The organism is Paenibacillus sp. FSL H7-0737, from assembly GCF_000758545.1.
Taxonomy (GTDB): Bacteria; Bacillota; Bacilli; order Paenibacillales; family Paenibacillaceae; genus Paenibacillus_AQ.
In genome coordinates, this window is sequence record NZ_CP009279.1 from 5,940,163 (window position 1) to 6,401,535 (window position 461,373).

Sequence of the window (461,373 nt, forward strand, 5' to 3'; positions counted from 1 at the left end):
CATAAAGGTAAGAGCTTTACCCAGCGTGCGCCCGGGAAGAGATGTAGATGGATTGTCGCGCATAACTTCTGTTACGGGGATATACTCAGGGTTTTGGTAAATACGGTTTTTGCCGATAAATGATTCTACGAAATCATTAGCAGGCCGGCTGAGCAGCTCATAAGGTGTATCTAGTTGAACGATTTCACCATCTTTTAGAATAGCGATTTTATCTCCAAGCTTCAGTGCTTCATCCATATCATGTGTTACAAATACTATTGTCTTCTTCACTTCTTGTTGCATGCGCAGCAGTTCATCCTGCAGCTGCTCACGGGTAATAGGGTCCAAAGCACCAAACGGTTCATCCATCAATATAATCTCGGGATCAGCAGCCAATGCACGGGCTACACCTACACGCTGCTGCTGCCCACCTGATAATTGTTTCGGATAACGCTTGGCAAATATGGCCGGATCAAGTCCGACTAGGCGGAGCATTTCGAGCACCCGTTCTTTTTTCTTCTTCACATCCCAGCCCTTTAGGTCGGGAATCAAGCCTACATTATCTTCTATGGTGTAGTGCGGGAACAAACCAGCTTGTTGAATAACATAACCGATGTTCTTGCGGAGGGTTACGGGGTTCTCCTTGGTGATATCTTTGCCGTGGATATAAATATGGCCTGAAGTATGCGGAACAAGACGATTTATCATTTTCATCGTTGTTGTCTTTCCGCAACCGCTCGGACCGATCAATACTAGTATTTCTCCAGCTTCAATTTCAAAGCTAATATTCTTAACTGCTTCATAACCATTCGGGTATTTCTTACCTACTTTTTCAAATTTCAGCATAGGGTCTCTCCTTCTTATTTCTATCGTCAGATCATCTCACCGGGCGACTCTGTAAGTTAAACTATAACAAACAACTCCCCAACTGACAACCTACATTATTATAATAAGTTGTTTGTAAATAAATGTAATATTGTAATTATAAAAAAAGCTATCCAGTGATAAACCCCGCTGGATAGCCTTTTTTTGATCTATTATTATAAATGATTCTCTGCATTTTTATTAATAAATTGCTCTGTTCTTTGGTACATTTTCTCATCACCAACTGCTACAAGTACATCATTTTCTCTGAGTATGACATGTGGACCTGGGGAGATTGTTACGTTCGCACCCCGGCGAAGCGCTATAATCGTAGCACCTGTATTCTGCCAAAATTGTAATGCTCCAATGGTTTTGCCAACCACATGTGATTCCTCATGGATTGTAATTTCTTCCGGGTGGTACGGCTTTAAATTCTTCATCCGGTCTGATGCCTCGATAATTCCAGTTAGTACCCTCTCGAACTTGCCGTCGAGCTTCTTCTTTTCAAGCAACAATTGCTCTAGATCCTGTTTCAACGAATAAGCTGATTTCAGATAGTTATTCCTAGTAATATACTCATACGCCTTTTGATCAGAGATGACAATAATCTCTTTTCCTTGCGAAACAAACACTATATTCTCATCCTTCAATAATCCCATAGCCTTACGAATCGTTTCTGGAGAAACATGATATTGCCCTGCCAATAGAGAACGCCCGGATAGCTTACTCTGTACGGGAAATTCCCCGCTTACAATTCTTTGTGCAATATCAAGGGCTATAGACTTATAACCGGATATTTCTTGCATGGACATTGTCGATCTCCTTACTCTGGCGTGAATTATAAACATGCTCAAGTATACCTTTTTTCACTCACCAAATAAAGATGTCCTGCCTTATCCAAATATTTGATATACCAAAAATAAATTTAACGATACAACAAGACCAGAGATAAGCCAGCCGAGAGCCGCTGTCATCTTACGATTCACTAACCCGCCCATAATCTGACGATTGCTTGTAAACATAACCAGTGGTACCAGAGCAAAGGCAATCCCAAAGGACAAGATCACCTGGCTGATAACGAGTGCTTTCGTTGGATTTACACCAAAACCAATGATAGCCAAAGGTGGAATAATCGTAATCGCACGGCGTAAGTACAGGTTAATTCTTTTGTTGATGAAGCCTTGCATTACCACATCGCCAGCCATAGTTCCTACAGAAGAGCTCGATAGTCCTGCGATGAGTAGTCCTAAGCCAAAGGAGATGGCCGTTACGGGTCCAGCTAAGTGACTAAATTGCTGAAACGCAACATCCAAATCCTCAACCACGATACCATTTTTAAAAAATAATGCGGCTGAGACAATAACCATCGCCAGATTCACTGCCCCTGCAATAATCATCGCAATAATAATATCTATGAATTCCAGTTTAAAGATTTGTTTCTTCTCCGCTTCATTTACTCCGACAATACGGTTCTGTGTAAGTGATGAATGTAGATAAATGGCATGTGGCATCACGGTTGCGCCTAGAATTCCTGCGGCCAAAAGAATGCTATCCACCCCTTCAAACTTAGGTGTGAACATGCCTACAGCAACAGCACCCATATCCGGTTTAGCTACAATTACTTGAAAAGCAAAAGCTAATACAACTATAAGAATCATTGCAGCAATTCCGGCCTCAAGGGAACGGTAACCCCGGCGCTGAAGCTCTAGGATAGCAAATGAACCGACCGCAGTAATGAGTGCTGCCGGCAGCATGGGAATATCAAATAATAGATAAAGCCCCAATGCCGCCCCGATAAACTCCGCCAGATCCGTAGCTATAATCACCAGTTCACTTTGAATCCATAAGAAGATCGATACACTCTTCGGAAAACGATCATGAGCGATCTCCGGCAGATTCTTTCCTGTAGCAATACCAAGCTTGGCGGATAACGCCTGAATAAGAACGGCCATTAAATTCGAGGCTACAATCACCCATAATAAAAGATAGCCGTATTTTGAACCTGCCGTAATGTTGGTGGCAAAATTACCCGGATCCAGATAAGCAACCGCAGCGATAAACGCTGGACCTAAGAAAGGAAGTAATCTTTTAATTCCTTTGGTCTCCCCATTAAGTACGGCTTGCGCCGAAATGGAGTTTTTATGTTGTCTCATATGCGGTTGTTCTATATGTGGTTTTTCTATTAAAGTTTGTTCCAACATGTCCATTCCTCCTCTTGCCCAAAAAAAGTTGTCTATATACACGAAAGTTTCCCCTGTGCAACTTATATTTAAAGTATATGCTCATTTCTGAAAAATGTAAATATGTTTCATTAGAAATTTCCATATGCTTGTCCACCTACGACCAAGAACAAAAAAAGCTGGACGATGATCAGAAATTACCCGATCTTCGCCCAGCTTAAGCCAATTAATCCGAAATGCTTATGGTGTGAGACTTTGAATATCTCTTCTCATTTGTTCATTCTGCATTTTCAGCTCATTCAATTCTTTCTGAAGCTCCTGATAATCAGGCGACGCTTGCTTTCTCGACCCATGCCCGTGCCCGTGTCCATGTTTCCCACCCAGTCCGAACATCATAAATAACATCATCAAAGGACAGATCAATGTGATTAACCAAGACCAATTCATAGCATTACCTCCTACAATTTCATTATGACCTCTATATCATAAAGAAAAATTGTGGAGAAAGGATGTGCTGAGAATTACGAATTTTTCTTCCATGTATCCTTAAGCGGCACAATTCGGTTCAGTACCAGCTTATCTGCTGTGGTATATTTCTTATCTACACAGAAGAATCCATGCCGGATGAATTGAAATTTATCTTCTGGAAGTGCACTCGCCATGGAAGGCTCCAACAAACAATCCTTCAGAATGGTTAGGGAATCTGGATTAAGATACGCGTCCCAGCGCTCATCCTCTTCTTTAGGACCGTCGTTATCTTTTAGCAACCGCTCATATAGATGAACTTCCGCCTTGATCGCGTGCTCTGCCGATACCCAGTGGATGGTCGCTTTAACCTTCCGTTCATTAAATCCACTTCCACTCTTCGTTCTCGGATCATAGGTGCAGCGAAGCTCTATAACCTCTCCAGTTGCTTCGTCCTTGAGCACCTCATTGCACTTAATGAAGTAGGCGCCCTTTAACCTAACCTCATTCCCTATAGTCAGCCTGTGATAACCTTTGGGTGGCTCCTCCATGAAATCCTCTTGTTCAATATAAAGCGTCCGTGAAAAAGGAACTTCCCTTTCCCCAAGCGTCTTATCCTCACTGTTATTCTCAATCTTCAGCCATTCGCTTTGATTCTCAGGGTAGTTAGTAATAACCACCTTTAGAGGCTTTAGAACAGCCATCACGCTAGTTGCCTTCGCCTTCAAATCTTGTCTAAGCGAATGCTCTAACATGGCAATATCTACAATGGTGCTATTCCTAACAAATCCAATTTCCTTCACAAAATTCCGAATACTCTCCGGCGTAAAACCTCTTCTCCGCAGTCCGCGAAGCGTTGGAAGTCTTGGATCATCCCAGCCATCCACATAATGTCCTGTAACCAGTTGTCTAATATACCGTTTGCTAGTAACGACGCCGGTGATATTTACGCGTCCGAATTCCCTTTGCTTTGGAGCCTCAGGGGTATCCAGTTCATTCAGCACCCACTCATACAGTGGTCGATGATCCTTAAACTCAATGGAACATAGGGAATGCGTAATCCCTTCGATTGCATCTTGTATAGGATGGGCAAAATCATACATCGGATAGATGCACCAATCGTTGCCGGTTCTATAATGCTCCGCATGAATGATTCTGTAAATCACTGGATCACGCAAGTTGATATTAGGTGAGCTCATATCTATTTTGGCCCGTAATACTCTGGCTCCCGTCGGATAGGCTCCATTCCTCATCTCCGTGAATAACTTCAAATTCTCTTCCACAGAACGCTCCCGATAAGGGCTGTTCTTTCCCGGCTCCGTAAGCGTTCCTCTATAAGCTGACACCTCTTCAGGTGATAAATCGCAGACGTAGGCTTTTCCTTTTTGGATTAACTTTACCGCGCTATTATATATTTTTTCCGAATAGTCTGATCCGTAGAAAGTATGGTCTGGCGGGTAGCCCATCCATAACATATCTTCGCAAATAGCATTTACATACTCCAGATCCTCTTTTAAAGGATTGGTGTCATCGAACCGCAAATGGAACTTCCCGCCATACTTTTTCGCAGTCGTATAGTTCGTGTGAATAGCATACGCACTGCCAATATGCAAATACCCATTAGGCTCCGGTGGGAATCTCGTGCAAATATCTCTACTGTAAGTTCCAGCTTCCAGCTCTTCTTGAATCAATCTGTCGATGTAACTCTCTGCTAATACTTCCGGTTCCTTGTTCATTGGTATTACCTCCTGTTTATAAGTGATATCCGCCTGATTATTCTGCACAAGCATAAACGCCTTCGGCGTCCTATAAGGACGGTAAGTGTTTAAGCGAGAAATATAAGGATAAAGTATAGTGTGAAACTTATACTTTCTTATATTTAAATAAAAAAGAACCTCACCTCCAAGACTTATGGTCTTGGGGACGAAATTCTCGCGGTACCACCCCAGGTTCATTAATATGTCGCCATATTAATCTCATCAAGTACGGCAATGCATCTTACGCATTGGTTATACTCTAGCTCTATAACAGGAGCTCCCGTCATACCATCCCCGTCGATCGGTTCCGATATGCCGCTCAGAGGCTTGTTTCGATAAAATCTCCCTTACCCTGTTCTCATCATTCAGGGCTCTCTGTGAAGGAATGATTTTATTTACTCTTCTCGTCATCGCGTTTAATTATTTTGTATAGGATACCAAATTGAGGGTCCTGTGTAAATGGTGCTGTACTTCTGTCTTCTTACAATTTAATCCTCGCTCAGAGCCGTTATCAGTTCCAACACTACTTCATTATCAGGCTCTACAGCCAAAGCTCTACGCGCGTAATCCAGTGCAGCCCCTTCAGCTCCAAGCTCATAATTACAAATCGCCATACTATAAAGCACCGAGGCTAATGGTTCTTCCGAATTGGCATGCACAGACCGTTCTAAGTAGGCTAACGCCTCCTCGAACTTATCCATTTCATACAGCAGTAACCCAGCATCCAGTGATAGGTCATAGCTCTGTTCCATCTGATAGTAACCTGTCCACATTAATCGTATTCCCTGCTGAAGATCCAGTATTTCTTCATCACTGGCATCCGGCAGCAGCTCTGAAATCTGTTCTGCACTATGGATAAACCATTCTGCATCATACCCACCTAAGCGCCAAAAAGCCAAAATCTGCTGGAGACCCATTGTATCTAATTGCTGATCCATCCATTCCTTCATACTGAAGAAATCATCCGGGCCAAAACGCTCTATAAACCGCTTGTAACCTAACCGAGTGTTCGTATAGCTCATAGGCGCGTCCAGCATAAGAATGCATCCGATATTCAAGTTTTTGTAATGATGAGTGGTAAATAAGGAGTGTGCTCCTTTTTGCTCCAACATATACTGAATTGCATGATAATTCGCTGTTAAGGAGAAGCTACCGTGATGAATCAGCAAAGGGGGTTCCGCAAATTCCCAATTCTCTATTCGGTGATCTCCCTTATCCGCTGTAAGGAGTACGAACCCTTCTATAGACAACTTAGCTAGCCGCTCCAAACAAGTAAGCCCCACAACAGGAAACAGAATATGGGAATCCTCCAGCTTCTGCTGGTAGAGCTTTATAACATCGTGATAGGGGTAGGTTTCCACTTCGTAATTAGCCGCTCGAACATAATGATATTGTGGGATGATTGTACCGAGTACATCAGAGGGGTTGTCCGATCCTGCAGCCTCTGAATACTGAATCGACACCTCACATTCAAATATTTTACCTTCATCCACATAAATTAATTCCTGCGGGATACTGTCAAAAAAATAATTTGCCACAAGCAGCAGCGGCTGCTGTAAATCACCAGGTTTGATGCTGAGCTTAGCCTGTACTAAATACAGTTCAGTATCCTGTACAGCATCAAATCGTGCGAAATCCAGTATACCCTGCTCTACGAATGGAAGTAAGCTTGGGTGCTGCTGCCAGCTGGTTATATTTTTAACGGGTAAATCACTCATCACATAACGAAAAGGAGGAAGTGGAGTCCCCGCATAATCTATGATTTCGCATAGCTTCTTAAGGATATGGAACGCTAACCGACCCGCCCCAGCTCCCAATTCCAGTATAGTGACTGTTTCAGAGAGATGTCCTTGTCCAGCCCGATCTTGCAGGAATCCGAAGATCATTTCCGCATATGCTGTCGCAATCATAGGATTACTCGTAATATACTGCGGAACCTGATCATTATTCCAAGCCTTTAATCCCTGTTCTTCATAATAAGCCCGCTGCAACTCCCAAATGGGTGCTTCACTGAAGCGATAGTGCTGCCCTTCGTTACCTGTCATCTATTTCTTAACCTGCTCTCTGTATATCTTGTTAGAACACCTATGATACTTATTCCGCTCTCAATGTACGTGATCTGAAAATGACGTATTCAGCCTCTGTAGGAATGGAAACGGAAAATGATAATAATGCCGCCTTGGAGGTTAAAGAGTCAGGTCCTTTTAACGTTTGGTAGTAAGAGTTCCCTTTACTGTCCACACTCACCAGCTCCAGTTCCGCATTCCCTTTAGGGATGACAAAACCAGAGGTATTTTGCACGCCTAAGGTTAGTCTGTATTCTTTCCCAGATTGAGTCTGTGTTAGCTTAAACGGATATAACGGATATGGATGTGCTGTTGTTTCCACTGGGTAAGGGGTAAGCGCTCGATCAGCCTCAGGCTTTGCCCATTCCTCCCCTTTTCTGGCGCCAATGCCAAGGGTTAATTTATTCACGTTATTGAACTGAGTTTCCCAGCGAAATGTCTTTAACCCCTCTAGAATAGGGGATGCTGGAACAAACAGGATTCCATCCTTGATCTCTGGGGCGATCCCTAATGAATCTTCTGTCTCCCCATTAAATTCTGCCTCTAGCTGCCCTGCTTTAATCTTCCCTACAGAGCGATCCAGTAGTGAAACTGTAACGCTGTTCGTTAATGCGTCATAGAGCAAATCCGCACCAATCGCACTCGAGAAAGCCCGAATCGGCACCATTAATTTACCTGATTTAAAATAAGGAGCGAGTTTACCTGGAAAAAGGACGTAATACCCCCCATATGACAGTGGCATTACCTGAGTCCCTAACTGAACAGCCGCCGACACCGATGTAGGTGTAACCGCGGAACCCGCGGCGAACATAATTACCAACAGACCTATGACATAAGCTCTTATTCTCCCTAATCGTTGTAAGGACTCCTTAATGTGATTCATCTCAAACCCCTCTCCCTCTCTACTCCGTCTAGAACAAAGCCTCTATTAGTAATAATCAATGATCCCCTTGCGCATGTCAACTTGTTCCACTTTTGTTATTCATCATAAAAGACAGGATTCCGCATATATTTTCATTGAGTTATTTAGAATCATGAAAGGAGTGCGATGGATGACTGCAGATGGACAGGATTCGCCAAGAAAGACAAATATCCCACAGCCCATTCGAAGCGATGGCGCAGGGGGATTAGATAAAGGACCACGTGATATAATGCGGGATTTGGAGAATCCCGACATGTTTGTCCCTCCCGTGACCGATGCCGGTCTCGTCCCCAATTTAAAATTTTCTTTCTCCGATGCTCATATGCAGCTTAATCATGGTGGCTGGTCGAGAGAGGTGACAGTCAGAGACCTCCCCATCGCCACTACACTAGCTGGCGTCAACATGAGCCTAACCCCCGGTGGAGTACGTGAACTCCATTGGCATCAGCAAGCGGAATGGTCTTATATGCTGCTAGGCCGAGCTCGAATTACTGCCGTAGATCAAAATGGTCGAAACTTCATAGCAGATGTGGGGCCAGGTGATCTATGGTATTTTCCGCCAGGTATTCCCCACTCTATACAAGGTCTTGAAGAAGGCTGTGAGTTTCTGCTTGTATTCGACGATGGAAGTTTCTCTGATCTAAACACCTTGTCCATTTCCGATTGGTTTGCTCATACTCCGAAAGAAGTGCTTTCGGCTAACTTTGGGGTGCCTGCCGCTGCATTTGACTCCATTCCCACCGAACAGGTCTATATTTATCAGGATCAGGTTCCGGGTTCATTGCAAAGTCAAAGGGTAGAATCTCCATACGGAGAGATCCCACAAACCTTTAAACATTCCTTATTGGCTCAACCTCCGCTGAGGACTCCCGGCGGGAGTGTCAGAATTGTCGATTCCAGTAACTTTCCCATCTCCAAAACCGTAGCTGCCGCATTGGTAGAAATTGAACCCGGAGGGATGAGAGAGCTGCACTGGCATCCAAATAACGATGAATGGCAGTATTATCTTACCGGAAAAGGACGCATGACTGTATTTGCTGGAAACGGTGTAGCAAGAACATTTAATTACAGAGCAGGCGATGTCGGGTATGTCCCTTTTGCATTTGGACATTATATTCAGAATACAGGCGACGACTCCTTATGGTTCCTTGAAATGTTCAAAAGCGATCGTTTTGCCGACGTTTCTCTGAATCAATGGATGGCTCTCACTCCTCATGAGTTGGTTCAAAGTAATCTGAACGTTGGACCAGAGGTAATGAACGCCTTAAGGAAAGTGAAATGGCCCGTTGTGAAATATCCTAAGCCAAGCAAAAACGCCTCCGGCGTCCCTAAAGGCTAAAGGACGGTAAGCGTTTTGCGAGAAATATAAGGATACGGTGTAGTGTGAAACTTATACTTTCTTATATTTTTAAAAGAATAGGATGCTTCACCTGGTAACTATTCGCCGGTCTCCGCAAATCGTTTGATTCTTACCTCAATCTGGTCACGCACACGCTGGAACACTGCCCACTTCTCTTCATCGGTCCCTTGCGCCTTTGCCGGATCATCGAAGCCCCAGTGTTCCCGTTTGACCTTCGGAGGCGTCATTGGACATTTATCCGCAGCGTCCCCACATAACGTAACGACTAGATCCGCATTATTCAGCAGATTAGAATCAATCATATCCGAGGTCTGTCCAGTGATATCTATGCCTACTTCGTTCATAGCTTGTACAGCTTTTGGATTTAGACCATGGGCTTCAATTCCAGCGCTGTACACGTTCCATTCTCCCCCTAAATATTGCTTCGCCCAGCCCTCAGCCATCTGACTCCGGCAAGAGTTTCCTGTACATAAAAAATAAATCGTTTTCTTGTTCATCCTGATCTTCCCCTTTTCAAATTAAGTAATCAACAACCACAGATAGAGACCTAAAAGTGTAATAAACAACGTTGGGATAGTTAATATAATCCCCGTCTTAAAATACGTTCCCCAGGATATCTTCACACCTTTGGCCGAAAGCACATGGAGCCACAGCAGCGTTGCTAGTGAGCCAATTGGGGTAATTTTAGGGCCTAAGTCTGAACCTATAACATTCGCATATATTAATGCCTCTTTAATAACTCCGGTTGTATGCGTTGCATCAATTGCGAGTGCGTCAATCATTACAGTGGGCAGATTATTCATCAATGATGAGATCAATGCAGCAATGAACCCCATACCCATAGTTGCAGCGAATAGACCCTGATCAGCAATCATTCCTATCGCCTTAGCGAGTAGATCAGTTAGACCCGCATTCCGAAGTCCATATACCACGACATACATTCCAATGGAGAAGAACACAATCGCCCAAGGTGCTCCTGTAAGCACTTCTTTCACCTTGACGGAAGGGCTTCTTCTCGCGAGGAGCATGAACAAAATTGCAATGATTCCCACAACCACTGATACCGGAATCTTCAAGAATCCACTAACGAAATACCCTATTAAAAGAATAGCCAGTACAATCCATGATAGACGGAACATCTTCTTATCTTTAATAGCCTCTTGCGGATCTTTTAGTTCGGAATCATTAAATCGCTTCGGAATACTTTTGCGAAAAAAGAAATAAAGCACCACGATACTCGCTATCAATGAGAATAGCGTAGGTACAATCATTTTTCCCGCATACTCCATAAAGGTAATTCCAAAAAAGTCACCTGATACGATATTCACAAGATTGCTAACCACAAGCGGTAATGAGGTGGTGTCCGCAATAAAGCCGCTAGCAATAATGAATGGAAATACTTTTTTCTCATCAAAATTCAGCGCTCTAACCATAGCAAGTACAATAGGGGTAAGTATTAGCGCCGCTCCATCATTTGCAAAAAAGGCAGAAACCAACGCACCAAGAACAATGACATAGACAAACATTCGTGTTCCGTTCCCCCGTGCTGCTCGCGCCATATGTAAAGCAGCCCATTCAAAAAATCCAATACTGTCTAAAATTAAGGAAATTAAGATGATTGCAACAAACGCCAACGTCGCATTCCACACCATTTGTGTTACATCCAGAACATCATTAAAGCTAACTACCCCAGCTAGTAAAGCAATGATCGCTCCGCCGCAGGCTGACCATCCAATCGATAAATTTCGAGGCTGCCAGATTACAAAAATTAAAGTTACCATAAAAATAAGTATGGCTAGAATGACCACTTTCTCAACACTCCTATAATCTACGAATAAATCCTAATAAATCCTATATCACCATATAACTATATAGTTATATACACTTTAAAAAACTACAACTATATTTTAGTCGCAGCACGGTGCTTTAACTTCTTTATTCAAACTAGCCAATATCGCGGCTGAGCTGGGCATTTGTTGAAGAACAGCCTTAAGATGTGGTTTATCCTCGACATTTAATGAATAATGCACCCACTGCCCTCGTTTGCTTTCTTTCACGATCCCTCTATTCTTCAATTTCCGTAAATGCTGACTAATCGCCGGCTGGGATATATCAAAAATATCAAGAAATTCACACACGCACCATTCCCGTTCTTTCAAAAGTGAAAGCATGGCCAGTCGCGTCTTATCTCCTAAGAGCTTCAAATCATCTGCAATATCCGTCAGTGACTGCATCCCTACTTCTCCTCCTTCCAACACTTATATAAGCGAATACTTATATTGTAATGAACTAGACATTTAGAAGCAAGACTTTTATGTACTCGCTTCTCTTAATTGTTCTCAGAGTTTATATTTTGATTCAGTCCGTTAACTATTCATATGACTTAATATTACGTTTAAATCTGTCAGATCATATTTATAAAAAAAGACCGACAGCTCTCTCGCGAGAACTATCAGCCTTATCTATTTCTATGGACTTGTTTAGTATGTGGTTTAGGTTCTAGGAATCGTTACAACAAACTGGGTTCCTTCTCCAACTTTACTCTCCACATCAATATTACAATCATGTATTTTTAGAATCTTCATCACAATGGAAAGTCCAAGTCCATTCCCTTTAAGAGCGCTGCTACGCGCTTTCTCCACCATATAAAATCGATCAAAGATAAGCGGAAGTGCTTCCTCAGGAATGCCTTTACCAGAATCTTTGATATATACCTTCACAAATTGCGCGTTCATCTCAATTTCAACATGAATGGTACCGTCTTGCCCCGTATATTTTATAGCATTATTTATTAAGTTCTGCCAGACCTGATCAAATAAATCTTTATCCACCGTGATCTCGCAAGGCAATAAATCCAATTCAATCATAATATCTTTCCGTGCCCACTGTGGTTCCGCTAATACGATCGTTCTTCTTAATTGTTCGTCTAATTGGAATGTGGTGGGATTAACCGGATGGTGCTCCGAATCGAGTGAGGCTAATCGGAGCAGATTATCACTAAGCCTAGATAGGCGTAAGGTTTCCTCATAGATAATATCCAGATGCTCTTTTTGCTCTTCTAATGGAATGACACCGTCTTGCAGCGCTCTTGTAAATCCTCTAATCGATGTAAGTGGTGACTGCATTTCATGAGAAACATTGCTGACAAAATCATCACGAACTGAGTCCATTTTCTGCAGCTCACTTGCCATACGATTAAAGCTCTCCATCAGTTCACCAAATTCATCTTTATTACGATAAGTCAATCGGACAGATAAATTGCCTGACGCCATTTCCTTCGCTGCAACAGTTAGCTTCTTAATAGGCTTCACAATATACCTAGACATGAACAAGATAAGCAAGCTTCCGATGATTAGTACAGCTAATAGTGTAAACAGAAGCGTAATTCTCAAGCCTCTTACAGTCGATGAAAAATCAATCTTAATAATGAAAGCACCTTTTCCATCATCTATCTTAGGAACCCCTACGATAGCAAGTCCACCCCTACCCGATAGAAAGACCGCATCGGTTGTGTTGGAATTGAATAAGATAGCAACTTTCTCCTTGTCTACAGAAAAAACAGATTCACTTGGCTCATTAACAACCGCTATATCTATACCAAATCGATTAAGCAGATCTGCAAATGCGTTTACTTTTTCCGGATCATCTATTAGATTTGTCACCTTTGCTATATCTTTAGCAATATTAATAAACATATGGTTTGGGGTATTATTTTTTTCTGAAAACTGCATAAAAAGAAAAAAGGAAATAATTAAACTGACTAAAACAATACCAATGAACGTAACGACGATTCGAAGACGCAGGCTTTTTCTCACCATCTAGGCTAGCTCCAGACGATAACCAAGTCCTCTTACTGTAGAAATGATGAACTGAGGGATGGGTTCAAGACGTTCTCTCAAGCGTTTGATATGCACATCAACCGTCCGCTCATCGCCTTCATAATCCATTCCCCATATATTCTCTATTAGCTGAGTGCGGGTGAATATTTGCCTTGGCGAACCCGCCAAAGCAAATAGCAATTCACATTCCTTCTTTTTCAATTCAACCATTTGATCGGCATTAGCGACTGTTAAATTCCCTAGATCAATCGTTACTCCCCCTAATTGAATAACATTCGAAGGGGTTACATGATATCTCTTTAATAAAGATTTCACACGCAGTACCAATTCAATGGGATCAAACGGCTTTACTAAATAATCGTCTGACCCCGCATTAAATCCTCTGACTTTATCCTTAGACTCTCCTTTGGCTGTAACCATTAGGATCGGCATATCAATATAAGATCGAATATCTTCTGTCAGTTCAATACCATCGATATGAGGCATCATCACATCCACAATCGCTAAATCTATTTTTGTATGAGCTAGAATGTCTAATGCTATTTGACCATCTTCCGCTTCCACTACGGAAAACTGATCTTTTTCAAGATATAATCGTATTAATTTGCGGATATGGGAATCATCATCAACCACTAGAATTGTGCTCATACATCAATTTCCTTTCCAACATTGTATTTATTCGTATCGCAGAGATTCCATTGGATCGAGCTTGGCAGCCTTCGATGAAGGCATCAAACCAGCGACAATACTAATCCCTGTACTTACAACTAATCCGAATACGATATAAGATCCAGATAAGTTAATAAGCTTTACGCCAAAAGCATTTTCCAAAAGTATATTTAAACCAAAGCTAATGATAGCTGCAAAGATTATTGCGAAGACACCACTAAATATACCCAATAATGCGGATTCGGAAAAGAATATTCGCTTGATATCTTTCTTTCTTGCTCCAATCGCACGAAGGATCCCAATTTCTTTCGTCCGTTCCACTACACTAATGTAAAGTACAACCAATATCATAATCCCTGATACGATGAGCGAAATCCCTGCAATACCAGATAGAACGATCGTAGCCATATCCACATAAGTCGTGATACGCTCCATGATTTTTGCCGTTTGGGAGCCCGAGAAGCCCGCATCAACAGCTGCTTTATTAATATCATTCACATATTTCATATCCGTTGCAAAAGCATTAACCTGAATCGGGCCAATGGTAATCCCTTTATCAGTATACATTTGCTCCAGTGTCTGTGTTGGAATATATCCTGTTGGTGACATTTGCGCTCTTGGATCAGTGGCTTCATAAACACCAGAGACCGTGATTTCTTTTTCCAATGTTATCGGTTTATGTTGAGCATCCATTTCATTAATATACAGATGAATAGACTTCCCTACCATAGCATTCGGTTGGTCATTTCCACTTAATTGACTCGCTATTTTCGTTGGTAATAATACTTCATTTTCTTTCGGTAAAGCCCCTGCTTTAATCGTCGCTTTATCAAATGTATCGTTTAAGGTGGTTAATTGTGTAAGACTACTCGTTTGTTCCCCAAAAACCGTGGTAGATTTGCCTGTAATGGTTGTTATGGTCTCTACATGATCTACATTTGGAAGGTTACGAATCGTCTCAACATCGGCCTTTGTAAACGTAACGCCGGGTAACATCATCGCTTCTGGGTCCTTCATGTCTTTGGCTTCTGGATTTGGCTTAGTGATATCTACCAGCAAAGGGTCCATACTTGAATTAATTTCATTATTAATATAGCTAGTGATCCCATTTCCTAAGGAAAGCATCAAGAGTACACTTAAAATACCTATCGATCCACCCAATGCTACCAATACATTACGTTTGGCGTTAAGCTTCATATTTTGAAGGGCCATTTTGAAAGAAGCCATTAAGCTGAGATTTCGGGCCGAACCATCTCCCCCATCATAGGTAGCCATGGAACGTTCCTTCAAATGAATATCGTCTTTCACCAATCCCTCTTCAAGCTTAACGATACGGCTACCGTAATCAGCTACTTTCTGCGAGTGGGTCACGGTAATGACCAAGATTCCTCTTTTCGCTATGCTGTCCAACAAAACTAAGATTTGATCACCTGTATCCTTATCCAGCGCACCCGTAGGTTCATCTGCCAGTATAATATCTGGATTGTTCGACAATGCGCGTGCGATGGATACCCGTTGCTTCTGTCCACCGGACAGTTGATTCGGACGTTTTTTCAGATGATCCTTTAATCCTACCTCCGTCAAAATCTCTATAGCACGCTTATTACGTTCCTTCTCGCTTGTATTCGTCATCTGCATCGCAACCGTAACATTTTCCAAGACTGATAAGTGTGGAATCAGATTGAAGTTTTGAAATACGAAGCCGATGTTGTTCTTGCGATAATCATCCATTTCCTTTTCGGTCATCTTGCTTAGATTCTTCCCGCGAACAAGGACATCGCCCTCATAATCAGAGTCCATTCCACCAATGATATTCATTAGTGTGGACTTACCGCAACCAGACTCACCGAGTATGGAGACAAATTCACCTGTCTCAAAGCTTAAATTCACATCATGGAGTACTGGAACCTTTTCCTTACCATACAAAGTATACGATTTTTTAACATTCTTAACCTCTAATATGTTCATTCCGATCTCTTCCTCTCCTGGGTCACGATCTTTATCTCTTCCTTTGATGTTTCCTATCCTAACAAATTTATGTGAACTGATAATGAACTGAAAACTTTCATGATTTGCATATAAAAAAACAACCTTCAATAACTGAGGTTGTCTTGTCCCGCGTAATATGATTCTGCATGAACAGCAATCATGCTCCTTCTTTCTTTAAGCTAGCGCTCTTTTTCGTATCAATCTAATTTGGCCTCTGTGATTAATTTCATCTTCGAATACATGAAACCACATGAAGTAGTAATTCGCCTGTTTGTTATGCCAGAATTCCTCTTCTGTATATAACCAGTCATCATCGACGGTTGCGAACCATTCATATGTTTTTTCCCTTACTTCATTTAAACGGTCTAAATAATAGCTAAGATCATGTCCTTTAATCATCGCCCTGCCTTCATCCCCTAAGTTCAGTGCCGGCCCCCATATCGCTAACTCTTCTTCGGATAAGTCTCTTCCCTCAAATGTCGCAACTTGATACGCATACTCTACAGCAGCGTAATGTAATAATAATGCTCCTATAGAGTTGCTCTCCGAATCCAATAAATAGTCAAGCTGCTCTACACTTAAGTCTTTAACTGCCGCTAATGTGGTATGTCTTGCATAATTCATCATGGATAAAAGGCGACTAATTTGCGGCGGATAACCGGGGATATCTGTGATCAAATATATTTTGTCCATGTCTATCATAATGAGTGCTCTCCTTCATGTTTTGGAAATGTAAATAGGCTTATCTGAATGGCTCTGAAGCTTTGATTACAGGTAATGACACACAAAAATCAAAATTGCTCCGATCTAACAAGTCCGAGCCGCTTTCCCTCTACAATTGCTTCGGATCTGGAATGTACACTCAGCTTCTCAAAGATTCTCGTCAGGTTATACTCCACAGTTCTTTGTGACATTAAGAGCTTGCTGGCTATGTCCTTATTGCTTTTTCCACTGGCTACTTCCTGGAGTATTTCCTGTTCCCTTTGATTAATGGACACTTCTTCAATTAACTGATTATCACGATTGCCCGATATTTTAATATCATTTCTTCGAAGCTGTTTGAGTAAAGAAACCGGTATGACAGCCTCATTCCTCAGAGCGCAGCGTATCGTATTTAATAATTGTTCTCTGGATGCAGTCTTAGAGATAAATCCTGTAACCCCTGACTCCATCAACAGGTTATAATGTGCACTGATTTCATATCCGGTATAAATCACCACTTTTGATTCAGGATCAAGCTGAACAGCTCTTTTGGTGAATTCCAGTCCGCTGATCGTAGGCATGTTAAGATCGCATAAGATCACGTCAAATTCTTGCTTCTCCAGCATATCGAAAGCTTCTATTGCTGACAAAACAAAGGTAACCTCCATATCAGCATCCTGCTCAATCATATTTTTAGTCCCTTCTCCTACTGAAGGATGATCATCAACCAACAAGATACGTATCATCGTCATCGCCTCCTCTGTTCTTTCCTTCCGCAAAAGCTGTTGTCGGTAAATAAATAATGACCTCCAGCCCTTTACCCTTCTCCGAGTTAAACAGGCACTCTCCTTCTAAGCTTGCTACACGCTCTTTAATTCCGGACAGACCCATATGCTGAAAAGATTCTTTAATATCTAAGATATTCATGCCTACTCCATCATCCTTGTAACGGAAATAGAGTTGCTCTTGCTGGTCAAGCTCAATCTCAATCTGATTCGCTTTGGCGTGCTTTCCGGCATTTCTCAGAAGTTCCTGTACAATTCGATAAAGGGCAATCACTAGATCTTCGCTTAGCGCCCCTATTGGGCTTGATTTAAAGGTAATAATATAATTGGACTGTAACTGAGCATATTCAAACAAAATTTCTAGTGCCTTGACGATTCCAGTCTCTCTTAGTAGTGGCGGGCGTAGCTCATTGCAGGTCTCACGAATTTGATGGATAACATCTAATAAACCTTCTTTAATTTGAAGCAACTCAGGTAGGATTTCATTGGGAATAACATGATCCGAGATTAGCGTTTCAAGTCTACGAAGCCAAATGAGTTGATCCTGAAGCGCAGAATCATGTAAATCCGCCGCCAGCTTTCTTCGTTCATTCTCAGATAGGTTAAAGATCAGACGAAGAACCCATGGTGCCGCATGTTGATCTTTTTTCATTTCAGCTTCAAGGTCTTCAATCAGACCTTCTATCAGATATAAATTCTCATAGACAATGCTTGCATAGTTTGCAATGGTATTTAACCAATTTAGTTCATCTGTATTAAACTTGGTGTGATTCTTCTTATGATCAATCCATAAAAGGTGGAATTTCTTTTTGTGACGACCGATTACGAGTGCTATCCCCTGCTGAAGCTGGACTACTTCGCCTACTTTAAGAACTGGAGATATCGAAACAAATTGTATATTGATCTCTTGTTCCGAATTGTCCACGATTTGTGCGAGATTACTCAAATCCTCATCTATCTCAAAAAAAGCCGACCGATTAACCGGTAGAATCTCATTGATTTCCTTGTAAAGTGCAGCCTCCAAATCAGATCGCTTCATCACTTTGGAAATTTGCTTGGAGAATCTCTCCAGACTGCCTTGATAATGATAAAGTTCACGAAAAAGCCTAGGTCGGAAATAATAATCTATTTTCTCCTTGAAAAATAAGAAGGCCGTAATCGATAAATAAACCACCAAGAACATCTGAACCCATTTGATCCAATCATATTCTTGCCTACTCTGTATGATCGCAAGTACAGCTACAATCATTAGTGCTGGAAGAAAGGCAATTAACAGATAATATTTAAAGCGATTAAAAGCAAAATCAATATCAAATAGTTGTTTAGCAGTTAGCAGATAAAAATAGGTAACCGGCATCAAAAATAAGAAGATCGTGGTGACCTCGAAAGGAATCAAGCTAACCCCAAAAACAATGGGTACAGCAGAGAAGAGAACAAACGGTGTAAACGCAAGAACGTGTCCGGTAAGCATAATTTTGAACATAGATTTAAATGCTGATTTCCGATTATTGATATATAGAGATAACAGCTTAAATATGCTGTATAGGATGCCAACCACAAAGAACCCGATAACAAACAGACGCATAAAGGAATATAAAGATCTATCCCACGAATATATGACTAAACTAAAGGTTGTAAGTATACTTAGAAGAATGACTAATCCATAGTATACCTTGAGTAGAAAAGTAGATATAAATTGGATATTAAACCGCTTCAGATAAACTTGGAGAAAGTGGATAAACACCACCGGAATTAAAGGCAGCATACAACTTAAAGTGATCCTACCGATGAGATCTGATCTGCTTGAGGCATAACCCGCAAAGTAAGTTACGCTCACCATCAAAAAAAATAAAATTAACAATTCAGCCGAACGTTCTCCTGCCCTTTTGCGATACAAAAAGAGACTTAATATCATTAGAAAAAGTAACGTTACTCCAGGGACTACAAGCTGTGTAAACTTGTGATAAAGTGAATACTCATTCTTTATATTGACATGCATATGAATGGAGTTTCCTTCGTTTGAGGTGCGGATAATATCCACTGATTGGACCTGCGCCAGGACATTATACCGCACCACTTTATCCGCTAGTTCGACGTCTACACCATTGACCTGAACTATGATATCTCCTAATCGTAAATTCTGTTTATAGCCTTCCTCAGACGCGCTGATTTCAGAGATAACATATTGTCCCTCTGTATTCTTCTCTATTCCCACTCCGAGCAGTACATTAGAGTATATTACTTGTACAGAGTGAATCAAAAGAAAAGAAAACAAACAAATCAATCCCGCTATGATGTAATTACGAATTTTAGCTGACATTTGAGGTCCCCCGAATTGATCTTAATGTTTTAGAACCAGGCATCCGTTATGAATTCATCACTCTTACTATTCTTACGAAGAAATGTATCCTTTAAAGCTAGCTGCTCAGCAGCTGGCATACCAGCAAGTTGCAGTTTTCCCGACAGAAGCTCATTAACCTTCATTGGCTCTTCTAACAAAACTTGGATCCATTCTTTCAACATTGTTAATTCCTCCCTTTTTTCTTCTTGCTCTCAATATATCAATAGAAATAGGGATGTAAAACGACAATGTGATTGATATTTACCGCAGTTTTTAATTGCGGTTACACTTGCGTGGACTTGCGGTCTCGGTGAGGAAGCTTGTGTAATTATTTTAACTGAAGAAGTAAAAGCTCTTTCCAATGGGCTTCCAGTTCCATCTGATCCACGAGTTCTAGAAATTTGTAATAATGTGTACGCATCCGAGCGGACGAATACAACAACGTACCAGAATCATTACATATCTGCTCGATCTCCTGCCTACGACTTAATATCCCTTCTGTTGTGCCTTTACCGTTAAAATAATCAATCAACCAATCCTGTTCCTCATTAGCAGCCATTTTCAGTAAATATAAGGTAGGCACTGTTCTCTTGCGATGCAAAAAGTCATTTTTCTCTTCCCAGTTTAGCAAATCACGGAGATCATTCTTCATTTGAGCAGCAATGCCCACTTCATTGATATAAACCGCTACCTTTTCGTTCCAATCCCCGCAAGCGAGAATAACGCCTATCATACAGGCAGAAATAAGCAGTGCCGAAGACTTTTGTTCAATTATGCTTATGTATTCTTCTTCGTTCTTGGATTCATTCATAAGGTCTAGGGTCTGACCATTGATGGCCGTAAGCATCTGCCGATTCATAATTTCGGATGCCTTCATTAGCCTGTCCTGCGGAAAGTCACAATCGAGTAAACCTTGATGTGCCAGCGTAAGGAAGCCTATCGCTATGTTTAAGGAGATCTCAGGTGGCGTCTGGCACCATATGGTGGAGGGTTGATCCTGATCCTGCAAATCATCAATAATGTCCAGTCCGAGTATCATTAACTCAATGGATGCGGCTGCACGATAAATATCTGTCTGTTCACCAGCAAACATCCGGTAGTGAATGACACATAACTTGCTGAACAATAAGGTTTCTTTCAACTTCACTTCCAGAAAAGCTACAGCTGTCTCATGTAGGTATCCTACTAAAAAGTATTTTTTGAGTAATTCCCGTAGTTCAGCCTCAACATTCTCCCTCAGTTGTTCCATTCGATCCCTCACCCTTGAGAAAATAACCACTTTACCATTTTAAAACAATTATTTTGAAAATAATATACCCTAACCCATATTATTCCTTATAGTTCAAAATACAAGAAACGACATGAAGATAATAGTGCACAGTATAAGAATGCTTATATTAAAAAAAGCGCCACCTTTCCTATAATGAAGACTAGGAAAAATATGACGCTTACTGTGGCTTAGGGTTCTCTGACGTTCAACTCATCCTTCTTAGATGGATGAGCCTCCAAGTAGTCCTGTGGGAGACTATTATTCTGACGATTCATAAATAGTGATTTCCCCAGCATTTGTAATACTAGCGAGTAAACCATCTTCATGCGGGTGCCTACTAATAATTCCCGGGTAGATAGATCCTCCAGATCTCCTTGGTACTCACCCAGCTCCTCCTCATCCGATAAACTAGGCATACACTCACTTCCTTTTCAATGAGCAGTGTTATACCGTTATCATATGATAGAAGTAGCTGCTTCACACCGAAAACCTTATTGCAATCTCCCGCCATTCTTTTACGTTTATCCAAAGCTCGTTAAATCATCAGATCGGATGTAGCTGCTTGCCGCTTCTTTCTTCGGTTGTGATTAAGTATCCAGATGGCCGTAGCGCCGTATATGATAACGGGGACTATCCCACTCTCCCCCGCAATATATTCCAGCATTGGTGACGAAGTAGATGAAATATTACGAAACACGCTGTCTACAGCATTATTAGTTCCATGTAAAAGTACAGCCGGCCAGATACTGCCTGAGGTCAGGCGTAATTCATTTATAACGATTCCTGCAAAAACAACAGATAGGGTGAACAAGCCTACTACAATATAACGGTTCCCTGAAGAATGATAAGCACGAGGGCCAAGAATTGCCGGGTAATGCCATAATGCCCAAATGAAGCCCATTGTTATACTTGAGCTCACTCTGCCCATCCACTGAAAACGCGGGAGGAGCCAGCCTCGCCAGCCTATTTCTTCTCCCAAGGCGGACAGCGAACCAAGCACAATATACACAGCCAAGTAAACACCCGTCTCGATCCATGAATCGGGAGAAATCAAGCCTGATTTCCATCCACTCCAATAAACTGTATAGCCCGCTCCCAGTGAAAATAAGGGAATGAGCAAAGCCAATATGTACTCTTGTCCTCCTCTAAATTTAAAGCCCAGCCTTCTCCAGCCTGCCGAACTGTATCCATCCCTTACAACGAGAAACATCATGATACACACCGCAAAAAACGGAGTATACCCGTATATGCCTTGTAATGAATCCGGGAGCAGCCGCATGCCAAGCGCCATGGCCCATACAATGGCAATAAATATCAGGGATTGTTTCTTATCCGAGATCAATCTCCTCACCTACCCTTGTCTATTATATTTTGAATAAGCAACACATGCATTATATACAAAATATGATAGAATTATACATTAAGATAGATTCATAGAGAAAAAATAGATTAAGGCCGTGCTCTAAAGTGAACATCATTCACATTAGAGCACGGCCCTTTTCCAGCATATTCGATTAGCTTATTTATACGATTCTCGGCTTACGAATACTGCTTAACAAGAAGAGCAATAGGAAGAACAATAGCAATACCCCCGTCTCCAGATAAAGGGAAGAGAAACCTTTGCCGTTCAGAATTTTCTCCGCTGCGATAAGGATCCAGGTCGTCGGAACAAACTCACTGATTCCTTTCAGTACAGAAGGCATCATTTCTCTTGGCCAGAAGCATCCACCCAGCATACAAATAGGAACATTAATCAAACCGATTAACGCATTGGCCTGCCTGGTTGTTGACGAGAAGCTGCTGACTAGTACACCCATGGAGATGCATACTAGCGAGAATAACATAAAGAAAAGGATTAGTGTTACGAGATGCGTTCCCATATCAAGCTTGAAGCCCTTAATCATGACATAAAACACAATAAGAATCTGGAAGACCGATAAGCCCAAGAAACTCAGAATATTCTGAAGCATGTAGCTCTTCTGTTTCATGGGTGAATACAAGAGACGCTTGTATACACCCGAGGTCTTATCTTCGATAATCATCGTTGTAGAAGTTGTAATCAAGAATACCATGCTCATGACCAGAAATCCCAAGGCTCGCAACGATTGACTGAGGTCCCGCCCCTTGTCTTCGATGACCTTTAGTTCGGAAGTGAAGCTTCCGTTCTGATAGAGCTTTAATCCCTCATAAAAGCTCTCGCTGCTCCCTCCAGAGGATTTCCCTATATTTGCAGCAGCATTAGTAAAACTTTGAATATCCATTTTGATGGGGAGCGTCGCATCGGATTCCTCCACACTAAAGGTCTTAATCTTGGCGTCCTGCCCTTGAATCAATTTTTCCGTGAGCCCTTGATCGATTTGAATCGCGTAATCAATCTTGTTATTAATTAATTGATCCTGTATATCCTCTTTCTTCAGTACAATCAACCGACTGTCCTTCGATAATTTGTCTTGAATCATTTGAGTGTAAGGCGTCTTATCCTCGTCGGCAATACCAACCTTATATTTACTCTGCTGTACGGAACCTCCGATAATAATCATTGTGAACACAATAGGTATAACCAACATGGTGATAAGCTTACCCTTCTTCTTGAACAACCGCTTGAGATTATTTTGGAATATAATCATGCTAACTTCCTCCTAGCTCCCCATCCGGAAATGATAAAGATTACCGCAATAATGGTCCATAAGGCAATAAAGCATGAGGCCGAACCTATTGTACCTCCATAAATATTATTGAAAATAATCGTCTGCCCTAAATAATTAGGCGATAAATACATGAGCTGCTCAAGGTCTAGCTTGACATATCCTCCACCAATAAAAGTCATGATCGGCACCAGCATATTTAGAATAGATGTAGAGCGTGCCTGATCCTTAGACAACATGCTGATCATAACTCCCAAGGCAGTTGAAAGCACGGCCAGTGTCAGCACCACCAGCATAATCATTCCTGGATTTGCTCCCCAGTTCGCATCAAATGCTACTTTAGTAAAGAAGTAGACGATCATAGCCTGCACGAACAATAGGGTGACACAACCGATGATCTTACCCACAAAATGCTGCATAGGTCTCATCGGCGAACTGCGAAGCCTACGTCCAAGCGCGCCTGTGAAGTCCTGTGACATCTCATCACTACCGTATAATGCCCCTGCCATCAGGGTAAGCATGAGCATGGTTACTGCATAATAGTCCATAGATCCCGGTGTCTTACCACCAACAGAAACGGGAACCTCTTCTATCCCTCCAGACTTGGCATCATAATTCATTTTGGAATCCAGCTTAGCAAGTGCCTCTGTAGTATTAGCACCGATGATAAAGCTGTCTACAATGTTCTGTACAATCGTTACCCGGCTGTTCTTCACGTTATTGCTATAGATAGAGATAGCGCTCTTTTTCTTATCCATAATCGCCTTCGAGTAATCCTGATTCAGATAGATGAATGCGGAAGCATCGCCATCTTTTACGCTCGTCATCCCTTCCTCTTCACTCTTCACCTCTTTGACGTTAAGCAATGTGGTGATCGCTTCGAGCTTAAGAAACTCATCGAAATTACGGGAGACATCCCCTGCATCCGCGTTGTAGTATACGACGGAGGTCTTTTCCAGCTTAGTTGGCTCAAAAACCCCTTGCAGCGCGGTTCCTAGAATTAGTGTGATCAGCAGCGGCATAAACAATCTTTTGACAAACGTCCGGTAATCCCTAACGTTCGTGATGATCGTGTAATACGCGATATATAAAATGTTCATAAGGTACCTCCTAATCCCGAAGGGTCCTTCCGGTTAGAGTAAGAAAGACGCTTTCCAGGCTAGGTCGCTCAACACCTATGGTAATAATCTCGGCGTGTGCGCTGGTTAACCGTTCAATCATACGGGTCAAGTTATTGCTGCCTTTTGTCGAAACGACTGTAATCCTGTTCTCATCTACCAAGCACTCAGTTACGCCTTCTACATTCTTCAGACTGTCTGCAAACATTTGACTCGTCGCAGCCACTTCGATAAAAGTCTTTTCCTCATTCGCAATTTGTTCCTTTAGTTCTTCACTAGTGCCGCAAGCGATTAAACGACCTTCATCCATAATGGCAATGGAGCTGCAAATCTCCTCAATCTCCTCCATGTAATGGGAGGTATAAATGATAGTGGAGCCTCTCCGGTTTAATTCGCAGATAGATTCGAGAATATGATTTCTGGACTGGGGATCTACGCCAACCGTGGGTTCATCCATAATAATCAGCTTCGGCTGGTGTACGATCGCACAAGCAATATTTAATCGGCGCTGCATGCCTCCTGAATATTTGCCCGGCTTATCCTTTCTGCGGTCCCATAATCCTGTGAAATTTAATGCTTCTTCTACCCTTTCCTTAAGAAGCTTTCCTTTCAATCCATAAAGCTTGCCGAAAAACGTTACATTCTCGTAGGCAGTCAGCCCTTGGATTACGGCAATATCCTGCGGAACAACACCGATTTGCTTTTTGATTTCCGTTCCTGCGGATTTCATCGTTTTGCCAAACAGAAGAATCTCACCTTCTTCAGGATCACTCAATCCACAAATAGTACTAATCAAAGTTGTCTTCCCTGCACCATTCGGGCCTAGCAGACCGAAGATTTCGCCTTCTTTTACCGTCAGACTTACTTGATTTACAGCCGTTTTATTCTGGTAGCGTTTTACGATGCCATTCAGTTCCAATATCATTAACTCTCACTCCTCTTAGATAATTGATTATTGAGCCCAGTGGCGAGTACGGTTAAAGGGATACACCGGCACGCTCAGCTTGTTCCAGCTTGAATCCTTATACCATAGCTTCCAGTCCAGTACGGCTCCGTTAACGAATAATTGGCAGATCTCCCGCGCAATTTCCGTCTGTTCTACGGGTGCCTTTCTATCCTGCAATGCTGCTTGGAGAAGCAGGTTTGCTGCCTCCGACTGTTTTCTCCTCTGGCTTTCGGTGATCGCAGTGTCAGATGATCCTGCTGCGTATATTCCCTTATCCCGTAAATACCTTATGCCACTGCTGATGATCTCCTGAAGACGGATAAGCAGTTCCTCTAGGCTCGTAACTGGAATAGCCAAACGGTACTCATGCTGACCTCTCCCTGTATTGGCTGTATGGCATAAGTCTCCTATAGCGCTTGAAGGGTGATCCTCAATCCAGGAGATATACGCGTTCACCAATCGGATCAGCGAAGTCTCGTTAGTGGCTGAAAGTGTGAAGATATGCGTTTTCAGACGCTGTTCCTTCTCTGGCGAAGTTGTTTTGGAGACCGCAACCTCTTTGCTGCTATTGTCACTGAAAGCTTCCTCCACAATTAGATGACAGTTGGTTCCGCTATAGCCATAAGAATTGATTCCCGCTCTTCTCGGAGTGCCTTCAACCTCCCAAGCTACCTTTCGATCGTTCACATAAACGGCAGACTGAACAAATGGGATAAAGGGATTTGGCTCTTGAAAGCCGCCACTTGGAGGTAGCGTCTTGTGCTTAAGTGCACCGATCACCTTGAGCAAGGAGGCAACACCTGAACCGGCAACCAGATGACCAATGTTTCCTTTCGTAGAGCCTATCGCACAGAACTGTTTCTTATCTGTCCGTGTTCTGAAAGCAGAAGTGATTCCGCTAAGCTCTATCGAATCGCCAAGCTTTGTCGCGAGTCCGTGTGCCTCTAAATAGGTAATCGTTTCAGGATCTATCTTGGCATCTTCCCAAGCATCAGTAATTGCATTTCGGATTCCCTCTGCGCTCATTTCCGCCAGTTTACTTGTGCTTCCATTATTACTGAGAGCACTGCCCTTTATGATGGCATGAATGTGATCCCTATCCTGTACGGCCTTCTGCAGGGGCTTCAATAAGAGAACTACTACTCCTTCTCCCCAGGTTACCCCTCCAGGACTGCGGTCAAAGACTCGCGTAGTATCTTTGCTGGTCTCAAGCATGCTGTTCTGAACGATAGGATACAGAAAGAGATTAATACCACCCGTAATGGCCATAGTGCATTCTTTATTCCGAATGGCTTGGCAGGCCGTATGTACGGCTGCCATGCCGGAAGAACAACCGGTATCCACAACTAGACTAGGACCGTTAAGATTCAAATAATTTGAGATCCGACTGGCCAGAATTCCTGTCCATGAGCCTAAGAGCGTATCTGCATCCCTCGTTCTTTGAACATCCAAGTAAGAAAACAACATTCGATGGGTATGATCATTGCCAACATATACACCAGTCTTACTGCCATGGAGCTTTGTTCCCCCATATCCCCCCTCTTCGAGCGCTTCATAGGCTGTTTCTAGAAAGAGTCTTTGATAGGGATCTATGCTCTCTGCTTTTTTCGAAGGAATCCGGAAGAATTCAGCATCAAATTGATCCAGATTCTCTAAATATCCACCACTGAAATAAGGATCACTGCCACGTAGATGCTCCGGAAGGAAGACATCCATGTCCTGCTTTCTGCTTTTCGGGAAAGGAACAACCGAGGAGATACCATTCTCCATGTTGCTCCAGAATTGCTGTGGATGGTCAGCACCCGGCAGTTTACAAGCCAGACCGATAATCGCAATGTCACGGTTAACTGGAGCCATCTTTTTCAGCATAGTTAAGGCTGTACCTCTATCGAGTTCACCTTTTTGAAGAAGCTCCAGGATTTTGCGATTGATAACCTCCGTCTCACTCATGCTCCCCCTCCTTACTCCAAATCTGCGGCGATAAACTCAAGGACACTAGCCATATCCGCATCTCCGGTCTCAAACTGCCCAAGTAATTGATCCAGATATTCTTCCTCTGTAGCATCCTTATTCTCAGGCGCGGTAGATGGTTGGATTACCCCTCGTTTGGTATCGATATATTCCGCCATCTCTGCTACATTCGAATAGGTAAACATATCAGAAATATCAACGAGATCTGGGTATTCACGATCGATGTACTTTAACAGCTCGGTGGCCATAATTGAGTCACCACCCATCGCGTTGAAGCTCTCATAGATGTCGATCACAGGCATGTTTAGACCGCGAGCATAGATATAGGCAATGGTGCGTTCAGTCTCGGTGTATTCATCTTCACCCTTCCCACTAAAGGTGATTTCTCCAAGAGGTTGTGGTGTTGCGGAACCCCCTGCCGCCCCCGCATGCTGCTGATGTTTGCTGAGCATTTTTCGTAAAGAGCGAGACAGACTCATCGGTAATTGCGGCTCGATCGCTGAGAGTAGCGTAAGATTGATTTCACCAGGGATCACATTGGATAGATCCGTTTCTAGGAGCTGGCTGATCACTTCAAAAGCCCGCTCATTATTCACGGATCGGAAGAGCACTACATCCTCAGAAATGTTGTAGTCTACTGCCATTCCGACCTCACTCCAAGCTGGCCAGTTTACTGTGGCTGTTTTGCCTGCCACTCTGCGGCGCTGGGAGGAGAATGTATCCAGATAGCTGTTGGCTGCTGTGTAATCGCCTTGACCTCTTGAACCGAACAAGGTAGCGATGGAAGAGAAGCTGATGAAGAAATCTAATTGATCTTCCCTTGTCAAATGATCCAGCAGCCACGTTCCATACAGCTTCGGATGAATAACTTCATCAAAGTTTCCCTTCTCTTTGCGAATTAGGAATCCGTCACCAGCTACACCTGCCCCATGGAATACTCCGTTGATTCTTCCGAACTTATGACGCAAGGTACTTAAAGCTTCCGTTACCTCATCTTCGTTACTAAGATCAGCACTGAAGCACAACACTTCGGATCCCAGCTTCTCAATTTCTTGGATCTTCAATAATTTGTTGACAAGGGTCTGTTGTTCGCCTTGTTCGATAATAGTTGCCCAGTCTGCTTTATCTGGCAGCTGTGACCGGTTAATTAAGCCTAAACGAACCGGCTGTTTGGAGGCCAAATGGCGTGCCAGTGCCAACCCGATTCCACCAGTACCTCCAGTGATCACATAGACACCATTAGCCGTAATCTCCACCGGCTCCGACTTGACTTGATCCCAATCCACATGGCCCAATTGCTCGGTATATCGCTCGTTCTCACGATAAGCTACCCGAAAGCTTGGAGCTGTGGTTCCAATCTCAGCAATAACACGTTCAACCGAAGTGTTCGGGTCTATTTCGATACTGCGGCAGGAAAGTTCCGGGAACTCCTGAGCCACTACCTTCGATAAGCCTAGCAATGCAGCATTATGCGGATGAATAACACGTTCTTCCCCATTCACTTCATGAGCATTATCTGTAAGAATGATAAGTTCAAATTCCTGTTTTACTTTGCTCTGAACATACGCTCGGCTCAAATGGTAAAGGCTGTCTACCCCTTGCTTCACGGCTTGCTTCAGTTCAAAGAGTTCATTGATTTGTTGTTCTCCAGCTAATGACAAGGTATGAATGATTTTAAGAGTTCCACTACCAGCCAGATCTTCGAACATCCGGCGATATCCAGACTCCGTACCATCAATGATGATATGGTTATCATCGATCTGCTCATAAGCCTCTCCCCACTGCGATTCAACGATGCTCATGCCCTTATTATGCAATTCTGCCATTAGTGACCGCGTAAATTCTGAATCTTGTTTAAGAATGAGAATCTTTTCTCCGGAAGCGAAAGCTGGAGCTTCTTCCATGATCGGAGCAGCTACCCATGATGTTTTGTAGTAATGATGAAGCTGGTTCGATTCTTTAAATTGTTTCACTTGAATTCGCTTAATCGTGTACTCTTCGATTTCTGCGAATACTTTGCCGTTCATATCTGTCAAAGAAATATTAAATTTGATAGTTTCTTTGTTCTTAGACTCTTTCTCAATTTTGCGGATATGGGTATAGAAGCGTTCAGGCATTGCTCTATAAAACTTGAAGTTCTTATAGGAGAGAGGAAGATACATACCCTCACCGAAGCTTTGTGTAGCGGCATTAACGGCATTGTCGAGCATGCCGGGATGTAATCCATACTGCTCCAAATCCGAAACGAAGGCTTCGGGAATGTTCAGCTCGGCAACAACATCCTTTTCTCCTAAGTAGACTTGCACTACATTCAGCCATCTTGGACCGAAGGTAACTCTGCCACTCTTGTTCGTTAATGCATCATTATCGACAATCAACTCACGGCGTCCGCTCTGATTTTGTAATTGCTCCAGAGGATAAAATACATCTTGGACATCAGACATCGGATAAATATCTACCTCCATATGGGCGGTCCACGTTCCAGCAGCTTCTTCCTCCTGCTTCGCTTCACTCGCTACGATCAGGTGGAGATGATCCCGTTCCCTCTGCACGATAAACTGTACTTCTTTGTTCTCTTCTTCTCTTACCGAAACTGGGGAAAGGAAGATGATATCCTTCAGTTCCAGACCGCCGTTCGGATAATATCTTTTCCCAATTTCTCTGGCAATTTCCACATAAGCGGTGCCTGGTACGATGCAGGTACCAAATAGCATGTGGTCCTTCAGCACCCAGTGCTTTTCTGTGTTTAGAGAGACCGAATAAATCTCCTGTTTGTAGGACTTGAGAATACAGCGGTCAATCAAAGGATAATTCCCCTCTTTCACAGGTTCCGCTGCTACCTTCAACTTACTGACCTTAATCTCTCCCCAGTAAGGAGTTCGTTCAAATGGATATACCGGTAGACTCACCTTCTGTATCGCCTGACCTTGATACAAGATAGACCAGTCGATCATAGCTCCTTCTACGTAGAGCTTTCCTAGCTGGTGGTAGGGATTAACCATCTCAGGCTCCGTATGGATTTTCGTTAGAAATAGGGTAACTTGCTTCCCTTTCTCCGTAAGAATCCGTCTCTCGCTTTCAGAAATTTCACCTTCATCCTTCAGCTTCTTCTTATCAGAGACCACCTTATGTTTGCCAAAATAGATATCCGGCTGATCTTGGATTGATTCTAAGCCTTCGCGGTGTACCCAGGCTATTTTGCTGCGAAGCTCCTCTACGCTTCGGGCAACAACAGACAATCTGTAATCGAAATGCCCGCGGCCAGTATTAGAGGTGTAGCAGATTTGGGCTAGACTGGCCGATGGTGAACCTGCTAAGTATTTATTGTAGCGATCGACAATACGCACCAACGCTTCTTTGCTTTTACCGGATAACGTCAGCATTTGCTGCTCATCTGCTGCTTCCTTGCTCGATTCAATTCTTTCCGGTGCCTCCTCCAGCACGATATGGCAGTTCGTACCGCTAAATCCGAACCCGCTCACACCACCTCTGCGAGGATGTTCCCCCTTTTCCCAAGTTGTGAGTCGATCAACAACATACAGTGGGGAATCCGTGAATGGAATGTGTGGATTCGGCTCCTCGAAATGGAGGCTGGCTGGTATCTTTTTGTTCTTAAGACTTAAGATCACCTTCAGAATCCCGGCAACACCAGATGCACCAACCAGATGTCCCATGTTCGTCTTGGCTGAACCGATCCCGCAGAATTGACTTTTAGTCGTCTTCTTACGGAACGCATTGCTCAGGCCTTTGATCTCAATGGGATCTCCAAGCAAGGTTCCCGTGCCATGTGCTTCAATGTAGCCAATGGTTTCAGGGTTGATTCCAGCCTGTTCCCAAGCTTTGGTGATTACTTCCTCCTGTGCGATTGGATTAGGAGAAGTAATTCCGTTGGAAGCACCATCATTATTCGCTGCACTGCCTTTAATTACGGCATATATATGATCTCCATCCGCAAGTGCCTTTTGTAGCGGCTTCAGCAGCAGTGCTGCAACACCTTCACCAAATACTGTACCTGTAGATTTCTTATCGAAGGTTCTGACGATGTTATCCGTGGAGGCCACCGAACTAAGTACGTCATCACTTCCGTCTTCAGTATTGCCTTGAGCAGAGGTTCCCACGGAAATTCCGCCGGCAATTGCCATATCGCACTCCTGATTCCGCAAGGCTTGACTGGCGGTGTGAATAGCCACCAGACCAGAAGAGCAGGCGGTGTCGACCACCATGCTCGGTCCACGCAGATTGAACAAATAGTTAATCCGGCTAGCCAGTATGCCTTCCCATGTCCCCGTCAAATGCATAGGGTCCGGTTCCGTCAAGAAGCGGTAGAACGTTCCAGAGGTGCAGTCTCTTCCTACATAGACACCAGTATTGGTACCGACAATACGATCTCCGCCATACCCTCCGTCTTCAACAGCACTCCATGCAGTTTGCAAGAACAGTCGCTGTGCAGGGTCCATAAAACGTGCTTCGCGTGGAGGAATATTGAAGAATCCCGCATCGAACATTTCAATATCCTTGATATAGCCAGCTTTAACACTCTGTGATTCTTTTTTCTCTTCCTCTGACATCAGCTTCTGGCCAAGGAACTCCGCATAATGGGCGTTATCACTTAGAGGAGAAAAATATTTTCTGCGTTCTTCCGGGTATTCCACCATGCAGGACTCCCCGTTCTCTAAGTGATTCCAGTAAGCCTCTGGAGAGTCTGTATCTGCAAAATTACAAGCAATCCCAATGACTGCAACATCACTATTTTGCTTGTTATCCGAATTGTGTATTTCTAATAGGAGGTTTTTAGCATCTTTTTGTGACAGATTTTGTCCAGCTACTTGTTCCAAAATATACTTTTTAACTTGCTGCATCTTCCCATCTCCTCACAATATTAGTCCTGTATATAGGCCTCCGCTTGATCCGCAGCAAGCTTACCAGACGCGAGCCGCTCCAATATGAAATCAATGTTATCCTCAAAGCTACTGCTTACATTCACGCCTTCGATAACTGCAGGAACGGTCTTGCTTTCAATAAAGCCTGCCATTTCTAGAATGGTTGAATAAATGAATACATCCGTAATGTCGATAACACCGGGATATACCTTCTCTACTTCCTTCAGCAGATGTGAAGCCAGAAGAGAATCCCCACCAATCTCAAAGAACTTGTCATAGATGTCGATTTCACTCATGCCAAGAACCTTCGCCCAAATGCCTGCGATGCGAAGCTCAGTTGGAGTTAATGCCTCTCGATCCTTCCCTTTGATCGTAATCGCAGCATCCAGGTTATCAACTTGCTCTAAATTATTACTGCTCGTATGACTTCGTTTATATTTAGCATTCAGCGCAGGCGATAAGCTGACCGGAAGAAATGGAATCGATTCAGCAAAAATCGAATCATTCACTTCACCTACAAGCACCTGTCGATGCTCTAAGCTGCCGATAGTTGTTAAGGCCAGAATCCCTTCTGCAGAAGTTAAGGGTTTGAACATGCCCGCCTTCTCGCTGACACCGTAGTCCAGAGCCATTCCGGTTTCATTCCAGCCTGCCCAATTAATGGTGAGGGTCTTTCTACCTTGCTTATTTCTGAAAAATGAGTACGCATCCTGATAAGCATTCGCGGCGGTATAATCACTCTGTCCAGGTGCGCCAAAGACCGAGGTCAAGGATGAGCAGAGAATAAAGAAATCCAATGGATCTTTCTCCGTAAGCTTGTCGAGCAGCCACGTCCCTTGTACCTTGGGCTTAAGCACTCTCACCATTTCTTCCACTTCTTTGCGGATGATGTAACCCTCCCCAGCTACACCTGCACAATGGATCATGCCGCTCAGCGTTCCATACTTCGCGCGGATATGTTCAAGCGTAGGCTCAAGCTGGTGCTCTTCCGTAATATCTACTGACATCCATTCCACTGTAGCTCCGCAGCTCTCCATCTCTCTCACTGCGTCTAGCAGCCGATGATATCCAGCCTGCAATTTCTGTTTCGCCAGTTCCGGTTGATGCCCTTTCGCTGGATAAGCGGTTCGGCTTAAGAGAATAATGGTTATATCTCCGAAGGAAGCAAGATATTTACCTATCTCAAGCCCAATACCTCCTGTTCCACCCGTGATTACATATACTCCACCCGGTCGGATCTTCAATCCATTCTCAAGTTCCCGGTGAAGTTGAAGTTCAGTGAACTGCTCTACATAACGAACGCCATTTCGATAAGACGAAGTGAATTCCTGCTTAGGCATAAGTATCTCTGCACTGGCTGCGGATACAGACTCATCTCCATCGAGCTCTACGCAGCGAACTGGAATTTTGCTATTTTCATGGCTGATTACTTTAGCTAGCCCAAAGAGTGAGGCATGATGAGGATGGATTTTTTGTTCCTCACCGTTCACTTCAAAAGCTTCAGTAGCCATAACAATAAGCTCCATCTCTCTTCCCCTCTTTGTACCCGCTAAAGCTTTAGATAAGTGAAAGAGGCTAATTACGCCCAGTTGTATTTGTTCATTCACTTGCTCCACATTTGCCGGGCTCTCGTCTTCCGATAAACCCCAAGCGTGAATGATTTTGTCCGCTGATAGATGTTTGGTAGCCTGAAGCAATTGTGCAAATCCTTCCTGCGTGTTAGGCAGTATAAATGTTCTCCCATCAATCTGCTGAAACACTGTTCCGAGAAGGACTTGCGTAACCTCTATCCCGGAGGATTCTAAATACCTAGACATCTTCTGACAAATAGAGCTGTCATTCGCCAACATGATCATTCGCTTTGGTTGAGTCTGAGTTTCGGTCAGCTGAGCATCTCTCGGTTTGGGTATCCAGCAAATCTCATGATATTTACTCTGCTTTCCTGAGATCTCTTGCAGCTTCGTCTCGAACTCATGCAACTTCTTAATCGTATAGTTTTCAATCTCGCCGAAGACTTCGCCATCTAGATCCACCAGAGAAATATCAAAGGCTGCTACTTCGTCGCTGGCCTTGGACATGCTTTTTCTCCTAAGATAACTATAGAATCGACCAGGGATTGCTTTTGCGAATCTGGCTTTTTCGTAGTGAAGTGGTAAGTACAGCCCCTCTCCCGCAGTACCATTAGCAGCGTTAACCGCACCATCCAGCAAGGATGGGTATAAATAATATTTCTTCATCTCATCCACATAAGCCTCAGATATTTCTAGCTTCGCAAGTACCTCATCATCACCAATATAAAGCTTGCGAATATTTCTCCATCTAGGACCAGTGTGCACAAGTGCTCCTGCCAGGGCCTCATCATCGATGATCAATTGGTGGAGACTACGCTGCTGAATCTCGCTGATATCCAGCTTCTTAGGTTTCCCGCTAGCTAATGGATAAATAAATCCCTCGGCATGCTTCACCCACTCCGATTCCGGTCGCGCTTTGCTCACAATCGTGAATTCCAGATGGTCAGCGAACATCCGAATACTGGTCTGAACCTCTTTCTCTTCGTCCTGATCCACGACTAAAGGTAGTGTAAAGAGGACATTTCTCAGCTCGATATTCTGGCTTCCATAATACTGACTACCTACCTCACGGGCCATTTCAATATAAGATGTTCCAGGAAGGATAGAATGCCCTCCAAGCACATGCTCGCGAAGCTCCCAATGTCTTTCGATACTAAATATCGTGGAGTAAATTTGAGTATCTATCGACTTAGCTAAGCATCTGTCCAATAGAGGATGACCAATGGTTTTCTCAGAAGCAGGTCTGCGCTCATGGTGACCTTTACTTTCTATCCAGCATCTTTTTCTAGTGAATGGGTATAAAGGAGCTCTCGTCTTGTGAATTTCTTGCCCCTCATACAGATGCTCCCATTCCACTTCAGCACCTCTCGTGTATACCTTAGCCAATGCGGCAAGAGAAGCCGTATCTGCATGTTGTTTTAAGCGGATGATCCATTCCTCAGCCTCACAAGTCAGGCGGTGTTTATCTTCCTTAGTGATTTCGCCCTGCTCTCTGCTCTCTTTCAGTTGGGAGATCAGTTTGCTCTCTCCGTAATAAATTCTGGGAGAATTAACGTTCTCTGGATCTTGATTCAGCAGAATTTGTATAAGATCCCGAAGTTCCTCCTTATCCGACAAAAGCAGCGCTAAACGGTAATTGTAATGTCCTCTTCCTGTATTTGCTGTATAGCATAGACTTTCCAGTGCAACTTCCGGTTCGGCCAGCAAGTGCTCACCGTAATGTCCAACTAAAGCTTTGAGAGCTTCCTTACTCTTCGCCGACAGTGTCAACAATCGCTCCCCAGATGCGCAAGATTTATGAATTACAGGAGGTGCCTCCTCCAGAATGACATGACTGTTCGTGCCACTTAAGCCGAAAGAGCTGACTCCACATCTCCGTGGCCCCTTTTCATACTCCCATTCCATTAGGCGGTCATTAATGTAAAGGGGGGAATCGATAAAGGGTATGCTCCGGTTCGGGCGTTTGAAATGCAGGCTAGGAGGAAGCTTTTTATAATGAAGTGAAAGAATAGCCTTAATCATGCCCGCCATGCCTGCCGCACCGTCTAAATGTCCAATATTCGTCTTCACGGAGCCTATTGCACAAAATTGCTTCTTATCCGTATGTTTGCGAAAGGCACGCTCCAATCCATTCATTTCTACCGGATCGCCCAGCTTCGTGCCTGTTCCATGTGCTTCGATATAAGTAATGGTGTTAGGATTAACTCTGGCATCCTCCCACGCCTTAAGAATCACAGCTTCCTGTGCGGCAGAATTAGGGGCCGTAATCCCCACCGAGCTGCCATCCTGATTAATAGCGCTGCCTTTAATGACCGCATAGATATCGTCGCCATCGAGCATGGCTTGATGCAGAGGTTTCAGAAGTATGGCTCCCACACCCTCGCCGCCTCCCGTACCATCCGAGCTGTCGTCAAAAGTTCGGGTTCTGCCATCTGAAGCGCTGATACCAATATCTTCGTTCTCACTCTTCACTCCCGGAATCAGGTTCAGCTTCACCCCACCTGCTACAGCCAAATCGCAGTCTCCGTTACGTATAGCTTGGCATGCAATGTGAACCGCTGTTAAGGACGAAGAACAAGCGGTGTCAATCAACATGCTCGGACCCTTAAGATCGAATAAGTAATTGATTCTGCTCGCGATAATGGACTTAATATTTCCCGGGATGGAAATGTTGAATAGAGAAGGATCCGCCATTTCTATAAAGCGTAAGTATTCTTCCAATGAAATATTGCAGTATCCAACATAAATCCCGGTTTTACTGCCTACCAGTTTCTTACCTCCGTATCCGGCATCTTCAATGGCCCCCCACACTGCCTCTAGAAACAGTCGCTGATTCGGGTCCATCAAACTTGCCTCTGTAGGAGAAATAGCGAATAGCTGATAGTCAAACTTATCAATTTCCTCCAAATATGCTTTTTCAGAAAAGTTTAATTTCTTTGCGTCATCAGCATTCATAAAATGTCTAAGATAGTTTTCAGCATCGGCTCTTCGTTCCTGTGGATAAGGTCCAATCTGGTCTTTTCCGGTGCTTAAAGCATCCCAGTATTCATAGCGATTCTTAGAGCTCCCGAATTGGCAGGAGAGCCCGATCACTGCAATATCCCGTCTGGATCCCTGATCCGTTCTATTTGTTCCGGGTCTGGAAGCTTCCGTATCTCTCTTCCGCCTTCCGCTTTCAAACTTAAAATCATTGTTGGCCATGCCCTTCACCTCCATCTAGTCCCGTGATCAGCCTACGCTCATACCATTACTTTATAATCCTGAAATAAATGGCCGGTACCCGTCTCTGCGAACAGCTGCTCGAATCTTTCCACTGCCTCTTCTGGCGGTGTGCCCTTGGTCTTAAACACGCTTTCCAGCATAAGCACAGCTTCTTTCATTTCACTTAAACTAGGTTCTCTTCCTTCCTGCTCAAGTTTCTCTTGCAGTTGTTGAATTTGTTTGTAGGGTTCAGATACTCCCTTTTTGTAGGCTACTTGATCCCAATTGCGGTTTCTAGTACTGACAGCAATCCCTAGGCTTCGAGCTAGCAGTGATAAAGCTGGCCGAGAACCTGATGTTGGAACGGTTTGAACCTGCTCAATGGTCTCCTTGATTACTTCAAGGGATGGCGACTTATCAAAAGAGAGGGTTTGTATTTCAGGCGCTGTTCTGCTCATAAGATTAGTGAGTACGGCGCCTGGCCCAAACTCAATCGCTGTGGTGACCCCTTGTTCAGCCAAATATTTCATACTGGCAACCCACTGAACCGGAGCGACTATCTGTTTCACTAAATTGGCAACAATTTGTTCTCCACCTTCATAAGGACGACCAGAGATATTCGAGAGGACTGGAGTTCCAAACGGCCCTTTCTTAAAGCTGTATTTCAACAGCTCCTCGGAGAATCTTTCTGCTGCTGGTGCCATCAATGAACTGTGAAAGGGTCCCCCCACTTTTAAAAGAACTGCGCGTCCTCCAATACTCTTTAAAGCTTCAATCGCCGATTGGACTGCTTCTTTATTACCTGAAATCACAATTTGTGAAGGAGCGTTAATATTGGATATAGCAACTGAGCATCCATCCCGCGATGCCAACGAACATTGTTTTTCAATCTCTGCTTGATCCACTCCGCTGATCGCAGCCATGGCTCCTGCTCCATCGGCTGCTGCGGCTTGCATTAGCAGCCCTCTTTTACGGGCAATTCGGATGGCATCCGTCAGGGATATCGCACCGGCGCAAGCTAATGCGGAAATTTCTCCAAGACTATGTCCAGCCATCAGATCCGCCTGGGCGCCGATTCTATTCATATACACGCGATAAGCGGCAACACTCATGGCCACTAAAACAGGCTGCGTATTCTCCGTACGGGTTAGTTCCTCTATACTGCCTTCGAAAGTCAGCTTAGCTAGATCGAATCCAGCAGCTTCGTTTGCCTCTTCATATACTTCTTGAGCTTCGGGATATAACGGCACCCAATTTTTACCCATTCCAGCATATTGAGAGCCTTGACCTGCAAATAAAAATGCGATTTTGCCCATGTACAATCACTCCTCTTCTATATTTGGACCTCAAGCATTTTGACAACGCTGTCCGCGTACTTCTCCAAAAATTCAAAAACCTTAGCTTCTTTCCACAGATCTGTACGATAATCACAGATACATTCATAGCCCTCTAAATCCTCAACAATTTGCACATATAAATCAGCCTGGTGAAGACTCATATTCTCCTCATATTCGTTATAAGAGAAGTATGGCACGATCGATTTGCTGTTCTTCAAGCGATCCGTTTCCAGCCAATCAATAGCTTGATAGACCGGATAGCCATCTGAGCCTTTCAGTCCTGAAATAGTTGTAGATACCTGTTCAAGAAGCTCATTAAATTGATAAATGTCATCGAAATCTGTTGTAACCGGCACAATCCATTGCAGATCCTCTGAAAGGACCTGGACCACAATTTCTTCTTGCACACTCATTTCAAATATCTGATAGAAGAATGCAGCTAAGAACAAGCTAGGTAGATCAAAGGTAGACCCTTCCTCCCAATCACGCAGTTGCTCCGCTCTCCATCCCTCTAGACGGAATCGAATGTTTCCATCCCCTTCCTCTTCCTCGAGGCTTCGCAAGCAATCCGCTCTAAGCATTACTTCTGTATGAACGGGTTCGATCACCGCTGGCTGTGAACTCTCATCTATAAAGCACGCAAGCTTGGATATGGACGGATAATCAAACAAATCAACGACTTTTACTTTTCCCGGAGCCTCCTCCTCTAATCTGGCATGAACTGATACTAAAAGCAGAGAATTCCCGCCTAGATCAAAGAAGTTATCATCGAGACCAATCTGCTCGACCTCTAGCAGCTCCCCCCAAATCCGAGAAAGCATCTGTTCAGTCTCCGTCTTGGATGAGGAATATAGAACCTCCAGCATAGGTCGTGCTACACTAGGCTCCGGTAAAGCGCGTCTGTCGATTTTCCCATTCGGGGTGATCGGTAGCTGCTTCAAATACATATAAGTCGAAGGCATCCATGCCTCGGGTAAGGTCTCTGAGAGGAACAATCGAAGCTGCGAAACCGGAATCTCCTGTCTGGCCTCATAATAAGCAACAAGGTATTTACCAGATTCCTCATTCTCACGGGTTGTGATTACACAGCCCTCTACTTCTGGATATTGAGACAATCGATTTTCGATTTCCTCGAGTTCAATACGAACCCCTCGAATTTTGACCTGGTCATCCATTCTTCCGATGAATTCTATGTTTCCGTCGGAAAGCCATCTGGCGTAATCACCTGAACGGTACATTCTCTCTCCCGGCTCGAAGGGATTGCTAACAAACTTAGCTGCAGTTAATGCTTCATTATGCAGGTAGCCTCGTGCGAGACTATCCCCTGCGATACACATTTCCCCAATCACTCCCTCTGGTTGTAATGCTCCATACTCATCAACAATATAAATCCGCGTGTTATGAATTGGGCGTCCTATATGATTGGCTAAGCGGGAATCGTAAATGGTATAGCTGGTAGCGACAACGGTATTCTCTGTGGGGCCGTAGTTATTCACCAGCTTATAAGGTGTATTTCGCGTCTGCTTCAGCCGATCACCACCTGTAAGCAGGATCCGAAGTGATGGACTATGATTTGGCAGCCTAATGAATCTTTCACAGATGGAAGTGGGCAGAAAGCTAATGGATATCCCCTTCTCTTCAAAAAAGTGATTAAGCATCACCATATCAAGCTTAGCTTCCGCAGGAACAATGTGGATGGAAGCACCAGCCAGCAAGTAAGGAAATATCTCCCATACTGATGCATCAAATCCGAACCCAGCATATTTTGTTGCACGATCAGTAGCCGTTACCTCGAATTGATCCAGATGCCAGAAGCATAGGTTGAGTAAAGCTCGATGCTCAATCATGACACCTTTGGGTGCTCCTGTTGATCCTGATGTATAAACAACATAAGCCAGATCTTCAGGAGTATATGGCACGTTTGGATTACCTAAGCTCTCTTCCTCGTCCCCTTCCCCCAAAACCTTCAGATCAAGTAATCTTCCTCCGTAATGTTTGGGCAGTTCCAGTTCTGTCTGGTATAGCATCGCCTCTGCTTTACTGTCATTCAGCATGTACTGAATACGGTCCAGCGGATATTCGGGATCAATCGGCAGATAAGCAGCTCCTGACTTTAAAATGCCAAGTATGCCACTGAACATCTCCAGTGAGGGCTGAGCCATAATGCCTACAATGGAGCCCGAACCTATGCCTTGTGCTTGCAACTGGTGAGCAATTCGATTGGCAGCTGCATTAAGTTTCTGGTAAGTAAATTGCTGATTGCCGGATGTGACCGCCGCTTCATCCGGCATCTCCAGTACTTTCGATTCAAACAGCTTAACCACGGTTTGGGTCTGCGGATAAAGAGTAGCGATAGGGTTGAATTCATAAAGCAATCTGTTCTTCTCCTCAGGAGGAACAATATCAAGCTGCATTAACGGTTGATTGGGATGGCTCAGGGCTTCCATTAACCAATGAAGCAATTGGCCCGAGAGGGTAGAAACCTTCTCCGCTGAGAACAACAGGCCGTTGTATACTACCTCCAGAATCATTGCTTCATTTCGCTCTACCAGAGCAAAAGCCATTTCCGCACCAATAATTTCCGCTTCTTCTGCACTTTCGAGTGCTTCTGTAAGCACTAGCGTTTTCCAAGGTGACTCTCCCCGTTCTACCTTAAGGGGCTCCAAGCTTTTTTTAGGCTTCAAAGATGATCTCTTGATGGAATCCTCGGTGAAAGATTCCATGATGCCCGATTCTACAAGCTGTTCCATCAAAGAAGAACCAGGATCGATAGAAGTCAGCACAGGATATACCCTTCTCTCCACCTTCGAACCAGTTGCACTTTTCGTTAGCACCCCGGTTGTAATCAGTTGATTACCGCAATATTTGAAGAGCATATATTGCACGGCTCTTAACAGTAGAGAAACTTTTCCGCTGGAGGAGTTAGATACCACCTCCATTACTCTTTCAGCTAGAGCAGAGGGTAAGGGTATTCTGCACTGCTGAAATTGATAGACTTCTTCAGAAAATAGATTTCTCTGTTCATGTTCCTCAGGAAATCCACTCCAGATTAGCTCCCCCTTAGACTGCTGCTTCTCTGAATCATCGCTAAGATCCCATAACTTCCGATCATGCTCTTGCTCCGGAAAGCCGCTCATGACCCGTTTATTTACTGCCATCTCTTCTCCTCCTTTTGAATATCATTCATTCCTTACTGACCTCCTTCTACAATAAATTAGGAGTATATCTCTTCAGCCGGAGAGTGGATATCCACTTCCTGAATATAACAATCAGGAGCCTCTGCCATGGTTCGAAGAACCCGCATATATTGGTTGGCCATATTGACTACGGTCTCTTCGCGGAAAAGCGAAGTTCTATAATTGAAGCTAAAGTACAATTGATCACTTCTTTCCCCGGCGAACAGTGCCAGGTCAAACTTGGTTAACCCTGAACGTATATCCAGCCTTTGAACAGCAAGCCCATTCATCACCGGATCTGCTCCTGGATCCGCCAAGCTCTGGAGCTCGAATAAGGTATCAAACAATGGATTTCGGGATGCTTCTCGTGCAAGCTTCAGATCACTGATCATATGCTCGAAAGGGAAATCCAGATGGTTAAATGCAGACAACGTCTCCTCCTTCAACTCTCTAAGGAAGGTTCTGAAGGTCTTCTTCCCTTGCGGACGGCTGCGAATAGCAGCTGTATTCACCAACATGCCCACCATGGAGCTTAAATCGCCATGACTTCTACCAGATACGCCACAACCGACAATAACATCCTCGCTATCCACATACTTGGACAACCAAATATGATAACAAGCAGCCAGCACATTGTTCAGGGTAGTTCCTTCCGTTATGGAAAGCTTCTTCAGGGCTTCCCTCAATTCAGGCTCTGCTTCAAAGCAGACGTCCCTGCCTTCATACGTTCTAGTTACAGAGCGAGGGTAGTCGGTCGGGAGATCTTTAGAGGGAAGAACACCTGAAAACATCTTCATCCAATAGCTCTTTTGTTCACTGTACATCTCGGACTGTAGAAAGTTCTCCTGCCATACAGAGAAATCCTTATACTGCACTTCCAGCTTCGAAAGGCCTGTTCCGTTGTATAGCGCAGTTAAGTCGCGAAGCAGAACAGATATTGAGGTTCCGTCTGAAACAATATGGTGCATGTCAAGGAACAATACATTTCTCTGCTCATGAATGTTAAGCAGAACGGCTCGGAATAAAGGAGCACGAGTCACATCAAAGAATCTACTATACGATTTCAGTGCTTTTTCCAGACTAACCTCAGGGATTTTTCGATACCCCATGCGAAATGGAACTTCGGAATGAACCTGCTGTACAATCTTGCCTTGATTCAGATGAAAGGAGGTTCTTAACGGCTCATGCCTTGCAATCAACTGCTCCAAGGCCTGTTCTAACCGGGTACGATCCAGAACGCCGTCAAGCATAAGCGCTACAGGCATGTTATAGACCGTGCTGCTCTCCTGCATCTGGTTCAGTACAAACATCCGTTTTTGCGCTGAGGAAGCAGGGTACAATCCGCTAGCTTCCAGTGATACTACAACTCTTGCCAAGGTCTCCCGCTGCTCTTTTTCAAGTAAGCTTGCAAGCTCCCGGATGGTTGGATAATGGAACAATTCAGCAATAGCCACCTTAATGCCCATTTGCTTATGAATTTCGGACACCAGCGAGATCGCCCGGATCGAATCGCCCCCGAGTTCGAAGAAATTATCCGAGGCATTCACCCCCGTCTTCCCTAGAACCTTATTCCATACCTCTGCCAGACTGCGTTCACACTCATTCTGGAAAGTTGTATCCTCATTTCCTCGCTTGGAGGTGAACTTAGGGGCAGGCAATGCTGCAATATCCGTTTTCCCATTAGACGTCAGTGGGAACTGCTCCAGATGAATAAAAGCGGCTGGAAGCATGTAATCTGGAAGACGACAGGATAGATGCTTCCGCAATTCTCGTTCTTCTACCTTTCCCTCGCCGATAATATAAGCACACAAGTATAACTTGCCTTCATCATCCTTTCTGCCGATAACAAGCGCTAAGGTTACCTCTTCATGACGGAGCAGCTCGTTCTCGATTTCATCGGTCTCAATCCGGTAGCCGCGAATTTTGATTTGACGATCTATTCTTCCGATGTAGCAAAGGTTTCCGTCTGGCAGCCACTTCACCAAATCCCCTGTCTTATACATGCGTTTTTCAGGAAAATAAGGATTGGAAATGAACTTCTCTGCGTTCAGCTCCGGTCGATTCAAGTAACCGACAGCCAAGCCTGTACCTGAAATACATAGCTCCCCTTCCATACCTGCTGGCATCAGAAGATGATCCTTGCCAAGTACGTAGATCTCCGTGTTTGCAATCGGCTTACCAATATATACAGGTCTATCCGGCTGCAAATTTCTAAAGAAGGTTGTTGCCACGCTATTCTCCGTAGGTCCGTATTCATTCATCAACTCTGTGTGTGGGAGCAGCCGTTTGCTCTCTTCAATCACGTGTTTCGTAATCTGTTCACCCGCCAATGTCACTTGATTTAGCGAATGCAGACGCTCCGCTTCACAGCATTCGAGAAGAGCCAGATACAGGCTAGGCACTGCTATAAAATGAGTTACATGGTAATCAGAAATACTGTCCGCGATAACAAACGGATCCTTAGCATCACTATCAGACAGTAGAACCACTCGACTTCCCGAGATAAGTGGAGTGAATAGACTCGTCAAGAAGCCATCGAATGAGAAAGAAAATAACTGAAGCACAGTGTCCGAGATCCCGAGTGCATAAGCCTCACGGCGCCATTGCAGCGTATTGGCTATACTCCGCTGAGTAACGGCCACTCCTTTTGGTCTTCCCGTCGTACCCGAAGTGTAGATGACATAAGCTAGGTCATCTGGTGATTTCTTCAAAGGCAATGTTCCCTCGTCCTGATGCTCCACCGGATTTTCAAAATTAATCACCGTACCTGAGAAACTAATCTTCTTGCTTCCTTGTTCATTAGTTAGCAGCCACTTGGCTCCGCAATCCTCCAGCATGAAAGAGATTCTTTCCTGCGGGTAATCAGGATCAAGAGGTACATAAGCCCCTCCAGCTTTCCATATCGCTAGAATTCCGATAACCATCTCGATCGAACGATCCAGCATCACAGCAACCGTAGCTGAAGGTTGAATACCCAAGCTGACAAACCCTCTTGCCATTTGCTCTGCACGCTCGTTTAGCGCTCCGTAGGTGATCTGTGAGTCGCCATGGACTAATGCGATCTGCTCGGGGTTCGATACTGCCTGCTCTTCAAACAACAGGAGCAAAGTATTATTTTCCTCGTATTCAACCGCAGTGTTGTTGTAGCCGAACAAGAGCGCCTCTTTTTCAGCTCCATTCACCATCTCAAGCATGGAGATACTGGCATGAGGACAGCTACACAACTGGCTCAACACCTCAGTAAAGTAACGACTAAGTCTTTTTACCGTCTCTAGCTTGAATAGTTGGCGACTATAATCCCATTTCAGTGAGATCCCGCCAGCTACCTCTTCCACAGCCACTAGTGTAAGATCCGTCTTGGCACTACCAGCACTGTTCTGAATAGGTGTGCATACGGTATCTCCAAACTGAAGTCGGCCTGTCTCGGTATTCTCATAGATGAACATGGCGTCAAATAGTGGATTACGGCTAGCATCAGGCTTTACATCGAGTGCATGAACTAAATGATCGAAAGGATAGTCCTGATTTTCAAAAGCATTCAGTGTAGTCATTTTGATCTCTTGTAGAAATTGCTTTCCTGTTTTATCGAAAGCTGGATTTCCTCGAATGACCAAGGTTTGAGCGAACATCCCTACCGTATCGTGGATATCACCCTCTGTTCTTCCCGCTGCCACGGTCCCTACAAGTAGATCTTGTTCTCCAGTAATCTTGGCTAACATGATTTGAAAAGCGGCCATTAAGACCATATAGGATGTCGTACCTGTCTCTCGACTGAGTGCTCCGATCCTTCCGAACAATTCCTCATTCAATGTGGCCGTCAAGCTGGCACCTTCAAAGGAACGAACAGCTGGTCTCGGAAAATCCACTGGCAAGTTCAACACCGGAATATCACCCTGAAGTTGCTCTATCCAGTAGTTCTCTTGAGCCTTCATACTTTCAGAGCGGATGAACTGCTGCTGCCAGACTGCATAATCCTTATACTGGCGCCACACTGGTGGTAGTAATTCCCCACGATAGAGCTGCATCCACTCTTTAAAAAGAATCGCTATTGAGCTGCCATCACTTATGCTGTGATGCATATCGAGCATGAGCAGATATCTTCCGGTAGACAGTGTTCCGATTCCGCAACGTACCAAAGGTCCTTTGGTAAGCTCAAAGGGACGAATAAAGCTTCCAATCATCTCCTCTGATTGCTCTTCTGTCCCTTGGTAATGTTCAAGTGGAATCTTCTGCTCTGGCAGAATCCGTTGAGCCACCGTCCCCTCTACCTCTTCAAATACAGTACGTAAAGCTTCATGACGATTCGTTAACTCCTGAAGACTTTCTCCCAGTCTTGCAAGGTCTAGCTCCCCATCCAGGTATACCGCAAAGGGGATATTGTAGCCGATACTATCCGGTTCTCTCATGGATGAAGCGTAGATCCGCTGCTGTGCAGAAGATGCCGGGTACAACACCTGAAACTCTGCCACTGGAACAACCCGTTCTAAGTTAGGCTGCGCCAGGTTCATATTCTCTGATAATTGTCTAACCGTCGGACCTGAAAATAATTTTGAAAGTGGCAGATGAAGCTGAAATCGCTGCTGTATTTTGGCTAAAAGGACCATCGCCTTCAGCGAATGTCCGCCAAGCCTGAAGAAATCATCATGCACACCGATACTCTGAACACCCAGTACTTCCTTCCAGAGTTGCAGTAGCAGCTCTTCTTGTGTATTCGCTGGTCCTTCAAAGAGTTGATCGCCCGCTTCTAATAATCCGTACATTGGCTCAGGCAGAGCCCGAGTATTCACCTTGCCATTTGAGGTTAAAGGCAGTGCATCCATAAAGATGAAATGGGCTGGAATCATATATTCCGGCAATCTTTGACTTAAGTAATGGCGGATATCCGTCGGCTTAAGCAATTCGTCAGTAACCAGATACGCGCATAATTGCTTGTTTCCTATACCGTTGTCCTTGGCGAGCACTACCCCCTCTTGCACTCCAGCCAACTGTAGCAGCACTGCCTCTATTTCCCCTGGCTCTATACGAAATCCACGAATCTTTACCTGTTGATCTATTCTGCCGTGGAACTCTATCGATCCGTCCGGAAGCCAGCGGCCCAAATCCCCCGTCTTATACATCGTGCAGCCTTCCAGATATGCATGCTCTACAAATTTATCTGCGGTCATCTCCGGTTGATTCAGATAGCCGAGCGATAAGCCATCACCGGAAATCATAATTTCCCCGAGCGCACCTATAGGCTGCAATTGATGGTAACGATCCACAATGAACACTTGGGTATTGGAGACCGGTCTGCCGATCGGAAGGGTCCCCGAATTTGAAAGAGCCTTTACTTCCTGGTAAGTAGCGAACACCGTGCTTTCCGTTGGACCATAAACATGAATCAGCTTATCATCACCAAAGGTATCGAGTGCTTTACGAACATGATTCACAGAAACGCGTTCCCCTCCGAAGAGAACTTTCCTTACCTGAGACAAAGCTTCAACGTTCACATCCACGACGGTGTTGAATAATGCGGTGGTAATAAACAGTAGCGAAATGCGTTCGTTCTCGATCATCTTCGTCCATTCCGTGATATCCGAAATCGACTCCTTGTCAATTAGCACCAGCTTAGCACCATTTAAAAGAGCGCCGAAGATATCAAAGGTAGATCCGTCGAAAGCATAATTGGACAATTGCAGCAGTGCGTCATCTTCAGTAATTTTGATATAGTTAGTATTCCTTACTATGCGAATAATGCCGGAATGACTGCTTATCGTTCCTTTCGGCTTGCCGGTAGATCCTGAAGTGTACATCACATAGGCTGGAGAGGAGGAATCTATCTGACAAGGAAAAGGTATGAATGATTCGTTAACCTGAAGCGCATGCAGACCATCGACCCATATCACTTCACGCAGAACTTCTCTCGTTGTTTCATGAATTTTTGTTACTAATAAGCTTTGGGTTAAAAGTACCTGAATCCGTGCATCCTCAATAATGGTGCCGATACGTTCTTGTGAATACTCTGGATCTATAGGTACGTAGGCTCCGCCTGCTTTCAATATTCCTAAGATCCCAATGATCATTTCAAATGAACGTTCCACCATCAGCCCCACTCTATGACCTGGGCCAACACCTTGAGTTCGAAGCAGATAAGCCAACCTTCCAGACTGCTGATCTAGCTCCTCATATGTCATTTGCTCTTCACCAGAGACTAGGGCAACATGTGTAGGAAACTTTGCCACCTGCTCCTCAAATAACTGTGGAACCGTTAGATCTCTTGGATAGTCCGTCCAGGTATCGTTAAATTCCTGAACAATGACTGCTCTCTCTTCCTCGCTCATCAGCTGCAGTTCTTTTATTGGGGCATCTGTCTTCCGAGTCATCTCCCGTATAATATTCAAATAGTGCTCTGTAAAACGCCGTATCGTCTCCTGGTGGAACAAATCAGTTCCATACTCCCATCGGAAAACAATTTCATCCATACGCTCCTCGGCAAACACCGTCATATCAAACTTGGCTATCTTATAATCAAAAGGATAGTAAGACAGCTTGGCATGGCCCAGTTCAATCTGCGGAACATCCATATTCTCCAGAATAAACATGGTATCAAAGATCGGATTCCTGCTTTTTTCTCTTCGTACTTGAAGCACATCCAGCAGCTCGTCGAAAGGGTAATGCTGATTCTCGAATACATCCAACGAACGTTCCTTGATTTCTTTCAGGAAATCAAAAACGGTCTTGTCACCTTCCGGATAATTTCTGTGCGCTACCGTATTCACGAACATGCCCATCGTCCGTTCCAAATCCGCATGTGGCCTTCCCATGGAGACTGAACCGACAATAATATCCTCTTGCCCCGTGTATTTTGATAAAAGAATGTTATAGGCTGCCAGCAAGACCATAAATAAAGTGGCACCCGTTTCTCTAGACAACCGCCGAATATCATCGACAACCGCTCCATTCAAGGTGAACTCAATAAAGTCACCTTTGAAGCTTTGTATAGCTGGCCTTGGAAAATCACTTGGCAGATTCAAGACGGGAAGATCGTCCTGAAGTTGTTCCTTCCAGAATTTCTCCTGTTTACCGCGCTCCTCCACTCCTTCTGAACTCAATCTCCACTCAGTGTAATCCTTGTACTGGATAGTAGCTTCTTCTATAGAATAACCAGCATAAAGATCCATCAGTTCCTGAAATAAAATCGCTGTGGAGATGCCATCAGAAGCAATATGATGAATGTCCATCAGTAGCAGCTGTCTTCCATCCTCAACCCGAACCGTCTGTGCTCTGAGCATCGGAGCCCTGTCTAAGGCAAACGGAGTAATAAACTCATCAATTAATGAAGCAACAGAATCTCTATCTCCTGTAATATCCGGGACTTCAAAAGAGAACTCCTGATGCACTTGCTGCATCAGCCCTTCCTCCGTCATAAGATAAGACGTCCGCAGAATTTCATGCCGTCCGATAATATCTTTCATGGCCTGCTGCAACCGTACGCGATCCAGCTCCCCATCCACGATCCATATATTCGGCATATTATAGGTGGTCGATTGATCATCCAGCTGACTTAAGGCGTAAATTCTTTGCTGCATTGGTGACGCCGAATACATCACCCGTGACTCAGCTGCCGGGATTGGTAGCTGTACTCGCTGGATCGCCCCTCCCATCCAATCCGCAAGACCTGCTATAGTGGAAGTGACGAATAGTTGTTTAAGTGGCACCTCGATACTAAGCTCCTTTTGAATTCGAGATACAAGCACCATGGCCTTAAGCGAATGACCTCCCAGTAAGAAGAAATCATCTTGAATACCTACACGTTCTATATTCAAGACCTCTTGCCAGATATAAGTCAGCTTGCTCTCCAGCTTATTGCGTGGAGCTTTATAGATGTTGTATAAGAAAGCACCTGCTTCCGGTTCGGGAAGCTCCTTCTTGTTGACTTTACCGTTAGGAGTTACAGGTAAGGTAGCCAGCTCCATGAAATAGGTCGGGATCATAAAATCAGGTAATAATTGAGTCAGGAAAGCTCTCAACTCTGCTGGTTTCAGACCTGAATCTGTTACATAATAAGCGCAGAGTAAATTTTGTCCACTGGAATCCTGACGGCCAATCACGACCGCATCTGTGATGTCCGTATGCTGCTGTATCTGATATGCCACCTCTGCGGGTTCTACTCGGTAGCCTCTTATTTTTATCTGATCATCTATCCGTCCTAGGTAAGCAATAGAGCCATCTGGCAGCACTCTACCTCTGTCACCTGTACGGTATAATCGTTCTTCACATCCTGATAAAGACAGGATTAGAAACTTACTGCTATTCAAATCCTCACGGTTTATATACCCTTTGCCTACTCCATTTCCAGCAATGCAGATTTCTCCGGCTAAACCCGTCGGCATCAGATGATTGTTCTTATCCACAATGTAGATTCTAGTATTATCAATAGGTTTGCCAATCGTAGGCATCTGACTAAATCGCTCTAATCCATCTCGTTCCATCCAATGAGCAATACTGCCGATTGTAGCTTCTGTAGGGCCATAATGATTCATTACTCGAATGTTACTGCTAAGCTGGAAAGTCCGTTCCACGTCCCTCACATGAATCGGTTCACCGCCAAGTACTAGCACTCTCAAGGATGGGAAGAACAGATCCTCAGCCTCTGTTTCGTTTTGCAACGTGCTGTAAAGTGTTGGTGTCATTTTTAAGAAGGTAAGATTATGAACTCTACCATATTCAAGAAGCCGCTGTGGAGATGCATATAACTCTTTATCCAGTAAATGAAGTTCGCACCCACTTACCATTGCTGAGAAAAGAGCGGTATATCCGAGGTCAAAGGCAAAGGAAGAGGTTAAGGCCGTCTTATCACTGGAACGAAGCTCTGCTGTACGCTGGAACCAGATCAAGTAATTCACAAGATTATGGTGAGCAATCGCGACTCCTTTAGGAACTCCCGTTGTTCCACTGGTATAGATCACATACACCGTATCCGTTGGATCATTATCCGGCCATTGGATCTCCGCACCATTCTCCATTTGATTGCTATCAAGATACAACGTTTCTACCGGAAGTTCCTCTGCCCGAAGATTGCCCTCTTGTGTAATTAACAGCCTTGCTTCACTATCTTTTAGCATATAAGCTTGCCGTTCTGCCGAGAATTCAGGATCTATCGGTACATATCCAGCTCCCGCTTTTAACACACCCCAGATTGCTACGATCATCTCTAGCGAAGGCTCTGCCATAATCCCTATAATATCTCCGGGGCCTATCGCCCATTCTCTGAGCTCACGAGCGAGCGTATTCGATTTTCCATCCAGCTCAGCGTAGGTCAACTTGCTTTCGCCATATACGAGTGCAACGTTATCCGGATTCTGAATAGCCTGTTGCTTGAGCCACTGTGTAAGGGTCCCTGGCTGTTCCAAAGCAGAATACTCTGTTCCCTTTGCCGATCCTGAAGTAGCAGCATCTGTACCTGATAGCAGCATCAATTCGCTGATTCTCATATCCGTCCGATCCAGAAGACTTTCGGCAATTAATTCGATATGTCTTTGAATGCCCTCTATAAAATCCTGATCATATACCTTGGTGTTGTAACCCAAACGTATGGAGATTTCTCCACTAGGAACGATTACAACATTGAAGTGATAGTTGGTCTGTTCGAAGACCTGCACTTGGCTTAATACAAAGCCAAGATCACGTTCATTTTTTAATTGAATCCCTTCTTCTAACGGGTAATTCTCAAAGACAAGCACATGGTCCAGAAGCTCCCGCTTGAGTAACGAAGCGTTCTGAATTTCAGGTAAAGCTACAAATTCATTCCCTGAAGAAAGTGCTACATGATCTCTTACCATTTCTAGCAATTCTGCAAAAGTAGTCTGATCATTTCTGCGAATACGAACCGGAATGGAATTGATGAACATGCCGACCATCTGCTCAATCCCGCTCACCTCTGGTGGACGCCCAGAGACCACCGAGCCAAACACTACATCATCTACATTATTATATTTCTGTAGTACAATGCCCCAGATCATATGCAGCATCGTACTGAGCGTAACACCACTCTTTCGGGCTAAGGCCTCTAATCTCTCGGTCAACGCCCGGTTTACGGTAAAGTTCACTTCTGAGAGCGAGTAGGCTTCACCTTCGACATTATCCAGCTTCCATGCAGGAACTCCCGCACGCTGCTCATATCCCGACAAATAATGGTTCCAATAATCCATCGCTGAATCTTTATCCTGCTTCTCTAACCACTGAATATAGTTAGAGAACGGCAACACCTGCCGAGTTCTTATCGGTCTGTTTCTTTTAAGCTGCCGATACATACGTCTGAAATCCCGTAGTAGCAAGCCCACACTCCAGCCATCAAGTATGATATGGTGAAACGTCCATATGACATCGACTCGGCGGTCGCTCCGCTCAATAACCGTCAACCTGACAGGAGAATCCAGCGTTAAATCGAACGGCTGACTTCTGTCCGATGCTTTATATTGTTCTATAAATTCAGATTGTGCTGTCTCATCCAACCCGATAACCTGTTCTGTACGAATACTCTGCACCCGCTGCTTCAGCACGACCTGCACCGCTTTTTTCACATTCTTGTGAATGAACACGGTACGTAGAGCCTCGTATTTCTCAACGATTAGTGCGATCGTCTTTTCAAAGATACGTGGATTAAATTCGCCTTGCAGACTAAAATGAAATTGCTCTAGGTAGACGCTGGAAGCTGGATGCATTAAATGATGGAAGAGCATTCCCTCCTGCATAGGTGTCAGAAAATAAATATCCTTAATATCCGCCTTTGTATACATTTGCCTCTACCCCTAAACATTCGTTTTTAATTGCCGATGGATTCAAAGATCTCGCCAAGCAGTTCAAAATCAATTTGACCAGATGAGCAATCACTCGGCGTCAATTCCCCTTCTCTCCGGTTCTGACAATGCTCAATGATTGCCAGTAAGCTACGTCTGTAGGCCTCAGCGAATGCATGTATTGCAGCTGGTTCTAAGGTTTCCCTATTATAGTGACAGACCATTTCAAGGCAGCCGCCGCTGATTACACCTTCCAAGGCTATCGCATGATTATGGTTAAATTCCGGGTGCACTTCCTGTCCTCTATAGAGATTCGATACACTGAATAACTCATTTTCGTTATCCATTTGCCCCATAAAGTTAAAGCTAATCACTGGCGGCGATATCTCACCAAGTCCTTGTCTATGCTCTGTGCTCAAGTATTTCAATACACCGTATCCGATACCATTATGTGGCACGGCCCTCAGCGTTTCTTTAGTTCGTCTGATGGAGTCTCCAATGTCATCGGGATCGATAAGCTCCAGCAGCAATGGATACACAGAGGTAAAACATCCTACTGTTCTAGTCACATCCGTATCAACAAACAATTCTTCGCGTCCATGACTTTCTATTGTAATTTTGATGGCCCGGCGTCCAATCCAATCTTTAACCGCTAAGCTCACTGCACACAGCAATAAATCGTTAATTTCCGTGTTATAACTGAGATGGGTATCCTTCAGCAACGCCTCCGTCTGTTCACGGGTAAATAGCAAGGTAACACTGCTGGATTGGTTAACCAAATGGGTGGAGGTTAGACCAGGATACAGCGGTTCTTCTTCCCAGGAGGTGATTCTATTCCAGAAATCAAGCTCCTTACGCAGCTCTTTGCTTTGAGTGTACTGATTCATTTGTTCCGCCCAATAGAAGAATGAATCAGTCGATTCTGGAAGCTGAATTTTCGTATCATGCTCTGCCGTTATTAACTGAGTATAGATATTTCTGAAATCCTCAAGAAGGATTCTCCATGACACCCCATCTACTATAAGGTGATGAATAGCAATTAGAAGGTAATCACCCTCAGTTCTTCTGAATAACCCTAGCTTTACAAGTGGCCCATGTTCTATATTTAATCCCGTTTGAAGCGTATCCGCTTCTTCGCTCATCCTCTGTTCGGGATGTTCTTCTTCTCGTATGTCATACACATTTACTGAAAATCCACCTTCGATGATAGAATCTTGGATTATAGCCTCAAACTCAAACTGCCCTTCTGTGGTTCTTCTGAATTTGGTTCGCAGACCCTCATGTACACTGGACAGAAGATCAAAACTCCGTTCAACGCATTCAGGGCTAAAGCCTTCTTGATGGAAGAGAAGCACGGATTGATTGAAATGATGACGTACCCTTTCTGGATTCTGAAACAGCCAGTTCTGGATTGGTGTTAGCACAGCCGACTCCAGTTTCACCTTATCTCCTCCCCGCACAGATTTGGTTCTCACGAACGGTGCGATTCGGCGAATCGTATTTTGCTGAAGAATGTGCTTCACATCCAGTTGCAAGCCATATTTGTGTAAACGAGAGGCCACCTGAATGGCTTTGATCGAATCTCCACCCAAGCTATAGAAGTGATCTTCTATCCCCGCAGTCTCACCGAGTACATCTTTCCATACTTCGACCAGAATCCGTTCCATGGTATTCGTAGGTGGTAACTTAATCATATTCGTAGCTTTTTCCGTCACCTTTTGTGCAAGCTGCTTTTTGTCTATTTTCCCGTTAGGAGTAAGCGGTAAGCTCTCCAATAAGACAAGCTGTGCAGGAACCATATATTCAGGCAATTGTTCTCTTAACTGCTCCCTGATCGATTCTTCAACGACACCAGGGTGAACTGGGATACAATATCCATATAATTCGTTGCCCCCGTTATTTCCCTTCTTACTGATCACCACAGCTTCTCTAATCTCAGGGTTAAGCAGCAGCTTCGCCTCAATCTCACCAAGCTCAATCCGATAGCCACGAACTTTGATTTGATCGTCTAACCGCCCTTTATATTCAACATTGCCATCTGTCAGCCAACGGCCCCGATCTCCGGTTAGATACATTTTTCTACCGGGATGAAAAGGATCGTCCACAAACTTCTGGTTAGTTAACATTTCATTATGCAAATAACCTCTAGCGATTCCTGTACCCGCGATAGCAATTTCACCTTCCACGCCTACCGGCTGTAATCTGAAATAAGGATCTATGATGTAAATGGAGGTATTATCAATGGGCTTACCGATAGGGATCTTCCCGCTGCTCTCCTCTACCTGAAAGCTAGTGGCTACAACCGTATGCTCTGTTGGACCGTAATTGTTAACTAGTTTATAACGTTGCGGAATAAACGACTTCAGAGTATCTCCTCCAGTTAGTAGTAAGCGTAGGGATTGATTCTGAAGCGACATAAAAGGCTCGCAGATCGGCGAAGGCAGGAAACTAACCGTAATTCCATTTAAATTCATATATTCATTTAATCGATGGACATCTTTGCGAAGATTCTCCTGAACGAGGTGAAGCTCGGCTCCGCATAACAGGGAGGGGAAGATCTCCCATACCGCTGCATCGAATCCAAATCCGGCAAACTGAGTCGTCCGGTCCTGCTCATTTAGTGCAAAAGCCCGGTGATGCCAATGACATAATTGGACCAGTGAGCGATGCTCTATCATAACCCCTTTAGGCATCCCTGTAGACCCGGAGGTATAGATGATATAAGCCAGATCATCCGGTCCGCTCAAGGATTCCAAATCCTCGGCTCCGTAATCCAGACACCATTCCATATGATCTATATCCAGCATTTCTATAGCATAATCATCTGGAGCTGGGAATTGGCTTTGTGTCAACAGGATCTCTGCACCACTATTGTGAAGCATATAAGAAATGCGCTCCGCTGGATAATCAGGATCAATAGGAAGATAAGCTGCTCCACTCTTCAGAATGGCTAGGATTGCTGTAATCATATGCACTGATGGACGGGACATCACAGCGGCAATGCTGTCTTTTCCCAGACCTTTGCTTATTAGTGCCCTTGCCAAGCGATTGGATTGTTCATTTAGCTCACGGTATGTCAAACGTTCCGTTCCGCAGATCACAGCGGTCTGCTCCGGGGTTTTCCCCGATTGGCACATAAACCATTCATACGCTGTTATTTCTTCAGGAAACGCTACGGATTCAGTATTGAAGATGCTCAGCAGCTGCTCCCTCTCCGGTATAGTAATCATCTCGAACTCTGAAATAGAGTCATCCAGTCTGGTCACCAGCTGTTCCAATAGCTGTAAGTAATGCTCGTTCATTCGCTCCACCGTCTCTTGTTTGAACGCGGAGGTGAGGTACTCCCATTTCAAAGAGAGCTCTTTGCCTTGCTCCGTTACGATCAGAGCTAACTTAAACCGGGATACAGGGTCTTGGAATGGATAAGAAATGCCTTGGGACCTTCCAAGACGCAAGTCTGGCAGTTCCAGATTCTCCATCGAAAACAAAATATCAAATAATGGATTCCGTTCATGGCTGCGAGAGAACTCTAGCTGCCCAACCAGCTTCTCAAAGGGATACAAGCTATGTTCAGAAGCCGCCAGTACCTGTTGCTTGACTGCTTCCAGAAGTTCTCTTCCCGTTTGTGTACCGTACTGGCGTAGCCGTAAAGGTAAGGTATTCACAAACATCCCTACAACGGATGACATCTCCGAATGACTTCTTCCGTTGTTTACCGTACCGACGATCATGTCCTCTTGACCGCTGTATCTGGATAATAAGAGCTGAAAGGCTCCTAACATTACCATATAGGGTGTTGTTCCGCTGCGGCCTGCCGCTTCCTTCACCTTGTCAGCTAATTTTCGGGTTAAGGGTAGTGTCAAATGGTCTCCTGCGGTTTGGGAATAAGGTCTTTCTGAGTAATCGATGGGCAATTGCAGAATCGGCAGCTCCCCTTCGAATAATTTCAGCCAATACTGTTCTGCTCTTCTGCCGTCCTCCATACACCGCTGTTTCTCTAACCAGTTTGAGCAATCCTTATACTGTATTCTTGCAGGAGTCGCGACCAACTCTCCATTGTATATAGCATTAAGCTGTCTCAGTAGAAGTCCGGTGGATATCCCGTCGCAGACTGAATGATGAATATCCATTAATAGAAGCCCGCGTGAGGGTCCAAGCTCCTTCCATAAAGCCCGAAATAATGGAGCATGGTGCAGATCAAAAGGAGCGATAAAAGCTTGTATCGTCTCCTCGGCAGATTGTTGAGTGTCAGCGATCTTAAGACTCAATACTGCTTGTTCATGCACATTCTGCCGAAGACCGTCTTCCTCCAGGCTAAAAGAGGTGCGGAGCGACTCATGGCAGCGGATCAGCTCATTTAAAGCCATCTCGAGTCTGCTTAAATCCAGCTCTCCATGGATCTCAATAGCCATTGGCAAGTTGTAAGGAGTACTCTCTGGGTGAGCCTGTGAGAGTGTATAAATCCTCTGCTGCGCTGAAGAAGCAGGATAAGAGGCTTGCTCAGCTACCTTATCCATCGATGTGGATATCGTCTTGTCGCTCTGCTCGATAAAAGACGCCAAAGAACGAATATTCTTTAAGCGGAGCAGGTCAGCCAAGGTGATGCGAATCTCATAATGCTCTAGAATAGCGCTTATGATCTCCGCAGCCTTCAACGAATGGCCACCTAATAGGAGAAAATCATCCTGTACGCCTATCCGATCTGTTCTAAGCACCTGCTGCCATAATAGTGTTAACTCAAATTCTAGTGGTTTTGATGGAGCTATATATAGGTTATTATCATTTATTTCAGTTGTTATAAGAATAAGCCTCTTCCGATCAATCTTCCCACTAGCATTTAAGGGGAATGACGTATCCACTTGGATGAACTGCTGGGGGAGCATATAATCTGGAAGCTTACTCAGTACATATTGTTGTAATTCAGAGGTAGAAATTTTACTTTCGAGTACTAAGTATGCAGCAAGATATTTCTGACCCACTTCGTTATTCTTATCGAGGACGGCTGCATTCTTAACAGCTGGATGTTGCAGCAGCACAGTTTCAATCTCCTCGGTCTCAATCCGGATACCTCTAATCTTCACCTGATGATCAATGCGTCCGATATATTCTACATTTCCGTCAGGAAGCCATTTGGCAAGGTCACCTGTCTTATAAATCCACTCGCCAGATTGAAAAGGATGTGGAACCAATTTTTCTCTGGTGACTTCCGGCAAATTCAAGTAACCGCGAGTTAATCCAATGCCTCCTATACACAGCTCCCCTGCAATGCCAATAGGCTGTGGATTCTGATCAGGATCGATAATATAGAGTTGGAAATTAGCGATCGGTTTTCCGATAGGAACCGCTTTGAGCTTGCTTGCCGCAAGCTCTTTCGGCTTCTTCCAATAGGTTGCACAGATAGATGATTCGGTGGGTCCATAGCCATTTATATATTGAACTTGCTCCCCCCACTGTTCCAATAAAGCAGGTGTAGAAGCCGAGCCAACTACAAAAAGATGTCTTAACGTATGTATGCGTTCAGGATGCAGGGATGCTGCATAAGCAGGTGGAAGTGTTGCAGTATTTACTTCATAATCATTTAAATATCGTTCAAATTGAATGAAATTATAGATGATGTCCCGGGGTGGGATATAAAGTGTTCCTCCCGACGTCAGTGCCTGCAACCATTCCCAAATAGATGCGTCAAACGATACATTAGCGAACTGTACTACACGTTTGGGCACATCCAGAGGGAACTCAGAGGCATACATCGTTGCCAGATTAACCAACCCTCGGTGTTCAATCATTACACCTTTGGGTTTACCGGTTGTTCCCGAAGTGAAAATAATATAAGCCAAATCCTCAAGCTTTCCCACATGCTCCGGCTTCTTGCTGCTGATGTTCTCCCATGATATCGTTACAAGCTCCAATCCTTTGTCGGTACGAATCATTTGTTTACCAGTATCGAAGTATACACAGCTCTTCAGGTCAGTCACTGCTGCCTGCTGCTCACACATTAATGCATGTTTTTGACAGGACAGTAGAGTTTCAATCCCTGAACTCTCGATGATATCAGTGATTCGATCTTGAGGTAAGCCAACGTGAATCGGTACAAAAGCACCTCCGCTCTTAAGGACCGCTAGGGAAGCAATTATGTGCTCAGAACTACTCTCCATCAATAAGCCAATCCGGGTCACCCGTCCCGTCTGCTTCTCACTTGCCAGAAAATTCGCCCATCGGTTCGCTTGTTCATCTAGATCACGATAAGAAATTTGACCGCCTTCGTGAACAATTGCCGGATGTTCTGCTGCAAGTTTGACCTGCTCTTCAAACAGCTCATGAATCGATTGTTGTACTGGAAGAAGGGTGTCCGTTGCATTGAAGTCGATCAGAATGCGGCGTTTTTCTAAGGTGGAGAGCATTTCAATAGAAGCAATAGGGGTAAATGGCTGCCGGATGGCATTAGTCGCCATTCTGCTTAGATGACGGGACAGGCTGCGGATAGAAGCGCTGCGGAGGGCTGTCTTGCTATAAATCAAGCGCAGCGATAGATCATTATCACCTACAACGATATTCAGCGCCAGATCATAAGGAGTGAATGTACATAATGTCCTGCTCTCATAGATTGCAGAATGACCTATAGCATAGCTGTTCGACCGTGTTTCTCTTATCCATTCTGCAGTCCGCTCCATAAAAGCTTCAGCAGCATACCGCGGATTCTCCCTCGCATGATTCTCAGTTTGTTCCCAGGCTTCTATAAAAGATTGTCCCGAATCTACCGTGCATGGGATCGGCTGTATCTCATGATGACCGGTGGAGCATTCGTAATTAATAAGGAAATTCTTCTCGCCAGTATACCGATATAACACCATCGCATACAGGGTCATTATCCCTGAATATATCGAAAAACCGTGTGTATGTGCCAACTTACGGAAAGCGGTAAATGTTCGACTTGAAAATGTGAAATCCACATAGCCCAGAGAATCCTCATTCTTAACTGCTTGGCTGTTTAGTGGACTTCCCCATGAGAGATCTAGCTTCATATTCTCATCCTCATACCGTTCAAGCCATACCGGATCAGAGGATTTGGACAATTGATTATTGGGTGTTGTCGACATTGAAATTGAAACCTCCTTTATTTCCCAGGTATAGCAACCCGGAAGATCCTCTCCAAATATAAGGCGATATAAATTTTCATAATGACGTCATCCAACGATTCGTTAATAAAGAAATGATTACCCGGAAAAATACTGGTGCGGCACTGTCCCGTAGTTGTCTCCCCCCAGGATTGAAGGTCTTCAAGTGTAACCTGGACATCCCTTTTTCCTCCGAATGCACTGATGTTGGCTGAAAATTTGGGTCGGTCTAATCTAGGTTGATACGTCTCGACTAATTTAAAATCGGCTCGTAGAATCGGGAGAAATAACTCGCGAAGCTCTGTATGCTCCAACGCCTGTCTAGTGGTCCCCCCGTAGTTGAGCACTTCCTGTACAAACTCCTCATCAGATAGCATATGAAAGTTATGATTAGGCGAGGGGATAAAAGGAGATCTTCTACCTGAGAAAAAAATATGCTCCGGCCCCGGCAGCCCCTTCTCTTGCAGCTTGTGACATAATTCAAACGCGATCAGACTGCCCATACTATGCCCAAATATCGCATAGGGCTCATACAACTCAGAGCTGATACTCTGATACAAATCTTCAACGGCTTCTTCCATATTTTCATAAAAAGGAAGATTCGACTTGCGACCTCTTCCGGCTAGTTCTAGCGGAATAAAATCCATATCATTCTTATCCGGTATCCGCTTCTTCCAGCGTTCATAAGTGACTGCAGAACCGCCCGCATATGGAATACAGAACACTTTTATATGATTCATCATTACGCCAACTCCAACTTAGGATAGTAAAAATCATTTAAACTCCACAACTTCAACTGCCCTGGTATGCTCTTGGGATGGCAGCAAACAGCACATTGATAACCAGTTATGTCATTAAAGGTCTCAAAAGCCCAATCTTCCAGTAAATGATTCTGTATGTAACATTTGAACCTGCTTTCTTCCTGACTTTTTTGAATAGAAAAGGATTGTAAAGGGATCGACATCCCCTTCCCCAAAGCCTTGATATAGCTCTCCTTCAAGGTCCATAGCTCGTAGAAGCGATTAGGATATTCATGCGAATCTGCTGCCAGATAAACTTTCTCTTCTTCCGTGAAGCATAGATCTCCAATAGCGGGAGGTAAGGAATGACATTGTTCAATATCCGTTCCGATCGGCTGCTCGTCGAGAGCACATGTGACCCAATCACCGGAGTGACTAATGTTAAAATGAATGTTCAGTCCGCTAACCTCTGGCTTACCATAAGGGTTTTCCTGGAACTGGATGCGTCTAACCGGCTGTCCAATTCTGTCGGCAATCACTGTTTTGGCAAGGAAAATACCTGCAAGCGAACGCTCCGCATCTTCCCTTCTATAGAAGCTAGAAATCCGTTTGCGCATACCAGCATCAGTTGAAAGCAAAAGATGTAGATATTGCTGTTCCGGAATGCCACCTTCTATGTGTAAAGCGTGCAATTCCATATCACTCACATCCTTTTCTGAAAATCATCCTATAGCCGAGTTTGTTTCTTTCTTAAGTCAATCTTACAACAGCCTATCAGACCTTTCACCGAAAACCACCCCTGGTTTAACCACAAACCTTTTGCGCTTTTACGAGCCAAGTACCGCAATTATGTTGGTTCATAAATTGTCCAGTTGCGTGGTCCAGTTACCCATAAGAAAAGACCCGCATTCTACCCGCGGATCCTTTGTTAAAACAAGTATCGTTATTCCATCGAAACGTCTGATTTAATCATCTTTTTAAACTTCAGATAACTGGCTAGTCTCCATGGAATGATGTAGGACGACGCGACGATAAACAGCAGCACAGCCATATTTTGCGGTTCAATCTGGAGAAGATAACTTCTGAGAATAACACGCAAGATCAAGATCCCTACGAAAAAGTAGAGAAAACCTATGTTCCTCTTGGTGTAAATTCGGCCATCCCTTTTCTCATAAGCCGTTGTAATAATCAGCGGAACCGAGAAAGCTAATCCTACAAGTATAGCCAGCAGTGTTTCATTCTGTTGAAGATGTACCTGACCGTTTAGCAGCAGCAGTAGGCCAGGGCTTAAGAATAGAATCGGCAGCATAATCCTAAACGCTCTTTTTCCCATAGGCCTATGTTCCGACATTAGTCTTCTCAGCACAATAATTGCAGCGACACCCAGCATAATGCTTAACATAAAGTTACTATTCATTTTGCAAAGCTCCTTCCACGTAATATGCATCACTGGAATAAAGTGTATCTTATTATTTATAGCTTTACACCGAAAATCATTGTGGTAAAAACCGCAAATTTTAAGCTTGTGACCAGCAAAAAAAGGGATGCCCCAGCATCCCTAGAGGAAGGGGTCTAAGCGGTAGAAGCACCGAAAGCGGCCATTGGCATCTGCCAACGTTCTAATGCAATCGAAGCCCCCCCCTGTCAAGGTCTGGCATAAAATTCAAACTACCTTCTCATACTATGGGGAGAATATGGAGGTGAATGTCATGCCAAAAAATAACGCCAGTCCCAAAGGTGAACCAGGCAAACATCAACCAAGTAAGAAAAACAATGCACAGAATAACAATAACTTTAATGAAGCGGCTCAGATGGTAAACATCGATAAAGCTGCCGATTATGTTCCCAGCTTAAACGGTGTTTCCAAAACCGACGTCTAAACCGCACTGTTAAACAAAAAAACACTCCTCAGAATATTCTGAAGGAGTGTTTCATTTCAAAGATTATATGCGATACGTTAAGCCTACCACACCGTTACTGTAAGCTTTTGAGTCCACAAGATGAAGTGGGACATGATTCGTGATCTCGTCAAAAAGACGCATTCCAGAGCCAACGACAACGGGACAGATATTAAGCCTAAGCTCATCTAACAATCCATTTTGTAATAGGGATCTGACTAATTTCGGACTACCAGGGATCTGAATGTTCTTTCCAGGCTGTTGCTTTAGCTTCATTATTTCCTCGAAGAGCTTGCCCTTGATCAGGCTCGCAGGTTGCCATTCGAGCATGTCCTCCGTAATCGTACTGGAGACCAGATATTTGTCAGAATGGTTCAGGAATCTTGCCATGGGTAGATCGTCACTCTGATGCTGCCAGAACTGGGCTAACATCTTGTAAGTACGTGTTCCAAGCAATACAGTATCCGCCTGTGCAACACCCGCAGCAATCGTCTCATTCATTTCATTACTCCCCCACTTCTTAGGTGAGGCTTCAAGCGAGTTTACCACTCCATCCAGCGACATGAATAAACCTGCCACAATCTTTCTAGATGAATTTTCTGCATCTTGTTCATGATGATCTACAGGCACACTCATCGCTCCTTGTACCAGAAATGAATACATAACATTCGATCCGCAATATGAGGACATGCTTGATTATTTCAAGTTTTCTAACTCGACGGTCACTTTTTCAATCAGATTCACGAAGGAGGCCAGTTCTTGAGAGCCCTTCACTTGATCTCTAGAATACATGGAATTGTGTTCCGATTCTTTTTTCACCTTGGACAGTGTGGAGTTGATATTATTCAGCTTCTCATCAATCGTTCCGATTGAATCTTTAGAGCGACGAGCTAACTTGCGTACTTCATTCGCGACGACTTCAAAGCCTCTACCGTACTCCCCTGCTCTTGCCGCTTCAATGGCTGCGTTTAAGCCCAAAAGATGTGTATGATCAGCAACCTCCCTAATCATTGTACCCACTTGATGAATAGACTCTACCTCTTTGTCAAGATATAACACAGTTTGATGTGTTTTCTCTTGATAATCAGCATTCTTACTAGCTAATTCCTCGATGGATTCACTGCTATCTTTCAGTTGAACCATTAAGGATACTAATTCTTGAACCGCAGAACTAACACCTGTAAGCAAGTGGTTTTGCTTTTCTAATAAATTTTCTATTTTTGCTTTTTCATCGACTTCGTAGGCTTCCAGAACCAACTGTGAATCCAGATTAAACATCTTGGTTAATGCATGAATGACGGGTTTCCAATCAGTCGGTAATATCCGTTCAAAATAAGCTGTAGCGAGATCCAAATATAATATGTAAGTGCCCAAATACCAATTTGTTGTCAGACCAATACGCGAGTGAATTTTACCTATAAGCAGTCGTCTTTCAATAAATGCTTCATCAATCACACCCGATGCCATGGATAAAAAATACCACTGCTGCGTTTCCTTCAATCGATCAAGCGTACTGTGCTGTTCAATGATGTGGAGTAGCTCAGGTTCCTCTATCATCTGCTTATACAATTCATCTACAAGGGAGCTTACGATTTGCTTGAATTCTTTCTCCTTACTTTTCAATACATTTAAATCAGCCTCAGTAATCCCAATATAGCTAACTTGCTGTTGTCGCTCTGAACTAAGATTGATCATAATTTGGTCAACTTCCCTCTCATTCTGTTTATATAATGATCATCGCATCTTCCATGCCATCCCCTATGGCATCTATTTATCTTGATAATGAAGGTATTATTTTTATAAATTTTAACACTTTATTTACTTAAATAGTTTATTAATTTTACAAACTTTGAATTTCGTAGCATTATTCTTAGATCACACTAAAAAGAGGAGCTCCTATAAAGGAAGCCCCTCTTAAAATTAAAACCTTATCCTACACAGCAACAACTTGTTGCAGCAATTCTATCGTCACCCGGTCAATGAACTTTCTGAATTTCTCTTTCCCTTTGGCGTTGGCCTTATAGTAGTTAATCAATGACAGAATCACTGGAATAAGTTGATCTTCACTTAGCCCTGATCTAAGGGATTGAGCGATTGAAGTCTTAAGCCCTTTTGGTTCTCCACCCACAAAAATCTCATAGGTATTACGCATTTTCACAACGCTAATGTCTTTCAACAGAGGCTCGCTGGTTCCGAGTGCACAGCCCGCATAACCAATCTTCAGTGGCATAGGTGTTTCAATCCCTGCGATGGACTGATTTAATTTCTGTGCAACTGCCAGACCTGCTTCCTCAGCCCCTTTACAAAAATTACAAGCAATCAGGCTTTTCGTGACAAAACCCGCTGAATATACTTCTAATCCTATACGCTCAAGTTGCTCCACAATCACTTCACGTTGTTCAAGAGGCACCTCCAAATAAAGCTGTTTAAAAGATGTCATTTCAATTTTTGCATTCGTTCCTAGAATTGCTCCTATTGTAGCAAGCTGCTCTGGTGTAAACAGGCTTCCCCCCACTTGAATTGGAGGTGCAACTGCGATTTTTGTGATCTCTCCCATATCCTTATCTCCGTCCTCATTCCTCTAGTGATTTAGTTACGGATCTTCACACGTTGCAGACGAAGTGCATTAAGAACAACGGAAACCGAACTGAGAGCCATTGCCGCACCCGCTACCCACGGAGCCAAGAAACCAAGTGCTGCAATCGGAATGCCAAGTGAGTTGTAGCCAAGTGCCCAGAATAGATTTTGTTTAATATTAGTCATTGTTTTACGACTCATGTAGATAGCGTCGGGAATACTGGATAGATCGCCTCGCATTAAAGTAACATCCGCAGCTTCCATAGCCACGTCCGTACCGGTACCAATGGCCATCCCAATATCTGCAGTTGCGAGAGCTGGAGCATCATTAATACCATCGCCAACCATGGCTACTATCTTGCCTTGCGCTTGTAATTTTTTCACTTCCTCCGCTTTTCCTTCTGGAAGCACTTCAGCGCGTACATGGTCAATGCCAACTTGAGCTGCGATCGCCTTTGCCGTACGTTCGTTATCTCCGGTAATCATGATGACCTGGATTCCCATTCCTTTCAAGCGACTGACAGCAGCCTGAGAGGTTTCTTTAATGGTGTCCGCAACAGCTACCATACCCACGTACCCTTTATTTATAGCCACAAGCATTGCTGTTTTACCGGATTCTTCTAAAGTAGACATGATGTTATAAGCATGACTTGCCTCTACACCGTATTTGTCCATGAGACGCCGAGTACCAATTAACAGCTCTTTGCCTTCCACGACAGCCTTGATTCCAAAACCCGGTATGGCTTCAAATGATTCTGTCCCTGGCAATTCAATATTTCTTTCCAAGATACCTGTGACAATAGCTTCTGCAAGTGGATGCTCTGAATTCTTCTCAGCTGCACCCACCAGTCTAAGAAATTCTGTCTCGTTGCCTTCAACCAAAATATCGGTAAGCTCAGGTTTGCCCTTTGTTACTGTACCTGTTTTATCCAAGATAATCGTATCAATTTTATGTGTTTGCTCTAAATGCTCCCCGCCTTTGAACAGGATTCCCAGTTCAGCTGCACGTCCGGAACCAGCCATAATGGAGGTTGGCGTAGCCAGACCCAAAGCACAAGGGCAAGCGATAACCAGAATGGCGATTGCTTTTTCCAAAGCTCCTGCAAAATCACCCGGTGTTACGATAAAGTACCACACTAAGAATGCAATAACGGCAATCCCAACAACGATTGGAACGAAGATACCGGAGATGACATCAGCGACCCGTTGAATCGGAGCTTTCGAGCCTTGCGCTTCTTCTACCACTTTGATGATCTGCGCAAGAGCAGTTTCCTTACCTACTTTTGTTGCCTTAATTCGAAGCATGCCGTTTTTATTAATCGTCGCTCCAATGACGGAATCTCCGGCTTTCTTTTCAACAGGGAGGCTTTCTCCGGTCAGCATGGATTCATCTACCGAAGAGATCCCTTCCAGAACTTCACCATCCACAGGTACTTTATTCCCTGGACGAACAAGTACTATATCACCAGTAATAACTTCCTCTACAGGAATGCTTAATTCTTCACCGTCGCGGACAACTAAAGCTGTCTTGGCCTGCAAGCCCATCAAGGATTTAATAGCTTCTGATGTCCGTCCTTTTGCCAAGGATTCGAACAATTTACCCATTAGAACCAGCGTAATCAATACTGCACTTGTTTCATAATACATTTCTGGTCCATGATGCGCGCTCCCACCATTGACAGCCCAAACGATTGTTAAGTACAGGCTGTAAAAAAACGCCGCCGAGGTCCCGAGTGAAACTAGAACATCCATGTTCGCACTGCCGTTACGTAGCGCTTTATAAGCACCGATGTAAAATTGTTTTCCGATATAAAATTGAACCGGCGTTGCCAAAATCAATTGGAACCATGGATTCATAAAAAGATCAGGCAGCCATATCCACGAAGTGAAGGAAAAGTGGCTCACCATCGCCCACAGCAGTGGAAACGATAGAATCGCGGAGATCAGCAGCTTACGCTTTTGCTTGGATAAATCTTGTTGTCGCTGTTCCGCTGGGTCACCTTGCTCTTGTTTGGGAACAGCCTTGTATCCAAGCTTCTCCACCCGCTTCTGCATGTCAGATACAGAAACTTCAACGGGATTATATTCGACATGTGCTGTTTCCATCGCAAAGTTCACACTGGCAGTGCTTACGCCAGGTAGCTTATTCAGAGTCTTCTCAATTTTCAATGCACAAGCAGCGCATGTCATACCTACAAGCTGTAAATCTACAGCTTCTTTAGCTGTGCTGTACCCAAGCTTCTGAATACTTGCTTCCATCTTACTAACGTCCACTATGTTCGGATCATAAGTCACTGTAGCCCTTTCCATTGCAAAGTTTACGTTGGCTTCACTTACACCTTCTAGTTTATTCAAGCCTTTTTCAATGCGGTTCGCACAAGCAGCACAAGTCATCCCTGTGATTTGTAATGAAGTTTGCGATTGTCCCGCCGCAGCAGTAGTCATTATATAAACACCTCTTCCACTTTTGTGATGATTTCCATTGTTTGCATCATCCTCTTCTTGATGTTAGTATACCCCCCTACCCTATATTATGTCAAGCGACAAGCTATACTCTAAATACTTAAAAAGGAGTTTTCTCAGTAACAGAAATCCTGTTTCTGAGAAAACTCCCTCATGAATCCGTCCTCTCTGAAGAGAGTCCTACTGAGTTAAGCAGCCATTTCACGGCAGATTTTCGCACAGGCAAAACATGCTTCTGCACATTGCTGGCAATGATCATGGTCATGCTTTTTACATTCGTTGCCGCAGGCTTCACAAGCCTCTGCACAAGCTAAACATAAGGCCTTGGCATATTTACTGTTCATCGACAGGGCATGTGCAGTGAATCCGCATATTTCTGCACATTCACGATCCAGGCGAATGCACTCCTTCATCATTCCAACATGATCTTCCTCCAAGCAAGATGAGTAACAGTGATTACAAGCCACCATACATTTTAAACATTCTTCAATACACGCTTTGTAGTTTTGATGTGACATCATAAAAACTCCTCTCAAGATGTAATTTAGTATAGTCCCCTACTCTATATTTACCCAATCGTGAGCTAACTTATCATGCTCAGAGAAATTGTCCGAACTGAACATTAGACATGCAGCTGTTTCTCAATTTCTTGACGATTGAACACAAATCCGAAGAATACCTGATTGTTAATGAAAATGGTGGGAACCAATCTTTTTCCAGTTCGATTAAATAACGTATCTGCATGGTCAGGATGATCTGCAATATTAAATTCAGTAAATGGAATATGATGCTCATTCAAGAACTTTTTAAAATTTCTGCAATCCTCACAAGTCGGTGTTGTAAATACCTCTACGTTCATATGGGTCGTCCTCCTTCATTATATTTTCCAACAATATTAGTATACCCCCCTACACTATACATGAATCTAAATAAAAAAAGGATTCCAACGAATCCTTTCTATTATCAATTATTTAATTAATTTATTGATGGTAATTAATAACTCATCTAACACTTCATTTTCACCATCTTGAATTCGTTCCACGACACAGCTCTTCATATGATGTTCTAGCAAAAGCTTTCCTACGCCGTTCAAAGCAGATTGGACCGAAGAGATTTGATGCAGCACATCATCACAATAGGTGTCCTTTTCAATTAATCCCTTTAGCCCTCTTACTTGTCCTTCAATTCTATTGAGTCGGCTAACCAGGTTCTTTTTAGTCTTCTCAGAGTGATGACTTTTTCGTTCACCCGTGCTACATGATTCGTGCTCGTGCGTATGATCTTCCATGCACCAATCACTCCTTTCCATATAGTTTTATTATACTATAGCCCCCCTAATCTATTCAAAATATAAAATATAATTAGACTTTCATCACTTCATGGGATATCACAGATGTTTCAATTTGAATAGTAGTATGCTGGATTTTGAAGCGTTCCGCTATTAACTGAATGGCTTGCTGCAAAATACGTTGATCATCTTCCTGATCTTTGATTAAGAGATGGCAGCTTAGTGAATCAAGACCCGAGGTAATTGTCCAAATATGAAGATCATGAACATTTATAACGCCCTCGATATTCTCAAGAACTGCCTTCACCTCAGATGGATTCACTGTAATCGGTGTACCTTCCATAAGAACATGAACGGTATGTTTGATGATTCCCCAAGCGCCTCTAAGAATTAATAGAGCAACTAGTACGCTTATAATCGGGTCAGCAATATACCATCCAAAAATCATCATAACTAAACCTGCAATAATAGCCCCCACCGAGCCTAAAGCATCGCCAAGCACATGAAGATAAGCGCTGCGAAGGTTAATGTTATTCTTTACATCTCCTTTTCTCATAAGAGACCAAGCACTAGCAACATTGGCTAAAAGACCTATACATGCGATCAGCATCATAGAACCACTTGCAACCGTAGGCGGCTCGAAGAATCGGCCATAAGCCTCCACGATGATAAACCCAGCAACTACAAATAAGGTGACCCCATTCAATAGTGCCGCTAGAATTTCAAACCGATGAAATCCATATGTTTTATTGGGAGATGCAGGTTTAGTTGCAAACCAGACCGCCACTAGACTTAATGCTAAGGAGCTTGCATCGTTTAGCATATGCCCACTGTCCGATAGCAGCGCTAAGCTGTTAGTGACCAGTCCGCCAAAAAACTCCAAAAACATAATTCCTACTGTAATTATTAATGCAATCATTAGTCCTTTTTTGTTTCCGCTAGGATCGAAATGATGATGACCGTGAGGCCCATGGGAATGATCATGTCCTGCATGGGAGTGATTGTGATCGCTGTGATCGTGATCGGAGTGTTGCCCGTCTACATGCTCAATCTGATGATTGTGATTATTCTTCTTGTCCTTCATGATTTACCTCCTATTTACCTTCAGCAAGATAGTATTAGTATGCGCGCGCAGTGGTATTCAAAAGATCCAGATCATAATAACATATGAACAAGTGCTCATATGTTATTATGATCTGGATTTTTCTTCTTGTCAATAACAAACCTAAGGGTATATCCTCTTTAGTCTTGAAAACACAAAAAAAACACCTCTATACAATTTCTGTATAAAGATGTTTTAGTTTATCTTCCACTTCTTAATCTTAAAGAGAAATCGCTGCTTCTAATGCAACTTCCATCATGCTGTTGAAAGAATTTTGTCTTTCTTCTGCCGTGGTTACTGCATGAGTAACTAATGAATCTGAAATAGTAAGAATACATGCTGCTTGTTTACCTAATACTTTCGCATTATGGAACAATGCATAGCTCTCCATTTCTACACATACACAGCCATGTTCATTGTAAAATTCATTGTGGCCTGGCACGTTATCTTCATGATAGAATACATCGCTTGAATGAATTCTTGCCGTCAAAAGAGGCTTGTTAATACGTTTAGCCGCATCTTCAATGACTTCGTTCAATTCTTTACTTGGCAGCTGCACATCTCCTTCTACACCACTTTGCACATAGGCGTATGTAGATTCACTCCACGCACTATCCGCCAGTACCACATCAAATAAATTCAATTTATCTGTGTAGGCACCTGCACTACCGATGCGAATGATGTTTTCCACACCATAATTTTTGTATAGTTCATAAGAATAAATACCGATACTTGGCATTCCCATTCCCGAACCCATTACTGACACTTCTTTACCTTTGTAAGTGCCTGTATATCCAAACATATTCCGTACCGTATTAAATTGGGTTGGGTTCTCCAAATAGGTTTCTGCGATATACTTCGCTCTTAACGGATCTCCTGGCATTAATACTGTTTTGGCGATTTCACCATTTTGTGCTGCATTGTGCGGCGTTGACATAATTTATTCCTCCTAAGTTTGTTACTCAACTACTATCTTACTATACCATTCATGAATTTAAATATACGTTTAAAATATTCTTTTGTTTCAACAAAAAAATAACTGATTCTCTTGCTACAATTTATTCGCAAACCCGTTAAGCTTTTGGGACATTATTTTTATTTCCTCAATAAATGCAGAAGTATGCTGAACAGATCCAGCCTGTTCTTGTCCGATAGCCGCTATCTTCTCTATCGAATTAGCCATTTGGTTCGTAATCCCCTAAATCTGTAACATGGTTTCATTTATGTTTTGAGTTGAAGAAACGGTTTCCCGTGAAAATTTCTGAATTTCCTTAGCTACTACTTCAAAACCTCTTCCCTTCTCACCTGCATGAGCCGCTTCTATGGCTGCATTCAGCCCGAGTAAATTCGTTTGGTCAGCAAGCTTTTTAATAATCGATAGGACCTCTTAGTATTCTCCACATCTCTACCAGCTTATTGGGATTGAATAAGTAGCCTTTAATTCACTTTGTCTACGAATCTGAACTGCAATCCCGCCAATGACCTGACCGTTTTGATCGTGAAGAGGTGTCGCTGTACCCGTAAACTCGAATCCATAGAAGTTGGCCGGAACATCGGACTTTAATGCTTGATTCTCTCGTATAGCTATGTAAAGCGGTTCTTCTTTGTTTAAAAGCTGTCCTTCGGTAATGTTTAAATTAATGGTATCGCCAGGAAAATAAGCAACAAACCGATCCAAATCACATATGGCTATGGATAAATCAGCCGGAATAGATAATTTTATTATAGGTATAATCGCGATAAATTTGTCTAAAGATTCAATATTATTAATCACAGAAATATAGTCTCCATTCCAGCAAAAGGTTTCTCCAACCGTGCTAAATTCTTAATTTTGTTTAATTCATATTTGAAATATGTATTCGAGATATTCTCATAAAATCCTCCAAAAAAGTTTACAAATCCCCTTTTTTCTCCCACATCATACGGATAACATCCAAAAAAGCCCCCACTTTGTGAAAAGTGAGGGCTTTGGGTTACTTGCTTTTATTAACAGTATCGATTAGTTGCGGATCAGATAATCAAATGCACCTAAAGCTGCAGTTGCACCGGATCCCATCGAAATGATGATTTGTTTATAAGCACTATTAGTGCAATCGCCAGCAGCGAATACTCCTGGTACATTTGTAGCACCATGGCTATCTACAACGATCTCGCCAACGCGAGTACGTTCAACCATGTCACCTAACCAATCTGTGTTCGGAACCAAACCGATCTGTACAAACACACCCTGTAATTCAATATGGTGAGTTTCTTCTGTCGCACGATCGATATAAGAAATACCATCTACCTTATCAGTTCCGGTAATTTCTTTCGTTTGCACGTTTTTAAGCACAGTAACGTTAGGTAGGCTGTAAAGACGATCTTGCAGTACAGCATCTGCTTTGAGCTCTGGAGCAAATTCCAGAACCGTTACATGTTTCACTATACCCGCAAGGTCAATAGCTGCCTCAATCCCTGAATTACCGCCGCCGACAACGGCAACATCTTTGCCTGCAAACAAAGGACCATCACAGTGTGGGCAGTAGGCTACGCCTTTATTCTTGAATTCAGCTTCACCAGGCACACCCATATTGCGCCAACGAGCACCTGTCGACAGAATGACCGTCTTACTCTTTAGAACAGCACCGTTCTCGAGTTCAACTTCAATTAAATCATTCTTATCTAAACGTGTGGCACGTTGTAACTTCATCACATCAATGCCATACTCTTTCACTTGCTCTTCGAGTTTAGCCACTAGCTGAGGACCTTCAATGTAATTTACACTGATAAAGTTCTCAATGCCAAGTGTGTCGTTAACCTGTCCGCCTAAGCGTTCAGCGACAATCCCTGTGCGAATTCCTTTACGCGCTGCGTAAATTGCTGCACTTGCACCTGCTGGGCCACCGCCAACAACAAGAACATCATAAGGAGCTTTATTGTCAAACTCTGATGCGTCTACAGTACTACCCATTTTAGCTAGAATTTCTTCAACCGTCATACGACCACTTTCGAAAAATTCACCGTTAAGGTAAACGCTTGGAACAGACATAATTTCTTTGCGTTCTACCTCTTCTTTGAACACTCCGCCATCAATCATCGTATGGGTAATGCCAGGATTGAAGATACTCATTAGGTTCAGTGCTTGTACAACATCAGGGCAATTATGACAGCTTAGGCTGACATAAGTTTCAAACTTATATTCGCCATTAATGCTTTTGATCTGATCAATAACACTTTGCTCAACCTTAGGCGCTCTTCCGCTAACTTGCAGTAGAGCCAACACTAATGAAGTAAACTCATGTCCTAGCGGAGTTCCAGCAAAGGTTACGCCCGTATCTTCACCCACACGATTTACGCTAAAGCTTGGGGTTCTAGGCAGTTCGGTTTTTTCTACCGTTATCCTAGCTGACATTTTGGCAATTTCATCAACCAGCGCTTCCATCTCTTGAGATGCTTCGTCAGAGCCTGCACTGATTTTCAGTACTACGTCGCCTTCCAAGAGTTCTAGGTATTGAGCTAGTTGAGCTTTTATTTCTTGATCTAATTTCATTTAGCTTTCGCTCCTTAAATCTTACCTACAAGATCGAGACTTGGTTTAAGAGTTTCTGCACCTTCGGACCATTTCGCTGGGCAAACTTCACCTGGATGATTGCGTACATATTGTGCTGCTTTGATTTTGTTAACAAGTGCACTAGCATCGCGACCAATACCACCAGCATTAATTTCAACGGTTTGGATAATACCGTCTGGATCAATGATGAATGTACCACGATCAGCAAGACCGTCAGCTTCGATCAGAACATCAAAGTTACGGGAAATCACATGAGAAGGATCGCCGATCATAATGTATTTTACCTTGCCAATAGCTGCAGAGCTTTCATGCCATGCTTTATGTGTAAAGTGAGTATCTGTGGAAACGGAATATACTTCAACACCCAGTTGTTTCAGGGTTTCATATTGGTTTTGCAGATCTTCAAGTTCAGTTGGGCATACGAATGTAAAGTCAGCTGGGTAGAAGCAAACTACACTCCATTTACCTTTAAAGTTTTCTTCTGATACATCGATGAATTTCCCATCTTGAAATGCGCTTGCTTTGAATGGTAGGACTTCTGTTCCGATAAGTGACATATTATTTAAATCTCCTTTAAGTTTTATTTTTTGTGGATACAATATTCAAATCTGCAAACATCACATATCTGAATACTATTTGTAATTATTATAATTAACCAAATTAAGGCCTGTCAAGTTATTTATAATAATTCTAATATGATAATCGTTGTCAGTCGCTAAATGTTCATAAATTATCATACTTATGAACTAGTATGGGTTAGTTTACATGTTTTATGTAGGGCAATTTCTACAATTCAAAGTCATCTGCTATTAGATTTATAATATTCAAAGATTCTCTCGCTACCTTTGGGTTAGAATATCGATTTCCATTATATGTGATTAACGCTTTCCATAAAGCCCATCCTCTTGCTCTATTCCAAGTCTCCTCATCCATCTGTAATATATCCTTGAATACCTTTCTACTATCCTCATCAAAAAAGGTCCATGCCATTGCCGCATCACAAGCAGGATCGCCTACACCCAAGATTCCGAAATCAATGACTGCACACAGTTTTCCATCTTTGACTAGTAAATTCCCTGGCGCAATATCTCCATGAACCCAAACTGGCTTGGAATTCCATTTAGAATCTAATGCCAGTTCCCAGATTTCTCTCAATAGATCTTCATTAAAAATATCTTTATTATGCTCAATCGCATGTCTAGACTCTTCATCATATACAGCTAAAGATCCACCTCTATAGAAATTATGTTCTCCTGCTAAAGGTCCCCCACTAGCATCAATAGATTGTAATTCTATTAAAAATGCTCCCAAATCTCTTGCAAACTGGTTAAGATCATTAATATTTTGGTACGTTAATGTCTCACCCTCTACCCACTTATTGATAGACCACGGCAATGGATATTCTTCGTTAGGCTTCCCTTTGACTAATGGTATTTGAATAGGTAACGTGAGTTCTTTACTTAATATGGGCAACCATCGTTGCTCTTTCTCTACTTGTGGAGCATAAGCTGCTGCACTTGGTAACCTCACGCTCATATGCTCACCTAAATGAAACGTTCGATTATCATTCCCGCTGAATTTTACTGGTCTAATCTCTAAATCGGACCACGCGGGAAATTGTTCATTAATTAATCTTGCAACTAAATCGACGGTAATTGTATTCAATGTTTATCTCTCCAAACAAAAGTTATTTGTTGTCACCTATCATAAAAAAATATCGCTGAACAGCCCATATTCAACTTCGCTGTCATTATTGTAAAATACTTCCGTATATTTGTTTGTGACATAAGCTATCGTTAGTATTTACATATTGGATATACAGTAAAGATAATTTATATAGCCCAAGTTCTACTCAAAGGAGAATTCAGCTTATGAAAGTTGATAGTCTTATCGGTGAAATCAAGCGAGCCTATCAAATAAATATAGAGAATATCGAACTTCATCGAGAAATGATCGGTAAAGTATATTACTTACAGAATCAAGAACAAAAGTATATGTTTAAAATATACCGTAACTTTAAATCGGATGACGCCTTGCAGACGGTTCAGATCTTAGATTATTTAAAAGCAAATTCATATCCAGCAGTATCTGTGGTTAGAACTGTCGAAAATGATAGCCATATTATGCTTAGTAATCAGGTTGGTAGCTGCGTAGGTATTTTATACGATTATGTCGAGGGCACAATACCCGAGGTTAAGCTTGAGGCCGAGAGTATCGGAAATCAGATTGCAGAACTCCATAACCTAATGAAACTATATCCCAATAAACTTATTAACAGGACGAAAGTCGATTACATCGATGGCTATATCTCCAATATGAAAGAACTCCATTTTGATCCAGAAAAAATTCTAGAACTTAATCAATACGGTAATGAATTATGGGAACGCATCACTAGGCTCCCAAAAAACTTTTGTCACGGTGACCTTCATACGGGGAATATGATCAGAAACGAGCATGGCGAATATGTTCTCTTTGACTTTGACGACGCTTCAGGTGATTATTCGAGTATGGATGTTGCATATATGTGTGATGATACCCATTTTAATGAATTTCATGAATCAATGTATGATCAAACCTTACGTTTATACGAACACTTTTATAATGGATATAGTAAAATACGCACACTGAGCGAGAGGGAACTTCTTGCGATTTTCGATTTTATTGCGATCAGACATTTTCAAATTATCTCAAGAATAGTACAATGCCAAGGATTACAATGTATATCCAAAGAATTTTGCGATCAACAATATCACTGGCTTATGAAGTGGCAGGAAGTTTGCATTAAACATTGATACTTCTATTCGGTTCATAAATACCTCGCTAACATAAGTTTTACTAGCCATTTCCATAAGAGACATCTAATATTATGTTAGCTTTACTAGTGTCTGTATGCAAACTATGCAATTAGATCAGCCACAAAAGGGACAAGCTAAGCAAGTTGAAATCTTAATATGATTACGAGGAAGAAGGGTGTTCCTTAATGACTAATAGTAAAACGAATCCTAAGGTGGACGGATTTCTAAGGAAAGTAAAACAGTGGCAGGAAGAATACGAGACGTTGAGAAATATTGTTCTTGACTGTGAGTTGACCGAAGACTTTAAATGGATGCATCCTTGTTACACGTTTGAGAACAAAAACATAGTCTTAATCCATGGATTTAAAGAATATATTGCACTGCTGTTTCATAAAGGTGTCTTATTAAAGGATACCCATGGGATTCTGATTCAACAAACGGAGAATGTACAAGCTGCACGCCAGATCCGGTTCACCAATGTTCAAGAAATCCTTGAAAAAGAAAGCATCATAAAAGAATATATTTATGAAGCCATCGAGGTTGAAAAAGCTGGTTTGGAAGTGGAATTTAAAAAGAATACAGATTTCATCATTCCTGATGAATTTCAAACTAAACTTGATGAAATACCTGCCTTGAAAAATGCTTTTGAAGCCTTGACGCCCGGGCGGCAAAGAGCATACCTTCATCATTTTTCTGAACCCAAGCAATCCAAAACTCGAGTATCTAGGGTTGAAAAATGGATGCCGCAAATTCTGGATGGAAAAGGATTAAATGATTAAGTTGTATATGAAGAAGCAACCTTAGATCGGTGAACAATCCGAACTGAGGTGGCTTCTTCTCTTTTTACTAAAAGATTTTATACTACTTCAGGTAGGTTCCGGTTACTCCAATTCCACCGCTACCGTTCAATACATACACTCTAGCGTTTCCTTTTCCAGAGCATACCAGAGTGATTGTACCGTTAGTAACGTTTTTGGTATCGCCAGTCACTGCATCCACGTAAGTTCCATTCGGAATTCCGGTAAATGTTGCATTTCCTGAGATCGTAACTAACGCAAAGCTATCGATGCCTTTCGCGCTATCGGTATATCTTCTTTTAAATGCCAAATCACCGGATACATTTTCTGTGGAATACTGGCCTTTTTGCAAGGCTGGAACTGCTCTTCTGATTAAATTGAGTTGTCTAATATGTTTTGCCAAAGGATAGTTTAATGAATCGGCAAGTGTGCCAGTAGCATTTGTATACTTACCGTAGTCCTGAACAGTAACGCTACCTTCAATTTGATCTCCAAAGTAAGCACGCCCTGTTGAGCTAAGTGGTGCATTTGGGCCTACATCGATGACTGATCCTTTTTTAAACTCAATTTCAGAACCATAATAGATTGCAGGTATTCCCCTGAAGGTGAACATCAGCGAGAGATTCTCAGCCCAAGTGTCTTGTGTCCCTGCAAATCGTTGATTCTCTGGGGCTTGGTCAGGTGCATAGTCATGAGAGTCAACATAAGTTACATTCCAAGTAGCATCGTTATAATATTGATCACCGCTCTTCATACTGAATGCTTCCTGTGCAGTCTTGAATGCCCAATGCATCGGGAAATCAATAACATCCATACCCGATTTCATCGAATAGTCAGGCGCGTGATAATTATTGCCTATTAAAAAAGCATTGTTCGAGGTTGGCTGCCCTGCTGTAGTAGAGTTATCTGCCCACTCTTGTTCCACTGACAGCTTGTTGGAAGCGTAGTCATTTTGTCCATCACCCGGATAGGCTTTCGAGCTTTTCCATGTATAGAATGGAGTCGATATTGCCGGAATTCCACTATTCCATACATCTCTGTACCGAGTAGCCACTTCACCAAAGACAAAGAAGTTTGAGCCCCCTCTTGTTTTCCAAGCAGGAACAAAGTATTTGTTAAAAATATACCGACTTACATGCTTCACAGTATCGACCCGGAAAGCATCAACACCCATATCAATATACTGATTATAGCTGTCAATTAGATACTGATTCACTACAGGATTTTCCGTATTCAAGTCCACAGCGTCTCCTGCAATCTGTCCTGTCTGTACGGTGTAAGATTCCCAGGAAAGACTTTTTTCGGTATGGTACATGTTATTGTTGGTTTCCGCATTTTTCATGATTGCGAGTCTGGCCTGATATTGCTGATCAGGGGTCATCGTATCATAGTTAGCTGGCAGTTTGTCCGTAATTTTAAGCATGTTATTTACGGTGTCCGCTGCAGTCGGATCTTTTTTGAACATAGGCAACAGATTCTCTTCCCCAAAATTACCAGTATGATTCACAACAACATCCTGAATAACCTTTATCCCTTTGGCATGAGCTGCATTAATCAATTCCTGATAAGAGGCTCCCGCTGACTCATATCTTGGATCTACTTTGGAAAAGTTAATCGCATGGTAGCCATGATAATCATACCCGCTGGCATTCTGCACCACTGGCGTAATCCAAATAGCACTGAATCCGAGCGCTTTGATGTAATCGAGCTTTTGAATCAGTCCCTTAAAGTCACCTCTCCAAGCTGGGTCTGAATCCGGATTTCCTGCTTTAGCATCCTCCCATGAATGTACATTGTTACTCGGATCACCATCATAGAATCGTGAAGTAATTACGAAATAAATGGTGTCTTCGCGGAAATCGCCTTTATTTCCAATCGTATAGACAAAGCTCTGTTTCGTTTCATTTCCGGCACCATCAACCACCAGGAATTTCAGTGTCGTCGTCTTATTAATAAGAATGGACGGTCCAGCCAGAGCAGTTAAAGCATTGCCCGAGATATAGAGATTTGAACTGGTAGTTGGTTCCGTCCCATTATCTGTGTAATATGCGGTGGTCGTTGCTGCTTTGTTATCTTTTATATTAAAAGAGACGGTGACCGCAGAGCTTGAATTCCCAACAGGTAAATTCGCGGTTATCGTTGGGGCTTGCAGGTCGAGATTTAGGTCAATGACATAAGCAAAAGTGCCTACACTGCCTGCTTGACCTAAGGAGTTAACACCAAAAGCCTTGATAGTCGTAGTAGAGACTACTTGGATTGGATTCGTGTACAAGGTAGAAGATGTCGTAGGTGTCGACCCGTCTGTCGTATAGTAGATTTTATCGCTGCTATTGAGACTGGAAAGCTTCACGGTTTGAGCAGAATCATATGTCTTAGGCGTAGGTGAGACTGAAATCACAGGGATCTTCGGAATTTCTGGATTAGCGTCATACCACACATTATCTGCGGAATACCAGCCCTCTTTTACACTGCGGGACAAATCGGCCGTCTGTTTGCCGTTTCCATCATTAAAGATAAGGCTTGTGCCGGTGGCGTTGGCAATAGTATAGCTGTACCAGTCGTTTCCGTCCGATTTCATCAGAATTCCTGGCCAAGCTCCGCTTGTCGGAACCGTTGTCGGACTCAGATTCCAGTAATGGATTCGGATCGTTGAGCTCCAGTTTGCTGGTTTCTTAAAATGAACCGTTAAGCCAGCCGAAGTTGGAGTTGGTGTAGGTGTTACGGTTGGTGTTGGCGTAGGAGTCACTATTGGTGTTGGCGTTACGGTTGGTGTTTGTGTAGGCGTCACTGTTGGCGTTGGTGTTACGGTTGGTGTTGGCGTAGGAGTCACTGTTGGCGTTGGTGTTGGTGTTGCGGTAGGCGTTGGCGTTGCTGTGGCTGAAATAGTTAGATAGTCGATATTGATATTCCCAGTATCATCCGAGTCATATTTGTAAGCGATCGTATTATTTCCTGCCTGTAAGAAGAGCGTTTCTGTTTGGTCACCCCATGCATCCCAGTTTGCCAAGTTCGCTAAAGTGGTCTGCTTTACCTTTGCTCCATTCACATAAATGGAAACTTGTTTGGCACTGCCAGTCGCATTGGCGTAGCGAAGCGTGGCATTATAGGCGCCTGCAGCGGAAGATTGAACATTGAAGGTGGTAGTTGCTCCTGTGGTAGTGTATCCATCAACAAAACCAGTACCGGTATAACCGCTGTGATTCGTATTTATTTTTGCGCCACCTGACAAGGCTGCGCTCTCAGCTTCATACTTCCCAGCAACCGGAATAACTACCGTCCAGTTCTTCCCTCCGTTGCTGTCCCAGCTATCCGTCGGGGCTGTGATGTGATAACAATAAATGAGTGTTGCACCCTCCTGAACATTGAGGTTGGCCGTAAACGTGGTCCCACTTTTAGACATGACTGTGTCCGTAGTATTCGTCCAATTATTCGTGGTCCAATGCAACGTCACAGCAGATGCTGTGGTATTCGTATAGGAGACTGTATAATCAGTGTTGCTGGCTGAAGCCCCGCCCGATAAACCGAATAAACTAAAGATTAGCGAAAAAATGATCAACCAAGAAACAAACCGCCTAGATTGTTTTCGTACCAATTAAATAACCTCCTCATTAATTTTAAGTGCAAATTACGTTGTGCAAACGTTTGCAAAAATGAGAAAAAAAGAAACAATCTAACTTATCCAATCTCCTCCTTCTTAGAAAATATGGAAAAACCTCATTGTATGCGTTTACAAATAGAACTATTGAGAAATCCTCAGGTTACAGATAGCTCCATATCTAATGAATTTTCCCTGTTTATGATTATAGGCTCCAACCTTTTCCGGGTCAATGCATCTTTTAGGCTAAAAACATAAAAATTTAAGAGTTTAAATACAAAGTTCAATCGTTTTCATTCATCAGTTGTTCAAGGCATATTAAAATCTTAAATTACCGCTATTTATAGAACTAGGCTCTATACTTTCGTAACTATTCTAGTATGATTTTATGAAATATTAATTCCTTAAATATATTATTTTGTATGTCCCTAAATTAAATCGTCGCTGATGAGGAAGCAGTTGCTTGGTCAGCTTTTACACAATCAATTGCAACAACGAACGCAATTATGATTGCCTCCATCTCCTCATTTAGTATTTGAACCTTGTAGCTATCACCCCAAGTGAACCACTCCTTATTCACTTTACCTATGACTACACCATGCTGCAAGACCTGAAAATCCATGTCCCACCAGTTACCATGTACCTCAATGTCAGCCGCATCAATCGTATAGCGTGCTTTAAAGAAAGAAAACTCCTTCTTAATCGTTAACACCTCTCGGCCATTGACCTCAACAAAAAACTTCGGTAAAAAACTAAATACCTTCTTCGTAATAAGTGCGACTTCATCTCTTGTTGTATTCATAATGGAGAACGTCTTTGGTATTTGCATAAAACTGCCCTCTACATAATAGACATCCTGCTCCTGCTGATTCTTTACCGTAAATTTACCACTTAGACTGAATACCTTCTGCTTTATATAAAGCTGCTTCATTCCAATACCTCCTTCGATATAAGCATATTATTAAAGCGCAGATTTCATCATAGATATTAATAGTGATAGCCACCTAACCATGAACTACCTTTCGTTAACCCTCTCATTATTGAACTATAGTTTCCCAATAGTTGAACCGAATGATTGTAAAAACTTAGGTGACAACTTCTTCGTACTTACCCATTACTTTCGAAATCAGTTCTCGAGATCATGTACTTTAGTCACCCATCCGTGTTCTCAATGGTTCTAAAACTTCCGTTTATGATACGGAAGACCCTCGCCTTCTTCGCAATACTGTTTAAGACTGTACAAAAAAATAGCCCAGTTATAATTACATACGCGATAAAATGAGGTCACTTCCTCCCAATTCATCTGACGAAAAATGATTGAAGTCTTCCCGTTTTTTTCCCTCATATCAAAAGAAATTGTCGTACCTATCCATTCTGGATCTGAATCAACACACTGCCACAAAATCTTTTTATCGGGAACAAGCTCATCAACTCGCATCTTTGTTAAGCCTTTTCCGCCGAATCGAAACTCATTTATACAACCGATCTGATCATTGACTATTAGTTCATTTGTCCATATTTCTGAAAGTCCTTTTGCAGTGGTTAATGCTTCATATACCTTTGAAGCTGGAACATTCACGGTCTGCAAGTGCTCGATATTTGCCATATTGCTCATCCCCTTTTTTATAAGGAATTAATTTATGTAATTATTTGTATACGAAAATTATACCATCAATCATATCAACTCTGAGATAAACATTGGTGTAGCTCCATCCTCTGTATTAAAGCCAAATTTATTATAGAAATCCACTGCATGAGGATAAGAAATTAATACTTTTGTTTTACACCCTTTATATCTATCAAGCATTATATTCATCATTTCCTTACCTATACCGATACTCTGATAACTAGGATTAATAAGCATATAATGAAAATATACCGTTAAAACACCATCTGACAAAGCATTTATTAAACCGACAAGCTTTCCTCCTTCCCAAGCGGTAACAATTGAATGAGACCCTCCGATTGCTTGTAAAAGCTCGTTTGGATACTTGCCAGACTCCCATTCTACTGAAAGAAATAACTCTTGGAGTGCATCCTTAGTGATATCCTCTTTGCTTGAAGCGTAATAAATACTCACCACTGTACCTTCCTTTCATAAAACTAACTACGGCACAACCTCTGTTTTAAACTCCCATATTTCGATGATTTTGCAATCCTTACGAAGCCGTAAAATAATACCGACAAAGCAATTTCGGATTTATCAAAGTGAATAATCACTTTATTTACCTCAATATACTCTTAAAAATATGTATAGAAAATGGATTAACTGAAGTGGAATTTGTATTTATTTACATTAGAGAATTCAGGAGAATACTTTTTTTACCTAAGCATACTAATCCTAAGAGGTTTATAGCGTTAACCTGCCCGTTAGTTGAACAAATAAAAAATGGCTGCCGAAGCAACCGCTAATCCACTAATGTGCCCCGCTTGCTTAATCGACATTACGCACCAGTCCGATAGACTTAGCCTTGCAGGGTTATCTGCTGATTACGCCTCACCGAAAAACCCTTAGCAGACCAAGGAGAGCAGCGACGCGGCGTAGATACGATTTTATAAGATGTCGGCAGCTTTTTCGACTATACTTTCAAATCCTTCTCTTACAGACTATGATTTATTAAATGAGCAATTTCTTTAACTCTCTCCATTGTAATTCCTTCTCTTTGTTCAACTGCAAGTGGATGATTCGTTTGTTCTAATTCTATTAACGGAACAGCACCAACTTCTTGTGTATGTACCATTGTCTTTAACGATAATGTAGTTATTGGATATATTGAAAGTTCAGTCGATAACCAACCAAAATAAGGTTTTTCAGTTTCCCTTCCTTCTACGTGCAATAATTCATTAGATTTCAAAAAGTTTTCTTCACTAAGAGAAACCCAAACACTCCATATAAATTTCTCATCAGTATCAATTATTGGTATTTCAATATGTCCTCTAATAAAGAAATGCTGTTCATCAATTACACAAAAATCTCTAATTAATTCTGTTCTTTTCTCTTCTGGTACAGTGTAAAAATAATATGGCGCTTCACTTCCGTAACATAAAGGAAGTTCACTTAATTCGTTGTTACAGTGAGGGCATTTCATGTTTTTTGCTCCTTATAGTTTCTTGGTGATTTCTTATAAGGTCTTATTCGCGAAATTACTGAGTTATCCTGCCCGTTAGTTCAATAAAATGAACAGCTAGCATCTGCCGGACATAGAAAGACCGCCATTGAAGGCGGTCTAAAATTTATCATTTCTGCCCAACAATAAGTCCTGGAGATATTAATAACCTAAGATGATTCGCTGTAAGCCTAATTAGAGCGTCTCAACCAATTTCTGAATCTTTGAGTGGGAAATTAAATATACAGGACCCATTATTTCTATTTTGCCGTCCTTTACACGCATTGCACTCTCCTGTTCTGCCGCATAAACATCAATCTCTTCAGACAAGGGGAACAGGTAACCTTGAACAAACGTAGCGTAGTCGCGTTTAGAATGAGATTCATAGGCAAAATGATCAAAGCCAATACCATCATAAATAGTACTTGTTTCAACTTCATTGCCAGTGTTTTTCAAGCATAACCATTTTGCAGCCATGTTTATCGCACCGGCGCTGGCACCCATTATAACGGCATTGCTGTTCTTAATAACATTTGATAATTCATAATCCGCCAAAAAATCGTTTTGCAAAACAGGATCTCCACCGCATAAAAAAATGACAGAAGCGTTGTGAATTAATCGCTGGGCCTCTTCCTTCTGCATGCGATAATCAATGAAATGATATTCATCAAAAATAATGTCAGCCTGATTTAACCATGTACATTCAGAAACATCATCAATGTTAATTTGCTCCCCTGTATAACCAGACGGTTCAGCGCTAATCATAACAAGCGATTTTCTGTCTTGTATATCCTCATGCAAACAATGGACCAGCTTCTCTGGAAAAAAATTATTAAACCAACTGAGATAGTAGTGAGTACTCAAACTTAATTACCTCCATATGTATTTTCCACGATAATAAAATGAAGTTACATATTAGTTATCTAATACGTAACTCCAATTATAAACAATAGCTTCTATTAGTAGAATCTTAAGCAATGGTCTCCATTAAAAATTCGATCACCGGGTAAGAGATCATATGCCGATCACGGTAAATCGAGGTAATAGCATCTGGCCGTGTGCTAAGGATTGCCTTCTGTAAAAGGGCTGCTTGAAAGCCTCTTTCTTGTGCACCGTTAATAGTAAAGGTTACACAATGTTCTGCGGCGAAGCCCGCAACGATGATGAATTCAACACCATGTTCACGTAGAAGTTGTTCCAAATCCGTCTTCCAGAAAGCATTAGAGAATTCTTTCGCCATCTGGATATCCGTGGGTGCTACTGTAATTTCCGGTATACTATTTCTTGCTTCTGGATCCGTATCCGCATTCGCCCCTTCCATGTCTTGTATATGGATGACGATTTGGTCCTTCGCACGAAGTAACCCAGACACATGATTAATGTATTCACAAGCCTCACTTACATTTAATTTCTCCATATGATCGTGTAAGAAAAGGTTTTGCATATCAATAATTAGGAATCCAATTTTTATTTTGAACTACCCCTCTCAGAACATATATAGTTTCTATATTAATCTGGATGTAGATTCAGCTCAAGGGAATAAATGAATTAGACTATTTTGTACAATAGCATTATATGTTACGCCATTCCTCTTCATTTAGTTCGTTGTTAATGCCGACCCCAGCTAAGGAGCCCATAGAAGCGGCAATAATGGCTTGATGAAGATGTGTTGCTGCATCACCGGCACTATAAACGCCTGGAACGTTCGTTTTACCGAGATTATCAACGATGACTGTTCCTGTTTCTGTGAGCTCACAACCAATGTCTTGTGGCAAATCCGACCCGATCCTAAGCTTCGGTCTAAAAAATATCCCCGTACATACGATGCTAGTACCATCCTTCAACACAACTTGCTGCACCATGCCATTGTCAGATTCGATCGACTGAATCGGTGAGTCATAGACAGGAATGTTATGTTGATTTAGCTCTTCGCGTTGTGCATCCGTTAAGTCATCAGATCCATTAGTACATATGGTAATCTTTTTCGTCCAACCAGATAACACTTGGGCCATATGCGTTGCATCGGCTCCCTTAACAATTACGACAAGAGGCTGATCTCTTAGTTCCCATCCATCACAATAGGGGCAGATAAAGGCGCTTTTACCATATACGTCTGAGAGTCCCTTAATATCCATCGGGAGGTCCTTCATCCCTATGGCGAAGAGCACCTTTTTACTTTGAAAAGTCTGACCCTGAACCGTCGTAATTTGAAAATCGCCATCGGTTCCCCTAATCGATAGGGCGGTATCTTCCGCAAAAGTAACGGATGGATAGGCACTAATCTGCTCCTTCGCAATCCTCCTAAATTCGCCTGGACTTATAGAATCTCTAGTAAGAAAGCCATGCGTTTCTCGAGTAACCCTATTACGTGCGCGTCCTTCATCAATCACAACCACACTTTTTCTTGCCCTACCTAGCACGAGAGCAGCATTTAGACCTGCCGGTCCTCCACCGATAATTACACAATCATGAGTCATACTAATTCTCCCTTTCGCTTTTCAATTTACATTAAAGATATTAGAGACTTGTGTTATCTCTAATTTTTCCTAAAAAAAGAACGGATCTTACTCCGTCATTATAATTGTTGCCAGATCCACTATTTTCTTGTTTCTAGATACTAAGAATAATTCCTTTAAGTATTCCAATTAAAGACTTTGTGAATCTATAATAACTTTAATAAATCTAAAAGGCAAGGATTTTTCTATTTAATCATTGCCCTCTTGGAATTCCAACTAAATTACCGCAAAAGTGTAGTAGCCCATAAAAACAGCTTGTTGTCAGGATTAACAAATCCCTTTTTGTTTTTATCTAATGTCGATATTTGTTTCATTTCCTCATCAGATAAACTAAAATCAAAGATTTCCAGATTCGCCTTTAATCTTGCAGGATTAACCGACTTGGGAATAACTCCAACATTGCGCTCAATGTTCCATCTTAACATAACTTGAGCCGTTGTTTTACCGTGTCTTTCAGCAATGCTTGTTAATATAGGGTTATCGAATAAATTTTTGTTTCCATGTCCAAAAGGACTCCACGCTACATGTTGGATATTCTTATTCACCATATAATTATGCAAGTCGGGCTGCTGTAAAAACGGATTTGTGTGAATTTGATTTACTGCAGGTACTATTGAGCCATGCTTCAATACATCACTCAGGTGCGTTTGTTCAAAGTTAGACACACCAATGGCTCTGATTTTACCCTCTTTGTACAATTCCTCTAATATCAACCAGCTCTCAACATATTTTGGGGATGGCCAATGGATCAAATAAAGATCTATATAATCTGTCCCCAGTTTTTTCAAACTCATTTCAAAAGCCTGTTTCGTTCTTTTACCATGATCTGAATTCCACAGTTTTGTTGTAATAAATATATCCTTTCGATTTACACCTGATTTTTTAATAGTACTTGCAACAAGTTCCTCATTATGATAAAAAGCGGCGGTATCAATATGCTTATATCCATTTCTCAATGCCCAAATGATTGCATCTTCGTGTTCATTTTTCATTTGGTATACACCCAATCCGACTTTTGGTAACAAAACCCCATTATTTAATAGGTAATTTTCCATAGAATAATCCTCCCATACACTATTATTTTATATCAGCTGAGTCAGTCGATTCTGATAGCATTCCAGCAACTTCTTTCTATTCCTTGAATAAGCTCTGGAGTCTCAATTATTTTTCCATGTTGAATTTCTTTGAAGAAGCTAACAAATGCGCCATAAACAATGCAGATCAATGCATTTGAAGGAAGGGAGCTGAACACCCCTCTCTCTTTACCGCTTTCTATGATTGCGACTAAAAAATTCATAAATCCATCAAACATGCTCCGGCTCTTCTCATTCAAATAATATGACTCCGCATGTGAATCTATAAATAGCAGCGCGTATATATTGCTTTTTGCAAATCCGACCATTTGATAAAACACATGGCGAAATTGCTCACGAATTTCATTTGAGTTTGGAAAATCAGTTTTAATGGTCTCTGAAAACTCCATCACTACTTTTTGAAACAATGAATTAACTAGTGACTCTTTACTTTCAAAATATCGATAAATGGTACCCGCTCCTACTTTTGCCGCTTCCGCAATCATAGGGACCGTCGTTCCATCATAACCTCTTTCTGCAAATAATTTTAAAGCCGCTTTATAAATTTCCTCTTGCTTGTTTGTAGACAATAAAAACACCTCTCTTCCTACGGAATGAATATTCATTCCTCTTTACAATAAAACTCATTTATAAAAAAAGCAATCAGAATATTAGAAACTATTTCCTATAATATGAAGGTAAAAAGACAAATAAGGATGTCTCTGAAGTATTAGCTTCAAGACACCCTTAAGTATAATTTCATAATAAATCCTATAAAAAAGGGAGGCTGTTCTTTCAATTAGAGCTCTACCGTGCGGATTCTGCCGTCTTCTTCATAATGAAGCTCTGTAAATTTCATACTACGTTTATGGTCCACGCCGCCAGACAGCGATGCGTCATGATAGAATAAATACCATTTCTCGTTAAATTCCACGATAGAATGATGAGTCGTCCAGCCAATAACTGGATTCAGGATCGTTCCTTGAAAAACAAAAGGTCCGCAAGGCTTATCACTCACCGCGTAGACGATCTTATGGGTTGTGCCAGTAGAGTACGAGAGATAGTATTTCCCTTTATACTTGTGCATCCATGGACCCTCGAAGTACCTCCTGTCTTCATCACCCGCAAGGATTGAGTTCCCTTCTTCATCAATAATGGTAATCTCCTGAGGGTCAGATTTGAATGTCAGCATGTCTTCACTCAGCTCACCCACCCAAGGACCGTAAGCCGGTTCCTCTGGACCCTTTTCTAGCGCATCTTGTTGAAAAATACCGTCTTGCCACTTTTCTAATTGTCCACCCCATAAGCCGCCAAAATACATGTAGGCTCTTTCGTCCTCTTCCACGAATACGGCTGGATCGATGCTGAAGCTCCCTTCGATATAGCTTTCTTGAGCCTGGAAAGGACCAGACGGAGAAGTAGACGTAGCCACTCCGATACGGAAAATACCTTCCTTGTCCCGGGCCGGGAAAAACAAATAATACGTCCCCTGCCGGTACGCGGCATCGGGCGCCCACATTTGCTTCGAAGCCCAAGGCACATCCCGAAGATGAAGCGCCTCTCCATGATCTACACAGGGGGATGTAGGATCTTCCAAGGAAAACACATGATAATCTTCCATCGCATATTGGTCACCATTATCATTTGTAGGTCCATCATGGTCAATATCATGGGATGGGTAAATATACAGCTTGCCCTCAAATACATGAGCGGAGGGATCGGCTGTATAGAGATGGGTAACTAACGGTTCATTTTTTGTTGCCATAATAGAACTCTCCTCCTGATTGAGATTACGCCTGTTGATTAGCCAAGCAGAAATGGATTTTACCGTCCTTATAGGGACGGTTCCGTTTCTGCGAGAAACATCAGAACATGAGTAGACATGTGAAACTTATACTTTCTGATATTTCAAAAAAAGGTACACTAAGGCGCTCCTAAAGTATTTTCAGCTAATGTTCTCACATTTCCATAACTATAATTTAGCTAATCAACAGGCCTAGATTGGAATTGATTGGTTCCACGGTGCTGCCTTATTCGAAGCCAGCTTGCCTGGGTTATTCTTTGACGCCACCAAGTGCCACGCCCGCGATAATATATCTGGATAACAAGAAGTAAACTATAAACAACGGTAAAGCCGTCAAAGCCAGACCCATATAGATCGAGCCGAACTCCGTTTTGTAGATATCACCTCGGAGCAAGCTTACCATGATTGGCATAGTATATTTCTCCTTCTGTGTCAGCAATATCAGCGGCATGAACAGGTTGTTCCAGTTAGCCACAAAGGCAAAGATGGCTTGTGTTGCTACTGCCGGCATCATCAGCGGTAAGATAATCCGGTTGAAAGTGAAGAATTCACCAGACCCATCTACACGTGCAGCTTCCACGATCTCTATCGACAGAGTTGCGAGCAAGTATTGACGCATGAAAAATACCACCGCAGGTGCAGCAATTGCTGGTAGAATCAGCGGAAGAAAATTGTTGGTCCAATGTAATTTATACATGAACTGATAGAATCCGATTGCGCTCGCTTGGGAGGGAATCATCATCACGCACATGATGAAGGTAAAAAATGGCCCCCGTAGCTTCCAGCTGTAAGTGACGAGCCCATAGGCCGCCAAGGACGAGAAATAGACTGTGCAGAGGGTTGCAGAACTGGCAATAATAAATGAATTCAGGAACCCTTGAAGCGGATCGAAGCTCTTATCGAGCAACACTCGTAGGTTGCTCATCATGTGGCTCGAAGGAAGCAGAGAAAGTCCGCTTTGAATTTCCGGTGTAGAGCGTGTGGCATTTACAAACATGATCCAAAACGGCAGGATACTGAGCACCGCCAAAGAGATGCAAACAACATAGATAATTGTCTTGTTGATCTTTCGGTTAACGGTTCCGCTTTTCTGATTATTTGCCATGTGTTACACCTCCCTCACGGGCTGCTATAGCAGCTTTTCTATTCTTTTGTTTTTGTATTTTTTTAAGTCTTGACGCATCACGGTCACGCATCACGTAGAACAGTATTCCGGCCAATATTGCCGAAATCAAGAACATAATCATGCTCGCTGCTGCAGCACGATTGTACATATAGCTGCCCTTGAATGCTTGCCCGTAGATAAACATGGACGTGGTAAGCGTAGAATCGTCCGGCCCGCCTGCAAGGAATAATTGCGGAATATCGAACATGGTCAAACCACCCACCATCGATGTAATCAGTGTGAACAGCAATATCGTACGCAGACTCGGCAGTGTGATGCGGAAAAAGGTTTGAAACCCGTTGGCCCCGTCAATCGATGCAGACTCGAAGAGAGCAGGATTTATACCCATAACGCCAGCAATCAGGACGATCATGGTGTTGCCGTACCACATCCAGAACTGGATGAACGCGACAATGCCCCGTGCTGTCGTCTTATCCTGCAGGAAGAACACCGGAGCGTCGGTCCACCCCAACATTTGAAACAAACTGTTTACAGGACCCATCGGATAGGCGAATAAAGTGCTAAACAACACGGCAATCGTACTCGCTGTGATGATATTAGGCATATAGAGCAGAACCTTGAACAAGCCTTGTCCCTTTATATTGAGACGCTTATTCGTGAACCATGCCGTTAGCAAGAGCGCGAGAAGCATCTGGGGAACGAAGTTAGTAATCCAGAGCAATCCAGTGTTGATCAAAGACTTCCGGAACGAAGGATTATCAAAGAGAAGATCTTTGAAGTTTTGAAAAGGATTATCAAGGATATGGATCGGTTTTGGTATTATTCCTTTCATATCGGTGAATCCAATGACTGCGGTATATAAAATGGGATACAGTGAGAAAATCAGAAATGCCAGGACAAACGGAAAGGTAAAAATATAACCGTATTTCGAATAGTTCACATTTTTGCGGCGCATGCTCTCACCTCTTTAGTTGATATGAAGGGGCGGGATTACTCCCCCGCCCCTCCGAATCCTTCTTATTCGCTTTCAATGCCAAGTTGGTCTTTGACTTGTTGCTTAAAGGTTTCGATCGCTTTGGCACGGTCCTTGTTGCCCGCGGTGTATTCACGCACTTGATCACGCCAGAGCTTGTTGATTGTTTCGTCGTACTGGGTCAAGTTTTTACCTGAAGCGTTTGCATTGGCCGGTACAAACACGTCGAACATGTTCTGACCACCGAGCAGTGGAACTTCACCGTTTGATTTCGACATGACAACGGAGGAAGCAACGCTGTCCTTCGTACCTTGCTCGCCTTCCTTCATGGTACCGTTAGCCCAGTAATATTGGAGTCCCGTTTCGGAGGTGTCGAGTGTAACCCACTTCACAAAGTCTGCAACAGCCTGTTTCTTGGCATCGTCCTTGGTGACGTCTTTGTTGGCAAGCAGCCAAGTGCCACCCCAGAAGAACCCTGTTGGTGGTTCGGAAACCGCCCAGTCGCCATTCGTGTCTTTTACTTGACCGTTCATCACGTAGTTGATGAGCCAAGCAGGACCGAAGAAACCGAAGATTGGTTGGGCTCCAGAGCCTGACATATCGGCGTACCAAGCTTCCGTCCAATCCGTTGTATCGTTGTGGTAGCCATTGTCTTTTAACTTTTTAGAGAGGTCAAGGAACTCTTCCCGCTTCGGATCGATATGAAGCTTGCCATCAACAATCCAACCCTTATCCGAGCTGTTCTCAATTGGATGCCAGATATCTCCGTCGCCGGAAACGATGCCGTATCCTTTAGCTTTCAGCTTCGCGGCTGCTTCGTAGAATTTATCCCAGCCTGGTCCAATTTCATTTTTAATAGTGGCTGGATCGTCGGTTCCAAAAACATCCTTCGCAATGGAGCGGCGATAGATGAAGGCACCACCAGTCGCTTGATAGCCGAGGGCTTTCAATTTGCCGTCTAGGCTACCGATGTCAACCGAGTATTGAGCGATGCCAGCGTCCTTAACCATTTGGTCGTCAAGGCCCAGGTCAGAATAGTTGGCCGAATAGCTGGATGCATCGCCTTGTGTATACTTGAGCACAAATGCTGATTCAGCTGCAAAAATATCCGGGGCATCTTTTCCACCAGCTGCCAGAGCCTGATCAAGAGCAGGCTGATAAGCACCATCAGTGGTTGCAATAACCGTAGTTTTGAACTCAACATTCGCGTCCGGATGAGTTTCCATGTACTTCTTGGTCATATTAGGAATCTCATCTGTAAAGCTCCAGAGATTGATAGTGACTTTCTCACCTGTTCCTTTTGATGGAGCTTCGGTAGCGTTGGCTGCTGGTGCAGTCGTTGGACTTGAGCTAGATGAGTTAGAATTCGAGTTCCCACCACATGCTGCGAGAGCAGATGACATCACGAGCAATGTAGAGAGCCCCACTAAACTACGTTTCATACTTTTCATATCTTTGCCTCCCCTTTTGTATTATCACTTCGGTTTTTTGTAACCGCATACATAATTATAAATCCAGCAATCCTTAAGCATAAGGACACCCTCTTTAGGAAAACTTCCACTATTTTTAGATTCAGTTCTATAGAGCGCAAAAAAAGAGACATCAAGGGATCAATCCCTCGGTGTCTCCATGACTCTGTTTATATTTCTGATCATTATTTATCCGCTTTTAGCGCATCATCCTGTTTCTTGATGAATTCTTCTGGTGTGACGGCTTCACCAAACAATGCCTGAATCTGATTCATGTGTATAGTAGAGGCGACTGGCTTCATTTGTGTATCCAGATAAAGAGTTACTTTATTAGCCTTATTTAACTCGTTTAATAGATCAATGAACATTTGCGGTAGCTTGATGGCCGCAGTATCTACTTTGGTAGCCGGGATTACGCCTGCATTGACAACAGAATGCTCCCCCCACTTTTGAACGAAAAAGCTGACGAATTCTTTGGCCTCCAGAGCATGCTTAGAATTTTTGGAAACGAATAGTCCAGTGCCCGGACCACCGACCCAATCATCCACGTTGCCTTTGCCGCCTTCAACTGTCGGGAACTTGAAATAACCGATGTTGACTTTAAATTCTTGGGCTATATTTGTTGTGGTCGTGAAATCTGGCAGCTCCCAAGTCCCTGTAACGAACATGGCTGACTTTCCGTTCATGAACTGTACCTTGGCTTCATCATTGGATAATCCGTTGTAGCCTTTGATGAATGTATTCAGGTTTACCAACTCTTGCACTTGTCTTGCAGCCTCTAGCAAGGAAGGATCTGTGAAGTCCTGATCCGCAACAGCTTTATCCATCAGGTTAGGTCCCCCAATACGATCAGCTAGATACATGTACCAGAAGGAAGCCGGCCAACCGTCCTTGCCTCCAAGAGTAACCGGTGTTATGCCATTGTTATTCAGTGTTCGAATGATAGCTTTGAGATCATCCAAGGTTTGGGGAGGCTGCAGATTAAATTCTGAAAATATTTCTTTATTATAGTAGACCGGAACTATGTTTAGTTCGACAGGAAGGGCATACGTCTTCCCATCAAAGGAGTACCCCTCCGTCGTACCAGCTACGAATTTCCCTTTCAACTCATCCTGTAAAAGATCGTCCACGGCTGCAAACTTATCTCCCCTAACATAAGGATCCATAAAGCCTGCTGCCCAGGTGAATCCGATGTCCGGTAGATCGTTGGAAGCGGCAAGTACCTTCAGTTTGCTTTTATACTGCTCATTTTCAAGCACTTCCGTCTTGATGGTGATATTCGGATTAGCTTCTTCAAATTCTCTGATGATTTCTTTTACCATTTTGTTTTGCGCGGAGTTATTGCTATCCGGCCATAGATGCATCATTTTTAAAGTGATTTTCTCGCCGTCGCTCTTGCTGCTATTCCCCTTATCCCCATTGCAAGCTGTTGTTATCAACAACAATGTTAAGAAAAGGGTGATGGATAATCCGATCCTCTTCGTAGATATTCCCCCCTTGCCGAGCCGTCATTGGATATTCGCTTCTATACCATTCCTCATGGAAGAACGATACTGCCCTGGACTCATTCTTTCGTATTCCTTGAACAGCTTGTTGAAATATTTAACCGTCTGGTAACCCGTAAGGCTGGCAATTTCCGCTATAGGCAGATTCGTTTTCAACAGTAATTCCTTCGCTTTCTGCAATTTTCTACGGGCGACATATTCGCTGAAATTCATCTGGCATTGCTCCTTGAAAAGAGAACTGAAATAGCTCCCGTTCAGATGAACAAGTCCGGCTACTTCCTGCAGGCTGATCGCCTCTTCTATATGCATTTCCACGTAGTCTATCGCCTGACGGACCGGATCGCTTAATGCGGCATCTTCATCTCTTATGGCCATTAATTGTGGATCAGCCATCTTTCGCATGAAGCCGATATGTTCCTGCTCCTCCCCTGCCTTCAGGGCATTCTCCACAGATGCGATTAGCTTTTCCCGGCTGGCTGGCTTGAGCAAATATTCAACTACGGACAACTGAATCGCTTGCTGAGCATACTCGAACTCGGCATGACCGGAGATGAGAATAACGGATGGCTGACGCTGTATTTTTTTATCCCTAATTTGGCTAACTAAAGAAAGACCACTGATTCCCGGCATGCGGATGTCCGATATCATGAGCTCCACTGGTATTTCCTCCAAAATTTCAATAGCCGAGATCCCATTGCTTGCCGTAAGGATTTCATAATGACCGGCTGCCCACACCTCTAGTATTTTCTTCATTCCTTCTCTAGATCTCGGTTCATCGTCGACAATAAGAATTGTTCGGCTTCTCATGACATTTTGTCTCCTCGAACAGGAATTTTGATGTTTATACGGGTGCCTTGACCTTTTTGGCTATCGATGGTCATTGCCGCACCCTGCTCATTCTCTCTCGAAAAAAATAGTTGAAGCCTTCTATGCACATTAGCGATTCCGACACCGGAATCTTTTGAAGAAGATACCTTTCCGCTATCCAGCCCTTCCACAAGAGAGCTCAGCATCTCCTCGTCCATTCCCATCCCGTCATCTTCCACCGTAATGGTGACCCATTCTTCATCTCCAGCAACCGTTAGCTTTATCCATCCCGGTTCAATCTTGCTCTCGACCCCATGCAATACGGCATTCTCTACAAGGGGCTGCAGCAACAGTCGGGGTAACTCCACATTCGAAAATTCGGGAGGAGCCTCAATTTCCCACTCCAAGCGATCTTCAAATCGCATCTTCATAATAAGCAAATATCGCTTTACATGCTCCAGCTCATCCTGTAACTTCACCCATCCCCCTTTACTCGAGCCGGTGATCGTATAACGGAATAAATCAGACATAGCGACAACATACTCCGCCAATTGATCTTCATCCCTATCCAACAGTGACCAGTACAGAACATCTAGGGTATTGAACAAAAAATGCGGATTAATCTGCGCTTGAAGTGCCTTCAACTCCGTATGACTCCGGGATAACTCCTTCTCATAAACTAACTGGATCAGCTCGTTGATATTATCAACCATTTTGTTATAGGAATAATTCAGTTCCTGAATTTCCATAGTGGACGATACGTTTTCGATAGGCTTCAGAATGCCTAGACGGGTACTTCTCATAGCTTTGATCAACCTGAACACAGGTCTGGTAATAAGTATAGATAGGAAAAACGAAAGCAAGGTGAACAGTAAGGTACCCATCAAGGCCGATACGACAATGGTCGTCCGCAAGACCGATATCCCCTTGGTGATGACGTTCACCGGGGTTAAGATGAGTAGCGTCCATCCTGTCACGGAAGACCGCTGTTTGACAACGATAAAGGACCGTTTGCCGATAGAAACATTCTGATCGTCAGATTCCTCCACCAGCTTTGCTGCTGTCTTTTGTGAAATACTGTCATCGTTAGACGTGATGAACTGCCCATCAGGAGCGAGAAGTAATACTGTTTCTCCGTCCCCTTCCCCGGATAAAGACTCTTTAAGTGCAAACTTGTCTCGGTCTGAGCGAATGAGTAAATACCCTCCAGTTGTGAAATGACGATCAATAAGGCTGATCTGTCGAATCGCCACAAGCGATGTAGGATCGAGCGGATCAATACCGAACCAAACGAGACTGCCTTCCTTTCTCGTCGCCATTTCGATCCAATCTTCGGGTACCTTATCTCTAAGGGTGCTGCCGTCGAGAGGATACAGCCTCACTCCGTCTTTATTATAAAGCTCAACAGATTTGATGCCGTCCGTGTAGATTTGGACCAGATTGATAATAGATGGCAGCGCTTGCCGTTCCGTAAAGGTAGCGGGATGACCCTCTATATCGCGTAAAAGGAGTTGCTGAATATAATCGTTAGTCGAGACCAGCGTCGTCAGAGAATTAATCTGTTCGAGAACGCTTTCCAAACGGCCGTTAGCCTGAATCGCGGTTTGCTGAATATGCTTCTCCGCATTGTTCTTGAGTAGCGTCGAGACTGAATGGAACGTAATCCCTCCAACGAACGTCAGAATGATGAGCATGACGGCGAGGAAACCGAGCAACATTTGATTTCGCAGCGTATTTAACTTTAACATCGACAGTATCCGCCGCATGCATTCTCTTCCCCTCTTTATCATGTGAACATGAGATGATCGCCCCTATGCGTAAAAAAGTAAGGGCTTTCAACCTTTTCAGTCATTATATTAGCATGTTTGCTAATGATCCGCTAAGAAAGAATTATGGATTCGACAAAAAGAACTAATATTCTCGCCCCCAATACCGACAGACGGGGTAATTAGCTCCATTTCTAGCAACCTTTTATGTAGGAGTGTCTTACTCCTAATTAAAAAAATCCCGATGATGTATTCATCATCGAGGCTAACTACTGCTTCATTTTTTATTTTCGCCAAAAAGTTGAACAATCTGCCTTATCCATAATGTTAAACTCGATCATTTTCTCAAGTAATGAGAAATCAACCGGACTATCCCATCGGATCCGTAACAACTGCTTGGTGTGATCATAGCCAGCCTGTACAATTGCATCAGAGAAATGATTAATCCCTGCGATTTCAGGCGCAACAGCCATATGTTGTTTGGATACGCTAAAGCCAATAATATAGGTGTCGTGATCAGTGAACATAGGCTGATTCCACGCAATTTTTGACTTTAAATCAGTGAATTTCTCAGTTACCCAAGCCAACACCTCTTCCATTCGCTCCCGATGCTGTGGGTTATCAATTTGCGCTAAATAGTCTGCGAAAACCTCCATGTCGATCACTCCTAACCTCAAAATCGCCTTTTGTTCAGGCGTAGTTACAAAAAAACACCCCGTTAGATAATCATATCTAACGGGGTGTTAGGGTGCAACTTTTTATAAACGGTACTATTGTTTGGGAAAGGTTATAACCTACTCCACAGTAACGCTCTTCGCCAAGTTACGTGGTTTATCCACGTCATGACCTAGCGCAAGAGAAGCATAATAAGACAATAATTGCAGAGGTACTACAGACAACGCTGCTGTCAGCATTGGCAATGTCTTAGGAATAACAAACACTTGATCCACTGATCTAAGCAGGTCAGTCAAATGCTCTTGGTGAGTGATTGCAAGCACGTCTGCGCCTCGAGCTTTCACTTCTTTGATGTTGCTGACGGTCTTCTCAAGCACAGCTTCCTGAGTTGCCAGGGCAATAACCGGAACGCCTTCCTCAATCAGAGCTAACGTACCATGTTTCAATTCACCTGCAGCATAAGCTTCGGAGTGAATATAAGAGATTTCTTTCAGCTTCAAGGAACCTTCTTGAGCAACAGCATAATCTACGCCGCGGCCGATGAAGAACAGGTTCTTGTGCTCAGAAATTTGTTCTGCATAACCTTTGATCGCTTCTTTTTGAGCTAGGATCTCTTCCACTTGCTCTGGTAGAGCTTGCATAGCAGCTAGTATCTTAGCCACTTGAGCTTCGGTTTGTGTACCGCGTACTTCAGCCAAGTAAAGAGCAAACAATCCGAAAGCGACCAATTGTGAAGTGTAGGCTTTGGTCGAGGCAACAGCAATTTCTGGACCTGCCAAGGTTACCAACACATCATTCGCTTCGCGAGCAATAGAGCTGCCCACTACGTTTGTGATTGCCAGAACATGTGCACCATTAGCTTGCGCTTCACGAAGAGCTGCCAAAGTATCTGCAGTCTCACCGGATTGGCTGACAACGATAACCAAAGTTTCCGGGGTCACGATTGGTGAACGGTAACGATATTCCGAAGCAATGTCATTCTCTACTGGAATACGAACCAAAGATTCGATCATAGTACGTCCTACCACACCAGCGTTGTATGCCGTTCCGCAAGCAACAACTTGGATGTTACGGATGTTCTTGATTTGTTCTTCTGTGATGTTCAACTCTGGCAAAACAACCTTGTTGCCTTCAGCATTAATACGACCACGCATAGTGTCGCGGTAAGCCTTAGGCTGCTCGTGAATTTCTTTCAACATGAAATGCTCGTAGCCGCCTTTTTCTGCGGTAACTGCATCCCAATCGACAGTAATCATTTCCCGAGAAATAAAGTTTCCTTCAATCGTCATCAGTTCGACAGCATCTCTTGTCAAGACTGCCATTTCGCCGTCGTTCAAAATATATACGTTACGGGTATATTCAAGCAATGCAGGAATATCTGACCCGATAAAGTTTTCTCCTTCGCCAAGACCAATAATGAGCGGGCTTGCTTGACGCACAGCCACCAATTTATCTGGTTCATATTCAGTCAGGACGCCTAATGCAAAAGCACCGCGCATGAAGGTAATCGCTTTTTGCACAGCTTTCACAATATCTCCATCATATTCGCGAGCAATCAGGTGTGAAATAACTTCTGTATCTGTTTCGGAGACAAAGTGGCATCCGCCAGCGATCAGCTCTTCTTTCAGATCCAGATAGTTTTCGACAATACCGTTATGAACGACCGAGAACTTCATGCTGTTATCCGTATGTGGATGGGAATTCTCATCGGATGGTTTACCGTGAGTTGCCCAGCGTGTGTGTCCGATACCTGCGCTACCTGCCAGTGGGCTGCCTTCCAGCTTCGACTGCAGATTCGCCAAACGGCCTTGTGCTTTCACTACTTGCAGTCCTTCCCCAGTGAATACAGCAATACCAGCAGAATCATATCCCCGATACTCCAGCTTCTTCAATCCTTCAACCAAGATCCCCTGCGAATTCTGATTACCAATATATCCTACAATACCACACATTATTATTTCCCCCGTCCGAGTTATCGTAATGTGGCGGCATAAGGAAAGAAACGTGCCGTGCGGCATGTTTTTGAGAAAAAGCAAATATTCTGTTGTATTTTTGGATCAACAAAATAAACTGTCACTTACATCTTATGTTCATGAAATGCACAGCCTTCTTCTCTGCCGTGGCAGAATCAACGTGTTTCTTTACGATGCGCGCACACATGAATTTTATATTTCTTATGCACCCATGAAAACGTTGTGTGAAAGGTCGCCCTTCCATTTTCCGTCTCCATTTACGGCTCTGGTGCATCACCGGGAGGTCCCCGCCGAACATTTCGAACACCTCCACCTCGTCAGCTTACGTCTGCCGTGATCCGTTCAAGCCCTTGTCTACATAACCATGTAGCAGCTTTCCCTTCTCCCCCGCGCTCGACCAAGCTCTGGCGCTTGCTATTGCAAACCTCACAATCCCCGCTTTCCTTCTAGAATGACACTTAATCTATTATATGCACCTTACATTACTTTGGCAATGCTGCACCAACCTAAATTTCACAAATCCCTGTTCAGACGATCCATCCAAAAATAATAAACACCGGTGTAACGAGTCCGAATCGCTCTCGCTCTCTACACCGGCTATATAGGTATGGTAATGAATTATACCAATTCGCGTTGAACCACTTCTACAATTTGATTCACATAAAGATCTAGATCTGCCTTATCAGGGCCTTCTGCCATGACACGGATTAAAGACTCCGTACCCGACGGACGTACAAGCACACGGCCATTGTCGCCTAGCTTGCCTTCTACTTCAGCGATAGCTGCTTCGATAGCCTGGTTGTTAGGATAATTGGTCTTATCTTGTACACGAACATTGACCAGCACCTGCGGGTATTTCGTCATCATGCTCTTAACCTCGCTAAGTTGCTTACCGGAAGCTTTAAGTGTATCTACCAGTTGGATAGCCGTCAGAATACCATCACCTGTTGTATTATAATCAAGGAAGATAACATGTCCGGACTGTTCTCCACCTAGATTAAAACCACCACGGCGCATTTCTTCCATCACATACCGGTCGCCTACAGCTGTTTTAGCAGTGTTCAGGGATAATTTCTCGGTAGCTTTGTAGAATCCGATATTACTCATAACCGTTGATACAATTGTGCTATCCTTCAACTTACCAGCACGATTCATTGCATCCCCACAAATACAGAGAATAAAGTCTCCGTCCACTTCATCGCCTTTATTGTCGATCGCAATCAATCGGTCAGCATCTCCGTCAAAAGCAAGTCCCAAATCCGCTCCATGACGTAATACTTCCTCACGCAAAGTCTCTGGATGTGTCGAACCAAATCCAGCATTAATATTCAATCCATCAGGCTCAGCACCAATAGAAATAACCTCAGCGCCCAGCTCTCTGAACAATCTTGGTGCAAGTTCATACGCTGCGCCGTGAGCACAGTCGAGTACAACCTTAATTCCCTTGAAATCTTGAGAAATGGTTGTCTTCAAATACTCCAGATAGAGGTACTTGGCGTCATTATCAACCGTAACCATACCTAAACCAGAGCCGATAGGACGAGGCAATTCATCTACTTCAGCATCCATTAGTTCTTCAATACGCAGCTCAGTTTCATCCGTAAGCTTGAAACCATCTCCGCCAAAGAACTTAATGCCATTATCTTCAACCGGATTATGTGATGCCGAAATCATGACCCCTGCATCTGCCTTTAATAATCTCGTAATATAGGCAACAGCAGGTGTACTCACTACACCTATACGGATTACATCTGCCCCAATAGACAGCAAACCAGCAATAAGAGCCGATTCGAGCAAAGGTCCGGAAATTCGTGTATCCATCCCAATGACAACCTTTGGTTTATGCACGTTACCCGCTAGTACATATCCTCCACAGCGACCAATGCTATAAGCCATTTCTGCAGTTAATTCACGGTTTGCTACTCCCCGCACACCGTCAGTTCCAAAATACTTCCCCATTATTTTTCTCCTTTGAATACGCTACATTAGCTTAATGTTCTATCCTATGATTTGAATACTATTTTGGTGTACCTTTGGGACATATCCTAAAAGACGTATTTCAATAAAAGGTTACGTTCCCCCTGTACCTACAGGATTTTCGGAATTCGTACTTGTGTTAGCTGTGCCATTATTCTCTGGACTGCTATCCGTGGGGACAGGCGTCGCTGTAGCTCCAACTTCTCCGCTATGTGTAGGCTTCTCAGTGGCCTCCTCATCGCCTATAACAGGTTCAGAGCTTGGCTCAGGAGTAGTTACACTACCCGCGTCTGGATGAGGCGTAGGCACCGGCGTTGCAGGTGACAGCAACTGTACAGTTACCGTAAGAGGCACACTTGAATTAGCCAGTGCGATGAATTTAGGCAGTGATACCCGTAAAGAAACCTCGTGAGTCCCGGCAGTCAGGCCAGTCACATCAGCCACAACACCTATATCGTCTTTATTTAGTTGATTTAGCAAAGTAGGTGCACCTGTTAAGGTAAGGGCTATATCCTTGCTTGTTGGATTAACAATACTTCCTTCAAACTCATCACCGACACCCTGTAACTTAATGGGTACCGCTTCAACCGTCCGTTCAGCAATTTCTGAGATCGTTAATGAAACGTTCACGGTTTCAGGCATTACTTTCTCAGTTCCTGCCGGAGGTTTCAGTTCTACCTTCAGTTGCTTCGTTCCTGCAGAATCTATAGCGCTAAGATCGACACTTGCTTCATAGGTAGATAATGCAGCTAATGCATTGGCTTGACCATATACCACGACTGATTCCAGCTCAGGTGTCACATTTGATAAGACAAGAGAACCCGGAAGTTGTCCGGTAAAGCCGATATCCAGCGGTAAGCTCTTAAAAGGCAAGGTAATTGGCAACTCCACCGAAACGGTAGCCGGCTCAATGACGGCATCCTTTACTTCTTTTCCTTCATTATCATAAGCATGCAGCTTCAATTTCTTCTCTTTAAAGGTTTCGTTCTCGCCATTTAGCTCAATGGTGCCTTGTACCTTCACCACTTTGCTTAACTCATTATCTGGCAGCGTAACCTCAACAGTATCCGTAGGCTGCAAGACTGGGGTACCTAATTGATACCCCGCTGCTGGTTCTCCCTTGGTAACCAATGTTATGGGAAAAGACTTTGTATTTCGCAGCTCTACATGTACATTGACCTCTTTAGGAGTCATTCTGACAAGAGTTACACCTCTAGGTAATGAATATGAGAGTGGCAACGTATTATCTCCAGGCTCAACCTTACTTAGATCAAGGGTCACTTTATAGTCGTCCGAGAACTGAAAAGAGATATCCGAGTTCTTCCCCTTAACCTCCATACTCACACTATCTACATCCTTGTATTCCAGTACAAATTTATCTTTATCTAAACCGATCTCTTCGATCTTTACATTCTCAATAATCTTCGATTTAGTATCGACCGTGGTCTGTCCAACAGGCGCAGTGTCGATACGAACCATAGTAAACAGTATGATCCCAAATGCAAGGGCTAGAATCTTATTGAAATTGTTATTGCTCATCCACTTATCCATGATTTTTGTCCCCCTTCCGTTTCCAGAAAGTTGAACCTTTCTCCTTCAGTGATGAACTTACACTCAGCTCTTGATGGAGCTTCGAAATCATTGATTCTTCCTTAATGTCCCTTACAATTTGACCATTGATGGCCAGAGAAATCTGTCCTGTCTCCTCCGAGACAATGACAGACACCGAGTCCGCAACCTCACTAATCCCGATAGCCGCGCGATGTCTTGTCCCCAGTTCCTTGCTAATAAAAGGGTTCTCGGACAAAGGTAAATAACATGCAGCCGCGGCGATCTGATTCCCCTGCATAATAAGGGCTCCGTCATGCAGAGGGGTGTTAGGTATAAAGATGTTAATCAGCAACTCAGAGCTGACTAAAGAACGCATGGCGATACCCGATTCCGTATATTCATTAAGGCCTGTCTCTCGCTCGAATACGATTAATGCCCCTATTTTTCTATGGGATAAATAATTTACGGCTTTAATCACTTCGCCAATTAATTTACTGAGTTCTTCATCACTTTCCCCAGCCCGTCCGAAAAATTTACCTCGTCCAAGCTGCTCCAGTCCCCTTCGTAATTCCGGCTGAAAGATAATAAAGACCGCCAGCACCCCGAATGTAAACATTTGATTCATTAGCCATTTAAGTGTATAGAGGTCTAGCATGGTACTCACAGCCCAAATCAAAACCAGGACCAGAATCCCCTTCAGCAGCTGAATCGCTCGAGTTCCGCGGACCATATTAAGCACTTTATAAATAATGTAGCTGACGATCAGTATATCAATAATATCTTTAATGGAATCTTTCCATGTTAAGTCTGTAAAATAACTCATTGCCTAAAACCCCCGTCATTTCATATTAGCTGGGTTTATGTAAAATGTCTGTTAGATCTGTATCAATATCTAGGTTATAACGTTCGGGCTCCAGTTGCAAGTTTAGCCCCTCACCCATTTTCTAATTTTTCTAAATTTAGGCAACAAAAAAGCGCCATCTTTCCGGAAAAAGAGGCGCAAAATAATATTCCAGCTCAAGGTAACCACTGTCGCTTTCTTTAACGGTAGGCAACTTCAGAGAACATGTTCGTCACTTTATACCAGAGCCAACTTACTGCTTGGTCTATGCTTTTGACTTGCCCAGAAATATGAGCTGTTGAAGCCTGATACAAAGAACCGTCAATGACTGTTACATTGCCGTTCACTTCCCCATATACCTGTGCTTTACCATTCTCTATGGTAAGGTCACCGGTAATAATCTTGCCGGAAGGTACGATTACAGTATCCCCTTTGATAACCACTTGATCCAGATCTGCCCCTCTAACTACAAGTTGTCTATCTGGACTCCAAAAAGTTACGGAACTCATCAGCATTACGACAAGAAACAGAGATGCCGCTGTAAGTGCAGGGTGTCTCTTGATCCAGGTAACAAAAGCATTTTCTTTCTTGGTCTTTGGCAATGAACTCATTATCCGGCTCACAAGATCATCTGAGGCAACAGGATTCTGATGCATTAGGGAGAACATCAACATATCTGTCTGTTCTAATTCTTTAAACTTTGCACGGCAATCTGGACAGGATAGAAGATGCTCCTTCAACTCCCTCTGCTGCTGATCGGGCAAGTCGTCATCCAAGTAGTCGTGCATCATAGAGACGGCCAGTTTGCATTCCATAGGAGCCAATCCTTTCATGAGTGCTATTTAATTATCCTAAGACAAAGGGTCAGGACACATAAGACTTGCTTAACTTACATACGTCGCTCTCCCAAAGATGTTTCATAAAAAAAAATCTATTTTTACATTTTCGGGCCTAATTTTTTACGTAAAAATTCACGACCTCGGTGTACACGCGTCTTAATCGTGGTTACAGGCATGTCGAGCACATCACTTATTTCCTGAAGCGACAAATCCTGCAGGTATCTAAGAATCATCACAGACCTGTATTTCACAGGCAGACTGTCAATGGCCTCATAGATTAGCCCCTGTGTCTCAGAGAGCAGTAATTCGGTCTCAGGTGTTACATTATCACTTGGAATCAACGAATAGCCGTCAAGGCCCTCCTGATCGTTCATATCTGCATCGAGCGAATAGGTTGGTTTCCGTTTGCGTAATCTATCAATACAGAGGTTCGTTCCAATCCGATAAATCCAGGTAGAGAACTTCTGTTTATCATCATACCGATCCAAGTTTCTATACACACGCAAAAAGGTCTCCTGAACTATATCCTCCGCCTCATGGCGATTGTTCAGCATCCGGTACGCCAGATGATATATTTTGTCTTTATATAGTTCCACAAGCTCGGCAAATGCCCTTTGGTCGCCTTTTAAGGCGAGCTTTGTCAATCTGCCTTCCAAATTCTCCACCTGTTAACTCCCCCAGACTTGCCGCCCTTGGTATTTATTTTCAAATATCCACGGTACAAGCAATTAAATCGTAATTCAAGTTTGTGTAAAAATCAAGGATTGTATTGTAACCTTCTCTGTAAACTGAGTTAAAAACTGGACAACTTGGTATAGGTGATTAAGTGCAGCTTCGAGAAATATTTGGACTTCCGGTCGCTGTTATTGTCAGATTTCCTGATTTAAACCGCTACTCGCGGTAGAAATCTGACAATAAAGGCGATCGCTAACGCTCCTACAGTTCCAAACATTCTCTACGCTGCTCCATCACCTGAATAATAAGTGCCACACTATTTACCTTCGCTTACATCTCGGTTACTTGGGTAGGGCCTGAAAGATCAATATTGGGCAAAGCACATCAATATTTTTCAGGACAAAAGAATCACTTGGCAGCACAATATTTAGTTTATGAGCAAAGTAGCTCGTATTAAGCAACAAAATCATCCCGTCGGTTGAATAGGCTTCTGTTAGTTTAAATTTGTCGCATATGGAGCAGACATTGTTATACTTTCCGCAGGGTTTTCAGTGATTTGGCGAGTAAGAACTCCAGTGTAGGTTTAGGGTTTCATTTTGATGGAACAAATTATAGGGAAAACCTCCCTATAAATTAGGTCACAGCTGTTTTATGACCAAGTTATAAGGAATTTCTCCCTGTATATTGGCCAAATTCAATTAATTACACCAAGTTCAGCTGATATAAAGGGAACAATTCCCTATATTTTATCGAAATGAGCTTGAAATACCGATTTACAGGTAATAATCCCCTTTAATTTAGCATTTTGACCCTGAAGCAGAGAAATATGAAACTTAAAAATGTTTATGTGTGCGAACAGACAGTAATTCTTATAAAGATGCAAATAAACACGGGTTCCAGCGCTCCTTTTGTGCATCCTTTTCACACATTCCTGGCAATGTCCATAACGCGTGTGCCACAGCGCATCGCTTTATTTTCGATCTATGATTCTGCTATCGTAATTTCCTATACAAGCACAAAAAGTCCGCCCCAATAAAGGGCGGACTCTTTGTGTTAAGACTATATCAGCCGGTATTCCGAAGACCAGCGGCAATGCCATTGATGGTAAGCAATACTTCGCGGAGCAATTCGCTATCGTCTCCATCGATTTCACGGAGCGCTCTAAGCTCAGATAGCAATTGAACCTGCAGGTAGCTAAGTGGATCAACGTAAGGATTGCGGAGTCTAATCGACTCCTGAATCACAGGAACGTTATCCAAGATATCCTGCTGGCCAGTAATCTTCAGGATCAACTCAGAGGTCAGTTTGAATTCATCTTCAATCTGGCCAAAGATCCGTTGACGTGCTTCCTCGTTCTTGCCCATGCTGGCGTATTCCTTAGCAATGATCAGGTCCGCTTTTGAAATAGCCATTTGCAGCGTATCTATCAGTGTAGTAAAGAATGAGAAGTTCTCATACATATGCTGCATTATCTTCAGATTCTCTTCCTTACCCTCATAGAAACTCTGCAGTCCGGTTCCAGCAGCATACCACGCTGGAAGCAAATAACGGCTTTGTGTCCACGCAAATACCCACGGAATTGCACGCAAGTCTTCAAAGCGGTCACTGTTCTTCCGTTTGGAAGGGCGTGAACCAATATTAAGCTCTCCAACCTCAGGCAGAGGTGTAGATTCTTTGAAATAAGTCAGGAAGTCCGGATCACGGAATATCAAATCCTGATATTTGTGAAGCGAAACTTCAGAGATACGGGCAACAATCTCTTCCCACTTCTCTTCATATAAATCCGCTTGTGGAATTCTCGCATTGATCGCTGCAGTCACAAGCGCAGATGTCGCTTGCTCTAGACTGCGGTAAGCAATCCCTTGCATCGAATAACGGGAGGAGATAACTTCTCCCTGCTCGGTGATCTTAATGCCGCCGCCAATCGTCGAGGCTGGCTGAGCCAGAATGCTGCGGTTAAGCGGCATGCCGCCACGGCCGAGCGCTCCACCACGACCGTGGAAGAACTTCAGCTTGATTCCGAACTTATCGGCTGTAGCTGTAATCTCTTTCAGAGCAACACGTAGTTCATAGTTAGCAGTAACCACGCCGCCATCTTTGTTACTATCTGAATATCCAAGCATGATTTCCTGCAAATCATTCATTGCTCTTACTGCATCGCGGTAGATAGGCATGCTGAGCAATCTATTCATAATTTGTGGCGCTTCATGCAAATCATCAATTGTTTCAAAAAGTGGCACAGCTTGCAACGTACATACAACTGTACCGTCATTATCTTTGCGGAATAGTCCTACCTCTTTAGAGAAGACCATAACCTCCAGAATATCGCTTGCCGCTTCTGCCATACTGATCAGATAACTAGTGATACATTGTTTGCCGTACTCTTCTTGCGAAGCGAAGATCGTCCGGTACACTGCAAGACATTCCTCTGTACCCTCACTATACGTCTGATAAGAAGAAGTGATTGGACGTGGATCATTCAACAGCTTCTCCAGTAGCTCAATCTTCTCATCTTCAGACAGTTTGGAGTAATCCGGCGTAATGTTCATTTTCGCCAGAATTTCAGTCATAGCATTCTCATGTTCTTGACTGTGCTGACGCACATCAAGTGTCGCCGTATGGAAACCGAACAGCTCCACTTGACGGATCAATTTCTTAATATAAGTGTCGGCCACATAATCGGCATAGTGATGCCGTAAGCTGCGGTCAATCACGTTCAAATCATCGATAAACTCTTCAGGTGTAGAATAACGCTCAAGAGTATCTTTTTTCTCATCATCCAGAACATTTTGTGTCTTGGAGATCATATAGCTAAGCTTAATACGGTAAGGTTCATTATCATTGCGCCATTCTTCCATCTTGCCAAGATTAATGATCTCACGATCAGCTTCAATGGATTCTACTAGCTCAGGTGTCACCTTAACAATACTTGTACTAAAGCTTAGATATTTCATGAGTTCACGCATAATCCGTTGATATTCCCGAATCGCCAGCTTACGCTGCATGCGCAAGGTCTGTGAAGTAACTGTAGAAGTTACCGAAGGGTTACCGTCACGGTCTCCACCAATCCATGAGCCAAAACGCAAGTAGGTTGGTACATGCCAATTCTGCCCTGGGTAGTATTTACTGAGACAACGTTCAAGTTCTTGATAAACATCGGGCAATACATGGAAGATCGTCTCATGGAAATAGTACATCCCATTACGTACTTCATCGAGTACGGTAGGCTTACGGTCACGCAGTTCATCCGTTTGCCATAGCGTAATCACTTCATTTAATAGCTTCTCACGGAGCTGTTCACGCTCCCGGAAGGTTAAGGTAGGGTTATCCAGACCCATAACATCATCAGATATCCGCTTATGAATATCGAGAATAGCACGGCGCATAGCTTCCGTTGGATGTGCCGTCATTACAAGTTCCAGAGATAATCCTGCAATAATCTCGTTAACTTCCTCATGAGAGAAATCACGTTCACGAAGCTCTTTAATCGCGCTTTCTATAGAACCGGGTTGGACTGTCTCCCCAGCTGAACGTTCATAGTCACGTTTGCGGCGAATCCGATGGTTCTGTTCGGCAATATTCACGAGCTGAAAATAAATAGCGAATGCTCTTATTACCTGATGACGGTTCTCTGGATCCAAAGAATTGATTAACTCCTTAAATTCACTGTGCAGTTCAGGTAAAAATAGTGAGCGCAGCGATTTACTGGTTTCGCGAATTTTCTCCACGATCTCTAGTAGTTCGTTACCGCCTTGGTGAACCAAGACCTCTCCTAAAATGTTCCCCAAGAACCGTACGTCCCGTCGCAGCAGATTGTTAGAGTTGCTTTTGCTGACGGTAGTCGTAAGTTCGGTCATGCTGCTCCCCCCATTCTCTTCCGGATCAATGTGTTAATTATTGTCTGTCTAAAAATCGCCTATTAAAGCTTTCCTCATATCATACAATAAAACTGTGTGAAAATCTCCAACTATTTTGCGCTGTAAAGCGACACAGTATCTAAGATTATACACCAATTTCTCAATTTATACAGTCCTTATATTTTATGTATTCTTTCTTATATATAATGGCTCTAGCATACCTTCATTATGTGTATTTAAATACGGAGCGTTCGAATCTGATCGATGAACAGGCCAATAAGAGGAGAATAATGACGATCGCGGTTATACGAATAATAAATATGTCTTTGAAAATTATAATCTGGAATGGTGCGCATTAGCAATCTTCCTCTGGCTACCTCATCCTCCACAGCAAGACGCGATATAAACGAAACGTACTTTCCACTCATAAGCGATTGCTTTATGGCCTCCAGTGAATCCAGTAGAATATAGGTCCTCGGTTCATTCCCCTCACGCTCAAACCATTTATCCGTCAGTTGGCGTGTACTCGACTCCTTGTCATGTAATATAAAACTTGCTGAAGCAATCATAGCCGGATTTAGATTAGAAAATGAGGCAAATTCATGAGATGGCGAAAAAACAAGCACGAGCTCGTCCTCACACAAGGCTTGAGTATGCAGATCTGGTAGATAAAAAGATTCTGTAGACAAAATACCAAGGTCAATCTCATGGCTAGCCAGCATTTCTTTGATTACAGGGGAAGGCTTAACCGATAAAGAGATCGTAATCCCCGGATGTTGTTCTCCAAACAGCCCCAATATTTTTGGAAGAATATAAGTAGCTGGAACGTAACTGGCACCAATCTTAAGCGTTCCCCGCCCCGCCTGACTGAACTCTTTTACAACCCGCTCCGCTTCTGCAGCTAGTGCATTGATTTTAGTCGCATAATGAAGAAACGCTTTTCCACTCTCCGTAAGAATCATTTTATCCATTCTGGATTCAAATAACTTCTCCCCCAATTGCTGCTCTAAATTCTTTAAATGGTACGTAACGGTGGGCTGCTTCAGTCCGAGTTTATCGGCTACTGTAGTTATTTTCTTATGTTTATTTAACAGTTCTACGATTTCCAGCTTGATTAAATTAAGGTTCATTATCATCCACTCCTCGCCTATTCACTAAACGGTAACATAGAAGAATTCTATGAATGTTAAAATAAATCGGCAAAAAAGTTAATATCACAGTTACATTCAGCAAATATAGCGGGAATTCTTTACCTTTACACTAAGAACAAGCTTAAGAACAGGCAGGTAGATAGAGATGAAGGAAATTACAATCCACAGATTGGAAAAGAAATTCGGAGATGTGCATGCCTTGAAGGCTGCAGATCTGAAGATTCCCGCTGGAAGCTTTACGACATTACTCGGTCCTTCAGGTTGTGGAAAGACGACACTACTCCGTCTGATTGCTGGGCTAGAAACACCGGATGCTGGAGAAATCCTAATGGATGACGAGTTTATTTTCTCAGGCAGCAAAAAAATTAGTCGACCCATCCATAGCCGCAACTTTGGCATGGTCTTTCAAGATTTCGCGCTCTGGCCGCATTTAACTGTCTTCGAGAATGTCGCCTTCGGACTTCGTGCCTCTAAGCAGAAAAAGGATTTACGGATTAGGGTTCAGCAAGCCCTTCGATCCGTAAAGCTGGAAGGACTCGAGCTACGCTTTCCCCATCAGCTGTCCGGTGGACAACAGCAAAGGGTTGCTTTTGCCAGAGCTGTAGTTACTAGACCCCAACTCGTATTGTTCGACGAGCCGTTAAGTGCACTGGATGCAGTCTTGCGAGATGAAATGAGGCTGGAGTTAACCTCCTTGGTGAGGAACATGGGTATTACCGCTCTATATGTCACCCATGATCAAACCGAGGCGATGTCTATGTCAGATGAAGTGGTCGTGATGCAAGGTGGAACTATTTTACAAGCAGGTTCTCCTGAGGAGATTTATCAGAAACCCAATCATCCTTTTGTAGCTCATTTTATTGGAAAATCCAACTGGATCGTTCCCGATAAGCAAATGCTTCGTCCGGAACATTTACGTTGGTCTCAGGAGAATGCTTCCTCTCTCCCTTTTACGGGGACGATTCGACATGTGAGCTATATGGGTGATCGCTATGAGGTCATTCTAGAAATGGAGAACCAAACCGCTTGGACCGCTTATCATGATCAACGTCTACCTGTTGGAGAGACGATCCAGGTCTACGCTTCAGAGCACCAGATCCATCATCTGAATTAAGCGTCCACTGCATGGAATAGCTCGTATGATGCTGTTCCATGCAGCAAGATGCAAAAAATATTAGGGAGGCATTCACATTGAAATCAATGAATAACACTAAAGGACTTAGTACACTTCTTCTAACAACTATAATCGGAGCGAGTCTAGCCGGCTGTAGCTCTACTAACACTCCTGCTGCTAACGCAAGCAATCCGACTTCAACCGCTAACACTACAGCTCAAACTGAAGCACCACAACCCACAGAGAAAGCTCTGAGTGGCAGTCTTGTCGTCTACAGCGCAGGTCCTGAAGGTCTAGCCAATAAAATTAAAGACGGCTTTGAAGCCAAAACCGGTGTGAAGGTCGAAATGTTCCAAGGCACTACTGGAAAAATACTAGCCCGTATGGAAGCAGAGAAGTCCAATCCAGTAGTCGATGTTGTTGTTCTTGCCTCCCTTCCGTCCATGCAAGGGATGAAGAATAATGGTTTATTGCTTCCATATAAAGAGGCGGTTAATGCAGATAAGCTCGTTAGCGATTGGTCAGACACAGCAGATGGCAATTATTTTAGCTATAGCGCATCCGCACTGGGGATTGTCTACAATACTAAAAAAGTTAACACACCTCCGACTTCATGGGATGATCTCACTAAAGCGGAATGGAAAGGAACCGTCAATATTCCAGATCCTTCGCTATCTGGCTCGGCTCTAGATTTCGTAACTGGATATTTAAGCGCTAAAGGGGACAGCGGTTGGGATCTTTTTAAACAATACAAAAGCAATGGTGTAGCGATGGCGGGCGCCAATCAGGAGGCACTTGATCCGGTTATTACCGGTGCTAAATCTGTCGTTGCCTCAGGTGTAGATTACATGGCTTACAAGGCAAAAGCTGATGGAGAGCCTGTAGATATCGTCTACCCTGCTGAAGGAACAGTAATTAGCCCTCGCCCGGCTGCGATTATTAAGACAAGTCCGAATGTAGATAATGCCAAGGCTTTTATCGACTATCTTCTATCTGATGAAGCACAAGCGCTAGTTGCTAAAGCCTACTTATTGCCAGGTAGAACCGATGTGAAAGCAGAGAATCGTGCGAATCTCAATGAAATTAAGACATTTGATGTGAAATGGGAATGGATGAACGAACATAGTGATGAAGTTTCCTCGACCTTCACACAAATTTTTAAATAAGCGTAATGAATATTAACTCTTTACGCTCATTTAAATGGGTGAGCGGCGGACTTGCTTTATTTATACTGACAGTGCTCGTACTGCTGCCACTCCTGCTCATTTTTTGGACCAGTATCTATCCCAATGAGCAGTTTGATATAGCCGCGCCACTACGAACCATTATGAGTAGTCATGATCTGGTTGAGGTACTGCTGAATTCTATCGGGCTCGGGGTAAGCGTTATTCTACTAACTACGCTATTTGCACTACCTCTGGCCTGGATTATGGCTAAAACGGACTTAGGGCATCATAATTGGCTGGATGTTGTGCTACTAATTCCTTTTATGACTCCGCCATACATTGGTTCAATGGGTTGGATGTTATTTATGCAGACGGGTGGGTATATGGAACAGTTTCTGCCCGCTTCCTCCGTGCTGACTCCGTATTTCTTTAGTTATGGAGGGATGGTGCTGATCATGAGCCTGCATTTATTCCCCTTCCTGTATTTACTGCTGCGTAATGCGCTCTTGCAGATCGGGGGCAATCTGGAGGAAGCAGCCTCTGTTCATGGTGCTCCGTTCTTTTACAGATTTAAAAAAGTGATCATTCCCTTGCTGTTATCCAGCTATGGGCTTGGGGCTCTTCTGATCTTCGTCAAAACGATTGCTGAATTTGGTACCCCTGCGACCTTTGGTCGTAGGATCGGCTTTTACGTTCTGACCTCTGAGATCCATAAGTATATCTCTAGTTGGCCAATAGATTTTGGAAAGGCTACTTCACTAGCTTCCTTGCTGCTCGGAGTTTGTCTCGTCATGTGGTACATCCAGACTCTAATTAGCAGCCGCTTTTCTTATCGCTTAATAGGCGGAAAAGGGACTCGTACCAAACGTTATAAAAGTACTGGAATTGTAGGGGTTCTTAGTTGGGGATATGTTGTTCTATTACTTCTAGCATCTATCGGCATTCCCTATTTCTCGATCATTACAGCCTCATTGTTGAAGCTGCGAGGAGAAGGCGTATCATGGAGCAATTTAACCTTGAAACATTATGCAGAGCTGCTATCACCGGGTTCTCAGGGTCTTGAGGCTTTATTAAATAGCTTCACATTAGCCATCGTTGCTTCCAGTATCGCGGTTATTCTTGGGACTTGGTTTGCCTTAACTGTAGGAAAAGGAGCTACATTCAAGCAGAAAATTACAGATCTATTCAGCCTACTTCCCAACACAGTTCCTGGAATTGTAATTGTAGTAGGGCTAATCCTGCTATGGAATGCTCGCTGGATGCCTATTCCGCTCTATAATACCTACTGGATGGTTGTGCTTACCTACGTTGTACTATTCATCCCCTATACTGTTCAGTATGTAAAAGCGAGCTATGGGCAGATCGATTCTTCCCTTATGCAAGCGGGACAAGTATTCGGAGGAAGCAAGCTTTATGTGTTCCGCCGTATCCTGCTTCCACTCATTCTACCGGGGATGGTGGCTGGATGGATGATGACCTTCACCATTTCCAATCGGGAACTGGTAGCCTCCTTACTCATTCTTCCACCTTCAATGCAGACATCGGCGACCTATATTTTTGCCCAGTTTGAACAAGGTGCAGTAGCGATGGGGATGGCCATGGCAGTAATCTCTGTCGGCGTTACTACTATATTACTACTAGTATTAGAATATTTAAGCCCAGATAGAAAGCGGAGACAACGATGAGCACACTAACGATTTGGGGAGGGGCCGGAGAGCATGGCCGTTCCTCCTATCTTTTGCAGAACAAAGATGGGCAATCTGGTATTCTACTCGATTGTGGTGTCAAAAAAGAAGGTCCAGGTGAATACCCCCTGCTTGATACAGACATCATCCCGCATTTGCAGGCAGTGTTTCTGTCCCATGCGCATGAGGATCATTCCATAGCACTTCCCCTACTATATAAGTATGGATATTCAGGTAAGGTATGGACAACGAAAGCTACCGTTAAACAGCTTCCCGATTATTTCGAAGCTTGGGATAAATATGTGGCTGCTCAGTCCGCATCACTGCCTTATGGAGAAATAGATAAGCAATCTATTCAGTTCATGTATTTGGAGGAGCATATCCCCCCTCAGACTTGGCTGAGGATTGCACCTAATCTTCGAGTACAATGGGGGCGAAGCGGACATTTAGCAGGTTCGGTTTGGCTGATCCTCGAATGGGACGGAACAGTCGTATTTTTCTCAGGGGATTATACGAAGGAGTCGCTGCTGCTCATGGCAGATTCACCTACGATTATGGAAGCCGGAGCTAAAGATGTCGTCGATCTATCCATTATCGATGCCGCATACGGCGCTGATCCTGATGAGCAGCTTATAAAGTTACAGCAATTAGAGTCAGCGATCTGTAACACTCTGCAAAATGGGGGTTCAATCCTCCTTCCGGTGCCTATCCATGGCAGAAGCCAGGAATTGATCGTATGGGCAAGCGAGTGTTTCCCGGATGATCAGCTGATCGTCGAAGAAGAGCTCATAGCACCTTTAAGAGGTTTGAGCGATAAGACCGAATGGCTAAAAGAGGGCGCTATTCAGCGCGTTGATATGCTTTTTAATAGAAAGAACTTGTGTATTATATCTAATTCAGAGGAACGAGCAAAGGCATTGTTGAATCTCAAGAGCTCAATCGTGTTTACCAATGATGGAATGATGCAGTCGGCAAAAGCACAAGAGTATTTTCATCAGCTCTCTGCTTCTCCTAAGAACCATGTGATTTTCACGGGACATTTGGCGGCAGGCAGTTTCGGGCACCGTCTCGTTAAACATTCTATGGTAGAAGAATCTAGCGACATGAGATGTACAGTCTCACTCATTCGCTATAAGGTCCACCAAGGCTTACCGGATATTCGAGAAATGCTCCAAACGATTCCTAGCCGCCGGTCGGTGCTCGTTCATGCTCCCAAATCGCATATTGATCATGTCACTTCTATATTAGAAGGAGAAGGTTTTGCAGGGCTGTACTCTTTGCTGCCTGGAAGTACGCTTTCGTTCTGAAGCTTAACTATGTAATCTCGTAAAAAAAACAATGGGGCTCTTCCTTAGGTCTATGTAGACGTTTTGGAACAGCCCTTTTTAATGATTCGTACCGATTATCCATTTACTCTTTCGTCGTCCCCGGTCGATCCTTAAAAGCTAGCTCAAACAACCCCGTCGCAGATAAACCAGCCAACCCCCCAGCCCAAAGGCGAAGGACGATATCCAGTTCGGTAAAAGGATACGCTGCCGCTCCGATGAGCAAACCTATTAATAGTCCGATAATTGGGACTGCATTACGCGGGATGTTGATACTATTTTTGGCCAATTGAACCAGAGCAAGTACGAATACAGCTAATATTGAGGCAAATGCCATAACATCATCTAAAATCTCTCTAGTTTCCATGATAGACACCTCCTTAGTGAGTACTTTTAATCTCAACCGTTCTAGTGGCGGAATCATAACCCACCTGTGCACCTAGCGCTTCTGCAATAATACGAACGGGAACGTAGGTGATGCCTTTTTCAAGCACTCCATCTGCAATCTTAACCCCGTTAACCTTTACGACGGCAATAACATCACTCTTCAAGTCTTCCTCCTCCTTCCGATGGATGATTTTGTACGCTGCCTCCACTGCGGATGTTGAGGGCTTGCCCCCTGCACGTAACTGTGTGAGCGTTAACCCAAAAGCCATTTGAAAATGTGGGTAATCCTTAAAGCTAGTCCAATCGCCTCCCCATTCGAATCCAAGTGCCTTGGCCTCTTTTACAACCTCCTGCCAATCTGCGATCTGGTTGTTATTGTCGTCCCGGCGCATATCCCAAGACACACTCGATCCATTCGGCAGCAAAAGAGCAAAATCTACGGCTAGTCCAAAATTGTGGTAGCTATACCCGCCACGCGCATTGGTAACAATCGCTCCAGGCTTAGTGCGTCCTTGTGCGTAAAGAGCATCCTGCTCAGCAATTGTGCGAAGACCCTGCGTAATGAGAATGGGGATGTTGAGCTTGTAGCAACGCTCGATTAGAGCAGTAGCAGCGGAACGGACTACGGGGTGTAGACCTGTTAGGCGTGAGGCTGATTTATTTTTTACCTGCATTAGTGTCAACATGATGATCCTCTTTTCTGTCTATCTTTTTCAGATAAATAAATTGGTCATATTTCCCGGAACGGGTCAATATTGCGAGTATGATGATCCCACCAGTTGTACCGAAATGGGCGATAGCCCAGCTATATTGCAGCCAAATTAGCCATGCTGCCGAGTCCGCTCCTAGTAGAGCTACCAAACGGAATAGTAGAATGATTAACATATTGAATGTATGGGCCATTAAGAAAAAAAGCATAGCCAGCATAAACACGCTGACCACACCTTTTCGGAATCGTTCATAAAAATATTGCCTGTGGCGATAAATGATATATAATCCGCAGGCTGCAGTAGTGCTATATAGCAACAATAATAAAAAATCAATCATGTGCATCATGATCCCCTCGATCATAGACTAAATATTTGGCGAATCGGTTACGATCAATCTCCTCCTGAATTTCCTGCGAGACATTTTTATAATGACTTATGGTCAGCGTAACGCTGGTAGAGGCTCTGCGGAGCTCCATCTCTTTATCAACATGCCGGGGGAGAAGCAGCCGCCGAATCCATTGTGACAGCATTCCTAACTCCCCCTGTCTTCCGTATGGTCAATCTTCAGTTTCTTTAAGACGTCCAGTGTCGGCTGCATAAACTCCGAGCGCTCCTTGTCCAGAATCGCTTGCAGACGATCCCGATCCTCCTCTGCACGATCCAGCAGTTCTCGCGGTACAAGGTGTTCCCTTTGACAATCGCACGCAATAATACCATGAGCACGATCATCAAAATAAACGCAACAATATAAGCCAGCCCATACTTATCCGCCAGCGGCAGCAGCTTCTCCAATTGCGCAATATCCCCCTCTTTCATTCGTCCGCTCCTTTCTGTAATGATGTTGATGCAAGATAGCCCCCGGCACACCGAGGGCACAAAAAAACACGCTCCTGTGTGGGCGTGCTAGTTACTTAGCTGATGCTGCTTGCTCGGTCGTATTATTTTCAGCAAAATGAATATCTGATCGCTTCTCCATAATCTGTGCCCTAACCAAAATCTGATTGTCAGCCTGCATGTTATATGATGAGATGATATCCTCTATAGGACCTTCCTCACGATCGTAACGAGTCATGCAGGCATTAGCCATCAAGCGGATTTTGGCGGCTGTTAATGAATCCATAGTCATAGTGTATGAACCTCCTAGTAGTATTAGATGCTTAGTAGTTCAGCAATAATGACTTCAACGTCTTGAAGACGATCCTGCAAAGCAGTATTTTCTACGCGCAGTTGTTCGACTTCGCTTAATTCTGGCGGTTTGTTAGCTTCTGCTTCTAGGTACGCTTGCCACGCTGCTTCGAGTTCTTCTTCTGTAGGTTGTGGGGCGTCTAGGTTCCAGGCGGCGATGTATGGACCGCGTTCAATAATGTCGTAGTCTTTGCCTTCGACTAGTCGATTAAAATCCACTGCATAACGATAGTGTACCCCTTCTATTAACTTGGATTCATCTTCTTCTAATGGGCGGATCTCGTAGCGTATGTGACCATCTACGCCTTCGCGTAATACAGGTTCAGGACCGTCATCCCGCACCATAAAGTCATGCACTGGGTCAGATTTTGGGTGCATGTGCATAATTGCTGCTGATATGTTCATTATAATTCCTCCATTACGCAATTTGAGATACCTTGAATCTTGAATATATAGAATCAGTCGTTATGCTTTTATCTATAGAATTATGATGCTGCACATAGGCTTCAAGTTTGTCTCCGGCATTTATAAGGAGCATAGCAGTTAAAGATAGCTGTATGTCGCCACCAGAGTTCACTGGTATACCATAAGTACCTATTTCTCTGTTTGTTCCGTTTCTATAAATTTGGAGGTAATGAGAAGTTAGTGCTTCCGGCGAACTAACTACAATAGAACATTCAATTAGATAAAGCCCTGATTTCGCTGCTGTAAACATACTCGTCGAAGGGTTATATTCACCGAGATTGTCGTAATACTCAGTTTGGAAATTAATCTTTGTTAAAATAGCTTTCGGAACCACTTGATTAGTAGATGGTATGGCAGAAAAGGCACTTCGTTTTGAAAATGTATTATCTCCCCAAGGGTTAAGAACTCCACTAGTGATGATACCATTTAATGAGCCTTCGGAAGTTATTCCTGATGGCTGTGAGCCATATTTATAGATTGAACCGCCATGACTAGCGTAAAGACCCACGCCATTCGCTTGCCCCGTGTTATCGAGTGATGTAACAATCGAAGCACTTCCGACTATTATTCCAAAGTTTCGTCCAGATACCGAAGAATTTCTAATGTCTGCGTTTTGACCTGCAATATTAATGCCCGGATAATTAGCGGTAGTTTCACAGGAGCAATTTTTAATGTCGATGTTTCCGCCGTCATACGCATTAAAACCCATTGAGGTTGTGGTATTAGCAGAAAAACCGTCTATAACAATACGATTGCACCGTTCAGCCACGAAGGAGCGGATAGTTACAGAAGTACCCATAAATTGAACATGACCACCGCCTACTTTGCCGCTTATTCTCACATCTTCGGCATAGGTTCCAGATGCAACATTTATAGATGCAGTATGATTAACAACTTGAGGAATCATGCCGATAGCCCTATTGATTGTTTTAAATGCCCCTGCTGCCGTATTGGCTGAACCGTTGTTTGTGTCGTTCCCATCCGTCCGCACATAGTAAGTAATATCAGCCGTCGTCTGCTGCGGTGTAGTAACCAAAGGCGCCTTACCATTCAACTGCCCCTGAATCCCACTAGTCACCCCATCCAAATACCCAAACTCTGCGTTCGAGACCACGCCAGTCCCAATCTTCGAAGCATCAATCCCAGCCGCAGAATTAACGTCTGCATTTACAATCACTCCAGTCGCAATAGCCGTAACTCCATCACCATTACTAGTAACATCCCCCGTGTGATTAGGATGCACATAATTATTCGCTCCCGTAGCAATACCCGCCAGCTTAGTTTTCTCAGCTGCGGTGTAATCGTTGGTCGACAGCTGTTTGCCAGTAACTTTATCGACCTTGCTAGTAACGGCATTATCCAAGATGTCCATATTCCCATTTAAATCGGCAATATCAACGATATCTGTTCCCTCGGGCTTCTTTAATCCCAAATTTCCTGTGGTTTGCATGTGTCACTCTCCTATCTATAAGTTCTTAATTCATTCCATGTTTTACTGTGGGCATTCTCCCAGTTTAAAACCTTAACAGAGTCCCACCAGGTATAGCTGAACACAAATTCATAAGCTAAATGCGCGGGTTTAATCTCTTCAATAATTTGAATTAGCCCTGCCATATTCGGAGGGATCCCCAGCGTACTCACAAAATGAATCTCAAAACGGTACTCATCAGGCACTTCCTTAACTTCAACCACTCCACCTGAAAAAGCGGACGCTGTCCGCTGGATCATCTCCGGCGTTGTCGTCCCGTTTCCACGCAGCTTCGCCTTAATCATCTCTCGGCGTGTGGCATATGACTTGGATGAATCAATATTTAGTCCAAGCTCAGCCTCCCAACGTCCAAGGCTCACCGTTGCTGTTTCAACAAACGCCTGATCCAGTACATCTATAGTACCTACCTTCAGTCCACCAATTTCTAGCCCGATGGTCTCCTGAAGCTTCTCCATTTCACGAACATTCTTATAATAATCCGGCAAATACTGCATTAGATCAGGCGCTTCGACTTCACCCGGATGGCTCGAATCTTTATCTGCCGAATATTGCAATTCGCTGTATAAAGAGCTGCCGTAACTCATCCTCTACACCCCCTTCAGTTGATTCCAGGTTAGGGGGCCTTTGGGCAAATAATCATGTGTATGCGCCGCCGGAGGGAATACCGCTGGTTTACCCGCTACACCCGCCCAAGCTACACTATCCGCTTGTTGCGCGAAATCCACCTTGCCATTGTTATTCGTATCGTAAATGCTTTTCAGCATATCTCCGGTACTCTGCGCGGCTACCAGTAAGACATTACCAGCTGCAGAACCAATGTACAGCTTGCCACTGTCTGTACAATAGCCAAGCTCACCAATAGCCAGTGCTCCAATCGCACTTTCCAATCCGCGGCGTATTTGAATCAATGTCTTTAAAGCCATTGTCCCGCCCCCTAGAAAGTTCCGCCATCAATACTGGCTACGGTAAGTTTATTGCCATTCGCAGCATCATAAATGATGCTACTTCCATCCACACTTACAGCTACACCGGATCCATCTACGGTGATCCCTTTTCCAGCCGTCACCGCAATCGCGTCTGCAGTAACCGTGATCCCATTACCTGCACCAATATTCAGCGTCACAGCATCGGCTTGACCGCCGCCGATCAGCCCGTTACCAGCGGTAATAGTCTGTAACGCACCACCTGTGCGCACCCATGCGCTACCGTTCCAGCTATAAATCTTCTGCTCATCATCGACGTAAGCGGTCCAGCCTACAGCCGGAACATAAAATACCCAAGCGGCAGATTGATATTCAACGATTTGATTCGTTTTCCCCGCCCATGCCCCGGTTGCTCCAGCTGGAATAATGTATCGATCACCCTCAACCGGACTGGCTGGTGGAGCCAGCAGGTTCTGATCTTTTACCGACGCTTGCGGTTCAATGTTATGCTTGGCCAGCTCAATTTCATTTTTAATCTTTTGCGCTGACCACAAATCTGTAATCGTAGTCCCGGCATCATTGATCGTCCGGTGCTTGGTCACATCATCAATATGAGTCTTAATCTCAGCCGCGGTCTTTACGTTCGTGCCATCTGATACTTTATTGATATGCCCCGCACTAATATCCGCTTTAAGCACCTTCGCATAGGTTGCTCCATCAGCGATATCATCAATTGTACCTGTCAGATCGCTAAGCTTCTGCGCATTCATCCGCCGCCAGGCTGCCCCATCATCAAAATACAAATATCCGCTATTCGTACCCGTAGTCACGTAATACAAACGGCCAACGGCTCCTGCAACTGGACGAGAGGCTTCTGGACCCGATAGTGCCCTTCCGACCATGGAATTGGAAGTCCCATCACCAACATAAACTTCCTTAGTGTCACTGCAAAAACCAAGCTCTCCTACCTTCAACACGCCATAACTCGTTAGTTCAGCCTTTGTTCCCCGCTTTATTTGTATGGTCTGTGCCATTTTACACCTCTCTTCTAAAAGATCCCCCGTCAATCTGGCCCTTGCTCTTATAACGTTCTATTTCAGTTTGAACAGCAGTAAGACTTTCCTGCAAACCGTTAATATCCTCTGCTTCAACGGTATCGCCGGGGGTTTCGTAAGTCACATAAACCTCGGGCACATCGGCAAAAATCTTAATCAACCGCCGCCATGGCGCTTCATCCGGAAAAGACACCGTAAAATTACGCAGCTCGATCCCGGAATACTGTGACCCTGTGTACACTGCGATGGTCTGATTATTGATGTTGTCATGCGCAAGCGCACCACTATACATGCCATTTACAAGCGGTAATCTCTCTTCAATAACATAGCTGCCGCCGTTTGCTTTTTTATTAAGCTTTTCTTGAAAAATATCAACTTTCTCCGGATAACCCATGCTACACCTCCAGTAAAACATTGCCGAACAATGGAATTTCTTCTTCGTTCAACATTACGTTGCCCGCTCCACCGTTCAGCTTCAGCTCACTGTAATCTGCGACTCCCTCAGTAGCTAGCAATAGGGCACCGATTACAGACTGGCTAATATAGGTTGCTGAAAAAGCCTTCTCTTTGCGATAGCTCTCAAGAATCGCCTTAAATTCTTCATTTACAGCTTGCAGCGCATAACCTGAAGCAAGGGTTACTTTTGCGCTTACACTAATACTTTTGCCCTTCGCTGACGCCACAGTTACAACAGCACCTACGGGGGCTTTCCCCTCACCCGCTCCAGAGACCGGATCAATGTAATGCTGAACCTTTGTCACCAGCAGCTCAGAAGCAGGAAGTTTCTCGGCATCCACAACAATCACTTTCACCGTCTTAGGACCGTTCCATAACGGAAAAACACGTGCACCTCCCACCCCTACAACCTGCATAGCCCACTCCATATAGTGATATTTATTGCCGCTAGTAGCTGGGCGTCTGGCTGAATCCAAATAACGCTGCCGTAGCGATTCATCCGATTCGGAGTTCTCCCCAGGGATCAGAAGGGAAGCTATTTCCCCACGCGCGAGGTCTGAAATATAATCCACCGGCAGCAAAGAGCCAAAATATCGGTTTCCTTCTTCTCCAGCGGTTTCACTCTCCAACCGGTACACTCCAGGAGATAGCTTCTCCACAGCCATATAATTCAGCATATCGAGTGAAAAGCGGCTTCCGAGAGGGACATCTACAAATCCTCCATCCGCTTTATAAAAAATCCCCTTCAGTTGCGCTTTGCTCGCTTCTCGCCTAACAATTCCTGACCAGGATATACTTCGCTCCAAGTACTCTCCGGTCGCCGTATCTGCAAAATACAGATTATTATTCACATCCAGCTCAATGTACATCTGCGCGAGCTCTGCTGCTGCCGGAGCGAGCGCGTCATAAATAATGCTGCCCTCGCGTTTATCCAGACCTGACGGAACCCGGTCCAGCATCCGCTCTAAAAGAGCCTCATACGTCTGATTCTCATACATCCTCATTCCACTCCTTTCTCAGCTGAAAATTTCCGTAACGTGTAACCACCTTGCAGTCAAAAGTTAAGTTTTCTCCGGTAAAAGAAACCTCAATATTTTCTAAGCTAAGGATTCGTTCATCCTGAAGTAAGGCCTCATTAATGACACGTCTGATTTCAGCTCTGACTAACAGCCGATCCTTACCCAGAACCAGCTGCCACTCTGTTCCGTAATCCGAACTGTAAATCAGATGTTCAAATCTATCGGTTCGCAGAATTTTGGCCGCTGCCTGCTGCACTGCCTCAAGTCCATCCACTTGGCCAGTGATCCTTTTTCTGTCCCAATCCATTCGGTAAGTTAGACTGGGGCTTTCCCCACGTTCAAGGTTGACCTCGCCTTCAAGAAGGGCAGTTATCGGTCCAGATTTTCCAATCGCAGGAATCATATCGGACTCACCAGCCGATCCAGAACAATATAGCTTTGTCCACCCTGCATCCGAACCATCAGAACCCGATCACCAGAGGCAAGCCCTCGACGCACTACCACTTCTCTACCCTCTAGTTCGACTTTACATTCCATTACCGATTCAGGCAGCACTAGCGCATTCCCCGATAAAATAAAACGTTGATCCACCTGGATCTGCAAAGGAGCTACCTCCGTTACCGTCCCATAAGAAAAAGCCACGGGATTTGTATTTCCCACGGCTCCTAAGCTTGCTTTTTTTATAATATCCAACATCATTTCTACACCACCTTTATATCGAGGGACATCGTATGCTCCCCACCGGAAATCTTATGACTGCATTGATCCACCAGAAACACCTGAGTCTTGAATTCATCAAGCAGGACATAAATGAAATTACCAGCCCTTACGCGCATATCACCAATCGCCTGTACGGAGAGACTAAGCTTTTCACGGTTGTGCATTTTTAGCAGATTATTTGCCTTCTCCTGAATTTGTGCAGCATTCGCTTTGTCATCGGCCTTCTGATACAAGTGCAGGATACCCCAGCGTTTCACATTATCCTTATCGCTAACCGGAAAGAAATCACGCTTACCAGACTTCTCGTTATCCTTGTATAGAAAAATGGTGTTGTACGTATCATCATCAATACTTTTTTTGAGCGAATAGTCGTACAGATACTGCCCCGCTCCCAGCACCAGATTAAGCAGCATAGACTCCGGTTTACGAAGCGTCAGCTTACCAAAGTCATCGTAAAAAGCCATCAGCCTCCCCTTATACTGAAGCTCACTGCCGATCGCTCCCATAATGATGTCCAGCAGCTTTTTGTCATCTTGAATTAATGAGGGAATTCGGTACTCTGTATTCTCCAGCACACCTGTCTTCAGGCCGTAGTCCTTGGTTATTTTAGTAATAACATCGCTAGCCGTGACATCCTGCAAAACATAACTACCATTGCCTAGTAAATAACGAATCTGATCATAAGCAGTCAGCTTAATCTCCTGATCCGAGCCTGTATCAATGCTGAACACAAACCCGTAGAATACATCCACATTATCTTTGCTGAACTGAATAATATCACCGTTGTTGATGCTAAACTTGGGATGCTGATAGATTCCACTGTCCACAAGTGTTAACTCTAGCGTTGCTGGCTTTCCTGAGCGGGCTGTTTTCCAAGAAATATCGGAGACGATGCCAGAAATATCCCATAGATTCCCTTCCTTATTCTTCACAAGCAGTTCCATAACATCCTCCTACGGCAGCTTAATGACCTTACCGATTGGAAGCTTCCTCAGCTCACTATCTTTAATGCCATTAAGTTTCTGGATTTCTCCACACCTTTTGCCATCTCCAAGAATTTCTTTAGCGATTTTCCATAGATTGTCTTTAGATTTCATGATATACGTTTTAGGTTTGGGCTTTTCATTAGCCCGCTTCTGTTCTACCTTCACTTCATCTTTGACAACCTTAACTGCTACCGCTTGATAGAATACATACTTTTTGAGAGATAAAGAATATTCAATATCCCCTGATGTACCTGCACTGAGCTTCCAAGTGAAGCCTTCGATACTCATAGCCATATTCACACCAAAATCAATCTCTATGGATTTATCCTCACTAGTCGATGATTGCTTTAACCATTTCTTCGCATCGTTTAGCTTCCCCTCAGCTTTTTTCGTGTCATCCGCATAGCTCACCCCGGAGAATACAAAACGAATAGGCCTGCGACTCGTCATCCACTTCTTAATAAGCTCCACATATTCAAAGGGTCTCTTCAGCCCGTCCTCTTGTACCAATACGAACGGATATCTTTGTGCCGGAAATATACTTTCAATTGTGATCTCCGTCAGCTTCGGATAAGCAATCGTATTGATCTCACCCAAATCGATAATGGTATAGCTTTTTCCATCCCCGCTCTCTTTGATCTCTAAGGTCTCCGGGTTGACTGGCAGCCGGAATGCTTCCGCCTGATTATTAAAACCAAGAAAAATCCCGTACTCTTCCATGTTACGTATACACCCCCTGCGCTGTAGAGACAAACTCCTCGTTCAGCTTTTGCCCGATCTTGTTGATAATCGTATCAATGTCTCCGGCATTATTAATATTCCCGGTCGTCACCTGCACCGTCGGCGTAAGCTCCACAAAATTCTGGATCGCCTGAATCTCCGCTAGCTCACGCAGCATTTTCAGATCATCGCTAGAGATGTCTACAGTGTCGTTGATGGAGTCGAGTTGCTTCACGCGGTTTACGGTGTTTAGATTACCTGGAGTTCCTGCATTTTGAAAAGAACCCGTAGCTGAAGGTGTATTCATCGTAGGAACTACTGGAATTTCAGGTACGGTAGGCGTTTGCAAAGGTTTTGACAAATCCCCTGAATGGGTAGTATTCCACTGATTTAATGTGGTGTTATTACTCTTATTTCCACCTACATTTAATTTTTCTTTAAACTTATTGATATCAAAATTCTGGATTTTTTCTGCCCCTGAATTAAAAGAAGCTCCAATGTCCATTTGCAAATCCTTTTTGAATTGACTGCTATCAACCTCTTCAATATGAAGATTGATCTCCGACTCTATACCAATAAATTTGCCAACAGCTCCAACTACTTTATTTATACTATCTAGCAAAAAGTTCACAGCGCCAATAATACCATTAACAAATCCGGTCCAAAGATCGATAACAAAGCCCACAAATTCTGCAACGAGCTGTCCCAGTCCCCTGAACATATTCGCCAAAAAGTCCCTCACAGGCTGAAGGGCTGCCACAATCCCTAAAAATGCTACTATAAGTGCAACTATAAGCCCTATTACAAGTGCAATTGGATTAGCACTCATCACAGCGTTGAAAATGCCTTGGGCTGCGGTAGCAATTCCGGTAGCAATAGATGAAATTCTAGTTGCAATTGTTGAGGCATTCATCGCGATTGCTAAGGCAATAACTCCAGCAACAACACCCAAAACAATCGGCAAAACAACAGGGTTGCTAAGAACACTCCAGAGATACAATGCACCTTGTACGACCTGCGAGAATACTTGTGCAAGTATCGCCAGTCCAATCGCTATCCCATCGATAATTGGCTGAAAGCTTCCATCTGAAAATGCCTGGTTAAGAATGCCTAATAGTGGTGACAATGCCGCAAGAGCACCTTCTCCCATACCAGCCAGAGAGTTGTTATAGTTTCCAAGAAGAGCTTGCCATTGATTAACGGGTGAATCCATCATGGTTTGTAGCGAATCACTCGTCATCCCTGACGTTGTCATAATATCTCCCAAAGTACTCAAAAAGGCTTCCATATTGCCCGTTCCGGCCACTAGATCAAGTCCACCCAGATCCTCTTTATCCACCTGAAGCATGGATGCTAAATCACTAGAATCCCCCTCAAAAGCAGAAGTAATCGCCGATGAAGTATCACCAATATCTTTACCCTCCGGAGACATCATGCTTAGCCTTGTGGAATAATCCATAAGCTTATCTAACTGATCCGTATTTTGAGTTTTAGGATAAAACGACAAGACACTTTCCATGGACTTGTTTACATCCTGCCCGGTATCTAGTGCCCTCTTCTTGAACTTATCAAACATTGCCACACCAACATCAGCATTTCCGGTTTTCGCTTTAAAAAGATCCTCCCATTTTTGCTGTTCAGCTGCAGGCGCAAGCACCTTTTCCATAACTCCTTTAACTTTTTCCAGCACACCTTTGGCTTTCCCAAAAGCACCGGTGATCTTTTCCCATGTACCCGCCTGCTGCTCAGCACCTGTTGCTCCTTGTTCTGCCGCATCGTTCAGTCTCTCCTGAGCCTGTACTGCGCCTCCAATAGAAGCTTGAATCCTGGTATAAGCTGCACTGTAATTGTTAGTGATGTTGTACACGGGCTTATTGACTATTTTCATACTGATTCGGTTTAAAGTTGCGGAAAAGGAATTTGAAATATTTGCAGAAACCTGAGTTGTAATTTGATTGGTTATATCATTAATCCATTGATTGGAGACTTGCTGGATTCCAGCTATATTGTTTTGCATACCTGCCATTCATTCACCCCCTATCTCTTCCTCGCCTTACTCCGTGCCTGATCCCGCTTCTCCTTCTCCACCCGAACAGCAATCATCGCATAGATTGCGGCACGTTCGCGCGAAGACAGCTTCATCAGCTCATGCGGTAAAATGTGCAGCTCGTGGAGGGCGTAGTAAGCCAAGTTGGCTTCGCTGTCGCCCTCGTTGATTAGTTTTTTACTTCATCCACCAGCTCGTTCATATCTGTGCCGAAGCCATTCAAGGCTTGCACTCGTTCACCCAATGCCGCGAATTCACCCGGAAGCAGCATTTTTCGCAGCAGTGTTTCAGCACCAAGGACACCATAAGAACGCTGTAGCTCGGCATTTTTCAGATCCGGATGCACCACACTTGAAGTCATAAGCTTAGCCATATAATCATTCGGTTCAATCTCGGAGGTATACACTCCGTTCTTACCTTTGACCTTACGAGTAGCTGCTTTACGGCATTCCTGATTCTCATCCTCGTTCATACTGCGTAGCTTCCAGGCAACTGCGTTCCCTTCCTTATCCTTAAACCGCTGCGATACCACAAACTCCTCGGTCGTGTCACATGCTACATTTTGCGCAAAAAACAAACTTAATTCACTCATTGTCTTCCTCCTAAAATGATTTAGTTTCTTCTAGTACTACTAACTAGACAGAGAAGAGACCCGCCGCTCACCTGCACGCCCGGGCCTTACTTGCTCCTATCTAGTTGTCTTTATTAGTTTCCAGAGCCTGCTGGAGCGCCAAAAGCTTGCACAATCTGCACGTCTTCAAAGGTAAAGCTCACTTCTTCTTCCAGCGCATCTGATTCTGTATCAAGAGAAGCCATGATGACACTATCAAGGTTCACGCCTTTTAAAATAATGCGTTGTGCTCCCACACTGGACGATGGGTCTTCGTTCGTAACCTCAATATCGAAATACTGATCGACACCTGTGTTCATATAATCAAGCATCATCTGGCGGAAACGGCTAGTCATATAAAAAATCGTCATCGAACCGCTGCCCGACCATCCAGTCGCTTTATGCTGAACACCACGTCGGCCGAGTGTCTTCACTTCCGCCTTTGTTTTTTCTACCGTTGCTTCAAGCGTCTTCACATAGAACATCTCTTCAGCTTGCGTGCCAATCACGGCATACGCACGGCCCTCCTGGCCGGAAATCGTATCACTAGCCTTTAAAAATGCCATCTTAAACCACCTTCACTTTCATATATACTTTTTCTACGGAATCTACCGGTTTCACAGCCACATCCAGCACGATACTATCACTATCCGCACCAGCCACAACGACAACATCTGTCTGCGCGTTAAAGCCCTCAATCGCACCCATATCCTGCAGATCATTCATATAAGTCGCACATTGTGACCAGAACAGAGCCCGTCCATCTTCATTATTCGCTACCTTACCAATGTAGTAGTTCTCAAAAATACGCTTCAGATCATTCGCAATCCCATCCAGCACGCGTAGCACACGATTTTTGGAAAACGCTTTGCCTTTATCCGGAGAAAATGCCGTAAACGTGTTAATATCTTGCTCCACCACAGCTCGCCCTCCACTGTAAGTAAAGAGCAATTCACCTCGCAGCAAAGCTGCAGTCGTCTCAGAATGGCTAAGCCGCACATCAGCGTCAACGGAGTCGTCATATCCCTGATAAGTCAGCGATTGATTCACCGCAGCAGCAGCCGTAGCACCGGCCACCCAAGCAACAGCATTGTTATTATCAATCATAGTTCCGTCACTCAGTACTACCCCATTCTTCACGCTGATCACACCCTCATGACCCGCAGTAGCATAATCCGATAGTACAGCCTGTACTTTCTTCCCTTCAGTATCCCGCAGTCGTCTTACCCAAGAGCTATACAGCGCCTTAAGCGTACTATCCTGCGATACTAGTCCAACCGTTTGGAACTCAAGCACCTCAAGAGCAGACAAGAAATCGCTGTGCGCACCATTTGTCACCGTACCATTAGCTCCGCCAATAAGCGGCATCCCTGCGGTTAGCTTCAAGCCTTCTGCGCCATTTTTCTGGAATTGTACATAATCGTTAGCGACCAACTCTTCAGCCGTTCCAACCGTTTGCTTATTCAGTTCAGTTCCATTCAACAGTGTCTTTACATCAAAAAGAGCATTATTCTCAATATTCTTCTCAATAACAACAGAAAGATCATTTCCGCGTAGACCGCCATATTTAGCCGTAACCTGTAGACCATTGTTCGTGACCGCCGCTTTAACCCCTTCATTCAATCGATAGAGCAGTAACGTTCCCGCACGTTTCAGCGCTTCGCGTACTGGCAGTAATGTTGGGTGTTCCAAATCATAACCTAGCAGCTTATTCACGTCGTCCTGCGGGGTAATCTTCATGATCACTCCAGCTTCTCCCCAAGATAAGGCAAGTGCCAAAGCAGTAATCCCGCGTTCTCCCATTTTGCCGATGGCACCTTGATTCGATGCTACATTTACATACACCCCTGGGCGCACTTTGTTTTGAGTTGTCCATGTTCCGCCTGCCATTAGTTCAAAACCTCCTTATTCATAAACAATCCCATAGATTGCTTCGCTTCTTCGATCGTATAACTTTTGTCATCCTGCAAAATAACGTTCAGCACATCCTTTTCCTTAGCCGTAAAAAGCGATGAATTCACAATCTGCTCTTTACCAAAACGATCTCCATTACTCACCTTTGTGCTCATTTCAGTCTTTCTCCTCCTATCATATGTCCCATCTTAATGGGGTCAGGCTTCTCACTTTGCAAATACACCATATAGTCTGTTGTAAAAAGCGGTCCATGCCCCTCTACCCCAGCTTCCCAGGCTTGCCTAGCTACACGAAAGGAGCCACCCTCTTGCTCCATCCCTGCCATTGCCTCACTCAGCTTATCTGCCATTCTCTCAGCTTCCAGCAGACTGCCTTTTTCATAACGGATACCGAAGCGATAGACCGCTAAATATCGGCCTTCCCGCTGCCGATCCAGTGTCGCTGAGATCAGTCCGGGATAAAAATAAGCCGTCTGAGGTTTCTCCCCCTCCACATACACAGGCACATCTGGAAAATACCGCTCCAGCGCACTCGTAATGTGTTCTCGTAATTGTTGTACCGACATCACTCCATTCCTTTCTGAACTGCGGCGGTTCGCCGATCCTTGATGGTGTTAACCTTCAATTGCATTAACATTTAAGAAGACACCCCCTCTACTAAAATTAAGAACAAAAAGGATACTATCCAATGTTGGATAATACCCTTCTATACTAGGCCAATGCCAAAAGAATCTTTCACCGCTAGATTTGTTCTCATCACCACTAGGGTTGAACTATTAGCAGAGCATTCATGCTCTTGCGGTGTTCTTTTTGCTTCATTTGCCATGTTATAAATATACACCCCTATTTGCCTTGCAGAGACGGTATACCGACGAGGTTTAAGCTAGCTTTGGGATGGTATAGAGCGGTTTTTCGGAGGATCATAAAATCAATAAAAAAAGACCGCATCATCCGCTCGGACGACACAGTCTTTAGTAACCGTCTATATCTCTTAAGTAATACTAATCTTCTCTTTCTTCACTCTAGGTGCTGTTATTAAAGTGTTAAGGGACAGTAGACCGAGATCCGTTAAAGCCAAAGCCATCTTATAAAAAGCCTTCGAGCGTATCTTCACGTAAGTATCCTTACTTACCGGTGGATCAAACACATGATTGTAAATCGTATAATCGTACGTTTCGTCTCTTTTCATATAACGCTCTCTTACTAATTGCTGTTCCCTCGTATCGAGTCTTTCTACCACAGAGTCTATCGCCGAGCAAAAAGCCCTCCTAGCAGCCGGTATATCCACATTATAAGAAGCTATCGCAGCAGTCTGATCAGTAACAGTATTCGTAGGACCATGAAATCTTTCTGTATACGAATAAGTAGTACTGGCTTCCTTAGCCTCAAATGTAACGGTCTTAAAAATACGGTATTTCTCCAACATGCTCTCTATAGCGACCTGGGTTCGGCGACGGTCTAGCTCCGGTAAAGCAGATAAGTTCATCATTTTATGCACTCCTTTAGGTTTTAACAGAATGAGATTAAATTGCGGAAGTTTCCTAAGCAATGTGCTAAAATATAAAAGTGTTCGTATTCTGTTCGTATTTTTCTATAATATACCACTTCTCTACCAATCTCGTAAAACCCCGTTTGAGTCTGTTTTGGGCGAAAAAGAATAGCTTTCCCTCCATTATCTTGCCTTTTGGCAATAATATACGCTTTGTTGTTTACCAATTGGCAAAAATGGCTTATATTAATAACATAAGCTTCAGTCTATAAGGAGTGGTTGAGATGAAACAGGATTTTGGGGATTATATGAAGCAACTTCGCGAAACTAAGGGACTTACTATTAATCAATTGGCAGCAGCAGCAGGTATTAGCGGATCACAGATTTCACGGATTGAAAATGGTCTAAGAGGTGTTCCTAAGCCAACTACATTACGCAAAATAGCAGAGGCTACAGGAGTCCCGTACGAGGAGCTAATGGATCAAGCGGGGTATTTGCAGGAACAGGCTCTTCCAAGCGAAGAGATTGTCCCAGAGTGGGCTACAAGCAAGGATAAACGTGACTTCCGTAAAATGCTGGAGGATGATGGAGAGCTGATGTTTGATGGGATTCCACTAGACAAGGATGACAAACAGAGGATAAAAGATGTACTGACCGGCTTATTCTGGGAAGCCAAACAGATGAACAAGAGAAAGAAATCCAACAACACTTAATAACTACACTAACATGCTGCAGGTGAAGAATATGGATGAACTGATCAATAATCTGATTAAAAAATATAAAACCAACTGTCCGTTCGAGCTGGCCTCAGCGCTAGGTATTCACATTCGTTTCATGAACCTTGGGACAGGCACAAAGGGATTATATTACCGAAAACTAAGAAGAAGATTTATCGTCATTCATAATGAGTTGCCAGTTGAGTGGCAGCGCTTCGTTTGTGCGCATGAATTAGGACATGATCGTCTTCATAAGGGGATTAACCGCTTTTTTCTAGAGGAAAGCTCCTACTTCTCTCCTGGGAAGCTTGAACGTCAAGCTAATGTCTTTGCTGTAAAGCTACTATCCACAGGCAGTAATCCTGAGCAAGAAGAATCCTGTAAAAGCTATTATCTACGGATTGGCATTCCGCCAGAAGTACAGTTTCTTTTGGAAGAATGATAGAACATATGTTATATGAATTTATGCGTGTTTTAATTCTATACATAACAAAAAAAGCTCTTACCGAAGTAAGAGCTTTCTAAGAGCAATTAAGCTGAGTATCGGGATGACACGATTTGAACATGCGACCCCCTGGTCCCAAACCAGGTGCTCTACCAAGCTGAGCTACATCCCGTTACTATAAAATTATGGAGCGGGTGATGGGAATCGAACCCACGCTATCAGCTTGGAAGGCTGAAGTTCTACCATTGAACTACACCCGCAAAGGTGAAAATCGGGATGACACGATTTGAACATGCGACCCCCTGGTCCCAAACCAGGTGCTCTACCAAGCTGAGCTACATCCCGTTAAAATATTATAATTGCTTAATAAAAAAAATGGCGCGCCCTGAGAGATTCGAACTCCCGGCCTTTTGATTCGTAGTCAAACGCTCTATCCAGCTGAGCTAAGGGCGCAAAAATTATGGAGCGGACGACGGGAATCGAACCCGCGACCCTCGCCTTGGCAAGGCGATGCTCTACCGCTGAGCCACGTCCGCAATAAGTGGTGCGCGTGAAGGGACTTGAACCCCCACGTCGTGAAACGCCAGATCCTAAGTCTGGTGCGTCTGCCATTCCGCCACACGCGCATGTAATAATAAAAGTGAGCCATGAAGGACTCGAACCTTCGACACCCTGATTAAAAGTCAGGTGCTCTACCAACTGAGCTAATGGCTCGCACTTGGCTGGGGATATAGGATTCGAACCTATGAGTGACGGAGTCAAAGTCCGTTGCCTTACCACTTGGCTAATCCCCATTGATGGTACCTCTATGTTGCCCATAATCTCTCAGGAAGATTATGGTGGAGGCTGAGGGGATCGAACCCCCGACCCTCTGCTTGTAAGGCAGATGCTCTCCCAGCTGAGCTAAGCCTCCATATCTATGGGACCCTCTAAGGGTAAGTACAAGTAAAAGTTGGTGACCCGTATGGGATTCGAACCCATGTTACCTCCGTGAAAGGGAGGTGTCTTAACCCCTTGACCAACGGGCCTTGCAAATCTGTGGAGCTCTCAACCGGATTCGAACCGGTGACCTCTTCCTTACCATGGAAGCACTCTACCTGCTGAGCTATGAGAGCATGGCTCCCCGAACAGGACTCGAACCTGTGACAACTCGATTAACAGTCGAGTGCTCTACCAACTGAGCTATCAGGGAATATCCGCTTGGCAACGTCCTACTCTCCCAGGACCCTTCGGTCCAAGTACCATCGGCGCTGGAGGGCTTAACGGTCGTGTTCGGGATGGGTACGCGTGGAACCCCTCCGCTATCGCCACCAAACGGGCATTTACAGCGTAAATGCTCAGGCTTGATGCCTGAAAACTGAATCCGAATCGAATTTGCGTTTTAAGTATAGGATAAGCCCTCGACCGATTAGTATTGGTCAGCTCCATGCATTACTGCACTTCCACCTCCAACCTATCTACCTCGTCGTCTTCAAGGGGTCTTACTAATTGGGAAATCTCATCTTGAGGGGGGCTTCACGCTTAGATGCTTTCAGCGCTTATCCCGTCCGTACGTAGCTACCCAGCCATGCTTCTGGCGAAACAACTGGTGCACCAGCGGTACGTCCATCCCGGTCCTCTCGTACTAAGGACAGCTCCTCTCAAATTTCCTGCGCCCACGACAGATAGGGACCGAACTGTCTCACGACGTTCTGAACCCAGCTCGCGTACCGCTTTAATGGGCGAACAGCCCAACCCTTGGGACCTACTTCAGCCCCAGGATGCGATGAGCCGACATCGAGGTGCCAAACCTCCCCGTCGATGTGGACTCTTGGGGGAGATAAGCCTGTTATCCCCAGGGTAGCTTTTATCCGTTGAGCGATGGCCCTTCCATGCGGTACCACCGGATCACTAAGTCCGACTTTCGTCCCTGCTCGACTTGTAGGTCTCGCAGTCAAGCTCCCTTATGCCTTTGCACTCTTCGAATGATTTCCAACCATTCTGAGGGAACCTTGGAACGCCTCCGTTACTCTTTAGGAGGCGACCGCCCCAGTCAAACTGCCCGCCTGACACGGTCCCCGTACCCGGTTAGGGTACTAGGTTAGAACCTAGATACGATCAGGGTGGTATCCCAACGGCGCCTCCACCGAAGCTTGCGCTCCGATTTCTACGGCTCCCACCTATCCTGTACAGATCGTACCCAAATTCAATATCAAGCTGCAGTAAAGCTCCATGGGGTCTTTCCGTCTTGTCGCGGGTAACCTGCATCTTCACAGGTATTAAAATTTCACCGGATCTCTCGTTGAGACAGCGCCCAAGTCGTTACGCCATTCGTGCGGGTCAGAATTTACCTGACAAGGAATTTCGCTACCTTAGGACCGTTATAGTTACGGCCGCCGTTTACTGGGGCTTCGGTTCATAGCTTCGGGTTACCCCTAACCACTCCCCTTAACCTTCCAGCACCGGGCAGGCGTCAGCCCGTATACTTCGCCTTGCGGCTTCGCACAGACCTGTGTTTTTGCTAAACAGTCGCTTGGGCCTTTTCACTGCGGCCCCCTCGTGCTATTCACACTACCGGGGCACCCCTTCTCCCGAAGTTACGGGGTCATTTTGCCGAGTTCCTTAACGAGAGTTCTTCCGCGCGCCTTAGAATTCTCTTCTCGCCTACCTGTGTCGGTTTGCGGTACGGGCACCTTCTCCTGGCTAGAGGCTTTTCTTGGCAGTGTGAGATCATGACCTTCGCTACTATAATTTTCGCTCCCCATCACAGCCCAGCCTTAACGATGTGCGGATTTGCCTACACATCAGCCTCACTGCTTAGACGGACATATCCATCAGTCCGCGTCACTACCCTCCTGCGTCACCCCATCGCTCATAGCGGATTACGGTGGTACAGTAATTTCAAACTGTTGTCCTTCGACTACGCCTTTCGGCCTCGCCTTAGGTCCCGACTTACCCTGAGCGGACGAGCCTTCCTCAGGAAACCTTGGGCTTTCGGCGGATCAGATTCTCACTGATCTTTTCGTTACTCATACCGGCATTCTCACTTGTATGCTGTCCAGCGCTCCTTACGGTACACCTTCAACCCACATACAACGCTCCCCTACCCCAGATACATAGTATCTAGCCATAGCTTCGGTGGTGTGTTTAGCCCCGTTACATTTTCGGCGCAGAGTCACTCGACCAGTGAGCTATTACGCACTCTTTCAATGGTGGCTGCTTCTAAGCCAACATCCTGGTTGTCTGTGCAACTCCACATCCTTTCCCACTTAACACACACTTGGGGACCTTAGCTGATGGTCTGGGCTGTTTCCCTTTTGACAATGGATCTTAGCACTCACTGTCTGACTCCCGGCAATAAGTATATGGCATTCGGAGTTTGACTGAGCTTGGTAATCCTTGCGGACCCCGCACCCAATCAGTGCTCTACCTCCACTACTCTTATACCGAGGCTAGCCCTAAAGCTATTTCGGGGAGAACCAGCTATCTCCGAGTTCGATTGGAATTTCTCCGCTACCCCCACCTCATCCCCGCATTTTTCAACATGCGTGGGTTCGGGCCTCCAGTGCGTGTTACCGCACCTTCACCCTGGACAGGGGTAGATCACACGGTTTCGGGTCTACGTCCACATACTCAATCGCCCTATTCAGACTCGCTTTCGCTGCGGCTCCGTCTTCTCGACTTAACCTTGCATGTTAAACGTAACTCGCCGGTTCATTCTACAAAAGGCACGCCATCACCCATTAATAGGGCTCTGACTTTTTGTAAGCACACGGTTTCAGGTTCTATTTCACTCCCCTTCCGGGGTGCTTTTCACCTTTCCCTCACGGTACTGTTTCACTATCGGTCGCCAGGTAGTATTTAGCCTTAGCAGATGGTCCTGCTGGATTCATACGGGGTTTCACGTGCCCCGCACTACTCGGGATCCGTCTCGGAGAGAACACAGTTTAGGTTACAGGGCTTTTACCTCTATCGCGGGCCTTTCCAGACCTCTTCACCTACCATATTCCTTTGTAACTCCATGTGAGACGTCCCACAACCCCTAAGAGCAAGCTCTTAGGTTTAGGCTGTTCCGCGTTCGCTCGCCGCTACTGACGGAATCACTATTGTTTTCTCTTCCTCAGGGTACTTAGATGTTTCAGTTCCCCTGGTCTGCCTCTACATCTCCTATGTGTTCAGAGATGAGTAACTGCGAATTACCACAGCTGGGTTTCCCCATTCGGACACCCCCGGATCAAAGCTTGCTTACAGCTCCCCGAGGCAGTTTCGTTGTTCGCCACGTCCTTCGTCGGCTCCTGGCGCCTAGGCATCCTCCGTGTGCTCTTATTAGCTTAACCTTGATTTTTCCGCAGGAAAATATCATACAATGACATTTCTTTTGGAATCATCTCACTAATAACATTTACTTGTTTACACAAGTTGCTAAAAGATGTTCTAAAACGCAAATTCGTTTCGGTATCCAGTTTTCAAGGATCAATGTTTAAAGAAGTTATTGAATTAAAAATTATGGTGGAGCCAAGCGGGATCGAACCGCTGACCTCCTGCTTGCAAGGCAGGCGCTCTCCCAGCTGAGCTATGGCCCCATAAAAGATATAAAGTTATATGGTGGGCCTTGGTGGACTCGAACCACCGACCTCACCCTTATCAGAGGTGCGCTCTAACCAACTGAGCTAAAAGCCCATATAACATATATAACATTGTGAATCAACCAAAGAATGGTTGTCCGCTTGGCGGCGTCCTACTCTCCCAGGACCCTTCGGTCCAAGTACCATCGGCGCTGGAGGGCTTAACGGTCGTGTTCGGGATGGGTACGTGTGGAACCCCTCCGCTATCGCCACCAAACGTATATGAAAGAGACTTACTCTTTCAAAACTGAACACGAGTGAGTGTTCGAACCCGAAGGTTCTATTGTGGAAGTTTAACTTCCGATTTGAATGTCTTCATTGCAGAAGACGATTCTCCATAGAAAGGAGGTGATCCAGCCGCACCTTCCGATACGGCTACCTTGTTACGACTTCACCCCAATCATCTACCCCACCTTCGGCGGCTGGCTCCCTTGCGGGTTACCCCACCGACTTCGGGTGTTGTAAACTCTCGTGGTGTGACGGGCGGTGTGTACAAGACCCGGGAACGTATTCACCGCGGCATGCTGATCCGCGATTACTAGCAATTCCGACTTCATGCAGGCGAGTTGCAGCCTGCAATCCGAACTGAGACCGGCTTTGATGGGATTGGCTTCACCTCGCGGCTTCGCTTCCCGTTGTACCGGCCATTGTAGTACGTGTGTAGCCCAGGTCATAAGGGGCATGATGATTTGACGTCATCCCCACCTTCCTCCGGTTTGTCACCGGCAGTCACTCTAGAGTGCCCAACATTACTTGCTGGCAACTAAAGTTAAGGGTTGCGCTCGTTGCGGGACTTAACCCAACATCTCACGACACGAGCTGACGACAACCATGCACCACCTGTCTCCTCTGTCCCGAAGGCCGCCACTATCTCTAGTGGATTCAGAGGGATGTCAAGACCTGGTAAGGTTCTTCGCGTTGCTTCGAATTAAACCACATACTCCACTGCTTGTGCGGGTCCCCGTCAATTCCTTTGAGTTTCAGTCTTGCGACCGTACTCCCCAGGCGGAGTGCTTACTGTGTTAACTTCGGCACCAAGGGTATCGAAACCCCTAACACCTAGCACTCATCGTTTACGGCGTGGACTACCAGGGTATCTAATCCTGTTTGCTCCCCACGCTTTCGCGCCTCAGCGTCAGTTACAGCCCAGAAAGTCGCCTTCGCCACTGGTGTTCCTCCACATATCTACGCATTTCACCGCTACACGTGGAATTCCACTTTCCTCTTCTGTACTCAAGTCACCCAGTTTCCAGTGCGACCTCAGGTTGAGCCCAAGGTTTAAACACCAGACTTAAATGACCGCCTGCGCGCGCTTTACGCCCAATAATTCCGGACAACGCTTGCCCCCTACGTATTACCGCGGCTGCTGGCACGTAGTTAGCCGGGGCTTTCTTCTCAGGTACCGTCACTCCGATAGCAGTTACTCTACCGGACGTTCTTCCCTGGCAACAGAGCTTTACGATCCGAAAACCTTCATCACTCACGCGGCGTTGCTCCGTCAGACTTTCGTCCATTGCGGAAGATTCCCTACTGCTGCCTCCCGTAGGAGTCTGGGCCGTGTCTCAGTCCCAGTGTGGCCGTTCACCCTCTCAGGTCGGCTACGCATCGTCGCCTTGGTGGGCCGTTACCCCACCAACTAGCTAATGCGCCGCAGGCCCATCCCTCAGTGACAGATTGCTCCGTCTTTCATTCTTTCTTCAGGAGAAAAAAGAAATTATCCGGTATTAGCTACCGTTTCCGGTAGTTATCCCAGTCTAAGGGGCAGGTTGCCTACGTGTTACTCACCCGTCCGCCGCTAAGTTACTTTGAAAGCAAGCTTTCAAAGTAACTCCGCTCGACTTGCATGTATTAGGCACGCCGCCAGCGTTCGTCCTGAGCCAGGATCAAACTCTCCAATTAGTATTGAAAAGAGCGATATGCTCATTTTGAAACATCTGACGAGAAAATTAATTCTCTAATTTTGGATATCACTTTCGTGATTTCCCACTCACTCGTTGTTCAGTTTTCAAAGATCAATGTCTCTCATTTCGTCGTCGTTGTTTGTCAGCGGCGACCTTTATAATATATCACAGTGTTTCGTTGTTTGGCAAGTCTTTTTTTTGAAAAAGTTTTTTTCAACTTTTCTTGCCTTCCGCTTCCCTTTTACACAAGCAAAAGGAGCGCGAGATATAATTTATCACGAGCACTCCTTTTTAGTCAAGCTATTTTATTAAAAAATCTTAAATTCATATAAGACTCTTGCATTTACCGCTTATCCTTAGTGTTTATACTGAGAAGAACGTCCACCCCACGCATACTTGGAAAGCTCTTTCTGAGGAGCAAAACGAGCATACATACGAAATACAGTCTTATATCTATTGGCGATGGCATGCCTGATATTTTGGTCCAAGCGCTGATCGCTCAAATCTAACAGCATCTCATCAAGTTCTTTCCGCAAAACATAATCCAGTTCCTTGCATTCTTTTTCGTTGAACAACATTCCCAACATATGCTTGGCCTCCTTCATGAAGTTGCAAGTAACACATTCACTAAAACCAAAAACCCCTTGTACATAATTAGTTAGTCCATCTCATGGAGAAAGCTGCCTTAAGATCCTCTTACACTAGATTAACCGGAGTACTCTTTTTATAACCATAATTATTAAAAATTCCCTTTATGGTTTCGTCACGATTATATACTTCTGACCTTTAGGCAATCCTTGGATGAATAGCTTTAATGTTATGCTCCATTCTCGGAAGTTTTATGATAAAAGAGAAAAAGTTATTGTGCTTTCAATGATGGCTGCAACAAATAACAGGATTATTGTCCAAATAGATGCCGTAAGTGTTTGACGCATGAACGAAGACCACTCAACACCTCTGTTCACTTTTTTAGTGGATGAGCTAAACAGACTTGCAACTACTTTCCCGCCGAACTGAAGTCCAAATGCACAAGCAATAATGATTGCTGGAATCTCTATAATCCCATGTGGCAGCAGTCCTTTTACTATTAGTTCGAATAAATCCTGTCCTTGCAGTGCTGATAAATGAATCAGATAGCCGATAACCGCTCCGTTAATAAATAAGAATATGGCTGGCAGTATACCGAACAACGCTCCTAAAAATATGATAAGAACACCCTTGATGCTGTTATTCAAAAATATAAATACAAAGAAGCTCCATTGCGGATTAGAAGAATCTCTAAGGTTGCCACTGATTTCACTGAGCCCCTCTAATTGCTGAACCAATAGCTTTTCCAGACTGCTAGTAGCTACCCACCCTATAACCGCTCCTACTGCGAAGAGCAGACAGGATAGCAATAAAGCCTTCCGGATCGTTTTTAGATCTTTAATAAACGTGAAGAACGACAACATAAATACCCTCCTGAAATTGTGATCTCTGTTTCTTAGGTCATAACCTTGCGGTACGAGCATACATTTAGAACAAACAAGCATTTCGCATGGGAGAGGAGCGCTGTCATTATGAATTCTTTTTATGTATTCAGCGGCAAAAAGATTAAACGATTCATCTATATCTTCGCCGCTGTGCTTCTTGCTGCTGGAGTTGTCTATGTCGAGAGGGGAAACATAACCGTTTTTTCTGAATCCGGACCTTCCGCGATCTACAGTGTACCAACAGAGAAGAAGCTGATTGCCCTGACCTTCGATATTAGCTGGGGGGAGAAAAGACCCGAACCAATTTTGAAGGTACTTGAAGACAAGAAAGTGGACAAAGCCACCTTCTTCCTATCGTCTCCATGGAGTAAGACTCACCCAGACATTGTAACTAACATTAAGAATGCAGGTTTTGAAATTGGAAGTCATGGTCATAAACATGTCAATTACAGCACACTAAGCAACGAAGAAATTCGTACACAGATCTCAACGGCTCACACCGTACTTACCGAATTAACCGGCACTGAACCCAATTTGATTCGTATGCCTAATGGTGATTTTGACAAAAGAGTCCTTCAGGTTGCCAGCGATCTCGGCTACAAGGTCATTCAATGGGATACAGACTCCCTGGACTGGAAGAACATCGGCGTAGACAATATCGTGAAGCGTGTAACGACAAAAGCGCATCCAGGTGATATCGTCCTTCTACATGCCAGTGATTCCTGTAAACAAACACATGAAGCACTTCCACTCATTATCGACGAGCTCCGCAGACAAGGTTATGAATTCGTTACCGTCTCTGAGCTGATTAGTCAAAGCAACACCGAAGGTAAAGAAGTCCGCGACTCAGCTTCACTGAGTAATGCCATTGAGGACGCAGCTGGGCTGTAAAAACACATTCAATCTCTGGTGCCGTAATGGATGTTGATCTGTCCAAAGGATTAATGACGTGGAGAAATGAGTTCCGATATGTCAGGTGTGGGGGTATTCAGCTTCGGATAGCTCAGATCCAGACTCTCCAGTGTCTTTACAACGATGGATAAGGTCAAATAGTTGCGGTACCATTGATGATTGGCGGGTATCCAGTACCAGGGTGCTTTATCTATGCTAGATTCCTTGAAAACATCTTCATATGCTTCTTGGTAATCATCCCAATACTCCCGCTCCTGGAGATCACTTGCATCGAATTTCCAATGTTTTTTGGGATCTTCAAGCCGTTCCTTAATCTTCTTCAGCTGCTTCTCTTTAGAAATATGCAGAAAAAGCTTGATAATTGTCGTCCCCTCTTCCACCAGCATTTCCTCGAACTGCCGTATGTAACGAAAGCGACGCTTCAAGTCATCCTTTTTTAACCCTCCGTGTACCCGTGGTACCAATACATCTTCATAATGCGAGCGGTTAAATGCAGAGATATATCCCTTAGGGGGTGTCTTCTGATGAACCCTCCATAGAAAATCATGAGCCTCTTCCTCTAGAGATGGTTTCTTGAAGCTGGTCACTATAAACCCTTGTGGATTAATGCCTGAAAAAATATGCTTAACCGTGCCATCCTTACCGCTGGAATCCATTCCTTGCAGAATAACAAGCAGCGAATGCTTTTTCTGAGCAAACAAAATATCTTGGAGCTCTGCCAAACGTGCTTTAAGCTCTTCTGTTTTGGCTTCTACTTCTTTTTTGGATTTAAAAACACCTGTGTCGTCCGGATCCAGCTTGTTAAGCCGGATTTCTTTTGTGTCTTTTATCATATAGCGCTTGATGTCCATATATTCCCCTCCTAAAAGTTTTGTGAGCGTTACTACACTTGTGTTACTTCGTACAAAACTCACTTCGGAAGCATCTACTAAGTTTTGTAAAGCATATGCATCATAGGAACGCTTCGTACAAAACTCACTTCGAAAGCATACGCTTAGTTTTGTGAGCGTATCGTTCTTTAAGATTAACCTCTACAATCAGATTTTAATCGTTAAGATACAGTTAGAGCAAAAAACCCCGTCTTCTGAGATCAGAGCACGGGGTTCTTTGTTTAGTGCCTTCCCCATTCATTATCCGGCTGCCGGCTTCAGAATACGGTGTAGCATCAAAATTTGGAATGCATTACAAGCGATAAGCGGAACAACAATAAATACCGTTGCACTATCAACACCTATACGGAGCACGCCAATAACTTCCACAATTGAAATAGCTGTCATAAAAAAGAGGGTTGGAATCAAAGCTGAGATGTTTGTACTTTTTACTTTGAAATAAGACACAATAATAGCTGCTAGCAAAATAACGATTCCTAATATTAGATCAGACATAACATTTCTTTCCCCACCAACGACGGTACGCAAAAAAATCAGTTCAAGCAATGCGAGCACAGAAAGCACTAGTTGTATGTATTTCCAAACCTTTTGTGGAAAAACGCCGTTGCCCATATAATTCAAAATCAAATAGGCAAAAAAACCAAGTTGCGAATAAACGCTTACAAGCATACCGTAGCCAAGCAGAATCAGCGGGTATAAAAAGAAATCCCCGACACTTTTGAAATCAATCTTACCATTTACGAATTGCAGTGCCAGACCAGCGATTACAGCCCCACCCGCTCCTATAAGGAGGGTAGTCCAAAATAAATGAAACCATTTTTTTATACTCAGCCAATTCACCTCCTCTTGTCAGATTTATTTTACCAAGGATACCGACAAAACACCATTACACCCACAACATAAATGTGATCTAATTCGGCATAATACATCTAGAGAATCCTATAAAGGAGGGCAGCGCCAATGAAATGGAGATTTATCGGATCTGTGGGTTTGGCATTGAGCTTTGTTATGGCCTTAACGGCTTGCGGAAGTGAGCAGAGCAGTTCTTCTTCCGGACAAGGCAGTTATAAAGAAACGAAGACCATGGTTTTAGATATATTGAAAAGCGATGAGGGTAAAAAAGCGGTTGAGGAATCATTATCAAGCTCCAGCTCTAGCGGTACCAGTGGAATGAGCATGAAGATGATGCCACTTCAAACAACAGAGGAGATCAAGCTCGCTGTTAAAAATACTCTCACTGCACCGGAATATCAGAAGGAAATCGAGAAGATAATGACTGATCCCAAATTCGCAGGCGATTTCGCTAAAGCCATTCAATCACAAAGCAAGGAACTACACCTACAGCTAATTAAGGATCCCACTTATCAGAAATCAGTCGAAGAAATTATGAAGTCTCCAGAAATGATGACAATGTTTTTAAATCTCACTAAAACACCTGATTACCGTAAACAATCCATGAAGACCATGCAGGAATCCATGCAAACTCCATTATTTCGCATGGAAGTATTGAATTTACTTAAAAAAGTCGTACAAGAAGAACTTGAACCAAAAGAGAAAAAAGAAAAGGGTAGCGAAGGTGGCGACAAACAGGAAAGCAGTGGCGGCGGCAGCGGCGATGATTCAAGTTCTTAAAAAAAAAGGCCTTATCCCACTAATACGTGTGGGAAGGCCTCTTTTTTATGCACAAGAGTTAGTGCTCATATTTGGCAATAAGTTTATCAGCAATTTCTGCAAATAATTGTCCTGATGGTGTCTCTTCTTTGTATACAGAAGGTGAGAAATCCAGTTCGGAAATATGGTTGTCCGGTGCACCTAGCGGTATTTGTGCAAGCAGCTCCGTATGAAGCGTCTCGGCAAGCCTCGCTCCTCCGCCTCTGCCAAAGATATAATCTTTCTTACCACAGTCAGTGCACTCATAATAAGCCATATTCTCAATGACTCCAATAATCTCATGATCTGTCTGTAGAGCCATAGAGCCCGCTCTAGCCGCCACAAACGCTGCGGTAGCGTGAGGTGTCGTAACTATAATCTCTTTGCTGTGAGGCAGCATCTGATGCACGTCAAGTGCCACATCACCAGTACCTGGGGGAAGATCAAGCAGCATATAATCAAGTTCACCCCAACCAACATCATTGAAGAACTGGCGAAGCATTTTACCCAGCATAGGTCCCCGCCAAATAACTGGACTATTCTCACGAATAAAGAAGCCCATAGACATGACCTTCACTCCAAAACGTTCCACAGGAATAATCGTTCCCTCTTCTACAACTGGTCCCTCTTCGATCCCCATCATATCGGGAATACTGAAACCATAAATATCAGCATCGATAAGACCAACTTTTTTCCCTTTTCTTGCAAGGGCTACGGCCAAATTCACCGTTACGGTTGACTTACCAACTCCACCTTTGCCGCTGGCCACAGCGATAAAGTTCACGCCAGAGCTCTCGCTAATTAATTCATGGTCATCAAGGCCTGCAGCATGTCCTTTAAGTTTCCCAGGTTCATCGAAATCCTCTACGCTCTCTCCGCGAAGTATAGCACGTTCATAATCGGTTGCATCACGAAGCCGGATATGTACATTAGAAACCCCACCCGCTTCAAGCAATTCACGAACCTGTTGTTCTAGATCCATGCGACTTTGCTCTTCAGGATTCAGACATATGATAGATAAAGAAATACGGTCTTCTTTAATCATAATGTCACGGATCAGCTGTAGTTCCACAAGGCTTTTTCCAGTTTCAGAGTCTGTTAATGGCTGCAGTATTTCCTGAATTTGTTCCTTAGTCAGCATGGGAAGCACCTCTGTTTCCTTTCCGGTTGAGAATTCTCCGGAGTTTTTGTCTATTATAGCATTACCTGTCTCCCCATGAGTAGTCCTGACTACTCTGAGGCGTACCGAAGAATCCCCCGATAAATGCTAGTCGCAACCTTACGCTGATAGACATCATTTCCAAGTAGAGCAGATTCCTGAGGATGTGATAAGAAGCCAACTTCTACAAGTACCGCTGGTATTTTCAATGCTTTTAACAGATAAACAGTATTCACTGTCTTAGCCACACGATCTGTATTCTCCAGCGTAGTCTTCAGCTCACTCTGCACAAACTCCGCTATAGCTTTATTATCCTTGTGATTGGGGTAGTAAAAGGTCTGTGCTCCACTCCAACGATTGGAAGGGACACTGTTCATGTGAACGCTTATAAAAAGGTCTGCGCCTTTTTCTTCGATACTTCTTACTCTTTGTTTAAGATCTTCTGTCTTACGCTTAGAATAGCCTTTAGTACCTTCCTGAGCCAAATCATAATCACCTTCACGAGTCATTACTACAATAGCCCCTGCCTGCTGCAGATAATCACGCAAATAAAGCGATACCGCGAGATTAATATCTTTCTCAATTAGCCCTTCCCGGCTAACCGCTCCTCCATCAGCTCCACCATGTCCCGCATCGAGAGCAATAACTTTTCCTGACAAGGGCAGACTCCAATAATTTAGTGTTTTAGCGGTAGGCATGTCATACGCAATAATTCCGATCATTATAGCTAGCAGCATCACGCCAAGCATACTTTTTTTGATACTGCTCCATGAAATCCAGACCGAGACTTTACTCTGCTTTCGGCCAGACATAACAAAGACCCCCTCGTCCCGATAGATAATACTCATCTATATGGGACAAGAAGGTCAAATAGTACTAGCTGTTAATGATTAAGCTGTAACTTCTTGTGTCATACCTTCAATCAGAATCTGCGCAACCTCAGGCCGTGTAAATTCTGGCGGAGGACATTGGCCATCACGGAGCAAAGCACGTACCTTCGTACCCGACAATGTCATGTGATCGTCGCTAGGATGAGGGCAAGTTTTACTGGATGCCATATTCCCGCATTTTTTACAGAAGAAGCTATGTTCAAAAAATAATGGAGTAATATCAAGTTCTTCAGCACTAAAATTCGAGAAAATTTCCTGTGCTTCATAAGTGCCATAATAATCACCTACCCCAGCATGGTCACGACCGACGATGAAATGGGTACAGCCGTAATTTTTACGAACCATTGCATGGAAAATTGCTTCTCTAGGGCCTGCATAACGCATTGCCGCCGGAAAAACACCAAGGAAGGTACGATCCTCAGGATAATAGTTCTCCAAAAGCGCCAGATAGCTCTTCATCCGTACATTTGCCGGTACATCATCTGACTTCGTCTCACCAACAAGTGGATTTAGGAATAGAGCGTCTACAACCTCCATAGCGCACTTTTGAATGTACTCGTGAGCTCGGTGGACCGGATTGCGTGTTTGGAAGCCTACAACCGTTCTCCAGCCCTTTTCAGCAAATATCTTCCGCGTATCCGCAGGATCAAAATAAAATTCACCGAACTTCTCTGGCTGTGGGCGGTTCAAGACTGTAATCGGCCCTCCAACATAAGTTGCAGGACGAGCCAACAGCTTACTCACACCAGGATGTTCAGGATCTGTTGTCTTGAAGACATTTTGTGCTTCAATCGTTTGATCTACAGTATAAATACTCTCAATATCCAATAAACCGTAAATCTCGCCATCGTCTTCACCGATTAAAGAAACTTTATCCCCAATTGATAAACTGGCAGCCACATCATCTTCTACAGCCAGTGTTATTGGAATGCTCCACACTGTTCCATCTGCTAAACGCATGCTTTTTACTACTGAATGATAGTCTTGCTCATTTAAAAAGCCAGTTAATGGTGAAAATGCACCTACAGCTATAAGATCCAAATCAGATAAAGTCCAGGTATTCAAGACAATCGCCTTGCTGTCACGTGCGAGATTTAGCAATTCTTCTCTTTCAGTACCCTCTACTACACGGTTTACCAAAGCTCCGCCATGCGGACGTATTGAAGTCATCTTAGTCTCTCCTTCTATGTTCCCACAGGAATATGTCTTACTTGTGCAATCCGCACTCTGTCTTCTCTGATCCAGACCAACGGCCAGCACGCGGATCTTCACCTGGCATAACCTGACGTGTACATTGCTCACAGCCGATACTTGGATAGTTACGGTCATGTAGAGGGTTATAGATTACGTCATTTTCACGAATATAGTTCCATACATCTTCTGACGTCCAATCCGCAATAGGATTAAACTTCACTAAACCAAATTTATAATCATACTCGACCTTTTTAGCATTTGCACGGGTAGGCGCTTGATCGCGACGAATTCCAGTAATCCATGCCTCATATTGAGATAATATACGAGTCAATGGTTCAACTTTACGAATACCACAGCATTGATTTGGGTCAACCGTCCATAACGCATCACCGTATTGAAGTGCTTGCTCCTGCGTGGTGAGTTGCGGAGACACTCGTACAAACTCTAATCCGTATTTGTCTGCCATCAAATCTCTGGTTTCGTAGGTTTCCTTAAAATGATAATCTGTATCGAGATAAAAGACATCAGTAGATGGACTAACTTTGTGAAGCATATCAACAAGCACTACATCTTCGGCACCAAAGCTGCAGGCAAAAGTAATGTTAGGAAATGTTTCTACAGCCCAGCGGATAATATCCTCGGGTGAAGCACTCTCTAATTCTTCGGCCTTTATTCTGATCAAATCTTCTTTCTCGAGCAGGTTCATTAAGGTATTCCTCCATCCAAAATATTAATCGTATGAATAAATGAGGTAAAAGAAGTAATAAAACCAACTATTTCTATATGAAATAGTATATAACTTTTACTGAGGAAGTCAATGAGTTTCAACCCTCAGAATTAGTAAATGAATGCAAAAAAAGCCCATTTCTTGTTCGAAAGGGGCTGCTAAAAAAAATAAAACCCTCGACCGTAAAGGCCAAGGGTTGAATTCTTGATAAATATTAACGTTTCGAGAACTGAGGCGCACGACGTGCAGCCTTCAAGCCGTATTTCTTACGTTCCTTCATACGTGGGTCACGAGTCAGGAAGCCGGCTTTCTTAAGCGCACCGCGATATTCAGGGTCAACTTTAAGCAATGCACGGGAGATACCGTGACGAATTGCTCCAGCTTGACCGGAAATGCCGCCACCATGTGCAAGAACGATTACATCGTAGTTGCCTAGTGTTTCAGTCAGGTTCAAAGGTTGTTTTACGATCATTTTCAGTGTTTCCACACCGAAATATTCGTCCATCTCACGTTTGTTAATGACAATGCGTCCTTCACCCGGTACAAGGCGAACACGTGCTACCGAATGTTTACGACGACCTGTCCCATAGTATTGTACTTGTGCCATGAAACTGTCCTCCTCTATTCTTATCCGCGAAGTTCGTAAACTTCAGGTTTTTGTGCTGCATGTGGATGCTCGGCGCCTGCATATACTTTCAATCTCAGCTTCATGTGGTCCCCTTGACGAGTCTTAGGAATCATACCATGAACAGCGAATTCAATTACGCGTTCTGGTTTAGTATTCAGCAAAGTTTCAGCATTAGTAACTTTCAAGCCACCTGGGTGCATCGAGTGACGGTAGTATTTCTTGTTTTGCAATTTCTTACCGGTCAAGTGAATCTTCTCAGCGTTGATTACGATAACGAAATCTCCTGTATCAACGTGTGGAGTGAATTGCGGTTTGTGTTTGCCACGGATCAAAGCAGCGGCTTCGCTGGCCAAACGACCGAGTGTCTTGCCTTCGGCATCAATAATGTGCCAATTGCGTTCAACTTCGTTCGGCTTCGCCATATAGGTGGTACGCATGAATGTTTCCTCCTTGTTCTCGTACGAAAATCTTCTGTTTCGTATATCTTGTTTCTCATTGAATTACAATTATGTGAGTTAAGCAAAGCATTTTTTTGGCATTTCCTTGATCGGGGCTGTGGGATAGCCATCAAGAAAACACAACTTTTATATTACAGTATAAACATAACAAGTGCAAGTGATTTTTAAACATTCAGCCTATTATTCAGGAAGAAATTTATAGAAAAAAAGATTCACTTTCAGTCTCGTCATATTCTACACTCCACAAAGCCAACCCCTTGGCCATAGCTGTTGGACCAGCAGCAGAACGATCACATGCCGCCAATATCTCAGCAACATGATCAGCATCTATTTTACCTTCACCCACATGGATCAAAGTCCCCATAATAATGCGAACCATATGCTGAAGAAATCCACTACCCGTTATATAAGTTTGGATCACTCCCTGATCTAATGAAGAGGGTCGGCACATACTGCGGTCTACTTCCATATGAGCTTCAAAGATCGTTCGTACATGAGAGGCCTTAGTAGACCTCCGTGAAGCAAACGAAGTGAAGTCATGTGTCCCTAAAATATGCGTTAAGCCTTGCTGCATCGCAGGAATGTCCAACCTCACCGGATGATGAAGCTGCCAGCGCCGTTGAAACGGGTCTGGAAACCTGTTGCCGTTAATCGTGTATCGGTAAGTTTTACGTTTAGCTCCTCTACGAGAGTGAAACGTCAGCGGTACTTCCCTAGCCTCAGTAACCACGATATCTTGTGGCAGCCGGGCATTAAGCGCCAGACACCAACGTTCAAGTGGGATTCGAGAGGAGGTCGTAAAGTTAAAAGGCTGACCGTAGGCGTGTACTCCGGCATCTGTTCGACCAGAAGCAGTAATCTTAAGCTCCTCACCTGTCAGATGGAGTATCGCTTGCTCCAGCCGATCTTGAATCGTATTGCCCTGAGGCTGGGTCTGAAAGCCATCATAATTTGTTCCGTCATAATTGACCTTCATCAATAGATTACGCATTCCGTTCTCCTTTTTAAACCGTTCAGCAGAAACGTCGATCGAAGCACTGTCTGATCTTATTCAAGAGGAAGAAATGGCTTTGCCGTCCCTAGAAGGACGGCATCCATTAACACTTCACTCCATTACTTCAAAAAAAAGAGCCCCTGCGGGAGCTCCTTCAATTGAACCAAGGTGATTCCCACGGTTATTAGTACAGCAGAGTCTTGCGCCTCTGCAGCACAATAACGCTGATATTTCCCCCATCTTTACTCCAAAGAGGGCCGGATGAAAGGGAAGCATCGGAAATCAATACTTGTGATACTACGCGCGGTCTACCAATTCAAGATAAACCATAGGCGCAGCGTCCCCACGACGAGGTCCGAGTTTCAGGATACGAGTGTATCCACCTGGACGCTCTGTGTAACGAGGAGCAATGTCAGAGAACAATTTTTGAATTGCATCTTGTTCACCATCAACAGTCTCGCGGCGAACAAATGCAGCTACTTGACGACGAGCATGAAGATCGCCTTTTTTAGCTTTAGTGATCAACTTTTCAGCGATAGAACGAACTTCTTTCGCTTTAGCTTCCGTTGTTTGGATGCGCTCGTATAAAAATAGATCCGTTACCATGTCGCGAAATAACGCTTTACGCGCACTGGAATCACGGCCCAATTTTTGGTATGCCATGTGTTTTCCCTCCTTTACTGTAACAATCTGTAGTTATTCTTCTGTACGTAGTCCCAAACCAAGTTCCTCAAGCTTCTCCTGAACTTCTTCCAAAGATTTACGACCAAGGTTACGCACCTTCATCATATCTTCTTCAGTCTTCGTGGTAAGCTCTTGTACGGTATTAATACCAGCACGTTTGAGGCAGTTGTAGGAACGGACAGAAAGATCAAGCTCTTCGATTGTCATCTCTAGCACTTTTTCTTTTTTGTCTTCTTCTTTTTCAACCATAATTTCGGCGTCTTTCGCTTCGTCCGTAAGACCTACGAACAATACGAGGTGCTCGTTCAAAATTTTGGCTCCGAGGCTTACAGCCTCTTCCGGTCTAATACTGCCATCTGTCCAAATTTCAAGCGTCAATTTGTCGTAGTTAGTCACTTGACCAACACGTGTATTGTCTATGCCGTAGTTAACGCGTGAAATAGGAGTGTAGATGGAGTCAACCGGGATAACGCCAATTGGCTGATCGTCGCGTTTGTTCCGGTCCGCTTGGACGTAGCCGCGACCACGGCCTGCAAAAATACGCATGTGAAGTCTCGCACCAGGTCCCAGCGTTGCAATGTGAAGATCCGGGTTGAGGATCTCAACATCGCTGTCCGCACGGATATCACCTGCGGTAACGATGCCTTCCCCTTCGGCATCAATCTCAAACACTTTTTCCTCGTCTGAATGAATCTTCAGGGACAAGGCTTTAAGGTTCAGAATGATCTCCGTCACATCTTCCATTACGCCTGGAACGGTCGAGAACTCATGCAGAACGCCGTCAATTTGGACCGAAGTCACTGCGGCTCCTGGAAGCGAAGAAAGCAATATCCGGCGAAGTGAATTCCCCAGAGTCGTGCCATACCCACGTTCCAACGGTTCAACTACGAATTTCCCATAGGTACCTTCATCATTAGCTTCTACGGTCTCAATCTTCGGCTTTTCGATTTCTATCACGAGTTTACCCCTCCTTCAACGTCGCTCCTATATGAAACTGTCACCCCATCAGGTGCATCATGTAGTATGCCTAAACACCTATTATTAGCAGATGCGTCAGAATTATACCACATTTACAATACTGATTTCACTATACGCGACGACGTTTCGGCGGACGGCATCCATTGTGAGGAACCGGAGTTACGTCTTTAATAAGGTTAACTTCAAGCCCTGCAGCTTGAAGGGAACGGATGGCTGCTTCGCGGCCCGCGCCCGGTCCTTTAACCATAACCTCAACCGACTTCATGCCGTGCTCCATAGCTGCTTTAGCTGCTGACTCAGCTGCCATTTGCGCTGCGAATGGAGTCGACTTACGGGAACCTTTAAATCCTTGGCCGCCGGAGCTTGCCCAGGAAATTGCATTTCCGTGAGGATCTGTGATGGTAACGATGGTGTTATTGAACGTGGAACGAATATGTGCCACGCCGGATTCGATATTTTTACGGTCGCGACGTTTGGTACGTACGACTTTTTTCGGTTTAGCCATTGTCTCTTATCCCCCCTTATTATTTCTTCTTGTTTGCTACCGTACGACGCGGGCCTTTCCGGGTACGGGCATTGGTTTTAGTACGTTGACCGCGAACAGGCAATCCACGACGGTGACGAACACCGCGGTAACAGCCGATCTCAGTAAGACGTTTAATATTCAAGGAAATTTCACGACGCAGGTCACCTTCAACCTTAACCGTTTTGTCGATCGTTTCACGCAGTTTGCTGACTTCATCTTCCGTCAAATCACGGACACGTGTATTAGCGCTAATGCCTGTTTCATTAAGAATTTTCTGAGAAGTCGTTTTACCGATTCCGAAAATATAAGTCAAGGCGATCTCAACGCGTTTGTCACGTGGCAAATCCACTCCAGCTATACGAGCCATTTTACGCTACACCCCCTTCTTAACCTTGTTTTTGTTTGTGTTTCGGATTTTCGCAAATCACCATAACAGTCCCTTTGCGGCGGATTACTTTACATTTCTCGCAAATGGGCTTTACAGAAGGTCTTACCTTCATGTTAATTACCTCCTCAAAGTTTTGCGAAGCAAAACTTTTTTCGTAGTTCCCATCTATTTACGGTAAGTTATACGACCTTTTGATAAATCATAAGGCGATAACTGCACGACCACTTTGTCTCCGGTCAAAATACGGATAAAGTGCATCCGCAATTTACCGGATACATGGGCAAGTATTTGATGACCGTTCTCAAGCTCAACCTTAAACGTTGCATTTGGCAACGGTTCAAGGACAGTACCTTCTACTTCAATGACATCTTCCTTAGCCACAGTTAGTCTCCTTTCTCATAAGCACTTATTCCGGTTGGGCCAGCATACTTCATGACTGCGTAACGCAGCTTTCCGTTTGTTACCCGCCCAGTTTCTTCCAAACTGTTCACAACCTCACTGCTGATGAAGGGTATGAGCTCAAGATGAAGAATATTCTTCTTCTTTGGCCCATCAAACTTACGTTTGTCTCCATCTGCAATGTATACAAATCTGCTATCAACAACTGCGATAACAACGGCTGCCTCTCCGGCATCTTTGCCTTTGAGAATTCTCACTAATTGACCAACCTGCGGGCTGCTCACAGTATTCAAGTGGAGATCACCTACGCATTCAGTTTTGTGAAAATTTCCATGCCGTCCGGAGTAACTGCTACTGTATGCTCAAAGTGAGCACATAGGGAGCCATCCACCGTAACGACAGTCCAGTTATCTTCCAGCGTTCTGACATGTCTCTTTCCTACGTTTACCATCGGCTCAATCGCGAGTACCATACCCGGTTTCAGACGTGGTCCGCGGTCCGCTATGCCATAATTCGGAATTTGCGGTTCTTCATGCAGTTTTGCCCCAATACCATGACCAACATACTCACGTACGACTGAGAAACCAGCCTCTTCGATGTATTGCTGGATAGCATGGGAGATTGTAAACAAGCGCACATCCGGCTTAACTAACGCCAGTCCCGCGTACAAGGAGCCTTCCGTAACGTCCAGCAAACGCTGAGCCTCTTCGGAAATGCTGCCCACACCGTAGGTCCAGGCGGAATCACCGTGATAACCGCGGTATTCTGCACCGATATCCAGCGTTACAATATCACCTTCGATCAGTTTGCGTTTACCTGGAAATCCATGCACTAATTGTTCGTTGACTGAAGCGCAAATGCTGGCAGGAAAACCGTTGTAGCCTTTGAAAGACGGCACAGCACCTTGACTGCGAATGTATTGATCGGCGATTCTGTCGAGATCGCCCGTTGTAATGCCAGGCTCAATGGCCTCAGCAATAAGACGGTGACTCTCGGCAACAATTCGACCAGCTTCCCTCATAAAGGCAAGTTCCTGTTCGGATTTACAAATGATCATTACATTAACCCCGCAATAAAGATACGATTTCAGAAGAAACGACATTGATTTCGTTTTCCCCATTTACCTGACGCAAAAGACCTTTATTATCATAAAACGCAAGCAGCGGCGCTGTCTTATTATCATACTCATCCAGACGCTTGCCTACACTTTCTTCGTTGTCATCCGGACGTTGATACAATTCACCGCCATCAATGTCGCAAATGCCATCTTGCTTCGGCGGGTTGAAGATTAAATGGTAGGATGCTCCGCAAACTGTGCAGATACGACGTCCAGTAAGACGCGCCATCAACAGTCCACGGTCAACATTCAAGTTGATGACATGATTCAAAGAAGTATTCAAACGGCTTAGAATTTCATCCAGCGCTTCCGCCTGCGAAAGAGTTCTTGGAAAACCATCCAATAGAAATCCTTTTTCGCAATCGGACTGCTGCAGCCGCTCTTCAACTATACCAATGGTCACATCATCTGGTACAAGCAAACCTTGATCAATAAATGATTTAGCCTTCAATCCTACTGGAGTCTCTTGTTTGATTGCCAAACGGAAAGCATCTCCTGTCGAAATATGCGGAATGCCAAACTCTTTTATGATCTCAGCCGCTTGTGTTCCCTTGCCTGCCCCAGGAGGGCCCATGAATAAAATGTTCACGATTTCTCTCTCCCCCCAAAAGTTCGCCACCAAGCAAGAAACAGCACAATAGGTGCCGGGAAGAATAAAAAATTACGCTTCACCGGAACCTATCGCCTATTTATTGATGAAACCTTTGTAATGGCGTTTGATCAAATGGCTCTCGATCTGCTTCATAGTATCCAATGCCACACCGATTACGATTAGCAGCGCAGTACCGCCAATTCGAACTTCTTTGGGCAATCCCGATATAGCACCGAAGAACATCGGTAGTACAGAGATCAAAGCTAGGAATAACGCGCCTGACATAGTCAAACGAGACATTACTCTAGTCAGATATTTCTCAGTAGCTTTACCAGGACGGATACCTGGGATGTAACCACCATTCTTCTTCATGTTGTCGGCCATCTGTTGAGGATTCATCTGCACGAACGTATAGAAGAACGTGAACCCGATGATCATCACTATATACAGAAGCATACCAAGCGGAGCATCGGTTGCCAAATATTTGGTAATCCATTGTGCCCAGGCATGTGTTGACCAGAAACTGGAGAGAACAACTGGAAACTGAAGCAACGATACGGCGAAGATAACCGGAATTACACCTGCCGCATTAATTTTCAGCGGAATATGTGTGTTCTGTCCACCGTACATTTTGTTGCCGACTACGCGTTTAGCATATTGAACAGGAATCTTCCGAATGCCTTGCTGTACGAAGATAACTGCTGTAATAATCGCTACAATCACAATCAGCACAATAACGACTTTAAGAATATTCAGGAACACTTGATCCGGCTGAATAAAGCTTGAGTTAGCCGTACTTGTGATATATCCCGGTATGGCGGCGACGATTCCCGCAAAAATCAGGATCGAAATCCCGTTCCCGATTCCCTTTTCGGTAATCTGTTCACCAAGCCACATCAAGAAAGAAGTACCTGCCGTCAAGATAATGGCAACCAGCAAGTAATCAGCAAATGTCGCATTCGGCATCATTTGAGTTCCATAAATCCGGTTAAACCCTATCGACGTAGCAAAACCTTGGATCAGGGCTAATATCACTGTACCGTAACGAGTGATTTGCGCTAGTTGTTTTTTACCGTGCTCCCCTTGTTTAGCCCATTCAGCAAACTTAGGAACAACATCCATCGACAGCAATTGCACGATGATGGATGCTGTAATGTACGGATAAATACTGATCGCAAATATCGAGAAGTTTTTGAGCGCTCCGCCCGAGAAGGTGTTCAAGAGTCCCATCAAAGCGTCACCGCTTTGATTTGCTGTTGCCAGTACATCTTTGTTTACACCAGGAACCGGAACAAACGAACCGATACGGTAGATAAACAGAATGAACAAGGTAAACAGGATCTTTTTGCGCAAATCTTCCACATGCCAGATATTCTTAAGCGTCTTGATCATTAGATCACCTCGGTTTTACCGCCGGCAGCCTCGATTTTCTCTACCGCAGATTGAGAGAACTTATTTGCTTGTACAGTCAATTTAACGGTTAACTCACCATTGCCGAGAATCTTAATGCCGCTTTTGGAATTCTTGACAACACCAGTTTCAAGCAACAACTGCGGAGTCACTTCTGTTCCTTCTGCAAAGCTATTCAGATCTTCAAGGTTCACAATCGCATACTCTTTACGGGTAGGATTGACGAAACCACGTTTAGGCAGACGACGATAGAGCGGATTTTGTCCACCCTCGAAGCCCGGACGAACACCACCGCCAGAACGTGAGTTTTGACCTTTGTGACCGCGACCGGAAGTTTTACCATTTCCGCTACTTGGTCCACGACCAACGCGATTGCGTTCTTTGCGGGAACCAGGAGCTGGAGCAAGTTCATGTAACTTCATCGTTTGCACCTCCTTATGTTTGTTAATTTATACGAGGCGATTAGCCTTCAATTTCAGTTACAGATAGCAAGTGACTCACTTTGTTGATCATTCCGCGAATTGCAGGACTGTCATTGTGAACCACTGTCGTGTTGAGTTTACGTAGGCCGAGCGTCTTAACAGTAACACGTTGTGTTTCTGGACGTCCGATTACACTACGTACGAGGGTAATTTGCAATTTTGCCATTGACGTTCCCCTCCTTAACCGCGCAATTCTTCGACAGATTTGCCGCGAAGTTTCGCGACCTCTTCAATGCGTTTCAGACGGGAAAGTCCCTCCAAAGTTGCATTGACCATGTTCATGGAATTCGAAGAACCCAGTGATTTTGTCAAAATGTCGCCAACGCCTGCCAATTCCAATACCGCACGAACTGGACCGCCAGCGATAACGCCAGTACCCTCTGATGCTGGTTTCAGCAACACGCGTCCTGCGCCGAAGTGGCCAGTAACGAGATGGGGAATCGAAGTTCCTACGATTGGAATGTGAATCAGGTTTTTCTTGGCGTCTTCAATGCCTTTACGGATGGCATCCGGAACTTCGCCGGCTTTACCGATACCAGCACCGACGTAGCCATTGCCATCGCCCACAACAACGAGTGCACTAAAGCTGAAACGGCGTCCGCCTTTTACAACTTTTGCTACACGGTTAATGTGTACAACTCTTTCTGTCAGTTCTAAACTGTTCGGATCTACACGCAAGTCGTTAACCTCCTTTTAAGAATTATTCTAGAATTCAAGACCAGCTTCACGAGCTGCGTCAGCCAATGCTTGAATTCGTCCATGGTACAAGTAACCTCCGCGGTCGAATACGACCACTGCATAGCCTTTTTCTTTAGCACGCTCAGCGACCAATTGGCCAACTTTCGCTGCAGCTTCAACGCTGCCGCCATTACCAATGTTAGCGCTCAGTTCTTTATCAAGTGTAGAAGCGGATACGATAGTAACCCCTTTAACATCATCGATCAGTTGAGCGTAGATGTGTTTTGAAGAACGGAATACGTTCAAACGTGGACGCTCAGTAGTTCCCTGGATCTTCTTACGAACACGCAGGTGTCTTTTGAGACGAGCCTTGTTTTTATCTTCTTTTGTAATCATGACTTCCCTTTCACTCCCTTCAGTTTGCCGTAAACAGCTTCACTTTAAGATGCACGGGGTATCTTACAATTAAGTTTAAACTGGTTATTTCTTCTTACCAGCTTTACCTTCTTTGCGGATGATACGCTCGCCTTCATATTTGATACCTTTACCTTTATACGGTTCTGGCTCACGAACGGAACGAATTTTAGCAGCATATGCGCCAACGCGTTCTTTATCGATACCTTTAACGATGATCTTCGTGTTCGCAGGAACTTCAAACTCAATACCTGCTTCCGGTGTAATTTCAACCGGGTGGGAGTAACCAACGTTCAGAACGACTTTATCTCCGGATTTGCTTGCACGATATCCGACCCCAACCAATTCCAGAGATTTCGAGAAACCTTCAGTCACGCCTGCTACCATGTTGTTGACAACGGAGCGGGTTGTGCCGTGAAGTGAACGATGCAATTTGTTATCCGACGGACGAACAACGGTAATTTCGTTATTTTCAACTGTAACCTTCATGTCTTTATGAAGCTCACGAGTCAAAGAACCTTTTGGACCTTTTACTGTAATAACGGCGTTGTCCAAAGTGACATCTACACCGCTAGGTACTGCGATTGGTTTACGACCAATACGAGACATGTGTTGCACCTCCTTATCTTGTGACGTTTATTACCAAATGTAGCAGACAACTTCTCCGCCAGATTTTGATTGACGAGCTTCTTTGTCGGTCATAACTCCCTTAGATGTGGAGATAATCGCGATTCCTAGACCACCGAGTACACGAGGCACTTCATTGCTCTTCGTGTATACGCGAAGGCCTGGTTTACTGATTCTTTTCAAACCAGAAATAACACGCTCTTGGTTAGGGCCGTATTTCAAGAAGATACGGATAATCCCTTGTTTGCTATCTTCAACGAATTCCGCATCGCGGATGAAACCTTCACGCTTCAAAATGTCAGCGATTTGTTTCTTCATAGTAGAAGCAGGCATTTCTACCGTTTCGTGACGCACAATGTTAGCGTTACGAATACGAGTAAGCATATCTGCAATAGGATCAGACATAGTCATGTGTGTAAACCTCCTTCCCGTTTATAAACTTCTTACCAACTTGCTTTTTTCACGCCAGGGATCTGGCCTTTATAAGCTAATTCACGGAAACAAATTCTGCAAATTTTGAACTTTTGCAGTACCGAATGTGGACGACCACAACGTTCGCAACGTGTATATGCACGTACTTTAAACTTAGGCGTACGTTGTTGTTTAACTTTCATCGAAGTTTTTGCCACTTAGCCTGACACCTCCTAAACATTTTCGGAGAAAATGGATTAACCGACTTTATTTTGCGAAAGGCATTCCCAGCTGACCCAGCAGCTCGCGGGATTCCTCGTCCGTCTTAGCAGTCGTTACAATAACGATGTCCATACCGCGGACTTTATCCACTTTGTCATATTCGATCTCGGGGAAGATCAATTGTTCTTTAAGACCAAGTGTGTAGTTACCACGGCCGTCAAAGGCTTTAGTGGAAACACCACGGAAGTCACGTACGCGTGGAAGCGTTACGTTGAACAATTTGTCCAAGAAGTAATACATACGCTCGCCGCGCAGTGTTACTTTAACCCCAATCGGCATATTTTCGCGTAGTTTGAAACCAGCGATGGATTTTTTAGCTTTAGTGATTACTGGTTTTTGACCAGCGATCAACTGCATGTCATTAACTGCAGCATCAAGTACTTTGGAGTTTTGAACAGCGTCACCTACACCCATGTTGATGACAACCTTCTCGATCTTAGGCACTTGCATAACAGTTGTATAGTTAAACTTCTGCATCAAAGCAGGTGTTATTTCGTTGAGATAACGTTCTTTCATTCTTGCTGCCATGAAGATTTAACCTCCTTTCTTAAGGGCTAGATTAGTCGATAATCTCTCCGGATCTTTTAGCAATCCGAACTTTTTTACCGTTGTCCAATACTTTGTAACCGATACGTGTTACTTTGCCGGACTTCGGATCGATGTGCATTACGTTGGACACATGAATCGAAGCTTCCTGCTCAATAATTCCACCCTGTGGATTCAGCTGGTTCGGCTTTTGGTGTTTTTTCACCATATTGACGCCTTCTACCAGAACGCGGTTTTCACGAGGATAAGCAGCGATGACACGGCCTTTTTTGCCTTTGTCTTTACCACTAATCACAAGCACCACATCATCTTTCTTCACGTGCAGTTTATTGTTATGGGATTCCAGAACTTTTTTCACTCTAGGCATTTATTACACCTCCTATAACTAACCTTCAACTTATTGGTGCTCGTGTTTATTAGATTACTTCCGGTGCCAAGGAAACGATCTTCATGTAGTCTTTATCGCGAAGTTCGCGAGCAACTGGTCCAAAGATACGTGTTCCACGAGGGCTTCTGTCGTCTTTAACAACAACAGCTGCATTTTCGTCGAATGCGATGTAAGATCCATCTTTACGACGAACGGAACGTTTCGTACGAACAACTACCGCTCTAACAACATCACCTTTTTTGACAACGCCGCCTGGTGTTGCTTGTTTAACGGAACAAACGATCAAATCACCGATTGCTGCTGTACGGCGTCCAGTACCACCCAGTACGCGGATACACATCAGTTCCTTCGCACCAGAGTTGTCAGCCACATGCAAGCGTGTAAATGGTTGAATCATTATAATTTCCTCCTTCCGGAAAAACTCTTTTGATTATCTTAGATGATAACCGCTTTTTCAACCACTTCAACTAGTCTCCAACGTTTGTCCTTGGACAACGGACGAGTTTCCATGACTTTTACGGTATCGCCAATTTTCGCAACGTTTTCCTCATCATGTGCTTTGAATTTCTTCGTAGACTTGATGCGTTTGTGGTACAAGTTATGCTTCTTATAGGTTTCAACAGCGACTACGATGGTTTTATCCATTTTATCACTGACCACTTTACCGATTAGCACTTTACGTGCATTACGTTCTTCGCTCATTAGTTAGCCTCCTTCCTGAATACGGATCTGAGATCCGTCTCACTTAACTAATCCCAAGCACTCTTTGATGGATTACGGTTTTAGCACGAGCTATTTCCTTACGCACGTCACGAATCCGAGTCGGGTTGTCCAGTTGGCCAGTTGCCAATTGGAAACGGAGATTAAAAAGTTCCTCTTTGAATCCAGCGATCTTTTGTTCAATCTCAGCAGTGGTTAAGTTGCGAAGTTCATTAGCTTTCATTTGCTTCACCACCCAATTCTTCACGTTTCACAAACTTAGTCTTTACAGGCAGCTTGTGAGCGGCAAGACGCATCGCTTCACGAGCGATTTCTTCCGACACGCCTCCGAGTTCGAACATAATCTTGCCCGGTTTAACTACTGCTACCCATTTCTCAACGTTACCTTTACCACTACCCATACGAACCTCGAGAGGCTTTTGAGTAATAGGCTTATCTGGGAAAATCTTGATCCAAACTTGACCGCCACGTTTGATATAACGTGTCATTGCGATACGAGCAGCTTCGATCTGACGGTTAGTGATCCAAGATGGTTCCATTGCAACCAGGCCGAATTCGCCGAAGTTCAATTCAGTACCACCCTTTGCCATACCCTTCATGTGTCCGCGTTGTTGCTTGCGGTGTTTTACGCGTTTTGGTACCAACATGATTAGTTGCCTCCTTCCTGAGCAGCTTGTTTCTTAGCTGGGGGAAGAACTTCTCCACGGTAGATCCATACTTTTACGCCGATAAGACCGTAAGTTGTATGTGCTTCAGCCGTTCCGTAATCGATATCGGCACGAAGCGTATGAAGTGGAACTGTTCCTTCGCTATAACCTTCTGAACGAGCAATCTCAGCTCCGCCAAGACGTCCGCCTACTTGAGTTTTAATCCCTTTTGCGCCAGAACGCATTGTTCTTTGAATCGCTTGTTTGAGTGCACGACGGAACGATACACGACGTTCCAATTGTTGAGCAATGCTCTCAGCTACAAGAATTGCATCCAATTCAGGGTGCTTGATTTCATTGATGTTGATGTGTACTTTTTTGCCACCAGCGATTGCTGTAACTGCGCTGCGAAGTACTTCTACTTCTGCTCCGCCCTTACCAATAACCATACCTGGTTTAGCAGTGTGAATTGTAACGTTCACGCGGTTAGCCGCTCTTTCGATCTCGATATGGGAAACAGCGGAATCCTTCAACTTACCTTTAAGGTATTCCCGGATTTTGACGTCTTCCATTAGAAGAGTACCGAAATCTTTTCCTGCATACCATTTAGATTCCCAATCGCGAATGATCCCGATCCGGAGTCCGATTGGATTTACCTTTTGACCCACGTGTTATCCCTCCTTATTTCTCAGATACCACCAGTGTAATGTGGCTCGTGCGTTTATTGATCCGACTTGCGCGGCCCATGGCGCGCGGACGGAAACGTTTCATAGTAGGTCCTTGGTTAACGAAAACCTCGCTAACGAACAAACTGTTCACGTCCAAAGAATAGTTATGCTCAGCATTCGCAATTGCCGAATTAAGCAACTTCTCAACGACCGGAGAAGCGGATTTCGGAGTGTGGCGAAGAATAGCAATTGCTTCCCCCACTTGCTTACCACGAATCAAGTCAACAACCAGTTTCGCTTTACGAGCGGAAATCCGCACCGATCTTGCATGTGCTTTTGCTTCCATTGTTTAACCTCCTTTCAAACAGAGACCTTATTATTATCTTCTTGTTTTCTTATCGTCACCCGCGTGGCCTTTGTAAGTACGTGTTGGCGCGAACTCGCCCAACTTGTGACCTACCATATCTTCTGTTACGTATACAGGCACGTGTTTACGGCCGTCATATACACCAAACGTATGTCCGATAAACTGAGGGAAAATGGTTGAGCGACGGGACCAAGTTTTAACTACAACCTTTTTTTCAGCCTCGTTCAGTTCCTCAACTTTTTTAAGCAGGTAGCCATCGATAAACGGCCCCTTCTTTAAACTGCGACCCATGTGTGAATCCTCCCTTCATCCGGTTCTTCAAACCGCGAATCGACGCTTCGCGCTTTATTAACTTGCCAGAAGCGTCTTATTTTGTGCGGCGGCGAACGATATATTTATCAGATGCCTTGTTTTTCTTACGCGTTTTGTAACCAAGGGTTGGTTTACCCCATGGAGACATAGGCGATTTACGTCCGATTGGAGCGCGGCCTTCACCACCACCGTGTGGGTGATCGTTCGGGTTCATTACTACACCGCGTACTTCAGGGCGACGGCCCAGCCAGCGACTACGTCCAGCTTTACCGATTTTGATCAATTCATGATCTTCGTTACCTACGGAACCGATAGTTGCACGGCATACGCTAAGGATCTTACGAACCTCACCGGATGACAAACGAACGGAACAGTATTTTTCTTCTTTACCAAGCAATTGAGCTTCTGTACCAGCAGCACGAACCAATTGTCCGCCTTTACCTGGTTTCAACTCAATGTTGTGGATAACTGTACCCACTGGGATGTTCTCCAGCGCAAGACTGTTACCAATTTTGATGTCGGCTGTCGGGCCGGACTCTACTTTATCCCCAACTTTTAGGCCTTTAGGAGCGATGATATAACGTTTCTCTCCATCAGCATAGTGGATCAAAGCAATATTAGATGTACGGTTCGGGTCATACTCGATTGTAGCAACGCTACCTGGTATGCCGTCTTTAGTCCGTTTGAAGTCGATAATACGGTATTTACGTTTGTGTCCGCCGCCATGGTGACGAACCGTAATTTTACCTTGGTTGTTGCGTCCCGCATGTTTGAACAGCGGAGAAAGCAACGATTTCTCTGGCTGGTTTGTTGTGATTTCTTCAAACGTAGACACAGACATATGGCGTCTTGCCGGAGAGGTCGGTTTGTACTTTTTGATTGGCACTATAGTTTCCTCCTTACTTTAAGAGTATTATTCTACCGCTTCAAAAAATTCAAGCGGTTTGCTGTCCGGGCTAAGCTTAACGATGGCTTTTTTCCACTCTGGAGTGTAACCAGAATATTTACCATAACGTTTCAGTTTGCCAGGCACGCGCATTGTGTTCACATTAGTTACTTTTACTTTGAAAATAGCCTCGACAGCTTTTTTGATTTCGGTTTTGTTAGCACGGATATCCACTTCAAAAGCGTATTTCATTTCGCTCATGTAGTCGGAAGTACGTTCCGTAATCACCGGACGTTTGATAATATCACGAGGATCTTTCATTACGCGAACACCTCCTCTACCTTCAGAACTGCTTCTTTAGTGATGATCAGTTTGTCGTACGTCAGTACGTCAAGAACATTAATGCCGTCAGCCGCTACGAATTTCACCCCAGGGATGTTACGAGCGGAAAGTGCTACGTTATCATCATAGCTAGTAGCTACGATCAAAGCTTTGCGTTCCACTTTCAGGTTGTTCAAGATTGCTGCGAATTCTTTCGTCTTCGGAGCATTCATTGTCAAGCTATCCAATACGATAATGTCATTCTCGAGTACTTTCGAGGACAAAGCGGATTTGATCGCCAAACGACGAACCTTCTTAGGCAATTTCCAGGAATAGCTACGTGGTGTTGGTCCGAAGACAACGCCGCCGCCTTTCCATTGTGGAGAACGAATGGATCCTTGACGAGCGCGACCTGTACCTTTTTGTTTCCAAGGCTTACGTCCACCGCCACGAACTTCAGAACGTCCTTTTACTTTGTGTGTACCACGACGAAGGGAAGCTCTTTGCATAAGCGCAGCTTCGTGTAGAACGTGCTCATTCGGTTCAATACCGAATACTGTATCGCTCAGTTCTACTTCACCAACTTCGTTGCCACTAATATTAAAAAGTGTTACTTTTGGCATTTCATGTTCCTCCTTTCTTAGGTAATTATTTCTTAACGGTTTGTTTAACTTTCACGAAGCTGTTTTTAGGACCTGGGATAGCGCCTTTAACCAGCAATACGTTACGTTCAACGTCAACCTTGATGATTTCAAGCTTTTGAACCGTGATAGTCGTGTGACCCATATGTCCTGGGAGGCGTTTGCCCTTCGGAACACGGTTAGCTTGGATAGAACCCATGGAACCCGGTCTTCTGTGGTAACGCGATCCGTGTGCCATTGGTCCGCGGCTTTGTCCCCAACGTTTGATGTTACCTTGGAAACCTTTACCTTTAGATGTGCCAGTTACGTCAACAAATTCGCCCTCAGCAAAAATATCAGCCTTCAGTTCTTGTCCAACCTCGAGAGACCCGAGGTCAACACCGCGAATTTCACGAACGTAGCGCTTAGGTGTTGCATTTGCCTTTTTGGCGTGACCTTGTTCAGGCTTATTGGAGCGACTTTCTTTTTTATCAGAAAATCCCAATTGCACTGCTTCATATCCGTCGATATTCAGGTCTTTCTTTTGCAGTACTACACAAGGGCCTGCTTCGATAACAGTAACAGGAATTACGTTACCTTCTGGAGTAAACACTTGAGTCATACCGAGTTTTTTTCCTAAGATACCTTTCAATGTTGACACCTCTTTTCTTTTCCTAAGTTGCTAAAAATAGAATTACAATTTGATTTCGATATCTACACCGGACGGTAGATCCAAGCGCATCAAGGCATCCACAGTTTGTGGTGTTGGGTTCACAATATCGATCAAACGTTTGTGAGTCCGTTGTTCAAACTGTTCACGGGAATCCTTGTACTTGTGTACCGCACGGAGAATAGTAATGATTTGCTTCTCAGTTGGCAACGGAATCGGTCCAGATACACCAGCACCCGAACGTTTTGCAGTTTCAACGATTTTCTCTGCGGATTGATCAAGAATTCTGTGGTCGTATGCTTTCAAGCGAATACGAATTTTTTGCTTTGCCATTTTAGTCCCTCCTTCTATCGCCCAATTTATTATCGGACATACTCCGTGAAAATTTTCTGACGTCGACCTCATGGCAAAGGGGCCGGGTGTGTCAGTAACCTCTCACATCATCGCAACGTCTCAGAACAACATTTATTATTATATATAATAGGCAGCAGTATTGCAAGCTAAAATAACAAAACAACGCATATTTTTTTCATGCGTTGCTTTATTACTATTATATAGGTTAAAGATTCGCAGTGGCAGACTTAAAAATCTCAGCTGACTCCGCAGTCTGTGCTGTTGCTGACCCAATTCCCTCTATTGTCTGAATCAATGTTCTTATTTCTTCTTCTACTATAACAATCTCTTGTGTGCTACTCCTCATCGCCTCTACAATTTCGGAAAACAAAAGACTAGTCTCAACGGATTGATGTTTCCCACTTTTGGTTAGCTCTTGTACCTTACGTATCTCCTCAACGACTTGTTGTGTGAGACTTCCCGATTTATAAGTCAGCTCTACGATCTGAATTACAGTATTCTTCGTATCCTCTGCCAACCGACTAACTTCTTGAGCAACTACACTAAACCCTCTACCATGCACTCCGGCTCTAGCGGCTTCTATCGTTGCATTAAGTGAAAGAATTTTAGTTTGATCTGCAATATCTTTAACTGAGTTTACGATTTTTTGAATTTGTTTAGAGGAATTGCTTAATTCGTGGACTGAATGTTCCATTTCACTAGTACTTTGATAAATAAGATTAATCTGTCCTGTTAAGCTATCCAAATGCTCATGTCCATCTGTAGCCAACCCCTGCGACTCTACAGCGGATGTAGCTGTACGTTGGAATGTTCTACTCACTTCATTGCTACTTGCTACTAGCTGCTTCACAGCGGCATTTGTGTCGATACTAAAATCTATTAACTCGCTGCTGAATTCAGCAATTTTCTGCTTTAATTCATTTTTAACCAAAAGGTATTGCTGTTCCTTCTCTTTGACGTTCTCCTTCTCGTATTCCTCCAGGACAAGTTGTTGTTCAAGGTTAAGCAGCTTAGTTACGGTCTTAACTACATGTAAACGTGTATTGTCATCATGTGTCTCATTATAGATAACTTGTATAAAAACGTTCTGAAGATTTTGAAAAGCGGATAAGTACCATTTAGGCTCAAGTCCTACTCTTTTATGAATATTAGCAATCTTCATTCGCTTTGCTATGTATTCTTCATCAACTTTGCCATCAAAAATTTCAACGATATGCTCGCGGAGTGTTGTTTTCAACCTCTCGATACTACTATGCTCCAATATAATGGCTTCGAGTTTATCCACACCTAATACCGAATTATAAAATTGATCAATTATATAGTCTATATTCTTTTCAACGCTAGGCTTTACCCTACGTAATAAGTTCAAATCTGATTCAGATAGATCAATCATTCTCATTTGCTCATTGAGTTCGTCATAACCCTCAAGAGTATGAAAAAAATCTTCAGTACGCTTAGTCTGGTGTTTATGTTCTATCAAATTAGGGGTGTGAGAATCCTCGTTATTATTACGTGATGTTATAGCATGCATGAATGAAAAAGGACATTTTCCCATGTTATCACTCTCCCCTCAATTACTATTTTTTTACAATATTACCTTCCTTTCATTTTACTCTATGATTATTAAAATTGTAAACAATTTATCGTTGAATTTTGTTGAATTTTGTAGAATTATTCGAAATTTCATACTTATTTTATCGTATATTGTCGAATTTAAGATGGTTTATCCTATAAAATAACAAAAAGCCCCGGATTCTCCGCAAGAAGAATCCGGGGCACTATGATTCAGAGTCTACCCGCAGATAGAAACGAATTTATTTTTGGATGGAAGCTACGCTACCTGCTCCAACTGTACGTCCACCTTCGCGAATGGAGAATTTAGTACCTTCTTCAATAGCGATAGGGGAGATCAAAGCAACAGTTACAGTGATGTTGTCACCAGGCATAACCATTTCAGTACCTTCTGGCAAGTTGATGATGCCAGTTACGTCAGTTGTACGGAAGTAGAACTGTGGACGGTAACCAGTGAAGAATGGTTTGTGACGTCCGCCTTCTTCTTTAGTCAAAACGTAGATTTGAGCAGTGAACTCAGTGTGTGGTTTAACAGAGTTCGGTTTAGCCAATACTTGGCCACGCTCGATCATTGTACGGTCTACACCACGAAGCAAAGCTCCGATGTTGTCGCCCGCTTGAGCGGAATCCAGCAATTTACGGAACATTTCTACGCCCGTAACTACGGATTTCTTAGTTTCTTCGTGAATACCAACGATTTCGATTTCTTCTCCGACTTTAACTGTTCCGCGTTCTACGCGACCAGTTGCCACAGTACCGCGGCCAGTGATGGAGAATACATCTTCGACAGGCATCAAGAATGGTTTGTCAGTTTGACGCTCTGGAAGTGGAATGTACTCGTCGATTGTTTCGAACATTTCAACAATCTTCTTAGCATATTCGCCTTCTGGGTTTTGAAGAGCTTCACGAGCAGAACCACGAATGATTGGAGTGTCATCGCCTGGGAAGTCATACTCGCTCAGCAAGTCACGAACTTCCATTTCAACCAATTCCAACAACTCTTCGTCTTCAACCATGTCGCATTTGTTCAAGAAAACAACGATGTATGGAACACCTACTTGACGGGACAACAGGATGTGCTCGCGAGTTTGTGGCATAGGGCCATCAGCTGCGGATACAACCAGGATAGCTCCGTCCATTTGCGCTGCGCCAGTGATCATGTTTTTAACATAGTCGGCGTGACCAGGGCAGTCTACGTGAGCGTAGTGACGGTTAGGAGTTTCATATTCAACGTGGGAAGTGGAGATTGTGATACCACGTTCGCGCTCTTCAGGAGCTTTGTCGATTTGATCGAATGCGATAGCTGCGCCACCGTAAGTTTTGGACAATACAGTAGTGATTGCAGCAGTCAGAGTCGTTTTACCATGGTCGACGTGACCAATAGTACCGATGTTAACGTGCGGTTTGTTACGTTCAAACTTTGCCTTTGCCATTTGAACAGTTCCTCCTTAATGTGGGGTTCCTTATATTTGAGCCGCCCGCATATATGTTTATCTTAGATGACTGAGTAATTATACTCGGACGGCAAGTTAAAACTAGTAATTATTCTCCGCCTTTGTTCTTAGCAGCGATCTCTTCCGCAATGGATTTAGGAACTTCTTCATAGTGAGAAAGCTCCATTGAGAATACGCCACGTCCTTGAGTACCAGAACGAAGAGTTGTAGAGTATCCGAACATTTCGGAAAGAGGCACCTTAGCACGGATAATTTGCGCTCCACCACGGGAATCCATACCTTCGATACGGCCACGGCGGGAGTTCAGCATACCCATAACATCACCCATATATTCCTCAGGAACAGTTACTTCTACTTTCATGATTGGCTCAAGCAGGACAGGTTTACACTTGTCTTTAGCTGCTTTAAGCGCCATCGAACCGGCAATTTTAAATGCCATTTCGTTGGAATCGACATCATGGTAAGAACCATCAACGATGGTAGCTTTAACGTCTACAAGCGGGAAGCCTGCAAGTACGCCGTTTTTCATTTGTTCTTCGATACCCGCAAGTGCAGGAGCGATGTACTCTCTAGGAACCGAGCCACCGACAACTTTACTTTCGAATTTGCTACCAGTACCTGGCTCGAGGGGTTCAAATTCAACCCATACGTGACCGTATTGACCACGACCACCAGATTGGCGTACAAATTTACCTTCGACGCGAGCAGGTGCCTTGAACGTTTCGCGGTAAGCAACCTGTGGTTTACCCACATTGGTTTCTACTTTGAACTCACGACGCATACGGTCGATGATGATGTCCAAGTGAAGTTCACCCATACCAGCCAGGATAGTTTGGCCTGTTTCTTCATCAGTATGAGCACGAAGAGTTGGATCCTCTTCAGTCAACTTACCGAGAGCAACGCCCAATTTATCTTGGTCAGCTTTTGTTTTTGGTTCAACAGCGATTTCGATAACTGGATCAGGGAAGTTCATTGATTCCAGAATTACTGGATGCTTCTCATCACACAGTGTATCACCTGTACTGGTGTCTTTCAAACCAACTGCTGCAGCGATGTCGCCAGAATACACGATGGAAATCTCTTGACGGCTGTTAGCATGCATTTGAAGGATACGACCAATACGTTCACGCTTGTTCTTAGTAGCATTAACTACGTAAGATCCGGACTCTAGAATACCAGAGTATACACGGAAGAACGTAAGTTTACCTACATAAGGGTCAGTCATGATTTTAAATGCCAAAGCTGCAAACGGTTCTTCATCCGAAGAATGACGAACTGCTTCAGTTCCATCATCAAGATGTCCAGTGATAGCTGGAACGTCAAGAGGAGATGGCAAGTAATCAACAACAGCATCCAGCATAAGCTGAATCCCTTTGTTACGGTAGGAGGATCCAACAATTACAGGGAACAATTTAACTTCAACTACGCCTTTGCGCAGTGCAGCTTTAATTTCCGGAACTGTAATTTCTTCGCCTTCCAGGTACTTCATAGTCAGATCTTCATCAAGTTCAGCAACTTTCTCGATCAACTCGAGACGCAGCTCCTCAACTTTGGCCAAATATTCTTCCGGAATATCCGTTACTTCGATGTTTTGGCCTAGATCATCTCTGAACATGTGTGCTTTTTGCTCAACAAGGTCGATAATACCAGTGAAATCACTTTCTGCACCAATTGGCAATTGAATAGCAACTGCATTGGCTTGAAGGCGATCACGCATAGTTTCGATTACGTTAAGGAAATCCGCACCGATAATGTCCATTTTGTTCACATATGCAATACGTGGAACGTTATAACGGTCAGCCTGTCTCCATACGGTTTCAGACTGAGGCTCAACGCCCTCTTTTGCACTAAATACACCTACTGCCCCATCCAATACACGCAGGGAACGTTCAACTTCAACAGTGAAGTCAACGTGTCCTGGGGTATCAATGATATTGATGCGGTGACCTTTCCACGCAGCAGTCGTAGCAGCGGACGTAATCGTGATTCCGCGCTCTTGTTCTTGCTCCATCCAGTCCATTGTAGCAGCACCCTCGTGAACTTCACCGATTTTGTGCGTACGGCCTGTATAGAAAAGAATCCGCTCTGTGGTAGTTGTTTTACCAGCATCAATATGCGCCATGATCCCGATATTACGTGTATTTTTTAAGGAGAACTCTCTAGCCATGAAATGGATCTCCCTTCAAAATATAAGTTATTTGAATGACCTTAATCCTACCAACGGTAGTGAGCGAACGCTTTGTTTGCTTCAGCCATTTTGTGTGTATCTTCGCGTTTCTTAACAGAAGCGCCTGTGTTGTTGGAAGCGTCGATGATCTCAGCCGCCAAACGCTCTTCCATCGTCTTCTCACCGCGGTTGCGAGAGTAGTTTACGAGCCAACGTAATCCCAGAGCAGTACGTCTCTCTGGTTTAACCTCGATAGGTACTTGATAGTTAGCACCACCGACACGACGAGCTTTGACTTCCAAAACCGGCATGATATTCTTGATGGCAGCTTCGAAAACTTCCATCGGATCTTTACCCGTACGTTCTTCAATCAATTTGAATGAATTGTACAGAATGCTTTGAGCGACACCTCTTTTACCACCCAGCATAATGCGGTTAATCAAACGAGTAACCAACTTGCTATTATACAACGGATCTGGCAATACGTCTCTCTTAGTAACTGGACCTTTGCGTGGCATGGATATCCCCCTTTCTTAAATGTTTATTATTCTAGAATTTTTTCTTATTTCTTAGCTTTAGGACGTTTAGCACCGTATTTAGAACGAGCTTGCATCCGGTTAGCTACACCTGCTGTATCCAATGCACCACGAACGATATGGTAACGAACCCCTGCAAGGTCCTTTACTTTACCTCCGCGAAGTAATACAACACTGTGCTCTTGTAAGTTATGTCCGATACCCGGGATATAAGCTGTTACCTCGAGACGGTTCGTCAAACGAACACGGGCATATTTACGAAGCGCTGAGTTTGGTTTACGTGGAGTCATAGTACCAACACGAGTGCACACACCGCGTTTTTGCGGAGCGCTCAAATTTGTAGCCTCACGCTTGAGGGCGTTATACCCTTTTTGAAGAGCGGGAGATTTAGATTTTTCGATTTTGGCTTGACGGCCTTTACGAACCAATTGGTTAATTGTTGGCATGTTGTTGCCACCCCCTTCCTGAAATGATAGCCGATTTAAGAACTCTAAGCCCACAGACCCAGGCGGTTCATAAAAAGACAAATGAAAAGTTCTTGCCGCTGGAGTTCACCCCAGTACAAAAACATTTCCGTAGCTATTGTTTTAAGACGGCTGCCATCGCAGCGCCAACTTCTATTCCGCAGGCCTTGCCCAAATTCAGCATCGTATCCACGTATGTGATCTTAACACCTTGTTTGTTACAAAGCATAACTATCCTGGAAGTAAGCCTTTGATCTCCGTCCTCTGCCACATAGACTTCTGCAGCTTGGCCCAACTCTACCGCCTTGACGGTTTGTTTGGTACCGATCTTGACCTGAGCATCCTGTAGTCCTCTATCATCAGTCATAATCATTACCTCCAATGAACAAGGATAACATGGCTACTCACGCACCTTAGACATTTTAGCATTATCAATAGATGGTGTCAAGAAATTCAGCAATAATTTTTATGAATATTATACACAGCAGATATTCGTGTCACACCTATGATTAGGTATGACACGAGTTCACTACCATGTTTGCTAATTTATTCAGCAGGAACCGGCTCTAAAGATTCAAGCGCGCTTTCTGCATTTGGATCACTTAGCTTAACATTACGGTAACGATTCATACCAGTACCTGCAGGAATCAACTTACCGATAATAACATTTTCTTTGAGTCCAAGCAACTTATCTACTTTACCTTTGATAGCAGCGTCTGTTAAGACACGAGTAGTTTCTTGGAAAGATGCAGCGGATAAGAAGGAATCTGTCTCAAGAGATGCCTTGGTAATACCGAGTAAGACCGGTTTAGCAACTGCAGGCTCTTTACCTGACAAGATGGCTTCCTTATTAGCAGCTTCATATTCATGAATATCCGCAAACGCGCCTGGTAACAGACTTGTGTCACCTGCATCAATGATACGGATCTTCCGAAGCATTTGTTTGATCATAACTTCAATGTGCTTATCATTGATCTCAACGCCCTGGTTACGATATACACGCTGAACTTCTTGCAGAATGTAGTTTTGTACCCCACGGATCCCTTTGATTCGCAGCATTTCTTTAGGGTCAATCGAACCGTCTGTCAACTCATCGCCGGCTTCAATTTCTTGGCCTTCGCTGACACGTAGACGTGATCCATAAGTAATGGAATAAGTCTTGGATTCTGCTTCACCTTGAACTTCGATTTCACGACGATCCTTAGTTTCACGGATTTCCTTGATTACACCATCGATCTCACTGATTGTAGCCTGACCTTTAGGGTTACGGGCTTCAAACAACTCTTGAATACGCGGCAAACCTTGCGTGATGTCATCACCGGCAACACCGCCGGTATGGAACGTACGCATTGTAAGCTGGGTTCCTGGTTCACCGATAGATTGTGCAGCGATAATACCAACCGCTTCACCGATCTCAACGTGTTTACCAGTTGCCAAGTTACGACCGTAACATTTCTTACAAACACCATGACGAGCACGGCAGCTTAGTACAGATCGGATTTGTAGCTTAGTTACACCAGCGTCTACGATTGCTTCCGCTTTATCGGAGTCAATCAAATCGTTGCGGTGAACAATGATTTCGCCTGTTTCCGGATGACGAACAGTCTCGAAGCAGTAACGACCTTCAATACGGTCATACAGATCCTCAATAACCTCTTTGCCATCCTGAATACGACTAACTGTAAATCCTTTATCCGTTCCACAATCTTCCTCACGGACGATAACGTCCTGAGCTACGTCAACGAGACGACGAGTCAAGTAACCGGAGTCAGCAGTACGAAGTGCGGTATCGGCAAGACCTTTACGCGCTCCGTGAGTGGAGATAAAGTACTCCAAGACCGTAAGACCTTCACGGAAGTTCGCTTTAATTGGCAATTCGAAAATCCGACCCGAAGGTGTTGCCATCAGACCACGCATACCACCCAGCTGAGTGATCTGCGATTTGTTACCCCGCGCTTTGGAGTCAACCATGAGCATGATTGAGTTGAAACGGTCCATGGATTTAAGCAGGATGTTCGTAAGATCATCCTTCGTCTTCGACCAGATCTCAATAACGCGGTCGTACCGTTCGTCATTAGTGATCAGACCACGGCGATATTGGTTAGCAACCACATCTACCTTAGCTTCGGACTCTTTCAGGATCGTAACTTTCTCCTCAGGCACGATAACATCCGACACAGCAACGGTAACACCGGAACGTGTGGAGTAAGTAAAGCCGAGTTGTTTAATTTTATCCAAAATCATAGAGGTTTTGGTCGTATGATAAGTTTCAAAACAACGTGCGATAATCAGACCCAGATATTCTTTACCTACAGCGCTGGCTTCAGGAGCGGATTCAATCAGCTCGCGAATATCTGCGCCTTTTTCATAGATAAAGTATTTCTCTGGCGTGCCATGCAGCAAGTTAGTCTTAGTCGCTTCATTGATATAAGGGAAACTACTTGGGTAAATTTCATTAAAGATAATCTTACCGATCGTAGTAATCAACATTGCGCCTTGTTGTTTTTCCGTAAAGCAAGTCTTACCTAGTGCTTTAACTGGAATAGCTACACGAGCATGAAGACCTGCAGTTCCGCGTTGGTAAGCTGATACAGCTTCATTTACGGTACGCAGAATCATACCTGATCCTTTTTCTTCCTTGTTGTCCATGGTCAGGTAGAAAGTACCAAGGACCATATCCTGGGAAGGTGTTACAACCGGTTTTCCGTCTTTAGGGTTCAAGATATTACCGGATGCAAGCATGAGAATACGTGCTTCCGCTTGAGCTTCTGCTGACAGAGGAACGTGCACCGCCATTTGGTCACCGTCAAAGTCGGCGTTATAAGCCGTACATACGAGTGGGTGAAGACGAATAGCATGACCTTCCACCAAAATCGGTTCAAAAGCTTGGATACCGAGACGGTGAAGTGTTGGTGCGCGGTTTAGAAGTACTGGGTGCTCTCTGATTACTTCTTCAAGTACATCCCATACTTCAGGACTTACACGCTCAACTTTACGTTTTGCGCTCTTTATGTTGTGGGCTAGGCCCTTATTAACCAATTCCTTCATGACAAAAGGCTTGAACAATTCTAGCGCCATTTTCTTAGGAAGTCCGCACTGATACATCTTGAGGTACGGTCCTACAACGATAACGGAACGACCAGAGTAGTCAACCCGTTTACCGAGCAAGTTCTGACGGAAACGTCCTTGTTTACCTTTCAGCATGTGGCTGAGAGATTTCAATGGACGGTTACCAGGACCCGTTACCGGACGTCCTCTACGGCCGTTATCGATGAGAGCATCGACAGCTTCCTGTAGCATCCGTTTCTCGTTCTGCACGATAATGTCAGGCGCACCAAGATCCAGCAGTCTTTTCAGACGGTTGTTCCGGTTAATAACACGACGATAAAGATCGTTCAAATCAGACGTAGCAAAACGGCCACCATCCAATTGAACCATCGGACGAAGCTCCGGAGGTATAACCGGAAGAACATCCATGATCATCCAATCAGGTTTGTTGCCTGAGTTACGGAATGCTTCAATGACTTCCAGACGTTTGATCGCCCGGTTACGACGTTGGCCTTGGGCCGTACGCAGTTCTTCTTTGAGGAATTCCAGCTCTTTTTCGATGTCGATGTCTTGAAGAAGCTTCTTAACAGCTTCAGCACCCATGCCCGCTTGGAATCCGTAACCGTATTTTTCACGGTAGCTACGATATTCTTTCTCGGATAGAAGTTGTTTCTTTTCCAGTGGTGTTTCACCTGGGTCAGTTACAACATACGAAGCGAAGTAGATAATCTCTTCAAGTGATCTTGGAGACATATCTAGTGCCAAACCCATACGGCTTGGGATACCTTTGAAGTACCAGATATGAGATACCGGAGCAGCCAATTCAATGTGACCCATACGTTCACGACGAACTTTAGCACGAGTAACTTCAACGCCACAACGGTCGCAGACTACGCCCTTATAACGGACACGTTTGTATTTACCGCAATGACATTCCCAGTCTTTTTGCGGTCCAAAGATACGCTCACAGAAAAGACCCTCTTTTTCCGGTTTCAATGTACGATAGTTAATGGTTTCCGGTTTCTTAACTTCTCCGCGGGACCATGAACGAATCTTCTCCGGAGAAGCGAGTCCGATTTTCATAAATTCAAAATTGTTAACGTCCAACAAGGAGCAACCCTCCTTAACCTAATCCTGATTTAGTACCGCTTTGCCCTCCTCTGACTGTTACATCAAAAGAGGGCGCGGTCCTTTATAAAATGGAACTCAAAAGCTCCAACGTGATTATTCTACTCCGACTTCTGCGCCTTCTAAATTGAGGCTCAGCTTGTCGCCTGACGTCTCGTCCTCATCGTCCAATTCTCTCATTTCAATTTCCTGCTCGTCACCGCTAAGAATCTTAACATCCATACCCAGGGACTGCAGTTCTTTGATCAATACCTTGAACGACTCAGGAACACCTGGTTCCGGTACATTTTCACCTTTGACAATGGATTCGTACGTCTTCACGCGACCAACCACGTCATCGGATTTTACAGTCAAAATTTCTTGCAATGTATATGCAGCACCGTAAGCTTCAAGCGCCCACACTTCCATCTCCCCGAAACGCTGTCCACCAAACTGAGCTTTACCACCCAGTGGCTGTTGCGTAACTAGTGAGTAAGGTCCTGTTGAACGGGCGTGAATCTTATCATCAACCATGTGCGCCAGTTTGATCATATGCATGACACCGACAGTAACTTCACGTTCGAAGCGTTCACCTGTACGACCATCGTACAATACAGTCTTACCATTACGCTGCATGCCAGCTTCTTCCATCGTATCAAATACGTCGTACTCACGTGCTCCGTCGAATACCGGCGTTGCAATGTGAATTCCCAGACGCAATGCGGCCATACCAATATGGACCTCAAGCACCTGTCCGATGTTCATACGAGAAGGAACGCCTAGAGGGTTAAGAACAACCTGTACCGGCGTACCGTCCGGAAGGAACGGCATATCTTCTTCTGGCAGGATACGAGCAACGACACCCTTGTTACCGTGACGTCCGGCCATTTTGTCACCTTCAGAAATCTTACGTTTCTGAGCGATGTACACACGAACCAATTGATTTACGCCAGGAGGCAGCTCATCGCCGTTCTCACGTGTAAATACTTTAACGTCAACGATAATACCATCACTACCGTGAGGAACGCGTAAAGAGGTATCCCGTACTTCACGAGCCTTCTCACCAAAGATAGCGTGTAGGAGACGCTCTTCTGCAGTCAATTCAGTTACACCCTTAGGAGTAACCTTACCAACTAGAATGTCACCAGCACTGATTTCCGCACCGATGCGGATAATTCCACGCTCATCAAGATTGCGCAGAGCTTCTTCACCCACGTTTGGAATATCACGTGTGATTTCTTCAGGTCCCAGTTTAGTGTCACGAGCTTCGGATTCGTATTCCTCGATATGAATCGAAGTGTATACATCTTCCTTAACTAGCTTTTCACTTAACAGGATCGCATCCTCGTAGTTGTAACCTTCCCAAGTCATGAACGCAACGACTACGTTACGACCAAGAGCAAGTTCGCCCATTTCTGTAGAAGGACCGTCCGCCAGGATGTCACCCTTCTTAACAATATCCCCTCTTTTAGCCAGAGGACGTTGGTTAATACAGGTACCTTGGTTAGAACGCATAAATTTGTGTAATTTATATTTAACGATATCGCCTTTAACTTCTTTGCCTTCGACAGTTTCAACCCGGCGCAGCCAAATTTCATTAGCTGAAGAGCGTTCGATAATACCGTCATATTTAGAAACAACACATACGCCAGAATCCTTAGCGGATTTATGTTCCATCCCTGTTCCGACCAACGGAGCTTTAGGAATTAGAAGTGGAACGGCTTGACGCTGCATGTTAGATCCCATCAGAGCGCGGTTGGAGTCATCGTTCTCAAGGAACGGAATGAGCGCCGTAGCGACGGATACGACCTGTTTAGGCGAAACGTCCATGTAATCTACACGATTACTTGGCATTGTTGTAATGTTGTCAGAGTCTTTATTGTAACGAACGATTACCATGTCTTCCTTAAAGGAGCCATCTTCATCGATCAATACGTTAGCCTGAGCAACTACATAATTATCTTCCTCATCAGCAGTCAGATAATCGATTTGTTCAGTTACCTTACCTGTCTTTGGATCTACCCAACGATACGGAGCTTCGATAAAGCCGTACTCGTTGATACGAGCAAAGGTGGACAAGGAGTTGATCAATCCAATGTTCGGACCTTCCGGCGTTTCAATTGGACACATCCGGCCGTAGTGACTGTGATGGACGTCACGAACTTCAAAGCCCGCGCGTTCACGTGTCAAACCACCGGGTCCGAGTGCAGACAGACGACGTTTATGCGTAAGTTCCGCAAGTGGGTTCGTCTGGTCCATAAACTGAGACAGCTGGGAGCTACCGAAGAACTCTTTAATGGACGCGATAACCGGACGAATATTGATCAGAGCTTGAGGCGTAATTGCATTAGCATCCTGAATCGACATTCTTTCACGCACAACGCGCTCCATACGGGACAAACCGATACGGAACTGATTCTGCAGAAGTTCACCCACAGAACGCAGACGACGGTTACCCAGATGGTCAATATCATCGGTATTACCAATTCCGTGAAGCAAATTAATAAAGTAGCTGATCGAGGATATAATATCAGCTTGAGTAATGTGCTTAACAGACTTGTCGATGTTGCCGTTAGCGATCAGCTTAATAACCCGACCTTCTTCAATTGGCGAGAATACGTCAATCGTTTGAAGAGGAATATCTTCGCTGTCCATAACCCCACCAGTAACACGGTAGTTCTTAAAGGCAACATTCTTTTCGAAGTAAGGAATCAATTCATCAAGCAGTCTGCGATCGACCATTTGACCGGACTCAGCCAGGATTTCTCCTGTAGCTTCGTCAACCAAAGGCTGAGCAAGACGTTGATTGAAAAGACGGTTCTTAATGTGTAGCTTTTTATTGATTTTGTAACGGCCTACATTAGCTAGGTCGTAGCGTTTTGGATCAAAGAAACGCGCGACCAGCAAACTTTTGGCATTGTCTAGTGTCGGCGGTTCGCCCGGACGCAAACGCTCATAAATTTCAATAAGCGCCTTCTCCGTGGAGTCCGTGTTGTCTTTATCCAGCGTATTGCGAATATATTCATCATTGCCAAGCAATTCCAGAATTTCGGCATCACTACCGAAACCGAGAGCACGCAAAAGTACGGTAACAGGAATTTTACGAGTCCGATCGATACGAACATACATAATATCCTTAGCGTCGGTCTCAAGTTCCAACCAGGCTCCGCGGTTCGGGATTACTGTGGCGGTGTAGGTTTTTTTGCCGTTCTTATCCACTTTTGTGCTGAAATAGACGCTTGGAGAGCGAACCAACTGGCTGACAATAACCCGTTCCGCACCGTTAATAATAAAAGTGCCGGTCTCCGTCATCAGCGGGAAATCTCCCATGAACACTTCCTGCTCTTTGACCTCACCGGTCTCCTTATTAATGAGCCGCACCTTTACACGCAGAGGAGCCGCATACGTCACGTCCCGCTCTTTAGCGTCGTCAACCGTATATTTTGGTTCACCCAGGCTGTAATCAATGAACTCTAGTACCAAATTACCTGTGAAATCCTGGATCGGCGAGATGTCCTGAAACATTTCCCGCAATCCTTCCTCCAAAAACCAATCATAAGATTTTTGTTGGATCTCGATCAGGTTCGGGACCTCGAGTACCTCGTTAATTCTCGCATAGCTCCGCCGAGTGCGTCGACCATACTGAACAAGATGTCCTGCCAACTTTACTCACCCCTCATGTCTACTCACTTAAAAATTGATTGCGAACCCTTGTTTGGAACCGTATAATGGAACCATACTACAAGGATTCAGTCATAAATAAAAGAAAAGCCCTTATCGAAATCTTCGAAAAAAGAGCGCACTTATCCATGACCAAAATACTCCTTATCCAGTAGATTTGCCCAAAACGTACATATTATACGTCACCAAGCAACAGTTTATGCGCTATTATCTATTACCGCGTAACACTCGCTACGCCAGAGCATAGAGAACCAATTCGCAAAAAACTTGCCGTACGGCTTGCGCTAGCCGGCGACAATATATCGCTTGACATTTTCAGCAAACTAAAGACATGGAGCCTATCTTAATACTGACATTTTATAATAATACCATTATCACTATCACATGTCAATAACCTATTGATTTTTATTTTTGAGCTTTAATAATACGATAACCTTTATCTTTGCCCACTTCTTCTACATTTGAGAACAAGCTTTCAAGTTTAGCTACCGCTGATGGAGCGCCCTGCTTCTTCTGAATGACAATCCACAGAAATCCACCCTCATTTAAATGCTCATAAGCTTCTTCAAAAATCTGATGCACTACAGCTTTTCCTGCACGTATCGGAGGATTGGTAAGAATCACATCGAACTTTTGTTGTTCATTCAATGCGCCGAGCACATCGCTTTCCATTACCGTAACATTCCGGATTCCATTGTGCTGGGCATTTTCACGCGCAAGTTCTACCGCACGACTATTAATATCAATCATCGTAACTTGCCCTTTGGGGGCTAGGTATGCTGCACTTATGCCTATCGGTCCATATCCGCAACCCACATCAAGCACTGCTGAACCGTCCGGAATATCCATAGCTTCAATGAGAACTCGACTACCGTAATCGATGTCTCCTTTAGAGAACACACCTGCATCACTTGTGAAACGAAAGCTTTTGCCTCTTAGAACGGTGTCGATGGTACGTCTGTCATGACGCACTTCCGGTTGCTGCGAATAATAATGTTGCGACATCTCTATCCTCCCTTTCCTTTATGTTAATAGTTTGTATTCACACAACCCTACTAACTCTATCAAGCATAAACGCCTCTGATGTCCTTATAAGGACGGTAAGCGTTCAAGCGAGAAATATAAAGATAAAGTATAATGTGAAACTTATACTTTCTTATAATTTTATAAAATAAACCCCTTGAACAAGTTCAAGGGGTTTTCAGTATAGAAGGAATTACTTCACTTCTACAGCTGCGCCTGCTTCTTCCAATTTTGCTTTAGTAGCTTCGGCTTCGTCTTTGCTTACTTTTTCTTTGATTGCTTTTGGTGCGTTGTCTACAAGGTCTTTAGCTTCTTTCAAGCCAAGGCCTGTGATTTCGCGAACGATTTTGATAACGTTGATTTTGGAAGCGCCAGCGCCAGTCAAAATTACGTCAAATTCGGATTGCTCTTCAGCTACTGCTGCTACCGCACCGCCAGCTGCTACTGGAGCTGCTGCTGTTACGCCGAATTCTTCTTCAATTGCTTTAACCAGGTCGTTCAGTTCCAATACGCTCATGCCTTTAATTGCTTCCAAGATTGCTTCTTTACTCATGATTGAACCTCCATTTATAATTTAAATTTGTTTGTGGTATTGATTTATGCTGTAAGAGCCAAAGGCTTACGCGCTTTGTTCTTCTTTTTCAGCAACAGCTTTAACTGCAAGCGCGAAGTTGCGCATTGGAGCTTGAAGTACGCTAAGCAGCATGGACAGCAAACCATCGCGGGATGGAAGCTCAGCCAGTGCTTTCAATTGGTCCGCGTCGATGACACGTCCTTCTACTACGCCGCCTTTCAATTTCAAAGCGTCGTTTTTCTTGGCGAAATCGTTCAAAATTTTAGCTGGAGCTACTGCATCAGTTGTGCTGAATGCGATAGCTGTTGGACCAGTCAAAACTTCATCCAACTCAGTCAACTCAGCCGCAGCAGTTGCGCGACGTAGCAATGTGTTCTTCAGGACTTGAAACTCAACGCCAGCTTCACGAAGTTGCTTACGCAGTTCAGTCACTTGGGAAACGTTCAATCCACGATAGTCCGCTACAACAGTCGAAAGACTGTTTTGCAGTTTCGCAGTAACAACGTCAACCGCATCCTGTTTTGCTTGAATTACTTTTGCATTTGCCAATGTATACACCTCCTGAAAATTTATGTGTCGGCGTCCTTTCCAAGGAAAGCATCACCGCTCCTACGCAGGCATTAGAAAAGCCTCCGCAGAATCACGAAGGCTTGATAAAACGAAAGTTATACGAGCGAGCTCGTTACTTCTTGTTTCTATCACAACACCTCGGTAGGGAATTAAGCACTAAGGCACCTACTGTCTACGGTAAGCATATTCAAGGTTAAGATTGATACCTTAAGTTTCACAACTGTTATAGATTATCAAAATTGACCCAAAGAGTCAACCCTTATTTATCTGAAGACGGTTGTGTTCACACGAGCGCTAGGACCCATTGTGGAAGAAATCGAGATGCCTTTAAGGTATACACCTTTAGCAGCAGCTGGTTTCGCACGGTTCAAAGCGTCGATAAGAGCTTTAAGGTTATCGTTCAATTGTGCAGCATCAAAGGACACTTTGCCGATTGGCGCGTGAATTTGACCTGCTTTGTCAAGACGATATTCGATTTTACCGGCTTTGATTTCTTGCACAGCCTTGGAAACATCGAATGTAACTGTGCCAGCTTTAGGGTTAGGCATAAGACCTTTACCACCAAGCAGACGACCCAGTTTACCGACTTCACTCATCATATCAGGTGTAGCTACGCAGACATCAAATTCAAACCAGCCTTGTTGAATTTTGTTGATCATGTCTTGATCACCAACAAAATCCGCGCCAGCAGCTTCTGCCTCTTTCGCTTTTTCACCTTTTGCAAATACAAGCACGCGTTGTGTTTTACCAGTGCCGTGAGGCAGGACAACAACACCACGAACTGCTTGGTCTTGTTTACGCGGGTCTACACCCAGACGAACTGCTGCTTCAACGGTTTCGTCGAATTTTGCAGTCGCTGCCTTTTTCACAAGCTCTACAGCTTCTGAAGGCTCGTAAGTTGCTTCGCTGTTGATCAGCTTAGCAGCTTCTTGGTATTTCTTACCATGTTTAGCCATGAAAATGTTCCTCCTTTGTGGTGTTAGCGGAAATTCCTCCCACATACTTGCGGGTCACGAATGACCGATTCTTCGAAAACTACTAGTCTTCGATTGTGATACCCATACTGCGAGCAGTACCTTCAACCATACGCATTGCAGCTTCTACAGATGCAGCGTTAAGGTCTGGCATTTTTGTTTCAGCAATTTCACGAACCGCAGCGCGGCCGATTTTTGCTACTTTTTTCTTGTTTGGTTCGCCGGATCCTTTTTCTACTTTAGCAGCGATGCGAAGCAGAACAGCAGCCGGAGGAGTTTTAGTGATGAACGTAAAGGAACGGTCTTCAAATACTGTAATTTCAACCGGAATGATCAAGCCAGCCTGGTCGGCAGTACGAGCATTAAATTCCTTACAGAATGCCATGATGTTGACACCTGCTTGACCTAACGCCGGACCTACTGGAGGCGCTGGATTCGCTTTCCCTGCAGGAATCTGCAGTTTCACCATTTTAATAACTTTTTTAGCCATGAGTGACACCTCCTTGCAAAAATAGTGGTCTTCGAACGCCATTGGCGCTCTCCCACAAGAAACCCTTAGCTTATGTTATATTTTCTCCACTTGAGTGAAATCCAACTCTAGCGGGGTTTCCCGTCCAAACATGTTCACATGCACTTTGATCTTGCTCTTGTCAGCCAAAATTTCTTCCACGGATCCCACAAAATTCGCAAACGGACCAACCATAATACGTACGGATTCCTTGATTTCGAAATCAATCTTCGCTTTAGGTTCAACCATGCCCATATGCTTCAGAATTTGTTCTACCTCTTCCGGAAGCAAAGCTGTTGGTTTAGACCCTGAGCCTGTCGAACCAACAAATCCAGTAACGCCCGGAGTATTGCGGACAACATACCAGGAATCATCAGTCTGAACCATTTCCACCAAAACATAACCCGGGTAAACTTTACGCATAACGGTTTTTTTCTTACCGTCTTTGTTTACGATTTCTTCTTCCATAGGAACAAGAACGCGGAATATTTTGTCTTCCATGCCCATGGACTCAACGCGCTTTTCCAAATTGGCTTTGACCTTATTCTCATACCCAGAATAGGTATGAACGACATACCATCTTTTTTCCATATCAAGCCACCTGGGACCTCTCTAAATAATCGCTTCAATCACAGCGGAAATACCGATGTCCAGAACCCAGAAGTAAATAGCGACAACTACAATTGTACCGAGAACGATCAATGTATAGTTGGTCAATTCTTTACGACTTGGCCAGCGAACTTTTTTGAGTTCACTCCAGCTCTCAGTGAAAAAGGAAAACATAGACTTGAAACTACGTTTCATGCCGACTACACCTCCACAGACTATCTGGTTTCGCGATGAGGAGTTTGCGAGTTACAATACTTGCAAAATTTCTTCATCTCCATGCGGTCGGGGTGATTTCGCTTGTTTTTGGTAGTCGCATAGTTTCTTTGTTTGCAACTTGTACAAGCCAAAGTGATAATTACCCGCATGATGTGCACCTCCCGAGACGTCCTTCTAACAATACAATTAGAAGACGTAAATATTGATCCTAAAAAAAGCCGCGAATTTAGGCCTACCTAAAACACTTTAGCATAATGTCAAGGTCTGTGTCAACGAAAGAATTCCGTTCTGCACTGGGTAATTTCGGGTGTTATAGTCATATGGCCGTACCCTGTCCTTGGGTCTATCTCTTCCTCACACTTCGCTGTCTTCCTTATCATTATGGGGCATTCCGACTGTGTATAAACCTACCCTCAACGGCAACAACTAAAATCGACTCAAATAGAAATTTATGGTGTTAGCTCCTAATTCTATCTAAGCAATTTCATGAGACTAAAAAAAAGAACTCGATGTACGAGCCCTCTTGTGTTCATTATATCATTAATTGTCACGCACTTCTAGATATCTTTCTAATTTCCGCTTTACTCGTTGTAAAGCGTTGTCAATAGATTTCACATGCCGCTTCAGATCTTCAGCAATTTCCTGATAAGATCGTCCGTCTAAATACAACATCAGAACCTTACGCTCTAGGTCACTTAAAATCTCCGCCATCTTATCTTCAAGTCCAATGAATTCTTCTTGATTGATAATTAGCTCTTCTGGATCTAGTACCTGAGTTCCACAAATGACATCCATAAGCGTCCGGTCGGAATCTTCATCATAAATGGGCTTATCCAAAGAAACATAAGAATTGAGCGGAATATGCTTCTGACGCGTGGCCGTCTTAATAGCAGTTATAATCTGACGTGTTATGCAGAGCTCAGCAAAAGCCTTGAATGAAGAGAGCTTGTCACCTTTAAAGTCACGAATAGCCTTATATAGACCAATCATTCCTTCTTGAACAATATCTTCACGATCTGCCCCGATCAAGAAATAAGAGCGGGCTTTAGCACGTACAAAATTACGGTATTTATTAATTAAGTGTTCCAATGCGCCACTGTCGCCACCACGGAAAGCCTCGACAATATCTTCATCACTTATGAAATCATACTCGGATAGCATTATTTCCTTGAGGTCGACACTCACCAAGAATCCCCCCGGCTGCAACGCAAGACACATCGTTACTTCGCGAAATATAGGATCAGTATATATTATGTTACCTTACACCGTCAACCGGATTTGTCCAAAAACAATCTGGAATAGCATAAAATGGAATAAAAATATTACCTAAATCTTTCCTCTTGTCACTGCCTACGCCAATTTTCCAGTTTATTCCGCACATCAGGAGGCAGTTTGTCTTCCAAAGAATGACGTGTAGAGCTGATACTTCCCGGTTCGATAGCTTTTTTCACTTGTTTCTGGTTCTCTTCAATTTCTAGGTGCAATTCTCTTGCAGAAATCCGCAGTGCACCTTGGGCGAAAATGATATGTTGCTCCACAAAGTCACTCGTTGCAACATAGATCTGCCGACGTCGGTTGCTAAATTCCCCAACCAATCGCTCGATGCATTCATCTGCGGTTTCTTTTTCCTTGGTGAAAAACACCTGGACTTTGCCCTGGACAAATGACCGACCCAATCCTGGAACGCGGTATGCATCAAACACAGCAATAACTCGTCGTCCTGAGTAAGCCTGGTAATCAGCCAGCAAATCCATCAAGCGGTCGCGTGCTTCCTGCATACCAATCTGGGACAGTGCCGCTAGTTCCGGCCAGCCACCGATCATATTGTACCCGTCCACAAGCAGCACATCGCGCCAGTCGGCCATAGTTATCCCTGCTGTTGCCGAAGGCGTACCACTTCATACATAATGACTCCTGCGGCGACAGAGGCATTTAATGAATTGATCTTTCCGGCCATCGGCAGCTTAAGTAATACATCACATTTTTCACGAATCAGGCGTCCCATCCCTTTATTCTCATTACCGATTACAACAGCTACCGGTCCTGTGAAAATATTGGATCCAAACAGATTCTGATCTGTATCCACATCCGTACCTACTACCCAGACTCCCTGCTCTTTCAGACGATCAATGGTCTGACCTAGGTTAGTGACCCGCGCAACCGGAACATATTCCACGGCACCCGCCGATGTTTTGGAGACGGTAGCAGTAATCTGAGCCGAACGACGTTTAGGTACGATTACTCCATGCACTCCAGTACAATCTGCTGTCCGCAGAATGGACCCAAGGTTATGAGGATCTTCAATCTCATCCAGCAAAATCAAGAATGCAGGCTCTCCTTTGGCTTTAGCTGCAGCCAGCAGATCATCTACCTCGACATAGGCAAAAGGTGCGGCTTGAGCAACTACCCCCTGATGTTGAACTCCAGGAGCAAGTTGATCCAGCTTACGCTTGTCCACATGCTGAATGACAATCCCCGCTTTACGTGCTTCAGCGACGATTGGTGCGGTCAGATGCTTCTGAGCCGTTTCTGCAATCCATATTTTATTTAATGTACGACCCGCACGAAGCGCCTCAAGCACTGAATGCTTCCCAGCCAATATTTCCTCTTCTGTCTTCAAATCTTCTTCCATGTTCACTTCTCCTATTCTCTATTTCGCAAAAGCCTTATCACGGCTGTTTCAACATAAACTGTATGCCACTGTTCACAATTTCTTGTATTCTTTCCTGTTGACCTGTGTAGTATAAGTAACCTATCAGACACTCAAAAGCAGTAGCATGACGGTATTCAAGCACATCTGCATTCTTAGGAATACTTCCCGATTTAGCATTTCTCCCCTGACGGGCGACATCTTTTTCCTCTTCTGTGAGACTTGGCTCCAGAAATCCAAGAATTGCACTCTGCGCCTTAGCGGATACAAGTCCTGTAGCAGAGCGATGCAAATGGTTTGGGCGCAAATTCGGAAGAGATACTAAATACTGGCGAACTGACACTTCGTAAATGGCATCTCCTACATAGGCAAGCACAATTGGCGAGAGGAGTCGCGCAGGTTTGGAAGGCTCGTAAGGAAACCACCCGTTCTGAAACTTACGTTCCTCACTCATTTCCGCCGCCACCGCATTCCCTGCGGAGTATCCTCAAGCAATATGCCCAAGCGACCTAATTCATCACGAATCTCATCGGACCGGCTCCAATTTTTATTCTTACGCGCTTCAACCCGCTCCGCGATCAATCGTTCAACTTCTTCACTCGCGATCTCTTCTTCCTCATGCTCAGGTGTTAAACGCAGCACAGCATTCATTTCCCCAAAAGCTTGCAGCAACGCAGCAAAATCAGCAGGGGCTGCTTCACTATTCGCAAGGGTATGGTTTGCAAGACTCACCCAATCAAACATAGCGGTAATCGCATCAGGGGTATTAAAGTCATCCTGCATTCTAGCATGAAAATTGGCCACAATAGCAGATAACTTATCATTAATCTCTAAGCTGACCTCACCCTGGGCACCTTCAGCAGCAAGTTCAAGACGATGCTTAACGTTACTTTCTGCTAGTGAGATACGTTCTACGCTCTTTTCAGCTGAAGTCATTGAATCCACCGAGAAGTTCAACGGATTACGATAATGGGTCGATAGCATGAAATAACGAATAGTTCCAGCTTTAAATTGCCCACGGATATCTTTCACAAGCCATCCGTTACCCAATGATTTCGACATTTTTTCATCACCGATGTTGATAAATCCATTATGCATCCAATAATTAGAGAGTGGCTTACCCGTCAGAGCTTCTGTCTGAGCGCATTCGCATTCATGATGCGGGAACTGCAAATCTTGTCCACCCCCGTGGATGTCCATCGTATCCCCCAAGAACTCTCTTGCCATGGCCGAGCATTCAATATGCCAGCCCGGGCGTCCATTTCCCCACGGGCTCTGCCAGTACACTTCACCTGGTTTTGCTGCTTTCCACAGCACAAAGTCCTCAGGTTTCTCTTTCCGTGAGTCTACCTCCACGCGAATACCAAACTGTAATTCATCTAGATTCTGACGGGACAGCTTACCATAGTCTTCAAATTTGGAAGTACGGTAGTATACATCGCCACCACTCTCGTAGGCATACCCTTTTTCCTCGAGCTCTTTAATGAATCCAATGATCAGCTCCATGCTTTCTGTTACCCGCGGATTCAATGTTGCCGGTTTTACTCCAAGCCCTTCAAGATCCTCACGATAAGCATTAATAAAAATCTCAGCAACCTCTGCTACTGAAGTGTTCATTTCTTCTGCTTTGCGTATCAGTTTATCATCTACATCTGTGAAGTTCGTAACATACCGTACCTCATTGCCGAGTTGCTCCAAATAATTCCGGACCATATCAAAGACAATAATAGGTCTAGCATTTCCGATATGCATATATCCATAAACGGTTGGACCACATACATACATTTTCACTTTGCCCGACTCTTGGGGCACAAACTGCTCCTTGCTGCGTGTCATTGTGTTGTAAATTTGTAAAGCCATCCTATTCCAACCCTTTCTGTTGTCCCGATTCCTTAAGTACCGGATATGCTTAAATTTCGTAATCACCAATGTACTGCTGAGTTTCGACTAGCCGCTGCGCGGTCTTTTGCTTATCTTCTTCGCCAAGCTTCTCTCTGATCTCTTCGATCTCTTTTTGCAGAAAGCGAAGTGAATCTACAAGCGGGTCTGGCATCTTGGTATGATCCAAGCGATCGGATACACGTTCACCGTTACGTTTTACTACACGGCCCGGGTTTCCTACTACTGTACTGTTATTTGGAACTTCACGCAGCACAACCGCATTCGAACCTATATTTGAATTGTCGCCGATACGAAACGATCCTAATACCTTCGCACCAGAACCAATAACTACATTGTTGCCAACTGTGGGATGGCGCTTACCTTTTTCTTTCCCTGTCCCCCCAAGTGTAACACCTTGATAGATAATAACATCATCACCGATTTCACAGGTTTCCCCAATAACAATCCCCATACCATGGTCGATAAACAGCCTATTTCCGATGACAGCTCCGGGATGGATCTCAACACCGGTCATAAATCTACTAAACTGTGAGACCATACGGGCCATTGTATACCAGCGGCGTTTGAAAAAAGAATGGGCAATCCGGTGACCCCAAATGGCGTGCAACCCTGCATATGTGAAGACAACCTCGAACCAGCTGCGGGCAGCGGGATCGTTATCAAATACCGCCCGAATGTCCGACTTAATATGCTTAAACATCACGGTTCCTCTCTTCTTGACTCCCCCATCTCCTGTTTACAGGTACACAAGGAAGGTATTGTCTCCAATCCATCATTCTTATCATACATATGCTGTGGGTGTTTGCTTGGTTTGTTATATTAGAAAAGATACCCTGAAACAAAAAAAGCCCCTGCAGCATAAAGCTGCAGAGACGTTTAACCGCGGTTCCACTCTGCTTGAACGAATCAAACAGACTGCTGTTGTTACCATCGGCAGAGTTCCTTCGTTCCACTTGGCATCATTAACGGCGATGTACCCGGCGCGATCTAACGAGCCTTTAGGATCGTTCAACCGTGCAGCTCACAGGCGCATGTTCTGCCCCGGACAAATGAATAACTCCCAGCCCGAAAGGGTATCCCTTTCTCGGTTATTCTCTCTGGTAATTGCCTTTATGGACGTACTTCTCCTGATCACAGCTATTATCATATGGTTCTATCTTAGCGTAAAAGCTAAGGGACTGACAAGAGGCTTAATGATAAGTAATACTACCTTAAGCTCCTTTAATTTGTGATTTCAAACGTTCGATGACACGGTTTTGGCCGAGCAAAGCAATCGTTATATTAAGATCACGTCCGTGCGTTTGTCCGGTCAAAGCCACACGTATCGGCATAAAGAGCGCTTTGCCTTTGTGCCCTGTTTCTTTCTGCACTTCCTTGATCAGTACAGCCATATTACTAGCACTGAAATCCTGACAAGCTTCAACCTTAGCTAGGAAAGCAGACAAGACTTCAGGCACTTGGCTTTCCGCCAGAACCTGCGCCGCTTCTGTTTCTAACTCGAGATGGCTGCGGAAGAATAGTTCAGATAGCTCTACGATATCGGAGGCAGAGTTCATCTGCTCTTGATACAGTGCTACAAGGCTTTCTGCCCATGCCTGCTGCTCATCATTCAGCTCAGCCGGTATTTTCCCCGCTTTTTGCAGATGTGGAATCGCTAATGCCGAGATCCGTTTAGGATCAGCATGCTTAATATAGTGATTATTTAGATGCGCCAGCTTGTGCTTGTCGAATACAGCCGGACTTTTGGACAAACGGTCCGCATCAAAAATAGAAATAAGTTCTTCTTTGCTGAAGATCTCCTCTTCTCCCTCTGGCGACCAGCCCAGTAGAGAAATGAAGTTAACCAAAGCCTCAGGCAAGTAACCCAATTCATCATATTGCTCAATAAATGTAATTACAGATTGATCCCGCTTGCTAAGCTTCTTATGGTTGTCACCGACAATCAGTGTCATATGACCAAATATTGGGGGGTTCCAACCAAGAGCCTCATAGATCATAAGCTGACGTGGTGTGTTGGAAATATGATCTTCCCCACGTAGTACATGGGTGATAGCCATCAGATAATCATCAACAGCTACCGCAAAGTTATAGGTCGGAATTCCGTCCTTCTTCACGATAACAAAATCACCCATTTCTTTCGTATCAAAAGAAATAGTACCTTTTACAATATCATCAAACGTGTACGTACGATCTTCTGGTACACGGAAGCGAATGCTAGCTACTCGTCCCTCAGCTTCAAAGGCAAGGCGTTGTTCTTCCGTCAAATCACGGTGTTTGCCGGAATAACGAGGGGTTTCTCCACGTGCAGTCTGTTCTTCACGTTCTGCTTCCAGTTCTTCCTCTGTGCAGTAGCAGCGGTAAGCCAAACCTTTGTCCAGCAAATCCTGCCAATATACACGATATAGGTCAAGACGTTCAGTCTGGCGGTAAGGTCCGTACTCTCCGCCAACATCAACACTCTCATCCCAATCCATGCCTAGCCATTTCAAATACTTAAGCTGGCTCTCTTCGCCGCCTGCGACATTGCGCTTCACGTCTGTATCTTCAATTCTGATAATGAATTTACCGCCTTTATTACGGGCGAACAGATAGTTAAACAGCGCCGTTCTGGCGTTACCTATATGTAAATGTCCCGTAGGGCTCGGTGCGTAACGCACCCGGACTTGATCCGTCATTATATTCCCTCCGCTTCATATGGTTAAAACTTAGATTTGCTACTTAGACCATCTCAAGATGATATCACATCTTGGAGTAGACAGACAATAGATTGTGCGGCAATTCCTTCACCACGACCAGCAAAACCAAGCTGTTCAGTAGTCGTAGCTTTAACGTTCACCTTGGACGGGTCCGCGTGAAGCGCACGAGCAATAATCTCCGTCATTTGTGGAATGTATGGCGCCATCTTTGGTTTTTGGGCAATAATCGTTGAATCGATATTTCCAAGCTTATAACCTCGCTCGCTAGCAAGTGCCCACACTTGTTCTAATAATTTCAAGCTATCCGCGTCCTTAAACGCTGGATCTGTGTCCGGAAAATGTCTGCCAATATCACCAAGTCCTAGTGCGCCTAGAATCGCGTCACTTACTGCGTGCAGCAGCACATCGGCATCGGAATGTCCTACTAATCCTTTTTCATAAGGAATCGTAACGCCTCCAATAATACAAGGCCTTCCCTCAACCAGTTGATGTACATCAAACCCTTGTCCTACAGCGATCATGATTGTCCCTCTCCCCTGTTTCTTTCTGTGAATTCCGCAAAATCCAAATCATCTGGCGTCGTAATCTTAATATTTCTGTAGCTTCCCTCTACCACAGAAACCGGAATACCAGCACGCTCTGCCAAGCTGGAATCATCAGTACCTAGAAATCCATCCCGCTCCGCGGCCGCATAGGCATCCAGCAATTCAGAAAGACGAAAAGTCTGCGGGGTTTGAATCGCCCACAGACTTCGCCGATCCGGCGTAGACAGTACTTTGCCTTCGTTATCTACCTGTTTGATCGTATCTTTGACGGGTACAGCAAGAACTGAAGCACCGATCTGCTTCGCTCGCTCATAACATGCCTCAATTTCATTCGGCTGCACAAACGGACGAACACCATCATGTACCATTACCCACTGTGTCGTAAGTTTCAACAATCCTTTATGTACGGAATGCTGACGCTCAGATCCACCAGGTACTATAGCCTTAACCTTGTCCAGCTTATAGAGCTGTATCCATTCCCGGCAGCGCTCAATATCTTCCTTACCGGTTACGAGCACGATTTCAGAAATCAATTCGTGCTGCTGAAATACTTCCAGCGTATGAACGATGATTGGTTTCCCCTGCAGTAACAGATATTGCTTGCTCTCTACAGTCCCCATTCGCGTTCCTCTGCCTGCCGCCACAATGACGACGCCCACACTGTTTGACATTACTCAGGCTCCTGTCTTTCACGTATATTCCCATCATAACGTGTTTGGCGGGCATTTCCAACCCATAGGACATTTGCCATGCACTTTATCTACGCTTATTGTGCTTTTTCCAAGAGCTTTGGCTTCGCAAATATCATCCGTCCAGCTGAGGTTTGAAGCACACTCGTGACGAGAACCTCCATCGTAGTTCCGATATATTCCCGTCCGCCTTCCACAACGATCATTGTTCCATCGTCTAAATAGGCTACGCCTTGTCCATGCTCTTTGCCATCCTTAATGACCTGAACTACGATTTCCTCACCAGGCAACACTACGGGCTTCACGGCATTCGCAAGATCATTAATATTCAGGACTGAGACTCCTTGTAATTCGCAAACCTTATTCAAGTTAAAGTCATTGGTAACTACTTTACCTCGCAGTACCTTCGCTAACTTCACCAGCTTACTATCCACCTCAGAGATTTCTTCAAAATCTCCCTCGTAGATTAATACCTTCACATCGAGCTCTTTTTGGATTTTATTGAGAATATCAAGTCCCCGCCGTCCGCGATTACGTTTCAGTAGATCGGAAGAATCTGCGATATGCTGGAGCTCCTCAAGTACGAATTCCGGTATGACAATCGTTCCCTCAATAAATCCAGTTTTGCAAATGTCGGCGATCCGCCCATCAATAATAACGCTCGTATCGAGGATTTTATGCTCCTCCAGGCCACGACCTTCCGGTTCAGCCGCTTGCCCCCAGCGTCCAGTTGTCCAAAGTGCAGCTAGTTCCTCTTTTTTCTCCAGACCGATCCGCAGCCCCATATATCCAAAAGCTAACGTAACGGGTACCTGCAGCAACTGCCCAGCTTTTCCAAGCCAAATCATAGCAGGATATAACAGAAGAGATAGCAAAAGCCCTCCTGTAAGCCCAGCTGCACCTGCAGCCAATTCATTCATTGGTATACGCGAACAGTACAGAACCGCCTCCCGCAGTTTTGAACCTCCCCATTCCGCGCATAAAGACCCCGCAAACAAAAAAATAATGGCACCCAGCACCGTAAATAAAATGCTTCCCTCTACAGGTAAACTTTCACTCAGCTTTTCCATTCCCTTGGGGAATCCTCTTTCAAGCGCATGGTATAGCGAAAAACCAGACCAAGCACCACATATTAAAGCAAAAGACAATATCACTTTTTTCCACATAACCTAACGCACCTCCTTTTTATTCATCCTTGAATGATCTATACCTCACCAGTATGTTCCAATTTTCAAGACGATAAACTTGGGGTAGCGCTGGAATTGCAAAAAGGCTTTGCCATCCCCTAAGGACGACAAAGCCTCTAGCTATAATTATATTAGTTCAACCTTACTACAAGACTGCTTTAACCGTTCTTCGAGTGATACACTTTATCTTCAGAACGTCTTCTACGACGGTGACGGCGTCTGGCTGTCAATCGATCGATGTTTTGTTTAAAACCATATAACGCGTAAATGCCAAGTAAGACGAAGATTAGCTTAGCAATTTGTTCAGGGAACACAACAGCAACAGCCACGGCAACAACAATGACTACTGGCGCTCCGACAACCACTTTTTTAGGTAATCCAACCTTCTTAAAATTAGGATATTTAACAGTGCTGACCATCAAATATGATAAGAGCAATGTAGCCACGATCATAAATGGAGCAGAAACATCTTTATTAAAAAGAGCTAATGTGGCAAGTACACCACCAGCAGCAGGAATTGGCAATCCGATGAAATAACCAGGAACTCCTGGATGAACATTAAAGCGAGCTAGGCGCAATGCACCAAACACCGGGAAAATTGCAGTTACTGTCCAGGCTAATGCAGAATTTAAATCATGCAGGCTTGAGACGTACATAATAACAGCCGGTGCTACTCCAAAAGAAACGACATCAGACAAAGAGTCCAGTTCCTTACCAAATTCACTCTCACATTTAAGTGCACGAGCAACTCGGCCATCCAATCCGTCTAACAGCATAGCAATAATAACCATGATAGCGGCCATGCTAACTTTACCGTCAAACGCCATCATGATACCAAACATTCCGAGCATCAAGTTACCTATGGTAAAAAGACTCGGAATTGATTTTTGTATCATTTCTTCACCTCAATTTTCTCACATTGGCCTTAAACAGCTCCAATATTACGTGATTGTATGTTATTTACATTTGCCTGTCAATAAGAACTTGCTTCTGTAAACGTTTGAGCCCATCCTGAATATTACGAGCCCGCACCTCCCCAATTCCGTCCACTTCATCCAGTTCAGCTATGCTTGCAGACATCAAATTAGGCAGCATTTCAAACCGCTCCACCAGATTATGAATGATCACATTTGGAAGCCGCGGAATCTTGTTGAGCAGACGATATCCACGCGGAGTAACCACCTCTTCGGAAGAAATTGCCGTAGAAGAGTAGCCCAGCAATCGAGCAATATGGTTGTCATCCATTAGGTCATCATCACTAATACGTTTGAGACCGGCAATAATTTCACGAATTTTATCTTCTTGCTCTTCCTTAGCATAGTCTCTGTATAGGAGCCATGCTTCTTCCTCTGTATTTCCAACCAGTTCTTCCATCTGCATGCTGATTAAGCGTCCTTCATTGCCTAGTTCATTTATATATCGTTTGATCTCCATTTTTATGCGTAGAACCATCTCTACCCGCTGAATCACTCCGACCACTTCAGCTACGGTGACGATTCCCTCATACTCCGAAGCAGACAAATTCGTCAGTCCTTGTGTAAGAACCGCTTTGTACTTTTCGAGGGTCTGAATCGCTTGATTAGCTTTAGCCAAAATAGCTCCGATTTCTTTTAACGCATACCGAATGGAACCTTGATACAGGGTAATGATATTGCGGCGCTGTGAAATAGAAACAACCAGTTTACCTGTTTGCTTCGCTACGCGCTCGGCGGTCCGGTGACGAATGCCTGTCTCGATTGAAGAGATGGACGAATCCGGAATTAGCTGTGTATTTGCATACAAAATTCGTTTCAAATCCTCACTAAGAATAATGGCACCGTCCATTTTGGCGAGCTCATATAAATAATTGGGTGAAAAATCGCAGTTAATGGAGAATCCTCCATCCACTACCTCCATCACCTCAGGACTATACCCAACGACGATTAGTGCTCCCGTCTTAGCTCGCAGCACATTCTCAAGACCTTCCCGAAAGGGTGTCCCCGGTGCCGCCAGTCTGAGCAGATCATTCATATTCTCTAATTGGTTATATTCTTTCATAATCCCTGTGCCCCCTAATCTAACGCGACCGATAGTGCATCTGCTACGGTACTGACGCCAATAATCTGGATATCTTGCGGGTGCTTCCAGCCCTTCAAACTTTTCTCTGGCATGATCACCCGCCGGAAGCCTAGCTTCGCGGCCTCCTTCACACGCATTTCCGCGCGTGAAACACCTCTTACTTCACCTGTAAGTCCTACTTCACCGAAGAAAACATCGTAAGGTTTTGTTGAAATATCACGAAAGCTGGAAGCGATACTAACAGCTACTGCTAAATCAATCGCCGGTTCATCCAGCTTCACGCCTCCAGCAACATTAAGGTATGCATCCTGATTTTGCAGGAACATGCCCATCCGCTTCTCAAGTACAGCGATAATGAGTGCCATCCGCTGGTGATCCATACCTGTGCACACCCGGCGTGGGGAGGGGAAATGAGTGGCAGCGATAAGAGCCTGAAGCTCAACAAGCACCGGTCTAGTCCCTTCCATACTAGCCACGACTGTAGATCCGGCTACGCCGAGTGGACGCTCAGATAAGAAGAGCTCCGATGGATTTTCTACTTCTGTTAGACCCACTTCACCCATTTCGAAAATGCCGATTTCATTCGTTGAACCGAAGCGGTTCTTTACAGCCCGCAGGAGTCTATACGTATGATGCCGCTCTCCCTCAAAATACAGCACACAATCCACCATATGTTCAAGCATCCGTGGGCCTGCAATAGCGCCTTCCTTGGTGACATGCCCAACGAGAACTGTAGCAATTCCCCGAATCTTAGCGATACGCATAAATCTTGTCGTACATTCCCGAACCTGGGTCACACTGCCTGGCGCACTAGTTACTTCTGGCATAAATACAGTCTGAATCGAATCGATAACAAGAAATTGCGGCTGAATTTGTTCAATCGCTTCTTCTATGCTTTCCATATTCGTCTCACATAGTACATATAGCTCAGCTGACAACGCACCGAGGCGATCCGCACGTAGTTTTGTTTGCCTTACCGATTCTTCGCCCGAAATGTACAGCACTCGCAATCCCTGAGTTGTCAGAGCATGCGAAGTCTGTAATAAGAGCGTAGATTTACCGATTCCTGGGTCTCCCCCTACTAGTACCAGCGATCCTGGCACGATCCCCCCACCGAGAACACGGTTAAGCTCACCTATACCTGTCAGTATGCGCGGTTCCTTGTCACTTTCTATACTTATGATCGATTGTGCCTTTTCTTTACTATGAAAAATAGGGGCATTCATTCCCTGTGTTTTGACTACGCTTTCCGTTTCCTCCACCATGGAGTTCCAAGCTTGGCACCCGGGACATTTTCCGAACCATTTTGGCGATTCGTATCCACAATCGGTGCAAAAAAATTTAGTTTTTGGTTTAGCCATTTGTTCTCCTTACGGTCCGAACTTTTAAATTGCGGATATTTTCTTCTAATGAAAGTTTACCATTTCTGCCCCTTTAACGAAAGGTCATTCGGAATTTGTACTAAATGTATATTTTAAAGTGATAAATTTATATTAAAAAAGCTTCCGCCCCTCTATAAACTGAGGAGCGGAAGCTTTTTTTATTCCGTTTTTTTATTCGGATTCTACTTCTTTTTCAAGCAATGGCGCTACAGGAGCATCCACTTTATTCACTACAAGTTCTCCGCCAACTTCATCAATGTTGAGCGAATCACCCTTTTGGATATTTCCTCTCAACAATTCCTCGGAAAGACGGTCTTCAATATGCTTCTGAATCGCACGACGTAATGGACGTGCACCAAAGGCTGGGTCGTAACCTTCCTTAGCCAGGAAAGCCTTAGCCGCATCCGTGAGTACGAAATCAACATCATATTCACGCAGCCGCTTGCGCAGCTCATCAGACATCAACGTAACGATTTCAGCAATATGCTTCTCATCGAGGGAATGGAAGACGATGATTTCGTCAATCCGGTTCAAGAACTCAGGACGGAAGCTCTTCTTAAGCTCTTCCATAACCTTGCCCTTCATATTACCGTATTCTGCTCCAGCATCTTGCACAGCTGTGAATCCAAGTGTCGAATTCTTCTTGATCGCTTGTGCGCCTACGTTAGAAGTCAGAATAATTAATGTATTACGGAAATCGACTACCCGTCCTTTAGAGTCAGTCAAACGACCGTCTTCAAGAACTTGCAGCAGAATATTGAATACTTCTGGGTGCGCTTTTTCAATTTCATCAAGCAGCACTACAGAATAAGGTTTACGGCGTACCTTCTCAGTTAATTGGCCACCCTCTTCATAGCCAACATATCCAGGAGGGGCTCCTACTAAGCGGGACGTGGAGTGCTTCTCCATGTATTCCGACATATCAATACGGATGACCGCATTCTCATCGCCGAACATGGCTTCAGCCAATGCACGAGCCAACTCAGTTTTACCTACACCAGTAGGACCGAGGAAGATAAAGGAACCCATTGGACGTTTCGGATCTTTAAGACCCGCACGCGCACGGCGTAGTGCCCGGCTAACTGCCTTAACAGCTTCGTCCTGACCGATCACTCGTTCATGCAGTAAAGCCTCCATGTTAAGTAGACGGTCGGTCTCCTCTTCCTTCAGCTTGCTTACAGGTATACCCGTCCAGCTAGCTACAACCTGTGCGATGTCTTCAGGTGTAACCTCTGAATCCGTGCGACCCTGTTTTTCTTTCCATTGATTCTTAGTCGTATCAAGCTCTTCACGGATTTTTTGCTCTGTATCTCGCAAGGCCGCCGCTTTTTCAAACTCTTGACTCTGCACTGCGGAATCCTTCTCCTTGCGGATATCATCCAAGCGCATTTCAAGTTCCTTCAGATTTGGCGGGATAGTGTAAGAGTGAAGCCTTACTTTAGATCCTGCTTCATCGATAAGGTCAATCGCTTTATCTGGCAGGAAACGATCCGGGATGTAACGATCGGACAACTTCACTGCTTCCACTATAGCTTCATCCGTAATCTTCACACGGTGATGCGCTTCATAACGATCGCGAAGTCCGAACAGAATTTGGACCGCTTCTTCTGGAGATGGCTGATCCACCGTAATCGGTTGGAAACGACGCTCCAATGCTGCATCTTTTTCAATATATTTACGATATTCGTCAAGCGTAGTTGCACCAATGCACTGAAGTTCTCCACGGGCTAACGCCGGTTTCAGAATGTTAGATGCGTCAATCGCACCTTCCGCACCACCAGCACCGATCAGCGTATGAAGCTCATCGATAAAGAGCACGATATTACCTGCTTGGCGAATCTCATCCATAATTTTCTTGAGGCGGTCTTCAAACTCACCGCGATATTTTGTTCCAGCCACTACTGAGCCCATGTCGAGCGTCATGACGCGTTTGTCGCGAAGTGTTTCTGGGATTTCATTATTGATAATCTTTTGTGCAAGTCCTTCAGCGATAGCTGTTTTACCAACACCAGGTTCACCGATCAGTACCGGGTTATTCTTAGTCCGGCGACTCAGTACCTGAATAACACGTTCAATTTCCTTACTACGGCCGATAACTGGGTCTAGATTACCTTCCTTAGCATAAGCGGTCAAATCGCGCGCAAGACCATCTAGGGTCGGTGTGCTGACATTAGCCGGAGTCCCGCTATGACTAGAGGCAGCCTCGCTGCTTCCCAGGAGCTGAAGAACTTGTTGACGAGCTTTGTTCAAGCTGATGCCGAGGTTATTAAGCACACGAGCCGCGACACCTTCTCCTTCACGGATAAGTCCAAGCAAAATATGCTCAGTGCCAACATACGTATGACCCAATTTGCGGGCTTCGTCCATCGACAGCTCAATCACTTTTTTAGCGCGAGGAGTATAAGCAATGTTCGTAGGCTGTTCTTGACCTCTGCCAATCAGTGTCTCCACTTCGTCCTGGATTTTTTCAAGACCTAGCCCTAAAGCTATTAATGCCTTAGCAGCAATGCCGTCTCCTTCACGAATAAGTCCGAGCAAAATATGTTCTGTACCAATATTGTTGTGTCCTAAACGAACAGCTTCTTCCTGCGCCAGCGCTAGCACTTTTTGTGCGCGTTCCGTAAATCTTCCAAACATCATATCTCCTGCACCTCCATGAATAATAAATATCTATATTAATGTTGTGTTCCCAGTGTCTCTCGGAGCAGTTTTGCCCGATACATATCTCGTTCAGTAGCGTTCAGCTCATCGCCGAACATCTTTTGTAGAAATCCTGGCTGTGTCTTAACGTTAAGTTCATTAAGCACTGAGATCGAAAGACCTTCCAGAATGCCAAGGTCAACCCCAAGTCTCACATCAGACAAGCGTTGAGCAGATTCTTTAAGCTCCATAAGAGCTGCATAACATAAAATTCCGTAAGAACGCTTCACTCGGTCTGTTATTCTCAGGGCGGAATCAACAAGCAACCGTTCACGTGCATTTCGCTCATGCTCAATAATCTGGGTAACTACACTGTGAAGGTTCTCTATAATTTCACTTTCCGTTTGACCGAGGGTGATCTGATTAGAAATTTGAAAGATGTTCCCTACTGCTTCGCTACCCTCACCGTAAATTCCTCTTACAGTCAATCCCACTTGGTTCACTGCAGACAATATGCGATTGATCTGATGAGTCATTACAAGCGCTGGTAGATGCAGCATTACCGAGGCACGAAGCCCCGTACCAACATTGGTGGGACAACTAGTCAAATATCCTCTTTTATCATCAAAAGCGTAATTGACAGCTGCCTCGAATATATCATCGATCGCCGTCGCACGATCCCATGCTTCTCTAACCTGAAGACCAGGAAACAGACACTGGATTCGCAGATGGTCCTCTTCGTTAATCATGATGCTGACCGACTCATCTTCATTTAATAAGACAGCCGCACTGCGCGAATCATTAGCCAAGTTAGGACTGATTAGATGCTTCTCAACCAGTACCTTTTTGTCCAGTTCATTCACTTCATCAAGCTTTAGGAGTTGAAAAGATCCGAAATCTGCAGCTGCTTCCTCATGAAACACAGGAGCCAGTAACTCTAATACTTCTTCCGATTGCTCTAAGGAAGCCAGCATTGGGAATGGAAGATGCTCTAGATTACGGGCAATACGCATACGACTGCTAATTACAATCTCGGAATGACTACCTCCAGAACGCATCCAATCACTAAGCGCTTGTTCAGTAAATCGGAGACTTGACATGTCATATCCCCCCTATATATCAAAGACTTTACTCTTGTGCTATTTCTTTTTCAAGTTTACGAATCTGATCTCGCAGCTCCGCTGCTTTCTCGAATTCTTCTTGTGTAATACTTTGCTGTAATTCCTGCTTGAGTTCATCAATTTGGCGTCTAAACACAATCTGAGCTCCTGCACGTTTCGGAATCTTACCTACATGTGAAGTACTGCCATGCACTCGCTTAAAAAGCGGGTCCAGTGCGCTGTTAAAATATTCATAACAGGAGCTACAGCCAAAACGGCCTAATTTGCTAAACTGGGAGTACGTCATCCCACAATTCTCACATTGCAGACTCTGCGTAGTCTTCGTTGCAGCCGACTTCTCCTTGCCGGCACCTTCAAGATCAAGCAGACCTGAGAGCAGACTGTGGATGGAGAATCCTCCAGCCGTTCCGGGAATGAGTTCACCCTTCTCCCGTGCACAGCTCTCGCAGATATGAAACTCCGTCTTCTCTCCATTCACGATCTTAGTGAAGTGGAGTGTTGCCGGCTTGACGCCACATTCCTGGCATTGCATAAGCGAAAGCCCCTCCCTTATGGTTGACAATTATTTGCCTAACAAAGAGATTAACATCGCCTTCATAATCTTGGCACGAATCTCATCCCGGTATGGAATCTTAACCGTTAGGCATTCCCGAGAAACAGCAGCGCGCATAAGGCACGCTTCACGCTTACTTAGAAAACCAGCTTCCTCCAGCTGATAAATCAGCCCTTCAGCAGCGTTCTGATCAATCCCGCCACCTATAGTATGGTTTAAATGGGCATGCAGTGCCACGTTAGGTGGTAATTCAAAACGTTGAATACGAATATATCCCCCGCCACCACGCTTACTTTCCACTACATAACCTTTTTCCAGAGTAAAGCGTGTACTGATGACATAATTGATCTGTGACGGTACGCATGAGAACTGGTCCGCCAGGTCATTTCGCTGGATTTCCACCGTACCTTCGGGACTTTCATGCAAAATATTCTTCAGATATTGTTCGATAATATCAGAGATATTGCGCATCACTCATCCTCCAGTGCTTAAATCTTTATAATACCGATTGCAACTTGCATTCATAATGACAATGGTCTTTAATTGAACTTAAACATTTGTGGAAATCCCACGTGTTCAAAGGATCGAATAGCTGTCATTATGCTTCGTTGACTTTGACTTTCTTTGACTTTTTAATATTATAACATATTCTGTGCTAATTCCAAGTGGATTCTCTTATTTTTCACTTTTTTCAGCGAATGTATTCGGAAATAAAGAACTCTCCCAACTTCTTTCGAAGGGGAGAGCCTAATTTTTGTCAAGTATAAACGCCTTCGGTATCCTTATTAGGGCGATAAGCGTTTATGCGAGAAATATAAGGATAATGTATAGCATGAAACTTATACTTTCTTATATTTTTAAAAATGATCAAATAAAGCTGTCTGTGCTTGTGGAATAATTTCTTCAAACCATTCCAGTGCTGCTGCGTGGCCAGAGACACTTCCATAACGTGCCATCTCTGTTGGTCGTTTGTATCCAAGCATCAAGGCCGTCAAAGTGCCTATATCACAGCTCAAGTCTGCTTCCGCCCGTTCCCCTTCCACTCGAATCAAAGTAGCCGAGCCCTCATTAGAGATATTCCATGCCCATAACCCATCATTCCAAGGTGCATACTTATCTTCGATATATATAAGCTGCTTCTTTTGACTACTGTTTCCTCTGAAGGCGTAAGTTTCAATGAATGACTTGGCATTAACAATCCGCCCCATAAAATAAGGATAATTCTCTTGTCCTATACGTGGATCTGGCAGCAAGAAAGGTAATATGTCATCCGAAGGCACCAGCTTTAAGGATGCACCGGTCACCATCGAATCATGGTTCGCAAGAAATGTCCACAGCCCCTGCCGAGCTTGTTCATTCAAAAAAACAAATTCATCAATAACCAGTTCTCTGTTCTCTACCTTATACAGCACATATCCCTCTGGTTCACCACTCTTGGAGTAAAATACTGCACTCTTTCCTTCATCATCTAGAACAGAGTTCTCCCACCAGTCCAAATCGCGCTTAAGTGTCCCGTTATATCTGACAGCGAATCGATTGTATAGGCTATCTAATACTTCGATATCTTTTATATCCCGTTTAACCTTGCCCTCAACTTCGACCTTTTTGGGAAACTTCGCTACTGGAATAGAGTATTTCTTATATTCACAATAAACCTCCCAGCCAAATTTACGATAAAACGGAATCAAGAACGGGTGTAGAAAAGAGAGCGTTTGACCTGCCTCATTCATCGTATGCAGCGCATGAGACAATAGATTTGCCACATGTCCTTGTCTGCGGTTCTCTGGCCATGTAGCCACTCCTGCTATACCACCCATAGGTACCACTCTGCCCTGTATGTAGACTTGGAAAGGAATAATCGTCAATTTAGCTTCCAATGTTCCGTCCTCAAAAGCACCCCATACCTGTTCAGCCTTAAATCTTTCCTTAGCACTTGCCCTTTTTTCACTAGGAAGCTTGTACTGAAAAGCATATTCTGACAAGTTCATGCTTGCATCGAATTCTTCTGAACGTAACTGTCTTATTACCACAAACTCACCTCATCCTTTATAAGATTACTATTTAGGATAAGTATAACAAGAGCGTCAATTGTACGCTAATCTATTGCATTATTTATAACTTTATTTTTAGTTATCCACAGCTCTATGCAGTTTTAAAAATAGTCTTGAAATCTTGTCACATCCAAGTTAAAATAGTTATCCACTTATCAATAGCTCTATCCACATAATCCCGGCTATATCCACAGCAACCCGTGTACTACTTAGGTTTTCTGTTGACAGATCCATATAATTATGTATTTAATCCACACTATTTAGGGATTATTTCTCCTTCAATCATCTATCCACATGTGCGTAACTTTTCTGCAAATCCAAATGTTTATCCACAAGTTTTCCACAGTCTATAATAAACGCAAAAAAGCCACTGTCGATTACTCAACAGTGGTCTAATTGTGCTTGGCAACGTCCTACTCTCCCAGGACCCTTCGGTCCAAGTACCATCGGCGCTGGAGGGCTTAACGGTCGTGTTCGGGATGGGTACGCGTGGAACCCCTCCGCTATCGCCACCAAACATGCGTCTGTGAAACAGACGCTGCCGCGTGAAATTTCGTTCATCACCAGAAGTGAGAATGAATTCCTAAGCGTGTTACAGGCTTGAGTCGCCTGAAAACTGAATCCGAATTGAATTTGCATTTTAAGTATAGGATAAGCCCTCGACCGATTAGTATTGGTCAGCTCCATGCATTACTGCACTTCCACCTCCAACCTATCTACCTCGTCGTCTTCAAGGGGTCTTACTAATTGGGAAATCTCATCTTGAGGGGGGCTTCACGCTTAGATGCTTTCAGCGCTTATCCCGTCCGTACGTAGCTACCCAGCCATGCTTCTGGCGAAACAACTGGTGCACCAGCGGTACGTCCATCCCGGTCCTCTCGTACTAAGGACAGCTCCTCTCAAATTTCCTGCGCCCACGACAGATAGGGACCGAACTGTCTCACGACGTTCTGAACCCAGCTCGCGTACCGCTTTAATGGGCGAACAGCCCAACCCTTGGGACCTACTTCAGCCCCAGGATGCGATGAGCCGACATCGAGGTGCCAAACCTCCCCGTCGATGTGGACTCTTGGGGGAGATAAGCCTGTTATCCCCAGGGTAGCTTTTATCCGTTGAGCGATGGCCCTTCCATGCGGTACCACCGGATCACTAAGTCCGACTTTCGTCCCTGCTCGACTTGTAGGTCTCGCAGTCAAGCTCCCTTATGCCTTTGCACTCTTCGAATGATTTCCAACCATTCTGAGGGAACCTTGGAACGCCTCCGTTACTCTTTAGGAGGCGACCGCCCCAGTCAAACTGCCCGCCTGACACGGTCCCCGTACCCGATTAGGGTACTAGGTTAGAACCTAGATACGATCAGGGTGGTATCCCAACGGCGCCTCCACCGAAGCTTGCGCTCCGATTTCTACGGCTCCCACCTATCCTGTACAGATCGTACCCAAATTCAATATCAAGCTGCAGTAAAGCTCCATGGGGTCTTTCCGTCTTGTCGCGGGTAACCTGCATCTTCACAGGTATTAAAATTTCACCGGATCTCTCGTTGAGACAGCGCCCAAGTCGTTACGCCATTCGTGCGGGTCAGAATTTACCTGACAAGGAATTTCGCTACCTTAGGACCGTTATAGTTACGGCCGCCGTTTACTGGGGCTTCGGTTCATAGCTTCGGGTTACCCCTAACCACTCCCCTTAACCTTCCAGCACCGGGCAGGCGTCAGCCCGTATACTTCGCCTTGCGGCTTCGCACAGACCTGTGTTTTTGCTAAACAGTCGCTTGGGCCTTTTCACTGCGGCCCCCTCGTGCTATTCACACTACCGGGGCACCCCTTCTCCCGAAGTTACGGGGTCATTTTGCCGAGTTCCTTAACGAGAGTTCTTCCGCGCGCCTTAGAATTCTCTTCTCGCCTACCTGTGTCGGTTTGCGGTACGGGCACCTTCTCCTGGCTAGAGGCTTTTCTTGGCAGTGTGAGATCATGACCTTCGCTACTACAATTTTCGCTCCCCATCACAGTCCAGCCTTAACGATGTGCGGATTTGCCTACACATCAGCCTCACTGCTTAGACGGACATATCCATCAGTCCGCGTCACTACCCTCCTGCGTCACCCCATCGCTCATAGCGGATTACGGTGGTACAGTAATTTCAAACTGTTGTCCTTCGACTACGCCTTTCGGCCTCGCCTTAGGTCCCGACTTACCCTGAGCGGACGAGCCTTCCTCAGGAAACCTTGGGCTTTCGGCGGATCAGATTCTCACTGATCTTTTCGTTACTCATACCGGCATTCTCACTTGTATGCTGTCCAGCGCTCCTTACGGTACACCTTCAACCCACATACAACGCTCCCCTACCCCAGATACATACGTATCTAGCCATAGCTTCGGTGGTGTGTTTAGCCCCGTTACATTTTCGGCGCAGAGTCACTCGACCAGTGAGCTATTACGCACTCTTTCAATGGTGGCTGCTTCTAAGCCAACATCCTGGTTGTCTGTGCAACTCCACATCCTTTCCCACTTAACACACACTTGGGGACCTTAGCTGATGGTCTGGGCTGTTTCCCTTTTGACAATGGATCTTAGCACTCACTGTCTGACTCCCGGCAATAAGTATATGGCATTCGGAGTTTGACTGAGCTTGGTAATCCTTGCGGACCCCGCACCCAATCAGTGCTCTACCTCCACTACTCTTATACCGAGGCTAGCCCTAAAGCTATTTCGGGGAGAACCAGCTATCTCCGAGTTCGATTGGAATTTCTCCGCTACCCCCACCTCATCCCCGCATTTTTCAACATGCGTGGGTTCGGGCCTCCAGTGCGTGTTACCGCACCTTCACCCTGGACAGGGGTAGATCACACGGTTTCGGGTCTACGTCCACATACTAAATCGCCCTATTCAGACTCGCTTTCGCTGCGGCTCCGTCTTCTCGACTTAACCTTGCATGTTAAACGTAACTCGCCGGTTCATTCTACAAAAGGCACGCCATCACCCATTAATAGGGCTCTGACTTTTTGTAAGCACACGGTTTCAGGTTCTATTTCACTCCCCTTCCGGGGTGCTTTTCACCTTTCCCTCACGGTACTGTTTCACTATCGGTCGCCAGGTAGTATTTAGCCTTAGCAGATGGTCCTGCTGGATTCATACGGGGTTTCACGTGCCCCGCACTACTCGGGATCCGTCTCGGAGAGAACACAGTTTAGGCTACAGGGCTTTTACCTCTATCGCGGGCCTTTCCAGACCTCTTCACCTACCATATTCCTTTGTAACTCCATGTGAGACGTCCCACAACCCCTAAGAGCAAGCTCTTAGGTTTAGGCTGTTCCGCGTTCGCTCGCCGCTACTGACGGAATCACTATTGTTTTCTCTTCCTCAGGGTACTTAGATGTTTCAGTTCCCCTGGTCTGCCTCTACATCTCCTATGTGTTCAGAGATGAGTAACTGCGAATTACCACAGCTGGGTTTCCCCATTCGGACACCCCCGGATCAAAGCTTGCTTACAGCTCCCCGAGGCAGTTTCGTTGTTCGCCACGTCCTTCGTCGGCTCCTGGCGCCTAGGCATCCTCCGTGTGCTCTTATTAGCTTAACCTTCGCTCCGATGTTTCGCTTGTTCGCACAATTGAAAATCTTCGCTTCCAGCTAATAACTAACGTACTTGTTTACACAAGTTTTAGCTAAAAGATGTTCTAAAACGCAAATTCGTTTCGGTATCCAGTTTTCAAGGATCAAGTTTAAAGATATTCTAGACATAACAAATAGATGAAGTTTGTTGGTGGAGCCAAGCGGGATCGAACCGCTGACCTCCTGCTTGCAAGGCAGGCGCTCTCCCAGCTGAGCTATGGCCCCGCAAATTCCATCAAAACCGAACAAATGGATACGCGTTAAATGATTTTGGAAGCTTAGCTTCCGATTTGAATGTCTTCATTGCAGAAGACGATTCTCCATAGAAAGGAGGTGATCCAGCCGCACCTTCCGATACGGCTACCTTGTTACGACTTCACCCCAATCATCTACCCCACCTTCGGCGGCTGGCTCCCTTGCGGGTTACCCCACCGACTTCGGGTGTTGTAAACTCTCGTGGTGTGACGGGCGGTGTGTACAAGACCCGGGAACGTATTCACCGCGGCATGCTGATCCGCGATTACTAGCAATTCCGACTTCATGCAGGCGAGTTGCAGCCTGCAATCCGAACTGAGACCGGCTTTGATGGGATTGGCTTCACCTCGCGGCTTCGCTTCCCGTTGTACCGGCCATTGTAGTACGTGTGTAGCCCAGGTCATAAGGGGCATGATGATTTGACGTCATCCCCACCTTCCTCCGGTTTGTCACCGGCAGTCACTCTAGAGTGCCCAGCTTAACCTGCTGGCAACTAAAGTTAAGGGTTGCGCTCGTTGCGGGACTTAACCCAACATCTCACGACACGAGCTGACGACAACCATGCACCACCTGTCTCCTCTGTCCCGAAGGCCGCCACTATCTCTAGTGGATTCAGAGGGATGTCAAGACCTGGTAAGGTTCTTCGCGTTGCTTCGAATTAAACCACATACTCCACTGCTTGTGCGGGTCCCCGTCAATTCCTTTGAGTTTCAGTCTTGCGACCGTACTCCCCAGGCGGAGTGCTTACTGTGTTAACTTCGGCACCAAGGGTATCGAAACCCCTAACACCTAGCACTCATCGTTTACGGCGTGGACTACCAGGGTATCTAATCCTGTTTGCTCCCCACGCTTTCGCGCCTCAGCGTCAGTTACAGCCCAGAAAGTCGCCTTCGCCACTGGTGTTCCTCCACATATCTACGCATTTCACCGCTACACGTGGAATTCCACTTTCCTCTTCTGTACTCAAGTCACCCAGTTTCCAGTGCGACCTCAGGTTGAGCCCAAGGTTTAAACACCAGACTTAAATGACCGCCTGCGCGCGCTTTACGCCCAATAATTCCGGACAACGCTTGCCCCCTACGTATTACCGCGGCTGCTGGCACGTAGTTAGCCGGGGCTTTCTTCTCAGGTACCGTCACTCCGATAGCAGTTACTCTACCGGACGTTCTTCCCTGGCAACAGAGCTTTACGATCCGAAAACCTTCATCACTCACGCGGCGTTGCTCCGTCAGACTTTCGTCCATTGCGGAAGATTCCCTACTGCTGCCTCCCGTAGGAGTCTGGGCCGTGTCTCAGTCCCAGTGTGGCCGTTCACCCTCTCAGGTCGGCTACGCATCGTCGCCTTGGTGGGCCGTTACCCCACCAACTAGCTAATGCGCCGCAGGCCCATCCCTCAGTGACAGATTGCTCCGTCTTTCATTCTTTCTTCAGGAGAAAAAAGAAATTATCCGGTATTAGCTACCGTTTCCGGTAGTTATCCCAGTCTAAGGGGCAGGTTGCCTACGTGTTACTCACCCGTCCGCCGCTAAGTTACTTTGAAAGCAAGCTTTCAAAGTAACTCCGCTCGACTTGCATGTATTAGGCACGCCGCCAGCGTTCGTCCTGAGCCAGGATCAAACTCTCCAATTAGTATTGAAAAGAGCGATATGCTCATTTTGAAACTGACGATTCATTAAATGAATCTTTTAAAAATTAACGCGTTCCATTTGTTCAGTTTTCAAAGAACTTGCTCCCGGCATTTCGACATCAACTGTCTCTTGCACAGGAATTAGAGTATATCATATTGTCGTATTTCTTGTCAACTTATTTTTTCATCGTTTGTGTTTCATTTGTTCGATGCGTCATAAGCACAAGAGATAATATACCATGCTGTTCTTATGTTTGCAAGCTTTTTTTGAAATAAAAATAATCTACGAATAAATACTTTCAAACTAGCACAAACCAACACAAATTGATTCCAATAATCCTTAATTTATGGCTAAATAGAATTTATCGTAATCCCATATATTAACTTCTAATAATACGTACGAGAGGAGTCTAAATGAAAAACAATCCATCTAGTGCTGCGGCCCAAACAAACACCAAGGACAAGGAGCTCCGTAATCTGCAGCAAGCAACAATCTATAAGATTTTGCTGGCTGTCAGCTTTGTTCATTTATTTAACGATTCTATTCAGGCAGTCATCCCTGCAATCTTTCCTATTCTCAAAGATAACTTAATGCTCTCCTTCGCTCAGATCGGGTGGATCTCCTTTGCCTTAAACATGACGTCCTCCGTTATCCAACCAGTCATTGGGTATGCGGCTGATCGTAAGCCACGTCCTATATTGTTACCACTGGGTATGTGCAGCACATTTCTAGGCGTACTTTTATTGGCTTATGCCAACAACTATATTCTTGTATTGTTTTCCGTCATGCTAATTGGCTTCGGATCTGCTACCTTTCATCCGGAAGGCATGCGTGTTGCTCATATGGCTGCCGGTCAACGGAAAGGTCTTTCGCAATCTATTTTTCAAGTCGGCGGTAACGCTGGACAATCTTTAGGACCAATGCTCACGAAATGGATATTCATTCCCTTTGGGCAGATCGGGGCTCTTGGCTTCACTATCGTTGCGGCTGCCGGAATTGCCGTACAGACCTATGTCGCTCGCTGGTATCGAGAGATGCTGGATGCGGGATATACGTTTCATAAGAAATCAACAGCTCGCGCAATCGATCCTACCCGCCGCAAAAGTATTCGAACGGCAACAATCATCCTCGTGTTCCTAGTCTTTGTAAGATCTTGGTACGGCGCTTCTATCGGCAGTTACTACGCTTTCTATTTAATGGACAAATATCAAATGACGCTTGATAAGGCCCAAATCTATATTTTTATGTATCTGGCAGCTGGAGCTGTCGGTACATTCTTTGGAGGCCCACTGGCAGACCGCTTCGGACGGCGTAATCTCATTCTTCTCTCTATGGTCGGAACAGTGCCCTTCGCACTGGCTCTACCCTTCGTGAACCAAATGTGGGCAGCTATACTCTTACTGATTGGCGGCTTCATCCTTTTGTCCAGCTTCTCTGTTACTGTAATCTATGCTCAGATGCTTTATCCAGGCAATATCGGAACAGTTTCAGGGTTAATCACTGGTCTTGCTTTTGGGCTCGGAGGAATTGGCTCCTTGGTACTCGGCAATCTGATTGACAGCATTGGAATTTCAAAAGTGTTTATAGCTTGTGGATTCCTACCTCTTTTGGGTTTCCTTGCTCTCCTGCTTCCTAGAGACGAGAAACTAGAAGAATGGGCCGCTCAATAAACATCAGTAACATCAGTAACCACTTAACGCCTTACTCATGACTGTAGAAAATAGAGCGGCAGCCTTCCCGCTGCCCTCTGTCATATAATTATCCTTATTTGTACGATCAAACCCAATCCACACTGCAGCTGTCCATTCCGAAGTATAACCAACAAACCACAAATCCCGGTTAGCTTTCTTGCTTACGCCTGGCAGATCCAATTGGGTTGTTCCGGTTTTCCCCGCTACAGGCCTGTTCATTTGCGCTTTTTTGCCCGTTCCTTCATTGACAACATTACGTAGCATCATCGTCATTGCCTCTGCGGTTCGTTGCGATATTACCTGCCGTGATTCGGAGAGATGTGAATACACAACCTTCCCTTTTGAATCCATTATCGTGCGTACCATATGAGCCTCATTGAATTTACCTCCATTAGCAAAGACACCATAGGCTTGTGTCATTTTAAGTGGCGATACCCCATTATGAAGCCCTCCTAAAGCTATTGATAAATGGTTATCCTCCTCTGTCAGTACAATTCCTAATTTGGCTGCAAATTGCCGTGCAGAGGAGATTCCAACCTGCTTCAAAAGCCAAACAGCTGGCGCATTCACGGATTTTTGCAGCGCTCTACTCATTGTGATTTGACCTTGATACACACCGTTCAAATTCTCAGGTACATAGTTTCCATAAGCGTATTTGCGATCAGAAAGTATGCTATTCGGGCTAAACTTCCCGCTCTCTAGCGCGGGTCCATAATCAATGATCGGCTTGAAGCTGGAGCCTGGCTGCCGCGCATCTATTGTAGCTCTGTTCAAGCTCCCCTCATTTTGTTCACGCCCACCAATTAGTGCCACCACTTCACCTGTACGATGATCCATTATGGTCATAGCTGCTTCTACCTGCTGATCTTTTCCGTCAGGCGGAAAAGAAGAACCCTTTAGAAATGCCTGCTCTAGCGCCTGCTGTGCTTTAATGTTCAACCCTGTAACGATAGTGTAGCCACCCGTTCGAAGCTCCTCCACAGACTTCCCAGTGATCTGAGCCGCTTCCTTAAGCGTAGCGTCCACATAATGCACACCAATGACTTCTACTTTGTTCGCAGCGGGAGGTTGATACTTTTTATCTCTGGCCTCAAGCATTTGTTCTTTAGTAATCAGTCCTTGATCTAACATAATCTGTAGAACGAGATTCCTTCTTGTTTTGGATAATGTACTATTGTCTACCGGATTATAAATAGACGGTCCTTTAGGGATTCCCGCCAAGGTGGCGATTTGCCATATTTCTAGTTTTTTCAAATCGGATACGCCGAAGTAACGCTCCGCAGCTGCCTTTACTCCATATTGTCCACGCCCCATATAAATCTGATTAAGGTAAAGCCCTAGAATCTCTCGTTTTGATAACTGCCTCTCCAATGCAAGAGCAATGGATGCTTCGTTTAGCTTACGTATGACATTCTTGTTCCTATTCAAATAAAGATTGCGAGCTAGCTGCTGAGTAATACTACTCCCGCCCTCGGAGAGATCCATATCCACAATATTATTTAGAAAAGCGCGAGAAATTCCTTTATAATCTAATCCCTGATGCCTATAAAAGCGCCGGTCCTCCACCGCTAAAAAAGTATTTATCAATAATGCAGGCATTTCCTCCAGCTCCGCTGAATGTCTATACCCCGAGCCCGGTAAAGGGATCATTCGTAATGTCGTCCCATCCGAGGTCTTAATGATGCTCGATTCCGGCAGCTGAAGTTTATCCTCTTGCTGTTTAACCACTTGCCCGCCGTATTGAAATACGTAAAGCAAACCCACGAGCGCTATTATTATTCCAATGATACTCCCATCAAATAATAAATACCCCAGACGGAGTATCCGGGTACGCACGATCCATCTGCCATCCTTGCCTGAATGGGCTACACTTTGTTTTTTTTCGGTAACGGCATTCATGATTCTATAATCAGGTTCTCTAAGAACCGCTCCATACTACGGGCTTCAACACTCGCTGCTTCAAGAAGTGCTTGGGCTTCCATCCCATCATCCGTGTTGTCAGCCTCCTCTACCTCACGGAGAGCACGGAGAATTGCCCGAGTTCTTATCAATAAAGCTACAGCTGGTGTGTCCTGCATCGTTTCTGTTGCTACGCCTCTGTTTGGAACTTCAATTCTTTGCCTGCGATTCAGGTTAGCGGCGATTTGGCCCAATTCTCCTCCAGAAAGGACCTTGATTTCTTTTGTTACTCCCTTGTCTGCCAGCTCTAAGGTCCCAATCAATACCGCGTGCAAATCATCAGCAATTTTCTGTGAACGGAGAATAAACAACCCGCTGAAGAATAGAACAAATAGAATTATGGCGCTGGGGATTGTTCCAATATGATTAATAACCCAGTGGATAAGACGAACAAAAAAGACGCCTGATTGCCCTGAATAATGAGCATACAGCAAAGCAACACCACGCTGGACAACAAAAAGAAAGGCAGCACTCAAAAGAGCACTCCCTATAAAAATATAAAGATAATGGATGCGAACCGTCCGAAGTTTATGCATAGTCATTCCCTCCTTGTGTTCACAAGGATATCCTCCAAATCTTAAGAACCCGCCAAGAGTTTTCTTAAGATTCTATGAAGAATGGGAAATAGGTGATAAAATCCGTCCGATGTGGGGAGCTTTCTACATAAATAACGCCATTGTGGCGTTCGATGATACTTTTGGAAATGGCAAGACCTAGGCCTGAACCGCCTGTATGCTGTGAACGAGACTTCTCTGCTCGATAGAATCGTTCAAAAATAAACGGAATATCACTCTCTGCGATCATCTCTCCAAAATTGCTAATGCGGATAACCGCTTCATTTCCCCTTTTACTGAAACCAATCTCCACTTTCCCGCCGCTTCTACCGTAACGGATCGCGTTCGTAATCAAATTTTCGTAAGCACGAACTAATTCTTTAGGGGAAGCCTCTATCCACAACTCATCAGCTTGGTCATCGATCTCATAGGTCATTTCAGCCTTTGTTAGTTCGGGAACTGACTCTTCCGCTAGCTGCCGTATAAATGCTTTTAAATCTAATCGCTCCATAACCAGAGGGTATTCCCCACTATTTACGCGTGTATATTCAAAAAAGATCGTCGATTAGTTTACGCAGCACAAGGGATTTGTTGTAGGCTATGCTCACGTAATATCGTATTTCTACTTCTTCCTGGCATCGATCTTGCTCGATATATTCCAGAAAACCGAGGACAGAGGTAAGGGGGGTTCGTAAATCGTGGGAGACACCCGTGATCAAGTCATTTTTTGCATTCACAGCTTTACGTTCCTCTTCCACAGAGTGCTGCAAACGTTCAGCCATTTCATTAATATTCTCAGCCAGCACTCCCAGCTCGTCCGTGGTTCTGACTTCAATTCGGTGCGACATCCCGGAGCTTGTGATTTCCCGAATTCCTTTGGTGATCTCCTCCAGATACAGTACTACTTTACGAGTATAGATAAAAAAGAACAGTAAAAAGCTGATAATACCAGCTGCGGTCAGCAGTGGCATAGAGCCAATATGATTAATGATCCAGCGTAAGATACGTGAATAGGGAGCCGACTCTGACACTGGATTCAGATAGATCATGAAATTAACGAGCTGGTAACCTGCAAACAGCAGTAATCCACCGGAAAGCACACTAAGCAAAAAGGCGTATATAAACTTCCAACGAATCGTAGTTATATATTTTGAATTCAAGAAGCCTCACCTAATCCTTTCAGGAAGGTCCATCTAATTTATAGCCAACTCCCCAGACGGTTTGGATATAACGGGGGCGCTTCGAATCCACTTCGATTTTGTCGCGGAGGTTACGAATATGTACCATAACAGTATTGCCCCCATCTAAAAATGGTTCGTTCCACACCTTATCGTATATCTGCTCTAAGCTGAGCACTTGACCTTGGTGCCTTGCCAAAAGCTCTAAAATAGAAAATTCCCGGGGGGTCAGCTTAATCTTCTGCTGGTCTATATGTACCTCATGCTTAGACGTATCTATAGTTAAATCTTCAAAGCTCAGTTTGCTGTCATTCCCTAGGCTACTACTATCTTTATTGAAAGCGTGATAACGACGCAGCTGTGACTTAACTCGTGCCACAATCTCCAAAGGATTAAACGGCTTGCCCACGTAGTCGTCCGCTCCTATGCTAAGTCCTGAGATTTTGTCCATATCCGTATTTTTGGCTGAAAGGATAATAATCGGCATCTTCCGATCTTCACGGATCTTCATACATGCAGCTAATCCATCCATCTTAGGCATCATGACATCAAGAATGATTAGATCCACTTCTTCCTTCTGCAGACACGCCAGTGCCTCCATCCCATCATAAGCTTTAAGCAGGCGATAGCCCTCATTACAGAGGTATATCGATAACAGCTCTACAATTTCCTTCTCATCATCTACTAACAAAATCGTTTCTCTCTTCACAGGAGGGGTTTCCTTTCAAATATAGTAATAATTATCTTTAGCTTCTATATTAGCAGATCCATCGAACGTTTTTCCTCGAAAATAGATACATGTACTTAAAATCGAACGACAATAAATAGGTTACGCAAAAAAGGGTACCCGCTCCACTCGTACTTAAACGAAATGGAACTGGTACCCTTTTAGAATTTAGTAAAATTATGCTTACATCTCCAGCAGTCGAATCAGCTCATCCTCATCCTCGATGACCTGAATGCCCAGCTGCTGTGCTTTGGCCAGTTTACTACCTGCCTTCTCGCCGGCAATAACCAAATCCGTCTTCTTAGATACACTTCCAGACACCTTCGCTCCGAGTGCTTCCAGACGTTCGGCGGCTTCGTCACGTGTAAGCTTTTGTAATGAACCGGTCAACACTACCGTTTTTCCGCTAAAGAAGGAATCCGTGCTAACAGGGCGTGCGGCCTCAGGAGCTTTTGCTTCAACCCCAAGCGCCCGCAACCGAGCAACATTCGCCACAACTATAGGATCTGCGAAGAAGTTAACAATACTCTCGGCGACAATCCCGCCAATGTCTGGCAACTCGGCAAGTTCTTCCGCTTTAGCCTGCATCACAGCATCCAGATCGCGGAAATGATCAGCCAGCATCTTAGTTGTTGCTTTACCTGTGTTAGGGATTCCTAACGCAAAGAGGAATGAGGCGAGATCGCGACCTTTGCTATCCTCTAACGCTTGCAGCAAATTCTGTGCTTTTTTCTCCCCGAAACGGTTCAGCTGTACAAGCTGCTCAAAGGACAATTCATACAGATCCGCAGAATCATGAACATTAAGCTCGTCGTAGAGCTGACCTGCCGTCTTCTCACTAAACGTCTCAATATCCATCGCATCTCGTGAAGCGAAATGGGTGATCCGACTAATAATTTGCGGTCTACAGTTCAGCTTATTATTACAGAAAAGATGCGCACCGCGCATTTCTAGCGGAAATCCACAAGCCGGGCAATCCTCAGGGAAAATAATTTCTCCTCCGTCATTCTCTTCCGTTACCTTGCCGAGAATTTCCGGGATAACATCATTAGAACGCCGAATAAACACTCGTGAGCCTAAGGCGAATTTCAAGTTTTTGCGCTCAATATCGCCCACATTATTTAATGTGCAATTCTGTACGGTAACTCCAGCAAGCTCTACGGCTTCAACACGAGCTAAAGGAGTCACTTTACCTGTACGTCCTACATTCCAGCTAACAGACTCAAGCACGGTCGTTGTTTCTTCAGCTTCAAATTTATAAGCCACTGCCCAGCGAGGGAACTTGTCAGTGTAACCAAGAACTTCACGAATACGGAAATCCGTCACCTTGATCACCGCTCCATCAATGAGGTAATCAAGACTTGAACGACTCTCCTCGATTCCAGCAAGCTGCTCAGTCACATCATCGAAATCATTACAGTAAGTCAGATAAGGATTTACTTTGAATTTGTTATTCCGTAGAAAATCCATCATCTCCTGATGATCGGCGAACTCTACACCTTCTCCAAAACCTACATTATAGAAATATGCATTCAAACGACGTTCTGCAGTAGTCTTCGGATTAAGATTGCGCAGTGCACCTGCCGCCGCATTACGTGCATTCTTAAGCGGCTCTGCAGCCCGGGTATTATAATCAGCGAGCACAGACAGATTCATAATCCCTTCACCCTGAACCTCAATAACACCTTCTTTAAAAGGAATCGTTAATGGAACAGACTTAATGGTCTTCACCTGAGCAAGTATTCCTTCACCAATGACACCATTACCACGCGTCGATGCCTGTTCGAGAACACCATTCCGATAGGTTAGATTCAGCGTCAAGCCATCAAACTTCAGTTCTACTGCATAACAAGGATCAGGTAGAGGGTTGCCTGGGTTCTTAAGATTGTACTCATTCACTAAGCGGAGTACCCGCGTATTCCAGCTCCGCAGCTGTTCAATATTCTGTGCTTTATCGAGACTCCAAAGCGGAGCCAGATGCCGATGCGGCGTGAAGCCCTTAAGCAGCTCTCCACCTACACGTTGTGTAGGTGAATCCGGTAGTACGAAGCCACTCTCAGCCTCCAGTGCTACAAGCTTGTCGTATAAAACATCGTATTCCTTATCGCTGACTAGCGGAGCATCCAGCGTGTAATAGTGGTAATTATAATTATTTAACTCCGCAACAAGCTCTTCCATCACATGCATAGCATCCATGCAGGTACATCCCTCCGTCAATAAGTTTCCTAATGGTTAGCGTGGTCTAAATATCCGTTCGTTAATCGTTTCCTACTATTATTCCACCCTGGTAATCGGCGCAAACCCTGCAAGCAGTCGTTTTACACCCACTGGTGCCGGAAAAGCAATCTGCAACTCCGTATCATTCCCGGTGCCCTTTACAGCTACAACGGTGCCAGTGCCCCATTTGCCGTGCGAAACTTTATCACCCGCTTTGTATTCGCCAGCTGCTGCAGCCCCTGCTCCAGTAGCGCGCTGTGCGCCTCCGGAGGTTACGGTCACGCTGCTCTTGCTTGTCGCTGCGGACGCTGTGCTTCCGCTGCCAATCGGCGCCGCACCAGCAGCTCCACTTCGGCCGCCGAAGTTCCCACGACTGCCGCCACTGAAGCCGCGTCCGCCGTAAGCACCGCCTACCTCTGAGCCTCCGCGTTGGAAGCGGTCCTGCGTCTTCGCGGTATCTTCCTTCAACTCCTCCGGAATCTCTTCAATGAAGCGGGACGGCTGATTCGCCGTCGTCCGCCCAAAGAGCGTACGCATCCGCGCGCAAGAGAGAAACAATTGTTTCTCGGCGCGGGTGATCCCTACATATGCAAGCCGGCGTTCCTCTTCGAGCTCATCGTTGTCTTGGAAGGCTCGGCTGTGCGGGAACACGCCTTCTTCCATCCCGACGATAAATACCGTTGGGAACTCCAGACCTTTGGCGCTGTGCATCGTCATCAGGACTACAGCGTCACTACGGTCCTCTTCATCATCATTCACACTATCAATATCTGCGATAAGTGCAAGATCCGTGAGGAAGGAGACAAGCGACTTGTCCTCGTTATTCTTTTCAAACTCCATCGTCACGGACAAGAACTCATCGATATTCTCTAGTCGCGAGCGAGATTCGAGAGTGTTTTCATTTTGCAGCTCCAAACGGTACTGCGACATCTCCAGTATTTTTTCCGTCAGTTCTGTTACGGACAAGAACTCCACCATACGGTGCAGAGCTTCAATCATATCGTAGAACTCTACTAGCATATTCCGCGTCCGTCCGGCAAAGCCCAAATCATCTACAGTTTGCAGTACGCGGAAAATAGAAACACCACGCTCACCAGCCGCAGCCACCAGCTTACCAACCGTTGTATCCCCTAATCCCCGCTTAGGTACATTAATAATACGCGTCAGGCTGATATCATCATCAGGGTTAGATAACAGGCGTAAATAAGCGAGCAGATCTTTGATTTCTTTACGATCATAGAACTTAATCCCGCCTACGATTTGATACGGAATATCAGATTTAATTAGAATTTCCTCGATTACCCGTGACTGGGCATTCGTACGATACAGTATCGCATGATTCTGGTAGGCTTGACCCTGTTTCACATTTTTGCTGATTTCTCCGGTTACAAAGTAACCTTCATCATGCTCGGAGTCCGCCCGGTATACCTTAATCTTGGCGCCTTCCTCGGAATCGGTCCACAGCTTCTTCGGCTTACGTCCACTATTGAGTGCGATCACACCATTGGCTGCATTCAAGATATTAGCAGTTGAACGGTAGTTCTGCTCTAGAAGAATGGTCTTCGCTTCTGGATAGTCCTCTTCAAAATTAAGAATGTTCGTAATATCCGCTCCGCGCCAGCGATAAATCGACTGGTCACTATCCCCTACCACACAAATCCGGTGGTGGCTATCAGCGAGCATACGGCACAACATATACTGCGCTCTGTTCGTATCCTGATACTCATCCACGTGGATGTATTTGAATTTCTTTTGGTAGAAATCAAGTACCTCGGGAACTTCCTTAAACAGTTCGATGGTCTTCATAATCAAATCATCAAAATCAAGCGAGTTATTGCTTCTTAGACGCCTTTGATACATCTTATATACCTTTGCAACTAAGCCTTCAAAATAATCGCCAACCTTCTGCTCATACTGCGCCGGAGTGATCAGCTCATTCTTGGATGCGCTAATGATAGCCTGCACAGCTTTTGGTTCGAATTTCTTCGTATCAATATTCAGTTCCTTCATACAGTTACGTATTACGGATAACTGATCTGTAGAGTCCAGAATGGAAAAGTTGGAGGTAAAACCAATCCGCTCGATATCCTTCCGCAAAATCCGAACACACATAGAGTGAAAGGTGGATACCCAGATATCTCTTCCCTCAGGTCCGACAAGCTTAGATACACGTTCCTGCATTTCCCGCGCGGCTTTATTCGTAAACGTAATCGCCAAAATCGCCCAAGGCGGCGCCTTTCGATTGGCAATCAGCCAGGCAATTCTATGAGTCAACACTCTCGTCTTCCCACTGCCCGCACCAGCCATAATCAAAAGTGGTCCTTCAGTAGTTTCGACAGCCTGTCTTTGTGGAGGATTCAGTCGACTTACTGCGTCTTGTATGCTAATAAGTTGCATGTGTAACATGCTCCTTTCTAAATATAAAATCACCAATCATAAGTAGTCCTAAAAATAACCACTAAGCATAAACGCCTTTGGCGTCCTTATAAGGAAGGTAAGTGTTTATGCGAAAAATATAAGGATAATGTATAACGTGAAACTTATACTTTCTTATAATTTAATCGAATTTCTCTTGTACTGTCTTTTTTACAGCCGCAACTGTTAGCAGTGCCTGCTGTACATCACTATAAATAATATTGCCGACCACTACTGTATCACATAGAGCTGCTGCCTGCTCGGCTTCCGCCTCACAAGTAATGCCCCCACCATAAAAAAGTTGGGCGTGATCCACCATTTCGCGTACCGTCCGCACAGTCTCCATATCCCCGAACCTACCGCTGTATTCAAGATAAACAATCGGCAGTGACATCAGCCTGTCCGCAACCTGAGCATAAGCAGCCGCTTCTTCAGCATCAATGGCCGTCTCAGCCCCTGTAATCCGTGCAACTGAAGAGTCACTATTCAGCACAATATAACCTTCCGTTAGAAGCGAATCCCATGGAATCATAAATCCATAGCGTTCAATAGCTCGGCGATGATGGCCTACAATCCAAGCTGGATCGGGCGTATTAAGCACCATAGGGATCATATAAAGATCAAATCCGGGAACAGCAGCTTCAAGTTCGGATACCTCAAGTGCACAAGTTAACTCAAACTGTTTTACTCTTGCTAGGAGATCCACTGTATTCTCATAGGTTACTCCTGTTGAGCCCCCTATCAGTATGGCATCCGTGCCAGATAAGCAAACGGCCTCCAAATCCTCATCCGAAATCATCCGGTCAGGGTCTAGCTTAAATACATGCCGCCAAGGTTTGATCATTTGCTGCACTGATTTCATGAGAATCATCCTTAATAGTCATTTGGGCAAGACAAAGACACTCCTGCCGCCGCAAAAGATATAGATCTAGTCTATGCCAGCACAGCAGGTGTGTCAATTTAAAGCGAACAAAAATGCGAACATTTTTTCGTGTTATGTTTGGGGCACCACGCAAAGTACCTGAATACGCATCTAGGGAAAGCAGCACTTTGTGGGGATATATTAATGGTAATAAGTAGTGTAAGATTTCAACGTACACCTGAGATGTTAATCAAATCCTTTTCGGGTACAAAATCAGTGTAAAAACCATCCACGCCCATACGGGCGAGCTCCCTAATTTCAGCTTCTTCATTTACTGTATGAACATATACACGAGCTCCGGCCTTCTGCAGCTTTTTAACAAAGCTCTTGTTGGCTCGGCCAACTGGCATGGTAATATCCACACCTGTTTTATTAACAAACTCAATAACTTGTTCATTCGTATCCTTGGATTGGTACAGAGTGTAAAGCACTTCTGGAAAAGAATACACCTTATTGATCTCATCAAGCATCGACTGATTATATATTTGTGGAACAATCCGATCTAATATGGCTGGATCCCGGCGCTGCGCCGCTTCTACCAACAATGTAAATTGTTTATTTATAAGTTCGGGTTTGATTTCTTTCGTATCGGTCACGATATAAGCATCTGGATAATGCTGCATCAGATCAAGCAACTTCTCGACATCAATCGGGGAGTATATATTCAGGATTGGGCTGTCCATGAATTCCTTATAATCTAGTACTACCCCTTGTTTATTAGCAGGAAGAATATCCAACTGACCTAAAAGCTTACTCATGTTGCCTGACCACTCATGCCTACCTACTAGCTGATCATCAGCCGATAATAACAAGTCTACTTCAAATACGCGAGTTCCCTGTGCATAATTAGCAACAAATGCTTCAAAAGCATTGGTGTATGTATGGCCGTTAATGCCACCCATGGCATGTGCTACGACCTTGTGAGCTTCAAAGCCACTTGCAGGCTGCTTGTCTTCATTACTAAAAGCGATTACAAGTAACATGATAAGAGCTCCAATTACAATCACGGTTGCAACAATCTTTTTCTTATCCATAGTTGAGAGTTTCCTTTGCGAAGTTTAGATTATAAAACAATAGATAAACAATACCCCGCTCTACCATAGGTAGAAACGGGGATCGTATAAAAGTTTAATAAATCCAAAATAAGTGCAGGAATCAATAAGCATTTTTGTTGACGAAGCCGTTGCGAATCGTTTTGAAAATAATTCGAATGTCAAACAGTAAAGACCAGTTCTCGATGTAGAAAATATCGTGTTTGATCCGCTCCTCGATGGAAGTGTCACCGCGGAGTCCATTGCTCTGTGCCCAACCTGTAATTCCAGGTCGTACATGGTGTTTTACCATATACTTCGGAATTTCATCACGGAACTGTTCCACATAATATGGGCGTTCTGGTCTAGGTCCAACCACACTCATATGTCCCAGTAACACATTAAAAAATTGCGGAAGCTCATCCAGACTTGTCTTACGGATAAAGGTTCCAAATCTTGTTCTACGAGGATCTTCACGCGTACTCCAGCCCGTATCCTCTTCGCCGTCCTGCTGCATCTTCATGGAGCGGAACTTATACATCATAAAATTACGACGGTTCAATCCCACACGTTCCTGCCTGAATATAATCGGTCCCGGAGAGGTCAGACGAACACCAAGAGCCACGATAAGCATCACAGGAGAGATCATAATAATAGCGAACAAAGAGAACACAATATCAAACAATCGTTTTGCCATCTTATTACCCGTCATATCTAGTGGAATATCACGAACATTAATCATCGGCATGCCTGCAAAGTTATCAAAGTAAGGGCGGGCTGGTAAGTAGTCGAAAAAGTCAGGGATAATCAATGTGCGCACGCCTGCTTTTTCACAGGCCGCAATAATTGAAGGATACTTCGAATGTGCATCAAGTGGCAGCGCAAGTATAACCTCATCCACAGGCAGCATTTCTAGCATTCCAGACAACTGGTCAACTGTTCCAAGAATCGGTTTATATCGTTGTTCCTCAATTCCATCCCATGTATGATAGTCATCCAAGAAGCCAATCGCTTCATATCCAAGTTCAGGATATTGCTCTAGATTATTGTAGAATCTTTTGCCTAGCGTACCTGCACCGATGATAAGTACAAACTGTCGGTTGAAGCCTTTTTCGCGAAAAGATTTAAGCATCTTCTTCAGTACATAACGGTACAGCATAATAGAAAGAATGTTCAATCCCATGTAAAGAGCTAGATATGTTCGGGAGATATTTATTTCTTTCACGAAAAACATCAGACCGAGCAGAATGAAAATGCCCATAATATGCACTTGGAAAATCTTAATGAATTCATCGACAAACCGTTTCTTACGCTTCGGCAAATACAGCGACAGCAGTATACCGATTAGCACTGCAATTCCGCCATAAATCATGCTCCAGTAAGCGTACGACTCTACAGGCAACGGGTTTTCGTACTCCATCCAACCACTTCTAAACTTTAACCACCAGGCTATAAGGAAGGACAGCTGGATGACAAGAAAGTCAGCCACCATATAGAGCTGTGTCAAAAATTTCTGATTACGCCGAATCATAAATTCACCTCAGTATTCTTTTCGTTACGTGCACCTGTTTCATTAGCGGAGTTAAGACTCTGAGCAGGTGATGGGACTGTTTTAGGTGAAGTTAAGGCATTCCGCAAAAGCGAAAGTGCGAACTTCACACCTACGCCGGCATATACTGTTCCATTTATCATACTGTTGTACTTCTTACTATAATGCTTACGATGAAATAAAATCATTGCCCGGTGGAATTCATAGACGATCTTAAACGGTCTGCGTCTGGCGCTGCCGCCTTTAAGATGTACGATAGAGGTCTTCGGATAATAATAAATCTCCCAACCAGCCTCTTTAATACGATAACACCAATCTAAATCCTCACCGTACATAAAGAACTCTTCATCCAATCCACCCACCTGGTTAATCGTCTCCCGCCGCAGCAGCATAAACGCACCAACCAGACAATCTATCGGGTAATCAAGATCAGGGTCCAGATAACCTAACTGGTAACCGTTAAACCTCGGACGATCCGGAAATAGCTTACTAAATCCAAAAGCATAATAGAACGAAGCAGACGGTGTAGGAAACCCCCGCTTGCAAGCTTTATCCAGCGAGCCATCCGGTAAAATAATCTTGCACCCTGACGCTCCTACATCAGGCCGACTATCCATAAAGGAGATCATCGTCTCTAGCGTATCCTTACGTACCACCGTATCTGAATTCAGCAGCAGCACATACCGTCCGGATGAAGCTTCCATCCCCTGATTATTAGCACGGGCAAAACCGACATTGTCGTTATTTGCGATCAACATTACACCTGGAAACTCTCTACTAATCTTCTCTACTGAATCATCATTGGAATTGTTGTCTATTAAAATAATCTCATAGGAATAGTTCGTTGCTGAGTCATACACCGACCTGAGACAATCCATCGTCAGGCGACACGTGTTGTAATTAACAATAAGTATGCTTACATCTACATTCACTGCGTAACGCTCCTGACAAATATAGTAATCTACCGACAATAATTATAACATAAAACCTCCCTGAGAGGAGGTGACGTTTCAGGGAGGTTTTTCCAGATGCGGTTTAGCTTTTGTGTTTCTTTCTCTCTTTTATCGCGGCTTGTATATACTCCCGCTTCTTTTTTAACGCAGGGAGCTGAGTAAAAAAGGACTTCCACGCTGTAATTAACTTTGGCTCTCTCAGAAGCATATAACCATGAGCTGCAATTTCATAGGGGAGAGAAATGAAGATTGTTTTCAGCAAAGTTCGAGTCGGTTCATTCTTGTAGATCATTTTGTAGCGGTTAATGTAAGATATTCGTCGGATGAACAACGGCTTAGTGTTACGACCAGACGTTTTCCAGCCACGTTCGTGATACCCGATCGCCTCAGCATCATAATATCCCTGCCAGCCAAATAACTCCGCCCTCCAAGCCACATCCACATCTTCCTTATAGGCAAAAAAGTCTGCATCAAAAAACTCGCCATCAACACTTATGTCGTCGATCATCCGTCGGGAATACATCGCAGCCGCTCCAGATACACCGAATACAGAACCCGATTGCGTCCATTGGTCAGCTGGCTCACCCGCACCGCGATCAAATGCACGGCGTACTCTGTTCATAAGGAGACCTGTGCTGTCTACCAGCCCATGATCTGCCTTTAGCAAAAGCTTGCCTGTGGCGCTGCCAATCTGCGGATTATTCTCCATCTGTGTGATTAGTCTGGAAATATAGTCTGGAGCAAGCGTTAGGTCAGGGTTAAGGACGAGCACGTAATCTGTTTCCGTAGCGGCAATCGCTTGATTGTGGGCTGGGGCGAAGCCTGTGTTAAGCTCATTCTCCAGAAGGTCAATTGTTGGATATTGCTTTATCTCCCTTGCGGAGTTCATAGCTTCATGCCCCACCAAGAATGCAGCGGGTGAGTCCGAGTTAAACTGGTGATAGAACGTTCTGACCTTATCCGCCGAACCATCAGTTGAAGCGTTGTCCACTACGACAATTTTTTTGACCAAATAGTCCTGTGCCATTACTGCCTCTATACAATCTATGATGTCATCAGCACTATTATAGGTGACGATATGTACACTTACTGTTTTGTTATTCATGAGTATCCTCGACTTTGTAATTTCTTGTTAACTACACACTCCCTTCTTATTATAACGAAAGAATACAAAAAACTCCCGTATCGTTATAACCGATTTGGGAGTTTCAATTGCTACTATCTTATTCTTTTAGCTCTAAGAGGAAATCTCTCAGGCCCTCACGCCAAGGTCGAATATCCTCAAATCCATTCGTACGTATCGACAGATGCTCCATCACCGAATTCCGAGGACGTGGTGCAGGTCTCGGGAACTGTTCTGTAGCACACGGTTCAAGCTTAGCGGTAAATTTCAAACCTAAAACTTCCTCAGCCTCTGCAAAAATTGCCTGTGTAAATTCAAACCAAGTACATGAGTCGCTATTTGACGCATGGTATACACCATACTTCTCAGTTTGGATAAGCTCAAGTAAGAAACGAGCTAAATCAACTGTATAGGTAGGCGAACCCTTTTGGTCATCGACTACTTGAAGCATTGGCTTTTCTTGACCAAGCTTTAGCATTGTTTTGACAAAGTTATTCCCGTATTTACCATACACCCATGATGTGCGTACGATGAAATACTTAGAGGAGAGGGATTGAACGAGCACCTCGCCCGCACGTTTCGATTTACCATATATACTCTTAGGGTCTGTATTATCATACTCATGGTAAGGCTGTACTCCCAAACCATCAAATACATAATCCGTACTAATGTACACCAGCTTAGCTCCAGCTTTTTCAGAAGCTAGCGCTACGTTTCGACTGCCCGTTGCATTAATTAAATAAGCTGCATCGATGTCACTTTCTGCCGCATCTACTGCTGTATGCGCAGCACAATGAATGACAGCATCCGGTCCAAACTCACCAATAACCTGGATACACTGATCCAGATCGGTGATATCCATCTCTTGACGGTCACAGCCCATCACTTGGTGACCTTGATGCTGGATTAGTAAAACTACGTCCTGGCCTAGTTGTCCGGCCGCGCCTGTAACAAGTACCTTCAGTTGAGCCATTATAGAGATTCTCCCAAACGATCGCCATATTGTAATTCAGCGTACTTCTGGTATTCCCCAGATTGAATGCGAGTCCACCATTCTCGGTTATTGAGATACCATTGGATGGTTTCTTTAATACCTGTTTCAAACGTATGCTTCGGCTTCCAACCCAGTTCGTTCATAATCTTGGTAGGATCAATTCCATAGCGTCGATCATGACCCGGACGGTCTTGAACATAAGTAATCAGTGAATCAGGTTTGCCAAGTTCCTGCAATACTGTGTTCACGATATGCACATTTGTACGTTCGTTATTGCCACCAATGTTGTATACTTCACCGTTCACGCCCTTGTGGATAACCAAATCAATCGCGCTGCAGTGATCCTCAACATACAACCAGTCACGGATATTCATCCCATCGCCATATACAGGCAACGCTTGATCCGCAAGTGCGCGGGAGATCATAAGCGGAATAAGCTTCTCAGGGAATTGGTACGGGCCATAATTGTTCGAGCAGCGGGTAATGTTCACTGGCAGTCCGAATGTCTCATGGTATGCACGTACAAGCAAGTCGCCACCAGCTTTACTTGCCGAATATGGACTGTTCGGAGTCAAAGGAGTTTCTTCAGTAAACAAACCGGTTGCTCCAAGTGATCCGTATACCTCATCCGTAGAAACCTGAACGAATTTAGTAACACTGTATTTTTTCGCCGCATCCAAAAGTACTTGTGTTCCAAGCACGTTCGTCTTCACAAACACTTCTGGCTCCAAAATACTCCGATCCACATGCGATTCAGCCGCGAAATTTACCACTACATCAACACCTTGGCTAAACAAAGCATCCATTGCCTGTACATCTGTAATGTCTGCTTTTACGAACTTGTGGTTCGGATGATTTTCAATTGACTTCAAATTCTCCAAATTACCTGCATACGTCAACGCGTCTACGTTAACGATTTGATAATCAGGATGTTGTTGCAGCATGTATAATACAAAGTTGCTGCCGATAAAGCCGGCTCCGCCGGTAACTAGCAGTTTCATGTGTAGCCCACCTTTATTTCATGAAATATTGTGTTTATAACTCAAAATTAAGTTCAGCGTCCTTCAGCAATGGATGACGCTGATCCTTATCCGATAATACTGGACTAGAAGTCGGCCAATCAATACCTAAGGCTGGATCATTCCATAATATGCCGCGATCATTTTCGGGGGAATAATATTCGTCCACCTTATATAACACTTGGGTGTTCGGAACCAATGTGCAGAATCCATGCGCGAAGCCCTTAGGTACAAGCAGTTGGCGTTTGTTATATTCGCTAAGTATTACTCCGACCCATTGACCAAATGTAGGAGAATTACGACGGATATCTACGATAACATCGTAAATAGCTCCAGTTAGAACACGGATCAATTTCGTTTGAGCTTTTGGGTTCAGCTGGTAGTGAAGACCACGCAGCACTCCAACGTCTGCAGAGAGGGACTGATTGTCTTGAATGAAATTGTAGTTTACGCCGAGCTTATGCATTACTTCTTCGTTGTAGCTTTCCATGAAAAATCCACGGTTGTCGCCGTGGACTACAGGTTCTAAAATGCTCGCACCTTGTAGTTGTAAGGGTGTAACTTTCATATTGCAAACCTCCTTCTCATCTAAAGTTTCAGTTTTCCGAATTCTTCACCAAATAGAAGGTCTTGAGCCAAGTTATGTGCTTTAGCTAATGAGGCATGTGTACCTGCATCTGTCCACCAACCTTGTAGAACATCAAAGGTCAATTCTCCACGTTTAATATATGCATTATTAACATCAGTAATTTCTAATTCTCCACGTGCAGAAGGTGTAATCGTTTTGATAATATTAAACACTTCACTATCAAACATATATATCCCTGTGACTGCATAGCCAGACTTGGGTTCACTAGGCTTCTCTTCGATAGACAATATCCGATTCCCCTCTAATTCGGGCACACCAAAACGCTTAGGATCAGGAACTTCCTGAATCAGGATCTTAGCACCTGTCTTTTGCTCACGGAAATTACGTGCATAAGGAGCGATATCATCAGCAAACACGTTATCACCAAGGATAACGATCATTTGATCATCCCCGACAAATTGCTCTGCCAAGTCCAAAGCCTGCGCAATTCCGCCTGCCTCATCTTGTACTTTGTAAGTAAAGCAAACACCCATTTCATGTCCGCTACCTAATAGATTAACTACATCACCCATATGTTCTTTACCAGTAACGATCAGAATATCTGTTACATCAGCTTGCTTCAACTTATAAACGGAATGAAAAATCATTGGGTATTTGCCTACGGGAAGAAGATGTTTATTTGTTACCTTTGTTAATGGGTATAAGCGCGAGCCTGTACCTCCTGCTAAAATAATACCTTTCATTGTATTGCCTCCATTCATTTACTTTTAATAATAAGTTTAGAAAGTGTGTAGGTGATCGGAATTGTCACTACAATAACTATTAAGGGTACGATTTGTTTCGATAGATTTAAATGCTCAACTAAAACATATAACATAAACAAATTAATTAAATACTGTACCAGATATACGATCGGAAACTTAAGAAACTTTCTAAATAAAACCTTTTCTTTAAATACAAAAGCTGTATTCAAGTAATAGGAAAGAAATATTCCAGAAATATAAGAAATTGTATAAGACATAGAATAACTAAGGAATTCAAGAAGGAGTAAATAGACCAGATATGTTGCTAATGTATTTATTCCTCCGCTAATGACAAATTTCAAAAATTGTTTACTCAAAAGTTTGGTCAACAACGTAGGATGGTCTTTCTCTACTTTCATCTAATATCCTCCAAAGATATTCACCTATAATTCCTAACATAATCATTATAATCCCTAATAAAAAAGTAATTAGAGCTATAATTGTAGTCCATCCTTGTAACTCAATGATACCAAAGACAGTACTAATTATAACAAAAACACCATATAGAAAACTCAGAAAAGCTGTAACAAACCCGATGAATGACATGAAACGAATAGGTGTGTATGAGAAACTTACAAATGAATCAATAAAAAGTTTTACTTTCTTAGCGAGTGTCCACCTAGATTTACCCAGTTTTCTTTCTTGCCTCACATAAGGAATTTGTACTTGATCATGTCCAAGCCAATATATGAGACTCATAACACTCGTATTCTTCTCTTGAATTTCCAAAACTTCTTGTACAACCTGTCTATCAATTAACAAAAAATCAAATCCACCTTTTGGATATCCCTTTAATGCGAATTTTTCCAATAAAAAATAATAGGTATTTGAAAACATCTTCTGAGAGAATGACTCTTCTCTATCTGCTCTTGTTCCAAGTACAACTTTTATGCCTGTTCTCCAATGTTCTACCATCTCTTTAAACATTTCAGGAGGATCTTGTAAATCAGCAGCTATAATGCCGACACAATCGCCAGTAGTATATCTTAAGCCCGCCTGTATAGCCGACATCGAACCAAAATTACGACTTAGCTTAATAACTTTAATCCGAGAATCTTGTTCTTTAGCTTCCATCAATAAAGAAAATGAGTTGTCTTTTGAACCATCATCGACAAAAACAAATTCAAAATCACAATTGGGTATAATAGTCTCTAAATTCTGCAATCGTGGGATAGTATGTGGAATGTTTAACTCATTAAAGTATATAGGGACGACAATAGATAACTTAATACGTTCTGAAATCATTCACAACCTCCACAACTTTCTTCACATCTTCTAAATCCATTACCGGACTTATTGGGAGGCTAACAATTTCCGAATGGATTTTTTCAGAGATAGGGAAGGATAGTTCATTCCATTCTTTATATGCTTCCTGTTTATGAGGCGGAATAGGGTAGTGAATCATAGTTTGAATACCCTTTTGGGTCATATAGTTAATAAAATCAGTTCTAAAGGACGTTCTAACTACAAATACATGCCAAACATGTGATTCCGATTTCTCCTCAACAAATGGCAATACAAGATTTTCATTATTGATATTATTCAAGTAATATGATGCGATAGTTCTTCTATGACTGTTATCTTGATCTAGAAATTTTAATTTTTCACTCAAAATTGGTGCTTGAAATTCATCCAATCTGCTATTATAACCTTTAAAAATATTTTCATATTTTTTATGTGATCCATAATTTCTTAAAGCATGAAGATTTGTATATAGTTTCTCATCATTAGTAGTGATGGCACCTGCATCGCCTAAGGCCCCAAGATTTTTACCAGGATAAAAACTGAATGCTGCAGCATCCCCTAAGTTTCCTACCTTTCTATCAGCATAAACAGCACCGTGAGCCTGCGCACAATCTTCGATTATCTTCAGGTTGTATTTTTCTGCAATAATCTTAATTGGCGTCATATTACATGCTTGACCATAAAGGTGAACAACTAGAATCGCCTTTGTATTAGGAGTAATACTTTCTTCAATTTTTTCAGGGTCTAGGTTATATGTTAGTAAGTTAGGTTCGACTAGCACAGGTATTGCGCCATTAGCGGATATGGATAATATAGACGCAATATAGGTATTCGAAGGCACAATAATTTCGTCTCCAGGACCGATATCATAAGCTCTAATTATTAATTCCAAAGCATCTAATCCATTAGCTACTCCGAGAGCATATTTGGTGCCACAATAATCAGTAAATTCCGATTCAAAAGATTTAACCTCTTCACCCATTATATACCATCCAGAGTGTAGAACTTTACGAACACTATTTAAAATAGCTTCTTCATGACGTAGATTGATTTTCTTCAGATCGAGGAAAGGGATCATGTTTGTTCACCTATTTCATTAATTTAATGTTGCTCTACTATAACTTTATCTTCCAGTAAGTATTGTTTACTACAAGCAGAACATAACAATTCATTATTGAGTTTTTCTCCACAATTACATATATATCCTTGGAATTTTGCTGGATTACCATACCATAACGTATTGTTTGGAATGTTTTTAGTCACTAAAGACCCTGCTCCAATCATAGCGTACTTACCAATTGTATTCCCTGCTATAATTGTTGCATTTGCACCTATTGAAACCCATTCTTCAAGCACAGTCTTCAAAAATTCAGTTGGGTACTGTTTGGAACGAGGTCTCAAATCATTAGTAAAAGTAACATTCGGACCAATAAAAACATTATCTTCTATTCTAACACCATCCCAAATATACACTCCTGATTTAACAGTAACATTATCCCCCAAGATTACATCATTTTCGATGAAGGTATGATCGTTAATATTACAGTTCGAGCCAATCACAGCATTCGGTAAAATATGTGCAAACGCCCAAATTCGAGTGTCCACTCCAATTTTCTCTGATTCGACAATAGCCTGTGGATGTGCAAAGTGATGTTTCATCCCCCATACACCTCTATAAATTTGTCATAATCACGAATATAATCTGCTGAATCATATAAGTGGGAAGCGAGAACGAGTAATACGCAATCTGAAGAAAAATCATACATTTCATGCCAATCATTTGGTTCAAGAATGAGAACTTTGGTAGGAGAATCTAATAATATATCCGTTTTTCTTTTCGTATTATCCAAATAAACTTTACAGCTTCCTGATACGCTTATTAATGCTTGTCTAGTTTTATAATGAGCGTGATATCCACGGCGTATATTGGATAAAGTTCCATAAATATAAAACACCCTCTTAATGTCAAACGGAATAGTGTTCTCTGCCTCAATGACAGTTAAATGCCCTCTTTCATCACCAAGCATGGTACTTTCAATGATAGAGCTTTCTAGGGCTTCACTTTCCATACTTATCATACCCTCTCATATTTCAATTCTTGTAATTATCAATTAATTCATGTTGTTACTACTAATCATTTAAAAAAACTAATTTTTCTCACTTCAAAAGTTGACTGTGCGGGCGGATCTATCCGAAGCGATATAAGATTATTCATCAGTTGATTCCTATCACAATAAATCTTATTTATGCCCTTCTTCACTTTAATAGTCCCACTAAACTTTTCGCTGTAACTCTCATTCTCTTGAAGTAAGAATAATTGCATATCCCCATCGACACTAGAATTTATCTCAAATGAAATAAATTTATATGAATCCTCCTCAAGCTTATGACCAAGCGATATTGAAACATAGGGATCTAATTTACCTGCCTTTATAATAAGTCCACTACTATCAGCCTTCTCTATTTCTAGATCATTAAAATATTCTACTTTTTCAGTAATATTCAAATCTGAAATCATTTCATTTTGGATTGTTGAGTCATCAAAATCATAATGTAAATTCAGCTTATACTTTTCAGGGTTTTCTGAGAGATTGACAATAATAAGATCATTTATTAACGCCACGGAACCTTTATGCGGCCAGACAGGCATAGAATCCGCTATTTTTAATGCCTTTTCTCTTTGTTCTTCCGTCGGATCCAAATAATCATATCCTAAAGATTTCATGAAATTACCAATCCTAACACTATTGCCTCCATCCCATTCAAAAAAAGAAAACCCTAATACCTCTTGTTTAATAACATTTGCCCTTTTCGCTTGCACATGCTTACCCAGATAAACAACTGGGTATGGCGGTGTTTCTCCCAAGTCAAGATCCATTATTCTATATCCAATTTGATTGGCTATTTTCACATCTTCTTGATATCTATTATAATCGCTATAAAACAGTTGAGCCATTGACTGAGATTGATAGAAAACGGTAATTATTGCAAAGGTTATAAATGCAATTTTGTAAATTTTTTTATTCATTATTATATAAAGTAAGTACCAACTTGCAGATATAAATAACACTATAGCAAAATTCGCCCTAATCGGCATTGGAGATCCTAGCAAAATAGACATCAAAAAGGGAGAAATGATAAAACCAAGGAATAATACGACTATTATCCAATCGGTTCTTCTTACTTCTGCACGTATCAAAGCTTTATAGAAGAAAAATAATAAAAGCAAGATACTAACAATTATACTTGGTAATATAACATTACTACCGTGTATGACATCTCCCATAACAATTCCTTTAATGTTGCCGAGCAAGTTTCTGACTATAGTACTTGGAGCCTCTTTACCCCAAAGAAAAAAACCTTCAACATAATCTGACTTAGGAATAAATAGTGAAATTACTGTTTCGATAATCTTATAAATTATAAGACTAACCACTGTAACAGTTATATATTTCAAGATTATTATCAGGTAATCTTTGAAAACAACATTGATATTTTCTTTATGTAAAGATACCAAATTTATCAATGTAATTAAAATTACCCCACATATAAAAGCTGGTAAAAATGCTTGGTATATCGAAATCGCTAAAACTAATAATAGTAGACCTATCATCATATAATATTTATCTTTTCTAAAAAGCGCCCATTTAGCAATAAGTAACGTAGCTATTGAAATAAATATCCATCCAATTCCCAGTTCAATACTCATTATAGAAAACCCTATATTTTCTGAATGGGCTGGAAAGCTTAAAAATAATAAAGCTACAGTTAATCCACCAAAATCAAACTTTCTTTCATTTTTACTAGTATTCAAACAACTACTAATAGCATAAGCCCATATCAGACTAGTAAAGCTGAGTGCCGATACAGATAAAAAGGTACTTGTAATAGAATTAGTCTGCCCACTAAAAAATAAAGTCTTTAGTATTGATATCCCAAAACGACCCTGCATACTCCAAATAGTTATAGCATCTCCAACTCGAAATAAAGCATTCTCTTCATCTATAGAAAGTGTAAAATGTGTTAATGGAAATCCGTAGGCGAATAGAGCTACAAAAAATATAAAAACACAAAATAACTTATTACTTTTCATATAAGAAAAAAATGTTTGAAATTCTTCACTAATTTCTAATGAACTTCTCTTGAAAAACCTCATTACTCTATCTCCTTTGTACCATCATAATACCAAAAATAAAATAGCTTGGCTCCAACCGCTCCAGAATTAGGTCCAAGAGTGCCCCCCATCTCCTCTAGCCAATTCGGACTTATAATTTCAATATCATTATTAAGTAGCAATATTAAAGAACCTTTAGATGCTTGGACAGCAACATTATTAAATCTTTGAGTAATTGAATGGGATGTCCAAAGGTATTATTCTAAGCTTCTCATTTAAACGTTATTCCCACTTCCATCCTTAGTAGGGATAATTATTGAAACAAGCGGTTCATCTTTGAAATTGTAATTTACTCGATCATGTTAGGATAACCATCAATTCTTGCACTTTACCATCTCCCCCTCTTCTTTTAAGCATATCTTCTAAACCCCTTACTCCAGCTTAATGTGTATAATTCTTAGCGCCAGATCCAGAAAATGTATATCCAGGCATAGATTTCCAATGATAAAGGATTGTTGGCAAGTGATGTATACTCTCAGTTAATTCAGTAAACCTTAACACTAAGTCGTAATCTTGACCGCCCTCATAACCTTATCTAAATCCACCTAAGTGACAAGTTTACATATGAGAAAGGATCAGATCGGGTGAACAATCTAGCTTAAAGTAAGGAGAATGCCTTTCACCGTTAAGACCTATTTCACACTCATCTGTGTAAATCATATCAGCATCTGGATATGTAAATTGTAGATTAACCACCCCAAACAAAAAATAATGATCCGTAGATCCCAGCTTTATTAAACTATAGGATTTGATTTTTAGTTTTTCCTTACATACCAAGGGTATAATGGAGCATTTATTTATACAATTACTTAGCAATTTCGACAAATTCACTTTCGATCCCATATTGAGGCGTGTCATTACAGGTTATATATCCTCAAGCGCCTCTCCGATAGAAAAATCTTCTCGTACCTTCGTCAAGTTAGGATTATATGCTGGATCATTCTCCAAAATTATGGACCATTTCGTTTTCATATAATCAATTTCCTTCGAGAAACGCTCTATCTTTTCTGGAGTATCTTCATGGCCCCTGCTTTTTGACTCATAGTGATAAAGTTTTACATGTGGCAACCAAATATTCCTATACCCAGCACTCCAAACTTTAAGACAAAAATCAACGTCGTTAAACGCAACTTGTAACTTTTCCTCTAGTCCACCGACTTGACTAAATTTTTCTTTTTTTATCATCAAACAAGCTGCAGTTATTGCAGTATAATTCGATGTAACTTTTAATCTCCGAAAATATCCTTCATGCTCGGAAGGTAAATATTTGTGGCTATGGCCTGCTACCCCACCGATCCCTAAGACAACTCCACCATGTTGAATGGTATTATCAGGATAATACAAACATGCACCCACCGCACCAATATCAGGTCTAATCGCTTGTCCCACCATCTCATCCAGCCAATCATCCGTTATTATTTCCACATCGTTGTTTAATAATAGTAAAAGCTCTCCACTCGCTTTTTCCGCACCAAAATTATTCAATTTAGAATAGTTAAACGGAATGTCTAAGACAAAAAACTTAAATCTGTTTTGCTCTTTTGCTTGCCAGTACCGATACAAATCAAAGACCTCTGGATCACTGCTACCATTATCTATAATAACAATTTCAAAATTAGCATATTTTGTTTTTGTATATATGGATTCTAAGCACATTTTTATCACTTGAATATTATCTTTTGTAGGGATAATAATGGAGACTTTCGGATTACCAGTTGGCTTAAACCTTGTCAAATATAGGTTAGAATAATTATCAACCGATTCAACTTCCGCATTATATCCTCTTCTGATTATTGCATCCTGTACAGCCTTAAATCCGGCGATGTGTGTATAATCTTTGGTAGACCCACTAAAAGCTGTTGAACTTTGAATCGCTCTCCAATGATAAAGGATCTTGGGAATATGGTATATATTATTTGTAAGCTCAGAAACTCTTAACATAAGATCGAAATCTTGACTACCTTCATATCCTGCCCGAAATCCACCCACTTGATCAATCAAGCTTTTTCGATAAATCGACAAATGACAGGTATACATCTGACATAATAATAAATCCGGAGACCAATCGGGTTTAAAAAAAGGAGCAAATCTTTTTCCTTCGACCGAAATTTTGTCCTCATCACTATATATAATGTCTGCTTCTGGATGATTATTAAGTAACAGAACATTCTCGAAAAGCGCGTTAAGTGCTAATTCATCATCATGATCTAATAATGCAATAAATTCCCCGGTAGCTATTTGAAGTGCTGAATTGGAATTTTCAGAGATGTGACCATTCTTTTCTCTATAAACAACTTTTATTCTCTGATCCTGCTCTTCGTACTCTTTCAATACATTTTTAATATGTATTTTAGGAGAAGCATCATCTGAAATACACAACTCCCAATTCGTATAATTTTGGGAAATTACTGAGTCAATACATTTTCTCAGCCATATTTCATCTACATTATAAACGGGAAGAATAATTGATATTAACGGATTATAATTAAATGCTCTCATTCTTTTGTTTGCTTCTTGAATATCTCTTGAAGTAACAGCATTATGAGCAAGCCATCTTTCATAACTGTCATTATTATCAACACTATTAACTTGTACAATTTTAAATCGTTGCTTCAAGCCCTCTATTCCCTGAGCTTTATATACATTAATAGCTTTGTTCGTTAATGTCTTTATTGATTTGGCATTAAATCCTCGTTGATTAATAATATTAAAAATAGATGACGCGATTAGATAGTGTTTTAATGTTTTTTTTATTATTATCTTTTCCATTTTAAACTCAAATTCCCTATCACCTGGATCTAATCTCAATTTTTTAACGCCAATGGGGATGTGAAAAGTAGCTTTATACTTACTTTCACCAGCGGAAATGGAGGCCAAATTCATACTCTTTTCTTCCGAAAACCCCGCACCATCATCCCAATATAGTTTAACTGGAATACTATCGTTGCTCACTGAATTCCAAGATATGATGTTCCAGCCGCAATAAAACTTCCCGTCCAAAATAAATGCTGGATCTGTCCCCAATGAAATCCATGTTCCATTTACTTTTTTCAAATCAGATATGGGAAGGGGATTCAAGGTTGATCTAAAACCAAACACACCCGCAATTGCTGTCAAAATTCGACTAACTATGTCTGTAATCTTCAATACAATCCTCCTAAATGCACTTCTTTTGTTAGTTATTTCCCCAATATTTTTCTCGCCTTAACAATTAATTTCCAAGCTTTAGATTTATAAATACTACTTAACTCAAGCTCTTTTATTTCTAATTCCTGAATTAACTTTTGTTTTTCGTTTTCACATAAAATATTTGTTGCTCTTAGATGCTCAATTTCATCATTTAATTTTTCATTTACCCTACCATTATCCGCTAAATCATTAACGAGAGCTTCGTTCATTCTTCGATAATCTTGGTTTTCTTTTTTCAATACTTGTTCATTCGTTTCTTTCATCTCTAATTGCTGTTTATATTCACTATTTATAGACGTAATTTCATTTTCTTTACTAACTGACATACTCACATATTGATTAACAATCTCGGTTGTAGATAATTTCGATATATACAATTCAATGCGCGCTATGCCCACTTCAGATTCAAAATTCAATATTATATTTGGGTCATCCTTTTCAAACAAATAAACATTAGAAGTTTTAAAATCAAAATTACCTGATATTTGATATTTCATCTCAGTATCATTAGCCCCAATAAGTCTGAGATTATCGATTTTGTAAAAGCCACAGTAATCTGAGGGGTCTATTCTAATACCTTTAATGACATTAAAATCACGAAGATCAACTGTAACAAACTTCATTAATTCTTTATCATTAAATTGATAATTCTTACTATTCAACTCTGTAAAACCATCTCCAGCATCTATAAAGATCTGTACTTTATCTATACATGAATTTTCTTCTTTATTCTCACCGGTCATTGAGCAAAGGTTATAAAATGTGCGTTCCATCGTTTCTAACGTTTTTAATGTTTCTGCAGGAATTTCTGAAGATGTCTCAAATGATAAATTTAGATTTCTTCCTTTTTCTAAAACAACAATTTTTCTATAGGAATCTTCTGTGTAATCATAATCAAAGATATAAGAGTTATAAAATTTATCAATTTCTTGACGATAAACCGCTAAATCTGGATACTTAGCAGCAAAGAAGTGGAAACCCATTAACTTCTCCCAAATACTTAATCTCCCATGACCTATCATCTTGAATTTCACATTTTTTGCTTGAAGGTACCCTTCAAGAGCATCCTTATCAGGAAGCCCATTCTCCTTATGTTCTGCTAACCAAATATAGTCTCCTCCAAATAAACTCTTATATATTGAATTCACTCTAGATTCTGCATCTACAGTTTCTTTAGAAAGAAATGGTGCAGTAATAATACATATTTGTGAACTAACACGGTATAATTCATCAATGAATTGGTTTCTTTTTTCCAAGGGAATATGTTCAAATACATCCAAAGCAACAATTACATCATATTCATCATCAGGAAAATCCATATCTGTTGCATCCCCGAGTATATAGTTCGGATCTTTTTGCAACTCTTCTGGTAGTTGAATATCTAAATAAGTTATCTTATCTAAAGGCAAGAATTTTTCTAAATTGCGATGTTCATTAGCTCCGACTTCAAGAATTCGATACTTCTCATTATCACTACGCATTTCATTAATAATATTTCGGATATTATTATATCTTTGATATTGATCAAAGGCACAATTTTTCATTTTGACACTTCCCATCTATGATTCATATATACTAAACCTTCAGAAAAGTATTTATTAGTTATAACAAAGTTAACAACATTCTCTTTATAGTGCATACATACAATTCCTTCATTATTAAATATCCCAACATCTAGACAGAAGGTACCACCAAGTAACGGTAAACTAGGTACTATATATTTCAACCTATGCCTGCCAAACTTATTAGGTATATCTATTTTTTCCAAGTGTGTATTTGGTCCGAATATATATTCTCGATCAGGGGTGTAAATTGCCACCCCCAATAATAGGTCCTCTATAATATCCGCATAGATCTCATATTCAATTTCAACTAATAATTCATCGAAGGTCCTGAAATTATTTTTATTTAGTTCTACTTTTGTAATTGCGGCTAGTAAATCGGGATCTTCTGGCTTTATAAAATCTTCATCTTGTGAAACTTCCAATGGTTTAATTTCATCCGTAATCACCTGTTCAACAACATGGTCATTATTATTGTATTTCATAAAATCTTCATAAAGATCAGCGATTTCAGATGACTCACCTAACGCTTGCACGTTACCATCTTTAAGCCATATTGCTTTATTGCAAAATCGCTTCACTTGTTCGGTTGCGTGAGATACAAACAATATTGTTGTACCCCTACTTTTCAGTTCTTTCATTTTATCAATACATTTCGTTTGAAAACGCACATCCCCAACAGCGAGAGCTTCATCAACAATCAAGATATCCGGATCTACATTAATAGAAACAGCAAAAGCCAGCCTAGCAAACATCCCACTAGAGTATATCTTTACAGGCTGCTCTATGAATTCGCCAATATCAGCAAACTCGATTATATCATTCATCTTATCGTCGATTTCCTCGCGACTAAACCCCATCATCAGACCATTAAGATATACATTCTCTCGGCCACTATATTCCGGATTAAATCCTGCTCCCAGTTCCAGAATTGCAGATATTTTCCCCTTAACTTCTAGGGTTCCGCTAGTGGGAGATAAGACTCCTGTTATCAACTTCAATAAAGTCGATTTACCGGATCCGTTTTTCCCTAAGATCCCCAGCGCGTCTCCCTTCTGAACGTTAAAAGAAATACCATTAAGAGCTTTGAATTCTTTGTGGTAAACTTTATGAGATATGGATAACGCCTCTTTCAGGCGATCCATGGGCTTATCATATAATTTATAAGATTTCACTAAATCTTGAACTTCAATCATCTCATTCAAATCCCATCCCACCTTTATATCTTTATATTACATCTGCGAAATGCGGCTTCAGCTTTTTCAGACTTTTTATCCCAACTACTAGCATAGCTAAACAGAACATCCAAAAGTAAAGTGTATAGTAAGGATGATCTATAAAAGCCACTCCTCTAATGAATGTATCCCTATATCCTTCTACTATATAAAACATAGGATTTAATTTAAAAATTTTACTCCAAAAATCAGATAGCATAGCGTATGACCATCCAATAGGTGTGAACCAAAATCCTATTTGCAAAATTATTATTATAATTTGATTTAAATCTTTAAAAAACAACACAATTGCAGAAGTGACCAGCGATACCGAAAAGACAAGCATGATTGTACAAATTAAATAATATAACATCTGAAAACTGTATAAATTAGGGTAATATCCATAACCAGTATACATAACAAAGATAAATAAAATAAAAAACAGATGTACGAATAAAGCCGAAATAATCTTTACTATAGGAAGAAGTTCAATCTTAAATACAACCTTCTTGACAAGATAACTATACTCTGTGTACACATTTGTAGCACTAGATAGAGCCTCTGAGAAGAAAAACCATGGAATTATGGCAACTATAAACCACAAAATAAATGGAACATCCGATACACTACCACTTCGTAACCCTACCTGAAATACAAACCAGTAGGTTACGATGGTTAGTAGTGGTTGAATGAACCCCCATACTATCCCCAAATAGGATGACGCATACTTAGTTTTAAAATCATTTTTAGCTAAGCTGAAAATCAGCTTTCTCCCAATAAATATCTCTTTCATAAATTTATAAACTTCTTTAATAGAGTTAATAATATACAGACTAATTAATGTTGCAACCACACTACTTAATGAAACCAATGCAATAGTCAGAAAACTATTTCCCTCTATTGCGGCATCCCGGTGTGCTTTAATATCTAAAATTACAAACGGATCTGAATCAAGTACTTGTAGTTCTATTTGCTTTTCTTTCTGGCTTGTTATTTTCACTTCATGCTCTTCACTTATTATTTTCCCAAGTGGAACATTTACACTAGAGTTACCTGTTAACTTAACATCTTTAATCTTAACTATAGCCTTTTGATTACCCAGATCTAACCTAAGGGAGTATACATCTTTCGGTAAATCAAATTCAATATTTACCCAATCTCCTGTTCGCTCGTAGTTTTGATGAAGAGATTGTTCTTCTGTCCATTCCTGATCTTTATTCATAATGTAAAATAGCTGGTAATCATCCGGCCGATCTGAATTCACTTGAACCTCAAGAGTTAATTTAGTTTCATTTTTTTGATATGCAGTAAACATATTAAAGAATAAAACCACCAAGATAATTCCCATTACAGCGAGTATCGTTTTTTTAAATTTCATTATTATACTCCTTAAATCATCAGCAAATTTAGATTTTTTTCTAATCTGAAGATTAAATATATTAAAAAATGCAATGCTCTACCTTTCTATAACTAAATAGAAAGTAGATATTCAGAACTGGTAAAAAACAATAACTTATCTCATCCCTCTTATTCGTTTCATATTAGTAGTAATAGAAGTTAAGATTATGCTAAAATATTGTCGTACCTACAGGAAAAGGAGATTATAACGTGTCGAAACCAGTATACGGTAAAAACGCCGCTCAGTCGAGAAATGTTGAAAAGACAGTAAGTCCGATATGGGCATTGGTTATTGCTTTCATTTTATTTTTGTGTTGGGCCCCATTTCAAGTGGGATTATTTAACGGACAGCAGTTAGACTTCGAGAAGCCTATATATGTGTCAGCACTAGTAAGTGGACTTTTGCTGCTAGTCTGTGTTGGCTTATACTACAAAAAATTCAAACTAGATGAACAGAGGGACTTAGTGGCTTCAGCTTCAATATTACTGCCTCTGACTTATGCTCTATCATTGTTTGTCGCAGTTTCGCATTATATGGCGATGAATATGTTGTTTATTCAGAGCATGTATGTTGCAGTCTTCATTATAGCCTTTTATCTCTTGAAGCAAAAGCAAGTAAATGTTGTCATTCAAAATGCCATTCTAGCAATTGCTTATTTCATAGTAGGGTTTGGACTACTAAATTGGTTGGGGAGTAACAAACTAGCGGGAGCTCTAGTGGGTTGGTTCTCAAACACCGTAAGAAATAATATCTACTTAGATGCAGTAATGACGGACTCTAACGGACTTCGTCTGACTTCGATCTTTCAATATGCAAATACCTACGCAGCGTTCCTAATGGCTTTTCTATTTGTAGCTATATTCGCTCTTATTCGCTCTAAAAAATGGTATGGAACGGTCACACATAGCTTTATGTTAGTTCCCATCATTGTATCAATCTTATTAACATTATCTCGTGGTGGTCTTGTATTGCTACCTGTCGTATTTATATTGCTGCTGCTATTTCTGAAACCCGCACAGCAAATTCTCTGGATTCTTCATCTTGGTGCCGCTGGCATTGCTTCGTTACTCATTACGACTCCAGTGACTAACCTAGGATTAGAATTAAATACGAATTTCACTTCTTCCGGCGCCTTGAAAGGTTGGGGATATCTACTTGGAGCTTCAATCGCTGTAGCTATAGTATCTTGGATCATTCAGAGGTTTGTCGCCCCTTGGCTAGAGGAGAAGCTCAGCAATTGGTCGTCGCGTAAACTGACAGGTCTATGGATTCCTCTTGGTTCTGTTGCACTCGTCGGAATTGTAGCTTTCCTACTAATTGGTACAAGCGCAAAAAATATCTTACCTAGCAATATGGCAACTCGTCTTGAGAACATCAACTTCCAGCAACATAGTGTTCTTGAACGGATTACTTTTTATAAGGATGCGATGAAGGTAGTTAAGGACTATCCGATCCTTGGTGCTGGTGGTGGAGGATGGTCCTCACTATACGAGCATTATCAGAACAACCCTTACACTAGCCGGCAAGTGCACAACTTCTTTTTACAATACTTGATTGAGGTTGGGATCCTTGGTTTCATCGTATTTATGGGGTTCATTTTGTATATTTTCTATAAGTACATTCGTGGGTATGTGAAACGCGATAAAAATGATTTTGAGAATGGTTTCTTTTATCTAATCATTGCATTATCCATTCTTGTGCATAGTCTACTTGATTTCAATATGAGTTATGCCTTTATGGGAATACTCGTTTTCCTTGGACTGGCGGGCATGGCAGTTGTAATGGATAGCAAACAGCTACGTAAAAGTTGGAATAAAACTGGTTTGCGGCTTGGATATTCCGCTGTTCTCACGGTAGGCACTATATTCTTGTTATTCCTCTCGATTAGCTATATCGGTTCCAGTAATGCTGCCCTAAAGGGTAAAAATCTATTCGGAGTTAGTAATTCTTACGAGGAAATTAAGAAACCATTAACGGAGGCTTTAAAAACACGTCCAGGTCATCCAGAATCAGTCTTATACCTATCCTCTTTAGATCAACAGGTTTTTAGCCAGAATCAGGATGAGCAATTTCTTAATGAGGCTTATAACGTACTGACTCGCGCAATAAAAGATGAGCCATACAATAAGAATATTCTAGCTCAATTAGTAAGCTATTATGACTTAAAAGGCCAAAGTGATCTTGCATACGGTGTTTACCGTGACAATGCTGATAAGTTCAACTGGGATATTGATTGGTACGAAACTCTCATCAGTCGTTCCTTTGCATTGGGTCAGCAAGCACTTAATCAAAAGAATGAAGCTAATAAACAGGAATATTTCGATGCAGCACTTGAAGCCTATGAGCACGTTCTTGCTGGTATAGAGCACCTAAAGACGCTTCCACCTGAGCAATTGCAAGGACGTCCGTTCTCGGTAACACCAACGATTGCATTAAACATCGCCAAAATTCAGCAGATTTCTGGACAAGCAGAAGCTGCCACTGCAACCTTGAAGCTTGGCTTTAATGAAAGTTACGCAGATATCATTAGCAGTGGAACGCTGTGGGATATGAACTGGTATGATGCGCTCATCAGCCGTTCTTACGAACTGGCAGAACAAGCTCGTGCCGGGCAAGATGATGCAGGTAAATTGCTTAATCTCAAGATTGGACTCCAGGCTTACAACCAAGTTGCTGGTGATCATGAAACCCTTACACCAAGTATTGCTCTAAATGTGGGTAGAATTCAGTTAATGTCCGGGCAGTTACAAAATGCTATTAAGACCTTAAAGCTTGGTCTTATCGACGATTATACGAATGCAACGAATCGTGAAATAGCCCGTTGGTACCTTGCTGCATTGAAAAAATCAAACAATGAGGATCAAGCGATCTATGATAAGCTGATTGCAGCAGATCCTGCGGAAGCAGCACAGGTCGAGACAATCGCAAATTCAAAGTTTTAAAAAGAATGAAATGGAAAAAGCGTACCACTGTGATTACAGTGGTACGCTTTTTTTGATGATACTAGTTCTACTTATAAACCTGCCTTAGCAACTTCACTATCTACAAGCTCTTTCATATAACGAAGTAAGTCATCTTTAAGCTCTTCATGCTGAAGTGCATAATGAATGGTGGTCTGAATGAAGCCCATCTTCTCACCAACGTCATGACGTTTGCCTTCAAAGTCATAAGCAATAATCCGCTCCACTTCACTTAGGCGGGAAATGGCATCCGTCAGTTGAATTTCTCCACCTACACCCACCTGCTGCTCACCAAGCATATCAAAGATGCGTGGAGTTAAGATGTACCGCCCTAGAATCGCTAGATTAGAAGGAGCATCTTCTCTCTTCGGCTTCTCTACAAGGCGATTGGCCTTATAGACCCGTTCAGCTAACTCAGTTCCATCCACCAATCCATAGCGGGAAACTTCTTCCCAAGGCACAGGTTGGACACCCACAATAGAGGATTTGTACTGCTCGTATACTTCCATCATCTGTTTGAGACAGGGTTTCTCCGACTCCACAATATCATCACCTAGTAAAACAGCAAACGGCTCATTACCAATGAATTTACGCGCACACCAAATCGCGTGACCGAGACCTCTTGGTTCTTTTTGGCGAATGTAATGGATATCAGCCATTTCGGAGGATTTGCGAACGGATTCAAGAAGTTCCCACTTCTGCTTTTCTGCTAAGTTAAACTCCAGTTCAAAAGAGTTGTCGAAATGGTCTTCAATCGCACGTTTCCCTTTCCCCGTCACGATAATAATATCCTCAATTCCTGAAGCAACTGCTTCTTCGACAATATATTGGATCGTCGGTTTATCTACTATCGGTAACATTTCTTTAGGCATTGCTTTGGTTGCAGGCAAAAAACGGGTACCAAGACCTGCAGCGGGGATAATGGCTTTACGGATCTTCATCACATTAACTCCTTCTGTCGGTTACTCTTCCATTTTAAATACTCTGTAAAGTAAAATGGCATATTTCCTTTAATTATAGCAGTTATAGCAGATTAATATCAGAGTGTTTGTTATATTTGTATATCTATTCCAAACAAACCGGAGAGAAGAAATTATAAAGCATTCATCGCAAGTTCAAACACTTTACTAACTCTCACCTATATATTATCTAGTATATGCAAGTAACAAAGAGGACGAGATGATATCTATAAAAAAGGGCCAAGCAACTCCAGAGTATCCTCCGGTAGTCACCTAGCCCTATTTCTTTAACCTTTATTACTTCGCGTTTACCAATTGTCCCCGTGTTACCCCCAGCTGGTTGGTAGCCTTCAAGCTCTTCCATACCTGTGTACCAGAGATTTCGCCACGCAGTGCGCGGCTGTACAGGCTAATTACCTCAGCCACTTGCTCTGGTGTCTCTTCCAGGAACTCCACGCGGTACGAGGATACGCCTAGATCACGGAAATTGTTCAAATACTCTGCACCGGACTGCTCAACTGCGTTATAGACAGTATTACGGCAACCTTCATCCACACGAACTGGATGTGACATTCCAATACGGTCTTGCAGGGAAGCGCGATGCTCTTCACATGGACGGCCACAGTTCGTAAAGTCTGTGCCTTCACTCATGAAGGTACAGTATACACAGTGCTCTGTGTGGAACATCGGCAAATGCTGGTGAATAACGATCTCCATACGAGAAGTATCACTATGTTCAAGCAGGTCAACCATCTGCTGAATGTTCAGGTCATAGGATGGTGTTACCATGTCACAGCCTGCCTCAAGGAACAGATCCACTGCCTTATGATTGGCGATATTCAATGAGAAATCGCCGATCAGACGAGGATGCACAGCATCAGGCTGCTCTTGGCGGCGGCGCAGATAATAATACAGCGCGCCGGTGTTGCGTACTAACACGGCATCAGGCTGCAGCCGCAGGATATTGGCGTGGTAGCCGTTCTCGCCCGGCATATGAATGCGCGGTGTGGCCAGCGCGATGCTGGCCCCTGCAGCCCGTACCGCATCTACCGCTGCCGGGAACTGCTTGATAAACTCGAAGTCGGCGTAGATGTTTCTCACGCCGGCCTCGAGCGCAGCCTGCACCTGCGGCAGGCTGCGGCACAGCGCGGTGAGCTCCGCTTCACCGGCGCGCTGCGGAGCGACGTCCCTGCGGGTAGCGTCGACGTAGACCTCGATCGCCCGTTTCACGTACACGGGCGGTTTCGGGCGCTCGCCCGCAAGCAGCTCCACCGCTTGGCGGCGGATGCTGTTCAGCTCGCGCATAGGGACGATGACGTCGCCTTGCAGATGCGACTCTAGCGCGTCAAGCTGGAACACGGTTCCGCCCAGGCGGCCGAATTGTTCTTCCAGCAGCGCGGCATCCATCGGACGCTTTTGCGCTGTTTCCAGCGCGAGCTCCGAGTCCACACGGACGGTAACGTTCTTCTGAACGTCCGTCCACCAGGTGGTCAGCTTCTCGCCGACGCAGCCCTGCACTCGCACATGTACCGGGAATACCCGGTACGGCTTCTCTGTCTCATAAGTCTGGCGCAGCGCCTTGTCTAACGCAGGGTCATTTGTCTTCCAAATGCGGTCACCGACATTTAGACGACGCAGATCCACATCATTACGACCGGCTACGATGTCGATGATCCAGCCTTCTCCGGCTTCACCTTCGAGCTTCACACCTTTACGACGAAGGTCGTAAACGCGTCCGCCTTCTTCTTTTTTCGTCGGATCCCCTGCATCAAATACGATTCCGTCTCCCCGCTTAAGAGGTGCATGAATACGGCAGACAACTCCATCACGAAGAATTTGTTCAACCGTTCCGAGATATACACCACGGCTTTTCGGGAAAGTGCCGTCTACGAGCTTTTTATTGTTCGTTCCATCTAGAAAACCATGCGTGAAACCGCGGGAGAAGCTTTGTTGCAGTTCACGAACTTCTTCCTTCGATGGTTTGGACATATCGCCATCAAAATACCGATCAATTGCCTTACGGTACTTACTAACTACATTCGCAACGTATTCTGGACTCTTGAGGCGCCCTTCGATTTTGAAAGAAGTTACGCCCGCCTCGATCAACTCAGGCATAAGATCTATAGCTGCCAAATCCTTAGGGGAGAGCAAATAAGTCACATCACCCATAGGTTTAACTTCTCCATCCACCATCAGATCATAAGGCAGACGGCAAGCTTGAGCGCATTCACCGCGGTTGGCGGAACGTCCGCCCCACATTTCCGAAGTCAGACATTGACCCGAATAAGAGACACATAAAGCACCATGCACGAATACTTCCATCGGCAGACGGGCTTGCTCCCCAATCGTCTTAATTTGCTTCAGATTGTTCTCACGACCGAGTACCACACGTTCCAAACTGAAAGGCTTAGTAAACTCGACCGCTTCCGGGGAAGTAATGGTCATCTGTGTCGATCCATGAATCGGGAAATCCGGTGAGATTTCACGGATCATTTTGACCAAACCTAAATCCTGTACAATCACCGCGTCCACGCCAGCATCTACACAAGCGTCAATCAGTTCTTTTGCATCGGACAATTCATTTTCAAAAACCAGTATATTAAAGGTCAGGAAACCCTTCACACCATAGCTATGCAAAAACGCCATAATTTCCGTCAGCTCGTCCATGCGAAAGTTGTTCGCTCTCGCCCGTGCATTAAACTTCTCTACGCCAAAAAAGATAGCATCCGCTCCGTTTGCTACCGCCGCACGCATGCAGTCCCAGTCACCTGCAGGTGCCAATAGCTCCACGTCTTCTCTGCGTATTTGTTGCTCTTTCATTTATATCCTCCCAAACCGCCATGTGGCGGGTCATTTCTAGTTGATTAACTTGATAATTGTATCAAATATCACATCTCAGCGCCATGTGTTTACCAACATTTATATAAAGAAAAGAACGCCCCATGCCATTTAGGCTACAAGGACGTTCTCATCTAATTGAATTACACTCTACTATTAGTTAGTCATGAACTCCAATCACCTCTAAACTACTCATTCCCCGTAAACCGAAACGACTGCAGCGTTTTATCCAACAAAGCTTGCTGTTCTGCAGTAGCATTGGCATCATTCAGCGTAACAGTAATCGTGTAGACCACCTCATTTTTGCCAAAAACAACGTGCTTACTGCGGAGAGGAACACCATTCTTGATTTGATGCACATTAAGGATCGTAGCAGAAACACCTGCAAAGGTAGACTCCACTATACTTTCAATGCGAGGACCTTTAGGATCATTATTTTTATTCTGATAAGAATCTTTGAGCATATTCACCGCATAATCGATTGAGCCCTCAGGTTTCGAATTAATCTGGAAACGTCCTCCGATGAACCGATACTCTACCAACTGTGTCTCGAATACATCTTGATTGGGTGTCCATAAACGTGGAATGTCGATGGCATAGCCGTATCTTTTAGATACTTTGGTTATCGTTTTATTCTTGATTGTCTTATAGTCATCGCTAGCGAGTCGCCCGAAGTTCTCCTTCAACAGATCAAAATCAATATCAATAGAGGATATAATGGCTTTAAATTTGGCCTTATCGTCTTCTTGTCCAGCAGGTGTCACATATTCGAAATAGTAACGGTACCCATTCTTGAGTACGAGTGCCTGATATTCTGTCGCCCAACCGTTGCCGAAATTCAGCTGTGTCTCACTTATTTGCGCAGGTACGCCGGAGATTTCAGACTTCATGCTATCCTTAAAAACATAAGCGTCCGCTACAAAGTTCTCCTGCGTTTTTGTCTTCAACTCTTCAGCCCAGCTCTCTAGTGTAGAACCAGCAGGTGCCGATGTAATCGCCACACTCAAATGACTTCCTTGTTTACTTTCATAATAAAAATGCTGGTCATCCTTAGTCCAAGCGGCAGGAACCTGTAGTGAGATACCATAGTCCTCATTATAGGCTTCACTTAAGCCATTCTTTACGGTAGAGAGATCACGGATTTTGTTATCCTTAGTGTCAAAAGAGGGCCGAAAAGAGCTCAGTAACCCCGCATATTTGGCTAAATCCTTATAATTAGTGGCTTTCTCATCCGTCAAATAAATCTCGTAAAGTCTACCTTCAGCATAGATCAGCCTGTTTTCCCAGAGTGCTCCGCTAGAATCTTTACTGACCAATCGTGCATAGGGTACAGAGGCTTTCGGGAACGACTCCCGGTCTAATATCAGTTCACTGCCTAACTCGACTTCCCGGACTAGTTGTTCTAATAGCCCATCTGCATCAACAGCAACTGCCTGATCACTTGCATGAATCTCCAAATAATAAAGATTGTCCGCACTGGAGAAGGTAGCCACACTCTCATCACCACCGCTATTTCCAGCAATCAGTCCAGACGGATAATTTAGTGTCCATCGATAATAGCTGTTCCCAATTTGCGTCTTCCCCACATCGCTATCAATACCAGTATCCACTGGCACATCGCCTTCATTGTCAGCAGGAGCTAAGGTAATGATCAGCTCACCACCGTTACCCTGGGAGAGGGTTGCACCCAGTATACTGGCCACAAAACGCAGCGGCACCATCAACACACCTGAAACCATCCGAGGCGCGGAGGTGAGTTTAACTTTAGTCGCATCCTTCCAGGCACTAATACTACCAATCGTCATTAACCCTGTATGAGAGCCGTACGTTACTTTCACTACATCATTTCCTTCTAAGGAAACCGTGCTGCCAAATGTCTTTTTAAAAACCCCGAGCGGTACCATAACCGTTCCGTTCTCCATATAAGGCCGCTCGATAGTCACCTTCTTGCCATTCACCGTAGCAGAAGTACTGCCAACTTTAAGACTCAGCTGCAGCTTGTCTGTTTCTGCTGCCCGTACGGTTGGTATCGGTAATATAGAAAATAGCAATAATAAGGCCAGCATCGCACACAATCCTTGTTTTAAAACTTTAAAGCCCATTTTCCGTCCCCCTCTCAAGTTTCCTGATCACTCTTCCGTATGCTCGTCTCCATCTGCTCCTGCATCCTCTTCACTTAATAGGGGATCACCCTGAGTGAGCACCAGCTTACGGATGACGATATCCCCATCACTTTGCATAACCAGTCGTACCGTTGTACCTGGAGAATAGCTTTTAAACAATTCATTAATATCAACTAGTGAGACCACACGGTGGCCGTCAATGCTGTACAAGACGTCATCTTCGGCAACACCCGCCTTGCGTGCTTCAGCAGAAATCACTTTGGTTACAGTCAGGGGATCAAGCGTTGGCAAGCCCACAATCGAGGACCAACTCGGCTCCAACTCCAATCCAAGACTCGGGTGTTTTACTTCACCATACTTAAAAAGCTGGTTCATAATATACTGCACGGTATCCGACGGTATAGAGAAGCCCATATTCTCCACGCCCACCGCTGAGTATTTCAGGCTGTTTATTCCCAGCACTTCGCCCTTCATATTCACAAGAGGGCCCCCGCTATTCCCGGGATTAATCGCTGTGTCACTTTGGATCAGACGATAAGCCGCAGCTACTTCGCGGTTAAGGCCACTTATAACCCCTACGGTCGCTGAATTCCTTAGAGAAAAGCTAATCGGTGTTCCGACGGCCACTACCTTCTCACCAACAACGGTTTTGCCGGGCGATGGAATAAACTTTGCAGGTTTAAGGGAGGTGGCATTGATTTTGATCAGGGCCAGATCACTAACTTCATCTAGATATGTTTCTTTAATGCTGTAGGTTTTGGAGTCCGACGTCACTACCAAGGCATTCTGCAGATCCTTGATGACATGTGCATTGGTTACAATCCATCCATTCGATTTCACAATAATGCCAGAACCATGCGTCAGATTGTATCGATCATCCGGTCCGCTAGCCCCCCCACTATCGTCTTTGCCGATAATGCCCACTACGGAGGGGGTGATACTCTTAATAATCCCTGGTACGGGGTCTTCCGCTGCTGTTGAATTTTTGATTTTGTCTCTCTGGGTTGTGGTCGCCGCGCTAACCGTCTTAGTCGTATCACCCAACGCATAAACCGACTCACTCCATACTCCTGACAGCAACACACCGCACAGCAGCAAGCCCATTCCTTTCTTCACCAGTTTCTCCACAGTCCTCATCAACCTTCACCAGACCCTCTCTCTGCGAATGGATAAATTTTACATATATAATTTGAAAAAAGACACCTTCAATGCGCCCATGGCGTTAAAGGAGTCTTTTGGTGCAAAGCTGTTCAATTTAATTCTTCCGTTAACTTAACCAATGCATCACCATGGCATAGTCAGAGATTATAAAGACCAACAAACTAACCGCTCCGAAAGCAATGGCGAACTTGTTCTTTTGGGGAGCTCTCAGTAACCGAACGACTCCAACCAAAATTAGGATGGTGAATAAAATCATAAAGACATCAAAGGTATGAAATTTAGACGGTCCTTGCGCGGCAACTTCTGCAAGTAGCATTACCTTACCTCCTCAAAAATGTTGTCAAGCAAGATCCAGTATTCCCCATATCCTCTTCTATGTTATCGCTACCATTTGGGCGATGCAATAGGTTTTGTAGAAAAATTATGTATTTGTCGCAAAAAAAATATTTTATTACTGCAAAATCGGATAAATTAATGATTTTGTTCATTGACGTTTAGTGTTTTCCGGCGAAAGCGATACAAACCAAACGAGTAATGCACTATTTTTTGAAGGTGATGAAATGAAGTATCAGTTATGGATTAAGCCCCCTCAAATTAGCCGATTATCGGTTTGATTTTAGTTCTAAGGCTGCTTCCCCAATCTAGTAGCTGAAGCCTTTAATAGAACAAAATGTATATTACAATTAGTTATTTATTTTTCAAGGAACCATCGAGCCTACAGTTATTCTATTACCCATTAAGTATACTTACAGCAACAGCATGTTCCTCATTAAATCTTACGACGGACATGCCCTACATATGCCTATCCCATCTATTATTTAGTATTCTTTTTATAGGAGTCATATAACGTTTACTAGAAAACTCACATCAGAACGGATAATTTCTATAATTTACTGGTGACTACCAGCAATTGTACCGATCAATTGTTTTCCCAAAATAATAATTTTGGACAACAAACAATAAAGGCCACGGCAAATTGCCGCGACCTTTATTATTTATTAGTTATACTATCTAGCATTATTAGCTTAGGTAGTTTCCGCCGTCTCAAGCATAAGCGCTTCAGTACGCTCCGTATCACGAATCAGAACTGGCTTCAGATACTTACCTGTGTAAGACTCCGTAACAGTAATGATCTTCTCTGGTGTTCCTGTTGCCAGTACGGTTCCGCCGCCACTGCCGCCTTCTGGTCCCATATCAATGATATAATCAGCAGTCTTAATAACGTCCAGATTATGCTCAATGACAAGAACCGATTCTCCGGAATCCACCAAGCGGTGCAATACTTCTAGTAAACGACCAATGTCGTCCACATGCAGACCTGTTGTAGGCTCATCCAAAATATAGAGTGTCTTGCCTGTACTACGACGGTATAGCTCAGAAGCCAACTTCACACGCTGCGCTTCACCACCGGATAATGTTGTACCTGGCTGACCAATTTTAATGTAGCCAAGACCCACATCCATCAGCGTTTGCATTTTACGATGAATACGAGGGATATTCACGAAGAACTCTGTAGCATCCTCTACTGTCATCTCCAGCACGTCGGAAATGTTTTTCCCTTTATATTTCACTTCTAGTGTTTCCCGGTTATAACGTTTACCTTTACATACCTCGCAAGGAACGTATACGTCAGGCAAGAAGTGCATCTCAATCTTGATAATTCCGTCCCCACGGCAAGCTTCACAGCGTCCGCCTTTTACGTTAAAGCTAAAGCGTCCCTTTTGGAACCCCCGTACCTTTGCCTCATTCGTCTTCGAGAACAGATCACGAATGTCGTCAAATACGCCAGTATAGGTTGCTGGGTTAGAGCGTGGTGTACGCCCAATTGGCGATTGGTCGATTTCAATAACCTTATCGAGATTTTCCAAGCCACGAATTTCTTTGTGCTGACCCGGACGCACCTTCACAGCCTTATTCAGCTGCCGTGCCAAGCTCTTGTACAGAATTTCGTTAATAAGTGAAGATTTACCGGAGCCCGACACACCAGTCACCGCCGTAAATACACCCAATGGAATCTTCACATTCACATTTTTCAGGTTATTCTCTTTAGCGCCACGAATTTCTATCCAACGATCATCGGTAGCACGACGCTTAGCGGTAACTGGAATAAACTTACGACCGCTCAAATATTCACCGGTTAAGGAATTCGGATCTTTCATAATCTCTTCCGGTGTTCCTTGCGCCATAACTTGTCCACCATGAATACCCGCACCCGGTCCGATATCAATAATATAGTCCGCTGCCATCATCGTATCTTCGTCATGCTCTACAACAATCAACGTATTGCCTAGGTCACGCATATGAGCAAGCGTAGAGATCAGGCGATCATTATCCCGTTGATGCAGACCAATACTTGGCTCATCCAGAATGTACAGAACACCCATCAAACTGGAACCGATCTGAGTGGCCAACCGGATACGCTGTGCTTCACCACCAGATAGCGAGCCTGCTGCGCGGCTAAGTGTCAAATAGTCCAATCCGACATTCACCAGGAATCCCAGACGATTGCAGATTTCCTTAAGAATGAGATTGGCGATAGCTGTCTCTTTCTCACTTAACTTTATTTCTTCAAACCAATGCTGACAGTCACCAATCGAGAGATCGGTAATATCCGAAATATTTTGTTCGTTGATCGTCACCGCCAAAATTTCTTTCTTCAGACGTTTGCCCTTACAGACATGACAAGGCTTAGCACTCATAAATCCTTCAATAAATTCACGAATACCGTCAGATGCGGTCTCCCGGTAACGACGCTCCAGATTCGGAATAATCCCTTCAAAAGCAACCATCGCATCTTTCTTTTGTCCAAAATCATTCTCATATTTGAAGCGAACCTTCTCGCTACCTGTACCATGCAGTAGTTTATTCATATGATCAGGTGTTAAACTGCTCACTGGAACGTTCTGTGGGATATTAAAATGCTCACACACGGACTTCAGAAATTGCGGATAGTAATTAGAAGTACTTCCGGTCCAAGCTAAAAAAGCACCTTCTTCAATCGATTTCTCAGCATCAGGAATAAGCAGATCTGGATCGACCACCATCTTCATTCCAAGTCCATCGCACTCTGTGCAGGCTCCAAACGGACTGTTGAAGGAGAACATACGTGGTGCCAGCTCTTCAATACTAAAACCACAAATCGGACAAGCAAAATTAGAGCTGAACAGAAGCTCTTCCTGACCGATGATATCCACAAGGATTTTACCGCCAGAAAGTTTAAGTGCCGTCTCCAGTGAATCCGTCAACCGGGTCTCCACATCGTCTTTAACGACGATCCGGTCTACAACAACTTCTATGGTGTGTTTTTTATTCTTCTCAAGTTCAATATCCTCAGACAGATCTCTTAGCTCACCGTCCACACGCACACGTACGAACCCTTGCTTAGAAATGTCTGTGAAGAGTCCTTTGTGTTCCCCTTTACGCCCTGAAATGATAGGTGCCAGGATCTGCAAACGAGTCTTCTCTGGATACTGCATAATCCGGTCTACCATCTGTTCTACAGTCTGGGAGGTAATCTCAATTCCATGCTCTGGACAATGAGGGTGACCGATCCGTGCGAAAAGCAACCGCAGATAGTCATAAATTTCAGTTACCGTACCTACCGTAGAACGTGGGTTGCGGCTTGTTGTCTTCTGATCAATAGAGATTGCCGGGGATAATCCGTCTATCGAATCCACATCCGGCTTCTCCATTTGCCCCAAGAACTGACGAGCATAAGCTGACAAAGATTCAACATAACGCCGCTGTCCTTCAGCATAAATCGTATCAAATGCAAGCGAAGACTTACCCGAGCCGCTCAGCCCCGTCAGCACGACGAAACGGTCACGTGGAATCGTCACATCGATGTTTTTGAGATTGTGCGCTCTCGCGCCTTTAATTACAATATTATCGTTCGCCAACGGAACCTCTCCTTAATGAATCAAATATCAAAGCTTTAACGATTTCAGAGACTTTATTAAAAGCGTTTTCGATCCCTCCCAAACCCTCCCTTCCAAGGGAGGGCCCCAAGGGTTGCACCCTCTGGACACCCGCATTTTTTTGGCGAAGGAGGTTGGGGGACGGGACTTAGTGACGACGGCGTTCGGATCGCTTATCCCTACGGGACCGCTTGGACGTTAGGCGCACACTAGGTAAGAGGTGCGAGATTACCGCAACTGCTATAGCGTTGCGGGGCGCTGTCCCTGCGGGATGCGCGTCCATCTATTTATTCAAAAAGAACGGCCAGGACAGCACCGTTCAATTACTTATTTTAAATATCGGTGATGCATTTAAGGTTTATTACTCGGCCCGAAGCTCCAACAATGCGTCACGCAGCTCTGCCGCGCGTTCGAATTGCAGGTTCTTCGCAGCGTCCTTCATCTCCGCTTCCAGACGCTGGATTAGGCTTTGTTTCTCTTTCTTATTCATCTTGCCACCAACACCCGTGAGGTAATCCGCTTTAGACTCGGCAACCTTCGTTGCCTCAATGATGTCACGCACCTTTTTATTAATGGTGGTTGGGGTAATGCCGTGTTTCTCATTATGGGCGATCTGGATGGCGCGACGACGCGACGTTTCGCTCATCGCCTTCTCCATCGAATCAGTGATTCGATCACCGTACATGATTACACGACCCTCGGAGTTACGGGCCGCACGACCAATCGTCTGAATTAGGGAGCGTTCGGAACGAAGGAAGCCCTCTTTATCCGCATCGAGAATAGCGACCAGCGATACTTCCGGGAGGTCGAGACCTTCTCTTAGCAGGTTAATCCCTACCAAAACATGGAATGTACCAAGTCGAAGATCACGTAAGATCGCCATCCGCTCCAGCGTTTTGATATCAGAGTGCATATAACGAACCTTAATCCCAATTTCCTTAAAGTAATCCGTCAGATCCTCTGACATCTTCTTCGTCAACGTTGTGACGAGTACGCGTTCGTCTCGTTCCACCCGATCACGAATTTCACTAATCAAGTCATCGATTTGTCCCTCTGTAGGACGAACCTCAATGATCGGATCCAAAAGACCTGTAGGCCGGATAATCTGCTGCACCATGGTGTCGCAGTGCTCCATTTCATAGGGTCCTGGTGTCGCTGAAACATATACGATCTGCTTCACTTTTTCTTCGAATTCCTCGAACTGGAGTGGACGGTTATCCAGCGCAGACGGCAAACGGAAACCATGCTCTACCAGTACCGTCTTACGCGCCCGGTCACCATTATACATCGCCCGAATCTGTGGAAGTGTTACATGGGACTCATCAATAATGATCAGCATATCATCCGGAAAATAATCCATTAATGTATACGGAGTTGCCCCTGGTTCACGGAAGGTGAGCGGTCCGGAATAGTTCTCAATCCCAGAGCAGAAGCCCACTTCTTTCATCATCTCAATATCATAACGTGTCCGCTGTTCCAGACGCTGAGCTTCAAGAAGCTTTCCTGCGTCACGAAGAACCGTTAAGCGGTCTTCCAGCTCTTTTTCAATGTTGACCAGTGCCACTCGCATCGTTTCTTCCTTGGTAACAAAGTGAGACGCCGGAAAAATAGCGACATGATCGCGCTCCCCGATCAGTTCACCCGTCAGTACATCAATCTCAGTGATTCGCTCAATTTCGTCACCGAACAATTCGACCCGAATGGCATGCTCACCCTGAGATGCCGGGAAAATCTCAACCACATCACCACGTACACGGAAGGTTCCGCGTACAAAATTGATATCATTACGCTGGTACTGGATATCCACTAGCCTGCTCAAAATCTCATTTCGAGGCTTCTCCATCCCTACCCGCAAGGACAAAAGCAAGCTTCCGTATTCCATCGGCGAACCGAGGCCGTAAATACAAGACACACTCGCCACAATAATAACGTCACGCCGTTCGAACAAGGAGCTCGTTGCGGAGTGGCGCAATTTATCAATCTCTTCATTAATACTGGAGTCTTTCTCGATATAAGTATCGGAGGAGGGAATATACGCCTCTGGTTGGTAATAGTCGTAGTAGCTGACGAAATAGTCTACCGAATTATGCGGAAAAAACTCCTTAAACTCACTCGCCAGTTGGGCAGCCAAAGTCTTGTTGTGCGCAATAACTAACGTCGGGCGGTTTAATTTGGAAATAACTTGTGCAACGGTAAACGTCTTACCCGTACCCGTCGCGCCCAGCAGCGTCTGGTGCTTCTTGCCCTGCCGGATGCCTTGTAGTAATTCCTCTATGGCATGAGGCTGATCGCCCTGGGGTGTATACTCGGACTCCAATTCAAAAGTCTTTGTACTGACGACAATATCACTCATTTGCCCGTCTCCCCTCTATCGTCTAAACTAGATTAATATATTATAATTGTTGTCTGAATGTTCTCTCTCCATACGATGGCAAGCTAAAACGCCTTTGGCGTCTCTAAAAGACGTTAAGCGTTTGTGCGAGAATTATAAGGATTAAAGTATAACGTGAAACTTATACTTTCTTATAATTAAAAAATATGGAAGATAAGAATATGTGTTCCCGTTCATTATACAGTGTTGCCTAGATCGTTGCAAACCATAATACATAGAAATGTTAGGAGCTTGAAGCATGGATATTACCTCAATAATCGGCCTATTGGCTGGACTGGCTGCGTTAATCGGCGGCTATCTCTGGGAAGGCGGAAGCCTCTCAGGACTGCTGCAGCTTAATGCAGCTTTGATTGTGTTCGGGGGTACATTTGCCGCCGTTATGATCAGCTTCCCGGCATCTAAGCTGCGCTCCATTCCAACAGCATTACGCATGGCTTTCGGTAGCAACCCTGATCGTGATGAAGAAAAAGCAGAAGAACTCATTGCAATGGCAACCGTGGCTCGTCGCGGCGGCGTTCTAATGTTAGAAAAACAAGCTGAAGAACATCCGGACCCTTTTACACGTGAAGGTCTACTTCTTATTGTCGACGGCACTGATCCTGAGCAGGTAAGACAGATCCTTGAATTAGAAATGGATGCTAAAGAATTGAAGCATGAGAACTATGCTAAGATTTTTGAAGCTGCAGGTGGATATGCACCAACGATGGGAATTATCGGGACGGTGATGGGGCTCATCCGTGTACTTGGCAACCTTACAGATCCGTCAAATCTGGGCACATCTATCGCAGTGGCATTTACCGCAACACTGTACGGTGTTGCCATCGCTAATTTAATATTTTTACCCATCGCTTCCAAAATCAAATCCCGCAGTCAAAGCCAGCTACATAGTATGGAAATGCTGCTCGTCGGCATTCTTTCTTTGCAGAACGGGGATCACCCCTTGCTGGTGCGTAAAAAACTGAACTCATTCATCTCAGACACGGACACGAATGACCGTGCGGAAACTAGAGGTCTTCTATGAGACAAAGAGACCGGCGCAAGCGGCGTGTAGAGACTCGGGAAAGCCGCGACCGTTGGATGATTACTTATGCTGATCTAATTACACTTTTACTTATTTTTTTCGTTATATTGTATGCGATGAGCAGCCTGGATACTGACAAATATAACATCGTGACAGGCTCGTTATCCGAGACCTTCAAATCTGGCAGCACTGTCCTTGAGGGTGGGAACGGCATTTTAGATGCTGGGAAATCAACTGAGAACAAACCGGAAAGTACAGACGGGAATGGGAATGCAGCTGCAACTGCGAGACCGAATGATGGATCTGCTGAACAAACGGAGAACGAAACACCTTCGGCACGTGAACTTGCTTTTCGAGAACAAGAGGCTAAACTTGCTGAATTAATGGGTGTGATTACGAACTATGTAGAGGAAAATAATCTCGGAGAACAAATTTTTGTTGCCGACAAACCGCAGGGGATAGAAATCACGCTCAGTGACCGTTTTCTCTTCGATATAGGTAAGGCAGATCTGAAGTCTCCAGCCCTGCCTGCTCTTCAGCAGTTATCTGGCTTATTCAGCGATATCGGCGCAAAGATCAGCATTGAAGGACATACCGACAATACTCCAGTATCTTCGGCTTCTCACTATAACGACAACTGGGAGCTATCTGGTGCTCGTGCGCTGTCAGTGCTTCGCTTTTTCTTAGATCATGAAGGGTTGAACCCCGACAATTTTCAATATGCAGGGTATGCTGATACCCAGCCCACCGCGGAGAACACATCAGCTGCAGGTAAGCAAAAGAACCGCCGTGTAGAGATCATTGTGCTGCGGCAGCTTCAAGAGGGTGCCTAAAAAATGTTTTACTCAGAGCTAGTTACAGTAGCTAGGCCTGTGCGGGAGCGAATCCTCGTCACTATTTATTACGGAAATGCTCCCTGATTATCTGCCTATTCCCTTGTCCAGGCGCAGAATTAGGGAATTCCTCCCTGATTAATACCCTATTTAGTCAGAAATAGCGCTTTTCACTGAAATTTTAGGGAGGAATTCCCTAAAACCCTTAGTGTCACGCTATATTCGTCTAAAATAAGGGAGGTTTTCCCTAATTCCACAATCAGTAGATTTTCTTTTAAATAAAATCCCATAATTCCAAACAGTCCCAGGATTTAACTCAAAAATCACCACCACTATCTATATAAAAACACCAAACAGCAAGTCCCCAAAAACGGAAACTTGCTGCTACAAATATCACATGCAGTGAAATTAATATACAGTGAAAAATCCCAATTACTCTCCTACCAATGCACGATATCCAGCTGCATCTAGCAGTCCTTTTACAGCATCAGCGTACTCTCCGTCCACTTCAATTTCAAAAATCCAACCCTCGCCATAAGGCTTATCGTTGATCAGTTCTGGACTAGCTTCTAAACCGTCATTAATCTTGGTAACCGTCCCTGAGACGGGTGAATACAGTTCCGATACGGTCTTAACGGATTCGATACTGCCTACGCTGTCGCCAGCTGAAATGGCCGAACCCACTTCTGGAAATTCCACAAATACGATATCGCCTAACAAATGCTGAGCATGATCCGTAATCCCAACACGTACTACGCGTCCTTCCACTTGCTGTGCCCACTCATGCTCTTCGCTGTAAAGAAGGTTATCTAAAACTTCACTCATTTCAAGCCGCCTCATTTCCAAATTGGAATTCTAAATTTAGTTATAGCCTAAGTGATCGCGGAGCATAATGTCAATATTACTAAAAGTAAAATAAATTTGTCGTTTTTTTGACTTTTTCTTGTTGACAGCGCCCTCCTATACCCGTTTAATGGAGACATAAGAAACAAATACAGTTGCGGATGATGGCATAGGGAGAGACTGTCTCACTTGAAGACGGCGCCGAAGGAGTAAGCCCTAACAGGGGTGAATCTCTCAGGCAAAAGGACCTTTGTCGGACGTACCTCTGGAGAGCATCAGACGCGAGGCTGAGTGCGTCAGGTCACCAACGGGGAAACTTGCATGTTAGTTACGCAGGGTAACTCTCAGGTACAAAGGACAGAGCAGAAAGCGATTAGTGCATTTATGCATGATTGCTTCTGCCTGTCCTTTTTTTCGTATGTAATCAGACTAGGGGAGTGACGACATGGATGCTTTGAAAAGAACGCCTTTTTATGATCTCTATTCCGCATATGCGGAGTCCAGGTGCATTGATTTTGGCGGCTGGGAGCTGCCAGTACAGTTTACAGGTATCGTGAAGGAGCATGAGGCTGTTCGCCAGCAGGCTGGACTGTTCGATGTATCGCATATGGGTGAATTTATGGTGATCGGAAGCGGCGCTGAAGCCTTCTTACAAAAAATGACGACCAACGATGTCAGCCGCCTTACCGATGGTGCGGCACAATATACGCTGCTCTGTTATCCAAACGGCGGGGTGGTCGACGATTTACTCGTGTATCGACTAAGTGAAGGCCGTTATATGCTTGTCGTAAATGCCTCCAACATCGATAAGGACTTCCAGTGGCTGCAAGAACATCTGACCTCTGAATTCGGTGAAGTCACACTCACTAATGTCTCTGACGAGACGCTTTTGCTCGCCTTGCAAGGTCCGCTGGCAGAGACCATACTCGCAGAAGTTACTGATGCACCGATCTCAACGCTCAAGCCTTTCCACTTCATCGAACGCGCAACCGTCTGCGGTGTAGAAGTACTGATCTCCCGTACGGGTTATACCGGTGAAGATGGCTTCGAAATTTACGCTCCGCTGGATGGGGCAGCAACGTTATGGAACGGCCTTCTCGCAGCTGGCTCTCCTCACGGATTAACACCTGCTGGACTGGGCGCACGGGATACGCTTCGTTTCGAGGCAAAATTGCCATTGTACGGTCAGGAGCTGTCGGCTGACATCACGCCTCTTGAAGCTGGAGTACAGTTCTTCGTGAAGCTGGACAAAGCGGACTTCATCGGACGCGATGCGTTGATACAGCAAAAAGAAGCCGGTCTTCCCCGCCGTCTTGTCGGTCTAGAAATGATTGATCGAGGCATTCCACGCTCCCATTACCCAGTCTATGCGGACGGCATCAAAATCGGAGAAGTCACAACCGGAACCCAATCTCCAACGCTGAAACGAAACCTGGGATTAGCTTTACTTGATACAGCTTACAGTGAAATAGGCACAGAGGTTTTCGTAGAGATACGTGGCAAGCAGCTTAAAGCTGTCGTGATTAAGGCCCCTTTTTACAAGTATAAACGCCTTTAGCGTCCATATTAGGACGGTGAACTTTTAAGCGAGAAATAAAAGGATAAAGTATAACGTGAAAATTATACTTTCTTATATTTTAAAAAAGCCAAGGAGTGAAACCTTAATGAAGCACCGTTATCTGCCCATGACAGCACAGGACCGCGTAGAGATGATGGAAACCGTCGGGATTCAGTCCATAGATGAGCTGTTCTCCGATATCCCTGAAGCCGTCCGTTATCAAGGCACTATGCCGATGTCTGAACCGCTCGATGAGTACGCCCTGCTACGTCACATGAAAGGTCTCGCTGACCGCAATGCTGACTTCGATTCGCACGCCAGCTTCCTCGGCGCCGGATTATACGACCATCACATCCCCGTGGTGATCAACCATGTCATTTCCCGTTCAGAATTCTACACTGCTTACACCCCTTATCAACCGGAGATCAGCCAAGGCGAACTGCAAGCGATCTTCGAATTCCAATCCTACATTTGCGAACTAACCGGTATGAAAGTAGCCAATGCCAGCATGTATGATGGCGCAACCGCATTATCCGAAGCAGCAGTCCTCGCAGCTGGTGCTACCAAACGCAAAAAAATAATTGTCTCCCGCACCGTTCATCCTGAAGCGCGCCAAGTGTTACGCACATCGGCTAATGCTTGGGGTCTTGAGGTAGTGGAGATTGACTATAGAGACGGTGTTACCGATCAGGCTAAGCTTGCTGAGGCCATTGATGGTGATACGGCTGCAGTACTGATGCAATCGCCTAACTTCTTTGGCAGCATCGAAGATCTTAGCTCCGTTGAGCCGCTGATCCATGCTGTTAAAGGGTTGTTCGTCGTCAGTGCAAATCCGATCGCTCTTGGCGTACTAGAATCACCAGGCAAGCTCGGAGCCGACATCGTAGTCGGTGACGCTCAGCCACTCGGTATTCCCGCTTCCCTCGGCGGTCCAACCTGTGGATTCTTCGCTGTAGCAGAGCATTTAATGCGCCGCATGCCAGGTCGTATCGTTGGTCAAACTGTTGACCGTAACGGTAAACGCGGCTTCGTTCTGACACTCCAAGCTCGTGAACAGCATATCCGTCGTGAAAAAGCGACATCGAATATTTGCTCCAATCAGGCGCTGCTCGCACTCTGCGCATCCGTCTACCTGTCCGTAATGGGTAAAGAAGGGATGCGTGAAGTAGGCGAGCTGAACATTCGTAAAAGCCATTACGCCGCTAATAAACTAAGCGAACTAACAGGGGCTGAACTTACCTTTTCCTCCCCATTCTTTAACGAGTTTGTCGTGAAGCTTCCGGAAGGAAGCAGCGTAAGTGCAATTAATTCGAAGCTGCTGAAGGAAGGCTATCTAGGCGGTTATGATCTGGGCCGTGATTATCTTGAACTTGCTGGACATATGCTGGTAGCCGTTACGGAAAAAAGAAGCAAAAACGAAATCGACCAATTCGCTAGCGCACTGGAGGGCTGTTTATGAAACCGGAGCAAAGTCTAATTTTTGAATTAAGCCGTCCCGGCCGTTCGGCCTATTCCTTGCCAATATGCGATGTGCCGCAGGAAGAAACCTTGGAAGCTCTGATTCCATCAGGTTTACTCCGTAGCGAACCCGTCGTGCTTCCAGAAGTATCCGAAGTGGACGTCATTCGCCATTACACTTCCTTGTCACGCCGCAACTTTGGTGTAGATAACGGCTTCTATCCACTCGGTTCATGCACGATGAAATACAATCCGAAGATTAACGAAGATGTTGCCCGCATCGTAGGCCTAGCTAAGATCCACCCTTACCAGCCAGAAGAAAGCATTCAAGGTGCACTGGAAATAATGTATACCCTGCAAAATGACTTATCCGCACTAACCGGCATGGATGCTGTATCTTTACAGCCTGCCGCAGGTGCTCATGGTGAATGGACCGGCCTCATGATGATCCGCGCCTACCATGAAAGCCGCGGCGAGACCCGCACGAAGGTTATCGTGCCGGATTCCTCACACGGCACCAATCCTGCTAGTGCTTCAGCAGCAGGACTTGAAACGATCACGATCCCTTCCACAGATAAAGGGATGGTTGATCTTGAAGCACTCAAAGCAGCTGTTGGCAGTGACACAGCCGCATTGATGCTGACCAATCCAAGCACACTCGGCTTGTTTGAGACCCAAATCGTCGAAATTGCTGAGATCGTGCACGAAGCAGGCGGCTTACTCTATTACGATGGAGCCAATTCCAATGCTATTATGGGCATTACCCGCCCTGGCGACATGGGCTTTGACGTGGTGCATCTGAACTTGCATAAGACAATGAGCACCCCGCACGGCGGTGGTGGCCCTGGAGCCGGACCTGTCGGCGTAAAATCAATCTTGATTCCGTTCCTACCACAACCAACTGTGGTGAAAAACGAAGATAGCAGCTTCTCACTCGACTTCGGCGGTCCTGAATCGATTGGACGCGTGAAAGCTTTTTACGGCAACTTTGGTATTCTCGTTCGTGCCTACGCCTATATCCGCACCTATGGTCCAGACGGACTGCGTGAGGTATCCGAAAATGCCGTGCTGAATGCGAACTATATGATGCACCGTCTGGCGCCGTATTTTGAAATCCCATATCCGGGCGTATGTAAACATGAATTCGTAATGTCCGGCAAAAACCTCAAGCAGTATGGTGTACGCACCTTAGACGTTGCTAAACGATTACTCGACTTCGGCTACCATCCGCCAACCGTGTACTTCCCTCTGACTGTTGAGGAATGTATGATGATCGAGCCGACGGAAACGGAAAGTAAAGAAACGCTCGACGGCTTCATTAATACGATGATCCAGATCGTAAAAGAAGCGCAGGAGACACCGGAAATCGTAATCAACGCACCTCATACCACAGAAATTAGCCGATTGGATGAGACACAGGCTGCACGTAAGCCGGTATTGAATTGTTCTTGCGGTTAACAGCTAATGAGTAGTATTAAAAAAGCAGGCCACGACACCAAGTATCGTCGCCTGCTTTTCGCACTGTCCAACTACACGAAAAGTTCTCATCCTCTAAATCATCAGGCCCTTCCCAGCATCATTAAAAATGTCTGAGAAGGGCCTGTTTCAGTTGTTTATCACTATAACTTTTTGATATTACGCACCATGCGTCGGAGTTTCTACTTTCGCCACGCCTTTGCGCTCCTTAGCCGATTTACGGAAGTAGAACAGCTCGTAAATCGCCGGCACTACAACTAGCGTAAGCAGCGTTGCCGCGGTCAAGCCACCGATGACCACAATTGCCAAGCTTTGCGAGACAATGCTGCCCATCTCGGCATGGCCGAACAGCAGTGGAGTCATGGCGCAAATGGTAGCAATAGCTGTCATCAGAATCGGGCGCATCCGTGTTCCGGCCGCTTCCAGAATGGCTTCGCGAATACCCATATGCGTTTCATTCTGCTTAATACGGTCGATAAGCACAATCGCATTCGTAACGACGATTCCAATTAGCATCAGAGCCCCGAACAGGGCAGTGAAATCAGGTGTTACGCCGGATACGATCAGTCCAACAATTGCCCCAATCGCAGCCAAAGGCAAGGAGAACATGATTGCCAGCGGAGCACGAAGGGTTTTGAAGGTGAGGACCATGATCAGATACACCAACCCGATGGAGATCAGCGCTGTCATACCAAGGTCAGCGAAATCCTCTGACTGATCAACCGAGGCTCCGCCTGCAAATAGAGTCACACCCTTTGGAAGGGTAAGACTATCGGTTTGCTTTTTAATATCCGCTCCGATTTCAGACACCTTCTTCGGATCGACTTCCGCTGTAATTCTCGCATATGGCTTCCCATCTTTATGGAACAACAGTGCTGGTTCATTCCGAACCTCATAGGTTGCTAGTTGAGACAACGGCTTTGGACCTTCAGCAGTCATGAGCGTCATTGCTTTTAAATCTTGCTCCGACTTTGGCTCAGCTATAGGATCTAACACTACTCCTGCAAGTGTACCGTCCAGTTCGATTTGCCCCATAGGGATCGGATTCAGCATAGCCGACAATTGCATGGTAATTTCTTGTGCATTCGTCTGTGCTGGATCTACCTTAAATGTAAAGACAGGTTTAGTATCCTCCATATTGCTACTGACCTTCTGAATACCCTCCACAGTCTTCAACTTATTCGTAACTTCTGCTGCAACAGCAGTAATATCTGTAAGATTATCACCCACGATATCAATATATTCGCTAGTGGAGCTTGAACCCATCATACTCATTTGATTAGCAACAAGTGTTGCCCCAGCGTAGGAATCCTTCACATCACGGACATGATCGATGAAGCCTTGCGCATCCGCACCTTTTTTCATCACAACGGTATAGTCCACTAAGGTCTCCGAGCTGACAGACCCCCACTGGGCCGCATCTGCACTGTTCCCTGATTGCATGATCACCGTTTCCGCTTCAGGCTGTTTCATCAAATCTTGCTCTAACTGCTTTCCTTTTTCTAAAATCTCTTTGACAGGAACATCCTTCGGATAATTCAACTGAACAGAGACATAGCTGGCATCTGAAGCATCAAGCGCGCCTTTTGGCATAGTCACGTAAGCAGCGATGGAGCCAATCAGAAGGAGAAGACCTAGCGATAAAGTTATCCATTTCCGGCGCAGATTCCAATCGAGGAATCGAGTGAACCATTTAGACGGCTCGTGTTCTTTCATTGAAGTTCTTCTCAGCAGCCATGAGCTTAACAGTGGCACTACCGTCAAAGCTACAACGAGTGAAGTAAGCAATGAATACGTGACTGTTAAGGCAAACGGAAGTAGAAACGCCTGTAAACTACCACGCAGAAGACCCATCGGCAGAAATACCGCTACCGTTGCAATCGTAGATGAAGTAATCGCTCTAGCCACTTCCCCAGTTGCGCTTATAATCATTTCACGGGAGAAAGGTTCTTTTTGCAGCCTACGGTAAATGTTCTCAATCACTACGATACTATCATCAACCAAGCGACCGACCGCAACAGCTACACCACCGAGCGTAATAATATTCAGACTTATGCCGGATATATCAAGCAGATATAAGGTAACTGCTAGAGAAAGCGGGATAGAAACCGCCGTAATCAGGGTTGCCCGCAGGTTGCGTAGGAACAGTAAAATTACGATCGTCGCGAACAATGCGCCCAGCAATACTTCACGCATCATACTATTCACAGAGGTAACCACCATATCTGATGTGCTGAATACGACCGCTGCCTCTGCATTTGGAATGGTTTTGTTAATATGTGCTACGGTATCCTGTATATGATCTCCGACACTTACTGCATTCGCATTAGCTTCTTTGGTTACTATGGCGAAAAGAACATCTTTCCCATTCGAGCGGCTAACGCTCTCTTGATCTTCCTTCAATTCGATGACAGCAATATCCTGTAGCTTAACACCCGAGGATACGGGTAGCTTTTTTAGAGTATCGATACTATCAATTGTAGAAACCACATTTACGTTACCTGTCTGACCACCAATCGTCTGCTCTCCAAGGGATGCCGATACATTACGTCCCTGAAGTAACCCTAGTACTTGAGGTGTCGTAATTCCTTTCTCAGCCATTAATTTTGGATCTAGCTTCACCCGCACTTGCGGAGTTACTTTCCCATATAAGGCGACGTTGGCTACACCTTCTGCTTGTTGCATCTCTGGAATGATCGTTTCTTCCGCAAGCTTAAGGTTTTCTTTAGTCAGACCTTCGTCAAACGAAAGGGTGACCTGCGACACAGGAATCATGGAAGTATTCAGTTGAAGTACAAAAGGGGCCATCACCCCTTCAGGGAACTGCAACGAATCTACAACCTTTTGCACCTCCCCAGCTGCATCCTTCATATTTGTTTTTGAGTCATAAAAAATATTCACCTGTGCGTATCCGTCTCCGGAAGTGGACAGTATTTCTTTCTTTCCCTTAACAAATGCGGCCCCAGCCTCAATCGGCTTCGTAACCTTCGTCTCCATCGCATGGGCATCCTGACCCGGACCGAGCACCGTTACAGTCACTTGCGGATTATCTGCCTCTGGCATAAATTCCATCGGTAGCGAAGTGTAGCTCAGCCCTCCCACTACAAGCGCCATTACCACTAAAAGCCCTACCGCCGCCTTGTTACCGAACGACCATTTGGTTAACCATTTCATTATCGTTTCCCCTTCCACCCCGTATATTTCTGGTACTCCTCTTATGACTGCCCCATTATGTATTATTTTCCATCCCGAGATTTAGTTTAGACATTTTTGGTCGAAGTCAAAACAGCCCTACGGCTGGTTTTATACTCAGTCTTAAGACGGGGGGCTTTCTCCTTCCGAAGGATAGGGAATTAGAGCAAACAAAAAAAGAGCACCCCAAAAGCCATGTAAAATGGCTTTCGAGACACCCTTTTGCTATGATTATTATTTTTGTTTAGCGCGCACTGGATCGCGGAACATATATTTTAAGAGTGGTGGTGTTACAAGTGTAGTTACAATGACAACAATAATTACGGAAGTAAAATACTGCTGCTGCAACAATCCGCTTTGCAGACCTGTTGCCGCGATGATCAATGCAACCTCACCCCGCGAAATCATCCCTGAACCAATAATAAGCGATGAATGGTTATTAAATCCTGTAAGACGCGCCCCCAGACCGCCACCAAACAACTTGGTCAGAATGGCAATCACCGTCAACAAGAGGACGAATCCTAGTTGACTGCCAACCCCTTCAAAGGAAACATTAAGTCCGATACTGACAAAGAAGACCGGAACAAAAATCGAATAGGCAATAGGCTCAAGCTTAGATTCCACAGTGTGCTTAAAGGAGGTTTGTGAAATAGCAATCCCAGCTGCAAAAGCACCGATGATGCCTGCCATCCCCATAATTTCAGCAAAATACGCGAACGCAAAGCAAATCATTAGCGCCGCTGCGATAACAGCCTCTGTCACCTTTAACGGAGCCATCCATTTCATAACCCGCGGCACAACGAACCAACCCACAACAAGCGCTACAGCGAAGAACAACACCTTTTTCGTAATTAAAAGGCCAATGGACACTGATTCTCCTGTGCCGAAAAAGCTCATTAATACAGCGAGCAAAATAACAACCAGAATATCATCGACTACAGCGGCTCCCAGAATGGTAGAACCTTCACGTGTATTCAACTTATTCATATCCTTCAGTACCTGGACTGATATGCTAACCGATGTTGCACTAAGAATGACACCCATAAACATAGCATTATGATAAGCAAAACCAAACATTTCTCCGATGGCGAATCCACCTAGAAAAGGTAAAATAATACCTCCGACGGCTACTGCGAAAGCTGACTTCCAGTTCTTGCGCAGTTGATCCAGATCAGTCTCAAGCCCTGCTATAAACATTAACAATAGAACACCGATCTCCGAAAAATAATGAATAAACTCTCCATTTTGAATCCAACCCAGTACCGCAGGACCTAATATAATACCGACAATTAACTTACCCAGTACCGACGGTTGTCCCAGTCGTACAGATAAATCACCAGCTAGCTTGGTGAATAGTATAATCAGCATAAGATATAGAACAAACTCCATGTTTCATCCACTCCCTTGTTGTATATAAGAACTGTCAACTAGGGACTTCTCCAAGCCAAAAAAAGACAAAGAGGAGCCCTTGTTGACAGGCTCCTCCAAAAAACAAAAAATTATTCAATTAAACAATATTAAATATATTATAACCGTAATATAAAAGACTGTAAACAAAATACGCCGATATTTTACCTTATGCAAATTTTAGTTAATAAAGAATCAGCTTCACTATTTTAGATAGAATACTTCACGTAAAGGCAACATTGGCACCTCATCATTGAAATCAAATGACCCTTCAACCATCTTTGAAGTAATGGCATTCCATCGGTTGCAGGCATCACTTTTAGCAATGTAATCGAAAGCCGCTTCTGTATCCTCACATTCAAAGCAATAAAAAAATTGATTACCATTCTGAAAGATGGAGTAGTTAGAAATACCAGCCTTACTGTGCTCCTCCAAAACTTCTGGCCAAGGATTTAAATGCATCGCTACATACTCTTCCAGACATTCTTCCTTCACCCGCCATGTCCAAGCCAATTTATTGCTGCTCATCTGTTCATCCTCCTAGAAATGTCCTCTATTGCACATAATAAGAATCAAATACATTTGATACCTATTATTGTACCTGAAGGTAACAGCCCAAGCTATGAATATCTAGTCTTATGCTTTCTAAGCATTAATTCCCGCTTCACTTGGGCGGAGAATGGCAGAACCAATCGCCAGTAGCACAGCAGCCATAAGACCTAAGATGGCAAAGGGTAACCACAACTCATTCCAGCCCCCACCGGTTGCAGCGATGTCGACCGCTTGGATGGCCCATTTTTGCGGAACAAAGTTAGCCGCCTTCTGCATATAGTCCGGCATAATGGATAAAGGCCAAAAGCAGCCGCCAAGCATACAAGTCGGTGTGATAATAAGGGAATTCAGCATACCAGCATTATTTGGATTACGAATTAATCCTGCCACTGTACTCGCGATCCCCATAGACACCAGCATAAATGCCGCAAGAACAAGGAAATATAGATAGATTGGAACTTCATAATCATAGTGAAGCACCCAGCGACCTAAGGCGAGCACTACGACGATCTGAATCAGTCCGACCATGAAGCTACCCAGAAAATTACCAATAGCAATCTCGTAAGAACGAACCGGAGCACTGAACATTCGCATCATCGTCCGGCCTTTCCGATCATCCATAATCAGAGACACAGAGCTCGTGACCAGGCTCATGAGAAACATTAGCGTTAAGCCCGTAACGACTCCCAGTCCCTCTCGAGGATATAGATTATAATCAGTTCGAATGCTGCCAATACTGTGCTGTTCCGCTCTTTGCATAACCGTAGTAAACTGTGCGTCAACGTCCTTAGATCCGTTATTAACTGCCCCTATGATCGCGGCCGTACTCTTCATTTCATCAGCAATTGTGCTCGCTTTTAATTTAATCATAACGGAAGTTTCATTCGTCTTCAGCTCATACACACTAATTTGTGGCTCTTCTCCAGCAAGTAGTGCCGAAGTGAAGCCTGCTGGAATTAGAATCCCCGCTTCTCCATTCTGATCGACTACGCCTTCTCTTAAAGCAGTCTCGTCAGTCTTTTCTACAAATTTATATTCTCCGGAATTCTTTAGTTCAGTGAGCAAATGCTTACCTGCTGCCCCGTTATCCATATTCGAATACAGCACAACAGCTGGGTTCTCTCCCATCGTTCCAGTAACGGAAACAATACCTGCAAGTACAATACAAGGAAGCAGAATATAGATGAGCACCCCCTTCCTAGTACCAATGGTTCGTTTCACCATGTTCCAGGCAATCGTTAAGATTTTATCCATGATAACCCACCTTCCGGTACGAAATAGCCGCTGCACTGAACAACACTAGGCAGATCAGCGATAACACTCCCAAATTCGGCATAATTTGCGATACATCGGCATGTAACATCATTTTCAGAATAGCCTGCATTGCCCAATGATTAATCGTAAACGCCCCTATAGAGTTCACCCACGATTCTGGAAGTGGTGCCATTCCCCCGCTAATGAAGGTCATGCTTACAGTGAGTACCGTAACCACACTTCTTGCGCTTGCTCCAGTCTTGCTGAACATAGAAATAACGATAGATAAGGTCATCGAAGCCACAATCATCAGCAAGCAAAATAGGAGTAACAAGCCCGGGCGATTTCCCCAATTCACACCGAACAGCACATTCGTCAGAATAATAATCGCTGCGCACTGTACTATACTTACAACACCCACACCAAGCATTTTGCCAATAAACAGTTCTGAGCCTTTGACTGGCATTGAATTTATCCGGAAAAGGGTATGATTTTCTTTTTCATTAAAAAGAGAAGTACATACCGTCAAGCCGCTATACAGCAAAAACATCAGCATCATGGATACCGCATAGAACTGGGAAGAAGTATATGAATATCCTCCCTCGCTCAGTTCTCCAAGCTTTACGGAAGGCTCATTACTGGTGGAACTAGGTGCCATAACGTTCAAAGCTTCTGGACCCAGTGTCATCGCCACAGACTGTTTATAATTAAGATTCCTCAGAAAATTATCGAAGACCGTCCCTGCCACCCTGTTATCTGTACTTTTTTGGCCCAGTATAAATTCCAGCTGTGCGGCTTCACCGCTCTGTACCTTACTATCAAAGCCTGGAGGAACAACAACCGCATAACCATATTTTCCTGTTCGCAGACCGCTTTCTGCCGCCTCTCGACTATCCACCATAACCGGAGTAATGATATCCTTAAGCTCTGTTGACTTCAAAAAGCTATCCATCATCGCCGAGCTCTCATAGCCCTCGCCAGAAAGATTAACAACAGCCACTCGCACAACATCAATAGTAGTGGAGCCTTTGTCACCAACGACACCGGAGAGCGAAGCACCTAAGAGAAAGATCAATAACAGGGGCAACAAAAACATATTTAATATCATAGAACGTGAGCTAAATAGTCTTCGCAGCTCATAGATCATAATCGTCCAAGTATTCATCAGAATAATCCCCCCTTTAATCTCTTAAGGTCCTTCCGGTCAAGCTTAGAAACAACGTCTCCAGATCAGGTTCTTCAATATTTAGCGAGCCGATAATCCCCTTATGCTTGGCAAAAATAAAAAGGATGTCCTGTAGCTCCCCTTGTGAAGAAGGCAGATACAGCTCGACTACTTCATCCTTTGCTTCTACGCGTCTAATTCTAGGGTGAAGCGTCAGCTCCTGAACAAGCTCCGGTGTGATATTAGCAGCTTTAATGACGATTTTTTCTTCCTTGGCAACGCGTTCTCGCAGTTCTTTTTCCGTGCCGCAAGCAATGATATGCCCTTTATCCATAATGGCTACTCGATCGCAAATGGCCGCAACCTCCTCCATATAGTGACTGGTATAAATAATCGTTGAACCGAGTCGATTGAGCTCCTTAACCGATTCAAGAATATGATTACGAGATTGCGGATCAATCCCCACCGTAGGTTCATCCATAATAATCAGCTTGGGACGATGCATAATAGCACAGGCAATATTCAGACGTCTTTTCATCCCTCCGGAAAAGGTTGAGGGTTTCTCTTTAGCACGATCGCTAAGGCCTGTAAACGCAAGAGCCTCATCTACCCGTTCCTTCAAGAGCTTGCCACGCAAACCATACAATCTTCCGAAAAAGGTAACGTTATCCGCCGCTGTCATCGTGTCGTATAAGGCTAATTCCTGTGGAACCAAACCAATTCTTTTCTTCACCTCAAGTGATTTCGAGGACACGGGCAGACCGTCGATAACAATGTCTCCCCCGTCAATCTTAAGCAAGCCACAGATCATACTGATCGTTGTACTTTTACCCGCTCCGTTCGGGCCTAGCAAGCCAAAGATTTCTCCTTCTTCTATCGTCATGTTCACATGATCTACTGTTAATTTACCTTCATATCGTTTCACCACATCGGTTAATACGGCGATTGCCATCTTTTCATCGCTCCTGTCTTTGCGCTTCTATATTTACAATTTTAGCTTAAAGGGATTGACCACGGAGGTACGAAAGGTCATCTTTTGAAGGTGACTTAAGTCATCTCCTGAAGAAGTAGGCGAATATGCTAAGATTAGAAGAAACTCTATAAAGGATGTCTTAGGTGTGACTAGAGAACTGACCCTATTGCGATACCTACTCATCATAATTCCTGCTTGTATTAGCATTTACATCTACCCATATGCCGACTATGGAATCTTCACGTTGCATATTCTGATGCTTCTATTCCTTGTGGTCATGGTGCCAAAGCTACCCCGTTCCTTTCATGCCTTAATAAGCATTGTGGAAATACTGTTCACTGCCTGGTTATGTTACCAGTACGGCAGCATAATGATTTTCCCGGCCATTTCAGCATTACTTTATTATTCTAGACTTCAGCCCCAAGCAGTACCTCTCGTGTTTACGGTTGTGCATCTGATTACCTTGAACATAGCGCTCTGGGATTCTCCAAAACTTATAATCACATTCATCAACATTACTTTTCTGCTCATCGCCTATCTCAACGAATTGTTACAGAGGGCGGGTCGGGGCCGTGAGAACACCCTCAATCTTTACGATGAGCTGCGAAAAAAGCATTTCGAGCTGGATGAAGCCCGCAACCGACTGCTGGAGTTTAACGCCCAAATAGAAGATGCAGCCCAGTCCAAAGAACGGGTTCGCATCTCCCGCCAGCTCCATGATGATATCGGCCACCGCCTCATCCGCATTAAAATGATGATGGAAGCCGCGCTACTCACCTTACCCACCTCCCCTGAAAGCGGAATGCAGATGATGGAGCTCATTCGAGATCAATTGTCAGCCAGCATGGACGATATGCGCTCTGCAGTGAAGCGTATCAACTATACGCCACAATTAGAGGGAGCTTATGCGTTAGACCGTCTGCTAGAAGAGATCGGCCGCGATACGGGAATTGAGACCTCATACCAAGTGCATGGGATACCTTACCCGCTATATCCTAGTATTCAGGTGATCTTGTATAAGAACGCCCGAGAAGCCATAACCAATGCCCTACGTCACGGAAATGCAACTGCGATTTCGATTAAAGTCGACTTTAGTGATACTGGAGTTACGATGGAGGTCAGCAACAACGGGACGCTTCCCGAAGGCAATAAACTAACCAAACTGCCGGAAAGTGGAGGGGTCGGGATGAAAGGAATGTTCGAACGAACACATCTGATCGGCGGAACCTTGGAATGGCGGCAGGAGCCTCAATTCACCATTGTTACGCGGTTGCCCATTTATAAGCAGGGAGAGATTGTATAGGCAACGTAGGACTTGAAGCAAAAAAGAAATCTATATTATGAAGAAGGAGCTACGCTAATGATTAAGGTGATGATTGTAGATGACGATCCTTTTATTCGTCAAAGTCTGCAAGTACTGATAGGGATGGACCCCGATATTGAAGTGATCGGAGCTGCAAGTGACGGAAACGAGGCTTTGAATTTGCTCCAAGCGGGAGATATGGCGGATGTGATTCTGATGGATATTCGGATGCCAGGCTGCGGTGGTGTTGAAGGGACAGAGAAAATTAAGCAGGCTTTTCCTCAGGTTTCGATACTGATGCTAACTACCTTCGATGACGATGAGTATATCATTGAGGCGCTGCGGAACGGTGCCAGTGGATATTTGCTCAAAAACATACCGCCTGACCGTATCATACAAGGTGTCAAAACAGTTAATGAAGGCAACATGCTAATCCACCCTGATATCGCGCGTAAACTAACCACCTTTCTACAGCCCACGAACCGTCCTGAATCTCTACAGGTACAGCCACTGGAATCTTTCGGACTGACCAAAATGGAACTGGCCGTTGTCGCTTCTATCGCTGAGGGGCATACCAACAAAGAAATCGCCGGACAGCTATTTCTTAGCGAGGGTACGGTCAAAAATTACATAACGGATATTCTAAGTAAATTAGAGCTGCGAGATCGTACGCAAATCGCTATTTTCTATTTGAAGGGTGGACGGGGATAGGAGTTCTACAAAAAAGCCCGGACTCTATTTCCAGAGTCCGGGCTTGCCTTTAGTTATCCTTCCGCTGATTCCTTCTTGGCTTCAGTAGCTTTGTTCCGTTTGAGTCGGCCGTTCGGAAGATGCCGGCTGCGAGTACCTGTCTTCATCGCGATGATGCTGAAGATGCTGGAAGGCTTCGCCTCCGCAGTAACCGCTCCATCTGTCTCCGGTACCAGAATGATGCCGAGCTGATGATGGTCCCCGTCGTAGATCGGGCTCTGAAGGTATTTGCTCTCCCCTTCACGGTTCTGCACCTCCAGCTTGCAGAACGCTGGATTCATGCGCAGCGCCTCATGTAGCTGCGTGGCATCGGTCAACAGGATCCCGTTGACCTTCAGTAAAATCTCGCCGGGCAGAATGCCCAGCTCCTGTCCGGGACTGCCCGGCAGCACGGCCAGCACCTTGCGGCCGCGCGGTGGATGCACGAAGATGGGGCTGATGCTGCGCTCTTCCAGAGCGCTGTACCAGCTTAACCCTTCGTGCAGCACCATCGCTGCGAGCGCCGCGAGCAGGGTCAGCGGGCTCCACCAAGCGGCAAGCAGGCTTAAGCCGAGCAGGACGATGCTGTACATCAGCAGCCGTCCTGAAGTGCGGGCGGCCTTGCGCCCGGGCAGCATGCCCTGCGTCATCTCGCTGAAGCCGATGATGACGGGCAGAGAGACAATGCCAAGCCCGCCGCCCAGCAGCGGCTGCCATGGCAGATCCGTTCCTGCGCCCGAAGGGATCAGCAGGAACAGCGGCAGCGGCCAGAAAGCCTGCAGCTGATAGCCGCCGACAACCATGCCGCGCTTGCCCTTCAAGAAAAGGGGCGTCGCAAGCTTCGCCCCTTGCCAGCGGGCCAGCAGCGCCTCTGCCATGTGCAATAGCGCAGCTAGAACTAGCAAAGCGGGAATATCCATCTCCCGTATGGCTGTTGTAATATTCCCGACCGTTCCGCCATGTAAGGCATCCGGAAAGAAAGACAGTATAAATTGAATCACACCTAGCAGACCTATAGAATAAGCGAAGCACAAATACCGTACACGCAATAGCGATAACACTATACTGACTACCCAAATGCAGGCCACAGCTGTACCTGATAAGGATACCCCTAACAATATGGCTGCAATAGAAACCACTAGTCCCATTACCAGCCCGCTCCACACCGTTCGCCACGTTTCTTGACCCCAGCTATGTAACTTCACATGAATTAGCTTACGTTCTAATGCCACCTGCCGACGGTAATACAACGCAATAAATATAATAGCAATATAGTAATATGGCTGGATCAATAAGTGTAAGAACGCAGTGCCCAAGCTTCCTAACCATTCCTGAATCACATTCAAACTGTTCGTCACACTCCTTTTCTTCCGGTTAATGATAAGTTTATAGCAAGCAGAGGCGTCTTCGGCGTCCTTTAGAGACGACAAAAGATTCTGCTGCACATCGAACTGTACCCTTCTGCCCTAAGTGTTTACCTTTTCTAATCTTAACAGAAAAAAAGAAGGCTGAATTCAGCCTTCTTACTTTTTCGACGCTGCCGCCTTAATTTCCTTCTGAATCTCAGCAATCCCTCTATTCCGTTGGTTGTCGTTGGCAGGGTCCTGGATCACTTTGATCAGTGCCACCTCCAGCGCCTCCGCAGTCTTGGCATCAATCATGCCTGTGACTTGAAGTTTCGCTTCACTCTGGAATTTCTTCACTGCATTCTTAGTACCAGTATCAAAATAGCCATCTTTGCGACCAGGCTTGTAGCCTAAGCCATCCAGCATCGTCTGTGCACTCTTCACATCACCGTTGTTCATGTTATATTGCAGCGTCACGCTCTTGTTAATCGGAGCCACTGAGAAGTAATCCGGCTGCGCTACCGCGATATCCGGTTTAATTCCCTTGCCGTGGATCCATGTGCCGTCCGGTGTAAGCCATTTAGCAATGGTAACCTTCAGTAAGCTGCCATCTCCAAGCTGTTTGTCAAAGCTTGTCTGCACCGTGCCTTTACCAAATGAATTATCACCTATTAGCTTGGCTCCCGCTGACTGCTGCAAGGCACCCGCCAATATTTCCGAGGCGCTCGCGCTACCTTTATTCATTAGCACTACCACTGGATAAGCCTTGCTAGATCCCTTGGAGGTGCTAACTTCGCGTTTTTTATCTTTGTATTCTATTTGAACTATGTTTTTACCAGCTGGAATGAACTCTTCAGCCATCTCAATAACAATCGGGAGGACACCGCCTGGATCATTACGGACATCAATGACCAATCCCTTCATGCCTTGCTTCTCTAGCTTCCCAAGCTCTTCCTTGAATCGTTCTGCAGTATTTAGGGAGAACTGAGTGACCTCGATTACCCCTACACCGTCTTTTTCCATAGTTGAGTATACCGTCTCAAGCTTCACATCATCCCGAGTAAGAGCGAACTCTAGAGGCTCTACAGAGCCGGAACGTTGTATTTTCAAAGTAGCCTTACTGCCTTTAGGTCCGCGTATCTTCGCAACAGCAGCATTTAGATCCATGCCTTCTAGCGATTCTCCGTTAACGGACAAAATGACATCCTTGGCCTGAATTCCTGCTTTTTCAGCAGGTGAACCCTTGATTGGGGAGACCACGACTACCTTACCGTTATCCGAAGAGACTTCTGCACCGATACCTGAAAAGGAACCCTCAATGCTCTCTTCAAATTTCTCAGCAGTTTCTTTACCCATATAGTTGGAATAGGGATCGCCTAGCGCTTCCATCATACCGTTGACAGCACCATCTATCAGCTTCTCCCGATCTACCGTCTCGTAGTAATTGCTCTCAATCAAACTGAGCGCAGTCCCAAGCTTCTGGGATTCCTTCTGCTGTAGACCTGCAACCTGCAACGCAGAGGCTAATCCTTGTCCTGCAGCTTGTCCAAAGACATGAGTATAACCCGTCACGCCCAAGGTTACTAAACTACCGCATAGCAGGGCGGCGATAATCATAAACGCCGCGGTGCTTTTTTTTAACATGATGTTCCCACCGTCCCTTCTTGTCCATCTTGTAAACAACATCCTAAGTCCGTCCTGAAAGGTACGGTATCTCTTCCAGTATATGCCGTACAATCAAATAATATGAGTTATAAGTTCGTTAAAAATTAGAGATAAGGCATAGGATTTACAATCTTACCGTCAATCCGTACTTCGAAGTGAAGGTGGGGACCCGTTGAATTACCTGTGGAACCTGATTCAGCAACCACATCTCCGCGATTGACTTTATCCCCAGCACTAACTCTAAGACCGCCTTTACGTATGTGTCCGTAGAGCGTCCAAACTCCGCCTCCATGATCAATAATTACACAATATCCATAACCGCTCCACCATTCAGCCAAGATAACCGTTCCGGAATCCGCCGCATGAATATTGGTTCCTTGTGGAACCGCAAAATCGACGCCGGTGTGTACTTTCCCCTTCTCACCCGTGATTGGATGTGTCCGTGGTCCATAAGGGGATGAGATTCTTGCGGATCCTACAGGAAGTAGAAATGGCCCATCTCCACCTGAATATCCCGTATCACTAGAACTGGAGCTAGAACTACTGCTTCCCTTACTAGCTGCAGCTGCAGCCTTCTTGGCAGCCGCCGCAGCTCTACGAGCCGCTTCCGCCTTAGCCGCTGCTGCTCTGCGAGCGGCTTCCTCTGCCTTAATCTTATCCTTTTGCGTTTCCAGCGCAGAGCGTTCGCTTGCCAGTTTGACTAGCTTTTCATTCTGCTCTTCACTTAAATCATCACTTTCTTGAATTTGCTTATCATAGAAAGCGATAAGCTCCTGTTTCTCAGCTTCTTTCTCCTTCAGCAGACTTCTCTGTTGTTCCAAAGAAGTATACAGCTGCTTGGCTTGGGCATATTGCCCTTCAAGCTCTTGTTTCTTCTCTATCACCGTCTGCTTGTCCAACTTATGTTGAACTAACAGCTCCTGGTCCTGATCCACAATCATCTTAAGTGAATCCGCGCGATCCAGAAAATCAGCGAAGCTTGTCGAGGAGAGCAAAACATCCAAGTAAGAAACCGCACCATCGGTATACATTAATCGAACACGGGATCCTAAGACTTCCTCTCTAGAGGCGACTCGTGCTTCTGCTTTATCCAACTCCGTTGCCGTAACATTCAGAGATTGTTCTGTATCGGAAATTTGGGTAGAGATTTCGGTCATTTTGCCCTTAACTTGATCCACTTGCTGTAAGACATACTGCAGATTGAGATTCGTCTTATTCTTATAATGCTGTGCTTCCTGCGTTTGGGACGCCGCTTTCTCCTGCTGCGCCTTAGCTTCCTGCACCTCTTTTTGCAGCTGCTTTAGCTGCTTATCGATTTCGGCAACACTTGTTTTTTTGGCATATCCATCAGAGGGCTGGAATATAGTGACAGCTAGTAACATTACGGCTAGTCCGGCAGCAATCTTCTTCAACTTGCACTCCCCATCCTTCACTTTTTAATATTAAACTTTCAAGAACCTACGAATAGAAACCGTGCTTCCCCAGACGCCGATCAGCACGCCTAGTCCAACTAGTACACCGACGACCAGCATCCAAATATTATCGAACGGAATTAGCTGCAATTGGAGCATAGGATCTCCCTGTACGGTCGATTCCAAAGTGCTGTAACCCAAATACAAGACAACGGAGGTAATGAGCGATCCGATCAGACCGATCAATGCCCCTTCTATAAAGAAAGGCCAGCGAATAAAATAATTTGTCGCGCCTACGAGCTTCATAATGCCAATCTCCTTACGACGAGCAAGTATCGTAACCCGAATCGTATTAGAGATGAGGAACATAGACATGAGCCCCAGACCTGCTACAAAAATAAAACCAATGTTTCGTACAGCGCGTGTTATTTTGAACAAGGTTTCTATTGAGCCCTTGCCATATTTCACTTTGTAAATGGGCTGATCAGTATGTGTCTTGTTGAGTGCTTCAATCTTCTCAGCCACAAATGATACTGTAGTAGGTTCGACAACTTCTACCTTAAGCGTATCTGGGAGAGGGTTATTGTCTTCATCGAACCCTTCCAGAAGCTCAGCCGCGTCCTCACCCATATCTGCACGGAGATCTTTAAGTCCTTGATCCTTGGAGATGAACGTAATCTTGCTGACCTCCGGCATATTGCCAATTTCAGTCTGCAAAGTCTCACGCAACTTCTGATCTACATTTAGTGCCAAATGCACATTAATCTGTACCTGGCTATCTGCCTCATCCGCTACAGCATTCACATTAAGAACAAGAAGAATAAATACACCTAGGACAAAAAGAGAGACGACGATGGAAGTGATCGAAGCAATCGACATCCAGCCATTACGGAATACGCTTTTGAAGCCTTCCCGCAAGTGTCGCAAGAAGGTCTTAAAACTCATAGCCATATTCCCCTCTCGCCTGGTCTCTCACAATGTTTCCGTTCTCAATCGCAAGCACCCGCTTGCGCATTTTATTCACGATATCTCTATTATGGGTAGCCATTACAATTGTTGTTCCACGAAAATTAATTTCATCCAGCAGCTGCATAATGCCCCATGAAGTCTCAGGGTCCAAGTTACCTGTAGGCTCGTCCGCAATAATAACAGATGGGTTATTAACGATAGCCCGAGCAATTGCAATACGCTGCTGTTCTCCACCTGAGAGCTGTGAGGGCTCACGATTTGCTTTATTTTTGAGTCCAACCAGATCGAGAACTTCATTCACACGTTTCTTGATGACCTTCTTCGGGGCTTCAATAACTTCCATGGCAAAAGCAATATTCTCATACGCTGTCATCCTTGGTAATAACCGAAAGTCTTGAAACACAACGCCGATATTACGGCGCACATATGGGATTTTACGTTGTTTAAGCTTCCCTATGTTAAAGCCTCCCACAGAAATTTGACCTTTAGTTGGCACTTCTTCTCTATAAATCAATTTCATAAAAGTAGATTTACCCGCGCCGGATGGACCGACAACATACACAAATTCATTGCGGTCAATTTTTACTGAAACTCCTTGCAGTGCGTGAGTTCCGTTAGGGTACGTCTTCCATACATCTTGCATTTCAATCATTTTCTCACTTCCCAATTATGACATTTTCCACTTGTGTGAATCGACAGGGTACAGCTTAAGTTTCCATAAACTTCAATATTTCCGCAATGTATCTATTGTAACAAATCTGTAACCGATTGAGTACCCCGTAACTGCCCCACTATTCGAAAGTTTTGTAATGTCTGTACATATACATATAAAAAGCACCTAATGTGCCGCTTGCAGAAGCCATCCAGGAAGGAGATTATTCATGAAAAAAATCCATTTTACCCTCATAATAGTCATTGCACTCATTCTTATCGGCTCACTAATCTATGGGGGACTTCAACTATATGGCCATAAAAACACGCTTCCAAAAGGAACAACCCTTGCCGGATGGGAGGTGGGCGGGCTGAATATCTCAGAGGTACGTTCCGAACTGGAGAAAAAGCTACAGGCCCTTGAATCTATCCCCCTTGTGTTGCAGGTCGAAGGGAATTCTGAGCTTACCCTCAAGCTTAAACAAGCTGGAATGGCCTATGAAGCCGCTGCTTTTGAGCAAGGTCTACAAGATCTTACGGAGGGGCGGCTATGGGATCGTGTAAAAGCCCGCTACAGCTTCCCCCAGAATTGGAGTCTTGAAGCCCATCTGGATATTGCTCAATTACAGACCATCCTAAGTCCCGCTTGGGAGAGAGAATCGTTCGGTGATCCAGTAGATGCTACGCGGCGAATTACCGGGGATGATCGTGTAGTGTATACGTCCGAGAAGACTTCCCTTGAGGTGGACTGGACAGGAATGGTTACCTCACTATGGGCCGCTGCCCCCACTCGTTTTAGTCGTCTACTCTCGCTGCAAGAGAAGGGGATCACTTTGGAAGTTCCATTAACCATATTACAACCGGACATCACTCTAAACGCTCTAAAGGAGCAAGGCATTGAGCGAAAAATCATGCAATTCAGCACCTCTCTCGGAGCAAGTGGACCTGGACGAATCTACAACGTCGAATCAGCAGCCAAAGCTGTGAACGGAACCGTGCTCCCACCTGGAGCCGTTTTTGACTATGGCAAAGCTATTGAAAAAGCAAAAATAGATTACGGCTTCCGCGAAGCGCCAGTCATTGTGAACGGTAAGCTACAAGCCGGCGTCGGCGGCGGAATCTGCCAAGTTTCCAGTACGCTGTACAATGCCGCTTTGCGCACCGGACTGGAGATTGTGGAGCGCCGCAATCACTCCTTGCCGGTCAACTATCTACCCAAAGGCCAGGATGCCACCTTTGCTGAAGGCTATATCAACTTCCGTTTTCGCAATACGACTGGCAAATATCTAGTCATTAAAGCGGCTGTGCAAGGTCGATCACTAACGATCAAGCTCTTCGGTACTTTTCCGAAAAATGTTACATATAAGGTCCATTCACAAATCGTAGAGGTGTTGCCTCCAGTCGACAAGTACGTAAACGACCCTTCCCTCCCCCGTGGAGGCTCACGCGTTATACAAAATGGGAAGACCGGATATGTTGTTGAAACTTACAGCACCCGGTTTGTTGACGGTAAATCCACTGAGGTAAAGAAATTATCCCGTGACGTGTATTACGCACAAAAACGATTAATCGCCATCAATCGTGGAGGCGTAAGCAAATCTGTTATTCCAGAAGCACCTAGAAAGCAGTTGGTAGAGGATGGCGTTCGAAGTGAATAGCCTACAAAAAAAACGGTCAGACCTCGTGAGGTTCTGACCGTTTTTACTTGTGCATCTATTTTACCTGTAGATGACCTTACTCGCCTTTAAAATTTACGATTCGGGGGTACATTAGAAATAGACCTATAATCAGAAAGGATGAATACCATGTCAACAGCTCTTGTAAATGATCTCTCTAATATTGTCCGCAGTGCACCTGCTATTTTTGCCTCACGTACTTGCAGAGAAGCCCTTCGCGTAATGTTCCAGCATCCAGAATCTAAATGTATCGTCGTCTGTAACGCCACGAATGAACCGCTTGGATTGTTAATGAGCGAACGATTCTTTTTAAAAGCCACCGGAAGATCAGGGGTAGATCTGTTCTACAGAGAACCTGCCATGAAGCTTATGAACAAAACTCCACTTATCTATGATATCTCCACTCCACTTGAAGCTGTATTAGCTAATGCTATGAGCCGCCCAGATCCTATGAAGAATGATTGTGTCATTATTACCCGTAAAGGCAAATTCGCAGGTGTTGTTTATATCTCTGACCTGAAGCGCAGTTAATTCATAGCCCCTGTCATCATCTTTCCTCTAATACCTTCCTCTTTCCTCAGAAAAGAATATCCGGTGAAGTGTCGATTCTCCAGTATCCCTCCACTTTCTTCAGCTTCACATACACCGACTCACTGGTTTGCTGCGCATCTGGATAAGGAACGGTCAGTTCGAATTCAGCGGTTGTCGCAGTTTTAGAGAGCATGCGGGCGGTGGCTTTTTCATACATTAATAAATTGCCCACATCTGCATTAACCTGCGACATTCTTCCGTTATACTCCAAAAATTGAGTCTGCACATAATATGCCGCTGCATTGTGAGTGTAGGCTTTTTTTATGTAATTCATCAGCTTCGTCTTTGTGCCAATGTCACTGGAAAGATAACGGTACTCCTGCGCTTTATAGGTGAAGGTTTCTATCGGGAAGATGTTTCCGCCTCGATTACTATAGAAATAAAGAGCTCTTGCATGGACTACGAGCGGTATGATGCTCTTCACCGTCAAATTATTGATGGTAGCAGGGCCCTCTTTCCCAGGCGCAGACACAGCCACCTTCTTGACTGCCGTACTTCCTGCTGACGGTGAAGCTGCCATAGCTCCCCCACTTGCTGAGATCAGGCCTATGGAAAGGGCCAACGAACCAATCATCCACTTTTTGTTCATTCGGAATTCCTCCTTTTTTATCTGAAAAATACAGGCGATAGCCACTGTTCCAGCTTATGCACCCCGCAAGCTAAAATACCCAATAAACAGAGGAATGAAAACGCATTTATATTTTATAGTAACGAAAAAATCCACCCTCCTGATTTACAGGAAAAGTGGAGTCGTGAAATAGTGTTATTACAACGGTTAGAGATCTAATTCGAAGAAGGAGTAACAACCTCATAATAAGCTGTGAAAGCTACGTTAGCTGTCAAGATACTTTCTGGAGTGTTCGCAGAACGCTCTTCATAGGACTGTTGGAAATTAAACGAGTCAATATTCACGATACGCGGCAGCTTCTGCAACTCCTCCATCCATTGTCGTATCCCCGTATACGTACCTTCTATGACTGCGGTCATTTTGATCTGTTTGACGGTAGGGAACAATACTTCTGCTGACCCTGTCATTTGCTGAATAGAATTAGCCTCATCCAAAATGAAGCTGACATCCTTTAAGCGTGCCTGTGAGGACATCCCAACCGCTCGTAAATCATCAATCAAGCCTTCGCTGTCATCGCCTTTCGGGAGTGCTGCCAGAAGCTCCTGTTGTTCCGAATCTAAAGAAGTAGCGCTGCTTTTTAGTTCATTAATTTTAGTTTGGAGAATCTCTGCTTCTTTTTGTAGCTGGCTGATCTCGGCGTTCTGTGCGGATATTTCTTTATTTGTTGGTTGAACACCCAGCATATAAAAGGCAAACAGCATCAAGAACAAAATCAATACACCCAGTACGATTGGAGAGCGATACTTATTGAACTGTTCCATCGCTGTTCACCTCCTCTTGGCTTGCATCCGTTCCATTTGTCTGTTGATTATTTGCTAATAAGTTTACTTTATAAATGGCTGTATACATATTTAAGGAAGTGGCTGCATTCGTTGGCCCCGCACTCTGATCCACAGTCCCTTCGGTCAGCTTCGAAATAGAAGCATCCACCGTGAAGGACATCTGACGCAGCTGTCTTAAATAGTTAGAGGCATCTACCATAGTAGGTACATTTACAGTCAGGTCAATTGATGTCCGGTAGGTGTAGTTAATGTCACGGATAAAAGCACCCTGCGGCAGCCCTGCGACTACTTCATCTAGAATAGGAACAGCAATTACCTTATTGTTCTGAATCTCTGCGATTGCCGTCTTCCGATCTAACTGCCCAGGTCCACTGTTTTTAAGCTTCCCAAGCTCTACCTGTAGCATCAAACTGCGATCCTGCAAGCCTTGCAGCTCCTCTTTACCATTAGAGATTTGACCCTTATTAGCCGAAAAATAAATCCCCGTCCCAATCGTTCCCACCAGCCAGATTGCCACAAGACTCATGGTCACATAGGGGAATAATAACGTCTCCCGATCTTCTCTTGGCAGTAGGTCAATCGTGTCCACGCTGATGATGCTTTTTAGAGCCGTCCCGGCCGCTACTCGGTAATCATTTAGCTCGAGATCAGACACAGCATCTTTACCCATCTGATCTAGGCTTTTCGGTGTAATCTCGAGTTCTGCCAGCGACTGCTGAAGCTCTAGGTCTAGCTGTTTGCGAATGGATGGGACACCTGTTATAACTAAGTTTTTGATACGAGTTGAGCCATCGTGCAGGCTATATTGGTAGAAGCTGAGCATCCGCGAGATTTCCGCAGTGATCTCCACCATTTGTTCCGGTGATAATTGCTCTTCCACAGCAACTGCTGTTTCTGCCAAAACTTCACTGTCTGCCATAAATTCCAATGCCGCAACATTTCGACCTTTATGCAGATCAAGCAAGTTAATCGTACGAATGAACACCGGATTCCCGTTTCTGAACATATAAACGTCCATGACGGATGGCTCTAGATTAATCAACATCGTTTCCGCAAAGCTTTCCCCATGTGCAGTTGCTATACTTCGCGCCAAGGCGGTTGCCGAAATTTCAACACTGCTTATTCGCAGACCCGCACGCTCCAAAATCTCTACATAATCCTGTATCGATTTCCGCGGAGCGGCAAAAACGAGTAAATGGCTGTGCTCCTCATCTACCTCGAGCGTCACATAGTCATAAACAGGATTTTCAAATGGCAAATGCAGCCCCGTCTCCACTTCGAGCTTTACGAGCTGTTCAACCTGCTTATCGTTGGTACTTGGGATACTCATTTTGCGGATAATGATCTGCGAAGGTGGAATCGACAAGGAAACCTTGCTGCCCCTTAACCCTTCCTTCCTCACCCACTGCCTGACCCGGTCATAAAGCGCCTCGCTATCCGCCACCTGATTCTCTATGATCATGCCTGGAAGGAGCGGGAGATACCGTTTTTTGCGGACTTCCCATGACTGTTTATTCTTAAAACTAATATAACGAATACCGGTAGCTTCAATTGAAAGCCCGGCCACTTTAGGGCCTAATCCAAGCATATGTCAATGTCCTCCTATCCGATGAGCGAGAGATACGCGCCAATGATGTGTGAGCCATATCCGTAACTAATTAAAGCACCTATTGCTAACCACGGACCAAAGGGAACCGGTTGTTTGCGTTTGATGATTCCGAGCAGCATTAGCAGTCCTCCGACCACACTTCCAAGCAGACAAGCCATTAGAAAAGCCAAAATCACATTAGGAAATCCGATGACCAAGCCCAGCAGCGCAAATAACTTCACATCTCCAGCTCCCATTCCACCTAACAGAACAAAGGGCATAAGAACCCCTCCCCCAAGTAAAGCTCCCAGCAAGTGATGCCATAACGGCCCCTCTGGAAAGAGCAATACAAGAATGAGCAGTATCGGCAAAAAGAATAGCAATACCTTGTTCGGAATCAGCATGTACTTCAAATCCGCAACCGTCACAATAACCGCTAAACTCACAAACACGAACCCGAGGATTCCCTTCCCCGTCAGACCAAATTGTAAGTACACCCATAGAAAAAGCAAACCAGTTGCCGCTTCTCCGAGCGGATATAAAGGCGAAACTTTTGTGCCGCAGTAACGACACTTGCCTCCTGACAGCAGGTAGCTTATCACCGGAAACAAATCCCGCGCCTTTAGCCGCGTATTGCAGTTCGGGCAATGTGACGGTGGATTAAGCAACGATTCCTTAGCTGGCACCCGCAGTGCCACTACGTTATAGAAGGAGCCTAGAATCAGGCCCAGTAATGTGATGTAACTTGCGATGAATATCGTCATGGATGTCCTCTGTTGGCTTTCTGGATTTTAAAAAAGGAATCGGGAAGTCCGATTCCTTTTTGGGTTTTTGTATTGAATACCCATGGTTCTCAATCTTAGTTTGCTGGTGATGGAGTAGGCTCCGCACTAAGCACCTTTTCAGCGGAATAAACACCACTAGCATTTCCCTCAGGGGCAGGATCTATAGTTACTTTTTCAAGAGCTCCCTCAGCATCATACTTAATTATGGTTGTACTTTCAGTAATCGATTTCTTGGAACTAGGTAACACAAGTGTCTTATCAATGTATTTTTTCAACTTAAGTTCTGCAAGTGTTACTGATGCATTTTTAAATTCTCCATTTTTTTCACCCATAATGTACATCCGGGAAGCATCATAAAGTTGTCGAGCAGTTGCTAAATCTGCATCCGTTTTTGATTTATTAATAATTCCACCAATCATCGGTATCGCAATAACCGCAATAATCCCCAAAATAACGATAACCGCCAATAACTCGATTAGCGTAAACCCCTTTTGATTTTCCTCTTTGCTCAATCTTCTCTTAATGGCTTGTGCTAACATTTTATTTCCCCCTCTAAGTGGTGTGTGATTGTACAGCCTATATCTTTTATTTCCGTGAATCCCGCTACAATGCTCGTCCTTCCTTGTCTAGCGCTAGCAAAGGATCTGCAACCCTGCCCCGCCTCCCCGGCGTCACCCCTCTCAATATTTACAAGGAACCGCAAGGTTCACATATTGCCGTACAGACTGAACATCGGCAACATAATAGCGGCCACAATCACACCTACAACACCTGCTAGAAAAGCAATCAGCAATGGTTCAAGCAGTGACTTCAGACGATCAACGGTATTCTCCACGTCCATCTCATAGAAGTCAGCAACCTTAGACAACATCGTGTCGAGCGCCCCCGTCTCTTCACCAATCGCAATCATCTGTGTAACTAGCGGCGGGAAGACCCAGGCTTTTTTCAAAGGTTCAGATAATGGGTTGCCTTGTCGCAACGAATCTCCTGCACTTCGAATGAATCCCCCAATGACCTTATTTCCTGCTACCTCTTCTACAATCACCAAAGATTGCAGGATCGGAACTGAGCTGGCATATAGAGATGAAAAAGTTCGCGTAAACTGAGCAATCGAGCCTTTTTGATTCAGCTTGCCAAACACCGGAATCTTCAGCTTGGCATAATCGAGTGCGTAGGCTCCCTTTTCCGTGCGTTTTGTAATCTGAAAAGCTATCACTAGGAGGAGAACTCCGAGTATCCAGAAATACCATTGACCTTGAATGCTTTTACTAAGCGCCAATACCATCTTTGTAATCGCCGGAAGCTCCGCATTCATCGATTCGAACATTGTTACAAACTGTGGAACTATCGCCCATAAGAGGTATATAACCGCTCCAATCGCCATAACTCCGACGGTAATCGGGTAAGTGAGCGCAGATTTGATTTTCTCCGTCGTGGAATGCTGCTTCTCAAAAAACATGGCCAGTCTGTCGAGCGTCCCCTCAATATCACCGGATTCCTCTCCGGCACGGATCATGCTGACGAATAGCTGTGGGAAGATTTTTCTATGATCCTGAACAGCTTGTGAGAACGAGATCCCGCGCATCAGGCTTGAATTCACTTCCACAAGTGCTTTTCGAAGCGGTTTGCTCTCAGTCTGCTCGGCCAAAATACGCGTTGCATCCACAATCGACACTCCAGCACGCATAAGCGTGGCAAACTGCCTGCAATAAATAATGAAATGAAGTGGCTTGACCGGATTACCGATATAAATATCCATTGATAGAATCGTTGTTTTGCGTTCGATCAGCGAGAATACCGTAAGGCCCCGCTTGCGTAGCTCCTCCATTGCCGTGGGCTTATCTGTTGCGGTTAGCTTGCCTTTAATGGATTTGCCTGCGGTTGTCTTCACTTGATATTCAAAAAGAGGCATCAGCTACTCACCCCCGCCATAAACGACTTAGCTGCTGCTGGTTCAATGAACCCCTGGGATAAATAGTCGCGGATACTCATGTCCAACGTATGCATGCCTTGCGAGCGTCCCGTTTGCATCACATTTTTAATTTGATGTGTCTTTTCGGTACGAATGAGGTTAGCTACGGCAGGTGTATTCACTAAGATCTCTGTTGCACATATCCGCCCACGTCCCCCTGCTCTTGCAAACAACCGCTGACTAACAACTGCCAGTAATACTGAGGCTAGCTGTGAACGGATCTGCCCCTGCTGATGACCCGGAAAAGCGTCAATAATTCGATCAATTGTCTGTGGTGCGTCTGTTGTATGTAAGGTTGCCATCACAAGATGACCTGTCTCCGCGGCAGTAACTGCTGCTGTAATGGTCTCCAGATCCCGCATCTCTCCAACGAGAATAACATCCGGATCCTGACGTAACGCGGCACGTAGTCCGCTCGCAAAGCTAGCTGTGTCGCTGCCCACTTCACGTTGATCCACCAGACAGGTTCCATGACTATGCAGAAATTCTATAGGATCTTCAAGTGTCACAATATGCTTGCTTTCGGTCTTGTTAATGTAATTCAGCATAGCTGCTAACGTAGAGGATTTACCGCTGCCCGTAGGCCCTGTAACTAGAATCAAACCTTGTGGTTTGAGTGACAAAGTAGACAAAATCGGAGGCATCGACAGCTGTTCTAGACTCGGAATCTCTGCAGGAATGGCCCGGGCAGCGATACTAGTCTCACCCCGCTGACGATAGACATTCACCCGAAATCTTACGCCGCCACCCAGCGGATAAGAGAAATCCACCTCACCTGCATTCCGAAACGCTACGTTTCGTTCACTGCCAAGCAGCGCTTCTGCCATTTCTGCAGCTTCATCAGCTGTTACTGGTGCACCCTCAAGTGGGTGAAGCGTTCCATCCATACGTATCACCGGAGGCGAGCCTACAGAGATATGTAAGTCGGAAGCTTTGGAGGAGTAAGCCGTCTGCAAAAGCTGTCTAATATCCCGCGTATACGTTGGCATCGGCTGCTCCCCCTAGATTAAAATGCAATACACCTAACAGACCCTAATGTGAGACCGTTTCGCGCATTACTTCTTGAAGCGTTGTAATCCCTTGACTAACTTTGAGTAAGCCATCATCCATCAGTTGAACAAGTCCACGCGCTTTACCTGCGACACGCATTTCCTCTACTGAAGCAGTGTTTGTAATAAGCTGCCGCAAGTGATCGTCAATGCTGAGTACCTCATGAATCGCTATTCGACCACGATAACCAGAACTGCTACAGCTACCGCAACCTCGACCACGATGTAGTTCATCCGCTGGCAACCCCAAGCTACGTAGCATAATCGCTTCCTGCTCAGACGGTATGTAGGTTTCTTTGCAATCAGTGCAGATTTTGCGAACGAGCCGCTGCGCTACCACACCAATTAGTGAGGAGGCAATTAAATAAGGCTCTACCCCCATATCTCGCAAGCGAGAGACGGAGCTAATCGCATCGTTTGTATGTAAAGTAGACAACACTAGATGACCCGTTAATGAGGCACGAACTGCAATTTCAGCAGTTTCCGCATCCCGTATCTCACCGACCATTACAATATTCGGATCTTGTCGGAGAATCGAACGTAATCCCGCCGCAAAGGTTAACCCGATAGCCGAGTTTACGTGCACCTGGTTTACACCCTCAAGCTGGTATTCCACTGGATCTTCAACCGTGATAATATTTGCACTTTCTACATTGAGTTGATTCAGCGCTGAATATAAAGTCGTTGTCTTTCCACTACCTGTAGGTCCAGTGATTAGCAGAATTCCATAAGGACGAGCAATCATTTCCTTAAAAGCTTCTGCATTCCCCTCACTGAATCCCAAAGCATCTACAGATTTGACACCTGTGCTTAAATCTAGCAACCGCAGTACAATCTTCTCTCCGTGCATCGTAGGTAATGAGGATACACGAATATCTACCATTTTGTAATCAAACTGCATTTTGATTCGCCCGTCTTGTGGCAAACGCCGTTCTGCGATGTTCAGTCGGGCCATTATTTTCAGACGAGCAGTAATAAAGCCCTGCATCTGCTTAGGAATAATCCGCTCCGTCCGTAAGGTTCCGTCAATCCGGTAGCGGATCGTTAGATTATTCTCACCTGGATCCATATGTATATCAGACGCCCGCAGAGCAACAGCCTGCTGAATCATCTGGTTGACCAAACGCACGATTGGAGAGTCCTCGTCTGTAATCTCCGTTTCTTCTATTTCTTCTTGTGTAGGGAGCTCTACTAGCATCTGATTCATAGAATCACGCATCCCATAATGACGCGCAATCGCCCGTTGTAGCTCATCTCTAGTGGAAATAGCAGGTTCGATTCGGAACCCTGTACTCATTCGTAAATCTTCTATCGCAAAATAATCCAGCGGATCGGCCATCGCAACCATCAGCTTACCTCCTTCTTTCAAGAAGGGAAGCACCTGATAACGCTTAGCCATACTTTCAGGAATAATCTGCGTAATCGCAGGATCAATCTGGTATTTAAATAAACTGACATGCGGAATGCCGAGCTGGAATTCAAGCACTTCAATCAACTGCTGCTCCGTGATATAGCCTTGAGAGATTAGCAGATCGCCAAGCTTACGCTTGCTTTTACGCTGTTCCGCAAGTGCTTCAAGCAGCTGTTCCTGCGAAATAATATTATTTTCTACCAGCAAATCCCCAAGTCTCTTTTTTGCGATGGCCATGTCCGTTCAGCTCCATATGCCGTTATTGGTTATACCTTTATACCTACTAGATAATGGATAATACTTGGAATAAACGGAGGATAAATTACCAGTTCCATTTCTGCAAAATAAGAAGATTATTTTTTCCATAATTAAGGATCTCATGAATTTGTCAAACTAGCGTATTTTTCAATAGACTTGGGACTTTAGTAATAAATTTATAGGTATATTTCAATAGATTTATGTTGTCTATCAATGCTGAATGTCCTAGAATGTATATAACATAGATTGGATAATTTTACAACGAATTCAGCTGAAAAAGCTGTCGGAAACTAGCATACACAACATACAATTCGACCATATCTACCAATAGTTAACAATCAGGGAGAGATGAACATGAAATTTGCCAGTAACAAACGGATCTATCTTTTTACAGTAACGATCTTACTTCTCCTTCTGCTTGTTCTGCCACTCAAAAATCACTTCACGAATGTCGAAGCCAGTTCAAATGACTATCAGATTCGTATGCTTGAGGTTACGGAGAATGGAGTTAGTGAGCTTGCGTCTCTAAAAACCGGAATATCTGGCCTTATCATTGATACGATGAGTATGAAGCGCTTTGTGGCGCTGCGGGATGATCTGGATGGAAGATACGATGCGATTTATATCGGGAAGGGGACTTACAGTACGAGTGGGGTCTCCGGAAAAGATCATAATACCAAAGCAGTTATGAATGACATAACTAATTTAAAAGCGAAAGAAATCACCAATTATTTTATTAATAAAGGACTTTACGTATTAATCAACAAAGAGCCGTTTGATAAGCAAACAACTAATCAGCGTGGAATATTGTACAACACCTTTAATACCTACCGGACATTAACACCAAAATCAAATGTTAAGTTCGTCGATAACAATGAGTTAAATACATGGATCGAAAATTTGAAGAAAGATCCTTCCGCTCAGAAGGATCTTTTAAAGCAACGTCCTCGTATTCAAATTACTAATAAAGCTAACATTATTGATTACAGCCAGAACCAGGAGCATGTTTATAAACCTGGAAATACTCTTAGTTTTAAATTCAATGTATCAAATGTAAACAGTCTTAACGAACGCCCTATCCTAGCAAAATTGTACATGAGTGTAGATAAGTCGATTAAAATGACCGAAAATGATGTCGTGGCTGTACAGACTTTGAATCAAGATCCTAATGGCGAAATCGTATACAAACTTCCTAATACATACTCTGGTCTTTTGTACTGGAAGTTAGAAATTGTAGACCACTTAAATCCGAACAAATTAAAAGACTTTGACAGTGGCACGATTCAATTCCTTGGCAAGAAAACAATCGTTAATATTCTTCAGGTATTGCCTACTATTCCTAATAGTGAAAGAAGTAGCAGTCTTCTCAGACCTGAAAATATGACGCAAAGTTTCCTAAGTAATAGCAGTTACGAATTAAAGATTACTACTAAGACCATTTCTGAATTTAATACCGATATTGCGACTCAGTATACCAAAGATAATAAATATGGACTTAACGGCGTATACGATATGCTCATATTCGGATTTCGTGATATTTATAATGACAAAGCTGTATTAAGTGAACTTGCTACCCAGGCTGTTATTGATTTTACAGAGGTTACTAAACAGAGCGTCATGTTCACACATGATACGGTATATCAGAATAATAGCAATTGGGTCAAGAATTTTAAGAAAATTACGGGTCAAATCGAACCGGAAACAAACTTAGGTCTAAACGCTCCTAATCCATCAACTACAGTCAAACCAATTAATGATGGCTTACTAACGCAATACCCTTTTTACTTGAGTACTATTAATGCAAACAATGAGCAGACAAACATTATTACACCACAGATAGCAACAACACATAATCAATACTTTACTTTAAATCTAGAGGATCCTTCAGTCATCCCTTGGTATAACATTATAGGAAGTTCACGGGATGTTGATGATAGCTGGAACCACTACTACACCTACTCTAAAGGAAATGTAACATACTCTGGTACTGGTCACGTATTTGGAACATCCAGCGTTCAGTTCCCGGTATGGGAGCAAAAGCTCTTCGTCAACACAATGTACCGAGCTTATATTGGTGCTAATCATGCGCCAGAAATCACGGTATCTACGCCACAGCAAGATGAAATAAAACCGTCTTATCAGAATGAGCTCTTAATAGATTATGTAGTCGAAGATCCCGATTTAAAAGATCGCGATTTATTTACAACTATTCGTTTTAAGTCCGGGAATACCTATTTACCTAATACAGGGATGGCTGAGAAGGCTATTCTTTCGGGAGAGACCATTCATCAGGTATTCCCAAACCCTCTCCCTAGAGGTGGTAAACTAACAATAGAAATTACAGCGCGTGATAAACAAGGCGCTTATGCAGCTCCAAAAATCATTGATATTACTATTTTAGAAGCTAAATCGAATCTTGAATTATCACGGGAGTTGTCAACCAATGTTAGCACTAACGGCGAAGTAGCAAAAAATGAACCTTTTACTATTACTTATATCATCCAAGCCAAACCTGTTCCATTTGAGGAAGTAAGTACAACCAATCAATCATCTGAACATCAAGTAATTTCAAACATTGTATTCCGTGACATTCTTCCAGCGAACATTAAGCTTGAAGCATCAGGCTTACCTGATGGGATGACCAACCCTTCTGGTAGTGTTGGAACAGGACTAGCATTAGAGAAGTCACTTAATAATATTACTTATACATTAAAGAACGTGAATGGGATTAAGACTTTCCTGCCTGATTCCAATGAGCCCATCAAATTTTCAATTAATGTATCAGCAAATGTAGCCGCAACTTATAAATTCGATAACGCCTTAGTTGATTTCGTAGATATTCATGCTGTTCCTTCTGCATCTCCTACTCCAACGGCAACAGCAGTTGTTACGGCTAGTCCAACACCTAGTACTACTAATTTCAACCCATCCGTTTCTACAACCGGCTCCGGGCTTGGAATTGCTGGTGATTACAATGCTTTTATATTTGGAAAAGCCACAGTGACTGCTTCTTTGAAAGGTAATTTGGCAGCTGGGGGTGATGTAACTACTAGTGGAGTGGACATTAACATGTCTAATGGCAACAAAGTACCTTATGCTATCGTTACTGGTGGAAACCTGAATTTCACCAATGGTACTGTGTATGGAAATATCATTCACCAAGGAGAATTCAACAGAGTTGATAGTGGTAGCATTATCTCAGGAACATACACGAAGGTTAATGATACACTAATCGATTTTTCAGCAGCTAAGAAATATTACGAGAATCTATCTAATCAATTAGCGGCAGTTCCGCAAAATGGAACAACAGAGCTGAAAGATGGTGGTTTATATGTGACAGGAAACCGTGCTGTTAACATATTTAACTTTACCGCAAACTATTTTAATCAAACAGGATGGACTAATGTTACTGCTCTTTCAGGTTCTACTATGATCTATACCATTACCGGATCAACTGTTAATGTCCATAAAGCCTTTGCTCTGCCTCAAGATACGACAGGAAACAACATCCTTTATAACTTTCCAGATGCAACAACGGTCAATATCTCAGGAGTTGAAATTAGAGGTTCGATCCTAGCTCCCAAAGCAGCATTAAGTATTAGCAACGGGAATGTTTATGGAAATGTAATCGCTGCTTCCCTGAATACTGCATCATGCTTAATTGATATTCTGCCATACAGAGGACCCGTTCCTGTACCAACACCAACTTCGACACCATCGCCGACACCGACATCAATACCATCGCCAACAGTAACGCCGTCGCCGACTTCTAATCCGCCGGTGCGAACGACCATTAAATTCCCTGAGATGACGATTACCGCTATCGACAGAATAACTACTTTAGAGTTAAGTGGAGCACAACTTTTATTAGGAGATAGCCAAATGCTTCATCTGATTATTAAGCCGTCGGAGAAATTTAATCAACTGATCTGGACATCAAGCAACGATAATATTGTTAGTGTTAGTCCATTAGGCGTCGTGTTTGGTAATAAGGTTGGCTCTGCTGAAATTACAGTAGCCTCTAACGATGGAAGTAATCTTATTAGTAAGGCTACTGTTACTGTCTTGGATCCCCAATTAAATATTGAAGGACCTAACCGCGCTCTTGTAAATGAGAAAATAGATTTCACGGCTGACTATAAAAACACAAATGAATCGGGAGTTCAATATTCATGGAGCATCGTGGATGCAAATGGTTTACCAACAAATAATGTTACTCTTGATACTCTTGATAGCACGCCTAAAACTACCAGTTTCACAGCTAACAAATCAGGAGAGTACAGGTTAACTGTTACTGTAACCTCTAATTTAAATTCAATAGGAATTCGAAAAACGATACCAATAACCGTTGGTCTTGATTCTTTGACAATTACCGGACCAAAAAAAGTGCCATATGAAGGAACCACTGACTTAAGTGTTAGTACCATTCCTGACAGCGCAAGTAATGAACAGTTTGAATGGAGTTTGGTCAACGACAGTGATCTTAAATATGCTGGATTCGTCACGGTAGATAATCCTATTCCAGTTTCCAAAATAATAACTTACGACAAGAGGGTTAGTGTAAAGGGGCTAGAATCGAAAAATGATATACAGATTCAAGTTAAAGCCGTTGGAATCACCAGTAATATCCACAACATAATTGTGCCTAAACCAGGGTTGGTATTCTATCCCGATTCAGGAATAATCATGGAAGGTGAATCCCTAAATTTATTAACACTCTTAAATACACGGGATCCTTTTGGGGCTCTACCTACTAGCCTTATAAACAAAATGCACTGGGAGATTGTTAGCAACAAATCGGGTGAAGACGCTTCTAAACCAGCTATTCTACAAGTACAAAACGGACTCTATCGTGGAATCAGTAAAGGCCAAGCAACGATTAGAGCCTATTATTTCACTTTAAGTAATGAGATGATTGAAGCATTCTACACAATATATATTATTGGATCACAAGATACTATTGAGAATCGCTACTAAAGCACCTCGAATTCTGTTAAATAATGAGAAAACAGCCGATCAGATACTGATCGGCTGCTTTCTAATCTGCGCCCATTACTTACCTGGAGTCAGCAATTCGATGGGACCTACATGAACGTTTATTTGATTCACACGTGGCAGTCCCACATTTTGGTCTTCAAATACTTGTTCATTATAATTAACAATAAAACGAGGGGGCTCAACCTCCGTCTGGATATCAAAATTAAAGTTTGCAGATCCTGTCTCCTTCTTGACTTTGCCAACAACCGCATTGATAATCAAATCTCCTTTAGCAAAAAAGCCGCCATCGAGTGAAAATATAGAGCCCACGCCGTACAACTCTGCCGTACTATCCGTATAAAAAAAGGCTCTTAATCTTGTAGCCTCATTTTTAAACTCTTCAACCCGATTGATAAGTATAGCTCCCTTTGAGATCAATACAAGTTCTTTACTTCCGCTACCTGCGATCGGTATTCCTGATATCGTAGCATCCACAATATCAGTTTTTCCAAGCACAAACATAGTAGAATCAAATTCAGCTTTTCCTCTGATATATAAATTCCCTGTCACCAAAATGTTGCTTTGGACAATGGCCGTTGAATAACTATCTATTGTTAAATCACCGTTTACAATGAGCCAATGAGCCCCAGTGCTTAGATTAAGCTTAGAAGTATCCCTTATCTGATTTAACATAACTCCATCCAACTTTAGATTGCCTATAAAGATCGTGCTTCTCTCCAATCGCTCAAGGTTTTGCTTCAGTGATAGCTTTGCTTCTTCGAAAAGTCTATGTTTCTCCTGCTCCTTCTCTTCATCTGTATTACCAGTTGCAATGTCCTCAAAATCTTCTAACATAGGCATCCATAAGGTGGAAATGTCCCCGGGTTGCTGAAGCGAGGTAATTAATCTTGTTCCTCTAGCAGTGGGGACTTCACCACTATTAGATCCAGCCGCTCCATAATATCTATCGCTGAATACCTTCTTATTTCCAGCCGACCCTGAAGCTTCAGCAACTTTATCCAAAAAGGAATCTTCCACATTCACTTGGACAAACGTCGTTTTCTTTTTGATCTTTGCCTTTTCAACGATCGTCTTCACCCTATTATCTAGTGAAGAATAGTCGGCATCATCAATTGTCGGTACCTTTTCAAATATATCCCCTGTTCTGGAATAAAGCAGATCGTTCATTGATTGAATATGAGCCTCTCCATCGATTAAAGGAAATAGACTGCGTTTTTCCAAATCTGCGTTATGTTTATACTTAGCCACCTGGCTAACTTTTAATTGATTTCCAGCATAAATATTCCCCTGAATATAAGGAGCGCCATTCAAATAGATCGTTCCCTCAGAACCCAATGAATAATTCAAAAAATCTGGGAATGTCGTAATGACAACCTTTTGTTGCAACGTTCTTAACACGCCGTTCACTGTTGCATTGGCTTTAATCGCAACTACATGCTTACTACTTGTAGAACTGCCATCGAGAGTAATTCCCGTGATTTCATTGCTAGCTCCCTGTAAACTTGTATCGGTAACAAAAGCTCCTTTATTAGAATTGAGCCCCCTTAAAAACATCTCAATTTCTTGATCAAACTGTGCCTGAGTAGTATTACTACTAACTTGTATTTTCTTATTTAAATTTGCTGTAATATAAGCAATCGCCTCATCAATCGATTTCTGTGCTAAATGAAGGCTTTGTACATCATTCTCACGAGTCTCTGCACGCCTAGCCCCTCCAATCGTAGCACTAAGCACTGTAACTCCCAAAATAGTGAGCAATAGGACGATAAACATTACAAGTACCAAAGCCGACCCTCTTTCTGATCGGAGGCTTGCTCGCCTCAACATCTCTGTTCTCCTCCTAAAATCCAAATTGGCTTTCCAATTCCATTTTATCTGCATCATTTCCCTTATACTTTAATACCAGCTTAATCTGGATCAGACCGGAGTTGCAAAGCGAGGCTACATTACATGATCTACCATCTGATGTGGAAGCGGTTATGATAGAACCAGCCATTTTCGATTGTACCGCAAGAGGAGAACCAGACTCAGCCCCGCTTTCTTTGCCATTTATAACGACTTCATTTCCTGATACCCGAATTACACGCGGAGAACTCCCGTCTTTTATTAATTCAATTCCTCCAGAAATGTTTTGTAGCCGTTCAGGACTATATGTATAGAGTTCAGTAATAATAGAGGACATGATCAGATCCGCCTCGTCGCGTAAAGCATTCTGAATTGAGATTTTATGATAGCTTCGAAAGCCGTACATAGTAACTCCAGATATTAGGCCGACTATCATTGCAAATACAGTGAGTGCCGCAATTAATTCCACCAAGGTAAAACCTTGTTCCGACCTAAGTCTTTTAGCGGATTTTTTCATCAGTTATGTATCCCTCCAACATTACGTTATAAGCGGGCTGTTCATTATTTTCTACTCGTCTTACCTCAACTTTAACGGGTATTAAATAATCCTTTACAGCTGATTTATCAATTGGAGTAGTGAACGGATTATCGACTAATTCCGGTTGATAGATAATATTGATCTTATAACGGATATCGTTAACTGTTGGATTCAATACATTCGCCAAGGCTGTCATGTTTGAGAATAAATTACTATAGCTACAGTTGACTAGGGTACACTCTTCAGCTTCTATCGCATCGTTCCCCTTCGTTATGAAATAATCCTTCATCTCCTTAAAATCCTGTTTCTCCACATAAAACAGCGCGTTCCGCGCCAGATTGACCATAATCGTCTTGTTTTGGTTCGATTTAGAGTAACTCATGGCGTTTGTAAAGTAAGACGTAAGTACCAGTGAAACTATCGATAAGATCACAATAGCGGCCAGCACTTCGATCAATGTAAATCCTTTTTCCTGCTTTAGGCCTGATTTCATCCTACTTTCTTCCTCCCGCCTACGAGAATGCTTTCATATTTGCACGTTTTTTCCTTAATTTTCTACTTCCATTATATTCTTTCATATCCAGCTACAGCAATCCTCAAAACCCTTATAATTCAGATATTTCTACAATATCTCTCACTTTTGCTCTGTGCTATTATTTGGAGAGAGAGGGGATGGATGAAATGGCTTTAATAGAGTGCAAATTTTATTCGGAAGTACTAGGATTGAATACCTCAATGACTGTAATTTTGCCGCAAAAAACAACCACACAAATCGGGATGAGCAACGTAACTAGAGGCGAACTTCACCCTACGCTGTATTTGCTGCACGGTTTGTCAGACGATGATTCGATCTGGCTTCGCCGGACTTCTATAGAACGATATGTAGCAGAGATGGGAATAGCTGTAGTTATGCCGAATGTACATCGCAGTTTCTACACGGATATGGCGGTTGGAGGCCGTTATTGGACCTTTATTAGTGAAGAGTTGCCAATGCTTGCGCGCTCGTTTTTCCCATTGTCAGATAAACGTGAGGAGAACTTTGTAGCTGGACTATCGATGGGTGGTTACGGGGCGATCAAGCTGGGACTGCGTAAACCGGAGTCTTTTGCAGCGGCAGCGAGTCTGTCAGGAGCACTCGATATGGCGCATAATTTCATGAACGCGGAAGATCCTACCGTCAAAAGCAAAGAATACGAAATGATCTTCGGAACAGAAGATATCGCCGGAACGCCCGAAGACCTTCTATGGCTGCTTGAGGAAGTGAACCGCTCCACAGGACCGAAACCAGCGCTGTATCAATGCTGTGGCACAGGAGATTTCCTGTACACAGATAACTTGAAATTCCGCGATGCATGCCGAGCAACCTCCCTTGATTTCACCTACGATGAAGGTCCTGGCAACCATGAATGGGGCTACTGGGATGCCAAAATCCGCGATATATTGGCTTGGCTACCGTTGAGTAATAACTAGCTTCTTCTAATAGACAACAAAAAGGTGCAGCCATAAGCTACACCTTTAATATCTGTTCTACTCAGATTACCCTCTTAGGAGGGTTCTTTTAAAATATAAGGATAGAGTATAAGTTTCACACTACTGTATCCTTATATTTCTCGCTCAATTGCTTACCGTCCTTATAAGGACGCCGAAGGCAATTATGCTTGTTTGGTGATTTTTTTAAATAATCCAGTCTGTTCTGTGATCCCTTTTTCAGCAGCAAATCTTTCAATACTGGATGCACCAAAGAATCCGTCTATACCTTCTGTCCGTTCAATTACATACGCCGCATCCTCTGGCTCAGCAATCGGTCCACCGTGGCAAATAACCATAATATCTGGATTTACCGCTTTCCCTGCTTTAATAATCGCTTCAATTCTTTCTACACAATCATCTAAAGTAAGAGCGGTCTTAGCTCCAATTGTACCTTTGGTAGTCAAGCCCATATGCGCCACCAGAATATCTGCGCCTGCTTCTGCCATAGCTTTAGCTTGTTCAGGATCAAATACGTAAGGAGTGGTGAGCATATCCAATTCATGCGCTGCTCTAATCATATCTACTTCTAAACCATACCCCATCCCAGTCTCTTCAAGGTTCTGTCTGAATACGCCATCAATCAAACCAACGGTTGGGAAGTTTTGCACGCCACTGAAACCTTGTTCCTTAAGTTGTTTTAAATAAACCTCCATCACTCTAAAAGGATCCGTTCCACATACGCCTGCTAATACGGGAGTATTTTTCACAACTGGCAATACCTCAGAACCCATTTCGACTACGATTTGGTTGGCATCCCCATAAGATAATAACCCTGCCAGTGATCCACGACCTGCCATTCTGTATCTTCCTGAATTATAAACAATCAGCATATCTGCTCCGCCAGCTTCACTGCTTTTTGCAGTAATTCCTGTGCCGGCTCCCACGCCTAAAAGAATCTTTCCATTTGCCACTTCTTCTCTAAACTTCGCCATGATTTCAGTTCTTGTATTTTTGTTCATGTGTAACGCCTCCATTTAAATATTTATTTATCTTATAAAAGCCTTATTTGCTCATGAGATCTATTAGCTTCTGAGCTGCTGCTTCTGCAAACTCTAAATCATTAATGGCACAATCCATCTCGATAACCTCGACAACATTTCTGTTCACACCATTTCTTAAGGTATCAAATAACATTTGATCTTCCTCTACCCCGTAAAAAGCTTCCCCTGCAACATCAATCCCGGATATCCCTTTAAGCGGCAGCATTAACACTGTTTTCTCTTTGGCCATATTTAATTTCTCGACAAGCTTTTTGCCGATGGCTTCATTCTCTTCTACTGTTGTTCTCATCAAAGTAACTGTAGGGTTATGCTTATAGAACTTATGTCCAGCAAATTTCTCAGGTACCGTATCATAAGGGCCAAAGTTGCACATATCAAGCGCGCCTACCGATACAACCTGTGGAATATGATGTTTTCCAGCAGCTTCTAACCGATGAGGTCCGGCATTTAGCACACCGCCAATAATTTCGTCCGCCCATTCTGTTGTGGTCAGATCCAATACACCTTCAATAAAACCAGCCTCGATTAGCGCTTCCATGGACTGGCCACCTACACCTGTTGCATGGAATACAAGCACTTCATATCCTCTAGCTTCAAGATAGTTACGAGCTGCCGTTACACAGGGGGTTGTTACCCCAAACATTGTTGTAGCTACTAATGGTTTTTTCTCTATCACTTGTTTATTCTCAAATTTAAGCATACCGGCGATGGCGAAGGCCGCATTGGTAAAAATCTTTGTTGAAATGGAGTTGAGTCCAGCAACATCCACTACGGATGGCATCATGACAATATCACTAGTGCCTACATATGGAGCAGTATTCCCTGAAGCTACGGTCGAAACCATCACTTTTGGTACACCAATAGGCAATGCCCGCATACCAGGGGTTACAAGTGAAGTCCCTCCAGTGCCCCCAAAGGAGATAATTCCATCAAATTTGCCTTGCTTATATAATTCAGGTACTAATTTTTCCATACCTTTGGCTAATAATTCTGTTGCTAGTGCCCTATCTTTCTTGGCAACGAGCTCATCTATACTTACACCCGCGGCTGCTGCTACTTCTCGGTTAGAGATATCCGGTGTAAAGGTGGGTTCAAACACACCCGTATGAATCGTGAACGTACCCAGTTCCAAGCTTTCCAGCAAACTTTTAATGTAGAGATATTCTTCACCCTTGGTGTCAAAAGTTCCGGCAATGGCAATCGTCTTCATTTCTTCAACCTCCTCTTCAAATATCTGCAACAAAAAAAAGCATGATCAACTTATGAGTTAATCATACTTCTTTGGTTTATGAATGAAAACGCTTTTATGTCTTATGTTTTTGTGTTTATGTTAGATTTATATTGTTTTGGAGAGAACCCTTTATACTTCTTAAACATTTTGCTAAACTGCGCATAGTCTTGGTACCCAACTAATGGTGCTAGCTCAGATAACTGGATAGGGTCTCTATGTAATATTTCCGCTGCCTTATCCATCCGAAATTGTACGAGATACGTTTGAAAGCTGCAGCCTACTTTTTTGGTAAACAAGCTACTTAAGTAACTTCGGGATACATGCGCCACCTTAGCTAAATCTGCAAACAAGATCTCATTCCTATAATTTTGGGCTACGTATTCTTTTACAAATTCAACATAATCATAGTGCTTTGTGATGCCATCTAACATTTTGACCATAAAATCATCTTCATCCAGCGTCCCCGACACTTTAAAAGCTTTGGTTATATTTGTAATGGACTTCTCCGAGGGAATTCTTTCAAAAGCAGAGCCCCCAATATACCCCATCAAGTTTTGATTATTACTGTACATATACTGCACATCAATCGGCGTTTTCACGGGACCACCATAAACCAATTTAATTAAATCTGGCTTTAGCGCATTGCATGTATCAAAAATCTTGTCCGCCTTAGCCTTGGCAGCTTCCAGAGAGAATACCTTCTTGGCTCCTAATAATCCCCCTTCGGTTAAGCCTAAATGTGCACAAATAATATCTGCTCCTGCCTCGATCATCTGAGCGGCTTGAATTTCGTCAAATACAAAGGCTATGGTGAACAAATCTTTTTCGTGAGCTATTCTTATAGCTTCTACTTCGAGTAGATAACCATTTCCCTCTTCTTCGAGCGCTTCTCCAAATTGACCATCTATTAAGCCAACCGTGGGGTAGTTATTAATTCCGGAAAATCCCTTATTCTTTATTTCACCGATATAGGTCTCCATGTCTTTTGTCGGATCGGTTGCATTGAGGCCAAAAATAATAGGAATATCTCTTACCAAAGGGATGATTTCCCTAGACGCAAAGTCCATCACCATATCATTGCTATTACAAAACGGCAAAATCCCAGCAAGAGAGCTCCTCCCCATCTGCCGGAATTTACCCGAGTTTAACATCAGAAGGAAGTCTGCTCCACCCTGCTTCGCATACTTTGCCGTTATTCCCGCACCTGTGGCTACTCCAATAATATGATTCCCCAGTTCTAATTGCGATCTAAGCTCGTCTAGGATTTGCTCTCTACTCATACTTACGCACCCTCCTATCCCTAATCTAAGGATAACCGTAAAGAACACTGTGAATCCAGTCGTGTTGTAATTAGAGCCCCTTTAGATAAAAAAAATCTCGCCTGCGACCTATTAAAGTCTGAGGCGAGATTTGGTATTGATACGTTTTACAATATAGCGTCACCGTGTTTTACAACCCATTCATTAGCTTCGTGCAGTGCCTGCTCCGCGCGTTCGATTGCAGCCTTCACCTGAACCGTGGCTGTGCCGCCATAAACGTTACGGGCGTTAACTACAGCTTCCGGTTGAAGAACAGCATAGATATTCTCGTCGAACAGCGGTGAGAATTGCATGAACTCTTCCAACGTCAGATCCAGCAGGAACTTGCCTTCGTTAATGCAGTAGAGCACGGTTTTTCCGATTACTTCATGTGCTTGGCGGAAAGGAAGACCTTTACCTACCAAAAAGTCGGCGATATCCGTTGCATTCGAGAAGTCCGTGTTCACGGCTTCACGCATCCGTCCCTTGTTCACCTTCATGGTGGAGATCATCGGCGCGAACAATTGCAGTGCACCAGTCAGTGTAGTAACGGTATCGAACATGCCTTCTTTGTCTTCCTGCATATCCTTGTTGTACGCGAGTGGCAGTGATTTCAGTACGGTCAGCAAGCCAATCAGGTTGCCGTATACGCGACCAGTTTTACCCCGTACCAGTTCTGGTACGTCCGGGTTCTTCTTCTGTGGCATAATGCTGCTGCCTGTGCAGAAAGCATCATCCAGTTCCACGAAACTAAACTCTGTACTACTCCACAGTACCAATTCCTCACTGAGTCTGGATAGATGTGTCATAACAAGCGCTGCATTCGCCAAGAACTCCACGATGAAATCACGGTCGCTGACAGCATCCAGACTGTTCTCGTAAACACTGTCAAAGCCCAATTGCTCCGCCACAAAATGGCGGTCGATCGGGAAGGTCGTTCCCGCAAGCGCTCCTGCTCCGAGTGGCAGAACGTTGATCCGTTTGTAGCTGTCCGTCAAACGCTCCGCATCGCGGCGGAACATTGATACGTAAGCCAACAAGTGATGAGCAAACAGGATCGGCTGTGCCCGTTGCAAATGCGTATACCCAGGGATGATCGTCTCCACATTATCTTTGGCTTGTTCAATCAAAGCTTCCTGTAATTCATGCAGCAAGCTAACTAGCTCAACTACACGGCCCCGTAGGTAAAGGTGCATATCGGTTGCCACCTGATCGTTACGGCTGCGTCCTGTGTGCAGTTTACCCCCAACCGGACCGATTTCCTCGATCAGATGTTTTTCAATATTCATATGGATGTCTTCATCCGCTACGGAGAAAACAACCTCTCCAGCGTTAACCTTGTCCAATACTTTGTTCAGACCTTGCTTAATGGTCTCCACATCTTCTTGTGGAAGGATTCCACATTTGCCCAGCATTGCTACATGTGCCAGACTGCCTTGTACATCTTCTTTGGCCAAAGCCTTATCAAATCCAATGGAAGCCGTATATTCCTCCACCAGCTTGTTTGTTCCTTTAGTAAACCGTCCACCCCAAAGCTTGCTCACCTGTAGTTTCCTCCTCTTGGACGCCAGAGGGCCGCTCCTATCCTGACGGGAGGAACGGCCTTCGGGTTGCCCGTTTAAGTTTATGTTATCGTTCTATTTCGAAGCTCCATTTACACCAGTAGAAACTTTAAGGCGCAATGCGTTCAAGTGGATAAAACCAGTTGCATCCCCTTGATCATAAGCTTGTGTAGGATCAGCTTCCATCGTTGCAATTTCAGGGTTGTACAGGCTGACTGGGCTCTTCACTCCAGCGCCGATGATGTTGCCTTTGTACAGTTTAAGACGAACAGTACCCGTTACATTTTGTTGGCTCTGTGTTACAAGAGCTTGCAGTGCGATACGCTCTGGAGCGAACCAGAAACCGTTATACACCAAAGTGCTGTAACGAGTGATCAGGCTGTCACGCAGGTTCATCACTTCACGGTCCATCGTGATGGACTCCATTTTGCGATGAGCGACAAATAGGATTGTTCCACCTGGAGTCTCATACACACCACGGCTCTTCATGCCGACAAAACGGTTCTCAACCATATCCACACGTCCGATACCGTGTTTACCGCCTAGCTCATTAAGTTTCTCCATCACTTGAAGTGGGTTTAAGGACTCACCATTCAGCGCTACGCAGTCTCCCTTAACGAAATCGAGTTCCAAATATTCCGCTTCATCCGGAGCATCCTCAGGAGCATTGCTCAGTAGGAACATTCCCTTGTTCTCAGGTGCACTTGGATCAAACCAAGGATCTTCCAATACGCCGCTCTCATAGCTGATGTGCAGCAGGTTACGGTCCATCGAATACGGCTTCGCCGCAGATGCTTGTACCGGAATATCATTAGCTTCCGCATAAGCGATCATTTCCGCACGACCCGGGAATTGATTGCGGAACTCTTCCAGACGCCAAGGTGCGATTACTTTAATGTTTGGTGCTAGAGCAGCTACGCCAAGCTCGAAACGCACTTGGTCGTTACCTTTACCTGTCGCGCCGTGCGCGATAGCCGTTGCGCCTTCAGCGATGGCGATATCCACCATACGCTTAGCGATCAGTGGACGAGCAATACTAGTTCCGAGCAAGTATTGGCCTTCGTAAAGCGCGCCGGATTGGAACATAGGGTAGATGAAGTCGCTAGCGAACTCATCGCGCAGATCGTCGATGTATACTTTCGATGCGCCGGTTGCTAGTGCTTTTTCCTCCAAACCGTCGAGCTCTTCTTTTTGGCCGATATCGGCTGTGAAGGCGATGATCTCAGCATCATAAGTTTCTTTAAGCCATTTCAAAATAACGGATGTATCTAGTCCGCCGGAATAGGCGAGTACAATTTTTTCTTTAGCCATGGTGTGGCAACTTCCTTTCGTGTGGGCTATATAAATTAAAATAACCGTGCTCTCGCTAGCACTTTAACGATTAATCGCAACTACGCTGAATGTTTGGACTTCTGGTCGCTGTTATCATCAGATTTCTTTTATTTCAAACCGCATTATGCGGATGAAATCTGATGATAAAGGCGAACGCTACGCTCCTACAGTTCCAAAAATTCCGCTCCATTACTCCATCGTCCAAAACCTAACTTCGCTCAACATTAATTCAATTTATATAGTGATTTATATTTTATATTATTTAAATTCCTTAACTCATTAGGGCGGCCATCAAAGCTTTTTGTGCATGCAGGCGGTTCTCAGCCTGATCAAAGATCACCGAGTTAGGGCCGTCAATCACGCCCGTGCTGACCTCTTCCTCACGGTGGGCTGGCAGGCAGTGCAGGAAGAGATAATCGCTCTTCGCGCCTTTTACAAGCTCTTCATTGACCTGATAGTCTTTGAATGCCGCTTCACGCGCCTTTTGCTCCTCTTCGAAGCCCATGCTCGCCCACACATCGGTGTAGATGACGTCAGCGTCTTGTACAGCTTCTTGCGGGCTGTGAGTGACCACAATCTTCGCTCCGGTTTCTTTAGCGATCTCACGGGCTTCCGCTACAACCGCTGCATCTGGCTCATAACCTTCCGGTCCTGCGATAGATACGTCCACACCCAGCTTAGCGCCACCAATCATCAGAGAATGTGCCATATTGTTGCCATCGCCGATGTAAGCCAGCTTCAGACCTTTAAGCTTCCCTTTGTGCTCGTAAATCGTTTGGTAATCCGCCAGCACTTGGCAAGGATGTGCCAGGTCACTCAGACCGTTGATTACTGGAATAGAAGCGTAACGAGCTAGGTCCTCAACTTTGTCATGGCCGAAGGTACGGATCATAATTCCATCAAGATAACGTGACATTACTTGTGCTGTATCTCCAACCGTTTCACCGCGTCCAAGCTGAATGTCATTTTTGCTCAAGAAAAGGGCATGCCCTCCCAGCTGATACATTCCAACTTCAAACGACACGCGCGTACGAGTAGAGGATTTTTCAAAAATAAGACCAATCGTCTTCCCCTTCAGCGGCTGAAATTCTTCGCCATTTTTCTGCTTCTTCTTCAGTTCAATCGCCGAATCAATCAGATACGTAATTTCCTCCGGGCTGTAATCGTTCAGCTCCAGTAAATCACGGCCTTTCAGTTGCTGCGCAATGGTGTGCTTGTTACTCTGTACGCCCTGACTCATGAGCTTACCTCCCCGTTTGCTTGTTTAGCATAAGTATGAATGAGTTCGGAGACGATGTCTACCGCTTGGTCGATCTCCTCTTTACTTACATATAGATTAGGCAATAAGCGAAGGACATTAGGACCCGCTGTCACGAACAACAGGCCTTTCTTTTGTCCAGCCAAAACAATATCGCCCACTGGTAATTGACATTCAATCCCGATTAACAGTCCTTTACCACGGATATCCTTCACAAAAGAACAGTCCACCAGCTTCTCTTTCAAAAGACCTGTCAGGTACTTACCCATTTCTTCAGCGCGTTGTGGAAGCTCATCCTCCAACATTGTCTCAATCGTCGCTGCCATAACCGCTGTTGCAAGCGGTGTTCCTCCGAAGGTGGACGCATGGCTGCCAGGTGAGAACGCTTCACGCAAATACCCTTTGCCAAGCATTAAGCCCGCTGGGAACCCACTAGCAATCCCTTTAGCCAAAGTGAAAATATCTGGTTCAATTCCATAATGCTGATGAGCGAACAACTTGCCTGTACGTCCCATACCTGTCTGTACCTCATCTACAATCAGAAGCAATCCGTGTTTCTTGCACAGTGCCACTACAGCGTTCAAGAACTCAGGTTCTACCTCAAGCACGCCACCCTCTGCAAGCACCATCTCCAGCATGATAGCAGCTGTATGATCCCCGATAGCAGCTTCTAACGCCGGGAGATCATGCAAGGGTACTGTCTTGAAGCCTGCTGGAAGCGGCAGGAATCCTTCTTTTACCTTTTGCTGACCTGTAGCTGTTAGTGTGGCTAATGTACGTCCATGGAAGGATTGTTCAAATGTGATAACCTCATAACGATCCACACCTTTAATCTTCTGGTGGTAACGACGAGCCAGCTTAATAGCAGCCTCATTCGCTTCTGCCCCACTATTGCAGAAAAACACTTGATCAGCGCAGCTATTCTCTGTCAAAAGGTTTGCAACTTTGTCCTGTCCAGGAATATGGAACAGGTTCGAGACATGCCAGAGCGTATCAATCTGATCCTTTAGCTTCGCACCGACTTTTTCAGGAGCATGACCTAGACTGGTCACAGCTAATCCACTTGTGAAATCAAGATACTTATTGCCCTTATCATCCCATACCCAGGTGCCTTTGCCTTTAACTAAGCTGAGATCATATCTGGCGTAAGAAGGGAATACCGCGCTCAGCTTGCCTGCTGCAACATCCGGTGTACCTGATCCTACTGTATCGGTCTGCTGTGCCCCTGCTTGCGAATCCAATTCAGCTTGTGTAAGCTTGCTCATTCTAAGTCACTCTCCCACCTTGTGCTCCTGTGTACCAGGCTGCACCTCTAAATGATATTCATCTATGATTCTACGAACGAATAATACGTGTGCCTATCGCTTCACCTTGCAGTACTCGGCTAAGCACCCGCGGTTCTTTTCCATCCACAATAATAACTTCTGAAACGCTGCCTTGAATGCAATCGATAGCTGCCCGTACTTTTGGGATCATGCCGCCGTAGATTTCTCCACTTTCAATTAAAGCTTCGATTTCCTGTACGGTAACGGATGGAAGCACAACCTTTCGACCCTCCACCGTACTCATAATGCCAGGCACATCAGTGACTACGATCATTTGGGGAGACTCTACATAAGAAGCGACTGCCCCTGCTGCTGTATCTGCGTTAATATTGTAGCGCTGACCTGCAGCATCTACACCAATAGGTGCAATGACAGGAATATATCCCATACCTATAATCCCTGTTACGATATCAGCTTTCACTTCCGTTACTTCGCCTACCAAACCTACTTCAGCGCTATTAGCTACGGGTCTAGCAGTAATCATATTTCCATCGATGCCGGATAGCCCTAGAGCTAGACCGCCACTTCCTTGAATTCGCCTTACAATCGCCTTGTTGATACTCCCTGCCAGCGTCATCTCTACGACATCTAGTACTGCCTCGGTGGTTACTCGCAGACCATTCACGAAGCTGCTTTCAATGCCCAGCTTTGCTAGATTCTCTGAAATGGCTGGCCCTCCGCCATGAACAATTACAGGTTGAATGCCTTCCTGCTGCAAATCTCGTAAATCTTCGAAAAAAGAATCAGGAAGAGCAGCCAGCGTACTGCCGCCGCATTTCATCACAAACAATCCACTACCATCTAATGCATCTATAAGTTCAAGCTCGCTATTTAGCGTCATAAGTTCGGTATCCTTCCCTTGTGGGCTTAAGCACGCCACAAATTAGGTACGGTATGCAGCGTTAATACGCACATAATCGTAAGTTAGGTCACAGCCCCAAGCTGTAGCCTTTCCGGTTCCATCATGCAAATCTACAGTGATCAGCACAGTTTCACTTTTTTGCAAATAGGCCAAAGCCTTCTCCTCATCAAAAGCAACCGGCTTCGAATGCAGTAGCACCTCGATATCACCTAACGAAATGTTCACACGCTCCGGCGATACTGGCACACCCGCGCGTCCAACCGCAGCAATAATCCGTCCCCAGTTCGCATCCGCTCCAAAAATAGCAGATTTCACTAGGCTAGAACCCACCACTGTCTTGGCAATCGCTGAAGCAGCTTCGTCATGAACAGCACCATTCACTTGAACCTCAATCAGGTGAGTTGCACCTTCGCCATCTCGAGCAATCGCTTTGGCAAGCGTCTGGCACACATAAGTGAATCCAGCAGCAAAAGCGTCCCAATCCGGATGAAATCGAGTCAGCTTCTCATTACCTGCAAGCCCACTAGCCATCGACACTAGCATATCATTCGTGCTTGTATCTCCATCAACTGTAATCATATTAAAAGTAACGTTCGTAGCAGAACGAAGTAGACTGTGTAAATCTTCCGCTGAAATATCAGCATCTGTAGTCATAAAACCGAGCATAGTAGCCATGTTAGGATGAATCATCCCGGAGCCCTTCGCAGCTCCAGCAATAATAACTTCTACACCGCCAACAAGCACCTTCACGGCAACCTCTTTTTTAACTAAATCAGTTGTAAGTATGGCCTGACAAAATTCTTCCGCTCCAGCAGCCCCACCGTCCAGCTTCTCTGGTATTGCAGCAATACCGCTACGTACGCAGTCCATCTTCAGCAGCTCACCGATCACACCAGTCGAGGCGACAGCAACATCATTAACCTCTACACCCAAATGTTGAGCCGCAGCAGCGCGCATCTCATAAGCATCGGCCTCGCCTTGTTCACCTGTGCAGGCATTAGCATTCCCGCTGTTCACGACTACCGCCTGCAACGTTCCGTTCACAAGACTTTCTCGCGTCACCTTCAGAGGAGCCGCCTGAAAAACATTTGTCGTATACACGGCAGCAGCCGTAGCTGGAACCTCACAAAGAATCACTCCGAGATCGTTGCGGTCTGTTTTTTTCAATCCACAGTGCAGTCCTCCGGACTTAAATCCTTTAGGTGAAGTAATGCTTCCACCTTCCAAGGTAGTAAATAATTCAATCTCGCTCATGTTATTTGTACCGCTGATCCTTATGGATACACAGGTGTGTAGCCGAGGCCAAGGGTTTCCTCCCATCCCATCATCAAATTAAGGTTCTGTATTGCCTGACCTGCCGCACCTTTTACAACGTTATCAATGACGGAGACTATGGTCACCCGCCCTGTACGAGCATCTGTCGCAAATCCGATATCACAATAATTAGAGCCGCTAACTTCTTTTGTCGCTGGAATCACACCTACATCGCGCACCCGCACATAAGGTCTGCCCGCATAATATTCACGATATAAATTCACAAAATCCTGCTCCGTATAATTGCCCGTCATTCCTGCATACATCGTACTCATAATACCTCGGCTCATAGGCACGAGATGTGTGGTGAACGTTACGGTTACCTTTTCTCCAGCAATCTCCGTGAGCGTCTGCTCGATTTCTGGTATATGTTGATGTTTATTTATTTTATAAGTTTTTAAGTTCTCGTTTATCTCTGCATAATGCACCATCAGGCTCGTTCCGCGTCCTGCTCCGGTAACCCCGGATTTGGCATCAATAATAATACTGTCATGCTTAATCCAGCCTGCCTGAATCGCAGGAATTAGTCCAAGAAGTGTAGCCGTAGGATAACAGCCTGGATTAGATATAAAATCAACCCCAGCCACACGCTCTCCGAACACCTCGCAAAGTCCGTACACAGCTTGTTCCAGGTACTCATCAGCAGGAGCTGTATGTTTGTACCAGTACTCATACTCTGCGCCATCCTTCAATCGGAAATCACCGGATAGATCTACGACCTTAAGACCAACTTCCAGCAGCTGCGGCACCAGCTTTGCACTTACACCAGACGGCGTAGCCGTAAAAACCACATCCGCCCGCTCAGCCATCTGCGCCGGATCAACGCCATCCAGCCTTCGGTCAATAATGCCCGTCAAATGAGGAAACCCTTCCTCTATCGCATCCCCTGCACTAGATGAGGAAATTACCGAAGTAATCTCTACTTTAGGATGACTTTGTAGTAGCCGAATCAGCTCTACGCCTCCATAACCCGTTGATCCAACAATCGCCGCCCTCAGCTTGCCTTCCACTGTCATCCCCACTTCCTGCTTATCCTGAATATATTATTTAATATAATGCATACCGTCTTAGAAATATGTATTATTATACATCCCTATTAATATAAATACAACACAATATGTGAACTTTATTCATCCTAAATATAACCTCATTTAGAAAAAAAGAGAAGCGTCACCTCCCCTGTAGGAGAGATTACGCTTCTCTTTTAAATCCTTCGCCTAACACTTCATGCGCTTCGGTAATTATAACAAATGCACTTGTATCTACGGATTGGACAATCGCCTTTAGCCTTGATACTTCATTCTGACCTACCACTACCATCAGAACGGTACGTGCATCGCCAGTGTACCCGCCATGTGCGTCCAGCTTTGTCAGACCACGATCCAGATCATTTAATATCGCCGTAGATATTTCATCTGTCTTATCCGAGATAATATAAGCAACCTTCGTATAACGGAAGCCTACCTCTATTGCATTAATGGCCTTACCTGTAACAAACAATCCGATCAGCGCATACAGCGCCTGCTCCATGCCGAGTATAAATGCAGCCAGCACAATAACCGTCCCGTCCAGCAACACAACGGAAACCGAGAAGCTGAGGCCAGATATCTTTTGAATGATTTGCGCCAAAATCGTAAGTCCACCTGTTGAGCCCCGTCCGCGGAATACAACGCCAAGTCCCACCCCCACACAGATACCGCCATAAATGGAGGCTAAAAGTGGATTAGTTGTAGGTGTAGGTAAATCTTTTGTCAACAAGATAAATAGCGGTAGCACAAAGCTCCCAAGCAACGAGCGAACACCGTATTGTTTCCCCAGGAAGATTACTCCTAGTACAAACAATGGAATATTAAGCGCCCACTGTGTAAATGCCGGTTCAGCCCCAAACCAAGCTTCAGCCAATACTGAAAGACCCGATACACCACCAGAAGCTATATGATTAGGCAGAAAAAAAAGATTAAACCCCAGTGCTGTGATTAGCGAACCGATCAGAATAAGCATTGTATCCACCACATGACGGACGGGTCCATTCAGTGGAATCAGCGGGGGTTTATTACGAGAATTGATTTTTTGCATTTCATGGCGCTCCTTAAAGTGTCATCTTGCTCTACGTAAGAAGAAACGGCTATTCCATCCATATCAAAGAATGGTATCCGTTTCCCCTAAAAAAATATAAAGATAAAGTATGGAGTAAGCTTATACTTTCCTATATTCCCGAAAAAATCCCTTAATCCGCCTCAACCTTGATCTGGCTACGCAAGTACCCATCAATGAATGCGTCCAGGTCTCCGTCCATTACTGCACCCACATTACCTGTTTCCACGGATGTACGATGATCCTTGACCATGTTATACGGATGGAATACGTAGGAACGAATCTGACTGCCCCAAGCGATTTCGGATTGCTCGCCGCGAATCTCATCCAATTGCTGCTGCTGCTCTTGCAGCTTACGCTCATACAGCTTGGAACGCAGCATCTTCATCGCTTGCTCCCGGTTCTTGATCTGTGAACGTTCGTTCTGGCAGGTTACCACTACGCCCGACGGCAAGTGAGTAATCCGTACCGCAGAGTCCGTGGTATTGATATGCTGTCCACCGGCGCCGCTCGCGCGATACGTATCGATCTTAAGATCCTCGGTGCGGATCTCAACTTCAACATCATCGGTAATTTCCGGAACGACATCACAGGAGACAAAAGAGGTATGGCGTCTACCCGAAGAGTCAAACGGAGAAATCCGCACCAGTCGATGGACACCCTTCTCAGCTTTTAAATATCCATATACGTTGAAGCCCTTGATAAGCAGTGTAACACTCTTAATTCCTGCTTCATCACCCGGTAAATAATCGAGCACTTCAACCTTAAATCCACGTTTCTCAGCCCAACGCGTGTACATACGAAGCAACATTTGACCCCAGTCTTGAGATTCCGTTCCGCCTGCACCCGGATGAAGCTCAAGGATCGCATTCAGCTTGTCATACGGTTGGTTAAGCAGCAATTGCAGCTCGAATTCATCCACTTTACTGCCTAGGCTGCGAATTGTCTCTCCGATTTCTGTTGCCAGATCCTCATCGCCCTCTTCATCCGCAAGCTCTGCCATCATCGCAGCATCATCGTATTCCTGTTGAAGTTTCTCGTATTGATCTACGGAAGATTTCACAGCGTTCATCTCAGCGATTACACTCTGCGCTTGCTCACTATTATCCCAGAATCCCGGAGCTGCCATTTTCTCTTCAAAGTTAGAAATCATCTCTTGCTTAAGATCTAAGTCAAAGAGACCCCCTAAGGTCAGTTAGTTTCTTGCCTATTTCACGCAGATCCTGCTTTACATTTGGTTCTATCATAGGTCACTTCACCTTTCAAAATTGGTTGTTACGGTCTTCGCTCTATTGGATAGTTAGTGAATGAGTGAATGTTCAGCCATTCCGAGAAGGATTGGACTTCCGATCGCTGTTGTTTCCAGATTCCTTGAATAGATAACCGCATCGCGGTTGGAATCTCGAAACAAAGGCGAACACTCCGTTTCTACAGTTCCAAACCTTCTCTCCATTCCAAATTCACTCAAGTGCTAAAGATCCAAAAAAGCGACTGGGCCGTAAACGGGGGATACCCCCGGGCCCAGCCGCTCTTTATGGTTAGTATACCCATAGAGATCAGGGTTAAAGACTTACATCTTCAACACCTGAATATGAGCGCTACTAAACGTTTGTCTTATGCGTTTTGACCGTGGCAATTCTTGTACTTCTTGCCGCTTCCGCAAGGGCAAAGATCATTACGGCCAGTCACAGCCTCAACATGAACCGGACGTTTCTCAACAGGTTCGCTGTTTGTAGAGATCTTGTCTTCATCAATAACGGATTGACGTTCCTGATTCGCCTCGATGTGAGCCTTCATAATATAAGTAGCTACTTCTTCTTGAATCGTAGCAGTCATAGTATTAAACATCTCAAAGCCTTCGAATTGATATTCACGAAGTGGATCCGTACCACCGTAAGCACGCAAGTGAATCCCTTGACGTAATTGATCCATTGCATCAATATGATCCATCCATTTGCTATCTACGGAACGAAGCACGATTACCTTCTCGAATTCACGTACGAGTTCTGAACCCAGACGTTCTTCACGTGCAGCATATTTCTCAAGCACACGTTCGAAAATAAACTCGATGATCTCCTCAGCTTCCTTACCCCATAGAATATCACGGGTCAAAGCACCTTCTTCAAGCAGCTTGCTGTTTACGTAATCAGCAACTTCTTGCAGTTCCCAGTTCTCAGGAATATCATCGCTGCAGTGTGCTAGAACGATACGCTCAATTACTGGCTTGATCATTTCAAGCACGACATCTTTAATATTATCAGACTCCAGAATCTCACGGCGTTGTTTATAAATAATTTCACGCTGCTGATTCATCACGTCATCATATTGCAATACGACTTTACGGATATCAAAGTTATTACCTTCAACACGTTTCTGAGCAGATTCAACCGCACGTGTGATCATGCGGCTCTCAATCGGCTGATCTTCCTCGAATCCGAGACGATCCATCATAGTCAGAACGTTGTCAGCGCCAAAACGCTTCATAAGCTCATCGCCAAGCGACAAGTAGAATTGTGTAGAACCAGGGTCACCTTGACGACCCGCACGACCGCGCAGCTGGTTATCAATCCGGCGCGATTCATGACGCTCTGTACCAATGATATGCAGACCTCCAAGATCTGTCACACCTTCACCCAGAACGATGTCCGTACCACGTCCAGCCATGTTGGTAGCAATCGTAACTGTACCTGGCTGACCTGCATGGGTAATGATTTCTGCTTCCGCAGCGTGATGCTTCGCGTTAAGCACTTGGTGTCTAACGCCTTTGCGCTTCAGCATTTCAGATACGAGCTCTGAATTCTCGATCGAAACTGTACCAACCAGTACCGGCTGGTTCTTTTTGTGACGTTCTACAATTTCTTCCACAACAGCCTTGAACTTACCGTTCTCACTCTTGTAGACCACATCTGGCATATCTACGCGCTGATTTGGTTTGTTCGTAGGTACTTGAAGAACTTCAAGACCATAAATCTTCTTGAACTCCTCTTCCTCAGTCTTCGCTGTACCTGTCATACCACCCAGTTTGCGATACATACGGAAGTAGTTCTGGAATGTGATTGTTGCAAGAGTCATACTCTCATTCTGTACTTCGATTTCTTCCTTCGCTTCAATCGCTTGGTGCAGCCCATCGCTATAACGACGACCTGACATTAGACGTCCTGTAAATTCATCAACAATAACGACCTCACCCTCGTTTACAACGTAATCTACGTCACGACGCATAATTACATTTGCTTTTAGGGCTTGGACGATATGGTGATTCAAAGTTACATGACTGTGATCATACAAGTTCTCAATACCAAAAGCGCGCTCAGCAGTAGCCACACCTTTTTCAGTCAAGGCTACAGACTTCACCTTAATATCAACTGTGTAGTCTTCTTCAGCCTTAAGCTTTTTCACGAAACGGTCTGCTGAAAAATACAATTCTGTAGACTTCTCAGCTTGTCCGGAAATAATAAGAGGTGTACGTGCTTCATCAATAAGAATAGAGTCCACTTCATCAATAATACAGAAATACAGAGGGCGCTGAACCATTTGCTCTTTATAAAGCACCATGTTGTCACGCAAATAATCAAAACCAAATTCGTTGTTTGTGCCATACGTAATATCGCAGGCATAAGCAGCTTGTTTATCAGCATGGTCCATACCGCTCAGGTTAACCCCAACCGTCATGCCCAGGAAGTTATAGATTTGTGCCATTTGTGCGCTGTCGCGCTGAGCCAAATAGTCATTGACCGTTACTACGTGTACGCCTTTACCTAGCAAAGCATTCAAATACACTGGCAATGTACCTACTAGTGTCTTACCTTCACCAGTCTTCATCTCGGAGATTCGGCCTTCATGCAGAGCCATACCACCAATTAACTGCACATCAAAATGCCGCATACCAAGTGTCCGCTTGGAAGCTTCACGTACGGTTGCAAATGCCTCAGGAAGAATTTCTTCCAGAGTTTCGCCTTTCTCAATACGGGCACGGAATTCTGCTGTCTTAGCTTGTAACTGTTCATCAGATAGCTTTACAAATTCCGGTTCCAATCCATTAATTACATCGACTGTCTTCATGAGACGTTTAACGTCACGATCGTTGGTGTCTCCGAATATTTTCTTTACAAGTCCTAGCATGGTTAACCCCTTTCATGCAACACAGATGGTGGAACCGAGCCCATCCTCACAAAATTGAAAGGGCCATTTATAAATTCGATTCCGCTGCTTCATAAATTGTAACAGTTTGTAAGAGATGCCGCAATACAAGGTGTATCAGCCACATTTTTCAAATATAGTCGCTTATACGCACAAGAGCCCTATTCGCTGCAAGCGAATAGGGGCTCGGTTTAAATTTCTTAGGTTCTGACTAACTCTCGAGGCCCTTTATACTTAGAGCATAACTGGCATCATTGTATCTTAGCCCTGTTCAATCAGTCCATATTTACCATCATCACGTTTGTAAACTACGCTTACTTCCGAGGTGTCGATATTGGAAAAAACAAAGAAATTATGTCCTACCATGTTCATTTGAAGAATCGCTTCTTCCACATCCATCGGTTTCATTGTAAAGCGTTTGTTCCGCACAACTTCTAAATCATCATAATCTTGTTCTTCTACAGCAACAGCGGTACTAGCTCCATCCACAAACAGCGTCTTCAGTCCCTCTTGACGGAACTTACGATTGATCTTCGTTTTGTGTTTGCGAATTTGACGTTCCAGCTTGTCCACAACGGCATCTATGGAAGCATACATGTCATCGCTGCGGTCTTCCGCACGAAGCGTCACGCCAGCAAGCGGAATGGTTACTTCCACCGTATGAAGGCCGCGAACTACGCCAAGCGTCACAGACCCTTCAGAGGTAGGGGGTGCTTCGAAATACTTCTCAAGTTTGCTGAGCTTCTTATCAACATACTCTCTCAAAGCGTCGGTCACGTCAATTTGTTGACCTCGAATGGTGAATTGCATGGCCACTCCTCCTTTAGTTACACCTTCATTATACCAAATTGTTAAGGCTAAGTAAAAAGTAATTCCTTACAGCCCTTACAATTAGATAACAAATATTGTCCTTGTGTTCACAAATAAAACAAGTCCGGTAAGAGCAACTATTCGCCTCACCGGACCAATTGTAAACCTGTCGTTATTATAGTACGAATTCCATTCTTATATTCCCAAACTGAGACAGTATAAGATTATGTTACTTGGTATGAATTTGGATGATTTCTACAGGTGACAATTGCGTACCTGATCCTGTAATAACATATACCTTATAGGCAGTATTGGCTGTTAATCCAGTCAAAGTATGCGTATGTTTTACACCAGGAGCGAACGTAAGCGTGTCCGTCCATGGAGCAGTCAATGCTGTACCCGCACTATTCTGACCTAAAGAAATTTGTGCTGCGCTAGGTGCTTTTTCATTAGCAGGTAATACTACATATCTTACTGGGGTTGGAGTGTCACCTGTCACACCATATTTAACATATACATCTGCTGTAACAGTACCTACTTGTCCTGGTTCAAAAAGCGTAATCGACTTTTCAGTTGCTTGAGCAGTAGTTAATCGAACTGTTGTTACAGTAGACAGATTTCCAGATGCATCCGCTGCTACGATATATGTTGCATATTCTGTTCCAGGATTCAATCCGTAAACCGAGAATGTAACCGTTGTGTTGGTCACAGTTGCAACACTACCATGAATTTCGCTTGCAGTTCCATCGCTGATCTGTCCTTTTTCTACCTGCAATGCACTCGGTGCACTTACGTTAGCAGTATAAGGAGCTACAACATAGTACACTGAGCCCGTTACGGAAGATGTCAGGTATACATCGGCTGTTACCGAACCAACGTTACCATAAGTTGCTCCACTTACTGTTGGTGTAGTGACAGTTCCGCCATCACCGTTACCGCCGCCAGATCCACCACCAGTACTACCACCTGGAGTAGCTGTTGGCGTTGGCGTAGCGGTTGGTGTCGGAGTAGCCGTTGGCGTTGGTGTAGGAATCACTCCACCACCTGTGCCGCTACCTGGGTAATAGATGACTGAGGTATTGATAATACCTACAGCCTCTGCACGTGTTAACGATCTCTTAGGACCGAAGGTTCCATCCGGATAACCGTTAATAATCTTCTTATCTGCTGCAGCGGCTACTGCACCTTTTGCCCATGCTGCAATTTGTGCATTGTCTTTAAATTTGCTAGTAGTGCTATTGGTGCTCAATTTAAGTAATTTCGCAGCCATTACTGCTGCCTCTTGTCTTGTGAGCGGACTATTAGGACGGAACGTATTGTCCTCGTATCCTCCGATATAGCCAGCTTCCATGGCTTTAGCCACTTCACTGTAGTTCCAGTTTGTGCTTTTCATATCTTTAAAGCTTACAGTTGCTTTTTCTTTAAAACCGAACAGGCGATTTACCAGAGTCACATACTCTCCACGTGTAATTGCCTTGTTTGGTTTAACTGTACCATCTGGGTATCCTCCAAGGTATCCACTATCTAACCATTCCTGTAGCTGAGCTTGGGCCCAGTGACCTTGAATATCCTTAGGTACGGAGGCGGCAGATACGCTGCCAAGAGATCCTAATAACATACTAACTCCTAAAACTCCGGTCATAAGACCGCGCAACTTCTTTTTCATCCTGCTAATCATCCTCCTAAAAGTTTTGATAGCGTAGGCTATATGAATCTCTTCTCGGAAGTATTGGCCTAGGCTAACATAGTGTGCGTCGAGGTAAGATAAACAGCTCAACGTATACCTATTACCCACATTTCGAAGAGTTCTAACATTTTCCATATTATAAATTTACAAAGTACGCTATTTTCTTTCTATTAACAGCATTGATAGAGGCTTATGAGAGCACAAATTATCCCCACAAAGTGGAGCTTTACTTCGATGTATACTCAGGTACTTTACCGGGGCCCCAAGCACACAAAAAAAGGATCTTGGGAGAATTCCCAAGATCCTTGCTAGCGCTGTCTAAATTGCTAACCATCTACTTATATGTAGGTCGGCTTAGCCGTATGATTATAATTTGATTACGTTAGCTGCTTGTGGTCCGCGTGCGCCTTCAACGATATCGAACTCTACGGATTGGCCTTCATCCAAAGTCTTGAAACCATCTGTTTGAATCGCGGAAAAGTGTACGAATACGTCGCCACCGTCTGCAGTCTCGATAAAACCATAACCTTTTTCTGCGTTAAACCATTTTACTTTACCTTCCATTGATTAAACATTCCCTTCGTCATCAGATGAACGTGAGTCTTGCTCACAAATCGACTATACCACCGTAACTTCTTCATTGTCAATTGGAAAAGTAAATGTTTACATGCAATAATTTACCACGTAAAATAGGACGTTTAATTTACCATAATCAAGAAATAGTTGCAGCGTAAGGATCAAAAAAAGAGCAGACGGTATTTAATACCCGTCTACTCCTATAGTTAAACACCGAAATAAATTATTTTCTGCGATCCATAAGAAAACTGTCTGGGGTGTAGGCGGCCTCGTAGGCACTGCGTTGTGTTTTGGCCTGTTCTCTCTGTTGAAGCCACTTAGCTGCCTCATTTTTAAGTTGTTGCATTCTTGCAATTATCATAGGATCGGCCTCCAACAACTCTCGTAACTGATGCTGCTGGATTACACCGATCGACTGTTTTTTCACATGCTGTTCGAGTTGATCTATCAAAATTTGACGTTGTTCGACGAAATCATTTAATTCTTCATATGAACAATTATCTAGTTTATTAATAATATCTTGAGTAATCTTATTTAACTCTAAGATACAATTATCCATGGGCCTTCTCGTGTGCTGGTGCCAGCTTCGACGCCTCCAACCAAGTTAAGCGGAACTCAGTCAAATACTGTAACGCCTCTTCTGCAGGTACCTTGTCTTTCTTCACATTCGCCTGAATCAACAAATGATTTATATATTCGTATAGATCATACAAACTTTTAGATATGTCATAGGTAGGATCCAGTGTCGACATCAATTCACTAACAATTGTCTGCGCTTTACCCATGTTAATGTTTGTCTTTTGATAGTCAATTGAATCGATTCCTTCCATACCCGCCCTTACAAATCTAATCGCTCCATCAAATAACATAATCAGTAACTGTGAGGGGGTCGATGTTTTTACCGATGACTGACGGTATTTTTCATAAGGAGAATTTATCATTTGTGTCACCCTTTACTTAAAAGTCCATTTTTAATCTTTTTCATTCTATTACATTAAGTTTATAGGCATTAATAACTACTACTCCGTATTCATTAGTTACGAGGGAACTAGTATTTAGTTTATATATCGGCATTTGATCAATGTTATTGCAGTCTCTTTCCGAATAATCTCAAGAATTTGTTAATACTGGTTAAACCTCGAGTAATGTTTGTATCTTCTCTGTATATACCTATTATATATCTATGAAAAAATGCTGCTGTGCCCAACATCTTTGTTTAAATTTACATCTAATAGATCCGTCCATTTCTTTATAAACAACCATTCCACTTTCAATGTTCTTTTCATAGACTGAAGCACCAATCCCTACTGAAACTCTATCGCCAATTATACAATTACCAACAATTGAGGAATACGGCAGTAACGATACACCTTTCCCTAGCTTCGGATAAATTCCATTTTGAGCCCCAACGGTACTGCCTTGCCCAACGACTAAGAAATCGGAATATTCAGCTTTTCCCAGCACCGTTCCCACAGTGTGAAAGAGCAAAAAAATATTTGGTAAATTCGTATCGTACATACAACTAAATCCATGAAGTGCTTTATTAATATAAAAAATTTTATTAGCTAATGCTGTATTCCCACTTTCTTTCCATACGGTATTCGATAAGAACCAAAGAAAAACAGCGTATTGATCGGAATGCAGATGATTGATGAATGTAGTGCCATTTTTCCTGTAAGACTCCAATGCTATCGTGGAAAAACAATACTCTGTACGATCTAAGGCGAGATCAAATAAAGAGTTCCCAACTTCTTGAAAACGAACTATTTGTTTGTCTGGAAAAAAATGATTAAGTTGGGCTGATGTGTACTCTTTAAAGTTATATAAAGGTAGGGATAGTTCTATTAGAATCACTCCTTTCCATTAACATATTGTTGAATCAAATTCTCCAGTATATCTAAACAATTTTGAGGTATGAAATTAAAATCAGCTTGCACCCGACAAATATTCACCGCTGGAAATTTTATTGTTTTTGCATTTGATATCAATTCAACCTCGCAACCAGTATGATGTGAGATCCCTTCAACCCATTGTTTATTAGTAGTATTAGTACCACTTGCTACATTATACATGCGCTCTTTACCACTGTGTGAAATCTGAATAAGCAACTCTGCTACATCGCTTACAGTAATATAATCCTTTTCCGAATCTAGCGTGGTTTGAAGGACAATCTTACCATTCTTTACAGCATCTTTAATAATAGAGTAGATGAAATTATTGGAAGAAAAATCATTCCCACAGACATTTGATACACGAGCTACTCTCACGTTTGGTCTGCTATCCATGAGACAAAGGGATTCTCCAGTAATTTTTGATAAGTTAAATAAGTCTTCTGCCTGAAAGGGATTTACGAGGAGTTGACCCTCTTCTTCAACCATCTCATCATTTTTTTGATTAGCATAGACACGAGTTGAAGATAAATATAGAAATGATTCAAATGTAGCCTTCTCTAATAATTCTGCTAGAAAACTGACATGTGCTCTTATCGTGTCAAACGGGCGTTGGCGAAAATCCGAGGTAATCCCGGCGCAATATATAACATGCCCCAGATGGTCATTGAATAAGCTTAAATCTTCACGACTAGGTCCGTATGCCTCAATCCCGAGTTGTTCTAGTCTGTGTATAACATGGCGTCCGATAAATCCTTTTGCTCCTATAACAGTAGTTTTCATCCTCTCACCCCTACCACTTTCGCCGGATTGCCAACGTTAATCGTATACGGCTTTAACTCACCATTCACCAATGAATTTGCCCCAACCACACATCCCTGTCGCAAGATTGCACCATCCAAGATAACACTATTTGCCCCGATCCATACATCATCTTCTATTATAATACCGCCTCGACCATCCATAAAACGTTGTTCTTTTATCTTCTGGTGACGAGATCGAAACTCATGATTTACGGGTGCTAAAGTACAATTTGCTGCTATAAGGACATCTTGTCCAATTTTAATTCCATTACCTGAATATAAAACACATCCTGAATTTATATAAGTATCTTCACCAATTATGACATCACCAGTACCACCGGTAGGTTTTATCTTAACAAAGGAATCAATCATTACACCCTTTTTAATTACAATTCGAGTACCTCGTAGAGAAGGTTCAATATCTGCAAATTTTGAAATTGTAGCATGTTCAGATATGAAAAGCATTTCGATCACTCCTACAAATTCCAATTCGGATAGTTTCTATCTTTATCATTCATAATATAGTTTGTTAATGGCCAACGAATTCCAAAAGCAGAATCGTCCCAGCGTACACCAAATGCACAATCAGGATGATAGAATTCCGACATTTGGTAGAAGACCTCTGTATTATCCTCTAACGTTTGAAATCCATGCGCGAAACCCTCCGGTACATACAGCATTCGACCATTATTTTCATTCAATTCAACAGCGTACCACCTAAGATAGGTGTCTGATGTTTGGCGCAAGTCTATGATAACATCATAAATAGCACCTCTTGTACAACGTATCAATTTAGTCTCTTCAAAAGGCTTGACCTGATAATGCATGCCTCTTACAGTGCCTCTTCTATGATTAAAAGAAACATTACATTGAAGAAAATCATCTTTCAAATCATGTTTTGTAAATTCCTCTTTACAAAATGTTCTCGCAAAGAAGCCTCGTTCATCTTGATGAGGCTCAATTTCAATTAAATAAGCACCTTTTAATGGCGTTTCTAAAAACTTCATGAAATCACCACCACTTCAGGGACGGGAATAATCCATTTACCTCCCCATTCACGGATAAAGGAAGTCTGCTCTATAATCTCTTCTTTTAAATTCCATGGCAGAATAAATACATAATCTGGTTTTGTCTGTTTCAAAAGATCGGGAGAATATATAGGAATTCTTGAACCAGGTAGAAAGGTCCCTTGCTTATATGGACTACGATCAACTGTATAGTCTAAATAATCACGATCGATACCACAATAATTAATTAACGTATTTCCTTTAGCCGGAGCTCCGTATCCCACAATCGTATTTCCTTGTTCCTTAAGGACTAATAGAAAGCTCAAAACCGTTCTTTTTAATTGAACTGCCTTTGTATGAACCCCCTTGTACATCTCAATATTTGTCATACCAAACAATAATTCTTTTTCTAATAATTCATTAATAGCTGTACTTGCTGAAATATCTTTGTTTTCTAAATGGCATGCATATATTCGTATAGAACCGCCATGAGTCTCCAACTGTTCAACATCATAAATCGAAAGATTATGCTTAGCAAACAGTCGGCAAACTGTTGTAAAAGAAAAATAAGAATAATGTTCATGATAAATTGTATCGAACTGATTATGTTCTATTAGTTGTAATAAATGGGGGAATTCCATAGTTATAGTCCCGTGAGGCTTCAAAAGAATCTTCATACCTTCCACAAAATCATTGAGATCAGGAACATGGGCAAGTACATTGTTACCTAGCAGGAGATCTGCCATCTTTCCTTCACCCTTTAAGGATCTAGCTAATACAGTTCCAAAAAAATTCACCGAAGTGTCTATCCCTTTTTCAATTGCAGATTTTGCAACATTCGCTGCGGGTTCAATTCCCAACACAGAGATACCCTTTTCTTTGAAATACTGCAGTAAATAACCATCGTTACTGGCGATCTCAACTACATTTGTGTCACTTGTATAATGAAATCGATCTACCATATGTTCAACATATTTGCGACAATGCTCTAACCAAGTATCCGAATAACTGCTGAAATATGCATATTCACTAAATATATGTTCTGGAGACTCAAAGTCCTCTACCTGAACCAAATAACAATTTTCACAGACATAGGTTCTTAATGGATACATATACTCCATTTGGCTTACAGACTTTACATAGGAATTAGCCAAGGGGGAAATCCCCAAATCAAGAAATAAGGTATTAAGTTCTGTACCACAAAAACGACATATTCCGTTCGACATTCATTCATATCCCCTTATTGTGATTAAAGTCTAGAAGCATTAATGTTTTCATATTGGCATATTTGTCTTAACGTTAAATCGCTAAGCCTATTACTCATATAGTCGGAATACCATTCCATTGTCCATTCAATTGATTGGTGAATGGGCAACATAATATTCCAATCTAGCAACTTTGCAGCCTTATCACTATTTAGTACCAGTGTTGTAGCTTCATAAGGTTGCGTGTTGGATTCATACACCACATTCAATCGATTCTCTAGATGCTTGTTGCATTCTTCAATTAACTGAGCAACAGATAAAATTGAAGATTCACCTGGTCCAAAATTCCAAGCCCCTATATACTTTGCACCTGACTCCCACATACTTTGAGCCAACAGCAAATATCCATTCAAACAATCTAATACATGCTGCCAAGGTCGAATAGCTTGAGGATATCTAATATTTAAAGGTTGTTTATTGATAATAGATCGAATGATATCCGGAATTATCCGATCATTTGCCCAATCCCCTCCTCCTATTACATTCCCTGCTCTTGCCGAAGATAGAAATTTACCACTATCCGAGTAGAACGACCTTTCATAGGCAGAAGTAACAATCTCTGAACAAGCCTTACTGGCGCTATAGGCATCAGAACCTCCAACAGGATCATTTTCCATAAAGCCCTGTATTGAGTTATTAGTGTTCTCATAGCATTTATCTGTAGTTATGTTGATGACAACTTTGACAGATTCAGTATGCCTAGCTATTTCTAACAAATTTACCGTCCCCATAACATTAACAGAGAAAGTTGCAACTGGATCAATATATGACTCTCTGACTAAAGGCTGAGCAGCAAGATGAAAGATGATCTCGGGTCGAACCTTTTGAATGAAAGACTGCAGGCGTTGGAAATCCAGGATGTCAGCATAAGTAGAATCCATATTATTTGAAACTTGAGCAATTCCATATAAATGTGGTTCACTCACTGGTACTGGGCTACTATATCCATATACATCAGCTCCCAAATGCTGAAGCCATAATGATAACCAACTGCCCTTGAAGCCTGTATGTCCTGTAATAAGCACTTTTTTAGAGACCCAAAAATTAGTATTCATAGATCACCACACCTTCCAAGGAGCGGTTCCAGTGTTCCACATTTCTTCTAGTTTGTTCTTATCCCTAAGAGTGTCCATTGGTTGCCAGAATCCCTCATGCATAAAGGCAGATAGTTCTCCTGATTTGGCCAATTTCTCCATTGGTTCTTCTTCCCACGTTGTATTATCACCACTAATTAAGTCAAAAACCTCCGGTTCAAGAACAAAAAATCCACCGTTAATCCAGTTTCCATCCCCCATCGGCTTTTCCTGAAATCCAATGATTTCATTTTTATGAAACTCAAACGCTCCAAACCTTCCAGGAGGGCGAACCGCTGTTACGGTTGCAAGATGATTCTCGTGCTTATGAAAGTCTACAAGTTCTAATATATTTACGTCAGACAATCCGTCTCCATATGTAAAACAGAAAGCTTCATCACCAACGTATTGTTGAACTTTTTTCAACCTTCCTCCGGTTAAGGTGTGTTCACCTGTATCAACTAATGTTACTTTCCAAGATTCCGAGTTGTTTTTATGGATTTGCATTTCATTAGTTCTGAAATCGAATGTAACATCCGATGTATGCATATAATAATTTGCGAAAAATTCTTTTATTAGATACCCTTTATAACCCAGACATATGATAAATTCATTAATTCCGTAGCTTGAATATACTTTCATAATATGCCAAAGCATCGGAGATCCACCAATCTCCACCATTGGTTTGGGCTTCAATACTGTCTCTTCACTCAATCGTGTGCCTAACCCACCGGCCAAAATAACTGCCTTCACTGTCAAACATCCTTTCTAAGGATAATCTCCAACTCCACCTCAGAGGAATTGTTTTTAGCTGTGACTTCATAGTAAGAAATCGTGAGCCCAGAATTTTGAAGTATAACAACATCCTTGTTCATAATAACCTCATCAAATTCAGGGTAACTCAGACTCAATGCTAATTGTCCACTTTGATTAAGTAGCGAACTTAATTCTCCAATAATCTGCGGCGACCTATTAAGATGATCTGAGTCGTATTCAAACACAATATAATCAAATTTCATTCCTATTAATTTTTTATGAAGATAATCAATTTCTCCTTCAAAAAAATCATCTGAGACTGTTCTGATGTCTTTTGTATATTTCTTATCAATACAGTAATTAGTGATATGAGTATTCAGTATTCCCTTGTCTTTCAACATGTTTTTTAGTTGCAATGGATTACTACCACACTTTGTATTTATACCTAGAATTGAAGCATGAGTACTAGATAATTTAACCGATATTTCATTAAGAAGACGGAGATTAAACGCAGTATCTATCCATGAGTCCAAGTTATACTTGGCTTTAAAAATATCCCTGCTTATACCTAATGAATTATTATTAGTTTGATCTTCCCGAACCGTAACTGAGCCAAAGTGATAAGTGAACGTATCTTTACAATAGACTAGTTTATACCCTGCTCTTCGAATACGAAAACTAATATCATCATCAGCAAACTCTCCATAATAAAATCGAGGATCAAAATAATCAATTTGTTTAAGTAGTTCTGTTCTCACCATTAAAACACATGGAAGTAACCTTACTCGTTCTTCCCATTTACGTGGATCAGAATGATTGTACCGCTCTGCAAATTCGATCATTTCCTCGAGGTTATTATAGTCACCATTAATTTGCTGCATATTACTTATCATGCTGGCACCAGGAGATACATACCCAATCTTCTCATCTGACTCTATACATAATAATAAATTTTCTAACCAACGAGGAGTAAAAATAAAATCATTACAAACACAAGCTGTATATTTGCCAACTGCTACTCTCATTCCTTCGTTAAATCCATTGGTAGGTCCAACGTTTTTTATAAGATGAAGAGGTTTTGCAAAGGGTAATGAATCAAAATATTGTTTGGTTTCATCTGTTGAGCCATTGTTTACAAGAATTAACTCATAACTAACATTTTGCGTATACTCCAATATACTCTCCACACATAATTTTGTGTAGCTCAACTTGTTATACGCTAGGACAACAATGCTCACGAGAGGCTTCTCGGTTAACGAACTTACATGTCTATTATCTTCAATAAAATCTTCAATTATATTAACTAGTTCAACCTCACTAGCTACTCTTAGTGCTTGACCAAAATAATAATTAGATTGGACTAAGTTATGGCGTAACTTGTGTATATATCCGAGATTAAAAAGTAAATCTACGTATTCGGAATCAATAAGCAATCCTTCCAATAAGTAACCTTCAGCTTCTTGTAGATTATTTTCTGCTACAGCTATAGAAGCCCTAATCGTATACAATTCAATATCTTCTACTTCTTTACTCTTCTGTTCAAACTCGGATAGGAGTCTCTTAGCGTCACTTATATTTCCAATTTCAATAAGTTCTTGAATCTGCTGTTTCACCATACTTTGGTTTTCTCCATTCATTGCTTGATGTTATCTGATAATCACGAGTGTTTTACTGCAAAAATATACAAGGCAGCCCAGAGGTTAGGCTTAAACGATATCCGGATAACATCGTCCTGCTAACATCAGGTCTGCCTAGTTTAATTAAAACTAAATTTCCATCGGTTATATTACCCTGATATAAAATTAGTCAAGCTTGTTGATTGTGCATTATACTTGCTCATCGCTTGTTCCATTGCAGCATACTGTTTATAGTATTTTGTTTCTAAATCATTCATACGTTGAGTCATATTATCAATCCGTTTATTATAATTCTTCAACATATCTCCCATAATACTATTTGTTTTAAAAACATCTGTAACACTCGTAGAATATTTAGATGTCCCGACTTTGTCAACTAGCTTTTGAAGCTGTCCATCAATTTTAGTGGAAATTTGTGAGAATATACCTTTTTGCTCACCCGTACCTTGAAATAACTGAGTAACAAAGGTAGGATTGTTCTGAAACATTTTATTCAGATCATCTTCACTTTTAAGAACTAGTTTTCCGCCTTCGAAATACTGTCCAGTATCGATTCCCATTTTACTAAGGTCACCCAAATTTGCAGAAATAATCTCACGCATATTTAAAATCGTTGCCGCCAGAATTGTATCATTTTTCAGAAGACCACTTTTAGCCTTTGCATCCCAGTTTTTGATATCATCCTCTGACATTTCTTTTCTTTGATCATCCGATAGAGGAGGGAAGTCTCTATATGTTTTCTCATTAGTTTTTTTATTCATCATTTCAATTAACTCATTATAATCATTAATAAATGATTTAATTGATTCAATTGCTTTGGTAGGTTCAACCTGAACTGATATTTTAGATGAAGTCGCTTCTGTTGAAGTACTTAGAAGAGAGATGTTTATTCCGTTAATAATAGTTTTATTACCATTGAACTCCACTTTCTGAAAAGAAGCTTCACCTTCAGATTTAACATGTATAATTCCAGTTTTCCCATCAGTTATGCTTAATGTATCCGTAGGCGCTGCGTTAAACAAACTCAATAAATTCCCACCTACAGCACCAATCTTTTTGTCACCATATTCTTTTGCAGAGAGAATTAATTTGCCTGTCAGTTCATCAAAACTTGCAACTACATTCGCCTTTTTTTCACCTGCATCAGCATTAATTCTCGATAAAACCTGAGATATTGAATAATCCTTGTTAAAGATAAATTCAGCATCACCAATTGTTAATGTATAATTCCCTTGTGGGTCGGCATTACTTGTCCCTCCTGGCAAGGCACTTAACATAGTACTTGATTTATACCCGTTGGCATAACTACCTGTTATACCTGTAGTAGTAATCGTAGTACGCGTAGAAAGCTGTTCTACATACATTTCCATAGGAACAGGTGTTGCGTCAGCATTCGCCTTTGCACTAATAGCAGTACTATTTCCAGTTAATACTGCTTTTTGAGGATTCATCTCCTCACCCTTGTTATATTTAGCTAATTTATTTATTTTAAAATCTACCAGTTTGCTATTTACTTCACGATAACTTTCTCTCTGCCATTCAAAGGTTTGCTTCTGCTGTTTAAGCTTATCCAGCGGAGCCCTTTTGGCCGTCATAATCTCCTTAACAATTGAATCAATATCCATACCAGATCCAAATCCAAAAACCCGCATCTTTAAACCTCCCCTTTATACTCTTTCATCTACTAATATCCCAGCGATCTCCATCATCTTAGCCACTAAATCCAGCGTTTTTTCTGGAGGTATCTCACGTATAAGCTGACCTGTTTCCTTGTTAATTACCTTCACCATAATAGCATGTGTTTTTTCATGAACACTGATTTCTAAGGATGTAGAGGGGCCCTCCAGCGCTTTAACAGCCCTATCTATATTACGTATCAATTGCTCTTGTCCTACCGGAATCTGAACCCCCTGCTTCTCCAGAACAGATAGTTTCTCTCCACTCTTTACTGCGTTTACTAATCTAGTGTCCTGGTTTTGAATATTACGTTCACTTACCTGACGCTGATCATTAACAGAATTATCATATTTGTTACTGGTCAAGGAAAATTGCAGATTCATAGAACAACCTCCGATGCATATTTATATTATTTTTATCGGTTAAATATCAAAAACATTAATAGGCGACTGTATGAGAATTTAGATAGCTAGCAAAGATCTAGGGAACTTATTCTTAATACTCTCCACTATCCTAGACATGCCTGCGCGATCATCTATTTTTTCATACAATTTGTAGCATCGTTCATAGGAACCGTAATCCGGAATTAATTCTAATAACTTGGAATATAAAAGCTGGGCATCCTGTGTATAATTACAAGAAAGGCACACATCACCCAATAATCGTATTACCTCCACGTTATTAGGATGCTCTTCAAATAACTTAACTAAAAGATCAATTGCTACCTCAGTAAAGCCGTAAGATATTAGAAGGCTATAGCTATAAACTTTACTTTTCAAAGAAGTATACGCAAGATACTCTAAAATGATCTGCAAACACTCATATTCTTGAAGTTTAAGTAAATGAGAGACGATATCCCCCAGTATTTTCTCTACATAGGAAGTCATTTTATTTGATGAAATTATTTCTTTTTTGATTATTTTCCTTATTATTTTCTCTTCTTTTCTACTCAAGTTTAGAAGAGGCTTTGCAAGGTTAAATAGCTCATCATCATTTAATAAAAATGAAAGCAGCAACAGGTCTTTCCCATTTTCCTCCGTTACACACTCCATATTCATCCAAATATCTTTAGCCTCAGCATATTTCTTATCGTATTGCATTGCCGCAGCTGCGACATTCGGCTGAGCAGTAATACTATAAACCGTTAAGAACTTATTCAACAGGGGATGACGCAACCCATAAAGAACATCGAGTAAGAGCTGTAGATCATTAATATTAGAAATGTTGTAAAGTTGTTCTATGTTTCGGTACACATCATCAATTGGTATATTTGATTTAGTAACGATCTCGAAATATTTACTTAATCCAGGGGCAAATGTCTTTTTCTCCTGAAGAACCTCTACTATATATTTATAACTTTCGTCTAATTGATTTCGACTTTCATAAAGCTCTGCTAATACAAATCGGGTCATATAACCTCCAGTACCTTCTGTAACAGTTATGCCAAGGTCACCACCGAGATCTAAACAACCTTTCAACACCATTTCAGCGTCTTTGATGTACCCTGCATCCATAAATATCCTGCCTTGCATATAATGCATATCAGTTTCATTCGGGTATACCTTCACTGCATCGTTTAAAATCCTCAAACTATCTTCATATTGCTTAAGTTCACCTAAGCAATAGCACATTTTTGTAATAAGCTCAGGTAAAAACATACGTCCGGCACTTAGAGGATAAGCTCTCTGGAAATACTCAATTGCTTTTGCATGTTCATTAATGGATAAATACGTTTTCCCCATGTTATACAGGTTATACGCATCAGGGTTTTCCTCCACTTCTTGCAACATAAGTGGTAAATTCCTATTCGTCTTATCCTTCTCTTGCATAATTTCATCAGTATAACCCGTATGATGAATGATTACTTTTCCATGTTGGCTCTTATAATTCGTATTTTCACCCAATACATTTAAGTGTTCATGTAGACGATTGTGATAATGTAACCCTCTATGATTAGCAAAGAGCCGTACAGCAGTATGTGTAAAGGCCCTGCCATATGAAACATCATTATATATTTTCAATAAAACATAGTCACAATCAGACTTTATATCTTTCTGCAAATCGGCATCTGATTCTAGATATTCGTCTGCATCCAGTACCAATATATAATCAGAAGTGGCATACTTTAATGATTCATTCCGAGCAGCTGCGAAATCATCCACCCATTTAAAATAGTGGATCTTTGTAGTATATTCTTCCGCAATTGCTAGTGTCTTATCCTTCGATCCGGTATCCACAATTACTATCTCTGTTACTTTATCTTTTACGCTATCAAGACATCTCTTTAAATGTCTTTCTTCATCTTTAACAATCATGCATAAAGTAATTGTCGTATCCATAATATTGTCCCCTCAAACTCATAAATTCTGTTATCTTATATATCGGCCTTATCATAATTAATCATTAGAATAGTACAAAAAAGGGACCCCTTATGGAGTCCCTTTTTTGTACTATTCACTCTACTATTAACGAAGCAATTGTAATACTGCTTGTGGTTGTTGATTAGCTTGAGCCAACATCGCTTGAGCTGCTTGTGCAAGAATATTGTTCTTGGTTTGGTTCATCATTTCTTTAGCCATGTCTACATCACGAATACGGGATTCAGCTGCAGATAAGTTCTCGGAAGTCGTTCCCAAGTTATTGATTGTGTGATCCAAACGGTTTTGATATGCACCCAATTTCGAACGTTCACCGGATACAGTTTCAATTGCGGTATTAATAACTGTGATTGCAGCATCTGCAGCCGTTTGTGTAGAGATATCAATACCATCTACTGTAGTGGCTCCGTTGCCAGCAACTGCTGAGCTATTTGCAGTCGATGCGCCACTCACCTTAAGGGTTGTAGCATCCATTGCCTTAATGGACAAAGTAATGTTTTGGCCTTTATTGGCACCAATGTGGAATGTAAGATCAGCAGCACTTGTTACACCCGAGCCTGTAGCTGCAGAACCATCTAATAATTTCTTAGTGTTAAATTCGGTTGTATTGGAAATACGAGTAATTTCTTTTGCCAATTCATTTACTTCTTTTTGAAGTTCTCCACGGTCAGAAGCTGTGTTAGTATCATTCGCAGACTGAACTGACAATTCACGCATACGTTGTAGAATACTATGAGTTTCATTCAATGCGCCTTCTGCCGTTTGGATCAAAGAAATCCCGTCTTGTGCATTTTTAGTAGCCATATCCAAACCGCGGATTTGGCCACGCATCTTCTCGGAAATTGCCAAACCTGCAGCATCATCGCCTGCACGGTTGATACGCAAACCGGAAGAAAGTTTCTCAACCGATTTGTTGGTGTTAGCGGTGTTTACACCCAGTTGACGGTGAGTGTTCATTGCTGCAATATTGTGATTGATAATCATGATTTTATTTCCTCCCTGAAATTAAATGATTCCACATCCTTGTGGTGAGGTTATTTCCTTAAGGTCGGCCGCCCTTCAGAAACAACCTACTACTACTATCGACAAACTATCATTCAGAGTTTATAGCCATTCAAAAATTCACGAAGCAATTGAAGAATTGCTTGTGGTTGTTGATTAACTTGTGCCAACATTGCTTGAGCTGCTTGCGAATGAATGTTGTTCTTCGTTTGGTTCATCATTTCTTTCGCCATGTCTACATCACGAATACGGGATTCAGCTGCAGACAAATTCTCTAAAAACGTTCCCAAGTTATTAATTGTGTGATCCAATCGGTTTTGGTATGCACCCAATTTCGAACGTTCACCGGATACAGTTTCAATCGCGGTGTTAATTGTCTGAATAGCTGCATCTGCTGTTGTCTGAAGCGAAATATTAATACCATCCACAGTAGAAGCAGCAGCACCTGTTACGCCCGATGCATTACAGTCTGCACAGTTGATACGGAAACTGGAAAAGAGTTTCTCAACGGATTTGTTCGTGTTGGCAGTATTTACACCTAGTTGATGGTGAGTATTCATTACTTTATAGATTTAAATATTTCCCTATAATACTTTTTTCTATGTATTTCGAGAATTTCATATCAAAAAAAGGAGAACTCTTAAAGAGCCCCCCTTTTTTTTCGAAAATTAACGAAGCAGTTGAAGAACTGCTTGTGGTTGTTGATTAGCTTGTGCCAACATCGCTTGAGCTGCTTGTGCAAGAATGTTGTTCTTCGTTTGGTTCATCATTTCTTTTGCCATATCTACATCACGAATACGGGATTCAGCTGCAGACAAGTTCTCGGAAGTTGTTCCCAAGTTATTAATTGTGTGATCCAAACGGTTTTGGTATGCACCTAATTTCGAACGTTCACCGGATACAGTTTCAATTGCTGTGTTAATAACTGTGATTGCTGAATCTGCAGCCGTTTGTGTAGAGATATCAATACCATCAGTAGCTACTGCTCCCACTATCGATGAAGTTGCAGCGTTACTTGCTCCACCACCAGCTACTTTTAGTGTAGCAGCATCCATAGCATTGATATTCAGGGTAATATTTTGACCTTTGTTAGCTCCGATATGGAATGTAAGGTTCTTTCCATCGGCACCCGCACCGCCAGTACTAGCAGAACCATCCAACAATTTCTTTGTGTTGAACTCAGTCGTATTAGAAATACGTGTGATTTCTTTTGCTAATTCATTTACTTCTTTTTGTAGCTCACCACGGTCAGAAGCTGTGTTAGTATCATTCGCAGACTGAACTGACAATTCACGCATACGTTGGAGGATGCTGTGAGTTTCGTTCAATGCGCCCTCAGCTGTTTGAATCAAAGAAATTCCGTCTTGTGCATTTTTAGTAGCCATATCCAAACCGCGAATTTGACCGCGCATTTTTTCGGAAATTGCCAAACCTGCAGCATCATCCCCTGCACGGTTGATGCGCAGACCGGAAGACAATTTTTCAACGGATTTGTTAGTGTTGGCAGTATTTACACCTAGTTGACGGTGAGTGTTCATTGCTGCAATATTGTGGTTGATAATCATTATAAATTTCCTCCCTGAAATTAAGTTAATCCACATCCTTGTGGTAATGCTGAACCATTAAGGTCGGCCGCCCTATTCGCTCAGTATCTATAACTTATATCGACTTATAGTCACCTATAGTTTAGAGTAATTCATTCTTTTCTGAATTTATTTCTCACAAATCAAAATAACCTGAGTCTGCAATTTGCAACTCAGGTATACTCGATCATTCAATTATTGATTATTCGATCTACGTAACCGATCCATTAACGCGTTCAAATCAGATTGAACAGGAGTAGCGGATTCCCGGTTTGCCTCCTGAATGGACATATATATTTCTTTACGAAAAATGTCCACATGCTTAGGGGCAGAAATACCTACCCTTACTGTATCTCCTTCTACACTTAAGATAGTCAGCTCAATTTGATCTTGAATGATGATAGATTCTCCTATTTTACGAGAAAGTACGAGCATATTAATCTTCACCCTTTCCATCTTCAACAGACTGCTCTGATAATAAGGTATGCTTCGTAAGATAGGATGATTTGTGAAGAACAATCTGTTTGCCCTTACGGTTGCCAGGATTGAGTACAATTGGGGCCAACAAATTAATAGTGGACTTGTCTACTTGATCCTTCAATGTAATGATGCAGCGAACAATAACATCAGATTGGATTTCTAGTTCCTCCGTCTCATCATCAGGCAGTTCAAATTCATAAGATGGGTAAAAGGCGAACGGATCTCCAAGTAAAAAGGACAACTCCTTCTCTTCCATAGATTGCAAATACCAGAAAGGAGTATCTTCTATATCAATAAATGCGAAATCAGATTTTTCATCGAACCCGAGAATTCCTTTGGATAAATGATATACCTGTTCTTCAGTCACTTCAAGTTTACCCCAAGACAGTGTTTCTATAATCAAAATTACCCACTCCTTTTACCAAAAATCATTTTCACCCGAAGATGAACCGTGTAATCCCAATTGCTCTATTAGCATTTATTGTAGCAATATTCCGTTCACCGACATAGCAAGAAAAAACTTCTTTTTCAAAAAATCTATTATAGAAAAAACAATAGACCGTCTTTCAAAGACGGTCTGTCCGAGATGCTACGGCATCTTAATATTACATTTGAGCATCCACTTCTGGAGGAATAAATTGCAAAGATGCATACTGCTGCATATAGATATCAAGTTTACCACGAGTATATTCTATTTCCGGGCGATGAACGTTTACCTTTATATTTACCTTGCTAGGTGAAAATCCAATTTGTGGCGCTCTCGTTTTTACACGCACATCGACATTGTCAAATGATGCCGGACCACGCATTTCGGGAAATGAATTGGGTTCAGTGTCAGTACCATACACGTCAGCAATCGAGTTACCTGGTTTAAAGAATTCTACCATTCGGTTCCCCTGCTCTACCTTCCTGGCGATCCCTTGAAGATATAGTTGCTGGATACCAGAATAAATCCGTTTGTTCATTTCGAGCATATTGCCACCATTATATGCTGCCCAAGCTCTCGATTGATCAATTGAAAGTTCAGGTTTAAACGTTTGGATATCCCATTTCCCCGCTGTTTTAGATATATTGACTTCCGCTTTAGGTTGAGTAATGGAAAAAGAACCCAAGTCAGCATCAATACCAATTACTGCGGGAGTCTGACGAATTTGCAATATCGGCTGCAGCAACGAGAACCACCTCCGTTATCTTATAAAGTCCACCAGAGTTGTAGATATAATCTTTGCACCCACTGACAAAGAGGCATTATATATATTCTCTTGAATTTTCGACTGCATGATCAATCCCTCGTAATCGGCATCCTCCGTCTTAGCTTGCAGATCCGTTAGATTAACATTCAAGTCACTCAAACGCTCCTGCATGAGTTCCACTCGATTGGTCTTAGCACCAATTTCAGAACGAGCCGTTAAAATAGTTTCCATACGCGCATCAATGTTATCTAATTGACCCGATATAGCTCCAAGATCACCAGCCTTTAATCCCGCAGAAATATTATTAATGATTGCATAAAGATTATCTGCATCCCCCGTATTACCGAATACTTCATTACCGGTTATACTAATCGGCATACGCACACCTTCACCTACGATAAATTGGATCTGTCCAGTATCCGTAGTAATTGGCTTAGATACATCGTACGTACTATCTGCTCCTTTAGCAAAATCATAAGGTTTGGTGGAGTATTGCTCACCATTAAAGATATATTTACCATTCAGTGTACTGTTAGCGATATCGACAAGTTGCTCTTTTAACTGCATCACTTCTTCATTAATACTATCGAGCGCGGACTGCGGATTAGTCCCTGTCGCAGCCTGTACGGACAGTTCCCGAATCTTCTGTACAACATCTCCTGCCTGACCTAGAACTGTATCATTAAAATCAAGCCATGAAAGAGCGCTATCTACATTTTTAGTATATTGCTCGTTAGAAGAAAGCTCAGCGCGATAGCGCAGGGAATACGTAATCCCTACCGGATCATCGGAAGGCTTGTTGATTTTGCGTCCACTTGAAAGCTGTAACTGTGTGTCGTTCATCGTACGAGCATTACGGTTTAGGTTAAGCAGAAGCTGTGAATTCATCATGTTAGAGGTTACTCTCAACATACGCTATATCTCCTTTTATCTGCCGACTGTGCCGGTGGAATTAATCAATTTGTCGAGCAGTTCATCAAAAGTAGTCATAAAACGCGCAGCAGCACTATAAGCATGCTGGAACACGAGCATATTCGACATTTCTTCATCCAGTGAAACGCCACTGACAGATTGACGACGGGAGTTAACCTGCTCTACCAGATAATCTGAGTTATCAGTTTGACGCGCTGCCTCCTGCGATTGAATACCCAATTGGCCAACCATAGAGCCTAGAAGCCCACCCACAGTATTGCTAACTTTACCGTCCGGCGTAGTGAATTTACTATCCTTGAGGTTCGTCAATAAAAGAGCCAAGGTGTTATTGCCTTTAACAACCTGCGTGTTGCCAGCTGCATCTACAGTAGTACGTAGTGAGGTTGCGAATAAACTAACATCCGCAGCAATTTCCGGATTCAACTTGATCGTTCCAGCGTCACCAGAGGTTACAAAGAAATCACGACCGGAGCTTCCATCCATCGCATAACCTAATTTATGGAGTCCGTTCAAGCCTTTGACAATGGTCTTAGCGTCCTCATACATCGATGCTCCCTTTGGCATTGCCTGTCCAGCGGCCAAAGTAACTACGGTGCCATCTGCTTGAGTAATCTTAGCATCATTAGTTAACATGGTACCCTCAGGAAGATTAGAACCTGCCGGTATTGTAATTTCAACGTCACCAGTAGCAATCGTACTAGCCATATCGTTGAGTTGTTTCTTGTAGTCAGTAACATAAGTATTTTTGGAGAAAATCATTCCGTAAGCCTCGCCGCCCTTCAAAGTTCCAGCGGCATAAGCATTATTAAGAAATGCACTATCTACGGTTGCAGTAACTTCTCCACCCTCTACCAGTGGTTGTCCACCCAGTGAAACGTTATAACCAGCTTCCGTCTCTACAACGGTAATATTAGCAATCTTGGATAGCTTGTCTGCCATCAGATCGCGTTGATCGCGTAAATCATTGGCCTGATCGCCCATACCTTCGATCTTATAGATCGATTTATTCAAGTCTGCGATAGCGGTCAGGTAACCCTGAGCCTCTTTTGCTTTAACCTCAATATTAGTAGTTAGATCCCGATCAAGATTATCTAATTGCGTGCTCATATAATTCATGGCATCAGTCAAAGATTGTGCAGTTTGTACTACAATCTTACGAGCAGTAGGATCTTCAGGGTTCTTACTAAGGTCAGACCATGATTTCCAGAAGTTATCTAGAACTGTACGAATACCTGTATCCGATGGTTCGTTAACAATCGCTTCTAGTTTAGAGAGGGTATCTGCTTGAAGTTTCCAGTTACCAAATGCAGAATTCTCACCACGGTACTGATCATCCAGAAACATTTCCCGAATCCGATCGATAGATGAGAATTCCACCCCTGTACCCATTTGACCAGGAACGGTAGATTTATTAAATCCGTACGCTTCAATAGGTAAAGCAGCCTTCATATTTACACGTTGACGAGTATAACCCTCGGTATTCGCATTTGCGATATTGTGTCCAGTCGTATTAAGAGCTGCGGTCTGAGTAAAAAGGCTGCGTCTCGCCGTCTCTATCGAGTGAAATGTGGATGTCATGCTACTTACTCCTCCTTATGTTCTGCTCTGACAGAACACTTCATCAGTACAATTCTAGCCTCGTGCATCAAAAATCCCCGACCGATTTACGCCATTGCCCTTATCGGACGGACGATGATAAGTGATATCCTGATTCGGTCTTCCGACCAGCAGATCCAAAGAATAATCTATAAAAGTAAGCGACTGCTCTATCAGCTTCTGATTTAGCTCATTTGCTTCTTTCAAGCGGTGCAAAGTGCCAGAAAGCTTCTGCTGAATATGCAGCAGTCGTGCCTTGTCTTCAGGGTCAAATATAAGTCTGGACAGCTCAGTTAGGTTCAGGTTCAGGTTGGAACGAATACCTACGCCTTGTAGAACGGTATACGCTGCCGCGATTCGCTGTTCCTCGAGCTGCCCAATCAGCTTCATTAGCTTGGACTCACGGTTCAGGATGTCGATTAAGGCATCCACCTTGTTGTCCATAATCGTCTGTTTTTTCTCAGCGGCCAGCTCCAGCATTTGGTTATGCACTTCGTCCAGCCGCTCCAATAGTTCTATTAATGTCGTCAATGCCATGGATGGTTTCACCTAATTCTCGGAGGATTGCTTAAAGTAAGGGGCGAGTTTCTCTGCTAGCTTAGCTGCATCTACTTGATAGGTACCTGCGGAGACCTGTTGCTTCAAACTGTCGATCTTAAGCGCACGTTCAGCATCATTACCAGAATTCTGTGCTTGCAAGAGCTGAATTGCTTCATCAGAGATCGAAACCTCATCCTTGCGTGAACTTTTCTTCATTTGTTCCTGCCTTTGCGCATCCGCGCTGCGTTGATACGGATTCATCGCGTTAATTCGTCCGGTCTCGTTAATTTTCATAACTTCACCTTCCTTCTAATATAAAAAAGCCGATAATCTTTACTAAGTTTATCGGCGTAGACTGAAACATACTTTATAGCTGCAAACGTTTTTTTGCAGATTTTATAGGCCACGCAATTTGTCTATTGCACGATATGCACCGTCTGTTGTCTTTTTGGTAGTATCCTCAGCAGCACTTTCCTTTGCAGCATTGGAGAGATCCTTCCTGAGCCGAGTACGACAACTATCACACATATGCCCATCGCGAATCAGCGTTCCACATACCTCGCAGGGATACATCATATTAGGAGCATTTGCTATAGATATCCGGCCCTCTCGAATAAAGCGGGTGATCTCCTTTATCGAAATTCCCGTAGCATCGGACAGCTCTTGAATGTTGGTTCCTTTGTTCTCCCGCAAATAATCCACGCAGATCTCATATTCATGCTCCAGCTCTTTGATGCAGGGCTGGCACAACCCCATAAGATTCTTAACAAACAACCGGCCGCACCTTGGACAATTGTCTAGATTCATAACAAGCAGCCGCTCCTCTCCGTACATTCTGTACAACGCATAATATCCTTATGCTCCTAGATTACATGATTGCAAAGAATTCGTCTATGGGACGGAAGAAACGCTATTACGGGCATGGATCTCTTCAAAAAGTGAATGGGCTGTTCACAATGATGCATTTCGCTCTCCTCAGGAACGTGCCCAAGTTAGGCTATACACCTCTACCGTATAACCATGATCTGCACCCATTTGTTGTATGATCTCAGCGCACGCACGAATGGTACTACCCGTTGTATAAATATCATCAACAATAATAATCCGAAGAGGACGATTTAGAGATACCTCACTATTCATCCAATCCGCAAATTGTGTTGTTACTGCCGGATTCTCCGCAAAAGCGTGCTTCATATCCGTTAGTCGTTCCGCTCGGCTCTTAAAACTCTGTTTTCCCGTATGATGTGTACGGATTAGCAGCGGAAGCTGTGGGACCTTTCTACGTCTAGACAGCACATCCGCCAATCTTTCCGCTTGATTAAATCCTCGCTCCATAAGCCGGGAATCACTGACAGGCACTGGCACTAACAAATCAGCAGACCAAGAACGATGGATGATGGATGGTTTTCGGGATAAAAGAGCGCTCTGCTTCTCTTTTTTTAGGGTTAGATAGGCTCTATCCAGCATGAGGCCAAGTAAAGGGGCATACCGTTCATTCCCGCGATATTTATACTGACCCAACCATTCTCGCATAACACTAGTGTAAGCCACTGCACTTCGATTACAAATAATCGGAGACGGTTCACTACTGCGGGTACAGTCAGGACAGCCCACATGCCGACCACAATTCAAGCAGCGTGGGGAACGTATCCAAGGAATGGATTCTACGCAATTCCTGCAAACTCCAGGAAATTGCGAGGATCCAGGGTTGCGCTTGCCGCAAGTTAAGCATGGAGTTACGGAAGAGGACAAGAGTGCCTGAGATTTAGTTAACCATGAGAACAGAGAATTCATCTCGACACATCCTTACTGATATATCCTTTGCGGCGAGCGATGATGTTCATAGTACGGATCTGGGAAATCGCTCCACGCTGTGATCGGGTCCACTGGGGAGAGGCAAATACAACACGCCCAGCAGGATCATCCTTAGATCGCCCGGCACGACCGGCCATCTGAACCAAGGAGGCTTCGTCAAAAAGATCGCTGTCCGCATCCAAAATAAATACATCGCTACGAGGCACTGTAACTCCTCGTTCCAGAATCGTAGTCGTTACTAATAGGGAGATAGCGCGGCTACGGAAAGCAGTTACCTTCTCTGCCCGGAAGGGATCTTTGGAGGAGGTACCTTCGATGACTACGCCGGGAAAGCTCCGACGAAGCAGAACCAGTAATCCTTCAATATGTGCAATACGCGACACAAAACAAAAGATTTGCGCCTCGCGCTCGAGCGACCTACGAAGCGTATGTATGATCGATCTAGGTAAGTTCCCACGCTTTAGGCATGTTTGAATGGATATCATACTCAGGTGCTGCGGCACAGGCAAAGGATGACAATGGAAGCGGACAGGCACTCTGGCATGTGGAAGTCTGCCTGAGCGTACCAACCGCTGCATTTCTTGCGGTGGTGTGGCTGATAAGTAGATAAAAAAGCCGTCTACCTTACAGGCTTGTTCTGCGGCATAAGCCAGCATAGGATCATTATGGTAGGGGTACGCATCAAGCTCGTCTATGATAACGAGATCAAAGCCTCGATGGAAGCGCAGCAGCTGATGGGTGGTCGCGAGCGTTAAGCGACCACTCACCCAGCGTTCTGCGCTGCCGCCGTAAAGCACGGCGAGAGTCTCCGCCGGGAAAGCTTTGGCGAGCCGCGGAGCGAGCTCGAGTACGACGTCGCGTCGCGGCGTCGCTACGAGCGCCCGCCCACCGGCGGCGAGCACGGCCTCTAGGAGCGGGAAGATCATCTCCGTCTTCCCGGCTCCCGTCACCGCCCAGAGCAGAAACCGCTCTGGGCACGAATTGGCGGAGCGCTCACGCCGCTCCGCCAGAAAACCCAGCGCAGCGCCAGCGGCTCCCGCCTGCGCTGAGCTGAGTCCCCACCGGCCTGCGGCCGCGGTGGGGTCAAGGGCGGCCGTGCACCGCACGGCCGGAAGCGCTGCGCTGCGCAGCAGCAGCGCGCAAGCCCGGCTGCGCCCAAGTGCGAGGCAGGCCTCGCAATAGGCGCAGCCCATAAGGCCGCACGCGGCGCATGCCGTGCGGCCGGTGGGAGCGCTGCCGCAGCGCAGGCAGCGCGAAACCGCGCGGCGGGCGACAGCGCCGCGCCACAATACGTGCGGCAGCTTAGCCGCCGCACACGCCAGAGCGCCAGCACCCGCAGGGAGCTGGCGGGCCCACGCCCCGTGCGCAGCCGGGGCGTGACTACCAACGGCGGCCGAAAACGTAAGCCGCCCCTGCAAATGCGCCAGTTGTGCCGCCTGGCGCCAACGACCTGTCAGCTCTGGCAACCTCTCTGCCAGCAGCGTTTCTATTTCCGGCTGCAGTAAAGAGCGGCCGGCCACCGCATGTACGAGTTGTTCTACCTCCGATTCAAGCAAAGCATAATCGAGATCATTTCCTCTACTGTAACTTCTGCAATCATTGTTCTCCCTAGACTGTTCTATAAATATCTCTCTTTGCCCAGAAAGTCGCCATAGCGACACCCTCTCACTAAGCAACTCTTCCTCGCCTTTCCCTCCTGCTTCCCTTTCCTCCTTCAACTCAGGCTCAAGAACACTGCTTACGTATTGACCCCACTCCTTAGCCCCCCAGTTCCTCATCCCGTCTCTTTGTTTAAAACGATCGCGCAACTTCACCGCCCACCCCAGCGGCAGCGCAGGAGATAATAAAACCAGCTTGTCCTCCGTTACTAAGCCTCTACCTTGACTCTCCAGCCCAGCGCCAGACCACCACCATCTATCTACTGTAAGATCTAAAGAAATCCAAACACTCCAGATCCCCCTACATTCCAAGGCATATACAGCAGCTCGCATAAAATCGGCCTCCTTTAAGTCTCACCATTAATCACTCTTGCCCACACCACTTTCCCAGCCTCTAACGCAAAAAGCACACTCCTCCATTTCTTGGAGAGTGTGCTTCACCCGTTACTCACATATTCACTTAAAATCTGTCGCGCTTTGATTCGCATCCCCTACTTCCTGCCATCCCCATAAAAGGCAACGAAACAGACTGCCCTGACAACCGCAAGTCTACCACAATCCCTTGTTGCTGCAACTCTTCTTTACTCACCTGAAAAGTGTACATAGATGTTGCAAGATCGATAGAGCAGCCACTATCAGCCAGCCTGGAAACAATTCCAAGGGTTCCATCGCTCGAGCCATCATCCATGAACGTTACTCGAAATCGTTTTCCGGTTAAAAATGCTTGAAATGTCAGCGCCCGAATGTACCATTCCACAACAGATGCATGATTGCGAGTAATCAAAATATAATGAATCCATTTCACGGACTGCGGTGTCTGCCGCACCTTCTGCCGATTATGCAGCATATGAATAATCACTGCAGCGGATACATAAACAGCCGCAATCCATATCAACTGGGCTACCATGGAGATGCACCTCCTCTGTATACCAACACTATATGCCGGCTTTAAAAGGTCGGTGACTGCCCAGAGTTCCTATCAAGCATAAACGCCTTCGGCGTCCTTGCGAGGACGGTAAGCGTTTAAGCGAGAAATATAAGACATAAAGTATAGTGTGAAACTTATACTTTCTTATATTTTAAAGGAACAAGCTGTGCTCTCCTTGATTTCATTCCTATATGTACCGTAAATCTGTAAAAATTTTTATAAAGTTACCCATCCATACTTGATGGAGTTGATTACTGCTTGCGTACGATCATCAACTTCCATTTTTTGCAAAATACTGCTAACATGGTTTTTGACCGTTTTTTCACTAATAAACAAATACTCACCGATCATTTTATTACTCTTACCTTCCGCCATCAGCCGCAGTACTTCTGCTTCACGACGTGTTAGAGGATTGTTATCACCGGCCACAAACTTAACTCCGGCTTCCTTCACTACCGTATCAGCAGCTACTCCAGTCTCATTAAGGTAAGTCATGCGCCGCAATTGATTGATTAGCTTTCCGGTAACCTTTGGATGAATAAAAGCGTGTCCCTCACAGACCGAACGGATCGCATTAATAAGGGATTCAGCCTCCATATCCTTCAATAAATAACCATTGGCACCCTTACGAAGGGTTTCAAACACATAACTCTCATCATCATGAATCGATAAAATAATTACCTTAACCTCTGGGAACATTTCCCGCAGTTTTTGAGTGGCCTCCACGCCATTCTCAATAGGCATATTAATATCCATCAGTACGATGTCTGGTTTAGTTCCGTTACAGAACTCTAATACCTGGATACCGTCACCACATTCACCAATGACTTCGATATCCTCCTCCATATTCAAAATACGTTTCAGCCCTTCACGAAAAAGCTGATGATCATCCGCCAAAAGAACTTTAATGGGCGTTTTAGTAGAGTTTAAGTTCTCCATCACATTACTCCTTCCCTTTCTCCACGTTCGTCGGAATGTGGATCACGATTGTTGTCCCCTGATTCTCGGCTGATATGATTTCCATTCTGCCTTCAAGCAGCTCTACACGTTCCCGCATACCTACTAGCCCGAAGCTTTCACGATTGCCCTGCGGATTTTTTAATTTCTGCACATTAAAACCTAATCCATTATCCTTGATCACAATCTTAATTAACTGCGCTTGGTAAGTAATCTCTACCAATACGAAACTCGGGTAGGCATGTTTAGCTGCATTAGACAAAGCTTCCTGGACCAATCGGTATACCGCTGCCTCCATGGCTGAAGATAGTCGATGTTCCTGACCTCTGGTTTCCAAGGTCGTCCTCAGCTTCGTCTTCTCCTCAAAATCATGCACATATTTCCGCAAAGTCGGAATTAATCCCAAATCATCGAGAGCCATCGGTCGTAAATTAAAGATGACCTTACGCATTTCTTCCAGGCTGTATCGAACCTGTCCTTTCAAATCTATTACTTCGTCCTGCACCAACCCAAATTCCTGCTTTACCAGCATTCTTTCTACAATTTCCGTCCTAAGGACTAGATTCGCCAGCATTTGAGCAGGACCATCATGAATTTCCCGGGCAATTCTCTTCCGTTCTTCCTCTTGAGCCAGGATTATCTTGAGTCCTATCATCTGTCTGTTCTTCGCAGATTCGACAATTCTCGTCACCTGACCTAGTTCTCCCGACAAATATTCGAGCACTACGCTCATTTGCGAACCAATTGACTCTGCGCGCTCTACAGAATTTTCGACACTGCGCACTCGCATTTGTAATTCATCACGTCTTGATCGAAGATAGACCTCTCGCTCACGCGTCATCATGAGTTCGAGCTGTAGCTCCGTAGCCTTCTCATAGGCAATACGGATATCCTTCTCCGAGTAGCGGACAAAGTCCCGGCTGACCTCTGTCAGCCGGATTCTGGAGCGATGATACTGCAGCTCCAGCTTGTCTACTTTTTTCAATGTCTCATCCGTTTCGTCCATGACCCGCTGCAGTTCTTTGTTGAGTGCAGCAAGTTCATCACGCGCAACCTGCAATATTTCAAAAATCTGATACTTGCTGCTCTCCATCACGTCGATGGTATTTTTAATGACGCGATCAATCGCATCGGTTTGAAATTCCACGGATGCTTGCCCCTTTTCTATCGAATCGTTTTAAAGGTTTTCCTTTATATTAACATATCACGATTCGATAGTTACGGTCTTCGTTTTCTGTTCCCATTTTACAGTTAATCCTAGCTGTTCAGAAACTAGTCTTAACGGTACTAAAGTCCTACCTTGTAAAATGATTGGTGCTACTTCAGCACTCTGACGTTTACCGTTCAGCAGATATTCTTTTTTATTTACAGTAAGATCCAGTGCCTTGGCTCCGCGTAATACCATGATCTTCTTATTCACCTGATCCCAAGTAGCGCTGCCTCCGAAAGCATCAAGGACATACCGAATTGGCACATAAGTACTGCCGTCTTTTACAATTGGAGCTACATCAATAGCTTTCTTTGTTCCGTTTACAGTCATTGCTTTCGAACCAATGCTCATGGAAGCCGTACCTTTCGGTAAGCCTGCATCACTAGAAAGCGATGGCATTGTAAACTTGATATTATCAACGGCAACTGTACCCGTCTTCGCCCGTTCATCTTGGCCTTCCTCTACGTTAACAACATAGAGTCTCTTCAGTGTTGCTGGGAATTTAATGCCTGAGCCTGACAAGTCAATGTTAATGTTCTTCCAACCATTCCAATCGATGATCTTCGCAAGATCCACATAAGCTGTAGCTCCACTGTTGTCTACAAATTCAGCACGCAGCCAATTCAAGCTCATATCGCCCATCACATCAACCGACATCGAAGTTGCAAGCGCTGGAACTGTTTTACCGCTTGTACCATTAAGCTGAGCATAAGCATACATTTTGCCGCTACCAGCTGTCATATCATAACTGAGTGACAGAACCTTGGAGCCTACTCTTTCAGCCGTTCCATCCACTATCGTTGCAGTACCCTGTACCGCTGGAACATTAGTAGTAAAGTCGATTGGATAGCTTACTTTCTCGAAATCTTCCCATGTTGTAGCTGCTGCTGTTGATAATACAACCACTGCACTAAATCCATCATAACGGGCAATAGCATAACCCGTAGTAACCCCTGCATCAACGGTGTTTACAGTAAGCTTGCCATCTTTCACGGCTCCCTTAAAACCTACAAACTCCCACTTCAGTGCGGAATCCGGAACATTGATAGTCGTTCCACTTTTCGTTGCCGCTGTAACAGGGACAGACACAGTAGTTCCGGCTGTCAGTGGCGCTGTAGCTGTACCTACACTCATACTGGAAAGATCATTACCACCCAAAACTGTAACAGTTGTAGAGGCGCTTGCAGAACCGCTTTTAGCCGTTAAGGTAACGGTACCTGGCTTCACTGCCGTTACTTCACCTGCACTTACCGTTGCGCTTCCGCCGCTTGATACCCAAGTAGGATTACCCGCTGCTACATCAATAGGGTTGTAGTAAGTGTCATAACCTTTTAAAGAATACGTTGCCTTTTGTCCAACCAGCAGTGCGGAACTTCCGCTAATTTTGATTCCTTTCACTTCACCTTGCGGTGCGTTAGTGTAGACACCAAGCCCGTTAACGATGCTACGTTGCTCTGTGCCATACTCTGTATTAAAAGTGAGTGTAGTAGCGGTTTCACCGAGGGGCCGGTCTACCATCGTTGTAGAGCCGCCTCCATCGAGATTAAGACCTTTCCAGACTCCAATATTCGTCATAAATGATTGCAGTTCGGTTAGAGACATCCCTGAACTATTACCATTTTTCTCAGCAGCAATTATATATACATAACGTCCGTCTTGGGAATATCCTAAAGCCGTGCGTGCACGATAGCCTCCAATGCTGCTAGTAGAACGAGAGAACGTTGCTGCTTTTCCGTTATTTACTAGAATCGTATGTCCGCCAATCATTGTTTCCAGATTCGCAGGATCTAACGATTGCTGTGTAGTCTTAGATTTCAGGGAATACACACTTGTTACAGGTTGTCCTACCGTCAAATGGGCAGTAACATATCGTGCGGCTAAGCCATGTGCCCGCAAAATATAAGCTCCCTTTGGAACCGCCATAGGAAGTGCAGCATTTTCAGAGATTTGAGTAACTATACCATTCTCAACAAGTACCTCAGTTGGAGTGGTGGAGCTATTTTTAGGACGATCAAGTGCAGTCCATACATCTGTGTAAATATACATAGCATTAGCATGACTATAAGTCGAGCTTCCGCCTTCAGGGCTATAAGCGCCTTTATTGATACCGGAGATCTCAAACTGTGCGCCATCTGGTGCGGTTACCATCCCCTCAAAGCTGTACTCGTCAATAATAGGTTTGCGATCTTTTGTCACTGCAAAGGCATACATTCCATCCAATTGTGAAGGTGTAGACACCAGTACTCCACCTGATACTTGTCCACCGATCGGAGCACCTTCTCCACCTGTATTAAAATAATCGCCATTTACTGCGGCCACGGCTCCCGTTTCCTTGGCCATCCCGCCAGTACTTTGCCGCGTAGTCAGGTTTCCACCTTTACCAGTCATTACATCTAAAGAAACATATGGATTGTTAAGATCTACTCGAATAACATCCGCTAGACCAGAAGCACTCGCCCCAGAACGTGTAGTAGTATATTTATATTTCATCATAATGGCGCCCGAAGTAATTACTTCTTCTCCCAGCTTACTTACCTTAAAAGGAGCTGTAGCTGCTGCCGCAATTGGTGCAGATCCCTGACCCAAAAGCATCATACCTTCACTGCCGATTACCGGCATAATCCATAACACACCAGCCAATGAAGCAGCAATCCACTTTTTAGTGGAAGATAATCTTATTCCCCGTACAACCTCGCTACTCTTCTTCTCCATGAAAACTTCATTCATTTCAACGTAACTCTCCCATCTCTTTTGTACTCTATCAGTCCATATCAATGTCTGGAAACTGGTTCCTATTTTTCTAGTACTCTTTTAATAGACTGAAAATAAGCCAAAAAGTTGCGAAATTGAGAGATTTCAAGCTTTATAGAGTCGAAATTGTCATAATTAGACGACAAAAAAAAGCCCGGCATAATTACCGGACTTTACCAATTAATTCTTTGTTTACAAGAGTTGTTTACAGGTAATCTGCCTGTTTCAACATCCGCTGCAGCATCACGGCAGCTTGAGCACGGGTGGCATTGCCCTGAGGCTGGAACTCACTTGCTGTCATGCCCAAAATTATCCCTGATTGCACTGCCTTGGCGACGAACTCAGCACTTTGATTCTGAATCTTCGACTTATCCTTGAATTTTGCAAGCGTTGAGGCAGAAGTACCGCTTAGTGTAATAGGATGATTGGTATATTCCATCGCACGGATCATCATGATCGCCATCTGCTCGCGTGTTATATTATCATTCGGACGGAAAGTACCATCCGTGTTCCCTGTAATAATTCCAGCTTTAGCCGCTGCGCCAATGTAGTCTCCAGTTTGTGTAGAAGGCTGCACATCCCGGAAACGTTGTGCGGTCTCACGATCTCCTAGCAAGCCTAGACCTCGACTGAGCATTATAGCAAACTCAGCACGGGTAATTTTTTTCTCCGGATTAAACGCACTACCGTAGCTGTTATCAATAATATTCTTTGCGTTAAGCTCAGCTACGATTGCATTACTCCAATGCTTACCCATATCCGTGAAGGCTCTGGTGGACAAGAAAGTCCCTAAAATCTGATTACCAGCGGTACGAGCACGGATAACCGTATAGTTACCGACCGTACTGACCTTTGTAGGTAGATAAGCCGCATCGTAGTAGGAAAGGTCCAATCTGGCCGCAGATGTCTGCGCACTATTTAATGAAGAAGTAGTACGTACGGTATATTCTCCTGGTACAGTCAGTGCCTTGGCATTCGAATAATTACCACTAACGATCGCCGTCACCCGGACATCCATAAGACTAGTAATAGTTCGCATACCCATCGTCTGTAGCTTTTGCTCAAAAGGTGTAAATGTACCTGCTGGAACTTTATCCAAGCGGAACACGAGCGAGATATTTTTACTGTCCGAGATTAGGCTGCTCGCCAGCCCATTCATATCAATATCATCAAGCCCTACGCTAAATAGGTTGTCTCCATGACGAATCATGAACTTAGTATTTTTATTACGGTTCACCGCGTCTAGTAATGGTTTTAGCGGAGCAGTTACAAAAGCTGCTTGCTCCGTGGAAGGAACCTCAAAAGCCAATACATCATTATTCATCTTATACAGATATTCATAACTGGCAGCTATTCGATCTGCGTTTAAAGTATATCTTTTTACCGATTGATTATATACAGAACGGTCATCCACAATTTGCGAGGAATCGCTCTTTAATAGTGCATACTCTTTTCCAAACTCACTCGTTGCAAGTGTTCCTAGGTAGGATGGACGATTTCCAGATCCAGTGGTCACGCCAGTTAGATTCTGAACTGATAAAGCTGAGAATGAGGATAGTGTATTCCCACTCAAATCCTTAATCGTTCCGGTACCAGACATATAGGACAGGTCCACTGTTTGACCGGTCTTCACAACCGAGGATAACGTTATTTTCAGAATATTGCCTGAGATATAGTAGGATTGCACCCCCAAGCTGCTGCCATCTGCTCGAACTCCAAACTGATTCGCGTAGAGGGAACCGGATGCCTGCATATTCTTTGCAAAAGTAACGGTTAACTCGTCACCTGAAACGGTCGCTGAATTAATCTCAGGTATAGTAGTGCCGCTGTTTTCTGAGATGGATACAGGCTGCAGGTTAATATACGCCGCTCGGTTTCCATTCAAATCGCTCACCCCGGCAGAACCCGGCACATAAGATATAGTCACATTCTGATTCACCGTCAGCGCTGTCTGAAGCGTCAAAGTGACCTGAGTGCCGCTGACCGATACATTAGTTACATAATTAGGCGTGCTGCCCACTAACACAGAGAATTGGCTATTCAGTGGGAGATTGGTTGTAGACAAGCCTTCATTATAATTCAAAATGATTTTAGTGCCGCCTCCGGTTGCACTTTGAAACACTGGCGCAATCGTATCGTTACTGTTACGGATATTGAAATCAGTAAAGTCCGCAATATTTTGTCCATAAGAATTCAGCAAAGGATACGAACCTGCATAGTAGGACACCCGAACGTTCTGTCCATTTGATGCTTCACTGCCCAATGTTAAATATACTGTATTGCCACTGGAACTGATCGAGTTGACCCCAAGTGAGCTTCCATCTGCAGTCACTGAGAACTGGTTATGAGCGTAATAGGAAACCGATTTAAGTGTGTCGTTAAAATTTAATACTACAGATCTCCCCGTGATTCGCCCGTCTTTAGGTGTCGGCATGGAGGACTCAATGGAGTTCGTGATCTGTTTAGAGCTAAAAGTGCTCGCTGCATTTCCGCTTGGATCCTGAATCGTCCGCAGTCCGCCATTATAGCTGACCTTTACAATCTGCCCAACTGCTACTCCTGTACTCAGCACCAGATAAGCGCTGTCTCCCTGAATATAAACACTTTCAATCGCTCGATTCTCGTCGTTCACCGTAACTCCAAAGCTTGAGGTTAACAGCGCTATGGATGAATTGAGAGATTCATTATATTTCAGACGAATGGTTCGGTTATTCTCAAGCTGTGCTGATGTGAGCTGTGGAGCTGTTTTGTCCAGAGACAAGGTCTTGAAGCTCCATGAATTTTTACCACTTAATCCGTCATATAGAACGTTAGCATCACTTGCATCTACAAAAGCCCCTTTGGCGATATCAATGTAATAAGTTGAATCACTATCTAACGCTACAGAAGGTGTGATTATAAATTCTTTAGCTGTAGTGGTACTCCGAGTAACGTTAACCGGCACCTGAGATCCTCCGCTTTTATATAGAGCCACACCATTGGCCACTGCACTGTTGTAATTCACATCCCGATTAAAAGCGATCGAAAAGGATCTGTTGTTAGCAATAGATTCACTTCGATCAGATGGATTCAAAGCACTTACGCCAAGTCCAGTCAAAGATACCGTTGTGAAGGTCCAAGTGTACGGGCCCGAGGCAGGAAATACATTTCCATCTTGATCATAAAAAGCACCCTGGGGGATCGTAACTGTATATTGTGTGCCGTTTAGCAGAGGTGAGGCTGATGACGCTGGATTCAATGTTATGGTTCTGCTGCTTCCTCCAGTAACGGCTGGGGAGTTCACATTAAGCCATCTTGTTCTAGCATCGTTAGCTGCCCCTGGGGACACCGTAATTACACCTGATGCAGGCATCATTGGACGGTCAAAAGTGAGCTGTAGCGCCCCTGTGGTAGATATACCACCTGCACCGTTAGCCGGTGATGGAGTCATCGGAATTTCAGCTACACCTTTCGTAGTGAAACTCCATACATTCCCGCTAGAAATACCAGCAAACGTTCGATTATCAACATCTTTAAAAGCGTAGGCATCAATAAGAACATAATAATTTCCTCCGGCTGCCAATGCTTTCTCTAATGTTAATTTAACTGTAGTGGAGTTAGCATCAGTTTGAACGTTTACTCTACTGTCATCATCTTTAATTCTGAACTCTTGCACTGTTGTATTATCTGCTGAGGACAGGATTCGGATAGAACCCCCACCTTTTAACAGCTGCTTATTTAGTGTCAGACTAAGTTCCTTTAAACTCCCGGCATCTACTCTTGCATTATTAGCCGGTGAAAAGTTGCCTGCCGAGATAGCTGTATTACTCTCAGGAGCGGTGGTAAATGCCCATGAAGTAAGTCCTGATTCATTACCCTCATTATCTTTGAACAATCCTTTGGGAATTGTGACCGTGTATGCCTTATTCGGAGTGAATTGTTGGTTTGGCCCTAACTTAAGCTCGTAATCTTTTGAACTACCAATTAAACCATAACTACCAATAGGAATCGTCACAAAAGGTGTACTATCACCCTGGCCCGTGATGGTAATTTCTCCAGCCTGCGGGTTTACTTGACGATCAAAGCTTAATTTAAGAGATGACCCGATATTTACATAGGTTGCTCCAGGTGCTGGCGACACACTAATGCCAAATTCCGCTGCAGCATGTACTGCCGATATTCCAATTCCGATAGAAGGATACCCTGTTCCAAGTACCAGTTCTCCTGCTAGAAAAATTGCCGTCCATATTGAAATTTTTCTTTTCATGCCGTGATAGACTCCTCTCAAACCATACTAACGTCTTTATGTATATTCTTATATTTCGGTTAAAGGGCTTACAAAGTTTAGTAGTCTACTTCTCTATGATTAGAATCAATTCTAATTCTGCCCATTACATAAAAATAGCCCGCAGAGCTGACACTAAGTGCCAACTTGCGGGCTTAACGTATTATAAGAACATATAATTAACTACAATCCTGCCTGACCTCTGAGTAATTCCGCTTTATCTACGCGTTCCCAAGGAAGATCAACATCAGTCCGTCCAAAATGGCCGTATGCTGCAGTCTGTCTATAGATCGGTTTACGCAAATCAAGCATGGAGATAATACCCGCAGGGCGAAGATCAAAGTTGTTGCTGATCAGTTGAACCATCTTTTCCTCACTGATCTTACCTGTTCCGTATGTATCCACATTAATCGAGACAGGAGTAGCCACACCAATGGCATAAGCAAGCTGGATCTCACATTTATCAGCTAGACCCGCAGCAACAAGATTCTTCGCCACATAACGAGCAGCATAAGCCGCAGAACGGTCCACTTTAGTTGGATCCTTACCAGAGAATGCGCCGCCGCCATGACGAGCATATCCGCCATACGTATCAACGATAATCTTCCGTCCAGTTAGACCGGCATCCCCTTGAGGACCACCAATCACAAATCGTCCTGTTGGGTTAATAAAATACTTAGTTTCAGCATCGAGCAGTTCCGCAGGAACAACCGGCATAATTACATGCTCTTTAATATCTGCTTGAATTTGTTCAAGAGAAATTTCTTCTGCATGCTGTGTAGATACTACGATAGCATCCACGCGTACAGGCTTCTCATCTTGATACTCGATCGTAACTTGTGTCTTCCCGTCAGGACGCAAATATTCCAAAGTTCCGTTCTTACGAACTTCAGATAAGCGACGAGCAATACGGTGAGATAAAGCGATCGGTAGCGGCATCAGTTCAGGTGTCTCATTCGTAGCAAAACCGAACATTAAGCCTTGATCACCCGCACCAATATTTGCCGTTTCTTCAGCCAATTGTGCTGGATCACGGTGCTCGAGAGCAGAGTTTACACCTTGAGCAATATCAGCTGACTGCTCATTAAGTGAGCTCAATACTGCACAAGTATTATAATCGAAACCATATTTTGCACGTGTGTAGCCAATTTCTTTAATGGTATTGCGTACGATGGCAGGAATATCTACATACTCAGATTTGGTACTGATTTCCCCGATCACCAAAACAAGACCAGTTGCTACTGCTACTTCGCAGGCTACACGAGCATTTGGATCATTAGCTAAAAATGCATCCAATACCGCATCGGAAATCTGGTCACAGATTTTATCCGGATGCCCTTCCGTCACGGACTCAGAAGTAAACAAATGACGCCCTTTAATAGACAAGTATAACAACCTCCCTTATGGTTAGTCTGACACTGTATAAGGAGTTCCTTAATAATCACAGGCCAAATTAATAAAAAACTATAAAACAAAGAAACTCGGGGGCCTGTTCTTTTTATGAAGGATGATTGCAGTATTTCATGTTTATATTCACTAAACTCTTCAAAAAAATGAACCTTTCCCATATGGAAAAGGTCTAAGGCTTTCCTCAAAAGTCATATTATCTTATTTGGGAGGTGGTGTCAATTATTCCGAAGCCCCTCCATCATAGTATAAATATTGATTCCACAGTATTAAAAAGAAATATCAGATAGGATTAATAAGAATTCTTTCCCTGATATTATTAAAGAAGAGACTGTTCGGCTTGCTTAATAAGTCTCTTCGTGATTTCTCCGCCAACAGAGCCATTATCTCTTGAGCTAAGATGTCCAAGATACTGGCGACGGCCAGAACCACTACCTCCGATTGCTCCTAATTCAGAAGCAAACTCTGTGTCTGCTCCGCCTCCATAATGCGCTCCATATAAACCAAATTCAGCTGCAATTTCATATTGCATTTGCTTCAGCATTGCCCGACTTTCCGGTACCACTGTGCGATTGTTACGTGCCATGTTACAGCACCTCCTGTGAATTTGTAAGATTACAGGAATATTGTGCGTCCAACAGCTACTCTTCAATCGCGCCAATGATTTGTAACTTTGGAAATCAGTTTGAAGGTATGATTAAGTACTTTTACGGGCATTATGAATATATAACTATTACAAATTATTTTAGTGTATATCCACCACGAACCATGACAACAAGGCCAAGAGTTTGTCCTGATTGCACAGTAATACCACGACCATCACGAGGGAAAGATAATAAATGGTTAGTCGGTGCAGCTACTCCATTGGCAAGGTCTTTACCATCCGTTAAATCAGCAACACCATTTGCATCCTGAGAATAGATAACCGCTTTACCCGCACGAACGATAAATTCAGCGCCTGCGGAAGCAATTAAGGTTTGTCCTGGTTTTACATCGACAATTACGGATTCATTACTGCTAGTAGTCGGGTTTGTTGTAGCTGTTGGAGCTGAGCTTGGACTCGGAGTAGCTGTAGCTACTGGAGCTGTGCCTGCACCACCATTAAGTGCCTTCTGAATTTGCTGATCTACATAGCTTTTAGTAACCACTGGGTCATCCGCTGTTCCAGGTTGCGAGCCTACACCTGCACCTTCAGCAGTAACATTTATTAGTGATCCAGCCCATATACCACCAGCCAGCAATACAGCTGCAGTTGATACTTTCCATATCGATTTCAATGAAGTTCCTCCTCAGGAGCGGGATAAATGCCTATAAAAAAAGAATAGCCTCCGAAGAGGCTATTCTTGCTTCGTAAAGGAAGCTAATTATCTTACAGTGAGTTTTGTATCAGGAACAACTGTAAGGTGATCTTTGTCAGATGCGTTAGCATTTGCCTTAACTTGAACAGTAAGGGAATCAACAGTGTTCAAATCAGTGATCTTTTTACCGTCAACGCTAATTTCCAACAATACTTTACCCTCATCGCTACCAGTACCAAGTGTTACTTTCGTAATGGTTGCAATTCTTGCTACATTGCCATCTAATCCTACAACGACTTCGAAGTCTGTTGCATCAACGTCGTGTACAAGAGCATTTGAGAAAGTCAATGCCAGGTATCCAGCGTTAACACTGTTAATAGCCGCTTCAGTCAATTTAGGAGCTGTTGTATTTTTAAGTTCAACAGTTCTGGAAGCTGAAGTAGTTTGTTCCATTCCGTTTCCTGCGGCATCAGAGATACCAACGGCTTTAAACGTGTAGTCTTTAGTCGTTGTAATTCCGCCTACTGGAATAAATACATTTACTTTAGTAAATGTTGGTTTAGTAGCATCACCTACTACAGAAGCTTTATCCACAACTGCATAGGAACCGGTAGGTAGAGCAGCATCGTTCAGGACATAGCTGTTTCCATCGCGAAGCGAAGCTACATTCAAACCTACGTTATCTTCAGCAGTTACTGTGAATTGGTGATAACCATCTTGACCTTTGTTAGTTGTTTCATAGACTACAGATGTAACAGTAGGTCTCTTGTCATCGTTGGTAATAACTTTTTCAGCAGTAAGAGTAACTGTAGCTGCAGCGGAGGCATTAGGTGTTCTAGCTTTATCCTTCACCAATCCAGCTGTAAGACGAACTGTGTAATCGCCGCTCAAAGTTTTTGTGTTATTAACAGTCAACTTAGCGCCTTTTACTTTAGTATTGGTAGGTCCAGCAGTGATTGTTTCAGAAACAGCACCTGTGGATTCGTCAATAATACTAACTGTTCCACCTGCAAGAACGATATCTTCGCTGAATGTAAGCACAAGACCACTAGAACCGTAAGTAGCAGATACTACAGTTGGAGCAGTAGCATCCTTAGTCAGAGTAATCGCTTGATTCAAGCTTGATCCAAGTGTGTTGCCCAGTGTATCACGAACAGCTGCTTGGAATTGCAGTGTACCAGTGAAAGTTCCGGAAGATGGGAACGAGAAACCACTAGGTACTTGTAGTTTGATTGTGTCACTGTCGGATGTTGTAATAACGTTCATGTTACCAACCTTATCACCGTCAGCTTTGAGCAAGTGAACATTACCTTTGAAAGATGCAACGTTAACTTTTTTGTTGAATTTAACATTTACATATTGGTCGCTATCTGTAGTAACGCTAACGATCTGCGGAGCAGCTGTATCAGCAGTTACTGTAACACTTGTTTTAATTGTGTCTGCTACGTTACCAGCAAAATCAGTAACTTTAGTTAATGTTACATCATAAGCTGTACCAGTTTTCAGTGCAGTAGTTGAAGTCAATTTGAACGTGTCAGCAGATTCTCTTGTTACAGATGCAAGAGCACCGTTAACATTAGCAGTAAAACCATATTGTTTTACAGGCTCGCTAAATTGTACAAATACTTCTTTAGTCGTTTCCTTAGCTACGGAATTGATAACCTTAACTGTTGGAGCAGTTGTATCAGCAACTGTCAACAAAGTAGTGTAAGCTGCAACTTTAGTTCCAGCTGTTGTCAGAACACTGTCACTTACTAATACTGTGTATTGGCCTTTCAGGTAGTCAGTTTCAACTGCGTTGAAAGTGATTGTCAGTTCAGTACCAGCTTCGTTCAAGCTTGCAGCTGCACCATCAACAGTTACCTTTGTTCCACTAACAGCAACAAGTTTAACAGCATCTTTAATCAGCTTTCCATCATCAATTACACTTTCTGCATCAACAACGCGGTTGAATTTAACAACCACTTGTTTAGCGTTTGGAGCTTCTACGGACAGAACCTTAGGAGCTGCCAAAGTTACTTTAGTAGTGTAGTCATGATTATTGTGTTTGAAGGAAATTGAAGTTTCAACGCCTTCTACAAGTGCAGTAGTCAAAGTTACAGTAGTAGTAGTTTTGTCAGAGAAAGTTACAACTACGCTAGTTGGGCTTACTGCTTCAGCAGAAGCTACAGTAGGAGCTGCTTTCAATTGATCAACAGCATATGCTGTTTCAACTACCAAAGAACGGCTAGCGTTAGCTTTGAAGTTAGTGTCTTTAGCAATCAGACCAGCATCGATTACTGCTTGAGCATAACCTTTAGCCCATGCAGATGCACTGTTGTCAGATGTTGCTGGAGTTTCAAGTTTCAAAGCGCGGAACAATACAGCCGCTACTTCTTCAACTGTTACTTTACCATTGTAGTCGAAGATACCTTTAACAGTATCTTTACCTTGCATCAAGTTAGCTGCAGTAACAGCTTCGATGTAAGGAACTGCCCAGTTCTTAGCGTTGTAACCTTTGTCTTTGTAAGACAATTTGTTAGTTACTTCAGTAAGATCGAACAATTTAGTAACGATCTTCGCGAATTCAGCGCGAGTAAGATCTTTTTCAAGGTGAGCTTGACCATCTGGGTACCCATTGAGAATACCTTTTGCTGCCAAAGCGTCAAATTTTTGTTGCGGAGTTGCTGCTGCGTCACCAAACGCTACAGAGGCAAACATCGAGAATGCCATTGCTGTAGATAATGCTACGGATAAAATTTTCTTCATAACCTTTTTTTCTCCTCCTTGGACGTTCATAAACTGAGATTTTTCTTTAGTTGAGTAGCTCGTGTCACTCATTAGCCGATGCACCCCCTTTCCAGAGTTGAGCAAATTAAGTATAAATAATGTCTGTGACGGGTATCACAGAAACTGGTAAACAATGATCAGGACATGACAATACTAGATTCCTAATTATACCTAAGTATTATACAATGTGCCTCAAGTCACGTAAAGCTAATTTTTCCATTTTGTTAAATTCGCTTTACCAGCGGTTAATTTCAACTGCCTGTGTAAATGACTCTACACCTTAAACGCAGAAGATTTGGAAAAGTTGCGGTTTCTCAAAAAAAATCTTTTCTTTTTTCGTTTCCCGGTACAATCCCAATAGAAGATACATATGTATGTTCTACTAACTATTGTTAATCTTGGGTTGCCACGGAAAATAGTATACCATAGTCGTTTTCTAAACGTCATTATGCAATATTTACTAAGTATCATTAACACTAGTGCCATTTATTTAAACATTCCTACAAAGTTTGAGTATAACGGGGCTGAAAGACCAGATTTCTCACATTCACCGTAAGCTGTTTATATGGTGGCTTCCCTTCTGAGCTTCAGCTCTTAAAGCTATAACCTAAAAACCTTCGCTTATAGGTTCAATCAAATATGTTCTTTCTTGGTTAGCCTACTGGTTCATTACTTTGATGATTCGTAAGCTAATGGCTACTACTTACCGTCACCATTCGGAGATCCGCCCTATAGAACACAACAAAAAAGCGCCGTTGCCGGCGCTTGCTTCTATTACAGTAGGGTCTAACGAATCTTCATAGATAACTGGATCAATTCCTGACGCTTTTCAGGACTTGAGTTTACATTGTCGTACATTGCATCAATAGCTGCGCGATTCTCGCGGTAGCTCTTCTCATGCTTAATTGTAGTATGAGACCATTCGATCAGAGCGTTCTCAGCAACGACAAGCTCATTGTAGGAATCATGGAATCCTGTAGCCTGCACAAGCTCTTCCATAACCTCCTGTGTAATCTCCTGTAGTGCCCGCTTAGCCGCAATTTCCTTTTCTAACACTTTTGCTCTATTCTCAAACATATTCTTGGCTTTCATGTAATCCAACTGTGCTTTTGCTAAAATCGGTTTCATGGTTGGCTTTCACCTTTCAGAAAATAATATTTTCTACGTTATTGTATCGTAAATCTAAGAAGAATACAAAATATATGTCTTTGGTAATTGCTCTCATTACATTAAAACACCGGTCTGCGAATATTTTTTCGCAGGCCGGTGAACATTTTTTTGCTCTAGTTAAAGTTCTTAGGGAAGATGCTTGTACTCTTTTGCAAGAGTGCAACTGTAATCTTTCCAGCCTCCGCTCTAGTCAACTTACCCTTTGGATTAAAGTTATATACGGGTTTCTTCTGTCCTGTAACTGTCACGGCGCTTCCTTCCATAATCTTAGCTTTGGACACAGCCTCAATCGCAGGACGTGAATAGAAATCCATATTACTCGTATCAACAAACGATTTACTTAAGGTTGCCAAGAGTTTATTGTCATTCAAAGACATCTTCAGCTTCAGCGCCCTAGCTATCATTACTGCCGCTTGTTCACGCGTTAAGGCTTGGTCAGGGCCAAAGAAGCCATCACTTAGTCCTGTAACAATACCTGCCCTAGCAGCAGTCTCAATATGTTTGAAATCCCATGTGGCCGAAACCGCTTGTGGCACAATATCGAAGAATGTTTGTTTACTTGTATCATAGTTCAAAGGAATACTCAATGATTTTACGAGCAATGTAGCAAACTCGCCACGAGTCGTTAAATCATCTGCACCGAATGCATCTGCACGAAGATTAGTCATGAAACCCTTAGAGTACAATCCATTCATAATATTTCTGCCCCATGGATGATTCGTAATATCAACAAAACCACGACGTAGCTTCATAACAGTATAATAACCAAACTCATCAAATGGAACTGTAATGGTATGTTTCTTCGTATCTACTACACCACCTACGTTTTCCCATTTTCCTGAATCGGTATACCGGAATACTGTAATTGTCGAACCCACTTCATCTACGATGCTAGAATTAAATGTAAGCGTCAATTCACCGCGTTGAGAAGGTACAATTTTACGGGTTTGACTGTACTGCGTAAAATACCCCGTCTTCCCGCTAGCGTCCACAAAATGCGGAGTAACGCCATTGGTTTCAATGTTAACACCGTCTTCTCCTAAGCCACCGCTGAGCCAGTAGATATCGGATACTCTTGAAAAGTTATTCGTGGAAACGGTTGATGTGAAACGCAATGCGAGATCCTGCGGGATCACAAGTTGACCTCCGCCGCCTTCAGTTCTGTCATCGCTACCAGTGACGTTAATAATATTTCCGTAATCATTCTTACGTTCAACGACTCCATCAGCGGGATCCGCAATACCAAACAATAATTTTGTATTAGGATAATATTTCGCAGCACCAGAGCTAGTAAATCCCTTCATAATTGTTCCTTTAGGGAAATTCAATTCTAGAGCTTTATTGAAAACACTATACTTCGTAGCTACCTTTTCTGCCATATACTGCGTGTCGATCTGTACTGCACTGGCATAATAGACATCTATAGTATCGCTAATTGTAGAGTTAGCACGAACAATTTGAATCTTAATTGGCGTGGATTTGTCTGCCTTCAAACCTACATAATCATAGGTGAAACGATCTGAATTTGGAATATCTGTACGTTTCTTAGCTTCATCTTTACCAATTATTACTTTAGTCGCGCCCTCGGCCTCAATATCAAAACGAACAAAGTTTTTGTTAACGACGATTTGTTTACCTACTGTCGGTACAGGTGAAAGAAGACGATATGGCGCTAATTCTCGTACTACCTCAAGACGTTGTGTAGTTCTTGCTCCTGTTTTGTTAATAAGCTCAAGCGTATAAACTTGACTTCCTGGGGTATCAAACCTGATATCACGTAAACGCAAGATAAAGTTCTTAGCACTTCCGATGTACTCATAGTACAAGCCATTTGCAGTCAACTCATCTGGATAACGTTTTGGTCCAATAGGTTCCTGTTCGATGTCCGTGAGCAGCTTATCTTGTCCTGTCGAAGAAAAGACCAACGTAGAACCTTGATACAGATTCAGGGTCGTAGCACCACTACCTTGTAGCACCAAATCGAATTTATCTTTGCTCGTTGTATACTTTTCATCCTTGTATACAATTTCTGCTGGCAATGCCAAAATGGCATTGCGCTCAACTTCATTAGAAAGTGTTGTTTTTGTAAAAGGTAAGCGATTATCTCCCAAAGTAGGGTGGAATTGTTTTACACCAGAAATATTAGTATCAATGATATAGAGTTTCAGTTCCTTTTTGATAATCCGTTGATTGCCTGCATTATCAATTGAGACTCCTGTAAATACGATTTTGTTCTCACCATACACAAGAGGCCCTGTCTGACTAATTTTCAAGTCAAAATTGAAAGTGGTTTTGTTTACTGTTGAATTTTTTTCTACCTCAAGCTTAAATGGTTTATCCGTTAATGAATTACTATCAATACCATTAATTTGTACTTGTGCACCAGCGATATTTTCAAATCCAATATATTCGCCGGCTACCGTTAAAGTATTTTCGGCACTAGAATCGAATTCGTAGGTTTGTCCGTCCTGCAGATTGCTTACGTAAATATAGTTTTTAGATACATATGAAATATCAGCATTATAATAAGACTCCGATCCTGTGTATCGGAACTGTACTTTCTGTTGACCATTCGAGAAACCCGTTATTTTATATACGTATTCGTTTGTACCGAGACTTGGAACAGTAACTGAAGTTATGAGTAAAGGTTTATTACTCAGAGGTAAATAGTTAGCAGTTAAAACAGCTGAAGTTGATTTATTTGTTTTTGCCATAATGTAGAAAGTATCTGTCTCCACCTGTTGTCCATTTAATGGCAGTTTTGAGATATTAGTAAGATCTCCTGAACCCGTATATCCAGGAAGAAAATACATTTCTGTTATAACAGTCTCATCTTTCAAGAATTTATAAGAATAGAGATGAGAACTACTGTGAGTGCCATAATCCAAACTTAACTTAAAGTCATTTACACCAGGGAGAATATCCAGATTTGTGTTAGTCGTAAATTTAACCAACTTGTACGTTGGAGTAACGCCATCAGGACCAGGAATAGTTAATTCCTCTTCCACTTTTTTTATTGTAACAACTTTCTCATTACCAGTACCTTTATTGAGGGTTAGTTTAGCATTTGTTTCGAATGGAGCTACGTTATAAGGCACCAATACCTGCCCTGTAAAGCCGGCAACACTAGGTGTCAGGTCAGCAGTTAATGTCGGTACTTTGTCATTTAGAATATTATAGTCGACTGAATTATGATTGATGTTCAAAGAAGCAAACGGTTGATCCTTATCAAAGAAATAAACCGATCTGTCAATGGTTATAGAATCCGAAGCATTTTGAATTACGATTTTAAGAGTACTTAATCCCGGATTCAAATTCAAAGCAGGTGTAAAAAATGTTCCGTCTTCCAATAAGGAGGTTTGCAGAGCTGTTCCACCATTCACGGAGACACTAACTTTAGTTGCATTCGCTACTTTACCTTGGAGAGTAACTGTAGATACCGGCACAACTACCTGTGTTCCTTCATTTAAGTTCAGTGCAGAAGGTCCACCCAATACTTTTAATTCCGTTACGTAAGGTACTTGATCATAAAGCACATAGAAAGATTCAGAACGTTGGAGATTACCTTGCATACCAGAGAAAGTAATCTTATTAAAGCCTGTATACAGAACAAGACCAGACGCTACGAAGCGATTGTCTGGACTGTTGTTATCTGTCGTAACTGTTCCAGTAGTTAAGCGAGTCGAATCCGTTACCCATTTTTTAGTTGTATCCTGAGTAAGCTGCTCAACAGTAACCTTCATTGTAGATGAGGTTACTTGTGAGTAAGTCCCTGTAATCGAAAAGGTAGGATTACTTATTTTGTAGACACTAGAACGGCTAATTAACCCCTCTGGATTTGGAGTTGCTGTTGTTGGCACAACATCTTGCTTCAACAGAACGGTATTTCGTAATGTGAGATCATCCGGACTGAAGAAAGTCGTAGAGCTCGTGGTAGCCGCTGCCGCTATCGGCGTGTATTTACCTGGGAACATAGAAACGATCAAAGCCGCCAGCATCAGCCAAACGAACGGTCTCTTAAAGCGTTGCATGTGTTATATCTCTCCTTTGAGTATAAGTTCTCGTAAACCTTCACTTTGTTCTTTATCGGTCATAAGTAGTGATATTTTTAGGGAAAATAACAAAAAACTCATCCGAAATCGGATGAGTTTTGTTATTTATAGAAAATTTTAGAATAATTGCTTAGTCACTTAGGACTTAGAGCCTCTTTCCGGATCAGCCTTCATACGCATTCTTAAAAAGAAATCAATCAGCGGCCGTTTAGTCTTACCGATCAAACCAGTGATTTCAGCACCGATTTGCAGGAAGAATAGCATGATACAGATAACCACGAACGTAACCCAGTTCGCTTCATAAAGAGCTGCGGATGATTGAATGACAGCTAGAATACCGAAAAATGCAGCAATACCATAAATAATGAGTACAGTCTGGCGATGGCTAAAGCCAAGCTCGCGTAAACAGTGATGCAAGTGACCTTTATCTGGTGCGAAGATTGGTTTCTTTTGCAGCTTACGGCGCACGATCGCAAAGAACGTGTCCGACAATGGTACACCGATAATAAGCAAAGGTGTAATAAACGAAACCACTGCAATCTGTTTAAATCCTAGCAAAGCAAGTAATGCCAAGCAAAAGCCTAAGAACAGCGAACCTGTATCACCCATGAAAATCTTAGCAGGATGGAAGTTAAAGAACAGGAATCCGATGATGCTACCCAGAAGCAACAAACACAGCATTGCCACCATGGTGTTTCCCATCACGAAAGCCATTGCCGCAATCGTAGCAATTGCAATTCCTGATACACCAGCCGCAAGCCCGTCCAGCCCGTCGATCAGATTAACGGCATTGGTAACACCGACAATCCAGAAAATCGTAAGCGGGATAGCAATCCAGCTCTCCAGTGAGGAATACGTATTGTTAAATGGAATATTCACAAAATCTACAGTAATACCAAAGCCGAAAACAACGATACAGGCTGCGATAATTTGGCCCAGTAGCTTCACTTTTGCTGATAATTCGAATCGGTCATCAAGTGCACCGATAAGTACAATCAGTCCGCCACCACACAGCAGCGCTTTGATGAAGTTGACCTCCCGCGGAGTGAACTCGTATGGAATAATCGGCAATACGGCAAGCAGGCCTAACACAAACGCTAGAAAAATAGCTAATCCGCCAAGGCGGGGCATAATTTTCGTGTGCACTTTACGAGCATTCGGCACATCTGTTGCACCAATCTTAATGGCGAATTTCTTCACCAAAGGTGTGAGGCCAAGTGCGAGTCCCATGCATACGATAAATCCAGCGATGTATATGATTAACATTTGATCAGTCGACCCCCATTTCTCTACCGCATTGAATTATACGCTGTTACAAAAACAAATTCCAATCCTTTATTTAGGCTATTTATCTCATTTTCTAGGTGAATATCGGCATTTTGCTAGACTTTTGTTACTTTATCTTTCTCACGCACCACTTTTAATGCGAATTTCGGCAGTGCAAGCATTCGTTTGTACCGTGTAGGTTCTTTTAGGAGACGGTACAACCATTCAATTCTCATTTTTTGGAAGGCTATTGGCGCTCTTTTGCTCTTCCCAGAGATCACGTCAAAGCTGCCGCCGACCCCCATCATGATCGGAACGCCCAGTTTGGACTTATATTTAGCAATCCAAGGTTCCTGACTATCTGCACCTCTGGCAACAAATAATAAGTCAGGATTAGCTTTAACAATTCCAGCAACAATTTCTTCATCTGCATCCGGGCCAAAATAACCGTCGTGATATCCTGCAATGATAACACCCGGATATTGCAATTGTAACCTTTCAGCGGTTTCCCGAATCACTTCAGGCGTAGAACCTAGGAGATATACCTTCCAACTATATCTTTCACCCTGCCGCATCAATTCATGTAACAGATCATAACCTGCTACCCGTTCTGATACCGGCTCATTACAATAATTAGCAGCCCATACAACGCCTGTCCCATCGGGGACAACCAATTCAGCCGATTTCATAATATCCATATAAGCTGGATCTTCCAGTGCAGCCATAACCATAATTGGATTAGCTGTAATCACTTGATGCGGGATACGTGTATGAACAGCCTCCGTCAAATAGGCAACTGTTGCTGCCATATCAACTTTCGAGACTCTAATTCCAAAAATAGGAACTGTAGGTACCGCGCTTTCTGCTTTCACTTTAGATCATCCTTTATGGTAAAAATATTCTACGATTTGCCGAGCTGGTGCCTCTGCTTCTTGAATCAACTTGGAAATGACATCTTCCCGTGCCGCTCTCCATTCCTGTCCTGTGTTCAAAAGATGAACAATCTCGGCAGCAACATGTTCAGCATCAAGTGTGTTCGTTGCTCCAACAGGATGGGTCTGAATTCTGTCCAGAAAATGATCGATCTTCGGATCATAAGAAATACCAATCAGTGGAACACGTCTTCCAGCTGCGTAGATCAAGCTATGAAGTCGCATACCAATCAGAACATCGCATTGTCCCACTTCCCGTAGCATATGCTGCGGGTGAATGGCATCCTCACAAATACTGACCTGCCCACCATGCTCGGTTATACTTCCCTTCAGCTTATCCATCAGATAACGTGAAGCCTCATTGTCCGAAGGGGTGTGAAAAGGGAGGAATCGCAAATGTAACGGAACCTCACGGTTGGCCTTAATCAAGCCTTGTGCAAGAGCCTCCAGTTCTCTGCGGTCTTGCTCCCAAAAACGTACCGATATCCCAATCACCGGAAGTGAATCAGATAACTCTGAAGATTGTGTAGCAACATCCGTGTCCTCTGGCAAAGACAAGCCCATTACCGGATCGGGAACAACTTCTACGTTCTTCTGTTCTAGCCCCATAGATAGAAGAAGCTCGCGGGATTGTTCATCCCGCACAGATATATAGGTACATTTACGAAACACGGATTTGATTAAAGGGTGAAAAAGTTTACGATTCACTGGCCCAATGCCTTGAGCATAGATAAAGGTTGGTCTACCCATCCACTGCGCAAGTTTGATAATACCTAAATAGTAAGGAATAGTCTTGCTACCTGTTACATCCTGCAGCAAGCTACCCCCACCGCTGATCAGACCAGCGCTCTCATAAATCGCTTGACGGACTTCAACAAGCTTCATCCGGTGCACGGATTTCACTCCGTATGTGGCGCTGGTCCACTCAGGATCAATGGATAACACGATAGGTTCAATGGATATACCCAAAGCTTGAGACTGTTTCTGCAGTGCATTTAGAATGGACTGCAACACCGCCTCATCTCCACTGTTACGGAAACCATAGTAACCAGAGATAACTATCTTTTTAGGAGTGGTGACCATCGCTTCCAACACCCTTCTGCAATCTGCCATACGAGTACAGCAATTACACCAATGATCAGTCCGAGACCAAGACCGAGCAATCCGCGAACCAGCGAGATTAGAACAGGTGAATGAATATGTGCAAAGGTATCCACCATGGAGAGCTGACCAATTACGGCAATGATCATGATAAACGCTGCATTCCGATATCTAAAGGCCAGGAATGCACCAAGAATTAATAACGGATGTGCGAGCAAAAACTCTTTATTACGCGGCCGGACACCAACCGTATTTTCTAGGAATGTACGGAAGGCCATTTCCAGAGGTGTTACGTTACCGCTATTTCCAGTACGGCTTAAATAATACATACCTACGACCCCAAGAACCATAGCGGCAAGAACCATAGCTAATGTGATTGGTGTACGCAGCAGCTTACCTGTCTTGTTAAAGACAAACTCTCCACGATAGAGGAGTACATAAAGCGCTACAAGGCCGATAGGTGCCATATGGAGCAGACTGACACCGCGGAACTGGTCCAGCACTAGACTGTAGGTTATGTTGTTGAGCAGTGCGATTACGAATGGCACAGCGCTCAAAGAAATTAATGAAGTTTTCAAATAAAGCACCAGACTATGCGTGAACCGACGTTTCGGGCTCATAGCCTTATAGGTAAGGGAATTGCTCCGTAGAGGAGGTCCCATTTCATTGACCTTACGAATGGCAAGTACAACCGCAAGGGTCGGTGCACTTATCGCAGCCGCTAGCGCCAGTGCCTGCTCAAACAGCTCTGGTTTCAAGACCAGCAGGCCTGCACTTCCCAATAATCCTAGCACCCACGCTGGGATCGTAAGCCAAGGAATAAAGTAAGAAATCAGCAGCGCTACTAAAGAGACTGCGCCAACTACCGCAACTAACTTGAAGTAACGCTGATAAGACGAATCTACAACCTCAAAAGCCGTAGCTTGTCCTAACTTAAACCCATTGTCTTTGATCTGCTCAACGGCACCACCAGGATCACTCAGACTCGTGACAAGGTTGTCTAGCGTATCTGTAATCTGTGCCTTAGCTGTATTCCGTGAAGGAATCGTATTTAAATAAATCATGCGGATATTGCGATCCTTTGTTGCCAGCGCGAAACGATCTGAGATCACTTTTGGATCTAAGGCAGAGTCCCCTTCGCTAAGGGAGTATAACCGTGTTACGTTATAGTCCAGCAAATAAGCAAGCTTGTTAAAGCCCTTCTGCTGCTTCTTAATATTTTCAATTGCTGCAATTCCGATTCCACGTTCCTTAAGGAGATTTGCAAAGTCAGTGATACTAGCCGTATCGGCATCATCATTAAACCCTTTAACGGACTCTCCCTCGAATAGGATTCGTTTTACACCCAATTCTTCATAACGATCTAACAGCTTCTTAACTGTCGCGTTATTATAAGTCAAAGAATCCACAAGACGCGGTACAATGGTGAACCCTTTGTCATGCAGCATCTCCAGTGTAAATGGATCCGGCTGAAGTGGCTTCAGTGTAGCATCTTCTATTGGAGTCTCAATAATAAGACCTTGTTGTCCGCGGAAACTCCATTCCTTCGAAGTAATCCCAAGATTACCGAATGCCTCTTTAATGACATGCGCCAGGGCCTGGTAGTAATCAGGATTAGTAAAAAGAACATAAGTATAGTTCTCATTCACCGGAATGATTGTATCCGTAAGATTAGCGATATCAGCCGCACCCCACATCATTAGACGACGCGCCTTCCGATAATCTTCCAGCGTGCTTTCGTAAATCGCCATACTCTGAACACCAGCATCTTTTAGACGATCTAACTGTTCGGAAATATAATCCTGCGGATTTGCACGATAGCTTGCTACTTCAACTAAATCACGGTAATCAAATACAAATTCCACTGTCTTGGAAGACTTCTCCGTCTGCAGACGGTCATAGACAACTGGCAAGGCAGCTAAAACGCCAACCACAACTATGATCCACAGCCACTTTCGGGAAGAAATATTCCAACGTTGCCATTTTTGCTGCACCAAAAGTACCTCCTCTTTCACTTCAAAACTCTTTTTACAAAAGTAGAAACGGATCGTCATCCTTTTAGAGACGGTACCCGTTTCTACGTAAAAAATATAATTTCACAATATAGAGCGCGATCTATATTCTTATTTTATTGTTCCCCGTCAACACGAGCCATAACCTGCTTGGATAGTGTAGCTACCTTATCCTTAGCATTCTGCAAGGATTCACCCACAACCGCAAAATAAACTTTAATCTTTGGCTCGGTACCTGAAGGACGCAGGCAGAACCATGAACCGTCAGCCAGCAAATACTTCAGTACATTTTCCTTCGGCAGACCATTCAAGCCTAGCGAATAATCCAGCACCTCTGTAACGGCAGATCCCGCAATTTCTTGTGGAGCATTCGTACGCCAATCATTCATGATACCTTGAATTTGCGCAACGCCATCCTTACCCTTCAGTGTACGGGACTCCAGGCTTTCCAAGAAGTATCCGAACTGCTCATACAATTCCTGAAGAACATCATATAATGTTTTGCCTTGAGCTTTGTAATAAGCACCTGCTTCAGCGATCAACATAGCAGCAAGAACGGCGTCCTTATCACGAGCATAGTTACCTGCAAGATAACCATAGCTTTCTTCATAACCGAAAAGATATGTGTAATCTCCGGATTGTTCGAATTGAGTCATTTTTTCCCCAATATATTTGAATCCCGTTAGCGTATTAAATACAGTTGCACCATAATGAGAGGCTACAGCAGCCCCCATCTCGCTCGTCACGATAGTCTTCACAACTGCACCATTGCTAGGCAACTTACCTTGTTCCTGTAAACGGCTCAAATAATAATGAATCATCAAAGCTCCAGATTGATTGCCCGACAAAACAACAAATTTACCTTCATTATCGCGAACCACTGCCCCCATACGGTCTGCATCGGGATCCGTGCCAATTAAGAGGTCTGCATTCAACTCTTCGCCCAGCTTCATAGCCAGTGTAAAGGCTTCGCGTTCTTCTGGGTTCGGTGATTTTACAGTGGAAAATTCGGAATCTGGTTGTTCTTGCTCAGGTACAACATGCACCTGTGTGAAACCTATTTTCTCAAGCACATGGCGGACTGGCAGGTTACCAGTACCATGTAGCGGGGTGTATACGATTTTGAAGTCTTTTCCAAGCGTAGAGGCGATCTCTTCACTTGCAAGACTAACCGCAGCGACAGTATCGGTAAACGCTTCGTCATCCTTCTCACCAAGCCAGTGCAGCAGACCTTGACGCTCCGCTTCTTCTTGGGAAATCCGCTTCACACCATCAAAAGTGTCAACCCCTAATATGTAAGAAATGACCTTTTCGGCTTCGTCAGGGACAAGCTGTCCACCTTCAGAATTATAAACCTTATACCCGTTATATTCAGGCGGATTATGACTTGCAGTAATAACAATACCGCCCGTTGCCTTCAAATGGCGCACGCTGAACGACAATTGGGGTGTTGAGCGCAGAGAAGTAAATAAATGAGCCTCAATGCCATTAGCAGCCAATACAAGAGCAGCCTCAAGTGTGAATTCAGGCGAGAAACGACGGGAGTCATGAGCGATAACAACAGAAGGTCTTCCCGCTCCAGTATGCGTCTCCAGAATATATTTAGCGAAACCTTGTGTAGCTCTACCTACCGTATAACGATTGATACGATTACTACCTGCACCAATTACACCGCGTAGACCACCTGTACCGAATTCCAGATCTCTATAAAATCGTTCCTCGAGCTCCTGTGGCTCGTTCTCCAGAGCGCGCAGCTCCGCCTTCGTAGACTCATCAACAGATGCGTTCTCCAGCCAGCGAGATAAGGTTTCTGCCGCTTTTGGGCTTAATTGAGTCATTTAGAATCTCTCCTTCTCCATGTATAATATATATTCGCTAATTAATATTAGCTGAGCGCAAACATAATTTCCCCAGAGGCAACAACTTTCCCCTCAACCGACGCAGTAGCTTGTCCTTTTCCAATACTGCCCTTAAGGCGAGTAATCTCCACTTCAAGAGTGAGCGTATCTCCCGGTACGACTTGACCACGGAAACGGAATCCATCGAGCCCGGCTAAAAAGCCAATCCGACCGCGATTCGCTTCTACCCCTAAAATAGCAACCGCACCAACTTGTGCAAGAGCTTCTGTAATCAGTACGCCCGGCATTACCGGATAACCTGGAAAATGACCTGCGAAGAAAGGTTCGTTGATCGTTACATTTTTAATGCCAACAGCTCGTTTACCCATTTCAATCTCAGTGATCTTGTCCACCAGCAGAAATGGAGGTCGATGGGGGATGATTTCTTGAATTTGGTTGATATCCAGCATTATTAACAAAACTCCTTTCGGATGTTACTTCATTTATTCTTCGCCGAACTGCATAAATTTAGGCAGCTTCGGTAAAAACTATATATATCCTTCACCACCTGCAGAAGTGGAGGTTGAGATAAGGGGCTTTCTCCACCGGATGCGATAGCATGGCGGAGAGGGCCCTTTTTGCTGCCCGAGGCCCCCCACCATTATACATTTATCCGTATAAAAAAGAAAACTCCCTTAAGCAAGAAGGGAGTCGTTATCATCTTAAATTATGGAGCAAAAACCAAATCATAGACATGTTTCCACGTGCTCCATTGTAGAACATCGCTAAACTCTTTTTTGCCAAGGACAACGTAACCGACAACCAGTCCGCCTCCAAGTGCAGCTATGAGAAGCAAAGGAATAAGAATCCACTGGATGAGTGTCCATTTTGATAATCCTCGCCGCTTCGGCTCTTTCTTGTCTTCTGGTTTGTCTTCCGACTTCACCTTTTTCTGACGTTCCATTCCTTCACCTCTACCCGCGCATGTTATTGGCCAGACCTAGCATCTGATCACTGGAAGAAAGCGCCCGAGCTGCGAGTTGATACGTACGTTGAATCTGCATCATTTCTGTCATTTCTGTGGTCATATCGACATTTGACTGCTCCAGCCACCCTGAGCGTACTCCAATTCCAGACGCCTCACCTGCCGCTCTTTGTACAAAAGCCTGCTGAGCTGTAACTCCATCGGCAAGCATATAGAAATTCCCGTCCACTGCCTTTAAAGCATTCTGTGTCTTAGGTTCTACAATCATTATAGTACCTGCTACCCGAACAGGTCCATTCTCTGACTGTTTCGTTAATACACGACCGGATTCATCGATAGCTGCATTCACGCCCACAGGGACCGTTAAAGGATTACCTACTGTATTCAGTACCGGATTCCCCGTATTATCTACAAGGACCATCTTCGTTGCATCGGTGGTGTCAGGCGTAAAGTGAAAGTCACCTTGTCTTGTATAAGCTGTAGTTCCATTGACCTGAACTCCAAACAGCCCATTACCCTGAAGCGCCAAGTCGGTTGGATTACCTGTTTCTTTAAGGGGACCTTCTTCCCAATTAGTCGTAATCGAAGGCACATAAGTCCCGAAACCGATATTAAAACCTAGAGGTGTAGCGCGGCCCGGCTGATCATAGTCATCCGATTGCTGCTGCACACGAGTCAGCACATCCTCAAAGGAGCCTTTCTTGCTTTTATAACCATTTGTATCCATATTAGCTAGATTATCCGCTATAATATCAAGCCGCTGCTGAAGACTGGACATGGAGACTGCTGCACTAATCGTTGAGTTGTTCATAGATCAAACCTCCTATAAGCTGTACCTGTAAAACCCATTTCATAAGCAGCACTTATACCCTGCCGATTTCAGTTACAGCCTTCTGCAAGCTGCTATCATAGTATTGGACGATCTTTTGGTTCGCTTCATACGCCCGGTATGCGGCATTCAAATCAACAGTAACCTGAGTAGGGTCAACATTGGAGCCCTCTAAATATCCTTGACGCACCTGTAAGTTATCAGTTGCATTGGAGTAACGAATGTCTGCCGCCGCTATATCATCAGCGTGAAACACACCTTTACCATCACGCACAAGCTCCTGCGGCTTTGTAACTACACTCACACCAATCTTGGTCCCTGTCGGAAGTCCTGTTACTGGATTTAGTACATTACCCTGCCCGTCCACTTTAAGGGTGTCCTGATTTCCTGTCAAGACAAGTGGCTTGCCAGTGGAATCCAGAACCTTGAAGCCTCCACTGCTCAACACTTCTCCCGTAGCCGCATTTACTGTGAAGCTTCCATTTCGGGTAAATAAGTTATTGCCCTCAGCATCCTGAACGGTAAAGAAAGCCTGTGGACGGTAAATAACCTCACCCTCAGGACTTACATATTTCCCTGAACCATCAAAGGCTATATTTTGACCCGTCACAGGGTCGGCGACTTGCAAATCTGTAGATAAAGCAAAATCCATAGACTTGCCGCTCTCCCTTAAATCACCCTGTAAATATTGGGATATTGACTGTTCTGCAAAAACTCCCGTGTTAAGGCGCCCCACAGGCGTGGTATTGCCATTAATCATAGCCGAGATCAAGACATCCGGGAAAGCATGATTAACACTGTCAACCTGCTTATATCCCGTTGTATTTAAGTTAGCGATGTTCTGTGTTGCCGTATCGTGTCTACGTTGCTGCGCAACCATACCTGCCGCGGCCGTATATAAACCTCTTATCATGAAGGTAGTCTCCTCCCGAATCTAATGCTACCTTTTATATCGGCTGCTTAGAACTTTTTCTTAACGACCTTGTCCAAATTGTCCAGCATAATTCCTGTTCCTTTTACCACACAGTGCATAGGGTCTTCCGCTACCCAAACAGGTACATGTAATTCTTCTGAGAGTAGCTCGTCCAATCCGTTAAGTAAAGCACCTCCACCAGTAAGAACCACACCCCGGTCAATGATGTCCGCAGACAATTCTGGTGGTGTACGCTCCAGTACCGATTTAGCTGCAGCCACAATGGAAGAAACCGGATCCCATAATGCTTCCTTTACCTCAGCCGCCGTAATAGTGAGCGTTTGGGGAAGTCCGCTTACCATGTCCCGGCCACGAATATCCATTTCGGACTTCATCAAACCAGGTCGAACCGTACCAATAGTAACCTTAATATCCTCTGCTGTCCGTTCACCGATCAACAATTTATACTTTTGTTTAATATATCTTAAAATGGCCTCATCGAACTTGTCTCCAGCGACTTTAATCGAAGAAGCGGTAACGACGTCGCCCATAGAAAGTACGGCTACATCCGTCGTTCCGCCACCGATATCGACGACCATGTTTCCACTTGGCTGATAAATGTCCATTCCCGCTCCAATCGCAGCGGCCTTTGGCTCTTCTTCCATAAAAACTTCCTTAGCCCCGCTGCGTTCTGCCGCTTCCCGAATGGACTTTTGTTCCACAGATGTAATATTTGTAGGGGCGCATATCAGAATGCGAGGCCGTGAATACCAGGTACGACCGCCAACACGGTCTATAAAATACTTCAGCATCATTTCCGTGACTTCAAAATCTGCAATGACACCATCCCGTAAAGGACGGATAGTTGTTATATTTCCGGGTGTACGTCCAACCATGCGACGCGCCTGTTCTCCCACCGCAAGGACTCTCTTCGTATCACTTTCAAGTGTGACCACGGAAGGTTCATCCAGAACGACTCCCCTTCCCTTAACATGTATGAGCACATTGGCCGTGCCGAGGTCGATTCCGATATCCTTGCTAAACATAATGAAAGAGCCCCCAAAGTGTTATTTTAATTGAAAAAACAGCAGTTAGTACTAAATTTAAAAATAACATACTTTAGGGGAACTACACAATGTTTTAAAGCTGAATATTTCCTTAAATTTCCGAAAATCTTATGGCTTTGATGCTACAGCAACCTCACGTTTTTTCCCCGTCGTTTTTTTATATTTAATTTTTGTGGCTTCTCCCCCCCGAAGATGTCGGATGGATTTGTGATATTCAAGAATGTGCTTCACCTGATCGGCCAGATCAGGGTTGATCTCTGGCAGACGCTCCGTCAAGTCTTTGTGCACCGTGCTTTTTGAAACGCCAAATTCCTTGGCTATGGTCCGGACCGTATGCCTGGTTTCCACGATGCAGCGTCCGATTTTGATCGTACGTTCCTTGATGTAATCGTGCACGCTCCCGCCTCCCAACTGTGGATAGTTTGGTACATTATATGAGGGGCGGGCTTATATATTCGCGCTTTCAAGACATGACAAGCCTGTGAAGGCTCATTTTATTTAATGGACAACCCAAGAAGCCTTGTTATTAGCAAGACGAAAGCGTCGTTGGTTCATCAAAGACAATAACCGTTTCTCATAGAAAAATAAGGCTCTTTATAAGCATGCTGCTTACGAAGAGCCTTTTTCACAAAAAAACAGGGGGCGTTAGCCCCCTGCAGTAGATATTCTTATCGCCCTGGCAGTAACTCTGATGGATTAACTACTTTGCCGTCCTTATACACTTCAAAGTGTACATGATTGCCAAGGTCCTTCTCGATTTCACTGCGACCTGCGGTTGCAAGCGTATCTCCTTGCTTCACAACATCGCCTTGTTTCACTTTCGTTTCGCCAAGACTTTGGTAGACGGTCTTCATATTACCTTGATGGGTAATCTCAATGACCTTACCTAACACTGCAACATCGTCCACTCTAGTAACTTCACCGCTAAGCGCTGCTTTGACATCGAACGTATTGTTGTCTTCACGGGCAAGATCGATACCGACATTAGGAATAAATTTGTCGTTATACTGCACCATTGCGGCAACGTGATTGTCCTCTGTACCATTCTCATCATAATACGGTTTGACCACTTCTACTTCACCTGGATTGGCTACTGGCCAAACCAAGCTTTCCGCTGAAGCAAGAACTTCAAGGGCATCTGGATTACTGTTTGCAGTACCAGCTTCGTTAGTCGAAGCTCCTACTTGCTGTGATGTGGCGGCGGTGTCCAGCGGTTTTTGGCCGGCATCCTGATAGACCCACACCAAAGTTAGTATAATTGCCGCTGCCGCCGTGTAGACTGCTGGGAACACCCAACGTTTAGATAACATCTTGCTCCATGAAGAAGGTTTAGCACCTGAATCTCCCTGTGATTTTTTGAGAGATTCATCATGGTTTGTTTTGTTTTTGTCTTGTTCATTCATATGGTTATCACCTCAGTAACCAGTGTTACCGGGCTTCTATCTTTTATACGTATCTTTCAAGTTATTTTTTCAGAAGAGTTGAGATTTGCGTAAAAGAGATACCACTGTAATAGTGTTTGAGAATTTGAGTAGCCGTTCCGCCTTCCTTCGCCATCCCATTAGCTCCCCACTGACTCATTCCCACACCATGCCCATTTCCGAAGGTAGTTATATAGATTTTATTCCCTTTTCGCCCCCAACTGAATTGGCTGGAACGTAACCCTAGCTTTTCTCGCACTTCTCTTCCAGTAAAAACAGTACCTCCAATAGAGATTTCCTTAACCCGATGTCCGGTGGTGAGAGACAACACTTCTACCGGCAATTCAGAGGAAGTAGAGATATTTTTTGTCATGCCTGATTGGGTAGTATTTTTTGAAGCAGGGATTACTCTGTCGTTTAGCCCAAGTCTAGTAAGTATTTCCGAGATGGTGAATGTAGATGTCACCGCATAGTTTGGGGTGATCTCTTTCTCCCAAGGACTAGTTACACTGCGCAGATAGGGAATCGCTGCATTCCAGTATTCTTCCGAGTTCTCGGTATATCCTCCACTGGAGGCGAAAAAGGAGGCCGTAATCGGCTGTCCTTTATAGGTCATAATGATACCGCGCGTCTCAAGGACCGCGCGCTGAAGCTTTGCAAGGTCGGCGCTTCTTCCGCCGAGCTTCCACTTCCGTTCCAGCGTGTCCTTAGATACGTAAGCCTGATGGCTTACCGTATCTGTTACATCCGCTCCCGGAACGGGGACGCCGCTTCTGTCGCCAGCCAGCAGGCGGCGAAGAATAAAGGTGCGGGCCGCTACGGCCTGCGCTTTGAGCGCTTCAAGCTCAAAGCTGGCCGGCATCTCGGCCGCAAGCACGCCGCTGACGTATTCCTCCAGCGGCAACGTCTCTATTTGTCCGCTACGCGACAAATAGACGGAGACCTTCGGCTGCGGCGCTTCCTGCGCAGCCGCCTCCGGCCCCGCTGGTGCGGCTGGTGAGGCCGTTACCGTCGGCAAGGCCGGAGGCGCCGGTTGTCCCCGGTGCAGCGGGACAACCGCCAGTGGAATCAGCAGCCCCGCCAGGATAGGCGCTGCGAGCCAGGCGGCGGGACCGAGGCGCCTGAGCCGGGGAGCAAGGGGACGCGAGTGCCAGCGCGTTGACTTATTACGTCGCAAGTAGCGGAAATCTTTCATCTCTATGGCTCCTTCCGTGAGTCACTGTTGATTCTTATAGATATGAATTTACAGCAACTACTAGAACAATATTTGAGAGAAAGAGACTAGCTTTCTCGTATCTATCACTATGCCCCGCGTTAAAAAAATTACAAACGAAAAAAATCCTCATTAGATGAGAATTCAGATTTACTTTCTAATAATACAAGCAAAAACGCCTACGGTGTCCCTATAAGGACGGTAGGCGTTTTTGCGAGAAATATAAGGATAATTTATAGCGTAGAACATATAAACTCTTATAATTAAAAAAAAGAACAGGCTGCATCACTGCAGCCTGTTCTCACCTAATGACTGATATTATACCCAAGTTGCTTGAACCTGAAAGCGAGGTTTAACCTCATCGCTTTTGCTTGATTCGCTCTTGGCTACTTCTGGTTTAAGAGTTTCGTCCTTCACCGTTTGCGCGGCTGTGTCTTCCATGGAGATACGCCATATTTCCGCACCTAGTCCAGACAGCTTCTCAGCCAAATGTACATATCCACGGTCGATATGATGAGTTCCGCTTACCTCAGTAGTGCCTTCAGCAACAAGACCTGCCAAAATAAGCGCAGCTCCCGCACGTAAATCCGTAGCACAAACCTTGGCTCCGACCAATTGCGCATTACCTGTAACGATTGCTGAGCGACCTTCGATCTTAATCTCAGCATTCATGTTGTGGAATTCATCCACATGCATGAACCGGTTCTCGAATACAGTTTCTGTAACGACACTAGTTCCTTCAGAGCGCAGCAATAATGCCATCATTTGTGACTGCATATCCGTTGGAAAGCCTGGATACGGCAAAGTCTTCAAATCAACAGCTTTAAGAGGTTTGTCACTAATTACACGAACCCCATTCTCATCAGGAATAATGGTCACACCCATCTCTTCCATCTTAGCAATAACAGGTCCCAAGTGATCAGCGATTGCGCCTTCCACATATACGTCCCCACCTGTGATTGCTGCCGCAGCCATATAGGTACCGGCTTCAATACGGTCAGGAATCACATGATGTTTAACGCCATGCAGACGTTCTACGCCTTCAATACGGATAACACCTGTACCCGCACCGCGAACGATTCCGCCCATACCATTCAAATAATTGGCCAGGTCGACAATTTCAGGCTCCTTAGCCGCATTCTCAATCACGGTCACGCCTTCGGCGAGTGCCGCTGCCATCATTATATTTTCGGTCGCACCCACGCTAGCTACATCCAAATACACTTTGGCTCCGCGCAGGCGACCGTTACTTTTCGCTTCAATGTAGCCCTGGCCGAGACTAATCTCTGCACCAAGCGCTTCAAATCCTTTCAAATGCTGATCAATCGGTCGTGTGCCAATGGCGCAGCCACCAGGCAAAGAAATTCTTGTATGACCAAGCCGTGATAACAGAGGACCCATGACTAAAAAAGATGCCCGCATTTTCCGTACCCATTCATAAGGTGCTTCACAGGAAGTGATGTTTGTAGCATCCACCTGGATAATATCGTTTTGATATGTAACCCCTGCACCCAGAGATTCCAACATTTTTGAAATCGTCATTACATCATCAAGCGGAGGTGCGTCCACAATGACGCTTACTCCTTCTTCTGCCAATAGAGAGGCGGCTATGATCGGTAATACGGAATTTTTTGCGCCGCTAACTTTCACGCTCCCGGTCAATCTGTTGCCACCGCGGACGATAAATTTGCTCATTTTCGGTTTCCCTCCGCGTCCATTATTTCTTAAATTATTTTTTTAGATTAAAAGTAATTGCAAAAAAATTCGCATACTCCATCAATACGCCCATTCAGCCGGGCATGTTCCTTAAAGTTCAGTGTTGACATAATAAAACCTTATTATTCGACACTTTTTGACCATTGCGACCTATGACACTTATAACCAAACTACATATTCCTAAAACATATAGCGGATCATCCCACTCCAGCTAAGGTAATCCAAAAAGAATCCTGCAACTAAACGACCAAGTACAATAGCCAAAAGCAAGTGCAGCAGCCTTCCTTGAGGACTCTTGGGATATCTTATGACCAAATCCAGCTTAAGGTTCTGCAATGCCCACCAAGATAATACAACACTGAGCAAAGAAACAATCATTGAGATCATGCTGCTGGTTCCAGCGGCACTAGACCATCCATTGGACAATATATCCCCCATGCTAACCCTCCGTGTTCGTATTACTCGGAAATCGACTCTTATATCATACTTGCGCAGGGCAAAAGAATCCAGTACTTTTACAAATTTTTAAACAATTCAATGCCAATATCCAAAAAAATGAAGAAATCTTAACCTTTACTACATAGATTACTATAACAAAAAAAGCAGTCAAGCTTAGAGCTTGACCGCTTATATCCTACTGTTGTCCTTTACCAGTGGACACTTTAATCCGTGTAACAGCGCGTTGCAGCGCCAACTCCGCACGGCGGTGATCGATATCATCTTGTTTGCTACGAGTCTGGAGACGGCGCTGAGCGCGTTCTCTAGCAGCCTCGGCGCGTTCAACATCAATATCCGTTGGCAGCTCAGCACTTTCGGCCAGCACTGTTACTTTGTCCTTATGCACTTCAACGAAACCGCCATGAACGGCGATGGAGATCGTAACACCGTCCGATTTGACGGATAACGGAGCAACCTGAAGTGGAGTCACAAGCGGAATGTGTCCCGGCAAAATACCCAACTCGCCTTCGACTCCCCGTACTGTCAAGCTATTCACTTGTTTAGAATAGACGAGATGCTCCGGCGTGACAATTTCCAACAAAAAGGTATTCACTTCCATTCCTCCTTAAAGCTTTACGAAGTAAAGCTCTCATCGAAAGCATACACTTAGCTTTACGAAGTAAAGCCCGCTTCGAAAGCATTCACTAAGCTCAGTGTTACATCGATTTCGCTTTTTCAACCGCTTCTTCGATTGTACCCACAAAAAGGAACGCTGCTTCTGGAAGATCATCATGCTTACCATCCAGGATTTCCTTAAAGCTACGTACAGTTTCTTTGATTGGCACGTATTTACCCTTGAAGCCGGTAAACTGTTCTGCTACGTGGAAAGGCTGTGACAGGAACCGCTCAACTTTACGAGCACGAGCTACGATAACCTTATCATCCTCACTCAATTCATCCATACCCAAGATGGCAATGATGTCTTGAAGTTCGGTATAACGTTGCAGCAATTGTTTAACACCTTGTGCCACATTGTAATGCTCTTCACCAACAATTTCCGGAGCTAGCAGACGCGAGCTGGAAGCCAGTGGATCAACCGCTGGAAAAATCCCCTTCTCGGAAATCTTACGCTCAAGGTTAGTTGTTGCATCCAAGTGAGCAAACGCCGTTGCCGGAGCAGGGTCAGTGTAGTCATCCGCTGGTACGTAGATTGCTTGAATGGACGTAACGGAGCCTTTCTTGGTAGAAGTGATACGCTCTTGCAACTGACCCATTTCAGTAGCCAGGGTTGGTTGGTAACCTACCGCGGACGGCATACGTCCGAGAAGAGCGGATACTTCGGAACCCGCTTGGGTAAAGCGGAATATATTATCGATAAAGAGCAGCGTATCGCGACCTTCTACATCACGGAAATATTCCGCCATAGTAAGACCGGTCAAAGCTACGCGCAGACGCGCGCCTGGGGGCTCATTCATTTGTCCGAACACCATTGCTGTTTTCTTAATAACGCCGGAGTCCGTCATTTCGTGATAAAGGTCATTACCTTCACGAGTACGTTCACCCACACCCGCGAATACGGAAATACCGCCGTGTTCTTGGGCAATGTTATTAATCAATTCTTGAATCGTTACTGTTTTACCTACACCGGCACCGCCGAACAGACCAACTTTACCGCCTTTAGCGTAAGGTGCAAGCAAGTCGATAACTTTAATACCCGTTTCCAAAATTTCGGCTTGTGTCGACAATTCATCAAATGTCGGAGCCAAACGGTGAATCGGGTTCTTTATTTCAGCAACAACTTCACCAGCGTTATCAATTGGATTTCCAAGTACGTTAAATACCCGGCCTAATGTCGCTTCCCCTACAGGAACCGAAATAGGACCACCTTGGTCAATCGCATCCAGTCCGCGAACCAGACCATCTGTAGAAGACATCGCGATACAACGTACCAAATTGTCTCCCAAGTGATTGGAAACCTCAAGTGTTAGGTTAATCTGGCGACCATTGTCCAAGACGGTTTCAATTTTGATAGCGTTGAATATCTCGGGCAATTGGCCGCGTTCAAATTCAATATCGACAACCGGACCCATAATGCTTACAACGCGTCCTTTGTTCATCTTCATTTCCCTCCTCGAAAGCTGTTACATCAAGAAGAAACGACGCTGTCGTCTTATAAAGATGACAACCGTTTCTCGTAGAAATATAAGCATTTTGTATAGTGTAAAACCTATACTTTCTTATATTTTAAGAAGAACTGCAGTGCCGTTCTTAAGGAGCCATACTCCAGAAGCGGGCGATACTATGTATCGCTCCATGCGGCACTGTTTCTCGTAAAATACAAGGCAAGTCAAGCACGCTGCTTAACTGTTCTTGTATTTTTAAGACTGAGCGTTCGCTCCGGCCACGATCTCGGTAATTTCCTGCGTAATTGCCGCCTGACGGGCACGGTTGTACGTAAGGGTAAGTTCTCCGATCATTTTCGACGCGTTCTTTGTTGCACTGCCCATCGCTGTCATTTTCGCACCCAGCTCACTGGCCTTGCCATCCAGAATTGCGCTATAAATCAAAGTTTCGGCGTATTTCGGAAGTAGTACTTCGAGTACGCCTTCTGGTGAAGGTTCATATTCGTAATTTGCAGTCGCTTCATGATGCTCATGATTTCCTACGCCTTCCATAGGCAACAGTCGATCAACGGTTGGGATCTGGGTAATCGCATTGACGAACTGGTTGTAGCAAACGTACAACTCATCATACGTACCATCTACAAACTGTTGTACTGCCGAATTAGCAATAGACTTAATGTCAGCAAATTTCGGCGCATCCGATAGCTCAGTTACTTCCTGTACAATCGGATATTCACGGCGGCGTAAGAAGTCACGGCCTTTACGACCAATAACGAACAAGGCGTACTCATCTTTGGATTTATGTCGTTCCGCGATGAGCATCGTCACCTTACGTAAAATATTAGCGTTGTATCCTCCCGCAAGCCCTCTATCAGAGGTCACGATAAGATAACCAGTTTTTTTCACAGGGCGACTGACCAGCATGGGATGCTGAACGCCTTCTGTACCAGCAGCAATGCTCGATACAACCTCTTTCAGCTTCTCAGCATAAGGACGGGCGGCAATTGCCTTCTCCTGGGCTTTTCTCAGCTTGGAGGCGGCTACCATTTCCATCGCTTTTGTGATCTGTCTTGTGTTTTGAACACTCTTAATTTGACGTTTAATATCACGCATGCTTCTTGCCATGATTTCACCACCTTAAAGCTTTGACGAAGTCAAAGCTAACTTCGTAAGCATCTTCTTAGCTTTGACGAATTCAAAGCCTACTTTATAAGTAATAGCCTGAGCTTCGGCAGAGCCAAAGCTCACTTAGTAAGATTCGTTTAGGTACGATTAGCTAGTAGCAAAGCCTCTTTTAAATTTATCAATCGCTGCTTTAAGAGCGGCTTCGTTATCTGCTGTCAAATCCTTGGTATCTCTGATGGATTGAGCAACTTCAGCAGCACTGCTGTCCATGTAAGCAAGGAATTCCTTTTCAAAACGTTTTACGTCTTTAACAGGAATATCATCCAAGTATCCCTTTACAGCTGTGTACAAGCTAAGCACTTGGTGCTCAACAGACAACGGCTGATTTACACCTTGTTTCAGAACTTCCATCATACGTGCTCCGCGATTCAGACGAGCAAGCGTAGATTTATCAAGATCTGAGCCAAACTGTGAGAAAGCTTGAAGTTCACGATATTGAGCAAGATCCAAACGGAGCGAGCCAGCTACCTTCTTCATCGCTTTAATCTGAGCGGAGCCCCCTACACGGGAAACGGAGATACCGACGTTGATCGCCGGACGTTGACCAGAGTAGAACAGATCGGATTCAAGGAAGATTTGACCATCTGTAATCGAGATTACGTTCGTAGGAATGTAAGCCGATACGTCAGATGCTTGTGTTTCGATGAACGGAAGCGCGGTTAATGAACCACCACCAAGCTCATCACTAAGCTTAGCCGCACGTTCCAAAAGACGGGAGTGCAAGTAGAACACGTCACCAGGGAACGCTTCACGACCCGGTGGACGACGAAGCAGCAAGGACAATTCGCGATAAGCCGAAGCTTGTTTTGAAAGGTCATCATAAATGATCAGTACGTGTTCGCCCTTGTACATAAAGTACTCGCCCATTGCGCAACCTGCGTATGGAGCAATATACAACAGCGGGGATGGCTCTGAAGCCGAAGCAGTTACAACGATTGTATATTCCAACGCGCCATGACGGCGGAGAGTTTCTACAACCTGTGCTACTGTGGATTGTTTTTGTCCAATGGCAACATAAATACATTTCATTCCGTTGCCTTTTTGGTTGATAATCGCATCGATTGCGATTGCAGTCTTACCTGTTTGCCGGTCACCAATGATAAGTTCGCGTTGTCCACGACCAATTGGTACCATCGCATCAATCGCTTTAAGGCCAGTTTGCATTGGCTCATGAACCGATTTACGGTCGATAACACCAGGAGCGTTATTCTCAACCGGACGGAACTCCGTCGTTTGGATTGGGCCTTTACCATCAAGCGGCATACCGAGTGCGTTAACAACACGACCCAGAAGGGCCTCTCCAACTGGAACTTGCATGATTTGTCCAGTACGTTTTACTTGATCGCCTTCACGAATTTCCTTGTACTCACCCAGAATAACAACACCGACGTTGCTTTCTTCCAGATTGAGCGCCATGCCCACTACACCGTTGGAGAACTCTAGCAACTCGCCTGCCATTGCGTTTTCCAGACCGTAGACACGAGCGATACCGTCTCCGACTTGAATGACGGTGCCCACTTCGGCAACTTCGATATCGGCTTTATATTGCTCAATTTGACTTTTGATCAAAGTGCTGATCTCTTCAGGTCTGATGCCCAATATCCTCACCCCTATCTTCTATGCTTATCATTAAAGGATTTCTCGAGACGTTCCAATTTACTAGAAAGACTTCCGTCATACAGCGTATCGCCGATATAAACCTTCAGTCCTCCCAGCAGGCTTGGATCGACCACATTCGTAACCCGAATTTTACGGTTTACGAGCTGGCCGAATTCTGCAGCTACAGCCGCTTGTTCTTCTTCACTTAAAGAATAAACGGAGTATACCTTAGCATCACCAATGCCAAGAGCGTCTCCTTCAATCTTGATATACGTATCCAGCAGTTCGGCAAAAATATCGGTTCTGCCTCGCTCTACTAACAGTTCTACAATGTTCATTACAATAGGAGAGAGCTTATCTTGAAGTGCTGTGCGCAGCACTTTCAGCTTGTCGGACTCCGAGATACGTGGTGCAAGAATAAACCGCTGTACCTCTTGGTCTAAATGTAATACTTCGACCACTGCCTTGAGCTGTTCTTCTACTTCAAGGGTAATCCCCTTCTCTACCGCTGCACTGTACAATGCTTTAGCGTAGCGCTTGGCAACTACCGTATCGCGGCTCATGATCGGCCTCCTACCTCATTGAGGTATTGGTTCACAAGCTGCTCCTGCTCACTGCTAGCACTAACTTCTTTCTTAAGAAGTTTAGAAGCAATACGAACAGATGCCGTTCCAATTTCGCTGCGCAACTCTTCCACTGCTTTATTCTTCTCGTTCTCGATATCGCGCACGGCCTCTTCTTTGACGCGTGCAGCTTCAACTTTAGCTTGCGCCAAAGCTTGTTCTACCTGTTGATTACTAGTAATTTGCGATTGTTGAATAATCTGTTGAGCTTCCTGGCGTGCACTGTTCAGCGCCTGCTTCTGCTCTTCCACATACGCGACCGCTTGCTCTCTAGTCTTCGCAGCTTCATCCATTTGCTGCATTACCAGCTCACGGCGTTTCTCCATAACTGCGAACAGTTTGCTGAACGCATACTTACTGAGCAAGAAATATAGAATCCCAAAGGCTACAATTGAAAATACGATGTTTGTCCAAACAATTTCCACTGAGGTCACTCCCTTCCGTTACCGCGTCATGCGGACGTATACAAAAGTAAGGCGCGGATGGCATCGGCCGTCCCCGCCAAACCGTAAATACGGTTTATTAAGAAAACATGATCAGGAATGCGATAACTGTTGCTGCCAACGGAATAACTTCGACGATACCTACACCAATAAACATTGTTGTTTGAAGCGCGTTACGAGCTTCTGGTTGACGAGCGATGGACTCAACTGTTCTACTAACGATCATACCGTTACCAAGACCTGCGCCAAGTGCACCCAATCCAACCGCTATTGCTGCTGCTAAAAATTCCATTTGTAAATATCCTCCTTTAATTTCGGTTCATAATGTGTTTAATGATATAAGATATCTCCCGCGAAAGAAAATTAGACAATAACCGTTCCCTTCGCAGCAGTTCATTAATGTGCTTCTTCTTCGTGAATCGTCATCTGTGCGATATAAACCATCGTCAGAATCGTAAAGATAAACGCTTGTAGTGCCCCGACGAAAATACTGAAGCCTTGCCATACAGCCAGGAACGGAATACTGAGAATCCCCAGCTTCAAAATGACTGTAATCAGTACTTCTCCGGCAAAAATGTTAGCAAATAGACGAATAGCCAGCGCTACTGGTTTTGCCAGGTTCTCGATAATGTTCAGTGGCAAAAAGATTGGAAACGGCTCAATATAGTGTTTGAAATAATGCTTGCCGTTGAGCTTAATGCCCAGGAAGTTCATCAGTATAAACACAATAATTGCCAATCCTGCAGTGATATTAATGTCAGCAGTCGGCGACTTGTACCATAAGATCTCAACATGATCACCATGCGCCAAGTTCCTGGTTGCTTCAATCACATGGCCAAACACGGTTACAGGTCCATGTGCTTCAGTTACAACTGAGAAAGGCAATCCAAGAAGGTTGGAAACAAAGATAAACAGAATCAACGTTAGCCCCAAAGATATGTAAGGTTTTCCTTTCTTCAGGTCCATGGCACTGCTTATGACACCCTCTACAAATTCAACAACCCATTCCATAAAATTCTGAAGCTTAGATGGATTCTCAACCGAAAGCTTACGAACCGACAGCATCACCAGCACAAATACTACTGTACAACTGATCAGAAGCATCAATACGGCTGATATATCTATCGGTATTCCCCCGACAAAGATTTTCGGCATCTCATGCATAGTATCATCCCCCTTTCTCTTTAATCTGGTTAAAGTTTGTTCTTCACACTCAGATATATCCCCGCAGGAATGGCGAGAAGCTGAGGAATGAATACGCCTGAAACAGTTGCTACCAGGGAGAAATGCTCAATCTTGACCGCGAACATGGTGACCAAAATTGCGAAGCTAATCCGTGTAACAAAACCGAGGCTGAAGGCATTCCCTTCGTTGCTCGCAATCGACTGCGTTACCCGTCGAACCTTGACGGCCAGATAACGAAAGTTTACCAATCCCGCCACCAGACCTAGAGTCATGCCCAGTGTAAAATCCCTGGTCTCATGATGAAGCGCCCAGCCCATTAAGAGTCCTGCCATAAGGACGAGCGTAACTCTAGTGACGGTATTGATCATGGGAGTCATATTATCCATTCTGCTCCCCCAAAAATTTTTTAATTAACAGGACGACGTTCACAATTCCCAGAATCATTCCGGTTATAGTGCCAATAGCGAGCCAATATTTTGGCCCCTCCATCAAGTCTTTCAGCCACCTTGCCGCAAAAAAACCAATAACAATGTAAGCGGCTAGTATAGTGCCTGCACTTCCAATGATAAGCGCGGTCTGTAACAAGCTGTCCCTGCTATTTTGTTCTTTCATGGCTACAATCCCAACTAATTTTACTGAATTTCTGGAGTCTTTGTCAATTCATTGAACATTGCCCAAAAACCCTTGAAAACATGAAAATAATCACAGCAAAATGTTCCAAAACCATATAAACCGTACAGTTTCACTGTATGTTGATTTTAATCAGGTCAGATATTACTTTAAATGAAATTATTTATTTTTTGTGAACATTCTGTGAAACTCTTCAGGACGCTCCTTATTTACACCAAAATGGTGCAAAATCGCATTGACAATTCGTTGGGAGGCTTTGCCATCTCCGTACGGGTTGGCGGCCCGACTCATCGACTGATAGAGCTCATTATCAGTCAAAAGAGCATGTGTCCGTGCATACACCTTCTCCTCGTCCGTGCCCACAAGTTCTAGCGTTCCAGCGTCTATCCCTTCAGGACGCTCCGTCGTATCACGAAGCACAAGTACTGGTACTCCGTATGAAGGAGCTTCCTCTTGTAAACCGCCAGAATCGGTCAATATCAAGTGGGTATGCGGATAAAAATTATGCAAATCCACGACATCCAGCGGATCAATCAGCTTAATTCTTGGATGTCCACCCAAAATTTCATGTGCAGGTTCCTTAACGGCAGGACTCGGATGCACAGGATAAACAATGGCTACATCTTCGAATTCATCAGCGATTCTTTTGACAGCCCGGAAGATATTCCGATGCGGTTCACCTTGCGATTCTCTACGGTGAGCAGTCATCAAAATAAGTTTTTTTCCTGAAGCAAAATCCAAAACAGGATGCCGGTAATCAGGCTGTACGGTATATTGAAACACATCGGTTACAGTGTTGCCTGTGATATAAATACTTGATTCTTTTTTGTTCTCATGTCTCAGATTACTAGCTGACCAATCCGTTGGAGCGAAATGCAGGTCTGCTAATACACCTGTAAGCTGACGGTTCATTTCTTCAGGATACGGAGACAATTTGTTCCATGTCCGAAGTCCTGCTTCTACGTGCCCAACCTGAATTTGCTGCAGGAAAGAGGCATAGCTTGCAAGGAACGTCGTTAATGTGTCCCCGTGCACCAATACGAGATCAGGTTTAACCTCTCTGAGTACAGGTTCCAGGCCTTCAAGTACTCGAATAGTAATCTCATTAAGCGTCTGACGATCCTTCATCACATCCAGATCGTAATCAGGAGTGATATTGAACACTTCCAACACTTGATCGAGCAACTCCCTGTGCTGTGCTGTTACACATACAATTGACTCGATGTGCTCAGGATGCTTCTTCAGTTCAAGAACTAGAGGAGCCATCTTGATCGCCTCGGGGCGCACTCCGAAAATAGTCATCACTTTAATTTTGGACATAACCCCTACCCTCTCATCAAAAAATAAACAAATTTCTTATATCCTATTACGAATTACTATTTACTTAGTTCCGTACAAACGATCTCCAGCATCGCCAAGTCCCGGAACGATATATCCATGCTCATTCAAATGATCGTCAAGCGCAGCCACATAAATATCAACATCTGGGTGAGCCTCTTGAACCGCAGCAACACCTTCTGGAGCTGCAATCAGGTTCATCATTTTAATTTGTGTACAGCCACGCTTCTTCAGCGAGGTAATAGCAGCAATCGCAGATCCCCCCGTAGCTAGCATTGGATCAATTACGATCAGCTCACGTTCCTGTACATCTGTAGGAAGCTTGATGTAATACTCAACCGGTTGAAGCGTGTCCGGATCACGGAATAAGCCAACATGTCCTACTTTAGCAGCAGGAAGAAGCTTCAGAACGCCCTCAAGCATACCCAGACCAGCACGAAGAATAGGGATAAGCCCAAGCATTCTTCCAGAAATCACTTTACTTTCCGTTTCAGTGACCGGTGTTTGTACTGTAATGGTTTCTAGAGGAATATCACGTGTTATCTCATAAGCCATCAATGTGGCAACTTCGTCAACATGCTCTCTGAAATCCTTCGTGTTTGTTCTTACGTCGCGAATAAATGTTAGTTTGTGTTGAATTAAAGGATGATCGCAAATCACCAATTTTCCCATTTCCTGTCCCTCCGGTAATTGTAAGTCGTGTCTATAACCCTAGAAAGCGCTTTTGCTTCTCTATGGCTAAATCCTGTCTATTATAGCATTCCCATCGCCGCATTTCACCTAGAAAGGCACATGTACCCATATTGAACCCCTACCCTTGTGTTTTCCTTCGCTTATAAAGGTAAGGATTGGTAATTCCGTTGCCTTTTCAGGAATAAAACCTAGATTAGGTTGTGCAAATTTGCACTTTTCATACTATTCACATTTTTTTCACTATTGTTTATGAAAGTTCCATGAACTTTCATGATTGATTTCATGTTTTTCCATCAATTCACCCATGTAATATTGTGAACAATAAACAACAAAAAACCTCCACCAAACCCTAAAATCAGGACTCGGTGGAGGTGAATTTATTAATGAATACGAGTAAGAACTAGTACTTCAGTTCTGGATAAAGTGGGTACTGATCCGTCAAATCAGCAACTTGACGAGCTGCCTCAGCTAATTTCACTTCATCCTTCGGATTCTTCAGAACATTAGCTATAATGCGGCCAATAACCACCATAGCTTGCTCGTCCATACCACGGGAAGTAACCGCAGGTGTACCAATACGAATTCCACTTGTTACGAAAGGACTTGTAGGATCAAATGGAATTGCGTTTTTATTCACAGTGATTCCGATGGAATCTAGTACTTTTTCCGCATCTTTTCCGGTAATGTTCAGGTTACGTGTATCAAGCAACATCAAGTGGTTATCTGTACCACCGGATACAATGTTAACCCCTTCGCTAATCAGTGTTTCTGCGAGAACATTTGCATTCTTCACTACATTCTCAGCATAAGTCTTAAAGGATGGCAGCAAAGCTTCGCCGAATGCGACTGCTTTTGAAGCAATGACATGCATCAGCGGTCCACCTTGGGAACCCGGGAATACGGCTTTATCGATAGCAGCTGCCCATGGCTGTCTGCACATAATCATACCTCCGCGGGGACCGCGTAAAGTCTTATGTGTTGTAGTTGTAACGAAATGAGCATGAGGAACCGGGCTCGGATGAAGACCAGCAGCAACAAGCCCTGCGATATGGGCCATATCTACCATAAACAACGCGCCGACATCATTGGCGATAGCACCAAGTTTTTCGAAATCAATAATGCGCGGATACGCACTTGCACCAGCAACAATCAACTTAGGACGGTGCTTGAAGGCTGCTTTGCGCACTTCGTCATAATCAATTAGGAAAGTATCTTCTTGTACACCATAAGCTACGAAGTTATAGAGTAATCCAGAAGCATTTACTGGACTACCATGCGTTAAATGTCCGCCATGCGCCAAGTTCATGCCAAGAACCGTGTCGCCCGGGTTAAGTGCAGCGAGATATACAGCCATATTCGCTTGTGCTCCAGAGTGAGGCTGTACGTTGACATGTTCCGCACCGAACAATTCTTTTGCACGATCACGAGCCAGATTCTCAACGATATCCACATCTTCACAGCCACCATAATACCGTTTGCCTGGATAGCCTTCTGCATATTTGTTCGTAAGCACTGAGCCCATGGCTTCCATTACGGCTTCGCTAACGATATTCTCTGAGGCAATAAGCTCAATGTTGGCACGCTGACGTTTCAGTTCCAGTTCCATTGCTTCCAGTACTGCCGGGTCACTCTTACGTAATTGTTCCATGTTCTTATTTCCTCCCTAGTGTGTGTAGATATGTTGTATTTAAATAGAAACGATTTGCCCGCCACGAAAAAGCTTTAGGTCTACGTTTCTGCAAAAACATAAATCTAAGTTCATCAATCACAAACCTGTGAACCACTCTGTTCAAGAGTACGGTAAACCGCACGTTCGCCGCCAATAAGCGGAGGTCTGGTCCATGCCGCGTTCACTCTAGCTGCTCCAATGTACCGTAAGGTCGGTCGAAAAGGAACTGCCACGCGGCGCAAATGCATACCTATAAGAGTCTCACCAATGTCTAAGCCAGCATGTGCTTCTATCGTTTCCGCCAGAACAGGATCTTTCATAGAGCGATAGGCAGCCGCAGCCATCGAACCGCCAGCACCCGGTATAGGTACAGCTGAAACTTCACTTAGCCCAAGCGACTCTAGCAATGAGCGTTCCATTACAAGCGCACGATTCAGATGCTCACAGCACTGATAAACGAGATGAAATCCTTTTTCCGCTGCGACCAAACGAGCCCCTTCAAGCAGTTGCTGTGCGACTTCAAGCGCACCACCGGTTCCAATACGGACACCAGCGACCTCACTTGTGCTAACTCCTAGGACAACAATTTTACCAGATCCAAGGTTACCAGCTTCCGCCAACTCCCTTAACACAGTGACAGTAGCTTCAGTTAAAGATAACTCCACAACTTTGTCCATCACCCTACCTCCTCAAGCTTCAAACAAGCTTCATTTAAACAAAAAAGAGCAGTCCGCAGGTAGCTGCGGATTTGCTCTTTTGCCCAGGCGACCGGCCGTTTATTCCGATGCTCCATCGTGGTTTGATCCACATTTGTCGCCAGTTACATCGGAACCGATTAGTTGTACTTTTATCTTAAAGCAAAGCGGACTGAAAATCAACCATTTACAAATGGCGTAAGGATTCCAGTTTATCTAATAAACTAAACAACGAAGTGCGAATCTCAGCAGCAGTAAGCTCATAATCTTCACGCGTACCCCCGAATGGATCAGAAATATCAAAGCTTGGGATACGCTGGCGGATTTCAATCATTCGTTGTAGATCCGTTGCGTTGGGTTCACCACCTAGAGCTATGCTTAACTCAGCATCTGCATAAAGGCTGTCCAATTCTTTAATATCCTCAGTCACAGCTTCTTCATTATGCACGTATTCCTTCAATGTATATGTTTTTGTTACGGCATCCGGAAAATACTGTAGCAAATGCTGCTTATGTCCACTGGTTAAGGTAAGCACAAGATCGGCCCAAGCGACGGATTGCCCCGTTAATTGCGACGACTCTAAATGATCATGAATGCCTTCTTCCTGCAAAATAGCTGCAGCATGTCTCGATATAGAAGTACCAGAAATGGCAGATACACCTGCAGACCGCACTTCCAGGTCGATTCCACGTTCCTTCGCAAGCTTTCGCAAAAGCCCCTCAGCCATAGGACTACGGCATGTATTACCGGTGCAGACGAATAAAATATGCAGCATGCTTTTGCACCCCCATGAAATTAAAATATTGTAATGCCGTTATTGTATCAAAAGATGAATAGCAAGCCAAACCCCAATAAAATAGCCCCGCCCAATGCTTCCCCATATTCTCCGAGTCCACGACTGACATGCCGCCCAAGAAGCAAGCCGATAATTGACATCAGACCTCCACAGGCACCAAAAGCTAGTATAGTCAGAAGCACACCATTCACAAACATCCCTAAGGATACCCCAACGGAAAAAGAATCCACACTTACACTGAGTGATAGAAGCAGCATTCCCCATAAGGTTCGGTGATTCATAGCTCGCGTACCTACCACTTCCGGACGAAAGGAGTTATACACCATATGTCCGCCTAACAGCACAAGTAGCCCTCCTGCGGCATAAGTTGTTACTTGACCTAGCAAATGTCCGACATAACTTCCAGTTAATAAACCTAGAAGAGGCATCAGCATATGAAAAAAAGCAATGAGCACACTCATTTGCAGAATATGCAGCAGACGAATCCCCTTCATCCCGATCCCTACTCCGAGCGAAAAGGCATCCATCCCTAATGCAATCGCCATTATAGCAATAGTAACTGTCTGCCCCCAACCGGCATATACATCTCCTATGCCCATGCTTAACCCCCCAAGTCCGAAATATCTTGTACAACAACGATATGCGGACAAGGGGGTAATCATGACTTCATAAGAGATTTCAGATTCGAAGAACCTGCACTATAGCCGGATAGAAAGGTCGCCGTAGCTATCCGGCGTCAATGACGGAACCACCGGCTGCCTTCATAAGCCGGTTCATAATAGCTACGCCGAGGCCCGTATGCGGACAAGCCTCGGCCAAGATGTAAGTCGCTCCCGCTTCATCGAAGCGCCGCAGCGCGGCATATAGGGAGCGTGCCCCTTCCTCCGGCGAGGATAACGAGCCGAGGGAAAGAACGCAGGCGGCAGGATCGGCGGGATAGAGGGGCTTATGCTCCTCGAAGAGGAGTAAGCCCGTCACTTCGCCGTTCAGCTGTGCCGCCTGAAGTAGACTCGCGGCTTCATCCGCAACACGTTGCGGAGAAGATCCGCTCACCACACCGAGCCAGCCGCGCGGCGCGTAGTGCGTGTATTTCATGCCCGGCGCGCGTGGCGCCGAGCTGTCGGAAACAGCTTCTGCACCGTGGCGCTCCTTCGGTGCAGTGGCTACTGGAGCTTCCGCTGCTGCGGAAGTTCCAAATTCTTTAACCACAGCTGGCTCAGCAGCAATGGCTTCTGCTCCCACTACAGCAGCTAACTGCTCCAAAGTAATCCCACCAGGGCGAAGCACGGCAACCTTTCCATCAGGCTGCACCTGCACCACAGTTGACTCCAGTCCAACTCCGGCGGCGCCGCCATCAAGTACGCCGCCAATGTATCCGGCCAAGTCTTCCATCACATGTGAAGCTAAGGTCGGACTCGGACGACCGGAACGGTTAGCACTAGGTGCCGCAACGGGACAGCCCGCTGCACTGATCAGCGCCAAAGCTACCGGATGATCAGGCATACGAACACCTACCGTGTCCAGTCCTGCCGTTACACAGGGTGACAAAACACCCTCACGAACAGGAAGCACAACTGTCAGCGGTCCAGGCCAATAAGCATCCATCAATACCGCAGCCGTAGGATGCACTTCTGTAACCAACTCGTCCAAAGCACTTGGATCAGCAATATGCACGATTAGGGGATTGTCAGACGGTCGCCCTTTTGCCGCAAAAACAGCCTCAACTGCCGCAGTATTCCGTGCATCCGCACCAAGTCCATAGACCGTTTCGGTTGGAAAAGCGACCGTTCCACCTTCACGAAGCATGGCTGCCGCCTCCACGATGGCTAACTTATTCTCCTCACTTGGCTGAAGCACATCGGAATCCGATTCTGCATCTTCCAGCAAATCCAGTACCCAATATACAGTCTCATTTCTATTTCCACTCCGCCGCTGAACGGCGAATAAAGGGTCGTGTGGTTCATTCATTCTCATCACAGGCTTTCTACAGGATATATATTGAACAATAGCTTTTCTTGCAATCTTAGGATAAATACTCTGGAGGTTCATTAACTCTAATCTTACCAAAAAGCGGCCCCAATGAAGGCGCCGCAGTCGATCTGCTTATGAAATAGTAACATATCTAGATTCAAAACTATAGACCATTTCCACAAAACCAAAGGGCTAACACCAGCATTACGACCATAATCCGCTAATCCAGTTCCAAAGGTTTTGCAGCAGTTCCCAAACGAAGAACCGTACCTCTGGCTCTGCGGAATCCGCTGCCGCAACATCCTTCGCCGAAGAATCTGCTTGTACAGCTGTTCCTACTGCTGGTTGCGCCTTAACTCCGCTATCTGCCCCGGCAGCCGAGACGGTCTTCGCCCCTTTATTAGCAGCAGGCGCTGCTGCATCTCCGGAGCCCGCATCGATAAAGCACAGCGGCGGAAACAGTACACACCACCAGTTCTGACCCATTCCCTCGCCCAACGTAACCCGCACAGCCTCGTATTCTCCGGCCGGATAGACTGTTCCACCGTATAATTTGGTCGGAAAAGGAACTACACCCAGCTCAACGTTATAAGAATATTGAATGCCACGTTTCTCTAGCTCCGATCCAACCAGTGCATTAAGCTCTGGTAGATGAGTTCTAATTAAAGCGCGTGCCTGCTCTAAACTCTGTGGGTCCTCAAGTGCAGTTACCCACTGGTTCATTTGCTCTACGATTGTATCGCGGATTTGCCGCTTCACTAGTTGATCTTGTGTTCCGTCCGAATTCGCCAGAATACGCAGCCGGATAGAATCCTGTGGAATCGATACTTCGGCTACTGCTGCATCGGTTTTTTGACCTTCCCAGGCCATGATAACGATCATAAAAAAACAAATTAAAATGGCAGTATACTTAAAAGTTACACGTAAGGAATCTCTTTTATCCATATGATTATCGTTCATTTGTCGCAGCCCCTCTCCTCTTAACTCTCATGCTAGTAGTATGTCCAGAGATGAGAGACTGCAAACCTATGAATCTATTAAATCTATAATTTTACAGCAAGCGCCTTAGGCAACTGCAAATCATCCTCAACATCCCGACCATAAAGATGCACACTCATTACAATCCCCATGCAGGCCATATTAATTAAAAGAGATGTGCCTCCATAACTGATGAACGGAAGTGTAATTCCCGTAAGCGGCATTAGGCCGATAAAAGCTCCAATATTCTCTAAGATTTGATATAGCAGCATTGCCGTAATTCCAATAATCAAAAACGGGCCACTACGCTCCCTACTCTCTAGAGCAATCAGTATCATTCGATGAAGAAGAATGAAAAAGAGCAACAGCAGCAGTGCTGAACCCACAAACCCAAACTCCTCCGCAACCTGTACGAATATGGCATCCGAATAGGTATATGGAACACGGTTACTCTGCACAGAGCTTCCTTGCATGTACCCCTCGCCGCTCATCCCTCCGGAGGCAATAGCCACTTTAGCATTTTTCGTGTGATAGCTTGCATCATCTGACGCCAAATCAGGTACGAGCCAAGGATCAAAACGATCCACTAAATGCTTCCTGCCAAGGGTCTCCTCAAAAAAATATACCGCTTCATCATGATAGTGAATATAGCTCAGAATTCCTGCAAGACCCAATCCGCCAACGATTAGTAATCCGATGAGTGCATGTGAAATTTTGATATTCCCGATCCATAGAAGACCGATTAATATTACGATGTAGCTTAGCGCATTTCCGAGATCATTCTGTACAATAACTATGGCAAAAGGGAGCAGTGTAAGAAGCGCCAGCGGAACGACTCCCTTCCAGAAGGTTAGCGTGGCTCCTTGTTTACGGACCAGTATGGACGCGAGTAAAAGAATCAATATCAACTTAAAAAGCTCCGCAGGTTGAAAGCTAAGTCCACCTATCTCTAGCCCTAATTGCGCACCGTTCTTTACCTTACCAAAAAAACTAACCGACACTAGCAGACCAATACCCAAGATGTAAATATAAAGAGCATATTTAACAAATATCCTATAGTCCACGAAGGTAAGCACAAAAAACGCTACAAACCCTACAATGTAGTATTTAAGCATTTGTAGATGGAACCCATCTAGTTTCTGAACTAATCTACCATTAGTCACGCTGTATATCGAAAGAATACTAATCACCATCAGCATAACTAGAACAATAAGAATCACGCTATCGATCTTCTTGAGCTTTTTAAGCATACGCAAACCCCTTACTCTATTAAGGTTCCAACCACCCTCACCTGAGGAAAGTCTCTCCTTTCTATTGTAGAGCATTCAAGGCCACAATTCCAAATTTATGTAATACACCCGATATCAGAGATTCACTTCCCAAAACAAAAAACCGCCAGTTCCCATCCTTAAAAGATGAGTTTCTGACGGTTATCTTTTGATTTAGTGATTAAACCTGTTTGGCCGCTGCATAAGGAGTAGGCTTAGGCAAATCTTCCTCTACATCTTGACCATGCAGGCGCACACTCATTACCAGCCCAATGCTGGCCATGTTAATAAGCAGGGAGGTACCTCCGAAGCTGATGAATGGCAATGTGATACCTGTCAAAGGCATCAGACCAATAAACGCGCCGATATTCTCAAAAATCTGATACAGCATCATCGCGACAATGCCGACGATCAGAAACGGACCTGCTCGATCTCTGGCTTCCAGCGCAATCAGAATCATTCGGTGAATCAGGATAAAATACAGTAGCAGCACAAATGCAGAACCTACAAAGCCAAATTCCTCGGCAATCTGCACAAAGATAGAGTCTGAATACGTATAAGGCACCCGATCCGTCTGAACAGAGCTACCGTTCATATAGCCTTCTCCACTCATCCCACCTGAGGCAATCGCGAGCTTGGCGTTTTTGGTATGATAAAGAGCTTTCGCTGTCGCTTTATCCGGAACAAGCCATGGGTCGAAACGTTCAATCCAGTGCGAACGGCCAATATCGTTAAGAAACGTTTTAATTTCGTCATGATAATGGATATAACTCATAATTCCGGCAATCGCAGAGCTTGCTACAATCACCAGCGCGATTAATGCGTGAGTGTACTTAATATTTCCAATCCACAACAGACCTGCAAGAATCACGATGTAAGACAAGGCATTCCCAAGGTCATTCTGTGTAAGGACAATAAGAAACGGAAATAAGGTTAAGAGGCCGAGCGGCACAACATCCCGCCAAAACAAGAGTTTACTCTTATTCTTACGAACAAGCATCGCTGCCAGAAATAGAATTAATATTAGCTTGAATAGCTCGGCAGGCTGAAGGCTCAGTCCTCCAGGGAGGGACAACCAGCCTTGGGCATTATTCTTGGTCTCGCCCAAAAAGCTGACGAGGACCAGGATACCTATCCCAAACAAATAAATATATAACGCGTATTTCACTAAAATTCTGTAATCTAAAAAGGTCATTCCAATAAAAGCAATAAAGCCAATTGCATAATACATCATCATACGGATATGATGTCCGTCCAGCTTTTCTCTTCCATGAGTCACACTATATATGGCGAAGATGCTGACAGTCATGAGCAATAACAGAACGACTACGATAGCACCATCAATTTTTTTAATCTTCTGAAGCACGTTCTGCCTCCCTACTCTAAATCTGGGCTTTCTTTTATGGTTCACCAAGAAGTCCGTTAAATTCTATTGTAAAGGAAGTCGGGTTGAAAATACAATTTCACTCCCCGATCAACAGGAGTCCCCTGCACAGCATGCAGTATTATCGTGCTATACCTAGCACATGACGTGGAATTCCAGCTAGATCATTAATGGTGATGATCTCTTTCCAATGACCCGCCGCTTCAAGTAGCGAGGCTACCTGCTCGGCTTGTCCGAAGCCGAGTTCAAAGCCGATCAGGCGCGGCGGTGCCGGGAGCAGCGCCAGCTGCTCCATCATGCGGCGGTACGGGTCCAGCCCGTCCGCTCCGCCATCCAGCGCAGTGCGCGGCTCATGGTCGCGCACCTCACGCTGCAGCCCGGCGATATCCTCGCCGGGAATGTACGGCGGGTTGGAGACGAGAATATCCGTCTCCATCCCCGCGAACGGCTCGAGCAGATCGCCGAGCCGAAAGTCCACGGCTGTGCCGGAGCGCATCGCATTGCGCTTCGCCACAGCTAGGGCCGCCGGCGAAATATCGCCGGCGCAGACCCGCCACGCCGGCGCTTCCACCGCCAGCGTGACGGAAATCGCTCCGCTGCCGGCGCCGATATCGACGGCGGTCAGCGGCCGTACGGCGCGTCCACCTTCCGCGTCGCCCGCACGATCTTGCGCTGCTGCTAACGAAGCAGCGCCTTCTTCCTGCGCCGCTTCACTCGGCGCAACCGTGCCGTCCGGCCAAAGCTCCACGCCGTACCGTAAAATCGCCTCGACGAGCAGCTCCGTCTCCGGCCGTGGAATAAGCACATCAGGCGTCACTTCAAAAGGACGCCCGTAGAACTCTTGCTCGCCGATGATATACTGCACCGGCTCACCCTTACTCCGGCGGGTAACTCCCGCCTCCCACTGTTCCTTGACCGCAGCCGGAAAAGAATCCGCCAGCGCCATATAATACGCTGCCCCGGATAAGCCAAGCGCATGCTCCAGCAGTAATTGCGCACTACGCTGCGGTTCATTACAACCGCTCTGGCTCAAAAAAGAAGAAGCCTCCACAAAGGCTTCCCGGATGCTTTTCACTTCCGACATGACAAATACGCCATCGTTCAAAGCATTATTATCCATTGTCCATACTATCCATCAAATCAGCTTGTTCAGCAATTGAAAGAGCCGAAATAATTTCAGTGATTTCTCCGTTCATAACCTGCTCCAGACGGTGCAGTGTCAAGCCAATGCGATGATCTGTAACCCGGCTCTGCGGGAAGTTATACGTCCGGATACGCTCACTACGATCACCCGTACCTACTTTGCTCTTCCGTTCACCAGCATACTTTGCTTCTTCTTCCTGCCGCTTCATATCGGAGATACGGGCACGAAGCACTTGAAGCGCCTTTTCCTTATTGGAGTTCTGTGACTTACCGTCCTGACAGGTAGCAACGATGCCCGTAGGTACATGGGTTACACGTACTGCAGACTTGGTCGTATTTACAGACTGTCCGCCTGCACCACTTGAACAGAAGGTATCCACACGAATATCTTTATCATGGATTTCAATCTCAAATGCTTCAGCTTCCGGCATCACCGATACTGTAGAAGTAGAGGTATGAATACGTCCACCGGATTCAGTCGCTGGGATACGTTGTACGCGATGCGCACCACTTTCGTATTTCAACTTACTGTATGCACCGCGGCCGTTAATAAGGAAGATTACCTCTTTAAATCCACCAAGATCGCTCGCGTTGACATCCATTAGCTCCACGCGCCAGCCTTGTGAATCTGCAAACCGGGTGTACATCCGATAAAGGTCGGAAGCAAACAATGCAGCTTCATCTCCACCCGCTGCACCACGAATTTCGACGATTACGTTCTTATCATCATTCGGGTCTTTAGGCAGTAGCAATACACGGATTTGCTCTTCCAGCTCTACCTGACGTTTGGAAAGGTCGTCAATTTCCATCTTGACCATTTCCTTCATCTCATCATCAAGCTTTTCGCCTTGCATCTGCTTAGCAGCTTCAAGCTCTTCCATTACACTCTTATATTCAGTATACGCCTCAAATGCAGGCTGTAGGTCTGATTGTTCTTTGGAATAATCCCTCAGTTTCTTACTGTCGTTTGCAACATCCGGATCACAAAGCAGTTCACTGAGCTTCTCATAGCGGTCCGCCAGGGATTGCAATCGGTCCAACAAGGGAATTCACCTCTCCTAGTTCAATTTCAAATTCGCAAATAAAGCGATTAAAACATATGTCATAAAATTAGATATACGACTTTATATTATACCAAAGATATTGTGAAATGGCTACAGTTCTGTACGCGTAAATCCCTTAATAAATGTCTTATATTTTAAAAAAGGATCATCCCAGCAGTAGATACCCTCTACCGACTGAGATGACCCTCTTATCATTAGTATGCTTCAGTCCTCTTAAACGTTGAAACGGAAATGCATAACGTCGCCGTCCTGCACCAAATACTCTTTACCTTCTAGACGCAGTTGACCACGTTCTTTGGCACCATTCATTGAGCCTGCTGCCAAAAGATCTGCGTAAGCCACTACCTCAGCACGGATAAATCCACGTTCAAAATCTGTGTGAATTACACCAGCAGCGCCGGGTGCTTTAGTTCCTTTACGAATGGTCCACGCACGAACTTCCTGAACGCCTGCCGTGAAATACGTATACAAGCCTAGAAGCTTGTAAGCCGCTTTGATCAAACGGTTCAGGCCAGATTCTTCTAGCCCAAGTTCTTCTAGGAACATCGCTTTATCTTCGCCCTCAAGCTCGGCAATTTCAGCTTCTACTTTAGCACTGATCGGAACAACTTCAGCACCTTCAGTTGCTGCAAATTCACGCACTTGCTGCACATAAGGATTATTCTCAGCACTTGCTACTTCTTCTTCACTTACATTCGCTGCATACAGCACTGGCTTCAATGTTAACAAATGAAGATCACGGATAATAAGCTTCTCGTCATCGGACAATTCTATACTACGTGCAGGTTTATCTTCGTAGAGCACTTCTTTGACACGTTCAAGCAGTTCAACTTCTTGAGCGTATTTCTTGTCGCCGCCTTTGATGTTCTTACGGGAACGTTCAATCCGCTTCTCAATGCTCTCAATGTCAGCAAGAATCAGTTCCAAATTAATGGTCTGAATATCGCTGATCGGATTTACTTTTCCATCCACGTGGGTAACGTTCTCATCTTCAAAACAACGAACGACATGAACGATAGCGTCTACTTCGCGAATATGAGCTAGGAACTTGTTGCCTAGTCCCTCACCTTTACTCGCACCGCGCACAAGACCAGCGATATCAACAAATTCAAAAGCAGTAGGTACAGTCTTGTTAGGTTGTACCAGCTCAGTCAGTTTATCAAGACGTTCGTCCGGAACTTCAACGACACCAACGTTAGGGTCAATCGTGCAAAAAGGGTAGTTTGCGGATTCTGCTCCCGCTTGCGTTATTGCATTAAACAATGTGGATTTTCCTACGTTAGGAAGACCGACGATTCCCGCTTTCAAAGCCATTTATATGACAACTCCTATTTTCAGCTAAATTGATCATCCGAATAAGTAATACGATCTAAACCATTATATATTAGAACATATTCTCCAGCAACACCGGATGTCTTACAGTTGTGTCAATCCAGCCTTATCCAAGCGAACCCATTTCAATAGGATTTGGCAAGTTCCAATACTTTTTGCACCGCCGGCTGATCCAATAGGGGCTTAGAAGTATCTGGATCAACCTCCACATCAGGGACTGTCTTCACTTCCTCGTTGCAGCTTCCATCAGAGTTAAGTCCCATCTCAAAGGAAAATCTGAATACATAACCGCTATTAGGCAATGCAACGACGAGTGGATCCATCCCTAGTCCATCCCCACCTGTTCTGCCACCAACAACCGTCGCAAACCCGGTGCCTTTTGCAAAGGCTGCAAGACCTTCCGCTGATGAATACACAGAGCTATCAACCAGCAAATAGATCTTTCCTTTAAAACCAACGGATTCTTGAGGGATTACTACATCTGTATTTTTACTATATGTCTTGAACATTTTTAATGCTTCGGATGGTAAATTAGGCAACTGTTCGTCTTTGATGCTGGTAATAGGCTGCTGCCCCCTTGTGATCTGACGTGCCTGCATAAAGGTCTCAGCATAGTTGCCTCTTGTATAAAGTAAGTATGTATTGTATTCGATAGGTTTATTAATTAGCAGAGGAGCAATATGTGCTCTCCAGTAATCGCTGTTTCCTCCGCCATTTCCGCGGATATCTAGAATTAGTGTCTTATAATCTTTAACTTCTATTAAAAAATCACGAATCTCCGAACTATCCATCTCCATGAGACTTCCGGCAAAGCTTCGCATGCCTAGATACGCTATTTGCTCTGGCTCTATAATAACCTTTTTTACATTCCCGGAAGTCTTTCCTGTCTGACTCCCTGCCTCACCACTATTCATATCGTTAACGATGCCATCAGAGCTTTGCTGCTCCGCTAAAGGTTTCTGGTTGTAACGAGCCAACACATTTGGCTGTTGAAACACGTTGATCCAAGGCTCATAACCAAAACCTGCCTGAACATAGGCATTTAGAAACCATGGATATTCTTCCTTAGATAAAAAATTCGTATGCCCATTATTTAACCTGCTAAGTACGAATTTCATTCGTCTAAAAAACTCATCATCTGTCTTCACTGCTGCAATTTCATTACGGTACTCCTCTTTGTTCGCAAGCCAATCCTCTCCATTTAGACGCTTATTTACCTCTAGGAAAGGGTAGTTCTCCTCAATAATCTTCCACATATAATCAAAATCCTCTAATCTTTGTTCCACTGTCAATGGAGACAACTCCGCTTCTAGCTGTTTTCCCGCTACCTTTGAAGAGGCTACCGGCGCAACCGGACTTGCCTGAACTTGCCCCGACTCAGATTGCTTTTTCCCTGGAAAATCCCCACGGTTGCAACTAACCAGTAACAGTATTGCAGCTACAGATAAAGCCGCTGGTAATACAAACCTCGGTCTCACCTTAATCCCCCTTCCAATATTCCATATAGCTGAATCCATTTTCAGGAATTTATTTAATAATCATATTTTTCTATTCCTCCTAATTCAAATATATTTATCACAATTATTTACATTAATTTTCTTAGAACAACACAAAAAAGACCTCCTTCGAGGTCTCCACGTTAAGTATTACAAATCTTTAGACATCGTAATGTCAGTTACGGTATATCCCATTTTTTTGTAGAGCTCAAATGCACGATTGTTCTGACCGAAGACATGTAACCCGATTTTGGTGACGTTCATTTCACGAGCTTCTTCATCGAGTGCGACCATAGCCTGCTTGCCATAGCCTTTACTCTGATACGGTTCAAAAACATAGAAATCATAAATGAAAGCTTCTCGGCCGCTGCGGCCTTCACTTACATTAAACCAGATGTATCCTACCTGGATATCACTACTTATTTCTACTATAGAATATAGATAAGCGCCATCTGTGCTCAACCCTTTAGGTAAAGACTGTGTTATAGCTTCCTCAGACAGCTTCATCGCGATTTCAGGGTCCCAAGCGCCGGCTTTAATCTTATCTTCAGCGTAATCACGAGTAGCTTGACCTAAGAAAAATTGAAAAGCAGACTCATCCATATGAACCAATTTAATCATCATCTTTTTTCACTTCCTCACTTCTATATTTACCATATACTTTTATTTACGTATTAAACGGGAAGTCCCACGTAAAGTTGCTAAATCGGGAGCTCCGATGCCGAACATTGCTATCTTAAGCTCCAGCTCTACCTGAGCCAGTGCAGCATCTAGCGCCTCTTCAGAATCTACTGCCGGTCCTAAAAGATTGCGTCCAAAGCCTGCTAAATCAGCACCGAGGGCCAATGCCTTCGCCGCATCCACACCATGCTTCAAGCCGCCGCTGCCAATCAATGCCCCCTTCGGGGAGACAGCACGTACCTCCGCAATGCAATCTGCGGTTGGAGTACCCCAGTCTGCGAAAGCTTCAGCCGCTGCGCGCCGTATAGGGTCTCTACTCCGAAACTTCTCGACCTGACTCCAGGATGTTCCACCTGCACCCGCTACATCAACAAAAGCTACCCCTGCATTATAAAGATGTGCTGCTGTATCACCGTCAATGCCCCAGCCGACTTCTTTTACACCTACAGGAACCTCAAGTGCACGGCATACTTTTGCTATCTGCGATAGTAAGGAAGCAAAGCCAGTATTCCCTTCCGGTTGGAAGACCTCTTGAAGACCATTGAGATGCAGCACAAGAAAATCCGCACCAGCAATATCCACAGCCCGGCGACACTCCTCAATCCCGAAACCATAGGACAGCTGTACGGCGCCAATATTAGCGATAACCGGTATATCAGGTGCTTTGTCCCGTACATAAAAGGTTTCGGTTAGCTCAGAGCGCTCCACCGCCGCTCGCACAGAACCAACCCCCAGCGCCCATCCACGACGCTGTGCTGCCTCTGCTAGTCGGGCATTGATGGCTCCTGTAGCTGCACTGCCGCCTGTCATCGAGCTGATCAGCAGCGGTGTACGCAGTTCACGTTCCAGGAACGTGGTCTGCAATGATATATCATCGAAATTCAGCTCTGGAAGAGCATTATGCCGAAATCGGTAATGTTCAAACCCCGTAGTCACACCGACGCCACCGACTTCTTCATTTAGACAAAGGCGTACATGCTCTATTTTGCGTTCACCTGTCCTTGATGCAGGCAATAAAGAATTCTTGTCCGAAACCTCTACAATTGGTAGGCCATTGCCATGATCCGCGCCAGACTGCCTATTCGCATCATATGGTACGGCCTCTTCTGGCGTATGATTCATGCTCCGTTCCTCCTATTCCTAAACTGTACTTATTATAACATATCCCTCCAGATGAATTTACAATATGAAGTGAGTGAAATACGAGGGATGCTTCATTTCTACCCACTAGGTGTTAATAGGTTGGTACACGCCGGAGCACAATAATTATAAAGGAAGTGCTCTGCAATACTTTCAGGAGGAACTTCCGATGAGATCAGATCGTGAACAACCCGTTCAGCCCCAAGCGATACAAGATAGTACCCATGCTTTTGCTTCAAAGAAACGCACCTCTTCACGACGCCGCAAACGAGTGATATGGGCTTGCGTCATTCTAATTCTCTGGTTAATCGGCGTCATGATATACCAGACACATAAACCTCTACCCGTTGGGATTTCCTATGAAAGTCCCATATACAAAGTGAACAATGTAACCTTCTGGCATGACCTAACCTATCCAGACGGTACGGACACAGGTAAGCAGGAGAGTGAAATTCTTCCGAGAATGCTACATATCATCGAGGAGTCAAGGGAGTTCTTAGTCATCGACCTGTTCCTGTTCAATGATTATACCCATAAAGATCAGTCATTCCCTCCAGTCAGTCGAATGCTGACAGATAAATTAATCTCACAAAAGCAAACCTATCCCGAAATGGAGATTGTCTTCATCACCGATGAAGTCAATACCAATTATAACTCAGCGCCCAATCATCTTCTGGAAGAAATGAAGGCGGTGGGGATCCGAGTCATCATGACCGATGTTAATGACCTGCGAGATTCTACACCTGCCTATTCAGCCGTCTGGCGCACCTTCATTCAATGGTTCGGACAATCCGGCAAGGGCTTTATCCCCAATCTTATGGCCAGTGGTGGACCGGATATTACCGCTCGATCTTATCTGAAGCTGCTGAATGTGAAGGCGAACCATCGCAAAGTAATTGTCAGTGAGAACACTGCACTAATTTCCTCTGGAAATGTTCACGATGCCAGCGCCTACCACTCCAATATTGCTTTGGAGGTACAAGGTCCAATTATTGCCGATATTCTCCAGACCGAGCAGGCGGCAGCCAATCTTTCAGATGCAGGTCCATTGCTACTTCATAAGCCCAATTTCACCCAAGAAAAGAACCTACCATCAGCGGAAGCTCTAGAAGTTCGCTATTTAACAGAAGGAAAGGTATACAAATATGCGCTGCAAGGCATTAGGTCCGCCCGGAAGGGGGATACCGTATGGATGGGGATGTTTTATCTTGCTGATGATGCCATTCTGGATGCGTTGGTAGAGGCTACATCACGCGGGGCTAAGGTAAACCTACTCCTGGATCCAAATCAGAACGCCTTCGGGCGCGATAAAATCGGGATCCCCAACCGTCCAGTTGCCATGGATCTGAACAAACGCACGAACGGTGAAATCTCTATTCGTTGGTACAATACAACCAAAGAGCAATATCATCCAAAGCTGCTCTTTATCGCCAAACAAACCGGCAGCTCCATCGTTCTTGGCGGTTCCACCAATTTCACCACACGCAATCTGGATGACTACAATCTCGAGAATGATCTGTGGATTTCTGTGAAGCGAGATCAGCCGCTGTTCAAAGATATGGAAGCCTACTTTAATCGGCTATGGAATAACGAGGGTCATACGTTCACTTTACCTTTTGAGGCCTATCAGAGCGATGTGACCTGGTTCAAGTACATCCTGTTCCGGCTGCAGACTAACCTGGGCTTTACTACTTTTTAAACAAAAACCACCGCAGAGAAGGCAGCACCCTCCGCGGTGGTTTAATCTGTAATGAAGTTATAGTAATGGAGACATTAATCTGGCGGCAGATTCCAGTATACGTACCACCATGCGTTTATTCATAAAGGTCTCATGCACAATCTGAGTGGTGGACAATAAATCCCGTTCAAAATCAGCAACAATTCGTGTAACGCTCTCTGTCTGAAGAAGCAATGCGTTTACCTCAAAGTTAAGATGAAAGCTCCGCATGTCCATGTTTGCTGTACCAATAGTCGCTATTTCACCATCCACGATTAACAGCTTAGAGTGTATAAAGCCCTTCTCGTATTCATAAATCTTCACTCCAGCCTCCAGCAATGCCGGGAAATAAGAATGCGAAGCCAGAAACGGAATCCATTTATCCGGCTTAGCAGGGAATAACAAGCGAACATCTAGACCAGATATAGCCGCTACACGTATCGCAGTCAGGATATCCTCGTCCGGAATGAAATAAGGGCTGGCAATCCAAACTGATTTCTCAGCTGAGGTGATCATGGAGAAAAATATATTTTTGAGTGCACGGCGTTCATTGTCCGGCCCACTCGCAATGATCTGTACTGCTCCGTCCCCTGTCATAAAGTGTAGCTGTGGTGTTAGATAATCCTGCTCCAGTATTTTTTCACCTGTAGTATGCATCCAATCTTGCAAGAAGATGATTTGCATCGTCCGTACCGCTTCACCTCTAACTAACATATGGGTGTCACGCCAGAATCCATAAGTTTTGCTGCGGCTTAAATATTCATCCCCCACATTCAGTCCACCCATGAACCCGACATCACCGTCGATGACGACGATTTTTCGGTGATTCCGGTAATTAACCCGGCTAGAGAAAAAGGAGGTGGAATTACCGTACGAAGCCACTTGTACTCCAGCATCAACCAACTCTTTCAAAAAAGCTTTAGAAAGCTGAAAACTACCCACAGCATCATACATAAATCGGACAGATACACCCGCACGCGCCTTTGCGATCAGAATCTGTTGAATACGCGTTCCAATGTGATCTGCACGGAAGATGTAATACTCCATATGTATATGGTGCTTCGCTTGTCGCAGCTCTAGCAGTAATGTTCCAAACGTCTCTTCACCATTGGTAAGGATGCGCGTCTCTGAAGCAAAGGAAATAGGAGTACGCGCTAGAGTCTTGGATAATAATAGTAGTTTTTGACGCGAGGGGTCAAAGACCGACCAATCTTGATGCGTACGCAAAGCGTCATTCTCAATCCGCTCATAGGCCATAAGATCTCTTTGTGCTTTTTTATCATATTTACGACGTTTAAATACATTCTGTCCAAACAGAAAATAAAAGACCAAACCGAGCACCGGGATCAACGCAAGCAAAAGAATCCATGACATCGTAGTAGAAGGATTACGGTTCTCCATAAAAATAGCTAAGCTAATTGAAACGACTGTCAGTGTGGAGAAAATACTAATAATTGTTCCAGCAGTACTCCCAAAAATACCAAAACCAAAATAATAAAATGCTATGAAAGCCCCAATAATAATTATAGATTGAAGTCCTCTTCTCATATTGTACCTACCTTCTTATTCATAAAAGCAACACCAAAATGACACATTTTATATATTACATGAAGAACCTATATCTTCCTAGACAATTACTGTGTAAAAATCTATTTACAACAAAACTGTAACCCTTCTGTTCTGAAATTTGTAATGACAAGATGGATCGAATATAATTATTTTGACCGATTAGTCAATTATAGAACTGGGTAGTCAGAAAGGAGGTTATCCCCCCAATGAGCGATAAAACTGTGGACAAGCAGGAACAGATTATTAAGATCGCCATGCAATTATTCGCTGTGAAAGGCTCCTCTTCCACGTCCATGCAAGAGATCGCCGAATTATGCGGAATTTCGAAGGGAAGCTTGTATCTAGTATTCAAATCCAAAGAAGAACTGGAACGCAGTATTTTTCTCTATTGTTACCGAATGATTCGTGATCCCTTATTACGTGAAGAGCAAGAAACCCAAAGAACACCGCGTGAGAAGCTTAGGAATCAAATAGAAATTCTACTGAGTCATGTGTACGAATTACGTGAGTTCTTACAGCGTCAAATTCAGGAAGTTGCCGGAAAAGGTTTTGATACTGAAGTACCGGAATGGCTGCGTAGAAACAATGCTTCCTTCTTGCGCTGGTTTCAGGTGAAGATGGAGACCCTTTATGGAAAAGACATCATCCCCTATACCGGAGATTTATGTATTGTAGGTCATGGACTAATCAAGTCATATATTGCGGTTATTTTTCGTCAGGATACCCACTTGTCCCTTGCCGTTATGGCTGATCATCTAATGAATCTACTAGATATTATTGTAGCTGGTCTTCTTAAAAGTAAGCAGGCTCCTCTCATCAACTCTACCATTCTTGCAAGCTGGATGGAGGAGAATGAGGAGAGTAAGCGCAAGAATCCACTGCAAATCATTAAGGACATGAAGACTGTGGTCAGTAAATTAGATAGTTTAGAACCCGAAGAGTCAGCCGATTTGCTGGAATCACTCAACATTCTAGAAGGCGAAGTTCTCTTACCACACCCACGCAAAGCAATCATACAGGGGATGTTGTCCAACCTCCAATCCTGCTCAGAGCTCACTACACCATTGGAAGAATTGAGGAAGCTGGTTACCTCTTTTTCAAATCATTCATGCGTATTTCGTTAATTGCTCTATAAAGAGTTCGTGAGAGAGAAGAACATGGATAGCGAGTATTATAAATTTTCAAAATGGCGCCCTATTTCGTAAAGAAAAGGCCCGAGAGGAGCAGAAACAACACTTATGAAAAGCTTAATTAATTTCTCGCTCAGGAACAAATTTGCCATTTGGCTTCTGACGATAATTATTGTATTTGCCGGTTTGTATAGCGGACTGACAATGAAGCAAGAAACCTTACCTAATATTAGTATACCCTATCTTAGCGTAACAACTATTTATCCGGGGGCTGCACCAGAAGGCGTCGTTAATGATGTCAGTAAACCGTTGGAGCAAAAGCTGCGCAATGTGGATGGTGTAAAGACAATCACCTCCACTTCTCTGGAGAATGCCTCCAGTATCCAAATCGAGTTTGATTATGGAACGAATCTGGATAATGCTACAGCAGCTGTTCGCGAAGCGCTGAATGAGGTCTCATTGCCAGACAATGTGCAAAAGCCTTCCATTTCCCGTTTTAGCCTTAGCTCAATGCCTGTCGTCTCCCTTAGTTTATCGAATGGGGATTCAGAAGATCTCGAGGAACTAACCCGTATTGCCGAGAACGATATTCGCCCTGCCCTTGAAGATGTTGAGGGTGTTGCTTCTATTCAAATCTCTGGACAATACGTCAAAGAAGTTTCGCTTAAGTTCAATCAAGAGAAGCTCAAGCAATACGGACTGACCGAAGATACGGTTAAAGGGATCATTCAAGGCTCTTCTCTCCGTGTTCCACTAGGACTGTTCGAGATGGACAAAGCTCAAAAGGCAGTTGTCGTGGATGGCAACATCACCACCGTTGAAGATCTTAAAAATGTGACCATTCCAGTAATGCCAACTGGTGCTGCTGGCGCTGGGGCTCCTGGAGCTGGCGCTGCCGATGCAGGTGCTGGAAGTGCTGCTGGTGCAGGCGCTGTTGGCGGAGCTGCTGGCGGAGCTGCAAATATGGGATTGCCAACCGTGAAGCTGGGAGAGCTTGCTACAATTGAGGTTGTTGGGAATTCTGAATCGATCTCCCGTACGAATGGTAAAGAATCGATCGGTATCCAGATTGTCAAAGCCAACGATGCCAACACTGTTGATGTCGTAAATGGTGTTAAGGACAAAACTGAAGAATTAAAAGCACAATATAAAGGCATTGACCTTACAGTTCTGCTTGACCAAGGTAAGCCGATTGAGGACTCCGTAAATACAATGTTGTCCAAAGCTGTATTTGGCGCCCTTTTCGCAGTAATTATCATTTTGGTCTTCCTGCGGAATATTCGTTCGACGATCATTTCTATCATCTCTATTCCTTTATCATTGCTGATCGCAGTATTATGTCTGCGTCAAATGGACATTACGCTTAATATGATGACCCTTGGTGCGATGACCGTTGCCATCGGACGGGTAGTCGATGACTCGATTGTCGTCATAGAGAACATATACCGGCGACTCTCGTTATCTGGCGAGAAGCTAAAAGGCCGGGAATTAATCAGTGCAGCCACTCGTGAAATGTTCGTACCAATCATGTCCTCTACGATTGTAACCATCGCGGTATTCTTACCGCTTGCTCTAGTAAGTGGTATGGTTGGAGAGCTGTTCTTGCCTTTCGCTTTAACCATGGTCTTCGCCCTGCTCGCTTCGTTGGTAGTTGCGATTACCCTGGTTCCTGCAATGGCACACTCCCTGTTCCGCAACGGATTGAAAGGTAAGAAGACGCATAGTGAGAAACCAGACAGAATGTCTGCTGGTTACCAAAAAATTCTGAACTGGTGTCTTTCCCATAAACTCGTTACGTTCGGAGTAGCGGTTCTGCTCCTTGCGGGCAGCTTGTTCCTGATCAAGCCTATCGGCGTTAGCTTTATGCCTTCCCAAGAGGATAAAACGGTTATGCTAACCTACTCACCGAAGGCTGGACAAAGAACTGAAGAAGTTCAAGAACAAGGCCTGAAAGCTGAGAAATATATTTTAGCGCAACAGCATGTAGATAAAATGCAATATTCCATTGGTGGCGGCGGCCCGATGGGTATGGGCGGATCCAGCAACTCAGGACTCTTTTTCATCGTTTACGATAGTAATACTCCTGATTTCGAAAATGTAAAAGAGAAGTTGATCGAAGGCTTAACCGCAGAAGTCCCAGATGGTGTGTGGGGCGATATGTCCGCGATGATGAGCGGAGGTATGGGTGGAAGCACGTTAACCGTGAATGTATTCGGAGACGAACTAGATCAAATTAAGCCGGTAGCGGATGAGATCGCCAAGATCGTACAGGCTGACACCACTAATTTCAAGGATGGCGAAACAAGTCTCAAAGAAGCTTACGATCAATATACGATTGTAGCGGATCAAGAAAAGCTTAGCTCCCTTGGACTTACAGCGGGACAAATTGCGATGAAGCTTGCTCCTGTAGGTACACGTCCAGTACTCACAGAAGTAGAAATGGACGGTAAGAACTACAAAGTCTATATCGAAACTGATAAAGAAACGTATAAGAGTATTAAAGAAATGGAAGAGGCTACATTGACTTCGCCACTAGGCATTTCCGTGCCAATCGGGCAAGTCGCTAAAATTGAAAACGGCTCTTCCCCTGACTCGATTACTCGGATGGACGGTAAAATGAAGGTGGATGTCACTGCCGAGATTATTTCAAGTGACGTCAATAGTGCTTCAAACCTCGTGAAGGAAAAAATAGATGCTATGGAATTACCTGATGGCGTGACGGTTAGCTTCGGTGGTGTAACCGAGCAGATCAATGACACATTTGGTCAATTAGGTATTGCTATGGCGGCTGCTATTGCCATCGTATACTTCGTGCTTGTGGTTACGTTTGGCGGTGGATTAGCTCCATTTGCTATCCTGTTCTCACTTCCTTTCACCATTATTGGGGTACTCGTAGCCCTTCTGATCGCTGGAGAAACCTTAAACGTCTCCTCCCTCATGGGTGCACTGATGTTGATTGGTATCGTAGTCACGAATGCGATTGTCCTCATCGACCGCGTTATTCATAAGGAAAAAGAAGGAATGACCACACGTCAAGCCTTGCTTGAAGCAGGCGGCACACGTTTACGTCCAATCCTGATGACTGCACTTGCAACGATTGGTGCATTGCTGCCACTGGTTACAGGACTTGAAAACAGTGCAGGGATCATCTCCAAGGGGCTAGGTGTTACCGTTATCGGCGGCTTGATCAGCTCCACACTGCTGACACTTGTAGTAGTGCCAGTCGTGTATGAATTCCTAATGAAATTCCGCAGTAAAAAGGTAATTGACTAGAACACTTGATACGAATCAAGTAAACATGCTAAATGAAGAAGCTGTCTCCAAAGTAGTGAATACTACTTATGGAGCAGCTTCTTTTTTATGGAATGGGCAAAGTAACCCATTAGACTTTTGTAGGTGGGTGATGAGTGGTTGGACGGGCGGGGGATTGACGATAGGCGATTTGCGATGAATAGTTGTGCGGTGGATAGTGGGTCTAAAACTAATTAGGGAAAAACTCCCTCTAAATTTTCGATAATCGCTCTAAATTAATGGAATCAGGGAATTTCTCCCTGTAATTTAGCTAATTCACCTGATTTAGCGCCAAATCAGGTGAATTATAGGGAGGTTTTCCCTAATTACAAGGTTTGTGATCAATAAACTCAGAATTTCAGGGAGAAATTCCCTAACTATTCTTCTAGACCATCAATTGGATCGTCATTTGGGACTTCACTCAGATTTTCATTTACTTGCTCCACTTGGACCCCCATTTAAATCACTATTTACACTTCCACAGCAAGAAAAACCCGACCTAATTTATAGGCCGGGCTCTGTATTATAGTGTTGTTATACCATTGCTGTTGCACTGCTCTCCAGCGAAGCTCTCCAGGAACGCAGCATCTGCAGATCAAGGGGTAGAAACTCAGCGAGCATATGGGAAAGTCCCAAATACAACGTACTATTCGTTGCTGCATTTAACTTCTCACAGAACTGTGGAGTCCATTGCAGTAAATGATCTTCCAAAAAGGCTACCTGAATATCAAGTAGATCCATAGCACTTCTAATTGAGAAGCTATTGTACAACATCCGCTCATGCATTACTGCCATAAATTCCAGCTCAATAGCAATATGATCATCAGCTTCACCATTACATTTGTTAAATACAATTCCTGCGGAAGTATATACATCAGCAAGCACGTTGCAGAAATCTTCAGAACGACCCAGAATAGCAGCTTCACGTAATTTAAAAGAGCTTACTGTCTGTTCGTGCATAAGCCGTTTATACTCTTGGGTCTCTTTCTCACATATATGGGGTAACTTATTCGGTTCCTGACTCAGATAGCGCTTCAGTTCCCGTCCGCCTTCCGTCATCTCTGCAGCAACACTCATCTTGCGATTGCGGCTCCACTGAGCCACAAGTGAGAGTGATGGTTTTCTGCCCAAAAAATCCACTAAAAGCTGATATATTAATCCCCGACTTTCCAACCAATGGCTAAATGCCTCCGGCACGGCGAGCGATGGAACAGTTTGCATAGTCATTTTGCAAATCCTCCTCATTGGGTTTCCCGGTCACACACCGTCACATAATCGACGTGCAATTTCCGGTATCCTTTCTGTTTTCGCAAAAGTGAACGTAAAAGTAATCCGCACCTAGATTATATCGGATATTAAAAACGCTTTCCGTGAGCATTCTATGACTAATCACTTCATTTGTCGTACTTTTGTCACATTTTCGCAAGTCTATTTCGGCTTTGTCATTCTATTTAGTTTGTCCATTATTATGCAATTAAATCACAACCCTCCTTATTCAAATAGGGGGAGTTTAACCCGTTCAATAGTTTGCTCATTGACGTACCCGCGAGCGATCTTTAAAATTCTAAACAAGTATAAATACCTTCGCCTCCTCTTAAGACGGGAAGCATTCAAAACACCAACAAATGAAGGGAGCAACGCTATGGAGCCGCTGACGGACCCTTTTGGACGTTTACATGACTACATCCGCATTTCGGTTACCGACCGCTGCAACCTGCGTTGCATTTATTGTATGCCAGCGGAAGGGATGGAATTCCAGCCGCAGGACGAGATTCTGAGCTATGAGGAAATCACCGCAGTTGTGGAATCGCTAGCACCACTTGGATTACGCAAGGTACGGCTAACAGGTGGAGAACCTCTTGTACGCAAAGACCTGGAGAAGCTAGTAACTATGATATCCGCCATTCCGGGGATCGACGATATTTCACTGACTACGAACGGATTAATGCTTCCAGCTAAAGCAGCGCTGCTAAAAGAAGCCGGGTTGTCACGGGTGAATATCAGTCTGGACTCTTTACGGCAAGATCGCTTCTCTATGATTACACGCGGCGGTGAGGTCTCCAAGGTACTAAAGGGGATCGAGGCAGCACAAGCTGCCGGGCTGGAGCCGATCAAGCTTAACGTTGTGTTGATGAAAGGGATTAATGATGACGAGATCAAAGACTTCATCTCCCTTACGTTGAACAGTCCACTAAATGTACGTTTTATTGAATATATGCCTATCGGAAGTGCTACTGATTCTTGGCGCCAATCCTATCTGCCGCTGGAAACCGTTATAGAAGCTTGTACTGCGGCCGGCTGGGAAACCGAGGAAGCTGAGATGCCATCTGGTAATGGCCCTTCCCAGAATCGGCGGGTTCTTGGAGCGCAAGGAACGTTCGGATTAATCCATCCCGTAAGCGATCACTTTTGCGATAACTGCAATCGACTAAGACTAACAGCAGATGGCCATATCAAAGCTTGTCTGTATTGGGAAGATGAGTACAATGTCCGCCCCCTAATAAGCGATCCCGCAGCAGTGCAGGCCTTATTCCGCAAAGCTCTGGGTAACAAGCCACATAACCACGAAATGGCATTAGCCTTGGAGAAAAAAGCACAAAGCCACACGCCGACGGCTCGGCGTATGTCTCAAATTGGAGGCTAGTCTGTCTCATTAAAAACGCCGCTTTCCCCAAGCCATCTGGGAAAAGCGGCGTTTCATTTAGAGATTGAAGGATAGCCTTCGCCATCCACTATTATAGATATAGAGCCTCGAGCAGCTTGTAAAGCGTCGTTGCTGCCTCCGCTCTTGTAGCATTGTTCTCAGGTCTGAACGTGTTATCCTCGAATCCACCCAAAATACCCGCTTCAACACCCGCTTTTACAGATGCCTGTGCCCATTGTGGAATGGAGGTAAGATCCGCGAAGTCCCCCTCTTTATCCGTTTTCTTATGGGCAGCCTTCAAAGCATTCGCGAGCATAACTGACATTTCGGCACGGGTAATCTTTTCTGAAGGCTCGAAGAACATTTTGCCGTTCACATCATATCCACGAAGGATTCCGGCACTTACCGCCGCTGCTACATCATCTGCAGCCCAAGCTGGAATCGCACTTTGATCCGCGAATTTCACTGTGCTACCTGTTGATTTCAAACCAAGCGCCCGTACAATCATAGAAGCGAACTGTGTCCGAGTAACATCCTCATTCGGACGGAAGGTATGATCCTCGTACCCTTTCATGACGCCCATACCGATTAGACGGTCTGTAAACGCCGTGGACCAATGAGTATTCAAACCGGTAATCGATGGGGCCTGATAATTAAACACAGCATATTTGGCAAGCTGATTTAAGCTTGCAGTTATAGTTCCACCTGTTTGACTCTGACCACCAACATAAATCCACTTTTTAAGCTGCTCATTGTAATAGTAGATAGCTGCTTTATGCCCCGATGTAATCTTGGTCGCATCGTAATTGAGGGACAGTTCCACAGGCTTATTGAGCATGCCTGCCTTGTCACTAGTAAGCTCTACTGCTTCACTCACAGCCTGAAGAGCGCCCATTGCTGGCGTCTCATCAGCAGCAATAACCGAAAAGGCAATTTCGCTGTTACCAGACAACGCTCCAGCCGGAATCGTAAAGCTGCCCACGTCTTTAAGTGTGCCCGTTCCTCCCTGCTGTGCTTTTACCTCCAATTCCACACGCGGAGTTGTAGAAGGCTGCTCTGTAGGAGATGGCGCCGCGGTAGGAGCTGGAGTTGCAACTGGTCCGTTGCCTCCTCCGTTATTATTCCCCTCTCCACTGCTAGTGCCCGCAGTTACAACTACTGTGCGTACAATCTCAGTAGCTGCATTGCCAGCCAAATCTGTCGCATTGTACTTCAGTGTATAGGTTCCTGGAGTCTGAACATCCACTGTTCCTGTCACCAGGATAGAGCCTGCAATCCCAACCTTGTCAGTAACGTCTGCACCCGGGTCCTTGAAGTCATCCCCTTGGGTCAGACTAAGACGGCTATCCCCCTTCAGGGTAATCACAGGTGCTGTACGATCGATATTCACAGCAAGCGGCAATGTTGTCTTATTTTCTAAAGAATCCGTTGCCTTGAATTGCAGTTGATGTTGGCCTTCTTTCGAAATCTCAATCACTTTCCCACTTTCATAGGGCAGGAAATTTCCGTTTACATCAGTCGCTAATTGAATGGATACATCCGCACCAGGAATATATACGCTAGCATACACGCTTACCGAAACACTCTGATTCGTCCAGTCACCACTTAAATAAGCTTGTCCGTTCTCAGTCTTTAATGTGCTATGAAGCGCCAATGGGGTGATACTATCATCTCCGCTTAGCGTTACTTCAAAAGACTTCGTTTCCGTAGCCAATCCCCGCTGAATTGTAGCTGTTAAGGTCAGCTTCGTATCCTTCTTAGGTTGGAAGATGATTCTACCTTCGTTCGTCATTAGAACCGGATTGGAGCTTTTCCACACAATACTTGTCCCGTGTTTGCCTTCGGTAGGCAACGTTAGATCAGAAGTTACTGCGCTTGTGTCTCCTAGATCTAATGCAGTCATAGTATCGTTAACTGCCTGCTGATCGCTGTACGACTCCACATCCACAAAAATCGGATTGGAATAAAACCACATATCACTATAATTACGGGCGTTGATTTCTTCGAAACGAGTTAAGTTATCGACGGTATTATTTTTTGGATCAATCTGCGGTTCACCGTTAACCGTTTCTCCCGCAACATCAGTTCCAAGGTTAGTCCCTCTTAACCGGAAATAACGATCCTTGTCCGCTGCCTCTACCTTATACTTAATAACATTGTAGCCTTCGGAATCTGTAGTCCAGTCCTCGCTTGTGAAGCGTTTCAACACTTTTGTTGTATCGTTAGTCGCTTTGGTGTAATCAGGTGTACCTGGATCAACCTTGCCATGGACTTCACCGGAGATCAAATCTACATGATCTACCTTAACAGCGTCGCCATTATTATTTTGCTGTGGACTTTTGAAACGGATCGTAAGCTCTAGGTCGTCCCCTTGTTTTACGTCCAGTTCTCCACCCATTTCTTCCTCTTGTCCATCTCCAGACACGTTAAACTCTAATACGTTGATGAGATCCCCAAAAACAGAGAATGATTTCCCTGACCGCATGCCATCTACGACAGCGTTAATATCGGAGCCATCCACCCAGGTATAGTTCTTGGAATACTCACCAGGCCAGTAACCGCTGGAAAATTGATCATTTTTTGTTTTGAAATGAAAATCTGAGTTAGCAAAATTCCAAAATCTGCGGCCCTCACCCAGCAGTGCGTCCCACATTCCTCCAAGCTGTGCAACCTTGACGTCTGTACCTCCGTAAGTCTCAGGCGTCTCTCCCCGGTCACTCGCCATCTGATTGCCCAGCATACCTTCAAAGCCGAAGACAAGATTCGGATTGATATTGTTAAAGTCACGGATATCCTCTATTTTAAGCTCCGAGCTTGTACCATTTTTTCTGGAGGGGTGATTGATCAGTACATAGCTATCTGGATAATGACTACTGAGCCATTTCATAGCTGTGCGAGTATCTTCTTTTGTAGAAAAAGCTCTGGTATCCGCCGCACTCCACTTAGCCACATCTGCCGGATCGAACATACTTACATCACGATTAGTAAATAAATATTCAAATTGATTAATAGCCTTCAAAGCTTCTGCGGACCCTGGATGATCTGTAACAATCCCAACTGCAGCATGATCGTATTGGGGCATATCCCACTCAAAGCCTGAAAAAATGATTTTTCCAGCATATTTGCCTTCTGCCTGTAACTTCTTAATTTTCTCATTCTGATAATCCACAATACCTTGTGACATCGGAATGGAGCCGCCAGGGAGATTCACCCCTTCGTCATCCCGGTCAGATACCCGAAGGTGATCAGCCAGTGCCATCCAGTCAAAACCATTTTGTTCAAATGCAGCATCGAGCACACTTTTCAATGACTCCTGAGCATCGTTCGATTCATACGTATGTGCATGGTATTCACCTGTCATCCATTTCCCTGAATGTTCAGAAGCAGTAGACGTGATATCAGGCGCTGATTCTCCTGAAGCACCATAAACTGTCTGTAATGAAAAGTTGGGTGCTAACAATAATACGGCAAGCGAACTAGTTAGAAAAACGCGAATTTTGCTCTTCTTCAAAATGATTAATCCTCCGATGTCTTTTGGATTTTCGTAGATTCTATATTTAGAATAGTAGAAAATTGTAAAGACATGTCGGATTTTGTTGCATGTTTATGTAAATATTCATATTTACATAAACAATGCCGATTTATTTCTTTGGCATTGGCAAGCTCACTACAAAAGCCGTTCCTTCACCCGGTCGGCTGGCCACGGTTACTTTACCGTTATGCAGCTCAACGATCTTCTTAACCAGTGATAGGCCCAGGCCACTACCGCCCCCGCTCGCTGTTCTAGCTTTGTCTGCCTTATAGAAGCGATCAAAGATGCGAGGTAAGTCTTCTTCAGAGATACCAATCCCACTATCTTGAATCTCCACCTCTACCCGCTCATCTATCGTTCGAAGCTTGATATGAATACATCCATTCCCGGGAGTGAATTTAATGCTGTTATGAAGAAGATTGGTCCAGACCTGGGTCATTAAATCTTTTACCGCAGTTACATTCACTTCTTCCAGCTCGGCCTCTACCTCTATATTTTTCTCCAGCCACTGTGGCTCAGAAGCCAGAATTGTATCTCTAAGCTGTTTGTCCAGACGATAAACCTGATTTTCAAACGGAAAATTACCCGATTCGAGCGCTGATAGCTTCAATAAATTATCACTGAGCCCAGATACGCGGGTACTCTCAGCCACAATAATATTAAGGTAGTGCCTCCTACTCTCCACATTCAGAGTCTCATCCTGCAGCGCAAGAGCAAACCCCCGAATCGAGGTTAGTGGAGATTGAATTTCATGCGATACGTTGGAGATAAAATCCTGGCGCATGGTCTCCATCTGACTCAGCTCACTTGCCATTACATTGATACTCTCAACAATTTCTCCAAATTCACCGTATTCCCTATTATTATCCAATACTACATTAAAATCACCCTTAGCAATTCGTCCTAACCCTTCAATGATTGATCTATAAAAGACACGTTCCCAGCCACGAAATAGCTTGGAGACTACCAATGCCATCATGAACAAGATCACAATACCGACCATCACGCTGATTAATTGGACCAAATAATCCGAGGAGGGGCGCCCAGCCCTGCTATATATCCAGTTCATTAGGAAATAAGCTGCAGTCCAGCTAATCCCAACGCCACCGAAATAAACAAAGGACATCCCAATCCGCTTAATGATCTCCTTAAATCGATTCATGCCTCAGCCTCCAACCGGTAACCTAGACCACGGATCGTACGAATAACGAATCCATAGTCATCCTGATTGAACCGTTCACGCAAACGGTTGATATGCACATCGAGTGTCCGCTCATTCCCTTCAAAATCATAACCCCAAATTTCTTCGATCAGCCTGTCTCTTGTCAATGTTTGCCCCGGATAGCTGCCCAGCTTAAACAACAGCTCAAATTCCTTAAGCGGCAAGGTAATTTCCCCATACTCTGAAGAGACCTCGTAGGTTTTGCGATTCATACGCAATCGGCCTACGGTCACACTTTGCGCGGCAGAAATCTGATATCGTTTAAGCAGCGCCTTTACTCTCGCAATAAGTACAACCGGCTCAAATGGCTTGACCAAATAATCATCACTACCCAACTCAAAGCCTTTTACAATTTGTGAGGTTTCCCCTTTGGCTGTCAGCATTAAAATCGGGAAATCATAGTTCTGGCGCATCCGCCGGCATAGCTCCCAGCCGTCCATGTTGGGCATCATCACATCAATAATAGCTAAATCTATGTTATTACCTTCCAGAATCTGAAGAGCCTCCAGTCCATCGGAAGCTCCATAGATCTCATCCATTCCTTCAGCTCTCAGAAATACTTCTACCAATTCGCGGATGTGCGGATCGTCGTCCACTACTAGTATTTTTGTCATGTATCACTGGAGCCTCCTCTTCAATGTCCTGAACCTCGGGGTTATTCATCTGTAGCTGCTGGGTGGCAAATTCACGATACAGCTCATGGTTTTCCAGTAGTTCCTCATGACTTCCCATTCCGGTAATTTGACCTTTTTCCATAAAAATAATCTGCTCTGCATTTACAACAGTAGCCAAACGGTGCGCAATTACAATCGTAGTTCGACCCTTCATCAGATTGGACAGTGCCTTCTGCACCACGGCTTCTGATTGGCTATCCAAACTGGAAGTGGCTTCATCAAGCATAAGAATCTTCGGGTTCCGCAGCAGTGCTCTAGCAATAGCAATCCGTTGCCGCTGTCCACCAGACAGCTTCACACCTCTTTCGCCGACATCCGTATTATATCCTTCAGGAAGTGCATCAATAAAGCCATCTGCATAAGCCATTGCTGCTGCTGCGTGCATCTCCTCCCTGCTAACGTCACGATCCAATCCATAGGTTAAATTCTCAGCAATCGTACCGGCCAACAGTGGACTTTCCTGTGAGACATACCCTATAAGCTTCCGCCACGAACGCAATGAGAATGTAGACACTGGCTTGTCACCCAGCTTAATCAGACCTGACTGAGGCTCGTAAAAACGTTCTAGCAACGAGAACAACGTGGTCTTACCGCCCCCGCTCGGTCCGACAATAGCCGTCACCTGACCAGGAAGCATCTGGAAGCTCACATCATTCAATACCTTCTCACCATTTTTATAACCAAAGCTTAATCCCTCTACTGAGATCGGACCTTCTGTGCCATTTGCCTCTTCCTGTCCCTCATATACTTCCTCTTCTGCTGCCAAGGTCTCAATAATACGCTCTGAGGCACCCTTAGCTTTCTGAATCTGTGTGAAGAACGTAGTCAGTTGAGTAAGTGGCATAATAATCTGAATAAGATAAAGAATAAAGGCGACCAGTTCTCCAGCCGTCAAGACGCCGGAAGATACCTGCATCCCACCATAACCGATAATGACCACAAGCAGCATCATAAAAACAAAGGAGACGAGTGGACTGATCATCGCGCTAATCTTGCCTTCACGAATACCAAAGGAAAGCAGGTTCATAATTCCATTCTTGCCTGCCTCGTACTCTTTTTTCTCTGCGCCTGAGGATTTGACCAGACGGATCTCAGATAAAACACCACTAAGTGTAGCAGTAAAAGAAGCGGTCTCATCTTGCATTCCCTTGGAAATTTTGTACATCTGCCGCCCAAGTGGTACTAGTATCAGCGCCGAAAGTGGAAGAACAGTGAATAGAACAAGTGTCATTTTCCAATTTAAAAATAGCAGAACTGAGATCGAACCTACAATGGAAATCACTCCGGTAAATAAGCTGGCTAGATGTTCAGAAATCAGCGTTTTGATGATCCCTGTATCATTCGTCATGCGGCTGACACTTTCTCCCGTTCGGTTGTCATTATAATAAGCCACAGGCAGAACTAGAAATTTACGCCACAGTCGGTCCCGCAGACCTGCAACCATCTTCTGACCTGCATAATTGAGCAGATAGATAGAGATCCCTCCCGCAATGGTCTGCGCAATAAACGCAGCTGCTATACCCGCAATCTGCAGCTTGCTCACGGAGGCCAGAGAGAAGCCATCCACCAAGTTCTTAGTGAACATTGGGATGACCAGACTGACCAATGTCGATATCATGCTTAACGCAATGGCTATAGCCAATAAGCCGTATGAAGGCTTGGTTTCTCTTAGTAGCGTTAAGAACGGCTTCAGCGCCATCTTTCGCTTGGATTCGGATTTCTTCATGACAATGACTCCCCTTTTCTAAATAGCTCTACGAGAAAAGCATAGTAATATCTTTCTCGCCTTACACCCATCCTATCTGCAGATTGTAAACTGAAGTTAAACGCGCCGATCAGACAATACTGCCTTGTCATTTCCCATCCTGCGGGAATAGTCACAGGCCAAAATAACGCCCGTTACACTTAGCGTTTGTACCTTCTACGCACGCGTTCACGCATTTTTTGTCGCTTATCGTCTCAAACATAAATAAAACCCAAAATAATGTAAAAAAGTAAAAAAGGGTGTTTGTATCCCTTTTCAACACGTGTTACAGTGATAGAAGGGCCTACTATTGGCCACTCTACTCCATGCAAGATATTTAGTGAGAAAGGAGTGAACCATTTGCGAAAAGGCGTTATTCCATCTTCTATCACGTCTTTAAAATGGTTCAATTTTTTTGTATATGGAACCATGGTCCTCTTCACCAGCTTCTTTCAACTATACCTGCTGGATGTAGGGATGAACAAATTAGAGATTGGTGTCTTATTCTCTATGGGAGCGCTAGTATCCATATTTGCAAATCCATTTTGGGCGTTCTTAACAGACCGTTCTCAGAATATACGGCGTATCGTTTTGCTAATGTTATTCGGAACGCTAGTGTTCTCACAGTTTATGTTTCGAGCAAATACATATGAAACGATCTACAACGCCATTATTTTGTTCTATTTCTTCCAAGGACCACTATTTGCTCAAAGCAACACGATGATTCTCAGCTATATTGACGGGACTAATCAGCGCTTCCGTTCTTTCCGGCTTTGGGGTTCAATAGGGTGGGCAGTGATTGCGATTGTTGCCGGCTTTATCCTGGATTGGGCTGATGTATCCGTCTTGACCTATCTGCTTACAGCGTTACTAGGTGCATCAATCCTATCCGTTCTTGTATTGCCTAAAATTAACCATACCATTATGAGAGCTCCGATGCCGTATAAGGGCTTAAGTAAGTTGATTTTCAATCCTTTTTTCTTGTGCTTTTTATTGTTTGGTATTCTGGTATCCATTCCAAACACTATGAACACCACATTCATATCCTTGTATATTACGGATCTGGGCGGCTCTAAAAAAATGATCGGTCTTGCCGTATTCCTCTCCTCCATTTTGGAGGTAGGCGTATTCGTTCTCTGTGACCGGTTCCTGAAACGTAAAATTTCTGTCCTGCTCGGCTGGCTTGCATTGGTCAGTGGTTTGTTCGTTCTGCGTTGGTGGTTTATGGCTGATGCGACTACTGCCCTTCAAGTGGTGTTCATTCAAATTTTACACTGCATAACGTTCGGCGGCTTTTTCTATGTAGGTACCCAATTGACGATGCTCCTGATTCCACGGCCTTATCGCTCTTCCGGACAAGCGCTCTACACCCTAAGCTGGAGTGGGATATCCGGTTTCATTGGAGGTATTCTCGGAGGTTGGATGTATCAGTATCTGGGTGCACAAAGCATGTATCAGACGGGTGTATTCTTGACGCTTATTGGAACGCTTGGCTTTGGTTTCATGTGGCTCTTTGTTAGCCGTGGTGGGTATCGCCCCCCTTCAGAGGAAGATGAAGAGATCTTCGACATCGAAGCATTATAATTCAACAAAAAGCAGGCTCAAACGTACCTATTCGGGACGTTTGAGCCTGCTTTTTGTTGTTACCTTGATTAATTTATCTGTTTAGCCTTGTTTAGGAGGCTGAAATGAACTCTTCAGTGAAACGATAAGATTGAATACGAGATGTTCAGGCGCCGAATATTTGCTATCCACATTAAAATAGCCATGACGGAAGAACTGGAATTTATCCTGAGCCACGCTATCCTTAAGCGCAGGTTCAACAAACCCTTGTAGGATTTCTATGGACTTAGGATTAAGCTGATCTAAGAAGCTAGGCTCCGATTTCTCTACCGAGGAATCCAAACCTTCAACCTCCACAGCCTCATCCGCTTCTTCAGCAGAAATCAGAGGCTCGTATAGACGGAATTCCGCAGGAACCGCTTGGCTAGCTTCAACCCAGTGCAACGTACCTTTTACCTTGCGGCCTGTAAATCCACTTCCGCTCTTCGTTTCCGGATCATACGTACAATGCAGCTCCACTACCTCGCCATTCTCATCCTTAATAACCTCATTACATTTGATGAAATAAGCATGCTTCAGACGTACTTCATTACCAGGGAACAACCGGAAATATTTGTTCGGCGGATTCTCCATAAAGTCATCACGCTCAACATAAATTTCACGCGAGAACGGAATTTGACGTACGCCCATTTCCTCATTCTCTGTATTATTCTCCGCTTCAAGCCATTCTGTTTGACCTTCTGGATAATTGGTGATAACAACCTTAAGCGGTCGTAACACAGCCATAGTACGCGGTACAGTTAGCTTAAGATCCTCACGGATAAAGTGCTCCAGCATTTGCAGGTCCACCAGACCCTGACTCTTAGAGATACCCGCTTCATACACGAATTTACGAATCGCTTCCGGCGTATATCCTCTACGGCGTAGACCAGAGATCGTAGGCATCCGTGGATCATCCCAACCATCCACATGTCCTTCGTCTACAAGCAGCTTCAGCTTACGCTTACTAGTCATCGTTTGAGCCAGATTCAGACGACCAAATTCATATTGATGAGGGACAGCTGGCATCTCACACTCCGCTACAACCCAATCGTAGAATGGACGTTGATCTTCAAATTCGAGCGAGCAAAGGGAGTGAGTAATCCCCTCAATAGCATCTTCTAACGGATGAGCGAAGGTATACATTGGGTAGATACACCATTTATCGCCTGTGTTATGGTGATGTGCATGTGTAATCCGATAAATTACAGGATCACGGAGGTTAATGTTCGGTGACGCCATGTCAATCTTGGCGCGAAGAACCTTCTCACCGTCCTTGAATTCGCCTGCACGCATACGCCGGAACAGATCCAAATTCTCTTCGATACTACGATCACGATGCGGACTGTTCTTTCCTGGTTCCGTCAGCGTTCCACGCAATTGACGAATTTCATCCGCACTGAGGTCATCGACATAGGCTTTGCCCTTTGTAATTAATAATTCGGCACGTTTGTACATTTCCTCAAAATAATCAGATGCAAAACGCAGCTCTTCCCATTCATAACCGAGCCACTTTACATCTTCCTGAATCGAGTTTACATATTCCGTATCCTCTTTAGCCGGATTCGTGTCGTCAAATCTTAGGTTAGTCTTGCCACCGAACTCGTCCGCCAGTGTAAAGTTAATCCAGATCGCCTTGGCATGTCCGATATGTAAATAACCGTTCGGCTCCGGCGGAAAGCGTGTGATAACTTCCTTTACTTTACCGGTACGGAGGTCTTCGGTAATAACATTCTTAATAAAATTGGAGGGGGTGCTACGGTTCTCCACAGCTATCAACCTTTCATTCTGTAGTGTTACACTACTTCTTGTATAAACATGTTTCCTACTAATATACCCGTTAACCGTAGATTGTTCAATAAAAGGGGGCACAAGGCACGGATCATTTTTTAGTGTCTTTAGACCTTTTGACTTCTGTCAGGGCGATAGAGTAGCATGATAATCATAAGAAATAATCCATAATCATACATAAGGCCTTGTGCCAAAAAGGAGGCAACCGCTTGTTTAATTATGTCATCGATGAAGAGCTGATGTTAAAGCCGCTACTGCCAGAGCACGCTCGGCACATGTTCGCGTTAGTAGAGCACTCACGGGAACGACTACGACAATGGCTCCCTTGGGTGGATGCCGTTACGGAACAGGCCCACACTCTAAATTTCATCAAAAATGCGGTTAAACAAAGCACTGACAATGGTGCTTTTACCGCTGGACTATGGGTTCGCGGTGAGCTCGCCGGTGTTATTGGGTATCACCAGATTGACTGGCATAACCGATCTGTTGGGATCGGCTACTGGCTGGGTGAAGGATATGAAGGTAAAGGGTATATGACCAGTGCCTGTCGGGTTCTAGTAGACTATGCACTACTGGAAATGGAGCTGCAACGTGTAGAAATTCGCTGCGCGACCGGAAATGTTTCCAGCCGGGCGATCCCGGAACGACTTGGTTTTGTCCTTGAGGGTGTGATTAGACAGTCAGAGAAACTGCCTGACGGCTACGTCAACCATGCCGTATACGGTTTATTGCGTAGTGAATGGCAGCTGCTCGGCTAAGTTAGGCTAAGCAAGCAGCACATATAAGCTCATAAATAGAAATAAACCTGGAAGGCACACGCCTCCAGGCTTATTTTGGTTTGTAGATAGTGTTTAACTCTCCGGCAGGCCCAGCTGTTTTCGAAACTTGTTCCGCACTACGGCGGAGAGAGTTTCTAGCTCCGCAAGAGCTGCCAGTGCAGCTTCCTCTTGCAGCCCTACTTGCATTAAATGTAGTACATGCGCCACGGACGCACCGCCAGCTCCACTCTCTTTTTTGACAATCGCATCTCCTGTTGAGATCTTTCCTTCACGAAGCACACGCAAGTAAAATCCGCTATATCTAGTGTCCAGCACTTGAGCCGGGAGATCTGCCGGGCCATGCTTTTGTGAGATTTTGAAGCAAGGATAACGTGGCTGGCTGACCTGCAGCACAGTGGTACCTATTTCGTACACATCGCCAATGCAAACATCTGTCTCTAATAAGCCGGCAGTTGTTATATTTTCTCCGAAGGCAGAGTATTCCAGTTTCTTTCCAAGCTGCTGCTCCCAGTAGGGATAATGCTCGATGGGGTAGGCACAAACTGCCTTGTCAGGGCCCCCGTGATGTTTCAGATCCGCCTGACCATCTCCGATAAAACCATTAGTATTTAACTGAACTGATCCTTCTACAGGCATTTTATAAATCCCAGTCTCCAAAGGTTTCCCCCGATAATCCACTGTTACTGGCCGCCCCACATTAAGTGAGATGATCTCCATATCCTTCTCCTCCTGTCAGCATGCAGCACATAAAGATTTCATCCACGTATCGACCGCCAAGATAAAACTCCTCCCGCAGACGTCCCTCTTCCACAAACCCGCATTTACGATAAAAAGAAAGCGCTGATTCATTACAGGATAATACGCGTAGACGCAGCTTACGAATGGCGTTATCTGCGGCATGTTCCTTAATAGCCTCTATGAGCTGCCGGCCAATACCTAAACGTTGATAATCCGGATGAACAGCAATATTAACCTCGCACACATGCCTGTTACTCTCCATTCGACTAGGGCAGCCAAACCCAACATATCCGCATAGCTTGTCATCCTTTAGCGCTACTAGCTGCGAACCCGGGGGAGCATTCAGTAGATAATCCTCTTGGGAACGCCACATTAATGGCCCCGGGCTAGTGTTCTCCGTCCAGATCATATGATCCAGATGAATCAGTTCCCGCACGTCTTTAATCTCTGAGAACCTTATTATAAACCTATCCTTGTTGCTAAGTTTCATAAAGATGTACACCCCTTGCCTTGCACCTCTATAGAATTCACAGTAGATCATTTGAATCCACTATGCTCAACTCTCAACTATCCCATTGACCGCTCCAATGAATTTCCTCGGCGGTTGATATACGCATGAACGATAAAGAATCCTACGGACAGCAGTGCCATCGCACATGCCAACCATGCGGTAGGCGCTAAGCCTCCACTATCGTATAACCTACCCATTAAGTATGGTCCAATCACCCTACCGACTGCCCCCATGCCTCCACTTAGCCCTAAATAAAAAGGAGCACTGCGACCTGCATGATCCGAAATAAAGGAAGGCATGGCCGGAGATATCAGCATTTCCCCAAGCGTAGCGAGTACCATCCCAAGCACTAGACCTGAATAAGTCGGCATCCATAAAAGAACAGCATACCCACCCAAATAAAATAGAGCACTTACTGTCATTTGTGCCGTTGAGGTAGATGCGAACCAGCGTTTAATTACTGTTACGAGCGGCTGAGCTGCAAAAATGAGAATTCCGTTAAGCGTCCAGAGAAAACCATAAGTCTTCTTAGGCCAGCCCTCAGAAATAATGAACGGAGATACCCCTGTATTCCAGATAGAGTTCCCTAATAGTAGGAACATCGAGGCAATACCCATATAAAGATAAATTCGTGTATGCCCCATTAACTTCCAGGTAGATTGTTTGTCAGGACCAGCCTTCTGGTGTTCTGCGACCTCCTGTGAAGAATCTCCTCCGACTTTCTTGAGATATACAAAAAAGAATACCGCAAATACCGCTGAAGTTACGCCGTTCATCACAAAGCTGAGCATATAAGAAATATCGGCCAAAAAACCACTTAACGCCGTACCCAGTGCTACACCAATATTATTAGCGACATAAATAACATTAAACAGCTCTCCGCGCTGCTTCGTAAAACGAAAGCCGATAAATGCCTGAATCGCAGGTAAGGACAGTGAATTAAAGAGCCCTACCAGTCCCATCGCGACCATAAATAACGTCCAGTTGTTACTTGCTGCCGGCAAAGTGAACAGAGCAAGTGCATTCATGCCCAGCGCTCCAACAATCAGCCGGTTAACGCCTACCTTATGATAGAGTGAGCCCCCGAGTAGTTGACCCACAATTCCTCCAACTGATTGAATAAGAATCACTAATCCGGCATCCGACATGCTGCGTCCAAGCTCATCAAAAACATACATTGTAACCAATGGCCACATCAGCGCACTACCCGTTGCATTAATAAGACTAGCAATTAAAAATATCTTAACCTCTTTAGGATAATTCTGTAAAAACTTCATAAGTAGTGTACATCCCCTGTAATATATGTGTCATTATTCCATCCAGTATTATCCCAAAACAGGGTTCAGGGCAAGCAGACGCATTGACGTGCTATCGTGATAAAGTCTCAGTATACTTCACCTCTTATTTAGGACTAACTTCTAACGTAGCTGAGAAAAAAGTAGCACCTTTCACGTCCGCAGTCCTCCCTATTTCTACTATCTATTTATATTTTATAGTTGCCGCTGTCTTCCGTAAAGTAGACTAAACAATAATGAAGTGTTTCGTTATTACAAAGTCGGGGTAATAGAGCCTAGAAACACTCCCCCTTTTAAAATTCGCTGTGCATCCGAATTCGTTCCCCCGAGCTCGGATACATCACGGCGGATTTTATTTGTCTATACAGCAAAAAGCACCCCTCGACTATTCTAAGGAGTGCTCTATAAGATAGGTTTAGGCGTGTTTTTTTACACCGCTGCCAGACATGCTGTCTACGGACTGAATAGATGCAGGCTCTTTGCGCAGGTAAGCCATCCAATAAGCTGCCGCAACAAAGATCGCACCGCCCGTCAAGTTGCCTAGCCATACCGGAACAAAATTGTTGAAGTACTCTCCCCATGAAAAATAACCTTCAAAAATAGCTGCCGGAATTAAGAACATGTTGGCTACAACGTGCTGGAAGCCGATAGCTACAAAAGCCATCGTTGGGAACCAGATGCCGAGGATTTTGCCACTGAAGTTATCTGCTCCATAGGAGAGCCATACCGCCAAAGCTACGAGCCAGTTACAACCGATACCGGAAACAAATGCCGGCAAGAAGTCTGCCTCAAGCTTATGGCCTGCCATCTCCACTAATTTTTCCAAATACACACCGTCAGAGGTTAAACCAACCACGTGACCAAAAAAGTAAGCTACAAACAAAGCTCCCGCTAGATTGCTCAGGGTAATCAATACGAGATTCTTAACCACTTCCCAGAAGGATATCTTTTTCGCCATAAAAGCAAGTGGCACAGCCATCATATTGCCTGTCAGCAGTTCTCCTCCTGCAAGCAGTACTAGAATCAATCCGACAGGGAATACAGCTGCCCCAATAAAGTTAGCGATGGATCCCCATTCATGTGGTGCGCCAGCAATGACGCGAATATCCAGTAAAAATCCGAGCGCGATAAACGCTCCTCCCAGAAAGCCCAGAATTAGTACGGTGCTTAAAGGATTGTGCGCCTTTTTTATGCCGTTCTCGACCGTGACTGCGGCAATCTGCTGCGGTTTATTATAAGCCATGATTCCTATCCCCTTCATCTATTTACTTAAAATTTGTTCCTTTACGACCATTGTAGCGTGTCATAAAACACATTAACGTGATAATTATCACTTAATGAAAAACTAAGTGAAACTTTTCACTGACATGTCAAATTTAACGAAGCGCATCCATAATTACATTTGTAAGAACAGGCTCCATATTATTTTAAAGGTAAATAGTACCAGCATCAATCACAAAAAACCGGAGCCATATATGGCTCCGGTTTACCCAACTTTATTGTTCACAGGCAATTAAATTATACGGTTACTGCCTCTTTGCTTGGTACTGATGTCGGTAGCGATTCGAGGCCTACTGTATTCAGGAAGTTCCAAGGCTTGTTGTAATGAGGTTGGAAGAAGAAATCGATAAAGGCAAGCTGATCGATTGTCATTTTATTTTGAATACATACAGATACTGTGTTGATCGATTGCGTCAAATCCGTCTTGGACAAGATTTGCGCTCCGAGAATGCGGCGTGTGGCGCGATCAAATACCACTTTTAATTGCACCTGCTCGAAGGTTGGCATAAATTCTGGACGGTAGTTGTCAATAATCATGGTAGTTTCTACGTCCATTCCTTCAGCCTTAGCCCCTTCTTCAGTAAGACCGGTAGCAGCGATATTATCTTCATAAATCTTAATGCCCGAAGTCCCTTGAGTACCCATATAAGGAATCGTCTCTTTCACTAAGTTACGTGCGACCAAAGTGCCCATCCGTACGGCATTGGTTGCCAGTGGAATATAAGCGTGCTTACCTGTAGGGTTGTAATGAATCGCGCAGCTGTCACCAGCGGCATACACATCTGGGCAACTAGTCTGCATATAATCATTAACCAGAATTGCGCCATTTGGCAGCATATCCACTTGACCTTTTAACAGCTCAGTATTCGGACGGAAGCCGATGCAGAGAATTACAAGATCCGCTTCATGCTCCCCTTCGCTTGTGATAACCTTGGTAACTTTGCCACCTTCACCAGCAAAAGAACTTACCTTCTCATTCAGCGCTAATTTAATACCATGATCCTTAAAGGATTGTTCGATCGGCGCAGTAAACTCTGGGTCCAAATATTTATTCAAAATACGATCTTCGCCATCAATCAGCGTAACTTGCTTTCCGTTCATTTGGAAGGCTTCCACCAACTCAACGCCGATATATCCAGCGCCTACGACTGTGATTTTATTCGCTTGTTTAGCTTTTTCTATAATGGTATTGGAATGATCATAGTTCTTACAAAGCAAGACGCCTTCCAGCTCAATCCCTTCGAGCTTCGGTACAATCGGCCATGATCCCGTAGTCATAATCAGCTTATCGTAGGTATCGTCAAACTCCTGTCCGGTTACCAAATTGCGAACACGCAATGTTTTGGACTTCGTATCCACAACGGTCACTTCATGACGCATGTTGGTCTTTACACCAAGCTCAGCAAGCTTCTCAGGGGAAGAATAGAACAGCCCGTGTGGGTCCTTGACCACTCCACCTACGTATAAAGCAATTCCACAAGATAAGAAAGAAATATTATCATTACGCTCATAAACCGTAATCTCGGCTTCCGGGTGAAGCTTGGCAGTATTTACAATTGCGGCAGTTCCGGCATGGGTACATCCAATGACAGCTACTTTCATTATTTTCTTCCTCCTTCAAATGGACAACCTGGTTATATATTCGAATTGCTTGACTGACCAAATTAGATATCTGATCACCGATAAGTTAATTGTGATTTATTTCACTTTATAAACTGATTATATTGTGATATTTATCACATTACAAGTCTTTTCGCCTATATTCTCAGATTGTTCACAATTTTAAGCATTTTCCGTCACTGCTGCCGATTGCGACCTCGTTAGCTTTGCCATGGGCGTAAGACATTATGTTCTGCCCCCTCAGGATATACTTTCTTATAACGCGCAAAAAAAGGCTTCCCCCTAAACCAACAGGGAAAAGCCTGATCATAAACTGAGTCTACACCAAACCGTGAATCACGCCATCCTCATCCATCCATAGTGCCTCAGCAGCTGGCTTAGCCGGTAGACCTGGCATCGTAACGATATTGCCCGTAATCACTACAGCAAACCCTGCACCAAGCGAAAGGGTAATATCACGGATACCTACCGTGAAACCTTCTGGAGCGCCAAGCAATCTAGGCTGATCTGAGAAGGAATAAGGGGTCTTCGCCATACATACTTGAAGATCATTTAACCCAAGACGCTCAATCACCGCTAGGCTGCGTTTGGCCGCAGGGGAAAAGTTAACCTCCGCACCACGGTAAATTTCGCGAACAATCTTGGTGATTTTGGAAGAGATGTCGAGTTCATTCTCATACAAAGGAGCAAAACGTTCAGTGTCGCTATGATCCAGAAGTTTCTTTAATTCCGAAGCCAACTCTTGTCCGCCCGCACTACCTTCTGCCCATACCTTGGATATTGCCGCAGGAACGTTCAATCGGCGACAAGCCTCCACAACGTCATTAATCTCTTCTGGGCTATCGCCTTCAAAATGATTAATGGCAACAAGAACAGGCACCCCAAATTTGCCGAGATTCTCTACATGACGCTCCAAATTAGACAATCCAGAGCGCAGCGCCAACCGGTTCTCCGTTTGGAGCTCATTCTTAGGTACACCACCGTTATATTTCAAGGATTTCACCGTCACGACAAGCACTGCCGCTGAAGGGGTTAGACCCGCTTGCCGGCATTTGATATCCATGAATTTCTCTGCACCAAGATCCGCTCCGAAGCCTGCTTCCGTAACCACAACATCTCCCAGCTTGAGTGCATAACGAGTACCAATAACACTACTGCAGCCATGGGCGATATTCGCAAATGGACCACCGTGTACAATAACAGGAGTGCCCTCCAAGGTCTGCACCAGATTAGGCTTAACTGCTTCCTTCAGCAGCGCTGTCATCGCTTCAACTGCCCCTATTTGCTCGGCCGTTACAGGCTGTCCCTCTTGGTCATACCCAATCAAAATACGGTTCAGACGCTTTTTGAGATCACTCAGATTATCGCATAGGCATAATACAGCCATAATCTCAGAAGCTGTTGTAATCTGAAATCCACTTTCCCGCACGGCTCCATTTCCATCTCCAAGCCCTGTCACAATATTCCGCAGACTGCGATCATTCATATCCATCACGCGTTTCCAAACGATACGCTGCGGATCAAGACCCAGCTCATTACCTTGGAAGATATGATTATCAATCATCGCAGACAATAAATTATGTGCAGAAGTCACCGCATGAATATCACCCGTAAAGTGCAAATTAATCTCATCTGCCGGAATGATCTGTGACTTGCCGCCGCCCGTGGCACCGCCTTTCATGCCTAAGCATGGTCCGAGGGATGGTTCGCGCAAGGCAGCCACGGTCTTTACTCCTGCTGCGTTCAATGCCTGTGCCAGCCCAATGGTTGTTAAGGTCTTCCCTTCGCCAGCAGGGGTTGGATTCACCGCAGTGACCAATACCAGCTTGCCATCTGGTTTGTTCTTCATGTCTTCCCATAAGGACGGTGAAAGTTTACTTTTATATTTGCCGTATAGTTCCAGATGCTCTTCGCCAATTCCCGCTTGTGCTGCTACCTCTGTAATTAACTTCATGCTTGTATTGAACCCTCCTGCCGTTATTATCCTGCTGTATTCCACGCTTTATGCATATTTTGCATGGGCATTACATTCTCTTCAAAGAATACATGGTCTCTGTAAAGCGTCAAGTATAATTTATCACAACAAAATTTAAGGCGCCTATTCTATATTCCTATGTATAAAAAGAAAATCCCGTCGAGACTCGGCCAAAGACCGAGGTCGAAAGGATACTTGTAAAATAACAATTCATCAGTCCCTAGAATGATCTACAGTAAGGACTCAATCTGTTCTGACATCGTTTCTGGCGATTCCTTTGGCTCAACACGAGCTACTACATTACCGCCACGATCAATAAGAAACTTCGTGAAATTCCAGCTGATATCACTGCTGTCGCCAGTACCCGGCTGCTGCTCTTTTAAATAATTGAAAAGAGGGCTGGCATCCGGTCCATTCACATCCACTTTGGCAAACACAGGAAAGGTAACGCCATAATTAATCTGACAGAATTCTTCTGCCTCTTCACTTGTACCCGGCTCCTGACCCGCAAATTGGTTGCAGGGGAATCCTAATACTACAAGTCCCTGATCCCTATACTGCTCGTATAGCTTCTGGAGATCCCCATACTGCGGTGTAAGTCCGCATTTACTAGCCGTATTGGCAATCAGCACTACCTTACCTTCATACTCTGTAAATGACACTTCTTTACCCGAAGGCGTAACGCCGGAAAAATTGTAGATCGACATCCTAATTCCCCTTCCTTCCATGTACTTAGACTACACTACGTATCTTACCCGAATTGTACCAGAATGCAACTTATCGACACTTTCTGTAAACACTAAGATAAAAAAAAGCAGTCCTATGTATTTCTTAGGACTGCTCTCTATCACTCTGTTATTTGGATACGGGTACGACATCATAATATTCTTCCAGCGTAATCCCTTTATCCGCAATATAAGTAGCTATATCCTTGCCCACATAACGGATATGCCAAGGCTCATACTTATATCCTGTAATGTCCTGCTTTCCTTCTGGAAAGCGGATGATATAACCATATTCGGTTGCATGCTGCGCTAGCCACTCCGCTTCCTTCGTTCCACCAAAACAGCTCTCCGCAGCACATTTTCCGTCACTTCCTGAGACATCGATAGCAAGCCCTGTCTGATGCTCGCTATAGCCAGGCACGGCACTGTAAGTACGAGCCAGTTCTTCTCCGTCTTTCTCAACATAACGATTGAACAGCCTTGTTTGGGTTTCCTTAGAACGGTAGGCCGAAACGCCAGCCAAGTAAATCCCGTCTTCCTCTGCGCCTGCGAACAGTTTCTCTAATGCTTCGGCAGCTTCCTTACGCATCATACGCTTCTCGATTTTCTCTTTAAATGTAAACCGCACTTCCGGGTAGACTAGATCCGTTGGCTTATAGTTGTCCGGCAGTCCATACTCCTTATTCACCATCACAGCTATGCTGTCAGGCTCTTTAAAAGAATCATCAGTGCTATTTCCCTTGCCGTTACTATCCGGTTCGGACGGATCAGAGGGATCCGTTGTATTAGATGGGTTAGCTACCACTGGGTCTGTTATGCCCTCTTCGGTGCTATTTCCATCTTCACCAGGCTCAGCTTGAAGATCATCCTGCACATTTATATTGGAACCGCTACTATCTGAAGCAGAAGGAGAAGGCGTCGTATATTTCCCAATCCCCCACCCAACAGCAATAACGACAATTAACAAGATTATTATTTTCAATTTTTTAGACATCTGCAAGATCTTCCTCCTCGAAGTCGAAACACTCTATTTATCTATTAGACAAGCTTTCCTTCAAAAATGTTACACTAAGATCCTTTTTTAGACAAATATCGCTCGGATAATTGTGCCTACAAAATAAAGTTACCATAGGGAGTTAGCTTGTCCGCTAACTTCCCTATGGTAACAAGTTTTAGTTATGAAATTCCACTCACATTATCTGGATGTGCCTCTGCCGCCACTTTTAAAGCCGCCGGAGCTACCACGTCCACCCCGTGAGGAACCCGTATTTCCGCTGTTGCGGCCGCCTTTACCAGCGCCACCCTTGGCACCGCTATAGCCGCCTTTGCTACCTTTACCACCTTTGCCGCCGCCTCTAGACGGGCCCGTACCGTAGCCGCTGCCTAAGCCGCCTCGTGGTGTGCCACCAACGTAAGCGCCGCCGTCTGCACCTCTGGCTACGTTCTCGCTGTAGCCAGTGCTTGGGCCGCCCTTCCGGTTCGCACCGCGCGAACCGGCACTGCTAGGCGCTGCTGCGTTGCCGCTAGCTGGCGCATCGCCTCTGGAGGCGAAGGCGCCATAGCCGCCGCCTACTCGTACTACGCCGGCAGCCTTGCCGCCGCCCTTAGGTGCGGCAGCGTCATAGCCGCTGCCGCCACGCTTGCCAGCCGCCGCATCGGAACGACCACCGCGGCGACCTTCTGCAGGCGCACCCCAGCCGCCTGCTTCCTTACCGCGGCCGCGGCCACCTTGCCGCGCTCCGCCTTCGCCGCGCGGAGCACCGCCGCGGCCAGAGCCGCCGGTCTTCGGTCCGCGGCCCGTGCGCGCTGCCTCAGCGCCGCCGCTTTGACGACCGCCGTGGCGTCCGCCGCCTTGTACTGCAACGAATTCGCCAACGCCGAATTCATCTTTGTCGTAACGGCGGCGATCCAGGCGCTGCGAAATGCCGTGCTCGATCAAGTCTAGTCCATCTTGCTCACGTGGAGAAGTGAACGTAATTGCAAGCCCTTTGCCTCCGGCACGGCCTGTCCGGCCGATCCGGTGAATATAGCTATCCACATCAAGTGGCATATCGTAGTTAAAGATATGAGTGATACCTTCGACATCCAACCCCCGAGCCGCTACATCTGTAGCTACAAGAAGCTGCAGCTTCGCATCACGGAATCTCTTCATTACACCTTCGCGTTTACCTTGAGACAAATCACCGTGCAGCTCATCACAATCATAACCTGCTGCTTGGAGTGCTTCGTTCAGCTTGGACACCCGACGTTTGGTCCGGCAGAAAATAATAGCCAAGTAAGGACGATCCCGTTCAATCAATGTTTTGAGTGCCTCTTCTTTATTACGATCCGAGACTTCCACGACTTGCTGTTTGATATTATCCAGCGGAATCGGAGAACCACTCTTAATAATGATATCCAGAGGCTCTTTCATGTAATTAGCTGCGAGACGTTTAATCGGATCTGGCATCGTCGCAGAGAACAACATCGTTTGACGGCGATAAGGAACAGCCGTAATAATGGTCTCTACATCCTCCAAGAATCCCATATGCAGCATTTGATCCGCTTCGTCCAGAACGAGCATCTTAACGCCACTAAGATCGAGCGTCTCCCGGCGCATATGATCTAGCAGTCTGCCCGGTGTACCGATAATAAGATGTCTGCCACCTTCGAGCTTACGCAGCTGCTTCTCAACATCCTGACCACCATAAACGGCCAAGATTTTAATATCCGTATGACGCGCCAGCTTACGTGCCTCTTCTGTAATCTGCAAAGCCAACTCACGTGTTGGGGCCATAATTAGCGCCTGCGGATAAGCTCGCTCCGTGTGGATCTTGTCCATAATTGGCAGCAAGAAAGCTAATGTCTTCCCTGTACCTGTCTTCGCTCTTGCAATTACATCCAAACCCTGCACCAATGGCGGTATTGCTTCCTGTTGCACTGGTGTAGGCTTAACGATGCCTTGACCTTGAAGCAATGTACACAGTAATTCTGAAACACCTAATTCTTTAAATCCCGGCAAATTCTCCACCTCACTATTTTCTCAGTTAAATTTGATTACATCTCTTACTTAACTTCCGTCTTCCAAAGCCCTATTCAGGCAGCCCTAACCCGACTGTCCTTTTGGGGGCGTATGCTTCCGATTCAGCTATATTCAAACAAAAGCGGAAGAACCCCGTCACCGGCATTCTTCCGTCCCATGTATCCCTTGACCCGTTAAAAGAGTGCGGTCAAAGTTCGGTTTCTGGGCAGCAGCGATCCACCGGACGTTTAGACGGCACTCCATTTGCGTTCCATTCCACTTTATACAATAGAAGTAAAGTTAAGCTTAGAAAGTTATCTTTTATATTGTACTTGATAGAACGGCATTTGTGTGAACCTGCAGAATAATAATTATTCTATCCTGCAGGTTAGAACCTTCCCGATTTAAAAATCGCATAGATCAACCATAGGAACATCAGAAGCGCTATTACGCCGCCAATCTCCACTGTAGGAAAATTCCATAACACTGAAGGCTGACCGCGCATCGCAGTGCCTATAATGAGTCCAACCATGATGATACTGAACGCAAGCATCACAATACTAAATGCTAAGCGGTTCCCAACCCGGTCCAGCTTTCGCTCCAGATGCTCGAGCTCAGGTGCCGCAATCTCTACCTTTAGCTTTCCCTTAGTAATTAGCGCAGATAACTGCCTTGCCTGCCCAGGAAGCTCTAAAAGACTCTCCGTTAAATCGGCTACGCCTCCAAGGAACTTGCGCTGCAATCGGGGACCACTAAATCGCTGCTTCACAAGTTCACGTCCAAAAGGCTCTGCCATCTCTAAAATGCTAATCGTTGGATCTAAATTGCTAATGACACCCTCAAGCGTCAGCATCGTCTTACCAAGCATCGTTAGATCCGGGGGAAGAACTAATCGATGCTTGCGAGCAATGCCAAACAGATCATTTAGCGCTTTGCCTATGCTCATCTTACTGAACGGAACATCATAATACTCTTCGCGAAGTCGATCCATATCATTATGCAACGCTGCTCGATCAGCATCCTCAGGGATGACGCCGAGACGCAAAATTGCCCGGACCATCGCATCCGTATTCTTACGCATTAGTGCGATGACAAGCGCAGACAGCTGCTCTTTCATCTCTTCGTTCAGCCGCCCCATCATGCCAAAATCAATCAAAGCCAGCTTCCCATCAGCCATTCGTATAACATTCCCTGGATGCGGATCCGCATGAAAAAAGCCATGAATGAAGATTTGCCTTAGCATCATTTCCACGAGCTGCTGAGCGATAACCTTAAGTTTAACTCCGTTACTCAATAACTCATCGCGACGACTCAGCGTAATCCCTACCACATATTCCATCGTCAGCACCCGTTCTGACGTATAGTCCCAATGAATATCCGGTATGTATACTCCGTCATAATCCATCTGTTGAGCAATTTTCTCTGCATTGCGTCCTTCTTGGCCGTAATCCAGCTCGCCAAGCAGAGATTTCGAGAATTCCTCTACCATACGGGACAACTGATATTGCCTCGCCCAGCCTAGCTGCTTCTCAGCAAGGGCGCTTAGATCTTTGAGAATTTCCAAATCCCTACTCATCGTTCGCAGTATACCAGGGCGCTGAACTTTAACAGCCACGACCTGCCCACTGTGAAGAACAGCTCTATGCACTTGACCGATCGACGCAGCCGCAAGGGGAGTATCCTCAAAAGAATTAAAGATCTCATCCATCCGTTGATCGAGTTCATGCTCCACAATCGTGCGCACGCGCTCCACAGGGAACGGGGGCACATTATCCTGTAGTTTTACCAATTCTTGAATAATAGAATCAGGCAGCAGATCCGAACGGGTACTGGCGAGTTGTCCAAGCTTAATAAAGGTTGGGCCCAAATCCTCCAATACGAGACGAATCCGCTCCCCGAGTGTAAGACTTGTATGAGCTTCTTGCGTTACAAGACGGCGTGGAAGGGATAATAAATGATAGAGCCCCAGCTCCTCCACCATATAGCCAAAACCATGGTGCATAAGCGCCATGGCAATGGACCGGTATCGTCCGGCATGTCTGATACGTACTGCCATTTAGTCCGTACGCGTTTCCGCCGATGTTCCTTCTAGATGGGAAATGCCCTCCAGCTCGGCCAATCGACGCTCCAATACAGCAATTCGGCCTTCCAGCTCGTCAATATCACTTTGTACAGGAACCTTCATTTCCTTCAACACGCGTTGTACTTGTTCTTGTACAACAGACTTGAGCATACCTCGCTCTTCCTCACCGCGTTCAATCAGACGGTCAACAAGGGCCTTAGACTCCGAAGGAGCAAGCTCCCCACGCTTCACTAGTTCCTCAACAACCTTTTCTACTTTTTCCTTACTAACAATGGTGAGGCCCACTCCTAAAGAGATCGCTTTTTTAAACAAATCACTCATAGTACTTCCTCCCAAAGATTCCGTTTCGTTACAAACGGAGTTGATGATTAAAGTATACCTCACTGTGTGCGTATTTCAAAAAAACGCAAAATCCCTTAGTTACTTACCGGAATACGTGCAGCCCAAGTAGCTGCCTGCAAGATCAGTTTACGTAGTGCTGGATGGCGGAAGGATGGCTCATGATGCCCAGGCATAAGGAACACTACTCGTCCTAAACCATAGCTGTGGCACCATGCAGCTGGAAGCCATTGACCCTCCGATTCATACTGAAGAAGAATAGTCCGATCTGTGAACGGATCAAATTCGAAATGATAAGGCTCTTCATCCAGCTGGAAGTCTTCAACGCCCTCAGTAATGTCATGCTCTAGCACCTTAAAATTCATTGGCTCGTAAGCAGTGTGACCATTAAAGCGTCCACCGATCAGCTGAGCTAGTTCGTTACGCTTCGTCAATGAAGCACCTGTATGAAGAACAATCAGTCCTCCACCACCGCTCACATAGCTGAGTAGGCCAGCGGTTTGCTGAGGAGATACAGTTTCATTCCATAATTCGTTGTAGGCAATGCATAAGTCATAACTTCCCAAATGCTCAATACGCATCATTTTTTTATTTTCTGAACACTGAACGGTTAATAAATCATTTAAGATCTCGCTAATTTGTTGGTCCACTCCTTGAAGTGGATGGAAACGGGGATGGGTATAATCACCAAGTAACAGACATTTTCTTTTGTCCATGGGGATCCTCCTCCTTATTCATTGTTATTATTCATCACATGTTGCCTATATTCTAAGGAAAACTGCTGCGAATGTCCATGCAGATGGCAGGTTTACTACTCGTAAGGCATCCTCTTCCGGGTAAAAAAGCATCCCCACCCATTGAATCCGGCGGGAATGCTTCTGAATAGTAACGTAAATCTTGTAAAGCTTCCGCACACTGTGGTCTAGCGATTCGCCGCCACATATTTGCCCAACTCTACAATCATGCTTCCCATCCGTTCATGCTCAGGCATGATGATACGTTGTAGGCCCTCTTCTTTTAGAGCCTCAGAGGTAATACGCCCTACAGAAACAGCAAGCACTTTATCCTCGAAAGACCTTAGCATCTCCTCCAGCTTGCCCTGTTCCCGAGCAAACTGAGAGAGGAAACGAAATTGTGGCGCACTTGTAAAAGCCACGGCATCAATCTTACCTTCTATGATTTCTGTAAGCAATCTTTCAAGCTCACCCGGTTCTGGTAGAGTATGACGATACGGCAGCACTTGGCGGGTATTCGCCCCAGCCTCCTGCAGCCATGCGAGCATACGAGGAGCTGGATCGCCGTGCAGCTGCAGTACGACCTCCTTGCCCTTCAAATCCAAAGATTGAAGCCCACGAATCAATCCGATCGTACTTCCGTCGTCGTCACGAACCTCCGGCGTAAGTCCTCTTTTTTTCAAAGCATTCACTGTCTTATAACCCCGTGCAGCAATAATAGAACCAGAAAGGACCTCTAAGAAACGCTCAGCGATATTAAGGCGTTCAGCCGTTTGGAAGAGAGCATCCAGTCCCATGCCTGTGGTAACGATCACCAAATAAGGTGGATGGCTGATCCATGAATTCAATCCTTCCTCCAATGCCTCATCATCAAGAAAGACAGTACCTTGAGCAGGTCGACATAACGCCGTCCCCCCCATATTTTGCACCAGCTTGGCCATCTCTTCCGATTTGCGCGGACCCGCCAAGGCGACCGTGAACCCCTTCAGTTGCTCTGCCATGTACTATTATCTCTCCTCTCTCCGTTGCCTAACCCAACATTATTGTTTATCAGTATACTTGCAAAGGGCTGCAAAAGGGAAGATAAAAGCATCGTTTTCCTATATGAAATATATATTATTACTAGGAGGAGTGTATTTTAAAGCTACTCACAAGCTTTTGCAGTTCCTCCGCAAGACGGCTAAGGTCGGTAGACGAAGACGCCATCTCTTCAACAGAAGCGAGCTGCTCTTGCGCTGCCGTCGCGATGGTCTCTGTATTCACAGCCGCTTCTTCAGAGATGCCGCGAATCTCTCCTATAGCCTTCTCCATGTGATCTGATTCCACCAATAAGGTCTGTACAGCCCCACCCATTGCCTCGATCTTCTCTGCGGCACTCTTGACCGCTCTACGTATACGGGAGAAAGAACGTCCGGAAGTATCCACGGCCTCTATCCCTTCGGTTACGCGCTGCTTTGTGTCTTCCATCGTATGAGTCACCAGCGTCATCTCACTATTAATGGCGGTAATCTGCTCTGCAATCAAATGCGCTGATCTCTCTGATTCCTCTGCCAGCTTACGCACTTCAGCAGCAACAACGGCAAATCCACGGCCATGCTCTCCAGCTCTGGCCGCCTCAATAGAAGCATTGAGAGCTAACAGATTGGTCTGACGGGCAATCCCTGTGATGACGCCGACAATGCCCTCAATTTGACCGGTCCTTTCATTTAGCTTGTCGATTACACTGCCAAGCTCTCCCACCGTTCTATCGATACCATTGATCTTATCCACCACGCTGATGACGGAATCATTTCCTTCCGAAGCAGAGAGTGAAGTCTTGTCCATCATCGCAGACACCTGCTCCATATATACGGAAATATGATCCACTTCGCTTGTCGTCGCCGCTGTACTTTCCATTCCTTTGCGTACACCGATCACCTGCCGTTCCGTCCCTGCCGCTACCTCCTGAATCGCTATCGTCATTTGTTCGATTGTTTGGGCATTCTGCTCCGCACTGGCAGTCAGCTCTTCGGCTGAAGAGGAGACATTACTCGTCATCTCCTGCACACCTATGATCATCTCGCGCAGGCTGAGCACCATTAATTGAAAGTTCTCGGCTAGCATGCCAATTTCATCTTTGCGGAAAGCTCCCATGTCTTCGGACAGATCCCCTTTGGCTATCACGGCAGTTGCTTTCCGCAAACGGATCAGAGGCTTCAAGATAGATTGAATATTAAAATAGATTACGATCAGTGCAAGCAGAACGGAAACTACAATTACAAGCAGCGCTGTATTGCGGATTCCACTCGTTACTGAAGTCACTTCATCTATGCTTATCGTGCCTCCGATTCTCCAGCCCGTAAGCTCATTTACCATAAACGTCATCTTTTTATGCGTACCCTTGTAGACATAATCAAAAGTACCTTGATCTTCCTCAAACATTTTCTTTATAAAGTCATCGGATGACTCCAGCCCAATAGCCTCTGTTGGATGAACAAGATATTTCTTGCTGTTATCCAGGATAATAATATATCCTTCCTTGCCCACCTTGGTCGCGGTCAATTCTCCTAATGCAGATAGATTGAGATTCAGGGTTATTACCCCGTCACCGCTCTTCAGGACCGTTGATATCGCGATCGCCGTTTCCTGATTCACAGTTTGAAAGGCCGGAGAAATCACAACACCTTTCCCGTGCTTCAGAGAATTAATATAGGCACTTTCCTGCCTGGGATCATAGCCTTCGGGCAGCTTGGCTTCCGAAGCATGGATCGATTGCCCTCTGCTTGTACTAACATAAATATCTAGCACATCAGGATGTAGCACAGCATATTCCTTTAATCTGTCCTTCATAGAAGCTACCGTCTCTCCATTTGCCTCACTGTTGGTCCCCTCAGCGGTGAACTCAGCAGCAAAATAAGAAATAGCATCTATTTTCGATTGAATATTCGAGTTGATGATTGCATCTACTGCCTCAACACTTTCGGTAGCATTGTTCACCAGTTGATCTTCCACTTCATGGCTAGCAGATTGATAGGTTCGCCAACCGATAATGATACTGGGCAACAGTAGAACTAATAGGTATGTCAGAATTAATTTGGTTCGGATACTCATACCCGCTTTTTTGTTCATAGATGTCATCACACTCTCTCTCTTCGAGTCTTAAAGAAGGACTTATTTACCAGACTTACTATATAATTATATATCCTCCTTTGGAACCGATTTTCCTCCTATCTTTCTTCATTTTTCTCATCATTCTTAAAAATTGTCATATAAACGCAACAAAAAGACCGCCTCAAAGAGAGCGATCTACTCAAATAAGCCTATTTCTTATCATTACCGTAGCAAAAGGCTCCGGTTCTTTCATCCTAGTTCACGTTCTTATTCTTGCAGTTCGGGCAGACGCCTCCGAATACCACATGAGCATGACCAATGGTATAACCTGTATCCTTGGCCACTGTGTTCATCCAGTCTCGTGGAACTTGATTCATTACCTCATCAACCGCACCGCAAACCTCGCAAATGATATGCTGGTGATCATCCATGCGGGCATCATATCTGCTGGCAGCCTCACCAAGCTTAAGCTCACGAATCATTTGTTTATCTGAAAGATAACGAAGAGAGTTATATACAGTACCGTATGCTAAGCTATGACCTTGTTCTACTAGCCGGTTCATTACTTCCGCAGCAGTGGGATGGTCATGTGAATTAAGGACGATATCGTAAACGGCTTGACGTTGGGAAGTCAAATTTAGACTTTTCATTGCTATCATCCTCTAACTTGTTTTTAGATCAAGTATAAATCTTGAATGTAAGAACGTCAATCCCACTTTTATCCACTCATTACTTTCTCAGTTACTTAATCAATCCTGAATATTTGATGTTAACATCAGCTTTGACCTGAAAATCGAGCCCGGCATAGAGCCCTTTCCACACTTCCATTTCGGTATCATTATTAAAATGTCTAGCTCCATAGTGCAGCCCCCACCCAAAAGGATCCAAACCGCTCGTATGAATTTTTTTCAGTAATGCTAAGATATCATCTTCCAATTCTTTCTCGCCAGCTGCCTGAATTTTTTTCAACTTGCTATGTGTCACCAAATCCGGGCTGCTACTCTCTTCGAGGATCCCTTTAATCTTAATATGGTATCGAATAGTAGCTTTTCCGCTCTCCGTATTTAGTATCTTGTAGTCCGAGGATGATCTCTCTGTGTAATACTGATACATGACCCCCTCAATATGGGCTGGCAAATTGGTCCGTAAGTTGGAGCGCGACAGCAGATTGTATAGCCGGGTTTCGTTCGGTGTAAGCACCATCTTGATTTTCTCGCTATCCAGTAGAGCAATTTTATCAATTAAGAACTCGCTCTTCCCTTTGGCCTCGATAATCGGCAAGATCGGATCAATACCCCTCTCATAAATATTTCTCATCAGCTGAAAGGAATACACACTAGCAATAAAAGGAGATTCCGTTCCCTGACCACTCATCGCCAGAATAAGAGAATTCGATGGAATACGCTCCGATTCGGGTCGTACCTGCAGCACTTGAAGTGCCTCCGGACGCCCGACTGCAAAATTTACAATAAGCTGGACATCTCTGCGCCGCACGGCCCAATCCATAACATGCTGAATATCTTTACGTGCGATCCCTTCTCCCAAAATAATCGATTTACAATGGGAATAATCAAGCTCCTTCTCCACTTTTGACTTCATTCTGCGGAGCGCTTCCGAAATACTAGGGGACTCTTCGGTTAATATCTGCATCTTCTCATCAATCTTAGTAACTTCCCCCTGTGGGATAGCCAGTTTCAAGCTGATCTTGAAAGTCCCTTCTTCTTCACCAGGGTCAACACCGATCGCCAGTACGAATATCCTTAAATCAATTTCTTTGAAGTCACAGCCGGCAAGGAGTAGCAGTAACACAATTCCTATTGCACTAAGTGCTTTTCTCACAACCTCTGCCTCCTTACTTTGCGATAACAATAAAACAGCAGAGCGATTAAGAACATCTCACCAAACCAGCGGATCTGTAGAAACCAAATACCCAACACGTTGAGCTGATATTGATCCATCCATATTAAGGAGAGGACCAGTCCGCTAAACAAGCACAGGATGAGCCACTCTTTCCACTGCTCTGCCTTCTGCGATTTTTTTTTCGTAGATGAAATAGCACCTTTGAATAACCCTAACCCTACATGCCAATGAACAATTACGCTCACCAGAGATAAAGTCATGTAGGCAAAATAAAAAATAAACAACATCCGTTCAATAATAAAGGATTCTATCCGGATACTGTCTGCCGTCGAGAACCACGTATATACATGTCTCTCAATCGCAACAGTACCGAAATAACCGATAGGGACTAAAAAGGTTACGAGAAGTACGAGAAGTCCTTCCACCCCTAAAATCCAGACATGCTTTAGCTTTAACCCATGAAATACCCGATTAAAGATGGCTAGATTAATATAACCACTAAAAGAAAAGGTAGCTGCCGAAAGACTCATCAAATCCGGCTTATGCCAGATGTATGTAGTGATCTGCAGAACAGAATCCCAATTGAAGTCCGGATTGGTCAGCGCCTTTACGATGCCATAGACAATTAACGGTAATGTAACGAAAAGAATGATTTCAAGACCATACAAAAGTGATAGTGAATCAAAGCGACAGCAGATGCAGACCAATATCAGAAAGCCGATCACGACAGTATATGGGCTTGAATTCGGACTGACATACCGCAGTGTAATATCTACAAAGGAAAGCAAGGTAACCCCCCCAGCCACACACCATAACCCCGCAAAAAACACTAGTAAGGGTTTGACTAGCAGCTTAGGAAGAAGAGGGGTAAATATTTCCGGAAACCCCTTTCCAGGAAATTTAGCAATCAATACAGTAAATATATAGACAAACAAAGTGCCAAGGACCGTTGCAATCAGTATGGAGAACAAAGCACCGTCAAAGCGTCTGTCTATTAGTTCCCTAGGAACAAAATTAATGATGTTGATCAAGCTGTTCATCAGAAAAAGACAGTAGAAATAACGGCTTTTGGCCATCAATGTTACCCGCCCTTCTTCTTACCAAGGTTATCAAGAAAAAACAATCTGAAATAAGGTTGTCCAAAGCTACGCTGATTGCATAAATACATCGCGAATCCTACAACACAGACCACTACACCAACCATTCCTAGAACAGCGGCAGCTATAAGAAAAATGTACTTCAGCACGCGTATCGACAAGCTCATCATATTCAGAGGAATCAGAAAATTGGATATCGCAACGGCAGAGACTAATATAATCATAATATTACCTACAAGCCCTGCCGCGGTAGCTGCCTGACCTAAGATTAGACCTCCGACTGTCGTGGCCGTAGGACCAATCGCTTTGGGTAGCCGTAAACTGGCCTCGGTCAGAAATTCCATCATCATAAGCATTAAGAGTACTTCCACAAAAGATGGATAAGGCACGGTCGCGCGACTACCCGAAATGAGTAGTGCAACCTGCACACGAATAATCTCGGGGTTATAAGAGGTAAGTGTTACATAGATCGCAGGCAGCCACAACGTCATGCACACACCGATAATTCGGAGTAGCTTTAAGAAACGGCCCACAATAGGAAATTGGATCTTATCATCCATGGATGTAAAAAAATCATTAAATATGGAGGGCAACACTATCGCATATCCCGTTGTATCCAGGAGTATCGCTACTTTTCCTTCAGACAAATTAAACACAACTCTATCAGGTCTTTCAGTAATAATAGACTTAGGGAGTATTCTCAATTTATCACTGCTTATAAACTTCTCAAGTTCTCCCGTAGCCTGTAAAATATCAACCTTTAGGGTATTCATCTTCTCCCTTAATTCCGCTAATACATTATGATCAACACGACTGATGTCGTATAGGATGGCCACTTTTGTTTTGGAGACATCACCGATGATCATGGTTTCCATTTTGAGATTAGTGGATTGATAGCGACGGCGAATCATGTTCAGATTAACCGCAATATCCTCCGTTAGTGCATCTGAGGGTCCCTGTGAAATGCTTTCTGCAGACGTTTCACTAACACCACTGCTCTCTGTACTCATCGCGTCAAAAAAACAAATCACATCATTTATGCTAAGAAGAACGTAGCCACTAAGCAAAAGATCGATCGCTATTTCCTGCGTAGTCTCCTCTTCCGTGCCCGGATACGTCGTAATGTAATCAAGATAAGCGTTAGTATCCCCCATCTCATAAAACGGCGTAATCACATGGCGACTGAGCGTCTGCGAATCTGTAACGCTTTTAATATAAAGTAAGTTGATCTGCCCAAAAGGTGCAACGAGCGTTCTATCAATTAAATCGGCAAATCCGTCCAACTGATCCTTGATCCATTCCAGAGAAACATTGTGCTTATCCTGTTGAACTGACATGGATCATCCCTCCTAATTATCCTGCGCTTCCCGGATGCCACCTTATTTTGGCACTATTTCTCTGAATTCATGCACTGCACATATGAATACAGAGTTTCTTTTAACGGGACTGTGGTAATAAATGAAATGAGCATTGTACAGATGGAGGGATAATAAGATGGATCCACACCGTAAAATAACGCAAGGTCTTCCGCAATTTCCAGAATCAATATGGCGTGACACTACAGATTTACCGACCTTTCCAAAGCTGAATGAAGATATTTCGACAGATGTCGCTGTGGTGGGCGGCGGTATTACAGGGATTACAACAGCCTATCTCTTAAGCAAAGCCGGATACAAAGTCGCACTCTTGGAGGCAGGGGAAATCCTCAGCGGTACTACGGGTTTTACAAGCGCCAAGATCTCCACTCAGCACGGATTAATCTATCATCATTTGCTGAAACATTTCGGGGCGGAGAATGCCCGGCGCTATTATCAATCGAACAATGAGGCTATGAATTGGATCTTAAAAACGGCTGAAGAACTTGAAGTGTCTTGTGACATGAAACGTGAAGCGGCCTATTTGTACGCTGATGCTGAAGATCATAAAACGCTTAAACAGTTGGAAGAAGAGTATAAAGCCTATGAACAATTAGGCCTGCCCGGTGAATGGCTGGATAACGTCTCTATCCCTCTAATGGCGAGCGGTGCGATTAAATTACCAGGACAAGCTCGCTTTCACCCCCTGCAATATCTGAAGGCCTTGTTGAAGGTTATCGTGGAAAAAGGTGGCGTGATCTATGAGCATACGATGATGGCGGACAAGGTGGAGAAGAACGATACGCTTACGCTTTTTACGGAAAAGAATGACTTCCGTATCACCTGCCGTTACGCTGTGTCAGCTTCTCATTTCCCCTTCTACGACGGAGGTGCGTTATATTTCTCGCGACTGCATGCTGAACGTTCCTACTGTCTGGCGATCCAGCCCGAAACGGATTTTGAGGGTGGAATGTATTTAAGTGCCAGCGAACCAACCCGTTCTCTGCGTGCAGTGGAGTGGGAAGGCCAGAATCTGATTATCGTCGGGGGTGAGAATCATAAGTCGGGCCAAGGCATTTGCACGATAGGTCATTATGAGAATCTGGAGCTGTTCGCAGGCCACTTGCTGGGCATCAAATCGATCCCTTACCGCTGGTCAGCACAGGATTTAATTACGCTGGACAAGGTCCCCTACATCGGCAAGATTTCGAACAGCAAAGAGATTTATATCGCTACCGGATTTGGAAAATGGGGCATGACAAGCGGTACCTTATCCGCTCAAATTATCTCCGATCAGATTCAGCGTAAGGATAATCCATACACAGAGCTATACGATCCATCCCGCTTCAAAGCTGGCGCCAGCCTAAAAAGCTTCTTCGTTCAAAATGCCAATGTGGCAAAAGAGCTTGTAGCGGGCAAAGTAGAAATCGTCCATAAAAAGACAAGTGATTTGAAGGCAGACGAAGGGGCTGTTGTCTTCCATGACGGTAAACGTGTGGGAGCTTATAAGGATCCGGAAGGGACGCTTCATCTGGTAGACAGAACCTGTACACATATGGGCTGTGAATGCGAATGGAACGATGGCGACCGTTCTTGGGATTGCCCTTGCCACGGCTCCCGTTTCTCCTATGATGGAGAAGTCTTAGAGGGACCTGCATCCGTGCCGCTGACGAAGCTTTACGAATAAATCATTTCATTCGAGGAAACAAATGATGGATTCATGGAAAATAACATCGCTATACATGGAAGTTTTCAAATCGTTTTCCTTCGGCGATTGTGAATGCCCTATAGCATTCAGGTATAATAGGACATGAACGAAGCATTAGCTTCAAAAATGTTTAAAGGAGCGTGACGTTAGAGATGGATTTGAGAGGAAAGAGTGTTGTGATTACTGGTGCAGGCAAAGGGATCGGCAAAGCCTTAGCCATGGCACTAGCTAAGGAAGGTGCTAATTTGGGCCTGATCTCCAGAACTTCAGGCGATCTCGAAGCGTTAAAATCAGCCTTAATGGAAGTATACGACGTGAAAGTCAGCGTCGCCGTAGCAGATATTGCTGTACGCGAAGAAGCTGAACGTGCGGTTGCTTACCTGCAAAACGAGCTAGGAACATTTGACGCATTAATCAACAATGCCGGAATTGCAAAATTCGGCACTTTAGTAGAAATGGACCCTGCCGATTGGGAAAGTCATATCCAAGTCAATCTTTACGGTACGTATTATGTAACTCGCGCCGCACTGCCAGCTATGATTGAGAAAAATGGTGGAAATATCATCAATATCTCTTCTACCGCTGGAGAACGCGGTTTCGCGACAGGCTCGGCTTACTGCGCATCCAAGTTCGCACTGATGGGCATGACCGAAGCTCTCGCACAAGAGGTACGTAAGCACAACATCCGCGTCGTAGCCTTGACTCCAAGCACTGTTAACACCGGATTAGCTTCAAACGCTGGACTTAAGATCGGTGACGAAGACCGCATGATGCAGCCTGAGGATGTAGCTGAATTGGCTTTAACAGCCTTGAAGCTGCCGGATCGTGTCTTCCTAAAAACAGCTGGACTCTGGACCACTAATCCGCAATAAAAGGGAGCAGCTGGTTCTACGCCATGCTCTGATTGCACTTGTTCAGGAGAATGCGGCTGGATGTAGGAGGAAGAAGCTTGGATTGTTTTATTGCAATTTGTGATCGATAATCCCTCAGGCTCTAACTCCTCTCGATGCTCTGATTGCACTTTGTGCAATAGAATGTCTCTGGTGGCGGCTAAAACTTGGTTTGATTGCACTTTGTGCAATCAAACTGGGGAAAAACACTACTTTAGGCGATTTAACCTTAATTCAATTGTACAGAGTGCAACAGAATACCTTTTGTAGACTAGTTCCTAGCTATTCTGTTGCACATTTTGCAATCAAACTTCACTTTCATCACCAGAGTAGGCAACTGGGGTTTAGGTACTTATTTAATTGTTAGTAATAATAATATTGTGGTGCTTATATTCTTCTTATAGTTGTGATTGGTACTTATAGTTACGATAAGTAATTGTAGTTAAGGGCCGTTACATCGAGCTCTAGTCACTACTAGGCGTTCGAGTAGCAATAGTTGCACTTTGTACATCTATTCAGCGTAATTAGAAGATCCTTCACACTTTAATTGCACTCTGTGCAACTAAAAGCAGGCAATTTTCAACCATTCGCCAAATTCATGGAATTTAGTTGCAGAGAATACACTTATCGCTTCGTTTTTAACGAAACAGAACTTTTAAGTGTATAAAGTGCAATTATATATTCAACCTATTGTTTATGTATGGATATCACACTACTGAACGGAGGTTTACCTAATATGCTAGTAGTAACTAATACTATTAAGGTTAAAGAAGGTCATGGTGAAGCCATTGCTCAACGTTTCGGAGGAAATAATGGTGTACAGGATATGCCAGGATTCGTCCGTATGGAGGTGTGGCAAGGAAGTGCCAAAGAAGGTGTTGAGGAATTAAAGATCTGTACCATGTGGGAGAATGAGGAGGCATTTAAAGGCTGGACCTCCAGTGAATCCTTCCGTCAATCACACCGCGGTGCTGGTGGGAATGAAGCCATTCTTGGTGCTTCGATCGACAAATATAAGCTGATGATCAGCCGAACACCCGGCACCAGCAATTAAGCATTGGGTTTCGACCATGACAATAACAACAGGGATGCCCTAAGCCAATATGGCTTTGAGACATCCCTGTTTATTTTTACAGTGTGTCGCTTATTGCTCATTACTACGAGGCAGAGCTTGCTCCACCTCTTGATGTTTCCCCGGCCAGAATGCCCATCGACCAAAAAGTGTCGTAATAGCGGGCACAAGGAACGGACGTACTACGAAGGTATCAAGTAGAATACCTAGAGCGGTGATGATACCAAATTGCACAAGCACCTGAATCGGTAAGCTAGCTAATACAGCAAAAGTACCTGCCAGAATGAGGCCCGCAGAGGTAATTACCGAGCTGGTCTCATTCACGCCTTCCGCGATGGCCTGCTTAAGCGGCATGCTCTTACGCTTTTTCCAAATATTAGAGATCATAAAGATGTTGTAATCTTCTCCAAGTGCCACCAGGAATACAAAGGAATAGAGCGGGATCGCTCCCTGAATGGCATCTGCGCCCATCACATAATGAATGATAATCCAGCCTAAGCCAAGTGCAGAGAAGAAGGAGAGAATGACCGTTCCGACCAAATAAATAGTCGCCACTATCGAACGCAGATATATCAACAACAGCAAAGTGATCAACCCGATAACAACAGGGATAATCAGATCGGTGTCACGATCTCCGATTTTTTTGGTATCATACTGCGTTGCTGTCTGACCACTTACCCACACATGATCTGAAGGATTCTCTACCCCTACATCAATCAGCGCTTGCTCTGCTGTTGCTAGAAGGGCTGGAATATGCCCCATCGCTTCAAGTGAATAAGGATTGTTCTTAAATTCGATATCATAACCCAGAATATCCTTATTCACAGCGCCCTGCTGCGGATCGGAAACCGTGTCCACATACGTGAGCCCTCCGAGAATGACTTTAAGATCCTCTCCACTCGCTTGCCCCTTAGTATCAATAATCAGTTTAGCGGGTGCTAGTTCTCCCGGAGAAAACTGCTTACCGATGAGGTCGAACCCTTCGCGGGACTCCATATTTTTAGGAAAAGAAGAGAGGATATCATACGTAAACTTGATTCCACTAGAGAATGAAGCCAGAATCCCCAGTCCGATGACAGTCACTCCTACGATAGCCCAAGGCCTGGAAACTACAAATCCGCCAATCCCTTTTTTATGGGAGACTTTGGGTTCTGGAGCTGGTTTTCCTTTAGCCTTAGCCCGTTCAACCTCCATTTGCGGCGTGCGCGGAATGAATGGGAAGAACGAGGTCCGTCCGAAGATTGCCAAAAGTGCAGGTACAAGCGTTAAGCTAGCAATTCCCATAATGAAAATCGACACACTGAACGGTATTGCAAAACGATGATAAGCTCCATACTTAGCCAGCAATAACGCAAACAGCGCGAGCACGACGGTGAAGCCACTCATAGCGATGGCGCCTGAAGATTCGGTAATGGAGCGAAGAAGCGCACGACTCTTACTCTCTTCTACCTTCAACAACTGCCGGAACCGTGAGATCAGGAACAAACAATAGTCCGTACCCGCACCGAACAACAGAACTGTCATGATGGATACTGCCTGTGAATCCACGGTGATCCAGCCTTCTTGCGCCATTTTCCCAAGAATCGGACTAGTTACACCATAAGCGAATCCAACTGCAATAAGTGGAATAAACGCCAAGATCGGCGAACGATAAATCACTAATAAGAACACCAGCACAAGCATGACCGTAGCAATTAACAAGGAGACGTCAGCGTTCTGAAACAGGCCTGAAGCATCTATAGAGATGCCCACTGGACCCGTAACACGTAAACTCAGGTCTTTTCCATCTACCTTAGCCGCGGAGGGGTCTCCACCCGTCTCTGTGTTTATGATCTTCTTCATTTCTGTCACAGCTTCACCGAGCTGATCACTATCTGCCGTTTTATCAAAAAGCACCGGGGTTACCAGTGTACTAAGATCCTCAGATAATGAGGCTTGCAGTGCCTGCGTCGGCAGCTTCCCTAGTGGGGGAACAAAGTTCTGATGGGGTAACGGTTGCTGCTCCAACTTGTTGTATACAGCAGTGATATGTACTAAATCGTCTTGTGAAAGCCCACCTTCTCTATGCCATACGAGCAATGCAGGTACTCCGCTTCCACTTGGAAACTCTTGTTCTGCAATTGCTGTTGCCTGTATTGATTGTGCATCATCTGGGAGATTGGGCGCATTATTAGCAACTTGAGAATTCACTGCAGGCCATAATAGGGTAAGTGCACCTACTAGCACTATCCATACGAGAAGAGTAATCCATTTCGTCTTTTTTCCTGCCACCCATTTACCGTAGCCTGACATTCCCTTCATCCTCTCCTTTACCTTCCCGCCTTAAAAATGAGCCGCGGGTCATTTTTAATTCTATCATATATATGCTTTAATTTTTAATCAAACTTTTTTTATTTTTCTGAAAAATCAAAACACCTCATCACATATAAAATACCCCTCTCTTCACATATAAAATCAGCAACATGTGAACAGAGGGGTTTATGGTTTGCTATACTTTTTCTTTCACTTCAACTTAGCCTGCGTCCAAATCTCCTTCGGAGAACTGACTGTTGTAAAGATCAGCATAGAATCCGCCTTGTGCAAGCAGTTCCTCGTGATTGCCCTTCTCGATTACACTACCTTGATTCATAACAAGGATAAGGTCGGCATCTCGAATCGTCGAAAGACGGTGAGCAATTACGAAGCTGGTTCTGTTTTGCATCAATGCTTTCATTGCTTTTTGAATCAACAATTCTGTCCGTGTATCGACACTGCTTGTTGCTTCATCAAGAATGAGGATCGATGGATCAGCCAGAATCGCACGCGCAATCGTAATCAGCTGCTTCTGTCCTTGAGAGATATTAGAAGCCTCTTCATTTAACACCGTATCATAACCAAGCGGAAGTGTGCGGATAAAGTGATCGGCATGAGCAGCCTTGGCAGCACGTACCACATCAGCTTCTGAGGCACCTTCACGTCCATAAGCAATGTTATCGCGGATTGTACCATTGAACAGCCAAGTATCCTGAAGCACCATACCAAATTTGCTGCGCAGGTCACTCCGTCTCATGTTGGTAATATTGACGCCATCAATGATAATTTCCCCATCATTAAGCTCGTAGAAGCGCATCAACAGGTTAATCAGAGTGGTTTTACCAGCACCAGTAGGACCGACAATCGCTATGGTCTGACCTGGACTAACCTCAATATTCATGTCCTCAATCAGAATCGCATCTTCTTTATATCCGAACTTCACATGACGGAACTCAACGGAACCTTCCGGAGTACCTTCATCAAGCTTCGCAAGCGTAGTATTAACTTCCTTAACTTCCTCTTCTTCATCCAGAAGTTCAAATACCCGTTCTGCGGAAGCAATAGTGGATTGAATAATATTAGCAATGTTAGCCGTTTGTGCAATCGGCTGGGTGAACTGACGGGAATACTGAATAAAAGCTTGAATATCCCCGACATCGATCATTTTTTTAGTAACAAAGATACCGCCGACTACACAAATCATTACATAACCCAAGTTACCGATAAACATCATGAGCGGCATAATCATACCGGACATGAATTGGGCACGCCAGCCAGAGTCGTAAAGCTTATCGTTAATTTCATCGAAATCCTTAAGGGACTGCGGTTCACGACCAAAAGCTTTAATAATCCGGTGACCTGTATACATTTCTTCTACATGACCGTTCAACTGACCGAGTGACTTCTGCTGTCCGACAAAATAAGTCTGTGAGCGCTTGGAGATAGCCATAATCACAACGAAGCTGAGTGGCAATGTAACAATTGTAATCAACGTCAGCCATGGGCTGATGGTTAGCATCATTACGATGACACCGATAATGGTGACAATAGAAGTAATCAATTGAGTTAAGCTCTGCTGCAGTGTAGTACTGATGTTATCCACATCATTCGTAGCACGGCTTAGAATTTCCCCATGGGTACGGGAATCAAAATATTTCAAAGGCAAACGTTCCAGCTTGCTGTTGATCTGCTCACGCATGTCGTAGACGACCTTCTGAGCTACGCCAGCCATTACGTACTGCTGAATATAGCTAAATAGAGCACTAAGCAAATACAGACCCGCAAGTATGATCAGGATATCATTAATGTATCCAAAATCAATGGAAGCTCCCTCAACACCCATTAATTTACCGTAAGCACCTTCGAATAGCTTAGTTGTTGCTTTACCCATAACCTTAGGACTGAAGATACTGAATACAGTACTGGCAATTGCCATTACTAGAACGATAATCAATTGAACCATACGAGGTCTTAAATACTTAATCAGACGACGAAGTGTACCCTTGAAGTCTTTAGCCTTTTCTGCAGGCATCCGCATGCCAGGGCCGCCACCAGGTCCAGGACCTTTATGGGCGCGCGGAGCAGCAGGTTTATTGTTTTGTTCGCTCATGCTATTTCCTCCTCTGACAGCTGCGAGGATACGATCTCGCGGTACACATCACTGCTCGCGAGCAGTTCACGGTGAGTGCCCATTCCGGCGATTTCACCCTCATCAATAACAATAATCCGGTCGGCATCCATAACGGTACTAACCCGTTGAGCTACGATTAGAACAGTGGATTCCGTGGTTTCATCTTTGAGTGCCGCACGAAGCTTAGCATCTGTTTTGAAATCAAGTGCAGAGAAGCTGTCGTCGAACAGATAAACTTGAGGTTTTCTCACAAGCGCACGTGCAATGGACAGCCGCTGTTTCTGACCACCAGAGACATTACTGCCGCCTTGAGCAATTTCCGAATCAAATCCATCTTTCATTGCTGACACGAAATCGTAGGCCTGAGCTACCTTGGCTGCATGAATGATTTCTTCATCGGTAGCATCCTCTTTACCGTAGCGAATGTTTTCGTTAATCGTACCTGAGAACAATACCGCTTTTTGAGGGATGTAACCAATTTTGCTCCGTAACTCTTCCTGAGTCATCTCACGCACATCTACTCCGTTAACACGTACAGCACCTTCGTTAACATCATAGAACCTTGGAATCAAGCTAAGCAGCGTAGATTTACCTGAACCAGTACCCCCGATAATCGCAGTAACTTCACCTGGGCGAGCACTGAAGCTAATTTTCGAAAGTGCAGGTTGTTCCGCGCCAGGATAAGAAAAGGAGACATTATCGAATTCAACAAAACCACGCATATGATCACGGCCGTCTTTTTTAGTTGCTTGAGCCGTTGTTTGTAATTCACTCTCTGATGGATCTGTGAATTCCGGCCGCATATCAAGCACTTCATTGATACGCAAGGCTGAAGCTGAAGCACGAGGAATCAGCACGAACATCATCGACACCATAATCAGGGAGAACATGATTTGCATCGCATATTGAATAAATGCCATCAGTGAGCCGACTTGCAAATCGCCATCGCCAATTCGAATCCCACCAAAGTAAAGAATTGCGATCATGGAAAAGTTCATAACAATCATCATAAGCGGCATCAAACCGGCCATGATTTTATTTACTTTGATCGCCGTATCTGTCAGATCACGGTTAGCCTCGGAGAAGCGTTTATTCTCATGATCAATCCGATTAAATGAACGGATAACACGGATACCCGTCAAATGTTCACGTAGAACCAGATTTAATTTATCCAGCTTGATCTGTATCGCTTTAAACAGTGGTAATCCCTTCATCCCGATAAAGAAAATTGCGCCAACGAGTACCGGAATAACTACTACAAAGATCAATGATAATTTCGCATCTTCAGATACCGCCATGATGATACCACCAATCATCATCATGGGTGCACCGATCATCATACGCAGCATCATAGTAAGTACAGTCTGTACCTGCGTAATATCATTCGTTGTACGGGTAATTAAAGATGCGGTACCGAGCTTATCGAATTCATGCAGCGTGAAATTCTCTACGTGGTTAAACACACGAGCACGGGTAAGTTTACCGAACCCTGCTGCCACTTTTGCTGATAAATAGCTGGCAATGACTGAACATAAGGCCCCGCCCCCTGCAACTAAAAGCATGAAGCTACCTATTTTCCAAATATAAGTACGATCTCCCTGAACAATACCCTTATCGACGATGTCGGACATCAGCGTAGGGAGGTATAAGTCGCCCATGGACTGCAAGAACACAAGAATTAATACAGCACCAATAGCTACTCGAAATGGCTTCAGTTGTTTAAATAATTTAATCAAGCTTCTCATCTCCGTTCATTTGTAGCCTATCCCAATTAGGTGGTGGATTATCCTCAACGAATGCATGTACTTTCAGCAACAGTTCTGTGAGCTGCTTAGTCTCTTTTTCACCTAAGTAACGAACGAGCTCATCAAACATTGCGTCTCTATATTGCTCTGCTCTTCGTGTGAGTTTTTTTCCACTCTCCGTCAATTTCACGCGTACGACTCTTCGGTCCGAAGGATCTGCGTGTCTTTCCACCATCTGTTTCGCCTCAAGACTATTAATCAACTGCGTAATAGTTGGAGGTGTGAATCCGAGAAGTCGGCTGATTTCAGATATCTTTAGACCCTCATCATCAGAATGATTCCATTTTTCAATGCATATCATTAAAGTCATCTCACTCGGCTTATGGCCTTCAACACCCTTTTGCCATTGGCCTTTATGCAGCCGTTTCATCGCCGCAAAAAGCTCGTGTGCGACTGAATTTTCAGTATTTTCTGTATTTCCTCCGTTTATCCCAATTTCTTTCACCTCTAATTTAGTTAGGTCAGCTAATTATTAAACACTGTATTATTTAGGCTACCTAATTATATTTTCGGTGCAACGCTTTGTCAAATTTTGAAT

General features: G+C 44.1%; 387 protein-coding genes, 15 tRNA genes, 7 rRNA genes, 1 pseudogene, 2 riboswitches and 2 other annotated features (1 of these 414 only partly in view). Of the genes and pseudogenes, 34 read left to right on the forward strand and 376 right to left on the reverse strand.

Going from position 1 to position 461,373, the window contains the following annotated elements; translation table 11 throughout:
- The 7 genes from H70737_RS25950 to H70737_RS25980 form a co-directional block, all read right to left on the reverse strand.
- On the reverse strand, positions 1-825 hold the 5' portion of the coding sequence (locus tag H70737_RS25950) for an ABC transporter ATP-binding protein (RefSeq protein ID WP_042191955.1). Its footprint begins 315 nt before the window's first position; 825 of the gene's 1,140 nt are visible here — the first part of the coding sequence; the start codon lies at positions 823-825; its stop codon lies off the left edge, out of view.
- 194 nt (positions 826-1,019) lie between these two features.
- The gene (locus tag H70737_RS25955) at positions 1,020-1,655 is read right to left on the reverse strand and encodes a GntR family transcriptional regulator (RefSeq protein WP_231573348.1); all 636 of its coding nucleotides are present in this window, start codon (positions 1,653-1,655) and stop codon (positions 1,020-1,022) included.
- An 81-nt stretch (positions 1,656-1,736) separates the two neighbouring features.
- On the reverse strand, positions 1,737-2,996 hold the full coding sequence (locus H70737_RS25960; RefSeq protein ID WP_042194556.1) for an Nramp family divalent metal transporter: 1,260 nt from the start codon (positions 2,994-2,996) through the stop codon (positions 1,737-1,739).
- 267 nt (positions 2,997-3,263) lie between these two features.
- Positions 3,264-3,470, reverse strand: coding sequence for a DUF2933 domain-containing protein (locus H70737_RS25965; protein ID WP_042191958.1), 207 nt, complete (start codon positions 3,468-3,470; stop codon positions 3,264-3,266).
- 74 nt (positions 3,471-3,544) lie between these two features.
- Positions 3,545-5,224 (reverse strand): glutamine--tRNA ligase/YqeY domain fusion protein, encoded by a 1,680-nt coding sequence (locus tag H70737_RS25970; RefSeq protein WP_042191961.1) that lies wholly within the window; start codon positions 5,222-5,224, stop codon positions 3,545-3,547.
- A 180-nt stretch (positions 5,225-5,404) separates the two neighbouring features.
- Positions 5,405-5,665: a binding site (T-box leader), on the reverse strand.
- A gap of 68 nt (positions 5,666-5,733) precedes the next feature.
- On the reverse strand, positions 5,734-7,290 hold the full coding sequence (locus H70737_RS25975; protein WP_042191963.1) for a tetratricopeptide repeat protein: 1,557 nt from the start codon (positions 7,288-7,290) through the stop codon (positions 5,734-5,736).
- A gap of 49 nt (positions 7,291-7,339) precedes the next feature.
- On the reverse strand, positions 7,340-8,194 hold the full coding sequence (locus H70737_RS25980) for a copper amine oxidase N-terminal domain-containing protein (protein ID WP_042191966.1): 855 nt from the start codon (positions 8,192-8,194) through the stop codon (positions 7,340-7,342).
- 169 nt (positions 8,195-8,363) lie between these two features.
- Between H70737_RS25980 and H70737_RS25985 the strand changes: the two genes are divergently transcribed.
- Positions 8,364-9,572 carry an oxalate decarboxylase family bicupin gene (locus H70737_RS25985; protein WP_042191968.1) on the forward strand — a complete coding sequence of 403 codons (1,209 nt, stop codon included), beginning with the start codon at positions 8,364-8,366 and terminating at the stop codon, positions 9,570-9,572.
- A 98-nt stretch (positions 9,573-9,670) separates the two neighbouring features.
- On the opposite strand, the gene arsC is transcribed toward H70737_RS25985, so the two are convergent.
- From arsC to H70737_RS26110, 26 genes are all read right to left on the reverse strand, one after another.
- On the reverse strand, positions 9,671-10,090 hold the full coding sequence (arsC, locus tag H70737_RS25990) for an arsenate reductase (thioredoxin) (RefSeq protein ID WP_042191970.1): 420 nt from the start codon (positions 10,088-10,090) through the stop codon (positions 9,671-9,673).
- Between the two features lie 21 nt (positions 10,091-10,111).
- Entirely contained in the window at positions 10,112-11,401 is a 1,290-nt protein-coding gene (locus H70737_RS25995) for an arsenical efflux pump membrane protein ArsB (RefSeq protein ID WP_042191972.1), read from the reverse strand.
- Between the two features lie 99 nt (positions 11,402-11,500).
- A complete protein-coding gene (locus tag H70737_RS26000) occupies positions 11,501-11,827 on the reverse strand; it encodes an ArsR/SmtB family transcription factor (RefSeq protein WP_042191975.1) in 327 nt (108 codons plus the stop codon).
- Between the two features lie 258 nt (positions 11,828-12,085).
- Positions 12,086-13,411, reverse strand: coding sequence for a sensor histidine kinase (locus tag H70737_RS26005; protein WP_052404427.1), 1,326 nt, complete (start codon positions 13,409-13,411; stop codon positions 12,086-12,088).
- Positions 13,412-14,080: a response regulator transcription factor gene (locus H70737_RS26010; protein WP_042191977.1), complete on the reverse strand. Its 669-nt coding sequence runs from the start codon at positions 14,078-14,080 to the stop codon at positions 13,412-13,414.
- Between the two features lie 27 nt (positions 14,081-14,107).
- Positions 14,108-16,069: an ABC transporter ATP-binding protein/permease gene (locus H70737_RS26015; RefSeq protein ID WP_042191979.1), complete on the reverse strand. Its 1,962-nt coding sequence runs from the start codon at positions 16,067-16,069 to the stop codon at positions 14,108-14,110.
- A gap of 195 nt (positions 16,070-16,264) precedes the next feature.
- The gene (locus H70737_RS26020; protein ID WP_081951215.1) at positions 16,265-16,792 is read right to left on the reverse strand and encodes a DinB family protein; all 528 of its coding nucleotides are present in this window, start codon (positions 16,790-16,792) and stop codon (positions 16,265-16,267) included.
- 89 nt (positions 16,793-16,881) lie between these two features.
- Positions 16,882-17,538, reverse strand: coding sequence for a response regulator transcription factor (locus H70737_RS26025; protein ID WP_042191982.1), 657 nt, complete (start codon positions 17,536-17,538; stop codon positions 16,882-16,884).
- Positions 17,516-19,897, reverse strand: coding sequence for an ATP-binding protein (locus H70737_RS26030; RefSeq protein WP_052404428.1), 2,382 nt, complete (start codon positions 19,895-19,897; stop codon positions 17,516-17,518). Before H70737_RS26030 ends, H70737_RS26025 begins: the two co-directional genes overlap by 23 nt.
- A 29-nt stretch (positions 19,898-19,926) precedes the next feature.
- The gene (gene comX, locus H70737_RS30890; protein WP_156113188.1) at positions 19,927-20,100 is read right to left on the reverse strand and encodes a competence pheromone ComX; all 174 of its coding nucleotides are present in this window, start codon (positions 20,098-20,100) and stop codon (positions 19,927-19,929) included.
- Between the two features lie 146 nt (positions 20,101-20,246).
- Entirely contained in the window at positions 20,247-21,167 is a 921-nt protein-coding gene (locus H70737_RS26035; protein ID WP_042191985.1) for a polyprenyl synthetase family protein, read from the reverse strand.
- A 209-nt stretch (positions 21,168-21,376) separates the two neighbouring features.
- A complete protein-coding gene (locus tag H70737_RS26040; RefSeq protein WP_042191987.1) occupies positions 21,377-21,604 on the reverse strand; it encodes a hypothetical protein in 228 nt (75 codons plus the stop codon).
- A gap of 119 nt (positions 21,605-21,723) precedes the next feature.
- A complete protein-coding gene (locus H70737_RS30020; RefSeq protein ID WP_052404429.1) occupies positions 21,724-22,530 on the reverse strand; it encodes a CPBP family intramembrane glutamic endopeptidase in 807 nt (268 codons plus the stop codon).
- Between the two features lie 181 nt (positions 22,531-22,711).
- Positions 22,712-23,815: an ABC transporter permease gene (locus H70737_RS26050; protein WP_042191988.1), complete on the reverse strand. Its 1,104-nt coding sequence runs from the start codon at positions 23,813-23,815 to the stop codon at positions 22,712-22,714.
- Positions 23,812-24,933, reverse strand: coding sequence for an ABC transporter permease (locus tag H70737_RS26055; protein ID WP_042191990.1), 1,122 nt, complete (start codon positions 24,931-24,933; stop codon positions 23,812-23,814). The genes H70737_RS26050 and H70737_RS26055 overlap by 4 nt, the downstream gene beginning before the upstream one ends.
- A 10-nt stretch (positions 24,934-24,943) precedes the next feature.
- Positions 24,944-25,876 carry an ABC transporter ATP-binding protein gene (locus H70737_RS26060; RefSeq protein ID WP_042191992.1) on the reverse strand — a complete coding sequence of 311 codons (933 nt, stop codon included), beginning with the start codon at positions 25,874-25,876 and terminating at the stop codon, positions 24,944-24,946.
- 27 nt (positions 25,877-25,903) lie between these two features.
- Positions 25,904-27,847, reverse strand: a complete 1,944-nt coding sequence (locus H70737_RS26065) for a beta-ketoacyl synthase N-terminal-like domain-containing protein (protein WP_052404430.1) — start codon at positions 27,845-27,847, stop codon at positions 25,904-25,906.
- An 11-nt stretch (positions 27,848-27,858) separates the two neighbouring features.
- On the reverse strand, positions 27,859-32,727 hold the full coding sequence (locus H70737_RS26070) for a type I polyketide synthase (protein ID WP_042191995.1): 4,869 nt from the start codon (positions 32,725-32,727) through the stop codon (positions 27,859-27,861).
- A 20-nt stretch (positions 32,728-32,747) separates the two neighbouring features.
- Positions 32,748-37,520 carry a type I polyketide synthase gene (locus H70737_RS30025; protein ID WP_052404431.1) on the reverse strand — a complete coding sequence of 1,591 codons (4,773 nt, stop codon included), beginning with the start codon at positions 37,518-37,520 and terminating at the stop codon, positions 32,748-32,750.
- Between the two features lie 38 nt (positions 37,521-37,558).
- Positions 37,559-38,836 carry an ACP S-malonyltransferase gene (fabD, locus tag H70737_RS26080; RefSeq protein WP_042191997.1) on the reverse strand — a complete coding sequence of 426 codons (1,278 nt, stop codon included), beginning with the start codon at positions 38,834-38,836 and terminating at the stop codon, positions 37,559-37,561.
- Between the two features lie 17 nt (positions 38,837-38,853).
- Positions 38,854-42,015, reverse strand: a complete 3,162-nt coding sequence (locus H70737_RS26085; RefSeq protein ID WP_052404432.1) for a non-ribosomal peptide synthetase — start codon at positions 42,013-42,015, stop codon at positions 38,854-38,856.
- A gap of 56 nt (positions 42,016-42,071) precedes the next feature.
- Positions 42,072-52,811, reverse strand: a complete 10,740-nt coding sequence (locus H70737_RS26090; protein WP_052404433.1) for a non-ribosomal peptide synthetase — start codon at positions 52,809-52,811, stop codon at positions 42,072-42,074.
- 26 nt (positions 52,812-52,837) lie between these two features.
- A complete protein-coding gene (locus H70737_RS26095) occupies positions 52,838-59,908 on the reverse strand; it encodes a non-ribosomal peptide synthetase (protein WP_042191999.1) in 7,071 nt (2,356 codons plus the stop codon).
- Positions 59,909-59,925: 17 nt separating this feature from the next.
- Positions 59,926-60,669 carry a thioesterase II family protein gene (locus H70737_RS26100; RefSeq protein WP_052404434.1) on the reverse strand — a complete coding sequence of 248 codons (744 nt, stop codon included), beginning with the start codon at positions 60,667-60,669 and terminating at the stop codon, positions 59,926-59,928.
- The gene (locus tag H70737_RS26105) at positions 60,669-61,364 is read right to left on the reverse strand and encodes a 4'-phosphopantetheinyl transferase family protein (protein ID WP_052404435.1); all 696 of its coding nucleotides are present in this window, start codon (positions 61,362-61,364) and stop codon (positions 60,669-60,671) included. Before H70737_RS26105 ends, H70737_RS26100 begins: the two co-directional genes overlap by 1 nt.
- Before the next feature lie 245 nt (positions 61,365-61,609).
- Positions 61,610-62,083, reverse strand: a complete 474-nt coding sequence (locus tag H70737_RS26110; protein ID WP_042192000.1) for a CcdC protein domain-containing protein — start codon at positions 62,081-62,083, stop codon at positions 61,610-61,612.
- A gap of 292 nt (positions 62,084-62,375) precedes the next feature.
- Here H70737_RS26110 and H70737_RS30895 point away from each other — a divergent pair, with 292 nt between their 5' ends.
- Complete coding sequence (locus H70737_RS30895) at positions 62,376-62,546, forward strand: hypothetical protein (RefSeq protein WP_156113190.1); 171 nt, start codon at positions 62,376-62,378, stop codon at positions 62,544-62,546.
- Positions 62,547-62,609: 63 nt separating this feature from the next.
- Here H70737_RS30895 and H70737_RS26115 read toward each other — a convergent pair whose 3' ends face one another.
- From H70737_RS26115 to H70737_RS26175, 15 genes are all read right to left on the reverse strand, one after another.
- On the reverse strand, positions 62,610-63,227 hold the full coding sequence (locus H70737_RS26115) for a dihydrofolate reductase family protein (protein WP_197071249.1): 618 nt from the start codon (positions 63,225-63,227) through the stop codon (positions 62,610-62,612).
- Positions 63,228-63,260: 33 nt separating this feature from the next.
- Positions 63,261-64,259 carry a globin-coupled sensor protein gene (locus tag H70737_RS31535; RefSeq protein ID WP_042192005.1) on the reverse strand — a complete coding sequence of 333 codons (999 nt, stop codon included), beginning with the start codon at positions 64,257-64,259 and terminating at the stop codon, positions 63,261-63,263.
- A gap of 238 nt (positions 64,260-64,497) precedes the next feature.
- Positions 64,498-65,121, reverse strand: a complete 624-nt coding sequence (locus H70737_RS26125) for an NAD(P)/FAD-dependent oxidoreductase (protein WP_042192007.1) — start codon at positions 65,119-65,121, stop codon at positions 64,498-64,500.
- Between the two features lie 32 nt (positions 65,122-65,153).
- Positions 65,154-67,586: a heavy metal translocating P-type ATPase gene (locus H70737_RS26130; protein WP_042192009.1), complete on the reverse strand. Its 2,433-nt coding sequence runs from the start codon at positions 67,584-67,586 to the stop codon at positions 65,154-65,156.
- A 206-nt stretch (positions 67,587-67,792) separates the two neighbouring features.
- The gene (locus H70737_RS26135) at positions 67,793-68,122 is read right to left on the reverse strand and encodes a four-helix bundle copper-binding protein (protein WP_042192011.1); all 330 of its coding nucleotides are present in this window, start codon (positions 68,120-68,122) and stop codon (positions 67,793-67,795) included.
- 104 nt (positions 68,123-68,226) lie between these two features.
- On the reverse strand, positions 68,227-68,463 hold the full coding sequence (locus tag H70737_RS26140; RefSeq protein ID WP_042192013.1) for a glutaredoxin family protein: 237 nt from the start codon (positions 68,461-68,463) through the stop codon (positions 68,227-68,229).
- 108 nt (positions 68,464-68,571) lie between these two features.
- On the reverse strand, positions 68,572-68,892 hold the full coding sequence (locus H70737_RS26145; RefSeq protein ID WP_042131123.1) for a metal-sensitive transcriptional regulator: 321 nt from the start codon (positions 68,890-68,892) through the stop codon (positions 68,572-68,574).
- Positions 68,893-68,965: 73 nt separating this feature from the next.
- Positions 68,966-69,976 (reverse strand): cation diffusion facilitator family transporter, encoded by a 1,011-nt coding sequence (locus tag H70737_RS26150; protein WP_081951218.1) that lies wholly within the window; start codon positions 69,974-69,976, stop codon positions 68,966-68,968.
- Positions 69,977-70,214: 238 nt separating this feature from the next.
- Complete coding sequence (gene deoD / locus H70737_RS26155) at positions 70,215-70,931, reverse strand: purine-nucleoside phosphorylase (protein WP_042192015.1); 717 nt, start codon at positions 70,929-70,931, stop codon at positions 70,215-70,217.
- Positions 70,932-71,045: 114 nt separating this feature from the next.
- Complete coding sequence (locus H70737_RS31540; protein ID WP_269321781.1) at positions 71,046-71,177, reverse strand: hypothetical protein; 132 nt, start codon at positions 71,175-71,177, stop codon at positions 71,046-71,048.
- Between the two features lie 15 nt (positions 71,178-71,192).
- Positions 71,193-71,369: a methyl-accepting chemotaxis protein gene (locus H70737_RS30900; protein ID WP_156113248.1), complete on the reverse strand. Its 177-nt coding sequence runs from the start codon at positions 71,367-71,369 to the stop codon at positions 71,193-71,195.
- A gap of 30 nt (positions 71,370-71,399) precedes the next feature.
- Complete coding sequence (locus tag H70737_RS30905; protein ID WP_052404436.1) at positions 71,400-71,768, reverse strand: hypothetical protein; 369 nt, start codon at positions 71,766-71,768, stop codon at positions 71,400-71,402.
- A gap of 225 nt (positions 71,769-71,993) precedes the next feature.
- Positions 71,994-73,523, reverse strand: a complete 1,530-nt coding sequence (gene ahpF / locus H70737_RS26165; RefSeq protein WP_042192017.1) for an alkyl hydroperoxide reductase subunit F — start codon at positions 73,521-73,523, stop codon at positions 71,994-71,996.
- A 14-nt stretch (positions 73,524-73,537) separates the two neighbouring features.
- Positions 73,538-74,101, reverse strand: a complete 564-nt coding sequence (ahpC, locus tag H70737_RS26170) for an alkyl hydroperoxide reductase subunit C (protein ID WP_042192019.1) — start codon at positions 74,099-74,101, stop codon at positions 73,538-73,540.
- Positions 74,102-74,330: 229 nt separating this feature from the next.
- Entirely contained in the window at positions 74,331-75,209 is an 879-nt protein-coding gene (locus tag H70737_RS26175) for an aminoglycoside phosphotransferase family protein (protein ID WP_042192021.1), read from the reverse strand.
- Between the two features lie 206 nt (positions 75,210-75,415).
- On the opposite strand from H70737_RS26175, the gene H70737_RS26180 reads away from it, so the two are divergent.
- Both H70737_RS26180 and H70737_RS26185 read left to right on the forward strand, forming a co-directional pair.
- The gene (locus H70737_RS26180) at positions 75,416-76,336 is read left to right on the forward strand and encodes a phosphotransferase enzyme family protein (RefSeq protein WP_042192023.1); all 921 of its coding nucleotides are present in this window, start codon (positions 75,416-75,418) and stop codon (positions 76,334-76,336) included.
- A gap of 188 nt (positions 76,337-76,524) precedes the next feature.
- Positions 76,525-77,118 carry a YdeI/OmpD-associated family protein gene (locus tag H70737_RS26185; protein ID WP_042192026.1) on the forward strand — a complete coding sequence of 198 codons (594 nt, stop codon included), beginning with the start codon at positions 76,525-76,527 and terminating at the stop codon, positions 77,116-77,118.
- A gap of 82 nt (positions 77,119-77,200) precedes the next feature.
- Here the strand turns inward: H70737_RS26185 and H70737_RS26190 are convergent, their stop codons facing one another.
- The 26 genes from H70737_RS26190 to H70737_RS26320 all read right to left on the reverse strand — a co-directional run bounded on the left by H70737_RS26190 (position 77,201) and on the right by H70737_RS26320 (position 110,395).
- Positions 77,201-80,728 carry an alpha-amylase family glycosyl hydrolase gene (locus H70737_RS26190; RefSeq protein WP_042192028.1) on the reverse strand — a complete coding sequence of 1,176 codons (3,528 nt, stop codon included), beginning with the start codon at positions 80,726-80,728 and terminating at the stop codon, positions 77,201-77,203.
- A gap of 436 nt (positions 80,729-81,164) precedes the next feature.
- Positions 81,165-81,662: an LURP-one-related/scramblase family protein gene (locus H70737_RS26195; RefSeq protein WP_042192030.1), complete on the reverse strand. Its 498-nt coding sequence runs from the start codon at positions 81,660-81,662 to the stop codon at positions 81,165-81,167.
- A gap of 246 nt (positions 81,663-81,908) precedes the next feature.
- A complete protein-coding gene (locus H70737_RS26200) occupies positions 81,909-82,337 on the reverse strand; it encodes an SRPBCC family protein (protein WP_042192033.1) in 429 nt (142 codons plus the stop codon).
- Between the two features lie 69 nt (positions 82,338-82,406).
- Positions 82,407-82,811, reverse strand: coding sequence for a GNAT family N-acetyltransferase (locus tag H70737_RS26205; protein ID WP_038573410.1), 405 nt, complete (start codon positions 82,809-82,811; stop codon positions 82,407-82,409).
- Positions 82,812-83,331: 520 nt separating this feature from the next.
- Complete coding sequence (locus H70737_RS26210) at positions 83,332-83,820, reverse strand: DUF2199 domain-containing protein (RefSeq protein ID WP_042192036.1); 489 nt, start codon at positions 83,818-83,820, stop codon at positions 83,332-83,334.
- Between the two features lie 213 nt (positions 83,821-84,033).
- A complete protein-coding gene (locus H70737_RS26215) occupies positions 84,034-84,702 on the reverse strand; it encodes a Type 1 glutamine amidotransferase-like domain-containing protein (protein ID WP_042192038.1) in 669 nt (222 codons plus the stop codon).
- A gap of 106 nt (positions 84,703-84,808) precedes the next feature.
- Entirely contained in the window at positions 84,809-85,309 is a 501-nt protein-coding gene (locus H70737_RS26220) for a cysteine hydrolase family protein (RefSeq protein WP_042192040.1), read from the reverse strand.
- 100 nt (positions 85,310-85,409) lie between these two features.
- Positions 85,410-86,315 carry an NAD(P)/FAD-dependent oxidoreductase gene (locus tag H70737_RS26225; RefSeq protein ID WP_042192043.1) on the reverse strand — a complete coding sequence of 302 codons (906 nt, stop codon included), beginning with the start codon at positions 86,313-86,315 and terminating at the stop codon, positions 85,410-85,412.
- Between the two features lie 260 nt (positions 86,316-86,575).
- Entirely contained in the window at positions 86,576-87,409 is an 834-nt protein-coding gene (locus H70737_RS26230) for an aldo/keto reductase (protein ID WP_042192046.1), read from the reverse strand.
- A 41-nt stretch (positions 87,410-87,450) separates the two neighbouring features.
- Entirely contained in the window at positions 87,451-88,017 is a 567-nt protein-coding gene (locus H70737_RS26235; RefSeq protein ID WP_042194583.1) for a TetR/AcrR family transcriptional regulator, read from the reverse strand.
- A gap of 209 nt (positions 88,018-88,226) precedes the next feature.
- Positions 88,227-89,192 (reverse strand): glycoside hydrolase family 43 protein, encoded by a 966-nt coding sequence (locus tag H70737_RS26240; protein WP_042192047.1) that lies wholly within the window; start codon positions 89,190-89,192, stop codon positions 88,227-88,229.
- 289 nt (positions 89,193-89,481) lie between these two features.
- Positions 89,482-90,336 (reverse strand): carbohydrate ABC transporter permease, encoded by an 855-nt coding sequence (locus H70737_RS26245; RefSeq protein ID WP_042192048.1) that lies wholly within the window; start codon positions 90,334-90,336, stop codon positions 89,482-89,484.
- Positions 90,326-91,312, reverse strand: a complete 987-nt coding sequence (locus tag H70737_RS26250) for a carbohydrate ABC transporter permease (RefSeq protein ID WP_042192055.1) — start codon at positions 91,310-91,312, stop codon at positions 90,326-90,328. The genes H70737_RS26245 and H70737_RS26250 overlap by 11 nt, the downstream gene beginning before the upstream one ends.
- 62 nt (positions 91,313-91,374) lie before the next feature.
- A complete protein-coding gene (locus H70737_RS26255; protein WP_081951219.1) occupies positions 91,375-92,781 on the reverse strand; it encodes an ABC transporter substrate-binding protein in 1,407 nt (468 codons plus the stop codon).
- A gap of 203 nt (positions 92,782-92,984) precedes the next feature.
- Positions 92,985-94,166: an extracellular solute-binding protein gene (locus H70737_RS26260; RefSeq protein ID WP_081383083.1), complete on the reverse strand. Its 1,182-nt coding sequence runs from the start codon at positions 94,164-94,166 to the stop codon at positions 92,985-92,987.
- 141 nt (positions 94,167-94,307) lie between these two features.
- Entirely contained in the window at positions 94,308-95,111 is an 804-nt protein-coding gene (locus tag H70737_RS26265) for a response regulator transcription factor (RefSeq protein WP_042192060.1), read from the reverse strand.
- On the reverse strand, positions 95,108-96,877 hold the full coding sequence (locus H70737_RS26270) for a sensor histidine kinase (protein ID WP_042192062.1): 1,770 nt from the start codon (positions 96,875-96,877) through the stop codon (positions 95,108-95,110). The genes H70737_RS26265 and H70737_RS26270 overlap by 4 nt, the downstream gene beginning before the upstream one ends.
- A 284-nt stretch (positions 96,878-97,161) precedes the next feature.
- On the reverse strand, positions 97,162-97,533 hold the full coding sequence (locus tag H70737_RS26275; protein ID WP_042192064.1) for an iron chaperone: 372 nt from the start codon (positions 97,531-97,533) through the stop codon (positions 97,162-97,164).
- A gap of 138 nt (positions 97,534-97,671) precedes the next feature.
- Positions 97,672-99,504: a glutamine--fructose-6-phosphate transaminase (isomerizing) gene (glmS, locus tag H70737_RS26280; protein WP_042192067.1), complete on the reverse strand. Its 1,833-nt coding sequence runs from the start codon at positions 99,502-99,504 to the stop codon at positions 97,672-97,674.
- Positions 99,505-100,143: 639 nt separating this feature from the next.
- Positions 100,144-101,484: a phosphoglucosamine mutase gene (glmM, locus tag H70737_RS26290; RefSeq protein ID WP_042192071.1), complete on the reverse strand. Its 1,341-nt coding sequence runs from the start codon at positions 101,482-101,484 to the stop codon at positions 100,144-100,146.
- A gap of 111 nt (positions 101,485-101,595) precedes the next feature.
- Complete coding sequence (locus H70737_RS26295) at positions 101,596-103,053, reverse strand: CdaR family protein (RefSeq protein ID WP_052404438.1); 1,458 nt, start codon at positions 103,051-103,053, stop codon at positions 101,596-101,598.
- The gene (gene cdaA, locus H70737_RS26300; RefSeq protein WP_042192076.1) at positions 103,046-103,876 is read right to left on the reverse strand and encodes a diadenylate cyclase CdaA; all 831 of its coding nucleotides are present in this window, start codon (positions 103,874-103,876) and stop codon (positions 103,046-103,048) included. The genes H70737_RS26295 and cdaA overlap by 8 nt, the downstream gene beginning before the upstream one ends.
- Positions 103,877-104,094: 218 nt before the next feature.
- Entirely contained in the window at positions 104,095-104,709 is a 615-nt protein-coding gene (locus H70737_RS26305; RefSeq protein WP_042192079.1) for a zf-HC2 domain-containing protein, read from the reverse strand.
- A gap of 122 nt (positions 104,710-104,831) precedes the next feature.
- Positions 104,832-105,398 (reverse strand): RNA polymerase sigma factor SigW, encoded by a 567-nt coding sequence (sigW, locus tag H70737_RS26310; protein WP_042192081.1) that lies wholly within the window; start codon positions 105,396-105,398, stop codon positions 104,832-104,834.
- A 1,074-nt stretch (positions 105,399-106,472) separates the two neighbouring features.
- Positions 106,473-109,265, reverse strand: a complete 2,793-nt coding sequence (gene ppc / locus H70737_RS26315; protein ID WP_042192083.1) for a phosphoenolpyruvate carboxylase — start codon at positions 109,263-109,265, stop codon at positions 106,473-106,475.
- A 236-nt stretch (positions 109,266-109,501) separates the two neighbouring features.
- Positions 109,502-110,395: a LysR family transcriptional regulator gene (locus H70737_RS26320; protein ID WP_042192084.1), complete on the reverse strand. Its 894-nt coding sequence runs from the start codon at positions 110,393-110,395 to the stop codon at positions 109,502-109,504.
- A 166-nt stretch (positions 110,396-110,561) separates the two neighbouring features.
- Here H70737_RS26320 and H70737_RS26325 point away from each other — a divergent pair, with 166 nt between their 5' ends.
- From H70737_RS26325 to H70737_RS26340, 4 genes are all read left to right on the forward strand, one after another.
- Positions 110,562-111,530, forward strand: coding sequence for an ABC transporter ATP-binding protein (locus H70737_RS26325; RefSeq protein ID WP_042192087.1), 969 nt, complete (start codon positions 110,562-110,564; stop codon positions 111,528-111,530).
- An 86-nt stretch (positions 111,531-111,616) separates the two neighbouring features.
- The gene (locus tag H70737_RS26330; protein ID WP_042194588.1) at positions 111,617-112,696 is read left to right on the forward strand and encodes an ABC transporter substrate-binding protein; all 1,080 of its coding nucleotides are present in this window, start codon (positions 111,617-111,619) and stop codon (positions 112,694-112,696) included.
- Positions 112,697-112,701: 5 nt separating this feature from the next.
- Positions 112,702-114,381 carry an ABC transporter permease gene (locus tag H70737_RS26335; protein ID WP_042192089.1) on the forward strand — a complete coding sequence of 560 codons (1,680 nt, stop codon included), beginning with the start codon at positions 112,702-112,704 and terminating at the stop codon, positions 114,379-114,381.
- A complete protein-coding gene (locus tag H70737_RS26340; protein WP_042192091.1) occupies positions 114,378-115,688 on the forward strand; it encodes an MBL fold metallo-hydrolase in 1,311 nt (436 codons plus the stop codon). The genes H70737_RS26335 and H70737_RS26340 overlap by 4 nt, the downstream gene beginning before the upstream one ends.
- A 103-nt stretch (positions 115,689-115,791) precedes the next feature.
- On the opposite strand, the gene H70737_RS26345 is transcribed toward H70737_RS26340, so the two are convergent.
- From H70737_RS26345 to H70737_RS26460, 25 genes are all read right to left on the reverse strand, one after another.
- Positions 115,792-116,073 (reverse strand): holin, encoded by a 282-nt coding sequence (locus H70737_RS26345; RefSeq protein ID WP_042192092.1) that lies wholly within the window; start codon positions 116,071-116,073, stop codon positions 115,792-115,794.
- Positions 116,074-116,086: 13 nt separating this feature from the next.
- Positions 116,087-116,779 carry a M15 family metallopeptidase gene (locus H70737_RS26350; RefSeq protein WP_052404439.1) on the reverse strand — a complete coding sequence of 231 codons (693 nt, stop codon included), beginning with the start codon at positions 116,777-116,779 and terminating at the stop codon, positions 116,087-116,089.
- Positions 116,751-117,140: a hypothetical protein gene (locus tag H70737_RS26355; RefSeq protein WP_042192098.1), complete on the reverse strand. Its 390-nt coding sequence runs from the start codon at positions 117,138-117,140 to the stop codon at positions 116,751-116,753. The genes H70737_RS26350 and H70737_RS26355 overlap by 29 nt, the downstream gene beginning before the upstream one ends.
- Positions 117,133-117,333, reverse strand: coding sequence for a hypothetical protein (locus H70737_RS26360; protein WP_036681274.1), 201 nt, complete (start codon positions 117,331-117,333; stop codon positions 117,133-117,135). Before H70737_RS26360 ends, H70737_RS26355 begins: the two co-directional genes overlap by 8 nt.
- A gap of 43 nt (positions 117,334-117,376) precedes the next feature.
- The gene (locus tag H70737_RS26365; protein ID WP_042192100.1) at positions 117,377-117,619 is read right to left on the reverse strand and encodes a hypothetical protein; all 243 of its coding nucleotides are present in this window, start codon (positions 117,617-117,619) and stop codon (positions 117,377-117,379) included.
- A 91-nt stretch (positions 117,620-117,710) separates the two neighbouring features.
- On the reverse strand, positions 117,711-117,929 hold the full coding sequence (locus H70737_RS26370; RefSeq protein WP_042192102.1) for a hypothetical protein: 219 nt from the start codon (positions 117,927-117,929) through the stop codon (positions 117,711-117,713).
- Positions 117,930-117,952: 23 nt separating this feature from the next.
- Complete coding sequence (locus H70737_RS26375) at positions 117,953-118,393, reverse strand: XkdW family protein (RefSeq protein WP_042192104.1); 441 nt, start codon at positions 118,391-118,393, stop codon at positions 117,953-117,955.
- Between the two features lie 13 nt (positions 118,394-118,406).
- Positions 118,407-119,903, reverse strand: coding sequence for a C1q-like domain-containing protein (locus H70737_RS26380; RefSeq protein ID WP_042192106.1), 1,497 nt, complete (start codon positions 119,901-119,903; stop codon positions 118,407-118,409).
- Positions 119,904-119,914: 11 nt separating this feature from the next.
- A complete protein-coding gene (locus H70737_RS26385; RefSeq protein ID WP_042192108.1) occupies positions 119,915-120,526 on the reverse strand; it encodes a putative phage tail protein in 612 nt (203 codons plus the stop codon).
- A gap of 3 nt (positions 120,527-120,529) precedes the next feature.
- A complete protein-coding gene (locus H70737_RS26390; protein WP_076300996.1) occupies positions 120,530-120,865 on the reverse strand; it encodes a hyaluronate lyase N-terminal domain-containing protein in 336 nt (111 codons plus the stop codon).
- A gap of 11 nt (positions 120,866-120,876) precedes the next feature.
- A complete protein-coding gene (locus tag H70737_RS26395; RefSeq protein ID WP_042192110.1) occupies positions 120,877-121,899 on the reverse strand; it encodes a DUF2793 domain-containing protein in 1,023 nt (340 codons plus the stop codon).
- A gap of 1 nt (position 121,900) precedes the next feature.
- Positions 121,901-122,314, reverse strand: coding sequence for a hypothetical protein (locus tag H70737_RS26400; RefSeq protein WP_042192112.1), 414 nt, complete (start codon positions 122,312-122,314; stop codon positions 121,901-121,903).
- Position 122,315: 1 nt separating this feature from the next.
- Entirely contained in the window at positions 122,316-123,374 is a 1,059-nt protein-coding gene (locus tag H70737_RS26405; protein WP_042192114.1) for a baseplate J/gp47 family protein, read from the reverse strand.
- Positions 123,367-123,798, reverse strand: a complete 432-nt coding sequence (locus H70737_RS26410; RefSeq protein ID WP_042192117.1) for a DUF2634 domain-containing protein — start codon at positions 123,796-123,798, stop codon at positions 123,367-123,369. Before H70737_RS26410 ends, H70737_RS26405 begins: the two co-directional genes overlap by 8 nt.
- A complete protein-coding gene (locus H70737_RS26415; protein WP_042132514.1) occupies positions 123,795-124,091 on the reverse strand; it encodes a DUF2577 domain-containing protein in 297 nt (98 codons plus the stop codon). The genes H70737_RS26410 and H70737_RS26415 overlap by 4 nt, the downstream gene beginning before the upstream one ends.
- Positions 124,092-124,096: 5 nt before the next feature.
- Positions 124,097-125,059: an XkdQ/YqbQ family protein gene (locus H70737_RS26420; RefSeq protein ID WP_042192119.1), complete on the reverse strand. Its 963-nt coding sequence runs from the start codon at positions 125,057-125,059 to the stop codon at positions 124,097-124,099.
- Positions 125,060-125,068: 9 nt separating this feature from the next.
- Complete coding sequence (locus H70737_RS26425; protein WP_042192121.1) at positions 125,069-125,821, reverse strand: LysM peptidoglycan-binding domain-containing protein; 753 nt, start codon at positions 125,819-125,821, stop codon at positions 125,069-125,071.
- A gap of 1 nt (position 125,822) precedes the next feature.
- The gene (locus tag H70737_RS26430; RefSeq protein ID WP_042192123.1) at positions 125,823-127,847 is read right to left on the reverse strand and encodes a hypothetical protein; all 2,025 of its coding nucleotides are present in this window, start codon (positions 127,845-127,847) and stop codon (positions 125,823-125,825) included.
- 11 nt (positions 127,848-127,858) lie between these two features.
- A complete protein-coding gene (locus H70737_RS30515; protein ID WP_197071250.1) occupies positions 127,859-128,011 on the reverse strand; it encodes a hypothetical protein in 153 nt (50 codons plus the stop codon).
- A gap of 26 nt (positions 128,012-128,037) precedes the next feature.
- Positions 128,038-128,460 carry a phage tail assembly chaperone gene (locus tag H70737_RS26435; RefSeq protein WP_042131197.1) on the reverse strand — a complete coding sequence of 141 codons (423 nt, stop codon included), beginning with the start codon at positions 128,458-128,460 and terminating at the stop codon, positions 128,038-128,040.
- Between the two features lie 113 nt (positions 128,461-128,573).
- On the reverse strand, positions 128,574-129,044 hold the full coding sequence (locus H70737_RS26440; protein ID WP_042192125.1) for a phage tail tube protein: 471 nt from the start codon (positions 129,042-129,044) through the stop codon (positions 128,574-128,576).
- Between the two features lies 1 nt (position 129,045).
- The gene (locus H70737_RS26445) at positions 129,046-130,368 is read right to left on the reverse strand and encodes a phage tail sheath family protein (RefSeq protein WP_042192128.1); all 1,323 of its coding nucleotides are present in this window, start codon (positions 130,366-130,368) and stop codon (positions 129,046-129,048) included.
- Positions 130,368-130,547 carry a hypothetical protein gene (locus H70737_RS26450; protein WP_042192130.1) on the reverse strand — a complete coding sequence of 60 codons (180 nt, stop codon included), beginning with the start codon at positions 130,545-130,547 and terminating at the stop codon, positions 130,368-130,370. The genes H70737_RS26445 and H70737_RS26450 overlap by 1 nt, the downstream gene beginning before the upstream one ends.
- Positions 130,544-130,957 (reverse strand): phage tail terminator family protein, encoded by a 414-nt coding sequence (locus H70737_RS26455; RefSeq protein WP_042192133.1) that lies wholly within the window; start codon positions 130,955-130,957, stop codon positions 130,544-130,546. Before H70737_RS26455 ends, H70737_RS26450 begins: the two co-directional genes overlap by 4 nt.
- Positions 130,958-131,382: 425 nt before the next feature.
- Entirely contained in the window at positions 131,383-131,877 is a 495-nt protein-coding gene (locus H70737_RS26460) for an ArpU family phage packaging/lysis transcriptional regulator (RefSeq protein ID WP_042194591.1), read from the reverse strand.
- Between the two features lie 287 nt (positions 131,878-132,164).
- Between H70737_RS26460 and H70737_RS26465 the strand changes: the two genes are divergently transcribed.
- Together H70737_RS26465 and H70737_RS26470 are read left to right on the forward strand one after the other, a co-directional pair.
- Positions 132,165-132,593, forward strand: coding sequence for a helix-turn-helix domain-containing protein (locus tag H70737_RS26465; protein ID WP_042192135.1), 429 nt, complete (start codon positions 132,165-132,167; stop codon positions 132,591-132,593).
- Positions 132,594-132,624: 31 nt separating this feature from the next.
- Positions 132,625-133,038 carry an ImmA/IrrE family metallo-endopeptidase gene (locus tag H70737_RS26470; protein ID WP_042194594.1) on the forward strand — a complete coding sequence of 138 codons (414 nt, stop codon included), beginning with the start codon at positions 132,625-132,627 and terminating at the stop codon, positions 133,036-133,038.
- A gap of 101 nt (positions 133,039-133,139) precedes the next feature.
- Here the strand turns inward: H70737_RS26470 and H70737_RS26475 are convergent.
- From H70737_RS26475 to H70737_RS26570, 20 genes are all read right to left on the reverse strand, one after another.
- Positions 133,140-133,213 (reverse strand) — tRNA-Pro (locus H70737_RS26475).
- A gap of 14 nt (positions 133,214-133,227) precedes the next feature.
- Positions 133,228-133,301 (reverse strand) — tRNA-Gly (locus H70737_RS26480).
- Positions 133,302-133,312: 11 nt separating this feature from the next.
- Positions 133,313-133,386: transfer RNA gene (locus H70737_RS26485), tRNA-Pro, on the reverse strand.
- 31 nt (positions 133,387-133,417) lie between these two features.
- Positions 133,418-133,494: transfer RNA gene (locus H70737_RS26490), tRNA-Arg, on the reverse strand.
- Between the two features lie 8 nt (positions 133,495-133,502).
- Positions 133,503-133,577 (reverse strand) — tRNA-Gly (locus tag H70737_RS26495).
- A gap of 6 nt (positions 133,578-133,583) precedes the next feature.
- Positions 133,584-133,667 (reverse strand) — tRNA-Leu (locus tag H70737_RS26500).
- 15 nt (positions 133,668-133,682) lie between these two features.
- Positions 133,683-133,755: transfer RNA gene (locus H70737_RS26505), tRNA-Lys, on the reverse strand.
- Between the two features lie 5 nt (positions 133,756-133,760).
- A tRNA-Gln gene (locus tag H70737_RS26510) sits at positions 133,761-133,835 on the reverse strand.
- Between the two features lie 43 nt (positions 133,836-133,878).
- Positions 133,879-133,954, reverse strand: a tRNA-Val gene (locus H70737_RS26515).
- Between the two features lie 40 nt (positions 133,955-133,994).
- Positions 133,995-134,069 (reverse strand) — tRNA-Glu (locus H70737_RS26520).
- 11 nt (positions 134,070-134,080) lie between these two features.
- Positions 134,081-134,156: transfer RNA gene (locus H70737_RS26525), tRNA-Thr, on the reverse strand.
- 1 nt (position 134,157) lies between these two features.
- A tRNA-Asn gene (locus tag H70737_RS26530) sits at positions 134,158-134,233 on the reverse strand.
- 6 nt (positions 134,234-134,239) lie between these two features.
- Positions 134,240-134,356: ribosomal RNA gene (gene rrf, locus H70737_RS26535) — 5S ribosomal RNA — on the reverse strand.
- Positions 134,357-134,429: 73 nt separating this feature from the next.
- Positions 134,430-137,357 (reverse strand): 23S ribosomal RNA (locus tag H70737_RS26540).
- Between the two features lie 170 nt (positions 137,358-137,527).
- Positions 137,528-137,603, reverse strand: a tRNA-Ala gene (locus H70737_RS26545).
- Between the two features lie 20 nt (positions 137,604-137,623).
- Positions 137,624-137,700 (reverse strand) — tRNA-Ile (locus tag H70737_RS26550).
- A 45-nt stretch (positions 137,701-137,745) separates the two neighbouring features.
- Positions 137,746-137,862 (reverse strand): 5S ribosomal RNA (gene rrf, locus H70737_RS26555).
- Positions 137,863-137,986: 124 nt separating this feature from the next.
- Positions 137,987-139,544 (reverse strand): 16S ribosomal RNA (locus tag H70737_RS26560).
- The 16S, 23S and 5S rRNA genes sit together here with 14 tRNA genes alongside, the layout of an rRNA operon.
- A gap of 358 nt (positions 139,545-139,902) precedes the next feature.
- Positions 139,903-140,133, reverse strand: coding sequence for a hypothetical protein (locus H70737_RS26565; RefSeq protein WP_036680631.1), 231 nt, complete (start codon positions 140,131-140,133; stop codon positions 139,903-139,905).
- Positions 140,134-140,385: 252 nt separating this feature from the next.
- On the reverse strand, positions 140,386-140,997 hold the full coding sequence (locus tag H70737_RS26570) for a stage II sporulation protein M (RefSeq protein ID WP_042192138.1): 612 nt from the start codon (positions 140,995-140,997) through the stop codon (positions 140,386-140,388).
- Positions 140,998-141,105: 108 nt separating this feature from the next.
- Here H70737_RS26570 and pdaB point away from each other — a divergent pair, with 108 nt between their 5' ends.
- Entirely contained in the window at positions 141,106-141,909 is an 804-nt protein-coding gene (gene pdaB / locus H70737_RS26575; RefSeq protein ID WP_042192142.1) for a polysaccharide deacetylase family sporulation protein PdaB, read from the forward strand.
- Between the two features lie 50 nt (positions 141,910-141,959).
- On the opposite strand, the gene H70737_RS26580 is transcribed toward pdaB, so the two are convergent.
- Positions 141,960-142,781 carry a PPK2 family polyphosphate kinase gene (locus H70737_RS26580; RefSeq protein ID WP_042192144.1) on the reverse strand — a complete coding sequence of 274 codons (822 nt, stop codon included), beginning with the start codon at positions 142,779-142,781 and terminating at the stop codon, positions 141,960-141,962.
- 279 nt (positions 142,782-143,060) lie between these two features.
- Positions 143,061-143,651, reverse strand: a complete 591-nt coding sequence (locus tag H70737_RS26585; RefSeq protein WP_042132517.1) for a KinB-signaling pathway activation protein — start codon at positions 143,649-143,651, stop codon at positions 143,061-143,063.
- Positions 143,652-143,780: 129 nt separating this feature from the next.
- Between H70737_RS26585 and gerD the strand changes: the two genes are divergently transcribed.
- The gene (gerD, locus tag H70737_RS26590) at positions 143,781-144,452 is read left to right on the forward strand and encodes a spore germination lipoprotein GerD (protein ID WP_042192146.1); all 672 of its coding nucleotides are present in this window, start codon (positions 143,781-143,783) and stop codon (positions 144,450-144,452) included.
- Between the two features lie 58 nt (positions 144,453-144,510).
- On the opposite strand, the gene H70737_RS26595 is transcribed toward gerD, so the two are convergent.
- From H70737_RS26595 to H70737_RS26965, 76 genes are all read right to left on the reverse strand, one after another.
- Positions 144,511-145,611, reverse strand: a complete 1,101-nt coding sequence (locus H70737_RS26595) for an Mrp/NBP35 family ATP-binding protein (RefSeq protein ID WP_042192149.1) — start codon at positions 145,609-145,611, stop codon at positions 144,511-144,513.
- Between the two features lie 89 nt (positions 145,612-145,700).
- Positions 145,701-146,441: an N-acetylmuramoyl-L-alanine amidase CwlD gene (gene cwlD, locus H70737_RS26600; RefSeq protein WP_042192151.1), complete on the reverse strand. Its 741-nt coding sequence runs from the start codon at positions 146,439-146,441 to the stop codon at positions 145,701-145,703.
- A 78-nt stretch (positions 146,442-146,519) separates the two neighbouring features.
- Positions 146,520-147,689, reverse strand: a complete 1,170-nt coding sequence (gene sat / locus H70737_RS26605) for a sulfate adenylyltransferase (RefSeq protein WP_042192153.1) — start codon at positions 147,687-147,689, stop codon at positions 146,520-146,522.
- Between the two features lie 37 nt (positions 147,690-147,726).
- Positions 147,727-148,419: a phosphoadenylyl-sulfate reductase gene (locus H70737_RS26610; RefSeq protein ID WP_042192155.1), complete on the reverse strand. Its 693-nt coding sequence runs from the start codon at positions 148,417-148,419 to the stop codon at positions 147,727-147,729.
- A 235-nt stretch (positions 148,420-148,654) separates the two neighbouring features.
- A complete protein-coding gene (gene rpsI / locus H70737_RS26615) occupies positions 148,655-149,047 on the reverse strand; it encodes a 30S ribosomal protein S9 (protein ID WP_025706574.1) in 393 nt (130 codons plus the stop codon).
- A gap of 20 nt (positions 149,048-149,067) precedes the next feature.
- The gene (gene rplM, locus H70737_RS26620) at positions 149,068-149,505 is read right to left on the reverse strand and encodes a 50S ribosomal protein L13 (protein ID WP_036680589.1); all 438 of its coding nucleotides are present in this window, start codon (positions 149,503-149,505) and stop codon (positions 149,068-149,070) included.
- A 217-nt stretch (positions 149,506-149,722) separates the two neighbouring features.
- On the reverse strand, positions 149,723-150,517 hold the full coding sequence (gene truA, locus H70737_RS26625) for a tRNA pseudouridine(38-40) synthase TruA (protein WP_042192157.1): 795 nt from the start codon (positions 150,515-150,517) through the stop codon (positions 149,723-149,725).
- A 300-nt stretch (positions 150,518-150,817) separates the two neighbouring features.
- Positions 150,818-151,183 (reverse strand): 50S ribosomal protein L17, encoded by a 366-nt coding sequence (gene rplQ / locus H70737_RS26630; RefSeq protein ID WP_019908254.1) that lies wholly within the window; start codon positions 151,181-151,183, stop codon positions 150,818-150,820.
- A 33-nt stretch (positions 151,184-151,216) separates the two neighbouring features.
- On the reverse strand, positions 151,217-152,161 hold the full coding sequence (locus H70737_RS26635; RefSeq protein ID WP_036680585.1) for a DNA-directed RNA polymerase subunit alpha: 945 nt from the start codon (positions 152,159-152,161) through the stop codon (positions 151,217-151,219).
- 130 nt (positions 152,162-152,291) lie between these two features.
- Complete coding sequence (rpsK, locus tag H70737_RS26640; RefSeq protein ID WP_019908251.1) at positions 152,292-152,687, reverse strand: 30S ribosomal protein S11; 396 nt, start codon at positions 152,685-152,687, stop codon at positions 152,292-152,294.
- Between the two features lie 19 nt (positions 152,688-152,706).
- Positions 152,707-153,075 carry a 30S ribosomal protein S13 gene (gene rpsM / locus H70737_RS26645; protein ID WP_036680583.1) on the reverse strand — a complete coding sequence of 123 codons (369 nt, stop codon included), beginning with the start codon at positions 153,073-153,075 and terminating at the stop codon, positions 152,707-152,709.
- Between the two features lie 19 nt (positions 153,076-153,094).
- Positions 153,095-153,208, reverse strand: a complete 114-nt coding sequence (rpmJ, locus tag H70737_RS26650) for a 50S ribosomal protein L36 (protein ID WP_003322638.1) — start codon at positions 153,206-153,208, stop codon at positions 153,095-153,097.
- Between the two features lie 53 nt (positions 153,209-153,261).
- The gene (gene infA, locus H70737_RS26655) at positions 153,262-153,477 is read right to left on the reverse strand and encodes a translation initiation factor IF-1 (protein ID WP_036652996.1); all 216 of its coding nucleotides are present in this window, start codon (positions 153,475-153,477) and stop codon (positions 153,262-153,264) included.
- Positions 153,478-153,479: 2 nt separating this feature from the next.
- Entirely contained in the window at positions 153,480-153,788 is a 309-nt protein-coding gene (locus H70737_RS26660) for a KOW domain-containing RNA-binding protein (protein WP_042192158.1), read from the reverse strand.
- A gap of 11 nt (positions 153,789-153,799) precedes the next feature.
- Positions 153,800-154,552 (reverse strand): type I methionyl aminopeptidase, encoded by a 753-nt coding sequence (gene map, locus H70737_RS26665; protein ID WP_042192159.1) that lies wholly within the window; start codon positions 154,550-154,552, stop codon positions 153,800-153,802.
- A 4-nt stretch (positions 154,553-154,556) separates the two neighbouring features.
- Positions 154,557-155,201, reverse strand: a complete 645-nt coding sequence (locus H70737_RS26670; RefSeq protein ID WP_042192162.1) for an adenylate kinase — start codon at positions 155,199-155,201, stop codon at positions 154,557-154,559.
- Between the two features lie 96 nt (positions 155,202-155,297).
- On the reverse strand, positions 155,298-156,596 hold the full coding sequence (gene secY / locus H70737_RS26675; protein ID WP_042192164.1) for a preprotein translocase subunit SecY: 1,299 nt from the start codon (positions 156,594-156,596) through the stop codon (positions 155,298-155,300).
- Entirely contained in the window at positions 156,596-157,036 is a 441-nt protein-coding gene (gene rplO, locus H70737_RS26680) for a 50S ribosomal protein L15 (RefSeq protein WP_036680569.1), read from the reverse strand. The genes secY and rplO overlap by 1 nt, the downstream gene beginning before the upstream one ends.
- A gap of 40 nt (positions 157,037-157,076) precedes the next feature.
- The gene (gene rpmD, locus H70737_RS26685) at positions 157,077-157,262 is read right to left on the reverse strand and encodes a 50S ribosomal protein L30 (protein ID WP_036680567.1); all 186 of its coding nucleotides are present in this window, start codon (positions 157,260-157,262) and stop codon (positions 157,077-157,079) included.
- 14 nt (positions 157,263-157,276) lie between these two features.
- Positions 157,277-157,774, reverse strand: coding sequence for a 30S ribosomal protein S5 (gene rpsE, locus H70737_RS26690; protein WP_036652980.1), 498 nt, complete (start codon positions 157,772-157,774; stop codon positions 157,277-157,279).
- A gap of 27 nt (positions 157,775-157,801) precedes the next feature.
- Positions 157,802-158,170, reverse strand: a complete 369-nt coding sequence (gene rplR / locus H70737_RS26695) for a 50S ribosomal protein L18 (RefSeq protein WP_042131220.1) — start codon at positions 158,168-158,170, stop codon at positions 157,802-157,804.
- Positions 158,171-158,254: 84 nt separating this feature from the next.
- The gene (gene rplF / locus H70737_RS26700) at positions 158,255-158,797 is read right to left on the reverse strand and encodes a 50S ribosomal protein L6 (protein ID WP_042192166.1); all 543 of its coding nucleotides are present in this window, start codon (positions 158,795-158,797) and stop codon (positions 158,255-158,257) included.
- Between the two features lie 30 nt (positions 158,798-158,827).
- Positions 158,828-159,226 carry a 30S ribosomal protein S8 gene (gene rpsH, locus H70737_RS26705; RefSeq protein ID WP_036680560.1) on the reverse strand — a complete coding sequence of 133 codons (399 nt, stop codon included), beginning with the start codon at positions 159,224-159,226 and terminating at the stop codon, positions 158,828-158,830.
- A gap of 32 nt (positions 159,227-159,258) precedes the next feature.
- The gene (locus H70737_RS26710; protein ID WP_013312154.1) at positions 159,259-159,444 is read right to left on the reverse strand and encodes a type Z 30S ribosomal protein S14; all 186 of its coding nucleotides are present in this window, start codon (positions 159,442-159,444) and stop codon (positions 159,259-159,261) included.
- 49 nt (positions 159,445-159,493) lie between these two features.
- Positions 159,494-160,036 carry a 50S ribosomal protein L5 gene (rplE, locus tag H70737_RS26715; protein ID WP_042131222.1) on the reverse strand — a complete coding sequence of 181 codons (543 nt, stop codon included), beginning with the start codon at positions 160,034-160,036 and terminating at the stop codon, positions 159,494-159,496.
- A 31-nt stretch (positions 160,037-160,067) separates the two neighbouring features.
- On the reverse strand, positions 160,068-160,421 hold the full coding sequence (gene rplX / locus H70737_RS26720) for a 50S ribosomal protein L24 (RefSeq protein WP_076286851.1): 354 nt from the start codon (positions 160,419-160,421) through the stop codon (positions 160,068-160,070).
- A 49-nt stretch (positions 160,422-160,470) separates the two neighbouring features.
- Positions 160,471-160,839, reverse strand: a complete 369-nt coding sequence (rplN, locus tag H70737_RS26725; RefSeq protein ID WP_036680556.1) for a 50S ribosomal protein L14 — start codon at positions 160,837-160,839, stop codon at positions 160,471-160,473.
- Positions 160,840-160,877: 38 nt separating this feature from the next.
- Positions 160,878-161,144 (reverse strand): 30S ribosomal protein S17, encoded by a 267-nt coding sequence (rpsQ, locus tag H70737_RS26730; protein ID WP_042131223.1) that lies wholly within the window; start codon positions 161,142-161,144, stop codon positions 160,878-160,880.
- Positions 161,145-161,187: 43 nt separating this feature from the next.
- The gene (gene rpmC / locus H70737_RS26735) at positions 161,188-161,385 is read right to left on the reverse strand and encodes a 50S ribosomal protein L29 (protein ID WP_019908232.1); all 198 of its coding nucleotides are present in this window, start codon (positions 161,383-161,385) and stop codon (positions 161,188-161,190) included.
- Entirely contained in the window at positions 161,375-161,809 is a 435-nt protein-coding gene (gene rplP / locus H70737_RS26740; protein ID WP_042131224.1) for a 50S ribosomal protein L16, read from the reverse strand. Before rplP ends, rpmC begins: the two co-directional genes overlap by 11 nt.
- 2 nt (positions 161,810-161,811) lie before the next feature.
- Positions 161,812-162,477, reverse strand: coding sequence for a 30S ribosomal protein S3 (gene rpsC, locus H70737_RS26745; protein WP_042192169.1), 666 nt, complete (start codon positions 162,475-162,477; stop codon positions 161,812-161,814).
- A gap of 13 nt (positions 162,478-162,490) precedes the next feature.
- The gene (gene rplV, locus H70737_RS26750; RefSeq protein ID WP_036680546.1) at positions 162,491-162,823 is read right to left on the reverse strand and encodes a 50S ribosomal protein L22; all 333 of its coding nucleotides are present in this window, start codon (positions 162,821-162,823) and stop codon (positions 162,491-162,493) included.
- 33 nt (positions 162,824-162,856) lie between these two features.
- Positions 162,857-163,135 (reverse strand): 30S ribosomal protein S19, encoded by a 279-nt coding sequence (gene rpsS / locus H70737_RS26755; protein WP_036652940.1) that lies wholly within the window; start codon positions 163,133-163,135, stop codon positions 162,857-162,859.
- Between the two features lie 76 nt (positions 163,136-163,211).
- Positions 163,212-164,042, reverse strand: a complete 831-nt coding sequence (rplB, locus tag H70737_RS26760; protein WP_042192171.1) for a 50S ribosomal protein L2 — start codon at positions 164,040-164,042, stop codon at positions 163,212-163,214.
- A gap of 27 nt (positions 164,043-164,069) precedes the next feature.
- Positions 164,070-164,363 (reverse strand): 50S ribosomal protein L23, encoded by a 294-nt coding sequence (rplW, locus tag H70737_RS26765; protein WP_036680537.1) that lies wholly within the window; start codon positions 164,361-164,363, stop codon positions 164,070-164,072.
- Positions 164,363-164,986, reverse strand: a complete 624-nt coding sequence (gene rplD / locus H70737_RS26770) for a 50S ribosomal protein L4 (RefSeq protein ID WP_042192174.1) — start codon at positions 164,984-164,986, stop codon at positions 164,363-164,365. The genes rplW and rplD overlap by 1 nt, the downstream gene beginning before the upstream one ends.
- A gap of 25 nt (positions 164,987-165,011) precedes the next feature.
- Positions 165,012-165,635, reverse strand: a complete 624-nt coding sequence (gene rplC, locus H70737_RS26775) for a 50S ribosomal protein L3 (RefSeq protein ID WP_076286852.1) — start codon at positions 165,633-165,635, stop codon at positions 165,012-165,014.
- Positions 165,636-165,677: 42 nt separating this feature from the next.
- Positions 165,678-165,986 carry a 30S ribosomal protein S10 gene (gene rpsJ / locus H70737_RS26780; RefSeq protein WP_017692074.1) on the reverse strand — a complete coding sequence of 103 codons (309 nt, stop codon included), beginning with the start codon at positions 165,984-165,986 and terminating at the stop codon, positions 165,678-165,680.
- Positions 165,987-166,212: 226 nt separating this feature from the next.
- On the reverse strand, positions 166,213-167,562 hold the full coding sequence (locus H70737_RS26785) for a globin-coupled sensor protein (RefSeq protein WP_042192176.1): 1,350 nt from the start codon (positions 167,560-167,562) through the stop codon (positions 166,213-166,215).
- A 259-nt stretch (positions 167,563-167,821) separates the two neighbouring features.
- Complete coding sequence (gene tuf / locus H70737_RS26790; RefSeq protein WP_042192178.1) at positions 167,822-169,012, reverse strand: elongation factor Tu; 1,191 nt, start codon at positions 169,010-169,012, stop codon at positions 167,822-167,824.
- A 109-nt stretch (positions 169,013-169,121) separates the two neighbouring features.
- On the reverse strand, positions 169,122-171,200 hold the full coding sequence (fusA, locus tag H70737_RS26795; RefSeq protein WP_042192180.1) for an elongation factor G: 2,079 nt from the start codon (positions 171,198-171,200) through the stop codon (positions 169,122-169,124).
- Positions 171,201-171,247: 47 nt separating this feature from the next.
- Complete coding sequence (gene rpsG, locus H70737_RS26800) at positions 171,248-171,718, reverse strand: 30S ribosomal protein S7 (RefSeq protein ID WP_036680520.1); 471 nt, start codon at positions 171,716-171,718, stop codon at positions 171,248-171,250.
- Between the two features lie 44 nt (positions 171,719-171,762).
- Positions 171,763-172,182 carry a 30S ribosomal protein S12 gene (gene rpsL / locus H70737_RS26805; RefSeq protein ID WP_036680518.1) on the reverse strand — a complete coding sequence of 140 codons (420 nt, stop codon included), beginning with the start codon at positions 172,180-172,182 and terminating at the stop codon, positions 171,763-171,765.
- Between the two features lie 133 nt (positions 172,183-172,315).
- On the reverse strand, positions 172,316-172,567 hold the full coding sequence (locus H70737_RS26810; protein WP_042131229.1) for a ribosomal L7Ae/L30e/S12e/Gadd45 family protein: 252 nt from the start codon (positions 172,565-172,567) through the stop codon (positions 172,316-172,318).
- 179 nt (positions 172,568-172,746) lie between these two features.
- A complete protein-coding gene (rpoC, locus tag H70737_RS26815; RefSeq protein ID WP_042192182.1) occupies positions 172,747-176,358 on the reverse strand; it encodes a DNA-directed RNA polymerase subunit beta' in 3,612 nt (1,203 codons plus the stop codon).
- A gap of 114 nt (positions 176,359-176,472) precedes the next feature.
- A complete protein-coding gene (rpoB, locus tag H70737_RS26820) occupies positions 176,473-180,018 on the reverse strand; it encodes a DNA-directed RNA polymerase subunit beta (RefSeq protein WP_042131231.1) in 3,546 nt (1,181 codons plus the stop codon).
- 423 nt (positions 180,019-180,441) lie between these two features.
- Positions 180,442-181,041, reverse strand: coding sequence for a class I SAM-dependent methyltransferase (locus H70737_RS26825; RefSeq protein WP_042192184.1), 600 nt, complete (start codon positions 181,039-181,041; stop codon positions 180,442-180,444).
- Between the two features lie 211 nt (positions 181,042-181,252).
- On the reverse strand, positions 181,253-181,612 hold the full coding sequence (gene rplL / locus H70737_RS26830) for a 50S ribosomal protein L7/L12 (RefSeq protein WP_036680508.1): 360 nt from the start codon (positions 181,610-181,612) through the stop codon (positions 181,253-181,255).
- 66 nt (positions 181,613-181,678) lie between these two features.
- On the reverse strand, positions 181,679-182,182 hold the full coding sequence (gene rplJ / locus H70737_RS26835; protein ID WP_042192187.1) for a 50S ribosomal protein L10: 504 nt from the start codon (positions 182,180-182,182) through the stop codon (positions 181,679-181,681).
- A 64-nt stretch (positions 182,183-182,246) separates the two neighbouring features.
- Positions 182,247-182,399: a sequence feature (ribosomal protein L10 leader region), on the reverse strand.
- Positions 182,400-182,466: 67 nt separating this feature from the next.
- Positions 182,467-183,159 carry a 50S ribosomal protein L1 gene (rplA, locus tag H70737_RS26840; protein ID WP_036680504.1) on the reverse strand — a complete coding sequence of 231 codons (693 nt, stop codon included), beginning with the start codon at positions 183,157-183,159 and terminating at the stop codon, positions 182,467-182,469.
- An 82-nt stretch (positions 183,160-183,241) separates the two neighbouring features.
- Complete coding sequence (gene rplK, locus H70737_RS26845) at positions 183,242-183,667, reverse strand: 50S ribosomal protein L11 (RefSeq protein WP_042131235.1); 426 nt, start codon at positions 183,665-183,667, stop codon at positions 183,242-183,244.
- A 75-nt stretch (positions 183,668-183,742) separates the two neighbouring features.
- A complete protein-coding gene (nusG, locus tag H70737_RS26850) occupies positions 183,743-184,276 on the reverse strand; it encodes a transcription termination/antitermination protein NusG (RefSeq protein ID WP_036680499.1) in 534 nt (177 codons plus the stop codon).
- A 21-nt stretch (positions 184,277-184,297) separates the two neighbouring features.
- The gene (gene secE, locus H70737_RS26855) at positions 184,298-184,489 is read right to left on the reverse strand and encodes a preprotein translocase subunit SecE (protein ID WP_036680497.1); all 192 of its coding nucleotides are present in this window, start codon (positions 184,487-184,489) and stop codon (positions 184,298-184,300) included.
- 20 nt (positions 184,490-184,509) lie between these two features.
- The gene (gene rpmG, locus H70737_RS30520; RefSeq protein WP_076099620.1) at positions 184,510-184,659 is read right to left on the reverse strand and encodes a 50S ribosomal protein L33; all 150 of its coding nucleotides are present in this window, start codon (positions 184,657-184,659) and stop codon (positions 184,510-184,512) included.
- Between the two features lie 391 nt (positions 184,660-185,050).
- The gene (gene sigH, locus H70737_RS26860) at positions 185,051-185,695 is read right to left on the reverse strand and encodes an RNA polymerase sporulation sigma factor SigH (RefSeq protein ID WP_036680496.1); all 645 of its coding nucleotides are present in this window, start codon (positions 185,693-185,695) and stop codon (positions 185,051-185,053) included.
- A gap of 158 nt (positions 185,696-185,853) precedes the next feature.
- The gene (locus tag H70737_RS26865; RefSeq protein WP_042192189.1) at positions 185,854-186,375 is read right to left on the reverse strand and encodes an NYN domain-containing protein; all 522 of its coding nucleotides are present in this window, start codon (positions 186,373-186,375) and stop codon (positions 185,854-185,856) included.
- Between the two features lie 2 nt (positions 186,376-186,377).
- Positions 186,378-187,142: a 23S rRNA (guanosine(2251)-2'-O)-methyltransferase RlmB gene (rlmB, locus tag H70737_RS26870; protein WP_042192191.1), complete on the reverse strand. Its 765-nt coding sequence runs from the start codon at positions 187,140-187,142 to the stop codon at positions 186,378-186,380.
- A 37-nt stretch (positions 187,143-187,179) separates the two neighbouring features.
- On the reverse strand, positions 187,180-187,614 hold the full coding sequence (locus H70737_RS26875) for a Mini-ribonuclease 3 (protein ID WP_042192194.1): 435 nt from the start codon (positions 187,612-187,614) through the stop codon (positions 187,180-187,182).
- Positions 187,611-189,020 carry a cysteine--tRNA ligase gene (gene cysS, locus H70737_RS26880; RefSeq protein WP_042192197.1) on the reverse strand — a complete coding sequence of 470 codons (1,410 nt, stop codon included), beginning with the start codon at positions 189,018-189,020 and terminating at the stop codon, positions 187,611-187,613. Before cysS ends, H70737_RS26875 begins: the two co-directional genes overlap by 4 nt.
- A gap of 49 nt (positions 189,021-189,069) precedes the next feature.
- Positions 189,070-189,762 (reverse strand): serine O-acetyltransferase, encoded by a 693-nt coding sequence (cysE, locus tag H70737_RS26885; protein ID WP_042192199.1) that lies wholly within the window; start codon positions 189,760-189,762, stop codon positions 189,070-189,072.
- Positions 189,763-190,273: 511 nt separating this feature from the next.
- A complete protein-coding gene (gene gltX, locus H70737_RS26890) occupies positions 190,274-191,737 on the reverse strand; it encodes a glutamate--tRNA ligase (RefSeq protein ID WP_042192201.1) in 1,464 nt (487 codons plus the stop codon).
- Positions 191,738-191,790: 53 nt separating this feature from the next.
- Positions 191,791-192,279, reverse strand: coding sequence for a 2-C-methyl-D-erythritol 2,4-cyclodiphosphate synthase (ispF, locus tag H70737_RS26895; protein WP_042192203.1), 489 nt, complete (start codon positions 192,277-192,279; stop codon positions 191,791-191,793).
- Entirely contained in the window at positions 192,276-192,974 is a 699-nt protein-coding gene (ispD, locus tag H70737_RS26900; RefSeq protein WP_042192206.1) for a 2-C-methyl-D-erythritol 4-phosphate cytidylyltransferase, read from the reverse strand. Before ispD ends, ispF begins: the two co-directional genes overlap by 4 nt.
- Before the next feature lie 95 nt (positions 192,975-193,069).
- A complete protein-coding gene (locus H70737_RS26905) occupies positions 193,070-194,158 on the reverse strand; it encodes a PIN/TRAM domain-containing protein (protein WP_042131244.1) in 1,089 nt (362 codons plus the stop codon).
- Positions 194,159-194,337: 179 nt separating this feature from the next.
- Positions 194,338-195,075, reverse strand: coding sequence for a CDP-diacylglycerol--serine O-phosphatidyltransferase (gene pssA, locus H70737_RS26910; RefSeq protein WP_042192208.1), 738 nt, complete (start codon positions 195,073-195,075; stop codon positions 194,338-194,340).
- A gap of 64 nt (positions 195,076-195,139) precedes the next feature.
- Complete coding sequence (gene disA / locus H70737_RS26915) at positions 195,140-196,216, reverse strand: DNA integrity scanning diadenylate cyclase DisA (protein ID WP_042131246.1); 1,077 nt, start codon at positions 196,214-196,216, stop codon at positions 195,140-195,142.
- Between the two features lie 14 nt (positions 196,217-196,230).
- Positions 196,231-197,598 (reverse strand): DNA repair protein RadA, encoded by a 1,368-nt coding sequence (gene radA / locus H70737_RS26920; RefSeq protein ID WP_042131247.1) that lies wholly within the window; start codon positions 197,596-197,598, stop codon positions 196,231-196,233.
- A gap of 192 nt (positions 197,599-197,790) precedes the next feature.
- Positions 197,791-200,259, reverse strand: coding sequence for an ATP-dependent protease ATP-binding subunit ClpC (clpC, locus tag H70737_RS26925; protein ID WP_042131248.1), 2,469 nt, complete (start codon positions 200,257-200,259; stop codon positions 197,791-197,793).
- A gap of 35 nt (positions 200,260-200,294) precedes the next feature.
- Positions 200,295-201,359 (reverse strand): protein-arginine kinase McsB, encoded by a 1,065-nt coding sequence (locus H70737_RS26930; RefSeq protein WP_042192210.1) that lies wholly within the window; start codon positions 201,357-201,359, stop codon positions 200,295-200,297.
- 28 nt (positions 201,360-201,387) lie between these two features.
- Positions 201,388-201,912, reverse strand: a complete 525-nt coding sequence (locus H70737_RS26935) for a protein-arginine kinase activator protein McsA (RefSeq protein WP_042192214.1) — start codon at positions 201,910-201,912, stop codon at positions 201,388-201,390.
- A gap of 30 nt (positions 201,913-201,942) precedes the next feature.
- Positions 201,943-202,404 (reverse strand): CtsR family transcriptional regulator, encoded by a 462-nt coding sequence (locus H70737_RS26940; RefSeq protein ID WP_042131251.1) that lies wholly within the window; start codon positions 202,402-202,404, stop codon positions 201,943-201,945.
- A gap of 386 nt (positions 202,405-202,790) precedes the next feature.
- Positions 202,791-203,963: a GNAT family N-acetyltransferase gene (locus H70737_RS26945; protein ID WP_042192216.1), complete on the reverse strand. Its 1,173-nt coding sequence runs from the start codon at positions 203,961-203,963 to the stop codon at positions 202,791-202,793.
- 421 nt (positions 203,964-204,384) lie between these two features.
- Positions 204,385-204,501, reverse strand: a 5S ribosomal RNA gene (gene rrf / locus H70737_RS26950).
- A gap of 130 nt (positions 204,502-204,631) precedes the next feature.
- Positions 204,632-207,560, reverse strand: a 23S ribosomal RNA gene (locus H70737_RS26955).
- Positions 207,561-207,741: 181 nt separating this feature from the next.
- A tRNA-Ala gene (locus tag H70737_RS26960) sits at positions 207,742-207,817 on the reverse strand.
- 101 nt (positions 207,818-207,918) lie between these two features.
- A 16S ribosomal RNA gene (locus tag H70737_RS26965) occupies positions 207,919-209,476 on the reverse strand.
- A gap of 412 nt (positions 209,477-209,888) precedes the next feature.
- On the opposite strand from H70737_RS26965, the gene H70737_RS26970 reads away from it, so the two are divergent.
- Positions 209,889-211,145, forward strand: a complete 1,257-nt coding sequence (locus tag H70737_RS26970; RefSeq protein WP_052404440.1) for an MFS transporter — start codon at positions 209,889-209,891, stop codon at positions 211,143-211,145.
- 12 nt (positions 211,146-211,157) lie between these two features.
- Here the strand turns inward: H70737_RS26970 and H70737_RS26975 are convergent, their stop codons facing one another.
- The 26 genes from H70737_RS26975 to H70737_RS30525 all read right to left on the reverse strand — a co-directional run bounded on the left by H70737_RS26975 (position 211,158) and on the right by H70737_RS30525 (position 241,961).
- Positions 211,158-213,065 carry a transglycosylase domain-containing protein gene (locus H70737_RS26975; RefSeq protein ID WP_042192217.1) on the reverse strand — a complete coding sequence of 636 codons (1,908 nt, stop codon included), beginning with the start codon at positions 213,063-213,065 and terminating at the stop codon, positions 211,158-211,160.
- On the reverse strand, positions 213,062-213,661 hold the full coding sequence (locus H70737_RS26980; protein ID WP_042192219.1) for a hypothetical protein: 600 nt from the start codon (positions 213,659-213,661) through the stop codon (positions 213,062-213,064). The genes H70737_RS26975 and H70737_RS26980 overlap by 4 nt, the downstream gene beginning before the upstream one ends.
- 64 nt (positions 213,662-213,725) lie before the next feature.
- On the reverse strand, positions 213,726-214,190 hold the full coding sequence (locus H70737_RS31405; protein ID WP_231573350.1) for a sensor histidine kinase: 465 nt from the start codon (positions 214,188-214,190) through the stop codon (positions 213,726-213,728).
- A 37-nt stretch (positions 214,191-214,227) separates the two neighbouring features.
- Entirely contained in the window at positions 214,228-214,839 is a 612-nt protein-coding gene (locus H70737_RS31410; protein ID WP_231573351.1) for a histidine kinase dimerization/phospho-acceptor domain-containing protein, read from the reverse strand.
- Positions 214,840-214,858: 19 nt separating this feature from the next.
- Positions 214,859-215,566, reverse strand: coding sequence for a response regulator transcription factor (locus H70737_RS26990; protein WP_042192221.1), 708 nt, complete (start codon positions 215,564-215,566; stop codon positions 214,859-214,861).
- Positions 215,567-215,767: 201 nt separating this feature from the next.
- Positions 215,768-217,780 carry an NAD-dependent DNA ligase LigA gene (ligA, locus tag H70737_RS26995; RefSeq protein WP_042192224.1) on the reverse strand — a complete coding sequence of 671 codons (2,013 nt, stop codon included), beginning with the start codon at positions 217,778-217,780 and terminating at the stop codon, positions 215,768-215,770.
- Positions 217,781-217,858: 78 nt separating this feature from the next.
- Positions 217,859-220,198, reverse strand: a complete 2,340-nt coding sequence (gene pcrA, locus H70737_RS27000; protein WP_042192226.1) for a DNA helicase PcrA — start codon at positions 220,196-220,198, stop codon at positions 217,859-217,861.
- A 160-nt stretch (positions 220,199-220,358) separates the two neighbouring features.
- Positions 220,359-221,078, reverse strand: coding sequence for a heptaprenylglyceryl phosphate synthase (locus tag H70737_RS27005; protein ID WP_442950245.1), 720 nt, complete (start codon positions 221,076-221,078; stop codon positions 220,359-220,361).
- 227 nt (positions 221,079-221,305) lie between these two features.
- A complete protein-coding gene (locus H70737_RS27010; protein WP_042192230.1) occupies positions 221,306-222,172 on the reverse strand; it encodes a phosphatidylinositol-specific phospholipase C/glycerophosphodiester phosphodiesterase family protein in 867 nt (288 codons plus the stop codon).
- Between the two features lie 121 nt (positions 222,173-222,293).
- Positions 222,294-223,700, reverse strand: coding sequence for an undecaprenyl-phosphate glucose phosphotransferase (locus H70737_RS27015; RefSeq protein ID WP_042192233.1), 1,407 nt, complete (start codon positions 223,698-223,700; stop codon positions 222,294-222,296).
- The gene (locus H70737_RS27020; protein WP_042194604.1) at positions 223,697-224,596 is read right to left on the reverse strand and encodes a glycosyltransferase family 2 protein; all 900 of its coding nucleotides are present in this window, start codon (positions 224,594-224,596) and stop codon (positions 223,697-223,699) included. Before H70737_RS27020 ends, H70737_RS27015 begins: the two co-directional genes overlap by 4 nt.
- Positions 224,597-224,753: 157 nt before the next feature.
- A complete protein-coding gene (locus tag H70737_RS27025; RefSeq protein ID WP_042192237.1) occupies positions 224,754-225,776 on the reverse strand; it encodes a glycosyltransferase family 2 protein in 1,023 nt (340 codons plus the stop codon).
- A 118-nt stretch (positions 225,777-225,894) separates the two neighbouring features.
- Entirely contained in the window at positions 225,895-226,758 is an 864-nt protein-coding gene (gene rfbD / locus H70737_RS27030; RefSeq protein ID WP_042194606.1) for a dTDP-4-dehydrorhamnose reductase, read from the reverse strand.
- Between the two features lie 8 nt (positions 226,759-226,766).
- A complete protein-coding gene (gene rfbB, locus H70737_RS27035) occupies positions 226,767-227,789 on the reverse strand; it encodes a dTDP-glucose 4,6-dehydratase (protein WP_042192239.1) in 1,023 nt (340 codons plus the stop codon).
- Positions 227,790-227,823: 34 nt separating this feature from the next.
- The gene (gene rfbC, locus H70737_RS27040) at positions 227,824-228,375 is read right to left on the reverse strand and encodes a dTDP-4-dehydrorhamnose 3,5-epimerase (protein ID WP_042192241.1); all 552 of its coding nucleotides are present in this window, start codon (positions 228,373-228,375) and stop codon (positions 227,824-227,826) included.
- A gap of 20 nt (positions 228,376-228,395) precedes the next feature.
- Positions 228,396-229,139: a sugar phosphate nucleotidyltransferase gene (locus tag H70737_RS27045; RefSeq protein WP_042192244.1), complete on the reverse strand. Its 744-nt coding sequence runs from the start codon at positions 229,137-229,139 to the stop codon at positions 228,396-228,398.
- Positions 229,140-229,153: 14 nt separating this feature from the next.
- Positions 229,154-229,558 (reverse strand): GtrA family protein, encoded by a 405-nt coding sequence (locus tag H70737_RS27050; protein ID WP_042192248.1) that lies wholly within the window; start codon positions 229,556-229,558, stop codon positions 229,154-229,156.
- A complete protein-coding gene (locus H70737_RS27055) occupies positions 229,509-230,444 on the reverse strand; it encodes a glycosyltransferase family 2 protein (protein WP_042192250.1) in 936 nt (311 codons plus the stop codon). Before H70737_RS27055 ends, H70737_RS27050 begins: the two co-directional genes overlap by 50 nt.
- Positions 230,425-231,522, reverse strand: coding sequence for a DegT/DnrJ/EryC1/StrS family aminotransferase (locus H70737_RS27060; protein ID WP_042192252.1), 1,098 nt, complete (start codon positions 231,520-231,522; stop codon positions 230,425-230,427). Before H70737_RS27060 ends, H70737_RS27055 begins: the two co-directional genes overlap by 20 nt.
- Positions 231,523-231,545: 23 nt before the next feature.
- A complete protein-coding gene (locus H70737_RS27065; protein WP_042192254.1) occupies positions 231,546-232,103 on the reverse strand; it encodes an acyltransferase in 558 nt (185 codons plus the stop codon).
- Complete coding sequence (locus H70737_RS27070) at positions 232,100-232,513, reverse strand: sugar 3,4-ketoisomerase (RefSeq protein WP_042192256.1); 414 nt, start codon at positions 232,511-232,513, stop codon at positions 232,100-232,102. Before H70737_RS27070 ends, H70737_RS27065 begins: the two co-directional genes overlap by 4 nt.
- A 65-nt stretch (positions 232,514-232,578) precedes the next feature.
- Positions 232,579-234,600, reverse strand: coding sequence for a glucosyltransferase domain-containing protein (locus tag H70737_RS27075; protein ID WP_042192258.1), 2,022 nt, complete (start codon positions 234,598-234,600; stop codon positions 232,579-232,581).
- A gap of 882 nt (positions 234,601-235,482) precedes the next feature.
- Entirely contained in the window at positions 235,483-237,765 is a 2,283-nt protein-coding gene (locus H70737_RS27080; protein ID WP_156113192.1) for a glycosyltransferase family 2 protein, read from the reverse strand.
- A 32-nt stretch (positions 237,766-237,797) separates the two neighbouring features.
- Positions 237,798-239,351 (reverse strand): class I SAM-dependent methyltransferase, encoded by a 1,554-nt coding sequence (locus tag H70737_RS27085; protein ID WP_042192261.1) that lies wholly within the window; start codon positions 239,349-239,351, stop codon positions 237,798-237,800.
- Positions 239,348-240,565 carry an ABC transporter ATP-binding protein gene (locus tag H70737_RS27090; protein ID WP_231573516.1) on the reverse strand — a complete coding sequence of 406 codons (1,218 nt, stop codon included), beginning with the start codon at positions 240,563-240,565 and terminating at the stop codon, positions 239,348-239,350. Before H70737_RS27090 ends, H70737_RS27085 begins: the two co-directional genes overlap by 4 nt.
- A 31-nt stretch (positions 240,566-240,596) precedes the next feature.
- Positions 240,597-241,961 carry an ABC transporter permease gene (locus tag H70737_RS30525; protein WP_042192265.1) on the reverse strand — a complete coding sequence of 455 codons (1,365 nt, stop codon included), beginning with the start codon at positions 241,959-241,961 and terminating at the stop codon, positions 240,597-240,599.
- Between the two features lie 230 nt (positions 241,962-242,191).
- On the opposite strand from H70737_RS30525, the gene H70737_RS27100 reads away from it, so the two are divergent.
- Positions 242,192-244,924 carry an O-antigen ligase family protein gene (locus H70737_RS27100; protein WP_042192267.1) on the forward strand — a complete coding sequence of 911 codons (2,733 nt, stop codon included), beginning with the start codon at positions 242,192-242,194 and terminating at the stop codon, positions 244,922-244,924.
- Positions 244,925-244,995: 71 nt separating this feature from the next.
- Here H70737_RS27100 and galU read toward each other — a convergent pair whose 3' ends face one another.
- From galU to uvrB, 7 genes are all read right to left on the reverse strand, one after another.
- On the reverse strand, positions 244,996-245,883 hold the full coding sequence (gene galU, locus H70737_RS27105) for a UTP--glucose-1-phosphate uridylyltransferase GalU (RefSeq protein WP_042131276.1): 888 nt from the start codon (positions 245,881-245,883) through the stop codon (positions 244,996-244,998).
- A gap of 315 nt (positions 245,884-246,198) precedes the next feature.
- Complete coding sequence (locus H70737_RS27110) at positions 246,199-248,721, reverse strand: U32 family peptidase (protein WP_042192269.1); 2,523 nt, start codon at positions 248,719-248,721, stop codon at positions 246,199-246,201.
- 206 nt (positions 248,722-248,927) lie between these two features.
- Complete coding sequence (locus tag H70737_RS27115; RefSeq protein ID WP_042192271.1) at positions 248,928-250,841, reverse strand: stalk domain-containing protein; 1,914 nt, start codon at positions 250,839-250,841, stop codon at positions 248,928-248,930.
- Positions 250,842-250,868: 27 nt separating this feature from the next.
- Positions 250,869-251,978 (reverse strand): S1C family serine protease, encoded by a 1,110-nt coding sequence (locus H70737_RS27120; RefSeq protein ID WP_231573352.1) that lies wholly within the window; start codon positions 251,976-251,978, stop codon positions 250,869-250,871.
- 151 nt (positions 251,979-252,129) lie between these two features.
- Complete coding sequence (locus H70737_RS27125) at positions 252,130-252,339, reverse strand: DUF2759 family protein (RefSeq protein ID WP_042192275.1); 210 nt, start codon at positions 252,337-252,339, stop codon at positions 252,130-252,132.
- Positions 252,340-253,048: 709 nt separating this feature from the next.
- Complete coding sequence (gene uvrA / locus H70737_RS27130) at positions 253,049-255,922, reverse strand: excinuclease ABC subunit UvrA (protein WP_042192277.1); 2,874 nt, start codon at positions 255,920-255,922, stop codon at positions 253,049-253,051.
- A 379-nt stretch (positions 255,923-256,301) separates the two neighbouring features.
- On the reverse strand, positions 256,302-258,293 hold the full coding sequence (uvrB, locus tag H70737_RS27135; protein ID WP_042192280.1) for an excinuclease ABC subunit UvrB: 1,992 nt from the start codon (positions 258,291-258,293) through the stop codon (positions 256,302-256,304).
- A 277-nt stretch (positions 258,294-258,570) separates the two neighbouring features.
- On the opposite strand from uvrB, the gene H70737_RS27140 reads away from it, so the two are divergent.
- Both H70737_RS27140 and H70737_RS27145 read left to right on the forward strand, forming a co-directional pair.
- Entirely contained in the window at positions 258,571-259,353 is a 783-nt protein-coding gene (locus tag H70737_RS27140) for a flagellar motor protein (RefSeq protein WP_042192282.1), read from the forward strand.
- Positions 259,350-260,186, forward strand: a complete 837-nt coding sequence (locus H70737_RS27145) for a flagellar motor protein MotB (protein ID WP_042192284.1) — start codon at positions 259,350-259,352, stop codon at positions 260,184-260,186. The genes H70737_RS27140 and H70737_RS27145 overlap by 4 nt, the downstream gene beginning before the upstream one ends.
- Positions 260,187-260,618: 432 nt before the next feature.
- Here the strand turns inward: H70737_RS27145 and gcvH are convergent, their stop codons facing one another.
- The gene (gene gcvH, locus H70737_RS27150; protein WP_042131286.1) at positions 260,619-261,011 is read right to left on the reverse strand and encodes a glycine cleavage system protein GcvH; all 393 of its coding nucleotides are present in this window, start codon (positions 261,009-261,011) and stop codon (positions 260,619-260,621) included.
- A gap of 179 nt (positions 261,012-261,190) precedes the next feature.
- Positions 261,191-261,289, forward strand: a riboswitch (glycine riboswitch).
- A gap of 185 nt (positions 261,290-261,474) precedes the next feature.
- Between gcvH and gcvT the strand changes: the two genes are divergently transcribed.
- The 3 genes from gcvT to gcvPB all read left to right on the forward strand — a co-directional run bounded on the left by gcvT (position 261,475) and on the right by gcvPB (position 265,503).
- Entirely contained in the window at positions 261,475-262,587 is a 1,113-nt protein-coding gene (gcvT, locus tag H70737_RS27155) for a glycine cleavage system aminomethyltransferase GcvT (RefSeq protein WP_042192287.1), read from the forward strand.
- A 106-nt stretch (positions 262,588-262,693) separates the two neighbouring features.
- The gene (gene gcvPA, locus H70737_RS27160; RefSeq protein ID WP_042192289.1) at positions 262,694-264,046 is read left to right on the forward strand and encodes an aminomethyl-transferring glycine dehydrogenase subunit GcvPA; all 1,353 of its coding nucleotides are present in this window, start codon (positions 262,694-262,696) and stop codon (positions 264,044-264,046) included.
- Positions 264,043-265,503 carry an aminomethyl-transferring glycine dehydrogenase subunit GcvPB gene (gene gcvPB / locus H70737_RS27165; RefSeq protein WP_042192291.1) on the forward strand — a complete coding sequence of 487 codons (1,461 nt, stop codon included), beginning with the start codon at positions 264,043-264,045 and terminating at the stop codon, positions 265,501-265,503. The genes gcvPA and gcvPB overlap by 4 nt, the downstream gene beginning before the upstream one ends.
- 177 nt (positions 265,504-265,680) lie before the next feature.
- On the opposite strand, the gene H70737_RS27170 is transcribed toward gcvPB, so the two are convergent.
- From H70737_RS27170 to H70737_RS27195, 6 genes are all read right to left on the reverse strand, one after another.
- Positions 265,681-268,695, reverse strand: a complete 3,015-nt coding sequence (locus H70737_RS27170; RefSeq protein ID WP_042192293.1) for an efflux RND transporter permease subunit — start codon at positions 268,693-268,695, stop codon at positions 265,681-265,683.
- A gap of 252 nt (positions 268,696-268,947) precedes the next feature.
- The gene (locus tag H70737_RS27175) at positions 268,948-270,102 is read right to left on the reverse strand and encodes a cation:proton antiporter (RefSeq protein ID WP_042192295.1); all 1,155 of its coding nucleotides are present in this window, start codon (positions 270,100-270,102) and stop codon (positions 268,948-268,950) included.
- A gap of 222 nt (positions 270,103-270,324) precedes the next feature.
- Positions 270,325-270,648 (reverse strand): L-rhamnose mutarotase, encoded by a 324-nt coding sequence (locus H70737_RS27180; protein ID WP_042192298.1) that lies wholly within the window; start codon positions 270,646-270,648, stop codon positions 270,325-270,327.
- A gap of 117 nt (positions 270,649-270,765) precedes the next feature.
- A complete protein-coding gene (locus H70737_RS27185) occupies positions 270,766-271,926 on the reverse strand; it encodes an ABC transporter permease (protein ID WP_042192300.1) in 1,161 nt (386 codons plus the stop codon).
- Positions 271,919-273,091, reverse strand: coding sequence for an ABC transporter permease (locus H70737_RS27190; RefSeq protein ID WP_042192302.1), 1,173 nt, complete (start codon positions 273,089-273,091; stop codon positions 271,919-271,921). The genes H70737_RS27185 and H70737_RS27190 overlap by 8 nt, the downstream gene beginning before the upstream one ends.
- Positions 273,092-273,107: 16 nt before the next feature.
- Entirely contained in the window at positions 273,108-274,043 is a 936-nt protein-coding gene (locus H70737_RS27195; protein WP_042192304.1) for an ABC transporter ATP-binding protein, read from the reverse strand.
- 166 nt (positions 274,044-274,209) lie between these two features.
- Between H70737_RS27195 and H70737_RS27200 the strand changes: the two genes are divergently transcribed.
- Together H70737_RS27200 and H70737_RS27205 are read left to right on the forward strand one after the other, a co-directional pair.
- Positions 274,210-275,367, forward strand: coding sequence for a sensor histidine kinase (locus H70737_RS27200; RefSeq protein WP_042192307.1), 1,158 nt, complete (start codon positions 274,210-274,212; stop codon positions 275,365-275,367).
- Positions 275,368-275,424: 57 nt separating this feature from the next.
- Complete coding sequence (locus H70737_RS27205) at positions 275,425-276,078, forward strand: response regulator transcription factor (protein ID WP_042192309.1); 654 nt, start codon at positions 275,425-275,427, stop codon at positions 276,076-276,078.
- A gap of 53 nt (positions 276,079-276,131) precedes the next feature.
- On the opposite strand, the gene H70737_RS27210 is transcribed toward H70737_RS27205, so the two are convergent.
- The 5 genes from H70737_RS27210 to ftsE all read right to left on the reverse strand — a co-directional run bounded on the left by H70737_RS27210 (position 276,132) and on the right by ftsE (position 282,140).
- The gene (locus H70737_RS27210; RefSeq protein WP_042192311.1) at positions 276,132-277,442 is read right to left on the reverse strand and encodes a PDZ domain-containing protein; all 1,311 of its coding nucleotides are present in this window, start codon (positions 277,440-277,442) and stop codon (positions 276,132-276,134) included.
- Between the two features lie 177 nt (positions 277,443-277,619).
- On the reverse strand, positions 277,620-279,086 hold the full coding sequence (locus H70737_RS27215; RefSeq protein WP_042192313.1) for a S41 family peptidase: 1,467 nt from the start codon (positions 279,084-279,086) through the stop codon (positions 277,620-277,622).
- A gap of 125 nt (positions 279,087-279,211) precedes the next feature.
- On the reverse strand, positions 279,212-280,519 hold the full coding sequence (locus H70737_RS27220) for a murein hydrolase activator EnvC family protein (RefSeq protein WP_042192315.1): 1,308 nt from the start codon (positions 280,517-280,519) through the stop codon (positions 279,212-279,214).
- A 30-nt stretch (positions 280,520-280,549) separates the two neighbouring features.
- Complete coding sequence (gene ftsX / locus H70737_RS27225) at positions 280,550-281,464, reverse strand: permease-like cell division protein FtsX (protein WP_042192317.1); 915 nt, start codon at positions 281,462-281,464, stop codon at positions 280,550-280,552.
- Entirely contained in the window at positions 281,454-282,140 is a 687-nt protein-coding gene (gene ftsE, locus H70737_RS27230) for a cell division ATP-binding protein FtsE (RefSeq protein WP_042192319.1), read from the reverse strand. Before ftsE ends, ftsX begins: the two co-directional genes overlap by 11 nt.
- Positions 282,141-282,369: 229 nt before the next feature.
- Here ftsE and H70737_RS27235 point away from each other — a divergent pair, with 229 nt between their 5' ends.
- Both H70737_RS27235 and H70737_RS27240 read left to right on the forward strand, forming a co-directional pair.
- Positions 282,370-283,797, forward strand: coding sequence for a VanW family protein (locus tag H70737_RS27235; RefSeq protein ID WP_042192321.1), 1,428 nt, complete (start codon positions 282,370-282,372; stop codon positions 283,795-283,797).
- Between the two features lie 147 nt (positions 283,798-283,944).
- Positions 283,945-284,346, forward strand: a complete 402-nt coding sequence (locus tag H70737_RS27240) for a CBS domain-containing protein (protein ID WP_042192323.1) — start codon at positions 283,945-283,947, stop codon at positions 284,344-284,346.
- A 46-nt stretch (positions 284,347-284,392) separates the two neighbouring features.
- Here H70737_RS27240 and H70737_RS27245 read toward each other — a convergent pair whose 3' ends face one another.
- The 8 genes from H70737_RS27245 to H70737_RS27280 form a co-directional block, all read right to left on the reverse strand.
- Positions 284,393-284,995: a DL-endopeptidase inhibitor IseA family protein gene (locus tag H70737_RS27245; RefSeq protein ID WP_052404441.1), complete on the reverse strand. Its 603-nt coding sequence runs from the start codon at positions 284,993-284,995 to the stop codon at positions 284,393-284,395.
- Between the two features lie 194 nt (positions 284,996-285,189).
- Positions 285,190-285,795, reverse strand: a complete 606-nt coding sequence (locus H70737_RS27250; RefSeq protein ID WP_042192325.1) for a type IV pilus inner membrane component PilO — start codon at positions 285,793-285,795, stop codon at positions 285,190-285,192.
- On the reverse strand, positions 285,779-287,404 hold the full coding sequence (gene pilM, locus H70737_RS27255; RefSeq protein WP_042192327.1) for a pilus assembly protein PilM: 1,626 nt from the start codon (positions 287,402-287,404) through the stop codon (positions 285,779-285,781). Before pilM ends, H70737_RS27250 begins: the two co-directional genes overlap by 17 nt.
- A 14-nt stretch (positions 287,405-287,418) precedes the next feature.
- Positions 287,419-288,168, reverse strand: coding sequence for a prepilin peptidase (locus tag H70737_RS27260; protein WP_042192329.1), 750 nt, complete (start codon positions 288,166-288,168; stop codon positions 287,419-287,421).
- Between the two features lie 95 nt (positions 288,169-288,263).
- Positions 288,264-288,728 carry a type II secretion system protein gene (locus H70737_RS31545; protein WP_042192331.1) on the reverse strand — a complete coding sequence of 155 codons (465 nt, stop codon included), beginning with the start codon at positions 288,726-288,728 and terminating at the stop codon, positions 288,264-288,266.
- A gap of 167 nt (positions 288,729-288,895) precedes the next feature.
- Positions 288,896-290,101, reverse strand: a complete 1,206-nt coding sequence (locus H70737_RS27270; RefSeq protein WP_042192333.1) for a type II secretion system F family protein — start codon at positions 290,099-290,101, stop codon at positions 288,896-288,898.
- Positions 290,101-291,150 carry a type IV pilus twitching motility protein PilT gene (locus H70737_RS27275; protein WP_042192335.1) on the reverse strand — a complete coding sequence of 350 codons (1,050 nt, stop codon included), beginning with the start codon at positions 291,148-291,150 and terminating at the stop codon, positions 290,101-290,103. The genes H70737_RS27270 and H70737_RS27275 overlap by 1 nt, the downstream gene beginning before the upstream one ends.
- A gap of 43 nt (positions 291,151-291,193) precedes the next feature.
- Positions 291,194-292,858 carry a GspE/PulE family protein gene (locus H70737_RS27280; protein WP_042192337.1) on the reverse strand — a complete coding sequence of 555 codons (1,665 nt, stop codon included), beginning with the start codon at positions 292,856-292,858 and terminating at the stop codon, positions 291,194-291,196.
- A gap of 375 nt (positions 292,859-293,233) precedes the next feature.
- Between H70737_RS27280 and H70737_RS30040 the strand changes: the two genes are divergently transcribed.
- Positions 293,234-297,856, forward strand: a complete 4,623-nt coding sequence (locus H70737_RS30040; protein ID WP_052404442.1) for a collagen-binding domain-containing protein — start codon at positions 293,234-293,236, stop codon at positions 297,854-297,856.
- A gap of 75 nt (positions 297,857-297,931) precedes the next feature.
- On the opposite strand, the gene H70737_RS27290 is transcribed toward H70737_RS30040, so the two are convergent.
- Genes H70737_RS27290 through H70737_RS27300 form a run of 3 tightly spaced genes read right to left on the reverse strand, consistent with a single transcriptional unit; the run spans position 297,932 to position 300,753 of the window.
- Positions 297,932-299,704 (reverse strand): hypothetical protein, encoded by a 1,773-nt coding sequence (locus tag H70737_RS27290; protein ID WP_042192340.1) that lies wholly within the window; start codon positions 299,702-299,704, stop codon positions 297,932-297,934.
- A gap of 13 nt (positions 299,705-299,717) precedes the next feature.
- Positions 299,718-300,239 (reverse strand): PulJ/GspJ family protein, encoded by a 522-nt coding sequence (locus H70737_RS30045; protein ID WP_052404443.1) that lies wholly within the window; start codon positions 300,237-300,239, stop codon positions 299,718-299,720.
- Positions 300,223-300,753, reverse strand: a complete 531-nt coding sequence (locus tag H70737_RS27300; RefSeq protein WP_042192342.1) for a type IV pilus modification PilV family protein — start codon at positions 300,751-300,753, stop codon at positions 300,223-300,225. The genes H70737_RS30045 and H70737_RS27300 overlap by 17 nt, the downstream gene beginning before the upstream one ends.
- Before the next feature lie 188 nt (positions 300,754-300,941).
- On the opposite strand from H70737_RS27300, the gene H70737_RS27305 reads away from it, so the two are divergent.
- On the forward strand, positions 300,942-301,730 hold the full coding sequence (locus tag H70737_RS27305; RefSeq protein ID WP_042194616.1) for an alpha/beta hydrolase: 789 nt from the start codon (positions 300,942-300,944) through the stop codon (positions 301,728-301,730).
- Positions 301,731-301,912: 182 nt separating this feature from the next.
- Here H70737_RS27305 and H70737_RS27310 read toward each other — a convergent pair whose 3' ends face one another.
- The 94 genes and pseudogenes from H70737_RS27310 to fni form a co-directional block, all read right to left on the reverse strand.
- Positions 301,913-302,749 (reverse strand): phosphoenolpyruvate hydrolase family protein, encoded by an 837-nt coding sequence (locus H70737_RS27310; protein ID WP_042192344.1) that lies wholly within the window; start codon positions 302,747-302,749, stop codon positions 301,913-301,915.
- 43 nt (positions 302,750-302,792) lie between these two features.
- The gene (locus tag H70737_RS27315) at positions 302,793-304,001 is read right to left on the reverse strand and encodes a Tm-1-like ATP-binding domain-containing protein (protein ID WP_042192346.1); all 1,209 of its coding nucleotides are present in this window, start codon (positions 303,999-304,001) and stop codon (positions 302,793-302,795) included.
- Between the two features lie 101 nt (positions 304,002-304,102).
- A complete protein-coding gene (locus tag H70737_RS27320) occupies positions 304,103-305,302 on the reverse strand; it encodes a phosphoenolpyruvate hydrolase family protein (protein WP_042192349.1) in 1,200 nt (399 codons plus the stop codon).
- Between the two features lie 146 nt (positions 305,303-305,448).
- A complete protein-coding gene (argH, locus tag H70737_RS27325) occupies positions 305,449-306,864 on the reverse strand; it encodes an argininosuccinate lyase (protein WP_042192351.1) in 1,416 nt (471 codons plus the stop codon).
- 93 nt (positions 306,865-306,957) lie between these two features.
- Positions 306,958-308,193: an argininosuccinate synthase gene (locus H70737_RS27330; protein ID WP_042192353.1), complete on the reverse strand. Its 1,236-nt coding sequence runs from the start codon at positions 308,191-308,193 to the stop codon at positions 306,958-306,960.
- Positions 308,194-308,485: 292 nt separating this feature from the next.
- Positions 308,486-309,454: an ornithine carbamoyltransferase gene (gene argF / locus H70737_RS27335; protein ID WP_042192355.1), complete on the reverse strand. Its 969-nt coding sequence runs from the start codon at positions 309,452-309,454 to the stop codon at positions 308,486-308,488.
- Positions 309,451-310,737, reverse strand: a complete 1,287-nt coding sequence (locus H70737_RS27340) for an aspartate aminotransferase family protein (protein ID WP_042192358.1) — start codon at positions 310,735-310,737, stop codon at positions 309,451-309,453. The genes argF and H70737_RS27340 overlap by 4 nt, the downstream gene beginning before the upstream one ends.
- 70 nt (positions 310,738-310,807) lie before the next feature.
- A complete protein-coding gene (gene argB, locus H70737_RS27345; RefSeq protein WP_042192361.1) occupies positions 310,808-311,638 on the reverse strand; it encodes an acetylglutamate kinase in 831 nt (276 codons plus the stop codon).
- A gap of 42 nt (positions 311,639-311,680) precedes the next feature.
- The gene (gene argJ, locus H70737_RS27350; RefSeq protein ID WP_042192363.1) at positions 311,681-312,913 is read right to left on the reverse strand and encodes a bifunctional ornithine acetyltransferase/N-acetylglutamate synthase; all 1,233 of its coding nucleotides are present in this window, start codon (positions 312,911-312,913) and stop codon (positions 311,681-311,683) included.
- Positions 312,914-312,933: 20 nt separating this feature from the next.
- Entirely contained in the window at positions 312,934-313,989 is a 1,056-nt protein-coding gene (gene argC / locus H70737_RS27355; RefSeq protein WP_042192366.1) for an N-acetyl-gamma-glutamyl-phosphate reductase, read from the reverse strand.
- A 175-nt stretch (positions 313,990-314,164) separates the two neighbouring features.
- Complete coding sequence (locus tag H70737_RS27360; RefSeq protein WP_042192368.1) at positions 314,165-315,049, reverse strand: YitT family protein; 885 nt, start codon at positions 315,047-315,049, stop codon at positions 314,165-314,167.
- Between the two features lie 151 nt (positions 315,050-315,200).
- Positions 315,201-316,314, reverse strand: a protein-coding gene (gene prfB / locus H70737_RS27365) for a peptide chain release factor 2 (RefSeq protein ID WP_143759238.1) whose coding sequence is annotated in 2 segments (ribosomal slippage) — positions 315,201-316,241 and positions 316,243-316,314 — 1,113 coding nt in all. Because the reading frame shifts where the segments join, the coding sequence is not laid out codon by codon here.
- 367 nt (positions 316,315-316,681) lie between these two features.
- Positions 316,682-319,189 carry a preprotein translocase subunit SecA gene (gene secA, locus H70737_RS27370; protein ID WP_042192370.1) on the reverse strand — a complete coding sequence of 836 codons (2,508 nt, stop codon included), beginning with the start codon at positions 319,187-319,189 and terminating at the stop codon, positions 316,682-316,684.
- A gap of 279 nt (positions 319,190-319,468) precedes the next feature.
- A complete protein-coding gene (hpf, locus tag H70737_RS27375; RefSeq protein ID WP_042131328.1) occupies positions 319,469-320,017 on the reverse strand; it encodes a ribosome hibernation-promoting factor, HPF/YfiA family in 549 nt (182 codons plus the stop codon).
- A gap of 229 nt (positions 320,018-320,246) precedes the next feature.
- Positions 320,247-321,683 (reverse strand): S-layer homology domain-containing protein, encoded by a 1,437-nt coding sequence (locus tag H70737_RS30050; RefSeq protein ID WP_052404445.1) that lies wholly within the window; start codon positions 321,681-321,683, stop codon positions 320,247-320,249.
- A gap of 387 nt (positions 321,684-322,070) precedes the next feature.
- Positions 322,071-322,268, reverse strand: coding sequence for a cold shock domain-containing protein (locus H70737_RS27385; RefSeq protein WP_019915069.1), 198 nt, complete (start codon positions 322,266-322,268; stop codon positions 322,071-322,073).
- A gap of 235 nt (positions 322,269-322,503) precedes the next feature.
- On the reverse strand, positions 322,504-322,839 hold the full coding sequence (locus tag H70737_RS27390; RefSeq protein ID WP_042192372.1) for a flagellar protein FliT: 336 nt from the start codon (positions 322,837-322,839) through the stop codon (positions 322,504-322,506).
- Entirely contained in the window at positions 322,832-323,221 is a 390-nt protein-coding gene (fliS, locus tag H70737_RS27395; RefSeq protein WP_042192376.1) for a flagellar export chaperone FliS, read from the reverse strand. The genes H70737_RS27390 and fliS overlap by 8 nt, the downstream gene beginning before the upstream one ends.
- Before the next feature lie 232 nt (positions 323,222-323,453).
- Positions 323,454-324,134, reverse strand: coding sequence for an LbetaH domain-containing protein (locus H70737_RS27400; RefSeq protein WP_052404446.1), 681 nt, complete (start codon positions 324,132-324,134; stop codon positions 323,454-323,456).
- Positions 324,131-324,952, reverse strand: a complete 822-nt coding sequence (locus tag H70737_RS27405) for an NAD-dependent epimerase/dehydratase family protein (RefSeq protein ID WP_042192378.1) — start codon at positions 324,950-324,952, stop codon at positions 324,131-324,133. The genes H70737_RS27400 and H70737_RS27405 overlap by 4 nt, the downstream gene beginning before the upstream one ends.
- Positions 324,949-325,437, reverse strand: coding sequence for an acyltransferase (locus tag H70737_RS27410; RefSeq protein ID WP_042192380.1), 489 nt, complete (start codon positions 325,435-325,437; stop codon positions 324,949-324,951). Before H70737_RS27410 ends, H70737_RS27405 begins: the two co-directional genes overlap by 4 nt.
- Positions 325,438-325,448: 11 nt before the next feature.
- Positions 325,449-325,979, reverse strand: coding sequence for a dTDP-4-dehydrorhamnose 3,5-epimerase (gene rfbC / locus H70737_RS27415; protein ID WP_042192382.1), 531 nt, complete (start codon positions 325,977-325,979; stop codon positions 325,449-325,451).
- Positions 325,976-327,205 (reverse strand): class I SAM-dependent methyltransferase, encoded by a 1,230-nt coding sequence (locus H70737_RS27420; RefSeq protein WP_042192384.1) that lies wholly within the window; start codon positions 327,203-327,205, stop codon positions 325,976-325,978. Before H70737_RS27420 ends, rfbC (H70737_RS27415) begins: the two co-directional genes overlap by 4 nt.
- Before the next feature lie 23 nt (positions 327,206-327,228).
- A complete protein-coding gene (gene rfbG, locus H70737_RS27425) occupies positions 327,229-328,299 on the reverse strand; it encodes a CDP-glucose 4,6-dehydratase (RefSeq protein WP_042192386.1) in 1,071 nt (356 codons plus the stop codon).
- 3 nt (positions 328,300-328,302) lie between these two features.
- The gene (rfbF, locus tag H70737_RS27430; RefSeq protein ID WP_042192388.1) at positions 328,303-329,070 is read right to left on the reverse strand and encodes a glucose-1-phosphate cytidylyltransferase; all 768 of its coding nucleotides are present in this window, start codon (positions 329,068-329,070) and stop codon (positions 328,303-328,305) included.
- Between the two features lie 2 nt (positions 329,071-329,072).
- Complete coding sequence (locus H70737_RS27435) at positions 329,073-330,689, reverse strand: glycosyltransferase (RefSeq protein ID WP_042192390.1); 1,617 nt, start codon at positions 330,687-330,689, stop codon at positions 329,073-329,075.
- A 170-nt stretch (positions 330,690-330,859) separates the two neighbouring features.
- Positions 330,860-332,362 carry a flagellar filament capping protein FliD gene (fliD, locus tag H70737_RS27440; RefSeq protein ID WP_042192393.1) on the reverse strand — a complete coding sequence of 501 codons (1,503 nt, stop codon included), beginning with the start codon at positions 332,360-332,362 and terminating at the stop codon, positions 330,860-330,862.
- A 15-nt stretch (positions 332,363-332,377) separates the two neighbouring features.
- A complete protein-coding gene (locus H70737_RS27445; RefSeq protein ID WP_042192396.1) occupies positions 332,378-332,770 on the reverse strand; it encodes a flagellar protein FlaG in 393 nt (130 codons plus the stop codon).
- Positions 332,771-332,848: 78 nt separating this feature from the next.
- A complete protein-coding gene (locus tag H70737_RS27450; RefSeq protein WP_042192398.1) occupies positions 332,849-334,726 on the reverse strand; it encodes a glycosyltransferase in 1,878 nt (625 codons plus the stop codon).
- A 126-nt stretch (positions 334,727-334,852) separates the two neighbouring features.
- On the reverse strand, positions 334,853-335,749 hold the full coding sequence (gene hag / locus H70737_RS27455; RefSeq protein WP_042192400.1) for a flagellin Hag: 897 nt from the start codon (positions 335,747-335,749) through the stop codon (positions 334,853-334,855).
- 113 nt (positions 335,750-335,862) lie between these two features.
- Positions 335,863-336,180: pseudogene (locus tag H70737_RS31420) on the reverse strand (flagellin); the annotation flags it as partial.
- A gap of 255 nt (positions 336,181-336,435) precedes the next feature.
- Positions 336,436-337,332: a flagellin Hag gene (hag, locus tag H70737_RS27465; RefSeq protein WP_042192405.1), complete on the reverse strand. Its 897-nt coding sequence runs from the start codon at positions 337,330-337,332 to the stop codon at positions 336,436-336,438.
- A 213-nt stretch (positions 337,333-337,545) separates the two neighbouring features.
- Positions 337,546-337,785 carry a carbon storage regulator CsrA gene (gene csrA / locus H70737_RS27470; RefSeq protein ID WP_042192407.1) on the reverse strand — a complete coding sequence of 80 codons (240 nt, stop codon included), beginning with the start codon at positions 337,783-337,785 and terminating at the stop codon, positions 337,546-337,548.
- A gap of 1 nt (position 337,786) precedes the next feature.
- Positions 337,787-338,233, reverse strand: coding sequence for a flagellar assembly protein FliW (gene fliW, locus H70737_RS27475; RefSeq protein ID WP_042192409.1), 447 nt, complete (start codon positions 338,231-338,233; stop codon positions 337,787-337,789).
- Positions 338,234-338,435: 202 nt separating this feature from the next.
- The gene (locus H70737_RS27480) at positions 338,436-339,002 is read right to left on the reverse strand and encodes a DUF6470 family protein (protein ID WP_042192412.1); all 567 of its coding nucleotides are present in this window, start codon (positions 339,000-339,002) and stop codon (positions 338,436-338,438) included.
- Positions 339,003-339,017: 15 nt separating this feature from the next.
- On the reverse strand, positions 339,018-339,935 hold the full coding sequence (gene flgL / locus H70737_RS27485) for a flagellar hook-associated protein FlgL (protein WP_197071251.1): 918 nt from the start codon (positions 339,933-339,935) through the stop codon (positions 339,018-339,020).
- A gap of 15 nt (positions 339,936-339,950) precedes the next feature.
- Complete coding sequence (flgK, locus tag H70737_RS27490; protein ID WP_042192414.1) at positions 339,951-341,534, reverse strand: flagellar hook-associated protein FlgK; 1,584 nt, start codon at positions 341,532-341,534, stop codon at positions 339,951-339,953.
- A gap of 54 nt (positions 341,535-341,588) precedes the next feature.
- On the reverse strand, positions 341,589-342,089 hold the full coding sequence (locus H70737_RS27495) for a flagellar protein FlgN (protein ID WP_042192416.1): 501 nt from the start codon (positions 342,087-342,089) through the stop codon (positions 341,589-341,591).
- Between the two features lie 12 nt (positions 342,090-342,101).
- On the reverse strand, positions 342,102-342,386 hold the full coding sequence (gene flgM, locus H70737_RS27500) for a flagellar biosynthesis anti-sigma factor FlgM (protein WP_042192418.1): 285 nt from the start codon (positions 342,384-342,386) through the stop codon (positions 342,102-342,104).
- Positions 342,387-342,488: 102 nt separating this feature from the next.
- Positions 342,489-342,899, reverse strand: coding sequence for a TIGR03826 family flagellar region protein (locus H70737_RS27505; protein ID WP_042194629.1), 411 nt, complete (start codon positions 342,897-342,899; stop codon positions 342,489-342,491).
- A 168-nt stretch (positions 342,900-343,067) separates the two neighbouring features.
- Positions 343,068-343,886 carry a ComFC family protein gene (locus tag H70737_RS27510; RefSeq protein ID WP_231573353.1) on the reverse strand — a complete coding sequence of 273 codons (819 nt, stop codon included), beginning with the start codon at positions 343,884-343,886 and terminating at the stop codon, positions 343,068-343,070.
- Entirely contained in the window at positions 343,883-345,898 is a 2,016-nt protein-coding gene (locus tag H70737_RS31700; protein ID WP_042192421.1) for a helicase-related protein, read from the reverse strand. The genes H70737_RS27510 and H70737_RS31700 overlap by 4 nt, the downstream gene beginning before the upstream one ends.
- 127 nt (positions 345,899-346,025) lie before the next feature.
- Positions 346,026-346,472: a glycosyltransferase family A protein gene (locus tag H70737_RS27520; protein ID WP_042192424.1), complete on the reverse strand. Its 447-nt coding sequence runs from the start codon at positions 346,470-346,472 to the stop codon at positions 346,026-346,028.
- 237 nt (positions 346,473-346,709) lie between these two features.
- Positions 346,710-347,432, reverse strand: coding sequence for a response regulator (locus H70737_RS27525; protein ID WP_042131342.1), 723 nt, complete (start codon positions 347,430-347,432; stop codon positions 346,710-346,712).
- A gap of 4 nt (positions 347,433-347,436) precedes the next feature.
- Complete coding sequence (locus H70737_RS27530) at positions 347,437-348,597, reverse strand: sensor histidine kinase (RefSeq protein ID WP_042192427.1); 1,161 nt, start codon at positions 348,595-348,597, stop codon at positions 347,437-347,439.
- Between the two features lie 57 nt (positions 348,598-348,654).
- Complete coding sequence (locus H70737_RS27535; protein ID WP_081951226.1) at positions 348,655-351,387, reverse strand: stalk domain-containing protein; 2,733 nt, start codon at positions 351,385-351,387, stop codon at positions 348,655-348,657.
- Between the two features lie 229 nt (positions 351,388-351,616).
- Entirely contained in the window at positions 351,617-355,657 is a 4,041-nt protein-coding gene (locus H70737_RS27540; RefSeq protein WP_042192429.1) for an Ig-like domain-containing protein, read from the reverse strand.
- A 201-nt stretch (positions 355,658-355,858) separates the two neighbouring features.
- Positions 355,859-357,061, reverse strand: a complete 1,203-nt coding sequence (gene metK, locus H70737_RS27545) for a methionine adenosyltransferase (RefSeq protein WP_042192431.1) — start codon at positions 357,059-357,061, stop codon at positions 355,859-355,861.
- A 340-nt stretch (positions 357,062-357,401) separates the two neighbouring features.
- Positions 357,402-357,668: an alpha/beta-type small acid-soluble spore protein gene (locus tag H70737_RS27550; protein WP_042192433.1), complete on the reverse strand. Its 267-nt coding sequence runs from the start codon at positions 357,666-357,668 to the stop codon at positions 357,402-357,404.
- 154 nt (positions 357,669-357,822) lie between these two features.
- Positions 357,823-358,359 (reverse strand): hypothetical protein, encoded by a 537-nt coding sequence (locus tag H70737_RS27555; protein WP_042192435.1) that lies wholly within the window; start codon positions 358,357-358,359, stop codon positions 357,823-357,825.
- Between the two features lie 87 nt (positions 358,360-358,446).
- Complete coding sequence (locus H70737_RS30055; protein ID WP_197071252.1) at positions 358,447-361,128, reverse strand: Ig-like domain-containing domain; 2,682 nt, start codon at positions 361,126-361,128, stop codon at positions 358,447-358,449.
- 807 nt (positions 361,129-361,935) lie between these two features.
- Positions 361,936-362,277, reverse strand: coding sequence for a hypothetical protein (locus tag H70737_RS27565; RefSeq protein WP_042131350.1), 342 nt, complete (start codon positions 362,275-362,277; stop codon positions 361,936-361,938).
- Between the two features lie 155 nt (positions 362,278-362,432).
- The gene (locus tag H70737_RS27570) at positions 362,433-366,350 is read right to left on the reverse strand and encodes an S-layer homology domain-containing protein (protein ID WP_042192437.1); all 3,918 of its coding nucleotides are present in this window, start codon (positions 366,348-366,350) and stop codon (positions 362,433-362,435) included.
- A 159-nt stretch (positions 366,351-366,509) separates the two neighbouring features.
- On the reverse strand, positions 366,510-367,637 hold the full coding sequence (locus H70737_RS27575; protein ID WP_042131352.1) for a glycosyltransferase family 4 protein: 1,128 nt from the start codon (positions 367,635-367,637) through the stop codon (positions 366,510-366,512).
- A 116-nt stretch (positions 367,638-367,753) separates the two neighbouring features.
- Complete coding sequence (locus tag H70737_RS27580) at positions 367,754-368,509, reverse strand: WecB/TagA/CpsF family glycosyltransferase (RefSeq protein ID WP_042192439.1); 756 nt, start codon at positions 368,507-368,509, stop codon at positions 367,754-367,756.
- 6 nt (positions 368,510-368,515) lie between these two features.
- Entirely contained in the window at positions 368,516-369,652 is a 1,137-nt protein-coding gene (csaB, locus tag H70737_RS27585; RefSeq protein ID WP_042192441.1) for a polysaccharide pyruvyl transferase CsaB, read from the reverse strand.
- Entirely contained in the window at positions 369,628-371,664 is a 2,037-nt protein-coding gene (locus tag H70737_RS27590; RefSeq protein ID WP_042192443.1) for a DUF5693 family protein, read from the reverse strand. The genes csaB and H70737_RS27590 overlap by 25 nt, the downstream gene beginning before the upstream one ends.
- Before the next feature lie 134 nt (positions 371,665-371,798).
- Positions 371,799-373,520, reverse strand: a complete 1,722-nt coding sequence (locus tag H70737_RS27595) for a phospho-sugar mutase (RefSeq protein ID WP_042192445.1) — start codon at positions 373,518-373,520, stop codon at positions 371,799-371,801.
- Positions 373,521-373,567: 47 nt separating this feature from the next.
- The gene (gene fabZ, locus H70737_RS27600; RefSeq protein ID WP_042192447.1) at positions 373,568-373,990 is read right to left on the reverse strand and encodes a 3-hydroxyacyl-ACP dehydratase FabZ; all 423 of its coding nucleotides are present in this window, start codon (positions 373,988-373,990) and stop codon (positions 373,568-373,570) included.
- 257 nt (positions 373,991-374,247) lie between these two features.
- Complete coding sequence (locus tag H70737_RS27605; RefSeq protein WP_042192450.1) at positions 374,248-374,484, reverse strand: DNA-directed RNA polymerase subunit beta; 237 nt, start codon at positions 374,482-374,484, stop codon at positions 374,248-374,250.
- 10 nt (positions 374,485-374,494) lie between these two features.
- The gene (locus tag H70737_RS27610) at positions 374,495-375,316 is read right to left on the reverse strand and encodes a flagellar hook-basal body protein (RefSeq protein WP_042192452.1); all 822 of its coding nucleotides are present in this window, start codon (positions 375,314-375,316) and stop codon (positions 374,495-374,497) included.
- A 52-nt stretch (positions 375,317-375,368) separates the two neighbouring features.
- Complete coding sequence (locus tag H70737_RS27615; RefSeq protein ID WP_042192454.1) at positions 375,369-376,247, reverse strand: flagellar hook-basal body protein; 879 nt, start codon at positions 376,245-376,247, stop codon at positions 375,369-375,371.
- Positions 376,248-376,294: 47 nt separating this feature from the next.
- Positions 376,295-377,293, reverse strand: a complete 999-nt coding sequence (locus H70737_RS27620) for a rod shape-determining protein (RefSeq protein WP_042192456.1) — start codon at positions 377,291-377,293, stop codon at positions 376,295-376,297.
- Between the two features lie 129 nt (positions 377,294-377,422).
- Entirely contained in the window at positions 377,423-377,710 is a 288-nt protein-coding gene (gene spoIIID, locus H70737_RS27625) for a sporulation transcriptional regulator SpoIIID (protein WP_019915029.1), read from the reverse strand.
- Between the two features lie 272 nt (positions 377,711-377,982).
- Positions 377,983-378,717, reverse strand: a complete 735-nt coding sequence (locus tag H70737_RS27630) for a M23 family metallopeptidase (RefSeq protein ID WP_042192459.1) — start codon at positions 378,715-378,717, stop codon at positions 377,983-377,985.
- Between the two features lie 61 nt (positions 378,718-378,778).
- Positions 378,779-379,930 (reverse strand): stage II sporulation protein D, encoded by a 1,152-nt coding sequence (gene spoIID / locus H70737_RS27635; RefSeq protein ID WP_042192461.1) that lies wholly within the window; start codon positions 379,928-379,930, stop codon positions 378,779-378,781.
- A 336-nt stretch (positions 379,931-380,266) separates the two neighbouring features.
- A complete protein-coding gene (gene murA, locus H70737_RS27640) occupies positions 380,267-381,643 on the reverse strand; it encodes a UDP-N-acetylglucosamine 1-carboxyvinyltransferase (protein WP_042192464.1) in 1,377 nt (458 codons plus the stop codon).
- Positions 381,644-381,844: 201 nt separating this feature from the next.
- On the reverse strand, positions 381,845-382,102 hold the full coding sequence (locus tag H70737_RS27645) for a DUF1146 family protein (RefSeq protein ID WP_042131364.1): 258 nt from the start codon (positions 382,100-382,102) through the stop codon (positions 381,845-381,847).
- Between the two features lie 196 nt (positions 382,103-382,298).
- On the reverse strand, positions 382,299-382,715 hold the full coding sequence (locus tag H70737_RS27650; protein ID WP_042131365.1) for a F0F1 ATP synthase subunit epsilon: 417 nt from the start codon (positions 382,713-382,715) through the stop codon (positions 382,299-382,301).
- A 103-nt stretch (positions 382,716-382,818) separates the two neighbouring features.
- Positions 382,819-384,219 carry a F0F1 ATP synthase subunit beta gene (gene atpD, locus H70737_RS27655; protein WP_042192466.1) on the reverse strand — a complete coding sequence of 467 codons (1,401 nt, stop codon included), beginning with the start codon at positions 384,217-384,219 and terminating at the stop codon, positions 382,819-382,821.
- 261 nt (positions 384,220-384,480) lie between these two features.
- Positions 384,481-385,350: an ATP synthase F1 subunit gamma gene (gene atpG, locus H70737_RS27660; protein WP_042131368.1), complete on the reverse strand. Its 870-nt coding sequence runs from the start codon at positions 385,348-385,350 to the stop codon at positions 384,481-384,483.
- A 147-nt stretch (positions 385,351-385,497) separates the two neighbouring features.
- Positions 385,498-387,009: a F0F1 ATP synthase subunit alpha gene (atpA, locus tag H70737_RS27665; RefSeq protein WP_042131369.1), complete on the reverse strand. Its 1,512-nt coding sequence runs from the start codon at positions 387,007-387,009 to the stop codon at positions 385,498-385,500.
- An 11-nt stretch (positions 387,010-387,020) separates the two neighbouring features.
- Positions 387,021-387,572 (reverse strand): F0F1 ATP synthase subunit delta, encoded by a 552-nt coding sequence (locus tag H70737_RS27670; protein ID WP_042192468.1) that lies wholly within the window; start codon positions 387,570-387,572, stop codon positions 387,021-387,023.
- Entirely contained in the window at positions 387,569-388,057 is a 489-nt protein-coding gene (gene atpF / locus H70737_RS27675) for a F0F1 ATP synthase subunit B (RefSeq protein WP_042131371.1), read from the reverse strand. The genes H70737_RS27670 and atpF overlap by 4 nt, the downstream gene beginning before the upstream one ends.
- A gap of 97 nt (positions 388,058-388,154) precedes the next feature.
- Complete coding sequence (atpE, locus tag H70737_RS27680) at positions 388,155-388,367, reverse strand: F0F1 ATP synthase subunit C (protein ID WP_039877624.1); 213 nt, start codon at positions 388,365-388,367, stop codon at positions 388,155-388,157.
- Positions 388,368-388,471: 104 nt separating this feature from the next.
- Positions 388,472-389,239 carry a F0F1 ATP synthase subunit A gene (gene atpB / locus H70737_RS27685; RefSeq protein WP_042192471.1) on the reverse strand — a complete coding sequence of 256 codons (768 nt, stop codon included), beginning with the start codon at positions 389,237-389,239 and terminating at the stop codon, positions 388,472-388,474.
- A 29-nt stretch (positions 389,240-389,268) separates the two neighbouring features.
- Positions 389,269-389,646: an ATP synthase subunit I gene (locus tag H70737_RS27690; RefSeq protein ID WP_042192473.1), complete on the reverse strand. Its 378-nt coding sequence runs from the start codon at positions 389,644-389,646 to the stop codon at positions 389,269-389,271.
- A complete protein-coding gene (locus H70737_RS27695) occupies positions 389,639-389,872 on the reverse strand; it encodes an AtpZ/AtpI family protein (protein ID WP_042192476.1) in 234 nt (77 codons plus the stop codon). The genes H70737_RS27690 and H70737_RS27695 overlap by 8 nt, the downstream gene beginning before the upstream one ends.
- A gap of 177 nt (positions 389,873-390,049) precedes the next feature.
- The gene (wecB, locus tag H70737_RS27700; RefSeq protein WP_042192480.1) at positions 390,050-391,210 is read right to left on the reverse strand and encodes a non-hydrolyzing UDP-N-acetylglucosamine 2-epimerase; all 1,161 of its coding nucleotides are present in this window, start codon (positions 391,208-391,210) and stop codon (positions 390,050-390,052) included.
- Between the two features lie 60 nt (positions 391,211-391,270).
- Positions 391,271-391,900, reverse strand: coding sequence for a uracil phosphoribosyltransferase (upp, locus tag H70737_RS27705; RefSeq protein WP_042131376.1), 630 nt, complete (start codon positions 391,898-391,900; stop codon positions 391,271-391,273).
- A 421-nt stretch (positions 391,901-392,321) separates the two neighbouring features.
- Positions 392,322-393,569 carry a serine hydroxymethyltransferase gene (glyA, locus tag H70737_RS27710; RefSeq protein WP_042192482.1) on the reverse strand — a complete coding sequence of 416 codons (1,248 nt, stop codon included), beginning with the start codon at positions 393,567-393,569 and terminating at the stop codon, positions 392,322-392,324.
- A gap of 113 nt (positions 393,570-393,682) precedes the next feature.
- Positions 393,683-394,267 carry a TIGR01440 family protein gene (locus tag H70737_RS27715; RefSeq protein WP_042192484.1) on the reverse strand — a complete coding sequence of 195 codons (585 nt, stop codon included), beginning with the start codon at positions 394,265-394,267 and terminating at the stop codon, positions 393,683-393,685.
- A gap of 74 nt (positions 394,268-394,341) precedes the next feature.
- Positions 394,342-394,424: riboswitch (ZMP/ZTP riboswitch) on the reverse strand.
- Between the two features lie 48 nt (positions 394,425-394,472).
- Positions 394,473-395,060, reverse strand: a complete 588-nt coding sequence (locus H70737_RS27720; RefSeq protein WP_042192486.1) for a low molecular weight protein arginine phosphatase — start codon at positions 395,058-395,060, stop codon at positions 394,473-394,475.
- Between the two features lie 47 nt (positions 395,061-395,107).
- The gene (locus H70737_RS27725; RefSeq protein ID WP_042192488.1) at positions 395,108-395,680 is read right to left on the reverse strand and encodes a manganese efflux pump MntP; all 573 of its coding nucleotides are present in this window, start codon (positions 395,678-395,680) and stop codon (positions 395,108-395,110) included.
- Positions 395,681-395,807: 127 nt separating this feature from the next.
- Positions 395,808-397,049 (reverse strand): L-threonylcarbamoyladenylate synthase, encoded by a 1,242-nt coding sequence (locus H70737_RS27730; RefSeq protein WP_042194638.1) that lies wholly within the window; start codon positions 397,047-397,049, stop codon positions 395,808-395,810.
- Positions 397,050-397,256: 207 nt separating this feature from the next.
- A complete protein-coding gene (gene spoIIR / locus H70737_RS27735; protein WP_081951227.1) occupies positions 397,257-398,012 on the reverse strand; it encodes a stage II sporulation protein R in 756 nt (251 codons plus the stop codon).
- Positions 398,013-398,095: 83 nt separating this feature from the next.
- Positions 398,096-399,280: an FtsW/RodA/SpoVE family cell cycle protein gene (locus tag H70737_RS27740; RefSeq protein ID WP_042192490.1), complete on the reverse strand. Its 1,185-nt coding sequence runs from the start codon at positions 399,278-399,280 to the stop codon at positions 398,096-398,098.
- 199 nt (positions 399,281-399,479) lie between these two features.
- Positions 399,480-400,664, reverse strand: coding sequence for an FtsW/RodA/SpoVE family cell cycle protein (locus H70737_RS27745; protein WP_042192492.1), 1,185 nt, complete (start codon positions 400,662-400,664; stop codon positions 399,480-399,482).
- Positions 400,665-400,803: 139 nt separating this feature from the next.
- Positions 400,804-401,802 (reverse strand): peptide chain release factor N(5)-glutamine methyltransferase, encoded by a 999-nt coding sequence (gene prmC / locus H70737_RS27750; protein WP_042192494.1) that lies wholly within the window; start codon positions 401,800-401,802, stop codon positions 400,804-400,806.
- Entirely contained in the window at positions 401,795-402,868 is a 1,074-nt protein-coding gene (prfA, locus tag H70737_RS27755; protein WP_042192496.1) for a peptide chain release factor 1, read from the reverse strand. Before prfA ends, prmC begins: the two co-directional genes overlap by 8 nt.
- 234 nt (positions 402,869-403,102) lie before the next feature.
- Positions 403,103-404,203 carry a redox-regulated ATPase YchF gene (ychF, locus tag H70737_RS27760; RefSeq protein WP_042192499.1) on the reverse strand — a complete coding sequence of 367 codons (1,101 nt, stop codon included), beginning with the start codon at positions 404,201-404,203 and terminating at the stop codon, positions 403,103-403,105.
- A 143-nt stretch (positions 404,204-404,346) separates the two neighbouring features.
- The gene (locus H70737_RS27765; RefSeq protein WP_052404449.1) at positions 404,347-405,699 is read right to left on the reverse strand and encodes a S41 family peptidase; all 1,353 of its coding nucleotides are present in this window, start codon (positions 405,697-405,699) and stop codon (positions 404,347-404,349) included.
- 168 nt (positions 405,700-405,867) lie between these two features.
- Entirely contained in the window at positions 405,868-406,341 is a 474-nt protein-coding gene (locus tag H70737_RS27770) for a GNAT family N-acetyltransferase (protein WP_231573354.1), read from the reverse strand.
- Between the two features lie 39 nt (positions 406,342-406,380).
- Entirely contained in the window at positions 406,381-407,520 is a 1,140-nt protein-coding gene (fni, locus tag H70737_RS27775) for a type 2 isopentenyl-diphosphate Delta-isomerase (protein ID WP_081951229.1), read from the reverse strand.
- Positions 407,521-407,707: 187 nt separating this feature from the next.
- Here fni and H70737_RS27780 point away from each other — a divergent pair, with 187 nt between their 5' ends.
- Complete coding sequence (locus tag H70737_RS27780; protein ID WP_081951230.1) at positions 407,708-409,237, forward strand: phospholipase D family protein; 1,530 nt, start codon at positions 407,708-407,710, stop codon at positions 409,235-409,237.
- Between the two features lie 57 nt (positions 409,238-409,294).
- Here H70737_RS27780 and cls read toward each other — a convergent pair whose 3' ends face one another.
- Entirely contained in the window at positions 409,295-410,803 is a 1,509-nt protein-coding gene (gene cls / locus H70737_RS27785; protein ID WP_042192502.1) for a cardiolipin synthase, read from the reverse strand.
- A gap of 227 nt (positions 410,804-411,030) precedes the next feature.
- On the opposite strand from cls, the gene H70737_RS27790 reads away from it, so the two are divergent.
- Entirely contained in the window at positions 411,031-411,948 is a 918-nt protein-coding gene (locus H70737_RS27790; RefSeq protein WP_042192504.1) for a TetR/AcrR family transcriptional regulator, read from the forward strand.
- Positions 411,949-412,062: 114 nt separating this feature from the next.
- A complete protein-coding gene (locus H70737_RS27795) occupies positions 412,063-415,227 on the forward strand; it encodes an efflux RND transporter permease subunit (RefSeq protein WP_042192507.1) in 3,165 nt (1,054 codons plus the stop codon).
- 552 nt (positions 415,228-415,779) lie between these two features.
- On the opposite strand, the gene H70737_RS27800 is transcribed toward H70737_RS27795, so the two are convergent.
- The gene (locus H70737_RS27800) at positions 415,780-416,472 is read right to left on the reverse strand and encodes a TorD/DmsD family molecular chaperone (RefSeq protein WP_042192508.1); all 693 of its coding nucleotides are present in this window, start codon (positions 416,470-416,472) and stop codon (positions 415,780-415,782) included.
- Positions 416,473-416,887: 415 nt separating this feature from the next.
- Between H70737_RS27800 and moaA the strand changes: the two genes are divergently transcribed.
- Positions 416,888-417,889: a GTP 3',8-cyclase MoaA gene (gene moaA, locus H70737_RS27805; protein ID WP_042192510.1), complete on the forward strand. Its 1,002-nt coding sequence runs from the start codon at positions 416,888-416,890 to the stop codon at positions 417,887-417,889.
- Between the two features lie 91 nt (positions 417,890-417,980).
- Here moaA and H70737_RS27810 read toward each other — a convergent pair whose 3' ends face one another.
- The 4 genes from H70737_RS27810 to H70737_RS27825 all read right to left on the reverse strand — a co-directional run bounded on the left by H70737_RS27810 (position 417,981) and on the right by H70737_RS27825 (position 425,043).
- Positions 417,981-421,400, reverse strand: a complete 3,420-nt coding sequence (locus H70737_RS27810; protein ID WP_231573355.1) for an S-layer homology domain-containing protein — start codon at positions 421,398-421,400, stop codon at positions 417,981-417,983.
- Between the two features lie 130 nt (positions 421,401-421,530).
- On the reverse strand, positions 421,531-422,583 hold the full coding sequence (locus H70737_RS27815; protein ID WP_042192515.1) for a sensor histidine kinase: 1,053 nt from the start codon (positions 422,581-422,583) through the stop codon (positions 421,531-421,533).
- On the reverse strand, positions 422,580-423,257 hold the full coding sequence (locus H70737_RS27820) for a response regulator transcription factor (protein WP_042192517.1): 678 nt from the start codon (positions 423,255-423,257) through the stop codon (positions 422,580-422,582). The genes H70737_RS27815 and H70737_RS27820 overlap by 4 nt, the downstream gene beginning before the upstream one ends.
- Complete coding sequence (locus tag H70737_RS27825; protein WP_042192519.1) at positions 423,187-425,043, reverse strand: ABC transporter ATP-binding protein; 1,857 nt, start codon at positions 425,041-425,043, stop codon at positions 423,187-423,189. The genes H70737_RS27820 and H70737_RS27825 overlap by 71 nt, the downstream gene beginning before the upstream one ends.
- A 369-nt stretch (positions 425,044-425,412) precedes the next feature.
- Between H70737_RS27825 and H70737_RS27830 the strand changes: the two genes are divergently transcribed.
- Entirely contained in the window at positions 425,413-426,645 is a 1,233-nt protein-coding gene (locus H70737_RS27830) for an MFS transporter (RefSeq protein ID WP_427470100.1), read from the forward strand.
- Between the two features lie 81 nt (positions 426,646-426,726).
- On the opposite strand, the gene H70737_RS27835 is transcribed toward H70737_RS27830, so the two are convergent.
- Positions 426,727-428,433, reverse strand: a complete 1,707-nt coding sequence (locus H70737_RS27835; RefSeq protein ID WP_042192523.1) for a glutamine--tRNA ligase/YqeY domain fusion protein — start codon at positions 428,431-428,433, stop codon at positions 426,727-426,729.
- A gap of 230 nt (positions 428,434-428,663) precedes the next feature.
- On the opposite strand from H70737_RS27835, the gene H70737_RS27840 reads away from it, so the two are divergent.
- Positions 428,664-429,212 (forward strand): GNAT family N-acetyltransferase, encoded by a 549-nt coding sequence (locus H70737_RS27840; RefSeq protein WP_042192525.1) that lies wholly within the window; start codon positions 428,664-428,666, stop codon positions 429,210-429,212.
- Between the two features lie 93 nt (positions 429,213-429,305).
- Here H70737_RS27840 and H70737_RS27845 read toward each other — a convergent pair whose 3' ends face one another.
- The 18 genes from H70737_RS27845 to H70737_RS27930 all read right to left on the reverse strand — a co-directional run bounded on the left by H70737_RS27845 (position 429,306) and on the right by H70737_RS27930 (position 450,919).
- Positions 429,306-429,950: an MOSC domain-containing protein gene (locus H70737_RS27845; protein ID WP_042192527.1), complete on the reverse strand. Its 645-nt coding sequence runs from the start codon at positions 429,948-429,950 to the stop codon at positions 429,306-429,308.
- Complete coding sequence (locus tag H70737_RS27850; protein WP_042192530.1) at positions 429,931-430,461, reverse strand: GNAT family N-acetyltransferase; 531 nt, start codon at positions 430,459-430,461, stop codon at positions 429,931-429,933. Before H70737_RS27850 ends, H70737_RS27845 begins: the two co-directional genes overlap by 20 nt.
- A gap of 77 nt (positions 430,462-430,538) precedes the next feature.
- Positions 430,539-431,759 carry an MFS transporter gene (locus H70737_RS27855; RefSeq protein ID WP_042192532.1) on the reverse strand — a complete coding sequence of 407 codons (1,221 nt, stop codon included), beginning with the start codon at positions 431,757-431,759 and terminating at the stop codon, positions 430,539-430,541.
- A gap of 433 nt (positions 431,760-432,192) precedes the next feature.
- A complete protein-coding gene (locus H70737_RS27860; protein ID WP_042192534.1) occupies positions 432,193-433,020 on the reverse strand; it encodes a formate/nitrite transporter family protein in 828 nt (275 codons plus the stop codon).
- Between the two features lie 275 nt (positions 433,021-433,295).
- Positions 433,296-434,660: an FAD-dependent oxidoreductase gene (locus tag H70737_RS27865; protein ID WP_042192536.1), complete on the reverse strand. Its 1,365-nt coding sequence runs from the start codon at positions 434,658-434,660 to the stop codon at positions 433,296-433,298.
- Positions 434,661-434,997: 337 nt separating this feature from the next.
- Entirely contained in the window at positions 434,998-436,632 is a 1,635-nt protein-coding gene (locus tag H70737_RS27870; protein WP_042192538.1) for a formate--tetrahydrofolate ligase, read from the reverse strand.
- 251 nt (positions 436,633-436,883) lie between these two features.
- Positions 436,884-437,360: a glutathione peroxidase gene (locus tag H70737_RS27875; RefSeq protein ID WP_042192540.1), complete on the reverse strand. Its 477-nt coding sequence runs from the start codon at positions 437,358-437,360 to the stop codon at positions 436,884-436,886.
- Positions 437,361-437,508: 148 nt separating this feature from the next.
- On the reverse strand, positions 437,509-438,372 hold the full coding sequence (locus H70737_RS27880; protein WP_042192542.1) for a M15 family metallopeptidase: 864 nt from the start codon (positions 438,370-438,372) through the stop codon (positions 437,509-437,511).
- A gap of 201 nt (positions 438,373-438,573) precedes the next feature.
- Positions 438,574-440,379: a DEAD/DEAH box helicase gene (locus H70737_RS27885; protein WP_042192544.1), complete on the reverse strand. Its 1,806-nt coding sequence runs from the start codon at positions 440,377-440,379 to the stop codon at positions 438,574-438,576.
- 388 nt (positions 440,380-440,767) lie between these two features.
- Entirely contained in the window at positions 440,768-442,435 is a 1,668-nt protein-coding gene (locus H70737_RS27890) for an ABC1 kinase family protein (RefSeq protein ID WP_042192546.1), read from the reverse strand.
- Positions 442,436-442,783, reverse strand: coding sequence for a phasin family protein (locus tag H70737_RS27895; RefSeq protein ID WP_042131416.1), 348 nt, complete (start codon positions 442,781-442,783; stop codon positions 442,436-442,438).
- A 95-nt stretch (positions 442,784-442,878) separates the two neighbouring features.
- The gene (locus tag H70737_RS27900) at positions 442,879-443,517 is read right to left on the reverse strand and encodes a ThuA domain-containing protein (protein ID WP_042192549.1); all 639 of its coding nucleotides are present in this window, start codon (positions 443,515-443,517) and stop codon (positions 442,879-442,881) included.
- A 206-nt stretch (positions 443,518-443,723) separates the two neighbouring features.
- Positions 443,724-444,536, reverse strand: coding sequence for a uroporphyrinogen-III synthase (locus H70737_RS27905; protein ID WP_042192551.1), 813 nt, complete (start codon positions 444,534-444,536; stop codon positions 443,724-443,726).
- Positions 444,537-444,657: 121 nt separating this feature from the next.
- Positions 444,658-446,652: a methyl-accepting chemotaxis protein gene (locus tag H70737_RS27910; RefSeq protein WP_042192554.1), complete on the reverse strand. Its 1,995-nt coding sequence runs from the start codon at positions 446,650-446,652 to the stop codon at positions 444,658-444,660.
- Between the two features lie 227 nt (positions 446,653-446,879).
- The gene (locus H70737_RS27915; RefSeq protein ID WP_042131422.1) at positions 446,880-447,275 is read right to left on the reverse strand and encodes a Fur family transcriptional regulator; all 396 of its coding nucleotides are present in this window, start codon (positions 447,273-447,275) and stop codon (positions 446,880-446,882) included.
- A 91-nt stretch (positions 447,276-447,366) separates the two neighbouring features.
- Entirely contained in the window at positions 447,367-448,464 is a 1,098-nt protein-coding gene (locus H70737_RS27920) for a Ger(x)C family spore germination protein (protein WP_042192556.1), read from the reverse strand.
- A complete protein-coding gene (locus H70737_RS27925; RefSeq protein WP_042194655.1) occupies positions 448,461-449,561 on the reverse strand; it encodes a GerAB/ArcD/ProY family transporter in 1,101 nt (366 codons plus the stop codon). The genes H70737_RS27920 and H70737_RS27925 overlap by 4 nt, the downstream gene beginning before the upstream one ends.
- A 5-nt stretch (positions 449,562-449,566) precedes the next feature.
- Positions 449,567-450,919 carry a spore germination protein gene (locus tag H70737_RS27930; protein WP_042192558.1) on the reverse strand — a complete coding sequence of 451 codons (1,353 nt, stop codon included), beginning with the start codon at positions 450,917-450,919 and terminating at the stop codon, positions 449,567-449,569.
- Between the two features lie 157 nt (positions 450,920-451,076).
- Between H70737_RS27930 and H70737_RS27935 the strand changes: the two genes are divergently transcribed.
- The 3 genes from H70737_RS27935 to H70737_RS27945 all read left to right on the forward strand — a co-directional run bounded on the left by H70737_RS27935 (position 451,077) and on the right by H70737_RS27945 (position 454,589).
- Positions 451,077-452,624 carry an FAD-dependent oxidoreductase gene (locus H70737_RS27935; RefSeq protein WP_042192561.1) on the forward strand — a complete coding sequence of 516 codons (1,548 nt, stop codon included), beginning with the start codon at positions 451,077-451,079 and terminating at the stop codon, positions 452,622-452,624.
- A 173-nt stretch (positions 452,625-452,797) separates the two neighbouring features.
- Positions 452,798-453,517 carry a 3-ketoacyl-ACP reductase gene (locus H70737_RS27940; RefSeq protein ID WP_042192563.1) on the forward strand — a complete coding sequence of 240 codons (720 nt, stop codon included), beginning with the start codon at positions 452,798-452,800 and terminating at the stop codon, positions 453,515-453,517.
- A 754-nt stretch (positions 453,518-454,271) separates the two neighbouring features.
- Complete coding sequence (locus H70737_RS27945) at positions 454,272-454,589, forward strand: antibiotic biosynthesis monooxygenase (protein WP_042192566.1); 318 nt, start codon at positions 454,272-454,274, stop codon at positions 454,587-454,589.
- Between the two features lie 90 nt (positions 454,590-454,679).
- Here H70737_RS27945 and H70737_RS27950 read toward each other — a convergent pair whose 3' ends face one another.
- The 4 genes from H70737_RS27950 to H70737_RS27965 all read right to left on the reverse strand — a co-directional run bounded on the left by H70737_RS27950 (position 454,680) and on the right by H70737_RS27965 (position 461,205).
- Positions 454,680-456,908, reverse strand: a complete 2,229-nt coding sequence (locus tag H70737_RS27950) for an MMPL family transporter (protein ID WP_042192569.1) — start codon at positions 456,906-456,908, stop codon at positions 454,680-454,682.
- A gap of 211 nt (positions 456,909-457,119) precedes the next feature.
- A complete protein-coding gene (locus H70737_RS27955; protein ID WP_042192571.1) occupies positions 457,120-459,009 on the reverse strand; it encodes an ABC transporter ATP-binding protein in 1,890 nt (629 codons plus the stop codon).
- A complete protein-coding gene (locus tag H70737_RS27960; RefSeq protein WP_042192573.1) occupies positions 459,006-460,766 on the reverse strand; it encodes an ABC transporter ATP-binding protein in 1,761 nt (586 codons plus the stop codon). The genes H70737_RS27955 and H70737_RS27960 overlap by 4 nt, the downstream gene beginning before the upstream one ends.
- A complete protein-coding gene (locus H70737_RS27965) occupies positions 460,759-461,205 on the reverse strand; it encodes a MarR family winged helix-turn-helix transcriptional regulator (protein ID WP_042192575.1) in 447 nt (148 codons plus the stop codon). The genes H70737_RS27960 and H70737_RS27965 overlap by 8 nt, the downstream gene beginning before the upstream one ends.
- Positions 461,206-461,373: the final 168 nt, after the last annotated feature.

What these genes read in the sequence shown, in the direction of transcription:
- H70737_RS25955 (WP_231573348.1), bottom strand. Translation starts at nt 1,655, where the DNA reads ATGTCCATGCAAGAAATATCCGGTTATAAGTCTATAGCCCTTGATATT.
- H70737_RS25960 (WP_042194556.1), bottom strand. Translation starts at nt 2,996, where the DNA reads ATGAGACAACATAAAAACTCCATTTCGGCGCAAGCCGTACTTAATGGG.
- H70737_RS25965 (WP_042191958.1), bottom strand. Translation starts at nt 3,470, where the DNA reads ATGAATTGGTCTTGGTTAATCACATTGATCTGTCCTTTGATGATGTTA.
- H70737_RS25970 (WP_042191961.1), bottom strand. Translation starts at nt 5,224, where the DNA reads ATGAACAAGGAACCGGAAGTATTAGCAGAGAGTTACATCGACAGATTG.
- H70737_RS25975 (WP_042191963.1), bottom strand. Translation starts at nt 7,290, where the DNA reads ATGACAGGTAACGAAGGGCAGCACTATCGCTTCAGTGAAGCACCCATT.
- H70737_RS25980 (WP_042191966.1), bottom strand. Translation starts at nt 8,194, where the DNA reads ATGAATCACATTAAGGAGTCCTTACAACGATTAGGGAGAATAAGAGCT.
- H70737_RS25985 (WP_042191968.1), top strand. Translation starts at nt 8,364, where the DNA reads ATGACTGCAGATGGACAGGATTCGCCAAGAAAGACAAATATCCCACAG.
- arsC (WP_042191970.1), bottom strand. Translation starts at nt 10,090, where the DNA reads ATGAACAAGAAAACGATTTATTTTTTATGTACAGGAAACTCTTGCCGG.
- H70737_RS26000 (WP_042191975.1), bottom strand. Translation starts at nt 11,827, where the DNA reads ATGCAGTCACTGACGGATATTGCAGATGATTTGAAGCTCTTAGGAGAT.
- H70737_RS26005 (WP_052404427.1), bottom strand. Translation starts at nt 13,411, where the DNA reads ATGGTGAGAAAAAGCCTGCGTCTTCGAATCGTCGTTACGTTCATTGGT.
- H70737_RS26010 (WP_042191977.1), bottom strand. Translation starts at nt 14,080, where the DNA reads ATGAGCACAATTCTAGTGGTTGATGATGATTCCCATATCCGCAAATTA.
- H70737_RS26015 (WP_042191979.1), bottom strand. Translation starts at nt 16,069, where the DNA reads ATGAACATATTAGAGGTTAAGAATGTTAAAAAATCGTATACTTTGTAT.
- H70737_RS26020 (WP_081951215.1), bottom strand. Translation starts at nt 16,792, where the DNA reads ATGATAGACATGGACAAAATATATTTGATCACAGATATCCCCGGTTAT.
- H70737_RS26025 (WP_042191982.1), bottom strand. Translation starts at nt 17,538, where the DNA reads ATGATACGTATCTTGTTGGTTGATGATCATCCTTCAGTAGGAGAAGGG.
- H70737_RS26030 (WP_052404428.1), bottom strand. Translation starts at nt 19,897, where the DNA reads ATGTCAGCTAAAATTCGTAATTACATCATAGCGGGATTGATTTGTTTG.
- comX (WP_156113188.1), bottom strand. Translation starts at nt 20,100, where the DNA reads ATGTTGAAAGAATGGATCCAAGTTTTGTTAGAAGAGCCAATGAAGGTT.
- H70737_RS26035 (WP_042191985.1), bottom strand. Translation starts at nt 21,167, where the DNA reads ATGGAACAACTGAGGGAGAATGTTGAGGCTGAACTACGGGAATTACTC.
- H70737_RS26040 (WP_042191987.1), bottom strand. Translation starts at nt 21,604, where the DNA reads ATGCCTAGTTTATCGGATGAGGAGGAGCTGGGTGAGTACCAAGGAGAT.
- H70737_RS26050 (WP_042191988.1), bottom strand. Translation starts at nt 23,815, where the DNA reads ATGATTATATTCCAAAATAATCTCAAGCGGTTGTTCAAGAAGAAGGGT.
- H70737_RS26055 (WP_042191990.1), bottom strand. Translation starts at nt 24,933, where the DNA reads ATGAACATTTTATATATCGCGTATTACACGATCATCACGAACGTTAGG.
- H70737_RS26060 (WP_042191992.1), bottom strand. Translation starts at nt 25,876, where the DNA reads ATGATATTGGAACTGAATGGCATCGTAAAACGCTACCAGAATAAAACG.
- H70737_RS26065 (WP_052404430.1), bottom strand. Translation starts at nt 27,847, where the DNA reads ATGAGTGAGACGGAGGTTATCAATCGCAAAATCCTGGAGCTTCTTCAA.
- H70737_RS26070 (WP_042191995.1), bottom strand. Translation starts at nt 32,727, where the DNA reads ATGCAGCAAGTTAAAAAGTATATTTTGGAACAAGTAGCTGGACAAAAT.
- H70737_RS30025 (WP_052404431.1), bottom strand. Translation starts at nt 37,520, where the DNA reads ATGGCCAACAATGATTTTAAGTTTGAAAGCGGAAGGCGGAAGAGAGAT.
- fabD (WP_042191997.1), bottom strand. Translation starts at nt 38,836, where the DNA reads ATGGGCAAAATCGCATTTTTATTTGCAGGTCAAGGCTCTCAATATGCT.
- H70737_RS26085 (WP_052404432.1), bottom strand. Translation starts at nt 42,015, where the DNA reads ATGGCAGTAAATAAACGGGTCATGAGCGGCTTTCCGGAGCAAGAGCAT.
- H70737_RS26090 (WP_052404433.1), bottom strand. Translation starts at nt 52,811, where the DNA reads ATGTATACAAAGGCGGATATTAAGGATATTTATTTTCTGACACCTATG.
- H70737_RS26095 (WP_042191999.1), bottom strand. Translation starts at nt 59,908, where the DNA reads ATGTCGACAACACCCAATAATCAATTGTCCAAATCCTCTGATCCGGTA.
- H70737_RS26100 (WP_052404434.1), bottom strand. Translation starts at nt 60,669, where the DNA reads ATGATGAATCATATAAAAGTGTTCTGTATTCCATATGCGGGCGGTTCT.
- H70737_RS26105 (WP_052404435.1), bottom strand. Translation starts at nt 61,364, where the DNA reads ATGGAATTGCACGCTTTACACATAGAAGGTGGCATTCCGGAACAGCAA.
- H70737_RS26110 (WP_042192000.1), bottom strand. Translation starts at nt 62,083, where the DNA reads ATGAATAGTAACTTTATGTTAAGCATTATGCTGGGTGTCGCTGCAATT.
- H70737_RS30895 (WP_156113190.1), top strand. Translation starts at nt 62,376, where the DNA reads ATGCCAAAAAATAACGCCAGTCCCAAAGGTGAACCAGGCAAACATCAA.
- H70737_RS26115 (WP_197071249.1), bottom strand. Translation starts at nt 63,227, where the DNA reads ATGTATTCATTTCTGGTACAAGGAGCGATGAGTGTGCCTGTAGATCAT.
- H70737_RS31535 (WP_042192005.1), bottom strand. Translation starts at nt 64,259, where the DNA reads ATGATCAATCTTAGTTCAGAGCGACAACAGCAAGTTAGCTATATTGGG.
- H70737_RS26125 (WP_042192007.1), bottom strand. Translation starts at nt 65,121, where the DNA reads ATGGGAGAGATCACAAAAATCGCAGTTGCACCTCCAATTCAAGTGGGG.
- H70737_RS26130 (WP_042192009.1), bottom strand. Translation starts at nt 67,586, where the DNA reads ATGACTACTGCTGCGGCGGGACAATCGCAAACTTCATTACAAATCACA.
- H70737_RS26135 (WP_042192011.1), bottom strand. Translation starts at nt 68,122, where the DNA reads ATGTCACATCAAAACTACAAAGCGTGTATTGAAGAATGTTTAAAATGT.
- H70737_RS26140 (WP_042192013.1), bottom strand. Translation starts at nt 68,463, where the DNA reads ATGAACGTAGAGGTATTTACAACACCGACTTGTGAGGATTGCAGAAAT.
- H70737_RS26145 (WP_042131123.1), bottom strand. Translation starts at nt 68,892, where the DNA reads ATGGAAGATCATACGCACGAGCACGAATCATGTAGCACGGGTGAACGA.
- H70737_RS26150 (WP_081951218.1), bottom strand. Translation starts at nt 69,976, where the DNA reads ATGAAGGACAAGAAGAATAATCACAATCATCAGATTGAGCATGTAGAC.
- deoD (WP_042192015.1), bottom strand. Translation starts at nt 70,931, where the DNA reads ATGTCAACGCCGCACAATGCAGCACAAAATGGTGAAATCGCCAAAACA.
- H70737_RS31540 (WP_269321781.1), bottom strand. Translation starts at nt 71,177, where the DNA reads ATGGCTAATTCGATAGAGAAGATAGCGGCTATCGGACAAGAACAGGCT.
- ahpF (WP_042192017.1), bottom strand. Translation starts at nt 73,523, where the DNA reads ATGAAATTAGATCAAGAAATAAAAGCTCAACTAGCTCAATACCTAGAA.
- ahpC (WP_042192019.1), bottom strand. Translation starts at nt 74,101, where the DNA reads ATGTCACTTATCGGAACAGAAGTCCTACCATTCAAAGCAAGCGCATTT.
- H70737_RS26180 (WP_042192023.1), top strand. Translation starts at nt 75,416, where the DNA reads ATGAAAGTTGATAGTCTTATCGGTGAAATCAAGCGAGCCTATCAAATA.
- H70737_RS26185 (WP_042192026.1), top strand. Translation starts at nt 76,525, where the DNA reads ATGACTAATAGTAAAACGAATCCTAAGGTGGACGGATTTCTAAGGAAA.
- H70737_RS26195 (WP_042192030.1), bottom strand. Translation starts at nt 81,662, where the DNA reads ATGAAGCAGCTTTATATAAAGCAGAAGGTATTCAGTCTAAGTGGTAAA.
- H70737_RS26200 (WP_042192033.1), bottom strand. Translation starts at nt 82,337, where the DNA reads ATGGCAAATATCGAGCACTTGCAGACCGTGAATGTTCCAGCTTCAAAG.
- H70737_RS26210 (WP_042192036.1), bottom strand. Translation starts at nt 83,820, where the DNA reads ATGAAATGCCCTCACTGTAACAACGAATTAAGTGAACTTCCTTTATGT.
- H70737_RS26225 (WP_042192043.1), bottom strand. Translation starts at nt 86,315, where the DNA reads ATGACTCATGATTGTGTAATTATCGGTGGAGGACCGGCAGGTCTAAAT.
- H70737_RS26230 (WP_042192046.1), bottom strand. Translation starts at nt 87,409, where the DNA reads ATGGAAAATTACCTATTAAATAATGGGGTTTTGTTACCAAAAGTCGGA.
- H70737_RS26240 (WP_042192047.1), bottom strand. Translation starts at nt 89,192, where the DNA reads ATGGCAACAAAAAATGAACCGTTAGTTACCCATCTCTATACAGCCGAT.
- H70737_RS26245 (WP_042192048.1), bottom strand. Translation starts at nt 90,336, where the DNA reads ATGGCAAATAATCAGAAAAGCGGAACCGTTAACCGAAAGATCAACAAG.
- H70737_RS26250 (WP_042192055.1), bottom strand. Translation starts at nt 91,312, where the DNA reads ATGCGCCGCAAAAATGTGAACTATTCGAAATACGGTTATATTTTTACC.
- H70737_RS26255 (WP_081951219.1), bottom strand. Translation starts at nt 92,781, where the DNA reads ATGAAAAGTATGAAACGTAGTTTAGTGGGGCTCTCTACATTGCTCGTG.
- H70737_RS26260 (WP_081383083.1), bottom strand. Translation starts at nt 94,166, where the DNA reads ATGATGCATCTATGGCCGGATAGCAATAACTCCGCGCAAAACAAAATG.
- H70737_RS26265 (WP_042192060.1), bottom strand. Translation starts at nt 95,111, where the DNA reads ATGAGAAGCCGAACAATTCTTATTGTCGACGATGAACCGAGATCTAGA.
- H70737_RS26270 (WP_042192062.1), bottom strand. Translation starts at nt 96,877, where the DNA reads ATGCGGCGGATACTGTCGATGTTAAAGTTAAATACGCTGCGAAATCAA.
- H70737_RS26275 (WP_042192064.1), bottom strand. Translation starts at nt 97,533, where the DNA reads ATGGAGGTTTTCGCAGACTATTTAGCGCAAATTGATAACCCACAGCAT.
- glmS (WP_042192067.1), bottom strand. Translation starts at nt 99,504, where the DNA reads ATGTGTGGTATTGTAGGATATATTGGTAATCAGAATTCGCAGGGGATC.
- glmM (WP_042192071.1), bottom strand. Translation starts at nt 101,484, where the DNA reads ATGGGGAAGTATTTTGGAACTGACGGTGTGCGGGGAGTAGCAAACCGT.
- H70737_RS26295 (WP_052404438.1), bottom strand. Translation starts at nt 103,053, where the DNA reads ATGGATAAGTGGATGAGCAATAACAATTTCAATAAGATTCTAGCCCTT.
- cdaA (WP_042192076.1), bottom strand. Translation starts at nt 103,876, where the DNA reads ATGAGTTATTTTACAGACTTAACATGGAAAGATTCCATTAAAGATATT.
- H70737_RS26305 (WP_042192079.1), bottom strand. Translation starts at nt 104,709, where the DNA reads ATGGAATGCAAACTGGCCGTCTCTATGATGCACGACTACTTGGATGAC.
- ppc (WP_042192083.1), bottom strand. Translation starts at nt 109,265, where the DNA reads ATGACCGAACTTACGACTACCGTCAGCAAAAGCAACTCTAACAATCTG.
- H70737_RS26320 (WP_042192084.1), bottom strand. Translation starts at nt 110,395, where the DNA reads ATGAACCTTAATTTAATCAAGCTGGAAATCGTAGAACTGTTAAATAAA.
- H70737_RS26325 (WP_042192087.1), top strand. Translation starts at nt 110,562, where the DNA reads ATGAAGGAAATTACAATCCACAGATTGGAAAAGAAATTCGGAGATGTG.
- H70737_RS26330 (WP_042194588.1), top strand. Translation starts at nt 111,617, where the DNA reads ATGAATAACACTAAAGGACTTAGTACACTTCTTCTAACAACTATAATC.
- H70737_RS26335 (WP_042192089.1), top strand. Translation starts at nt 112,702, where the DNA reads ATGAATATTAACTCTTTACGCTCATTTAAATGGGTGAGCGGCGGACTT.
- H70737_RS26340 (WP_042192091.1), top strand. Translation starts at nt 114,378, where the DNA reads ATGAGCACACTAACGATTTGGGGAGGGGCCGGAGAGCATGGCCGTTCC.
- H70737_RS26345 (WP_042192092.1), bottom strand. Translation starts at nt 116,073, where the DNA reads ATGGAAACTAGAGAGATTTTAGATGATGTTATGGCATTTGCCTCAATA.
- H70737_RS26350 (WP_052404439.1), bottom strand. Translation starts at nt 116,779, where the DNA reads ATGTTGACACTAATGCAGGTAAAAAATAAATCAGCCTCACGCCTAACA.
- H70737_RS26355 (WP_042192098.1), bottom strand. Translation starts at nt 117,140, where the DNA reads ATGATTGATTTTTTATTATTGTTGCTATATAGCACTACTGCAGCCTGC.
- H70737_RS26360 (WP_036681274.1), bottom strand. Translation starts at nt 117,333, where the DNA reads ATGCTGTCACAATGGATTCGGCGGCTGCTTCTCCCCCGGCATGTTGAT.
- H70737_RS26365 (WP_042192100.1), bottom strand. Translation starts at nt 117,619, where the DNA reads ATGAAAGAGGGGGATATTGCGCAATTGGAGAAGCTGCTGCCGCTGGCG.
- H70737_RS26370 (WP_042192102.1), bottom strand. Translation starts at nt 117,929, where the DNA reads ATGACTATGGATTCATTAACAGCCGCCAAAATCCGCTTGATGGCTAAT.
- H70737_RS26375 (WP_042192104.1), bottom strand. Translation starts at nt 118,393, where the DNA reads ATGAACATATCAGCAGCAATTATGCACATGCACCCAAAATCTGACCCA.
- H70737_RS26380 (WP_042192106.1), bottom strand. Translation starts at nt 119,903, where the DNA reads ATGCAAACCACAGGAAATTTGGGATTAAAGAAGCCCGAGGGAACAGAT.
- H70737_RS26385 (WP_042192108.1), bottom strand. Translation starts at nt 120,526, where the DNA reads ATGAGTTACGGCAGCTCTTTATACAGCGAATTGCAATATTCGGCAGAT.
- H70737_RS26390 (WP_076300996.1), bottom strand. Translation starts at nt 120,865, where the DNA reads ATGGCTTTAAAGACATTGATTCAAATACGCCGCGGATTGGAAAGTGCG.
- H70737_RS26395 (WP_042192110.1), bottom strand. Translation starts at nt 121,899, where the DNA reads ATGGCACAGACCATACAAATAAAGCGGGGAACAAAGGCTGAACTAACG.
- H70737_RS26400 (WP_042192112.1), bottom strand. Translation starts at nt 122,314, where the DNA reads ATGGGTTATCCGGAGAAAGTTGATATTTTTCAAGAAAAGCTTAATAAA.
- H70737_RS26405 (WP_042192114.1), bottom strand. Translation starts at nt 123,374, where the DNA reads ATGTATGAGAATCAGACGTATGAGGCTCTTTTAGAGCGGATGCTGGAC.
- H70737_RS26410 (WP_042192117.1), bottom strand. Translation starts at nt 123,798, where the DNA reads ATGATTCCTGCGATTGGAAAATCTGGACCGATAACTGCCCTTCTTGAA.
- H70737_RS26415 (WP_042132514.1), bottom strand. Translation starts at nt 124,091, where the DNA reads ATGTTGGATATTATAAAAAAAGCAAGCTTAGGAGCCGTGGGAAATACA.
- H70737_RS26420 (WP_042192119.1), bottom strand. Translation starts at nt 125,059, where the DNA reads ATGGAACTGCTTGTGAAGAATAAGGAAGGGAATCTATGGGATATTTCT.
- H70737_RS26425 (WP_042192121.1), bottom strand. Translation starts at nt 125,821, where the DNA reads ATGGAAGAGTACGGGATTTTTCTTGGTTTTAATAATCAGGCGGAAGCA.
- H70737_RS26430 (WP_042192123.1), bottom strand. Translation starts at nt 127,847, where the DNA reads ATGGCAGGTATGCAAAACAATATAGCTGGAATCCAGCAAGTCTCCAAT.
- H70737_RS26435 (WP_042131197.1), bottom strand. Translation starts at nt 128,460, where the DNA reads ATGAGTGAATTAAGTTTGTTTTTTGCGCAAAATGTAGCATGTGACACG.
- H70737_RS26440 (WP_042192125.1), bottom strand. Translation starts at nt 129,044, where the DNA reads ATGGCATTTTTAAAGGCTAGTGATACGATTTCCGGCCAGGAGGGCCGT.
- H70737_RS26445 (WP_042192128.1), bottom strand. Translation starts at nt 130,368, where the DNA reads ATGGCAGGCGGAACATGGACAACTCAAAACAAAGTGCGCCCAGGGGTG.
- H70737_RS26450 (WP_042192130.1), bottom strand. Translation starts at nt 130,547, where the DNA reads ATGAGCACAAAGGTGAGTAATGGAGATCGTTTTGGTAAAGAGCAGATT.
- H70737_RS26455 (WP_042192133.1), bottom strand. Translation starts at nt 130,957, where the DNA reads ATGTCGGTACAACAATTACGAGAACACATTACGAGTGCGCTGGAGCGG.
- H70737_RS26460 (WP_042194591.1), bottom strand. Translation starts at nt 131,877, where the DNA reads ATGAACTTATCTGCTTTACCGGAGCTAGACCGTCGCCGAACCCAGGTC.
- H70737_RS26465 (WP_042192135.1), top strand. Translation starts at nt 132,165, where the DNA reads ATGAAACAGGATTTTGGGGATTATATGAAGCAACTTCGCGAAACTAAG.
- H70737_RS26470 (WP_042194594.1), top strand. Translation starts at nt 132,625, where the DNA reads ATGGATGAACTGATCAATAATCTGATTAAAAAATATAAAACCAACTGT.
- H70737_RS26565 (WP_036680631.1), bottom strand. Translation starts at nt 140,133, where the DNA reads ATGTTGGGAATGTTGTTCAACGAAAAAGAATGCAAGGAACTGGATTAT.
- H70737_RS26570 (WP_042192138.1), bottom strand. Translation starts at nt 140,997, where the DNA reads ATGTTGTCGTTCTTCACGTTTATTAAAGATCTAAAAACGATCCGGAAG.
- pdaB (WP_042192142.1), top strand. Translation starts at nt 141,106, where the DNA reads ATGAATTCTTTTTATGTATTCAGCGGCAAAAAGATTAAACGATTCATC.
- H70737_RS26580 (WP_042192144.1), bottom strand. Translation starts at nt 142,781, where the DNA reads ATGGACATCAAGCGCTATATGATAAAAGACACAAAAGAAATCCGGCTT.
- gerD (WP_042192146.1), top strand. Translation starts at nt 143,781, where the DNA reads ATGAAATGGAGATTTATCGGATCTGTGGGTTTGGCATTGAGCTTTGTT.
- H70737_RS26595 (WP_042192149.1), bottom strand. Translation starts at nt 145,611, where the DNA reads ATGCTGACTAAGGAACAAATTCAGGAAATACTGCAGCCATTAACAGAC.
- cwlD (WP_042192151.1), bottom strand. Translation starts at nt 146,441, where the DNA reads ATGTCTGGCCGAAAGCAGAGTAAAGTCTCGGTCTGGATTTCATGGAGC.
- sat (WP_042192153.1), bottom strand. Translation starts at nt 147,689, where the DNA reads ATGACTTCAATACGTCCGCATGGCGGAGCTTTGGTAAACCGTGTAGTA.
- H70737_RS26610 (WP_042192155.1), bottom strand. Translation starts at nt 148,419, where the DNA reads ATGAACCTGCTCGAGAAAGAAGATTTGATCAGAATAAAGGCCGAAGAA.
- rpsI (WP_025706574.1), bottom strand. Translation starts at nt 149,047, where the DNA reads ATGGCACAAGTACAATACTATGGGACAGGTCGTCGTAAACATTCGGTA.
- rplM (WP_036680589.1), bottom strand. Translation starts at nt 149,505, where the DNA reads ATGCGTACCACCTATATGGCGAAGCCGAACGAAGTTGAACGCAATTGG.
- truA (WP_042192157.1), bottom strand. Translation starts at nt 150,517, where the DNA reads ATGCGTAATCTATTGATGAAGGTCAATTATGACGGAACAAATTATGAT.
- rplQ (WP_019908254.1), bottom strand. Translation starts at nt 151,183, where the DNA reads ATGGCATACCAAAAATTGGGCCGTGATTCCAGTGCGCGTAAAGCGTTA.
- rpsK (WP_019908251.1), bottom strand. Translation starts at nt 152,687, where the DNA reads ATGGCTAAACCGAAAAAAGTCGTACGTACCAAACGTCGCGACCGTAAA.
- rpsM (WP_036680583.1), bottom strand. Translation starts at nt 153,075, where the DNA reads ATGGCTCGTATAGCTGGAGTGGATTTGCCACGTGACAAACGCGTTGAG.
- rpmJ (WP_003322638.1), bottom strand. Translation starts at nt 153,208, where the DNA reads ATGAAGGTAAGACCTTCTGTAAAGCCCATTTGCGAGAAATGTAAAGTA.
- map (WP_042192159.1), bottom strand. Translation starts at nt 154,552, where the DNA reads ATGATCATTTGTAAATCCGAACAGGAACTTGCCTTTATGAGGGAAGCT.
- secY (WP_042192164.1), bottom strand. Translation starts at nt 156,596, where the DNA reads ATGATCAAGACGCTTAAGAATATCTGGCATGTGGAAGATTTGCGCAAA.
- rplO (WP_036680569.1), bottom strand. Translation starts at nt 157,036, where the DNA reads ATGAAGTTACATGAACTTGCTCCAGCTCCTGGTTCCCGCAAAGAACGC.
- rpmD (WP_036680567.1), bottom strand. Translation starts at nt 157,262, where the DNA reads ATGGCAAAATTGCAAATTACCCTCGTACGTAGTGTAATCGGACGTCCA.
- rplR (WP_042131220.1), bottom strand. Translation starts at nt 158,170, where the DNA reads ATGATTACAAAAGAAGATAAAAACAAGGCTCGTCTCAAAAGACACCTG.
- rplF (WP_042192166.1), bottom strand. Translation starts at nt 158,797, where the DNA reads ATGTCTCGTATTGGTCGTAAACCAATCGCAGTACCTAGCGGTGTAGAT.
- rpsH (WP_036680560.1), bottom strand. Translation starts at nt 159,226, where the DNA reads ATGACTATGTCTGATCCTATTGCAGATATGCTTACTCGTATTCGTAAC.
- rplE (WP_042131222.1), bottom strand. Translation starts at nt 160,036, where the DNA reads ATGGCAGCAAGAATGAAAGAACGTTATCTCAACGAAATAACACCTGCT.
- rplX (WP_076286851.1), bottom strand. Translation starts at nt 160,421, where the DNA reads ATGCCTAGAGTGAAAAAAGTTCTGGAATCCCATAACAATAAACTGCAC.
- rplN (WP_036680556.1), bottom strand. Translation starts at nt 160,839, where the DNA reads ATGATTCAACCATTTACACGCTTGCATGTGGCTGACAACTCTGGTGCG.
- rpsQ (WP_042131223.1), bottom strand. Translation starts at nt 161,144, where the DNA reads ATGAGCGAAGAACGTAATGCACGTAAAGTGCTAATCGGTAAAGTGGTC.
- rpmC (WP_019908232.1), bottom strand. Translation starts at nt 161,385, where the DNA reads ATGAAAGCTAATGAACTTCGCAACTTAACCACTGCTGAGATTGAACAA.
- rplP (WP_042131224.1), bottom strand. Translation starts at nt 161,809, where the DNA reads ATGTTGGTACCAAAACGCGTAAAACACCGCAAGCAACAACGCGGACAC.
- rplV (WP_036680546.1), bottom strand. Translation starts at nt 162,823, where the DNA reads ATGGAAGCAAAAGCACATGCAAGATCGGTGCGGATTTCCGCTCGTAAA.
- rpsS (WP_036652940.1), bottom strand. Translation starts at nt 163,135, where the DNA reads ATGGGTCGCAGTTTAAAGAAGGGGCCGTTTATCGATGGCTACCTGCTT.
- rplW (WP_036680537.1), bottom strand. Translation starts at nt 164,363, where the DNA reads ATGAAAGATCCTCGTGATATTATCAAACGTCCGGTGATTACGGAACGT.
- rplD (WP_042192174.1), bottom strand. Translation starts at nt 164,986, where the DNA reads ATGCCAAAAGTAACACTTTTTAATATTAGTGGCAACGAAGTTGGTGAA.
- rpsJ (WP_017692074.1), bottom strand. Translation starts at nt 165,986, where the DNA reads ATGGCAAAGCAAAAAATTCGTATTCGCTTGAAAGCATACGACCACAGA.
- H70737_RS26785 (WP_042192176.1), bottom strand. Translation starts at nt 167,562, where the DNA reads ATGGGAAAATGTCCTTTTTCATTCATGCATGCTATAACATCACGTAAT.
- tuf (WP_042192178.1), bottom strand. Translation starts at nt 169,012, where the DNA reads ATGGCAAAGGCAAAGTTTGAACGTAACAAACCGCACGTTAACATCGGT.
- fusA (WP_042192180.1), bottom strand. Translation starts at nt 171,200, where the DNA reads ATGGCTAGAGAGTTCTCCTTAAAAAATACACGTAATATCGGGATCATG.
- rpsG (WP_036680520.1), bottom strand. Translation starts at nt 171,718, where the DNA reads ATGCCACGCAAAGGTCCAGTTACTAAGAGAGACGTATTGCCAGATCCG.
- rpsL (WP_036680518.1), bottom strand. Translation starts at nt 172,182, where the DNA reads ATGCCAACAATTAACCAATTGGTTCGTAAAGGCCGTCAAGCCAAAATC.
- H70737_RS26810 (WP_042131229.1), bottom strand. Translation starts at nt 172,567, where the DNA reads ATGACTGATGATAGAGGACTACAGGATGCTCAGGTCAAGATCGGTACC.
- H70737_RS26825 (WP_042192184.1), bottom strand. Translation starts at nt 181,041, where the DNA reads ATGTCGCAACATTATTATTCGCAGCAACCGGAAGTGCGTCATGACAGA.
- rplL (WP_036680508.1), bottom strand. Translation starts at nt 181,612, where the DNA reads ATGAGTAAAGAAGCAATCTTGGAAGCAATTAAAGGCATGAGCGTATTG.
- rplA (WP_036680504.1), bottom strand. Translation starts at nt 183,159, where the DNA reads ATGGCTAAACATGGTAAGAAATACCAAGAAGCTGCTAAGCTGATCAAC.
- rplK (WP_042131235.1), bottom strand. Translation starts at nt 183,667, where the DNA reads ATGGCTAAAAAAGTTATTAAAATGGTGAAACTGCAGATTCCTGCAGGG.
- nusG (WP_036680499.1), bottom strand. Translation starts at nt 184,276, where the DNA reads ATGGAAAAAAGATGGTATGTCGTTCATACCTATTCTGGGTATGAGAAT.
- secE (WP_036680497.1), bottom strand. Translation starts at nt 184,489, where the DNA reads ATGAAACGTAGTTTCAAGTCTATGTTTTCCTTTTTCACTGAGAGCTGG.
- rpmG (WP_076099620.1), bottom strand. Translation starts at nt 184,659, where the DNA reads ATGCGGGTAATTATCACTTTGGCTTGTACAAGTTGCAAACAAAGAAAC.
- H70737_RS26865 (WP_042192189.1), bottom strand. Translation starts at nt 186,375, where the DNA reads ATGGCCGACTGGCGCGATGTGCTGCTTGTGGACGGGTACAATATGATC.
- rlmB (WP_042192191.1), bottom strand. Translation starts at nt 187,142, where the DNA reads ATGGAAGAAGATTTGAAGACAGAAGAGGAAATATTGGCTGGGAAGCAT.
- H70737_RS26875 (WP_042192194.1), bottom strand. Translation starts at nt 187,614, where the DNA reads ATGAGTGAGGAACGTAAGTTTCAGAACGGGTGGTTTCCTTACGAGCCT.
- cysS (WP_042192197.1), bottom strand. Translation starts at nt 189,020, where the DNA reads ATGGCTTTACAAATTTACAACACAATGACACGCAGCAAGGAGCAGTTT.
- cysE (WP_042192199.1), bottom strand. Translation starts at nt 189,762, where the DNA reads ATGTTTAAGCATATTAAGTCGGACATTCGGGCGGTATTTGATAACGAT.
- gltX (WP_042192201.1), bottom strand. Translation starts at nt 191,737, where the DNA reads ATGACGGATCAAGTCCGGGTGCGTTACGCACCGAGCCCTACGGGACAT.
- ispF (WP_042192203.1), bottom strand. Translation starts at nt 192,279, where the DNA reads ATGATCGCTGTAGGACAAGGGTTTGATGTACATCAACTGGTTGAGGGA.
- ispD (WP_042192206.1), bottom strand. Translation starts at nt 192,974, where the DNA reads ATGTCAAACAGTGTGGGCGTCGTCATTGTGGCGGCAGGCAGAGGAACG.
- H70737_RS26905 (WP_042131244.1), bottom strand. Translation starts at nt 194,158, where the DNA reads ATGTGGAAAAAAGTGATATTGTCTTTTGCTTTAATATGTGGTGCTTGG.
- pssA (WP_042192208.1), bottom strand. Translation starts at nt 195,075, where the DNA reads ATGATACAAAAATCAATTCCGAGTCTTTTTACCATAGGTAACTTGATG.
- disA (WP_042131246.1), bottom strand. Translation starts at nt 196,216, where the DNA reads ATGAAAGAATATAACCAATTAGAGAATATGAATGATCTGCTCAGACTG.
- radA (WP_042131247.1), bottom strand. Translation starts at nt 197,598, where the DNA reads ATGGCTAAACCAAAAACTAAATTTTTTTGCACCGATTGTGGATACGAA.
- clpC (WP_042131248.1), bottom strand. Translation starts at nt 200,259, where the DNA reads ATGATGTTTGGAAGATTTACGGAACGCGCACAAAAAGTGCTAGCGCTG.
- H70737_RS26930 (WP_042192210.1), bottom strand. Translation starts at nt 201,359, where the DNA reads ATGTCAAGTCTCCGATTTACTGAACAAGCGCTTAGTGATTGGATGCGT.
- H70737_RS26935 (WP_042192214.1), bottom strand. Translation starts at nt 201,912, where the DNA reads ATGCAATGCCAGGAATGTGGCGTCAAGCCGGCAACACTCCACTTCACT.
- H70737_RS26940 (WP_042131251.1), bottom strand. Translation starts at nt 202,404, where the DNA reads ATGCGCAATATCTCTGATATTATCGAACAATATCTGAAGAATATTTTG.
- H70737_RS26970 (WP_052404440.1), top strand. Translation starts at nt 209,889, where the DNA reads ATGAAAAACAATCCATCTAGTGCTGCGGCCCAAACAAACACCAAGGAC.
- H70737_RS26975 (WP_042192217.1), bottom strand. Translation starts at nt 213,065, where the DNA reads ATGAATGCCGTTACCGAAAAAAAACAAAGTGTAGCCCATTCAGGCAAG.
- H70737_RS26980 (WP_042192219.1), bottom strand. Translation starts at nt 213,661, where the DNA reads ATGCATAAACTTCGGACGGTTCGCATCCATTATCTTTATATTTTTATA.
- H70737_RS31405 (WP_231573350.1), bottom strand. Translation starts at nt 214,190, where the DNA reads ATGGAGCGATTAGATTTAAAAGCATTTATACGGCAGCTAGCGGAAGAG.
- ligA (WP_042192224.1), bottom strand. Translation starts at nt 217,780, where the DNA reads ATGGATGCTATGCATGTGATGGAAGAGCTTGTTGCGGAGTTAAATAAT.
- pcrA (WP_042192226.1), bottom strand. Translation starts at nt 220,198, where the DNA reads ATGCAACTTATTAGCATACAAGACGCAGTAAGTCGACTGAATCCTCCA.
- H70737_RS27005 (WP_442950245.1), bottom strand. Translation starts at nt 221,078, where the DNA reads ATGAAATCAGTGCAGCAAATGATCAAACCTTGGCGGCATGTATTTAAG.
- H70737_RS27010 (WP_042192230.1), bottom strand. Translation starts at nt 222,172, where the DNA reads ATGGATAAGAAAAAGATTGTTGCAACCGTGATTGTAATTGGAGCTCTT.
- H70737_RS27015 (WP_042192233.1), bottom strand. Translation starts at nt 223,700, where the DNA reads ATGATTCGGCGTAATCAGAAATTTTTGACACAGCTCTATATGGTGGCT.
- H70737_RS27020 (WP_042194604.1), bottom strand. Translation starts at nt 224,596, where the DNA reads ATGGATTGTCTCAGGTCGGTGTATGACTCAGCAACGAACTATTCCTAT.
- H70737_RS27025 (WP_042192237.1), bottom strand. Translation starts at nt 225,776, where the DNA reads ATGAATAACAAAACAGTAAGTGTACATATCGTCACCTATAATAGTGCT.
- rfbB (WP_042192239.1), bottom strand. Translation starts at nt 227,789, where the DNA reads ATGAAACTGCTAGTTACCGGCGGAGCCGGCTTTATCGGCAGCAACTTT.
- rfbC (WP_042192241.1), bottom strand. Translation starts at nt 228,375, where the DNA reads ATGAAAGTTACACCCTTACAACTACAAGGTGCGAGCATTTTAGAACCT.
- H70737_RS27045 (WP_042192244.1), bottom strand. Translation starts at nt 229,139, where the DNA reads ATGAAAGGTATTATTTTAGCAGGAGGTACAGGCTCGCGCTTATACCCA.
- H70737_RS27050 (WP_042192248.1), bottom strand. Translation starts at nt 229,558, where the DNA reads ATGAAAGTAGAGAAAGACCATCCTACGTTGTTGACCAAACTTTTGAGT.
- H70737_RS27055 (WP_042192250.1), bottom strand. Translation starts at nt 230,444, where the DNA reads ATGATTTCAGAACGTATTAAGTTATCTATTGTCGTCCCTATATACTTT.
- H70737_RS27060 (WP_042192252.1), bottom strand. Translation starts at nt 231,522, where the DNA reads ATGATCCCTTTCCTCGATCTGAAGAAAATCAATCTACGTCATGAAGAA.
- H70737_RS27065 (WP_042192254.1), bottom strand. Translation starts at nt 232,103, where the DNA reads ATGAAACATCACTTTGCACATCCACAGGCTATTGTCGAATCAGAGAAA.
- H70737_RS27070 (WP_042192256.1), bottom strand. Translation starts at nt 232,513, where the DNA reads ATGGAAAGTGAAGCCCTAGAAAGCTCTATCATTGAAAGTACCATGCTT.
- H70737_RS27075 (WP_042192258.1), bottom strand. Translation starts at nt 234,600, where the DNA reads ATGAGGTTTTTCAAGAGAAGTTCATTAGAAATTAGTGAAGAATTTCAA.
- H70737_RS27085 (WP_042192261.1), bottom strand. Translation starts at nt 239,351, where the DNA reads ATGAAAAATTGTGCCTTTGATCAATATCAAAGATATAATAATATCCGA.
- H70737_RS27090 (WP_231573516.1), bottom strand. Translation starts at nt 240,565, where the DNA reads ATGATTGAAGTTCAAGATTTAGTGAAATCTTATAAATTATATGATAAG.
- H70737_RS30525 (WP_042192265.1), bottom strand. Translation starts at nt 241,961, where the DNA reads ATGAAATTTAAAAAAACGATACTCGCTGTAATGGGAATTATCTTGGTG.
- galU (WP_042131276.1), bottom strand. Translation starts at nt 245,883, where the DNA reads ATGAAGATCCGTAAAGCCATTATCCCCGCTGCAGGTCTTGGTACCCGT.
- H70737_RS27110 (WP_042192269.1), bottom strand. Translation starts at nt 248,721, where the DNA reads ATGAAAGAGCAACAAATACGCAGAGAAGACGTGGAGCTATTGGCACCT.
- H70737_RS27115 (WP_042192271.1), bottom strand. Translation starts at nt 250,841, where the DNA reads ATGGGCTTTAAAGTTTTAAAACAAGGATTGTGTGCGATGCTGGCCTTA.
- H70737_RS27125 (WP_042192275.1), bottom strand. Translation starts at nt 252,339, where the DNA reads ATGCTACTTGCAGAAGTTGCCGCGCAAGGACCGTCTAAATTTCATACC.
- uvrB (WP_042192280.1), bottom strand. Translation starts at nt 258,293, where the DNA reads ATGAGTGATATTGTCGTCAGTACAAAGACTTTTGAATTGGAGTCCGAG.
- H70737_RS27140 (WP_042192282.1), top strand. Translation starts at nt 258,571, where the DNA reads ATGGATATTACCTCAATAATCGGCCTATTGGCTGGACTGGCTGCGTTA.
- H70737_RS27145 (WP_042192284.1), top strand. Translation starts at nt 259,350, where the DNA reads ATGAGACAAAGAGACCGGCGCAAGCGGCGTGTAGAGACTCGGGAAAGC.
- gcvH (WP_042131286.1), bottom strand. Translation starts at nt 261,011, where the DNA reads ATGAGTGAAGTTTTAGATAACCTTCTTTACAGCGAAGAGCATGAGTGG.
- gcvT (WP_042192287.1), top strand. Translation starts at nt 261,475, where the DNA reads ATGGATGCTTTGAAAAGAACGCCTTTTTATGATCTCTATTCCGCATAT.
- gcvPA (WP_042192289.1), top strand. Translation starts at nt 262,694, where the DNA reads ATGAAGCACCGTTATCTGCCCATGACAGCACAGGACCGCGTAGAGATG.
- gcvPB (WP_042192291.1), top strand. Translation starts at nt 264,043, where the DNA reads ATGAAACCGGAGCAAAGTCTAATTTTTGAATTAAGCCGTCCCGGCCGT.
- H70737_RS27170 (WP_042192293.1), bottom strand. Translation starts at nt 268,695, where the DNA reads ATGAAATGGTTAACCAAATGGTCGTTCGGTAACAAGGCGGCGGTAGGG.
- H70737_RS27175 (WP_042192295.1), bottom strand. Translation starts at nt 270,102, where the DNA reads ATGGAGTTTGTTCTATATCTTATGCTGATTATACTATTCACCAAGCTA.
- H70737_RS27180 (WP_042192298.1), bottom strand. Translation starts at nt 270,648, where the DNA reads ATGAGCAGCAATAAATTGGCTTGGACATGGCGGGTGAAGGAAGAATGT.
- H70737_RS27185 (WP_042192300.1), bottom strand. Translation starts at nt 271,926, where the DNA reads ATGGATAAAATCTTAACGATTGCCTGGAACATGGTGAAACGAACCATT.
- H70737_RS27190 (WP_042192302.1), bottom strand. Translation starts at nt 273,091, where the DNA reads ATGAATACTTGGACGATTATGATCTATGAGCTGCGAAGACTATTTAGC.
- H70737_RS27195 (WP_042192304.1), bottom strand. Translation starts at nt 274,043, where the DNA reads ATGGCAATCGCCGTATTAACCGATGTGGTGAAACGATATGAAGGTAAA.
- H70737_RS27205 (WP_042192309.1), top strand. Translation starts at nt 275,425, where the DNA reads ATGATTAAGGTGATGATTGTAGATGACGATCCTTTTATTCGTCAAAGT.
- H70737_RS27215 (WP_042192313.1), bottom strand. Translation starts at nt 279,086, where the DNA reads ATGTTAAAAAAAAGCACCGCGGCGTTTATGATTATCGCCGCCCTGCTA.
- ftsX (WP_042192317.1), bottom strand. Translation starts at nt 281,464, where the DNA reads ATGAGTTTTAAGACCTTCTTGCGACACTTGCGGGAAGGCTTCAAAAGC.
- ftsE (WP_042192319.1), bottom strand. Translation starts at nt 282,140, where the DNA reads ATGATTGAAATGCAAGATGTATGGAAGACGTACCCTAACGGAACTCAC.
- H70737_RS27235 (WP_042192321.1), top strand. Translation starts at nt 282,370, where the DNA reads ATGAAAAAAATCCATTTTACCCTCATAATAGTCATTGCACTCATTCTT.
- H70737_RS27240 (WP_042192323.1), top strand. Translation starts at nt 283,945, where the DNA reads ATGTCAACAGCTCTTGTAAATGATCTCTCTAATATTGTCCGCAGTGCA.
- H70737_RS27245 (WP_052404441.1), bottom strand. Translation starts at nt 284,995, where the DNA reads ATGAACAAAAAGTGGATGATTGGTTCGTTGGCCCTTTCCATAGGCCTG.
- H70737_RS27250 (WP_042192325.1), bottom strand. Translation starts at nt 285,795, where the DNA reads ATGGAACAGTTCAATAAGTATCGCTCTCCAATCGTACTGGGTGTATTG.
- pilM (WP_042192327.1), bottom strand. Translation starts at nt 287,404, where the DNA reads ATGCTTGGATTAGGCCCTAAAGTGGCCGGGCTTTCAATTGAAGCTACC.
- H70737_RS27260 (WP_042192329.1), bottom strand. Translation starts at nt 288,168, where the DNA reads ATGACGATATTCATCGCAAGTTACATCACATTACTGGGCCTGATTCTA.
- H70737_RS31545 (WP_042192331.1), bottom strand. Translation starts at nt 288,728, where the DNA reads ATGTTAGCACAAGCCATTAAGAGAAGATTGAGCAAAGAGGAAAATCAA.
- H70737_RS27270 (WP_042192333.1), bottom strand. Translation starts at nt 290,101, where the DNA reads ATGCCTCTTTTTGAATATCAAGTGAAGACAACCGCAGGCAAATCCATT.
- H70737_RS27275 (WP_042192335.1), bottom strand. Translation starts at nt 291,150, where the DNA reads ATGCCAACGTATACGCGGGATATTAGACAGCTTTTGCAGACGGCTTAC.
- H70737_RS27280 (WP_042192337.1), bottom strand. Translation starts at nt 292,858, where the DNA reads ATGGCCATCGCAAAAAAGAGACTTGGGGATTTGCTGGTAGAAAATAAT.
- H70737_RS30040 (WP_052404442.1), top strand. Translation starts at nt 293,234, where the DNA reads ATGAAATTTGCCAGTAACAAACGGATCTATCTTTTTACAGTAACGATC.
- H70737_RS27290 (WP_042192340.1), bottom strand. Translation starts at nt 299,704, where the DNA reads ATGTTGAGGCGAGCAAGCCTCCGATCAGAAAGAGGGTCGGCTTTGGTA.
- H70737_RS30045 (WP_052404443.1), bottom strand. Translation starts at nt 300,239, where the DNA reads ATGAAAAAATCCGCTAAAAGACTTAGGTCGGAACAAGGTTTTACCTTG.
- H70737_RS27300 (WP_042192342.1), bottom strand. Translation starts at nt 300,753, where the DNA reads ATGAAATCAGGCCTAAAGCAGGAAAAAGGATTTACATTGATCGAAGTG.
- H70737_RS27305 (WP_042194616.1), top strand. Translation starts at nt 300,942, where the DNA reads ATGGCTTTAATAGAGTGCAAATTTTATTCGGAAGTACTAGGATTGAAT.
- H70737_RS27310 (WP_042192344.1), bottom strand. Translation starts at nt 302,749, where the DNA reads ATGAACAAAAATACAAGAACTGAAATCATGGCGAAGTTTAGAGAAGAA.
- H70737_RS27315 (WP_042192346.1), bottom strand. Translation starts at nt 304,001, where the DNA reads ATGAAGACGATTGCCATTGCCGGAACTTTTGACACCAAGGGTGAAGAA.
- H70737_RS27320 (WP_042192349.1), bottom strand. Translation starts at nt 305,302, where the DNA reads ATGAGTAGAGAGCAAATCCTAGACGAGCTTAGATCGCAATTAGAACTG.
- H70737_RS27330 (WP_042192353.1), bottom strand. Translation starts at nt 308,193, where the DNA reads ATGGCTAAAGAAAAAATTGTACTCGCCTATTCCGGCGGACTAGATACA.
- argF (WP_042192355.1), bottom strand. Translation starts at nt 309,454, where the DNA reads ATGAGTCAGGGCGTACAGAGTAACAAGCACACCATTGCGCAGCAACTG.
- H70737_RS27340 (WP_042192358.1), bottom strand. Translation starts at nt 310,737, where the DNA reads ATGAGCAAGCTTACACAAGCTGAATTGGATTCGCAAGCAGGGGCACAG.
- argB (WP_042192361.1), bottom strand. Translation starts at nt 311,638, where the DNA reads ATGACGCTAAATAGCGAGCTTGAACTTATAGATGCATTAGATGGTAGT.
- argJ (WP_042192363.1), bottom strand. Translation starts at nt 312,913, where the DNA reads ATGAGCGAGATTGAATTATTTACTACCTTGGAAGGTGGAAGCATTACT.
- argC (WP_042192366.1), bottom strand. Translation starts at nt 313,989, where the DNA reads ATGACAGTGGAAGGCAAGCTGAGGGCGGCGATTGTTGGATCAACGGGT.
- H70737_RS27360 (WP_042192368.1), bottom strand. Translation starts at nt 315,049, where the DNA reads ATGCAAAAAATCAATTCTCGTAATAAACCCCCGCTGATTCCACTGAAT.
- secA (WP_042192370.1), bottom strand. Translation starts at nt 319,189, where the DNA reads ATGCTAGGACTTGTAAAGAAAATATTCGGAGACACCAACGATCGTGAC.
- hpf (WP_042131328.1), bottom strand. Translation starts at nt 320,017, where the DNA reads ATGCAATTCACCATTCGAGGTCAACAAATTGACGTGACCGACGCTTTG.
- H70737_RS30050 (WP_052404445.1), bottom strand. Translation starts at nt 321,683, where the DNA reads ATGAAAAAGAAGTTGCGCGGTCTTATGACCGGAGTTTTAGGAGTTAGT.
- H70737_RS27385 (WP_019915069.1), bottom strand. Translation starts at nt 322,268, where the DNA reads ATGGAAGGTAAAGTAAAATGGTTTAACGCAGAAAAAGGTTATGGTTTT.
- H70737_RS27390 (WP_042192372.1), bottom strand. Translation starts at nt 322,839, where the DNA reads ATGGATAATTGTATCTTAGAGTTAAATAAGATTACTCAAGATATTATT.
- fliS (WP_042192376.1), bottom strand. Translation starts at nt 323,221, where the DNA reads ATGATAAATTCTCCTTATGAAAAATACCGTCAGTCATCGGTAAAAACA.
- H70737_RS27405 (WP_042192378.1), bottom strand. Translation starts at nt 324,952, where the DNA reads ATGAAAACTACTGTTATAGGAGCAAAAGGATTTATCGGACGCCATGTT.
- H70737_RS27410 (WP_042192380.1), bottom strand. Translation starts at nt 325,437, where the DNA reads ATGCTTTTCATATCTGAACATGCTACAATTTCAAAATTTGCAGATATT.
- rfbC (WP_042192382.1), bottom strand. Translation starts at nt 325,979, where the DNA reads ATGAAGTTTTTAGAAACGCCATTAAAAGGTGCTTATTTAATTGAAATT.
- H70737_RS27420 (WP_042192384.1), bottom strand. Translation starts at nt 327,205, where the DNA reads ATGTCGAACGGAATATGTCGTTTTTGTGGTACAGAACTTAATACCTTA.
- rfbG (WP_042192386.1), bottom strand. Translation starts at nt 328,299, where the DNA reads ATGAATACTAATTTTTGGGTCTCTAAAAAAGTGCTTATTACAGGACAT.
- H70737_RS27435 (WP_042192390.1), bottom strand. Translation starts at nt 330,689, where the DNA reads ATGGTGAAACAGCAGATTCAAGAACTTATTGAAATTGGAAATATAAGT.
- fliD (WP_042192393.1), bottom strand. Translation starts at nt 332,362, where the DNA reads ATGCGGGTTTTTGGATTTGGATCTGGTATGGATATTGATTCAATTGTT.
- H70737_RS27445 (WP_042192396.1), bottom strand. Translation starts at nt 332,770, where the DNA reads ATGAATCTGCAATTTTCCTTGACCAGTAACAAATATGATAATTCTGTT.
- H70737_RS27450 (WP_042192398.1), bottom strand. Translation starts at nt 334,726, where the DNA reads ATGGATACGACAATTACTTTATGCATGATTGTTAAAGATGAAGAAAGA.
- hag (WP_042192400.1), bottom strand. Translation starts at nt 335,749, where the DNA reads ATGATTATCAATCACAATATTGCAGCAATGAACACTCACCGTCAACTG.
- hag (WP_042192405.1), bottom strand. Translation starts at nt 337,332, where the DNA reads ATGATTATCAACCACAATATTGCAGCAATGAACACTCACCGTCAACTA.
- csrA (WP_042192407.1), bottom strand. Translation starts at nt 337,785, where the DNA reads ATGCTCGTACTTTCTCGTAAAATAGGAGAATCTATCATCATTCAAGAT.
- flgL (WP_197071251.1), bottom strand. Translation starts at nt 339,935, where the DNA reads ATGTTGAGAGTAACCTCTAACATGATGAATTCACAGCTTCTGCTTAAC.
- flgK (WP_042192414.1), bottom strand. Translation starts at nt 341,534, where the DNA reads ATGACATCCACATTTCACTCGATAGAGACGGCGAGACGCAGCCTTTTT.
- H70737_RS27495 (WP_042192416.1), bottom strand. Translation starts at nt 342,089, where the DNA reads ATGGCATTGACGACATTAATAGAACTATTGGAGCGGCTGGACGAAGTG.
- flgM (WP_042192418.1), bottom strand. Translation starts at nt 342,386, where the DNA reads ATGAAAATTAACGAGACCGGACGAATTAACGCGATGAATCCGTATCAA.
- H70737_RS27505 (WP_042194629.1), bottom strand. Translation starts at nt 342,899, where the DNA reads ATGAATCTAGACAATTGTCCAAGGTGCGGCCGGTTGTTTGTTAAGAAT.
- H70737_RS27510 (WP_231573353.1), bottom strand. Translation starts at nt 343,886, where the DNA reads ATGAATTCTCTGTTCTCATGGTTAACTAAATCTCAGGCACTCTTGTCC.
- H70737_RS31700 (WP_042192421.1), bottom strand. Translation starts at nt 345,898, where the DNA reads ATGCGAGCTGCTGTATATGCCTTGGAATGTAGGGGGATCTGGAGTGTT.
- H70737_RS27520 (WP_042192424.1), bottom strand. Translation starts at nt 346,472, where the DNA reads ATGGTAGCCCAGTTGATATGGATTGCGGCTGTTTATGTATCCGCTGCA.
- H70737_RS27525 (WP_042131342.1), bottom strand. Translation starts at nt 347,432, where the DNA reads ATGGAGAACTTAAACTCTACTAAAACGCCCATTAAAGTTCTTTTGGCG.
- H70737_RS27535 (WP_081951226.1), bottom strand. Translation starts at nt 351,387, where the DNA reads ATGAATGAAGTTTTCATGGAGAAGAAGAGTAGCGAGGTTGTACGGGGA.
- H70737_RS27540 (WP_042192429.1), bottom strand. Translation starts at nt 355,657, where the DNA reads ATGAAAAGAAAAATTTCAATATGGACGGCAATTTTTCTAGCAGGAGAA.
- H70737_RS27550 (WP_042192433.1), bottom strand. Translation starts at nt 357,668, where the DNA reads ATGGCACGTAACAATCGCACAGTGGTACCGGAAAGTCGGGCAATGCTG.
- H70737_RS30055 (WP_197071252.1), bottom strand. Translation starts at nt 361,128, where the DNA reads ATGAAGAAAATTTTATCCGTAGCATTATCTACAGCAATGGCATTCTCG.
- H70737_RS27565 (WP_042131350.1), bottom strand. Translation starts at nt 362,277, where the DNA reads ATGAAACCGATTTTAGCAAAAGCACAGTTGGATTACATGAAAGCCAAG.
- H70737_RS27570 (WP_042192437.1), bottom strand. Translation starts at nt 366,350, where the DNA reads ATGCAACGCTTTAAGAGACCGTTCGTTTGGCTGATGCTGGCGGCTTTG.
- H70737_RS27575 (WP_042131352.1), bottom strand. Translation starts at nt 367,637, where the DNA reads ATGTTAATCATATACATCGCTGGATTTATCGTATGCATGGGACTCGCA.
- csaB (WP_042192441.1), bottom strand. Translation starts at nt 369,652, where the DNA reads ATGGTCACCACTCCTAAAAAGATAGTTATCTCTGGTTACTATGGTTTC.
- H70737_RS27595 (WP_042192445.1), bottom strand. Translation starts at nt 373,520, where the DNA reads ATGACTCAATTAAGCCCAAAAGCGGCAGAAACCTTATCTCGCTGGCTG.
- fabZ (WP_042192447.1), bottom strand. Translation starts at nt 373,990, where the DNA reads ATGCTGGATATCAACCAAATTCAAGAAATCATCCCCCATCGACCTCCA.
- H70737_RS27605 (WP_042192450.1), bottom strand. Translation starts at nt 374,484, where the DNA reads ATGGAACGTCAGAAAAAGGTGAAGTCGGAAGACAAACCAGAAGACAAG.
- H70737_RS27610 (WP_042192452.1), bottom strand. Translation starts at nt 375,316, where the DNA reads ATGAACAACTCAACGATTAGTGCAGCAGTCTCCATGTCCAGTCTTCAG.
- H70737_RS27615 (WP_042192454.1), bottom strand. Translation starts at nt 376,247, where the DNA reads ATGATAAGAGGTTTATATACGGCCGCGGCAGGTATGGTTGCGCAGCAA.
- H70737_RS27620 (WP_042192456.1), bottom strand. Translation starts at nt 377,293, where the DNA reads ATGTTTAGCAAGGATATCGGAATCGACCTCGGCACGGCCAATGTGCTC.
- H70737_RS27630 (WP_042192459.1), bottom strand. Translation starts at nt 378,717, where the DNA reads ATGAATGAACAAGACAAAAACAAAACAAACCATGATGAATCTCTCAAA.
- spoIID (WP_042192461.1), bottom strand. Translation starts at nt 379,930, where the DNA reads ATGAAAGATTTCCGCTACTTGCGACGTAATAAGTCAACGCGCTGGCAC.
- murA (WP_042192464.1), bottom strand. Translation starts at nt 381,643, where the DNA reads ATGAGCAAATTTATCGTCCGCGGTGGCAACAGATTGACCGGGAGCGTG.
- H70737_RS27645 (WP_042131364.1), bottom strand. Translation starts at nt 382,102, where the DNA reads ATGGGGGATATATTGTCCAATGGATGGTCTAGTGCCGCTGGAACCAGC.
- atpD (WP_042192466.1), bottom strand. Translation starts at nt 384,219, where the DNA reads ATGAACAAAGGACGCGTTGTAAGCATTATGGGTCCGGTTGTCGATATT.
- atpG (WP_042131368.1), bottom strand. Translation starts at nt 385,350, where the DNA reads ATGGCAAGAAGCATGCGTGATATTAAACGTCAAATTAAGAGTGTTCAA.
- H70737_RS27670 (WP_042192468.1), bottom strand. Translation starts at nt 387,572, where the DNA reads ATGAGCCGCGATACGGTAGTTGCCAAGCGCTACGCTAAAGCATTGTAC.
- atpE (WP_039877624.1), bottom strand. Translation starts at nt 388,367, where the DNA reads ATGGAATTTTTAGCAGCAGCAATAGCGGTTGGATTGGGTGCACTTGGC.
- atpB (WP_042192471.1), bottom strand. Translation starts at nt 389,239, where the DNA reads ATGCATGAGATGCCGAAAATCTTTGTCGGGGGAATACCGATAGATATA.
- H70737_RS27690 (WP_042192473.1), bottom strand. Translation starts at nt 389,646, where the DNA reads ATGGATAATATGACTCCCATGATCAATACCGTCACTAGAGTTACGCTC.
- H70737_RS27695 (WP_042192476.1), bottom strand. Translation starts at nt 389,872, where the DNA reads ATGAAAGAACAAAATAGCAGGGACAGCTTGTTACAGACCGCGCTTATC.
- wecB (WP_042192480.1), bottom strand. Translation starts at nt 391,210, where the DNA reads ATGTCCAAAATTAAAGTGATGACTATTTTCGGAGTGCGCCCCGAGGCG.
- upp (WP_042131376.1), bottom strand. Translation starts at nt 391,900, where the DNA reads ATGGGAAAATTGGTGATTTGCGATCATCCTTTAATTCAACACAAACTA.
- glyA (WP_042192482.1), bottom strand. Translation starts at nt 393,569, where the DNA reads ATGGAACAATTACGTAAGAGTGACCCGGCAGTACTGGAAGCAATGGAA.
- H70737_RS27715 (WP_042192484.1), bottom strand. Translation starts at nt 394,267, where the DNA reads ATGGACAAAGTTGTGGAGTTATCTTTAACTGAAGCTACTGTCACTGTG.
- H70737_RS27720 (WP_042192486.1), bottom strand. Translation starts at nt 395,060, where the DNA reads ATGCTGCATATTTTATTCGTCTGCACCGGTAATACATGCCGTAGTCCT.
- H70737_RS27725 (WP_042192488.1), bottom strand. Translation starts at nt 395,680, where the DNA reads ATGGGCATAGGAGATGTATATGCCGGTTGGGGGCAGACAGTTACTATT.
- H70737_RS27730 (WP_042194638.1), bottom strand. Translation starts at nt 397,049, where the DNA reads ATGAATGAACCACACGACCCTTTATTCGCCGTTCAGCGGCGGAGTGGA.
- spoIIR (WP_081951227.1), bottom strand. Translation starts at nt 398,012, where the DNA reads ATGAACGATAATCATATGGATAAAAGAGATTCCTTACGTGTAACTTTT.
- H70737_RS27740 (WP_042192490.1), bottom strand. Translation starts at nt 399,280, where the DNA reads ATGCTTAAAAAGCTCAAGAAGATCGATAGCGTGATTCTTATTGTTCTA.
- prmC (WP_042192494.1), bottom strand. Translation starts at nt 401,802, where the DNA reads ATGGATAATAATGCTTTGAACGATGGCGTATTTGTCATGTCGGAAGTG.
- ychF (WP_042192499.1), bottom strand. Translation starts at nt 404,203, where the DNA reads ATGGCTTTGAAAGCGGGAATCGTCGGTCTTCCTAACGTAGGAAAATCC.
- H70737_RS27770 (WP_231573354.1), bottom strand. Translation starts at nt 406,341, where the DNA reads ATGATGATTAAATTGGTTCATATGGATGAGTCTGCTTTTCAATTTTTC.
- fni (WP_081951229.1), bottom strand. Translation starts at nt 407,520, where the DNA reads ATGAATCATACGCCAGAAGAGGCCGTACCATATGATGCGAATAGGCAG.
- H70737_RS27780 (WP_081951230.1), top strand. Translation starts at nt 407,708, where the DNA reads ATGAGATCAGATCGTGAACAACCCGTTCAGCCCCAAGCGATACAAGAT.
- cls (WP_042192502.1), bottom strand. Translation starts at nt 410,803, where the DNA reads ATGAGAAGAGGACTTCAATCTATAATTATTATTGGGGCTTTCATAGCA.
- H70737_RS27790 (WP_042192504.1), top strand. Translation starts at nt 411,031, where the DNA reads ATGAGCGATAAAACTGTGGACAAGCAGGAACAGATTATTAAGATCGCC.
- H70737_RS27795 (WP_042192507.1), top strand. Translation starts at nt 412,063, where the DNA reads ATGAAAAGCTTAATTAATTTCTCGCTCAGGAACAAATTTGCCATTTGG.
- H70737_RS27800 (WP_042192508.1), bottom strand. Translation starts at nt 416,472, where the DNA reads ATGACTATGCAAACTGTTCCATCGCTCGCCGTGCCGGAGGCATTTAGC.
- moaA (WP_042192510.1), top strand. Translation starts at nt 416,888, where the DNA reads ATGGAGCCGCTGACGGACCCTTTTGGACGTTTACATGACTACATCCGC.
- H70737_RS27815 (WP_042192515.1), bottom strand. Translation starts at nt 422,583, where the DNA reads ATGAATCGATTTAAGGAGATCATTAAGCGGATTGGGATGTCCTTTGTT.
- H70737_RS27820 (WP_042192517.1), bottom strand. Translation starts at nt 423,257, where the DNA reads ATGACAAAAATACTAGTAGTGGACGACGATCCGCACATCCGCGAATTG.
- H70737_RS27825 (WP_042192519.1), bottom strand. Translation starts at nt 425,043, where the DNA reads ATGAAGAAATCCGAATCCAAGCGAAAGATGGCGCTGAAGCCGTTCTTA.
- H70737_RS27845 (WP_042192527.1), bottom strand. Translation starts at nt 429,950, where the DNA reads ATGGAGATCATCTCACTTAATGTGGGGCGGCCAGTAACAGTGGATTAT.
- H70737_RS27850 (WP_042192530.1), bottom strand. Translation starts at nt 430,461, where the DNA reads ATGAAACTTAGCAACAAGGATAGGTTTATAATAAGGTTCTCAGAGATT.
- H70737_RS27855 (WP_042192532.1), bottom strand. Translation starts at nt 431,759, where the DNA reads ATGAAGTTTTTACAGAATTATCCTAAAGAGGTTAAGATATTTTTAATT.
- H70737_RS27860 (WP_042192534.1), bottom strand. Translation starts at nt 433,020, where the DNA reads ATGGCTTATAATAAACCGCAGCAGATTGCCGCAGTCACGGTCGAGAAC.
- H70737_RS27865 (WP_042192536.1), bottom strand. Translation starts at nt 434,660, where the DNA reads ATGAAAGTAGCTGTCATTGGATGTACCCATGCCGGAACTGCCGCAATT.
- H70737_RS27870 (WP_042192538.1), bottom strand. Translation starts at nt 436,632, where the DNA reads ATGAAGTTAATTACAGAGGTAGCAGCACAAGCGGGAATTGGCGAAGAG.
- H70737_RS27875 (WP_042192540.1), bottom strand. Translation starts at nt 437,360, where the DNA reads ATGTCGATCTACAATTTTTCCGGCGTTACGCCTTCGGGTAAAGAAGTG.
- H70737_RS27880 (WP_042192542.1), bottom strand. Translation starts at nt 438,372, where the DNA reads ATGTCTAAAAAATTGAAAATAATAATCTTGTTAATTGTCGTTATTGCT.
- H70737_RS27890 (WP_042192546.1), bottom strand. Translation starts at nt 442,435, where the DNA reads ATGGCAGTACGTATCAGACATGCCGGACGATACCGGTCCATTGCCATG.
- H70737_RS27895 (WP_042131416.1), bottom strand. Translation starts at nt 442,783, where the DNA reads ATGAGTGATTTGTTTAAAAAAGCGATCTCTTTAGGAGTGGGCCTCACC.
- H70737_RS27900 (WP_042192549.1), bottom strand. Translation starts at nt 443,517, where the DNA reads ATGGACAAAAGAAAATGTCTGTTACTTGGTGATTATACCCATCCCCGT.
- H70737_RS27905 (WP_042192551.1), bottom strand. Translation starts at nt 444,536, where the DNA reads ATGGCAGAGCAACTGAAGGGGTTCACGGTCGCCTTGGCGGGTCCGCGC.
- H70737_RS27910 (WP_042192554.1), bottom strand. Translation starts at nt 446,652, where the DNA reads ATGACATCTATGAACAAAAAAGCGGGTATGAGTATCCGAACCAAATTA.
- H70737_RS27915 (WP_042131422.1), bottom strand. Translation starts at nt 447,275, where the DNA reads ATGAAAAGTCTAAATTTGACTTCCCAACGTCAAGCCGTTTACGATATC.
- H70737_RS27925 (WP_042194655.1), bottom strand. Translation starts at nt 449,561, where the DNA reads ATGGCCAAAAGCCGTTATTTCTACTGTCTTTTTCTGATGAACAGCTTG.
- H70737_RS27930 (WP_042192558.1), bottom strand. Translation starts at nt 450,919, where the DNA reads ATGTCAGTTCAACAGGATAAGCACAATGTTTCTCTGGAATGGATCAAG.
- H70737_RS27935 (WP_042192561.1), top strand. Translation starts at nt 451,077, where the DNA reads ATGGATCCACACCGTAAAATAACGCAAGGTCTTCCGCAATTTCCAGAA.
- H70737_RS27940 (WP_042192563.1), top strand. Translation starts at nt 452,798, where the DNA reads ATGGATTTGAGAGGAAAGAGTGTTGTGATTACTGGTGCAGGCAAAGGG.
- H70737_RS27945 (WP_042192566.1), top strand. Translation starts at nt 454,272, where the DNA reads ATGCTAGTAGTAACTAATACTATTAAGGTTAAAGAAGGTCATGGTGAA.
- H70737_RS27950 (WP_042192569.1), bottom strand. Translation starts at nt 456,908, where the DNA reads ATGAAGGGAATGTCAGGCTACGGTAAATGGGTGGCAGGAAAAAAGACG.
- H70737_RS27955 (WP_042192571.1), bottom strand. Translation starts at nt 459,009, where the DNA reads ATGAGCGAACAAAACAATAAACCTGCTGCTCCGCGCGCCCATAAAGGT.
- H70737_RS27965 (WP_042192575.1), bottom strand. Translation starts at nt 461,205, where the DNA reads ATGAAACGGCTGCATAAAGGCCAATGGCAAAAGGGTGTTGAAGGCCAT.